The sequence below is a fragment of the Amycolatopsis sp. A1MSW2902 genome, assembly GCF_017312175.1.
Lineage (GTDB): Bacteria > Actinomycetota > Actinomycetes > Mycobacteriales > Pseudonocardiaceae > Amycolatopsis > Amycolatopsis nivea.
The window spans coordinates 3,485,828-3,941,341 of sequence record NZ_QJPO01000001.1 but is presented as its reverse complement, the minus strand read 5'-3'; the positions used below and the strand labels follow the sequence as shown (position 1 = coordinate 3,941,341).

The 455,514-nt window shown below is 70.2% G+C and carries 422 protein-coding genes, 7 tRNA genes and 5 pseudogenes (2 of these 434 only partly in view); 205 read left to right on the top strand and 229 right to left on the bottom strand.

The genetic code is table 11. The features are described from left to right. The 13 genes and pseudogenes from pafA to DMP23_RS18065 all read left to right on the top strand — a co-directional run. Nucleotides 1–995, top strand: the 3' portion of a protein-coding gene (gene pafA / locus DMP23_RS18125) for a Pup--protein ligase (RefSeq protein ID WP_037806466.1). The gene continues 364 nt to the left of window position 1, outside the view; only the last 995 of its 1,359 coding nucleotides appear in the window; its start codon lies off the left edge, out of view; it ends in the stop codon at nt 993–995. Between the two features lie 192 nt (nt 996–1,187). Continuing rightward, nucleotides 1,188–2,225, top strand: a complete 1,038-nt coding sequence (locus DMP23_RS18120) for a WD40/YVTN/BNR-like repeat-containing protein (protein WP_134668488.1) — start codon at nt 1,188–1,190, stop codon at nt 2,223–2,225. 156 nt (nt 2,226–2,381) lie between these two features. Continuing rightward, a pseudogene (locus DMP23_RS18115) lies at nt 2,382–3,375 on the top strand (helix-turn-helix transcriptional regulator). Further along, a complete protein-coding gene (locus tag DMP23_RS18110; RefSeq protein ID WP_134731985.1) occupies nt 3,372–4,352 on the top strand; it encodes a helix-turn-helix transcriptional regulator in 981 nt (326 codons plus the stop codon). Before DMP23_RS18115 ends, DMP23_RS18110 begins: the two are co-directional and overlap by 4 nt. A gap of 10 nt (nt 4,353–4,362) precedes the next feature. Continuing rightward, entirely contained in the window at nt 4,363–4,575 is a 213-nt protein-coding gene (locus DMP23_RS18105; protein WP_037806458.1) for a bacteriophage holin, read from the top strand. 37 nt (nt 4,576–4,612) lie between these two features. Next, nucleotides 4,613–4,927, top strand: coding sequence for a Sec-independent protein translocase subunit TatA (gene tatA / locus DMP23_RS18100; protein WP_037806457.1), 315 nt, complete (start codon nt 4,613–4,615; stop codon nt 4,925–4,927). Nucleotides 4,928–5,015: 88 nt separating this feature from the next. Then, nucleotides 5,016–5,990, top strand: a complete 975-nt coding sequence (gene tatC, locus DMP23_RS18095) for a twin-arginine translocase subunit TatC (RefSeq protein ID WP_336158800.1) — start codon at nt 5,016–5,018, stop codon at nt 5,988–5,990. A gap of 2 nt (nt 5,991–5,992) precedes the next feature. After that, nucleotides 5,993–6,883: a diacylglycerol/lipid kinase family protein gene (locus DMP23_RS18090; RefSeq protein WP_337821802.1), complete on the top strand. Its 891-nt coding sequence runs from the start codon at nt 5,993–5,995 to the stop codon at nt 6,881–6,883. A 51-nt stretch (nt 6,884–6,934) separates the two neighbouring features. After that, nucleotides 6,935–9,700: a DEAD/DEAH box helicase gene (locus DMP23_RS18085; RefSeq protein ID WP_037806816.1), complete on the top strand. Its 2,766-nt coding sequence runs from the start codon at nt 6,935–6,937 to the stop codon at nt 9,698–9,700. A 127-nt stretch (nt 9,701–9,827) separates the two neighbouring features. Further along, on the top strand, nt 9,828–10,541 hold the full coding sequence (locus DMP23_RS18080) for a DUF4333 domain-containing protein (RefSeq protein WP_337821801.1): 714 nt from the start codon (nt 9,828–9,830) through the stop codon (nt 10,539–10,541). Nucleotides 10,542–10,592: 51 nt separating this feature from the next. Beyond that, nucleotides 10,593–11,795, top strand: a complete 1,203-nt coding sequence (locus tag DMP23_RS18075) for a GNAT family N-acetyltransferase (protein WP_337821800.1) — start codon at nt 10,593–10,595, stop codon at nt 11,793–11,795. A 38-nt stretch (nt 11,796–11,833) separates the two neighbouring features. Further along, nucleotides 11,834–12,226, top strand: coding sequence for a DUF4333 domain-containing protein (locus DMP23_RS18070; RefSeq protein WP_134731991.1), 393 nt, complete (start codon nt 11,834–11,836; stop codon nt 12,224–12,226). Between the two features lie 56 nt (nt 12,227–12,282). Next, nucleotides 12,283–13,506 (top strand): GNAT family N-acetyltransferase, encoded by a 1,224-nt coding sequence (locus DMP23_RS18065; RefSeq protein ID WP_337821799.1) that lies wholly within the window; start codon nt 12,283–12,285, stop codon nt 13,504–13,506. Nucleotides 13,507–13,551: 45 nt separating this feature from the next. Here the strand turns inward: DMP23_RS18065 and DMP23_RS18060 are convergent, their stop codons facing one another. Further along, complete coding sequence (locus DMP23_RS18060) at nt 13,552–14,496, bottom strand: 5'-3' exonuclease (RefSeq protein WP_337821798.1); 945 nt, start codon at nt 14,494–14,496, stop codon at nt 13,552–13,554. A 228-nt stretch (nt 14,497–14,724) separates the two neighbouring features. On the opposite strand from DMP23_RS18060, the gene DMP23_RS18055 reads away from it, so the two are divergent. From DMP23_RS18055 to DMP23_RS18040, 4 genes are all read left to right on the top strand, one after another. Then, a complete protein-coding gene (locus tag DMP23_RS18055; protein ID WP_337821797.1) occupies nt 14,725–15,867 on the top strand; it encodes a M24 family metallopeptidase in 1,143 nt (380 codons plus the stop codon). Between the two features lie 73 nt (nt 15,868–15,940). Further along, on the top strand, nt 15,941–16,393 hold the full coding sequence (locus DMP23_RS18050) for an Lrp/AsnC family transcriptional regulator (RefSeq protein ID WP_009078207.1): 453 nt from the start codon (nt 15,941–15,943) through the stop codon (nt 16,391–16,393). Nucleotides 16,394–16,430: 37 nt separating this feature from the next. Continuing rightward, on the top strand, nt 16,431–16,658 hold the full coding sequence (locus DMP23_RS18045; protein WP_101439894.1) for a hypothetical protein: 228 nt from the start codon (nt 16,431–16,433) through the stop codon (nt 16,656–16,658). After that, nucleotides 16,645–16,944, top strand: a complete 300-nt coding sequence (locus DMP23_RS18040) for a hypothetical protein (RefSeq protein WP_037806447.1) — start codon at nt 16,645–16,647, stop codon at nt 16,942–16,944. The genes DMP23_RS18045 and DMP23_RS18040 overlap by 14 nt, the downstream gene beginning before the upstream one ends. Nucleotides 16,945–17,465: 521 nt before the next feature. Here DMP23_RS18040 and DMP23_RS18035 read toward each other — a convergent pair. Beyond that, nucleotides 17,466–18,542, bottom strand: a complete 1,077-nt coding sequence (locus DMP23_RS18035) for a GDSL-type esterase/lipase family protein (protein ID WP_051728554.1) — start codon at nt 18,540–18,542, stop codon at nt 17,466–17,468. A 101-nt stretch (nt 18,543–18,643) separates the two neighbouring features. Then, a complete protein-coding gene (locus DMP23_RS18030) occupies nt 18,644–20,095 on the bottom strand; it encodes an amidase (RefSeq protein WP_337821796.1) in 1,452 nt (483 codons plus the stop codon). A gap of 91 nt (nt 20,096–20,186) precedes the next feature. Here DMP23_RS18030 and DMP23_RS18025 point away from each other — a divergent pair, with 91 nt between their 5' ends. Then, complete coding sequence (locus tag DMP23_RS18025; RefSeq protein ID WP_275291069.1) at nt 20,187–20,789, top strand: TetR/AcrR family transcriptional regulator; 603 nt, start codon at nt 20,187–20,189, stop codon at nt 20,787–20,789. Here DMP23_RS18025 and DMP23_RS18020 read toward each other — a convergent pair. From DMP23_RS18020 to DMP23_RS18010, 3 genes are read right to left on the bottom strand one after another with little or no spacing between them, the layout of a single operon-like run. Further along, nucleotides 20,767–21,975, bottom strand: coding sequence for an RNA polymerase sigma factor (locus tag DMP23_RS18020; protein WP_337821795.1), 1,209 nt, complete (start codon nt 21,973–21,975; stop codon nt 20,767–20,769). The genes DMP23_RS18025 and DMP23_RS18020 overlap by 23 nt on opposite strands. After that, nucleotides 21,972–22,310, bottom strand: a complete 339-nt coding sequence (locus DMP23_RS18015) for a YciI family protein (protein WP_043830390.1) — start codon at nt 22,308–22,310, stop codon at nt 21,972–21,974. The genes DMP23_RS18020 and DMP23_RS18015 overlap by 4 nt, the downstream gene beginning before the upstream one ends. A gap of 14 nt (nt 22,311–22,324) precedes the next feature. Beyond that, nucleotides 22,325–23,035 carry an SDR family oxidoreductase gene (locus DMP23_RS18010; protein ID WP_037806440.1) on the bottom strand — a complete coding sequence of 237 codons (711 nt, stop codon included), beginning with the start codon at nt 23,033–23,035 and terminating at the stop codon, nt 22,325–22,327. Nucleotides 23,036–23,241: 206 nt separating this feature from the next. Between DMP23_RS18010 and DMP23_RS18005 the strand changes: the two genes are divergently transcribed. Further along, nucleotides 23,242–24,444, top strand: a complete 1,203-nt coding sequence (locus DMP23_RS18005) for an IS110 family transposase (protein WP_337821794.1) — start codon at nt 23,242–23,244, stop codon at nt 24,442–24,444. A 5-nt stretch (nt 24,445–24,449) separates the two neighbouring features. On the opposite strand, the gene DMP23_RS18000 is transcribed toward DMP23_RS18005, so the two are convergent. After that, nucleotides 24,450–25,304, bottom strand: coding sequence for an oxidoreductase (locus DMP23_RS18000; RefSeq protein WP_337821793.1), 855 nt, complete (start codon nt 25,302–25,304; stop codon nt 24,450–24,452). A 41-nt stretch (nt 25,305–25,345) separates the two neighbouring features. Beyond that, the gene (locus DMP23_RS17995) at nt 25,346–26,176 is read right to left on the bottom strand and encodes a helix-turn-helix transcriptional regulator (protein ID WP_337821792.1); all 831 of its coding nucleotides are present in this window, start codon (nt 26,174–26,176) and stop codon (nt 25,346–25,348) included. 219 nt (nt 26,177–26,395) lie between these two features. Between DMP23_RS17995 and DMP23_RS17990 the strand changes: the two genes are divergently transcribed. Then, nucleotides 26,396–27,286 (top strand): glycoside hydrolase family 16 protein, encoded by an 891-nt coding sequence (locus DMP23_RS17990; protein ID WP_051171934.1) that lies wholly within the window; start codon nt 26,396–26,398, stop codon nt 27,284–27,286. A 507-nt stretch (nt 27,287–27,793) separates the two neighbouring features. Beyond that, complete coding sequence (locus DMP23_RS17985; protein WP_337821791.1) at nt 27,794–33,247, top strand: RHS repeat-associated core domain-containing protein; 5,454 nt, start codon at nt 27,794–27,796, stop codon at nt 33,245–33,247. A gap of 19 nt (nt 33,248–33,266) precedes the next feature. On the opposite strand, the gene DMP23_RS17980 is transcribed toward DMP23_RS17985, so the two are convergent. Then, the gene (locus DMP23_RS17980) at nt 33,267–34,163 is read right to left on the bottom strand and encodes a LysR family transcriptional regulator (protein ID WP_337821790.1); all 897 of its coding nucleotides are present in this window, start codon (nt 34,161–34,163) and stop codon (nt 33,267–33,269) included. Nucleotides 34,164–34,260: 97 nt separating this feature from the next. On the opposite strand from DMP23_RS17980, the gene DMP23_RS17975 reads away from it, so the two are divergent. After that, nucleotides 34,261–35,103, top strand: a complete 843-nt coding sequence (locus tag DMP23_RS17975; RefSeq protein ID WP_337821789.1) for an oxidoreductase — start codon at nt 34,261–34,263, stop codon at nt 35,101–35,103. 86 nt (nt 35,104–35,189) lie between these two features. Here DMP23_RS17975 and DMP23_RS17970 read toward each other — a convergent pair whose 3' ends face one another. Further along, nucleotides 35,190–37,004, bottom strand: a complete 1,815-nt coding sequence (locus tag DMP23_RS17970) for a hypothetical protein (protein ID WP_337821788.1) — start codon at nt 37,002–37,004, stop codon at nt 35,190–35,192. A 230-nt stretch (nt 37,005–37,234) separates the two neighbouring features. Here DMP23_RS17970 and DMP23_RS17965 point away from each other — a divergent pair, with 230 nt between their 5' ends. After that, complete coding sequence (locus DMP23_RS17965) at nt 37,235–38,077, top strand: lysozyme (RefSeq protein WP_134732015.1); 843 nt, start codon at nt 37,235–37,237, stop codon at nt 38,075–38,077. Nucleotides 38,078–38,128: 51 nt separating this feature from the next. Continuing rightward, on the top strand, nt 38,129–38,752 hold the full coding sequence (locus tag DMP23_RS17960; protein ID WP_337821787.1) for a hypothetical protein: 624 nt from the start codon (nt 38,129–38,131) through the stop codon (nt 38,750–38,752). Here the strand turns inward: DMP23_RS17960 and DMP23_RS17955 are convergent. The 4 genes from DMP23_RS17955 to DMP23_RS17940 all read right to left on the bottom strand — a co-directional run bounded on the left by DMP23_RS17955 (nt 38,733) and on the right by DMP23_RS17940 (nt 42,790). Then, the gene (locus tag DMP23_RS17955) at nt 38,733–39,551 is read right to left on the bottom strand and encodes an arginase family protein (RefSeq protein ID WP_337821786.1); all 819 of its coding nucleotides are present in this window, start codon (nt 39,549–39,551) and stop codon (nt 38,733–38,735) included. The genes DMP23_RS17960 and DMP23_RS17955 overlap by 20 nt on opposite strands. After that, nucleotides 39,544–40,245 (bottom strand): GntR family transcriptional regulator, encoded by a 702-nt coding sequence (locus DMP23_RS17950; protein ID WP_337821785.1) that lies wholly within the window; start codon nt 40,243–40,245, stop codon nt 39,544–39,546. The genes DMP23_RS17955 and DMP23_RS17950 overlap by 8 nt, the downstream gene beginning before the upstream one ends. Nucleotides 40,246–40,368: 123 nt before the next feature. Continuing rightward, complete coding sequence (locus tag DMP23_RS17945) at nt 40,369–41,871, bottom strand: FAD-dependent oxidoreductase (RefSeq protein ID WP_337821784.1); 1,503 nt, start codon at nt 41,869–41,871, stop codon at nt 40,369–40,371. Between the two features lies 1 nt (nt 41,872). After that, the gene (locus tag DMP23_RS17940) at nt 41,873–42,790 is read right to left on the bottom strand and encodes an AurF N-oxygenase family protein (RefSeq protein ID WP_037806429.1); all 918 of its coding nucleotides are present in this window, start codon (nt 42,788–42,790) and stop codon (nt 41,873–41,875) included. A gap of 193 nt (nt 42,791–42,983) precedes the next feature. Between DMP23_RS17940 and DMP23_RS17935 the strand changes: the two genes are divergently transcribed. Beyond that, entirely contained in the window at nt 42,984–43,538 is a 555-nt protein-coding gene (locus DMP23_RS17935; RefSeq protein ID WP_134662942.1) for a hypothetical protein, read from the top strand. Then, nucleotides 43,535–44,032: a GNAT family N-acetyltransferase gene (locus DMP23_RS17930; RefSeq protein WP_205669902.1), complete on the top strand. Its 498-nt coding sequence runs from the start codon at nt 43,535–43,537 to the stop codon at nt 44,030–44,032. The genes DMP23_RS17935 and DMP23_RS17930 overlap by 4 nt, the downstream gene beginning before the upstream one ends. On the opposite strand, the gene DMP23_RS17925 is transcribed toward DMP23_RS17930, so the two are convergent. The 5 genes from DMP23_RS17925 to DMP23_RS17905 are packed head-to-tail and all read right to left on the bottom strand — an operon-like array spanning nt 44,024 to nt 49,355. Further along, entirely contained in the window at nt 44,024–45,253 is a 1,230-nt protein-coding gene (locus DMP23_RS17925) for a multidrug effflux MFS transporter (RefSeq protein ID WP_337821783.1), read from the bottom strand. The two genes, DMP23_RS17930 and DMP23_RS17925, sit on opposite strands and share 9 nt — an antisense overlap. Then, on the bottom strand, nt 45,250–46,224 hold the full coding sequence (locus DMP23_RS17920; RefSeq protein ID WP_238606581.1) for an alpha/beta hydrolase: 975 nt from the start codon (nt 46,222–46,224) through the stop codon (nt 45,250–45,252). The genes DMP23_RS17925 and DMP23_RS17920 overlap by 4 nt, the downstream gene beginning before the upstream one ends. Then, nucleotides 46,221–47,198 (bottom strand): alpha/beta hydrolase, encoded by a 978-nt coding sequence (locus tag DMP23_RS17915; protein WP_238606580.1) that lies wholly within the window; start codon nt 47,196–47,198, stop codon nt 46,221–46,223. The genes DMP23_RS17920 and DMP23_RS17915 overlap by 4 nt, the downstream gene beginning before the upstream one ends. A 50-nt stretch (nt 47,199–47,248) precedes the next feature. Continuing rightward, nucleotides 47,249–48,214, bottom strand: a complete 966-nt coding sequence (locus DMP23_RS17910; RefSeq protein ID WP_337821782.1) for an aldo/keto reductase — start codon at nt 48,212–48,214, stop codon at nt 47,249–47,251. Between the two features lie 31 nt (nt 48,215–48,245). After that, on the bottom strand, nt 48,246–49,355 hold the full coding sequence (locus DMP23_RS17905) for a zinc-binding dehydrogenase (protein WP_337821781.1): 1,110 nt from the start codon (nt 49,353–49,355) through the stop codon (nt 48,246–48,248). Between the two features lie 104 nt (nt 49,356–49,459). On the opposite strand from DMP23_RS17905, the gene DMP23_RS17900 reads away from it, so the two are divergent. Next, nucleotides 49,460–50,815: an amidohydrolase gene (locus DMP23_RS17900; RefSeq protein ID WP_337821780.1), complete on the top strand. Its 1,356-nt coding sequence runs from the start codon at nt 49,460–49,462 to the stop codon at nt 50,813–50,815. 63 nt (nt 50,816–50,878) lie between these two features. Here DMP23_RS17900 and DMP23_RS17895 read toward each other — a convergent pair whose 3' ends face one another. Further along, a complete protein-coding gene (locus DMP23_RS17895) occupies nt 50,879–51,601 on the bottom strand; it encodes an SDR family NAD(P)-dependent oxidoreductase (RefSeq protein ID WP_337821779.1) in 723 nt (240 codons plus the stop codon). A gap of 86 nt (nt 51,602–51,687) precedes the next feature. On the opposite strand from DMP23_RS17895, the gene DMP23_RS17890 reads away from it, so the two are divergent. The 9 genes from DMP23_RS17890 to DMP23_RS17850 all read left to right on the top strand — a co-directional run bounded on the left by DMP23_RS17890 (nt 51,688) and on the right by DMP23_RS17850 (nt 61,629). Continuing rightward, nucleotides 51,688–52,644 (top strand): aldo/keto reductase, encoded by a 957-nt coding sequence (locus DMP23_RS17890; RefSeq protein WP_337821778.1) that lies wholly within the window; start codon nt 51,688–51,690, stop codon nt 52,642–52,644. 88 nt (nt 52,645–52,732) lie between these two features. Beyond that, a complete protein-coding gene (locus tag DMP23_RS17885) occupies nt 52,733–53,710 on the top strand; it encodes a methyltransferase family protein (protein WP_337821777.1) in 978 nt (325 codons plus the stop codon). Between the two features lie 172 nt (nt 53,711–53,882). Beyond that, entirely contained in the window at nt 53,883–55,406 is a 1,524-nt protein-coding gene (locus tag DMP23_RS17880) for an ABC transporter substrate-binding protein (protein ID WP_337821776.1), read from the top strand. 69 nt (nt 55,407–55,475) lie between these two features. Continuing rightward, nucleotides 55,476–56,417, top strand: coding sequence for an ABC transporter permease (locus DMP23_RS17875; protein ID WP_037806414.1), 942 nt, complete (start codon nt 55,476–55,478; stop codon nt 56,415–56,417). After that, nucleotides 56,414–58,234, top strand: a complete 1,821-nt coding sequence (locus tag DMP23_RS17870) for a dipeptide/oligopeptide/nickel ABC transporter permease/ATP-binding protein (RefSeq protein ID WP_337821775.1) — start codon at nt 56,414–56,416, stop codon at nt 58,232–58,234. Before DMP23_RS17875 ends, DMP23_RS17870 begins: the two co-directional genes overlap by 4 nt. After that, on the top strand, nt 58,231–59,046 hold the full coding sequence (locus DMP23_RS17865) for an ABC transporter ATP-binding protein (RefSeq protein ID WP_134662929.1): 816 nt from the start codon (nt 58,231–58,233) through the stop codon (nt 59,044–59,046). Before DMP23_RS17870 ends, DMP23_RS17865 begins: the two co-directional genes overlap by 4 nt. Before the next feature lie 111 nt (nt 59,047–59,157). Continuing rightward, on the top strand, nt 59,158–59,748 hold the full coding sequence (locus tag DMP23_RS17860) for a TetR/AcrR family transcriptional regulator (RefSeq protein WP_238606570.1): 591 nt from the start codon (nt 59,158–59,160) through the stop codon (nt 59,746–59,748). 601 nt (nt 59,749–60,349) lie between these two features. Further along, nucleotides 60,350–61,078: an alpha/beta fold hydrolase gene (locus tag DMP23_RS17855; protein WP_337821774.1), complete on the top strand. Its 729-nt coding sequence runs from the start codon at nt 60,350–60,352 to the stop codon at nt 61,076–61,078. Nucleotides 61,079–61,122: 44 nt separating this feature from the next. After that, nucleotides 61,123–61,629: a hypothetical protein gene (locus DMP23_RS17850; protein WP_337821773.1), complete on the top strand. Its 507-nt coding sequence runs from the start codon at nt 61,123–61,125 to the stop codon at nt 61,627–61,629. Nucleotides 61,630–61,651: 22 nt separating this feature from the next. Here the strand turns inward: DMP23_RS17850 and DMP23_RS17845 are convergent, their stop codons facing one another. Next, nucleotides 61,652–62,860 (bottom strand): FAD-dependent oxidoreductase, encoded by a 1,209-nt coding sequence (locus tag DMP23_RS17845; RefSeq protein WP_337821772.1) that lies wholly within the window; start codon nt 62,858–62,860, stop codon nt 61,652–61,654. Nucleotides 62,861–62,941: 81 nt separating this feature from the next. Here DMP23_RS17845 and DMP23_RS17840 point away from each other — a divergent pair, with 81 nt between their 5' ends. Beyond that, the gene (locus DMP23_RS17840) at nt 62,942–63,934 is read left to right on the top strand and encodes a helix-turn-helix transcriptional regulator (protein ID WP_337821771.1); all 993 of its coding nucleotides are present in this window, start codon (nt 62,942–62,944) and stop codon (nt 63,932–63,934) included. A 3-nt stretch (nt 63,935–63,937) separates the two neighbouring features. Here the strand turns inward: DMP23_RS17840 and DMP23_RS17835 are convergent, their stop codons facing one another. Continuing rightward, entirely contained in the window at nt 63,938–64,576 is a 639-nt protein-coding gene (locus DMP23_RS17835) for a TetR/AcrR family transcriptional regulator (protein WP_037806403.1), read from the bottom strand. 111 nt (nt 64,577–64,687) lie between these two features. Here DMP23_RS17835 and DMP23_RS17830 point away from each other — a divergent pair, with 111 nt between their 5' ends. The 6 genes from DMP23_RS17830 to DMP23_RS17805 all read left to right on the top strand — a co-directional run bounded on the left by DMP23_RS17830 (nt 64,688) and on the right by DMP23_RS17805 (nt 71,170). Then, nucleotides 64,688–66,232, top strand: a complete 1,545-nt coding sequence (locus DMP23_RS17830; RefSeq protein ID WP_337821770.1) for an acyl-CoA synthetase — start codon at nt 64,688–64,690, stop codon at nt 66,230–66,232. 11 nt (nt 66,233–66,243) lie between these two features. After that, complete coding sequence (locus DMP23_RS17825) at nt 66,244–67,434, top strand: acyl-CoA dehydrogenase family protein (RefSeq protein WP_337821769.1); 1,191 nt, start codon at nt 66,244–66,246, stop codon at nt 67,432–67,434. Next, nucleotides 67,431–68,747, top strand: coding sequence for an MFS transporter (locus tag DMP23_RS17820; protein WP_337821768.1), 1,317 nt, complete (start codon nt 67,431–67,433; stop codon nt 68,745–68,747). Before DMP23_RS17825 ends, DMP23_RS17820 begins: the two co-directional genes overlap by 4 nt. Further along, complete coding sequence (locus tag DMP23_RS17815) at nt 68,744–69,916, top strand: serine hydrolase domain-containing protein (RefSeq protein WP_337821767.1); 1,173 nt, start codon at nt 68,744–68,746, stop codon at nt 69,914–69,916. Before DMP23_RS17820 ends, DMP23_RS17815 begins: the two co-directional genes overlap by 4 nt. A 50-nt stretch (nt 69,917–69,966) precedes the next feature. Beyond that, on the top strand, nt 69,967–70,539 hold the full coding sequence (locus tag DMP23_RS17810) for a TetR/AcrR family transcriptional regulator (protein WP_337824408.1): 573 nt from the start codon (nt 69,967–69,969) through the stop codon (nt 70,537–70,539). A 100-nt stretch (nt 70,540–70,639) separates the two neighbouring features. Continuing rightward, the gene (locus DMP23_RS17805; protein WP_134732066.1) at nt 70,640–71,170 is read left to right on the top strand and encodes a hypothetical protein; all 531 of its coding nucleotides are present in this window, start codon (nt 70,640–70,642) and stop codon (nt 71,168–71,170) included. Here the strand turns inward: DMP23_RS17805 and DMP23_RS17800 are convergent. Genes DMP23_RS17800 through DMP23_RS17785 form a run of 4 tightly spaced genes read right to left on the bottom strand, consistent with a single transcriptional unit; the run spans nt 71,157 to nt 72,623 of the window. Further along, on the bottom strand, nt 71,157–71,426 hold the full coding sequence (locus tag DMP23_RS17800; RefSeq protein WP_037806392.1) for a metal-sensitive transcriptional regulator: 270 nt from the start codon (nt 71,424–71,426) through the stop codon (nt 71,157–71,159). The two genes, DMP23_RS17805 and DMP23_RS17800, sit on opposite strands and share 14 nt — an antisense overlap. Before the next feature lie 41 nt (nt 71,427–71,467). After that, complete coding sequence (locus DMP23_RS17795) at nt 71,468–71,635, bottom strand: hypothetical protein (protein ID WP_162836033.1); 168 nt, start codon at nt 71,633–71,635, stop codon at nt 71,468–71,470. Nucleotides 71,636–71,637: 2 nt separating this feature from the next. Further along, entirely contained in the window at nt 71,638–72,222 is a 585-nt protein-coding gene (locus tag DMP23_RS17790) for a mycothiol-dependent nitroreductase Rv2466c family protein (RefSeq protein ID WP_337821766.1), read from the bottom strand. Next, entirely contained in the window at nt 72,219–72,623 is a 405-nt protein-coding gene (locus tag DMP23_RS17785; RefSeq protein WP_037806389.1) for a DUF302 domain-containing protein, read from the bottom strand. The genes DMP23_RS17790 and DMP23_RS17785 overlap by 4 nt, the downstream gene beginning before the upstream one ends. Nucleotides 72,624–72,855: 232 nt before the next feature. On the opposite strand from DMP23_RS17785, the gene DMP23_RS17780 reads away from it, so the two are divergent. Next, nucleotides 72,856–73,392 (top strand): DUF2231 domain-containing protein, encoded by a 537-nt coding sequence (locus DMP23_RS17780; protein WP_443111346.1) that lies wholly within the window; start codon nt 72,856–72,858, stop codon nt 73,390–73,392. On the opposite strand, the gene DMP23_RS17775 is transcribed toward DMP23_RS17780, so the two are convergent. Continuing rightward, on the bottom strand, nt 73,389–73,823 hold the full coding sequence (locus DMP23_RS17775) for a DUF6292 family protein (protein WP_337821764.1): 435 nt from the start codon (nt 73,821–73,823) through the stop codon (nt 73,389–73,391). The genes DMP23_RS17780 and DMP23_RS17775 overlap by 4 nt on opposite strands. A gap of 208 nt (nt 73,824–74,031) precedes the next feature. Between DMP23_RS17775 and DMP23_RS17770 the strand changes: the two genes are divergently transcribed. Beyond that, the gene (locus DMP23_RS17770; protein WP_337821763.1) at nt 74,032–74,928 is read left to right on the top strand and encodes a nitroreductase; all 897 of its coding nucleotides are present in this window, start codon (nt 74,032–74,034) and stop codon (nt 74,926–74,928) included. A 140-nt stretch (nt 74,929–75,068) separates the two neighbouring features. On the opposite strand, the gene DMP23_RS17765 is transcribed toward DMP23_RS17770, so the two are convergent. From DMP23_RS17765 to ccrA, 6 genes are all read right to left on the bottom strand, one after another. Then, nucleotides 75,069–75,881 carry an enoyl-CoA hydratase/isomerase family protein gene (locus DMP23_RS17765; RefSeq protein ID WP_337821762.1) on the bottom strand — a complete coding sequence of 271 codons (813 nt, stop codon included), beginning with the start codon at nt 75,879–75,881 and terminating at the stop codon, nt 75,069–75,071. Then, nucleotides 75,878–77,380 carry an AMP-binding protein gene (locus DMP23_RS17760; RefSeq protein WP_337821761.1) on the bottom strand — a complete coding sequence of 501 codons (1,503 nt, stop codon included), beginning with the start codon at nt 77,378–77,380 and terminating at the stop codon, nt 75,878–75,880. The genes DMP23_RS17765 and DMP23_RS17760 overlap by 4 nt, the downstream gene beginning before the upstream one ends. Then, on the bottom strand, nt 77,377–77,946 hold the full coding sequence (locus tag DMP23_RS17755) for an OsmC family protein (protein ID WP_337821760.1): 570 nt from the start codon (nt 77,944–77,946) through the stop codon (nt 77,377–77,379). The genes DMP23_RS17760 and DMP23_RS17755 overlap by 4 nt, the downstream gene beginning before the upstream one ends. Beyond that, complete coding sequence (locus DMP23_RS17750) at nt 77,943–79,289, bottom strand: MFS transporter (protein ID WP_200864364.1); 1,347 nt, start codon at nt 79,287–79,289, stop codon at nt 77,943–77,945. The genes DMP23_RS17755 and DMP23_RS17750 overlap by 4 nt, the downstream gene beginning before the upstream one ends. Nucleotides 79,290–79,483: 194 nt before the next feature. Beyond that, on the bottom strand, nt 79,484–80,374 hold the full coding sequence (locus DMP23_RS17745) for a LysR family transcriptional regulator (protein ID WP_134662869.1): 891 nt from the start codon (nt 80,372–80,374) through the stop codon (nt 79,484–79,486). Between the two features lie 57 nt (nt 80,375–80,431). Next, nucleotides 80,432–81,706 carry a crotonyl-CoA carboxylase/reductase gene (gene ccrA / locus DMP23_RS17740; RefSeq protein ID WP_337821759.1) on the bottom strand — a complete coding sequence of 425 codons (1,275 nt, stop codon included), beginning with the start codon at nt 81,704–81,706 and terminating at the stop codon, nt 80,432–80,434. 216 nt (nt 81,707–81,922) lie between these two features. Here ccrA and DMP23_RS17735 point away from each other — a divergent pair, with 216 nt between their 5' ends. From DMP23_RS17735 to DMP23_RS17710, 6 genes are all read left to right on the top strand, one after another. Continuing rightward, the gene (locus DMP23_RS17735; RefSeq protein WP_337821758.1) at nt 81,923–83,170 is read left to right on the top strand and encodes a PucR family transcriptional regulator; all 1,248 of its coding nucleotides are present in this window, start codon (nt 81,923–81,925) and stop codon (nt 83,168–83,170) included. A gap of 152 nt (nt 83,171–83,322) precedes the next feature. After that, nucleotides 83,323–83,568, top strand: a complete 246-nt coding sequence (locus DMP23_RS17730; protein ID WP_037806376.1) for a DUF3311 domain-containing protein — start codon at nt 83,323–83,325, stop codon at nt 83,566–83,568. After that, nucleotides 83,565–85,121 (top strand): monocarboxylate uptake permease MctP, encoded by a 1,557-nt coding sequence (gene mctP, locus DMP23_RS17725; RefSeq protein WP_337821757.1) that lies wholly within the window; start codon nt 83,565–83,567, stop codon nt 85,119–85,121. The genes DMP23_RS17730 and mctP overlap by 4 nt, the downstream gene beginning before the upstream one ends. Nucleotides 85,122–85,158: 37 nt before the next feature. Beyond that, a complete protein-coding gene (locus DMP23_RS17720) occupies nt 85,159–85,965 on the top strand; it encodes an enoyl-CoA hydratase/isomerase family protein (protein WP_337821756.1) in 807 nt (268 codons plus the stop codon). After that, entirely contained in the window at nt 85,962–88,046 is a 2,085-nt protein-coding gene (locus DMP23_RS17715; protein ID WP_337821755.1) for an acetate--CoA ligase family protein, read from the top strand. The genes DMP23_RS17720 and DMP23_RS17715 overlap by 4 nt, the downstream gene beginning before the upstream one ends. A gap of 4 nt (nt 88,047–88,050) precedes the next feature. Further along, a complete protein-coding gene (locus tag DMP23_RS17710; protein ID WP_337821754.1) occupies nt 88,051–89,238 on the top strand; it encodes an MFS transporter in 1,188 nt (395 codons plus the stop codon). Nucleotides 89,239–89,308: 70 nt separating this feature from the next. Here DMP23_RS17710 and DMP23_RS17705 read toward each other — a convergent pair whose 3' ends face one another. Then, entirely contained in the window at nt 89,309–90,082 is a 774-nt protein-coding gene (locus tag DMP23_RS17705; RefSeq protein WP_337821753.1) for an alpha/beta fold hydrolase, read from the bottom strand. 108 nt (nt 90,083–90,190) lie between these two features. Here DMP23_RS17705 and DMP23_RS17700 point away from each other — a divergent pair, with 108 nt between their 5' ends. The 5 genes from DMP23_RS17700 to DMP23_RS17680 all read left to right on the top strand — a co-directional run bounded on the left by DMP23_RS17700 (nt 90,191) and on the right by DMP23_RS17680 (nt 95,391). Continuing rightward, a complete protein-coding gene (locus DMP23_RS17700; RefSeq protein ID WP_337821752.1) occupies nt 90,191–91,024 on the top strand; it encodes a helix-turn-helix domain-containing protein in 834 nt (277 codons plus the stop codon). A 106-nt stretch (nt 91,025–91,130) separates the two neighbouring features. Beyond that, nucleotides 91,131–91,529: a DUF6010 family protein gene (locus DMP23_RS17695; protein ID WP_443111345.1), complete on the top strand. Its 399-nt coding sequence runs from the start codon at nt 91,131–91,133 to the stop codon at nt 91,527–91,529. A 211-nt stretch (nt 91,530–91,740) separates the two neighbouring features. Next, a complete protein-coding gene (locus DMP23_RS17690; RefSeq protein ID WP_337821750.1) occupies nt 91,741–92,187 on the top strand; it encodes a CBS domain-containing protein in 447 nt (148 codons plus the stop codon). A gap of 31 nt (nt 92,188–92,218) precedes the next feature. Beyond that, on the top strand, nt 92,219–93,508 hold the full coding sequence (locus tag DMP23_RS17685) for an ArsB/NhaD family transporter (protein WP_337821749.1): 1,290 nt from the start codon (nt 92,219–92,221) through the stop codon (nt 93,506–93,508). Nucleotides 93,509–93,621: 113 nt separating this feature from the next. After that, nucleotides 93,622–95,391: a chloride channel protein gene (locus DMP23_RS17680; protein WP_337821748.1), complete on the top strand. Its 1,770-nt coding sequence runs from the start codon at nt 93,622–93,624 to the stop codon at nt 95,389–95,391. Nucleotides 95,392–95,600: 209 nt separating this feature from the next. Here the strand turns inward: DMP23_RS17680 and DMP23_RS17675 are convergent, their stop codons facing one another. Then, nucleotides 95,601–96,167, bottom strand: coding sequence for a TetR/AcrR family transcriptional regulator (locus DMP23_RS17675; RefSeq protein ID WP_337821747.1), 567 nt, complete (start codon nt 96,165–96,167; stop codon nt 95,601–95,603). 78 nt (nt 96,168–96,245) lie between these two features. On the opposite strand from DMP23_RS17675, the gene DMP23_RS17670 reads away from it, so the two are divergent. After that, nucleotides 96,246–97,187, top strand: a complete 942-nt coding sequence (locus DMP23_RS17670) for an NADP-dependent oxidoreductase (RefSeq protein WP_337821746.1) — start codon at nt 96,246–96,248, stop codon at nt 97,185–97,187. Between the two features lie 12 nt (nt 97,188–97,199). Here DMP23_RS17670 and DMP23_RS17665 read toward each other — a convergent pair whose 3' ends face one another. From DMP23_RS17665 to DMP23_RS17650, 4 genes are read right to left on the bottom strand one after another with little or no spacing between them, the layout of a single operon-like run. Beyond that, nucleotides 97,200–97,637, bottom strand: coding sequence for a nuclear transport factor 2 family protein (locus DMP23_RS17665; protein WP_134732094.1), 438 nt, complete (start codon nt 97,635–97,637; stop codon nt 97,200–97,202). Between the two features lie 17 nt (nt 97,638–97,654). Then, nucleotides 97,655–99,397, bottom strand: a complete 1,743-nt coding sequence (locus tag DMP23_RS17660) for an FAD-dependent monooxygenase (protein WP_337821745.1) — start codon at nt 99,395–99,397, stop codon at nt 97,655–97,657. 57 nt (nt 99,398–99,454) lie between these two features. Next, nucleotides 99,455–100,378: a VOC family protein gene (locus tag DMP23_RS17655; RefSeq protein ID WP_337821744.1), complete on the bottom strand. Its 924-nt coding sequence runs from the start codon at nt 100,376–100,378 to the stop codon at nt 99,455–99,457. A gap of 15 nt (nt 100,379–100,393) precedes the next feature. Continuing rightward, nucleotides 100,394–101,245: a fumarylacetoacetate hydrolase family protein gene (locus tag DMP23_RS17650; protein ID WP_337821743.1), complete on the bottom strand. Its 852-nt coding sequence runs from the start codon at nt 101,243–101,245 to the stop codon at nt 100,394–100,396. Between the two features lie 114 nt (nt 101,246–101,359). On the opposite strand from DMP23_RS17650, the gene DMP23_RS17645 reads away from it, so the two are divergent. Continuing rightward, nucleotides 101,360–102,040, top strand: a complete 681-nt coding sequence (locus DMP23_RS17645; protein ID WP_337821742.1) for a GntR family transcriptional regulator — start codon at nt 101,360–101,362, stop codon at nt 102,038–102,040. 63 nt (nt 102,041–102,103) lie between these two features. Here DMP23_RS17645 and DMP23_RS17640 read toward each other — a convergent pair whose 3' ends face one another. Continuing rightward, entirely contained in the window at nt 102,104–103,129 is a 1,026-nt protein-coding gene (locus DMP23_RS17640) for an FAD-binding oxidoreductase (protein WP_337821741.1), read from the bottom strand. 1 nt (nt 103,130) lies between these two features. Further along, entirely contained in the window at nt 103,131–104,360 is a 1,230-nt protein-coding gene (locus DMP23_RS17635) for a cytochrome P450 (protein ID WP_337821740.1), read from the bottom strand. Nucleotides 104,361–104,495: 135 nt separating this feature from the next. Between DMP23_RS17635 and DMP23_RS17630 the strand changes: the two genes are divergently transcribed. The 4 genes and pseudogenes from DMP23_RS17630 (at nt 104,496) to DMP23_RS17615 (ending at nt 110,213) form a co-directional block, all read left to right on the top strand. Then, nucleotides 104,496–105,431 carry an AraC family transcriptional regulator gene (locus DMP23_RS17630; protein WP_337821739.1) on the top strand — a complete coding sequence of 312 codons (936 nt, stop codon included), beginning with the start codon at nt 104,496–104,498 and terminating at the stop codon, nt 105,429–105,431. Nucleotides 105,432–105,494: 63 nt separating this feature from the next. Further along, complete coding sequence (locus DMP23_RS17625) at nt 105,495–106,358, top strand: alpha/beta fold hydrolase (protein WP_337821738.1); 864 nt, start codon at nt 105,495–105,497, stop codon at nt 106,356–106,358. A 131-nt stretch (nt 106,359–106,489) separates the two neighbouring features. Beyond that, nucleotides 106,490–109,081: pseudogene (locus DMP23_RS17620) on the top strand (P-type ATPase); the annotation flags it as partial. A 106-nt stretch (nt 109,082–109,187) separates the two neighbouring features. After that, nucleotides 109,188–110,213 (top strand): cation-translocating P-type ATPase, encoded by a 1,026-nt coding sequence (locus DMP23_RS17615; protein WP_337821737.1) that lies wholly within the window; start codon nt 109,188–109,190, stop codon nt 110,211–110,213. A gap of 160 nt (nt 110,214–110,373) precedes the next feature. On the opposite strand, the gene DMP23_RS17610 is transcribed toward DMP23_RS17615, so the two are convergent. From DMP23_RS17610 to aztA, 5 genes are all read right to left on the bottom strand, one after another. Beyond that, nucleotides 110,374–112,287, bottom strand: coding sequence for a hypothetical protein (locus DMP23_RS17610; protein ID WP_337821736.1), 1,914 nt, complete (start codon nt 112,285–112,287; stop codon nt 110,374–110,376). Beyond that, the gene (locus DMP23_RS17605) at nt 112,182–112,658 is read right to left on the bottom strand and encodes a hypothetical protein (protein ID WP_337821735.1); all 477 of its coding nucleotides are present in this window, start codon (nt 112,656–112,658) and stop codon (nt 112,182–112,184) included. The genes DMP23_RS17610 and DMP23_RS17605 overlap by 106 nt, the downstream gene beginning before the upstream one ends. Nucleotides 112,659–112,680: 22 nt before the next feature. Then, nucleotides 112,681–112,753 (bottom strand) — tRNA-Asn (locus tag DMP23_RS17600). A gap of 10 nt (nt 112,754–112,763) precedes the next feature. After that, nucleotides 112,764–112,838: transfer RNA gene (locus DMP23_RS17595), tRNA-Thr, on the bottom strand. 61 nt (nt 112,839–112,899) lie between these two features. Further along, entirely contained in the window at nt 112,900–113,625 is a 726-nt protein-coding gene (gene aztA / locus DMP23_RS17590) for a zinc ABC transporter ATP-binding protein AztA (RefSeq protein ID WP_443111344.1), read from the bottom strand. A gap of 45 nt (nt 113,626–113,670) precedes the next feature. On the opposite strand from aztA, the gene aztB reads away from it, so the two are divergent. From aztB to DMP23_RS17560, 6 genes are read left to right on the top strand one after another with little or no spacing between them, the layout of a single operon-like run. Then, nucleotides 113,671–114,492 (top strand): zinc ABC transporter permease AztB, encoded by an 822-nt coding sequence (gene aztB / locus DMP23_RS17585; protein WP_337821733.1) that lies wholly within the window; start codon nt 113,671–113,673, stop codon nt 114,490–114,492. A gap of 36 nt (nt 114,493–114,528) precedes the next feature. Continuing rightward, a complete protein-coding gene (locus DMP23_RS17580; protein ID WP_337821732.1) occupies nt 114,529–115,713 on the top strand; it encodes a hypothetical protein in 1,185 nt (394 codons plus the stop codon). After that, nucleotides 115,710–116,609 (top strand): zinc ABC transporter substrate-binding protein AztC, encoded by a 900-nt coding sequence (aztC, locus tag DMP23_RS17575; protein ID WP_337821731.1) that lies wholly within the window; start codon nt 115,710–115,712, stop codon nt 116,607–116,609. The genes DMP23_RS17580 and aztC overlap by 4 nt, the downstream gene beginning before the upstream one ends. A 42-nt stretch (nt 116,610–116,651) precedes the next feature. Beyond that, nucleotides 116,652–117,815 carry a zinc metallochaperone AztD gene (gene aztD / locus DMP23_RS17570; RefSeq protein ID WP_337821730.1) on the top strand — a complete coding sequence of 388 codons (1,164 nt, stop codon included), beginning with the start codon at nt 116,652–116,654 and terminating at the stop codon, nt 117,813–117,815. 14 nt (nt 117,816–117,829) lie between these two features. Beyond that, complete coding sequence (locus DMP23_RS17565) at nt 117,830–118,060, top strand: hypothetical protein (RefSeq protein WP_337824514.1); 231 nt, start codon at nt 117,830–117,832, stop codon at nt 118,058–118,060. Nucleotides 118,061–118,074: 14 nt separating this feature from the next. Further along, nucleotides 118,075–118,305: a hypothetical protein gene (locus DMP23_RS17560; protein WP_337824514.1), complete on the top strand. Its 231-nt coding sequence runs from the start codon at nt 118,075–118,077 to the stop codon at nt 118,303–118,305. 44 nt (nt 118,306–118,349) lie between these two features. On the opposite strand, the gene mmsB is transcribed toward DMP23_RS17560, so the two are convergent. The 10 genes from mmsB to DMP23_RS17510 form a co-directional block, all read right to left on the bottom strand. Then, nucleotides 118,350–119,585: a multiple monosaccharide ABC transporter permease gene (gene mmsB, locus DMP23_RS17555; protein ID WP_037806337.1), complete on the bottom strand. Its 1,236-nt coding sequence runs from the start codon at nt 119,583–119,585 to the stop codon at nt 118,350–118,352. Beyond that, complete coding sequence (mmsA, locus tag DMP23_RS17550) at nt 119,582–121,102, bottom strand: multiple monosaccharide ABC transporter ATP-binding protein (RefSeq protein WP_037806335.1); 1,521 nt, start codon at nt 121,100–121,102, stop codon at nt 119,582–119,584. Before mmsA ends, mmsB begins: the two co-directional genes overlap by 4 nt. Continuing rightward, nucleotides 121,099–122,205 carry a multiple monosaccharide ABC transporter substrate-binding protein gene (chvE, locus tag DMP23_RS17545; protein ID WP_337821729.1) on the bottom strand — a complete coding sequence of 369 codons (1,107 nt, stop codon included), beginning with the start codon at nt 122,203–122,205 and terminating at the stop codon, nt 121,099–121,101. Before chvE ends, mmsA begins: the two co-directional genes overlap by 4 nt. A 17-nt stretch (nt 122,206–122,222) precedes the next feature. Further along, the gene (gene araA / locus DMP23_RS17540) at nt 122,223–123,728 is read right to left on the bottom strand and encodes an L-arabinose isomerase (protein WP_037806331.1); all 1,506 of its coding nucleotides are present in this window, start codon (nt 123,726–123,728) and stop codon (nt 122,223–122,225) included. Nucleotides 123,729–123,754: 26 nt separating this feature from the next. Further along, complete coding sequence (locus tag DMP23_RS17535) at nt 123,755–124,432, bottom strand: L-ribulose-5-phosphate 4-epimerase (protein ID WP_037806329.1); 678 nt, start codon at nt 124,430–124,432, stop codon at nt 123,755–123,757. Further along, nucleotides 124,432–126,102 (bottom strand): ribulokinase, encoded by a 1,671-nt coding sequence (araB, locus tag DMP23_RS17530; protein ID WP_037806327.1) that lies wholly within the window; start codon nt 126,100–126,102, stop codon nt 124,432–124,434. The genes DMP23_RS17535 and araB overlap by 1 nt, the downstream gene beginning before the upstream one ends. A 108-nt stretch (nt 126,103–126,210) precedes the next feature. Continuing rightward, nucleotides 126,211–127,227 carry a substrate-binding domain-containing protein gene (locus DMP23_RS17525; RefSeq protein WP_043838587.1) on the bottom strand — a complete coding sequence of 339 codons (1,017 nt, stop codon included), beginning with the start codon at nt 127,225–127,227 and terminating at the stop codon, nt 126,211–126,213. A gap of 265 nt (nt 127,228–127,492) precedes the next feature. Then, a complete protein-coding gene (locus tag DMP23_RS17520; RefSeq protein ID WP_337821728.1) occupies nt 127,493–128,827 on the bottom strand; it encodes a ribosomal protein L7/L12 in 1,335 nt (444 codons plus the stop codon). A gap of 28 nt (nt 128,828–128,855) precedes the next feature. Next, nucleotides 128,856–130,466, bottom strand: a complete 1,611-nt coding sequence (locus DMP23_RS17515) for a DUF4041 domain-containing protein (RefSeq protein ID WP_337821727.1) — start codon at nt 130,464–130,466, stop codon at nt 128,856–128,858. Nucleotides 130,467–130,786: 320 nt separating this feature from the next. Beyond that, nucleotides 130,787–131,581, bottom strand: coding sequence for an IclR family transcriptional regulator (locus DMP23_RS17510; RefSeq protein WP_337821726.1), 795 nt, complete (start codon nt 131,579–131,581; stop codon nt 130,787–130,789). Between the two features lie 104 nt (nt 131,582–131,685). On the opposite strand from DMP23_RS17510, the gene DMP23_RS17505 reads away from it, so the two are divergent. From DMP23_RS17505 to DMP23_RS17480, 6 genes are all read left to right on the top strand, one after another. After that, nucleotides 131,686–132,636, top strand: coding sequence for a DUF1177 domain-containing protein (locus tag DMP23_RS17505; protein ID WP_134662842.1), 951 nt, complete (start codon nt 131,686–131,688; stop codon nt 132,634–132,636). Beyond that, nucleotides 132,633–133,973, top strand: a complete 1,341-nt coding sequence (locus DMP23_RS17500; protein ID WP_337821725.1) for a cytosine permease — start codon at nt 132,633–132,635, stop codon at nt 133,971–133,973. Before DMP23_RS17505 ends, DMP23_RS17500 begins: the two co-directional genes overlap by 4 nt. Then, nucleotides 133,970–135,259: a M20/M25/M40 family metallo-hydrolase gene (locus DMP23_RS17495; protein WP_337821724.1), complete on the top strand. Its 1,290-nt coding sequence runs from the start codon at nt 133,970–133,972 to the stop codon at nt 135,257–135,259. The genes DMP23_RS17500 and DMP23_RS17495 overlap by 4 nt, the downstream gene beginning before the upstream one ends. Nucleotides 135,260–135,288: 29 nt before the next feature. Further along, nucleotides 135,289–136,023, top strand: a complete 735-nt coding sequence (gene pepE / locus DMP23_RS17490; protein WP_337821723.1) for a dipeptidase PepE — start codon at nt 135,289–135,291, stop codon at nt 136,021–136,023. Between the two features lie 632 nt (nt 136,024–136,655). Next, entirely contained in the window at nt 136,656–137,936 is a 1,281-nt protein-coding gene (locus DMP23_RS17485) for an MFS transporter (RefSeq protein WP_205669897.1), read from the top strand. A 22-nt stretch (nt 137,937–137,958) separates the two neighbouring features. Then, nucleotides 137,959–138,477 (top strand): MarR family winged helix-turn-helix transcriptional regulator, encoded by a 519-nt coding sequence (locus DMP23_RS17480; RefSeq protein ID WP_337821722.1) that lies wholly within the window; start codon nt 137,959–137,961, stop codon nt 138,475–138,477. A gap of 129 nt (nt 138,478–138,606) precedes the next feature. Here the strand turns inward: DMP23_RS17480 and DMP23_RS17475 are convergent, their stop codons facing one another. From DMP23_RS17475 to DMP23_RS17440, 8 genes are all read right to left on the bottom strand, one after another. Further along, the gene (locus tag DMP23_RS17475; protein ID WP_337821721.1) at nt 138,607–140,001 is read right to left on the bottom strand and encodes a sensor histidine kinase; all 1,395 of its coding nucleotides are present in this window, start codon (nt 139,999–140,001) and stop codon (nt 138,607–138,609) included. Continuing rightward, nucleotides 139,998–140,678: a response regulator transcription factor gene (locus DMP23_RS17470; protein ID WP_337821720.1), complete on the bottom strand. Its 681-nt coding sequence runs from the start codon at nt 140,676–140,678 to the stop codon at nt 139,998–140,000. Before DMP23_RS17470 ends, DMP23_RS17475 begins: the two co-directional genes overlap by 4 nt. Nucleotides 140,679–140,842: 164 nt before the next feature. Next, on the bottom strand, nt 140,843–141,526 hold the full coding sequence (locus DMP23_RS17465; protein ID WP_337821719.1) for a class II aldolase/adducin family protein: 684 nt from the start codon (nt 141,524–141,526) through the stop codon (nt 140,843–140,845). After that, nucleotides 141,523–142,284 carry an SDR family NAD(P)-dependent oxidoreductase gene (locus DMP23_RS17460; protein WP_336159672.1) on the bottom strand — a complete coding sequence of 254 codons (762 nt, stop codon included), beginning with the start codon at nt 142,282–142,284 and terminating at the stop codon, nt 141,523–141,525. Before DMP23_RS17460 ends, DMP23_RS17465 begins: the two co-directional genes overlap by 4 nt. Next, nucleotides 142,281–142,565: an acetone carboxylase subunit gamma gene (locus tag DMP23_RS17455; protein ID WP_134662835.1), complete on the bottom strand. Its 285-nt coding sequence runs from the start codon at nt 142,563–142,565 to the stop codon at nt 142,281–142,283. Before DMP23_RS17455 ends, DMP23_RS17460 begins: the two co-directional genes overlap by 4 nt. Then, nucleotides 142,562–144,535, bottom strand: coding sequence for a hydantoinase B/oxoprolinase family protein (locus DMP23_RS17450; protein ID WP_337821718.1), 1,974 nt, complete (start codon nt 144,533–144,535; stop codon nt 142,562–142,564). Before DMP23_RS17450 ends, DMP23_RS17455 begins: the two co-directional genes overlap by 4 nt. Beyond that, nucleotides 144,535–146,646 carry a hydantoinase/oxoprolinase family protein gene (locus tag DMP23_RS17445; protein WP_337821717.1) on the bottom strand — a complete coding sequence of 704 codons (2,112 nt, stop codon included), beginning with the start codon at nt 146,644–146,646 and terminating at the stop codon, nt 144,535–144,537. The genes DMP23_RS17450 and DMP23_RS17445 overlap by 1 nt, the downstream gene beginning before the upstream one ends. Before the next feature lie 23 nt (nt 146,647–146,669). After that, complete coding sequence (locus tag DMP23_RS17440; protein WP_134732141.1) at nt 146,670–148,151, bottom strand: aldehyde dehydrogenase family protein; 1,482 nt, start codon at nt 148,149–148,151, stop codon at nt 146,670–146,672. Between the two features lie 183 nt (nt 148,152–148,334). Here DMP23_RS17440 and DMP23_RS17435 point away from each other — a divergent pair, with 183 nt between their 5' ends. Beyond that, on the top strand, nt 148,335–149,126 hold the full coding sequence (locus DMP23_RS17435) for an IclR family transcriptional regulator (RefSeq protein ID WP_063697846.1): 792 nt from the start codon (nt 148,335–148,337) through the stop codon (nt 149,124–149,126). A 43-nt stretch (nt 149,127–149,169) separates the two neighbouring features. Here DMP23_RS17435 and DMP23_RS17430 read toward each other — a convergent pair whose 3' ends face one another. The 4 genes from DMP23_RS17430 to DMP23_RS17415 are packed head-to-tail and all read right to left on the bottom strand — an operon-like array spanning nt 149,170 to nt 152,977. Continuing rightward, on the bottom strand, nt 149,170–150,396 hold the full coding sequence (locus DMP23_RS17430; protein ID WP_337821716.1) for an FAD-dependent oxidoreductase: 1,227 nt from the start codon (nt 150,394–150,396) through the stop codon (nt 149,170–149,172). 9 nt (nt 150,397–150,405) lie between these two features. Beyond that, nucleotides 150,406–151,008: a maleylpyruvate isomerase family mycothiol-dependent enzyme gene (locus DMP23_RS17425; protein WP_337821715.1), complete on the bottom strand. Its 603-nt coding sequence runs from the start codon at nt 151,006–151,008 to the stop codon at nt 150,406–150,408. Then, nucleotides 151,008–151,838: a fumarylacetoacetate hydrolase family protein gene (locus DMP23_RS17420; RefSeq protein ID WP_134662830.1), complete on the bottom strand. Its 831-nt coding sequence runs from the start codon at nt 151,836–151,838 to the stop codon at nt 151,008–151,010. The genes DMP23_RS17425 and DMP23_RS17420 overlap by 1 nt, the downstream gene beginning before the upstream one ends. Then, nucleotides 151,835–152,977, bottom strand: coding sequence for a cupin domain-containing protein (locus DMP23_RS17415; protein ID WP_037806298.1), 1,143 nt, complete (start codon nt 152,975–152,977; stop codon nt 151,835–151,837). Before DMP23_RS17415 ends, DMP23_RS17420 begins: the two co-directional genes overlap by 4 nt. A 66-nt stretch (nt 152,978–153,043) precedes the next feature. On the opposite strand from DMP23_RS17415, the gene DMP23_RS17410 reads away from it, so the two are divergent. Beyond that, complete coding sequence (locus tag DMP23_RS17410; protein ID WP_037806297.1) at nt 153,044–153,802, top strand: IclR family transcriptional regulator; 759 nt, start codon at nt 153,044–153,046, stop codon at nt 153,800–153,802. Here DMP23_RS17410 and DMP23_RS17405 read toward each other — a convergent pair. The 16 genes from DMP23_RS17405 to DMP23_RS17330 form a co-directional block, all read right to left on the bottom strand. After that, nucleotides 153,799–154,182: a hypothetical protein gene (locus tag DMP23_RS17405; protein WP_037806296.1), complete on the bottom strand. Its 384-nt coding sequence runs from the start codon at nt 154,180–154,182 to the stop codon at nt 153,799–153,801. The genes DMP23_RS17410 and DMP23_RS17405 overlap by 4 nt on opposite strands. Further along, nucleotides 154,163–155,380: an AI-2E family transporter gene (locus DMP23_RS17400; protein ID WP_337821714.1), complete on the bottom strand. Its 1,218-nt coding sequence runs from the start codon at nt 155,378–155,380 to the stop codon at nt 154,163–154,165. The genes DMP23_RS17405 and DMP23_RS17400 overlap by 20 nt, the downstream gene beginning before the upstream one ends. Then, nucleotides 155,377–156,807, bottom strand: coding sequence for an MFS transporter (locus tag DMP23_RS17395; protein ID WP_337821713.1), 1,431 nt, complete (start codon nt 156,805–156,807; stop codon nt 155,377–155,379). Before DMP23_RS17395 ends, DMP23_RS17400 begins: the two co-directional genes overlap by 4 nt. A gap of 68 nt (nt 156,808–156,875) precedes the next feature. Next, nucleotides 156,876–157,409, bottom strand: a complete 534-nt coding sequence (gene cpt, locus DMP23_RS17390; protein WP_337821712.1) for a chloramphenicol phosphotransferase CPT — start codon at nt 157,407–157,409, stop codon at nt 156,876–156,878. Nucleotides 157,410–157,466: 57 nt separating this feature from the next. Beyond that, nucleotides 157,467–157,688 (bottom strand): DUF6480 family protein, encoded by a 222-nt coding sequence (locus DMP23_RS17385; RefSeq protein ID WP_337821711.1) that lies wholly within the window; start codon nt 157,686–157,688, stop codon nt 157,467–157,469. Nucleotides 157,689–157,798: 110 nt separating this feature from the next. Beyond that, entirely contained in the window at nt 157,799–158,947 is a 1,149-nt protein-coding gene (locus tag DMP23_RS17380; protein WP_337821710.1) for a CoA transferase, read from the bottom strand. Further along, nucleotides 158,944–159,756 carry an enoyl-CoA hydratase/isomerase family protein gene (locus DMP23_RS17375; protein WP_037806292.1) on the bottom strand — a complete coding sequence of 271 codons (813 nt, stop codon included), beginning with the start codon at nt 159,754–159,756 and terminating at the stop codon, nt 158,944–158,946. The genes DMP23_RS17380 and DMP23_RS17375 overlap by 4 nt, the downstream gene beginning before the upstream one ends. Then, a complete protein-coding gene (locus DMP23_RS17370) occupies nt 159,753–161,441 on the bottom strand; it encodes a CoA-transferase (RefSeq protein ID WP_037806291.1) in 1,689 nt (562 codons plus the stop codon). The genes DMP23_RS17375 and DMP23_RS17370 overlap by 4 nt, the downstream gene beginning before the upstream one ends. Beyond that, complete coding sequence (locus tag DMP23_RS17365; RefSeq protein WP_337821709.1) at nt 161,441–161,893, bottom strand: MaoC family dehydratase; 453 nt, start codon at nt 161,891–161,893, stop codon at nt 161,441–161,443. The genes DMP23_RS17370 and DMP23_RS17365 overlap by 1 nt, the downstream gene beginning before the upstream one ends. After that, nucleotides 161,890–163,104 (bottom strand): acetyl-CoA C-acetyltransferase, encoded by a 1,215-nt coding sequence (locus tag DMP23_RS17360; RefSeq protein ID WP_134728237.1) that lies wholly within the window; start codon nt 163,102–163,104, stop codon nt 161,890–161,892. The genes DMP23_RS17365 and DMP23_RS17360 overlap by 4 nt, the downstream gene beginning before the upstream one ends. Then, complete coding sequence (locus tag DMP23_RS17355) at nt 163,097–163,963, bottom strand: FAS1-like dehydratase domain-containing protein (RefSeq protein ID WP_337821708.1); 867 nt, start codon at nt 163,961–163,963, stop codon at nt 163,097–163,099. Before DMP23_RS17355 ends, DMP23_RS17360 begins: the two co-directional genes overlap by 8 nt. Continuing rightward, nucleotides 163,960–164,694 (bottom strand): 3-oxoacyl-ACP reductase FabG, encoded by a 735-nt coding sequence (fabG, locus tag DMP23_RS17350; protein ID WP_037806287.1) that lies wholly within the window; start codon nt 164,692–164,694, stop codon nt 163,960–163,962. Before fabG (DMP23_RS17350) ends, DMP23_RS17355 begins: the two co-directional genes overlap by 4 nt. Nucleotides 164,695–164,703: 9 nt before the next feature. Continuing rightward, nucleotides 164,704–165,852, bottom strand: coding sequence for an acyl-CoA dehydrogenase family protein (locus tag DMP23_RS17345; RefSeq protein ID WP_037806286.1), 1,149 nt, complete (start codon nt 165,850–165,852; stop codon nt 164,704–164,706). Continuing rightward, nucleotides 165,849–166,397, bottom strand: a complete 549-nt coding sequence (locus DMP23_RS17340; protein ID WP_337821707.1) for an HpcH/HpaI aldolase/citrate lyase family protein — start codon at nt 166,395–166,397, stop codon at nt 165,849–165,851. Before DMP23_RS17340 ends, DMP23_RS17345 begins: the two co-directional genes overlap by 4 nt. Continuing rightward, nucleotides 166,397–166,675: an aldolase/citrate lyase family protein gene (locus DMP23_RS17335; RefSeq protein ID WP_337821706.1), complete on the bottom strand. Its 279-nt coding sequence runs from the start codon at nt 166,673–166,675 to the stop codon at nt 166,397–166,399. The genes DMP23_RS17340 and DMP23_RS17335 overlap by 1 nt, the downstream gene beginning before the upstream one ends. Further along, nucleotides 166,672–167,250 carry an acyl-CoA dehydrogenase family protein gene (locus DMP23_RS17330; RefSeq protein WP_443111272.1) on the bottom strand — a complete coding sequence of 193 codons (579 nt, stop codon included), beginning with the start codon at nt 167,248–167,250 and terminating at the stop codon, nt 166,672–166,674. Before DMP23_RS17330 ends, DMP23_RS17335 begins: the two co-directional genes overlap by 4 nt. Here DMP23_RS17330 and DMP23_RS17325 point away from each other — a divergent pair. From DMP23_RS17325 to DMP23_RS17310, 4 genes are all read left to right on the top strand, one after another. Beyond that, the gene (locus tag DMP23_RS17325; protein WP_337821705.1) at nt 167,227–168,051 is read left to right on the top strand and encodes an amidohydrolase family protein; all 825 of its coding nucleotides are present in this window, start codon (nt 167,227–167,229) and stop codon (nt 168,049–168,051) included. The genes DMP23_RS17330 and DMP23_RS17325 overlap by 24 nt on opposite strands. A 96-nt stretch (nt 168,052–168,147) precedes the next feature. Then, the gene (locus tag DMP23_RS17320) at nt 168,148–169,608 is read left to right on the top strand and encodes a hypothetical protein (RefSeq protein WP_037806275.1); all 1,461 of its coding nucleotides are present in this window, start codon (nt 168,148–168,150) and stop codon (nt 169,606–169,608) included. After that, the gene (locus tag DMP23_RS17315) at nt 169,605–170,702 is read left to right on the top strand and encodes a hypothetical protein (protein WP_037806273.1); all 1,098 of its coding nucleotides are present in this window, start codon (nt 169,605–169,607) and stop codon (nt 170,700–170,702) included. Before DMP23_RS17320 ends, DMP23_RS17315 begins: the two co-directional genes overlap by 4 nt. A 29-nt stretch (nt 170,703–170,731) precedes the next feature. Then, a complete protein-coding gene (locus tag DMP23_RS17310; RefSeq protein ID WP_037806271.1) occupies nt 170,732–171,331 on the top strand; it encodes a TetR/AcrR family transcriptional regulator in 600 nt (199 codons plus the stop codon). 31 nt (nt 171,332–171,362) lie between these two features. On the opposite strand, the gene DMP23_RS17305 is transcribed toward DMP23_RS17310, so the two are convergent. From DMP23_RS17305 to DMP23_RS17295, 3 genes are all read right to left on the bottom strand, one after another. Then, entirely contained in the window at nt 171,363–172,577 is a 1,215-nt protein-coding gene (locus DMP23_RS17305) for a cytochrome P450 (protein ID WP_037806269.1), read from the bottom strand. An 82-nt stretch (nt 172,578–172,659) separates the two neighbouring features. Then, nucleotides 172,660–175,725: a BTAD domain-containing putative transcriptional regulator gene (locus DMP23_RS17300; protein WP_337821704.1), complete on the bottom strand. Its 3,066-nt coding sequence runs from the start codon at nt 175,723–175,725 to the stop codon at nt 172,660–172,662. 29 nt (nt 175,726–175,754) lie between these two features. After that, nucleotides 175,755–176,579 (bottom strand): hypothetical protein, encoded by an 825-nt coding sequence (locus DMP23_RS17295; RefSeq protein ID WP_037806265.1) that lies wholly within the window; start codon nt 176,577–176,579, stop codon nt 175,755–175,757. Nucleotides 176,580–176,841: 262 nt separating this feature from the next. Between DMP23_RS17295 and DMP23_RS17290 the strand changes: the two genes are divergently transcribed. The 5 genes from DMP23_RS17290 to DMP23_RS17270 all read left to right on the top strand — a co-directional run bounded on the left by DMP23_RS17290 (nt 176,842) and on the right by DMP23_RS17270 (nt 185,479). Continuing rightward, entirely contained in the window at nt 176,842–181,221 is a 4,380-nt protein-coding gene (locus DMP23_RS17290; RefSeq protein ID WP_337821703.1) for an RHS repeat-associated core domain-containing protein, read from the top strand. 609 nt (nt 181,222–181,830) lie between these two features. Then, nucleotides 181,831–182,625: a hypothetical protein gene (locus tag DMP23_RS17285; RefSeq protein WP_037806263.1), complete on the top strand. Its 795-nt coding sequence runs from the start codon at nt 181,831–181,833 to the stop codon at nt 182,623–182,625. A gap of 70 nt (nt 182,626–182,695) precedes the next feature. Then, nucleotides 182,696–184,399, top strand: a complete 1,704-nt coding sequence (locus DMP23_RS17280; protein WP_337821702.1) for a fatty acyl-AMP ligase — start codon at nt 182,696–182,698, stop codon at nt 184,397–184,399. A 23-nt stretch (nt 184,400–184,422) separates the two neighbouring features. Then, on the top strand, nt 184,423–184,695 hold the full coding sequence (locus DMP23_RS17275) for an acyl carrier protein (RefSeq protein WP_337821701.1): 273 nt from the start codon (nt 184,423–184,425) through the stop codon (nt 184,693–184,695). 7 nt (nt 184,696–184,702) lie between these two features. Next, nucleotides 184,703–185,479 (top strand): hypothetical protein, encoded by a 777-nt coding sequence (locus DMP23_RS17270; protein ID WP_337821700.1) that lies wholly within the window; start codon nt 184,703–184,705, stop codon nt 185,477–185,479. Nucleotides 185,480–185,692: 213 nt separating this feature from the next. Here DMP23_RS17270 and DMP23_RS17265 read toward each other — a convergent pair whose 3' ends face one another. Together DMP23_RS17265 and uppS are read right to left on the bottom strand one after the other, a co-directional pair. Then, on the bottom strand, nt 185,693–185,989 hold the full coding sequence (locus tag DMP23_RS17265; protein ID WP_336159699.1) for a DUF1905 domain-containing protein: 297 nt from the start codon (nt 185,987–185,989) through the stop codon (nt 185,693–185,695). Nucleotides 185,990–186,032: 43 nt separating this feature from the next. Beyond that, the gene (gene uppS / locus DMP23_RS17260; RefSeq protein WP_337821699.1) at nt 186,033–186,860 is read right to left on the bottom strand and encodes a polyprenyl diphosphate synthase; all 828 of its coding nucleotides are present in this window, start codon (nt 186,858–186,860) and stop codon (nt 186,033–186,035) included. 281 nt (nt 186,861–187,141) lie between these two features. On the opposite strand from uppS, the gene DMP23_RS17255 reads away from it, so the two are divergent. Next, the gene (locus DMP23_RS17255; protein ID WP_337821698.1) at nt 187,142–187,429 is read left to right on the top strand and encodes a hypothetical protein; all 288 of its coding nucleotides are present in this window, start codon (nt 187,142–187,144) and stop codon (nt 187,427–187,429) included. A 73-nt stretch (nt 187,430–187,502) separates the two neighbouring features. Here DMP23_RS17255 and DMP23_RS17250 read toward each other — a convergent pair whose 3' ends face one another. Then, complete coding sequence (locus DMP23_RS17250) at nt 187,503–188,894, bottom strand: KamA family radical SAM protein (protein ID WP_037806195.1); 1,392 nt, start codon at nt 188,892–188,894, stop codon at nt 187,503–187,505. Between the two features lie 121 nt (nt 188,895–189,015). Here DMP23_RS17250 and DMP23_RS17245 point away from each other — a divergent pair, with 121 nt between their 5' ends. From DMP23_RS17245 to DMP23_RS17235, 3 genes are read left to right on the top strand one after another with little or no spacing between them, the layout of a single operon-like run. Then, nucleotides 189,016–190,617 (top strand): amidohydrolase, encoded by a 1,602-nt coding sequence (locus DMP23_RS17245; protein ID WP_337821697.1) that lies wholly within the window; start codon nt 189,016–189,018, stop codon nt 190,615–190,617. Between the two features lie 10 nt (nt 190,618–190,627). Beyond that, on the top strand, nt 190,628–192,256 hold the full coding sequence (lnt, locus tag DMP23_RS17240; RefSeq protein ID WP_337821696.1) for an apolipoprotein N-acyltransferase: 1,629 nt from the start codon (nt 190,628–190,630) through the stop codon (nt 192,254–192,256). Between the two features lie 23 nt (nt 192,257–192,279). After that, entirely contained in the window at nt 192,280–193,047 is a 768-nt protein-coding gene (locus DMP23_RS17235) for a polyprenol monophosphomannose synthase (protein WP_037806192.1), read from the top strand. A gap of 7 nt (nt 193,048–193,054) precedes the next feature. On the opposite strand, the gene DMP23_RS17230 is transcribed toward DMP23_RS17235, so the two are convergent. The 3 genes from DMP23_RS17230 to DMP23_RS17220 all read right to left on the bottom strand — a co-directional run bounded on the left by DMP23_RS17230 (nt 193,055) and on the right by DMP23_RS17220 (nt 195,034). Continuing rightward, nucleotides 193,055–194,137, bottom strand: a complete 1,083-nt coding sequence (locus DMP23_RS17230) for an SRPBCC domain-containing protein (protein WP_337821695.1) — start codon at nt 194,135–194,137, stop codon at nt 193,055–193,057. Further along, nucleotides 194,134–194,478, bottom strand: a complete 345-nt coding sequence (locus DMP23_RS17225; protein ID WP_037806190.1) for an ArsR/SmtB family transcription factor — start codon at nt 194,476–194,478, stop codon at nt 194,134–194,136. The genes DMP23_RS17230 and DMP23_RS17225 overlap by 4 nt, the downstream gene beginning before the upstream one ends. Nucleotides 194,479–194,557: 79 nt before the next feature. Beyond that, nucleotides 194,558–195,034: a winged helix-turn-helix transcriptional regulator gene (locus DMP23_RS17220; protein WP_337821694.1), complete on the bottom strand. Its 477-nt coding sequence runs from the start codon at nt 195,032–195,034 to the stop codon at nt 194,558–194,560. Nucleotides 195,035–195,083: 49 nt separating this feature from the next. Here DMP23_RS17220 and DMP23_RS17215 point away from each other — a divergent pair, with 49 nt between their 5' ends. Then, entirely contained in the window at nt 195,084–196,256 is a 1,173-nt protein-coding gene (locus DMP23_RS17215) for an MFS transporter (RefSeq protein ID WP_337821693.1), read from the top strand. On the opposite strand, the gene DMP23_RS17210 is transcribed toward DMP23_RS17215, so the two are convergent. Further along, nucleotides 196,216–197,100 carry a LysR family transcriptional regulator gene (locus DMP23_RS17210; RefSeq protein ID WP_337821692.1) on the bottom strand — a complete coding sequence of 295 codons (885 nt, stop codon included), beginning with the start codon at nt 197,098–197,100 and terminating at the stop codon, nt 196,216–196,218. The two genes, DMP23_RS17215 and DMP23_RS17210, sit on opposite strands and share 41 nt — an antisense overlap. Before the next feature lie 117 nt (nt 197,101–197,217). On the opposite strand from DMP23_RS17210, the gene DMP23_RS17205 reads away from it, so the two are divergent. Further along, a complete protein-coding gene (locus DMP23_RS17205; protein WP_337821691.1) occupies nt 197,218–197,706 on the top strand; it encodes a cupin domain-containing protein in 489 nt (162 codons plus the stop codon). Nucleotides 197,707–197,838: 132 nt separating this feature from the next. On the opposite strand, the gene DMP23_RS17200 is transcribed toward DMP23_RS17205, so the two are convergent. The 3 genes from DMP23_RS17200 to DMP23_RS17190 form a co-directional block, all read right to left on the bottom strand. Next, entirely contained in the window at nt 197,839–198,186 is a 348-nt protein-coding gene (locus DMP23_RS17200; RefSeq protein WP_009078445.1) for an RNA polymerase-binding protein RbpA, read from the bottom strand. Between the two features lie 226 nt (nt 198,187–198,412). Next, nucleotides 198,413–199,174, bottom strand: coding sequence for a thymidine kinase (locus DMP23_RS17195; RefSeq protein WP_043838668.1), 762 nt, complete (start codon nt 199,172–199,174; stop codon nt 198,413–198,415). A 22-nt stretch (nt 199,175–199,196) separates the two neighbouring features. After that, nucleotides 199,197–200,597: an MFS transporter gene (locus DMP23_RS17190; protein ID WP_134728296.1), complete on the bottom strand. Its 1,401-nt coding sequence runs from the start codon at nt 200,595–200,597 to the stop codon at nt 199,197–199,199. Between the two features lie 250 nt (nt 200,598–200,847). On the opposite strand from DMP23_RS17190, the gene DMP23_RS17185 reads away from it, so the two are divergent. Beyond that, complete coding sequence (locus DMP23_RS17185; RefSeq protein WP_051728517.1) at nt 200,848–201,552, top strand: transglycosylase family protein; 705 nt, start codon at nt 200,848–200,850, stop codon at nt 201,550–201,552. Here the strand turns inward: DMP23_RS17185 and DMP23_RS17180 are convergent. Beyond that, a pseudogene (locus DMP23_RS17180) lies at nt 201,485–202,481 on the bottom strand (helix-turn-helix transcriptional regulator). The gene DMP23_RS17185 and the pseudogene DMP23_RS17180 sit on opposite strands and share 68 nt — an antisense overlap. A gap of 40 nt (nt 202,482–202,521) precedes the next feature. Further along, nucleotides 202,522–203,298, bottom strand: coding sequence for a glycerophosphodiester phosphodiesterase family protein (locus DMP23_RS17175; protein WP_037806670.1), 777 nt, complete (start codon nt 203,296–203,298; stop codon nt 202,522–202,524). A gap of 66 nt (nt 203,299–203,364) precedes the next feature. Between DMP23_RS17175 and DMP23_RS17170 the strand changes: the two genes are divergently transcribed. The 4 genes from DMP23_RS17170 to DMP23_RS17155 all read left to right on the top strand — a co-directional run bounded on the left by DMP23_RS17170 (nt 203,365) and on the right by DMP23_RS17155 (nt 205,617). After that, nucleotides 203,365–203,745, top strand: coding sequence for a hypothetical protein (locus tag DMP23_RS17170; RefSeq protein WP_051173084.1), 381 nt, complete (start codon nt 203,365–203,367; stop codon nt 203,743–203,745). Between the two features lie 95 nt (nt 203,746–203,840). Continuing rightward, nucleotides 203,841–204,662 carry a hypothetical protein gene (locus tag DMP23_RS17165; RefSeq protein ID WP_337821690.1) on the top strand — a complete coding sequence of 274 codons (822 nt, stop codon included), beginning with the start codon at nt 203,841–203,843 and terminating at the stop codon, nt 204,660–204,662. A 44-nt stretch (nt 204,663–204,706) separates the two neighbouring features. After that, nucleotides 204,707–205,069, top strand: coding sequence for a helix-turn-helix domain-containing protein (locus DMP23_RS17160; protein WP_337821689.1), 363 nt, complete (start codon nt 204,707–204,709; stop codon nt 205,067–205,069). Beyond that, nucleotides 205,069–205,617, top strand: coding sequence for a hypothetical protein (locus DMP23_RS17155; RefSeq protein ID WP_337821688.1), 549 nt, complete (start codon nt 205,069–205,071; stop codon nt 205,615–205,617). The genes DMP23_RS17160 and DMP23_RS17155 overlap by 1 nt, the downstream gene beginning before the upstream one ends. A 266-nt stretch (nt 205,618–205,883) precedes the next feature. Here DMP23_RS17155 and DMP23_RS17150 read toward each other — a convergent pair whose 3' ends face one another. The 3 genes from DMP23_RS17150 to DMP23_RS17140 form a co-directional block, all read right to left on the bottom strand. Beyond that, nucleotides 205,884–206,348, bottom strand: coding sequence for an SRPBCC family protein (locus DMP23_RS17150; protein WP_337821687.1), 465 nt, complete (start codon nt 206,346–206,348; stop codon nt 205,884–205,886). A 4-nt stretch (nt 206,349–206,352) separates the two neighbouring features. Further along, nucleotides 206,353–207,378 (bottom strand): tyrosine-type recombinase/integrase, encoded by a 1,026-nt coding sequence (locus tag DMP23_RS17145; RefSeq protein ID WP_337821686.1) that lies wholly within the window; start codon nt 207,376–207,378, stop codon nt 206,353–206,355. A gap of 655 nt (nt 207,379–208,033) precedes the next feature. After that, complete coding sequence (locus DMP23_RS17140) at nt 208,034–208,744, bottom strand: SDR family NAD(P)-dependent oxidoreductase (protein WP_337821685.1); 711 nt, start codon at nt 208,742–208,744, stop codon at nt 208,034–208,036. A 142-nt stretch (nt 208,745–208,886) separates the two neighbouring features. Between DMP23_RS17140 and DMP23_RS17135 the strand changes: the two genes are divergently transcribed. After that, nucleotides 208,887–209,399, top strand: coding sequence for a hypothetical protein (locus DMP23_RS17135; RefSeq protein ID WP_337821684.1), 513 nt, complete (start codon nt 208,887–208,889; stop codon nt 209,397–209,399). Here the strand turns inward: DMP23_RS17135 and DMP23_RS17130 are convergent. Beyond that, a complete protein-coding gene (locus DMP23_RS17130; RefSeq protein ID WP_337821683.1) occupies nt 209,396–210,262 on the bottom strand; it encodes an LLM class flavin-dependent oxidoreductase in 867 nt (288 codons plus the stop codon). The two genes, DMP23_RS17135 and DMP23_RS17130, sit on opposite strands and share 4 nt — an antisense overlap. Nucleotides 210,263–210,504: 242 nt before the next feature. On the opposite strand from DMP23_RS17130, the gene DMP23_RS17125 reads away from it, so the two are divergent. From DMP23_RS17125 to rox, 4 genes are all read left to right on the top strand, one after another. Continuing rightward, on the top strand, nt 210,505–211,110 hold the full coding sequence (locus tag DMP23_RS17125) for a TetR/AcrR family transcriptional regulator (protein ID WP_134662721.1): 606 nt from the start codon (nt 210,505–210,507) through the stop codon (nt 211,108–211,110). After that, nucleotides 211,094–212,710 carry an acyl-CoA dehydrogenase family protein gene (locus tag DMP23_RS17120; protein WP_337821682.1) on the top strand — a complete coding sequence of 539 codons (1,617 nt, stop codon included), beginning with the start codon at nt 211,094–211,096 and terminating at the stop codon, nt 212,708–212,710. Before DMP23_RS17125 ends, DMP23_RS17120 begins: the two co-directional genes overlap by 17 nt. 52 nt (nt 212,711–212,762) lie before the next feature. Continuing rightward, entirely contained in the window at nt 212,763–213,377 is a 615-nt protein-coding gene (locus DMP23_RS17115; RefSeq protein ID WP_337821681.1) for a class I SAM-dependent DNA methyltransferase, read from the top strand. Nucleotides 213,378–213,553: 176 nt separating this feature from the next. Then, nucleotides 213,554–214,981, top strand: a complete 1,428-nt coding sequence (rox, locus tag DMP23_RS17110; RefSeq protein WP_337821680.1) for a rifampin monooxygenase — start codon at nt 213,554–213,556, stop codon at nt 214,979–214,981. 57 nt (nt 214,982–215,038) lie between these two features. Here the strand turns inward: rox and DMP23_RS17105 are convergent, their stop codons facing one another. The 4 genes from DMP23_RS17105 to DMP23_RS17090 all read right to left on the bottom strand — a co-directional run bounded on the left by DMP23_RS17105 (nt 215,039) and on the right by DMP23_RS17090 (nt 219,222). Continuing rightward, nucleotides 215,039–215,815, bottom strand: coding sequence for a PE-PPE domain-containing protein (locus DMP23_RS17105; protein ID WP_337821679.1), 777 nt, complete (start codon nt 215,813–215,815; stop codon nt 215,039–215,041). A gap of 174 nt (nt 215,816–215,989) precedes the next feature. After that, nucleotides 215,990–216,910, bottom strand: coding sequence for a fumarylacetoacetate hydrolase family protein (locus tag DMP23_RS17100; RefSeq protein WP_337821678.1), 921 nt, complete (start codon nt 216,908–216,910; stop codon nt 215,990–215,992). After that, nucleotides 216,907–217,689, bottom strand: coding sequence for a cyclase family protein (locus DMP23_RS17095; protein ID WP_337821677.1), 783 nt, complete (start codon nt 217,687–217,689; stop codon nt 216,907–216,909). Before DMP23_RS17095 ends, DMP23_RS17100 begins: the two co-directional genes overlap by 4 nt. Nucleotides 217,690–217,698: 9 nt before the next feature. Beyond that, complete coding sequence (locus tag DMP23_RS17090; RefSeq protein ID WP_337821676.1) at nt 217,699–219,222, bottom strand: CocE/NonD family hydrolase; 1,524 nt, start codon at nt 219,220–219,222, stop codon at nt 217,699–217,701. Nucleotides 219,223–219,325: 103 nt separating this feature from the next. Between DMP23_RS17090 and DMP23_RS17085 the strand changes: the two genes are divergently transcribed. From DMP23_RS17085 to DMP23_RS17075, 3 genes are all read left to right on the top strand, one after another. Continuing rightward, on the top strand, nt 219,326–219,916 hold the full coding sequence (locus tag DMP23_RS17085) for a TetR/AcrR family transcriptional regulator (RefSeq protein WP_337821675.1): 591 nt from the start codon (nt 219,326–219,328) through the stop codon (nt 219,914–219,916). A gap of 45 nt (nt 219,917–219,961) precedes the next feature. Then, nucleotides 219,962–220,558 (top strand): TetR/AcrR family transcriptional regulator, encoded by a 597-nt coding sequence (locus DMP23_RS17080; RefSeq protein ID WP_337821674.1) that lies wholly within the window; start codon nt 219,962–219,964, stop codon nt 220,556–220,558. Between the two features lie 141 nt (nt 220,559–220,699). Further along, on the top strand, nt 220,700–221,434 hold the full coding sequence (locus DMP23_RS17075; protein ID WP_337821673.1) for an SDR family NAD(P)-dependent oxidoreductase: 735 nt from the start codon (nt 220,700–220,702) through the stop codon (nt 221,432–221,434). Between the two features lie 672 nt (nt 221,435–222,106). Here DMP23_RS17075 and DMP23_RS17070 read toward each other — a convergent pair. Together DMP23_RS17070 and DMP23_RS17065 are read right to left on the bottom strand one after the other, a co-directional pair. Further along, nucleotides 222,107–222,754 (bottom strand): SWIM zinc finger family protein, encoded by a 648-nt coding sequence (locus DMP23_RS17070; protein WP_134662710.1) that lies wholly within the window; start codon nt 222,752–222,754, stop codon nt 222,107–222,109. After that, complete coding sequence (locus DMP23_RS17065) at nt 222,751–225,219, bottom strand: DEAD/DEAH box helicase (RefSeq protein ID WP_337821672.1); 2,469 nt, start codon at nt 225,217–225,219, stop codon at nt 222,751–222,753. Before DMP23_RS17065 ends, DMP23_RS17070 begins: the two co-directional genes overlap by 4 nt. 106 nt (nt 225,220–225,325) lie before the next feature. Here DMP23_RS17065 and DMP23_RS17060 point away from each other — a divergent pair, with 106 nt between their 5' ends. The 5 genes and pseudogenes from DMP23_RS17060 (at nt 225,326) to DMP23_RS17040 (ending at nt 229,120) form a co-directional block, all read left to right on the top strand. After that, nucleotides 225,326–226,075 (top strand): TetR/AcrR family transcriptional regulator, encoded by a 750-nt coding sequence (locus tag DMP23_RS17060; protein ID WP_037806149.1) that lies wholly within the window; start codon nt 225,326–225,328, stop codon nt 226,073–226,075. An 87-nt stretch (nt 226,076–226,162) separates the two neighbouring features. Further along, nucleotides 226,163–227,404: pseudogene (locus DMP23_RS17055) on the top strand (RNA polymerase sigma factor); the annotation flags it as partial. A gap of 69 nt (nt 227,405–227,473) precedes the next feature. Continuing rightward, nucleotides 227,474–228,277, top strand: a complete 804-nt coding sequence (locus tag DMP23_RS17050) for an alpha/beta fold hydrolase (protein WP_337824407.1) — start codon at nt 227,474–227,476, stop codon at nt 228,275–228,277. Continuing rightward, nucleotides 228,277–228,600, top strand: coding sequence for a YciI family protein (locus tag DMP23_RS17045; RefSeq protein ID WP_037806147.1), 324 nt, complete (start codon nt 228,277–228,279; stop codon nt 228,598–228,600). The genes DMP23_RS17050 and DMP23_RS17045 overlap by 1 nt, the downstream gene beginning before the upstream one ends. 31 nt (nt 228,601–228,631) lie before the next feature. Beyond that, nucleotides 228,632–229,120 carry a GyrI-like domain-containing protein gene (locus DMP23_RS17040; RefSeq protein ID WP_238606391.1) on the top strand — a complete coding sequence of 163 codons (489 nt, stop codon included), beginning with the start codon at nt 228,632–228,634 and terminating at the stop codon, nt 229,118–229,120. A 19-nt stretch (nt 229,121–229,139) separates the two neighbouring features. On the opposite strand, the gene DMP23_RS17035 is transcribed toward DMP23_RS17040, so the two are convergent. Beyond that, nucleotides 229,140–229,616 carry an anthrone oxygenase family protein gene (locus DMP23_RS17035; protein WP_337821671.1) on the bottom strand — a complete coding sequence of 159 codons (477 nt, stop codon included), beginning with the start codon at nt 229,614–229,616 and terminating at the stop codon, nt 229,140–229,142. 112 nt (nt 229,617–229,728) lie between these two features. Here DMP23_RS17035 and DMP23_RS17030 point away from each other — a divergent pair. The 3 genes and pseudogenes from DMP23_RS17030 to DMP23_RS17020 all read left to right on the top strand — a co-directional run. Further along, nucleotides 229,729–230,208: pseudogene (locus DMP23_RS17030) on the top strand (alpha/beta fold hydrolase); the annotation flags it as partial. A 104-nt stretch (nt 230,209–230,312) separates the two neighbouring features. Continuing rightward, on the top strand, nt 230,313–230,567 hold the full coding sequence (locus tag DMP23_RS17025) for an alpha/beta fold hydrolase (RefSeq protein WP_337824513.1): 255 nt from the start codon (nt 230,313–230,315) through the stop codon (nt 230,565–230,567). Between the two features lie 565 nt (nt 230,568–231,132). Next, entirely contained in the window at nt 231,133–232,068 is a 936-nt protein-coding gene (locus tag DMP23_RS17020) for an AraC family transcriptional regulator (RefSeq protein WP_337821670.1), read from the top strand. Nucleotides 232,069–232,072: 4 nt separating this feature from the next. Here the strand turns inward: DMP23_RS17020 and DMP23_RS17015 are convergent, their stop codons facing one another. Next, a complete protein-coding gene (locus DMP23_RS17015) occupies nt 232,073–233,209 on the bottom strand; it encodes an FAD-dependent oxidoreductase (RefSeq protein WP_238606388.1) in 1,137 nt (378 codons plus the stop codon). Nucleotides 233,210–233,292: 83 nt separating this feature from the next. On the opposite strand from DMP23_RS17015, the gene DMP23_RS17010 reads away from it, so the two are divergent. The 3 genes from DMP23_RS17010 to DMP23_RS17000 all read left to right on the top strand — a co-directional run bounded on the left by DMP23_RS17010 (nt 233,293) and on the right by DMP23_RS17000 (nt 235,627). Next, nucleotides 233,293–233,979, top strand: a complete 687-nt coding sequence (locus DMP23_RS17010; protein WP_043838712.1) for a TetR/AcrR family transcriptional regulator C-terminal domain-containing protein — start codon at nt 233,293–233,295, stop codon at nt 233,977–233,979. A gap of 27 nt (nt 233,980–234,006) precedes the next feature. After that, the gene (locus tag DMP23_RS17005) at nt 234,007–234,750 is read left to right on the top strand and encodes a hypothetical protein (protein WP_337821669.1); all 744 of its coding nucleotides are present in this window, start codon (nt 234,007–234,009) and stop codon (nt 234,748–234,750) included. An 82-nt stretch (nt 234,751–234,832) separates the two neighbouring features. Then, on the top strand, nt 234,833–235,627 hold the full coding sequence (locus DMP23_RS17000; RefSeq protein WP_337821668.1) for an MBL fold metallo-hydrolase: 795 nt from the start codon (nt 234,833–234,835) through the stop codon (nt 235,625–235,627). Here the strand turns inward: DMP23_RS17000 and DMP23_RS16995 are convergent, their stop codons facing one another. Further along, complete coding sequence (locus DMP23_RS16995) at nt 235,628–236,791, bottom strand: tyrosine-type recombinase/integrase (protein WP_337821667.1); 1,164 nt, start codon at nt 236,789–236,791, stop codon at nt 235,628–235,630. It abuts the gene before it with no gap. Then, nucleotides 236,788–237,483, bottom strand: a complete 696-nt coding sequence (locus DMP23_RS16990; protein WP_037806128.1) for a TetR/AcrR family transcriptional regulator — start codon at nt 237,481–237,483, stop codon at nt 236,788–236,790. Before DMP23_RS16990 ends, DMP23_RS16995 begins: the two co-directional genes overlap by 4 nt. Nucleotides 237,484–237,561: 78 nt before the next feature. On the opposite strand from DMP23_RS16990, the gene DMP23_RS16985 reads away from it, so the two are divergent. After that, nucleotides 237,562–238,683: an FAD-dependent oxidoreductase gene (locus tag DMP23_RS16985; RefSeq protein ID WP_337821666.1), complete on the top strand. Its 1,122-nt coding sequence runs from the start codon at nt 237,562–237,564 to the stop codon at nt 238,681–238,683. 45 nt (nt 238,684–238,728) lie between these two features. Here the strand turns inward: DMP23_RS16985 and DMP23_RS16980 are convergent, their stop codons facing one another. Then, the gene (locus DMP23_RS16980) at nt 238,729–239,430 is read right to left on the bottom strand and encodes a flavodoxin family protein (protein ID WP_078870168.1); all 702 of its coding nucleotides are present in this window, start codon (nt 239,428–239,430) and stop codon (nt 238,729–238,731) included. A gap of 132 nt (nt 239,431–239,562) precedes the next feature. On the opposite strand from DMP23_RS16980, the gene DMP23_RS16975 reads away from it, so the two are divergent. After that, nucleotides 239,563–240,465 (top strand): LysR family transcriptional regulator, encoded by a 903-nt coding sequence (locus tag DMP23_RS16975; protein ID WP_337821665.1) that lies wholly within the window; start codon nt 239,563–239,565, stop codon nt 240,463–240,465. Nucleotides 240,466–240,503: 38 nt separating this feature from the next. Then, entirely contained in the window at nt 240,504–241,484 is a 981-nt protein-coding gene (locus tag DMP23_RS16970) for a GNAT family N-acetyltransferase (protein WP_337821664.1), read from the top strand. 4 nt (nt 241,485–241,488) lie between these two features. Here DMP23_RS16970 and DMP23_RS16965 read toward each other — a convergent pair whose 3' ends face one another. Then, on the bottom strand, nt 241,489–241,989 hold the full coding sequence (locus DMP23_RS16965) for a hypothetical protein (protein WP_337821663.1): 501 nt from the start codon (nt 241,987–241,989) through the stop codon (nt 241,489–241,491). Nucleotides 241,990–242,158: 169 nt separating this feature from the next. Here DMP23_RS16965 and DMP23_RS16960 point away from each other — a divergent pair, with 169 nt between their 5' ends. The 4 genes from DMP23_RS16960 to DMP23_RS16945 all read left to right on the top strand — a co-directional run bounded on the left by DMP23_RS16960 (nt 242,159) and on the right by DMP23_RS16945 (nt 245,211). After that, a complete protein-coding gene (locus DMP23_RS16960) occupies nt 242,159–242,788 on the top strand; it encodes a peptidase inhibitor family I36 protein (RefSeq protein ID WP_337821662.1) in 630 nt (209 codons plus the stop codon). 145 nt (nt 242,789–242,933) lie between these two features. Continuing rightward, on the top strand, nt 242,934–243,269 hold the full coding sequence (locus tag DMP23_RS16955; protein WP_337821661.1) for a hypothetical protein: 336 nt from the start codon (nt 242,934–242,936) through the stop codon (nt 243,267–243,269). Between the two features lie 199 nt (nt 243,270–243,468). Then, nucleotides 243,469–244,560, top strand: a complete 1,092-nt coding sequence (locus DMP23_RS16950; protein WP_337821660.1) for a hypothetical protein — start codon at nt 243,469–243,471, stop codon at nt 244,558–244,560. A gap of 162 nt (nt 244,561–244,722) precedes the next feature. Next, entirely contained in the window at nt 244,723–245,211 is a 489-nt protein-coding gene (locus DMP23_RS16945) for a DinB family protein (RefSeq protein ID WP_337821659.1), read from the top strand. 9 nt (nt 245,212–245,220) lie between these two features. Here DMP23_RS16945 and DMP23_RS16940 read toward each other — a convergent pair whose 3' ends face one another. The 4 genes from DMP23_RS16940 to DMP23_RS16925 form a co-directional block, all read right to left on the bottom strand. Further along, nucleotides 245,221–246,099, bottom strand: a complete 879-nt coding sequence (locus tag DMP23_RS16940) for an alpha/beta fold hydrolase (RefSeq protein ID WP_337821658.1) — start codon at nt 246,097–246,099, stop codon at nt 245,221–245,223. Nucleotides 246,100–246,144: 45 nt separating this feature from the next. Beyond that, on the bottom strand, nt 246,145–246,723 hold the full coding sequence (locus DMP23_RS16935) for a TetR/AcrR family transcriptional regulator (RefSeq protein WP_337821657.1): 579 nt from the start codon (nt 246,721–246,723) through the stop codon (nt 246,145–246,147). A gap of 72 nt (nt 246,724–246,795) precedes the next feature. Beyond that, on the bottom strand, nt 246,796–247,401 hold the full coding sequence (locus DMP23_RS16930) for a response regulator transcription factor (protein WP_037806115.1): 606 nt from the start codon (nt 247,399–247,401) through the stop codon (nt 246,796–246,798). After that, complete coding sequence (locus tag DMP23_RS16925; RefSeq protein ID WP_337821656.1) at nt 247,398–248,570, bottom strand: sensor histidine kinase; 1,173 nt, start codon at nt 248,568–248,570, stop codon at nt 247,398–247,400. The genes DMP23_RS16930 and DMP23_RS16925 overlap by 4 nt, the downstream gene beginning before the upstream one ends. Nucleotides 248,571–248,656: 86 nt before the next feature. On the opposite strand from DMP23_RS16925, the gene DMP23_RS16920 reads away from it, so the two are divergent. The 5 genes from DMP23_RS16920 to DMP23_RS16900 all read left to right on the top strand — a co-directional run bounded on the left by DMP23_RS16920 (nt 248,657) and on the right by DMP23_RS16900 (nt 251,844). Then, on the top strand, nt 248,657–249,073 hold the full coding sequence (locus tag DMP23_RS16920; protein ID WP_238606374.1) for a hypothetical protein: 417 nt from the start codon (nt 248,657–248,659) through the stop codon (nt 249,071–249,073). Between the two features lie 46 nt (nt 249,074–249,119). Beyond that, nucleotides 249,120–249,920, top strand: coding sequence for a pentapeptide repeat-containing protein (locus DMP23_RS16915; RefSeq protein ID WP_337821655.1), 801 nt, complete (start codon nt 249,120–249,122; stop codon nt 249,918–249,920). Nucleotides 249,921–250,194: 274 nt separating this feature from the next. Continuing rightward, entirely contained in the window at nt 250,195–250,491 is a 297-nt protein-coding gene (locus DMP23_RS16910) for a YrhK family protein (protein ID WP_337821654.1), read from the top strand. 143 nt (nt 250,492–250,634) lie between these two features. Then, on the top strand, nt 250,635–251,204 hold the full coding sequence (locus DMP23_RS16905; RefSeq protein ID WP_337821653.1) for a D-alanyl-D-alanine carboxypeptidase family protein: 570 nt from the start codon (nt 250,635–250,637) through the stop codon (nt 251,202–251,204). Between the two features lie 4 nt (nt 251,205–251,208). Beyond that, a complete protein-coding gene (locus tag DMP23_RS16900) occupies nt 251,209–251,844 on the top strand; it encodes a TetR/AcrR family transcriptional regulator (protein ID WP_337821652.1) in 636 nt (211 codons plus the stop codon). Nucleotides 251,845–251,852: 8 nt separating this feature from the next. On the opposite strand, the gene DMP23_RS16895 is transcribed toward DMP23_RS16900, so the two are convergent. The 3 genes from DMP23_RS16895 to DMP23_RS16885 all read right to left on the bottom strand — a co-directional run bounded on the left by DMP23_RS16895 (nt 251,853) and on the right by DMP23_RS16885 (nt 254,627). Further along, on the bottom strand, nt 251,853–253,172 hold the full coding sequence (locus DMP23_RS16895) for an amidase family protein (protein WP_337821651.1): 1,320 nt from the start codon (nt 253,170–253,172) through the stop codon (nt 251,853–251,855). Nucleotides 253,173–253,240: 68 nt separating this feature from the next. Beyond that, nucleotides 253,241–253,933 carry a helix-turn-helix transcriptional regulator gene (locus DMP23_RS16890; RefSeq protein WP_337821650.1) on the bottom strand — a complete coding sequence of 231 codons (693 nt, stop codon included), beginning with the start codon at nt 253,931–253,933 and terminating at the stop codon, nt 253,241–253,243. 124 nt (nt 253,934–254,057) lie between these two features. After that, nucleotides 254,058–254,627, bottom strand: a complete 570-nt coding sequence (locus DMP23_RS16885) for a CGNR zinc finger domain-containing protein (RefSeq protein ID WP_337821649.1) — start codon at nt 254,625–254,627, stop codon at nt 254,058–254,060. 49 nt (nt 254,628–254,676) lie between these two features. Here DMP23_RS16885 and DMP23_RS16880 point away from each other — a divergent pair, with 49 nt between their 5' ends. Continuing rightward, nucleotides 254,677–255,201: a GNAT family N-acetyltransferase gene (locus DMP23_RS16880; protein WP_337821648.1), complete on the top strand. Its 525-nt coding sequence runs from the start codon at nt 254,677–254,679 to the stop codon at nt 255,199–255,201. Between the two features lie 25 nt (nt 255,202–255,226). Here the strand turns inward: DMP23_RS16880 and DMP23_RS16875 are convergent, their stop codons facing one another. The 5 genes from DMP23_RS16875 to DMP23_RS16855 form a co-directional block, all read right to left on the bottom strand. Then, complete coding sequence (locus DMP23_RS16875; RefSeq protein WP_337821647.1) at nt 255,227–256,051, bottom strand: SDR family NAD(P)-dependent oxidoreductase; 825 nt, start codon at nt 256,049–256,051, stop codon at nt 255,227–255,229. A gap of 34 nt (nt 256,052–256,085) precedes the next feature. Further along, the gene (locus tag DMP23_RS16870; RefSeq protein ID WP_337821646.1) at nt 256,086–257,447 is read right to left on the bottom strand and encodes a solute carrier family 23 protein; all 1,362 of its coding nucleotides are present in this window, start codon (nt 257,445–257,447) and stop codon (nt 256,086–256,088) included. A gap of 102 nt (nt 257,448–257,549) precedes the next feature. Continuing rightward, a complete protein-coding gene (locus DMP23_RS16865) occupies nt 257,550–257,972 on the bottom strand; it encodes a cupin domain-containing protein (RefSeq protein ID WP_337821645.1) in 423 nt (140 codons plus the stop codon). 19 nt (nt 257,973–257,991) lie between these two features. Further along, the gene (locus tag DMP23_RS16860) at nt 257,992–258,813 is read right to left on the bottom strand and encodes a phosphoenolpyruvate hydrolase family protein (RefSeq protein WP_337821644.1); all 822 of its coding nucleotides are present in this window, start codon (nt 258,811–258,813) and stop codon (nt 257,992–257,994) included. Next, entirely contained in the window at nt 258,800–260,044 is a 1,245-nt protein-coding gene (locus DMP23_RS16855; RefSeq protein ID WP_337821643.1) for a Tm-1-like ATP-binding domain-containing protein, read from the bottom strand. The genes DMP23_RS16860 and DMP23_RS16855 overlap by 14 nt, the downstream gene beginning before the upstream one ends. Nucleotides 260,045–260,157: 113 nt before the next feature. Here DMP23_RS16855 and DMP23_RS16850 point away from each other — a divergent pair, with 113 nt between their 5' ends. Then, a complete protein-coding gene (locus DMP23_RS16850; RefSeq protein ID WP_337821642.1) occupies nt 260,158–261,591 on the top strand; it encodes an aminotransferase-like domain-containing protein in 1,434 nt (477 codons plus the stop codon). A gap of 18 nt (nt 261,592–261,609) precedes the next feature. Here the strand turns inward: DMP23_RS16850 and DMP23_RS16845 are convergent, their stop codons facing one another. Genes DMP23_RS16845 through DMP23_RS16835 form a run of 3 tightly spaced genes read right to left on the bottom strand, consistent with a single transcriptional unit; the run spans nt 261,610 to nt 265,258 of the window. Continuing rightward, nucleotides 261,610–262,911 (bottom strand): MFS transporter, encoded by a 1,302-nt coding sequence (locus DMP23_RS16845; RefSeq protein WP_337821641.1) that lies wholly within the window; start codon nt 262,909–262,911, stop codon nt 261,610–261,612. Nucleotides 262,912–262,925: 14 nt separating this feature from the next. Beyond that, nucleotides 262,926–264,479 carry an acyl-CoA synthetase gene (locus DMP23_RS16840; RefSeq protein WP_337821640.1) on the bottom strand — a complete coding sequence of 518 codons (1,554 nt, stop codon included), beginning with the start codon at nt 264,477–264,479 and terminating at the stop codon, nt 262,926–262,928. Between the two features lie 11 nt (nt 264,480–264,490). Continuing rightward, nucleotides 264,491–265,258: an enoyl-CoA hydratase/isomerase family protein gene (locus DMP23_RS16835; RefSeq protein ID WP_337821639.1), complete on the bottom strand. Its 768-nt coding sequence runs from the start codon at nt 265,256–265,258 to the stop codon at nt 264,491–264,493. Between the two features lie 116 nt (nt 265,259–265,374). Between DMP23_RS16835 and DMP23_RS16830 the strand changes: the two genes are divergently transcribed. Next, nucleotides 265,375–266,277, top strand: coding sequence for a LysR family transcriptional regulator (locus DMP23_RS16830; protein ID WP_337821638.1), 903 nt, complete (start codon nt 265,375–265,377; stop codon nt 266,275–266,277). A gap of 13 nt (nt 266,278–266,290) precedes the next feature. On the opposite strand, the gene DMP23_RS16825 is transcribed toward DMP23_RS16830, so the two are convergent. Next, nucleotides 266,291–266,614 (bottom strand): 2Fe-2S iron-sulfur cluster-binding protein, encoded by a 324-nt coding sequence (locus DMP23_RS16825; protein WP_037806095.1) that lies wholly within the window; start codon nt 266,612–266,614, stop codon nt 266,291–266,293. An 18-nt stretch (nt 266,615–266,632) separates the two neighbouring features. Then, nucleotides 266,633–267,823: a cytochrome P450 gene (locus tag DMP23_RS16820; RefSeq protein ID WP_337821637.1), complete on the bottom strand. Its 1,191-nt coding sequence runs from the start codon at nt 267,821–267,823 to the stop codon at nt 266,633–266,635. Between the two features lie 89 nt (nt 267,824–267,912). Here DMP23_RS16820 and DMP23_RS16815 point away from each other — a divergent pair, with 89 nt between their 5' ends. Continuing rightward, entirely contained in the window at nt 267,913–268,833 is a 921-nt protein-coding gene (locus tag DMP23_RS16815; protein ID WP_337821636.1) for a LysR family transcriptional regulator, read from the top strand. A 105-nt stretch (nt 268,834–268,938) separates the two neighbouring features. On the opposite strand, the gene DMP23_RS16810 is transcribed toward DMP23_RS16815, so the two are convergent. From DMP23_RS16810 to DMP23_RS16790, 5 genes are all read right to left on the bottom strand, one after another. After that, nucleotides 268,939–269,130 (bottom strand): hypothetical protein, encoded by a 192-nt coding sequence (locus DMP23_RS16810; RefSeq protein WP_337821635.1) that lies wholly within the window; start codon nt 269,128–269,130, stop codon nt 268,939–268,941. Between the two features lie 357 nt (nt 269,131–269,487). Next, a complete protein-coding gene (locus tag DMP23_RS16805) occupies nt 269,488–270,627 on the bottom strand; it encodes a permease (protein ID WP_337821634.1) in 1,140 nt (379 codons plus the stop codon). A 223-nt stretch (nt 270,628–270,850) separates the two neighbouring features. Further along, a complete protein-coding gene (locus DMP23_RS16800) occupies nt 270,851–272,056 on the bottom strand; it encodes an FAD-dependent oxidoreductase (protein ID WP_337821633.1) in 1,206 nt (401 codons plus the stop codon). Next, entirely contained in the window at nt 272,053–272,553 is a 501-nt protein-coding gene (locus DMP23_RS16795; RefSeq protein ID WP_337821632.1) for a nitroreductase family deazaflavin-dependent oxidoreductase, read from the bottom strand. The genes DMP23_RS16800 and DMP23_RS16795 overlap by 4 nt, the downstream gene beginning before the upstream one ends. A gap of 37 nt (nt 272,554–272,590) precedes the next feature. Further along, nucleotides 272,591–273,208: a TetR/AcrR family transcriptional regulator gene (locus DMP23_RS16790; protein WP_337821631.1), complete on the bottom strand. Its 618-nt coding sequence runs from the start codon at nt 273,206–273,208 to the stop codon at nt 272,591–272,593. A gap of 247 nt (nt 273,209–273,455) precedes the next feature. Between DMP23_RS16790 and DMP23_RS16785 the strand changes: the two genes are divergently transcribed. After that, nucleotides 273,456–274,118, top strand: coding sequence for a TetR family transcriptional regulator (locus DMP23_RS16785; RefSeq protein WP_037806084.1), 663 nt, complete (start codon nt 273,456–273,458; stop codon nt 274,116–274,118). Here the strand turns inward: DMP23_RS16785 and DMP23_RS16780 are convergent. From DMP23_RS16780 to DMP23_RS16765, 4 genes are all read right to left on the bottom strand, one after another. Then, complete coding sequence (locus DMP23_RS16780; protein WP_337821630.1) at nt 274,115–276,967, bottom strand: FAD-binding and (Fe-S)-binding domain-containing protein; 2,853 nt, start codon at nt 276,965–276,967, stop codon at nt 274,115–274,117. The two genes, DMP23_RS16785 and DMP23_RS16780, sit on opposite strands and share 4 nt — an antisense overlap. Before the next feature lie 52 nt (nt 276,968–277,019). After that, complete coding sequence (locus DMP23_RS16775) at nt 277,020–278,477, bottom strand: APC family permease (protein ID WP_037806082.1); 1,458 nt, start codon at nt 278,475–278,477, stop codon at nt 277,020–277,022. 119 nt (nt 278,478–278,596) lie between these two features. Continuing rightward, entirely contained in the window at nt 278,597–279,568 is a 972-nt protein-coding gene (locus DMP23_RS16770) for a D-2-hydroxyacid dehydrogenase (RefSeq protein ID WP_337821629.1), read from the bottom strand. Nucleotides 279,569–279,626: 58 nt separating this feature from the next. Then, complete coding sequence (locus DMP23_RS16765; RefSeq protein WP_337821628.1) at nt 279,627–281,387, bottom strand: IlvD/Edd family dehydratase; 1,761 nt, start codon at nt 281,385–281,387, stop codon at nt 279,627–279,629. A gap of 295 nt (nt 281,388–281,682) precedes the next feature. Between DMP23_RS16765 and DMP23_RS16760 the strand changes: the two genes are divergently transcribed. Then, the gene (locus tag DMP23_RS16760) at nt 281,683–282,828 is read left to right on the top strand and encodes a Gfo/Idh/MocA family protein (RefSeq protein ID WP_337821627.1); all 1,146 of its coding nucleotides are present in this window, start codon (nt 281,683–281,685) and stop codon (nt 282,826–282,828) included. Between the two features lie 92 nt (nt 282,829–282,920). Here the strand turns inward: DMP23_RS16760 and DMP23_RS16755 are convergent, their stop codons facing one another. From DMP23_RS16755 to DMP23_RS16705, 11 genes are all read right to left on the bottom strand, one after another. Beyond that, a complete protein-coding gene (locus DMP23_RS16755) occupies nt 282,921–284,276 on the bottom strand; it encodes an NAD-dependent succinate-semialdehyde dehydrogenase (RefSeq protein WP_337821626.1) in 1,356 nt (451 codons plus the stop codon). Between the two features lie 95 nt (nt 284,277–284,371). After that, nucleotides 284,372–286,291: a 3D-(3,5/4)-trihydroxycyclohexane-1,2-dione acylhydrolase (decyclizing) gene (gene iolD, locus DMP23_RS16750; RefSeq protein WP_134728356.1), complete on the bottom strand. Its 1,920-nt coding sequence runs from the start codon at nt 286,289–286,291 to the stop codon at nt 284,372–284,374. 77 nt (nt 286,292–286,368) lie between these two features. Beyond that, complete coding sequence (locus DMP23_RS16745) at nt 286,369–287,511, bottom strand: Gfo/Idh/MocA family protein (RefSeq protein ID WP_337821625.1); 1,143 nt, start codon at nt 287,509–287,511, stop codon at nt 286,369–286,371. Between the two features lie 5 nt (nt 287,512–287,516). Continuing rightward, the gene (locus tag DMP23_RS16740) at nt 287,517–289,283 is read right to left on the bottom strand and encodes a hydantoinase B/oxoprolinase family protein (RefSeq protein WP_337821624.1); all 1,767 of its coding nucleotides are present in this window, start codon (nt 289,281–289,283) and stop codon (nt 287,517–287,519) included. Nucleotide 289,284: 1 nt separating this feature from the next. After that, the gene (locus DMP23_RS16735; RefSeq protein ID WP_337821623.1) at nt 289,285–291,381 is read right to left on the bottom strand and encodes a hydantoinase/oxoprolinase family protein; all 2,097 of its coding nucleotides are present in this window, start codon (nt 291,379–291,381) and stop codon (nt 289,285–289,287) included. A 54-nt stretch (nt 291,382–291,435) separates the two neighbouring features. Beyond that, nucleotides 291,436–292,314, bottom strand: coding sequence for a fumarylacetoacetate hydrolase family protein (locus DMP23_RS16730; protein WP_337821622.1), 879 nt, complete (start codon nt 292,312–292,314; stop codon nt 291,436–291,438). A gap of 13 nt (nt 292,315–292,327) precedes the next feature. Then, entirely contained in the window at nt 292,328–293,605 is a 1,278-nt protein-coding gene (locus tag DMP23_RS16725; RefSeq protein ID WP_337821621.1) for an aspartate aminotransferase family protein, read from the bottom strand. A gap of 18 nt (nt 293,606–293,623) precedes the next feature. Next, nucleotides 293,624–294,571, bottom strand: a complete 948-nt coding sequence (locus DMP23_RS16720; protein WP_134728361.1) for a C-terminal binding protein — start codon at nt 294,569–294,571, stop codon at nt 293,624–293,626. Between the two features lie 169 nt (nt 294,572–294,740). Further along, nucleotides 294,741–296,516 (bottom strand): sigma-54-dependent Fis family transcriptional regulator, encoded by a 1,776-nt coding sequence (locus DMP23_RS16715; RefSeq protein WP_337821620.1) that lies wholly within the window; start codon nt 296,514–296,516, stop codon nt 294,741–294,743. A gap of 283 nt (nt 296,517–296,799) precedes the next feature. After that, on the bottom strand, nt 296,800–299,103 hold the full coding sequence (locus tag DMP23_RS16710; RefSeq protein WP_337821619.1) for an ATP-binding protein: 2,304 nt from the start codon (nt 299,101–299,103) through the stop codon (nt 296,800–296,802). A gap of 215 nt (nt 299,104–299,318) precedes the next feature. Continuing rightward, nucleotides 299,319–300,335 carry a helix-turn-helix domain-containing protein gene (locus DMP23_RS16705; RefSeq protein ID WP_337821618.1) on the bottom strand — a complete coding sequence of 339 codons (1,017 nt, stop codon included), beginning with the start codon at nt 300,333–300,335 and terminating at the stop codon, nt 299,319–299,321. A 151-nt stretch (nt 300,336–300,486) separates the two neighbouring features. Here DMP23_RS16705 and DMP23_RS16700 point away from each other — a divergent pair, with 151 nt between their 5' ends. Both DMP23_RS16700 and DMP23_RS16695 read left to right on the top strand, forming a co-directional pair. Continuing rightward, complete coding sequence (locus tag DMP23_RS16700; RefSeq protein ID WP_337821617.1) at nt 300,487–301,143, top strand: cutinase family protein; 657 nt, start codon at nt 300,487–300,489, stop codon at nt 301,141–301,143. Nucleotides 301,144–301,172: 29 nt separating this feature from the next. Next, the gene (locus DMP23_RS16695; protein WP_337821616.1) at nt 301,173–301,592 is read left to right on the top strand and encodes a barstar family protein; all 420 of its coding nucleotides are present in this window, start codon (nt 301,173–301,175) and stop codon (nt 301,590–301,592) included. Between the two features lie 72 nt (nt 301,593–301,664). Here the strand turns inward: DMP23_RS16695 and DMP23_RS16690 are convergent, their stop codons facing one another. Then, a complete protein-coding gene (locus tag DMP23_RS16690; protein ID WP_337820148.1) occupies nt 301,665–302,498 on the bottom strand; it encodes a transposase family protein in 834 nt (277 codons plus the stop codon). Between the two features lie 551 nt (nt 302,499–303,049). Here DMP23_RS16690 and DMP23_RS16685 point away from each other — a divergent pair. Continuing rightward, complete coding sequence (locus DMP23_RS16685; RefSeq protein ID WP_337821615.1) at nt 303,050–303,481, top strand: hypothetical protein; 432 nt, start codon at nt 303,050–303,052, stop codon at nt 303,479–303,481. 424 nt (nt 303,482–303,905) lie between these two features. Here DMP23_RS16685 and DMP23_RS16680 read toward each other — a convergent pair whose 3' ends face one another. Both DMP23_RS16680 and DMP23_RS16675 read right to left on the bottom strand, forming a co-directional pair. Continuing rightward, on the bottom strand, nt 303,906–304,661 hold the full coding sequence (locus tag DMP23_RS16680; RefSeq protein ID WP_337821614.1) for a class I SAM-dependent methyltransferase: 756 nt from the start codon (nt 304,659–304,661) through the stop codon (nt 303,906–303,908). 176 nt (nt 304,662–304,837) lie between these two features. Continuing rightward, complete coding sequence (locus tag DMP23_RS16675; protein WP_337821613.1) at nt 304,838–306,391, bottom strand: flavin-containing monooxygenase; 1,554 nt, start codon at nt 306,389–306,391, stop codon at nt 304,838–304,840. Nucleotides 306,392–306,700: 309 nt separating this feature from the next. Here DMP23_RS16675 and DMP23_RS16670 point away from each other — a divergent pair, with 309 nt between their 5' ends. From DMP23_RS16670 to DMP23_RS16655, 4 genes are all read left to right on the top strand, one after another. Next, nucleotides 306,701–307,591 (top strand): LysR family transcriptional regulator, encoded by an 891-nt coding sequence (locus DMP23_RS16670; RefSeq protein ID WP_337821612.1) that lies wholly within the window; start codon nt 306,701–306,703, stop codon nt 307,589–307,591. Nucleotides 307,592–308,055: 464 nt separating this feature from the next. Then, nucleotides 308,056–308,589, top strand: coding sequence for an aminotransferase class IV (locus DMP23_RS16665; RefSeq protein WP_337821611.1), 534 nt, complete (start codon nt 308,056–308,058; stop codon nt 308,587–308,589). Between the two features lie 208 nt (nt 308,590–308,797). Then, entirely contained in the window at nt 308,798–309,703 is a 906-nt protein-coding gene (locus DMP23_RS16660; protein WP_337821610.1) for a DMT family transporter, read from the top strand. Then, nucleotides 309,696–310,544: an aldo/keto reductase gene (locus DMP23_RS16655; RefSeq protein WP_337821609.1), complete on the top strand. Its 849-nt coding sequence runs from the start codon at nt 309,696–309,698 to the stop codon at nt 310,542–310,544. The genes DMP23_RS16660 and DMP23_RS16655 overlap by 8 nt, the downstream gene beginning before the upstream one ends. A 100-nt stretch (nt 310,545–310,644) precedes the next feature. Here DMP23_RS16655 and DMP23_RS16650 read toward each other — a convergent pair whose 3' ends face one another. Next, the gene (locus DMP23_RS16650; protein WP_337821608.1) at nt 310,645–311,541 is read right to left on the bottom strand and encodes a LysR family transcriptional regulator; all 897 of its coding nucleotides are present in this window, start codon (nt 311,539–311,541) and stop codon (nt 310,645–310,647) included. A gap of 718 nt (nt 311,542–312,259) precedes the next feature. Between DMP23_RS16650 and DMP23_RS16645 the strand changes: the two genes are divergently transcribed. Next, nucleotides 312,260–312,907, top strand: coding sequence for a DUF2637 domain-containing protein (locus tag DMP23_RS16645; protein ID WP_337824406.1), 648 nt, complete (start codon nt 312,260–312,262; stop codon nt 312,905–312,907). A gap of 417 nt (nt 312,908–313,324) precedes the next feature. Here DMP23_RS16645 and DMP23_RS16640 read toward each other — a convergent pair whose 3' ends face one another. Further along, nucleotides 313,325–314,263 (bottom strand): alpha/beta hydrolase, encoded by a 939-nt coding sequence (locus tag DMP23_RS16640; RefSeq protein WP_337821607.1) that lies wholly within the window; start codon nt 314,261–314,263, stop codon nt 313,325–313,327. A gap of 321 nt (nt 314,264–314,584) precedes the next feature. Here DMP23_RS16640 and DMP23_RS16635 point away from each other — a divergent pair, with 321 nt between their 5' ends. Next, on the top strand, nt 314,585–315,925 hold the full coding sequence (locus DMP23_RS16635) for an MFS transporter (protein ID WP_337821606.1): 1,341 nt from the start codon (nt 314,585–314,587) through the stop codon (nt 315,923–315,925). A gap of 142 nt (nt 315,926–316,067) precedes the next feature. On the opposite strand, the gene DMP23_RS16630 is transcribed toward DMP23_RS16635, so the two are convergent. The 3 genes from DMP23_RS16630 to DMP23_RS16620 are packed head-to-tail and all read right to left on the bottom strand — an operon-like array spanning nt 316,068 to nt 319,668. Beyond that, entirely contained in the window at nt 316,068–317,228 is a 1,161-nt protein-coding gene (locus DMP23_RS16630; protein WP_337821605.1) for an acyl-CoA dehydrogenase family protein, read from the bottom strand. Beyond that, nucleotides 317,225–319,174 carry an AMP-binding protein gene (locus DMP23_RS16625; protein ID WP_337821604.1) on the bottom strand — a complete coding sequence of 650 codons (1,950 nt, stop codon included), beginning with the start codon at nt 319,172–319,174 and terminating at the stop codon, nt 317,225–317,227. Before DMP23_RS16625 ends, DMP23_RS16630 begins: the two co-directional genes overlap by 4 nt. Before the next feature lie 17 nt (nt 319,175–319,191). Then, nucleotides 319,192–319,668: a MaoC family dehydratase gene (locus DMP23_RS16620; protein ID WP_134662885.1), complete on the bottom strand. Its 477-nt coding sequence runs from the start codon at nt 319,666–319,668 to the stop codon at nt 319,192–319,194. 174 nt (nt 319,669–319,842) lie between these two features. Between DMP23_RS16620 and DMP23_RS16615 the strand changes: the two genes are divergently transcribed. Then, nucleotides 319,843–321,012 carry a CaiB/BaiF CoA transferase family protein gene (locus DMP23_RS16615; protein ID WP_337821603.1) on the top strand — a complete coding sequence of 390 codons (1,170 nt, stop codon included), beginning with the start codon at nt 319,843–319,845 and terminating at the stop codon, nt 321,010–321,012. A gap of 50 nt (nt 321,013–321,062) precedes the next feature. Here DMP23_RS16615 and DMP23_RS16610 read toward each other — a convergent pair whose 3' ends face one another. Further along, the gene (locus DMP23_RS16610; RefSeq protein WP_337821602.1) at nt 321,063–323,099 is read right to left on the bottom strand and encodes an acetate--CoA ligase family protein; all 2,037 of its coding nucleotides are present in this window, start codon (nt 323,097–323,099) and stop codon (nt 321,063–321,065) included. A 94-nt stretch (nt 323,100–323,193) separates the two neighbouring features. Here DMP23_RS16610 and DMP23_RS16605 point away from each other — a divergent pair, with 94 nt between their 5' ends. Then, complete coding sequence (locus DMP23_RS16605) at nt 323,194–324,345, top strand: CaiB/BaiF CoA transferase family protein (RefSeq protein WP_337821601.1); 1,152 nt, start codon at nt 323,194–323,196, stop codon at nt 324,343–324,345. A gap of 148 nt (nt 324,346–324,493) precedes the next feature. Here the strand turns inward: DMP23_RS16605 and DMP23_RS16600 are convergent, their stop codons facing one another. The 4 genes from DMP23_RS16600 to DMP23_RS16585 all read right to left on the bottom strand — a co-directional run bounded on the left by DMP23_RS16600 (nt 324,494) and on the right by DMP23_RS16585 (nt 329,977). Then, complete coding sequence (locus DMP23_RS16600) at nt 324,494–325,633, bottom strand: CaiB/BaiF CoA transferase family protein (RefSeq protein WP_337821600.1); 1,140 nt, start codon at nt 325,631–325,633, stop codon at nt 324,494–324,496. A gap of 132 nt (nt 325,634–325,765) precedes the next feature. Beyond that, a complete protein-coding gene (locus tag DMP23_RS16595) occupies nt 325,766–327,682 on the bottom strand; it encodes a hydantoinase B/oxoprolinase family protein (RefSeq protein WP_337821599.1) in 1,917 nt (638 codons plus the stop codon). Nucleotides 327,683–327,684: 2 nt separating this feature from the next. Then, a complete protein-coding gene (locus DMP23_RS16590) occupies nt 327,685–329,742 on the bottom strand; it encodes a hydantoinase/oxoprolinase family protein (RefSeq protein ID WP_337821598.1) in 2,058 nt (685 codons plus the stop codon). Nucleotides 329,743–329,752: 10 nt separating this feature from the next. Next, nucleotides 329,753–329,977: a hypothetical protein gene (locus DMP23_RS16585; protein WP_238606088.1), complete on the bottom strand. Its 225-nt coding sequence runs from the start codon at nt 329,975–329,977 to the stop codon at nt 329,753–329,755. 259 nt (nt 329,978–330,236) lie between these two features. On the opposite strand from DMP23_RS16585, the gene DMP23_RS16580 reads away from it, so the two are divergent. Next, a complete protein-coding gene (locus tag DMP23_RS16580) occupies nt 330,237–330,872 on the top strand; it encodes a TetR/AcrR family transcriptional regulator (RefSeq protein ID WP_238606087.1) in 636 nt (211 codons plus the stop codon). Between the two features lie 63 nt (nt 330,873–330,935). On the opposite strand, the gene DMP23_RS16575 is transcribed toward DMP23_RS16580, so the two are convergent. From DMP23_RS16575 to DMP23_RS16540, 8 genes are all read right to left on the bottom strand, one after another. After that, nucleotides 330,936–332,684 carry a class I adenylate-forming enzyme family protein gene (locus DMP23_RS16575; protein ID WP_337821597.1) on the bottom strand — a complete coding sequence of 583 codons (1,749 nt, stop codon included), beginning with the start codon at nt 332,682–332,684 and terminating at the stop codon, nt 330,936–330,938. Next, nucleotides 332,684–333,556, bottom strand: coding sequence for an SDR family NAD(P)-dependent oxidoreductase (locus DMP23_RS16570; protein ID WP_337821596.1), 873 nt, complete (start codon nt 333,554–333,556; stop codon nt 332,684–332,686). The genes DMP23_RS16575 and DMP23_RS16570 overlap by 1 nt, the downstream gene beginning before the upstream one ends. A gap of 30 nt (nt 333,557–333,586) precedes the next feature. After that, nucleotides 333,587–335,071 (bottom strand): aldehyde dehydrogenase family protein, encoded by a 1,485-nt coding sequence (locus tag DMP23_RS16565; RefSeq protein WP_337821595.1) that lies wholly within the window; start codon nt 335,069–335,071, stop codon nt 333,587–333,589. 176 nt (nt 335,072–335,247) lie between these two features. Then, a complete protein-coding gene (locus tag DMP23_RS16560; protein WP_337821594.1) occupies nt 335,248–336,330 on the bottom strand; it encodes an NAD(P)H-dependent flavin oxidoreductase in 1,083 nt (360 codons plus the stop codon). Between the two features lie 25 nt (nt 336,331–336,355). Beyond that, complete coding sequence (locus tag DMP23_RS16555) at nt 336,356–337,243, bottom strand: HpcH/HpaI aldolase/citrate lyase family protein (RefSeq protein WP_337821593.1); 888 nt, start codon at nt 337,241–337,243, stop codon at nt 336,356–336,358. A gap of 94 nt (nt 337,244–337,337) precedes the next feature. After that, nucleotides 337,338–338,132, bottom strand: a complete 795-nt coding sequence (locus DMP23_RS16550; protein ID WP_337821592.1) for an enoyl-CoA hydratase/isomerase family protein — start codon at nt 338,130–338,132, stop codon at nt 337,338–337,340. A gap of 100 nt (nt 338,133–338,232) precedes the next feature. Beyond that, complete coding sequence (locus DMP23_RS16545) at nt 338,233–339,474, bottom strand: CoA transferase (protein ID WP_337821591.1); 1,242 nt, start codon at nt 339,472–339,474, stop codon at nt 338,233–338,235. A gap of 53 nt (nt 339,475–339,527) precedes the next feature. Continuing rightward, complete coding sequence (locus tag DMP23_RS16540; protein ID WP_337821590.1) at nt 339,528–340,424, bottom strand: LysR substrate-binding domain-containing protein; 897 nt, start codon at nt 340,422–340,424, stop codon at nt 339,528–339,530. Nucleotides 340,425–340,507: 83 nt separating this feature from the next. Here DMP23_RS16540 and DMP23_RS16535 point away from each other — a divergent pair, with 83 nt between their 5' ends. From DMP23_RS16535 to DMP23_RS16510, 6 genes are read left to right on the top strand one after another with little or no spacing between them, the layout of a single operon-like run. After that, nucleotides 340,508–341,674, top strand: coding sequence for an acyl-CoA dehydrogenase family protein (locus tag DMP23_RS16535; RefSeq protein ID WP_337821589.1), 1,167 nt, complete (start codon nt 340,508–340,510; stop codon nt 341,672–341,674). Between the two features lie 10 nt (nt 341,675–341,684). After that, complete coding sequence (gene fabG, locus DMP23_RS16530; RefSeq protein ID WP_337821588.1) at nt 341,685–342,425, top strand: 3-oxoacyl-ACP reductase FabG; 741 nt, start codon at nt 341,685–341,687, stop codon at nt 342,423–342,425. 23 nt (nt 342,426–342,448) lie between these two features. Then, nucleotides 342,449–343,663, top strand: a complete 1,215-nt coding sequence (locus DMP23_RS16525; RefSeq protein ID WP_337821587.1) for an acetyl-CoA C-acetyltransferase — start codon at nt 342,449–342,451, stop codon at nt 343,661–343,663. Then, entirely contained in the window at nt 343,660–344,115 is a 456-nt protein-coding gene (locus tag DMP23_RS16520; protein ID WP_238606075.1) for a MaoC family dehydratase, read from the top strand. Before DMP23_RS16525 ends, DMP23_RS16520 begins: the two co-directional genes overlap by 4 nt. 19 nt (nt 344,116–344,134) lie before the next feature. Further along, the gene (locus DMP23_RS16515) at nt 344,135–345,325 is read left to right on the top strand and encodes an acyl-CoA dehydrogenase family protein (RefSeq protein ID WP_337821586.1); all 1,191 of its coding nucleotides are present in this window, start codon (nt 344,135–344,137) and stop codon (nt 345,323–345,325) included. A gap of 22 nt (nt 345,326–345,347) precedes the next feature. Further along, nucleotides 345,348–346,217, top strand: a complete 870-nt coding sequence (locus tag DMP23_RS16510; RefSeq protein ID WP_337821585.1) for a thioesterase family protein — start codon at nt 345,348–345,350, stop codon at nt 346,215–346,217. Here DMP23_RS16510 and DMP23_RS16505 read toward each other — a convergent pair. The 4 genes from DMP23_RS16505 to DMP23_RS16490 are packed head-to-tail and all read right to left on the bottom strand — an operon-like array spanning nt 346,198 to nt 353,201. Next, entirely contained in the window at nt 346,198–347,313 is a 1,116-nt protein-coding gene (locus tag DMP23_RS16505; RefSeq protein ID WP_337821584.1) for an NDMA-dependent alcohol dehydrogenase, read from the bottom strand. The genes DMP23_RS16510 and DMP23_RS16505 overlap by 20 nt on opposite strands. Next, nucleotides 347,310–348,791 carry an aldehyde dehydrogenase gene (locus tag DMP23_RS16500; protein WP_337821583.1) on the bottom strand — a complete coding sequence of 494 codons (1,482 nt, stop codon included), beginning with the start codon at nt 348,789–348,791 and terminating at the stop codon, nt 347,310–347,312. Before DMP23_RS16500 ends, DMP23_RS16505 begins: the two co-directional genes overlap by 4 nt. A 10-nt stretch (nt 348,792–348,801) precedes the next feature. After that, nucleotides 348,802–351,072, bottom strand: a complete 2,271-nt coding sequence (locus DMP23_RS16495; protein ID WP_337821582.1) for a hydantoinase B/oxoprolinase family protein — start codon at nt 351,070–351,072, stop codon at nt 348,802–348,804. A 23-nt stretch (nt 351,073–351,095) separates the two neighbouring features. After that, nucleotides 351,096–353,201 carry a hydantoinase/oxoprolinase family protein gene (locus tag DMP23_RS16490; RefSeq protein ID WP_337821581.1) on the bottom strand — a complete coding sequence of 702 codons (2,106 nt, stop codon included), beginning with the start codon at nt 353,199–353,201 and terminating at the stop codon, nt 351,096–351,098. Nucleotides 353,202–353,394: 193 nt separating this feature from the next. Between DMP23_RS16490 and DMP23_RS16485 the strand changes: the two genes are divergently transcribed. After that, nucleotides 353,395–354,390 (top strand): AraC family transcriptional regulator, encoded by a 996-nt coding sequence (locus tag DMP23_RS16485; RefSeq protein WP_337821580.1) that lies wholly within the window; start codon nt 353,395–353,397, stop codon nt 354,388–354,390. Here DMP23_RS16485 and DMP23_RS16480 read toward each other — a convergent pair. Further along, entirely contained in the window at nt 354,374–355,045 is a 672-nt protein-coding gene (locus tag DMP23_RS16480) for a GntR family transcriptional regulator (protein WP_337821579.1), read from the bottom strand. The genes DMP23_RS16485 and DMP23_RS16480 overlap by 17 nt on opposite strands. 340 nt (nt 355,046–355,385) lie before the next feature. On the opposite strand from DMP23_RS16480, the gene DMP23_RS16475 reads away from it, so the two are divergent. From DMP23_RS16475 to DMP23_RS16460, 4 genes are read left to right on the top strand one after another with little or no spacing between them, the layout of a single operon-like run. Next, nucleotides 355,386–356,174, top strand: a complete 789-nt coding sequence (locus DMP23_RS16475; RefSeq protein ID WP_337821578.1) for an MFS transporter — start codon at nt 355,386–355,388, stop codon at nt 356,172–356,174. 12 nt (nt 356,175–356,186) lie between these two features. After that, nucleotides 356,187–356,711, top strand: coding sequence for an MFS transporter (locus tag DMP23_RS16470; RefSeq protein WP_337824405.1), 525 nt, complete (start codon nt 356,187–356,189; stop codon nt 356,709–356,711). Nucleotides 356,712–356,753: 42 nt separating this feature from the next. Beyond that, nucleotides 356,754–357,608: an alpha/beta fold hydrolase gene (locus tag DMP23_RS16465; RefSeq protein WP_337821577.1), complete on the top strand. Its 855-nt coding sequence runs from the start codon at nt 356,754–356,756 to the stop codon at nt 357,606–357,608. Nucleotides 357,609–357,666: 58 nt separating this feature from the next. Further along, nucleotides 357,667–358,374 (top strand): GntR family transcriptional regulator, encoded by a 708-nt coding sequence (locus DMP23_RS16460; RefSeq protein ID WP_337821576.1) that lies wholly within the window; start codon nt 357,667–357,669, stop codon nt 358,372–358,374. Between the two features lie 167 nt (nt 358,375–358,541). On the opposite strand, the gene DMP23_RS16455 is transcribed toward DMP23_RS16460, so the two are convergent. From DMP23_RS16455 to DMP23_RS16425, 7 genes are all read right to left on the bottom strand, one after another. Beyond that, entirely contained in the window at nt 358,542–358,922 is a 381-nt protein-coding gene (locus tag DMP23_RS16455; protein WP_337821575.1) for a hypothetical protein, read from the bottom strand. Between the two features lie 314 nt (nt 358,923–359,236). Beyond that, nucleotides 359,237–359,308, bottom strand: a tRNA-Gln gene (locus DMP23_RS16450). Nucleotides 359,309–359,312: 4 nt separating this feature from the next. Beyond that, nucleotides 359,313–359,384: transfer RNA gene (locus DMP23_RS16445), tRNA-Gln, on the bottom strand. Between the two features lie 126 nt (nt 359,385–359,510). Next, nucleotides 359,511–359,584, bottom strand: a tRNA-Arg gene (locus DMP23_RS16440). Nucleotides 359,585–359,614: 30 nt separating this feature from the next. Next, a tRNA-Gly gene (locus tag DMP23_RS16435) sits at nt 359,615–359,687 on the bottom strand. 26 nt (nt 359,688–359,713) lie between these two features. Continuing rightward, a tRNA-Tyr gene (locus DMP23_RS16430) sits at nt 359,714–359,798 on the bottom strand. 243 nt (nt 359,799–360,041) lie between these two features. Continuing rightward, complete coding sequence (locus tag DMP23_RS16425) at nt 360,042–360,176, bottom strand: hypothetical protein (RefSeq protein ID WP_337821574.1); 135 nt, start codon at nt 360,174–360,176, stop codon at nt 360,042–360,044. Between the two features lie 128 nt (nt 360,177–360,304). Between DMP23_RS16425 and DMP23_RS16420 the strand changes: the two genes are divergently transcribed. Then, complete coding sequence (locus tag DMP23_RS16420) at nt 360,305–360,832, top strand: CGNR zinc finger domain-containing protein (RefSeq protein ID WP_134661466.1); 528 nt, start codon at nt 360,305–360,307, stop codon at nt 360,830–360,832. 183 nt (nt 360,833–361,015) lie between these two features. Here DMP23_RS16420 and DMP23_RS16415 read toward each other — a convergent pair whose 3' ends face one another. Together DMP23_RS16415 and DMP23_RS16410 are read right to left on the bottom strand one after the other, a co-directional pair. Continuing rightward, nucleotides 361,016–361,786: an SGNH/GDSL hydrolase family protein gene (locus DMP23_RS16415; RefSeq protein ID WP_037806006.1), complete on the bottom strand. Its 771-nt coding sequence runs from the start codon at nt 361,784–361,786 to the stop codon at nt 361,016–361,018. A 4-nt stretch (nt 361,787–361,790) separates the two neighbouring features. Beyond that, nucleotides 361,791–362,981 carry an MFS transporter gene (locus DMP23_RS16410; RefSeq protein ID WP_337821573.1) on the bottom strand — a complete coding sequence of 397 codons (1,191 nt, stop codon included), beginning with the start codon at nt 362,979–362,981 and terminating at the stop codon, nt 361,791–361,793. 101 nt (nt 362,982–363,082) lie between these two features. Here DMP23_RS16410 and DMP23_RS16405 point away from each other — a divergent pair, with 101 nt between their 5' ends. After that, nucleotides 363,083–364,150, top strand: a complete 1,068-nt coding sequence (locus DMP23_RS16405) for a DUF5937 family protein (protein WP_337821572.1) — start codon at nt 363,083–363,085, stop codon at nt 364,148–364,150. 1 nt (nt 364,151) lies between these two features. Here DMP23_RS16405 and DMP23_RS16400 read toward each other — a convergent pair whose 3' ends face one another. Beyond that, nucleotides 364,152–364,721, bottom strand: coding sequence for a TetR/AcrR family transcriptional regulator (locus DMP23_RS16400; RefSeq protein WP_238606060.1), 570 nt, complete (start codon nt 364,719–364,721; stop codon nt 364,152–364,154). 166 nt (nt 364,722–364,887) lie between these two features. On the opposite strand from DMP23_RS16400, the gene DMP23_RS16395 reads away from it, so the two are divergent. Continuing rightward, entirely contained in the window at nt 364,888–366,231 is a 1,344-nt protein-coding gene (locus tag DMP23_RS16395; RefSeq protein ID WP_134661470.1) for an MFS transporter, read from the top strand. 22 nt (nt 366,232–366,253) lie between these two features. On the opposite strand, the gene DMP23_RS16390 is transcribed toward DMP23_RS16395, so the two are convergent. From DMP23_RS16390 to DMP23_RS16370, 5 genes are all read right to left on the bottom strand, one after another. After that, a complete protein-coding gene (locus DMP23_RS16390; protein WP_337821571.1) occupies nt 366,254–366,826 on the bottom strand; it encodes a dihydrofolate reductase family protein in 573 nt (190 codons plus the stop codon). Further along, nucleotides 366,823–367,059 carry a VOC family protein gene (locus DMP23_RS16385; RefSeq protein ID WP_134732235.1) on the bottom strand — a complete coding sequence of 79 codons (237 nt, stop codon included), beginning with the start codon at nt 367,057–367,059 and terminating at the stop codon, nt 366,823–366,825. Before DMP23_RS16385 ends, DMP23_RS16390 begins: the two co-directional genes overlap by 4 nt. 169 nt (nt 367,060–367,228) lie before the next feature. After that, complete coding sequence (locus tag DMP23_RS16380; protein ID WP_443111343.1) at nt 367,229–368,575, bottom strand: SPFH domain-containing protein; 1,347 nt, start codon at nt 368,573–368,575, stop codon at nt 367,229–367,231. A 116-nt stretch (nt 368,576–368,691) separates the two neighbouring features. Beyond that, on the bottom strand, nt 368,692–369,126 hold the full coding sequence (locus tag DMP23_RS16375; RefSeq protein ID WP_037805993.1) for an NfeD family protein: 435 nt from the start codon (nt 369,124–369,126) through the stop codon (nt 368,692–368,694). A gap of 92 nt (nt 369,127–369,218) precedes the next feature. Continuing rightward, nucleotides 369,219–370,025 carry a DUF3097 domain-containing protein gene (locus tag DMP23_RS16370; protein ID WP_037805991.1) on the bottom strand — a complete coding sequence of 269 codons (807 nt, stop codon included), beginning with the start codon at nt 370,023–370,025 and terminating at the stop codon, nt 369,219–369,221. 161 nt (nt 370,026–370,186) lie between these two features. Between DMP23_RS16370 and DMP23_RS16365 the strand changes: the two genes are divergently transcribed. Further along, a complete protein-coding gene (locus DMP23_RS16365; RefSeq protein ID WP_337821570.1) occupies nt 370,187–371,179 on the top strand; it encodes an aldo/keto reductase in 993 nt (330 codons plus the stop codon). Between the two features lie 54 nt (nt 371,180–371,233). Here the strand turns inward: DMP23_RS16365 and DMP23_RS16360 are convergent, their stop codons facing one another. From DMP23_RS16360 to DMP23_RS16350, 3 genes are read right to left on the bottom strand one after another with little or no spacing between them, the layout of a single operon-like run. Further along, nucleotides 371,234–372,112, bottom strand: a complete 879-nt coding sequence (locus tag DMP23_RS16360; protein WP_337821569.1) for a phosphotransferase — start codon at nt 372,110–372,112, stop codon at nt 371,234–371,236. A gap of 11 nt (nt 372,113–372,123) precedes the next feature. After that, the gene (locus DMP23_RS16355) at nt 372,124–372,933 is read right to left on the bottom strand and encodes an SCO1664 family protein (RefSeq protein WP_043838798.1); all 810 of its coding nucleotides are present in this window, start codon (nt 372,931–372,933) and stop codon (nt 372,124–372,126) included. 8 nt (nt 372,934–372,941) lie between these two features. Continuing rightward, nucleotides 372,942–373,517: a DUF3090 domain-containing protein gene (locus DMP23_RS16350; protein WP_037805986.1), complete on the bottom strand. Its 576-nt coding sequence runs from the start codon at nt 373,515–373,517 to the stop codon at nt 372,942–372,944. A gap of 130 nt (nt 373,518–373,647) precedes the next feature. Here DMP23_RS16350 and DMP23_RS16345 point away from each other — a divergent pair, with 130 nt between their 5' ends. From DMP23_RS16345 to DMP23_RS16320, 6 genes are read left to right on the top strand one after another with little or no spacing between them, the layout of a single operon-like run. After that, nucleotides 373,648–375,579: an alpha/beta hydrolase family protein gene (locus DMP23_RS16345; protein WP_337821568.1), complete on the top strand. Its 1,932-nt coding sequence runs from the start codon at nt 373,648–373,650 to the stop codon at nt 375,577–375,579. Further along, nucleotides 375,576–376,475 (top strand): S66 peptidase family protein, encoded by a 900-nt coding sequence (locus DMP23_RS16340; protein WP_134661478.1) that lies wholly within the window; start codon nt 375,576–375,578, stop codon nt 376,473–376,475. The genes DMP23_RS16345 and DMP23_RS16340 overlap by 4 nt, the downstream gene beginning before the upstream one ends. Nucleotides 376,476–376,477: 2 nt before the next feature. Then, entirely contained in the window at nt 376,478–376,891 is a 414-nt protein-coding gene (locus DMP23_RS16335) for a TIGR03668 family PPOX class F420-dependent oxidoreductase (RefSeq protein WP_337821567.1), read from the top strand. A 45-nt stretch (nt 376,892–376,936) separates the two neighbouring features. Then, nucleotides 376,937–377,611 carry a hypothetical protein gene (locus DMP23_RS16330; protein ID WP_337821566.1) on the top strand — a complete coding sequence of 225 codons (675 nt, stop codon included), beginning with the start codon at nt 376,937–376,939 and terminating at the stop codon, nt 377,609–377,611. A gap of 1 nt (nt 377,612) precedes the next feature. Continuing rightward, complete coding sequence (locus DMP23_RS16325) at nt 377,613–378,203, top strand: hypothetical protein (RefSeq protein WP_337821565.1); 591 nt, start codon at nt 377,613–377,615, stop codon at nt 378,201–378,203. Between the two features lie 2 nt (nt 378,204–378,205). Further along, on the top strand, nt 378,206–378,394 hold the full coding sequence (locus DMP23_RS16320) for a hypothetical protein (protein WP_037805973.1): 189 nt from the start codon (nt 378,206–378,208) through the stop codon (nt 378,392–378,394). A gap of 347 nt (nt 378,395–378,741) precedes the next feature. On the opposite strand, the gene DMP23_RS16315 is transcribed toward DMP23_RS16320, so the two are convergent. Further along, a complete protein-coding gene (locus tag DMP23_RS16315; RefSeq protein WP_337821564.1) occupies nt 378,742–379,212 on the bottom strand; it encodes a nuclear transport factor 2 family protein in 471 nt (156 codons plus the stop codon). A 106-nt stretch (nt 379,213–379,318) separates the two neighbouring features. Here DMP23_RS16315 and DMP23_RS16310 point away from each other — a divergent pair, with 106 nt between their 5' ends. The 4 genes from DMP23_RS16310 to DMP23_RS16295 all read left to right on the top strand — a co-directional run bounded on the left by DMP23_RS16310 (nt 379,319) and on the right by DMP23_RS16295 (nt 383,318). Beyond that, nucleotides 379,319–380,872, top strand: coding sequence for a hypothetical protein (locus DMP23_RS16310; protein ID WP_337821563.1), 1,554 nt, complete (start codon nt 379,319–379,321; stop codon nt 380,870–380,872). A gap of 61 nt (nt 380,873–380,933) precedes the next feature. After that, the gene (locus DMP23_RS16305; RefSeq protein WP_337821562.1) at nt 380,934–381,803 is read left to right on the top strand and encodes a helix-turn-helix transcriptional regulator; all 870 of its coding nucleotides are present in this window, start codon (nt 380,934–380,936) and stop codon (nt 381,801–381,803) included. Beyond that, nucleotides 381,800–382,405, top strand: coding sequence for a short chain dehydrogenase (locus DMP23_RS16300; protein ID WP_337821561.1), 606 nt, complete (start codon nt 381,800–381,802; stop codon nt 382,403–382,405). Before DMP23_RS16305 ends, DMP23_RS16300 begins: the two co-directional genes overlap by 4 nt. Before the next feature lie 103 nt (nt 382,406–382,508). Then, entirely contained in the window at nt 382,509–383,318 is an 810-nt protein-coding gene (locus tag DMP23_RS16295; protein ID WP_337821560.1) for a hypothetical protein, read from the top strand. 42 nt (nt 383,319–383,360) lie between these two features. On the opposite strand, the gene mptB is transcribed toward DMP23_RS16295, so the two are convergent. From mptB to DMP23_RS16270, 5 genes are all read right to left on the bottom strand, one after another. Then, a complete protein-coding gene (gene mptB / locus DMP23_RS16290; protein WP_337821559.1) occupies nt 383,361–384,923 on the bottom strand; it encodes a polyprenol phosphomannose-dependent alpha 1,6 mannosyltransferase MptB in 1,563 nt (520 codons plus the stop codon). Nucleotides 384,924–385,014: 91 nt separating this feature from the next. Beyond that, nucleotides 385,015–386,667 (bottom strand): ABC transporter ATP-binding protein, encoded by a 1,653-nt coding sequence (gene nikE / locus DMP23_RS16285; protein WP_337821558.1) that lies wholly within the window; start codon nt 386,665–386,667, stop codon nt 385,015–385,017. Beyond that, entirely contained in the window at nt 386,664–387,581 is a 918-nt protein-coding gene (locus tag DMP23_RS16280) for an ABC transporter permease (RefSeq protein WP_134732260.1), read from the bottom strand. The genes nikE and DMP23_RS16280 overlap by 4 nt, the downstream gene beginning before the upstream one ends. After that, entirely contained in the window at nt 387,578–388,606 is a 1,029-nt protein-coding gene (locus tag DMP23_RS16275; RefSeq protein ID WP_134661490.1) for an ABC transporter permease, read from the bottom strand. Before DMP23_RS16275 ends, DMP23_RS16280 begins: the two co-directional genes overlap by 4 nt. Before the next feature lie 415 nt (nt 388,607–389,021). After that, entirely contained in the window at nt 389,022–390,806 is a 1,785-nt protein-coding gene (locus tag DMP23_RS16270; protein WP_337821557.1) for an ABC transporter substrate-binding protein, read from the bottom strand. 188 nt (nt 390,807–390,994) lie between these two features. On the opposite strand from DMP23_RS16270, the gene DMP23_RS16265 reads away from it, so the two are divergent. Together DMP23_RS16265 and DMP23_RS16260 are read left to right on the top strand one after the other, a co-directional pair. Next, entirely contained in the window at nt 390,995–391,822 is an 828-nt protein-coding gene (locus DMP23_RS16265) for a M55 family metallopeptidase (protein ID WP_134732262.1), read from the top strand. Further along, on the top strand, nt 391,815–393,119 hold the full coding sequence (locus DMP23_RS16260; protein ID WP_337821556.1) for a M20/M25/M40 family metallo-hydrolase: 1,305 nt from the start codon (nt 391,815–391,817) through the stop codon (nt 393,117–393,119). The genes DMP23_RS16265 and DMP23_RS16260 overlap by 8 nt, the downstream gene beginning before the upstream one ends. Before the next feature lie 4 nt (nt 393,120–393,123). On the opposite strand, the gene DMP23_RS16255 is transcribed toward DMP23_RS16260, so the two are convergent. Beyond that, the gene (locus DMP23_RS16255) at nt 393,124–393,756 is read right to left on the bottom strand and encodes a class I SAM-dependent methyltransferase (RefSeq protein ID WP_337821555.1); all 633 of its coding nucleotides are present in this window, start codon (nt 393,754–393,756) and stop codon (nt 393,124–393,126) included. After that, nucleotides 393,756–394,409, bottom strand: a complete 654-nt coding sequence (locus DMP23_RS16250) for a class I SAM-dependent methyltransferase (RefSeq protein WP_337821554.1) — start codon at nt 394,407–394,409, stop codon at nt 393,756–393,758. The genes DMP23_RS16255 and DMP23_RS16250 overlap by 1 nt, the downstream gene beginning before the upstream one ends. A 1,202-nt stretch (nt 394,410–395,611) precedes the next feature. Here DMP23_RS16250 and DMP23_RS16245 point away from each other — a divergent pair. Next, nucleotides 395,612–399,919 carry a GH92 family glycosyl hydrolase gene (locus tag DMP23_RS16245; protein WP_337821553.1) on the top strand — a complete coding sequence of 1,436 codons (4,308 nt, stop codon included), beginning with the start codon at nt 395,612–395,614 and terminating at the stop codon, nt 399,917–399,919. A 72-nt stretch (nt 399,920–399,991) separates the two neighbouring features. Here DMP23_RS16245 and DMP23_RS16240 read toward each other — a convergent pair whose 3' ends face one another. Continuing rightward, a complete protein-coding gene (locus tag DMP23_RS16240; protein WP_337821552.1) occupies nt 399,992–400,450 on the bottom strand; it encodes a hypothetical protein in 459 nt (152 codons plus the stop codon). A 55-nt stretch (nt 400,451–400,505) separates the two neighbouring features. Here DMP23_RS16240 and DMP23_RS16235 point away from each other — a divergent pair, with 55 nt between their 5' ends. Genes DMP23_RS16235 through DMP23_RS16225 form a run of 3 tightly spaced genes read left to right on the top strand, consistent with a single transcriptional unit; the run spans nt 400,506 to nt 406,125 of the window. Next, nucleotides 400,506–400,904, top strand: coding sequence for a GNAT family N-acetyltransferase (locus DMP23_RS16235; protein ID WP_337821551.1), 399 nt, complete (start codon nt 400,506–400,508; stop codon nt 400,902–400,904). 38 nt (nt 400,905–400,942) lie between these two features. Continuing rightward, the gene (locus DMP23_RS16230) at nt 400,943–404,041 is read left to right on the top strand and encodes a GH92 family glycosyl hydrolase (protein ID WP_337821550.1); all 3,099 of its coding nucleotides are present in this window, start codon (nt 400,943–400,945) and stop codon (nt 404,039–404,041) included. Then, a complete protein-coding gene (locus tag DMP23_RS16225; protein WP_037805941.1) occupies nt 404,038–406,125 on the top strand; it encodes an FUSC family protein in 2,088 nt (695 codons plus the stop codon). The genes DMP23_RS16230 and DMP23_RS16225 overlap by 4 nt, the downstream gene beginning before the upstream one ends. A 1-nt stretch (nt 406,126) precedes the next feature. On the opposite strand, the gene DMP23_RS16220 is transcribed toward DMP23_RS16225, so the two are convergent. Beyond that, nucleotides 406,127–407,077 (bottom strand): aldo/keto reductase, encoded by a 951-nt coding sequence (locus tag DMP23_RS16220; protein WP_337821549.1) that lies wholly within the window; start codon nt 407,075–407,077, stop codon nt 406,127–406,129. Nucleotides 407,078–407,205: 128 nt separating this feature from the next. Between DMP23_RS16220 and DMP23_RS16215 the strand changes: the two genes are divergently transcribed. Together DMP23_RS16215 and DMP23_RS16210 are read left to right on the top strand one after the other, a co-directional pair. After that, complete coding sequence (locus DMP23_RS16215; protein WP_337821548.1) at nt 407,206–407,922, top strand: hypothetical protein; 717 nt, start codon at nt 407,206–407,208, stop codon at nt 407,920–407,922. 17 nt (nt 407,923–407,939) lie between these two features. Continuing rightward, nucleotides 407,940–408,974: a WD40 repeat domain-containing protein gene (locus tag DMP23_RS16210; protein WP_337821547.1), complete on the top strand. Its 1,035-nt coding sequence runs from the start codon at nt 407,940–407,942 to the stop codon at nt 408,972–408,974. A gap of 93 nt (nt 408,975–409,067) precedes the next feature. On the opposite strand, the gene DMP23_RS16205 is transcribed toward DMP23_RS16210, so the two are convergent. Beyond that, nucleotides 409,068–409,454: a nuclear transport factor 2 family protein gene (locus tag DMP23_RS16205; RefSeq protein ID WP_337821546.1), complete on the bottom strand. Its 387-nt coding sequence runs from the start codon at nt 409,452–409,454 to the stop codon at nt 409,068–409,070. A gap of 103 nt (nt 409,455–409,557) precedes the next feature. On the opposite strand from DMP23_RS16205, the gene DMP23_RS16200 reads away from it, so the two are divergent. After that, the gene (locus tag DMP23_RS16200; RefSeq protein WP_134661503.1) at nt 409,558–409,995 is read left to right on the top strand and encodes a MarR family winged helix-turn-helix transcriptional regulator; all 438 of its coding nucleotides are present in this window, start codon (nt 409,558–409,560) and stop codon (nt 409,993–409,995) included. 37 nt (nt 409,996–410,032) lie between these two features. Here DMP23_RS16200 and DMP23_RS16195 read toward each other — a convergent pair whose 3' ends face one another. Next, nucleotides 410,033–410,671, bottom strand: a complete 639-nt coding sequence (locus DMP23_RS16195) for a DUF4360 domain-containing protein (protein WP_337821545.1) — start codon at nt 410,669–410,671, stop codon at nt 410,033–410,035. Nucleotides 410,672–411,225: 554 nt separating this feature from the next. On the opposite strand from DMP23_RS16195, the gene DMP23_RS16190 reads away from it, so the two are divergent. Further along, nucleotides 411,226–412,215: a malate dehydrogenase gene (locus DMP23_RS16190; protein ID WP_037805932.1), complete on the top strand. Its 990-nt coding sequence runs from the start codon at nt 411,226–411,228 to the stop codon at nt 412,213–412,215. A 140-nt stretch (nt 412,216–412,355) separates the two neighbouring features. Here the strand turns inward: DMP23_RS16190 and DMP23_RS16185 are convergent, their stop codons facing one another. Then, nucleotides 412,356–413,417, bottom strand: a complete 1,062-nt coding sequence (locus DMP23_RS16185; RefSeq protein ID WP_337821544.1) for a Gfo/Idh/MocA family protein — start codon at nt 413,415–413,417, stop codon at nt 412,356–412,358. Nucleotides 413,418–413,509: 92 nt separating this feature from the next. Here DMP23_RS16185 and DMP23_RS16180 point away from each other — a divergent pair, with 92 nt between their 5' ends. Then, nucleotides 413,510–414,148 carry a TetR/AcrR family transcriptional regulator gene (locus DMP23_RS16180; protein WP_337821543.1) on the top strand — a complete coding sequence of 213 codons (639 nt, stop codon included), beginning with the start codon at nt 413,510–413,512 and terminating at the stop codon, nt 414,146–414,148. On the opposite strand, the gene DMP23_RS16175 is transcribed toward DMP23_RS16180, so the two are convergent. Beyond that, complete coding sequence (locus DMP23_RS16175) at nt 414,072–414,506, bottom strand: MarR family winged helix-turn-helix transcriptional regulator (protein ID WP_037805929.1); 435 nt, start codon at nt 414,504–414,506, stop codon at nt 414,072–414,074. The two genes, DMP23_RS16180 and DMP23_RS16175, sit on opposite strands and share 77 nt — an antisense overlap. A 101-nt stretch (nt 414,507–414,607) precedes the next feature. On the opposite strand from DMP23_RS16175, the gene DMP23_RS16170 reads away from it, so the two are divergent. The 4 genes from DMP23_RS16170 (at nt 414,608) to DMP23_RS16155 (ending at nt 418,917) form a co-directional block, all read left to right on the top strand. After that, complete coding sequence (locus DMP23_RS16170; RefSeq protein WP_337821542.1) at nt 414,608–415,414, top strand: MBL fold metallo-hydrolase; 807 nt, start codon at nt 414,608–414,610, stop codon at nt 415,412–415,414. A 10-nt stretch (nt 415,415–415,424) separates the two neighbouring features. Further along, a complete protein-coding gene (locus DMP23_RS16165; protein ID WP_337821541.1) occupies nt 415,425–416,024 on the top strand; it encodes an AAA family ATPase in 600 nt (199 codons plus the stop codon). Nucleotides 416,025–416,255: 231 nt separating this feature from the next. Continuing rightward, nucleotides 416,256–417,878, top strand: a complete 1,623-nt coding sequence (locus tag DMP23_RS16160; RefSeq protein ID WP_337821540.1) for a beta-ketoacyl reductase — start codon at nt 416,256–416,258, stop codon at nt 417,876–417,878. 46 nt (nt 417,879–417,924) lie between these two features. After that, a complete protein-coding gene (locus DMP23_RS16155) occupies nt 417,925–418,917 on the top strand; it encodes a hypothetical protein (RefSeq protein WP_337821539.1) in 993 nt (330 codons plus the stop codon). A gap of 82 nt (nt 418,918–418,999) precedes the next feature. On the opposite strand, the gene DMP23_RS16150 is transcribed toward DMP23_RS16155, so the two are convergent. From DMP23_RS16150 to DMP23_RS16125, 6 genes are all read right to left on the bottom strand, one after another. After that, a complete protein-coding gene (locus DMP23_RS16150; protein ID WP_337821538.1) occupies nt 419,000–420,736 on the bottom strand; it encodes a glycosyl hydrolase family 18 protein in 1,737 nt (578 codons plus the stop codon). A gap of 233 nt (nt 420,737–420,969) precedes the next feature. Beyond that, nucleotides 420,970–422,208, bottom strand: a complete 1,239-nt coding sequence (locus DMP23_RS16145; RefSeq protein WP_337821537.1) for an MFS transporter — start codon at nt 422,206–422,208, stop codon at nt 420,970–420,972. A gap of 155 nt (nt 422,209–422,363) precedes the next feature. Then, nucleotides 422,364–423,812 (bottom strand): amidase, encoded by a 1,449-nt coding sequence (locus DMP23_RS16140; protein WP_337821536.1) that lies wholly within the window; start codon nt 423,810–423,812, stop codon nt 422,364–422,366. 51 nt (nt 423,813–423,863) lie between these two features. Continuing rightward, nucleotides 423,864–424,520: a UbiX family flavin prenyltransferase gene (locus tag DMP23_RS16135; protein WP_337821535.1), complete on the bottom strand. Its 657-nt coding sequence runs from the start codon at nt 424,518–424,520 to the stop codon at nt 423,864–423,866. After that, entirely contained in the window at nt 424,517–424,975 is a 459-nt protein-coding gene (locus DMP23_RS16130; protein WP_238606021.1) for a pyridoxamine 5'-phosphate oxidase family protein, read from the bottom strand. Before DMP23_RS16130 ends, DMP23_RS16135 begins: the two co-directional genes overlap by 4 nt. A gap of 18 nt (nt 424,976–424,993) precedes the next feature. Continuing rightward, nucleotides 424,994–426,433 carry a UbiD family decarboxylase gene (locus tag DMP23_RS16125; protein WP_337821534.1) on the bottom strand — a complete coding sequence of 480 codons (1,440 nt, stop codon included), beginning with the start codon at nt 426,431–426,433 and terminating at the stop codon, nt 424,994–424,996. Between the two features lie 85 nt (nt 426,434–426,518). On the opposite strand from DMP23_RS16125, the gene DMP23_RS16120 reads away from it, so the two are divergent. Beyond that, nucleotides 426,519–427,469, top strand: coding sequence for an Lrp/AsnC family transcriptional regulator (locus tag DMP23_RS16120; protein WP_337821533.1), 951 nt, complete (start codon nt 426,519–426,521; stop codon nt 427,467–427,469). Nucleotides 427,470–427,524: 55 nt separating this feature from the next. Here the strand turns inward: DMP23_RS16120 and DMP23_RS16115 are convergent, their stop codons facing one another. The 3 genes from DMP23_RS16115 to DMP23_RS16105 all read right to left on the bottom strand — a co-directional run bounded on the left by DMP23_RS16115 (nt 427,525) and on the right by DMP23_RS16105 (nt 431,247). Then, entirely contained in the window at nt 427,525–429,576 is a 2,052-nt protein-coding gene (locus DMP23_RS16115; protein WP_043833210.1) for a M3 family metallopeptidase, read from the bottom strand. 91 nt (nt 429,577–429,667) lie between these two features. Next, entirely contained in the window at nt 429,668–430,375 is a 708-nt protein-coding gene (locus tag DMP23_RS16110) for a histidine phosphatase family protein (RefSeq protein ID WP_037805922.1), read from the bottom strand. Nucleotides 430,376–430,404: 29 nt separating this feature from the next. Next, nucleotides 430,405–431,247 carry an undecaprenyl-diphosphate phosphatase gene (locus DMP23_RS16105; protein ID WP_337821532.1) on the bottom strand — a complete coding sequence of 281 codons (843 nt, stop codon included), beginning with the start codon at nt 431,245–431,247 and terminating at the stop codon, nt 430,405–430,407. Nucleotides 431,248–431,408: 161 nt separating this feature from the next. On the opposite strand from DMP23_RS16105, the gene DMP23_RS16100 reads away from it, so the two are divergent. From DMP23_RS16100 to DMP23_RS16075, 6 genes are all read left to right on the top strand, one after another. Next, complete coding sequence (locus tag DMP23_RS16100) at nt 431,409–432,371, top strand: aldo/keto reductase (RefSeq protein ID WP_037805921.1); 963 nt, start codon at nt 431,409–431,411, stop codon at nt 432,369–432,371. A 98-nt stretch (nt 432,372–432,469) separates the two neighbouring features. After that, the gene (locus tag DMP23_RS16095; protein ID WP_037805920.1) at nt 432,470–433,483 is read left to right on the top strand and encodes a hypothetical protein; all 1,014 of its coding nucleotides are present in this window, start codon (nt 432,470–432,472) and stop codon (nt 433,481–433,483) included. Next, entirely contained in the window at nt 433,480–433,704 is a 225-nt protein-coding gene (locus tag DMP23_RS16090; protein WP_009078687.1) for a DUF5703 family protein, read from the top strand. Before DMP23_RS16095 ends, DMP23_RS16090 begins: the two co-directional genes overlap by 4 nt. Nucleotides 433,705–433,722: 18 nt before the next feature. Beyond that, on the top strand, nt 433,723–434,304 hold the full coding sequence (locus tag DMP23_RS16085; RefSeq protein WP_238606017.1) for a dihydrofolate reductase family protein: 582 nt from the start codon (nt 433,723–433,725) through the stop codon (nt 434,302–434,304). Between the two features lie 6 nt (nt 434,305–434,310). Beyond that, nucleotides 434,311–435,513, top strand: a complete 1,203-nt coding sequence (locus tag DMP23_RS16080; RefSeq protein ID WP_337821531.1) for an RNA polymerase sigma factor — start codon at nt 434,311–434,313, stop codon at nt 435,511–435,513. A 10-nt stretch (nt 435,514–435,523) separates the two neighbouring features. After that, a complete protein-coding gene (locus DMP23_RS16075; RefSeq protein WP_337821530.1) occupies nt 435,524–435,934 on the top strand; it encodes a VOC family protein in 411 nt (136 codons plus the stop codon). Between the two features lie 3 nt (nt 435,935–435,937). Here DMP23_RS16075 and DMP23_RS16070 read toward each other — a convergent pair whose 3' ends face one another. From DMP23_RS16070 to DMP23_RS16045, 6 genes are all read right to left on the bottom strand, one after another. Then, on the bottom strand, nt 435,938–436,300 hold the full coding sequence (locus DMP23_RS16070; RefSeq protein ID WP_337821529.1) for a YciI family protein: 363 nt from the start codon (nt 436,298–436,300) through the stop codon (nt 435,938–435,940). Between the two features lie 70 nt (nt 436,301–436,370). Continuing rightward, entirely contained in the window at nt 436,371–437,099 is a 729-nt protein-coding gene (locus DMP23_RS16065; RefSeq protein WP_337821528.1) for an SRPBCC family protein, read from the bottom strand. Next, nucleotides 437,092–437,694, bottom strand: a complete 603-nt coding sequence (locus tag DMP23_RS16060; RefSeq protein WP_037805909.1) for an ArsR/SmtB family transcription factor — start codon at nt 437,692–437,694, stop codon at nt 437,092–437,094. Before DMP23_RS16060 ends, DMP23_RS16065 begins: the two co-directional genes overlap by 8 nt. A 32-nt stretch (nt 437,695–437,726) precedes the next feature. Further along, entirely contained in the window at nt 437,727–438,620 is an 894-nt protein-coding gene (locus DMP23_RS16055) for an alpha/beta fold hydrolase (protein WP_037805908.1), read from the bottom strand. Beyond that, entirely contained in the window at nt 438,620–439,942 is a 1,323-nt protein-coding gene (locus tag DMP23_RS16050; RefSeq protein WP_238606011.1) for a M20/M25/M40 family metallo-hydrolase, read from the bottom strand. Before DMP23_RS16050 ends, DMP23_RS16055 begins: the two co-directional genes overlap by 1 nt. Nucleotides 439,943–440,118: 176 nt before the next feature. After that, nucleotides 440,119–440,952 carry a transposase family protein gene (locus DMP23_RS16045; RefSeq protein ID WP_337820148.1) on the bottom strand — a complete coding sequence of 278 codons (834 nt, stop codon included), beginning with the start codon at nt 440,950–440,952 and terminating at the stop codon, nt 440,119–440,121. 600 nt (nt 440,953–441,552) lie between these two features. On the opposite strand from DMP23_RS16045, the gene DMP23_RS16040 reads away from it, so the two are divergent. The 13 genes from DMP23_RS16040 to DMP23_RS15980 all read left to right on the top strand — a co-directional run bounded on the left by DMP23_RS16040 (nt 441,553) and on the right by DMP23_RS15980 (nt 453,177). Then, complete coding sequence (locus DMP23_RS16040) at nt 441,553–442,413, top strand: TetR/AcrR family transcriptional regulator (RefSeq protein ID WP_037805905.1); 861 nt, start codon at nt 441,553–441,555, stop codon at nt 442,411–442,413. Further along, a complete protein-coding gene (locus tag DMP23_RS16035) occupies nt 442,413–443,306 on the top strand; it encodes a 3-keto-5-aminohexanoate cleavage protein (RefSeq protein WP_043833189.1) in 894 nt (297 codons plus the stop codon). Before DMP23_RS16040 ends, DMP23_RS16035 begins: the two co-directional genes overlap by 1 nt. After that, a complete protein-coding gene (locus DMP23_RS16030) occupies nt 443,299–444,249 on the top strand; it encodes a 3-hydroxyacyl-CoA dehydrogenase NAD-binding domain-containing protein (protein ID WP_337821527.1) in 951 nt (316 codons plus the stop codon). The genes DMP23_RS16035 and DMP23_RS16030 overlap by 8 nt, the downstream gene beginning before the upstream one ends. Then, nucleotides 444,242–444,667 carry a thioesterase family protein gene (locus DMP23_RS16025; protein ID WP_337821526.1) on the top strand — a complete coding sequence of 142 codons (426 nt, stop codon included), beginning with the start codon at nt 444,242–444,244 and terminating at the stop codon, nt 444,665–444,667. The genes DMP23_RS16030 and DMP23_RS16025 overlap by 8 nt, the downstream gene beginning before the upstream one ends. 81 nt (nt 444,668–444,748) lie before the next feature. After that, the gene (locus DMP23_RS16020) at nt 444,749–446,341 is read left to right on the top strand and encodes an ABC transporter substrate-binding protein (RefSeq protein WP_337821525.1); all 1,593 of its coding nucleotides are present in this window, start codon (nt 444,749–444,751) and stop codon (nt 446,339–446,341) included. After that, nucleotides 446,338–447,294 carry an ABC transporter permease gene (locus DMP23_RS16015; protein WP_037805897.1) on the top strand — a complete coding sequence of 319 codons (957 nt, stop codon included), beginning with the start codon at nt 446,338–446,340 and terminating at the stop codon, nt 447,292–447,294. The genes DMP23_RS16020 and DMP23_RS16015 overlap by 4 nt, the downstream gene beginning before the upstream one ends. Then, on the top strand, nt 447,291–448,187 hold the full coding sequence (locus DMP23_RS16010) for an ABC transporter permease (protein ID WP_134661523.1): 897 nt from the start codon (nt 447,291–447,293) through the stop codon (nt 448,185–448,187). The genes DMP23_RS16015 and DMP23_RS16010 overlap by 4 nt, the downstream gene beginning before the upstream one ends. After that, complete coding sequence (locus DMP23_RS16005; RefSeq protein ID WP_337821524.1) at nt 448,184–449,749, top strand: ABC transporter ATP-binding protein; 1,566 nt, start codon at nt 448,184–448,186, stop codon at nt 449,747–449,749. The genes DMP23_RS16010 and DMP23_RS16005 overlap by 4 nt, the downstream gene beginning before the upstream one ends. Before the next feature lie 8 nt (nt 449,750–449,757). Continuing rightward, nucleotides 449,758–450,858, top strand: coding sequence for a serine hydrolase domain-containing protein (locus DMP23_RS16000; RefSeq protein ID WP_337821523.1), 1,101 nt, complete (start codon nt 449,758–449,760; stop codon nt 450,856–450,858). Between the two features lie 14 nt (nt 450,859–450,872). Further along, nucleotides 450,873–451,778, top strand: coding sequence for a cobalamin-binding protein (locus DMP23_RS15995; RefSeq protein WP_337821522.1), 906 nt, complete (start codon nt 450,873–450,875; stop codon nt 451,776–451,778). A 94-nt stretch (nt 451,779–451,872) separates the two neighbouring features. Continuing rightward, nucleotides 451,873–452,463 (top strand): hypothetical protein, encoded by a 591-nt coding sequence (locus tag DMP23_RS15990; protein WP_337821521.1) that lies wholly within the window; start codon nt 451,873–451,875, stop codon nt 452,461–452,463. Then, on the top strand, nt 452,460–452,663 hold the full coding sequence (locus DMP23_RS15985; protein ID WP_337821520.1) for a DUF6186 family protein: 204 nt from the start codon (nt 452,460–452,462) through the stop codon (nt 452,661–452,663). The genes DMP23_RS15990 and DMP23_RS15985 overlap by 4 nt, the downstream gene beginning before the upstream one ends. A 43-nt stretch (nt 452,664–452,706) precedes the next feature. Continuing rightward, nucleotides 452,707–453,177: an SRPBCC family protein gene (locus tag DMP23_RS15980; RefSeq protein WP_337821519.1), complete on the top strand. Its 471-nt coding sequence runs from the start codon at nt 452,707–452,709 to the stop codon at nt 453,175–453,177. Here DMP23_RS15980 and DMP23_RS15975 read toward each other — a convergent pair. From DMP23_RS15975 to DMP23_RS15960, 4 genes are all read right to left on the bottom strand, one after another. Then, a complete protein-coding gene (locus tag DMP23_RS15975; protein ID WP_337821518.1) occupies nt 453,174–453,950 on the bottom strand; it encodes an SDR family oxidoreductase in 777 nt (258 codons plus the stop codon). The genes DMP23_RS15980 and DMP23_RS15975 overlap by 4 nt on opposite strands. Nucleotides 453,951–454,028: 78 nt before the next feature. Further along, a complete protein-coding gene (locus tag DMP23_RS15970) occupies nt 454,029–454,379 on the bottom strand; it encodes a hypothetical protein (protein ID WP_238606003.1) in 351 nt (116 codons plus the stop codon). Between the two features lie 77 nt (nt 454,380–454,456). After that, complete coding sequence (gene ligD / locus DMP23_RS15965) at nt 454,457–455,398, bottom strand: non-homologous end-joining DNA ligase (protein ID WP_134661532.1); 942 nt, start codon at nt 455,396–455,398, stop codon at nt 454,457–454,459. Between the two features lie 102 nt (nt 455,399–455,500). Further along, on the bottom strand, nt 455,501–455,514 hold the 3' portion of the coding sequence (locus DMP23_RS15960; protein ID WP_337821517.1) for a DUF6541 family protein. It continues 2,089 nt past the right edge of the window; the window shows 14 of its 2,103 coding nt (coding positions 2,090–2,103); the start codon falls outside the window, past its right edge; it ends in the stop codon at nt 455,501–455,503.

Here is a 455,514-nt window from a genome sequence, read left to right as displayed (position 1 = left end):
GCCACGAGAACTACCTGGTGACCCGTGCCGGGGAGTTCTCCCGGATCGCCGACGTGCTGCTGCCCTTCCTCGTCACCCGCCAGCTCATCTGCGGCGCGGGCAAGGTGCTGCAGACCCCGCGCGGCGCGGTGTACTGCCTCTCCCAGCGCGCCGAGCACATCTGGGAAGGCGTCTCCAGCGCCACCACCCGGTCCCGGCCGATCATCAACACCCGCGACGAACCGCACGCCGACGCCGAGCGCTACCGGCGCCTGCACGTCATCGTCGGCGACTCCAACATGGCCGAGCCGACGACGATGCTCAAGGTCGGATCGGCGCACCTCGTGCTCGAGATGATCGAGGCCGGGGTCCAGTTCCGCGACTTCACCCTCGACAACCCGATCCGCGCGATCCGGGAGATCAGCCACGACCTCACCGGACGCCGCCAGGTCCGCCTCGCCGGCGGGCGCGAGGCGTCCGCGCTGGACATCCAGCGGGAGTACCACGCCCGCGCCGTCCAGCACCTGAAGGAGAACGGGTCCACCCCCGCCAACGAACGCGTGGTGGAGCTGTGGGGCCGCGCGCTCGAGGCGGTCGAGGAGCAGGACTTCAGCAAGATCGACACCGAGATCGACTGGGCGATCAAGCACCGCCTCGTCGAGCGCTACCGGGCCAAGCACGACCTGGACCTGTCCAGCCCGCGCGTGGCCCAGCTCGACCTCGCCTACCACGACATCCGCCGCGGCCGGGGCATCTTCGACCTGCTGCAGCGCAAGGGACTCGTCCGGCGCGTCACCGACGACGGCGAGATCGAAGCGGCCAAGGACACCCCGCCGCAGACCACCCGGGCGAAACTCCGCGGCGACTTCATCGCGGCGGCCCAGGCGGCCGGACGGGACTTCACCGTCGACTGGGTGCACCTGAAGCTGAACGACCAGGCGCAGCGGACCGTGCTGTGCAAGGACCCGTTCCGGTCGGTCGACGAGCGCGTGGAACGGCTCATCGGCTCTCTGTAATTTCCGCGCCGGAACACCGGCTCGATGGTCGCGAGGGGCCCCTGAGGGAATCAGATTCCGTCAGGGGCCCTCTCCCGAACCTCCCTCGGCGTTCTCGCGGCGGGGTTGCGCGAGCGGTTCGGGCGCGGGAAAACGTTGCTGCGGGCGCATAAACCGACGAAAGTCGTCACCCGAGTGCGGCAGGATCTCCGCATGAGTGCGTTCCGGAGGGTCCTCGTCCTCATAGCGGTGTTGTCGATGTCCTTGGGCGGAGTCGCCGCGGCCTCTTCGCTGCCGTCGTGGCGGCTGCTGCCCACTGGCACCGCGGCGCAATTCCGCGGGCTCTCCGCGGTGAGCGAGCGGGTCGCGTGGGTCAGCGGCACCCAGGGCACCGTGCTGCGGACGGTCGACGGCGGGCACAGCTGGCGGCCGGTCGGTCCGCCGGACACCGGGAAGCTCGAGTTCCGCGACATCGAGGCCTTCGACGCCGACCACGCCGTCGTGCTGTCGATCGGGCCCGGTGCGGATTCCCGGATCTACCGCACCGACGACGCCGGGAAGCACTGGCACCAGACGTTCAGCAATCCCGATTCCGCCGCCTTCTACGACTGCCTCGCCTTCTTCGACCCGTGGCGCGGTCTCGCGATGAGCGACCCGGTCGACGGGAAGTTTCGCGTCCAGGCCACCTTCGACGGCGGCCGCAGCTGGAAGCAGCTCCCCGACGACGCTTTCCCGCCCGCCGAGCCCGGAGAAGCCGGATTCGCGGCCAGCGGCCAGTGCATCACCACGTCCGGACCGTTCGACGCGTGGCTGGCCACCGGCGGGGGTGCGCACGCCCGCGTCCTGCACTCCGGCGACGGCGGGCGGCACTGGACCGCGGCTGAAACCCCGTTGCCCAGCAGCGCGTCGGCCGGAGTGTTCGCGGTGGCGTTCCGTACGCCGTGGCAAGGCGTCGCGATCGGCGGCGACTACGCGAACCCGACCGCACCCGGCCCGGCGGTCGCGCTCAGCCATGACCGCGGGAGCAGCTGGCGCACGCCGCCGGAGCATCCCGCCGGTTACCGTTCCGGGCTCGCCTGGCGCGGCGGCACGGTGCTGGCCGTCGGACCGGGCGGGAGCGATCTGAGCCGCGACGGCGGACGGCACTGGACCTCCTTCGACAGCGGCAGTTTCGACACGGTCGACTGCACGTGGTCCGGCGCGTGCTGGGCCAGCGGAGCCAAGGGCCGCGTCGCGAAGCTGGTTCCGTAAGAGGGAACCCGTTCCGGGCAGGGAAGCCGCCCGGAACGGCGGTGCGTGACCGGACGCGCACGGCGGGTCCGTTCGGTCGCACGCGGGCTGACCAGGCGCGACGCGCGAGGGCTGGACCTGACGATCGCGCGCGGCCGGGAGAGCTAGAGTCGTCTGGTGTCCACCGCACGCGCCGAACGGCTGGTCAACCTCGTGCTGGCCCTGCTCTCCACCCGGCAGTACCTCACCGCGGAGCGGATCCGCGGGATCGTGCCCGGGTACGCCGACGCGGCCAGCGACGACGCCTTCTTCCGCACCTTCGAGCGGGACAAGACCGAACTGCGCGAACTCGGCATCCCGCTCGAAACCGGCCGCAACTCCGTCTTCGACCCGGTCGAGGGCTACCGCATCGCGCGCCGCGACTACGAACTCGGCGAGATCGACCTCGCCCCGGACGAGGCCGCGGCGGTCGGGCTCGCCGTCCGGCTCTGGGATTCGCCCGAGCTCACCGGACAGGCCCAGGGCGCGCTGGTGAAACTGCGCGCGGCCGGCGTCGAGGTCGACGACCAGGCCCCGACCGTGATCGAACCGCGGGTGCGCGCGGAACCGGCGTTCGCGCCGATGCTCGCCGCCGTCCAGGCCGGGCAGGCGGTCCGGTTCGAGTACCGGCGCAGCGGCTCGCCCGAACGCCGCATCCGCACGCTCGAACCGTGGGGCGTCGTGTCCTGGCGCGCCCGCTGGTACGTCGTCGGGCACGACCGCGACCGCGACGCGCCCCGCTGCTTCCGGCTCTCCCGCGTCACCGGAAAGGTCGCCGCGATCGGGAAACCGGGCGCGGTCGCGCGGCCCGAGGGCGTCAACCTCATGCAGCTCGTGTCGGTGACCGGCGGCAGCGAGGACCCGTCCCCGGTCACGACCGCCCGGCTTGTGGGTCGCCGACGGCCGCGCAGCCGGAGTCCGCCGCCGCGGCGACATCGTGGGCCGCGAAACCGTCGCGGGCGAGGAAGGCGACGTCATCGAGATCGGCCTGTACTTCCCGGAATCGGCCGCCGACTGGATCGCCGCGCAAGGCCCGGACGTGCTCGTCCTCGAACCGGACGTGCTCGCCAAATCCGTGCAGCACCGGCTCGAGGCCGTGCTCGCCCGCGCCGGGCAGGGGAGCGCCCGATGAGCGCCTCCGGCGAACGCATGCCGAGACTGCTCGCGCTCGTGCCCTACCTGCTGGCCCGCCCCGGCATCCGGATCGACGAGGCCGCGCAGGACTTCGACGTCACCCCGCGCCAGCTGCGCAAAGACCTCGAACTGCTGTGGATGTGCGGCCTGCCCGGCTACGGCCCCGGCGACCTCATCGACCTGTCCTTCGAAGGCGACACCATCGTCGTCACCCACGACGCCGGGATGAGCCGCCCGCTGCGCCTCACCGGCGGCGAGGCCACCGCGCTGCTGGTCGCGCTCCGCGCGCTCGCCGAAACCCCGGGCGTGGCCGACGGCGACGCGGTCCGCCGCGCCATCGCCAAGATCGAGGACGCCGCCGGGCAGGCCCGCCCGGCCGGAGTCGTCGTCGGGGGAGGAGTGCGCGAGGGAGCCCGCGCCGCCCGCACCCGCGAGACCGTCTCCGGCGCGCTGCAGGACGGCCGCGCGCTGCGGATGCGCTACTACACCGCCTCGCGCGACCAGATCACCGAACGCACCGTCGACCCGATGCGGCTCGTCATCGTCCAAGGCGTCGGCTATCTCGAAGCGTGGTGCCGCCGGGTCGAAGGCGTCCGGCTCTTCCGCCTCGATCGGGTGGACGCGCTCACCGTATTGGACGAACCCGCAGCTCCGCCCGCCCACGCGCGGCCCACCGACCTGTCCGACGGGGTCTTCTCCGCCCGTCCCGATCAGCGGGTCGCCCATCTCGTGCTCGACCCCGACGCGCGCTGGGTCGCCGAGTACTACCCGTGCGAGGAACTCGACGAGCTCGACGGCGGGCGGCTGCGCATCGCGATGCGCTACAGCGACGAGCCCTGGATGGTCCGCCTCGTGCTCAGCCTCGGCGGGGAAGCCCAGGTGGAGAGCCCCGCCACACTCGCCGAGGCTGTCGGTCGCCGGGCCGCCGACGCGGTGGCGCGTGCCCGTCACCTCATGTCCATCTCCGACCGATAAGGTGGTTTCAGTGCCGTACCTGCCCGTCTATGTGCTGCTCGCGGCCGGCCTGCTCGTCCTGGCCCTGCTGCTGGTACGGACCGCCGGAGTCTTGCGCCGCTTCCGCCGCACCATGAGCATGGTCAGTGCGGACACCCACGACCGGACCGGACTCCTCCGGGCCCGGTCCGCGGCACTCCGTGTGGCCGTGGCCGAACGCCGCCCGGCGACCGGCAACAAGTAACATCAGCACAGACCCCAGACAAGGAGGGCAGACGACCATGAACGCGCTGCAGCCGTGGCACATCATCGTTCTGGTGCTCGTGGTGGTTCTGCTGTTCGGAGCGAAGCGGCTCCCGGACGCGGCCCGGTCCATCGGCAAGTCCATGAAGATCTTCAAGGCCGAGACCAAGGACCTGACCGGCGAACAGAAGGCCGAAGCCGAGGCCGAGCCCGCCGACACCCGGCACATCGCCCCTCCCGCGCCCGCGCAGACCGCGCAGGACAAGCAGGTCGCCGACCTCCAGCGCCAGCTCGACGAACTGAAGAAGCAGCAGGCGGCATCGGCCGACCAGCCGCAGAAGAACGCGAGCTGACCCTCCGCGCGCACCACCCGGTCCCCGGTCCACGGCGGCGCGCCGGTGCGGCGCGCCCCGGCGGGCTCTGACGAGAACGGAACGACCAGTGGCGGAAGCCGCCAACGGCAACGGCAGCCGGTCCAGCAAGCGGAGCCGGCGCAGCCGTCGGAAAAACCCCGACGGCACGATGACGCTCATCGAGCACATCTACGAGTTCCGCCGCCGCCTCGGCTGGGCGGTCGTTTTCGTCGTCATCGGCGCGATCTTCGGGTTCATCTGGTTCGGCCAGCGGTTCGGGCCGATCCCGTCGCTCGGCGACATCATGACGCACCCGTACTGCGCCATCCCGAAGGAACAGCGGTTCGGCGGCGAAACCGGCTGCCGCCTGCTGCAGACGGTCCCGTTCGAAGTCTTCATGCTCCGCCTGAAAGTCGGCGTCGCCGCGGGCGCGGTCCTGCTGTCCCCGGCCTGGCTGTACCAGCTGTGGGCGTTCATCGCCCCCGGCCTCTACGCCAAGGAACGCAAGTACGCGCTCACCTTCGTCGGCTTCGCCTCGGTGCTCTTCGCCGCCGGCGCGGTACTGGCCTACCTGCTCGTCCCGCACGCCCTCGCCCTGCTCGCCGGGTTCGGCCAGGACCAGTTCGTCACCGCCCTCACCGGCGACAAGTACATCTCGTTCATCCTGTCGCTGCTGGTGATCTTCGGCGTCAGCTTCGAACTGCCGCTGCTCGTCGTGATGCTCAACCGCGTCGGCGTGCTCAAGTACCAGCAGCTCAAGAAGTGGCGCCGCGGCATCGTATTCGCGCTGTTCGTGTTCGCCGCGTTCGCCACCCCCGGCTCGGACCCGTTCTCGATGCTCGGCCTCGCCGCCGCGCTCACCCTGCTGTTCGAGATCTCGATCCAGATCGCCCGCTTCCACGACCGCAAGCTCGACCGCGTCCGCCAGGACGAGGGCTGGGACCAGCTCGCCGACGACGAGGCCGCGCCGTTCCACTACACGCCGAGCACCGCCGACGGCGAGGAACCGGCCGCGCAGAAACCGGCGTCCGGCCGCGGCGGCTCGACCGACGACATCACCTGACCGTGGGCCTGAACGCAGCACTGGCCGTGCACCCGGCCTCCGGCCGCGGCGCCGCGGCCCGCCTCGCCGAAGCGGTCGCGGCACGGCTCCGGCCCGCCGTCGACCGGCTCGACCTCCTCACCGCCACCAGCGTCGAGGAATCCCGCGCGCTCATGCGGTCCTCGCACGCCGAGGGCCTCGACGTGCTGATCGTCCTCGGCGGCGACGGAGCGGCCCACCAGGGCGTCCAGTTCTGCGCCGACCACGGCGTCGCGCTCGGCCTCGTCCCCTCCGGCACCGGCAACGACTTCGCCCGCGCCCTCGGCGTCCCGGCCGACCCGCGCGCCGCCACCGACGCCCTCGCCAAAGCCCTGCAGGCCGGGCACCGCCGCAGCGTCGACCTCGGCCGCGTCGGCGACACCTGGTTCGCCACCGTGCTGTGCGCCGGATTCGACGCCGCCGTCAACGCCCGCGCGAACGCGATGCGCTGGCCCGCCGGACCCCGCCGCTACGACCTCGCGATCCTCGCCGAACTCGCCGCGTTCAAGCCCAGCCCGATCGTCGTGCACACCGACGAAGGCACCTTCTCCGGGGACACGAGCCTGATCGCCGTCGGCAACACCCCGTACTACGGCGGCGGCATCCCGATCTGCCCGGACGCCGACCCCGGCGACGGCCTCTTCGACGTCACCGTCATCGGCGCCCCCGGCCGCGCCCGCCTGCTCCGGATGCTGCCGCAGCTGCGCACCGGCGAACACGTGCACAAGCCCAGCGTCGAAACCTTCCGCACCCGCACGCTGCGCATCGAAGCACCCGGCTGGCCGGTCTACGCCGACGGCGAGGACCAAGGTCAGGCACCGGTCGAAGCGACCTGCGTGCCCTCCGCGCTCATGGTCGTCGCGCCCCCGCGGTGACCGGCGGCACGCCGCGTGCGGAATGTCGGGGGCATGTGGAACCCTGACGGGGTGGCCACTAGCCCTTCACCATCGCCGGCCGAGGCCTACGCTGCCTCCCGTCGCCGCGCCAAGCACCCCCAGCTGACCCGGTTTTCCGCCGAATCGGCCTTCGAATTCGACGATTTCCAGATCCGCGGCTGCGAAGCGCTCGAAGAGGGCCACGGCGTCCTGGTCTGCGCCCCCACCGGGGCGGGCAAGACCGTGGTCGGCGAGTTCGCCGTCCACCTCGCCCTCGCCGAGGGCCGCAAATGCTTCTACACCACCCCGATCAAGGCCCTGTCCAACCAGAAGTACGCCGACCTCGTCGAACGCTACGGCAACGACGCCGTCGGCCTGCTCACCGGCGACACCTCGATCAACGGCAACGCCCAGGTGGTCGTCATGACCACCGAGGTGCTGCGCAACATGCTCTACGCGGGCAGCTCCGCCATCCCCGAACTCGGCTACGTCGTCATGGACGAGGTCCACTACCTCGCCGACCGCTTCCGCGGCGCGGTCTGGGAGGAAGTGATCCTCCACCTGCCCGAGCACGTCCGCGTCGTCGGCCTGTCCGCCACCGTCAGCAACGCCGAGGAATTCGGCGAATGGCTCGTCGAGGTCCGCGGCGACACCACCGTCGTCGTCGACGAGCACCGCCCGGTCCCGCTGTGGCAGCACATGCTCGTCGGCAACCAGCTGCTCGACCTGTTCGCCGGCCAGAACGAGGCCGACCCGGGAGAGCAGCTGCGGATCAACCCCACGCTGCTGCGCAAAACCGACGACATGGGCCGCTTCGCCCCCAACTTCCGCGGCCCGCGCGGAGGCCGCCGCGGAGGACCGCCGCGCGGACCGAGGTTCCGGCCGCCGTCACGCGTGGACGTGGTCGAACGGCTCGACCACGCCGGCCTGCTGCCCGCGATCGTGTTCATCTTCTCCCGCGCCGGCTGCGACGCGGCGGTCGCCCAGTGCGTCCGCTCCGGCCTGCGGCTCAACGGCCCCGAACAGGTCGAGGAGATCCGCCGGATCGTCGACGAGCGCACCGCTGAGCTGCCCGAGGGCGACCTCGGCGTCCTCGGCTACTGGGAATGGCGCGAGGCGCTGGAGCGCGGCTTCGCGGGCCACCACGCCGGGCTGCTGCCCGCGTTCAAGGAAACCGTCGAGGAGCTGTTCGTCCGCGGCCTGGTCAAAGTCGTGTTCGCGACCGAAACCCTCGCGCTCGGCATCAACATGCCCGCCCGCACCGTCGTGCTCGAACGGCTCGTGAAATACAACGGCGAGGCGCACGTCGACCTCACCCCGGGCGAATACACCCAGCTCACCGGCCGCGCCGGCCGTCGCGGCATCGACATCGAAGGCCACGCCGTCGTCGCCTGGCAGCCCGGCGTCGACCCGAAGGCCGTCGCCGGTCTCGCGTCCACCCGCACGTACCCGCTGCGCTCGTCGTTCCGCCCCGGCTACAACATGGCGGTCAACCTCGTCGCCCAGGTCGGCGCGGACGCCGCCCGCGACCTGCTGGAACAGTCGTTCGCGCAGTTCCAGGCCGACCGGTCGGTCGTCGGCACCGCACGGCGGATCGAACGAAACAAGGAAGCCCTCAAGGGCTACACCGCCGCGATCTCCGGCGACTTCGACCAGATGCTCGAGTACGTCGAACTCCGCGCGCAGATCTCCGCCCGCGAGAAGACCCTGTCGCGGCAGAACACCTCCTCCCGCCGCGCCGAGACCGCCCAATCGCTGGAGAAACTGCGCAAGGGCGACGTCATCCCGGTCCCGGCGGGCCGCCGCGCCGGGCTCGCCGTGGTCGTCGACCCCGGCCTCGACCCGATCCGCGAACCCCGGCCGGTCGTCGTCACCGAGGACCGCTGGTCCGGGCCGCTGTCGGTCGCCGACTTCCCGGCCCCGGTCGAAGCCCTCGGCCGGATCAAGCTGCCCAAGCACATCGAACTGCGCTCGCCCAAGACCCGCCGCGACATCGCCTCGTCGCTGCGCAACGCCGGCATCGCACTGCCCGGCCGCCAGCGCCGCCGCACCGCGGCCGCAGACGACGCCGAACTCGCCTCGCTGCGCCGCGCCCTGCGCGCCCACCCCTGCCACGGCCTCGCCGAACGCGAGGCCAACCTCCGCTGGGTCGAGCGCTACCAGCGGCTGTCGGCCGAAACCGAACAGCTCGAACGGAAGGTCGCGGCCACCACGCACTCGCTGGCCCGCGCGTTCGACCGGATCCTGCGGCTGCTCGGCGAACGCGGCTACGTCCGCCCCGGCGACGGCGAGGACCGCGTCACCGAACACGGCCGCCGCCTCACCCGCCTCTACAGCGAATCCGACCTGCTCGCCGCCGAATGCATCCGGCACGGCGTCTGGAACGGCCTCGGCCCGGCCGAACTCGCCGCCGTCGTGTCCACCCTCGTGTTCGAAGCCCGCCGCGACACCGCCGGCGAACCCCGCCTGCCCGGCGGCGCGGTCCCCGGCGCCTGGCAGGAAACCAGCAGGCTGTGGGTCGAACTCACCGAGGACGAACGCCGCCACCGCCTCGACCGCACCCGCGAACCCGACGCCGGGTTCGCGTGGCCGGTCTACCGCTGGGCGCGCGGCGAATCCCTGGAGAAGGTCCTCACCGCGGCCGAGACCAACGGACAGGAACTGTCCGCGGGCGACTTCGTCCGCTGGTGCCGCCAGGTCATCGACCTGCTCGACCAGGTCCGCGACGTCCTCGGCAAGGAGGACCCGGTCGGCGCGGCGGCGGCGCAGGCGGTCCGGGCGCTGCGCCGCGGCGTGGTGGCGGCGGGCGCGGCGTGAGCGCGAGGGCACACCTTGGTAGCGACTGCGCGCGGACACGTGTGCCAGGTCCGGACCTGTGGTTGGATCGCGCACGACACCCGCGGCCCGGCCGGCGGATGCGGACAGACGAAGGCGGAGGCTAACGATGAGCACGCCGTATGGCGGCAACGACCCGCGGCAGCAGCCCCAGTACGGGCAACAGCCCTACGGCCAGGACCCCGGCTACGGGCAGCAGCCGGGCGGCGCGTACCCGCAGAGCGGGCCGCAGCAGCAGCCGTACCCGCCCCAGCAGTACGGCCAGCAGCCCTACGGTCAGGACCCGAACTACGGCCAGCAGCCCGGCGGCTACCCGCAGCAACAGCAGCCGCAGCAGCCCCAGTGGGGACAGCAGCCGCCGCAGTACGGGCAGCAGCCGCCCTCCTACGGCCAGCAGCAGCCCTACGGCGATCCGCAGCAGCAACAGCAGTACGGCGGCCAGCAGCCCGGCCAGTACGACTACGGCCAGTCCGGCGGGGCCGCCCCGGAATCCTCGGGCGGGTCGAAGAAGGGCCTGTTCATCGGGATCGGCGCGCTCGTCGTCGTGGTGGCCGTCGTGGCGATCCTCGGCTTCGTCGCGCCCGGCTTCTTCAAGACCCAGGTCTTCAACAACAACCAGATGCAGACCGACGTCGCGAAGCTGCTCACCGACACCTACAAGATCCAGGGCGTCAGCGGGGTCACCTGCCCGGCCGAGCAGAAGGTGGAGGACGGCGCGAAATTCGAGTGCACCGCCACCATCAACGGTAAACCCCAGCAGGTCCCGATCACCGTCAAGGGCAACGACGGCAACTACGAGGTCTCGCCGCCCGCGGCCAAGTGACGCCCCGCAATTCAGTGGCGGGCACGCGGCCGCTCCCGCAATGATCGGGGCATGAGCGACCGCACCGTCCGCATCCTCCGTCCCGACGAGCAGCGCGCGGCCTGGGACCTGTTCCGGGCCGCGCTGCACGTCCAGCCCGGCACCGACGAGGAATGGGACCGCGTCTCCGCGGCCTACGAGGCCGAACGCAGCTGGGGCGTCTTCGAACCTGACCTGGTCGGCACCGCCCGGTCCTTCGCGGCCGAAATGGTCGTCCCCGGCGGAAAACGGCTCCCGCTGGCCGCGGTCACCGGCGTCGGCGTCCGCGCCGGACGCACCCGCCGCGGCGTGCTCAGCGCGCTGCAGGCCGCGCAACTGGGCGACCTCGCCGAACGAGGTGTTGCGCTCGCGCTGCTGCACGCGTCCGAGGGCGCGATCTACGGCCGCTACGGCTACGGCGTCACGACCCTCGCGAGCCAGGTCGTGGTGAAGAAGCACCGGGCGCAATTGCGCCCCGATGTGCCCGCCGGGGGAGAAGTCACCGTGCTCGGCATCGACGAGGCCGCCCCGCGATGGCCGGAACTCTATGCCGCGACCGCAACCGGCCACGTCGGCGCTATGACCCGGCCGGAGATCTACTGGCCGGGGTTCGAAGGGCACCTGCGCCGCCGCGCGAAGCTCGTCCAGACCGCCGTGCACCGCGGCCAGGACGGCACCGACGGCTACGTGATCTACCACGTCGAAGAAGGTGCCGCGCACGACAACGGCAAGCTGCAGGTGGTGGAGTTCAGCTACGCCAACCCGGCCGCGTTCGCCGGGCTGTGGCGGTTCCTGCTTTCGGTCGACCTGGTCGACGAGATCGTGCTCCCGATGCGCCCGCTCGGCGAACCGCACGCGCTGCTGTTCACCGACCCCCGAATGGCGAAAACCGAAAGCATCGACGACGAGAGCTGGCTCCGGCTGGTCGACGTGCCCGTCGCGCTCGCCGCCCGCACCTACGGAGCGGCCGAACCCGTCGTCATCGAGGTGGCCGACCGGTCGCTGCCCGCCAACGACGGCCGCTACCTCGTCGGACCCGACGGCGCCTCCCGCACCGACGCGGAACCCGCGCTGCGGCTCTCCGCGGACACCCTCGCCATGCTCTACTTCGGAACGTGGCGAGCCTCAGCGCTTGCGGACACCGGCCGGATCGAGGTGTTCGACCCGGCCGCGCCCGAAGCCGCCGACGTTCTCTTCGGCACGCGCGAATCGGTGTGGTGCGGTACGTTCTTCTGACCGTTGACCAGACGTTTCGCGCAGAGGAGCGGGGTTTGATGCGCGCCGTGCGGGTGCTGTTGTTGTGCGGCCTGGGAATGCTCGCCGCCGCGGGCTGCGACAGCGGCACACCCCCGCCCCCGGCCCGCACCGTCACCGTCACGCCGGACAGCCCCGCCGAGCCGGGCGTCGCGTCGTCCTCGGCGGCGGCGCCCAGCTCTTCCTCGGCGATGCGCGTGTTCGACTCCCGGGTGATGGCCACGGCCGTCACCCGGCTCCTCACCACCGACTACAAACTCGCGAACGTCGGCGCGGTGTCCTGCCCGGACCGGCAGCCCGTCGCCGACGGCTCGCGCTTCCAGTGCACTGTGGACATCGCGGGCACGACGAAACACGTCCCCATCACGGTGACCGGCGCGGACGGCAAGTACCGCGTCGATCCGCCCCAGTGACTCGGCCGCGTTAAATCCGATAGCCGCGCGGCCGCGGGAATTGGTTGAATCGGGACATGAGCGACTACGTGGTACGCCAGATCACCGACGACGAAAGCCGCGCGACTTTCGACCTCCTGGTGCGGTCCCTGCACGGAAACCCGCCCTCGGACGAGCGCTGGGCCCGGGTCGGCGATTCCTGGAAGGCCGACGGCCGCACCGGGGCGTTCCACGACGGCGAACCCATCGGCATCGCCAGTTCCTTCGCCACCGAGCTCGCCGTCCCCGGCGGCGCCACCGTGCCGATGGCCGCGGTCGACGGCGTCGGCGTCGGCGTCCGCGCCGATTGGACCCGCCGCGGCGTGCTCACCGCGATGATGGACCGGCAACTGCACGACTTCGTGGAGCGCGGCCACGTCGTCGCCGCGCTGCACGCGAGCGAAGCGCTGATCTACGGCCGCTTCGGCTACGGCGTCGCGACCCGCATGGCCACCCTGCAGCTCAAGCAACCGGCCCCGCTGCGCGAAACCGTCGCCGCCCCCGGCCGCGTCCGGCTGCTCTCCGCCGACGACGCGATCGCGACGATTCCCTCGCTGTACCAACGGATCGACACCGGCCGCCCCGGCCGGATCGCCCGCCCGGAACTCTGGTGGCCGATCGCGTTCAACTGGCACCTCCACCCCGACGGCGGCAACCACCGCGTCGCTGTCCACAGTGGACCGGACGGCGACGACGGCTTCGCCGTCTTCCACGTCGTGCCGCAGAACAGCTACCTCGACCCGGAACGCGGCGCCGCGCTCGAAGTCCACGAACTGCACGCGGCGTCGCCGGAAGCACTGGCCGGACTGTGGCGGTTCCTGCTGTCGGTCGACCTGATCGAGGTCGTGCACGCGCGCTGCCGTCCGGTGGACGACCCGGTGGGCCTGCTGCTCGTCGACCCGCGCCGGGCGCACACCGTCGCCGTCGACGACGAACTCTGGCTGCGGTTGATCGACGTCCAGGCGGCGCTCGCGGCCCGCGCGTACGGCTCCGCGGAACCCGTTGTGCTGGAAGTGAACGACCGGATGCTGCCGGACAACCGCGGCCGGTACCGCGTCAGCAGCAACGGGGTCGAGCGCACCGACGCCGACGCCGATCTGCAGCTGGACGTGGACACGTTGGCGATGCTGTATCTCGGCGCCTGGGAAGCCGCGCCGCTCGCGTTGTCCGGCCGGATCACCGGCGCGACCGCGGAAACTCTCGCCCGGGTGGACGCGCTGTTCCGGACCGGCACGCAACCCTGGACCGGCACGCACTTCTGATCCTCAGGGAGGGTTCCGCCGCGGGCTGGAACCCTCCCTGGCAAGTCAAGCTCCGGGCAGTGCTGCCAGCAGGCGCTCCACCGAACGGCCCAGGTTCCACCGCTCGGCCAGCTCCGCCACCCGATCCGGATCGGCGGGCGCGGACGGCACCGCATCCGGCCCGGACTGCACCACCGGCGCGTCCACCGCGACCCGCACCACGGTCGGTGCGACAGCCAGGTAATCCGCGGCGTCGGACAGCCGCAGCCGGGTCTTCAACGGCACCCGCGAATCCCCGGCCGAGGCCGCGGCGACGAGTTCCTCCAGCGAACCGAACTGCGTGATCAGCTTCGCCGCGGTCTTCTCGCCGATCCCCGCCACGCCCGGCAGCCCGTCCGACGGGTCGCCGCGCAACGCGGCCATGTCCGCGTACGCGGGTCCGGCGTGCTCGGCCGGAACGCCGTACTTCTCGGCGATTTCCCGCTGCCCCAGCACTTCCGCCTTCGCCCAGCCCTTCCCGACGTACACCACCGACGTCGGCGTCGGCTCCTCGCGCACCAGCTGGAACAGGTCCCGGTCGCCGGTGATCACCTCGACCGGCGCGTCCTTCTCCCGCGTCGCGAGCGCGCCGATCACGTCGTCCGCCTCGTAGCCGTCCGCCTCCGCGACGGCGAACCCGAACGCCTCCAGCACTTCCAGGATGATCGGCACCTGCGGAGTCAGCGTGTCGGGCACCTCCTCGACGTCCGCCCCGCCGTCCCCGGGCTCCGCGACCCGGTGCGCCTTGTAGCTCGGCAGCAGATCGGTGCGGAACTTCGGCCGCCAGTCCGCGTCGAGACAGGCGACCAGCCGCGACGGACGACGGTCGGTCAGGATGCGCGCGATCGTGTCGGTGAACCCGCGCACGGCGTTGACCGGCGTCCCGTCGGGCGCGGTCATCGAATCGGGCAGCGCGTAGAACGAGCGGAAGTAGAGGCTCGCGGAATCGAGGAGGGCGAGTGGTCCGGTCACCCGCACAGCCTGCCACGTCCGGCCCGGATCGACCCGAAAGCGGCACCGGGCGCGTCCGCTCCTGCGACGGCCGAAGCCCGTGAAGGACTCCTTGAGGGAATCTGATTCCCCCAAGGAGTCCTTCACGGACGGCAGCCCGCACGCGGCTTCGGCGAGGTGGCCGGGGCGGCACGCCGGTTCGGGAGGACGGGCGGGCCGCGCCGCGACGCCGGTACTAGGCTCGGCGTCATGTCGAGCCGATCCCTCCACACGCCCGCTCCCGACGCCGCCGCGCTCCGCGCCCGTCTCGACCGCGCCGCGAAAGCGGCCGCCGCCGCGAACACCGGCGCGCTGCTCGTCGCGCCCGGTTCGGACCTGCGGTACCTGCTCGGCCAGGCGGGCGGTTCGTTCGAGCGGCTGACCACTCTCGTCGTGCCCGCCGACGGCACTCCCGCGCTCGTCGTGCCCAAGCTCGAGGCCCCCGGTTACGCCGGCGTGCCCACCGACGACCTCGGCGTCGACGTGCTCACCTGGGTCGACGGCGACGACCCCTACCGGCTCGTCGCCGACCGGCTCGGCAAGCCCGGCCGGATCGCGGTCAGCGACTTCACCCCGGCGCTGCACGTGCTCGCGCTGCGCGCCGCGTTCGGCGACGCCGAGCAGACCCTCGCCGGACCTATCGTGCGCGAACTGCGGATGCGCAAGGACGCCGCCGAGATCGACGCCCTCCGCAAGGCGGGCGCGGCGATCGACCGCGTGCACGCGCGGATGGGCGAATGGCTGCGCGCCGGCCGCACCGAAGCCGAGGTCGGCGCGGACATCACCGCCGCCATCGTCGAAGAGGGCCACACGCACGCCGACTTCGTCATCGTCGGCTCCGGCCCCAACGGCGCCAGCCCGCACCACGACGTGTCCGAGCGCGTCATCGAACGCGGCGACGTCGTCGTGATCGACATCGGCGGACCGGTGCCCGAGGGCTACAACTCCGACTCCACCCGCACCTACTCGATCGGCGAACCCCGCGACGCCGACGTCGCCGAGACCTACGCCGTGCTGCAGCGCGCGCAGCAGGCCGCTGTCGACGCGGTCCGCCCCGGCGCCACCGCCGAGAGCATCGACCAGGCCGCGCGCGACGTCATCGACGCCGCCGGATTCGGCGAGTACTTCATCCACCGCACCGGCCACGGCATCGGCCTCGACGTGCACGAGGAGCCCTACATCATCAAGGGCAACGTGCTGCCGCTCGAGGCAGGCATGGCCTTCAGCGTCGAGCCCGGCATCTACCAGCCCGCCCGCTGGGGCGCCCGGATCGAGGACATCGTGCTCGTCACCGACTCGGGCGTCGAGCCGGTGAACACCCGGCCGCACGAACTGGTCGTGCTGGACGCATGAGCGCAGCCTTCCGGCGAACCATCGCCGCCGCCTCCCGACCGGCCCGTGCGCGACTCCTCGCGGAGGTGGCGGCATGAGCGGACCGCTGGAACCGCTCGACCAGGCGATCGTGCAGGAACTCGCCGCCGACGGGCGGCGCAGCTTCACCGACCTCGCCGAACGGGTCGGGCTGTCGGTCTCGGCGGTGCACCAGCGGGTGCGCCGCCTCGAACAGCGCGGCGTCATCCTCGGCTACACCGCCCGGCTCGACGGCGAGCAGATCGGCCTCCCGCTCACCGCGCTGATCTCGCTCACCCCGAACGACCCGGCCGCGCCCGACGACTACCCGCAGCGGATCCAGCACATCACCGAGATCGAGTCCTGCTACTCGGTGGCCGGCGACGAGTCCTACATCCTGCTGGTGCGCGTCGCCTCGCCGCTCGGCCTCGAAGACCTGCTCCGGCGGATCCGGGAGGCGGCGAAGGTGTCCACCCGGACGACGGTCGTGCTGTCCACGCCGTTCGAGGGCCGGTCGCCGACGTTGTGAGAGCTTCCGGAGCGGTGGGAGTGGTACGGTAAATGGTATGGCAACACGTAAGGTGACACTCTCGCTCGACACCGGTGCGCTCGAGTACGCCGAGCGGGCCGCGAAAGCACATGGGATCTCGGTCTCGTCCTGGCTGTCCAAGGCGGCCCGGCGCGAGGCGGTTCGGACTGGGTATACCCCGCAGCGGGCTCCGGTCACCCCATCGGCGGAAGCGGATGAGGCGGAGCGGGCGGCTGCGGAGAAGGAGATGCGTGCGCAGGGGTGAGGTTTGGACTTACCACCCGCCTACTGATCCTGCTCGGCAGCGGACTGTCGTTCTGCTGTCTTCGGACGGGGTGAACGAGTCGGAGCGGCCTTGGTTGCTCGGGACTGAGTTGCTGGACCGGGATCCGCAGGACATTCTCGGGGTTGCGGTGGATGCCCGGTATTGGGTGTCTACGTTGAATCTCACGCGGTTGTACCGGCCTTGGCTGGCGGAGCGGATCGCGGAGGTTGACGGGGAGGTTCAGGAGCAGATCGATGTGGCTTTGAGGGCTGCGTTGGATTTGTGAGTCTCTTTTGTTTCGGCTCGTCGCCTGGCGGCGACATTGCGCCCACATGGTTGCGTGGGGCACCCCGAAGCTTGATTGTGATGACGGACGGCGGGTGCTTGTCAAGGCGGGAAAGATGCCTTGACAAGCACCCGCCGTCCGCATTTTGGCTTCGTATCGGGGTGCGGGGGAGGGGCTGGGTGCCTCGCTCGTTGGATGCATTGGCTGCGGTTTCGGGCGCGTGGGTTGGGTGCGTGGCTGTGTTGGGTTCGGCGGGCGGCGGTTGGGGTGGGGTTAGCGCCCCAATGTGGCATTGGGTGCGTGGGACGCACCGAACGCCGCATTGGGTGCATCTGACGCACCCAATGCCGCATTGGGGCGCATTCCTGGCGGGCGGAGCGGGCGGGCCGTGAAGGGCTCCTTGAGGGAATCTAGGTCCGTGAAGGGGTCCCTCACGTACGCCGCCGGAGGGTCGTGAGGGGAACCCTGAGGGAATCAGAGTCAATGAGGGTGGCCCTCACGCAAACGCAGGTGGGGGAGGGTCAGCTCACGGGTTCTGGGATGGCGTGGAGTTTTCCGTCTGGGCCTGCCAGGCAGGAGGCGTTTCCTCGTTGCGTCGTGAGGAAGTCCGTGAGGCAGTCGGCGATGGCGGCGTGTCCGGCGGCGTTGGGGTGAAAGGATTCCTGCAGTGCGTGCGTCGCCCGGTCGACTTGGGTCAGGTCGTTCAGGTGCAAAGTCAGGCGGGTGAACCATTCCGTGGCCGGGTTCGGGCCGCCGGAGCAGGCTTCGTGGTTTTCGCCTGCTCGGGCCAGATCCAGGAAACGGGCGCCGGATTGGGTGGCTGCTTGTTTGATTCCTGCGGACAGGGTGCTGATTCCCGTGGTCGAAATCCACTGCAGGTCGTCGGTGCGGAAGGGGCAGCCGTTGAGGCTTTGCAGGTCTGCTGGGATGTCCGGGCCGACCGGGGTGGCGTAGGACTGGAGCACCAGCTGGTAGTCCGCGGGGACGTAACCGGCGTTGGCCAATACCTTTTTCACGTCGCCTACTGCGTTCGCCACCTTCGGGACCATCGCGTCCACTTTGGACTTCCAGCTCTGCTTCAGTGCGACGTTGCAGGACGGGCCGTCGGCGGAGAACCAGGCCTTGAAGCATTCGCTGACTTGGGCGGAGAACTTCGGGTCGTCGTTCGCGCCCACTGCGATGACCACCGCGGCTACCCGGTGGTCTTTCACCACGTCGGCCAGTTGGGCGGCTTGCGAGCGTTCGCCCCACTGTTTGGCGTCGCCCAGGGCGACTTGGGCGGCGGGGGCGCCGGAGCAGGCCAGGTTGACCCGGGCGGTGATGCCGGGGATGCGGACCTTCTGCACGAAGGCCGCCGACGAGCGGTGGCACCAGTCGCCGTTTCTGCCGTCGGTGTCGGGGCTGTAGGCGCCGGCGCCTTCGCCCGACACGGTGCTGTCGCCCATCGACACGATGGTCAGCGGGCCGCGGCCGGGCGGGCCCTGGCGCGGAAAAGGCTGTCCTGGCCTGCTCTCGGTGCCGAAAAAGACGAAGAAGCCCACGAGCACAGCTACGCAGGCGAGGACCAGCGCCCCCCACCACCACCGGAATCGTCGCATCGCTCGCCAAGTCTAGCGAGAACCCGGACGGCCTCGTCAGGGTCGGCAGGGGGTGCGACGCGGGTCACCGGGCTGCGAGCGTCCACTGTGGACCCACGACCTCATTCTCCTGCCCAGATCGGGGGCTTGCGGTGGGTCCACGGGGCGGCCTGTTCCAGCTGTCCGGCCAGGCGGAACAGCAGGTCCTCACGGCCGAAGGCGGCGGTGAACTGCATGCCGATCGGGAGTCCTTCGTCCTCGGCCAGCGGGACGGACATCGACGGAACCCCTGAAACGTTCGCGGCCGCGGTGTAGGGGGAGCGGTCCAGGAGGCGGTCCAGCCAGCCGAGGCCGTCCAGTTTGTCTGCGCCTTCGCCGTACACGCCCAGCGGGACCGGCGGCTCGGGCAGCGTGGGGGACAGGAGCAGGTCGTAGCGGGCGAAGTGGCGGGCGAAGGTTCGTGACACCTGGTTCCGGATCGCCAGGGCGCGGACGAACTCGTCGGCGGTGACCTGGCGGCCGTAGCGGTAGCTGGCGAGGGTGACCGGTTCCAGGGTGGTGTCGTCGACCGGGCGGCCGGTCGCGGCGGCGATGCCGTCGATCCACGGGGCCAGGTTCGCGGTCCACATCCGGGCGTTGCCGAGGACGAATTCCTCCCAGGAGACGCCTAGGGCCAGCTGGGTCTCTTCGATTTCGTGGCCCAGGGATTCGAGCAGGCGCATCGTCGCGGACAGGGCGGCGGAGACCGGCTCGGTCGGCTGGCGGCCGCCCCAGGGCTGGCGCAGGACTGCGATCCGGAGGCGGCCTGGATCCGTCGCGACCTCCGCGGCGTAGGGGCGCTCGGGGCGCGGGGCGAAGTACGGGTCGCCGGGTTCGGGGCCTTCGATCAGGTCCAGCAGGACGGCGCTGTCGCGGACGCTCCGGCTCAGGCTGCCTTGCACGGCCAGGCCGCTGAACACCTCGTCGGCGCCAGGGCCGTGCGAAATCCGGCCGCGGGTCGGTTTCAGGCCGAACAATCCGTTGCTGGAAGCGGGAACTCGGATGGAACCCGCGGCGTCGGTGGCGTGGGCGAGGGGGACGATTCCGGCGGCGACCGCCGCGCCGGAACCGCCGCTGGAGCCGCCCGCGCTTCGGTCAGGGGACCACGGGTTGCGGGTCGCGCCGTAGAACTCCGGTTCGGTGGTGGTGCTGTAGGCCATTTCCGGCGTGGTGGTGCGACCGATGGTCACCAGACCGGCTTCGCGGAAGCGGCGCATCAGGAACGAGTCTTCGGGCGACACGGCACCGGCGGCCAGGCGGCTGCCGAGTTCGCTGCGTTTGCCCGCCATGGTGACGCCGAGGTCCTTGATCAGGAACGGCACGCCCGCCAAGGGTGCGGAGCCGGGGGCGTCCTCGGGCGGCCAGGTTTCCACTACGGCGTTGATCTGCGGGTTCACCGCTTCGACCGCCCGGGCGGCCGTGTCGGCGACCTCGGCCGCGGTCACCTCGCCGCGAGCGATCAGCTCTGCCAGGCCGACCGCGTCGCAGCTCGTGTATTCGGAGATTTTCACCAGCACGTCCTTCGTGAGACTCATCCGTATTGAATGATACCGATCGGTATCACCGGAGACGGTTGTGTACCGTAGCCGGGACGAACCGGATTGCCAACCCCCCTGGGAAGAACCGATGACGAGCACCTCCGCCCGGCGGCCGACGCGGGTCGCGACCTTGCCGCCTCGCGAGCGGATCCTCGACGCGGCCGAGGAGCTGTTCCTCAACGAGGGCGTCGTGCGGGTCGGGGTCCAGGCGATCGCGGACCGCGCCGGGACCACGAAGATGGCGATCTACCGGCACTTCGGCACCAAGGACGCGCTGATCGCGGAATGGCTGCGGATCGTCGTGCACGACTACTCGGCCGCCTTCGACGCGGCCGAACAGGCGCATCCGGACGATTACGCGGAGCAGATCCGCGCGGTCGGGCGGTTCATCGTCGACGGGCTGCCCGACTTTTCCCATCGCGGCTGCCCGTTCACGAACTCGGTCGCCGAACTGCCCGATCCGGACCATCCCGCGCGGCGGCTGATCAGCGAGCACAAGACCCGCCAGTTCGGCCGGCTCCGGGCGATGTGCGCGGGGCTCGGGCTGCCCGACCCGGAGCTCGGCGCGGCGGAGCTGACGTTCGCGATGGAGGGGGCGCAGATCGCGGTGCAGAACGGCGGCGTCGAGAACGTCGGCGCGCACCTGACGAAGATCGTCGAGGGCGTGATCAGTCGCGGGAAGCCGGGCTGAGAGCGGCGCGTTTTCGGTGCAGCAGAAGGCGTTCCGCCTCGTTCGAGACCAGCCGGAGAGCGGCGTCGTAGGACTCGACGGCTTCGCCGGTCCGGCCTAGGCGGGCCAGCAGGTTGGCTCGGACGGCGTGGAAAAGGTGCCGGTTGCCGAGGTCCAGACCGTCCACAATGGTCAGTGCGGCGGCCGGGCCTTCGACCTCGGCGACCGCGACGGCGCGGTTCAGCGCGACGACGGGGGTCGGCGTCAGGGCGAGCAGCTGGTCGTAGAGGGCGAGGATCTGCACCCAGTCGGTGCCGTCGCTGTGCACGGCGTTGATCGCGGCCTGGATCTGGTACGGGCCCGGGCGGTCGAGCCGCAGGCAGCGGCGGACGAGGTCCTGGCCTTCGGCGATCAGCGTCCAGTCCCAGCGAGCGCGGTCCTGCTCAGGCAGCAGCACGGGGATTCCGTCGGCGTCGACCCGGGCCGCGCGGCGTGATTCGGTGAGCAGTTGCAACGCGAGCAGGCCCAGCACCTCGGGTTCGCCGGGCAGCAGGGCGGCCAGGACCCGGGTCAGGCGGATCGCTTCGGACGCCAGGTCCGGGCGGGTGAGGTCGGTGCCGCTGCTGGCGGTGTGGCCTTCGGTGAAGATCAGGTAGAGCACGGCGAGGACGGCGTCGAGCCGGGCCGGGAGGTCGGCCGCGTCGGGTACGCGGTAGGGGATTCGGGCGGCGCGGATTTTCGCTTTCGCGCGCACAAGCCGTTGTGCCAGCGTCGGTTCCGGGACCAGGAACGCGTGCGCGATCTCCGCGGTGGTGAGGCCGCCCAGCAGACGCAGGGTGAGGGCGACCCGGGCGGCGGAGCCGAGGGCGGGGTGGCAGCAGGTGAAGATCAGCCGCAGCCGTTCGTCGGGCACCGCGCCCTCGTCGAACGGTTCGCTCGCGTGCAGGAGCGCGGCCTGCGCGTGGCGGTCGGCGCGGGTGGATTCGCGGCGGAGGCGGTCGATGCCGCGGTTGCGGGCGGTGGTGACGAGCCAGCCGGCGGGACTCGGCGGGAGGCCTTCCGCGCGCCATTTCACCGTGGCGATCGCGCAGGCCTCCTGGACGGCGTCCTCGGCGAGGTCCAGGTCGCCGAAGACCCGGGCCAGCACGGCGACCGCGCGGCCGTGCTCGGCGCGGAAGACCCGCTCGAGCACGGCCGCCGGGATCACTGGAACTCCCGGACTTCCACCGGCAGCGTGGTGATCTCCGAGATCCGCCGCGCCCACTCGGTCGCGGCCTCCGGGCCGGGCGCGGTCACGACGGTGAAGCCGCCGAGGTGTTCCTTGCCTTCGGCGAACGGGCCGTCGGTGCACAGGACGTCGCCGCCGGACGCCCGGACCACCTTCGCGGCTGCCGCCGGACGCAGCCCGCCCGAGAACACCCAGACTCCTTTCGTCTTCATCTCGTCGGTGACCGCTTCGAGGCGCGCCGCGATGTCCGCCAGCACCTCGGGATCCGGGGTTCCGCCGTCGGGTTGGCAGATCCCGAGCAGGTACTGCGGCACGGCTCCTCCTCGGCTCAGCGTTGCCGGGCCGGCCGCACGATCATCTCGCTGACGTCCACGTCGGCCGGCTGGTCGAGAGCGTAGGCGATGGCGTCGCCGATCGCTTTCGGGTCGATGGCGTCCTTGCGGTAGATCCGCATGAACTCCTGCGTTTCCGGGTCGCTGATCGTGTCCGCCAGCTCCGAGGTCACGACGCCGGGGGAGACCGTGGTGACGCGGATCGACGGGTCGCATTCCAGCCGCAGGCCCTCGGTGATCGCCCGCGCCGCGTATTTCGTGCCGCAGTACACCGCGGCGGTCGGCGTGACCTGGTACGCGCCGATCGACGCGATGGTGACGAAGTGGCCGCGGCGCTGGCGGGTGAAGTGCGGCAATGCCGCGGCGATGCTGTGCAGCAGGCCCCGGACGTTGACGTCGATCATCCGGTCCCATTCCTCGACAAGTCCGGCGTCCAGCCGGGACAACGGCATCACCCCGGCGTTCGCGACGAACGCGTCGATCTCGCCGTGGTCGCGCACCGCGCGGTCGACGAACTCGGCGACGTCGGCCCGGTCGGTCACGTCGAGACGGTGGACCTCGATGCCGTCCGCGCTGGCGGCGAGTCGTGCGAGCCGGTCTTCGCGGCGCGCACCGGCGATCACGCGCCAGCCGTCCGCGGCGAGCCTGCGGGCGGTGGCCTCGCCGATTCCGCTGCTGGCACCGGTGATCAGGACAGTCTTGCTCATGCGGATTCCGTAAGTTGTTGGGCGGTCCGGGAGGGCCGGATGTGGCTGATGCGGTCTTGCCCTTGGTGGCTGCGAAGGAGTGGCCGTCCGGCTCTCCGGGGCACCCTGGCTGCTGATTGAGATGCGCGTGCTGATCGCTGTTTACGGAGACGACGGCGGGGTGTTCCTCGGGCCGATGGTCGATCGAGCAGTTCGAGGAGACGTGTTTGAACGAGCAACGCACCCGTGCCTGGGCAGGGATCGACGCGGGCAAGGCCCACCACTGGGCGGCAGTGGTCGACGACACCGGGACCACGCTGTGGTCGCGCAAGATCGTCAACGACGAGGCGGCGATCCTCGACGCCCTGGCCGACATCCTCGGCCTGGCCGGGCAGGTGTCCTGGGCGATCGACATCGCCGGCACCGCCTCCGCGCTGTTGCTGGCCTTGCTTGCCGCCCACGGCCAACAGGCCGTCTACGTGCCCGGCCGCACCGTCAACCGGATGACCGGCGCCTACCGGGGCGAAGCGAAAACCGACGCGCGCGACGCCTACGTGATCGCTGAAACGTCCCGTGTCCGCAAGGATTTCGCGATGATCGACGTGCCCGCGCAACTCGCCGCCGACCTGGCCCTGCTCACCGCGCACCGCAGCGATCTGGTCGCCGACCGGGTCCGGTTGATCAACCGGTTGCGTGATGTGCTCACCGGCGTCAGCCCCGCCTTGGAACGCGCGTTCGACTACTCCGCGCACAAAGGCGCCCTGGTGTTGCTGACCGGCTATCAGACCCCGGCCGCGATCCGCCGGATCGGCCAGACCCGGCTGACGGCCTGGCTGGTCAACCGCAAGGTCCGCGGCGGCGAGGCTGTCGCCGTGACCGCGCTGTCCGCTGCTCGATCCCAGCACACGACCCTGCCCGGGGAGCACGTCGCCGCGACGATCGTGGCCGAGCTGGCCCGCCAGATCCTCGCCCTGGACGACCGGCTCACCGCGATCGAGACCCAGATCCGCGATACGTTCCGCGCGCACCCGCAGGCGGAGATCATCGAGTCGATGCCCGGCATCGGCCCGATCCTCGGGGCGGAGCTGGTCGTGGCCGCGGGCGACCTGGCCGCCTACGCCGACGCGGGGCGCCTGGCCTCGGCCGCTGGTTTGGTGCCGGTGCCGCGGGATTCGGGCCGCCGCACCGGAAACCTGCACCGTCCCAAGCGCTACAGCCGCCGACTGCGCCGGGTGTTCTACCTGTCCGCACAATCCAGCATCATCCGCGACGGTCCCAACCGCGACTTCTACCTCAAAAAACGAGGACAAGGACTCAAACACGTCCAAGCCGTCATCGCACTCGCCCGCCGCCGGGTCGACGTATTGTGGGCACTGCTGCGCGACAACAGGGTGTTCACCCCCGCCCAGCCCGTCACGCAGTCGGCTTGACAAACTCATTGAGACTCCTTCGGGAAGTCGGCGGACAAGGTGACGTCGCGCCAGTCGTCGAACGTCTTGCGGAGGGTGTCGAGGCGCGCGGTGGCGATGTCGTAGGCGGCTTGGCCGAGCAGCAGGCGCAGCGGCGGTTCGGCGGAGGCGACCGCGTCGATGACCGCCGTCGCGGCGCGGTCCGGGTCGCCCGGCTGCTTGCCGTAGGTGGCGAGCGTCGAGGTGCGGCGGGCGCCCGCGGTGCCGGCGTAGTCGTCGATGCGGATCGCGGATTCCCGCATGGACGGGCCCGACCAGTTGGTGCGGAACGCGGCCGGTTCGACGATCGTGACGCCGATGCCGAGCGGACCGACCTCCGCGGCGAGCGATTCGCTGAAGCCTTCGACGGCGAACTTGGTCGCGTGGTAGTAACCGGTCGCGCCGAAGGCGGCCAGTCCGCCGAGCGACGAGACCGAGACGATGCGCCCGCTGCGGCGGGCCCGCATTCCGGGCAGGACGGCGCGGGTGAGCGCCATCAGGCCGAATACGTTCGCCTCGAACAACGCGCGGATCTCGGCGTCTTCGCCCTCTTCGACGGCGGCGAGGTAGCCGTAGCCGGCGTTGTTGACGAGGACGTCGATCTGGCCGAAGACACGGTGTGCCTCGGCGACCGCTTCGGTGATCTGCTGCGGGTCGGTCACGTCGAGCGCGACCGCCAGCGCACGTCCGGGATGCGCGGCGACGAGGTCCGCGACGCGTTCGGGATCGCGGGCCGTGACGACCGCGCGCAGGCCGCGTTCGAGAACGGCGGTCGCGAGTGCGCGGCCGAGGCCGGTGGAACACCCGGTGATCAACCAGACGGGTGCATTGTTTTCAGACATGGCTCTGCCCCTGAAGGAATTCGGTAATTGCGGAAAATGCGTCAGCGGTGCGGGCGGTCCCCGGCGGCGAGGCTGCCGAGCAGTCCCAGTGCGGCCTCCGACGGACTGCCCGGATCCGCTTGGTACACCACGAGTTGCTGGCCGGGAGCGCTGTTCACGGTCATCGATTCGTAGTGCAGGGTGAGCATTCCGACCAGCGGATGCCGGAACCGTTTCGATTCGTGCGTTTTCTGCCGGAGCTCGTGGCGCGCCCACAACCGGCGGAAATCGGCGCTCTTGAGCGACAGCTCGCCGACCGCCGCGATCAAGAGCGGATCGTCCAGATCGGTGCCCGCCGCCGACCGCAGTCCGCCGACCGTGTTCACCGCGACCCGCTCCCAATCCGGGTAGAAATCGCGGGCGTCGGGGTCGAGGAACGCGAGCCGCAGCAGGTCGCCGCTGTGCTCGTGGCCGGCGAACAGCGCTTCGCCGAGCAGATTCGACGCGAGCACGGTCATGCACCGCCCGAGCACGACTGCGGGAGTCTGCGGCCACGCGTCCATCAGCTGCACCAGCCGCGGACTGACGCGTTCCTTGGCGGGCCGTCGCTTAGGCCGCTTCGGCCGGGCCAGCGAATGCAGGTGGGCGAGCGCCTCGTCGTCGAGTTGCAGCGCCCGGCCGAGCGCGTCGACGACCTGCGCGGACGGGGTGCGCTCGCGGCCCTGCTCGAGCCGCACGTAGTAATCGGTGCTCACCCCGGCCAGCTGCGCGACCTCCTCCCGGCGCAGGCCGCTGACCCGGCGCCGGGTGTCGGCGAGCAGATCCGCGTCCGCCGGGACGGTGGTGCCGCGCCGGGCCCGCAGGAACTCGCCGAGGAGGTTGCTGTCGCTCATGCACCCAGGCTAGATCGCGCGCGGCGACCGCGGGGCACGGAAAGGGGGTGTGGTTCTCCCACCCTGTGCGGTACCCCTCGGCGCAGTGGTTCAAACCTTTCCGGCTGCGCTCTGCCCGCGCGCACCGCCGCCGCGGAACCGGCAGGCAGACTGTTTTGACTGGTCAACGGCGCGAGCGGAGCCTGCTGAGACCACCCCCTCCACCGGAAAGGCGAACCCATGCGCCGAACCCCGCTGATCCTGGCCGCCGTCGCCGCCGTGTCGATGGCCGCCGCGCCCGCGCAGGCAGCCGAAACCTGGACCACGGTGTTCGAGGACACCTTCGACGGCCCGGCAGGCACCGGTCTCGACCCGCAGAACTGGCTCTACGACAAGGGAACCGGCTACCCCGGCGGCGCCGCGAACTGGGGCACCGGCGAGATCGAAACGTCCACCGACTCGACCGACAACGTCTACCACGACGGAGCCGGGCACCTGGTGATCAAGCCGCTGCGCGACGCGAACGGCGCGTGGACGTCCGGCCGGATCGAAACCCAGCGCACCGACTTCGGCGCGCCGGCGGGCGGGCAGATGGAAATGAGCGCGACGATCCAGCAGCCGAATCCGGAGCACGGTCTCGGCTACTGGCCCGCGTTCTGGGCGATGGGCGCGGACGCACGGCCGGTCGGCGCGACGAACTGGCCCAGCATCGGCGAACTGGACATCATGGAGAACGTGAACGCGCTGGACAAGCATTCCAGCACGTTCCACTGTGGACAGTGGGCGGGGGAGTGCCACGACCCGGACGGGATCAGCAGCGACCTGCAGGACTGCGCCGGCTGCAAGACCGGGTACCACACGTATTCGGTGGTGGTGGACCGCCGGGACGCGGCCGCGGAGGAACTGCGGTTTTCCTTGGACGGCAAGGAAACTTTCGCGGTGAAGCAGAACCAGGTGTCCGACGCCACCTGGAAGGCCGCGGTGGACCACGGGTTCTTCGCGATCTTCGACGTGGCGATCGGCGGGTCCTATCCGAACAAGGTGTGCGGATGCACCAGCCCGGGAGCGGACATCACGCCGGGGGCGGGGATGAGCATCGACGCGTTCTCGGTGAAGGTCAGCGAAAGCTGATTTTCGGCCACGGATCGGTGAACACCTGGACCGACTCGTCGAGCGGGCGAACCACCGACCCCTGTCGTGCTCCATCAGCTCGTCCGCGACCATCCGCAGCGGTCGGCCGCCGTCGCGCCGACCGACTTCGGCGAAGAAGACGACGTCCTCGCTGAAGTCGGTCGGCAGGTCGGTCAGCGCTGTCCAGCGGTAGATCCGCGACTCGCGGTCCTTCAGCCAGGAGTCAGGGCGGCGGTGCGGCCGCGACCCGAAGAGGTTGTCGGTCAGGTATGCCTGCGTTCCCCGCTGCTGCAGGCAGGGTGCCGCGGGTTCGGTGAATCGAAATCCTGCGCCCGCTCGACCAGCCACTCGGTGTGCGTCACGGCACAAGTATCCCGGAGAAGCCCGTGCTCAGTGCCTCTCCGGACTACCGCTCTTGCCCTCCCGGCCAGGCCGCCGCGTGCCGCGCGCCGTTGTGGGGCCGGATAGGTACCGTGATCACCGCAGCAGCGGGAAGAGGGGAACGAAGTGAGCAATCCATTGGTCGCGCCGGTGAAGGAGACCTCGGCGGTGGCCGGGGTCCCGTTGCTGGAGGACGCCACCGGGCTCAAGGAGGCGATCGAGAGCAAGAACTGGGCCGCGGTCGCGATCGGGGCCGTCGGCACCGCGATCGACGTGCTCACCGCGGTCATGGACCCGTTCGGCGCGATCTTCGCCGCGGGCGTCGGCTGGCTGATGGAGCACGTCGGCCCGCTCAAGGAAGCTCTCGACGCGCTCACCGGCAACGCCGACCAGATCAGTTCCCAAGCCCAGACCTGGACCAACGTCGCCAAGGAACTCGAAGGCGTCTCCGCCGAACTCGGCGAGCTGGTCAAGAAAGACCTCGAGAGCTGGCAGGGCGACGCCGCCGACAGCTACCGCAAGCGGGCCGAGGACACCTCCGCCCTGATCGCCAGCGCCCAGAAAGGGTCCGAGGGCGCGGCGAGCGGGGTCAAGACCGCGGGCGAGGTCGTCGCGGCGGTGCGGTCGCTGGTCCGCGACACCATCGCCGACCTCGTCGGGCACCTCATCTCGTGGGCGCTGCAGGTCCTGCTCACCGCGGGGATCGGGATGGCCTGGGTCGGCCCGCAGGTCGCCGCGGCCGCCGCGAAGACCGCGTCCCGGATCACCCAGATCACCACCAAGCTGGTCAAGGCTCTCAAGGCGCTCATCCCGCTGCTGAAGAAGGCCGGGACGCTGTTCGAGGACGCGGGCAAGGCGCTGAAGGGGCTCAAGGGCGGCAAGAACGCCCCGGCGCCGAAGCCCAAGGACATCAACGTCAAATCCGAGGGCGGCGGCACCCGGTCGCATCCCGGCGGCGACGACAGCACGCACACGTCCGGAGCCGGAGGCGGCGGAGGACACCAAGGCAGCACCGGCAACACCCACACCAGCGGCTCGGAAGGCGGCGGCCAGGGCGGCGGGCATGAAGGCGGCCAAGGCGGTGGCGGGTCGCACGAGTCCGGCGGCAACGAGGTGCACCCCTCCTCGACGCAGCAGCCCAGGGGCAACCAGAGCCAGAACCCGGCCGAACACCACACGGACCCCAACGAGATCAAGGGCTGCGGCGACCCGATCGACGTCGCCACCGGCGCGGTGTACCTGGTCCAGGAAGACCTGAACCTGCCCGGCGTGCTGCCGCTGACCGTGGAGCGCACCCACCGCTCGACCTACCGCTCCGGCGGATTCTTCGGCCCCACCTGGTCCTCGACGCTGGACGAACGCCTGGAGGTCGGCGACGACGGCCTGCACTACGCCGCCCCGAACGGCGTGCTCGTGCGCTTCCCCTTCCCGCAAGGCATCGAGGCCGTCGCCACCGACGACGGGCCTTACCTCGCGCTGCGCCGGGTGACCACCGGGTTCATCGTCGGCGACCCGCAGAGCAGCGTCATCCGCCACTTCACCGGCGAACCCGGCGACCGCGTCCTGCGGCTGCACGCCCTGGCCGACAGTTCGGGCAACCGGATCGACTTCCGCTACGAGGACGGCGTGCCGGTCGCCATGGAGCACTCCGGCGGCTACCGCGTGACGGTCGAATCGGCGGACGGCCTGGTCACCGCGCTGCGCGTGCCGGACGCGCCGGTGGCGGTGCGGGAGTACCGCTACGACTCCGCGCGGCGGCTGACCGAGGTGGTCGACGCGGTCGGCACCTCGCACAAGTTCCGCTACGACGCCGACGGCCGGATGGTGCGCTGGGACGACGTCAACGGCCGCTGGTACAGCTACCACTACGACAGCGACGGCCGATGCGTGCGCGCCCAGGGCGACGGCGGCTACCTCGACACCGAACTGTCCTACGAAAACCTCGTCACCACGGTCACCGACTCGCTCGGCGCGGTCACCCGCTACCAGCTCAACGAGCAGCTGAAGGTCGTCGCCGAAACCGACCCGCTCGGCAACACCTCGACCACCGAGTACGACGAGTTCGGCCGGGTCGTCGCCAGGACCGACGCGCTCGGCCACGTCACCCGCTGGGAGTTCGACGAGGTCGGCAATGTCGCCGCGGTGACCCGTCCGGACGGCTCCCGGCTGGTCAACGAATACGACGAGCGGGGCCTGCGGGTCTCTACCACCGGTCCCGCGGGTGACGTCTGGCGCTACGAGTACGACGAACAAGGCAGCCTGGTCAAGGAAACCGACCCGGCGGGCGGGGTCACCGCCTACACCTACCACCCGGACACCGGCGCGATCGCGACGCGGACCGACGCCCTCGGCGGCATCACCCGGTTCGAGTCCGACGCGGCCGGCCTGCCCACGAAGATCACCGCCCCCGACGGCGCGGTGACCCGCTACTCCTACGACGCGCTTGGCGCGATCACCTCGATCACCGGTCCGACCGGCGCGTCCGTGGAACGGGTGCGCGACGCGGCGGGCAACCTGGTGCAGCAGCGCAACGCCGACGGCACGGTCAGCAAGTTCGGCTTCAAAGCCGCGGGCAACGTCGAGGAGTCGGTCGACCCGCGCGGCGGCGTGCACCGCGTCGAGTACGGCGCGTTCGGCCTGCCGCTGTCCGCGCAGGACCCCGACGGCGGCGTCCGGAGGTTCGGCTACGACACCGAACTGCGGCTGACCACGGTGACGAACGAACGCGGCCTGGTCTGGCGCTACGAGTACGACCAGGCGGGCCGGGTCGTGGCGGAAACCGACTACAACGGCCGGGTCCTGCGCTACGGCTACGACGCGGCGGGCCGGCTCGTGCGCCGGGTCAACGCGGCCGGGCAGGCGATCGACATCGAGTACGATGCGCTCGGCCGGCTCGTGCGGCGCACCGCCGCCGACGACGTGGCCGAATTCGCCTACGACCACGACGGCCGGATGGTCCTGGCGCGCAACGGCGAGACCGAGGTCCGCTTCGAGTACGACGCGCTCGGACAGCTCGTGTCCGAGTCGATCAACGGCCGCGTCGTGCGGTCGGAATTCGACGCGCTCGGCAGGCGGGTCGGCCGCCGCACGCCCACCGGCGCGGAATCGTCGTTCGGCTACGACTCCGCGGACCGCCCGACCGCGGTCACCACCGCGGGCCGCACCCTGCGGTTCGAATACGACGCCGCCGGACAGGAAACGGTGCGCCGCCTCTTCGCCGGGACCGCGCCGGTGGCGGAGCTGCGGCAGGACTGGACCTCGACCGGGCGGCTGCGCGGGCAGACCGTGCTGCGCGGCGCGGCCACCGTGCAGCAGCGCGACTACCGCTACCTGCCCGACGGAAACCTGTACACGACCGGAGACCTGCTGTCCGGGCCGCGCGCGTTCGAGGTCGGCGCGGGCGGACGGGTCACCGCGGTCCGCGGCCCGAAATGGCAGGAGAGCTACCGCTACGACGCGGCTGGCGCGGTCGCCGAGGCCGGCTGGCCGGGCGACCCGGCCGCGGCGGGCCCCCGCACCTACCGCGGCACGCTCATCGAGTCCGCCGGCGAAACCCGCTACACCCACGACGCCGAGGGCCGCGTCGTGACGCGGGAATGCCGCGGGCAGCGGTGGGAATACCAGTGGAACTCGGCGAGCAGGCTGACCGGCGTGCGCACCCCGGACGGCACGGTCTGGCGCTACCGCTACGACGCGCTCGGCAGGCGCGTCGCCAAGCAGCGCCTCGACCCGGCGGGCGCGGTGGCCGAGCAGATCGAATTCGCCTGGGACCACTACCGGCCCGCCGAGCAGGTGCACAGCGCGCCCGGCCGCCCGCAGGTCGCGACCGTGTGGGACTGGCTGCCCGACTCCGACCGAGTGCTCGCGCAGACCGAGCGGAAGCTCGGCGAACGCGTCGACGAACGCTTCCACGCCATCGTCACCGACCTGGTCGGCGCGCCCGCCGAACTGGTCGACAGCGCCGGCGCGCTCGCCGGGCACCAGCGCACCTCGCTGTGGGGCGCGGTCGTGTCCGAAGGCGGGAACGCGCGCACCCCGCTGCGTTTCCCCGGCCAGTACTACGACCCGGAAACCGGGCTGCACTACAACATGCACCGCTACTACGACCCGGAAACCGGCCGCTACCTCTCGCACGACCCGCTCGGCCTCACCCCGTCCCCGGACTCGCAGGCCTACGTGGACAACCCGACCGCGATGATCGACCCGCTCGGCCTCAACCCGCTGCCGACCGGGCCGTGCCCGAAGAAGCTGAAGGAAATGGAGGAACAGCAGGCCGGCAACAAGCGCAAACGCGACGACGACGCCACGCCCGACGCGCCCCCGGCCAAGAAGGCGTCCACCGAACCGTCGAATCCGCCCGGCACCTACGGCGACCGCAATCCCGAGGCGGCCCGCGTGGGGAAGAACCACGGCTACCAGTTCGACGGGCACCGGACCAACCAGCACGAGCACGTCGGCGTCCACCAGGCCGCCGCGGACAACGGCAGCGGCCTGCCGCGGAAGCGTTCCGACGAAACGGACCTCGAGCACGCGGCCTACAGCTACACCGAAACCCACGACCTGCACCGGAAGCACCCAGGCACCGGGAGCGGCAACCGGATGCACACCTCCGGTTTCACCAGCGGGAAAGCGCACGACGAACACCAATTGAGCTACGCCTACGCGCAGCGGCGGGCCTACGAGCGCAAGGACACGTCAGATCTGCTGCAGCTCAACCAGATGGGCTACGCGCACATGGACGGCAAGTACACCCGGCCGACCTATCAGGTGCCGGGCCGCCAGCCGCACAACACCTATCTGAGCCCGCAGGAAAAGGTCTACCACGGCGACGACCCGAACCACGTCCACCATCCGGATTTCCACGACCCGAAACACGGCATCCACACCTACGGGAACAAAACCAAACCGGTCCCCGGCGAGCATTACCCGGACGGTTCGGAAGTGCGGCACCGGATCGAGAACACCGACAAGCAACGGGAGGATTCGGCCGCCGCCTACAAACAGCGGGCCGAGGACGCGAAGGCCGAACAGGAACGCCGCGACTACCTCACTGAGCACCGCAGCGAAATCGAAAACGGCAACGACGCCAAGCTCAAAAAGGACCTCAGCGACTTCGACGAGGAGCAGAAGTACCTGCGCGGGTCGAAGGACTCCTACCAGCACATGGTCGACGAGATGTACGGCACCGGCAAGGGCATGCCGTACAACCCCGCTCCGGGTACCAAGGAGTACGACGACATGGTCAAGAACGGGGAGTCCTTCGCCCGCACCGACCCGCTCACCGCGGGCGGCCGGGCCGAGGCGCATCTGGCCTACGAACAGCGCCAGACCGGCCAGTACCCCCAGGGAACCGCCGACGAACTGCTCGACAAATGGGGATTCCAGGCCCCGAAGGACAAGAACGACCCGACGTGGCAGCGGTGGCAGAACGGCGATTACGACCCGCCGGAGCTGCGCAAATACGACGGCGAGACACCCATTTCCGCCGAGAAGCGCGCGGAGATGAAGGAAATGGAGGAAAGGGCGATCGCGCAGCGGATGCGGACCCTGGACCTGGACCGGAGCGAGGGCAGGAGCTGACGCGTTTTCCGGCGCGGGATCAGCCCGCGCCGGAAAGATCCGTCGTCTCGGCCAGCCGGGTCGCCACGTCCAGCAGCGCGGCCGGGCGCGGGCCGTCCGCGCGCCACACCACGACCGTGTGCGCGGTTTCGCCCTCCAGCGGCACGAACACCACCCCGGTGCGGCGCAGGCTGTGAGCTGAGCCCGCCAGCCGCGTCACGCCGACCCCGGCCGCGACCAGCCCCAGCAGGCCCTGCACGGTCGCGGTGCGCTGCACGACGTCCGGAGTGAACCCGGCCGCGGCGAAATCGGCGTCGTACTTGCGGTGCCAGGGATCCCACGACGCGCGCGGCGTCAGCACCCACGGCTCTTCCGCGAGGTCGGCCAGGCGCAGCGTCGGACGGTCGGCCAGTCGATGGCCCGAGGGCAGGACGGCGCAGACCTGCTCGGTCAGCAGGACGTGCGTCGCTAGGTCGTCGACCAGCGGCGGACGGGTGAAACCTGCGTCGAAGCGGCCGTCGCGGACCCCGTCGACGAGCTCCGCGATCGAGACTTCCGCGGTCGTGACGGTCAGCTCTGGGAGCTGCTCCCGCACCGCGCGCACGACCGACGGGAGCAGGTAATTCGCCGTACTGGCAAGGAAAGCCAGCCGCAGCGCGCCGATCTCGCCGCGGACCGCGCGAGCGACCGTCGCCACCGCGGCGTCGGCACGGGCGAGCACCGCGCGCGCTTCGGGCAGGAAAAGTTCGCCGACCGGGGTGAGCCGGGTGCCGCGGGCGTCGCGGTCGAAGAGCTGCGCGCCGAGCTGGCGTTCCAGCACGGAAATCTGCTGCGACAGCGACTGCTGCGCGATGTGCAGAGCCGCGGCCGCACGCGTGAAGCTCGTCGTCTCGGCGACGGCGACGAAGTAGCGCAGCTGCCGCAGCTCAGGGGTCACAGGCTGAGACTGTAGCCCGCCAGCGAACCGGTGTTGGCGGACCCCGGCAGGCACACGCCACGATCGGAGGCGGAAGAACCACTGGAGGGACTGCTCAATGACCGAGGAAACCGACGGCCGCGTCTGGCTGATCACCGGGTGCTCGAGCGGCTTCGGCCGCGAACTCGCCCAGGCCGCGCTGGCCGCGGGGGAGCGGGTTCTCGCGACCGCACGCGACCCGGAGACGCTCGCCGACCTCGCCGAGGCGGGCGGGGACCGGGTGCGCACCGCCGCGCTGGACGTCACCGACCCGGCCCGGATCGACGCCGCCGTGCGGACCGCGCTGGACGAGTTCGGCCGGATCGACGTGCTGGTCAACAACGCCGGCCACGGTTCGGTCGGTGCCGTCGAGGAACTGACGATGCCCGAACTGCGCGCGGTGCTGGAGGTGATGTTCTTCGGCGCGGTCGCGATGACCAAGGCTGTCGTCCCGCTGCTGCGGGAACAGGGGAGCGGCATGATCGTGCAGATGAGTTCGATGGGCGGACTGCTCGCGCCGCCCGCGTTCGGGGCCTACTGCGCGGCGAAATTCGCCCTGGAGGGCCTGTCCGAGGCGCTCGCGGCGGAGGTCGAACCGCTCGGGGTCAAAGTGCTGATCGTGGAGCCGGGCGCGTTCCGGACGTCGTTCGGCGGCGCCGCGATGCACCGCTCCCGCAAGATCGACGCCTACGCCGAATCGACCGCGGCCACCCGCGCCGCGATCGAGGGGATGGACGGGACGCAGCCCGGTGATCCGGCGAAGGCGGCAGCAGCGATCTTGCAGGCGGTGGACGCGCCCGACGCGCCGCTGCGGCTCGCGCTCGGCGGCGACGCGGTGGACGCGATCCGCGGCAAAATCGGTGCGCTGACTCAGGATCTCGACTCCTGGGAGAAGGTCAGCCGAGCCACCGCGCTGGACTGAGACGCGGGGTTTCGGTCCGTGAAGGGCTCCTTAGGGGAATCAGATTCCCGCAAGGAGTCCTTCACGGACGCAGGGACCCGGTCGAGTCACGGATAATTCGGGACGTTGACCGGCTTGGTGCCGTCCGGGGTCACGTCCCCCGTGTCGTTCACGACGTGGGTGATCGTGCCGCGGTGGTTCAGCGACACCGTGAGCAGGCTGTGCAGCTTCACCCCGCCGTTCTGCGGCACCTCGAACGCGTGATAGCTCGAAACCGCCGGGTTGGTGTCGAAGAAGCAGTAACTGCCCAAGCCCCACGCCTCGTGCGAGGTCACGTCCGGGCCGACCTTGTACGCGGCGTACCCGGCGGTGCCGGGCGCGGAGTTCCACGAGGCCTGATCCGGGACGTCGTAAGGCATTTCGTTCTGGAAGAAGATCGTCTTCCCGTTCTGGCCGTTCCACACCACCTGGAACTTCTGGTAATGCTCCACGAACAGCCCGGTCGCGGTCACGTTGTCGCCGTTGACGAGCACGCCGGTGTCGGCGGTGTTCGTGGTCCAGCCGACCGTGCCGCTGTTGCCGTGGTCGGCGCGCCACGCCCAGACATGGTCGACGATGGTGTTGTCGCTGTTCACCACGAGACTGTTGGTCGCCTTGCCGGCCAGATCGCCGCCGACGCGGAAGAACACGTCCTGCAGCGACGTCGGATTCGCCGCGTGGCTCGTGTGCTTCCCGCTTTCGCCGACGGTCAGCAGCGCCTGTGAATTCTGCGTGCCCGCGTCGAACAGCAGGCCCTTCACCCGCACACCGTCCACATCGGACACGTGCATCGCGTCGACGCCGTTGTCCGGGATCAGCGTCGGGTAACCGATGCCGAGCACCGTCGTGCCCGGCCGGGTCACGTTCAGCGTCTGGTCGAGGTGGTACGCGCCGGGCGTGAAGAACAGGTTGCAGCCGGCGGCGAGGGAGCTGTTGATGCTCTCCGCCGTGTCGCCGGGCTTGACGACGCGGAACTGGTTCATCGGGACGGAATCGCCGGGCGTGCCGCCGTTCGCCCAGCTCGGCCCGGACGCGTTCGTGCGCAGGGACGGCAGGAAGACGCGGTAGTTGCCGCCGTTGTCCACGTACAGGTACGGCACGTCGCGCGAGACCGGCGTGGTGTCGAGCGTGGTTTCCGGCGGGTTCGGGAACGAGTTGGCGGGCGCGCCGGTGGTCCCGGAGAAGACCATGTTCCACACGCCGCCGTCCCAGCTGCCCAGCGCCGAATCCCGCGTGTACCACTGCTGTTGCGAGACCGAAGCGGCCTGGCCGGACACGCGGGTGTCGGCGACGTAGCCGCCGCTCGCGTACCCGTAGCTGGCCGGGAACAGCTGCAGCCCGCCCTTGATGTCCATCCGGCGGAACGGCGCGGCCTGCGACACCGCCCACCGGTCGCTGCCGCTGGAAGGCGTGACGGCCATGTTCTCCGCCGAACGCCAGAAGTTCTGCAGCGCGGAGCCCTGGTCGGATTCGTTGAAGGCGTCCACGGTGATGTCGCCGTTGATCTGGACGTCGTCCGGGTTCTGGCCGAGCCCGGCGACGGAGGTGTAGAAGCCGACGTTGTCGTGCACCGCGTAGGAGCCCGGCTTGAACAGGTGCGCGACGCGGCCCGAGCCGAACTGCGCGGTCTGCGTGTCCTTCTGCGCCTCGAAGTCCTTGTCCAGCTGGGCCTGGATCGTCGCGGAGGGCATTCCCGGGTCGAAAATGTGCACGTTCGGCCCGAAGTCCGGCTGATCGGACTGGCCGGTGCAGCCCGCCTGCCCGGACGCTGGGGCCGCGGCGGCGGGGACGGCGATCCCGGCCGCGGCGAGCAGCGCCAGCGCGATGAGTGCTGGTCCGCGGGATCGAGACGGCCGCCCGGGTGGTCGATGAGTCCGGTTCACGTGGGGACACCTCCGCCGGTAGGGAAATTGCCAACCAGTTTGTGGTCGGCCACAACAAATTAAACGCCCAGCTCGGCGCCGCCGGTCACAACTCGGTCACAGTTGTCTGGACCACTGGCGGGATTCCGGCTATCGGAAACTCGTTCACGTCCGGGTGACGCAGCCAGCCTCGCGCCGCGTTGTGCCCCACGATGGGCCGTGGACCTGCCGCCGTGAAGATCGGAGTCTCGGTGACCCGGACAGCAACGGACAACCCCTGGCGGCTCGGCTTGGCCGCCGTCGTGTCGGTCTTGGCGCTGGCGTGCGGCGTCGCGACTGCCGGACCGGCCGCCGCCGCGGACTACTCGAAGGCCGGCGAGAACGTTGCCGGTTCACAAATTCTGCGGCACGAGGGCGTGCAGAGCGGGAGCCCGCGGTTCGACCCGGCGACCGGACAGACCCTCGGCCACGACGTGAGCGGACACCAGGGCGCGGTCGACTGGGGCCAGGCCGCCGGCGCGGGCGCGCGGTTCGCCTACGTCAAGGCGACCGAAGGCACCGGATTCGTGAGCCCGCAGTTCGACCAGCAATACCACGGCGCGCACAACGCCGGTCTGATCCGCGGCGCGTACCACTTCGCCCGCCCGGACGTCTCCAGCGGCGCACAGCAAGCCGACTACTTCATCGCCCACGGGGGCGCGTGGCGCGGCGACGGCACGACGCTGCCGGGCGCGCTGGACATCGAGTACAACCCCTACGGCGACGCCTGCTACGGCAAAAGCCAGGCCGACATGACCGCGTGGATCGCCGACTTCACCCACCGGTACCTGGCGAAACAGCGCCGCAGCGCGATCATCTACACCTCGACGTCGTGGTGGAAGCTCTGCACCGGCAACGCGGGCGGGTTCGGCGACACCAATCCGCTGTGGCTCGCCCGGTACGCCCCGCAGATCGGCGAACTCCCGGCGGGCTGGGACAAGCAGAGCATCTGGCAGTTCTCGCGCACCGGCAGCCTGCCCGGCGACCAGAACTACTACAACGGCCCGATGAACCGCGTGCAGGCGCTCGCCAGGGGAGGCGGTTCGTCGGCGTGATCCCCTGAAAAGCCGTACCGGCCGGGGGAGCGGCCGGTGTTGGATCACCGGGTGACATTCGCGATCGGACTCTTCGACCTCTTCACCTACGCGATCCCGGGCGCCCTGCACCTGGCGGTCCTGGCCTACCTCGCCGGACGGCTGCACTGGATCGACCTCGCCGCCGTCTCGCGCGGACCGGGCGTGGTGCTGGTGATCGGGATCGCGGTGGCCAGCTACCTGGTCGGATACCTGGCGTACCCGCTCGGCGCGCGGGCCGGGCGGTGGCTGCCGCGGCGGCGGAAGCGGAACCCGCGCGAGGAGTTCCTGCGCCGCAACCCGTCCGCGCGCGGCCAAGCGTTCGTCGAGGCGGACCCGTTCCTGCTGCTTTCGGCCCTGCAACTGCACGACGCGGACGCGGCCCTGGAGGCGACCCGGCTGCGCACCGCCGGGCTGATGCTGCGCAATTCCAGCCCGGCGATGGCGTTCGGGTTCGTGGCCGCGGTGGTCGAGCTGATCGTCGGGCCGCATCCGGTGTTCGCGGCGTGCGCGGCGGTCTTGTTCGCGGCGGCGTTTCCGGCGTTGGTCGCGCAGGGGAGGTTGCTGTCGTATTGGGCGAGTGTGAAGACGCTGGAGCTGAGTTTCTGGGTGCCGGAGGTAGAGGAGACGCTGGCGGCTAGGCAGAAGACGGAGTGATGGCGGCTTCGTGCCACGCGACGTTGGCGCCGAGCGCAGCAGTGAGCCGGGAGATGGTTTCGCGGGTGCGTTGGTCGTTGACGTGCTCGGGAAGCCAGGCGCAGGCGAGGTAAGCGCCAGCGACGTCGGCGGACGCGCACACAGCGGCGAGGCATTCTTCGATCCGGGCGACGGAAGGGCCGGGACCGGACGGGAAGCGCGCGCCGGGGAGTTCGGCGCTGTCGATCACGTCGATGTCGAGGTGGAGGTAGACGGGAACCCGGCCCAGTTGGGCGAGTGCGGTGGTGATGGCGGCGGGGTCGGCAAGCACGCGGCGGACGCGGCTGGCGGCGAGCGCGTCGCGTTCGGCGGGGTCGAGGTCGCGGGCGTCGGCGAGCACGACGCTGGTGTCGGGGACGGGGCGCAGGCCGAGCGGGTCGTCGAACAGGCCCTCGGTGCGGCCGGTGAGCATCGCCAGTGCCATGCCGCCGACGTAGCCGCTGGTGGAGATCTCGGGGGTGTTGAAGTCGCCGTGCGCGTCGAGCCACAGGACGGCGAGGTCGTGGTGGCGACGCTGCAGCGCGGCCACCACGGCGCGGCTCGTGGGGCAGTCGCCGGAGAGCACCAGGGGTTTGGCGGCCCGGGCCACTGCGTCGGCTGTCGCCTGGTGCAGCAGGTTCATTCGGGCGGGGACGGGCTCCGCGGGCAGGACCGGCGGGACGACCTGGGTCGCTGCGGCGGGTACGGGGAAGTCCGGGAGGTGCTGGTCGAGGTGCCAGGGCGTGACGATCAGGTCCCATAGGCCGTCGGGGTCAGCCACGAGGTTTCTCGCTTTCGTCGTGGTGGGCCAGCAAGTCGAGCAACCGCCCCAATTCGGCGGCGCCTGCTTGCAGATGCGCGGTGATTTCGGCTCTGGCTTCGCTCCTGGTGCCGTGCAGGGCGTCCAGCAGTTGGCGGTGGTCGTCGGTGGCGCGGCCGAGTTCGCGGCGGGAGCGTTCGGCCAGTGCGAGGGCGAGGCGTTGTTCTTGCTGGAGCTGCGCGTGGAAGCGGCACAGCCGGGGACTGCCGGTGGCGGTGACGAGGGTGGCGTGGAAGAGCCGGTCGCTGTCGAGCGCGGTGGCAGTGTCGTCCTGGTCGAAGGCTTGCTCGATCCGGGTGACCAGGTCGGCCAGCTGCCGGTAGATCTCCGGGTCGCGGTGCTCAGTGAGGGCGTCGGCCGCGGTGAGTTCGACCGACGTGCGGGCGGCGTAGATGTCGGCGACGTCCGGACCGGTGACGTCCGCGACGACGATGCCGCGGTTCATCCGGTACCGGACCAGTCCCTCGCTTTCGAGAGTCCGCGCGGCCTCGCGGAGGGTGCTGCGGGAGACCCCGAGTTCGGCGGCGAGCGCAGCCTCGCGCAGCGGAGTACCGGGCGGCAACCGGAGGGACAGGATCGCCTGCCGGACGGCTTCGGCCGCCTGCTCGGCGGTGCTGCGCCGCTGGATGTTCGCACCCAGGCCCTCGATCGTCATCAGTCCCCCTGCCCGCCGCGGTGTGCGCACCAGATTGCCAGATTGTCCGACAATCTGGCAAGACCCGACGCATACGAAAAGTCCCGGCCGCGAACCGCGACCGGGACTTCCGGATGAACTTTCTCAGCGACCCCTGAACCGCGCCGCCAGCGCGGCGATCGGCGATCGGCGGCCCCGCAGGGGAACCTCGCCGGAGGTGATGTCCGCCAGCAGCGTCGCCACGGTTTCCTTCGCGCACGTGCGGTTCGCGCCGATTCCGCCCGACGGGCCGCGCTTGATCCAGCCGACCACGTACGTACCGGTTCGGCCCTCGACGCGGCCCGCGGTGTTCGGGATCGTGCCGGCGGCCTCGTCGAACGGGAGACCCGGCACCGCGCGGCCGCGGTAGCCCACGGCGCGCACCACCTGACCAGCAGCGACCTCGACCGGTCCGGCAGGTCCCTCGACGCGCAGTCCGCGCACCTGCCGGTCGCCGGTGATCTCGACCGGGGCCGAGTGGAAGCGCAGCACGATGCGGCGCGGACCGTCCACGGGAGGGGCGGTCCAGTCGACGGTTTCGCGCGCCAACTCCTTCAGCAGCGCGGCTTTTCCGGTGCCCGCGTCGATCGCCGCGGCGGTGCGCGGGTCTTCGGTGTCGACGACGAGCGGCACGTTCTCCCGCTGCGCCAACGCAATCAGCTCGGGCGAGGTGTAGGCGGCGTCTTCCGGGCCGCGCCGGGCGAGCAGCACAACCTCGCGGACCTTGCTGGAGCGCAACCGTTCCAGCGCGTGCGGGGCGATAGTCGTGCCGTCGAGATCGTCCGGGTCGGCGGTGAGGATCCGGGCCACGTCGAGTGCGACGTTGCCGGTGCCGATCAGCACGACCCGTTCCGCGGAGAGGTCGACCGCGTGCGCGGGGACGTCCGGGTGGCCGTTGTACCAGGCGACGACGGTCGTCGCGGCGAGGCTGCCGGGCAGGTCCTCGCCGGAGAGGCCGAGGGTGCGCGCGGAAGAGGCGCCGACCGCGTAGATCACCGCGTCGTGCCGCTCGGCCAGTTCGTCCGCCGTCACGTGGCGGCCGACCTCGACGCCGAGCTTCAGCTTCAGCCGCGGGTGGTCGTGGAACCGGGAGAACGTCTCGCCGATCCGCTTGGTGTCCGGGTGGTCCGGGGCGACGCCGAAGCGCACGAGACCGCCCGCGACCGGCAGCCGGTCGATCAGCGTGACGCGCGCGTTGGTGTGCAGCAACAGGTCTTCCACCGCGTACATCCCGGCCGGGCCGGTGCCGACGACGGCCACATCCGCGGGCTCGAGGTCGCTCGGGATCTCCCGGTCGAACGTCGGCGGGCCCCAGCGGTGGAAGTTCGGCGCCGGGTTCGCGGCGACCGGCGGGCGGTCGGCGAAGAAGTCCGCGTTGATCCCCGCGTAGACCTTCATCGAATCGGTCAGCAGGTCCACCGGGAAGATCGCGTCGACCGGGCACGCGTCGGCGCACGCACCGCAGTCGATGCACGTGGCCGGGTCGACGTAGAGCATTTCGGTGGTGCCGAAGTCCGGCTCGTCCGGCGTCGGGTGGATGCAGTTGACCGGGCAGACCGACACGCACGTCGCGTCGTTGCAGCAGGTCTGGGTGATCGCGAAGGCCATGTCAGATCAGATTCGCCCGCTTGTAGAACACCAGCGCCGGCTTCGTGAGCAGCCCGCACGAGCCGAGGAACTCCATCAGCCCGGCACAGCTCGAGCGCATCATCGACTTGTGGTGCTCGTTGTTCTTCGCCTCGCGCAGCGCGCGCTCGGCGTCCAGCCCGGCGTTCTTGTACACGTCGCGGTTGACCATGCTGCTGACGATGAAGTACGACGCGATCGCGATGACCAGCGCGTTGATCTGGCGGCGCACGGCTCCCGCGCCCTCCAGTTGCTCGCGCGTCTCCTCGCGGGCGAACTTCATGTGCCGCGACTCTTCCACGACGTGGATGTTGTTGATGGTGCGCACGAACGGGACCACGCGCTCGTCGCGCATCCAGTCGCGCTGCATCACGTCGAGGACCTCTTCGGCGACCAGGATCGCCGCGTACGCCGCTTCGCCGCTGGCGACCGCCTTGAAGACACGGCCCAGTTCGACGGCGAGCTTGCGCGGCCGGTACGGGGGAGCGCCGAGCTTCTGCGCGCCGCGGGCGAACATGATCGAGTGGCGGCATTCGTCGGCGATCTCGGTGAGCGCCCACTGGAACGCCGGGTCGGTCGGGTCCTTGGCGTAGAAGTCGCGCAGCACCATCTGCTGCAGGATCATCTCGAACCAGATCCCGGTGCTCGCGACCGACGCCGCCTCCTGGCGGGTCAGCTCCTTCTGCTGCTCCGGGGTCATCTCGGCCCAGTAGCTCGTGCCGTAGAGCGTGCTCCACTCCGGGCTGGCCCCGTGGAAGTCCTTGTCCAGCGGGGTTTCCCAGTCGACCTCGGTGGCCGGGTCGTACGACAGGGTCGCGGAGGAGTCGAGCAGCCGCTGCGCGGTCTCGTGCCGGCCGGACGGGGCTGCTTCCGGTGCTCGTTGCACGTCTGCGCTGGTCATTCGGTCCTCCCTGAGCGACATTGATTAGGCGTTACCGCGATTCACTGTTACCTAAGGTAACACCTATCTGGCCGTATCGCGAGAGGCGCCGGCGAACCGCGTGTCGCCCGTTCGGGCAATCGGGCCGGGGAAAGGCCGCTGACCTGGCAGGATGAGCCGAGAATGTCTTCCTGACCTCGGAGGAACCGCCGTCGTGACCCCAGGGCCTTATCCCGGCATGGAGCCGCAGCCGTACTCGCCGCTGCCGCCCGCTTACGGCGCGCAGCTCCCGCCGCAGCAGCCGCCGCCGACCGCGTACTTCGGGGCTACCGCGGTCGCCGCGGCGACCTTGGCCTCGGTCATCGGACTGGTGGGCACGATCGGCTTCGTCGTGGCGGTGCTCCGGATGGTCGGCCATCCCTCCTCGAGCAGGCTGCTTTCCAGCGGCATCGTCGGCGCCGCGGACCTGGCGATCGCGGCACTGAGCGTCGCCGGCGCGATCGGGCTGTTCAAGCGTTCCCCGGCGGGCCGGGTCTGCGTGCTCGTCGGCAGCAGCCTGGCGGTGCTGGACATCGTCGTCTTCATGATCGTCGGCCTCGGTTCCAGCTTCGTCCGGAAGAGCGCGCCGCCGACCCTGCAGATGACCTTCCCGAGCGGGTTCCTGTGGCTGATCGTCCCGGTCGCCGCGCTCGTGCTGGCGGCGCACCGGGCGACCGGCGCGTGGCTGCTGCCGAAAACCCCGCCGATGCCGTACCACCCCGGCTGGTGACCGGCCGGGAGGAAATCCTCCGCACGGCTCGGCTGCGCCTGACCACCTGGTTTCCTGAGGATGTGGCCGATCTCGCCGCCCTGCACGCCGACCGCGAGGTCATGCAGCACATGACGAGCGGCCCGCAGACCCGCGAGGCGACCCGGGCACGGCTGGAGCGGTTCATCGCCGAACACCGGGCGCGCGGCTGGTCGAAGTGGCGGGTTGAAGGCGCGTCGGGATTTCTCGGCCGGGCCGGGTTCGGCGTCGCCCATCGCAGCGGGCATCGGGAAGTCGGCTACCTGCTGGCCCGCGCGGCGTGGGGCGCGGGACTGGCCACTGAGCTGACGCGGGCGCTGCGGCAGTGGCACGAGGACCACCCGGAGCCCGCTCTCGCACCCGAGCTGCGGGCGTATGTGCTGCCCGGCAACGCGGCCAGCTGCCGGGTGCTCGAGAAAGCGGGCTTCCGGGCGGTCGGCGAGGAGGACGGCCAGCTCGTCTTCGAGTCAGGCTGACCGGCGCAGCCTAGGCAGCACCGCCAGCCACAGCAGAACGGTCGCGACGCCGTACGCCACCGTCATGGTCAGGCTCATCGAAAACGGCGTCGTCCCGCCCAGCGACACCAACGGCGCGACGATCGGCCCGACCGCGAACGACGACGTCCCGAGCAGCGCCGCCGCGGTCCCGGCCCGCCGGCCGTGGTCGGCGAGGGCGAGCGCGTTGCCGTTCGCCTGCGTGGTCCCGCCCGCGAACATCAGCAGCGCCAACGGGATCAGCAACGCCGCCAGCCCGGCCCCGAACATCACCGCGCCCAGCATCGCCACGGCCGCCGCCGCGGTGAAGGTCGTGCCCAGCACGTACATCCGGACCGGCCCCGCACGCCGCACCGCCGCGCGGTTCACCTGCGCGCCGAGCACCGACATCACCGCGTTCGCCGCGAAACACGCGCTGAACAGCTGCGGCGACAACGAGAATCCGTCCTGCAGCACGAAACTGATCGACGCCAGATAGGTGAAGAACGCCGCTCCGCCGCAGGTGCTCACCAGCAGGAAACCCAAGAACAGCGGGTCTTTCAGCAGGATCCGGAACTCGCCGCGGCCCTTGCGCGGATGTCGCGCCTCCGGCGGCAGGCTCTCCGGCAGCGCGGTCGCGGCGACGAGCAGCAACGCCGCCCCGATCCCGGCCAGGACGCCGAAGATGCCGCGCCATCCGATGACAGCCGCCAGCTGGCCGCCGATCACCGGAGCGACGATCGGCGCCAGCGCCCCGACGGTGGTCAGCAACGCCAGCAGCCGCACCAGTTCGACGCCCTCGGCGAGATCCCGCGCGACGGCCAGCGAAAGCACGATTCCGGCCGAACCGCACAGCCCTTGGAAGAACCTCGCCGCGAGCAGCACCTCGATCGACGGCGCGAACGCGCACACCACCGACAGCACGGTGAACAACCCGATCCCGGCCAGCAGCGGACGCCGCCTGCCGAACCGGTCGCTCAGCGGGCCCACGACCAGCTGGCCGAAGGCGAGACCGAGCATGCACACCGACATGGTCGCCTGCGCGAGGCTCTGCCCGGCCTGGAGATCGTCGGCGAGCTGAGGGAGTGCCGGCAGGTAAAGGTCCATGGAGATCGGGCCGAAGACCTCCAGCAACCCCAGCACGACGGCCATCCGGAGCGCGCCTGGCCGTTTTTTCGGCAACACCGCGTCGACCAGGCTCGCTTCGGTGTGGAGCGGCTTCATCCGGCACGCAGGATCCGGCGCAGCCACGAAAGCCGGGTCGCGACCGCGGAGCGGGAGACTTCCGCGTCCGGGGAGAAACCGGCGAAGCCGTGGTAGCCGCCCGCCCAGACGTGCAGTTCCGCCTGCCCTCCGGTAGCCCAGATCCGCAGCGCGTACTCGGTCGTCTCGTCGCGGAAGATCTCCGCGGCGCCGACGTCCAGGTACGCGGGCGGGAGACCGGACAGATCGGTCATCCGGGCCGGGACCGCGTACGGGGAAGCTGCGTCGGTGCCGCGCGCCGGGCCGAGCAGTGCGTCCCAGCCGGTGTCGTTGTTGTTGCGGTCCCAGGCGCCGATTCCGTTGTACTGCCGGGTGGACACGGACTCATTGCGGTCGTCGAGCATCGGGCACGCCAGCAGCTGTCCGGCAATGGCCGGGCCGTTGCGGTCCCGCGCCAGCAGGGCGACGCCCGCCGCCAGGCCGCCGCCCGCGCTGGCACCGGTGACGACGATGCGCGACGGGTCGATGCCGAGTTCGTCGGCGTGCTCGACTGTCCACAAGAGACCGGCGTAGCAGTCCTCGACGGCGGCGGGTGCCGGGTTTTCCGGAGCCAGCCGGTATTCCACCGAGATGCCGACCGCGCCGAACCGCAGGACGTCGTCGATCAGGCCGTCGAGACCGAAGAATCGGTTGCCCAGCACCATTCCGCCGCCGTGGATGCTGTACAGGGCGGGTGCGTTGACGACGCCCGGGGCGGGACGGACGACGGTGAGCACGATGTCCGGCGCGCCCTCGGGGCCGGGAACGGTGTGCTCGGTCAGCTCGACCGGGCGGTCGCCGACGATCTGCTCGGCGGGCGGGATGATCGTCGCGAAATGCGCGCGGTTGGCCAGGATCGTGTCCGCGCGCAGCGGGATCCTCTCGACCAGATCGAGGAACGCGGCGAGACCGGGCTCCAGTTCCGGGTCGTAGGGCACCGGAGGGACGCTCATTTCCCGGCCTTCCCGAAGATCCGGCGCAGCCACGAGTTCCGGGTTTCGAGAGCGGCCTTGCTGATCGGCCAATCCGGGACGTACATGTCGAACCCGTGGAAGGCGCCCGCCCACACGTGCAGTTCGGCCTGTCCGCCGGTCGCCCAGATGCGCAGCGCGTACTCGGTGTCCTCGTCGCGGAACGGTTCCGCGCTGCCGACCTCGATGAACGCCGGGGGCAGCCCGGACAGGTCGGTCGCGCGGGCCGGGGCGGCGTAGGGGGAGACGTCGTCGGTGCCGACCGCGTCGCCCAGCAGCGACTGCCAGCCGGCGAGGTTGGATTCCCTCGTCCACGTGCCCAAGCCGGGGTACTGCTGGCTCGCGACAGTGGTGTTGCGGTCGTCGATCATCGGGCACAGCAGCAGCTGGCCCGCGATGGCGGGGCCCTTCCGGTCGCGCGCGAGCAGCGAGACCGCCGCGGCTAGACCGCCGCCCGCGCTGCCGCCCATCACCACGACGCGCGACGGGTCGATGCCGAGCTCGTCGGCGTGCTCGACTGTCCACACCAGACCGGCGTAGCAGTCCTCGACCGGCGCGGGGTGCGGGTGCTCGGGGGCGAGCCGGTACTCGACGTTCACCGCGACGACGTTCAATTCCAGCACCAGTGCCAGCAACCGGCCGACGTCCATGTTGCGGTGGCCGACCATCATGCCGCCGCCGTGGATGTTGTAGAGGACGGGAAGCGCGCCGTCGCTCTGATGCGGGGACAGAATGGTGATTTCCAGGTCCGGCGCGCCGTCCGGGCCGGGGATGGTCTGCTCGACGACGGTCACCGGGGCGTCGCCGACGACTTCGGCGGCGGGCGGGAACATCTCGGCCATCGCGCGGCGCAGGCCGGGGATCGTCTCCGGGGTGAACGGCGGCGCGTCGGCCGGGACGATCTCGGCGAGCGCGGGCTCGATCTCCGGGTCGAACGGGACAGGGGGATAGGTCAAGGCAGTCTCCTCGGCGAGGGCGGGGTTAGGGAGCGGGGAGGTCGGCGGGCTCAGGGACCTTCGGGATCGACGGCGTCGCGGTCGGCCCAGAACGGCTCCACCAGCGCGCGGATCTGCTCGGCCCCGACCTGCTCGACCAGGTCGACCGCGGCGAGGTTGTCCTCCAGTTGCTCCATCCGGGTCGCGCCGAAAAGCGTCGTGACGTTCGCCGGATGCGTCAGCGTGAAAGCGACCGCGAGCCGCGCCGCGCTCGTGCCGAGTTCTTCCGCGGCTTGCACGACCTTGGGGGCGTCGCGCGTGATCCGCTTGCGGACATCGCCGGGGTCGCGGCCGATCTCGCGGGTCAGCTTGGTGCGCCCGGCGAGGATGCCGCCCTCGAGGACGTCCGAAGCCTGCATGACGAACCCGTCGGCGAACAGCCGGGCGAACGGCTCGCCGTCCGGGATGGACCGGCGGCCGATGCTGTACTTCAGCTGCGCGATCTGGGGACCCGGAACCTGCAGCGCTTCGGCGATTTCGCGCAGCCGCGCGATGTTCCCGGCCGACCAGTTGTTGACGCCCCACGCCCGGATCAGCCCGGAGCGGGAGAGCCCGGCGAGGTCCTCGACCAGGTCCTCCAGCGCGACGTCGTCGCGGCGCAGGTCGCCGAGGATCACCAGGTCCGCGACGTCGAACCCGCCGCGCAGGAACGCGTTTTCCAGCTGCGGCCGGAATCCCTGGTCGCCGAAGCCTTCGATCCACAGCTTCGCCGAGACCAGGTAGTCGTCGCGCGGGATGCGGGCGGCGCGGATGATCGCGCTCCAGAGCACGTCGGTGAACACCGGCGGGTGGCCGGGCATGCCGTAGACGCCGACGTCGAACAGGTTCACGCCGGCCTCGACCGCGGCGCGGATCATCGCGACCGCGTCGGCGAAATCCATCCGGTCGTAGGTGTGCCACGAACCGAGCGAGAGCAGTGAAACGTCCAGACCGGACGTGCCGATCTTGCGGCGGGGCAGGGGCGAGGATGCGGACACGAGACCTCCTTGGCTCGTAACGGGAAAGGGATCAGGGAAGACGGGGGTCGACGACGGCTTTCGTCTCGTCGAGGCGGTGCATGGCCTCGATCCGCTCGCTCGCGCCGCTGAGCCCGACCGGGGTGCCGAACAGCCGGTCCCACGGCATCCGGGAGGCAAACGAACCGAAGAACTCGATCGCGTGGTGGTAATCGGCGATGTCGCCGTTGAGGGAGCCGACGACGGTCAGTTCCTTGCCCATCACCGTGCCGAGCGGGACCGGCGTCGGCTCCGGTCCGGTGCTCCCGACGATCACGACCCGCCCGCGCTGCGCCGCCATCGCGACCGCCTCGCGGCCGATCGACGGCGCGCCGGCGAAGTCCAGCACGAGGTCGCCGCCGTGGCCGCCGGTCAGCTCGGTGACGCGCTCGACGATCGCGTCCGAACCGCCCGCGACCTCGACCACGTCGTCGGCCCCGAATTCCCTCGCCAGCTCCAGACGCGACGCGGGCGCGCCGACGGTGATGACGCTGCCCGCCCCGCTCAGGTGCGCGACCGCGGTCGCGAAGAGGCCCAGCGCGCCGGATCCCTGCACCACCACGCGCGATCCGGGCCGGACGCCGCCGACGCGGTCGAACGCGCGCAGCACGGTTTTCGCCGCGCATCCGGCCATCGCCGCCCAGGTGTCGGGCACCTCGGCGGGCAGCAGCAGCTTCGCCGCGCCCGGGACGACGTAGGCGTATTCGCACAGTCCGGCGGTCGCGAACGGCGCGACGTCCGACCGCTGCAGGAAGCCGTAGCCGCGCCGCGAGCACGCGACCGGTTCGCGCAGCACGGTGCAGCCGTAACACTCGCCGCAGGTGGATTCCGACCAGCCGATCCGGGACCCGGCCTCGATCGCGCGGCCGAGCGCGTCGCGCGTGTCCGGTCCGGCGGCCACCACTTCGCCGACCATTTCGTGGCCCAGCACCATCGGCAGCATGCCCGGGAAACTCATCTTCCCGGACCAGATCTCCACGTCCGTGCCGCACAGCGTCGCGCACGAAACGCGGACCAGCGCCGCGCCCGCTTCGAGCTCGGCGGGCAGCGGGAGTTCGGTCAGCTCCAGCGGCGCGCCGTGCTCGGTCAGCACCGCGGCGCGGGTGGAAGTCGGGACGGTCATGGGAAACCTTTCCGGGGACTGGCGGGCCCTGCGGGGCCGGACGATGGGTTAGTCTACGGACGTCGACAAAAATGTCGAGTCCCCGAATCCCTCCAGGAGCGCCTGTGCCGACCTCAGTTGCGGACCTCGTCTTGCGGGCAGCGGCGGTGCACACCATGGCCGGTGCCGCGCCCGCGACCGCGCTGGCGGTGCGGGACGGACGCGTGCTGCGCGCCGGAACCGACGCCGACCTGCGGGAGCTGATCGGCCCCGGCACGAGAGTGCTCGACCTCGGCGATCGCGCGGTGCTGCCGGGCATCAACGACGCGCACCTGCACGGCGCCTGGCTCGGCGCGCTGTGGCCGGACACCCTGTTCGCCGACGACGGCGCGCCCGGACCCGGCCCGGAAAAGCCCCTGCGCACCGCCGCCGAACGCCGCGCGGCCATCCTCCGCGCGGGCGAAATCCTTGCCGCGCTGGGCATTACGAGCTACACCGAACCCGGCCTCGGCCCGGGGGAGGACGACGGGCACATCGGCGCGTTCGGCATGTCCGTCGTCGAGCAGTACCGGGGTCTGGCCGCCGAAGGACTGCTGCGGGCACGGGTGACCGCGCTCTGGCTGTACGGCGAACTCGACGGCCCGAGCACCTTCGACCGCTTCCGCGCCGGACTGGCCACAGTGGACGGACCGGGCGCCGACCCGCGCCGGCTGAACTTCCGCGGGGTCAAGATCTTCGCCGACGGCATCCCGCCGATGCGCTCGGCCTACACCCACCACTGCTACGCCGACGGCAGCCACGCCCACCTCCTCGTCGGCGGCGCGGACGACCCGGAGCGCGAGGAAAACTTCACCCGGATGGTCCGCACCGCGCACGAAGCCGGACTGCAGGTCGGCGTGCACGCGACCGGCGACCGGGCGATCGAGCTGATGCTGGACGCCGTCGAACAGGCCCGGGAGGAACGCGAGGTCGACCTCGGCCACTACGTCATCCACGGCGACCTGGTGAACGCGGCGCAGCTGAAGCGGATGGCCCGGCTGGGGGTCGGGCTGTCCGCCCAGGCCGGGATCGCCGTGCGCACCGCAGGAGTGGTCGACGCGGCGCTCGGCGCGGGCAGTTCGGCCGCCGCGTGGCCGCTGCAGGAGGCGCTGGACGCCGGGGTCCCGCTGTGCCTGACGTCCGACGCGCCGGTGCTGCCGCCGGACTGGCGCAAGGAAATCGCCGCCGCGGACCAGTGGATGGGGCCCGCCGAGGACGTGCGGCAGCGGATGGAAGCGCTGCTCCGTTGCTACACCGTGCACCCGGCCCAACAGGACGGTGCGGCTTCGTGGAAGGGCACCCTCGAGCCGGGGATGGCGGCCGATCTGTGCGTGCTGTCCGCGGACCCGTTCACGGTGACCCCCGCCGAGCTGCCCGACGTCGAGGTGGACCTGACCGTCCTAGGCGGACAGATCGTCTTCGACCGCTCGTCCGTCGCCTAACGGCCGTGAAGGGCTCCTTGAGGGAATCAGATTCCCTCAAGGAGCCCTTCACGGACAGCTGGCTCAGGTGAGCAGCTGGCCGCCGTCCACCGGGAGGCTTGTCCCGGTGATGTGGGCGGCGGCCGGGCTCGCCAGGAACACCACCGCGGCGGCGACGTCCTCGACCGAAGCCATCCGGCCGTCCGGGATCCGCGCCACCCACGCGTCGTGCGCGGGCGATCCGGGCGGCATTGCCGCGGCGAGCATCGGCGTCGCGACCGGGCCGGGGGCGACGGCGTTGATCCGGATCTTGTGCTCCGCCAGCTCGATCGCCGCCCACCGGGTCAGCGCGTCCACCGCGGCCTTGCTGCTTTCGTAGCCGCCCATTCCCGGCGTCGGCTGCCGCCCGCCGATCGACGACAGGTTCACCACGACGCCCGGCTCACCGCGCGCCACCATCCGGCGGGCGACCAGCTGCGTCATCAGGAACGTGCCGTGCACGTTGGTCGTGAGAATGCGCAGCAGGTCCGCGCCGGGCAGGTCCAGCAACCGGCCGTGGACGCTGAGCAGACCGGCGTTGTTGACCAGGACGTCGACCGGGCCGATCTCGTCGAGCGCCGCGGAGATCGCGGTCTCGTCGGTGATGTCGAGCCGGATTCCGCGCCCGCCAACCGGTTTGGCGGCTTCTTCGGCGCCGTCGAGGTCGGCGAGCACCACGGAATCGCCGGACTGGGCGAAGGCGGCGCCGATCGCGCGGCCGATGCCGCCGGCACCTCCGGTGATCAGCACGGTACGGGCAGCGGGCATCGTCGTTTCCTTTCGCCGGGAGCGAGGTTCGCGGGCTTATAGTATACAAGCGTAGAAAATAAATCCCTTGAACCGCAGGAGGAATCGTGGCGAAGGATCGACCTGGACTGGGCCCGGCGTTCCCGCGCGTGCCGGCGTTGTCGCTCGGCTCGTGGAACACCTGGGACCGGATGGAGTTCGGCGACGCGGTGGCGCTGATCGCCCGCGCGGCCGAACTCGGGCTCGCCTTCTTCGACGTCGCGCACTACGACATGGGCCCGCATGCCGAGGGTTCCACGACCGACCGGATCTTCGGCCGCGCGGTGCGCGAGGCCGGTCTCGCCCGCGAAGACTGGCTCTACTGCGGGAAACTCTGGCTCTGGGACTACCCGAACGTCGGCTTCGCGCAGCAGATGAACACCTCCCTGGAACGCGTCGGGGTGGAGTCGGCCGATCTGGTCGTGGTCGGCGACTACTTCGGCGAAGTCGACCTCGAACGGGTCGTCGCGGACGTCGCGGAGCAGATGGAAGCTGGCCGGTTCCGCGCCTGGGGCGTGAACAATTGGCGCATTGACGATCTGCGCAAAGCTGTTGCCATTGCGCGCAAACGTGGTGTGGAGCCCCCGGTTTTCGCGCAGCTGAAGTACGGACTCGCGCGCCGTTCGATGGCCGAGGGCGAGTTTTACGCGCCGCTCTTCGCTTCCGGCGAGCTGACGCTGCAGGCGTCGGACATTTTCGAAGGCGGGCTGCTCGTGGGGAATCTGCGGCCGAATCGCAAGATCGGCGCGGATGTCGGAGGAATCCGGGAGAAGATCGCCGCCGCTTGGCCTGCGGTGCAACGGATCGCCGAGGAGCTGGAAGCTTCGCCCGCACAGCTGGGAATTGCCTTCTGCCTGGCCAATCCCGTGACCGCGAACGTCCTCGTGGGCGTATCGCGGCTGGCGCAGCTGGAGGACAATGCGGGCGCGCTGGCACTGTTGGAGCGCGTCGGCGCGGACCGGATTCGCGAGCTGACCAAGGAGTTGTGGCTCGATCGCGCAGTCGCCGCCGACGGAACCTGGTGAAGGGGCTGGTGTTTTTTGTCGACGTGCGTAGACTAAAGTTCCCCGGGGTGCCCGGAGAGGCACCCCCGACGCCGTGAGGAGCCGCCACATGACGAAACCAGCGCCGGACCGCATCGTCGACATCGCCATCGGGTACATGGGCGCGAAGCAGTTGTTCGCCGCCTCGCGGATCGGATTGTTCCGCGCGCTCGCCGACGGTCCGCGCACGGCGCCGGAACTCGCCGCCGCCACCGGCAAGGGCGAGCAGTTGACCCGGATCCTCGCCGACGCGATGAACGCGCGCGGCCTGCTGGAGCGCACCGACGGCCGCTACGAGCTGGCCGCCGACGCGCGGGAGTACCTGGGCGGGGACGGCGCTACGGATCTGGCACCGTTCCTGACCTTCCTCAACGAAATCAGCTACGGGCACTGGCTCCAGTTCGACACCACTGTGGACAGTGGCAAACCGGGCGACCTCCAGATGGACGAGGGCCGCTGGGCGACGTTCATGGCGGGTGTGATGCGCTACAACGCGCTGCACGCGTCGATGCTCGCGCGCGCATTCGATTTCTCGCCCTACCGTTCGATGCTCGATCTGGGCGGATTGTCGCCGGAATTCGCGATCGGCGCGCTGCGGGCGAATCCCGCACTGACCGCTCGTTTCGTTTTCGGACCCGAGTCCACGCAAGGGATCACCGACGCGGTGAATGCGGCCGGCTGCGCGGATCGCACGAGCATCGACCCCGCGCCCACGGAATCCGCGGAACCGGGCGGGGAGCACGATCTGGTGATGGTGAACCACGTGGTGCACCGGTTCACCGCGGAGCAGAACCGGAAGATCCTCGCCAACGCGCGCGCGGCCGCCGGGGACGGAGCGACGTTGCTGCTGCTGGACTTCTTCCTCGACGACGGCGAACGGCAGCGTCCGATCGACGCGCTGCACGCGGGGGAGTACTTCGTGATCGACGGGACCGTCGTCTATCCGGAGGCGGAAGTCCGCGAATGGCTGGACGGTGCAGGATGGCGCGTATGCGATGTTCTCGCACTGCCCGGAAGCCCTCGCGTTCTGGTCGCCGACGCCGTCTGAAAACGGCCGCCGGGCCGGGAGATAACAAACGCATCCGGCCCGTTGATTTTTTAGCCGACAATCGTAGACTATCCCGCACCACGGCGAGCCGGGCCGCACTCGCAGGCCCGCCGTTCCCGGCGGGGCGCCGAGCGACCCCGCCGGCGGTCCAGCACCCTGAGAGAGGGACTCAATGACGAGGACAAGGACAGCGGCGTTGTTCGCGGCGGCCGCCGCGGCGCTGCTCGGCATCGCCGGATGCACCGGCTCGGGCGCCGCCGGGGCGGGCGCGGGCACCGACGAGCTGAAGGCGGGCGTGTTCCTCGACGTGACGTCGTGGGACCCGGCCAACGCCGACATCGGCTTCGACGGCCCGTACCTGTCCGCGGTCTACGACCCGCTGGTCGCCTTGGACAAGGACGCCAAGCCGGTCCCCGCGCTCGCGAAGTCGTGGGACTGGTCGGCCGACCGGCTGACCCTGACCATGCACCTGCGCGACGACGTCGCGTTCGACGACGGGCAGAAGTTCGACTCCGCCGCGGCGGTCGAGAACCTCAACCACCTCAAGGCGGGCACCCGGTCCGGACAGGCCTACATCGACGTGAAGAGCGTCGAGGCGAAGGACCCCTCGACGGTCGTGCTCCATCTGTCCGAACGCGACGACGCGCTGCTGTACTTCATGGGCCTCGGGCGCAGCTGGATGGCCTCGCCCAAGGCGATCAAAGCCAAATCGCTCGCCAACGGCCCGGACGGCTCCGGCCCGTACACCTTCGACAAGGCGTCCTCGCAGCCGCAGTCGCAGTACGTCTTCAAGAAGCGCGCGAAGCACTGGGACAGCGCCACCTACCCGTTCCCGACGGTGCGGCTGTTCCCGATCACCGACCAGGCGGCGAGCTTCAACGCGATGCTGTCCGGTCAGCTGAACGTCCAGTTCGCCAACGCGGCCAACCTGCCGAAGGCGCAGCAGAACGGCTGGAATGTCGCGAAGAAACCGGCTTCGTGGGTCGGTGTGCAGTTCGCCGACCGCACCGGCAGCCAGGTGAAGGCGCTCGGCGACCAGCGCGTGCGGCAGGCGATCTCCTACGCTTTCGACGCGGCGGGGATCCTCAAGGCAGTCGGCAACGACGCCGGAACGGTCACCGACCAGCTGTGGCCGAGCGGCAGCCAGGTGTACGACCCAGCGGGCAACGGCAAGTACAAGACCGACCTCGGCAAGGCCAAGCAATTGCTCGCCGAAGCCGGGTATGCGGGCGGGTTCAGCCTGAAGATGCCGATGTCCACGATCTTCCAGGCGTGGCAGCCCGCCGCCGAGCAGACCTTCGGGCAGCTCGGCATCAAGGTCGACTGGCAGAACATGTCGATGCCGGACTACCAGAAGAACGCGCCGACGTACCCGATGTTCCTCGCGGTGATCGCGATGGACGGCAACGACATGGCCACGCTGACCGACCAGGTCACGTCGTCGCAGTGGTACAACCCGAAGCCGTCGGTGGACGCCTTCCCGGAGGTGAAGGCGCTCGTGCAGAAGGCGGAACAGGCCCAGCCGGGCGCGGACCAGACCGCGGCGCTCAAGGAGCTCAACACGAAGCTCGTGGACCTCGCCTGGTGGAACGTCTGGTACCAGGCCGACAACCTCTACTTCAGCGTCAAGGGCATCACCGTCACGCCGATCACCGGCATGATGTTCCCGACGCTGCGGTTCATCCAGCGCGGCTGACGCGCCCGTCGTCCCCGGAGCCGTCCGAAGATTCCACTGTGGACGGCTCCGGGGGAGGAGCCGAACGACATGCTCACATTCATCGTCAAACGCCTGGTGTCCGGGATCCTGCTGCTCGTGCTGGTCACGAGCGGCACGTTCTTCCTGGCGCACACGGCGGTGGGGGACCCGACCGCCGGGCTGCTCGGCAACAGCGCGACCCCCGCGCAGCAGGCGGCGCTGCGCGCCCAGATCGGGTACGACCGGCCGCTGCTCGTCCAGTTCTGGGACTGGCTGTCGCACGCGGCGACCGGCGATTTCGGGACCTCCTGGCGGAATTTCCAGCCGGTCGGCGAACAGATCGCGCTGCGCGTGCCGGTGACGCTGTCAGTCGTCGTCGCCGCGACGCTGCTCGCGGCGGTCCTCGGCGTGCTCGTCGGGGTCATCTGCGGCCTGCGTCCCGGCGGAGTGGTCGACCGCGTGCTGAAGCTCGCGTCGGTGGTGCTGTTCGCGCTGCCCGGGTTCTGGGTCAGCCTCGTGCTCGTCACCTGGTTCGCGATCCAGCTGCAGTGGTTCCCCGCGGTCGGCTACGTGTCGCCGGACCAGTCGTTCGTCGGCTGGCTGCGGTCGATCGCGCTGCCGTCGATCTCGCTGTCGCTCGGCGCGATCGTGATGATCGCCGAACAGCTGCGCAACGGCTTCCTCCAGGTCGCCAACCAGGATTTCGTCCGCACGCTGCGGGCGCGCGGCCTGTCGTCGCGGCGGGTCACAACGCACGTGCTGCGCAACGCCTCGCCGTCCGCGCTGACCGTGCTGGCGCTGATGTTCGTCGGGCTGCTCGGCGGCGCGGTGGTCGTGGAGATCGTGTTCAACCTGCCGGGGATCGGCAGCCTGACGCAGTCGGCGTCGCAGATCGGGGACATCCCGGTGCTGCTCGGCCTGACCGCGGTGACCGTCGTGTTCGTCGTGATCGTCAACTTCCTGCTCGACCTCGTGCTCGGGTGGGTCAACCCGAAGGTGCGCGACCGATGACCGCTGCCCCGTTCCCCGCCACGCTCGCCCCGGTGAAGCGGATTTCCCTGCTGCGCCGGTACTTCCGCCGTCCGGTCGGCGTCGTCGCGCTGGTCGTGTTCGCGCTCGTCGTGCTGGCCGCGGTGTGCGCGGCGTGGCTGGCCCCCTACGACCCGAACCACGTCGACTTCGCGCTCACCCACGCCGAACCCGGCAACGGGCACCTGCTCGGCGGCGACTCCGCCGGACGCGACATCTTCAGCCGGCTGCTCTACGGCGCGCGGACCACGCTGTACGGCGGCGTGATCACCTGCGTCACCGGCGTCGTGCTCGGCGTCCCGACCGGAGTGGTCGCCGGGTACTTCGGCGGCGCGACCGACCGGATCTGCTCGTGGATCAGCGACGCGCTGCAGTCGGTGCCCGGGATGATCGTGCTGCTGGTCGTCGCGGCGGGCACCGGCCAGGACTTCACCGTGCTGATGATCGCGCTCGGCGTGTTCCTCTCGCCCGGCTACTACCGGATCACCCGCGCCCGCGCCCTCACCGTGCGCCGCGAGCCGTACATCGACGCCGCCCGTGTGGCCGGCGTCGGCACGCTGCGCATCCTGCGCACGCACCTGCTGCGCGCGGTGTACGCGCCGATCATCGTGCAGACCGCGCTCACCGCCGGGCTCGCCATCGGCATGCAGGCCGGTCTGCAGTTCCTCGGCATCGGCTCGGCGTCGACGCCCAGCTGGGGCCAGACGATGAACGACGGCTTCCTGAACATGCTGACGTACCCGCTGATCCTGCTGTGGCCGTCGATCGCGCTGGGCGTGACGATCGCCGCGCTGGCGTTCATGGGCTCGACGCTCGCCGACCTGGTCAGCGTCCGCGGGGAACAGCCGACGCGACGGGGCCGGGCGCGGGTGCGGGAAGCGTTGGCCGCTCCCGCCGATTTGCCGTGCGGACCGGTTTCCGGCGAGCACGAGCACGCGGCGGCCGATTGCGCGCTGCGGATCGAGAACCTGCGGGTCGGCTACGCGACGGACAAGGGCGTCAAGGAGGTCGTGCGCGGGGTGTCGCTGGACGCGGCGCCCGGCGAGGTGCTGGGGATCGTCGGCGAATCCGGGTCGGGCAAGACGCAGACGGTGTTCTCCGTGCTCGACCTCCTGCCGCCCGGCGGGACCGCGGTCGCCGACGGGATCTGGGTCGGCGGGCGCGAGGTCGGGAGCGCGGCGGAGCGGGCGAAACTGCTCGGCCGCGAGATCGGGTACGTGCCTCAGGAACCCATGACGAACCTCGACCCGTGCTATCGGATCGGGCACCAGCTCGTCGAGCCGCTGCGTCGGGTGCACGGGCTCGACAAGGCCGCGGCGAAGAAGCGGGCGCGCGAGGTGCTGGAGCGGGTCGGCCTCACCGACCCGGACCGGGTCATGGCGAGCTATCCGCACCAGATCTCCGGCGGCATGGCGCAGCGCGTGCTGATCGCCGGCGCGGTGGCTGGGCGGCCGTCGCTGCTGGTGGCGGACGAGCCGACGACCGCGCTGGACGTGACGGTGCAGGCCGAGGTGCTGGAGCTGCTGCGCGAACTGCAGGCCGAGTACGGGATGGCGCTGGTGATCGTCACGCACAACTTCGGCGTCGTCGCGGACATCTGCGACCGCGTCGTGGTGATGAAGGACGGCCGGATCGTGGAAACCGGCCCGGTGGAACGGATCTTCCGCGCGCCGGAGGACCCTTACACCGCCGAACTGATCAGCGCGTCGCTGGACGACACCGAAGGACGGGACGAGTTGGACGAAGCCTGGGAACGGCGCGGCCTTGCCCACGCGGCCGGAGAGGAGGCCGGGCGATGACCGCTCCGCTGCTCGCGATCGAGGACCTCGTCGTCGACTACCGGCTCAGCCGCCGGGTCCGGTTCCGGGCCCTGAAAGGGATTTCGCTGGACGTGCGGCCGGGCGAATGCGTCGGACTGGTCGGCGAAAGCGGATCGGGAAAGTCCACTTTGGGCAAAGCCGTGCTGGGCCTCGCCGCGCCGGAGTCCGGCCGGATCACCTTCGACGGCGAGGACATCACCCACGCCCGGGGCGCGACGCGACGCCGGCTGGCCAGCGACATCCAGGTGGTGTTCCAGGACCCGTACGGTTCGCTGGACCCGACCATGACCGTCGGCGAAGTGCTTGCCGAACCGCTGGTGGTGGCCGGGACTTCGCGTGCCGACGCCCGCACGGTGGTCGCGGATATGCTCGACCGCGTGCGCCTGCCCGCCGACGCGGTGCACCGGTATCCGGGGGAGTTCTCCGGCGGCCAGCGGCAGCGCATCGCGATCGCGCGGGCACTGGTCCGCCGGCCGCGGCTGATCGTGTGCGACGAGCCGGTGAGCGCGCTCGACCTGACCACCCAGGCGACGATCCTCGACCTGTTCCTGGAACTCCAGCGCGAAACCGGGGTGTCGTACCTGTTCGTGTCGCACGACCTGGGCGTGGTGCACCGGATCTGTCACCGGGTTTCGGTGCTGTACCAGGGAGAGATCGTGGAATCGGGCCCGACGGCGACGGTCACGCGGGCTCCCGAGCACCCCTACACCCAGCGGCTGCTGCTGGCCGCCCCGGTGGCGGACCCGGCACGGCAGGCGCAGAGACGGGCGGCCCGGCTGGGACTCGGGTGAACGATTCTCGGGCCATGGCTTGTGCGTCCGCATTCCCGGGCTCGCCGCTCCCGCGGACGGTCGAGCAGGGTCACATCCGTCGCGGGAGAATACGGGTTAGAGTCTGTAACCATGCCGAAGGTCATCGATCACGATCAGCGACGACGGGAGATCGTCGAGGTCGCCAAAAAGCTGATCATCGAGGGCGGGTTCGAGGCTGCCACGATGCGCAGCATCGTGACCGCGGCCGGGTTCGCGAACGGTGCCCTCAAGCATTACTTCCCCAGCAAGGACAGCATCATCGCGGCTACGTTCGAGAGCGTGCTGCAGGAGACTTCGCAGCGGATGTCCGAACTGGATCCTTCTCTCGGGCCTGTGGAGTCGCTGCGGGGGTTTGTCGAGGCGGCGATTCCGTTCGACGAGCATCAGATCGCATCGGCTCGGGTTTTGCTGGTGTTGTGGGAGCATTCCGTGGCTAATCCGGAGCTTGCTCGGCAGTATCGGGATTTGCTCAATAGCTGGCGGGGGGAGTTGACGGTGCGGATCGCTGCTGCTCGGGGGAAGGGGGAGGCTGCCGATGCTCCGGTTATCGGGGTGCTGGCGGATGAGATTATCGCGGTTTCCATCGGGGCTAATGTGACTAGTTTGATGCATCCGGTGGGGGAGGTTGCGGAGCGGTATCGGGGGTATGTGGACGGGTTGATGGCTCGGATTGGGGATTGAGTTCTCCTTTTCTTCGGCTCGTCGCCTGGCGGCGACATTGCGTGCTTTGGTTGCGTGGGGCACCCCGAAGCTTGATTGTGATGACGGTCCGGGGGTGCTTGTCAAGGCGGGAAAGATGCCTTGACAAGCACCCCCGGACCGCATTGTGGCTTCGTATCGGGGTGCGGGGGTGGTGTGGGTGCCTCGCTCGTTGGGTGTATTGGCTGCGGTTTTCGAGGGCCGGGTGCCTCGATTGCTGGGTGTATTGGCTGCGGTTTCGGGCGCGCGTGGTGGGTGCGTGGCTGGGTTGGATTCGGCGGGTGGCGGTTGGGGTGGGGTTAGCGTCCCAATGTGGCATTGGGTGCGTCAGATGCACCCAATGTGGCGTTCGGTGCGTCGCATGCACCCAATGCCGCATTGGGGGCGCATCCCCGGCGGGCGGGCGGGCGGACGGGGCGGGGCGGTCCGTGAAGGGCTCCTTGAGGGAATCTGGTTCCGTGAAGGGGTCCCTGACGTACGGTGGCGGGCGGGTCGTGAGGGGAACCCTGGGGGAATCAGAGTCAATGAGGGTGGCCCTCACGCAAAGCTGGACCAGGTGACGGGTTTTGTCTACGATTGTAGAATGACTTCCGCGTTTCCGGTCACCCGTACGCTTTCCCGTCGTCCTGTCACCGGGCCTCCGGTCGTGTTGATTCATGGGTTCGCGTCTTCGGCGGCGTGTGATTGGCCTGCGGAGTACTGGGCCGATCCGCTGGCGGCTGCCGGGCGGGAGACGGTTGTGGTGCATTTGCCGGGGCATCCTGGCGGGCCCAAGGTCGCGGAGGCCGAGGAGGTGACCTCGACCTTGGTGGTCGACGCGTTGGCGGATTGTGCTGGTGCGGAAGAGGTCGACGTCGTCGGGTATTCGCTCGGGGCGCGGCTTGCGTGGGATCTCGCGGCGCATCCCAAGGTGTCCGTGCGGCGGTTGGTGCTGGGCGGGTTGAGTCCGCAGGAACCGTTCGCGGCGGTTGATCTCGGGGCGGCGCGGCTGGCGGTCCAGGGCGGGCCGGCGCCGGACGATTCGCTTACTGGCGCGATCGCGGCGATGGCGGCGGCGGGGGACGCGGAGTCGCTGCTGAATCTTGTCGAGGGGTTGGCGAGCGAGCCGTTCGATCCGGGGGCGGGGGTTCCGCGGGTGCCGACGTTGTTCCTCGCGGGGCGGCAGGACTTGATGGCGCACGGGATCGAGCAGCTCGTGGCTCGGGTGCCGGGTGCGCGGCTGCGGCAGGTCGCGGGGGATCACCGCGGTGCGCTGGTGGGGGTCGAGCTGCGGGAGGCGGTGTTCGACTTCCTCGGGGCCGAGGCCGGCTGAGGGCCGAAATGGCCTGAGCGGGCCAGTCGTGCCAGCCTGGGGCCATGACGACACCGGCGCAGCTCCGCAGAACCGCCCTGTCCTACCCGGAAACGGCCGAGCTCGCCGTTGACGGCACGGTCGCGTTCACGGTGCAGGGCAAGGAATTCGCCGCCCTGCGACCGGATCGGCAGGTCGTGCTCCGGATGACCCCGTCCGATGTGGACGAACTGCGCGCCGCCCACCCGACCGCCCGCCGCGTGGCCAGGGCGGGGGCCCGGTTGCCGATCGCGGACCTCAACGGGCAGCAGCTCAACCACTGGGTCCGCCGCGCGTGGCTGGCCCGGGCACCGAAGCGCCTGGCGGCCCCGGTGGCTGCGGCCGGGACCGCCGTGGCAGGGGAGGTGGGAGACTTGCCGAAGGCGATCGGCAGCCCGGCCACCCGGGCACTGCACGGTGCGGGGATCACGACGCTGGCGCAGACCGCCGAGTGGACCGACGCGGAGTTGCTCGCCCTGCACGGCGTGGGTCCGAAGGCGGTGCGGCTCCTTCGCGAGGAGGCGCAACACTAGAACTGGGCGCTCGCGGATGCGGTCAGCGGCGCAGCCGGACAGCCGTGGCCATGAGCGGTGCCAGAACGGCGGTCGCTGCGGCCCCGAGCGGGGTGTTCGTGGCGAGGATCCATTTGACCGTCTTCATCGCCAAGGTCAGCACCTCGCTGCCGCGCTGGCGCATCTCGGCTTCGAACCGTTCGACGGCGGTGCTGCGGTCGGTTTCGGACAGGTGCTTCACCAGGCTCGCGGCGTCGCGAATCGCCGCGCCCGCGCCCATCCCCGCGGTGGGCGGGGTGGCGTGGACGGCGTCGCCAAGGGCGGTGATCCGGCCTGCGGGCCAGGGCGCGAGATCGGCGGCCCGGGTGGAGGCGGCGTTGAACCGGAAGGCGGCGACGCTGTCCGGGTCGGCCTTGGCGATGACCTCCAGGCTCCGCTCGGCCCAGCGTCGCTCGCGGAAGTTGTTCAGGAGTGCGGACTGCAGTTCGCGGCCGCGCAGGGTGCGCAGGGAACCGGCGGGGTCGGGGAGCATCGCGCCCCAGATGTAGGTCGGTCCGGTGGTGACGGACATCCGGAGTTCGGGAGCGTCGAGCGCGGCATTGCCTACTGGGTCGAGGAAACCGACGTACAGCGCGGCTCCGTGCGGTGCGATGGCGGTGCCGGAACGCGAGCGCAAGCGTTGCTGTTCGGCAGGGCTCAGGTCGGCGCGGCGGGTGCGGCCGGAGAATCCGATGATGCCTGCCGGACTGTTCGTCGGGCCGCCCGCCAAGTGCCGGGCGACCACCGAATGGGCGCCGTCCGCGCCTACCACCAGGTCTGCTGAGACGGGTGCGGCATCGGCGAACAACACTCGAGGACCGTCCTGGCTGACACCGGACACCGTGCGGCCCAAGTGCAAGTCGTCGCCGACGGCTTCGGCCAGCAGCGCGCGCAAGGTGATCCGGTCGATGTCCACGCTGCCGCTGTCGCTCAGATCCGGACCCTGCCCGAGAAGCCGGCCGCGGCGGTCCCAGAACGCGTCCCGCTCGCGCAGCCGCAGCGCCGAGCCGGACGCGAGCAACCGCTGCATGATCTTCGGTTCCACCAATTCCGTCAGCGCGGATTGCGCCCGGTCGTCCAGCGTGAGGTGGTAGCCGCCGGTCGCGGTCACGTCGGTGTCGCGGTCGAACACCGTCACCTCGAATCCCCGGCGGCACAAGCCCGCGCCCAGTGCCAGCCCGCCGATTCCGCCGCCGACTACCGCTACTCGCATGTCTGTCCTTCCGCTCTTTCTGGAACGGAACCGACTTTGCCCGGGGTACTGGACACCGAGTGACCAGTACATGATGAGGCGATGGCGAACACCTCGCACCGCGCGCTCCGGTTGCTGTCTCTGCTCGGCTCCGGACGGGTGTGGCCGCTGCGCGAACTCGCCGCGCGGCTCGAGGCGAGCGAACGCACCGTCCGCCGTGACATCGAAACCCTGCGCGGGCTCGACTACTCGATCGCGACCGTGCACGGTCCCGACGGCGGCTACCGTCTCGGCAGCGGAAACACGTTGCCGCCGTTGCTGTTCGACCACGACCAGGCCCTCGCGGTGGCAGTTGCGCTGCAGACCGCGCCCAGCACGATGTTCGGGTTGGGCGACGACGCTTCCCGCGCGCTGGCGACGCTGCACCAGGTCATGCCGCCTGCCCTCCGGGCCTCGATGGAATCCCTGCGCCTGACCCGGCTGCGCAACTACTGGGAGTTTCCCGGACCGCCGATCGATCCGGAGGCGCGCACCGCCGTCGGAACCGCGGTGCGCCGCCGTCGCGTGCTCATCGCCGAAATTCTGCGCCCGGACGGCAGCCGACCCCATCCCGGCGACGCAGACTTCCAGCCTGCCCACCGGATCGAGCCGCACCACTTGGTCGTCTGGGCCGCGCGGTGGTACCTGGTCGCGTACGACCGCACCGACAGCCAATGGCGAGTGCACCGGGTCGACCGGCTGCGTCCCCGGCCGACCACGGCGCGGTTCGCCGCCCGCGAGCTCCCGGCCGACGACCTGGCCCAGTTCGTGATGAGCACGCACGACCGCGGCGACAGCCCGGAGGAGTGGCCGTGCACCGGCTCCGCCCGGCTCAACCTCCCGGCGGATGTAGTCGCCCGCTGGGCGCCGGGCGGGTCGGTCGTCGAACACCTCGACGGCCAGCATTCGCGGCTCACGCTCGGCGCTTGGTCGTGGGCCGGGATCGCCGGGATTCTGGCCACTTTCGATGCCGAAATGACTGAGGTCCGGCCGGTGGAACTCGGGGAAGCTTGCCGTCGGCTTACCCGGCGGTGGGCCAAAATCGCGGCCGAGTAAGCGTTAGTGCTCCGCTGAATCCGCCCCGGTAGGCGCGGGATCCGGCGGGTCTCCCTCGAAACCGTTCGCCCAGTAACGGCCGCGCAGCGAAAGGTTCTGCAGCATCCCGGTGGCCTCTTCCGCCGACATCGGCGCCGGGTCCGTTTCCAGCCACCAGCGCAGGACGGCCAGCTGTTCCCCGACCCACGCCCTGGCCAGCACGCCGAGGTCGATGCGGGGCTTGACGTCGTGGTGGTCGGCCCGGGACTTGAACACCGAGCACACCGCGTCGATGCGCGCGTCGGTGAATTGCCGCAGTGCCCGGCCGTCGCCCTCGCCGCGCAGGATGAGCAGGTACAGGTCCCGGTTCTCGCGGGCGTGGCGGAACAGTTCGAGCGCCGGTTTGCCGGTGAAGCCCACTGAGGACGCCGGGACCAGCGGGCGCAGCCGTTCGTCCAGTTCCTCCTGGAGTTCGGTGACGACGTGGCGCAGCAGGGCGTCCTTGTCCGGGTAGTGGCTGTAGAACGTCGCGCGGCCCAGATCGGCCCGTTCGGTGATGTCCTCCACCGTCACGTTGGCATATCCGCGTTCGAGCACCAGCGACACCAGCGCGTCGCGGAGCAGCCCGCGGGTGCGGCGGGTCCGTCGGTCAGTCGTCGGCAAGGGGCCCCCTTCGGTCGTTGCCGGCCCGAGTGTAGCGAACTGTTGACACCGCGACTGTTAATAGACACAGTGTTCAGCATTGGTCAATCTGACGGAAAACAGGGAGTCGGCGTGAACCTGGGCAGCTATGTCACCCGTGCCAGCACGTTCTGGCCCGATCAGCAGGCGCTGGTGTGCGGGGAGCGGCGGTGGTCCTACCGCGAGCTGGAGGAGCGGACCAACCGGCTGGCGTCCGCCCTGCTCGCGTCCGGCGTCGAGCCCGGGCAGGCGGTTGCCACCTTCTCCGGCAACAGCGCGGAGCTGGTGGAGACCGAGATCGCTTGCTACAAGGGCGGTTTCCTGCGCGTGCCGATCAGCGCGCGGCTGTCCGCGGGCGAGGTCGAGCACATCCTGGCGGACGCGGACGTGCGGGTGCTGCTGGTCGACGCCGAGCACGCCGAAGCGGCGCAGAAGGCGGCTGCCGGGACGGCGTGCGCGCTGATCGATTACGACGGCCGTACGCCGGATGCCCGCTCCTATGCAGACGTGCTGGCGGCGGGGTCGCCGGAGCCGGTCGCGGTCGAGGTGAGCGCGGACGACCCGTCGGTTCTGCACTTCACTTCCGGGTCCACAGGGAAGCTCAAGGCCGCCGTGCAGACTAACGGGAACCGGCTGGCGAACATGCGCAAGCGGCTGATGAGCCCGGAAGGCGCGCCGTCCGCGACGGAGCGGTATCTCGCGGCTGGTCCGATCACGCACGCCACGGGAATGGGTTTGCTGGCGGCCTTTTCCCGCGGGGCGACCGCGGTGGTGCTGCCGCGGTTCGGTGCCGTGGAGTTTCTGGAGGCGGTCGAGAAGGAGCGGATCACCTCGACGTTCCTGGTGCCGGTGATGCTGAACATGGTGCTGTCGCATCCCGGCCTGGGCGACTTCGACCTGTCCTCGCTCCGCTGCCTGCGGGTGGGCGGCGCGCCGGTGTCGCCGCAGCGGTTGCGCGACGCGGTCGCGGCGTTCGGCCCGGTGGTGATGCAGGGGTACGGCCAGGGCGAGACCACCAGCGGCGTCACGGTGCTGACCTGCGCCGACGTGGTGCGCGGGATTGAGGGGGACCCGGAGCTGCTGTCCTCGGCCGGGCGGCCGTTGTTCGACTCCGAGGTCCGGGTGGTCGACGACGAGGGACGTCCGGTGCCCGCCGGGGAGCTCGGCGAGGTGGTGGTGCGCGGGCCGGACTGCGTGACCGAGTACTGGCATGAACCGGACCTGTCGGCGGAGACGTTCCGCGACGGCTGGGTCTACACCGGCGACATCGGCTACCTGCGCGCCGACGGCTATCTGTTCATTGTGGACCGCAAGAAGGACATGATCATTTCCGGCGGCTACAACATCTTCTGCACCGAAGTGGAATCCGTGCTCTACGAGCATCCCGCCGTATCCGAGGCGTGCGTGGTGGGTGTGCCCGACGAGAAGTGGGGCGAAGCAGTGAAGGCGGTCGTCGTCCGCCGTTCCGACGCGACCGCCGAGGAACTGATCGAGTTCTGCGCGGAACGGTTGGCACGCATCAAGAAACCCCGCTCGGTGGATTTCGCCGACGAACTCCCGGTGAACCGCAACGGCAAGATCGACCGGCGCGCGGTGCGGGACCGGTATTGGGCGGGCGAAGCCCGGAAAGTCCACTGAGGAGGCCCCGCATGTCCTTCACCCTCACCCCGGCCTACGACGACAACCCGCGGCTCGCGGAACTCGTCGGCCGGCTGCGCGAATACCTGGCGGGCGAACTCGCCGACTACGAGGCCACGCTCGGGCTGACCCCGGAGACCCCGCTGACCCGGGCCATGATCGAACCGGTGTGGAAACGCTGCCGCGAACTGGGTTTCTACGGCGTCCACCTGCCCAGCGAGTACGGCGGACTCGACCTGAGCTACACCGAACTCGCCGCGCTCAAGGAGGAGGTCGGCGCGTCCGGCCGGATCCTCTACCACTGCGTCCTCGGCGACTTCGGCGGCCCGCTGCGCGCCGGCGCGATCTTCACGACGGCCACCGAGGAACAGCGCGAGCGGTATCTGCTGCCGGTCGTCCGCGGGGAACGCGCGTGCTGTTTCTCGCTCACCGAAACCAATGCCGGGTCGGACGTGCGGGCCATGCGCACCACGGCGACCCCGGACGGCGACGGCTGGCGGATCAGCGGCCACAAGGTCTTCTCCTCGGCGGGACCGATCGCGGACTTCTCCGTGCTGGTCGCCCGGATGGCGGGGAAGGACGAGAGCTACTCGGCCTTCCTGGTCGACCTGGATTCGCCGGGCTGCACGGTCGCCGACGGCGAGGTTCCGATGTCCGGCCAGCACGTCGAGTCCGACATCATCCTCGACAACTGCTACGTCGGCCCGCAGCAGCTGCTCGGCCGCGTCGGCGACGGGCTGCGCATCGGGCTCGGCCGGGTCACCACGAACCGGCTGCTGCACTGCCCGACGGTCCTCGGCCACGCGCGTCGCGCGCTGGAACTCACCATCGAATTCGCCCGCACCCGCCAGGTGTTCGGCGGCCCGCTGGCGGCGCTGCAGTCGATCCAGCACAAGATCGCCGACATGGCCACCGCGTACTACGCGGCCCGCGCGATGACGTACGACGCACTGTCCGAATTGGACTCCGGGAGCAAGCCGAGCACGGAGGCGTTCATGTGCAAACTGTTCGTGGCGGAGAACGCCTTCCGCATCGCGGACGAGGCGGTGCAGATCCACGGCAAGGCCGGGCTCGTGCGCGGGGCCGAGGTCGAGTGGCTGTTCCGGCGGCTGCGGATGTTCCGCGTGCTGACCGGATCGTCGGAGATCCAGAAGAACGGCATCGCCAAAGCCCTGCTCCAGCCGTCCGGGACACAGCGGTGAAGCCCGCCGGGACCCGGCCGCGTCCGGCCGCGCCGGCGGACGGGGCCGCGGGGAGCACTTGGCTGCGCCGCTGGTCGGTGGTGGGCATGCTGCTGCTGTTCATGCTGATCAACTACGGCGACAAGACCGTCCTCGGGCTGGCCGCGCGCCCGATCATGCACGAGTTCGGGCTGAGCCCGTCGCAGTACGGGTTGCTGTCGAGTTCGTTCTTCTTCCTGTTCAGCGTGTGCGCGCTGGCGGTCGGCCTCGCGTCGAGCCGGATTTCGACCCGGTGGATCCTGCTGGTGCTCGCGCTGGTCTGGGCGGTCACGCAGGTTTCGGTTGTCGCGGCGAGCGGGATCGGGCTGTTGCTGGTGAGCCGGATCGCGCTCGGTGCCGCCGAAGGGCCAGCGCAGCCGATGGCGCTGCACGCCGCGCACAGCTGGTTCCCCAACGCCAAACGCAACATCCCGAGCGCGCTGATCGTGGGCGGCGGCGCGCTGGGCGGGGCGATCGCGACCCCGCTGCTCACCGTGGTGATCGTGCACTTCGGCTGGCGGGCCGCGTTCCTGGCGATGTTCCTGGTCGGCTGCGTGTGGTGCGTGCTGTGGCTGGTGATCGGCCGCGACGGCCCGGTCGACCGCGCCCCGGCCGGCGCGGCCCCGGCCGCCCGCGTCCCGTACCGGCGGATCCTGCTCTCCGGAACGTGGCTCGGCGGGTTCACCGGAGCGTTCGGCGCGTACTGGACTTCCACGCTGATGGTCGCCTGGCTGCCCACCTACCTGGAAACCGCGCTCGGCTACAGCACCGGCGAGGCGGCCGCGATCGCGACGATTCCATGGCTGGCCGGGCTGCTCCTGACCTTCGCGCACGGCGCGATCACCCAGTGGCTGCTGCACCTCGGCGTGCCCAGCCGGATCGCCCGCGGCATTCTCGGCGGGTGCGTGCTGATCCTGGCGGGCTTGGCGATGGTGCTGCTGCCGACGGTCACGCAGCCCGCGCTGCGGATCGTCCTCATCGCGGTCGCGTTCAGCTTCCACGGCGTCACCTTCGCCAACGGCCAGACGGTCAACAGCGAGATCAGCCCGCCCGCCCAGCGCGGCGCGGTGCTGTCGGTCAGCGTCGCGCTGGTCACCATCGCCGGACTGCTCGCGCCCTACGTCACCGGCCGGCTGGTCGAGGCCGCGGACGGGCCCGCCGCCGGATTCGCGACCGCCTTCGCCATTCCCGGAGTCCTGATGATGGCGGGCGGGCTGGCCGCCCTGTTCTTCGTCCGTCCGGAACGCGATGCCCGGCGCATCGCGGCACTCGCCGTAGCCAAGGAGAAACCGTGACCAATCCGTACACAGTGGACAACGCGTACTGGAGCCGCGGCTACGTCGACCCGGCGTTCGTCCGCCTCGGCATGACCCGCGCCAGGGAAACCGGCCCGACCCGGCGGGTGTGGCGCGGCGCGGGCCCGCGCCGGGACCTGCGCGAGGACCACGAAGACCTGGACAACCTGCTCGTCACCCCGCGGACCGGGGACCCGGCCGTCAAGCTCACCGAATTCCTCTCCGGCGCGGAGACCGACGCGATCCTGGTGGCGCACCGGGGAAAGATCGTCTACGAGCGGTACTTCCACGGCATGCGGCCCCACGACGTGCACCTGTCCGCGTCGGTGGCGAAGTCGTGGACCGGACTGCTCGCCGCGCTGCTCATCGACGAAGGCGCACTTGACGCCGATCAGCCGTTGTCCCACTACGCGCCCGAGCTCGGCGGCACGGCATTCGGCGACGCCACGATCCACCACCTGCTGCACATGGGCACCGCCATGGACTACGGCGGTCGGCCGTTCTGCAAACCCCTTGAAGCGCAACGGTATTTCGCCGCGGTCGGCATCGTTCCCCGTCCCGCTGGGTTCACCGGACCGACGAGCGTCAAGGAACATCTGGCCACCGCACGGGCCGTCGCACCACCGGGAACCGAATTCCGCTACGACAACGGCAACACCGAGGCCGTCGCCGAAGCCCTTCGCCGCGTCACCGGGGTCAGCCTCGCCGAACTCTGGAGCGAACGGGTCTGGGCCCGGCTGGGCGCGGACGAGGACGGCGCGTACTGCCTGGACTCCACCGGGACGGAGATCGCGTGCGGCCGCTACAGCGCCACCTTGCGCGATCTGGCCCGGGTAGGGGAGATGCTGCGCCGCGGCGGGACGGTCGGTGACCAGCAGCTCGTGCCGGAACACATCGTCGCCGACCTGACCAACGTGCCGCCGGGCCCCGCTCAGCGCGCTCTGCCGACCGGTGGCGCGCGGCCGATCGGGTACCACAATTTCTGGTGGGTCCCCGGCGACGGCCACGGCACGTTCGGCGCGCGCGGCATCCACGGGCAGCGGCTGCAGGTCAGTCCGGGGCGGGAACTGGTGATCGCCCACTACGGCTCGCACGTGATGTCGCCGTCCGTTCCGGTGCCGGCGCTGGAAGCGGTGTTCGCCCAGATCGGCGACCATCTGACCGGATAAGACAGACCGTTCTCTCTGCTAGCGTGGGTTTTGTGGTGCAGAAGATCCGGGTGTCCGAAGCGAGGTCGAGGCTGCTCGCGACGGCCACCCGGATCTTTTACGCCGAGGGCCTCCACGCGGTCGGCGTCGACCGGATCGTGGCGGAGGCGAAGGTCACCCGCGCCACGCTCTACCGGCATTTCCCGGGCAAAGAAGACCTCGTCGTCGCGTATCTCCAGGGCGTGTCCGAGATGGAGCGCGAGGGGATCGGCAAGATCCTCGCGGGAAATCCGCCCGCGGCCGACGCCCTGCGTGCCGTCGCCAAGTGGATTGCCGAGAGCATCCAGTCGGCGCACTTCCGGGGCTGCGCGTTCCTCAACGCCGCGGCGGAGTATCCGGACCCCGCGCATGCCGTGCACCAGGCAGTCCTGGCGCATCGCGAGTGGTTCCTCCGCACGGTCACGGACCTGCTCGCGCAGATCGGCACGTCCGCACCGGAGCCCGCGGCACGGCATTTCGTGATGCTGCGCGACGGTGCGATGGCCTCGGGCTGCCTGACGGACTCGGCCGAGGTCGGCGACACGTTCCTCCAGGGCGTCGACGGCATCCTGCGGCATCGCCTCGGCGCCGCGGAGCGCCCGTAACACTTCTGAAAGACCGGCAGGCGTTGACGCCGCCGCTTGGTTGCCGACAAGCTCAGAGAGAACGAACGTTCTATCTCTCTGGGCTCTCGGAAGGATCGTCGTGACCATCGTCGACTCGCCCGCCGGAACCGCTCCGGCGTTGCGTCGCCTGTACTTCGTGCGGTTCGCCTTCGCCGTCGTCTGGGCCGCGCTGCTGTTCCTCACGTCCAAGACGGCTGTCGGCCCGATCGGCGTGGTCCTGGTCGTCGCGTATCCGCTGTTCGACGTCGCCGCCGCGGTCGTGGACGCGCGCTCGTCCCGTGCCGCCGGGCTGTACGTGAACATCGCGATCAGCCTGCTGGCGGGGATCGGACTCGCGATCGCCAGTGCGTCCGGCGTCCCGGCAGTGCTGCGGGTCTGGGGCGCGTGGGCGGTGGTGGCCGGTCTCGTCCAGCTGATCGTGGCCGTCGGCAGGCGCGGGATGGGCGGCCAGTGGCCGATGATCCTCAGCGGCGGCATCTCGGTCCTGGCCGGCGCGAACTTCATCCTCAGCGCGGGCGCGCCGAACCCGTCGCTGGCCACCGTGGCCGGGTACGCGGTGCTGGGCGGGATCTTCTTCCTGGTCTCGGCGATCCGGATCAGGCGAGCGTGAGGAAGAGCTTCTCCAGCTGTTCCTCGGTCATGGCGGCCTGGTTGCCTTCGCTGTCGGCGGAGACGCAGTCGCGCAGGCCGCTCGCGATGATCTTGAACCCGGCCCGGTCGAGCGCGCGGGAAACCGCGGCGAGCTGGGTGACCACGTCCTTGCAGTCGCGGCCCTCGTCGATCATCGCGATGACCCCGGCGAGCTGGCCCTGCGCGCGGCGGAGCCGGTTGCGGACCTGGGTGACGGTGTCCTGGTCGCCGATCATGGCTGCTCTCTCCCTGGTTGGCCGGTGGAAGTCGCGAGTGGTCAGGAACGGTTCTTGCGCCACGGCCACGACCGGCGCGGACGCGGTTCGGCGGGATGCCCCGGGCACCACTGTCCGGCCGGGACGGTCGCCTTGACCTGGTCGACGTGCTGGCCGCATCCGGCCCAGGTGGTTTTGCCGCAGGTGCGGCACGCGACGGGACGGCACATGGTCATCCTTCCGGGATCGTCGGAGCGCCGGTGCGCGGGCGGCGGAATTCGGCGAACGCCGGGACCGCGGCGGTCGCGCGCAGGGCGTCGAGCAAGCTGCGCCCCTCGGCCGGGGCGGGCAGTTCGGTGAGCACCGGGCCGAAGAACGCCCGGCCGTCGATCGCGGTGATCGGGCTTCCGCCGGTTTCGCCGAGCGCGGCCTGGCTCTCCTGGTGCGCACGGCGGACGGACGGGTCCGCGTCGGTGGAATCCGCTTGCTGGGCAAGGTCTTCCGGCAGTTCCGCGTCGCGCAAGGCCGCGCGAAGCAGTGCGCTGTTCACTGGCTGCCGCTGCTCGTGAATCCGGCGGCCGAGCGCGACGTGGAACCGAGCGGCGGCGGCCGGGTCCGCGATCGCGGCGCGGACCCGGCCCGCGCGCAGCGAGTCCTCGACCCGCTGACGGTGGCCTTCCGCGACGGTGTTGCCCTCGTTGAGCACGGCGAGGCTCATCGGCCGCACGGAGAATTCCGCGCCCGTGTCGGCGAGCCAGCGGTAGGCGAGCCAGGCGAATGGGCAGACCGGGTCGCCGTAGAGCACCACGTCGGTCATGTCAGCTCCCGATCGAGCGCGTCGAGTGCGGATTCGAGCCGCTCGGCAGCCTCCGCGGCAACGTCGGCGACGCCTGCCTCCGGCGCGACCTCGGCCATGACAGCGGGGTTGATCGCCTCGACGACCGTGCCCTCGGCCCCGTTCTCGCGGACCACCACGTTGCAGGGCAACAGCAATCCGATCTCGCGGGTCGCCGTCAGCGCGCGGTGGGCGAGCGGGGGATTGCACGCGCCGAGGATGGTGTAGCGCTCCATCCGCTCGTCCAGCTTCTCGCGCATCGTCGCCTGCACGTCGATCTCGGTCAGCACGCCGAAACCGGCGTCCGCGAGCGCGGTTCGCGTCTTGGCCATCACGTCGTCGAAACCCGCGTCTCGGTAGGTACGGGACAAACCCAGTTCCATGTCGGCTCCTTTCCTCGCTGCCCACTATACCCCCGGGGGCATCGGTTATGCCCCCGGGGGTATCCGTCGCTGGGGCACTGTCCGATGTGCGGCAGCTTGTAGCCGCTTGCCCGACCCGCGCTGTGACCGCCTCGCCCGCGCGGGGGCAAGCCGGGATTCTTGGCTTAGCCTCACCGTCGTGCCGCTGGGTGTTCAGCGCGCACTCACGAACCCGCACCACGTTAAGGACGCCATGACGACCGTCAACGGCCTGCCGGCCCACATCCTGCTCGTGCACGCGATTGTCGTGCTGCTGCCGTTGAGCGCACTGCTGCTGGTATTGAGCAGCGTCTGGCCGAAAGCACGCGGCAAGCTCGCCGGTGCGAACGCCGTGCTGGCCGTGGTCGTGGTGATTCTGGTCCCGATCACCACGAACGCCGGGGAGTGGCTCGAACGCCGGGTCGCGCAGACACCGTTGCTGCGCGACCATACCGAACTGGGCGACACGGCGCTGTGGGTTGCGATCCCGGTCGCTGTGCTCGCGCTTGTGGTCTGGTGGCGGGAACGGGAAAACACCCGTTTGTCGGCGGGTACCGACGATTCGCCCGTCGCGGGTCGCCGGACTTATCTCGCACCCGCGTCGACGAAAGTCACGGCAGCCGTTGCGGTGGTCGCGGTCTTGGCGGCCGGTGCGGCTGTCTACGACATTTACCGCATCGGCGATTCCGGTGCGCGGGCCAGCTGGCAGGGGAACTTCAGCGAGAACGCCGCTCCGCGTCACGCGCGTTAGCGGACAGGGCTTTCCTTCCGGTAGCCGAGAAGAAGGGCGATCAAGTCGGCCCGCCCCTGGCTGAGGTCCGGCGGCGCGGGCGGCGGCGTGCGCTTAGTCCGGGCGCGGACCACGCGGACGAATTCCCGGACCCTGGTCGGGGAGGGGACCAGTTCGCCGCCGAGGCACGCCACCAGGATCAGGTCCTCGCCGGAATGGGTTTCGATGGCGAACGACCAGCCGTGCCGTTCGTCCCACAGCAGCGCGGTGTCGCGTCCGGGATGGACGGAGAGGTGACCGTCGAGCGCGAGGTAGGCCGACATCGGCGAATCGAGATCGATGGTGCAGGATTCCGGGCCGACGCCCGCCGCGGCGCTCACCGCGTCGAGATAGGCGGTCAGTCCGCAGAGCAGGCGGTATTCGTGGTCGGTGGTCAAGGGCTGGACGGTCATCGGTGCTCGTTTCCGCCGCCGCGTCGAACGGCGGTCCGCTTCAGGCTGCGCGCCGGACGAATGGCGGACTAGGGCCGAAGGTCACCTGGCCAGGCGCCGCCGGAAGCAACCGGTGAGGTTGGTCCCTGTGCTCGGTGGCTTGCGGCCGGTGCGCGAAGAGCGGCAGCCGGGTTTGCTCGGGTCGTTCGCCATGACAGGAGTGACCGCCATGGAAAAGACAGCGACCGGGGAGTGGACGCTCGCCGAGGCGGAGGTGCTGGGCCGTTCTGTGCTGCGTCTCCCTTCGGCGCGCGACACGCAGCCCTGGCGAGTCGAGCTGATCGACGGTGCGGTGCTGCTGCGTGAGCGCGTCGACGTGGCGTTGCCGCGACGCGATCAGGCGATGTCCTGCGGGACGGCGCTCGCGAACCTGGAGTTGGCGGTCCGGGTGCTCGGCAGGCGCGCGGAAATCACCGTGCTGCCGGACCCGGAGCAGACCGACGTCGTCGCGCGGGTCGAGGCGGCGGAGCCGTTGCCGCCGACGGACCAGGAACTTCAGCGGTACGGCGCGATCATGGTGCGGCGGAGTCACCGCGGGGCGTTCACCGGACTGCCGGTCAGGGCGGAGCAGACCGCCCGCGTCGCGGCGGCCGCGGTGACGACCGGGGCGGAGGCGATCCGGCTCGACGGGGTGGAGCGGCTCGCGAGGTTCTTCGGCCACGCCGCCCGGGGGCTCCAGGGCGAGGCGGCGGGAACGTGGTTTGCCGCGCTGCCACCCGTCGTTCCGGACCTGTTCCTGCTCCGGGAACGGCTCGAGGCCGAAACGGTGCTGCTCTTCACGACGCCCGGCGACGCGCGCATCGACCACCTCCGGGCCGGTTACGCACTGGAGCGCTGCTGGCTCGAAGGGGTGACCCTCGGCCTCGCTGGCGCGGTTCTGACCCAGCCGCTGCGGGTGCCGGGGGTCCGGTCAGCGCTGTGCGGGGACTACCGGCTCGCTGGGTTCCCGCAGGCTCTGCTGCGGTTGGGCCGTTCTGCGCGGGTGGCTCCGGCGAGTCTGCGTCGCGGGGTCGCTGAGGTGTTGGGCGAGCGGTGGGTGCGTCGAAGCCGAAGGCCGGTTCCGTGAAGGCCGTTGGTCTCTCGAATTCGAGACGACCCGACGGGCCGCCGACGCGGAAGACCGCGCGACGGTTCGCCGTGTTGTGAGGTGCCAGGCGAGGGCGATGATGTTGCCGGGTGCCCGTGCTGGACGGGCACCCGGCAGGATCAGTCGAAGTCGGCGTACCGGCGGTCCCGCGACGCGAGGGCCGCGCCGAGGCCGCGGGTCGCGACGAGTTCGGTGAACTCCGCCCGCTCCGGTGTCGAGGCCGAGTTCAGCACTGCCGCGATGTCGTGGTTCGCGGCGACGGCGTCGCGCAGTCCCATCGCCTCGTACGCTCGCGTCAGCGCGCGTTTGGTATAGCGCAGAATGGACAGCGGGGTCAGGGCGATCTTCCGCGCGAGTTTGTCCACAGTGGACTCCAGCTCGGCGGCGGGCACGACGCGGTTCACCATGCCGAGCTCGAGCGCGCGTCGGGCGTCCACGACATCGCCGGTGTACAGCAGTTCGTTGGTCGCCTTCTGGCCGAGCAGGAACGGCATCAGCAAGGTCACCGGACCGGACCCGAAGCGGATCTCGGGTTCGCCGAAGTGCGCGTCCTCGGCGGCGACGAGCAGGTCGCAGGCCATCGCGAGTTCGCAGCCGCCGGCGAGGCACCAGCCCGACACCGCGCCGACGACCGGCTTTCCGAGCCCCCACACCTTCATGGTCAGCCCGATGTTGTTCTCCAGGCCGGCGTGCCATTGCTCCGCCGTCGAGATCCCCGCTTCGACCTCCTGCGAGATGTCGTAGCCGACGCTGAACGCCCGCTCGCCGCCGCGCAGGACGACGACCTTGACCGTGTCGTCCTGTTCGGCCTCGTCCAGCGCCGCGGTCAGTTCCTGCATGAGCTCGACGGACAGGGCGTTGAGCTTTTTCGGCCGGTCGATGGAGATCCAGGCGGTTTCGCCGCGGAGTTCGGTGTGAATGAAGCTGGTCATCGGGCGCCTCCAGGGGTGTCGGGGGAGAGGACAGGTCCGTCGGCATGGCGGGCGCGCAGCGCGCGTTTGTCCACTTTGCCCACGGGAGTCAGCGGCAGGCGCTCGACGCAGGTGAACGCGTCGGGCACCCAGAACGCCGGGAATCGTTCGGCGACATGGGCTCGCAGCTCGGTTTCGTCGACCAGGCGGCCTTGCCGGGGCACCAGCACGGCCACCGGGCGCTCCGTCCACTTGGGATCGGCGCGCGCCACGACGGCCGCGGCGGACACCGAAGGGTGCGTGCAGAGGTGTTGTTCGAGCTGCGCGGACACGATCCATTCGCCGCCGGACTTGATGAGGTCCTTGGCGCGGTCGTGCACCGCCAGCCGCCCTTCTTCGTCGAGCGACGCGACATCGCCGGTGTCGAACCAGCCGTCCCGGTCGCCGACGACGAACGGTCCGCGCACCTGGAGCGCCCCTTGTTCGCCGGGCGACCCGGAATTCCCGTCGATCCGTGCCTCCAGCAGCGGGACGAACCTTCCGGCGCGGACGCTCGGGTCGGTGCGTTCGTAGGTGCTGACCGCGAGCGTCTCGGTCATGCCCCAGGCGGTCGCGACTCCGGCGCCGAGGACGTCCCGGACCAGGTCGACGACCGAACGCGGGACCGCGCTGCCGCCGGTGAGGATTTCGCGCAGCGCGGGCGACGGCGCGGTGCCCAGTTCGGCGAGGTGGCGGCAGACGTCGAACCACACGGCCGGCACCGCCGCGGCCACCGTGACTCGTTCGGCACTCAGCATCGCGGCGATTCGCGCCGGTGCGAGGTCGTGGCCGGGGAGCACCAGCGACGCCCCGGTGAGCGCGGCGACGAACGGCAGGCCCCACCCGTTGACGTGGCAGAACGGCACCAGCGGCAGCACCCGGTCCCCGGCCCGCAGCCCGGAGGCGTCGGCCGCGCTCTGGCTGAGCGCGTGCAGTACGACGTCCCGGTGCGTCACCTCGTAGCTCTTGGCCGGACCGGTCGTCCCGCTGGTGTGAAAGCCGAACGCGGTGACGTCCTCGCGCAGGTCCGGCAGTTCGGTTTCGACATCCGCGGCGAGTTCTGCTGCAGCGGCGACCGTGATCCCGTGGCCGGCGAGTTCGGCGGCCGCCGCCCGGACCGCCGGTCCGACCGAGCGATGGTCGAGCGCTTCCTGGCCGACCACCAGCAGATCGGTCCGCGAGCCATCGGCCCGTGCGACCATCGCCGCGCTGTCGAGCCGGAGGTTCAGGCTGGTGAGTGTCGCGCCGAGGAGCGGGACCGCGTACATCAGCTGGAGGTGTTCGAGGGTGTTGAACGACAGCACCGCGACACGGTCGCCCTGGCGGATTCCGTACCGCCGGTGCAGGCCCGCCGCCGTCCGGGCAATCGCGTCGGCGAGCTCGGCGAACCGCAGCCGGGTGCCGTCGGCGACGACCTCGGATCCGGGGTGGACGTGCTTCATCCGCCAGACGAGATGGGCGAGGGTGAGCGGGACGCTCATGCTTCCGCCAGCGTCGTGGTGACCTCCACCGGGCCGACGAGGGTGTCGCGGATCGGCGACCGGCGCTGCACCGCGGCGGTCAATTCGGCAAGTTCCTCCCGGGTCGCGGTGGGCGAGGCGGCGTGCACGGTCACGCGGATCTGGCGTGCACCCGGCCGGGCGTCGTCGTCGAGGCCGAGGAACGCCTGGAGGTCGAAGTCCGCCTCCAGTTCGAGACGCAGCGAGGACAGTTCGATGCCGCGGGCGGTCGCGTTGGCGGCGAAGGTGACCGAGTAACACCCGGCCAGCGCCTGGAGGATGTACTCGGCGGGGCTGGCCGCGCGGTCGGTGCCGAGCAGCGCGGCGGGCTCGTCGGATTCCAGGACGTAGCGGGCGGTCCGGCCCGGCACCGCGGCACCGGCCTGGCGGAGGTCGCCGGTGGTGGCGCGCTGGTGGCAGCCGTGCTGCCAGTCCGCGTCGAGGGTGAAGGTGACCTGGGCAAGTTCGGGCTGCTGCCGGACGGCCTCGACGGTGGCGGCGAGCGCGTCGCGGTCGATTCCGTTGGGGGCGGGGGCGGTCTGAGTCATCGGAGTTCTCCCATTTCGCTCGTGCGGTCGCGGGGTCCAGCAGCGACAGCGGGGTGTTCCGTGCTGGTGCGGAAGGTTTCGGGCGCGAGGTACGCGCAGACGCCGGTGATGACGCTGAGCACCAGGCAGTAGCCGACGACGAGCCACGGCCTGCCGTTGTTCGCGACGAGCAGGCTGCTGGCGATCAGCGGGGCGAGGCCGCCGGACAGCACGGAGCCGAACTGGTAGCCCATCGACGCGCCGCTGTAGCGCACGCCCGCCGGGAACATCTCGGCGAAGAACGCGGCCTGCGGCCCGTACATGGCGTCGTGGAACAGGTTGATCCCGACGACCATGCCGACGGTGACCAACAGCGGATTCCCGGTGTCCGCCAAGAGAAAGAACGGTGCGATGAACACCGCGCTCGTGACGGTGCCGAAGAGGTACAGCGGGCGGCGGCCGTAGCGGTCGGACAGCCACGCCCAGGCCGGGACGGTGACGAGGCTGAGCGCCGACGCCACCAGCACCGCTCGGAGGCCGACCTCGTCGTCGGCGGAGCGGGCGATGTAGGCGATGCCGAAGGTCGTGTACAGGTAATAGAGCGCGTTCTGGGACAGCCGCATGCCCGCGGTGAGCCAAACCGGACGACGCTGCGTCCGCATCAGCTCGGCGAGCGGGCGCTCGGGAAGCCGGTTTTCCTGTTTCATCCGGACGAACGACTCGGGTTCGGCGAGTTTCGCGCGGATCAGCAGGCCGACCGCGACGAGCGCGCCGCTGGCGAGGAACGGGACGCGCCAGCCCCACGAGAGGAACTGCTCGGCGGTGAGCAGCGTCCGGCCGAGGGTGAACGCGCCGGCCGCCATGAGCATGCCCGCGGAGACGCCGATCTGGGTGAAGCTGCCGTAGAACCCGCGCCGTCCGGAGGGCGCGCTTTCGACCGAGACCAGCGCCGCGCCACCCCATTCGCCGCCGACGCCGAAGCCCTGGGCGAGCCGCAGGAACACGAGCAGCACCGGCGCGGCGACGCCGATCGAGGCGTACGTCGGAAGCAGCCCGACCAGCGCGGTGGCGCAGCCCATGATCAGCAGCGAGGCGACGAGCATCGCCTTCCGCCCGATCCGGTCGCCGACGTGCCCGCCCACGAGCGCGCCGAGCGGCCGGGCCAGGAACCCGACCGCGTAGGTGCCGAACGCGGCGATCAGCCCGAGCGAAGGGTCGGCGCCGGGGTAGAAGAGCGGGCCGAATACGAGCGCCGCGGCGCTGCCGTAGAGGAAGAAGTCGTACCACTCGATGGTGGTTCCGATGAAACTGCCGAGCGCGACCATGCGTGCCGAGGGGGTGCGCCGCGTCGTTGCCTGCGCCATGGTTCTCACCGTTCTGTGGTCGGTGGAAGTGCGGTGACACCAGGAAAACAGCGGGTCCGGCGGCGATCAACGACCAGTTTTCCGCAGTGCTGTGCAGATTCGCACAGGGTTGGTCGGTGGTCCATTGTGGACGGTGGAGGAGGGCGCGTTGGCGGGGGAGGAGGAGCGAGCAGCTGTTACCCGCCGCCGGTTCATCATGGACAGTCGAGAAGGGCGCGTTCGCGGACCAGCCCGTCGATGGCCGCCGCCATGGCGCGCACGCGGGCCAGCCGGGCGAGCGCGTGCGGAACAAGCAGCCAATAGCTGTGCGGCACCGCATGCGGAAACGTCTCGACCGGCCGCAGCCCGGCGGTGCGGTCGCCGATCCACGACGGCAGAAAGGCGAATCCCAGCCCCTGGCGGGCGGCGCAGATCTGGCCGGAGATGGTGTCGGCCCGGTATTTCGGGCGGGCCGCGGGCACGGCCCGGAACAGCGTTTCCAGCGTGGGGGCGCACAGCGCGTCCTCGGTGTACCAAAGGAAAGGCGCGTCGGCGAGGTCGTCGGCGGACGCGATCGGCGCGTAGTTTTCCAGCAACGCCGGAGCGGCGTACAGGCGCAGTTCGTAGTTCGCCAGCAGCCGCGCGTCGACGGCGCGGGTGCTGGGGCGTTCGATGGCGATCGCGAGGTCGAACTCCCGCGTGCTGAGCGACGCGTGGACGTTCGCGATCACGAATTCCAGCGACAGCGACGGAAACTCGCGCGCCAGCCGGTGCAGGCCGGGGATCAGCAGGAAGGTGCCGAAGCCGTCGGGGGCGGTGACGCGAACGGTTCCGGTCAGGTGATGGCCGGTTTGCAGGCAGTCCTCGCGCGCGGCGAGCACCGCGGCTTCGACCGCTTCGGCGTGCTCGAGCAGTCGCGTGCCTGCCGTCGTGAGCACCCAGCCGCCGGGTTCGCGGTGGAAAAGGCGTTGTTCCGCGGTGCGTTCGAGGTGCGCGATGTGCCTGCCCACCGTCGTGTGGTTGAGGCCGAGGTGTTTCGCCGCTTCGGTGAGCCGGCCGCGGCGGGCTACCTCGAGGAAGATGCCCAGGTCGTCGGCGGAGATCATCGGAGTCCTCCCGGCGCGCGGGCCCGGGGGCGGGCGGGCCGCCCCCGGGCGCTGGGTTCAGGCGCGGCCCTGTCCCGGCGCGGCGGCGCCGATCAGCACCGAGACGTTGCCGAACACGTCCTCGCCGCGGCCCATCGCGGCGTGCGCGGCCGGCACTTCGGAGAACGGGACCGTCCGGCCGAGCACCGGGTCGATCGTGCCTGCGCGGACCAGGTCGTTGTACGCGACGGCCTGCTCGTCGTTCGTGCCGTGCGAACCTTGCAGCCGCTTCTGCCGCGTCCAGTGGTAGCGCAGGTCCACCATCGCGTCGAAGCCGGTCGTGCCCGCGCAGATCACCACCATCCCGCCGGGGCGGCACAGGAAGATGCTGGTCGGGATCGTCGCCCCGCCGGGGTGCTCGAACACGATCGCCGGGTCCTCGCGGGAACCGGCGATCTCCCACAGCTTCTTCCCGAACGCCCGCGCGCCCTTCGTCCATTCCTTCTGGCCGGCGGCGTCGTCGACCAGCGGCGGCACGCCCCAGTGGCCGAACTCGCGGCGGTTGAGGTAGCCGATCGCGCCGTGCTTCATCGCGAACGCGCCGCGCTCGTCGTCGGAGACGACCGCCACGGCGCGGCCGCCGGCGGCGCGCACCATCTGGCAGGCCTGCGTGCCGAGCCCGCCGGAACCGCCCCAGACGAGCACGAGATCCCCGTCCTGCAGGGTGTTTCCGGCCCAGCCGTAGAGCATCCGGTACGCCGTCGTCCCGACCAGCGTCGGCGCCGCCGCCTCCTCCCACGACAGGTGCTCGGCCTTCGGCAGCACCTGGTGCGCCTGCACCCGGGCGAACTGGCCGAACGCGCCGTAGTTCGTGTCGTAGCCCCAGATCTTCGCGCTGGGCGCGATCATCGGGTCCCGGCCCGCCGCGATCCACGGGTCCTGCTCGTCCCACACCCCGGGGTGCACGATGACGTGCTGCCCGATCTCGACGCCGGTCACCCCGGCGCCGACCGCGTAGACGATGCCCGAGGCGTCCGACCCGCCGATGTGGAAGTCCTCCGGCTCGCCGCGCTTCTGCCGCGTCGCGATCTGGTCGACCGGATAGCCGCGCGCGGCCCACACGTTGTTGTAGTTGATCCCGGCGGCCATCACGCCGATCAGCACCTCGCCCGGTCCGAGCCGCGGGGTGTCGACCAGTTCGGGACGGAACGCGTCGGCCGGGTCGCCGAAGCGGTCCTGGCGCACGACCTGCGCGTGCATCCGGGCCGGCACCACGCCCAGCGGCGGCAGCTGGCCGATCGGGACCGGCTCCGCTCCCGGGGTCGCGACGCTCGTGCGTTCTTCGTCGTTCATCAGTGCACTCCTTCGTGAACGGACCGGCGCGCCGCGCGGTCCCGGCCGCGGGTGGTGCGCCGAGGCAAAGGGGATCCGGGGAATTCGCGCCGGTGCGGCTGTCTGCGCGCCGGGGATGACGCAGGCGACGCTAGAGGGGCCGGGCGGCGCGAGTCATGAGAAGAAACGATAAGTTTGGTGGCGAACCCTCGGAAAAACTGCGAACGGCGGTGCGGAATGGCGACGGACGCTTCGCGGCGGCAGGCGGTGCTGGACAAGGTTTTCGCGCGCCGGCACGAGCTGGCCGAGCAGCTGGTGGCCGAGTACCGGCGCGAGATCCCCGAGTACGGCGAGCTGCCCGAACCGGTGCTCGTGCGCGACGTCACCGAGGCGGCCGTCCTCAACATCGAATTCCTCGTGCGCAGCCTCGCCGACGACGATGCCGACCGGAGCCTCAGCGACTCGCACGAATGGCTCCGGCGCAGTGCCGCGCGCCGGGTGCACCAGCGGGTCAGCCTGCCGTCCCTGCTGCGCAGCTTCCGGCTGTGGGGCATCCGGCTCTGGCAGGCCATGGACGAGCTCGCCGGGGCGGGCAAGGCGGGCAGGCTGCTGTCGATCGAGCTGGCCGAGGCGACGATGGTGCACGTCGACCGGGTCTCGACCGCGGTCACCTCGGCGTACGTGCGGGAATCCGCCACGATCTCCGCCGACCGCACCGCACTGCGCACCGACGTCCTGGAAACCCTCCTGACCGGCGAGGCGGTGAGCGAGCAGGCCCGCAGGCAGAGCGCGGTGCTGCGGATGACGCTGCGCGGGCCGGTGCTGGTCGCGGTCGTGCAGTTGCCCGGCGGGGTCGACTCGACCATCGGCGTGCAGTCGGCGATCCGCGCGGTGCGCAACCAGCTCGCACCGCTGGCGAAGGAATTCCTGGTGGGCGCGCGGGAGTCCGAGGTCGTCGGCATCTGCTGCCTGGACACCGCCGAGGATGCCCGCGAGATCGAGCCCGCGTGCGACCGGCTCGCCGACCCGGAACGCGGCTGGGCAGTCGGCGTCGGCCGCGTCGCTGAGGGCCTGCCGGGGGTGCGCCGGTCCTACGGCGAGGCGCGCGAAGCCGCCGACCTCGGCGGCCCGGCCGGCGGGCGGACCCGGGCCGTCCGGTTCGGCGACGTGCTGCTCGACCGGCTCCTGCGCGCGCCGGGGCACACCGACGCCCTGCTGGAGGAGACCGTGCAGCCGCTGCTGGACTACGACGCCCGCAAGGGCGCGCCGCTCCTGCCGACGCTGCGCGCGTACGTGGGCGCGAACTTCAGCCTCACCAAGGCCGCGGCGGAACTGTCGGTCAACCCGAACACCGTGGTCTACCGGCTGCGGCGCATCCACACGCTCACCCGGCGCGACCCGCTGCAGGTGGACGACCTGCTGCTGTTGTCGCTGGGGCTGCGGCTGTACGACTCGGGCGCCGCCGGGCTGCCGGACCTCTCGTAAAAACCGAGACGAATACCCGCGGAACTTCTCTGTTCCTCTCATGACGTGGGTTACTCGCGCCGCTTAGCGTCTGTCCCCGACGGCACCGGTCAGGTCCCCACCCCAGCTGCGCGCCGTCAGCCCACCCGCCTCGGCTCAAAGGAGAGTCCAAGATGGGCGATACCGTCGCGCCGTCCTCACGGCGTCCGCTGCGCGTTGTCCTCTCCGCCTTCCTGATCCTCGCCCCGGTCACCGCGGGCCTCGCCGTGCCGCTCTATCAGCGGACCGGCCCCGCACTGGGCGGGATCCCGTTCTTCTACTGGTTCCAGATGGCCGCGGCCGTGCTCACCGCCTTGTGCACGAGCGCCGTCTACCGGCTGCTGTTCGCCGGCGAGAAAGACGCGGAGGGCGAGGAATGACCTTCAACCCCGTCACCTTCACCGTTTTCCTCGTCCTGATCGCCGTCGTCACCGTCATGGGCTTCGCCGCCAGCCGCTGGCGACGCGCCAAACAGGCCGAGCAGCTCGACGAATGGGCGCTCGGCGGCCGCACGTTCGGGCCGTTCGTCACGTGGTTCCTGCTCGGCGGCGACCTGTACAGCGCCTACACCCTGATCGCCGTCCCGGCCGCGATCTTCAGCATGGGCGCCTTCGGCTTCTACGCCGTGCCGAACGCGATCGTGTTGTACGCGCTGGGTTTCCTGTTCCTGCCCAAGCTCGTTTCGCTTGCGCACAAGAAGGGCTACGTCACCCTCACCGACTTCGTCAACGACCGGTTCGGGTCCAAGGCGCTGGGGCTCGCCGTCACGATCACCGGGCTGCTCGCGACCCTGCCGTACCTGGCGTTGCAGCTGGTCGGGCTCGAGGTCGTGTTCGGCGCGCTCGGGCTCGGCGGCTCGGGCTCGTGGTTCGTCCGCGACCTGCCGCTGCTGATCGCCTTCGGCGTGCTCGCCACCTACACCTACTCCGCCGGGCTGCGCGCGCCCGCGCTGATCGCCTTCGTCAAGGACGGCCTCACCTACCTCGTGGTCATCGCGGCGGTGATCTGGGCCCCGATCAAACTCGGCGGATTCGGCGAGATCTTCCGCAAGGGCGGCGAGGCGCTCGCGGGCAAGGCCCCGGCCGGCCCCGACCCCACGATCGCGGTGAACCCGAGCGTCTACCTGACTCTCGCGCTCGGGTCCGGGATGGCCTTCTTCCTGTACCCGCACGCGATCACCGGCGTGTTCGCGTCGCGAGGCGCGAAGACAGTGCGGCGCAACATGTCCGTGCTGCCGGTCTACACCGTGCTGCTCGGGTTCGTCGCGCTGCTGGGCATGATGGCGCTCGCGATGGGCGTCAAGCCGCACGACGGCAACCCGCAGTACGCGGTCCCGCAGCTGCTGTCGGCGCTCTTCCCGCCGTGGTTCACCGGGATCGCCTACGCCGCGATCGCGATGAGCGCGCTGGTCCCGGCGGCGATCATGGCGATCGCCGCGGGCAACCTGGTGAGCCGCAACCTTTACCGCCAGTTCCGCACGCGGCCGGTCAGCGCGAAATCGGAGACGCTGGTGTCGAAGGTCGTCTCGGTGCTGGTGAAGGTCGGCGCGCTGGTGTTCGTGCTGACTCTCGACGCGAAGTTCGCGCTGAACTTCCAGCTGCTCGGCGGGATCTGGATCCTGCAGACCCTTCCCACCGTCCTTTTCGGACTTTTCACGAAGCGGTTCGCCGACCGGCGGGCGCTGCTCACCGGACTGCTGGTGTCGGTCGTATACGGCACCTGGGCCGCTTACGAGGTCAAATCCGCGACCGGCGGCCCGTTCGGCGGGTCGACCGCGAAGCCGTTCTTCTTCGACAGCCCGATCTACATCGCGATCTCCGCGCTGGCGCTGAACTTCGCGGTGGTCGTGCTGGGCAGCGTCCTCGTCCGTGCGCTCGGCGCGAGCCCGCGCGGCGCGGTCGCGGCCGAAGAGCCGGTCCCGGCCCCGAACTGATCCCCGTTCCCGTTCTCCCGGAGGAGGAGTTTTCCCGATGACACCCGGCATTCGTGTGTCCGACCGGGGCGCCGTGCGCGTCCTGACCATCCACAACCCCGCCAAGCGCGGCGCGTTCTCCGGCGACATGGCGCCGGCCCTGCTGAGCGAACTGGACCGGGCGGACGCCGACCCGGCGGTGCGAGCCGTCGTCGTCACCGGCGCGGGCGGATGCTTCTCCTCCGGGCACGACCTGCAGGAGGTGCTGGAGAAGCCGGAAACCGCAGGCGATCCGGCCGCCAACGCCGCGTTCGGCAGGCCCGCGGAAATCCTTACCCCGGTCATCGCCGCGGTCGACGGCCCGGCGTACGCGGCCGGGTTCATCCTGGCGCTCAACTGCGACCTGCGGGTCGCGAGCCGGGACGCCCGGTTCTGCGCGGTGGGCGCGGCGATCGGCCTGGTGCCGGTCGGCGGTCAGCTGAGCAGGCTGCTCGACCTGGTCGGCTACCCGGTCGCCTACCGCTGGCTCGCCACCGCCGCGTCGTTCGGCGCCGACGAAGCGCTTCGGCACGGCTTCGTCACGCACGTTCACGACGGCCCGGAAGCTCTCGAAGGAGCACTGGAACTGGCCGAAGCCATCGCCGCCGTCTCGCCCGCCGTGGTCGCCGCGGTGAAGGCCGGGCTCCGGCACAGCCTGCGCCACGGCACGGACGCCGGGCTGGCGGCGGAACCCGCTCTCGCGGCGCTGGTCCGGGAGTTGCCCGACGGCGGCGAGGGCGTCTCCGCGTTCCTGGAACGCCGCCCGCCCGCTTACCCGGACCACCCCGGCGACCACCACGACCGCATCGCCGAGGTGCTGTCGTGACGACGGTTTCGCTGTCCGGCGAGCGGCTGCGCGAGGACGAGATCCGCGACCTGGCCATCCGGTACGGCGTGCCGGCCAACCCGGTGACGTTCGCCGCGACGGCCATCGAAGCCGGAGCCGCCGCCGCGAGGATCGCTCGCCCGGTCGCGGTCAAACTCGTCGCCGACGGCGTGGTGCACAAGAGCAAGGCGGGCGGCGTGTTGCTCGGCGTCGACCCGCTCGACGTCGTCGACGCGGTCGAGAAATTGTTCGCCACTCAGGCGGGCCAGGGCGTTGCGGTGCGCGGCGTGACGGTCGAGCCGATGGTCGAACCGGGCCTGGAGGCGGTGGTCGGCGCGTTGCACGACCCGGGGTTCGGCCCGGTCGTGATGGTCGGGTCCGGGGGAGTGGACGTCGAGACGCTCGGGGACGTCGCGTTCGCGCTCGTCCCGCTCGATCTCGCCGGGGCGGTCGCGCTGATCGACCGGACCCGGCTCGGCGCGGTGCTGCGCCGCCGGTTCCCGGACGCGCACGCGGCGCTGGCGGACCTGCTCGTGCGGGTCGGCGGCGCGGACGGGCTGCTGCTGTCCGAGCCGGTAGACCAGGTCGACTTCAACCCGGTCGTCGTCGGGCCGGACGGGATCGTCGCCGTCGACGCCCGCGCGGTGACCAGGTCCCCGGCACCGCCCTCGGCCCCACCGGTTCCCGCCGAGGCTTACGCGCAGCTCCGGCCCGCCATCTATCCGAATAGCATCGCGGTGCTGGGCGCTTCGGCCGACCCGGCGAAGATGGGGCACCGAGCTGTGCGCACTCTCGTCGACCAGGGCTTCGCCGGAGCGGTGCACCCGGTAAGCCGGTCGGTGACCGAGATCCTCGGCCACCCCGCCGTGCGGGAAGTCGGTCAGCTGCCCGACGGCCTGGACCGGGCCGTGGTCGCGCTACCCGCCGCCGCGGTGCCGGACGCGTTGCGCGCACTCGCCGCGAAGGGCACGAAAACCGCGCACGTCTACACCGCCGACACCGTCGATCTCGCCGCGGCAGTCGCCGGAACCCAGCTCCGCGTGCTGGGACCCAACTGCATCGGCCACTACACGCCCTACTCGCGGATCACGATGATCGGCCGGTCTGCTTCGTCGGACGAAACGGGCGGCATCGCGTTCGTGTCGCAGTCGGGCACCTACGCGGGCGATGTCGTGCGCCGCGGCAAGGAATTGGGGCTGCGGTTCAGTTTCGTCAGCTCGGTCGGCAACTGCGACGACGTTTCCCCGTCGGAGTTCCTCGCGTTCTGCGAGGCGGATCCGCGTACGTCGCTGGCTGCGTTCTATCTGGAAGACGACAGCGACGCAGAGCGGTTCTTCGCGCTCGCCGCGCAGGTGTCGATCCCGGTGGTGCTGTTCAAGGGCGGCCGGAGTGCGGCGGGCGGCGCGGCGGCCGCGTCGCACACGGGCGCGCTGGCAAGCGATCCGCGGCTGTTGCGCGACGCGGCGTCGGCCGCCGGGGTCGTCCTCGCCGGGAATCTGGACGAACTCCTCGACACCCTGCTGGTCGCGCAGTACGCGCCCGGCCTGACCGGCACCGGCCTCGGCCTGGTCGGCAGCGGCGGCGGGGTCGCAGTCGTCGGTTCGGACATCGCCCACGACCACGGCCTCGTCCTGCCCCCGGTTTCGGCGGAGACAGCGGAATCCCTCGCCCCGTACGACGCGCCCGGCAGCAGTCTGCACAACCCGGTCGACATCCCGATCTGGTCGCTGTTCGACGGTGACCGCTGCTTCACCGGGGCGCTCGCCGCCGCGCTCGCGCGAGATCCGGGCGTCGACAGCCTGTGCGCGTACCTCGATCTCGGGACCGTCTACGACCTGAAGGAGAGCAAGGAAGCCGCGGACCTCGTCACCGCGCTCACCCGCGATCTGCTGACCGCCGATCGCGGCGACGTCCCGCTCGTTTTGGTGCTGCGGACCAGTTTCAGCGCGGAGCAGGACGCGCTGGCCCGCCGCTTGCGCACGATGGCGAGCGAGCACGGCGTAGCCATGCTGGACTCGGTCGAACGCGCGGTGGCCGCGCTCGGGCGGGTCCGCGCGGCCACCGCGTTCCGGAGGAGGTGACCGCATGGCAAGGCTGACCGCGGACCGGCGGGCGCTGGCGTTGATCGCCGTCGCGACGTTCGCTTCGATGAGCGTCTGGTTCTCGGCGTCGTTCGTGGTGCCCCAGCTGCAGCAGCTGTGGCACCTGACCAGCGGAGAATCCTCGCTGCTGACCATCGCGGTGCAGCTCGGGTTCGTGGCGGGAGCGCTCGCGTCCGCCACGAGCGGCCTCGCCGACGCGGTCGCGCCCCGGAAGCTGATGTGCGCCGGGGCGCTCTGCGCGGCGGTGACGAACCTGCTTCTGTTGTGGGCGCCCGGTTTCGGCACCGCCTTGGTGCTGCGGGCGCTCACCGGAGCGTGCCTCGCCGCGGTCTATCCGCCCGCGCTGAAGGAAGTGTCGTCCTGGTTCCGCAAGGGCCGGGGCACCGCGCTCGGCGTCATCATCGGCGCGCTGACGCTCGGTTCGGCCGCGCCGCAGCTGGTGAAGGCGTCGGGCGGGCTCGGCTGGCAGTCGGTGATCGCGGCGACGTCGGCGCTCACCGCGTGCGGCGGGCTGCTGGTGCTGACCGTGCGCGGCACCGGGCCGTACCCGTTCCCGCGCTCGACGTTCCGGCTCCGGTCCGCGCTCCGGGCAGTCCGCAGCCGCCCGGTGATGCTGGCCAACCTCGGCTACGCCGGGCACATGTGGGAGCTGTACGCGATGTGGGCCTGGATCGGCACATTCCTGGCCGGGCTGCAGGGCTTCTCCGGCGGGCCGGACGGCGCCCGGCACGCCGCGCTCGCGGCCTTCGTCTGCATCGGAGCCGGCGCGATCGGATGCCTCGTCGGCGGCTGGATCGGCGACCGGGCGGGGCGCGCGCCGTCGGCGTTGATCAGCCTCGTGCTGTCCGGATCCACCGCGGTGGCGCTCGCCGTGCTGCGCGACATGCCGACGCCGGTCGTGGTGGTGCTGAGCGCGTTCTGGGGATTCTGGGTGATCGCCGACTCCGCCCAGTTTTCCGCGCTGGTGACCGAAACCGCCGACCCGCGTTACGTCGGCAGCGCGGTGTCGCTGCAGCTGGCGCTGGGTTACGTCACCACCGCGGTGACCATCTACCTGGTGCCGGTGCTGGCCGAATCCGCGTCGTGGAGCGTCGCGCTGCTGGTGCTCGCGGCCGGACCGCTGGTGGGTGTGGTGGCGTTGCTGGCTTTCCGGCGCACCGCTGTTTCGTGAGGACTTGGCGGGGGAGACCACTCGGCAGTGCGGGATCCACGGTGCGGGCGTGAGCCGCACGGAGCCGAGCTCACCGGCCCCACTCGCTCCGGAGCACCTGCGCGAGTGCGTCCGGTGCTTCCAGCGGCAGCAGGTGGCCGCTGCGGGGAAGGACGGTCATGCTCGCGCGTGCCAGGTAGGGCAGCAGGTTGTCGCGCAGCACTCCGGCCGGTTCCACCCGGTCGTGCTCGCCCGCGACGACCAGGACGGGAACGTCGATGGCGCGGGCCGCGCTCGTGATGTCCTCGGCGATCCCGCGCAAGGGCCATTCGAGGCGGGCTTCCTCGGCGCAGGAACGGGAATCCGCCACGATCCGGGCTTTGGTCTCGTCGTCCAGCGCCGTCGCGGTGAGAACGGTGTCGCGTGCGGCTGCTGCCGACTCGTCGGAGTCGTAGGCGTGCGACAGTCCTTCCTGGTACCCGGGCGTGACTGTCGCGGCGGGCTTGGCCGGTCCGGGCGCGACGAGGACGAGGCCGGCGAGCCCGGCCGGACGCGCGGAAGCCGCCAGCTGCGCGACTTTGCCGCCCATCGAATGCCCGACCAGGACGTAGTCGGTCACCCCCGCGTCGGCGATCACGGCCTCGGTGTCGTGCGCGAACTGCTCCAGCGTGTAGGGGCCGGGCAGTTCGCGCGAGCGTCCCCAGCCGCGGAAATCGAGGTTCAGTGCGGCGCGTCCCGGCAACCGGTCGAGCACTGGCTGCCAGGTGCGTGCCGAGCCGCCCCAGTAGTGCAGAAATACCAGCACAGGTCCGTCGCCCGGCCGGTAGTCGTAGACCGGAAGCTGGGTCGATGCGGTCGTCACCATGCGAGTTTGTCCTTTGTTGCCAGTCGAGTTGCTTGCCCTTGAGTCAACCGCCCGGCCCGCCTGGGCGCATCGTCGACGCCGGACCTGGCATGGTGAAAAATGGACTGCATGACCGGGATTCGTCAGCTCTCGTACCAGCCGCCGCAGGAGTCCGGCGCGCCGGTGGAGACGATGTCGTTCGCGAAGCTGCGGCGGCTGGACCGCGGCATGACCGAACGCGGCGACTTTCATGTGCTCGCGGTGGTCCGGCGCGGCCACGGCCGGGTTTCGGTCGACTTCGCGAGCTGTCCGCTCGCGGCCCGGAGCGTGGTGTGGATCCGGCCGGGCGTCGTGCACCGCTGGGACGACCTCGGCGACCTGGCCGGAGACCTGGTGCTGTTCGTGCCGACCGCACCGGCCACTCCCCGCAGCCGTGAACTGGCTGCGGACCCGTGGGCGGCGGCGTGCTGGACTGCCTCCGCCGCGCAGTGGCCGCTGATCAACGCCGCGCTCGGGCATCTGCGCAGCGAGGCCGGCGCCGCCCCGCAGGAGCGGACCGGCGAACTGCTCGGCCTGGTGTTGTCCGCGCTGCTGCTGCGACTCGCGCCGCCCGCCGCGGACGCCGACTCCGGAGCCGGTCTCTTCCAGCGATTCCGCGCTGCGGTGGAAGAGGATTTCCGGGCCTGCCACGACGTCGCCAGCTATGCCCGTAAGCTCGGGTACGCCCCGAGAACGCTCACGCGCGCCGTCCGAGCGGCGACCGGCCGCAGTGCCAAGGACTACCTGTGCGAACGCTTGGTCCTGGAGGCCAAGCGGCTGCTCGCGCACGACCGGCTCAGCGCGGCGCGATGCGGGCAACGGCTGGGATTCCCTGACGCCGCGAACTTCTCGGCGTTCTTCCTGCGCCAGACCGGCGTCCGCCCCGGGCAGTGGCAGGCAGCGAACCTGGCCGGACGCGAATAGCGTCGCGACGGGGGAGCAAGCGGGCGCTCCGCTGGCCAGAACCCGGCGAAAAGTGTCGTCGTAGCCAGTTATGCGCAGCCGCCCGCGACCTTAGCGTGAAAAAGTGATCATCGTTTCCGCCGTGCTCATCGGCATTGCATACACCCTCCTCAATTCCTTTCTCGCCGAGCCGTACCGCCGTCGTTTCAACACGATCATGGTCGCGGGCGCGGGTGCCGCCTACCTGAGCAGCGGCGCGTTCGGCCCGTGGGAGCTGGCGTTCGCCGCCGCGGTGACCTACTGCGCCTATCGGGGTCTGGAATCCTGGGCTTTCATCGGGGTCGCGTGGCTGCTGCACACGACGCTGGACGTGCTGCACCATCTCAAAGGCGCGCCGATCCTGCCGTTCGCGCACACGTCGTCGCTGGGCTGCGCCATCTGCGACCCGGTGATCGCGATCTGGTGCTTCACCGGCGGCCCGTCCGTGAAGGAAGCCCGGGCGAAACTCGTGTCCGTGCGGGCCTGATCCCGCGGCGCTCCCCAGACCGGCCCGGTTTGCTCAGGGCCGGTCTTTGCGGCATCTTTACGCGTGGTGTGCCGGGAAGTCTGGTCGGCCTGCCCGTGCCCAGCCGGGCGACGGGCGGTCCGGTCGACCCCGAGGAGCCCCATGGCGTCAGGCGTGCGGAAAGAAATCTCGAGTTCCGGCGGAGCGGCCCGGTCCGCCGTAGCCTGGGGGCATGCGCGCAGCGGAGCTGGCCGAGGAGTTCCCGGTCGTCGATCTCGATGCGGACGCGTTGGCGGCCGCGCGGCTGCTGGCGGAGCACCGGTTGCCGGGGCTGGTGGTGACGGAAGCTTCCGGGTGTCCGCACACGGTGCTGCCCGCGTCCGACGTCGTGCAGTTCCTCGTGCCGCCTTACGTGCGCGACGATCCGTCGCTGGCGGGGGTGCTCAGCGAGTCGATGGCGGATCGGGCGGCGGACAAGCTGGGCGGGCGGACGGTGCGCGAGTTGCTGCCGGACGAACCGCGCGAACTGCCGCGGGTGGACGCCGACGACACGATCGTGGAGGTCGCCGCGACGATGGCCCGGCTGCGCTGCCCGCTCGTGGCGGTGATGCAGGACCGGACACTGCTCGGCGTGGTGTCCGCGTCGCGGCTGCTGGAGCACGCGCTGACGCCTCGCTGACCCTGGCGCGGCTGAGCCGGGCGGTCCGCCGGTGAGCACGGTCATCGCGGTTGTCGTGTTCGTGGTGGCGTATGTGTTCATCGCGACCGAGAAGATTCCGAAGATGACGGCCGCGCTGGCCGGGGCGGGGGTGGTGCTCGCGACCGGGGTGTCCGGGTCGGCGGACGCGTTCTTCTCCGAGGACACCGGCGTGGACTGGAACGTGTTGTTCCTGCTGCTCGGGATGATGATCATCGTCGGGATCCTGCGCCGGACCGGGGTGTTCGAGTTCGTGGCGATCTGGGCGGCCAAGCGCGCGAAGGGGTCGCCGCTGCGGATCATGCTGCTTTTGGTGCTGATCACCGCGGTCGCCTCGGCGTTCCTGGACAACGTGACGACGGTGCTGCTGATCGCTCCGGTGACGCTGCTGGTGTGCGACCGGCTCGACATCAGCCCGGTCCCGTTTCTCATCGCGGAGGTGCTGGCGTCCAACATCGGCGGCACCGCGACGCTGATCGGGGATCCGCCGAACATCATCATCGGCAGCCGCGCGGGGTTGTCGTTCAACGACTTCCTGCTCAATCTCACGCCGATCGTCGCGATCGAACTCGTCGTGCTGGGACTGGTGCTGCCGTGGCTGTTCCGCGGTTCGTTCTCAGTGGACCCGCAACGGGTCGCCGATGTCATGGCGCTCAAGGAACGCGAGGCCATCCGGGACCCGAAGCTGCTGCTCAAGTCCGGTGTGGTCCTGCTGCTGGTGTTCGCGGGGTTCGTGCTGCATTCGGTGGTGCACCTGGACCCGTCGGTGGTCGCGCTGCTCGGCGCCGGCCTGCTCGTGCTGGTTTCGGGCACGCAGCCGAAGCAGTATCTCGACGGGGTCGAGTGGGAAACGTTGCTGTTCTTCGCGGGGCTGTTCATCATGATCGGGGCGCTGGTCAAGACCGGCGTGATCGACTGGCTCGCTCGCCTGGCCGCCGAGGCGACTGGCGGGAACGCGCTGCTGGCGGTCTTCCTGATCCTCGGGGTGTCCGCGCTGCTGTCCGGCGTGATAGACAACATCCCTTACGTGGCCACGATGAGCCCGCTCGTGCTCGTGCTGACCCACGACATCCCGGATCCGGCGCATTCCGAGGCGCTGTGGTGGTCGCTGGCACTGGGCGCGGACTTCGGCGGCAACATGACGGCGGTCGGCGCGAGCGCGAACGTCGTGGTGCTGGGCCTCGCCGCCCGGGCGGGGGCACCGATTTCGTTCTGGGAGTTCACCAAGAAAGGCGCGATCGTCACGGTGCTCACCGTGCTGGCCGCCGCGCCTTATCTGTGGTTGCGCTACTTCGTGTTCTGACCTGCTCGTCGGAGAAACCTCCGATGGCAGGCAAAGCGGACGAAAACCCTTGGCGCGCTTGGTGTGAGCGATCCCGCAACCATGTCCGTGCGCAATTGTTGCATACTGCATCAATGTCGTCGGGTGAGAGTGCGGGGAAACGCGGGCTGGTTGTGCCGGTGCGCCAGCCGGTGGGCCGGTGGGTGCGGGAGAGCCGGGCGGGGCTGGTCGGGCTGGCGGTGCTGATCGGTGCGGGCGCGGGTGTGGGTGCGGTGGTGTTCCGGTGGTTGATCACCGCGTTCACGCACGTGTTTTCCGGGCGCGCGGATTATTCGGCGGCCGGGCGTGCGGCGCATTCGTGGTTTCCTGCGTTGGGTCCGTGGTTTTTGTTGCTGGCTCCGGTGGTGGCGGGGTTGGTGTACGGGCCGTTGGTGTACCGGTTTGCTCCGGAGGCGCGGGGGCACGGGGTGCCGGAGGTGATGTACGCGGTCGCGGAGCGGGGCGGACGGATTCCGGTGCAGGTGAGCGTGGTGAAGGCGCTGGCGTCGGCGTTGACGATCGGGTCGGGTGGTTCGGTGGGCCGGGAGGGCCCGATCGTGCAGATCGGGTCGGCGCTGGGTTCGGCGTTGGGGCGGGCGGCGCGGCTGCCGGAGTCGCGGTTGCGGGTGCTGGTGGCGTGTGGTGCGGCGGGCGGGATCGCGGCGACGTTCAACGCGCCGTTGGCGGGTCCGTTTTTCGCGATGGAGTTGATCCTGCGGGATTTCGCGGCGGAGTCGTTCGGGGCGGTGGTGCTGGCGAGCGTGACGGCGAGCGTGGTGGGGCGGGCGGTGCTGGGGAACGCGCCGTTCCTGGATCTGCCGCCGTTCTCGTTGCGGAGTCCGGTGGAGTATCTGCTGTTCGTGGTGCTGGGGTTGGTGGTCGGCGCGTGCGGGGTGCTGTTCACGCGGGTGCTGTACTGGATCGAGGACCTGTGCGACCGGTTGTGGCGGGGTCCGGAGTGGCTGCGTCCGGCGGTGGGCGGGGTGTTCCTCGGTGGGCTGCTGCTGGCGTTGCCGCAGATGTACGGGGTGGGTTATCCCGTGCTGCAGAACGCGGTCGAAGGCAAGTACCTGTTCGGTTTCCTGCTGGTGCTCATGCTCGGAAAGATCCTGGCGACCAGCCTGACGATCGGCATCGGCGGTTCGGGCGGGGTGTTCGCGCCGTCGCTGTTCATCGGGGCGATGGCGGGCACGGCGTTCGGGATCGCGGTGCACGCGTTGTTCCCGTCGGTGACCGCGTCGCCGGGGGTGTACGGGCTGATCGGGATGGGGGCGGCGTTCGCGGGTTCGGCGCGGGCCCCGATCACGGCGGTGATCGTGCTGTTCGAGCTGACCGGGCAGTACACGGTGATTCTGCCGATGCTGACGGCGATCGTGATCGCGACCGCCGTGAGCAAGACTCTGAGCCGGGACACGATCTATACGCTCAAACTGCGCCGTCGCGGCATCGACCTGGACAAACACCCGTCCGCGCAACGACTGGCGGGCACGAAAGTCTCTGCGGTCACCGAACCGCTTCCGGAGCCGTTGCGGGAGAACCTGCCGCTGGAACTGGCCGCGCACGCGCTCGCCTTGTCCGGCCACGGGATCCTGCCGGTGATCGACGAGGACGGCCGCTACCAGGGTTGCGCCACCGCCCGTGCGGTCGCCGAGGCGGTGGCCGAGGACCAGGCGGGCCAGGTGGGCGACCTCGCCGAGTTGCCGCCGCTGGTGACGAGCGATTCGACGCTTGCCGATGCGCTCGACGCGCTTGCCCAGGCGCCGGGGACCGGGCTTCCGGTGCTGACCGGGGCTGATGAGCTGACCGGGTGGATCACGCACCAGTCGGTGTTGAGCGCGCTGGAGCCCGCGACGGCTAGGCAGTAGCCCGGAGCCCGTCCAGCAGCCGACCTGCCATCGCCTTGTGCTCGACGGAACCGGTCACGGTGAAGATGCCGGTGATCGACGAGGACGGCCGCTACCCGAAGCGGTGGCCGAGGACCAGGCCGGTCAAGTGGGCGACCTCGCCGAGCTGCCGCCGCTGACCGGCTGGATCACGCACCAGTCGGTGTTGAGTGCACTGGAGCCCCCGACGGCTAGGCGGTAGCCCGGAGCCCGTCCAGCAACAGGTCCAGCAGCCGACCTGCCATCGCCTTGTGCTCGGCGGAACCGGCCACGGTGAAGATGCCGATGAGCGCGGCAGCGATGTCTTCGGCGGGGACGTCGGCGCGGAGTTCGCCGCTGGCGCGCCCGGCTTCGAGGAGGCCGTCGATGGCCGCGAGAAGTTCGGTTCTCGTGTGGGCGTGCGCGATCTCGCCGGATTCGACCATCGCGAGGAGCGTGTCCAGCATGCCGTTCTTGGTGGCGATCCAGTCCCCGAACAGGTCCATCCAGCGGCGCAGCGCGGCTGCCGGGCCGAGGCGGGCGAGCAGGTCCTCGGCGCCGGCGGTGAGCCGCGAGACCTGGTCTTGGTAGACCGCGTCGACCAGCGACTCGCGGGTGGGGAAGTGCCGGTAGAGGGTGGCGATGCCGACTCCGGCCTCGGCGGCGATCGCGCGCATCGACGGCTCGGTCCCGGTCGCGGCGAACAGCCGGGTCGCGACGTCCAGCAGTTGCCGGCGGTTGCGGGTCGCGTCTGCCCGGGGGGACTTCGCGGCAGCCAAAACGGATCACGCTCCACTTGTGCTAGATTCGAGGACGTAAACGGAGCATAGTCCGTTTCCTGGAATCGGAGGAGCCACGTGAGCGGAAAAGAAGCGAGCCGGGCGGTGCAGTTCGAGACCTTCGGCGGGCCGGAGGCCCTGAGGGTGCGCGAAGTGCCGGTGCCGCAAGCCGGTCCAGGGCAGCTTCGCGTGCGCATCGCCGCGGCGGGGCTGAACCCGATGGACTGGTTCATGACCTCGGACGCGGAGACCGCCGCGCGGTTCGGGCTGAGCCTGCCGTGCGGGTTCGGCACCGATTACGCCGGGACAGTGGACCAGATCGGCGACGGCGTGACCGAGTTCGCGGTCGGCGACCGGGTGTTCGGCGGCGCGCTGTCCCGCGCGGTCGCCGATTACGTCGTCGTGGACGTCGCGGGGACCATCGCGGTGGGCGGCGATGCGCACCGCACCCCGGACGGTGTCGACGACCGCACCGCCGCCGCGCTTGCGATCGCGGGCTGCACGGCGGCCGCGGCTCTGGCGGTGGTCAACCCAGGCCCGGGCGACACGGTGCTGATCGGCGGCGCGGGAGGCGGGGTCGGCGTGTTCGCTGTCCAGCTAGCCCGCCTCGCCGGTGCGCGAGTGATCGGGACGGGGTCGGCCTCCTCGGCCGACGCCCTGCGCGCACTGGGGGCCGAGCCGGTCGCTTATGGCGACGGCTTGGCCGACCGGGTCCGTGCGCTCGCGCCCGCCGGCGTCACCGCGGCCATGGATCTGCACGGGGCGGAAACGGCGTGGGCGGCCCGCGAACTCGGTGTGCCGGACGAACGCATCACCACCATCGCCGGCCAGATCGACGGGATCACACCGGCGAACGAGGCCAATGCCGCGCCCGGCGCCATCGAGGAGATCGCCGAGCTGGTGGCGGCGGGACGGCTCCGGGTGCCGATCGCGGCGAGCTTCCCGGTCGAGGAGATCCGGTCCGCGGTCGAGCTGCAGTCGGGGCGGCACGTGCATGGCAAGGTCGTCATCGACCTCTGAACGCGGAACGGCTCACGCGCCGGCGTCCCGCAGCCAGGGGTAACGACCCGAGTCCGCGTCGCCGTAGTCCGGGTCGAGATAAATGTGCAGGCGCTGGATGCGGCCGTCGCGGATTTCGAACACATTGCAGAAGCGGCCGCCCAGTCCCTCGGTCGCCCGCCACGAGGTGCCGTCGGCGAGCACGCCGTGGGTGATGCCTTCGACGACGACGTAATCGCCCTGCTGAATGTAGTTGAAGTAGGGCACCTCGTGGACGATCGAGGAGAACAGCACGAACACATCCGCGAACAGCTGCTTGATCTCGGCGATGCCGCGCGCGGGCGCGTGCTTCGGGAAGTAGACGTAGGCGTTGTCGGCGAAAAGGCCGAGGAAGTCCTCGCCGGCGTCCATCTGCTTGAAATACGTTTCGGCGATCGCCTTGCGGTCGACGGTGACTTCGTTGTGCACCATGGCATTTCCTTTCACGGTTATCGAGCCAGCACCTGGCGGAGCACGCCGCGCAGCGTCCCGACGGGATCGTCGGCGAGGTCGGCGGCGCGCCAGGCGACGTGGTGGTCCGGGCGGGCGAGGAGACAGCCGCGTTCGCCGATCTCGCGCACACGCTCCCAGTCGCCCAGCGGGTCGGTGTATTCGCAGCCGAGGCCGATCTGCCGGACGGCCAGTTCGATCCCGAACTCGGTGGCAAGCTTGTCCGCCGCGTCCAGCCAGTCCTGTCCGCCGATGCCGGTCAGCACGGTGAACCGGCCGTGGCCGGTGACGTCCACAGTGGACACGGGAGTTCCGGCGTGTTCGAGCCACGCGTGCGGCAAGCGGGCACCGGGATGGGTGGTGGCCTGGTAGTACAGCTCCGGGTCGCGGCCGGGGGACGGCCAGGGCGTGCCATCGGAGGCGACCGCGGCCGAGGCGTAGCGCTGGCCGAGTTCGACGCCGTGGGCATTGAACTGGTAGTTCTGCAGTTCGACCGCCTCGCGCAGTTCGGCGCGGCGGGCCCGGCCTTCCGGGGTGTCCGCGGCGAGGCCGTCGAGACTGCGCCAGCCCTCCTCGGTGCTCTGGCCGGGACGGAAGCCGAACGCCTGCGAGATCGGCCGCATGTCCTCGACGCTGCGCATCGCGCGGTCGACCACCTGCTTGCCGACCGGCTGCCGTTCCGCGTCATAGGTGTCCAGCAACGCTTCCCCGGCCTCGCCGCGGACGACCGAAGCGAGCTTCCACGCCAGGTTGAACGCGTCCTGCACCGAGGTGTTGGTGCCGAGCCCGTTCGCGGGCGGATGCCGGTGCGCGGCGTCTCCGGCGAGGAACACCCGGCCGTTCCGGTACGAACGCGCGACCAGGTGGTTGATCTGCCATTCGCTGACGGCCTTGATCCGGATCTCGATGTCCGGGTCGCCGATGATGGCCGACGCTCGCGCGCGGACGCCGTCGGGGGAGAGGTCAGGTTCGCCCTCGGCCGGGTCGTACATGAAGAGCATGACCCATTCGGTCCACGGCTTCACGCAGATGAACGTGCCTGAGCCGACCCAATAGTCGTTGCCCGGCTGGCACATCCAGTACAACGTCCCGGGCCGGTGCGCGGTGTAACGGGTGAGATCGGCTTCCAGCCACACGTTCGCGGCGCGGCCGAGCCCGGACTCGCCGTCGAACGCGAAGCCGAGTTGTTCGGCCACGGTGCTGCGGCCGCCGTCCGCGCCGATCACATATCGCGCGACGATTTCTTGCTCGGCTCCCGTTTCCCGGTCGGCGACCACCGCGCGGACGGCGTCCGGCGTCTGCGAGATCCGCACCAGTTCGGTCGAGAACCGGAGGTCGGCGCCGTGTCGCTCGGCTCCGGCGCGGAGCACGGGCTCGAGAATGTGCTGCGGGATGTTGCACATCGCGCTGGGACTGGCGGCGGCGTAGTCGGCGTGCCGCGCGGTGCCGCTGCCCCACGTCTTCAGCCGGGCCAGTTCCTGCCCGGCGAAACTGGTCGCCCAGACGTTGTCGCCCATCAATTCGTTGGGCACCGCGACTTCCCGCACGGCGTCTTCGATGCCGAGGTCGCGGAACACTTCCATGGTGCGCTGGTTGGTGATGTGGGCCCGCGGGGAATGCGCGGTGCCCGGGTATTTGGTGATCGTGACGGCACGCACGCCTTGCGCGGCGAGCAGGGCGGACGCGGTCAGGCCGGCGGGGCCGGCGCCGACCACCAGTACGTCGGTTTCGAAAGAAGGCATGACGGATCGACCTCCTGGGCCGCGCCCAGTCAGCGGGAAGGAAGGGGGACGGCCGGGTCAGCCGGCCTGGTGCGCGCCGGTCATGAGCGCGGCGAGATCGTCGGGGCGCAGGAACGACGGCGGGGGCGGCGGGCCCCAGTTGAACAGGCCCTTGGCGCCTTCCAGCGTCTCCGGTGTCCAGAGCTGGTCGTCGAGGATGCTGTCCATGTCGGAGTAGTACTCGGAGAAGTTGCCGGCGGGATCCTTGAGGTACCAGAAGAAATTCGACCCGGCGTGGTGCCGGCCGAGGCCCCACACGTGCCGTTCCGGATGGTCCTCCAGCATCGCGGTCGCGCCGCGGCCGACCTCGTCGACGTCCTCGACCTGCCACGAAGTGTGGTGCAGGAAGGCGACCGGCGCGGCGAGCGCGAGCACGTTGTGGTGATCGGTGGAGCAGCGCATGAACGCGCCGTGCCCCTTGATCGCGTCGCTGGTCTTGAACCCCAGCCCGGCGGTGAAGAACTGGATCGTGCGCTCGTGGTCGGGGGAGCCGACGACGACGTGGCCGAGCTTGCGCGGACGCACCGGTCCGGCACGCAGCACGCCGGGCGCGCGCGTGCTCGAGCGCTCTGTCCGTCCGGGCCCGTTGTACGGCGTGGGCGGTTCGGGATCCTGGTGCAGTCGTTCGGCGACCCGCACGACCACCTGGAAGCCGGTGACCGGCTCGTGGGTGAGCAGTGCGTCGCCCGCGATGTCCGCCGGAATGTCCAAAGAGGACAGCCGGCGGCGGATGCGGGCGAGGTCGTCCGGGTCGTCCGCGCCGATGCTCAGCTCCATCAGCTGCCGCCTCGGCGAGTGGACGATCTTCAGCTGGCGGCCGCCGTCGCGGGTGCTGAACCAGCCGTCGGCGTCCTCGGCGAGCCCGAAGTCCCGGTAGTAGCGGGCGGTCGCCGCGACCTCGGGCACGCCGACGACGAGCGAGTTCAACCGGTGCAATCCCATTGTCCAGCCCTTTCGCTAAGCGGCGACCATCCGCTGCCGCAGTTCGCCGATGCCGTGGACGTAGCTGACGAGCCGGTCGCCGGCCTGGAGGTAGCGCTGCGGCGTGCGGCCCATGCCGACGCCGGAAGGGGTGCCGGTGAAGACGACGTCGCCGGGCAGCAGCGGGGTCACCGCGGACAGCCGGGCGATCAGCGCCGGCACCGAGAAGACCATCTGCGAGGTGCGGCCCTTCTGCACCTGCTCGCCGTTGACGAGCGCGCCGAGTTCGAGGTCGTCGCGATCCGGCAGTTCGTCCGGCGACACGACCACCGGGCCGAGCGGCCCGAAGCCGGGATGGGACTTGGCGAGGCTGAACTGCGGGGCTGGTCCGGCCAGCTGCAGCAGCCGTTCGGAGATGTCCTGCCCGACGGTCAGCCCGGCGACGTAGTCCCAAGCCTGCTGTTCGGCGACCCGTTCCGCGCGCTTGCCGACGACCGCGACGAGTTCGACCTCCCAGTCGACGTGCCCGCCGTCCGGGATGACGACGTCGCCGTACGGGCCGGTGAGGCAGGTCGGGAACTTGGTGAACACCGGCGGCGTCTCGGGCACCGCGAAGGAGGATTCGGCCGCGTGGTCGGCGTAGTTGAGGCCGATCGCGAACACCTGGCGCGGCGCCGGGACCGGATTGCCCAGCTGCTCGTCGCTGACCGGCCGTTCGAGCGCGTGGCCTTCGCCGATCGTCGCGGCGAATTCCGACAGCTCCGCCCAGCGCTCGTAGGCCTGCTGGACGTCCGGGCCGAACCGCCCGCCGCTGGCCTCGGCCGCGTCCACCGCCTTTCCCGGTGCGGTGACCAGTGCCAGTCGTCCGTCCACAGTGGCGACTTTCATGCGGGGCTCCTTCGCGTCCGGCTTCGGTGCCCTCCAGTTGTACTCGCCGGGATTCGATGAAGCAACAAACTTTCGAAAGTTGCCTGGTGATTCGTATCCGCTACAGTGGATGGCATGGGAGCGGACACGACGCGCGCCGAGGGCGTCTACCAGCAGCTTCGGGCGGACATCCTGGGCGGCCGGATGGTTCCCGGGCAGCGGCTGAAGTTCCCCGAACTCTCCGAGCGGTACTCGACGAGCGTCGGCGCGGCCCGCGAGGCGCTCACCCGGTTGACCGCCGAGGGGCTGGTGAAAACCAGGCCGCACCTCGGCTACACGGTCACGCCGCTGTCGCACGAGGATCTCGCGGACCTGACGAAGGCGCGCCTGGAGATCGAATCGCTGGTGCTGCGGCTGTCGATCCTCGAAGGCGACGTACAGTGGGAGGCCCGCGCGGTGGCCGCGCACCACCTGCTGGAGCGGACCCCGTTCACCGACCCCGTCGACCCGGACCGCCCGGCCGACGCCTGGGTCGCGGCGCACTCCGACTTCCACCTGGCCCTCTTCGACGGCTGCCGCAACCGCAGGCTGGTCGCCACCGCGCGCGGCCTGCGCGAGGAAGCCGAGCTGTACCGGCAGTGGTCAGTCTCGTTCGGACAGGAACCCGACCGGGACCTGGCGGGCGAGCACAAGGCGATCCTCGAGGCTGCTTTGGCGCGGGACGCGGACCTAGCGGCCGAACGGCTCCGGGACCACATCGCGCACACGGCGCAGTTGCTGATCAGCTGCGCCGAGGACGAGCCGAACCGGCCTTGACCCTCAGCTCAGCGCGGTCCGTGAAGGGCTCCTTGGGGGAATCAGGTTCCCTCGAGGAGCCCTTCACGGCCTTGAGGAAGCGGCCACGGCCGGAGTGAAGTTCTCCCGGTGGATCATCCGCGGCGCCATGCGGCGGCGTTTGAACGCCTTCACCCCGGCGTCGACCATCGGCGGCGGCCCGCAGAGCCAGCCGGACCAGCCGCGGGCGCTGGGGACGTCCTCGAGGAACTGGTCGGTCGGGAAACCGGTGCGATACGTGCTGTTCCCGGGTTCGTGGGACAGCACTGGAAGGAACGAGAAACCCGGGTAGCTGTCGGCGAGTTCGGCCATCAGGTCGAGGTCGTAGAGGTCGGCCGCACCGCGAACTCCGTGGTACAGCACCACTTTCCGGCTCGGGTCCCGGGACAGCGCGGTGCGGGCCAGTCCGATCAGCGGGGCGAGGCCGGTGCCGCCGCCGATGAGCACCATCGGGCCGCCGTCGTCCTCGTCCTCGGGCGGCAGGAAGAAATCGCCGAGCGGGCCGGTGACCTGGACCTGTTCTCCGACGGAGAGCCCCGCGAAGATCCACTGTTCGGTGGCCGCCCCGCCGGGCACCAGACGGACGTGCAGTTCCAGGACTTTGTCTTCGTCGGCGGTGTTGACCAGCGAGTACTGGCGACGCACGCCGGTGCCGGGCACGGTCAGCTCGACATACTGGCCCGCGTTGAACGCCAGCGGTTCGGGCAGGCCGAGCCGCAGCCGCCGGGTGTCGCGGGCGATGTCCTGGATTTCGCGGACGGTGGCGGTGAGGTCGCGCAGCGGGTGCGTGGCCCGGGCGGCGCCTCCCGCGGTTTCGACGACGACGTCCGAGCGGAGCCGGGCCTGGCAGGCCAGCGCCAGGCCCGCCGCCCGCTCGTCCTCGGTCAGGGTGTCGGCAGGGGAGTCGCGGTGGTCGACGGCGCCGTCGACCACCCGCAGCTTGCAGGTTCCGCAGGTGCCCTGGTTGCAGGAGTTCGGCATCCAGACGCCGGCGCGGAGGAAGGCGTCGAGCATCGGCTGGTCCGGCCCGCACGGCACTTCCCGGCCGCCGACGGTCGCGGTGAAGGACATGTCAGGCCTCCCAGGCGACGTGCAGCGACGTCGGCCCGCGGAAACCCCAGCCCCAGAACTCGACGTCCGAGGAGGTGTCGCGCTCGAGGTTCGGGATCGACTCGAACAGTTCCTCCAGCGCGATCCGCATGACGTGGTTGGCGAAGTAGATCCCGGCGCAGGCGTGGTTCCCGGCGCCGAACGCCAGGTGCGGCAGCGGGGGACGGTGCAGGTCGTAACGGGTCGGGGCCTCGTAGACGCCGGTGTCGTGGTTGGCCGAGCCGTAGGACAGGATCACCGGCGTGCCCGCGGGCAGGTCGACCCCGGCGACGGTGACCGCCTTGGTCGAGATCCGCGCGGTGGCCGACCAGATCGGCGAGGTCCAGCGCATCCCCTCGGAGATCGCGCGGGGGATCAGCGCCGGGTCGTCCACCACCTGCTCGAGCTGGTCGGGTTCGCTGAAGAGGCCGGTCAGCGTCGAGGCCATGCCGTGGCCCGGTTCCTGCATCGCGCCGAGCAGGTACACGTAGATCGTCGGGTAGATGTATTCGCGGTCGCGGGTCTTGCCTGGGGGCATCCCGTCGTGCAGCCAGTGCGAGATCGCGGTGTCGGCGGGTTCGGCGATCCACCGGTCGATCAGCGGGTCGACCGTCGCCTGGATCTCGGCCTTCGCCTCGTCGCCCTGGACGAACCCCTCCGGGTTGGCGAATTCGCCGTCCTCGGTCATCGCCGCGTTGGTGAAGGACCGGCTCAGTTTCGCGAACCATTCGCGCAGTTTGTCCGAGCTGACGCTCTGCAGCCCGAGCAGGTCGCCGAGGGAACGGACGCTGACCGGCTCGCAGTACTGGGAGACGAGTTCCGCGCGGCCGTCGTTCTCGAACTTCTCCAGGTAGCCGCGGGCGATGGGGCGGACGAGGTCGTCGATCCACCGGTCGACCTCGACCGGCTGCAGCGCGGGCTCGACCATCGAGCGCAGGTCGGCGTGGATGTCGCCGTTGACGCCGATGATCGCCGGATGGCCGAAGGTGCGGCCGCCGGCCGGGGTGATGACGGCTTCGAAATCGGGGCTGGTGGCGATCTCGCGGCAGATCTCCGCGGTCGTCGCGACGTATGAGCCGAGCACCGGCACGTACGCCAGCGGGGCCTCGCGGCGCAGCCGTTCGTACGGCTCGTACGGGTTGCGCTCCAGCTGGGCCATGGTGATGTCGTCGATCCAGGACAGGTCCGGGGCGGTGGTGCTGTTCGTCGTCATTGACGCGGCCTCCTTCGTGCGTGGTGGGGCGAAGGTAGGTCCGCGCGGGCAGCGCCCACGACACGCGAAGCGCGGATCCGGTACGGATCGCGCGACGAATCCGGCGCTCCGCCGCTGATCAGCTAGCATGCGTCCATGTCCGCACGCCGTGGTGCGGCGCCGCGGGACTGGGAGCGAGTCTCGAAGTCGGTGGCCGACGCCTACTTTCCGCACCAGCTGACGCCGCTCGGCGGCGGCCGCGAACCGCGGCTGACCCTGCGGACGCTGGACCTCGGCCCGGTGCTGATCGGGTACGTCGGATGGGGAGCCGACGTCGAGATCGCCTGCGACTACCCGTCCGCGTACGAGGTCAACCTGCCGCTGACCGGTCACCTCGCCAGCCGCGGCAGGCACGGTTCGGTGACGTCGGTGCCGGGACAGGCGACGGTCTTCCGGGCGGACACGCCGTCGCTGATCACCCACTGGGACGCGACGTGCACCGTGCTGGGCGTCAAATTCGACCGGGACTGGCTGGATCGCGAGGCCGAACGAGTCGTCGGCGCCGGGACCGTCCGCGTCGCCGGTGCGCTCCCGGACCAGTTGCCGCTGGAGCACGGTCCCGCGCGCGACTGGCGGCATCTCGTCGCCGGTCTGTCGTCGCAGATGCGCGACGGCTCGTTGTTCAGCGACCAGCCGATCGTCCGGGAACAACTGGCCGGAGCGGTCGCGGCCGGATTCCTCCTCGCGGGCTGCCCTGATAACGGTCGCGTCCCGCCGCCGCGGCCGCGCGCGATCACGCGAGTGGTCGACGCGGTGCGCGCCGACCCGGCCCGGGCGTGGACGGCGGCGGACATGGCTGCTGTCGCCGGTACTACGGTTCGCCGGTTGCAGGAGAGCTTCCGGGAATGGGTCGGCTGCACGCCGACGGAGCATCTCGTCGGGGTGCGGTTGCAGCATGCTCGGGCGGATCTCGAAGAGCACCCGGAATTCTCGGTGAGCGAGATCGCGGCGCGGTGGGGATTTTCCAGCGCCAGCCGGTTCGCTGCGGCGTTCCGGCGGCGTTATGGGGAGTCGCCTTCGCGGGCTCGTTGAGTCTTCCGGTTGAGCGAGGCGCACCAGCGCGCGAGCGGGTCTCGGCGGTGCGAGAGTGGAAGCGTGTTCGACACCTTCGCCGAATGGGACATCTCCGTCAGCGACTCAGTGACCATCCACGGGCGAAGCGGCGGGGAAGGACCGCCCGTGGTGTTGCTGCACGGGCATCCCCGGACGCATACGACTTGGTACCGGGTAGCTCCCCGGCTCGCCGACGCGGGATTGACCGTGGTGTGCCCGGATTTGCGCGGGTACGGCCGGTCGGCCAAACCCGATCCCGACGAAAACCACGAGGTCTACTGCGATCGCGCGATGGCAGCCGACATCGTGGCTTTGATGCGCAGCCTCGGCCACCGCCGATTCGCCGTCGTAGGACACGATCGCGGCAGTTACGTCGCTTACCGCACCGCGCTGGACCATCCCGATTCGGTGTCCCGTCTCGGCGTCCTGGACAGCGTGCCGATTCTCGAGGCGCTCGAACGCGCGGGCACTAAGTTCGCCACGGCGTGGTGGCACTGGTTTTTCCTCGGTGCCTCCCCGCACGCGGAGCGGGTGATCACGGCGGATCCCCTTGCCTGGTACCGCCCGGACGAGAAAGCCATGGGGCGCGAGAACTATCTCGACATGACGCGCGCGATTAACAATCCGGCCACCGTGCGGGCCATGCTGGAGGACTACCGCGCCGGGCTGACCGTCGATCGTGCCCACGACGAGGCGGACCGGGCGGCACAGCGCGTCATCTCCTGTCCGACCCTCGTCGCCTGGTCCGTCAGGGACGACATGGAGGACCTTTACGGCGATCCGGTCGGCATCTGGCGGTCGTGGGTCAGCGGCGAGCTGACGTCCGCCCGCATCGAGTCCGGGCACCACATGGCCGAGGAAAATCCGGACCAGCTCTCGGAAACGCTGGTCCGGTTCCTGCGGTAGCCGCTGGTCCGTTCCGCGCGCCAGCTTCCCTCGTCCGGGTGTTTGCCTCGCTCTCCACCGGGTATCAGGACCGTGCTGGCGATGGAAGGAATTCGAGGGCAGCGGGTCGGCGCGCGGAGGATGACGAGAGCATGACGGGAAATCTGTCCTCCTTGGTGTCGCGTGCGTTCCGCGGGGCGGGACAGGTCGCGGGCGTGGCCGTCGAGGCGGTCAGCCTCGGAACCGATGCCGTGGCGACCGGAGCGGGTGCCAGCGTCCGCGCCACGACCTGTGCCGCGCGGGTGTTGCGCGACGCTGTTGTCCATGGGGCCAAGGGAACCGAGGCGGTGTGGCGGCACGGGCAGAAGCTCCACGTCGGACTACGGCCGGAATCCACTGGCGACGCGAGCCGGTTCGGACGCGTGGTGCGCAAGCTGGTCCGCGAGGCGGTGGCTCGGCCCGACGTCCTGGCTGCCTATTGGGACGCTGGTCTGTCCCGGATGGTGCTGACGGTGGCGGAAGGCGCGGCCAGCGACCGTTTGGTGGCCGCCGTGACGGCCCGTGCCCGGAAGCACGGGCTTTCCGTTGGCCCACCGGACGAAGCGTCCTCGCATCCCGGCGATCTCAGCGCGGTCCAGACGCAGGCTGCCGCGCTGGCGATCAGCGGCGCCGGACTCGCGATGGCGACTGCTGCCACGCCCCTGCGGCTGCGCCGTCCGCCGCAAGTGCTGTCTGCCGCGCTCACCGCGGTGCGGGAACATCCGCTCGCACAAGACTTCTTGCGCGCCAGGCTCGGCAGGCCTGGTGCCGAACTGGCGGTCGCCACCGCCAACGCCGCGCTGCACGGCATCGGGAAGTCACCCGCCGACCTTGCCCTCGACGTGCTGCTGCGCGCCGGGCAGCTCGCGGACGCGGTGGCGCAGGTGGTCGCGTTCGAACGGTCCTGCGACCGGTTGTGCGTGCCCGACCGCGACTGTCCCACCGCCCGGCCCGAACGCAGGCCAGCGCCGCCGGATCCGGTCACCGACTACGCCAAGACCGCGCTGACCGGCGGCCTCGTCGGCGCGGGGGCGACCGTGCTGTTCAAACGCGACCTCAGCCAGGCCAGTTCGGCGATCCTCGCCAGTTCTCCCAAACCCGCTCGCTACGGCTGGACTGCCTACGCTTCGGGCACCGGACTCGCCCTCGCGCGCGAGGGGGTGCTCGTCCGGAATCCAGACCGGCTCCGGCTGCTGCAAGCGGCCGACACCCTTGTGGTGCACAGCAACGCACTGTGCGGCGACCAGCGCACGGTGCTCGAGGCCCATCCCACTGACACCGAGTGGGCGGAAGGCCGACTGTGGCAAGCGGCCTTGCACGCCGTGGACGGCGAAGACAGCCCCGTGCGGCTGCGGCCGGCACCCGACGATCCCGATGCCGAGACCGGGTTGATGATCGCCTCGGCCGACGGCGTGGACGTCGGAACGGTGCTCGTCGGATGGGTGCCCGATCCGCTGGCGGAGAGCGTGCTGGACGCGGCCGGGCAAGCCGGTCTGCGGATCGTGGTTGTCCAGGGCAGCTCTCCGGGTGCTGACGCCGCGCTGGCGGACGAGGTCGTCACCGATCGCGCGATGGCCGAGGTCGTCACCGGGTGTCAGGAGGACGGCCATGTCGTGCTGACCCTGGCCCGCGTCCCGCCGAGCGCGGACGCGTCTGCCCGGGACGAAGCGCTGGACGGCCTGCTGCGCGGCGATCTCGCGGTCGCGGTCGCGCACGGATGCGATGCCGCGGTGTGGGCCGCTGACCTGCTGTCGATCAGTGGCTTGGCGGGAGTCTGGCGTTTGATGCGCGCGGTGCGCAGCGCGCGTGCCGCTGGCGACCGGGCGACGACCTGCGCCGAGGCCGCAGCGGCTTTGTCCGGTCTGGTGGTCGCCACGGACGGGCACCGGCAGTGGCGGCGCCTGTTGTCGCCGTTGGCGCGGCTGACTCCGGTCAACCTTGCCACCGGTGTCGCGCTGGCCGCGGGATGGCAGAGCGCCGTCGCCATGGCAGCGGAAACGGCTCCGGCGCCGCGGCCGCGAGTCGCCTGGCACGCGTTGCCGCTGGAGGAAGTGCTGCGCAAGCTGGCCTCGGATCCGCGTCGCCGCCGATCTCGCCGCGCCGGTCTGCCCGAGCGCGCCCAGCACTTGGCCGCGGAGGCTGCCGAACTGCCCGGGACCGCGCCGGTGGCGACTGGGCTTCGTCTGGTCGGCGCGATGCGCGGCGAGTTGAGCGATCCGCTCACTCCGGTGCTCGCGGTCGGAGCCGCCGCGTCCGCGATTCTCGGATCCACTGTGGACGCGCTGCTGGTGCTGGCCGCGATGGGGGCCAACGCGCTCGTCGGCGGGGTGCAGGGCTTGCGCGCGGAGCAGGCTCTGGCGGGCCTCGCGGCGACTCAGACTCAGCAGGCCCGTCGCCTGGCCTCCGCGGACGCCGAACCGGAAGCGGTGGACGCAACCGACCTCCGGCCGGGCGACCTGGTGGAACTGCGAGCGGGCGACGTCGTGCCCGCCGACGCGCGGTTGGTGCGGCTGCACGACCTCGAGGTCGACGAATCGGTGCTGACCGGCGAATCCCTGCCGGTGCCGAAACAAACCGCGCCGACCCCGGCCTCGGACATCGCGGACCGCCGGTGCATGGTTTTCGAAGGAACCACCGTGGTCGCGGGATCGGCTCGGGCGATTGTCGCGGACACGGGCGACCGCACCGAGGCCGGGCGCGCCGTGGCGTTGGCGTCCCGCACCGCGCCGGCCGCCGGGGTTCAAGCGAGGCTGCGGGAACTGACCAGGGTTGCTCGCGTTGGCGGACAGCCCGCGGCCCAGCGCAGCACCGATGGTGTCTGGGCTTCGCGCGGCGGGAGTGAACCCGGTGGTACTGACCGGGGATCACCCGCGCACTGCCCTGGCTGTCGCCGTCGAATTGGGCTGGCTCGAGGACACCTCGGTCGTGACCGGGCAGGAACTGGCGGCGCTGGACCGGGCCGGCCGGGCGGACCTGTTGCGCGAGGCCGGAGTGGTGGCCCGGGTGGCACCGGAGCAGAAGCTGCAAGTGGTCGAGGCACTGCGTGCGGCGGGCCGGGTCGTGGCGATGGTCGGCGACGGCGCGAACGACGCCGCCGCCATCCGGGCCGCCGACGCGGGCATCGCGCTGGCCGCACGCGGATCCGCGGCCGCGCGCAACGCCGCCGACATCGTGCTGACCGACGGCGACCTCCGGGTACTGGCCGACACGGTCGACGAAGGCCGGGCGCTGTGGCGCAGCGTCGCGGACGCGATCAGCATCCTGATCGGCGGCAACGCGGGCGAGGTGGGGTTCACCGTGCTGGGCACGCTGCTGTCCGGGGCTTCGCCGTTGTCCACGCGGCAGTTGCTGCTGGTGAACCTGCTGACCGACATGTTCCCGGCGATGGCCATCTCGGTCACCCCCAGCGCCGCGCCGGACGCCGGAGAGGACGTGGGCACCGGGTCGCTCGGCGCGCCGCTGACCCGGCAGATCCGGGACCGGGGCGTCGTCACGGCCTTGGGAGCGACCACCGCGTGGCTGGCCGGCACCTGGACGCCGGGCACCGCGCGCCGAACCAGCACGATGTCGTTGTGCGGTCTCGTCGGAGCGCAGCTGGTGCAGACCCTTTCCGGGCGCGAGCACAGCCCGCTGGTCCTGGCCACCAGCCTCGGCTCGGCGGCGGTGCTGTTCGCGGTGGTGCAGACGCCGGTCGTGAGCCACTTCTTCGGCTGCACCCCGCTGGGCCCGGTGGCGTGGGCGGGGGTCGGCGGCGGCATCGTGGTGGCGAAGTTCGCGCCGCCGATGCTGCCGGTGGTGGAGTCGGTCGTATCCCGGGTCGCGGCGGCGGCTCGGTGAGCTGGGTTGTCCGGAGTGGACGGTCACGGCTTTCGGTGTGGTAATCGGTTCCGGTTCAGCTGTCCCGGCTAGTGGCGAGGCTGCCGACCGCGACCCGGTAAGCCGTGACTGTCCGGAGTGGACGGTCATGGCTGTCGGCTTGGTGCCGCGTCCCTTCTCCCTAGCCGCGCGCCGCTCGGACCTCGGGCAGGCACCAGTGCTTTCCCGTAGTCCACCCGAGAAAACGCCGTCCGGTCCCGCCGCCGATGCGGCCCTCCGGGGTGAACCGGCCGCCCTCCACCACGTGTGCCAAGCCGGTCACGGCCGGGGTGAAGCGTTCGGCCAGGCCCGCTCGGGTCACCTGCTCGGCGAGCTCGTGGACGGTCGCGCGCTGAGTTTCGACGTCGCAGAAACTCAGGAAGAACAGCGCCTGCCGCCAGGCGTAGGCCGCGTTCTTGACCGCTTGCAGGGCCGCGTGGTGGTGGTCGGTGCGCGTCGCCAGCCGGATCACCGTCCACGTCAGCGACTCGGCGGCCAGTTCAGGGGCCGACGCCTGGAGCCGCTTCCGCAGATCGAGCGTGTGCACCAGGACTGCCAGGTTCTGCGTCGTGAGAATCTGGCTCTGCTCCAGCACCGTGCCGTTCATCGCGACCGAACGGAGCCGCCACGACGTGCGGGTTCCGCCGGCTCGGGCGAAGCACAGGTCGGCGAAGTCGTTGGCGGTGCCCTTCGCGAGCGCGCGGAACCGGCGCGGGCGGGGCTCCGACGTCCAGGACTCCGGCAGGTCGTAGTAGCGCGCGTAGAGCGTGCCCGCCATCGTGCGGCTCGTGAGTTCCGCTGCCGTCCGCCACTTCTCGGTGAACATGCCCGTGAAGATGTCGGCGGCGACCTCCTCGACCAGCGGCATCGGCAGCCCGGCCTGTTTCGCCAGCGCGCCCAATTCGCGCACCAGGGTGTTCGGCAGGATCGCCTGCGGGAACGCGCTCAGCGCCAGCAGCACCGTCTGGGAGAGCGTCTGGCGGGCCGCCCGGGTGACGTCCGGACGCCGCGTTCGCAGCCGGTCGAGCGCGTGGACCCAGGGGAGTTCCTCGATCCGGACCTGGTGTTCCAGGTCGAGCAGCAGCAGACTGCGGCGACGGCGGAAGGCCGCGTAGGTCTGCGCGTACAGCGTCGAAAGCTGCTCGTTGTCGAAGTTCGCGGCCAGCAGTTGCGCGGTGATCTGCGGCAGGACCGTCGCGAGGACGTCCGCCGACGTGATCACCTTCCGCGCGACCAGTTCCTCGATCGGCGCCTCCAGCGCGCGGGCGACCTTGGCGACCAGGTGCGCCGGCGCGTCCCCGGCGACCGGCTCGATCGACGGCAGCCCGCCGTCGGCCGGGAAGCGGTCCAGTCGTTCGGCCAGCGCGGCGGCGGTTTCGGCGTGCGTGGGCCGCGCGGCGACCGAGGCCTGCAGCGCTCGCAGCGCCGCCCGCGGTTCCGAGCCCGGCTCGCCGTGCTTGGTGATCGTGTTCGCCAGGGCACGGCGGATCCAGCCGACGTCCCGGCCGGTCAGTTCCGAGCTGTCGCGCTCGCACGCCCGCAACGCGCGGTACAGCCGGGTGAAGTTGCTCTTCGGGTGGACGTGGACTCCCGACGCGGTGTGCCGGAAGCGCGCGCTCGCGTAATCCTCGAGCCATTCGGCGCGACGCTGCTGCCAGTCCTCCGGCCAGGTACGGCACGGCCAGCCGCCGGTGACGCCGGTTTCGTCCAGCCGCGGCAGTTCGCCTTCGACGGTGTCGCACCACAGCGCGACCAGCCGGTCGAACAGCGGGTGCCATACCGCCAGCGTTTCCAGCATCGCCTTGATCGCGGGCGGGGTGCTCGCCGACCGCAGCGATTCCCGGACCTCGCCGACTGTGCTCAACCGGACCAGTGCGCCCGCAGGTCGCGGCGCCGAGCCGGGCAGCGGGGCCAGGCGCAGGCGATGCAGGTGCGGCCGCAGTTCGGCGATCAGGTCGAGCGCCGCTTCGGCGTGCCCGTGCTCCAGCAGCCACGCGACGGTCGGCAGCGCGGCGTCCTCCGGGACGTCGATCCGGTAGGACTCGGCGGCGAGCATGCCGCGCAGCGCAGCGCGGCGAGCCCGGCGTCGGTGAGGTACCAGAGGTTGAGCCGTTCGCGATCGGTCCGGCCCGGTCCGTCGGGGCACAGAGCGGCCTCGGCGGGGGACAGCGGGACCTCGGCCAGGCACCGGCCGGTGGCGAACCCGCCGTGCACGACTTCGAGGGTCACCCACGCCGGAGCGCCCGCGACCGGGACCCGCGAGCCGATCCGCAGCGAACCGGTGGCCATGCCCGTGAGGACGTCCTGCCACCGGTCGGCCTTCGCCCGCGCACGACGGCGCGTCCCGCCGTCCTTCGCGGACAAGGCGGTGCGCACAGCCCGTTCGAGCTGCCCGTAGGCGTACCCCGGCGACGCGGTGTGTCCCATGTGGATTCCCCCTGTGGTCAAGACTTGGAGGCAGGAGTCGAACCTGCGCCTTCCCGGGTAACAGCCGGGTGTTCTGCCTGCTGAACTACTCCAAGGAGCGGGGGATGGACATGGAGGCGGGACTCGAACCCGCGCCCTCCCGGTCACGAGCCAGGCGATCTGCCGCTGATCTACTCCATGCCGTTCCCCGCGTCCGAAATCCTATGTCGCGGCGGGACAGCGCCGCCACTGATATTCCGGCTTACTCTGCGGGGTCCGGAAAATTCGGCAGACCCCACCCGGCGGCCACTCGGTCCCGGGTGAGCACCGCGGACGGCAGCCCTTCGGCAAGCAACCGCCCGTCGCGCAGCAGCAGACAGTGGGCCGCGCGGCGGGCAACCATGAGGTCGTGGGTGATGCGGACAACGGTCGTCCCGCCGCGCACCGTCGCGTCGAGCGCGTCGTCGATGAGGGTCTGCGCGTGCAGGTCCAGACCGGCCGCGGGTTCGTCTAGCAGCAGCAGATCCGACTGCTGGGCAAGGGCTTGGGCCACGAGCGTCCGTTGCCGCTGGCCGCCGGAGAGCGTGCCCAGCGGCTGGTCGGCGATCGACGCGATGTCCAGCTGCTCCAGGCAATCCTCGACGACGGTCCGGTCCCGGGCGGTGAGCCTGCGCCACGGGCCGCGGTGCGCCCAGCGGGCCATGGTCACCGTGGCGCGGACGGTGATCGGGAGTTCGCCGGACACCTCGCTGTACTGGGTCGCGTAGGCGGCGCGGAACCGGCTGGTGCGGTGCAGCGTGCCGGAGCTGATCGGCTGGATGCCGGCGATCACGTTGAGCAGGGTCGACTTCCCGGCCCCGTTCGCCCCGACGACGGCGGTGCTCCGCGCCGCGGGCAGCTCGGCGGTGATCCCGCCGAGCACCTCGTGCGACCCGTAGCCCGCGCGGACGTTCCGCAAGGTGACGGCCGGTTCGGCAAGGTTCACCAAAACCCCCTTAAAGAGAATGAAAACCATTTCCACTATAGTGGGGCCGTGGCCTGGTTGCTGACCCCCTTCGACGTGTCGTTCGTGCAGCGCGCGCTCGTCGCCGGGGTCCTCGTGTCGGTGATGTGTGCGCTGGCGGGCACCTGGGTGGTGTTGCGCGGGATGGCTTTCCTGGGGGAGGCGCTGTCGCACGGCATGCTGCCCGGGGTGGCGATCGCGTCGCTGGCGGGAGTGAACCCGCTGCTCGGCGCGGTGCTGAGCGCCGCGGTGATGGCCGGGGGAGTGACCGTGCTGGGCCGGTCGCGGCGGTTGTCGCAGGACACGCTGATCGGGCTGCTGTTCGTGGGGATGCTCGCCGCAGGCGTGATCATCGTGTCGCATTCGCAGTCGTTCGCGGTCGACCTCACCGGGTTCCTCTTCGGCGACGTGCTCGCCGTCGGCACGGGAGATCTGCTGGTTCTGGCGATCGCGCTGGGGCTGGTCGCCGCGGTGTCGCTTCTCGGGTACCGCCCGTTCGCCGCCGTCGCCTTCGATGTCCGCAAGGCCCAGACGCTGGGGTTGCGGCCAGGTCTCGCGAACGCGCTGGTGCTGGCGCTGGTGACCGTGACCGTGGTCGCGTCGTTCCGGGTCGTCGGCACCTTGCTGGCGTTCGGGTTGCTGATCGGACCGGCGGCCGCGGCGACGTTCTGGGCGCGCCGCATCACGACGGTCATGGTGCTCGCCGCGCTGCTGGGAATCCTGTCAACGGTCGCGGGATTGCTCGTGTCCTGGCACTGGGGCACCGCCGCGGGAGCCAGCATCGCGGCCGCCGCGATCGCGCTGTTCTTCCTCTCCGCTCTGCTGTCCGCCGTCCGCGGCCGCCGTCGCTGAACGAATCCGTTGTCCGACAACAGAAATCGAGGACGTATGACGACATCTCCTGTCCGCCGCGCGGCGGGCGTGCTGGCCGTGGCGGCGCTGCTGGCCGCCTGCGGGCACGATCCGGCGGAGCAACCCGCTGCCACGCCGCACGGCTACGTCGAGGGAGCGGAGGAAACCGCCGAGGCACAGTCGAGACTGGTCGTCGCCGACGCCTCGACCGGTGCGGCGCACGTGCTCGACCTGATCACCGAGCAAGTCACGCCGGTGGGAACGGTTGAGGGCGCGCATGCGATCACCGGGGACGGACGGTTCGGCTACCTCACCGGCCGCGCCGACGGGGTCCGCGTCATCGACAGTGGCGCGTGGATGGTCGACCACGGCGACCACGTGCACTACTACCGCGCTGCGGTGCGCGAGACCGGAACCGCGCCGGGCCAGCAGCTGCTGGCCGCTTACAGCGATCCCGCGGTCACCGCACTGTCCTTTCCGGACGGAACTGCCAAGTTGCTGGACCGCGCGAAACTGGACCGCGGTTCGATCGCCGAACTCGGCACGATCGCGCGGAGTCCGCATGCCGGGGTAGCGGTGCCCTATCGCGAACGCGTCCTGGCCTCGGTTGCCGATGGCGTGCGGGTGCACGACCGCCAAGGCAAGCAGGTCGCGGAGATCGCCCAGCCATGCCCGGAACTGGGCGGTGCGGCCGTCACGCGGCGGGGCGTCGTCTTCGGGTGCGCGGACGGCGCGTTGCTGGTCACCGAGAAGGACGGGACGTTCGCCGGGGAGAAGATCCCCTACCCGCGTCCGGTCGGCAAGGAGGAACGCGCCTCCAGGTTCGCGCACCGGCCCGGCAGCACGACCCTCGCCGCCGCGGCCGGGACTGACGCGGTGTGGGTACTGGACGTCCGGGCCCGGAAGTGGTCCCGGATCGAGACCGGTCCGGTCGCTGCACTGAACGCTGTCGGCGAGGACGCGCCGGTCTTGGTGCTGACCCGGGACGGCGTGCTGCGGGCCTTCGACCCAGGCAGCGGGGCGCAACAGGCGCAAGTCCCGCTGCTGCCCGCGGTCAACGGCCCGGTCGCCCCGGCGATCCAGGTCGACGCGACCCGCGCCTACGTCAACAACCCGTCCTCCGGCGAGATCTACGAGATCGACTACAACGACCACCTCCGCCGAGCCCGGACGCTTACCGTTCCCGGCAAGGCCAGCTACGTCGTGGAGACCGGCCGATGAGCAGAATCCGGGCCCTGCTGGTCGCCGCGCTCCTGGTGGTGTCCGGCTGTTCCGGCGCGGGCGCGAGCGGCGGTTCGGTGGTGGTGACCACGAACATCCTCGGCGACATCACCCGCCGCATCGTCGGCGACCAGGCGGGCGTGACGGTGCTGATGAAACCGAACGCCGACCCGCATTCCTTCGGCATTTCCGCACAGCAGGCGGCGGAGGTCGAACACGCGGGGCTGATCGTCTACAACGGACTCGGGCTCGAGGAGGGCATGCTGCGCACGGTCCAGGCGGCCGAGCGCAACGGCGTTCCGGCGCTGGCGGTGGGCGAGCGGGTCGACCCGATCAGCTACGCCGCCCACGGCGGTCCGGATCCGCATTTCTGGACTGATCCCGGCCGTGTCCGCGCCGCCGTGCCGGTGATCGCCGACCAGATCGTCGCGCGGGTGTCCGGAGTGGACGGGAACGTGATCCGGGCCAACGCCGAACGGTACCGGCAGGAACTCGGCACGCTCGAGGACACGATGCGCCGCCGGTTCGCGGAAATCCCGCCGCAGCACCGGAAACTGGTCACCAACCACCACGTGTTCGGCTACCTGGCCCAGCGGTTCGGCTTCCAGGTCGTCGGCGCGGTGATCCCGAGCGGCACCACGCTCGCCTCGCCCAGCGCGTCCGACCTGAAGTCGCTGGCCGACGCGGTGCGCGCGGCCGGGGTCCCGGCGGTCTTCGCCGATTCCTCCCAGCCGGACCGCCTCGCGCGGGTGCTCGCCGACCAGGCGGGCGTGCGGGTGCGGGTGAAGTCGCTGTTCTCGGAATCCCTCAGCGAACCCGGCCAAGGCGCGGCGACCTACCTGGAGATGATGCGAGCCAATACCGACGCGATCGTCGGCGGCCTGGCCGCGCCCTGATCTTCGACACCGAGAAAACCCATCCCCACCAAGGAGAACGAAATGCCAGTGCCGCCCTACCGAACCGCCTGCGCCGCTCTTGCCGCGGCCGGGCTGCTCACGGTGACCGCCTGCGGATCCCCGGAGCCGCCCCCGGCAGCCGCACCCCAGACGGTCGCCGATCCGGTCGCGATCACCTACGACGGGGGGATCTCGCTGCTGGACGGGAAGACCCTGAAGGTCGTCAAGGACCTCCCGCTGCCCGGCTTCAACCGCCTCAACCCGGCCGGCAACGACCGGCACCTGATCGTGTCCACGGCCACCGGATTCCGGCTCCTCGACGCGGCAGGCGCGACGCTCACCGACTCCGAGATCCGCGCCCCGAAGCCGGGACACGTGGTGCGGCACGCAGGCAAAACGGTCCTCTTCTCCGACGGCACCGGCGAGATCACGGTGCTCGACCCGGCGACGCTCGGGACCGGGAAACCGCCTGCGCCGCAGCACAAAACCCCGGAACCGCATCACGGCGTCGCGGTCGAACTGGCCAACGGTGAGCTGGTCGCCACGATCGGCAACGAGGACGCCCGGAACGGCATCGCGGTGCGGGACAAGGACGGCAAGGAGATCGCGCGCAACGACCAATGCCCGGGCGTGCACGGCGAAGCGACCGCGCGGGGCGAGACTGTTGTGGTCGGCTGCGAGACCGGCGCGCTGATCTACCGCGCGGGGAAGATCACCAAGGTGACCAGCCCGGACGCCTACGGACGCATCGGCAATCAGGCCGGCTCCCCGCAGTCGTCGATCACGCTGGGAGACTACAAAACCGACAAGGAAGCGGAACTGGAACGGCCGACGCGGGTCTCGCTGATCGACACCGAGAAGGCCAGCCTGCGGCACGTGGACCTCGGCACCAGCTACACCTTCCGCTCCCTGGCCCGCGGCCCGCAGGGCGAGGGCCTGGTGCTGGGCACCGACGGCAAGATCCACGTGATCGACCCTGCCGCGGCCCGCGTGACCCGGACGATCCCGGTCATCGGCTCGTGGCAGGAGCCGCTCGAATGGCAGCAGCCGCGTCCCGCGCTGTTCGTCCGGGGCGGGACTGCGTATGTGACGGACCCGGGCAAGAAGGAGGTTCACGCGGTCGATCTCGGGACGGGGGAGAAGACCGCGACCGGCACCCTCCCTGGGGTGCCGAACGAACTCAGCGGAGTCGTCGCGGAAAGCTGAGCAAGGGGTGGCTGGTGGGCGGCGGAATGTCGCCCACCAGCCACGAGTCAGCGAGCGGCGGCGCTTCACCCAGTTCGTGGCGGGAGCCGCGTCCGGCGTTGTTCGTCCGGGGTGGGACGGCGTATGTGACGGATCCGGGCAAGAAGGAGGTTCACGCGGTCGATCTCGGGACGGGGGAGAAGACCGCGACCGGCACCCTCCCTGGGGTGCCGAACGAACTCAGCGGAGTCGTCGCGGAAAGCTGAGCAAGGGGTGGCTGGTGGGCGGCGGAATGTCGCCCACCAGCCACGAGTCAGCGAGCGGCGGCGCTTCACCCAGTTCGTGGCGGGAGCCGCGTCCGGCGTTGTTCGTCCGGGGTGGGACGGCGTATGTGACGGATCCGGGCAAGAAGGAGGTTCACGCGGTCGATCTCGGGACGGGGGAGAAGACCGCGACCGGCACCCTCCCTGGGGTGCCGAACGAACTCAGCGGAGTCGTCGCGGAAAGCTGAGCAAGTGGCTGGTGGGCGGCGAAACATCGCCCACCAGCCACGAGTCAGCGAGCAGCAGCGCGGCGCTTCGTCCAGATGTCGTAAGCGACCGCCGCGAGCAGGACCGCGCCTTTGACGAGCATGACGCGTTCGCTGGGCGCCCCGATCAGGGACATCCCGTTGTTGATCACCGCCATGATCAGGCCGCCGGTGATGGCTCCGACGACCTTGCCGACCCCGCCCTGGACCGCGGCGCCGCCGATGAACGCGGCGGCGATGGCGTCGAGTTCGAAGTTGACGCCCGCGGTGGGCCCGGCCTGGTTGAGCCGTCCCGCGAAGATGATGCCGGCGAGCGCGGCGAGCACGCCCATGTTGACGAACACCCAGAACGTCACCGATTTGACCTTGACCCCGGACAGCGTCGCGGCCTGGAGGTTCCCGCCGATGGCGTAGATGTGCCTGCCGAACACGGATTTCCCGGCGACGAGCGAGTAGCCGAGCACGAGCACCGCGAGCAGGACGAGCACCCACGGCAGATTGCGGAACCGGGCCAGCTGCACGACCACGGCCAGCACCAGCGCGGCGGCGACGGCGATCTTCAGCACGAACAGCGGGAACGGGTCGACTTCCTGGCCGTAGCCGAGCCGGGCGGCGCGTTTGCGCCACTGCGTGAGCACGATTCCGGCCACCACGACGACCCCGGCGAGAAGGCTGACCAGGTCCGCGCCGCCGAGCGGGCCGAGGCCGATGTTGCCGAGGTATCCGCCGGTGAAGCCGTTGGACAGGGTGCGGATCGCGTCCGGGAAGGGGCCGATGCCCTGGTTGCCGAGCACGGTGAGGGTGAGCGCGCGGAAGGCGAGCATCCCGGCCAGGGTCACGATGAACGCGGGGATGCCGAAGTAGGCGACCCAGTATCCCTGCCAGGCGCCGATCACCGCGCCGACGACGAGGGTGAGCACGACCGCGAGCGGCCAGGGCAGCCCGAGATTCACGGTGAGGACCGCGGCGACCGCGCCGGTCATCGCCACCACCGAGCCCGCGGACAGGTCGATGTGCCCGGAGATGATCACCAGGATCATCCCGATGGCGAGGATCAGCACGTAGGAGTTCTGGACGATGATGTTCGAGATGTTCTGCGGTTCGAGCAGCGCGCCGCCGGTGATCACCTCGAACAGCACGACGATCAGCGCGAACGCGACGTAGATGCCGCTTTGCCGGAGGTTGATCGAGATCCGCCGGGGGCTGCGCCCGGCGGGCGGGGCGGCCGGATCGGCTGGCCGCACGGGGTTGGCGGTGGTCATGGCCGTTCCTTCGTCATGTGTCGCATGAGCAGTTCCTGGGTGGCGTCGGCGCGGGCGACCTCGCCGGTGATCCGGCCCGCGGACAGGGTGTAGATGCGGTCGCAGAGGCCGAGCAGTTCGGGGAGTTCCGAGGAGATGACGAGGACCGCTTTCCCCTGCGCGGCCATCTCGTTGACGATCGTGTAGATCTCGTACTTCGCGCCGACGTCGATGCCGCGGGTGGGCTCGTCGAGGATCAGCACGTCCGGATCGGTGAAGATCCACTTGGCCAGCACGACCTTCTGCTGGTTGCCGCCGGACAGCTTCCCGGTGACGCTGCGCACCGACGGCGCCTTGATCCGGAGATCGCGGTGGAACCGGAGCGCGACGTCGTGTTCGGTGTGCTCGTTGACCCAGCCGCGGCGGGAGAGCGAGGGCAGTCCCGCCGCGGAGGTGTTGCGCTGGATGTCGTCGATCAGGTTGAGCCCGTAGAGCTTCCGGTCTTCGGTGGCGTAGGCGATGCCGTTGCGGATGGCGTCGCGGACCGACCGCAGCGCGATCTCCTTGCCGTCCTTGACCAGCCGACCGGAGATGTTCGTGCCGTACGAGCGGCCGAAGACGCTCATCGCGAGTTCGGTGCGGCCCGCGCCCATCAGCCCGGCGAGCCCGACGATCTCGCCGCGGCGCAGGGTCAGGTTCGCCCCGTCCACGACGACCCGCCCGGGCTGGTTCGGGCTGTGCACCGTCCAGTCCTCGATCCGGAGCACCTCCTCGCCGATGTCCGGTTCCCGCGGCGGGAAGCGGTGTTCGAGGTCCCGCCCGACCATGCCGGTGATGATGCGTTCCTCGCTCAGCCCGGCGGCGCCGAGCGTTTCGATCGTCTTGCCGTCGCGCAGGATCGTGACGGTGTCGGCGATCGCGGTGACCTCGCCGAGCTTGTGCGAGATGATCACGCACGTGACGCCGTCGTCCCGCAGTTCGCGCAGCAACCCGAGCAGATGCGCCGAATCGTCGTCGTTGAGCGCGGCCGTCGGCTCGTCGAGGATGAGCAGTTTGACGCGCTTGGACAGGGCTTTGGCGATCTCGACCAGCTGCTGTTTGCCCACGCCGAGTTCGCTGACCGGCGTGACGGCGTTCTCGCGCAGCCCGACCCGGCGCAGCAGGTCGGCGGCCTCGTGGTTGGTCCGGTTCCAGTCGACCCAGCCGCGCCGGGCCCGTTCGTTGCCGAGGAAGATGTTCTCGGCGATCGAAAGCTGCCCGCACAGCGCGAGTTCCTGGTGGATGATCACGATGCCGCGGCGTTCGCTGTCGCGGATGGACCCGAACGCGCAGGCCTGGCCGTCGAAGGTGATCTCGCCGTCGTAGCTGCCGTGCGGGTGGACGCCGGACAGGATCTTCATCAGGGTGGACTTCCCGGCGCCGTTCTCGCCGCAGACGGCGTGGATCTCCCCGCGCCGGACCGACAGCGTGACGTCGGACAGCGCGGTGACGCCGGGGAAGGTCTTGGTGATCCCGCGCATGCCGAGCAGTTCGGTCATTTCAGCTGGCCCGCCGTGTAGTAGCCGGAGTCGAGCAGCTCCTTCTGGTAGTTGGACTTGTCCACCACGACCGGCTGCAGCAGCTGGGACGGGACGACCTTCTTGCCGTTGTCGTAGTCGGTGGTGTTGTTGACCGCGGGCTTCTGTCCCTTGAGGACGGAGTCGGCCATCTTCACCGTGACGTCGGCGAGCTTGCGGGTGTCCTTGAAGACGGTGGAGTACTGCTCGCCCGCGATGATGGACTTGACCGAGGCGACTTCGGCGTCCTGTCCGGTGACGACCGGGTAGGGCTGGCCGGCGGTGCCGTAGCCGTTGCTCTTGAGCGCCGACAGGATCCCGATCGAGAGGCCGTCGTAGGGGGAGAGCACGCCCTGGACCTTCGCGCCGCCGGTGTAGGTCTTGGTGAGCAGGTCTTCCATCCGGCGCTGCGCGGTGGCCGGGTCCCAGCGCAGGATCGCGGTCGGCGCGAAGTCGACCTGACCGCTCTTGACCACCAGCTTCTTGCTCGCGATCAGCGGTTTGAGGACCGACATCGCGCCGTTGTAGAAGAAGGTCGCGTTGTTGTCGTCCGGCGAGCCGCCGAACAGTTCGATGTTGAACGGGCCCGGCCCGTCGCCGAGGCCCTTGAGCAGCGAGTTCGCCTGCTCGACGCCGACCTTGAAGTTGTCGAAGGTGGCGTAGTAATCCACGGCGGTCGAGTTGCGGATGAGCCGGTCGTAGGCGATCACCGAGACCTTGCGGTCGGCGGCCTCCTGCAGCTGGGTGGTGAGCGCGGTGCCGTCGATCGAGGCGACGACGAGCAGTTTCGCGCCCTTCGTCAGCTGGTTCTCGATCTGGTTGACCTGGGTGGGGATGTCGTTCTCGGCGTACTGCAGGTCGACCTGGTAGCCGAGCTTCTCCAGCGCGGCCTTGATGTTGTCCCCGTCGTGGATCCAGCGCTCCGACGATTTGGTCGGCATCGTCACGCCGACCAGCGCGCCGGCGGATCCGCCCGCCTGCTGGTCGACGGTCTTCGCGCTGGACCCGCAGGCGGCGGCGCCGAACGCGAGCACCGCGACCCCGGCCGTCGCCGCGACGGTGCGGATTCCTCGAATGAACCTCATTGTTCGTTCTCCTTCTTTCAGAAACCCTGGGCGAGCCGGTGGTAGGCCTGGTTCCAGCGGATGCGGTCGGCGAAGTCCGCGGTGGTGGTGCTTCCGTCGATGACGAGCAGTTCGACGTCGAGCATCCGGGCGAAGTCCCGGACGGTCTCGGTGCCGACTGCCTGGGTGAGGACGGTGTGGTGCGGTCCGCCGGCGGTGATCCACGCTTCCGCGGACGTGGCGAGCGACGGCGCGGGCTTCCACACCGCGCGGGCCACCGGCAGGTTCGGCAGCGGTTCGTCGGGCGGGACGACGTCGATTTCGTTGGCCACCAGGCGGAACCGGTCGCCGAGGTCGATCAGGCCCAGCACCGTGCCCTGACCGGCCGCGGCGTCGAAGACCAGCCGCACCGGGTCCTCGCGGCCGCCGATGCCGAGCGGGTGGATCTCGCACGACGGCTTGCCCGCGGCGATGCTGGGGCACACCTCGAGCATGTGCGCGCCGAGGATCTTCGGTTCGCCAGGCCCGAAGTGGTAGGTGTAGTCCTCCATAAAGGACGTTCCGCGGTTCGAGCCCCGGCCCATCGCTTTCACCGACGCCAGCAGCGCGGACGTCTTCCAGTCGCCTTCGCCGCCGAAGCCGTAGCCGTCGGCCATCAGCCGCTGCACCGCCAGTCCCGGCAGCTGGCGAAGCCCGCCGAGATCCTCGAAGTTCGTGGTGAACGCGCCGAACCCGCCTTCGGAGAGGAAGGACCGCAAGCCGAGTTCGATCCGCGCGGCGTAGCGCAGCGACTCGTGCCGCTCACCGGCGCGCGCCAGCTCCGGTGCGAGCGCGTACTCGTCGGCGTACTGCGCGACCAGGCTGTCGACGTCCGAGGCGGAGGCCGCGTCGACCCGTTCGGCGAGTTCGGTGACGCCGTAGGTGTTCACCGAGACACCGAACCGCAGCTCTGCCTCGACCTTGTCGCCTTCGGTGACCGCGACGTCGCGCATGTTGTCGCCGAACCGGGCCAGTTTCAGCGTCCGCAGGTGAGCCGCGCCGATCGCCGCGCGCGCCCACGCGTCGATCCGGGCGACCACCGCCGGATCGGCCGCGTGCCCGGCGACCGTCTTGCGCGGGATCCCGAGCCGGGTCTGGACGAACCCGAACTCCCGGTCGCCGTGCGCGGCCTGGTTGAGGTTCATGTAGTCCATGTCGAGCGTGGCCCACGGCAGCGCCGCGTCGAGCTGGGTGTGCAAGTGCAGCAACGGTTTGCGCAGCGCGTCGAGTCCGCTGATCCACATCTTCGCCGGGCTGAAGGTGTGCATCCACGCGATCACGCCGACGCACGCGGGGTCGGCGTTGGCCTCCTGCAGCACCTGCCGGATTCCGGCGGACTCGGTCAGCACCGGTTTCCCGACCAGTTCGCACGGGAGCCCGCCGGAATCGGCCAGCAGCTGCCGGATCCGCAGCGACTGCCCGGCGACCTGGTCGAGGGTCTCCTCGCCGTAGAGCGCCTGGCTGCCGGTGAGGAACCACACCTGCGGCTTGGTCGCGAAAATCATCTGTTCTCCTTGCTGGATCAGGGTTTTCAGCGCTGCCCGTAGACGTTCTGGTAGCGCGCGTGCAGCCGGTCGACGTCGGTTCCCGAGAGCGGGACGGGCGTGCCGAGCTGGTGTGCGATGTGGACGGTGCGGGCCACGTCCTCGACCATCACCGCGGCCTTTACCGCGTCCCGCGCGGTCGCGCCGACGGTGAACGGGCCGTGGTTGCGCATCAGGACGGCGGGGGAGCGGGTCGCGCGCAGCGTTTCCACGATGCCGCGGCCGATCGAGTCGTCGCCGATCAACGCGAACGGGCCGACCGGGATCTCGCCGCCGAACTCGTCGGCGATCATCGTGAGCACGCACGGGATCGGCTCGCCGCGCGCGGCCCAGGCCGTCGCGTAGGTCGAATGCGTGTGCACGACCCCACCGACCTCGGGCAGATGCCGGTACACGTAGGCGTGCGCGGCAGTGTCCGACGACGGGGCGAGTTCGCCGTGCACGAGCTCGCCGTGCAGGTCGGTGACGACCATGGTGTCGGCGCTCAGGTCGTCGTAGGACACTCCGGACGGCTTGATCACCATCAGGTCCTCGCCGGGCACCCGCGCCGACACGTTGCCCGAGGTCCAGACGACCAGCTCGTTGCGCGTCAGCTCGCTGTGCAGCCGCGCGACGGATTCCCGCAGCTCCGCGATCGTCCCGCGCGCCTGGGCGGTCAGCGTCATCAGTTCTGTCCTTTCGCGACAGTGGCCAGTTCGCGGCGGCGCGCGGCGAGACGGTGCAGCACGTCGTTGCCGCCGCGGCCGAAATAGTCGTGCAGCGCGGTGTATTCCGCGTACAGCTCGTCGTAGGCCGACACGTTCGTCAGCACGGGTTGGTGCGCCATCCGCTGGACCGAACCCATCGCCGCCGCGGCCGCGCGCACGTCGGGGTAGGCGCCGGCGGCGACCGCGGCGTGGATCGCGGAGCCGAGCGCGGGTCCCTGCGCCGAGCCGATCACCGAGAGCGGCAGACCGGTGACGTCGGCGTAGATCTGCATCAGCAACGGGTTCTTGGTCAGCCCGCCCGCGACGATCAGCTCGGTGACCGGGACTCCGGCGGCCTCGAAGGTCTCGATGATCTTGCGGGTGCCGAACGCGGTGGCCTCCAGCAGCGCCCGGTACACGTGCTCGGCCCGGGTGCTCAGCGTCTGCCCGACGAGCACGCCGGACAGTTCGTGGTCGACCAGGACCGACCGGTTGCCGCTGTGCCAGTCGAGCGCGACCAGTCCGTGCTCGCCGATCTCCTGCTGCGCCGCGAGCCCGGTCAGGAACTCGTGGAGCCCTTCGGTGCGCGCAGCGTCCGAATAGGACTGGGGGACGCAGTGGTCGACGAACCAGCCGAAGATGTCGCCGACCCCGCTCTGCCCTGCCTCGTAACCCCAGAGCCCGGGGACGATGCCGCCGTCGACGACCCCGCACATGCCCGGGACCTCGCGCAGGTCGGCGCCGTTCATGACGTGGCAGGTCGACGTGCCCATGATCGCGACCATCTGGCCCGGCTCGACGGCCTGCGCGGCCGGCGCGGTGACGTGCGCGTCGACGTTCCCGACCGCGACCGCGATCCCGGCGGGCAGCCCGGTCCAGGCCGCGGCTTCCGGGCTGAGCTTCCCGGCGAGCGAGCCCAGCTGGCCGATCGGATGGTCGAGCTTGTCCTCCACAAAGGACGCGAAGCCGGGGTTGAGGCTGCCGAGGAATTCCCGGCCCGGGTAGCGGCCGTCCTGGTAGATCCCCTTGTACCCGGCCGTGCAGGCGTTGCGGACGTAGGTCCCGGTGAGCTGCCAGACGATCCAGTCCGCCGCCTCGACCCAATGCCGCATGGCCCGGTAGACCTCGGGGGCTTCCTCGAACAGCTGCAGCGCCTTGGCGAACTCCCATTCGGACGAGATCAATCCGCCGTACCGCGGCAGCCACGGCTCAGCGCGTTCGCGGGCCACGGCGTTGATGCGATCGGCCTGCGGTTGCGCGGCGTGATGCCGCCACAGCTTCACGTACGCGTGCGGATTGCCGGTGAACTCCGGGAGCTCGGACAGGGGAGTGCCGTCCGCGGTGGTCGGGATCATCGTGCAGGCGGTGAAATCCGTGCCGATCCCGATCACGTCCTGCGGATTGGCGCCCGCTTCAGCCAACGCGGCGGGCACGGCGGTGCGCAGGACGTCCACGTAGTCCGACGGGACCTGCAACGCCCAGCCCGGCGGCAACTCCTCGGCGGTGGCGGGAAGCCGGTCGTCGACGACCCCGTGCCGGTATTCGGTCACGGCGGTCCCCAGTTCGGCGCCGTCGCGCACCCGGACCACCACGGCGCGTCCGGAGAGCGTGCCGAAGTCGATGCCGACGACGAGGGAATCTGCTGGCACTGGAGGGATTTCCTTCCGGACTCCACGCCGCGCGACGGGCTGCCGCTCGACTGTTAGCGCTAACATTTGAAGGGTGATCGCTTGCTTGGATGCGGTCGTGCGGTGCTCTTACCGGGGCCCGGTGCTGTCCCGGACGATCAGATCGGGTGCGACGAGATGGCGGATGCCGGGGTCGCCGCCTTCCATGCGTTCGACGAGCAGCCGGAACGTCCGCCGCCCGACCTCGATGAAGTCCTGCCGGACGGTGGTCAGCGGCGGGCTGAAGTACGCCGCCTCCGGCACGTCGTCGAACCCGGCCACGCGAACCTGGCCCGGCACCGAGATGCCGGCCTCGGCGAACGCGCGCAGCACGCCCAGCGCCATCTGGTCGTTCGCGACGAACACCGCGTCGGGTCGGGTTTCGGCGACCAGACGGCGTCCGGCGTCGTAGCCGGAACGCGGACTCCAATCCCCGCGCAACGGCGGCGGCACCCGCGCTCCGCGCCGCTCGAGCGCTTCCCTCCAGCCGCGCTCGCGTTCCAGCGATTCCAGCCAGTCCTCCGGACCGGCGACGTGCCACACGGTTTCGTGCCCGAGCGACAGCAGATGCTCGGTCACCCGGCGGGCCCCGTCGTACTGGTCGACCGAGATCACCGGCACCGGAACGGATTCGCCGCCGCCGACCGCGACCATCGGGATGTCGCCGGTCACCTGCCGCAACGCCTCGCCTGCCGCGACGTGCGGCGCGATCACCACGATCCCGCCGACCGCCTGCCGCCGCAGATTGTCCACCGCCTCAGCGAAAGTCGACCGCCGAGGCCGGCTGACGCTGGAGATGGTGACCCCGTATCCCTCTTCGCGAGCGGCGTGCTCGATGCCGTACAACGTGCTCGCCGGACCGTACAAATTGGACTCCAGCGCCACGACGCCGAGAATGCTCGACCGCCCGGTCGCCAACGTCCTGGCCGCCGAGTTCGGCCGGTACCCGAGCTCCTCCACCGCGGCGAGCACCCGGGCCCGCGTCTCCGCGCGAACCGTCCCGGTGTCGTTGACGACCCGGGAGACAGTCATGTGCGAAACACCCGCCATGGCAGCCACTTCGGCCAGCCCGGGCTGGCGTTTGGCAGTGGGACCGTCGGTGGGCATCCCCGCACCTCCTCGCTGAAGTTCGCGGCGTGAGCATGGCAATGTTAGCGATAACAGGCGGCTGGTCAAGGCTTTCTTCGCAACTTGGTGCGGGACTGGTGCCGACGGGGGTGTGAGGCAGCCGGTCAAAGGCCCTGTCATGAGTGCTGGGCGATCTTCCAGCACGGCGGGCAGGCGTGGCGGGCGGCTGGCGCTGAGCCCTCTTTCAGCCAAGACGCAAGGACTGCGCCGGGACGCGAGTTGGTGCGCGAAGCGAAGCCGACCTCTAGGCGCTATTGACTACGATCACGGCGGCGCCGACGCGCTCAAGCTCGACCTTGACGCCGTCCGCCCGTGTCCGGCTGATGCGCGTGAGCAGTGGAGACGGTGCCGATTCGACGAGGTCTTTCGCTTCTTTGAGCCCTAGTCCGGCCACGTGCGCTCGGACGATTTTGATCACCTGGATCTTTCTCTCGCCTGGGTCGGCGAGAATGACGTCGAACATGCCGGTGTAGTTGACTGGGCTTTGTTGCGGCGGGAGTTCGTCAAGATCGACTGCCGCGACGACGGCCGCGAGTTCGGGCTCGGCGGACGTCGAGAGGGCCGCGAGGTACTCGCTTGGACCAGTTCTCGTCAGCCGGAGGTCGTCGCTCGCGTCGTTGACGACTGTCGCCGCGTCGGCGACGTCCCATCGGATGCCAGTGAACGACTCCCGGGTGAATCGAGCCGCGAGGATCGCTTCCGCATGTGCACGTCCATAGGCGTCAGGCGCAGTGGTGCGCAACGCGATGATGCGTTGGCTGAGCAGTCCCGGGGCGACCGCGAACGCTTCCCTGGCCGTCGTGAGGACGTAGCCGCACACCATCAAGGTGTAGAGATCTGCGGATTCGCGCTTGGTCAGTTTCTTCAACGAGATATTCCCCGCCGCGGTCGTCGTCGGACAGCGCTCGGGAATCGCTGACGCATTCGGAACCAGGACCGCGACGGACGCTTCACCGGCTTCGACGCCGATCGGTACGGCGGCGGCATCGTTGTCTTCAAAGGCTTCCGTGAGCGTGGCCATGACGACGTCCGGATCGTTGTCGTGCAGCTGTTGCCACAGCCCGTCGAGTTCGGCCTGCTGCTGCTCGCGAAGCAGGCGATTCTTCTCGCGAAGATCTGCCAGTTCGGCCTGCGCGGCTTGCTCGGCCGCCACCTTGGCCTGTTTGCGTGCTCGTCGTGCGAACACGCTGATGCCCGACAAGCTGGACTTCCTATGCTGCGAGAGGAGTGCGTGCTCGTTCGGCGGGGCTGGCTCTGGAGCTATTGGGTGTTGAGCGTCGGGGAAGTCTGGTCGATGGAGCGTCAGGATGGCTTGCAGTGCGGAGGCCAATGCTTCGGCTTGCTGAGCCTTGACGGCGGCGGCAAGCGACCTGGAGGTCGATGCCGTGGAGGAGCCGCGGACCGTCCGGTGACCGCCACCAAGCGCTGCGTAGAAGCTCGCGGGATCGAGGCTCGTCGAGATACTGGCGCGGCCGCTGCCGAACTGAACTTGAGCGGCTCCAGGCCCGACGCCAGCACGCAATCCCCGGTTCGACGTTCTGATTCGAACGCCCGGGGTCAGGTTCACGGAGAAGGTCATTCTGCACCTCGGTTTGTGTAGCCGCTGTCTATGACGCCGCGGCCTGCGGGGAGAGCTCCTCGTCGCGGCGGGTCAATTGACGGCTGGTACGCCACTCCTGGGCTTCCGGCTCCTCGATGTAGTCGACGAGATTGTCCTTCAGGCCCAGCTCTTCGAGAACTGCCAAGATTTCGGACGGGGTGGCGTAGAAGAACTCGCGCCGGAGGTTGACCCGGTTTACGCGACGCGCGGCGAGGTGCTGATGCAGCCGCGTTTCCAGGCTCACCGCGTCGGCGTCGAAGATCGTGGCATGGACGTCGAATCGAAACGGGACCGAGGCGTCGCCGAGTTCGCGCACACGTTCGAGCGGATCGAGCCGACGCGTCAAGCCGATCTTGACGACACCGTCGCCGAATGACCCGACGTTGGAGATCACGTAGACCCACCCGGTGCGAATATTCGCTTCGCGCTCCTCGACGCCTCTGATCGCGTCGCCGATTTCGTCGAGTTTCGTCTGAGCTGCTTCTGCCTGCTGCTCGTCGCCGGACTCGGCCCACTTCCGCAGGGCGTTGCGCCAGTGTGCCTCTTCCTTGGCCAGCCTGGCTTTCTCGCGCTCGAACTCTCGCCGGGCCTGCTGTTCGTCCCGCTGGCGTTCCCGTTCAGCCCGGATGCGTTCCTTCTCCTCTTCGACCTTCGCGAGGTGATCAGCGGTGAGTTCGAGTTCTTCGAGACGCAGCCGGTGATAGCCGGGGGAGATGTTGATGTGCATGGTCTTGCCGAGGCGGGAGATGATGTCCCGGGTCTTGGTCAACCGGTCCTTCGCGGAGTCGAGACGGTAGGGGCGCATGGATCTCACACAGTTGTCCGCTTCGGCGTTGTAAGCGCGCAGCATCAGCTTCGAGAAGTCCCTGACCATGCGCTGCCCCTGTACTGTTGATCCGTTCACCGTCCAATCGGTGCCGGCAGTGATCGCATGATTATTCTTCGCGGATACTTTGATCGAGTCCCTCAGCCGTTGCAGGGCTGCTTTGTAGGCGACGGCGTCGGCGAGCCGGTGCCGGAATTCGTAGATCCCTGCCTCTTGAAGCAGTGTGATCTCCTCGGTCTTGACGATCTCACCGCGGAGAGCTGAGAGCTTCGTCGTTGCCTCATCGATCTGTTGCCGGATCGAGGCCAGGTGCGCCGCGGCGCTGTCCTGCTTCCGTGCCTGATCGTCTCGTTGCACCTGCGCTTTCTGCTCGAGTTCGGCGAGCGTTTGGCGCATCTGGTGAATTTCTTTCTCCGCCTCCAGTGCGTCGCGCCCCCGGAGTTGGACGCATTCGGCTTTGAGATCAGCAAGCTCCACGGTCAACGCAGTGTTGTGCGCGCTGAGTTCACGGACCTGGGAAGCAGCTTGGCGGAAGTTGGCGGTCTCCGTGGCGAGGTCGGCTTCGAGCCCGCGAACCCGCTTCCGGGCACCGAACAACCTGGGCTTGCCCGACGTGGGAGCGGGACCCGCTTGAGCAGGTGCCGGGCGGGCTTCCTGCTCAGTATCGGGTGTCCACAGCTGCCAGAACTTCGGCGGTGCCGGCCAGTCAGTTGGCGGCTGCCAGCCTGGCGGAGGCGTCCATCCGGCGGGAACCGCCGGCCAGTTCGGTGGCGGATTGAATCTATATCCCATGCCGCTGCCCTCCGCTGTGCGCGATCAGAGCAGGAGTCGGTGTGACGGGAAAGCGTGTTACACGGCATGGCCCGGTTGCCAAGCACGGGACCGGGGAGCTAATGGCGGCCACCGGTCATAAGGTTGTCTTCAAATGCGAAACAAGCGAATGGCAACGCGGTTCTGGGCAATGGGGAGGAGACACGCCTCGACACTGTTCATTCATGGTCCAGCGGCTCAGCCGCAGGTCGTCTCGCCGAAGGGCCCACCGGTTTCTGCGCATGGCTGGACGTCCGACAGTCCGGCTGAGAGTGTCCGAGCGCGCCCGACAGGGCGGCGTCTCACCGCCGCGGAACCGGCCGCGAGAGCCGCAGTTCGATCAACTCCGCCCCTCGCCGCAACAGATCCACCCACTGCTCCGGATCATGCTGGAACCGGGAAGCAGACCAGCCAACAGACAAGCTCCCGTACGGTTCTCCGCGCAAGAACACCGGCACCGCGAGCGTCGCCACCCCGGTGTCGTACTCGCCGGTGGTGAACGCCCAACCCCGCTCGGCGACCTCGGCCAGATGTTCGCGGAGCACGGCGAGATCGGTGACCGTATCCGGCGTGAACCGGGCCATCGGCCGGTCGGCGAACAACCGGTCGCGTTCCTCTTCGGACAGGAACGCGAAGTAAGCCTTGCTCGTCGCCCCCGCATGCGCCGGGTACAGCTCGCCGACCAGTGAGTAGCCGCGCAGCCGTCCGTCCGCGCCTTCCGCGGCCAGCACGCATCGGGTGTGCGCGCCGTCGGGCAGGGACAGCAGGGCGGCGTGTCCGGTCTGGGCGGCGAGGTCGGACAGGACCGGGACCACCAGCAGGTCCAGCGCCCCGGCCCGGTCCCACATCCGGCCCAGGTGCAGTGCGGCCGGGCCGATCCGGTACTTGCGGGTGCTGTCGTCGCGGACGAGGAAACCGCGGTGGGCCAGCACGGCCAGGAGCCGCTGGGCGATCGACGTGTGCAGCCCGAACTCGCGGGCCACCGCGGTGACGCCCCATTCCGGGCGGGCGCGGTCGAACGCGAGCAGGACCTGCAGCGCGCGGTCCGCGGTCTGCGGCAGGCCGGGCGGGGTGGTGCGGTCGTCGGGGTCCGGCATCCAGCCATTGTGCGAATAACGGGAAATGCTGGCAATGCCGGGGCGCCCGGACGGAATCTGGTCGGACCAATCCCCGGCGGCCTTGAATACTCCAGAGGAACCACATGCTCAAACACGTCCTGGAACTGCTCGAAATCCTCGACGACCCGGCGGTGACCGGGAAAGAGGTCGTCGCCTACCTCGACGCCGTCGCCGGCGCGGACGGCAGCGGCGCGGAGATCACGACGGTGCCCGGTCCGGCCGGGAAGACCGACTTCGTCCGGGTGCGCGTGTCCGGCAGCCGGGGCCGCACCGCGGGTGGCGACGCGCCCACGCTCGGTGTCGTCGGGCGGCTCGGCGGGGTCGGCGCCCGGCCGGAAGTGACCGGGTTCGTGTCCGATGGGGACGGTGCGGCCGCCGCGCTCGCCGCCGCGGCCAAGCTGCTGTCCATGCGGGCTCGCGGGGACGTGCTGGCCGGCGACGTGCTGATCGGGACGCACGTCTGCCCGGACGCGCCGACCCTGCCGCACGATCCGGTGCCGTTCATGAACTCGCCGGTCGACATCGCCACGATGAACAGCTACGAGCTCTCCGACGAGATGGCCGCCGTGCTGTCGATCGACACCACCAAGGGCAACCGGGTGATCAACCACCGCGGGCTCGCCCTTTCCCCGACCGTGCGCAGCGGCTACATCCTGCGGGTCTCGGAGGGCTTGGGCGAACTGCTGGAGGCGGTGACCGGAGCGCCGCTGGTGACCTACCCGATCACCACGCAGGACATCACCCCGTACGGCAACGGCGTCTATCACCTGAACTCGATCCTGCAGCCGGCGACAGCCACGGACGCGCCGGTCGTCGGGCTGGCGATCACGTCGGCGGCGACGGTGGCGGGCTGCGCGACCGGCGCCAGCCACGAGACGGACATCGCGGCCGCCGCGCGCTACGCGGTCGAGGTCGCCAAGCAGTTCGGGGCGGGCGCGCTGCATTTCCACGACGAGGCAGAGTTCGCCAATCTGCAAGCCCGCTACGGCTCGATGGCGCACCTGCAGACGCTGGGCACGGAGGTGGCCGGATGAGCACCGCGACGAAAACCGCGAAACACGCCAAGAAACGGATCGGCAACGACGACTACTCGCTGCGCCGCGTCCCCGAAAACGCCCGCTACGGCTTCGGTTCGATGCTGCTGCAGTGGCTCGCGCAGTCCGGCTCGCTGTCGCAGTTCGTGCTCGGCGCGACGCTCGGCGTGGGGATGCGCTTCTCCGACGCGTTCTGGGCGTTCACCCTCGGCGCGGTGATCCTGGAGGTGGTGATCTTCCTGATCGGCCTCGCCGGGCAGCGCGAGGGGCTCACCATGACCATGCTGACCCGGTTCACCGGCTTCGGCCGCAACGGGTCCGCGCTGGTGAGCCTGGTGATCGCGATCAGCCTGGTGGGCTGGTTCGGCGTGCAGAACGGCATCTTCGGCAAGAGCATGCACGCCCTCGTCGGCGGTCCGCCGTGGCTGTGGTGCGCGGTGTCCGGCGTCGTCTTGACGCTCCTGGTGATCTACGGCTTCAAGTACATGATGTGGCTGGCGAAGATCGCGGTGCCGCTGTTCTTCGGCCTCGTCGCGTGGAGCGTCATCTCGACCCTGTCCGACCACTCGGTGGGCGCGCTGATGTCGGCCGCGCCGACCGCGACGGCGATCTCCATCCCGGCCGCGGCGACGATCATCGCGGGCGGCTACATGACCGGTGCCGTGGTGGCTCCGGACATGACCCGGTTCAACCGCAAGGGCTGGCACGTCCTGCTGCAGAGCTCCGCGTCGATGGTCTTGTCGGAGTACATCGTCGGCATGACCGGCGTGCTGCTCGGGCACCTGGTCGGCAGTTCCGACGTCACGCACATCGTGCTGTCCACGTCGGGCTTCGTCGGGCTGATCGTGGTGGTCCTGGCGACCGCGAAGATCAACGACTGGAATCTCTACGGCTCTTCGCTGGGCGTGGTGAACTTCGTGCGGACCGTGTTCGGCCGCCCGCTGCACCGCGGTGTCGTCACCCTGGTGATCGGCATCGCCGGGACGGTGCTGTCCGCGATCGGCTTCCTCCAGCACTTCACCGCGTTCCTGTCCGTGCTGGGCGTCGCGATCCCGCCGGTGGGCGGCATCATCGTGGCCGAGTACTTCCTGGTGCGCGGCCTCTCCACCCCGCTGCGGGAGACCAGGGCCGCCGGCCGGGTGCCGACGTCGATGCCGGTGTGGGTGCCCGCCACGCTCGCGGTGTGGGCGGCGGCGTTCTGCGTCGGCGAGTTCGTGCACTGGGGCATCCCTGCGCTCAACTCGCTGCTCACCGCCGCGATCCTGTACACGGTGCTGGGCCGCGCCGGGCTGATCCGGCCGGTGGGCTCGGCGGAACTGGAGGAGGTGGCGCGGTGACCAGCGCACAGGACGAGGTGGTCGACCTCTGCCGGGACCTGATCCGGATCGACACGTCCAACCCGGGCGCGACCGAGCGGCCCGCCGCCGAGTACGTCGCGGAGAAGCTCACCGACGCCGGGCTGGAACCGACGCTGGTGGAAAGCGCGCCCGGGCGGGCCAGTGTGTTCGCGCGAGTGTCCGGTGTGGACTCGTCGCGTCCCGCGCTGCTTCTGCACGGGCACCTGGACGTGGTGCCCGCCGACGCCGACGAGTGGAGCGTCCCGCCGTTTTCCGGCGAGATTGCCGACGGCATGCTGTGGGGCCGCGGTGCCATCGACATGAAGGACTTCGACGCGGCGATCCTCGCGCTGGCGCGGCAGTTCGGCCGCACCGGCGAGAAACCGGCGCGGGACATCGTGTTCGGCTTCCTCGCCGACGAGGAGGGCGGCGGCAAGTTCGGCTCGCACTGGCTGGCCGAGCACCGCCCGGACCTGTTCGACGGCGTGGGCGAGGCGATCACCGAGGGCGGCGGGGTGTCGTTCGACCTCGGCAACGGCAGCAGGCTGTATCCGATCGAGTGCGCGCAGCGCGGGCAGGCGTGGCTGCGGCTGACCGCCACCGGCCGGGCCGGGCACGGCTCCTCGCCGAACGACGAGAACGCGGTCACCGATCTCGCCGAATCGCTCGCCCGGATCGGGCGGCATCGGTTCCCGGTCCGGCTGATCGAACCGGTGCGGGCGCTGCTGGAACGCGCCGCCGAACTGCTCGGCGTCCCGTTCGATCCGTCCGATGTGGACGGAAGCCTGGCGCGGATGGGCCCGGTGGCCGACCTGGTGAACGTGATCCTGCGCAATTCGGCGAACCCGACCATGATCTCCGGCGGGTACCAGGTGAACGTCATCCCCGGCCGGGCCACCGCCGCGGTCGACGGCCGGTTCCTGCCCGGGTACGAGAAGGAACTGCTGGACACCATCGACGAGCTGCTGCTGCCGTCGGTGCGCCGCGAGTTCATCCACCGCGACATCGCCATGGAAAGCGGCTTCGACGGCCCTCTGGTGGACGCCATGTGCGCCGCGATCACCGCGGAGGATCCGGACGGCCACCCCACGCCGTACTGCAACGCGGGCGGCACCGACAACAAGGCGCTGTCCGGCCTCGGCATCCGCGGCTTCGGGTTCAAGGCGCTGCGCGTCCCGCCGGAACTGCCCTACAACCGGCTGTTCCACGGCGTGGACGAACGCGTCCCGCTGGAGTCGCTGCGGTTCTCCGTCCGGGTCCTCGACCGGTTGCTGCGGACTTGCTGAACAATGGCGGGCGAACCAAGGAGAATCGCGTGACTGACTTGCTGTTGCTGTCCAATTCGACCAACCACGGCCACCAGCCGCTGGAACACGCGCTGGACGCGGTGGCCGAGGTGCTGGACGGACGCACCGAGCTGCTGTTCGTGCCCTTCGCGCTGGCCGACCACGACGGCTACACCGAGCGCATCGCCGCCGCCGCGGCACCGCTCGGGGTGCGGGTGCGCGGGCTGCACACCGCCGAAGACCTGGTCGCCGCGGTGCGTTCCGCCGAGGCCGTGTTCACCGGCGGCGGCAACACGTTCCGCCTGCTGGCCGAGCTGTACCGGCGCGAGTTGCTGCAACCGTTGCGGGACCGGGTGTCCGAGGGAATGCCCTACCTCGGTGCCAGCGCGGGAACCAATATCGCCGGGCCGACGGTGCGCACCACGAACGACATGCCGATCGTGGAACCGCCGAGCCTGACTTCGCTGGGCCTGGTGCCGTTCCAGCTCAACCCGCACTACGTCGACCCCGATCCGGGCAGCACGCACATGGGCGAGACCCGGGAGAAGCGGCTCGCGGAATTCCACGAGTGCAACGACATCCCGGTGCTCGGCCTGCGCGAGGGCACCTGGCTGCGCGTGCGCGGGGATTGGGCGGAACTCGCGGGCGTGTCCACGAGCGGCGGCGCGGCCGGGCGGCTGTTCCGGCGCGGCTTGCCGGGCGAGGATCTTTCCGGCGACGTGAGCGATCTGCTCGCTCCGGCGCGCGAACCGGTGTGGGGCTGATCGCCCGGCACCCCGGCAACTGTCCGTGAAGGGCCCCTTGGAAGGAATCTGATTTCCCATGCCAAGGGACTTAAGGCGACACCGCGGGGGTTGCCGGGCTCGTGTGCCCGCGTCGAAGGGCTGGCCAGGGTCGGCGGTCGCCGGGGAGGCGACAGGACGCTCGCGAAAGCGCTTGGCGGGACGCCGAGTCCCGTGCCGGGCGACGTCAGCCGCGATTCGGCCCGGCTGACCGTCCACAAGAGACGCAACAGCCGCCGAAATGCCCGTTTTGCGATTCCGTGACGGGTTATTCAGGTCCGTGAGGGTCGCCTTGAGGGAATCTGATTCCCTCAAGGCGACCCTCACGGACCGCAGCCACTCAGCACCTTCGGCCTGGGCAGGCTTGCCTCAGCCGCATCCACGGCGCCGCCTTGGGTTCCTGGCGCAAAATCTCATTCCCCTCAAGGGGCCCTTCACGTACGGTCACGGCGCTGGGCCGGGGGAGAGGACTCTGGCGAGATAGCTTGACACAAGCATCTTAGGACAAAGATACTTCCGGGCGACCCCGCCGGCCGAGGCGGCCGGTCTGGCGGCGCGGCGGGTCCGCGCGTTCCGGGCCGCCTCGCGATGGTCCGGCCCGGAAAGGAACCGCGGTGACTCTGCCGACCGAAGACCGGCGTCCCGGCGCGCCGATGACCGCGTGGCTGGGCGTGCTGGCGTTGCTGGCGGTCGTGGCGATCTCCTACATCGACCGGGTCAACGTGTCCGTGCTGATCACCGATCCGGCCTTCACGCGGCATTTCGGGATCGCGGGCAACCGGGCGGCGCAAGGCGCCCTGATGACGCTGTTCCTGGCCGGCTACGGAATCGCGGCCATGCTGATCACGCCCTGGTACGAAGCAGTTTTCGGGGTGCGGCGCGGATTGCTCGTCAGCCTGGGGTGCTGGGCGTTGTTCACTCTCGTGTCCCCGTACGCCGGGAGCGCGATGCTGCTGCTGACCCTGCGGTTCCTGCTCGGGGCCAGCGAGGGGCCGCTGTTCTCGCTGAAAACCATGTACGTCAAGGACAATTTCGCCGAAGGCGCGTGGGGCAAGCCCAACGCGGTCAGCTCGATGGGCGTTTCGCTGGGCACGGCGCTGGGCATCCCGGTGATCACCTTCGCTCTCGTGCACTTCGGCTGGCACGGCTCGTTCCTCCTGCTCGCGGCGCTCAATCTCGTGGTCGGGCTGCCGCTGGTCGCGGTGTTCGTCCGGGCCTCGCGCCGCCGGACGGCGGTCCGCGAACCGGCGTTGCGGCGGTTCGCGGGGGCGCTGCGCACGCCCAAGCTCGGCTGGATCCTGCTGATCGAGGTGGCGACGCTCGGCTATCTGTGGGGCAGCACGTCGTGGCTCCCGTCGTATTTGCTGCAGGCACGGCATTTCTCGCTGGCGCAGATGAGCGCGCTGTCGGCGCTGCCGTTCGTGGTCAGCCTCGGGTCCGGGTTCCTCGGCGGATGGCTCATCGACCGGATGCCGGCCCGCCGGGCGCCGCTCGTGCTGGTCATCGGCAGCGTCGGCACCGCGCTGTGCGCGACGGCCGTGACCTTCGCCGATTCGCGCTGGCTCGCGGCGGCGACGCTGATCCTCGCCAACGCGTTCTGGGGCCTGCAAGGACCGGCGATCCCGACCCTGGTGCAGCAATACGCGCCGGCGGGTGCGGTGGGCAGCGCCTACGGCTTGATCAACGGGGTCGGCAATCTGGTGTCCGCGCTGCTTCCCACCTTGATGGGCGTGGCGATCGCGGCGGGCGGCGACCACGGGTTCGCCGCCGGGTACGCCCTGCTCGCCGCGACCCAGCTGCTCACGCTGGTCGGTGCGGTCGTGCTGCTCCGCGGCCGCGCTCCGGCCGGGAAAGCACCCGCCGCGGCCGGTCAGCCCGCGGCGCAGTCCCGTTAGGACGCGGATAGGCTCCGTCCGCATGCCGCGGAACGAGGAGCCGATGACGATGGACCCGGTCGACCAGGTGGTGGCGGACTGGGCGCGGGAGCGCCCGGACCTGGACGCCTCGCCGATCGCGATTTTCGGCCGGGTCCGCCGGATCGCCGACCTCGCCGCCGGCGGACTGCGCGAGTACCTGGCCCCGCACGGCCTGACCCCGGGCGCGTTCGACATCCTGTGCAACCTCCGCCGGGCCGGCCGTCCCTACCGGAAGACGCCGTCCGAGCTGGCCGCCTCCGCGCTCGTCACGTCCGGCGCTCTCACCGGACGGCTGGACGCGCTCGAACGCGACGGGCTGATCCGCCGCCGCGACCACCGGGGCGACCGCAGGGTGAGCTACGCCGAACTGACCGCCGCAGGCCGCAAGCTCATCGACCGGGTCCTCGAAGGACATCTCGAGCGCGAGGAATCGCTCCTCGCCAACCTGGACGAGGCGGATCGCAAGGACATCGAACGGGCGCTGGCCCTGCTGGAAAGCGCGGTCCGGCGCGATAACTAACCGCGGGCAGGCAGGCAAGCAACCCGGTGCGGCGCGAAGAATCCAAGGCCTTCGCTCGGCGGTGCACCCGACACTGCCGTCTGACGCGCCCGAAGCTTGCCGCGCGGCTGGTCGAGTTGGCTTGACGCGTCATCCGGGTGCTTGCGGGAGTTCGACGACGAACCGCGCCCCGCCGCCCGGCCGTTCCTCCGCCCACACCCGTCCGTCGTGGCGGTAGACGTGGTCCGCGACGATCGCCAATCCCAGACCGGTCCCTGAATCGGGATCCCGCCGTCCGGCGTGCACCCCTCGGGAGAATCGCTCGAAAATGCGTTCCCGGAGTTCGGCGGGCACCCCGGTGCCCGCGTCGTCCACTTCCAGCCGGACCACGCCGTTGCTCGCGTGTGCGGCCACGCGAACCGCACCGCCGCCGTAGCGGGCCGCGTTGTCGAGGAGGTTCGCCAATACCCGGTCGAGGCGTCGCCGGTCCGCGGCTACCAGCAGCGGGTCCGGGGCGAGGTCGAGAGTCGGGCGCGGGGCCGGGCTGCTCGCGACGCCGCTGCGGACGAGCGAACCGAGGTCGACCAGTTCGCGTTCCTCGCCGTGGTCGGCTTGGTCGACGGCCGAGATCTCCAGCAGGTCGAGCACCATGCCGCGGAACCGCCGCAGTTCGGCGAGCAGGAGCTGCAACGCCTTCTGCGCGGGCGCGGGCATCGCGTCGCGGCGGCGTTCGAGGACTTCCGCGACGGACGTCATCGTGGTGAGCGGGGAGCGCAGTTCGTGGCTGACGTCGGCGGCGAACCGGGCGTCGCGGCGGACCCGTTGTTCCAGTGCGTCGGCGGTGGAGTTGAACGTCGCGGCGAGCGGGGCGAGGTCGGGTCCGGCCTGTTCGGGCAGCCGGGCGCGGAGGTCGCCGCGGGCGATGCGGGCGGCGGTTTCGGTGAACGCGGCGAGCGGACGGAGCGCGCGCCGGGCCGCCCACGCGCCGAGTGCGACGCCGAACAGCCCGCACGCCACGGTGCCCGCCACGAGGATCATGCGCAGGTTGCGGAAGGTCCGTTCGAGCCCGAGCAGCGGATGCAGTTCGACGTAGTAGCCGTTCGACCGGGCGAGTTGTTGCGCGACCGCGAGGACCGGGATCCCGTCGGCGGTGAACCGCTCGTGCGCGGGCGCGCCGGGGCGGGCGCGGGAGAGCAGGCCGGGCGGGAGGTCCGCGGGGCCGACCGGGCGTCCGGCGGTGTGCCAACCGCCCGGCAGGGCCACGAGGATCGTCGAATTCGGTCCGGAAGTGAGGCCGGACAGCAATTCGCCGAGACCGCCGGTCCGGTTGCGGAGCTCGTTCTCGACCAGTCGCGCGTTGATCCGGGAATGCCGGTCCGCGCTCTGCTGGCGCTGGTTGAGCAGGTAGTCGGTGGCGAGGTGCCAGGTCGCCGCCGACAGCGCGCTGACCACCACCAGCAGCCCGAGCCCGAACGCCGCGGAAACCCGGCAGCGCAAGGAAACCCGGCAGCGCAAGGAAAGCCGGGACACGGAAGCGGGGATCACGGCCGGGGCTCGGCACGGTAGCCGATTCCCCGGACAGTGAGCACGAGACGCGGACAATCGGGATTCGGCTCGACCTTGCGCCGCAATCGCCGGATGTGGACGTCGAGCAACCGCGTGCCGCCGAAGTAGTCGCGCCCCCAGATCCGGTGCAGCAACTGCTCCCGCGTGACGACCTCTCCGTCGGCGGCGGCCAATTCGGCCAGCAGGCGGAATTCGGTACGGGTAAGGCGAATGGGGACGCCTTCGCGGGAGACCGTGTCGTCGTGCGTGCTCAGCAGCAGATCGCCGACCTGGAGACAACACCTGCGAACCGGCGCCGCGCGGCGCAACAACGCGCGGATGCGGGCCGCCAGCTCGCCGGCGACCAGCGGCTTGGTCACGTAGTCGTCCGCACCGGCTTCCAGCCCGGCGATGACGTCCTGGCTGTCGGCCCGGGCGGTGATGACGATAACCGGCAGATCCCCGCGCACGCGCAGTTCCTTGCAGACGGCGAGCCCGCCCATGCCCGGCAGCATCAGGTCGAGCAGGACGACGTCCACGCGCACCGATTCCAGCATCGCCAACGCGTCCTCGCCGCACGCGGCTTGGGTCACCGAGCAGCCCTGGTCCGCGAGAGCGAGCGAAAGCGCTTCGCTGATCAGTGCGTCGTCCTCGACCAGCAAGACTCGGACCGTCATCGAGCCGCCCCTCCGCCGCGGAACCTGCCCTAGAAATTGTTCCCTACCGCGGCAAGGGCAGGCGGGGTGCGGATTCCTGTGCGAATCTGGGCGGACAGTGGGGTTTTCGGTGGGGGTGTCGTGAGTGGCGATGCCGGTGAGAACCGGCATCGCCACTCACGACCTCACGGCAGCTGCCGCACCAGGTAATCCCACACCGCCTGCACCGCACGCGGGTGATAGATGTGCTCCCGCTTCGCATGTGACTCCTCCGGCGGCGACCAGCTAGGCCATCCGCCGAAGGACTGGGTCAGCAACTGCTGTTCACAAGCCCGCTCCAACACCACCGCGGCGACGGTCGCGCTTTCCACCGAATCGCCGACCGCCACGATTCCGTGGTTCACCAGGAATACCGCCCGGGCATCGCCGAGTTCCGCGGCCAGGGACTTGCCCAATTCCGGCGTCAGGATCAGATCCGCGGTCTCGGTGTAGCGCGGCACTTCGGGCGGCACGAACAGGTTCGCGGCATGGCTCACCGGCCGCAGCTCCTGTCCCGTCGCGGCGAGGGCGACGGCGTGCGGGGCGTGCGTGTGCACCACCGCGTTGACGTCCGGCCGCGCGGCGATGACCTCGGTGTGGATCGGGTATTCGCTGTGCCGCGGCCCGGTGCCGGAGACGACCTCGCCGTCGGCGTTGACGAGCTGCACCCGCTCCGGCGTCACCTCCTCCATGCCCCATTCCGCGGACTTGATCCACACGCCCCGTCCGTCAGCGTCGCGGCAGGAGACGTGGCCCCAGATGAGGTCGCCCTGTCCTGCGGTGGCCAGGATCCGGGACGACAGCGCGACGAGTTCCTGTTGCGTGCTCATCGGTGCACCAGCCCGCCGTTGACGCTGAGGGTCTGGCCGGTCAGGTAGCCCGCGTCGTCGCTGAGCAGGAACGCGGCCAGCCCGGTCATGTCGTCGGCCCCGGCGGGGCGGTGCAGCGATTGGGCGCGCAGCATAGCCTCGCGTTGTTCGGGCGTCACGGTTTCCCGCGCGACTTCGGTGTAGACCGGGCCCGGCGACAGGGTGTTGACCCGGATGCCGAACTCGCCGAGTTCCCGTGCCATCGAGAAGGTCATGCCGTGCACACCGCCCTTGCTGGCGACGTAATGCAGGTATCCGGGGCGGCCGAGTTGCACCGCGTCGGAGCCGATGTTGACGACGCTTGCCGACGGTGAAGCCTGGAGCAGCGGGAGCAGCGCCGACACGAGCAGCCACGGGCCGCGCAGGTTGACCGCCATCAGACGGTCCCATTCCTCGTCGGTGATCTCCCAGAACGGCTTCATCTTGATGGTGGAGAAGATCGCGGCGTTGTTGATCAGGCCGTCGACCCGCCCGTGCGCCTCGGTGAGCTGCGCCGCGAACTCGGTGCAGCTGGCGCGGCTGGAGACGTCGAGGGCGTACGCGCTGGCTTTGCCGGGACCGTCGAAGGAAACGGCGGTGGCTTGGACACCCTCGAGGTTGAGGTCGGCGAGCACCACGGTCGCGCCTTCGGAGACCAGCCGGCGGGCGTAAGCCGCGCCGATGCCTTGGGCCGCGCCGGTCACGACGACGACCTTTCCGGCGAGTCCGTTGAGGGTCATGTCAGGCTCCAGCTTCGGTAGGAGGGTTCGCCGTCCGGGACGATCTCGGTGGACAGCAGCGTCAGGCAGCCGGGGCAGAACGCTTGGCGCAGCAGGACTTCCCGGTCGACGAACGCGGCGGGATCGGCGTGGACACCCGGTCCGGCGTCGGTCGAGGGCCGTTCGTGGCGCAGCGCGTGCGCCATCGGTTCGGCGGTGGTGTCGCCGATCCGGGCCGAGCAGTGGCGGCAGACGACCGCGCCGGTCGCGTCGTCCACGCGGAGGTTGAGGTCGAGGTTCACTGGTGCGCTCCTTCCGGCAGCGTGAGCCCGGCGCGCTCGTACCGCAGCCGGTCGCGGTGCGCCGCGGTAGCCGCGAGGTCAGGCGCGCCGTTGTCCAGCACGACGCCGTAGACGTCGAGCGCGGCGATCGCGGACACCTTGCCGTCGCGGACGTCGGCGGCGACGCGTTCGGGTTCACGGTGCAGCGGGTCGCCGATTCCGCCGCCGCCTTGCCAATGGGTGAAGTAGACGTCCGCTTCGGCGAGGTCGGTTTCCAGGTGCGGCGGGAGGGTGTCCGCGCGGCCGCGCAGGTCGTCGATCGTCTGCGGGATCCGGCCGTTCGCGAGCTGGTCGCGGACGGTGGTGTCGCGGACGAGGACGTCCCATTGCGTGGCCGCGGGATAGCCGCCGGAAATGCCGGGAGCCTGCGGGACCGCCTTGCCGTTCGCGGAGACGACGAGATGAACGCTGCGGGTGGGGGAGTCGTAGGGGATGAAGCAGCTCGACGCTCCGACGCCGCCGCGCCACCGGCCCGGTCCGCCGGAATCGACCTCCTCGCGCCGCCACAGGTAGAGCATCGGGAAGCTGAACTCGTTGATCTCGATGTCGGCGATGCGGCCCATCGGAATGCAGTTCTCGCCGCCGGTGTCGACGCCGTCGCCGTCCACCTTCGCGCCGAGGCCGCCGGACATCGCGTCGCACAGCATCGTGGCGAAGCCGCCGCCGCGCTGGTCGACGCCGGCCAGCAGGGTGAGATCCCAGGTGCCGCAGCAGACGCTCATCGCCGACCGGCTGAGTTCGGCGTGCGTGCTCAGCATCTGCGCGACGGTTTCGGAGACCGCGTTCTGCGTGGACCAGGCCGAGTTGACCGACGCCTTCCCGATGCCGGCCGGGAAGGTGCAGTTGTTGATCGTCCCGGGTTCGCTGACGATCTCGACGCACCGGTAGATCCCGCCCGGCGACCAGGAGATGTCCGGGCACAGCATGGTCAGGAGGATCGGCAGGATGCCGCCGCGCAGCCCGGCGAGGGTGCAGTTGATGATCCCGTCGACCTGCGGGTCGGTGCCGGTGAAATCGAAGGTCAGGGTGTCGTCCTGTTTGGACATCGCGACGACGATCTTGTGGATGTCCCGGTCGCCCGCCCGCGCGCCGTCCTGGTGCGCGACGGCCGACCACGTTCCGTCCGGCAGCGCTCGCAATTTCGTGCGCAGCTGGGCTTCCGCGTCGCCCATCATCTTCTTCATCACGGCCTTGACGGTGTCCGGGCCGTACTTGTCGATGAGCGCGGTGAGCCGGTCCTGCGCGACGTTGTTCCCGCCGATCTTCGCCCGCAGGTCCAGCCCGACCAGCCGCGGCACGCGGGACCGCCGCAGGTACATGTCCTCCATGTCCGAGCGCAGCGTGCCGCCTTCGACGATCTTCACCGGCGGGATCGGCAGCGCCTCCCAGAACACGTCGTGGCCCTCGACCGACCAGCTGCCCGGCGACACGCCGCCGAGGTCGACCTGGTGCGCGACCGCGCCGGTCCAGCAGAACAGCTGGCCGTCGTAGAACAGCGGGGCGAGGACGGTGACGTCGTTCTGGTGCAGCCCGCCGCCGATCCACGGGTCGTTCAGGAGGAACTGGTCGCCCGGCGCGATTCCCGGGTTCTCGGCGCGATGCTCGAGCGTCCAGCGCACCGCCATGTCCAAAGCGGACCCGAGCTGCATGTTGTACAGCCCGACCTGAACGGTTTCGCCGGTCTCGTCCATGATGCCCGCGCCGAAGTCGTTGCAGTCGGTCACGACGACCGAGCCGGACATGCGCTTGATCGCGTCGCCCATGTCGTCGGTGATGGCGACCAGCCGGTGGCGCACCACTTCGTAAGTGAGGGCGTCGACGTCAGTGGAGTCGACGCGGTGCAGTTGCAGGTCGCCGAACCGGGCTTCCGGGTCGAGGGGAGCGCCGGACTGGACGAATCGCTCGGATCCGGCGACGGGGATGACAGCCATCAGGAGTGTTCCTTCCGTTCGGGGAAACGGATCACGAGGTTGCCGAGACGGTCCACAGCGGCCTGAGTGCCCGGCGGGAGGGCGACGGTGGTGGTCGGCGCTTCGACGACGGCGGGGCCTTCGATCTCGTGGCCGGCGCCGAGTGCGCGGTAGTCGTAGATCGCGGCGGGCTGGCGTCCGGTGCGGACGTCGAGCAGGACCTCCCGTTCGCCGCTCGTGGCGGGCTTGCCGGGCAGGGTGCCGTGTTCGGGCAGTTCCGGCTGGATCTGCAGGATCCCGGTCGCGCGGACGCGGTAGGTGATCAGCTGCAGGCCTGCGTCCGGGAAGCCGGATCCCTTGCCGTACAACGCTTCGTAGCTCGCTTCGAAGTCGCGGCCGAGCTGCTCCACCGACTCGTCGGTCAGCTCGCCGCCGGGTACCGGGGTCGCGACCTCCGCGAGCTGCATGGTGTAGCGGATGTCGGCTTCGCGTTCGTAGCTGATCGCGGAGAAGGTGAGGCCCTGTTCGGCCAACCGGCGTTCCAGTTCCCGTTCCAGGCCGGTGAACACCTCGTTCGCGGTCTCGGCGGGCACCGGCATCGCGACCGGCTGCGACTGTTCCGCGGTCAGCACGATGTCCGAGGCGGCGAGGCCGTAGGCGGAGAAGACCGCCGCGGTGGAGCCGAGCGGGACCACGACCTCCTTGACGCCGAGGTCGGACGAGTAGCTCGCGCAGTGCATCGGGCCCGCGCCGCCGAACGCGTAGAGGGTGAAGTCGCGCGGGTCCTGGCCGGAGTTGACCACGACCTTGCGGACGAGGTCGGCGGTCTGGGCGTTCTGGATCGCGTAGATCGCCGCGGCCGCGTCCTCGACGGACATGCCGAGCGGGGTCGCGACCACCTTGTCGATGGCGTCCCGGGACAGCTGGACGTCCAGTTTCTTGCGCCCGCCCAGGAAGTTGTCCGGGTTGATGATGCCGAGGACGAGGTCGGCGTCGGTGACCGTCGGCTCCCAGCCGCCCTCGCCGTAACAGGCCGGTCCGGGGCGGGCGCCCGCGCTGCGCGGCCCGACGCGGAGGTTGCCGCCCGGGTCGACCCAGGCGATCGCACCGCCGCCGGCTCCGATGGTGTGCACGTCGACCATCGGCGTGCTGATCGTGTACTGGTTGAGGATCGTGCTCGTGGTGGTCACCGGTTTGCCGTCCACGACCAGCCCGACCAGGAAGGTCGTGCCGCCCATGTCGGTCGAGATCACCTTGTCGTGGCCCAGCGACGCGGCCATCCGGGTGCAGCCGACGACCCCGCCGGTGAGCACCGAACCGATGGTTGTGATCGCGTGCGCCGGCGCGTCCGCGGCCGTGACGCAGCCGCCGGAGCCCTGCATCACCAGCAGCGCGCCGGTGAGCCCGCGCTCCCGCAGTTCGGCTTCGAGCGGCCGCAGATAGCTGCCCAGCCGCGGGCCGACCTGCGTGTTCATGATCGTCGTGACGTTGCGCGGGTACTCCCGGATGCGCGGGCTGACCTCGCTGGACAGCGCCACGTACACCTCCGGCGCTTCCTCCTGGACGATCTCGCGCACCCGCTGCTCGTGCGCGGAATTGCGGAACGACCACAGGAACGAGACCGCGATCGCCTCCGCACCGTCGGCGAGCAGCTCGCGGACCGCGGTCCGGACGCCGTCCTCGTCGAGCGGGACGACGACGCGGCCCTGGTAGTCCACGCGCTCGTCGATCTCGCGGATCCGGTGCCGGGGCACCAGGGACGCGGGCTTCGCCGTGCGGGCCATGTGCTGGATGTCGTCGCTGCCGAGACCGGCGTAGCGGCCTTCGAGGTTCATGATGCTGATCGAGTCCGCGTGCCCGCGAGTGGTGAGGAAGCCGACCTGCGCGACGTCCCCGGTCACGAGTGCGTTCAGCGTCGAGGTGGTGCCGTGCACGACGTAATCGGTGTTGGCGAGCAGTTCGCGGACCGGGATGCCGAGTTCCGCGGCGAGCTCGTCGATCGCGGTGAGGAAGCCGGTCGCGAAATCCGGGGGAGTGGACGGGGTTTTGGCGGCGGCGAGCCGGTTGTGCTGGTCGGCGACGAAGGCGTCGGTGAACGTTCCGCCGGTGTCGATGCCGATGACGTACGCCATGAGGGCCCCTTTGCCTTCGATGGTCAGAACATGACGTTGATGGACTTGGTTTCCGTGTAGCTGAGGAGTTCTTCGAGGCTTTCCTCGCGGCCGACGCCGGATCCCTTCACGCCGCCGAACGGCACGTTGGGGAAGTGCCGGGACGAGCCGTTGATCCAGACGAACCCGGCCTCGAACGCGCGGGCGACGCGGTGCGCCCGGGTGACGTCGGAGGTCCAGACGCTCGCGGTCAGCCCGTAGTCGACGCTGTTGGCGATGCGGACCGCTTCGGCCTCGTCGGCGAACGGGATGACCGACAGCAGCGGCCCGAACACCTCCTCGCGGGCGATCCGCATGTCCGGGCGCACGCCGGTGAACACCGTCGGAGCGACGAACAAGCCCTGGTCGACGCCTGCCGGGCGACCGCCGCCGGTGGCGACCTTTGCGCCTTCGGACACCGCGATGTCGATGTAGGACAACGACTTCTCGTACTGCGCCCGGTTGATCATCGTGCCCTGTTCGGTGCGCTCGTCGAACGGATCGCCGATGCGGCGCGCTTCGATCAGCTCGACCACGCGGGCGACGAGCGCGTCGTGGACGTCCTGGTGGACGAGCAGCCGCGAGTTCGACCCGCAGGACTGTCCGGACCAGGTGAAGTTCATGCCGAACACGGCTCCGGCGGCCGCCGCTTCGAGGTCCGCGTCGGGGAACACCACCATGGCGTTCTTGCCGCCGAGTTCGAGGCTGACGTCCTTGACGCCGCTCTCCGCCGCCGCGCGCTGGATGGCGCGTCCGGTGGGTTCGGACCCGATGAACCCGATCCGCCGCACGTGCCGGTGCCGCACCAGCGCGTCCGGCACTGCCGGCCCATCGCCGACGAGTACCGAGAGCACGCCGGGCGGGAAGATGTCCTTCGCCAGCTCGGCCAGCCGCAGCGCGGACAGCGGCGCGGCCTCCGGCGGCTTGAGGATCGTCGGATTGCCCGCGACCAGCGGCGCGGCGATTTTGCCCGCGAACATCAGCGGATGGTTGTAGGGCACGATCCGCGCGACCACGCCGACCGGTTCGCGCGTGGTCACGTGCAGTGCCGTGCTGGCGGGCACCGTCGTGCCCTTCAGCTCCAGCGCCTGCCCGGCGAACATGCGCAGCTGCGCCACCGTCACGCCGACGTCGACGCGCGAGTTCGAGATCGGCGAACCGGCGTCCACGGTGTCGAGCAGGGCCAGTTCCTCGCCGTGGCGTTCGATCGCGTCGGCCAGTTCCGCGACCAGCTTCGCCCGCTCGACCGGCAGAGTGTCCCGCCAGACCGCCCTCGCGTCGGCCGCTGCGCGCACCGCTTCGTCGACGTCGTCGGGTCCCGCGTCGGGGACCTCGGCGATCACCGTGCCCGTGTAAGGGGACACCCGGGAGAAGGTGGCGCCGGACCGCGCCGGGACGAGTTTGCCGTCGATGAGCAGGCGCCACTCGCGGTCGAGAAGTTCGGCGACCCGGGTCGGGATTTCCGGGCCGGAATGTGCTTCGAGCATCGTCGCTCCTGCGCTTCCTGAGTCCCGCGGGGACCTGGAGCCCCGCGTGCCGTCGGCTCATGCTAACCCCGCGACCCGACCCGGAGTCTAGTCTGCGGACTCTGATTCTGTTATCCAGAAATCGTGCCGAGTTTTCTCCCCGGAAGCACCCGCAAACTCCCTGGTCCAGATACCATGTCTGCTATGCAGACATCCGCTGCCGAAGCCGGTCCCGCGCGGCCCGCGCCCCAGTACCCGATCGAATCCGTCGACCGCGCGCTGCGGCTGCTGCGGATGTTCAGCGCCACGCGGGAGCTGCGGCTGTCCGACGCGAGGGACGCGCTGGGGGTCGGGCAGTCGACCGCGCACCGGCTGATGGCGATGCTCGTCCACCACGGGTTCGTCGACCAGGACCCGGCCAGCCGCGTCTACCGCGCCGGGCCCGCGCTGGTCGAAATCGGACTGTCCGTGGTGAACCAGATGGACCTGCGGGCGGTCGCGCGGCCGGTGCTGCAGTGGCTGTCCGAAACCACCGGCGAGACCGTGCACCTCGGTTCCCTGGAGGGCAACCAGGTCCGCTTCCTCGACGTGATCGAGAGCGACCGGGCGCTGCGGGTGTCCGGCCGCGTCGGCCGCACGCTTCCGGCGCACGCGACGAGCTTGGGCAAAGCGATGCTCGCGCACCTGCCCGACGACCAGATCGCCCAGCGCTACCCGGACGACGTCCTGGGCCAGGTCACCACGAAGACCATGACGAGCCGCAGCGCGCTGCTGGCCGAGATCGAACGGATCCGGCGGCGCGGCTACGCGCTCAACGCCGGCGAGAGCGAGGACGGCGTCAGCTCGATCGGCTGCGCGGTGGCCCGGCCGGACGGTCCGCTGCTGGGCGGATTGAGCGTCGCGGCGCCGACCGGGCGGATGACGAAGGCACAGCGGGACGAGCACGCGGTCGCGTTGGTGGAGGGCTGCCGTCGGCTGGCGGAGAAGCTGGTCTGAACGAAAAACCGGCGGTGAACGGGTTGTTCACCGCCGGTTGTGGTTATCGAGTAGCCGTCAGATCGTCCGCTGTGGACAGCGGGACCGGTTCGAACATCGCCGGTTCGTCGTCGGGGAACAGGGCTGTCGGGCCGTAGAGCCAGTCAGTGAACGCGTAATCGTTCGTCGCACGGGCGCGCAGCAGAGTGTTGCGCTGCTCCCGCGCGACACCGTCCAGATGCCACAGGTTTCCCCAGGCACGGGCGGTCAGCACGACCCGGCGGCAATGTTCCGTCCGGACCGCCTCGTACGCGGCCAGTGCACTGTCCCAATCTCCCAGCCGCTTCATGTGCTCGGCCAGCACCCAGCCGTCTTCGATGGCCATGATCGCGCCTTGGGCCAGATACTGCAGGGGAGGGTGCGCGGCGTCGCCGAGCAGGGCGAGGCGGCCGTCAACCCAGGTGGAGATCGGGTTGCGGTCGTACATCCGCCACCATTTGTCCCGCCACATCCGCGGGATCCCGGCCTGCACCTCGTCGCACGTCGCGGCGAAGGCGGCGTCCAGCTCGTCCGGCGTGCCCCAGTCGGCGAGGCCTGCCACGGCCTTCGGGGACTCGAAAACGGCTACCTGATTGAGCAAATCGCCGCCGCGGAGTCCATAGTGGACGAAGTGGCATCGCGGCCCGACGTACACCACGACCTCGGACAGATCGACCGGACGGCCGACCTCGGCGATCGGCACGGTGCCGCGATAAGCGACGTACGCGGACGAGACCGGCTGGTCGTCCGCGAAATGCTTCCGGGCGACGGAGTGCAGGCCGTCAGCGGCGATCACGACCGGCGCGGTGTGCACGGTGCCGTCGTCGGTCACTGCGGTCGCGGGGTCCGGCGTGTACGAGACGATCCGTTGCTCGGTGAGGAGTTCGACGCCCGCGTCGCGGCAGGCGTCGAGGAACAGCCGGTGCAGGTCGCTGCGGTGGATGACCAGGTACGGGAAGCCGTAGCGGCGTTCGAGGTCGCGCAGGGCGAGCGCGGTCAGGTCGCGGCCGTCGACGGCGTCGCGCATGACCATCCGGTCCGGGACGACGCCGCGCGCCTTCGCGGTGTCGAGCAGGCCGTAGGCGTCGAGGATCCGGGTGCAGTTGGGCGCGAGCTGGATGCCGGCTCCGACCTCGCCGAATTCCTTCGCCTGCTCCAGCACCCGGACCCGCAGGCCCAGCCGGGACAGCGCGAACGCGGTGCTCAGCCCGCCGATCCCGCCGCCGACGACGAGCACGTCAGGGGTGTCCATGGGATCTCCTCACAACCAGGGGCCGAGGTCGGGGACCCCGGTCAGTGAATGCGGCCGCCCGGCCAGGTACGCCGCGACGTCGGGCAGCGGACCGTCCGGCAGCGCGTCGAGACCGCGTTTGGCCTGGATTTCGGCGACGAGGGCGGACAGGAACGCCTCCGGCAGGTCGGCGAACGCCAGTCCGGTGCCGAGGTCGACGGCGTGCACGCACACCTCGCGTGCCCGCAGCCACGGGATTTCGGTGGCGGTAACCGTCCGGCCCTGCGCGGTGACGACCTCGGCCTGCCACTGCTCCGGAGTCAGCTCGGCCATCGCGGATTCCAGCGAGCGCGCCGAATCCCGCAGCCACGACGTGAGCTGGGCTTCGGACCGCCGCGAGCCCGCTTCGATATCGGCGTTCCGCTGGTCCGGCGAGGCGTACATCGGGGTGCGCTCGCCGGTCCGCGCCCAGTGCACGAGGTTGCCGAGGGCGTCCGCGTTGGCCGCGACGTGCGCGGCGAGGTGCTTGCGGGACCAGCGGGGGAGCGCGCTCGGTCCGGACAGGTCTTTCGCGTGGGTGAGGAAAAGCTCGGTCCCGAACGAGACCCAGTTCCGTGCGTCGCGGAGTGCCATCAGGATTCCTTCACGATCTGGTTCACGCACGCGCCGATCCCGGCGACCTCGGTGACCACGGTTTCGCCGCCGGTCAGGTAGATCTTCGGATCGCGGGCGTGGCCGACCCCGGCGGGCGTGCCGGTCGCGATCAGGTCGCCGGGGTTGAGCTGGACGATCGTGGAGATGTACTGCACCAGGTGCACCGGGTCGAACAGCAGCGTGCCGGTGTCGTCCTGCTGCATGACGCGACCGTCCACTGTGGTCTTCACCTCGAGCGCGGGCCGGACGCCGCCGACCTCGTCCGGCGTGACGACGTACGGGCCGACCGGCGTCGAGGACTGCCAGATCTTGCCCTGCGTCCACTCGATGGTGCGGAACTGCCAGTCGCGGACCGAGACGTCGTTCATGACGGTGAACCCGGCGATCGCCGCCGCGGCCTCGTCCTCGCTCGCGCGCCGCACGGTCCTGCCGACCACGACGACGAGTTCGACCTCCCAGTCGAGCGCGTCGGTCTCGGGCGGCTTGACGATCGGGTCGGCCGGGCCGGTCAGGGTGTCGGCGAACTTGGGGAACAGCGTCGGGTACGCGGGCAGCTCACGGCCCATTTCCTTGATGTGGTTGGTGTAGTTGTGCCCGACGCAGACCACTTTGGACGGACGCGGCACGACCGGGGCGAGATCCGCGCCCTCGGCGGGCCAGGTCCGGCCGGTCGCCTGGGCGGCGTGCGTTTCCCAGCCGTCCTGGGCGAAAAGCGCGCCGAGATCGGGGGAGCCGAGGTCGACCAGGACGTCTCCGTCGAGGCGGACGGCGCGCGTGCCGCCGTCGACGCGGAGGGTGGCGAGCTTCATCGGAGGGTCTCCTGACGGTCGAGGTGGAGCGCCTCGAAGACGGGCGCGTCCGAGAAACGGAACAGATCAAGGGCGCCGGAGTCGGAATCGGTGGCACCGGCCTCCGACTTCACGGAGAACGGCTGCCACGACGGGACGACGAACAGGTCCCCGCGCGAAACTGCCCAGGTGATGTCGCCGACGGTCACCGTGCCGGAGCCGTCGAACACCTGGCAGACCGACGAGCCGGTCTCCCGCACGGGCGCGGTCTCGGTGCCGCGCGCCACGCGGTGGAACTCGGCGCGGACGGTCGGCAGGACGTCGGAACCGTTGTGCGGGTTGGAAAACCGCACCGCCGCGTGACCCGGCTCGACTGTTCCGCCGTAGCCCTCTTTCTCCAGTTGCAGCTGGTCCCGCAGGGCGGCGTCGGTGTGCTCCCACTTGTACGCCAGCAACGGCGAACCCGGCGCGACCGAGCCGACGGACAGCGGCCGCAGGCCCGGGTGCGCCCACAGCCGTTCGGAACGGGACCGTTCGGGGGAGATCCGCTCGTCGTCGCTGATCGCTTCGCGGCCGAACTCGAAGAACTGCGCGTCGATGCCGTACTGGAACGGGATGTCGAGGCCGTCGAGCCAGGCCATCGGCTCGCGGGTGGCGTTGTGGTGCGCGTGCCAGTTCCAGCCCGCCTGCGGGAGGAAATCGCCTCGGCGCATCGGAACCGCGTCACCGCCGACGACCGTCCACACGCCCGAGCCCTCGACGACGAACCGGAACGCGTTCTGCGTGTGCCGGTGCTCGGGCGCGTCCTCGCCGGGCATCAGGTACTGGATCGCCGCCCACAGCGTCGGAGTCGCGAACGGACGGCCGCCGAGCCCGGGGTTGGCGAGCGCGATCGCGCGCCGTTCGCCGCCGCGCCCGACCGGCACGATCTCGCCCGCCTGCTCGGCGAGCCGGAGCAGGTTCGCCCACTGCCACCGGTGCGGCACCGCCCGCGAGCGCGGGTGCGCGGGCATCAGGTCGCCGATCTCCGTCCACAACGGAACGAGCAGTTCCTGTTCGAAGCCGCGGTAGAGGTCCCGCAGCGCGGGCGTGACCGCGGGCTGGTCCGGTGCGTCGACCGCGGCGAGCTGAACGGGAGTTCGCGCTGGAGTGCTGGTCATGGGGTTATGGTGGGCCTGTCCCGTTCTGCGGAAAACGGGATTCTGGTGTGCGGAAAGGCAGCCCCGATGGACAAACGGTTCAAGGCACCGCCGCCGTACGCGGTGGCGAGCGTCGACAACGCCCTGCGGATCGCAGCGATGCTGCAGCTCGAAGGCCCGTTGACGGTCTCCGAGGTGGCCGAGCGGATCGGCGTCGCGCCCTCGACCGCGCACCGGTTGCTGGCGATGCTCGTCTACCGCGATTTCGCCGTTCAGGACGCCAACCGCGCCTACCGGGTCGGCCCGGTCCTGGAACTGGCCGCGCACTCGCAGTCGGCCGCGTCGAAGCTGCGCGCGGCGGCGCTTCCGCACCTGCGGCGCCTGGTGGACCTGCTGGACGAGTCGGTGAACCTGACCGTCCGGACCGGGGACACGGCCCGGTTCATCGCGAGCGTCGAATGCTCGCAGGCGCTGCGGGTAGGTTCACGCGAAGGGATGGTTTTCCCGGTACATCAGACGACGGCCGGTCTGCTGCTGCTCGCCGAGCTGCCGCCGGACCAGGTGGAGGAGCTCTACGCGGTCGACAAGCCTGGCGAGCGGCCGGACCCGGTGGAATTGCGGGCTGACCTGGCGCGTGTGCGGCGCAGCGGCTTCGCGCTGAACCAGGGCCGGTCGGAACGGGGAGTGGTCGCGGTCGGCGTGCCGGTGCACGGAGCGGACGGGGTGGTCGTCGCCGGGCTGTCGGTGTCGATGCCGAGCGTGCGGTACCGGAAGGATCAGCTGCCGACGCTGGTGGCGTCGCTGCGTGCGACGGCGGCGGCGCTGGAGGCGGACCTGCGCGGTTAACGCGCGTCTTCTCCGGCGAGTGCCGCCGCGAAAGCCGCGTGCACGTTGAGGAATTGCTGCACCGGCAGCTCTGCCGCGACCCCGGGACGCTGCGGGGCCAGCTGTTTCGCCGCCCAATCGCCCCACCGCACGTGTGCTTCCTCGACGCTCAAGTGCGCTGCTTCTGCGGCGTGGCGAGCGTTCACGCCGTCCAGGATCGCCTGGTGCATCAACGCGGGCGTCGAGCGCTGTTCCCATGCCCGCAAGGACGCCATCGAGGAAAGCCGGTGCAACGTCGAGGAAACCGTCGGCGGTGCGGACCGGGGTAGCGGAAACCCGCGTTCGAGAGGTCCTCGCCGCGGTGCCGTGCCGTCTGCGCTGTCAGTGATCAAGCTCGTCATCAGAGTCCCTCCGACGTGCGGTTACCCGCCTCCGCACGGCCGAAACCCTTGATCGTCCGGTCGTGCGCGCGTTGGCCGGCTGCAGCGGGTCGATGCCGACCGGGTCCAGATGCGGGTCGCGCAGCAGGGACCCGAACGCGGCCTTGGCGACGGCGAGGATCGGCACCGCGAGCAGGGCCCCGACGATCCCGGCGACCTCGAGGCCGAGCGCGATGCCCAGCACCACGGCCAGCGGGTGCAGCCGGACCGCGCGGCCGAGCAGGAAGGGCTGCAGGACATGGCTTTCGAGCTGCATCACCGCGACGACGATCGCGAGCACGATGCCCGCCGCGACGAATCCGTTGGCGACCAGGGCGATCAGCACGGCGACCGCGCCGGTCACCACCGCGCCGATGATCGGCACGAACGCGCCGATGAAGATCAGCGCCGCCAGCGGCACCGCGAGCGGGACGCCGACCAGCCAGATGCCGACGCCGATGCAGACCGCGTCCACGCAGGCCACCGCGACGGTCGCGCGCACGTAGCTGACCAGCGAGGCGAACCCGCGGCGGCCGGCGACGTCGATTTCGTCGCGAAGGGAGACCGGCACGATCCGCAGCAGGAAGTGCCACACCTGATTGCCGCTGTACAGGAAGAAAACGAGCACGAACAGCGTCAGCAGCATCTCGGTCAGCACGCCGCCGACGGTCGCCGCGGTGGAGAGCACCCGGCCGGTGAGTTCGGCGGTGTTGCCCTGGATCGCGCTGACCGCCTTGTCGAGCAGTTGCTGCACCTGCGGCAGGTGCAGCGGACCGTGCTGGAGCCAGTTGTTGATGCGCGCCAGACTGGCTCCGACCTGGTTGCCCAGCTGGGGAAGGCTCGCGGTGACCGTGGTGATCACCAGCGCGAGAACCCCGCCGAGGACGGCGAGCCCGACGACGATCGCGACGAGCGTCGCCAGCGCGCGCGGCACGTGCCAGCGCACCAGCCGCTCCACCAGCGGCGCGAACAACGCCGACAGGAGCAGGGCGATCCCGATCGGGACGGTGACCTGCGCGAGGTAGCCGAGCGTCCACGCGATGACCCCGAGCATGGTCAGGACTACCAGGAACCGCCAGCTGGCTGCCGCCGCGACCCGGAGCGACCACGGCACCGCGTCGGCGGCGTCCCGGCGTCGACGGCGGTTCGCGCCCGCGATCTTGCGCGCCGGGGCGTTCATCCCGCCGCCGCCTTGGCCGACAACGGCTGGGCGACCGATTCGAGCGAGCGCCGTTCAGCCCGGATCCCCAGCGCCGCCTCGGCAAGGCCGCCCGCGATCATCATGCCCGCGCCCAGGTAGTAGCCGAAAGCGACGTTCCCCACGACGCCGGTTTCGACCAGGCTGCCGAACAGCACCGGCCCGATGATCCCGCCGAGGCCGGTGCCGACGGAGTAGAAGATCGCGATCGCCAGCGCGCGCACTTCGAGCGGGAAGATCTCCGACACCGTGAGGTACGCGGAGCTGGCTCCGGCCGAAGCCAGGAAGAACACCGCGCACCACGCGATCGTCAGGGTGACCGCGGAGAGCACGCCGGCTTGGAACAGCAGCCCGGTCCCGACCAGCAGCACGCCGGAGCCGAGGTAGCTCGTGATGATCATCGGACGGCGGCCGATCGAGTCGAAGAACCGCGCGAGCACCAGCGGGCCGACGAAACTGCCCGCCGCGAGCGGCACCAGGTAGAGCCCGACGGATCCGCTGGAAACGCCGAAGAACCGGCTCAGTACCAGGCCTTGGGTGAAGTAGATGGCGTTGTACAGGAACGCCTGCCCGACGAAGAGCGCGAGCCCGAGCAACGTCCGTCTCGGGTAGCTGCGCACGAGTGTCACCGCGACCTCGGTCAGGCTGGTTCGGGTGCGTTTCTCGACCTCGATGGTGTCGTCGACCGGTTCGAGCCGTTCGCCGGTCGTTTTCTGGACGCGGTCTTCAATGCCGGTGACAACGTGGTCGGCCTCCTCGGCACGGCCGTGCGTGAACAACCAGCGCGGACTTTCCGGGACGGTGCGACGGACAATCAGGATGAACAGGCCGAGCACCGCACCCAGCCCGAACGCCAGCCGCCAGCCGAGCCACGCCGGGATCAGGCCGACGTCGAGCAGCACCAGGCTGAGCGCCGCACCGCCGGCCGCGCCGAACCAGTAGGAGCCGTTGACCGCGAGGCTCACCGTGGCGCGCCAGCGGGCGGGCACGAGTTCGTCGATCGCGGAGTTGATCGCCGCGTACTCGCCGCCGATGCCCGCGCCGGTCAGGAACCGCATGAGGAAGAACCACCATGGGGCGAAGGAAAACGCGGTCAGGACGGTGGCGAGGAGGTAGAGGCCGAGGGTCAGCAGGAAGAGGCGTTTCCGGCCCCAGCGGTCGGTGAGATACCCGAAAACCAGCGAACCGTAGACCGCGCCGGTGACGTAGCACGAGGTCGCGAGCCCGACCTGGGTCTCGGACAGCACGAGCCCGCTGCCGGGTTCGGTCAGCCGGTCGGACAGCGCGCTGACGATGGTCACCTCGAGCCCGTCGAGGATCCACACCGTGCCCAGCCCGACGAGCATCAGCCAATGCCACGACGACCAAGGCAGCCGGTCCATCCTCGCCGGCACATCGGTTCGCACCACGTCGATCACCTCGCGGCGCGAATTCCCGGCGGAGATCACTCGCAAACCGCTCGGCGGAGACGGGCCGATCAGCCGACCTGCGCGGCGATCGTCCGAGCGCACTCCAGAGACTCGGTACGCGTGGTGTCCACCTCCAGGTCATAGACCATGCCCCGGTGGACTACCTCAGCCTGGGCGGCCGCCATGCCGATGACCCGATCGCCTCGGGCGACTTCACGACCCGCGGCGACCGCGCTGTCGCAGCGGACGCCGACCCACAGCACCCGCAAGCCGCCCAACGCCTTCTGCCATCGGTTTCGCGACTCCGTTCCGCCGAGGAACACCTCGTCGACGATGACCCTGGCACCCGCGCGAGCCATCGCGGCGATCCCCTCGATCCGTGCTGCTTCGAGCGCGCGGAACTCCGGCCCGACGAGCACCTGGCCGTCCGGAGCGAACTCGATCCCGGCGTTCGAAGCCCGCATGGCCGCGGGCATCGCCTGAACTAGTGTGTCCGTCCCCAAGGCCAGCCACGGATCCGGCAGAACCGCCTGCAGGCACCGAGCGATCCCGGACTTCCCCGAGCTGGAACCGCCGTTGAGCATGATCACGTTAGTCGTCACCACGGCACAGTAGAGACACCGCAGCAACGCTAGAAACGAATTTCCCCGAACGCTGCCCTACAACCAATCGACAGCGCGCAGCACGAAGAACGCGGCGAGCACCAGCACCAGAATCGCCACGATGGCAAGCCACCGGGCGGGCAGCTTGCGCGACGGCATCGGCTGCGGATGCGAAAGTCCCGAAGTCTGCCCGGCGTCGGGCGGGGTGTCGCCGGGCGGCACGGAACCGCCCTGTTCGAGACCCGGCACGTCGTCCGGTTCGGGCCCGGGTGCGGTCATGTCCGGTCTCCTCGTCGTCGGTGCGGTCACCGGAGGGTTTGCCGCATCGGACGGGGATAAACGTGCGTTTGTCCGCGGCCGAACGGGAGGGCGCCCACGGCAGGCGACAGCTATGCCTGAGTCGGAGGCAGCACCGCAGCATTGTGCTGGCCGACCTCCGGCGCAGGCTGAGGATCGAGCCGTGCCCCGTCCACCTGCACAGGAGACTTCGGAGCCCAATGCGTCCCCGCCCCAGGCTGGTCCACCCTCCCGAACAGAGCCAGCTCCCGCAGCGCCGCCCCGCCGTCGCGGCCGAGTTCGGCGAAGCTGCGGTAGCGCTCCCACAGAATTCGGTGCCGCGTAAGCACTTCCGCCACCTCCTCGTACGGCGTCTGTCCGAACCACCGCGCCAGCAGCGGTGTGATCACGTCCCGGTGCCGGTACCGGTCGGACTCGGTGGCGAACGAGATCCCCAGCGCTTCGCTCAACCCGGCGAAGGCGTCGGACAGTCCGGTCGCGGCGAGCATTTTCTGCCAGTGCCGTTCGGTGAGCAGCACGATCATCACGCGGACACCGTCGGCGGTCTCGAAATCGTCGCCGTAGGTCCCGTAGATCTCGTTGCCGGACTTGGTCCGCGAATGGTCCGTCAGCTGCGCTTCGGCGAGATAGCCGAGATTCCCGGCGGTGGCGAGGGCGACGTCCTCCAGCGCGACCCGGATCGATCGGCCGCGGCCGGTGACTTGCCGGTGCCGTTCGGCAGCCAACAGGCCCACCGCGAGGTACAACCCGGCGCAGACGTCCCAGGCGGGCAGCACGTGGTTGACCGGCTCGGACCCGGTGCCGGTGAGCAGCGGGAAGCCGGTCGCGGCCTGCACGGTGTAGTCGACCGCGGCGCCGCCGTCGGCTCGGCCGTCCAGCAGGACGTGGATGAGGTCCGGCCGTTGCGCGCTCAGCGCTTCATACCCGAGATCGGCGTGCCGCGAAGTGTTCGTCACGACCACGCACGGGCCGCCGTCGAGAATCAGCGAGGCGACCCGGCGGCGGTCCACTTCGGACTCCAGGTCGACGGCGACCGCGCGCTTTCCCTTGTTCAGCCCGGACCAGTACAGGCTGGTCCCGGAGTCGGACAACGGCCAGCGCGTGCGGTCGGCGGCTCCGCCGAGCGGTTCGACCCGTACGACGTCCGCGCCGAGCTGGGCGAGCGTGAGCCCGCACAGCGGCGTAGCGACGTAGGCGGACAGCTCGACGACCCGCAATCCCGCCAGCAGTGCGGGGTTCATGCGTCGTGCACCCGGGAGAAGTCCGGCTTGCGGCGTTCGCGGTGCGAGGCCAGGCCCTCGTGCACTTCGGGGCCGCCGAAGCCGTAGAACTCCAAGGCGAGCGAGGAGTCGAAGATCGCGCCCGCGAGCTGGCGGTACCAGAGGTTGAGGCTCTGCTTGGTCCACCGGATCGCAGTGGGCGCGCCGCATGCCAGTTCGTGGGCGATCTCCCGCGCGGTCGGCAGCAGCTCGGCTTCGTCCTCGACGCACAGCGACACCAAGCCGATCCGCTCGGCTTCGGCGCCGTTGAGCGGACGGCAGGTCATCAGGTAGTACTTGGCTTTCGCCATCCCGCACAGCAGCGGCCAGCACACCGCCGCGTGGTCGCCCGCCGCGACGCCGAGCCGTGTGTGGCCGTCGATGATCTTGGCGTTGGCGGTGACGACGGAGACGTCCGCGAGCACTCCGGCGACGAGCCCGGCGCCGACGGCGGGGCCGTGGATCGCCGAGACGATCGGCTTCGAGCAGTCGATCACGTTGTAGACCAGATCGCGGGCCTCGCGCATGGTGCGGGAGCGCGCTTCGAAGTCGGTGGCGAGTTTTTCGACCAGGTCGAAGGACCCGCCGGCGGAGAAACCCTTGCCTTCGCCACGCAGCAGGACGGCTTTCACCGCCGGGTCGCGGTCGAACTCGCGCCAGACGTCGGCGAGATCGGCGTGCGCGGCTTCGCTCACCGCGTTGAGATTCGGGGCGTCGAGGACGAGTTCGACGACGCCGTCCTCGTCCGGGCCGTCGACCCGCAGGTTCTCGAACTGTGCGTAGCGACTCATGCCGCTCCTTTCCTGCCGTCGCCGAGGAACAAGCCCTCGCGGTCGTATTTCCGCAACTGCTCGACGTCGTCCGCGGTCACCTCGGGCAGTTCGCTCAGGTCGTCCGCCACCGCGAGGTCCCAGCCGCAGCGCGACCGGACGTGCGCGACGCGGTCGGCCAGCGGCTCCGGCCCGGGCGCGATCGCGGTGAGCACCAGTTCGCCGTCGCGCGGGGTCAGGATGCCGAGGTCGGTGACCACCGCCCGGACCCGCGCGCCGGGGCTGGTGACGTAGCTGCAGTTTTCGATGAACCGCCGCGGGCTCATCGTCCCGACGACGTACGTCTCGTCGGCGCCGGTCACGACGTCGTTGCCGCCGCCCGAACCGACGAGGTACGGGCCGCCGTCGATCCGGGTGGTGTTGATGTTGCCGCGGCGGTCGATTTCCGCCGCTCCGACGCAGGCGATCGACTTCGTGGCCGGGCCGTTCATGAGCGTCCCGAGCGCTTGTTCGGTGTCGAGCAGCATCGAGGACGACGGGAAGTTGGCGAAGCTGAAGATGAACGGGTCGCCGGGCGTCGGGGAGTAGTCCCACAGACCGAGTTCGGCCGCGAGCGCGACCTCGTGCCCGTCCGCCTTCGCCTGTTCGACGGCCACCCAGGCGGCGAGGTTCGCCAGCCCGGCGCCGGCCAGTACGCCGTCGGCTCGGGTTTCGGCGATCCGCGACCGGACGAGTGCGGCGAGCCAGGTCGCCGCGCGTTCCGGCCGGGTCACCGGTCCGGTGTGGTCGCCGCGCCCGGTGGGCGGGGTCGGCTGCCCGAGCGTGCGGGTCAGCCGATCCAGCCGCGCTTGACCGAGTTTCGCCAGGTAAGCGTCGTGATCGAGGAGGATCCATTCGCGGATCCAGTCGTCGAAGTCCGCCGAACGGCTGGCTTCCCGGGCGGCGATCCAGAACTCGACGTCCTCGGCGTAGCCGTCGACGGGCAACCGAGCGCTCTCGCTGCCGGGGAAGACCCCGCCGGGATGGGCGCCGAACGGAGCCTCGACCACGGCCAGCACGCGGTGCGCCGGAACACGGACGAACGAAGCCCATGGCCGCAGGTCGTCGACGACCTTCTCCACCGTCGCGAGGACTCCGCGCCGCGCGGCGAACGCGCCGATCGAGCCCTCGAACATCGGCGGCGCGATGGCCAGATTGCCTTGCCGGTCGGCGACCGCGGCGTGCACGATCGCGACGTCCGGGGTGATCGGCGCGACCAGCCCGACGCGGCCGAACGGCGTGTCGACCTCCGCGTAACCGGGGTTCTCGGCCATCGAAGAATCGCGCACCGAGCCGGTGACCACGGCGGGCACACCGGTCGCCGCGGCGCGCAACCCCTGGATGTAGCTCAGGAACGACCAGTTCTCGACCTCGACCGAACCGTCCGCGTACGCCTGCTGGAACACCGGATTCGGCGTGAACACGGGAAACGAGTCTCCCGAGTAGACAGTCACGACCTTCTCCACGCACCCGGAGCGGAACAGCACCGCGCCGAGCGACGACAGGCTCGCCATGATCAGCGTGAACCGCGACGGCCGATCCCAGTGCTGCCGCGCGATCTCCCGGACAAGCGCGCTCCAGCGGCTGTGCCCCAGGATGACGTGCAGCGCGTCGCCCTCGCGCACATGCCGCGAGACGGCTTCGTCCAGCTGGCAGAACTCGGTCATCAGGCCACGACCACCAAGGTTTCGGCGACACACGCCGGTTTCGCCGCGCCTTCGAGTTCCACCGTGTACCGCGTGGTCACGGTGATCCCGGCGGCGCCGTCTTTCACCTCGGCGAACGACGCGCTCGCGCGCAGCCGGGACCCGACCGGAACCGGTGCCGGGAAGCGGACCTTGCCCAGCCCGTAGTTGATCCGCGCGGATCCGAAATCGAGCCGGACCAGCTGCGCGCTGAAGTACGGGATCAGCGAAAGCGTGAGGAACCCGTGCGCGATCGTCGCCCCGAACGGACCGTTCGCGGCCCGCTCGGGATCGGTGTGGATCCACTGGCGGTCGCCGGTGGCCTCGGCGAACGCGTCGATCCGCGCCTGGTCGACGGCGAACCAGTCGGTCGGCCAAATCTCCTCGCCGATCGCGGCCCGCACCTCGTCCGCCGAGCCGAAGACGCGGGTCATGCCGTGACCCGCTCGAACACCGCGGCCAGGCCCTGACCGCCGCCGATGCACATCGTCTCCAGCCCGTACCGGGCCTCGCGGCGCTGCATTTCCCGCGCCATCGTGGCGAGAATCCGGGTGCCGGTCGCGCCGACCGGGTGGCCCAGCGAGATCCCGGAACCGTGCACGTTGAGCCGGTCGAAGTCGGACTCGCCGAAGCCCCATTCGCGGGTGCACGCCAGCGCCTGCGCGGCGAACGCCTCGTTGAGTTCGATCAGGTCGATGTCGGAGATCTTCAGCCCGGCGCGTTCCAGCGCGAGCGCCGAAGCGGGCACCGGGCCGATGCCCATCACCTTCGGCTCAACCCCGGCGACGCCGTGCGAGACCAGCCGCACGAGCGGGCGCAGGCCCAGCTCGGCGGCGCGTTCGCGGGTGGTCACGACGCACACCGCGGCGGCGTCGTTCTGGCCGCTGGCGTTGCCCGCGGTGACCGTCGCCTCCGGATCCTGCTTGCCCAGCACCGGCCGCAGCTTGGCGAGCGTTTCGACGGTCGTGTCCGGGCGCGGGTGCTCGTCGGTGTCCACGACGACGGTGCCCTTCCGCGTCTCGACCGGCACCGGGACGATCTCCTCGGCGAACACCCCGGACTGCTGCGCGGCGACGGCCCGCTGATGCGAGGCGGCGGCGAGCCGGTCCTGTTCCTCGCGGGTGATGCCGTACTGCCGCCGCAGGTTCTCCGCCGTTTCCAGCATCCCGCCGGGCACCGGGTAGTGCTTGCCGCCCGGCGTCTGGCGGCCGCGGGTGAGCGAATCGTGCAGGTGGACGCCCGCGCCGCCCGCGCCCCAGCGCAGGTCGTTGGCGTAGAAGACGGTGTTGGACATGCTTTCCGCGCCGCCCGCGACGATCAGGTCGCTCGCGCCCGCCTGCACCTGGAGCGCGGCGAGCAGCACCGACTGCAGTCCGGAACCGCAGCGGCGGTCGACCTGCATGCCCGGCACGGTGACCGGCAGCCCGGCGTCGAGCGCGACGACGCGGCCGATCGCGGGGGCTTCGGCGCTGGGGTAGCAGTGGCCGAGGATGACGTCGTCGATCGCGTCGGCGGGCAGGCCGGTGCGCTCCAGCAGGCCTTTCAGCGCGATCGTGCCGAGGTCGGCGGCGGGCACGCTCTTGAGCGAACCGCCGAAGCGGCCGATCGGGGTGCGGACAGGTTCGCAGATGACGGCGTCACGCATCGGGAGTGTCCTTCTCGTGGTAGTCGGCTTCGAGGCTGGTGCGCGGTCCGGCGTCCCCGACGAGGGTCAGGGTCGCGCCGCCGGGACGCGGTTCGGTGCGCAGGTGCGCGGGCTGCCCGCAGAACAGCGGGGCCAGGTTGCGGTGCGCCAGCCGGGTCACGCGGGCGCCGGGGGAGTCCAGGCGCAGCACCTCGGCCAGCGCGAGCGACATCAGCGGCCCGTGCACGACCAGGCCGGGATAGCCCTCGACCCGGGTCGCGTACGGCCAGTCGTAGTGGATGCGGTGCGCGTTCGCGGTGGCGGCGGAGAAGCGCATCAGCAGGGTGGGGTCAGTGGCGAAGTCCCAGCCGTCTTCGGTGCGGCGGAACGGGGCTCCCGCGAGCTCCGCAGGTTCCACGGGCGCTGCCTCGGAGGTGGTCGCGCCCGCTTCGCGGTAGATCAGGTCTTGCCGTTCCTCGACGAGCGGCGAACCGTCCACCCCGGACAGCACGGTCCGCACCACGACGATCACCAGCTTCCCGGAACGGCCGGACTTCTCGGTCACCGAGTCCACAATGGACCGCCGGGTCACCGTCTCGCCGATCTTCGGGGCCCGGTGCACGCTCACCTCGCCGCCGGCGAACATCCGCCGCGGCAGGTCGACCGGCGGCAGGAACGTGCCGCGCGCCGGGTGCCCGTCGGGGCCGAGCCCGGAGGAGACCGGCCAGCGGGGGAGCGCGACCCAGTGCCACAGCGGCGGCAGGTCGGCGCCCGGCCGCGGCGCGGGCAGCCCGTCGTCGAAGAGCGCGGCCAGCGCCGCGACCGGCGCCGGGTCGACCAGCTCCGCGGTCGTGACCGCGTGCGGTTCCCAGCCGGTCACATGAACCGCCCGCCGGTCACCTCGAGCACCGTGCCGGTCATATACGAGGACAGGTCGGACGCGAGGAACAACGCCACCGAAGCGATTTCGCCGACCTCGCCCGCGCGGCGCATCGGGATCTCGGCCATCTTCTGGTCCCACGCCTTCTGCGGCATGGCCTCGGTCATCGCGGTGCGGATCAGGCCGGGCTGGATCGCGTTGACCCGGACGCCGTGGTGCGCCATCTCCTTCGCCGCGGCCTTGGTCAGCCCGACGATCCCCGCTTTCGCGGCGGAGTAGTTCGTCTGCCCGACCATGCCGACCTTGCCCGACAGCGACGACAGGTTCACGATCGTGCCGCTCTTGCGCTCGCGCATGATCGCGGCGGCCTTGCGGGTGCCGTTCCAGGTTCCCTTGAGGTGCACGGAAATGACCTGGTCGAACTCGTCCTCGGTCATGGTCCGCATCGTCGCGTCGCGGGTGATGCCCGCGTTGTTGACGAACACGTCGACCGGCGAGAACGACTCGGCGGCAGCCGCCAGCAGGGCGTCCACCTCGGAGGACTTGGTCACGTCGCAGGCGACGCCGACCGCTTCCCCGTCCAGGCTGTCCGCGGCTTTCGCGGCCGCGTCGCCGTCGATGTCGCCGAGCACCACGCGGGCGCCCTGGGCGACGAACAGCTGGGCGATGGCGAGTCCGATGCCTTGCGCGCCGCCGGTGACGACAGCGGTCCGGCCGTTGAGCAGAGTCATGGGATTCCCTCAGATCTTGTTGCGCGCCACGAGCTGCGCGGCGATGACGTTGCGCTGGATTTCGTTGGTGCCTTCGCCGACGATCATCAGCGGCGCGTCACGGAAGTAGCGTTCGACGTCGTACTCCCGGGAGTAGCCGTAGCCGCCGTGGACGCGGATGGCGTCGAGCGCGACCTGCATCGCGGTTTCCGACGCGAACAGTTTCGCCATCCCGGCTTCCATGTCCGCGCGTTCGCCCGCGTCGAGCTTCTCCGCGGCGTCCAAGGTGAGCAGCCGGGCGGCGCGCATCTTCGTGGCCATGTCGGCGAGCAGGTTCCCGACCGACTGGTGTTTCCAGATCGGCTTGCCGAAGGACTCGCGTTCCTGGGCGTAGCGGACGGCGTCGTTCAACGCGGCCTGCCCGACGCCCAGCGCGCGCGAGGCGACCTGGATCCGGCCGACTTCCAGTCCGCGCATCATGTGCGACCAGCCCTGGTTCGGCGTGCCGCCGAGAACCGCGTCCGCGGGCACCTGCTGGCCGTCGAAGACGAGTTCGCAGGCTTCGACGCCGCGGTAGCCGAGTTTGGGCAGTTTCTTGGAGATGGTGAGGCCGTCGCCGGGTTCGACGAGCAGGACGCTCATGCCGCGGTGCGCGGGTTTCGCGTCGCGGTCGGTGACGCACAGCAGGCCGATCAGGCCGGAGTGCGCGGCGTTGGAGATCCAGGTTTTCGAGCCGGTGATCGTGTAGCCCTCGTCGCCGGGCACGGCCTGGGTGCGCATCGCCTGGAGGTCGCTGCCGCCGCCGGGTTCGGTCAGCGCCATCGTCGCCCGGATCTGCCCCTCGGCCATGGCGGGCAGGTACTTCTCGCGCTGCTCCGGCGTGCCGAAGGTCTTGATCAGATAAGTGATGACCGAGTGCCCGCCGATCGCGCCCGCCAGGCTCATCCAGCCGCGCGCGAGTTCTTCGGTGACGCGGGCGAAACAGGCGGTGCTGACGTCGACGCCGCCGTATTCGGCCGGGACGAGCAGCCCGAAGAAGCCGAGTTTCTTCATCTCGTCGATGAACTCGGCGGGGTAGATGTCGTCGGCTTCGAATTCGCGGACCCGGGGCCGGACCCGTTCGTCCACGAACTCCGCGACCAGAGCGGCCATCTGCTGTTCGTCGTCGGTGAGCGTCATCGCCCGTTCCCTTCTCGTGCCTGCCGGAGGACGCGCTGGGCGCGCTCCAGCACCGGCTTGTCGACCATCTGCCCGTTCACCGCGACCGCGCCGTCCGCGCCGGCGTCGAGGATCGACTGCGCCCAGCGGACTTCCTCGCGCGTCGGACGCAGCGCCGCGGCGGCGACGGGCACCTGTTTCGGGTGCACGCACAGCTTTCCGGCGAAGCCGAGCCGCCGTGCGTAATGGACTTCGTCGGTGAGGTGCAGCTCGTTGTCCAGGTCCGCGGTGACACCGTCGATCGGCCCGGGCAGTCCCGCCGCGGCGGAGGCGAGCACGAGCGCGCCCCGCGCGGCGACGAACGCGTCCCGGTCCGCCGGATCGGCCCCCAGCTCCGCAGCGAGGTCGAAGCTGCCGAACGCGAGGCGCTGCACGTTCGGCACGGTGGCGGTCTCCCGTGCGTCCAGCACGCCGCGCGCGGTCTCGACCAGCGCGATCACCACTGGCAGGACGCCGAGCTGCTCGGCCGCGGCACGCGTCGTGGCCGGTTCGGCCTTCGGCAGCATCACCGTGCACCGGCGCCGCCTGGCACGGCGAGGTCTTCGTCGTGCCAGGCGGTGCCGGCGGCGTTGACCCGCACCGCGCACTCGGGGTTCTCCTCGAGCCACGCGACGGCTTGTTCCCGCGCGTACACCTTGCGCTCCGGTGCGACGGCGTCCTCCAGATCGAGCACGACCAGGCTCGGCCCGGCCGCCATCGCCTTGCCGAACCGCTCCGGCCGGTCGCCCGGGACGAACAGGAGGGTCGTCGCTTCCCGCGCCCGCGTAGCCGCGCGGCTGGTCATTTCTGTGCCTTCTTCGCCTGCCGGACGAGGCCGCCGCCGATGATGAGGCGCTGGATTTCGCTGGTGCCCTCGTAAAGCCGCAGCAGCCGGATGTCGCGGTAGATCCGCTCGACCGGCACGTCGCGCATGTAGCCGGTGCCGCCGTGGATCTGCACCGCGAGGTCGGCGACCTTGCCCGCCATCTCCGTGCAGTACAGCTTCGCGGCCGACGGCCCGATCCGCCGGTCCTCACCGGACACGTAGCGCGCGGCGGTCTCCCGCACCAGCGCGCGGCCGGCCATCACGCCGGTCTGCTGATCCGCCAGCATTGCTTGCACCAGCTGGAAATCGCCGATCGGCTGACCGCCCTGCGTCGCCGACGCGGCGTACGCGACGGACTCGTCCAACGCCCGCTGCGCGGAACCCACGGCGAGTGCGGCGATGTGCACGCGACCCCGCGCGAGGGAGGTCATCGCGGCGCGGTACCCGTCGTCTTCGTTGCCGCCGACGAGCGCGGAGGCAGGCACTCGGACGTTGGAGAAGGTGACGTCCGCGGTCCAGGCGCGCTGAACATGCTGAGCCAGACGGGCGGGCACGGCGACCCGTGGTGGCCCTCGACCTGCGTGGTCGACCTGCTGCCGCCGCACCCGGGCCGCCCGCCCGTGGTGGTGGACGGCCCGGAGGAGATCCGGCGCAAGGTCCGGGAGCTGGTCCGCGCGGGTGCCGACGTCATCAAAGCCGCTACCAGCGGAGGCGTCGTGTCCGGCGGCGCCGGGCCGAAGATCGCGCACTTCCGGGACGACGAGATCGCCATGATGGTCACCGAGGCCGCGGCGGCGGGACTGCACGTCATGGCCCACGCTCACGGCGACGGGGCGAAGGCGGCCGTCCGCAACGGGGTCCGCTCCATCGAACACGGCCATTTCCTGCACGACGAGACGCTCGAGATGATGGCTGAGCGCGGCACTTGGCTGGTCCCGACCCTGAGCGCCGGAGTCGGTCTGCGGCAGGCGGTCGAAGCCGGGGCAGCGGGCTATCCCGACCACATCGTCGAGAAGATCAAGGAACGCACCGAGGGCAGCGTCCGGCGCGCGGTCGAGGCGGGCGTCCCGATCGCGATGGGCACCGACGCGCCGCTGTACCCGCACGGGGAGAACCTGCTGGAACTGGAACTCCTTGTCGAACAGGGCATGCGCCCGGCCGACGCCCTGCACGCCGCGACACTGTCCGCGGCGAACCTGATGGGCCTCGGTTCCTCGCTGGGTTCGCTGACTCCCGGCAAGCGCGCGGATCTAGTCGTCGTTGACGGCGATCCGCTCGACGTGCGGGATCTGGGCAAACGGATCCTCGCGGTGTACCAGGACGGACGACTGGTGCACGCGGCCGACCGCGGGTAGCCCGGGGCTGGTCGCTGACCGGGCGGATTGACACGCCGGTCCATCATTCATACATTATCTCGAAAGTTGTATGAATGACGAGCGGAGCTGGTTCGGATGAAGCTCGGCAAGACCGCTGTCGTCCTCGGCGGAAGCGTCGCGGGCTTGTGTGCCGCCGGGGCGCTGTCCCCGTATTTCGATCAGGTGCTCGTGCTGGAGCGGGACGAGCTGCCGGAGGGGGCCGAGCACCGGCGCGGGGTGCCGCAGAGCAAGCACCCGCATTTCCTGCTGAACTCGGGCCGCCGGGCGATCACCGCGCTCTTCCCCGGTTTCGAGGACGACCTCGTCGCGGCGGGCGGGCTGCACCTGATGCCGTCGATGGACGCCGCCTACCTGGACCGGGAGGGCTGGTCGGCGCGCAAACGCAGTGCGATGACGATGGTCTACAGCTCGCGCGTCCTCATCGAGCGCGTGCTGCGGGACAAGGTGCGCGAACTGTCCAATGTGGACATCTGGGAGCACGTGGCGGTGCGCGGCCTCGGCACCGCGCCCGGGGCGGTCACCGGCGTCGAAATCGCCCGGCCCGGGGGAGAGGAGCATCTCGACGCCGACTTCGTCGTGGACGCGATGGGCCGCGGCTCGCCCGTCGCGAACTGGCTGGCGGCGGCGGGCTGGCCGGAGCCCGAGGTGCGGACCCTCGACGCCAAGGTCACCTACACCTCGCGCTGGTACGAGCTGCCGCCGCCGGAGAGCCGTCCGGCGTCCTGGTGGTGGCGGCACCTGGTGCTGATGCCGACCCAGGACCGCGGCGGGCATCCCGCGGAGCACGAGTTCCTGGTGAACTTCTTCCCGATCGAGGGCGACCGGGTCATCGCCTGCATGGGTTCGTGGGGACTGGAGATGCCGCGGACGGCCGACGCCTTCGTCGAATCGGCGCGCAGGACGCGGACGCCGTTGTTCGCCGCGGCGATGGACCGGTGCACGCCGTCCTCGGAGGTGCATCTGACGCGGTCCACCGGCAACCGGTGGCGGCGCTACGACCGCTGGACGAGCCCGCCGCGAGGCCTGGCGTTCGTCGGCGACTCGATCTGCGCGTTCAATCCGTTCTACGCACAGGGCATCAGTTCCGCGTCGGGTTCGGCGCTGCTGCTGCGCGAGCATCTGGCCAGCGCGACCAACCTCGACGCGAGCTTCTGCGCGCGATTCCTTGCGGCGCAACGCGACCTGCTCAAGGTGCCCTGGACTCTGGCGATGGCCCGCGACCGCGGCTACGAGTGCGCGGAGGGCACCGAACGCCTGCCTGGGTGGCAACGTCGCCTCCTCGCGGCCGTCTCCGCCCCAGCGTTCAGCCTTGTCGTCGGCGCCGCCCGGGAGGACGACGTCGTCGACGAGCATTTCGCGAAGGTCTTCAATCTCGACGAGTCGCTGGGCGAGATGATGCGCACCCCGCGCGTGCTCGCCGGGCTGGCCCGCTACTGCGTCCGCTCCATGCTGGGCAGGCACCGGGTGCCCTTAGGCTTCGATCCCCAGGCCGAGCCGCCCGCCACCGACTACTCGCCGGCCGCGGTCGCGGGATGAGCGCGGGCTGCGGGCCGGAGGCGGAGGAAGTCGCCCGGCGGCTCGGTTTCGACTGCCACGACGTCAGCCCGGTGGTCTCGGTCCGGGCGCCGTGGGACCTGGCGCACTGGACGATGCCGCTGCTGGAGGTGCTGATCGTCGGCGGAGCCGTGTTCGCGCTCTGGCACGCCGTGCGCCGTTATCGCGCGGGCGATCCGGTCAACCTGGCGCTGTGGTGGGCTTCGCTGGTGTATCTCGTCGTCACCGAACCGCCGCTGTACTTCCCCGAATGGTTCGGCCTCGACCGGCTGTACGGATTCATCTTCGCGCACAACCGGTTCACCGTGCAGTTCATGGGGGACCGGCTGCCGCTTTACATCGTGGCGTTCTATCCGGTGATCAGCCAGCTCGCCTACGAACTGGTGCGGTCGCTGGGGGTCTTCCGCCGCCGCGGCCCGCTGATCGGCTCCGTCGCCGTCGCGTTCGCCTGCCAGGTCTTCTACGAGGTCTTCGACCAGGTGGGCCCGCAACTGAAGTGGTGGGCCTGGAACCCGGCCAACCGCATCGTCAACCAGCCCGCGCTCGCCGCGGTTCCGATGACCAGCATGCTGTTGTTCGCTTCGGTTTCGATGGCAGCGATGACCTACCTCGTGGTGCGCTTCACCGGCAGCCCGGCCGGAGACGGCCGACCGCGCCGCGGCTGGCGGCTGGTTCCGCGCATCCTCGCGGCGGGCGTCCTCACCCCGTTCACCATGGCCGTCGCCGGACTCCCGGCGAGTCTGTTCGGCGGCGATCATCCGAACCAGGTCGCGCAAGCGTGGGTGCTCGGCGCGGAACTGGGCCTCGTCTGGGTGGCCGGCGCGTGGATCGTCGTGGCACAGCTGCGCTCCGGCGAGCGCGGCGCGGGCGAGCCGCAGTCGGCGTTCGCCCGGTACTACCCCGCGATCTACCTGGGCGGGATGGCAGTGTTCTGGATCGGCGCGCTGCCCGCCTATTTCGGAGCCCGCGACGGCATCACCAGTGACGGTTCCCCGATCGGGAGCGGACCGTACGCGCTCGCGTGCTTCCTCGCCGCCGGTTCGCTGCTGGCCGCCGCTCGCCCCGCCCGTCAGTGACCTGCGGTCTCGTCTGGAACGATGGGGCCATGGGGTACCACGGATGGCAGGGCGACCCGCCCGGCGCCGAAGACGAGGCACGCCGCCGGATCGTGCAGGCGGCGATAGCGTGCATCGACCGCGCCGGGCTGGCCAAGACCAACCTCTCCCACATCGCCGCCGAAGCCGGAGTGACCCGGCAGACCGTCTACCGCTACTTTCCCGGCCTGGCCGAAATCCTGCGCGCCGTCGCCCACGCGGGCGCCGAGGAGTTCGCCGAACGGATGCGGCGGCACCTGTCCGCGTTCGACAGCCCGGTCGAGATCGCCGTCGAGTCCGTCGTGTTCGCCGTCCGCAGCCTGCCCGACGAGCCCTACCTCGGTTTGCTGCTCCAGGCCGGGGAAGCCGACTATTTCACCGCCGGGACCGCCACGCCGCCTTCCTTCTCCCTAGGCGCGCGAATCCTGCGTGACACCGAGGCCGACTGGTCCGCCGCCGGCGTGCACACCGACGCCGAACTCCAGCAACTCGCCGAGATCCTGATGCGGTTGTTCATGTCGTTCCTGCAGTACCCATCGACACCACCGGCGACCGACGACGAACTGCGAGGCCTGGTGCGCCGCTGGATCGGCCCGGCACTGCGCGGCTGACGCCCGACGCGGTGGTGAATGTGGCGCTCGCTCAGGACCAGGTGACCGGAAGCTCGTGCACCCCATAGATATTCATGTTGGTCCGCAACGGCACCTCCCCAGCCGGAACCGCGAGTCGCAGGTCCGGGAAACGGCGGAACAGCCCCTCGAACCCCACGCGCATCTCGATGCGAGCCAGTTGCTGTCCCAGGCACTGGTGGACGCCATGGCCGAACGCCACCTGCCCGCGGACCTTGCGGTGCAGGTCGATCGTGTCGGGGTCCTCGAAATGCTTCGGGTCGCGGTTGGCGGCGAGCAGCGAGACGACCACAGTCGAGCCGGCCGGAATAGTCTCGCCGCCGACCTCGATGTCCTCCGTGGCGTAGCGGTAGAAGATGTCAGCCACCGACAGGTAGCGCATCAGCTCTTCCACTGCGTTGCCGAACAGCGTCGGGTCGGCGCGCAGTTCCGCCAGCTGCGTCGGGTGCTCGAGCAGCGCGAAGGCTCCGAGCGACAGCATGTTCGCGGTGGTCTCGTGCCCCGCCAGCAACAGCAGGAACGCCATGCCGGTCAGTTCCTCGATGCTGAGGTCCTCGTCGCGGGCGAGGTCGGACAGGATGTCCTCGCCCGGCTCCGCGCGCTTGTCCGTGCACAGCTGGCCGAGGTAGCCCATCATCGCGCCGAAGGCGGCCATCTTGTCTTCGAGGTTTACGTCGCGCTCCATGAACTTCGACGAGTTCGCCTGGAAGGTTTCGCGGTCGGCGTAGGGAACGCCGAGCAGTTCGCAGATCACCAGCGACGGCACGGGAAGCGCGAACTCCCGCACGAGATCGATCGGCGGCGCGAGCTGCGCGACCGCGTCCAGTTGCTGTTCGGTGATCGCGATGATCCCGTCTTCGAGCTGCTTCATCCGCTTGACCGTGAACGCGCCGGTGAGCTTGCGCCGCAACCGGGTGTGGTCGGGGGCGTCCATGCTGATGAACAGCCCGGGGATCTGCGGCGACGGTTCGGTGGCGACCGGCATGCCCGGCGTCTCGTACGGCACGTGGACCACGCCGAGGTCGAGGCGGTTGCTGAACCGGGCGTCGGACATGACCTGCCGGACCGCCTCGTACCCGGTGATCAGCCAGCCCTCGTGGCCGTCGGGGAAGAGCATCGGGCTGACCGGGCGGGTTTCGCGCAGCGCGGTGATCGCCGACGGCGGGTCGAACGGGCCTGCGTCGCGGCCCATCGGCAGGCCGTTGACCGGGGAAACCTGCTGGTTCATCGGGAAGTCCTCTCGTGGTGGCTTGATGTCACCACGATCTCCGAGCGCCCAGACACCGAGCCGTCACGGCGCTGACACGGGATCAGGCCCGCGTCAGCGGCTCCGTGACCAGGTCGGTCCACACGCCCGCGGCGCCTTCCCAGGCGGCCCGGTCGAACGCCGCGTCGCCGAGGTGGTTGCGCGCCTCCTGCTCGATCCGCGGCACGTCCGGGTTCGACAGGTCTTTCCGGCCGAGCACCTGCGCGCTCGCGGCCAGCAGCCGTGCGGCGTGCTCGTACTGCGCGCGCCGCAGCGCCAGGTCGGCGACCCCGACGACCGCCTGCGCGATCTCCGGCGCGCGTCCGGTTTCCGCCGCCGCGTCGCAAGCAGCGGCACGGTGTTCGCGCGCCTCCTCGAGATCGGTCGCGAACCACGCGTGCAGGTCGTGGGCCGCGGCGCGCAGATGTGGTTGCTGCGCTTCGTCGCCGAGCAGGCTCATCGCGTGGCCGAACTGGTCGAAAGCGTCCTGCGCGTTGCCGTTCCACCGCGCCAGTTCCGCCCGGACGAGGGCGAGCGACGCCAGCGTCCCGGGCCACGTGACGCCTTCCGCGAGTCTTTCCGCCTCGGCGACCGCGGCGGCGCAAGCGTCCTTGTCGCCCGCGAGCCAGTGCAGCCGCGCCTGCCGCATGCGCAGCTGGACGATGTCGTCGAGGGCGTCCAGCTCGGCGACGACCGCGATCGCCTGGTCGAAATGCTCGCTCGCCTCGCCGAATTCGCCGCGCATGGCGAGGCAGCCGGCCAGTTCGGTCTGCGCGAACGAGATGCCGAACCGTTCGCCGAGCACCCGGAACTCGACCAGCGATTCGTCGAACCAGGATTCGCAGTCCTGGCCGAGCATCATCCGCAGTTTCCCGATGTGCAGCCGGGACAACGCGCGCACCCACGGGTCCTCGTCGTCCAGCAGCGACTCCCACGCGGGCAGCAGCGCGTCCGTGTCGCGCAGCATCATTTCCAGCGGCACCACCAGCCGCAGCGCCGCGTGCAGGTGCCGGCCGTGTTTGCCGAACTCGTACGCCTTGTGGATCCATTGCGCGGCTTCCGGCATGTCGCCGGGGCCGGACGTGGCGAACATTGAGGTCAGCGCGTACACGATGGCTCTGGTCCCGTCGGGGACCTCGCCGGGGATCCCGATCGCGGCGGCGATCAGTTCCATGCCTTCGGCCTTGCGGCCCACAAGCCACCAGTACCAGCCGCAGGCGGCGGCGAGCCGCATCGCGGCGTGCGCGTCACCGGCGGCGAGCGCGCCGCGCATGGCCGAGACGAGATTGTCGTGCTCTGCCTTGAGAACGGTGAGCCATTCCAGCTGCTCGCCGCGCCGCAGGCGGGGTTCCGCGGTTTCGGCCAGCTCGGTGAAGTACGCGAGATGCGCTTGCCGGGCGAGCTCGGTCTCCCCGGCCTCGGCGAGGCGCGCGGCGCTGTACTCCTTGATGGTGCCGAGCATCCGGTACCGCGGCGCGCCTTCGCCGAACGCGACGAGCAGGGACTTGTCGCTGAGCGCGGCGAGCAGGTCCAGCACCTCGTACTCGTCGACCAGTTCTCCCGCGCAGACCCGTTCCGCCGCCTCGAGGCTCGCGCCGCCGGCGAACACCGACAGCCTGCTCAGCACGAGCCGTTCGCCGTCGCTGAGCAGTTCCCAGCTCCAGTCGACCATCGCGCGCAGCGTCCGGTGCCGGGGGAGAGCGGTGCGGCTGCCGCCGGTCAGCAGCCGGAACCGGTCGTCGAGACGGTCCGCGAGCTGCTCGGCGGACATCGTGCGGAGCCGGACCGCGGCCAGCTCGATCGCGAGCGGCATCCCGTCCAGCGCGGTGCAGATGCGGGCCAGCGTCCGGTCGTCGGCGAGCTCCTGGTTGCGCGTCGTCGCCCGGTCGCGGAGCAGCTGGACGGCCTCGGCGCGGGCGAGCGGTTCGACCGGCCACAACGCCTCGCCGGTGATCCCCAGCGGTTCCCGGCTCGTGGCGAGGATCCGCAGTCCGCGGCATTCGCCGAGCAGCCGGTGTGCGAGCGCGGCGGCGGACTCGATGACGTGTTCGCAGTTGTCCAGCACCAGCAACGTTTCGCGGTCCCGGATCGCGGAGACCAGCCGGTCCACCGGGTCCGCGGCGGACGCTTCCCCGAGCAGCGCGTCGCGGAGGCCGAGCCCGGACAGCGTGGCCTGCGCGACGTCGTCCCCGCTCCCGATCGCGGCCAGTTCGACCAGCCACGCGCCGTGGTGCAGGCCGGAGACCAGCGTGCGGGCGGTTTCCGTGGCCAGCCGGGTCTTCCCCGAGCCGCCGGGCCCGGTCAAGGTGGTGAGCCGATGCCGCGAAACCAGGTCGCGGACCGCGGCTACATCGGCTTCTTTCCCGATGTAGCTGGTGAATTCGGCGCGCAGGTTGGTCTTGCGGCTCTCCTCGCGCCGTCCGACCTCGCCGCGCAGCAACGCGACGTGCAGCGCGGACAGTTCGGGCGACGGGTCGGCGCCCAGTTCGTCGGCCAGCGTTTCCCTGATCCGCTGGAACGCTTGCAACGCCTCGGTGTTGCGGCCCGCGGCGGCGAGCGCGCGCATCAGCGCGGCGACGAGCCTTTCCCGCACCGGGTGCGCGGCGACCAGGTCGGTCAGCTCCGGGACGAGATCCGCGCCGCCGCCGAGATCGAGCTCGGCTTCGAACCGGTCCTCCATGGCCGTCAGCCGCAGTGATTCCAGCCGCGTGGCCGCCGCGTCGAACGCGTCGCTGTCCTGCAATCCGACGTCCTGCATCGCCGGACCGCGCCACAACTCCAGTGCCTCGCGCAGCCGCCCAGGCCCGTGGTCGCGGGCCTGGGCGACGAGCCGCTCGAAGCGCACCGCGTCGACCGCGTCGGCGTCGATCGCCAGCCGGTACCCGTCGGTCAGTCCTTCGACCACGACGCCCGGGAGCGCCTTGCGCAGCCGGGAAACCAGGCGTTGCAAGGCGTTCGCGGCGTCGGCGGGCGGCTGCTCGCCCCAGATCCAGTCGATCAGCGACGCCTTCGGGACGACCTGGCCCGGCCGGAGCGCGAGGGCGACGAGCAGCCCGCGCAACCGGGTGCCCGGCACCTCGGCTGCAGCGCCGTCGCGGACCTCGAACGGACCCAGGATCTTGATCTGCACCCGTCCGATCCTGCCATCCGATCGGGTGGTCAGGCAGCGGAATAGACGACGATGTCGTCGAGTCGCGTGCGGGCGTGGACCTTGAGCGTGCCGCGCGGGCTTTCCGGCGTGCCGAGGGTGTTGCGCACGGCGCCTTTCGTGCTCTTCGCGTCCACGTCGGCGGCGGTGCCCGCGCTGACGCCGACCTCGATCCCGCCGGCCGCGTTCGACAGCTCCACCTGACCGCGCGTGACCCGCCCGATCCGGATCGGGCAGTCGGCCGCCTTGGCGACGACGCTCCCGTCCGCGGTGCCGATGTCGAAACTGCCATTCGACCCGCCGAGGTCGACGTCGGACCGCGCGTGGCCGATCCAGACCTTGCCGCTCGTGCCCTGGTACCGGATCTCGCCGTCGACCTCGCCCAGCCGCAGGCCCGCCGCGCTGCCCTCGATGACCGCGTCGCCGCCGACGTGCCCGACCGCGAGCCCGCCCGCGCCGAGGTTCCCGCGCAACGCGGCGACCCGGTCGAGCTGCACCTGGCCCGAGCCGATGTTGACCTCGCAGTCGCCGAGCGTGCCGTCCGCCTGCACCTCGGTCCAAGCCGTGTTGAGCACGATCTTGGACCCGGCGGGCAGTTCGATCGCGATATCGACGGAACCGGTCTGACGTCCGGACTTGGTGGTCTTGACGGCGAGCACGCCGTCGGCGAACTCGACCTTGGTCTTCTCGGCGACCTTCACGTCGGTCGAGTTCGCCGCGTCGACCGGCTGCACCCGCACGACGGTCTCGGCGCGCTCGCCCGCGGTGATCCGGATGCGAGCACCCGCGGTGGTCAGCGCGGCGGTGATGGGGTTGGGGGTGGTGAACGTGGACATTTCCGGTCTCCCTGGCTGGTTCAGCGGTTCGTTGTGACCACATTCGCCTGCTGGGCGGACACGCTGCTGTCACGGCTCAGACGCCGGGGAGGCGGCCGTGTCAGGCGCGGTGTCAGCGCGGGCCGGATCGGTGCTCGGGCAACATCGGGACTTCGTTCGGGCAGGGACTCGCGGTGCCGCGGGCGGACGGTTGCCGGGTGCCGCTAGGTTTCCGGGGGAGTTCGCCGGGATCGGGCCCGGCCGCAAGGGGGTTGTACGTCGCATGAGTAATCCGTTGGTCGCACCGGTGAAGGAGACTTCGGCGATGGCCGGGGTCCCGTTGCTGGAGGACGCGACGGGGCTGAAAGAGGCGATCGAGAGCAAGAACTGGGCCGCGGTCGCGATCGGCGCGGTGGGGACCGCGCTGGACGTGCTCACCGCGGTGATGGACCCGTTCGGCGCGATCTTCGCCGCGGGCGTCGGCTGGCTGATGGAGCACGTCGGCCCGCTGAAGGAAGCTCTCGACGCGCTCACCGGCAACGCGGACGAGATCAAGTCCCAGGCCGCGACCTGGACCAACGTCGCCAAGGAGCTCGAGAGCGTCTCGGCGGAGTTGACCGAGCTGGTCAAGAAGGATCTGCAGGACTGGCACGGCGAAGCGGCCGACAGCTACCGCAAGAAGGCCGAGGACACCTCCGCCCTGATCGCGAGCGCGCAGAAGGGCAGCGAGGGCGCCGCGAGCGGGGTGAAGACCGCGGGCGAGATCGTCGCGGCGGTCCGGTCTCTTGTCCGCGACACCATCGCCGACCTCGTCGGGCACCTGATCTCGTGGGCGCTGCAGGTCGTGTTCACGCTCGGGATCGGGATGACCTGGGTCGTGCCGCAGGTGATCTCCGCGGTCGCCAAGACGGCGTCGAAGATCGGCCAGGTCACCACGAAGCTGGTGAAGGCGCTCAAGGCGCTGATGCCGCTGCTGAAGAAGGCCGGGACGCTGTTCGCCGACGCCGGGAAGGCGCTGAAGGGGATCAAGGGCGGCAAGCCGAAGCCGAGTCCCAAGCCGAAGGACATCGAAACCTCGAAGGGTTCGCCGGGCAAGGGCGGCGGCAAGAACGAGAGCACGACGACCTCCAGCGCGGAGTCGCCGCCGGCGAACTCCGGCGGGCACCGCGGCGGTTCCGGCGGCCGGGGACCGGAGACCGACGGCACGCGCGGCGGCGGCAACGACGGTCCGGTGCACTCTCCCGGCGGCGGCCAGTCCGGGGGCGGCTCGCACGGCGGCGGTTCCGGGTCGCGCGGCGGTTCCGGTTCGAACATCCGGGACAACAGCCGCGGGCCGCAGCAGGACCGCGTGCCGGACAAGAACCTGAACACCTGCGGCGATCCGATCGACGTGGCCAGCGGCGACGTGGTGCTGCCGCAAACGGACGTCGAACTGGCGGGCGTGCTTCCGCTGGTGCTGCGCCGGGTGCACCTCTCGTCGTACCGGGCGGGGCAGTCCTTCGGCCCGAACTGGGCGTCCACTGTGGACCAGCGGATCGAGGTGGACGACGAGGGCGTGTCCTTCGCGTCCGACGACGGCACGCTGCTGTTCTACCCGCACCCGGTGCCGGAGGCCATGCCGCTGGCCGGACCGCGGCGGCGGCTCGCGCTGACCGGCGACGGGTACACGATCACTCTCCCTGACGAGGGCCGGACGCTGCACTTCGGCCGCGGCGGCCCGGTGCTGCCGCTGCGCGCGATCACCGATCGCAACGGCCACCGCGTCGAGTTCGTCCGCGACGACGCCGGAACGCTCGCCGAGGTCCGGCACAGCGGCGGGTACCGCGTGCGGGTCGAGTCCGCGGACGGGCTGATCAGCGCGTTTCACCTGTGCGGTGCCGACGGCGGCGCCGATCTGCCGCTGCTGCGGTACGGCTACCGGCACGGCCTGCTGACCGAGGTGGTCAACGCTTCCGGGGCGCCGCTGCGGTTCGCCTACGACGGCGAAGGCCGGATGACGAGCTGGACCGACCGCAACGGAGCCTGGTACCGCTACAGCTACGACGGCGAGGGCCGCGTCGTGCGGGCCGAAGGCTCCGGCGGATTCTTCAGCGGCTCGCTGTCCTACGCGGACGGCGTGACGCGGTGGACGAACTCCCTGGGCGAGCAGACCGCGTACCACCTCAACGAACGCGGGCAAACCCTGCGCGAGGTCGATCCGGCGGGCAACGAGACCCGCTCGGAGTGGGACGAGTTCGACCGGCTGCTCGCGCGCACCGATCCGCTGGGCCGGGTGACCCGGTACGAGTACGACGAGGCCGGGAACACGGTGGCGGTGACGCGGCCGGACGGTACGCAGACCCGGTCCGAGTACAACGACCTCGGCCTTCCGGTGACGGTGATCGAGCCGGACGGCGCGGTCACCCGGCGGGAGTACGACGCGCGCGGCAACCTCACGCGGCTGATCGACCCGGCGGGACAGGCCACCAGCTACGGCTACGACGAACACGGGCACCTGTCGTCGATCACGGACGCGCTCGGCGGGGTTCGCGCCGTGACAACTGACGCGGCCGGGTTGCCGATCTCGGTCACCGATGCGACCGGCGCCGCCACCCGGTTCGAGCGCGACGGTTTCGGGCGTATTTCAGCCGTGGTGGATCCCCTCGGCAACGCCACGCGACTCGGGTGGACCGTCAGCGGCGAACCGGCGTGGCAGACCCTGCCGGACGGAACTACCGAACGGTGGATTTACGACGGCGAGGGCAACCTGCGCACCCACGTCGACGCCCTCGGCCAGTCGACGGTCACCGAGGTGACCCACTTCGACCTGCCCGCGGCGGAAGTACGCCCCGACGGCACCCGGCTGGAATTCGGCTACGACACCGAATTGCGCCTCGTCTCCGTGCGCGACGAGCGCGGGAACTACTGGCGCTGCCGGTACGACGCGGCCGGGAACCTGGTCGAGGAAACCGATTTCGACGGCCGGGTGCTGCGCTACGCCTACGACGCGGCGGGCCAGCTCGTCAGCCGCGTGAACGGAGCGGGCGAGACCACCCGGTTCGGCTGGGACGCGCTGGGCAGGCTGGTCGAAGAGCAGGCCGGCGACAGCACGAGCCGCTACGACTACGACCGGGCGGGCCGGGTCGTCCGCGCGGTCAACGCCGACACGGAGCTGACCTGGACCTACGACGCTTGCGGGCGCGTCCTCGCCGAAAGCTGCAACGGCCGGGTGCTGCGCTCGGAGTACGACGCGCTCGGCAGGCGGGTCAAGCGGATCCTGCCCTCGGGCACCGCCAGCGAGTGGAGTTTCGACGCCGCGGGAAGCCTCGTCGGCGTGCGGGTCGACGGGCACGCCATGACGCTAGGGCGCGACCTGCTCGGCCGCGAATCCGATCGCTCGTGGGGGACGACGGTCATCCGGCACCACTGGAACGCGGTCGGCACGCTCGCCGCGCAAACCCTGTCGGGCGGTTACGCCGCGCAGCAACGACGTTCGTACGACTACCGGGCGGACGGCACGCTCAGGGCGGTCGACGACGCGTTGGCGGGCACCCGCCGGTTCGACGTCGACGCGCTCGGCCGGATCACCGGCGTCACCGGAACGGCCGGGACCGAGCACTACCGCTACGACGCCACCGGCAACGTCGTCGCGGCGAACTCGTCCGCGGTCAGCGGTCCGCACTCCGGTGCGCGCGAGTTCGCCGGAAACCGGATCGTCCGCGCCGGGGCGAACCAGTACGAGCACGACGCCCAAGGACGGCTGATCCGCCTGATCAGCCCGGGCGCGCGCACCGCACAGTACGAATGGAACGCCGACGACCGGCTCGTCGCGGTGACCACAGTGGACGGACACCGCTGGCGCTACCGCTACGACGCGATGCGGCGCCGGACCGCCAAACAGCGGCTCTCGGCCACCGGCGAGGTCGTCGAACAGGTCGACTTCACCTGGGACGGGTCCCGGCTGGCGGAGGAGCACCACCGCGGTCCGGGCGGGCTGCGCCGGCTGCGGAACTGGGAGTTCGAACCGGAGACGGACCTGCCGCTGATCCAGGGCGAGAAGCTGCTGGACGCGAACACCCCGCAGCAGGTGGTGGACCGCCGCTACCACGCGATCGTGACCGACCTCGTGGGAACGCCGACCGAACTGGTGGGCCTGGACGGCTCCGTCGCCCGAAGCGGCCCGCGCACCATCTGGGGCGCGGAATCCGGCCGCGGCGACGACGTCACGCCGCTGCGGTTCCCCGGCCAGTACTTCGACACCGAGACCGGCCTGCACTACAACTACCACCGCTACTTCGACCCGGCCCTCGCCCGCTACCTCAGCGCCGACCCGGTCGGGCTGACCGGCGGCACGAACGCCCAGATGTACGTCAGCAACCCGACGCTGCTGGTCGACCCGCTCGGCCTCAACGACTGCAAGTGGACGTTCAGCAAACAGGACATGCGGTTCGGGAACCAGCCGCTGACCGCGGCCGAGCAGGCGAAATTCGACACGTTCCAGAACTACATCCACAACAACAAGTGGCATCCGAAGAAGGCCGCCGAGGAAGCGGGCGACATGAACTACAAGCAGCTGAGCGGAAACCAGTTCCAGATCCGCCTCGGCGGGAAGCAGCGCGCGACCTTCCGGGTGCTGGACGACGAGAAGCGGGTCGAGATGATCCAGCTCGGCGGGCACACCTGAGCCGCTGCTGAAGGGCTCGGCGGGGCCGCGCGAGGCCCGCCGAGCCCGTGAGCCCCGTGGCGGGCCACTCGGTTGGAGCAGGCCCTGCTCCGATTCGGGGAGCCCGCCGGAATATGCATTTCGAACCCGAGCGAATTACGCGTGTGCGCCCGGGGTGCCCGTCGTGCGCGATCGAGGAGTTTTTCGCGGAGCGATATCTCGCGATGTCGCCGGGGAACGGCCCGCGAGGGGCTCGATCTGATGAATTCCGGCCAGGGAAAGGGAAGCCGGGCGACGCGATGCCCGGTAGTCGGCGAGCACTCGGACGGATGTTTTTCCTGGCATTCGTGGCAATGGCCTTTCGCCGGCCTCTCCCGGAGGCGGAGCATGTTTCCTCGCGGCGCTGAGGCGCGGGCGGATCGAAAATCGCGGAGAGGTGCTGTCATGGAATAGACCACTGCGCCCGCGTTCGCGGTGGCGCATCCGCCCGCTCCGACTGTTGGCAGCACGTTTATTGCACTGGATTCTCGCCGGTTCGCACCTGCCGTTCCAGTGGAATATTCCTCCCTGCGTTTTCCGCGATTCCGCGCCGCGAACATTTCATCCGTCACCCGTGGACAAGGAGCAGTCATGACCGAGATCAGCCAGTCGCACCTGGGCCGGGAGGCCCTGGAGATCGCGCTGTGGCAGACGTCGTACCCCGAACTGGAGGCCGCCGCGAGGTCCGCGCTGCAGGATTTCGACGCGGACAGCAACGCCCAGGGCGTGGGCAACAAGGCGGCGGGGGACAACAGCCTGCTGCCCGACCTGGGTCCGCTGTCGAAGTTCGGTTCGTGGGAGTCGGTCGGCAGCACCATCGTGCACCGGGCGGTGACGCTCAGCGGCTTCAACCCGGGGAGCGAGAAATTCGACCCGGTCGCGTGGAGCGTTTTCCTGCAGAAATTCTCCACGATTCCGTTCTTCCTCACCTACACCTTCGACAACCGTGACGCGTCCATCAGCAAGACGTCGCTGAAAAAGGCCGTCGAAGCGGTGTCGGACCTGGTCGAGAACATCATGACGCCGGAGAACTTCCAAGGCATCGTGACCACCATCCAGAAGATCGGCCAGCTCGCGCTCGAGAACGAGGGGAGAAAACAGAAGAACTCCAACCAGCAGGTCGGGGTCCTGTCACGGCATCAAAGCTCGCTGTACCTCGGAGCCGTCCGGACCGCGGTGGAGATGGAGTACAAATCGGGCAAGGGGTACGAGCAGCTGAATCAGACTATTTACGTCTACCGCGGCTACGGCGTCCTCGATTTCGAGAAGTGCAAGCGCCACGCCGACACGCTGCTCAAGTGGGACGGCCAGGACGTGGACGACTGGGAGAAGGACACGGCCAGCTCCTCGAAACCGCCCAACGAGAGCCCCGCCTGGAAACACTGAGCCGATTCGTCCCGTGTTCCGCGGGCTCCCGGGGTTGCGGCCCCGGGAGCCCCTGACCCCAGGCAGGTCCATGATGTTCCCGCAACCGCAGCCTCCCGAGGGAACGACGGCATCGACCTTCGCCCAAGTCCTCGCCGACAACCTCGGCCATCCGGACGGGGGCTTCACCTTCGCCCACGAGCGCTTCGCGAGCTGGGCAGAGCTGTCGCGGGAAGCTCTGCGCCGCGGGCGGCAGCTGCTCCGGAGCGGCCTGCGCAAGGGAGACCGCGTCGCGCTCATCGTTCCCGAGCAGCAGGAATTCGTCCTCGCTTTCCTGGGCGCGGTCTCGGTCGGCGTCGTCCCGGTCCCGATGAGCCCGCCGATGGGCCTCGGCAAGTTCGAGGCGTACTGCGAGGACTCCGCGCACATCCTCCGCGCCGCGGGAGCACGCGCCCTCCTGATTCCCCGCAGCCTGGCAGACCTGCTGAACCCGCTCGTGCACGCTGTGGCCGGCATGCAGGTCCTCGATCCGGAGGACCTCTTCGCCGAACCCTTGCCGCGCAACGCGCCCCAGTCCGAGGACATCCTTCCCGAGGACGTGATGTTCCTGCAGTTCACCTCGGGAAGCACGGCGGCCCCCAAGGGCGTACGGGTCACGCACGCCAGCGCGCTCGCCAACTGCGCGGCCATCATCGGCGCCCTTCGCCTCGACCGCGGCCGCGACCGGGGCGTGAGCTGGCTGCCGATGTACCACGACATGGGGCTGGTCGGTTTCGTGCTGGCACCGCTGCTGGCGCGCTGCCCGGTGACCTTCCTGCCGACGCTGCGCTTCGCGCTCTCGCCGAGGCTCTGGCTGGAAACGGTGAGCCGTCACCGCGCGACCGTGACCTTCGCGCCGAACTTCGGCCTGGCGTTGGCGATCAAGCACACCCCGGCCGACGAGTTGCGGCAACTGGATCTGTCCTGTCTGAGAGTCGTGGGCTGCGGCGCAGAACCCAACCACCCCGAGACACTACGGTCCTTCGCGACGCACTTCGCGACGGCCGGACTGCGTCCGGGGGCGGTCGTCCCGTGTTACGGCATGGCAGAGGCGACGCTCGCGATCTCGTTCGGCGAGCTCGGAGTTCCGCTCGCCCCAGACGTCATCCAAACGGAGCCGTACCACGCACACAGCCTGGCGCGACCGGCCTCAGCCTCCGAGGAGCACGTGGCATTCGTGCCGTGCGGACGTCCCGTCGCGGGCCACTGCGTCCTCGTCGTGGACGACGACGGCAATCCGCTCCCGGAACGGCACATCGGCGAGGCGGTCTTCCAAGGACCGAGCGTGGCAGCGGGCTATCACGAGGACCCGGAAGCAACTCGGCGAAGCTTCACGACTCGCGGCCTCCGCACGGGGGATTGCGGTTACCTGGCGGACGGCATCCTCTACGTGACGAGTCGGAAGAAGGACCTGCTCATCGTCAACGGGCGCAACCACGACCCCCAGACCGTGGAGTGGACCGCCGCCGAGGTGCCCGGCTTGCGCAAGGGCAACGTCGTCGCCTTCACCCGGCCCGGCCGGTCGACCGAGGAGGTCGTGATCGTCGCCGAACTCCGCGACGGCGACGCCGCCGCAGTGGCGAGGAGGGTCCGCAGCCGCGTCCAGACCATGCTGTCCCTGCCCGTGGCCGACGTCCTCCTGGTGCCGCCAGGGGAACTGCCCAAGACGTCCAGCGGCAAGGTCCGGCGAAACACGACACGACAGCAGTATCTGCAGGGATTTCTCCACCGCGGCGCGCTTTCCGAAGCGCATTGAGCACCCCTTTGGGAGGAGCAACCATGGACACCCGTCTACCCCCGCGAGAGCGAGAACAGCTGTACACCCTGATCCGCGAGAAGCTGGAACTCGGCGGCGCGGAGCTCGACGACATCACGACGGTGGCAGAGCTGCCCGGGGTCGACTCCGTCAAGGTCCTCAGCCTCGTGGGCGCGGTCGAGCTCGGCTTCCGGGTCAACCTGGGCTTCGAGGCGATCCCGCAGGTACGGACGGTGCACGACATCGAGCGCCTGATCTGCGATTCGCGCGAGCAATACGCCGCGCGAGCGTCGTGAGCCGGCCGTGGGCACTTCAAGCGACGAGCAGTCGCGGCGGGAAGCGTTCGAAATCGCCGTGTGGGCGGAGGGCAGGCCGGACGTGCTGGGCTGCGACAGCCGCGACCTCAACCAGGAAGCAGGAGTCGGCAACGCCTGCGGCGGAGACAACACCGGCTTGCCCAGCCTGGGACCGCTGGCCCCCTTCGGTTCGTGGCAGTCGGTGGCCGCCACCATCATGCGCAAGACCGCGGACTCTGCTCGCTTCGACCAGTCGTCGACGATATTCGATCTCTTCCGGTGGATCGTCTTCGGAAACCAGTTCACCACCATGCCGTTCCTCACCGGCATGACCGGAGACAGCCGCAGCGTGTCCATCTCGTCGCTTTCCCTGTCACCGGTCATTTCGGCGGTGACCCAGCTGGTAGGCGGGCTGGTCACCCCGGACACGCTCACCGGCATCGTCAATTCCATCAAGAAGATCGGCCAGCTGGCGGTGGAGAACAAGGGGCTGCAGGAGAAGAACAGCAACGTGCACCAGGGAGTCCTGACGGTGGTGAACGGAAACCTCCGCCTCGGGCGCCTGCAGACGACGGTGCAGATGGAATACAAGACAGGCAAGGGATACCAGCAGCTCAACCAGCACCTGACGGTCAGCCGCCTGTTCGGGAACCTCGACTACGGCCTCTGCATCCGCAACGCCGAGATCCTGCTCGCTTGGGACCGACAGGACGTGGACGAATGGGTGAAGGGCGCTTCGAGTTCTCCCTACCCGCCCAACGACAGCCCCGCGTGGAGCAATTGAGCCTGGCCCACCCGCGCCCGGCTCGCGGGGCTGTCGCGAACGCGGTCGGCCTTGACGGCGCGCCCGAGACCGAGCCGGGCACCTGGCCGAGAGCGTCGCACCGCGTGGCTCGACACGAGTCCATGCGGGACATCCTCTGCAGTTCGTGGCTCCGTTTCCGGCCCGGCCAACGCTCCACGGCTCGCCGCAGCGATCAAGCCAGCTCCGCCGAAATCAGAGATCGAGGACCGTCACGGTCACCTGAGCGACGTCCCCGGGATCGAGCTTCTCCGCCTTGCGTACCGCACGTTTGACCGGCAGCACGTAGCCGCGCGTGCTGTCCGGGAAGATCGACGTCCGCCAGGTCGTGGCGCCGACCCGGACCTGCACGCGCCTCGATCCGAACCCGCGGCGCGGTCCGCCCAGCTCGCGGATCTCGTCCGAGATGTCGCCGGGCAAGCTCACGAAGGTCCAGGTTTCGGTCCGCCGGGCGTCCCAGATCCACAGTTCAGCGTCGAAGTGCACTTCCACGAACTCAGCTTCGCACGCGGCACCGACAAAAACCCGCGGACGGTCAGCGGCCGTAACGACGGTTCCGTCGCGCGTAACTGCGGAGGGCCCGGAGGAAGTCGACCTCGCGGAAGGCGGGCCAGAAGGTGTCGCAGAAGTACAGTTCGGAGTAGGCGCTCTGCCAGACCAGGAAGTTGGACAGACGTTGTTCCCCGCTGGTGCGGATGACCAGGTCGGGGTCGGGTTGCCCGGCGGTGTAGAGATGCCGGGACACGTCTTCCATGGTGATGGTGTCGGCGAGTTCGTTCAGGGTCCCGGCGGCGGCGTGTTCGGTCAGCAGGGCACGCAGCGCGTCGACGACCTCCTGGCGGCCGCCGTAGCCGATGGCCAGCGTGATGTGGTGGCCGGTGTCGCAGTCGCGGGTGACCTCGACAGCGTTCTTCAGCGCGTGCGCGGTGGTGTCGGGCAGGGCGTCGAGAAGACCCGCGACGTGCACCTGCCACCCCGCGTCGGGCTGGGCGAGCTTGTCGGTGATGACCTGCTCGATCAGGTGCATCAGATACGAGACCTCGGCGTCGTCGCGGCGCGCGAGGTTCTCGGTCGAGCAGAGGTAGATCGTCACGTGCTTGACGCCCGCGCGCTCGCACCAGGACAGCAAGGTCTCGACGTGCTCGGCGCCGCGCTTGTGCCCCATGCTGAGGTCGGTCATGCCCATCTGCCGAGCCCAACGGCGGTTGCCGTCCATGATGATCCCGATGTGCCCCGGCAATTCGGCGCCCACGAGCTGTTTCCGCAGCCGGTGCGTGTAAATCCCGTAGATGATTCGCTGGACCGGACCAGGCAGCACGATGCGCACTCCGTTCGCCGTTGTTTCGCGCGGGTTCGCGCCCATAGTAGCCAACTCCGTTTCCCTTCCGCGGACACGGTTCCCCGCAGCGGAAACGCTGCCAGAATTGTCGGCGTAGGTCGGTTTTCGACTGCCTGGCAGGCCCGTTCTCCACAAAATTCTCAGGAAATGTTCGAACGACATCCAGAGGCTTCGGGAAATGTCGCTGTCGCCGCCATCGCGATCGGCAGCGTCCGGGAGCCGCGTTACTGCCTGGCGCGCAACGATCGCGAGCGCGTAGGTTCTCGGCTGGAGGACATGCGTCGCCGGGCTAGGGGAGGAAGCCGTTGGACCTCACGGAGCGGCTGGCAGTAGTCACGACGCTTTTCGAGGCCTACAGAAAGGCACCATTCCCGGCAGGCTTCGATCTGGCGATGCTTGACGCGGACCTAGCCGGTTGTGTCTCCACATGGTTAGTGCAACAAGGTCACCTGGACGACCGGAGATGGAACATTCTCGCCGAATGCGAACAGGACCTCATTCGGGCCATCCCCGAATCGGCCGGTGACAGTCGCGTGTACTGCCAAAGGCTTCTGGACATGGCGGTATTGGTACTCGAGGCGGATTCCCCGTAGCGGCAGCGCCAGCCGACGCACTCCCACTGCGCATGATCCCGCGACAACCGGCCGCGGGATCATGCGCCCAGGATCAGCGACCCTTCTCGTCAGCCCACCACTTCTGCCCAGCCTCCGGCAGCGTCTGGATCGGGTCGTAATACGGGTACTTCCGCTGCAACGCCTCCGGGTCCTCGTGCTCGATCCCGGTCCGGTAGTTCTTCGTCCAGTACGAAATCCCGAGATCCCGGTCGTACTCCGCCAGCTGGTGCACCCATCGCTTCCCGACGTAAGGCACATCGCACACAATCCGCGGCGTCGCATACCCCGGCAAATACCCCATGATCGAATGCTGCAATTCCTGCGCTTCCCAAACGGCAACCCGCCAGTGCTCAGCATTCGGAATCATGTCGCACATATAAAAATAGTAAGGAAGGATATTAGCCTCACCCTGCAAAGCGAAGCAAAGATCCAAAAGCGCAGCCGGAGTAGCGTTGACCCCGCGCATCAGCACGCCCTGGTTCCGCACATCCCGCACCCCGACCTGCAGCGCCGTTCGCGCCGCTTCCGCCACCAGCGGCGTCACCGACTGCGCGTGGTTCACGTGCGTGTGGATAGCCAGGTTCACCCCGCGTGCCTGCGCCGTCAGGGCGACCCGCTGCAGGCCCTCGGTTACCTTGGGCTGCAGCCAGTGCTGCGGGAGCGCCGCGAGGGCCTTCGTCGCCAGGCGGATGTCACGCACCGTCTCGATGTCCATCAGGCGCATCAGGAACGACTCCAACTGCGGCCACGGCACGTTCGCCACGTCGCCGCCCGACACCACCACGTCCCGGACGCCGGGGGTGCGCTTCAGGTAGTCGATCATGGCGTCCTGGCGGTCCACCGGCTTGAGCGCGAGCTTGTGCTTCTCCACCTGCTCGGTCGAGTTGCCGACGAGGTCCATCCGGGTGCAGTGGCCGCAGTACTGCGGGCAGGTCGAGATCATCTCGGCCAGCACCTTCGTCGGGTAGCGGTGGGTGAGCCCCTCGACCACCCACATCTCGGCCTCGTGCAGGGAGTCGCGTTCGGCGTGCGGGTGGCTGGGCCACGCCGGGTGCCGGTCGCTGCGCACGGGAAGCATGTAGCGGCGGATCGGGTCGGCGTAGAACGCCTCGGTGACCTTTGCCGGGTCGGTGCCCGCGTGCGGGGCCATCGTGTTGATCATCTGCGGCGGCAGCAGCATCGACATCGTGGCCATCTCGCGCTGGTCGGCGATCAGGTCCTCGTAGAACCGGTCCTCCAGCAGATCGCCCATGAGGGCCCGCAGCTGCTTGACGTTGCGCACGCAGTGCACGCGCTGCCACTGGGCGTCCCGCCACTCTGCTTCGGTCACGTCGTGCCAGCCGGGGAAGCGGCGCCAGTCGGGTTCGGCCAACTCGGCGCGGACGTACTCGTACGGCTGGTCGAAGGCGGCGGCAGTCGGCACAGGTTCCTGGATCGCAGTCATCTGTACTCCTAGTCGTCGGGAACGCGTGAAAATATCCTGCCATAACGTTAGTCGACCGTAAATCTTTCTGCACGCTGACCCGGTCTGCCCTGCTCGGGGGACCAGGCGGGAGACTCGGGGAGTGAACGACAGCACCACGCTCCTGCTCGGCGGCCGCGTCTACACCCCGTCCTCGCCCGACGCGACCGCGATGGCGGTTTCCGGCGGCACCGTGGTGTGGGTCGGCCAGGACGCGCCTGCCCGCGCGCTGCACCCGGACGCCGAGGTCGTCGACCTGGGCGGGGCGTTCGTCGCGCCGGCGTTCGTGGACGCGCACGTGCACGCGACCTCCACCGGCCTGCACCTGACCGGTCTCGACCTGACCGCCGTCCGCAGCTCCGCCGAACTCCTCGCCGCGGTGCGCGACGCCGTCGTTCCCGGGCAGGTCCTGCTCGCGCACGGCTGGGACGAGTCGTCCTGGACCGAGCAGCGGCTGCCGAGCCGCGCCGAGCTGGACGACGCCGCCGGGGACACGCCCGTCTACCTGAGCCGGGTCGACGTTCACTCCGCGCTGGTCTCGACCGCGCTCGCGAAACTCGCGCCGGGCGTCGAGTCCAAGGCGGGATGGTCCGCCGACGGCCCGCTCACCCGCGACGCCCACCACCTCGTCCGCGGAGCCGCCCGAGACGCGATCACCCGAGCGCAGCGTCAGGCAGCCCAGCGCGCGTTCCTGACGACGGCTGCCGCGCGCGGGATCGTCTCGGTGCACGAATGCGCGGGCCCGGACATCTCCGGCGAGGAAGACTTCGCCGACCTCCTCGCGCTGGCCGGCCCGACGCTGCCCGAGGTCGTCGGCTACTGGGGCCAGCTGAACGGCCTCGACACCGCCCGCCGCCTGGGCGCGCACGGCGTCGCCGGAGACCTTTTCGTGGACGGCGCGCTCGGCTCCCGCACCGCGGCCCTCACTTCGCCGTACTCCGACGAGCCCGGCACCTCCGGCTCGCTCTACGCCGACGCCGGGGTCATCGCCGACCATCTCGTGGCCTGCACCGAAGCCGGGCTGCAGGCGGGCTTCCACGTCATCGGCGACGCCGCCGTCGGCGAGGTGGTCGAGGGATTCCGGCTCGCCGAGAAGCAGGTCGGCCAGCGTCCCCTCGCCGCGCGGCATCACCGGGTCGAGCACCTGGAGATGGTCACTGCGGAGCAGGCGCGCGCGCTCGCCGGCTGGGGCGTCGTCGCGTCCGTGCAGCCGCTCTTCGACGAAGCCTGGGGCGGCACCTCCGGCATGTACTCCGAACGGCTCGGCGACCGGGCGGCAGCGCTGAACCCCTTCGCGCAGCTGGCCGCCGAGGGAGTCGTGCTCGCCTTCGGCAGCGACGCCCCGGTGTGCGCGGTCGACTCGTGGGCTTCCGTACGCGCCGCCGTGCATCACCACACGCCCGAAGCGCGCCTGTCCGCCCGCGCCGCGTTCACCGCCCACACCCGCGCCGGACACCGCGCGGCGGGCGTCAACGACGGCGTGACCGGCAGCCTCGTCCCGGGCGCGCCTGCGCACTACGCGATCTGGGACGCGGCCGACCTCGTCGTCGCCACCGCCGACAGCCGCGTGCAGCGCTGGTCCACCGATCCGCGTTCGGGCGTGCCGCCGCTGCCGCGGCTGGAGCCGGGCACTCCGCTGCCGCGCTGCCTGCGCACGGTCCGCGGCGGCACGGTCATCTACGACGAGTTCACACCGGCCGCTTAGAGTTCCGGGTGTGGCAGTGAGCGTGGCGGACGCCGATTCGGGCGTTCCGCACAAGACCAAGCGAAAGCGGGCGTGGAAGCCCTGGCTGGCGCGCGTCGCGGCGACGGCGGCGACCGGCTACGGCTACTACCTCAGCTTCGCGCCGCGCCCGCTGTGGTGGCTGGCCCCGATCGCGTTCGCCGCGTTCGCGCTGCTCCTTCGCGGACGGTCGTTCCGCGGCGCGTTCGGGTACGGCTTCGTGTTCGGCATGGCGTTCTTCGTGCCGCTGCTGGTGTGGCTGCAGGACTTCCTCGGCCGCGACTTCGGGCCGCTGCCGTGGCTGGCGCTGTCGTTCGCGCTGTCGCTCTACTTCGGACTCGCCGGATGGCTGATCCGGGTCGTGGCGCGGCTGCCGCTGGCGCCGCTGTGGGGCGCGCTGGTGTTCGTCGCGCTGGAGACGCCGCGCACGTGGTTCCCGTTCGGCGGGTTCCCGTGGGGCCGGGTCGCGTTCAGCCAGCCCGAGGGCGCGTTCCTGTCGCTCGCGTCGGTCGGCGGCGCGCCGCTGGTCGGTTTCGCCGTCGTGCTCACCGGTTTCGGCCTCGCCGCGCTGCTCGGCAGGCTGTGGCGCACGCGCAAAGCCTGGGACCGCGCGCTGGTCTGGCCCGCCGTGTTCACCGTGCTTCCCGCCGCGGCCGGGCTCGCGGTGTGGCCGACGATCGGCACCGAGGCGCAGGACGGTTCGCTCACCGTCGGTTCCGTGCAGGGCAACGCGCCGGACATCGGGCTGGCTCTGCAGGGCCAGCGCGGGGTGCTGCGCGCCAACGCCCTCGCCGAGAGCGCGCGGCTGCTGCAGAAAGTCCAATCAGGACAGGCGCCGAAGCCGGATCTGCTGCTGTGGCCGGAAACCTCGACCCCGCTCGACGGCGACGACCCGGGCGTCGACCAGGTGGTGTCGGCCTTCGGGGCCCCGGCGATCATCGGCGCGCTCGTGCGCACCCCGGACGGGGCGGCGGAGAACTCCGCGGTCGTCTGGGACCCGAACACCGGGCCGGGGCAGCGGTACGTCAAACAGGATCTGGTGCCCTTCGGCGAGTACGTGCCCGCGCGCGCCGTCGCACGGCTGGTGACGCCGTTCATCGACGACACCCGCGACATGCGTCCCGGCGACGGCTCCAACGCCGCCCTGTCGGTCGCGGGCACCAAGATCGGCGTGTTCATCTGCTACGAATCGGCCTTCGACGGCCCCGCCCGCGACGCGACCGACGCGGGCGGCGAACTGCTCGTCGTGCCGACCAACAACGCGTGGTACGGGCCGGGGGAGATGAGCTACCAGCAGCTGGCGATGGCGCGGCTGCGCGCGGTCGAGCACGGGCGCGCGGTGGTGGTGTCGGCGGTGTCCGGGGTGAGCGCGCTGGTCGCCCCGGACGGGACGATCACCAGCTCGACCGGGCTTTTCACGGCGGATGCCCTGGTCGGGCGCGTGCCGCTGCGCACGCAGACTACGCTGTCGGATCGAATCGGTGCGTGGACGGAGTACGGACTGCTGGCGTTGGCGATCGCGGGTGTCGCCGGCGGGTTCGTGCTCCGTTTTCGCACCCGGCGCGGCGAAGCAGCGACGGCCGCGAAGACGGGGACCACAGCAGGGGAAGCGGCGGGCTGACCCGCCGGATGCGGAGGAGACGGATGGCGCAGGCGCCGCGGGGGGCCGAAACGATCGAACCGGTGCTGGTGGTGATCCCGACCTACAACGAGCGGGACAACCTCGGCCCGGTGCTGGACCGGCTCCACAAGGCACTCCCGGACGTCGACGTGCTCGTCGTCGACGACGGCAGCCCGGACGGCACCGGCGAGCTGGCCGACGAGCGCGCGGCCGCGGACAAGCGGGTGCACGTGCTGCACCGCACCGCGAAGGAAGGCCTCGGCAAGGCCTACATCGCCGGGTTCCATTGGGGGATGGAGCGCGGCTACGCGACGTTCGTGGAGATGGACGCCGACGGCTCGCACGCGCCGGAGGACCTGCCGCGGCTGCTGGACGCGGTCGGCGACGCGGACCTGTCGATCGGGTCGCGGTACGTGCCCGGCGGCAGCACGGTGAACTGGCCGCTGCGCCGGACGCTGCTCTCGCGCGGGGCGAACCTGTACTCGCGGATCGCGCTGGGGATCAAGGTCGCGGACATGACCGCCGGGTTCCGCGCGTACCGGCGCCCGGTGCTGGAGAAGCTGGCGCTGAACGAGGTCGCCTCGCACGGCTACTGCTTCCAGATCGACCTCACGCGCCGCACCGCGGACGCCGGGTTCGACATCGTCGAGGTGCCGATCACCTTCACCGACCGGGAGATCGGCGTGTCGAAGATGAGCGGCGGCATCATGTCCGAGGCGTTCTTCCGGGTCGCGGAGTGGGGCGTGCAGCGCCGCCTGGCCCAGCTGAAGAAGCTGCTGGGCCGGGGCTGAGCGGCGGCTACTTCAGGACGCGGTAGGTGAGGTGTTCGGCGCCCGGCGTCGACACCGCACCGAGCGGCTCCAGCCGCACCGGCCCGGGATTTCCCTGGGGGAACAACGGGGTTCCGCCGCCGAGGACGATCGGCGCGAGGTGGATCCGCAGCACGTCCGCCAGCCCGGCGTACAGGACCTGCGACGCGATCGACCCGCCGCCCATCACGACGACGTCCTTGTCGCCCGAGGCCGCGCGCGCCTGCTCGACCGCCTGCTCGACGCCGTCGGTGACGAACCGGAACCGCTCGCCGAGGCGCACCTCGCGGGGCCGTGCGTGGGTGACGACGAAGACCGGCGGGGCGACGGTCTGGTCTTCGTCGTAGCCGTAGCCGATCTCGTCGTTCCAGCCCTGCGGCCCGTCGACGACGTCGAAGGTGCTGCGGCCCATCACCACGGCGCCGGTTTCGGTGAACGACCGGTGCAGGATCTCCGAATCGCGCGGCGTCGGCTCGGACACCCAGGCGTGCAGCGGTTCGCCGCCGACGCCGAGACCGTGTTCGGGATCGGCTCCCGGCCCGGTGACGTAGCCGTCCAGCGACATCGAGATGTCCACGACCACCCGGCTCGTGCCCGGCCGCTCCGCGTCGCGCGCGAGTTCGCCGAGCCGGTCCATCGAATCGCGGATCCCGCGTTCCATCCCGCTCGCGACCATGGCGTCGCGGGCCTCGACGCTCGGGAACACCGACCGGGCCCGCAGCCGCGTCCGCCCGTCGAGTTCCTCGAAGATCAGGGTCTCCAGGCTGACCTGGCCGGGCGCGCCCTCGTACTCGAAGGTCTGGACTATCCGCTCGGCTCTCTCCACGGAATGGAAGACGCCGCGGAAGAGGTGCTCGCTGCCGTCGGTATCGACATGCGCGTAGCGGTACGCCCCGCCGGAATGCGGGTCGAACTCGAGGAGCCGCATCTCGACGTCGCGCGGGCCGAGCCAGCGGGTGATCAGGTCGGGGTCGGTGTAGGCGCGGAAGAGCCGCGCGGGCGTCGCGTCGAACTCGCGGACGACCTCGACGAACGGGCTGCCGGGCTGGGCGGTGATGGTGGTGGGGTTCATCGGTCCTGCTCCTTGGTCTCTTCGAGAAGGCTGTCGAGGCGGCGGAACTCGCGTTCGCGGGTGAGCCGGTAGGTGTCGATCCAGCTGGTCAGCTCTTCGAGAGCGGCGGCGTTGAGGTGGCACGGGCGGCGCTGGCCGTCGCGGCTGCGCGTGATGAGCCCGGCCGCCTCCAGCACCTGGACGTGCCGCGACACGGCTTGCTTCGTCACCGGGAACGGCTCGGCCAGCTCGTTCACCGTCGCCTCGCCGCGCGACAGCCGGGCGATCAGCGCGCGCCGGATGGGGTCGCCCAGCGCGGTGAAGGCCCGGTCCAGCCGGTCCTCGACGTTGTCAACGGACATCTTTATCAACTGATCTCTTTATCAAGCAGTACGTTGACAATAAGCCCGTCGCGTCGCCAGGGCAAGGGTCCGACGGGATTCAGCTCTTGCGCACCGAGGTCGTCTCGACATCAACCGCTTCGCCGTTCGCGGCGACCGGCGCGAGCAGCGGGATCGGCTGCCCGGCGTCGTCGACCAGCACGGAGTGGTCTTCGCCGGGGGAGAAGGCGTGCCGCTCGCCCCACTGCCGGAGCGCGACGACGACGGTGAACAGGTCGCGGCCAGCCGGTGTGAGCGAGTAGATCTGCCGTTTGCCGGATTCCGCGGTCTGCCGGTCGAGGACGCCGCGTTCGACCAGGCGGCGCAGCCGGTCGGTGAGGATGTTGCGGGCGATGCCGGTGCTCTGCTGGAAGTCGGTGAACGCCCGCGCGCCGTCCATCGCGTCGCGGACGATCAGCAGGCTCCACCGGTCGCCGACGAGGTCGAGGGTGCGGGCCACCGGACACGACGGGTCGGTCCAGGCCGGGGTGCCGTCCACGCTCGCGGGCCTCCTTGATGAGTTGCTCTTTGAAACCATTCTGCCGTACGGTGCGATTAGTTGCAATTCGCTACTGATTGGGGGACTCATGGGCCTGACCACGGGCCGCCGGACGGTGTTCGCCGCGGTGTGCGCGGTCGCCGTCGCGAGCATTTACGCCGCTCAGCCGGTGCTGGCCGAGATCGGCGCGGACCTGGGCGTGCCGGACGCCGGCCTGGGCTGGATCGTCGCCGCCGGACAGCTCGGCTACCTCGGCGGTCTCGCCGCGCTCGTCCCGCTGGGCGACCTCGTCGACCGGCGCACACTCATCGCCGCCCATCTGCTGCTGACCGCCGCCGGAGCCGGATTGGCCGCCGCAGCAAGCCAAACCTGGCTGCTGCTGGCCGGCCTGGTGCTCGCGGGACTGTTCGCGGTGGTCGTGCAGACGACGGTCGCCTACGCCGCCGCACTGTCCACTCCGGACGAACGCGGCCGCACCCTCGGCGTCGTGACGTCCGGGGTCGTCATCGGCATCCTGGGCGCCCGCGTCGCCGCCGGAGCGCTGGCCGAACTGTGGGGGTGGCGCAGCGTCTACGTCGCGCTCGCGGTGCTGCTGGTGACGCTCGCCGGTCTCGTGCTGAAGACGATGCCGCCGGATCCGCGCCGCGACGGCACGACGTACCGGCAGGTGCTGGGCTCGCTAGGCGGGCTGTTCCGGGAACCGCTGTTCCTCTCGCGGGGCTTGATCGCGTTCTTCCTGTTCGCGTCGTTCGGCGCGCTGTGGAGCGGTCTGTCGCTGCCGCTCGCCGCGGACCCGTGGAACTTGAGCACCGCGCAGATCGGCTTGTTCGGACTCGTGGGCTTGGCAGGTGCGCTCGGGGCCGCCCGTGCCGGACGCTGGGCCGACCGGGGACGCGCGAGCCTGGTCACCGGCGGAGCGCTGGTCCTGCTGGCGGTGTCCTGGCTCGCGGTCGGGCAGCCGTCGCTGTGGTTGCTGGGGCTGGGGGTGCTGGTGCTCGATTTCGCCGTGCAGGCAGTGCATGTCAGCAATCAGCACCTGCTCACCGCGGCGCATCCGGACCGCACCAGCAGCGTCATCGGCGGGTACATGATCTTCTACTCGCTCGGCTCCGCACTGGGCGCGACCGCGACGACCACCGCGTTCGCCGCGGCGGGCTGGACCGGCTCCGCCGTGCTGGGCGCGGCGTTCGCCGGGTGCGCGTTCGCGGTGTGGGCCTGGGCTAGGGCCGGTGCTCGGCGGCTGTCGTCGCGAACGCCTTGACAAGCGCGGTTTCCCCGGCGCTGCGCCACATCAGCCCCCACCGGGCAGGCGGGGTGTCGCGGAAGGGCACGAACGCGATGCCCGGCCGGGCGAAGTACTCCGCGGCGTGCGCGGCGAGCGGGCAGATCCCTTCGCCCGCGCCGATGACCAGCAGAAGTTCCTGAAACGTGCGGTAGGCGCGCCCGCGGGCGATCGGAACGCCCGCGGGCGTCGTCCACGGCTCGGGCGGCTCCCGCCAGTAGGCGGGCGGCGGGTGCGCGGCGCGCAGGACCGTGTCGCGGCCGAGGTCCTCGAGCGTGACGAACTCCCGGCGGGCGAACGGATGCCCGGACGCGACGGCGAGCACCATCGGCTCGGTGTGCACGACCGGTCCCGTCGTGATCGACGGCTCGGCGACCGGCAGCAGCACCACGGCCAAGTCGGCTTCGCCGGAACGAAGCGTGGCGAGCGGGTCCTCGAACGGAGCCTCGCTGATGTCGACCTCGCAGCCCGGATACCGGGCCCGGAAGGCGGCCGTGACGTCGGACATCAGATTCGCCACCGCCGGAGCCTCGAAGGCGAGCCGCAGGACGCCTTCGACACCGCGCCCCGCCGCGACCGCGCGCTCGATCCCGGCCAACAGCTGCCGGTAGGCGGGCCGGATGTCGGCCTCCAGCGTGCGGCCGATCGGGGTCAGCGAGACCCGCCTGCTGGTGCGGTCGAACAACCGGGCTCCGATCCGGCGCTCCATCGTCTTGACCGACTGGCTGACCCGCGCCTGCGACACCCGCAGCCGCTCCGCGGTCCGGCCGAAGTGCAGTTCCTCGGCGAGCGCGAGGAAAACCTCGATGTCCCGGTGTTCCACCCGCGCCTCCGATCGATAACCCAGAGCTTATCAACCGATCCGGACTTCTCCGTTGTTCGCCCAGCTCAGCGGCGGAAAAGTGGACCTTGTCCAGCCCGCTCCACCCCGGAGGAACCGATGTCGCACCCCACCCTGATCCGCGCCGCCGAGGCCGAAGTCCTGTCGGATGCTCCCGGCAGCCTGATCGCCCTGCTGGCCGACTCCGGCGCCACCGGCAACCGGTTCACCGCCAACCGCGCCGCCCTGGACGAGGGCGTCTTCGGCACGCCCGCGCACTTCCACACCCGCGCGACCGAGTTCTTCTACGTCCTCGGCGGCGCCCTGCAGGTCCTGGTCGGCGACGAACTGCACACCCTGGAGACCGGCGATTTCCTCGCGGTTCCGCCGACTGTCCCGCACGCCTTCGGCCCGGCCGCGGGCTCCGCCGCCGACGTCCTGGTGGTCTTCACCCCCGGGATGGACCGCTTCGGCTACTACCGGCTGCTCGACCGTGTCGCCCGCGGCGAGGCGGACCCGAAGGAGATCGCCGCTTCCGCCGAGCAGTACGACAACCACTACGTCGACAGCCCCCGGTGGCGGCAAGCCCGCGCCGATGCGGCGGCCTGATCCGCGCGGTGCGGACCGTCGGCGAGACGCGAGCACCGCCGGAGAGGTGCCGCGGACGCGGAACGGCCCCCGCGGGGGGAGGTCGCGGGGGCCGTTCCTGTTCGGTGGTGGGAGCCAGCTACTGGCCGAGGCTCAAGCGGACCGGCTGGTCCGGCGTCCCTTGAGCTCGGCGAGACGTTCGTTCAGCAGGTCCTCGAGCTCGGGGATGGAGCGGCGCTCCAGCAGCATGTCCCAGTGGGTCCTGGGGGGCTTGACCTTTTTTTGCTCGGGCTGCCCGCCGTCGACGATCTCGGATTCGCTGCCGTGCAGGCGGCACTCCCACACCGTCGGGATCTCGGCGTCGTCGGAGAACGGCACCTCGAACTCGTGGTTCTTGGGGCAGGAGTAGCGCACGGTACGGCGCGGAGCGAGGTCGTGATTGCGGTCGGTCTCGTAGCTGACCGCTCCCAGCCGGCTTCCACGGAGAACACGGTCGGCCATAGTGGGATTCCTTTCAGTCAGCTCCGGGTGGAGCCAGGGTGATGCTCACCCTATGCAACGAACGAGGCGTCCGGGGGATTCCCGGCACGCCATGTCGCTGCTCACGATGAGCTGCGTCACCCGTGGTCTTCAGCTTCCTCCAGAGGGAGTCTTTTCGCCCTCTGACGTGACGCGGATACCGCCTTCTTAGTGCGGATATCCCCCAGTCGGGCTAGTTAGGTTAGCTCTAGGACAACCGTAACTGACCGTGCTGGGCAGCGGCGGGTCCCAGATCCCCCGAGCGGAAGTGGCGACGGCACAGTACCTGATAACGGACCGTGACCGTTTCGGCATCAGACCGTGCTGAAGCTGAAGGTTCAACTACGGAGTGTTCGGTATCTGCCACCACAACGGTGTCTCCGTCACGGAGAATCACGTCGTCGCGGACCCGCGCGTTGAACCGGCCGGGCAGCCCGCACCAGCAGAGCACCTCGACCTGGACCGGCTGGAGCTCGTCGGCGATCTCGAACAGCCGGGCGGCCCCGGGGAACAGCCTGCTGCGGAAATCGGTCGCGATGCCGAAGCAGTAGACGTCGATGCCCGCCTCGTCGGCGAGTTCGGCGAGCTGGTCGACCTGCGCGGGGGAGAGGAACTGCGCCTCGTCCACGATCACGTAGTCCACGTGCTGCCCGCTCGCCCACTGCTCGCGCACCAGATCCCGCAGGTCGGTGCCGGTCGCGACCTCGGTCGCGCGCCGCGCGATGCCGATCCGGCTGGTGATCTGCGGCGCGCCGGACCGGTCGTGGCGGACCAGCACGAGACCGCGCCTGCCCTGGCGCGCGTGGTTGTGGTCGATCTGCAGCGCGAGCGTCGACTTCCCGCAGTCCATCGGGCCGTAGCAGAACTTCAGCCGTCCCCGGGCCGGACCGTTGCGCCGGGCCCCGGCGGGCGGGGCCGCGGAAAGCGCGTCGGTGGGGTCGTCGAGCACAACGTCGTCTGCAGCGGTCACGACGACCGACCCTATCTGGGCCTCACAGCACCTCCGGCGGACGGTTGCCGGCGGCCGCGATCGCGCGCCGGACCGGCACCAGCGCGACGAACACGAAGCCGAGCACGAAGAACACCACGAGCGCGATGATCGCCAGCCGGAACGACCCGGTCGCCTGCCCGACGCCGGCGAACACCAGCGGCCCGAGCCACGACGTGCCCTTCTCGCCGACGACGTAGAGGGAGTAGTACTGCGCGTCCTTCCCGGCCGGGATCATTTGGCTGAACAGCGACCTGGCCAGCGCGTTCGTCCCGCCGAGCACGAGCCCGATGCCGATCGCGACGGCGAAGAACTGCAACGGCTGCCTCGGCTGCACGAAGTACGCCCCGCCCAGCACCACGACCCACAGCACGAGACTGACCAGGATCGTTCGCTTCGCGCCGAGGCGGCGCGCGAGCAGGCCGTGCAGGACGCCGCCCGCGTAGGCGAGAAACTGGATCACCAGGACCGTGACGATCAACACCTCGTCGGAGAACCGCAGCTCGTCCTTCCCGTACTGCGCCGAAACCGTGACGACGGTGTTGATCCCGTCCGCGAAGAGCAGGTAGCTGCCGAGGAAGGCGAGCGTGAGCGGATACGCCTTCGCCTCGCCGAGCGTCTGGCGCAGTTCGCGGAAACCGGCGCGCAGCACCGAGACGCCGCGCGCGGTCGCGGTCGGGACGTGGACGCGGGGGAGCCGGCGCAGGGTCGGGATGGTGAAGAGGGCCCACCAGATCCCCGAGGTCAGGAAGCAGATCCGCACCGCGAGGCCGGTGTCGATGCCGAGGGACTCGCGGCTGAGGTAGAAGGCGAGCTGCAGCGCGAGCGCGAGCCCGCCGCCGAGATAGCCGAACGCCCAGCCCTTCGCCGAAACGTCGTCTCGCTCGTCCGGCGTCGCGATGTCCACCAGGAACGAGTAGTAGACGACCAGCGAACCGCCGTACCCGATGTTGGCGAGGATGAACAGCGCCGCGCCCAGCTGCCAGTCCGAACCGGCCATGAAGAACATCAGCGCCGACGCCGCCGCGCCCAGCACCGCGAACCCGCCGAGGATCTTGCGCTTGTTGCGGCTGCGGTCGGCCACCGCGCCCGCGATCGGCAGCACCAGAACCTGCACGATCGTCGCCACCGACAGCAGGTAACCCCACAGCGAACCGGCGGGGAAGTGGAGGCCGAACAGCGACACGTCGCAGTGGTTGAGCTTGTCGTCCGCCCCGGACGCGTTGAGACAAGCCCTGTCCCCGTTAAGGGTGATGTTCTGCTTCGCGTCCGCGGCCGCGACGGTGCTCATGTACAGCGCCCCGAACACCGTCGTGACTGACGAATAGAACGGCGAGTTGGCCCAGTCGTAGAAGTACCAGCCCCACCGTTCCCGCTTGCTGTCCCGGGTCTCGGCCAGCGTCATCCACGACTCCTCGAATCGGTGCGAATCTCCAGGTCGCGCCGGACATTACTGCCGCGGGGGCGACCGGTACCGCCGAAGGGGGCAAACCGTGTCCGGTTCGTCGCTTCCGGTTTGCGCCACGCCGCGCGGCGGAACGCGCGACACGCCGGGCCGGGCGTGTCGCTGCCGGGATTTCCGGGCGTGTCATGTGAGACTGCTGAGCGTGGTGTGACTCTTGTGGTCGATGGGTCGCGTGCTTAGTGTGCGTGGCATGACCAACCGCGTTCGCACTGCCAGACGGGCCGCCGCCAGAGCCTTGCTGCTCGTCGTCGCCGTCCTCGGCATGGAACTCGTCGTCACCGGCGCCGCCTCCGCGGACCCCGCCTCGGGCACCTGGGCCAAGCTCCGCATGTGCGAGTCGAGCGGCCGCTACTCGATCAACACCGGCAACGGCTACTACGGCGCCTACCAGTTCGACCTCCCCACCTGGCGCAGCGTCGGCGGCCAGGGCCGCCCCGACCAGGCCAGCCCCCGCGAGCAGGACTACCGCGCGCTCTACCTGTACCGGATGCGCGGCTGGCAGCCCTGGGAATGCGGCGGCATGCTCGGCCTGTCCAACGACGGCGACGCCCGCAGCAAGCGCGTCCCCTCCTGGGAGGAAGCCGCGTACATCGGCGGCGGCGGACTGCCGGCCCCGCCCGCGCCCAAGCCGCAGCCCGCCCCGCCGCCGGGACCGCCCGGCGCAACGCCCGCGTGGCCCGGCCTCGTCTACGCCTACGGCGACTGCGCGCCCGCACTGCGCACGTTCCAGCTGCGGATGAACGCCTTCGGCTACGGCTTCACCGGCACCGGCTGCTACTACGACAAGACCCGCACCGCGGTGCTGGACCTGCAGCGCGCCAACGGCATCAACGACTCGGGCCGGCTGGGTCCGAAGACGTGGAAGGCAGCGTGGGAAGGCAAGGCTCCGCGCTGACCCGCCCCGCCTCCGCGTAGCGCGCGGCGAGCTGCCGGAACGCTTCCTTCAGTTCGGCCGGGCCGACGACCTCGACGTCGGCGTCGACCCGGCCGAACGAGGCGGCCAGCCCGCGCCACGACCAGGCGCCGAGGCTCACCCGGCACCGGTCCGGCCCGAGCGCCTCGATGACGCCGTCGGCCAGGTAGCTCGCCGCTTCCGTCGCCGGGAGCCGCAGGATCACCTCGCCGCGGCAGGGCCATTCGCCGGACAGATCCGTCCCGCGGAACCGCGCGGCCACGAACGCGGCGACATCGGACAGCCCGCGCTCGGCGAACTTCGGCCCCGTGGGCGTGCGCGGCGTGATCCGGTCCGCCCGGAAGATCCGCCAGTCCTCGCGATCGAGATCCCACGCGACCAGATACCAGCGCTGACCCCACGTGACGAGATGATGCGGCTCGACGCGCCGGGGCGGCGTATCCGTTGGCGCGTAATCGAACCGCAGCACCTCCCGGGCGCGCACAGCGGCGCTCAACGCGACGAGGGTGTGCGGATCCGCGCTGGGCGCCGGACGTTCGACGGCGGTGAAGCTCAAGGCGTCCACCCGGTGCCGAAGCCGCGCGGGCATCACTTGCCGCACGGTCTGCAACGCCCGCTTGGCCGCTTCCTCGATCCCCGCTCCGGTCGCCGCCTGCAACGCGATCGCCAGCGCGACCGCCTGGTCGTCGTCGAACAGCAACGGCGGAAGCCGCGCGCCGGCGTCCAGCCGGTAACCGCCGTCCGGCCCCTTCGTCGTGACGATCGGATAACCGAGCTCCCGCAACCGATCCACGTCCCGGCGCACCGTGCGGGCTGACCTCCAGTCGCTCGGCCAGCAGCGCACCCGGCCAGTCCCGCCGAGCCTGAAGCAACGAGAGGAGCGACAACAGCCGCGCGGAGGTCTTCGGCACGTCGTCGATCCTGCCTCACGTAGCGGTCAGCTCCTGTCCGCTACTTCCACGCACCCCGCTCCCGCAGCACCTCGCGCAGCAGATCCGGCCGATCCGTCACGATCCCGTGCACGCCGAGGTCCAGCAGCGTCCGCATCTCGTCCGCGTCGTCGATCGTCCACGTGTGCACCTCGAACCCGCGCCGCACCGCCGACTTCACGAACGCCTCGTCGACCACCTTCAACGGCCCCTGCCGCACCGGAACCTGCGCGAGCCAGCCCGCCGAGAACCGGCTGATCTGCAGCAGCGGCACCCAGCCGTTCGCCCACAGCAGGAACGCCGACCGCGGCCCCATCGCGGTCAGCAGCTCCGGCCCGGCCAGCCGCCGCAGCCGAGCCAGCCGGGAGTCCGAAAAGGACGCCGCCGCGACCCGCCCGACCGCACCGGTCCGCTGCAGCGTCCGCACGAACGGGACCACCGCGCTGTCGGCCTTCACGTCGATGTTGAAAAACGCCTCCGGCAGCTCTTCAAGGAGATCCTCCAGCCGCGACAACGGCGCCCGCCCGTCGATCTTGACGTCCTTGAGCTGCGCCCACGTCTGGGTCGCGATCGCCCCGCGCCCGTCGGTCGTGCGGTCGAGCGTCGCGTCGTGATGGACGACCACCACCCCGTCCGACGTGGCGTGCACGTCCGTCTCGAGATAGCGGTACCCCTCGGCGGCCGCGCGCTGGAACGCCGGCAGCGAGTTCTCCAGCCCCTCGAGGTCGCCGATGTGCCAGCCGCGGTGGGCGAAGGCGCGGGGGAGCGAGTCGGCGAGGTACGGAAACGGTGGGCGCATGGTTCCAGTCTGCGCCATCGGTGTGGCCCCGTCGTGAGAACGTGATGGACAGCTAGAGTCCGGCGGGTGAGGGAACTGGCCGAACACGCCCTGACCGGCGACGAACGCGTCGTGCCGCGCCGCACGAACGCCCCGAAACACTGCGGCTGGTGCGGACGCCGCCTGCCCGAAGCAGGCAACGTCGGACGCCGCAGGCGCTACTGCGGGCAGTCCTGCCGACAGCGCGCCTACGAACGCCGGACCGCCCTGCAGCGCAGCGGCCTGCCCGAGGACGCCGTCGTCCTGTCGGACACCGAGATCGCCGCCCTGCAGGACCGCCTCTTCCAGCTGCGCTGCGCCGCGGAGGACATCGTGACGGCTGCTCAGGATGGCGCGTCAGCGGGCGAGCTGCGGCAGCTCGCGGAGGACATCGCCGCGGCGGCGAAGGATCTCGAACAGCTCCGCTGATCTTGTTCTTGCACTGAAAAGTACCCTCTGACCTGCTGTCTATTTTCTGTTATGCCAATTGACACAAGCTGCGCGGGTGCTCTAGCGTTCCCGCCATGAACGAACCCCGAGGGCGCGGCAGGCCCCGCAAAAACCCCGCGGCCCCGGCCCGCTGGACGCCCCCGGAAGGCTGGTCGCGCCTCGTCGCCTGGATCTCCCCGGAGGAGAAGAAGGCACTGAAACACGTCGCCGTCGAAGCGGACGTGTCAGTGGCAGACCTCGTCCGGTCGCTGGCAAGCGGACTGGCCGAGGGCGTCATCAGCCACGACGAATTACTGGGGCACATCAGGAGAGGCAACCAAGTCATGGAGAAAATCCCCACGCTCTTCGAACGCGACGAGCGTTTCCAGGTGGTCGACCGGCCCCGCGCCGAATGCGCATGGGTCTTCGACGGAGCCGGAGTGGGGACCGAGAAACTCGACGGCACCAACGTCCGCCTGACCGTCCGCTCCGGCCTCCTGGTCCGCGTCGAAAAGCGCCGAAACCCAAACAAAACCCAGAAACAGCAAGGCATCGTCGACGGCTGGTACGTCGACACCGACGAAACCTCCGCCGACGACAAGTGGATCCTCGCCGCGGCCGGGAACACCGACGTCTCGCAATGGCCGGACGGCGAGCACCCGTGCGAGGCACTCGGACCGCGCATCCAGGGGAACCCGCTGGCGCTGCCGGACCACCTGTGCGTGCCGTTCGACTTCCAAGCGCCCACGGTGCTCGACGTCCCGCGCAGCTACCAGGGACTGCGCGAGTTCCTGACCACTTTGGACAGCAAATTCTCGCCAGGGCACCTCGCGGAGGAGATCGTGTTCCACCACCCGGACGGGCGGCGGCCGAAAATCAAGCGCAAGGACTTTCCCCGGAGTGCGGCGGCTGCCTGAATTCGAGTTGACCTTCCAGCGGGTGGAAGGTGCAGATTGAGGCCATGGATGAGGCGAACGACCGCTACACCATCGGAGAGCTCGCTCGCCGCACCGGCCTGTCCACGCGCACGATCCGGTTCTGGTCCGACAACGGAGTACTGCCGCCCGCGGAACGGTCCGCGGGCGGCTACCGGCTCTACCGCGCCGACGCGGTCGGTCGCCTGCACCTGGCCCGGACACTCCGCGAACTCGGGCTGGGCCTCGACTCGGTACGCGAGGTGCTCGACCCGCCAATCGACGCTGGCCGAAGTCGCCGAGAGCCACGTCGAGGCTCTCGAAGCCCAGATCCAGCTCTTGCGGCTGAACCGCGCGGTCCCTGCGCAACGCCCTCAGCCGGGACGACAAGACCGAAGAACTCGCTCTGATGCACGAACTCGCCCGATTGCCCGCTCACGAACGGCAACAGCTCATCGACGGCTTCGTCGACCGCGTCTTCGCCGACATCGACGACCCGGACGCTCTGGTCATCGCCGAGTTCATGCGAGAGATGCCACCGCGGCTGCCCGCCGATCCGACTTCCGCTCAGGTGGACGCCTGGATAGAACTGGCCGAACTCGTCTCCGACGACGACTTCCAGCACACCATGCGGCAGATGGTGCTGCGCGGAGGATCCGACAACCGCATCGAGTTCGGCCTCACCGTCCGGCCGGTGATCCTCGAGCACGCGCGCCCGGCGGTCGAGAAGGGGATCACAGCGGGATCAGCGGCCGGGCGGGCGATTCTCGACCGCATCGTGCCCGCCGATCTCAGCGACAGCGAGTCGCAGGCGCTGCTCGAATGGCTCGACCTGGTCGCCGAGCCGCGTGTTGAACGCTACTGGGAGCTGCTGAGCCTGATCGACAACCGCTCGCCGGAGCCGAGCAGCGTGCCTGCTTTCGCCTGGGTCGCCGCCGCTTTGCGCGCACACCGATAACCCGGACACCGAGCCGCGCCTGTCGTCAAGCCTGGGCAACACGTCCTGTCGCTGTACCGCACCTGCGCAGGACATTACGAGAGCGCTGCCCGACCGCCTGCTCAGCAGTGCCGGACATAGGGGAGAGGCTGATATCGGTCCTCGCCCCGCGACGTGTCGGCAGTGAGCCGCACCAACATCTGCGCGGCTCACTGCCGACACGTCATGCCTCCAGGCTCAGCTCGCCTGCTACGCAAGCTGGTGATCAGGCACCGGACGAACCTCGCTCACGACTGCGGAAGTTCCGCCGTTTTCGCCAGGTTCTCCAGCGACGCCGCCAGCTTCTCCGCCGTTATGGTGCGGGCGCGAGCGTTCCGCATCGTGTCGTCCGGGTCGAGGTTCGACCAGTCATAGGTGTGCGTCACCTCCGTACGCGTCGCGCCAAGCGGGTTCAGTTCCCAGCGCCACAGATGCCCCGGAGGCTGCTTGCCCGCTTCCGACGGACGCCACGCCACCCGGCGCGCCTCCTCGAACTCCACGATGTGGTTCTCCCGGACCCAGCCGTTCGTGAGCGTCGTCGTGAACACGTCGCCGACCGCGTGGACGCGCTGGCCCGGCTTCGACTCGGCCAGGTTGTCGTTGCCGTCCCAGCTCGGCTGCTGCGACGGGTCGGCGATCAGCTCGAAAATCCGCTCGGCGGGGGCCTCGATCTCACGGCTGGCGCGCACGACGCGCGAGGGTTCGTCAGTCACGCGCTCATGCAATCACATCAGCCTCCCGCGCAGTGCCCTCTTGCGGAGCATCGTCCCGAGCCAACCCGTTGAGCGCCCGATAGGTCCGGTTGCTCGCGGCGGCCGCTCGCTGTTCGCGTCCGGTCGCTTCGATGTAGTTCTGGCTAGTCGCCAGGCTCGCGTGCCCCAGCAGCGACATGATCTCCGACGCGGTGGCACCGTCTTCGGCCAGCCGCGTGGCGAAGGTATGCCGCAGAGCGTGCAGATTCGCGCCCGTCGGCACCCGGTCGTGCAGGCCCGCCCATCGGTAGCACGACTTCACCAGGTACTCGAGCGCACCGCGGCCGATCGGCTCGCCCGCCCGGTCCCGCAGCAGCGGCTCGCTCGCCGGGAATCGTTGCCGGGGGAACCGTCGCCGGCACGAAGCCTGGTAGTCCTCGATCAGCTTCGCCATCGCTGGTTGCACTGGGATCGACCGGTCCCGGCTGCCCTTGCCGTGGACGTGCAGCCGCAATTCGCCGTCTCGACCGACCACCGATCGCGGGGTGAGCGCGCGCATTTCCGCTGCCCGCAGGCCCGCTACCAACCCCAGCGCCAGCACCAGCACGTCCCGCTCCGGCCACGGATCCCGCGCGCGCCGGGCGCCATCGGCCGCCGCGGTGAGCAGCTGCTCGGGAGTTTCCTCGCCCCGCAACGGTTTCGGCGTGAGCGGGGGAGTCTTGGGCCGCGCGACCGCTCCCATGGGATTGCCGGGCAGCAGTCCGTCCGACACACAGAAGGTGAGGAACTGATTCCACGTCGACCACGCCCGCAGCACCGAGCTTTTCGCGTGGTTGTCGGCAAACGCGCCGAAGGCAGCCCGCAGCACCGGCGCTGTCAGCTCTTCGACGTCGACCTCGTCGCGCCCCAGCTCCGCCAGCAGGAGAGCGGTGATCCCGGCGAGGTCCCGCCGATAGGCGGCAGTGGTGTGCGGCGAGTCCTTGCGCGGCCGCCGTGCCGCGAAGAACGCTTGCTGTGCCTCGGAAACGAGCATAGTGATCTTGTACTGCACAGCACCGACAATTTCGACGCTACCCGTTGTCTGATATATGATGCATAATAGCGATTATGCATGAAACGTGGCTGCGGGAGGGGTTCTGCAGGGCTTGAGAAGGGGCTGAATCCCCTTGGGGGACAGCACTTTCCTCTCGTCCCGTACGAGTCCCGGAGCGCCCTGCGTGCTCCAGAATCTCGCTGTTGACGCTGACTTCAGCGGCTTGGCTGAGTCTGACGTCGGACTGGATCCACGATGCGTTCATCTGGTCGAGTGGATCTTCCGGCTGCCTGAGCCAGCGTCAGCGGGTTCGGAAAAGTTGTTGTGCTCCAACCTCAATGTCCTGCCAGTCGTGCTTAATTCGTCACGGTGACGAATTAAGCACGACTGGCACGGCAGTTCCTGTCGGGGATCTCGGGTTGCTCTCTGGCGGACTCGCCTCGGGTCTGGCCAGAGAGCTCCGTCAGCGACGTGCGCTGAGGAGGCCGCTGAGCCAACGAGCTCCCGAACGCCGCGCCGATACGTGCAGAGACAAGTCGTACGAGCGCATCAGAGCCCTCAGGAGACCTCTCCTCAACCTGCTGATCTGCAGGTCAGCGAAACGCCGATAATGTACATTATGTCAAGTAAGCGGTGAGACGGCGTCCGACGCCACTCGCCCGCCCGTACGCGCTCACCACACCAGCGGGCCGTTGATGTCCGTGTAGGTGCCGGTCGGTCCGCTGGTCCCGATCTGCGCCATCCGGACGATGATCTCCGCACCCTGCTCGACCGGCTGTCCTCCGCGGCGTCCGTTGATGTCCGTCTGCGTGTAGCCAGGCTCGACGGCGTTGATGCGGATCCCCGGGAATGCCTTGGCGTACTGGACGGTCACCATGTTCACCGCGGCCTTCGACGCCGGGTATGCGACGCCGCGGTACGCGTACTGGTGTGTTGCCTCGTCCGTCATCCTGCCCAGCGATCCGAGCGCGCTGCTGACGTTCACCACCACCGGCGCGGACGATCGTTGCAGGAGCGGCAGAAACGCGTGCAACACCCGCACGACGCCGAATACGTTGGTCTCGAACGTTTCCCGCATCAGGTCGGCAGTGGTTTCCGCTGCTCCGACCGATTCCCCATCGTTCTTCAGTTCGACGGCGATGCCTGCGTTGTTGACGAGGACGTCCAGTCCCCCGTCCGCCTCGATGGTTTTCGCTGCGGCGAGGACCGATGCTTCGTCGGTGACGTCGAGCTGGACGGTTCGTGCGCCGAGTTCTTCCGCGGCTCGTTCGCCGCGGGCAGCGTCGCGGGCGCCGAGGTAGACGGTGTGTCCGGCAGCGACCAAGCGGCGGGCGGTTTCGTAGCCGAGTCCTTTGGTGGCACCGGTGATGAGTGTTGTCGTCATGGCGGCGAACGTATGTGCTGGAGCGCGGACCAGGTCAAGCGTCCGGTGGCAGGATGGGAAGATGCCGCTGCCTGAGCCGACGACGCACGATTGGTCCCGTGATCACGATCCTGACCACTTGCGGTTGATCCGGGAGAACCCAATGCGGTACGCGCCGACCGGAATGTGTCATCTGATCCTGGAGGTGCTCGCTTACGCCGCGGACGAGGCCGAGGATCGCGGTGCGGGCCGGGCGGTCGTCGAATTTCACCCGGACGGTTCGGTCTCCGTCTCGGACGACGGGCGCGGGACGCAGATGGCGGTGGGCGACGACGGGCGGCCGGTACGGAAGCCGGTGATGGCGACGAAAGACTTCCGGTACTTCGATTCTCCGCCCGCCACTCCCCTCCCGGACGGGCATCCGCGGTACGGGATGTCGGTGGTCGCGGCGTTGAGCGAGTGGCTGGTGCACACGAATCGGCGGGCTGAGGGCGCGTGGACGCAGCGGTATCGCCACGGCGTTCCGGCGGACGAGCTGGTTGCGGTGCCGTCGGACGGGACTACCGGGACAACCGTGCGTTTCCTTCCGGCGGATGGGCTGGGTGGCGAGGTGTCGGCGGAGTCGGTGCGGCCGTTGGCGGAGCGGTTGAGCCGGGTGCTGGTGGTCGAGGTCTAGTCCACTCCCCTTGGCGGGCCTTGGCTGATGCGGCGCAGGGTGGGTTCGAGGCGGTCGAGGTCGCTGGTGGTGATTAGCTGCCGTTCGTCCCACCAGGTCGCGCCGGCTTCGGCCAGCGGGGCGATCAGGTCGCGGGCTCGGGCCGGGTCGCCCGGGGAGGCGCCGCCGACGACGAACTCGAACTTCTCCCCCGCGCCGTGTTTTCGGGCGTAGGCCACGACGTCGCGGACGTCTTCCGCGGCCGGGGCGACGCCGTGGGTGGCGTTCTTGAACAGCGGGGCGACGCCGTCCCAGCGCGCGGCGCGGCGGACGGGCTTGCGGTTGGGCCACACGGCGGCCAGCCAGACCGGCGGGCGCGGTTGCTGGACGGTGGCGGGCCGGAGGGTGACGTCGCGGACTTGGTAGTGCTTGCCGTCGTGGTCGACGGGGTTTCCGGACCAGTAGCGGTCGAGGAGGCCGAGGCTTTCGTCGAGATGTTCGGCGAGGACGACCGGGTCGGTGGGTTCGCCGAAGCTGCCGAACTCGTCCTGGATCGGTCCGCCGAGGCCGGCACCGAAGATGACGCGCCCGCCGCTGAGGGCGTCGAGGGTGGCGACCTGGCGGGCGAGGTGCTCGGGACGGCGGCGAGGCACCGCGGTGACGAGCGTGCCGATCTTGAGGGTGGAGGTCGCGAGCGCGGCTGCGGTCAGCAGCATCCAGGGATCGCCGAACGGCTGGCCGCGGCGGATTTCCTTGTCGTGGACCACGTGGTCCCAGAGGAACAGCGCGTCCCAGCCTTCTTGTTCGGCCGCGGCCGCCACTCTCGCCACGGTCCGGGCATCGGCGAAGTCGCCGAAGTTCGGGATGTTGATCGAGAACCGCATACCGGGCATGGTCCCGGCGGAAGTGCTGGCGGGGCAAGCGAATTAAGCCCGGTCCGGCGGGTGTTCGGGGTGGCAGGATCGTAGCTGTGCCGGGTGGCCTCGTGGCTCGAGCCTGACGGTCGGCTCGGGGTCCCCGGCGAGGTCGTGCTCCCGCAGACCTCTCCCCTCTCCCGCACAGCCGACCGCGACGCTCGACCCGAGACCGTTGACGCAAGTTGTGAATCGATGGTTCACTTCTTCCCGTGGCCTACCGCAGAACGCCCAAAGTCCAGGAGCGCCTCGACGCGCTCCGGGAGACCATCCTGGACGCGACAGTGCAGCAGCTCGCCGAGCACGGGTACTCCGGTTGTTCGGTAGCCGCCGTCGCTGAGCGGGCCGGGGTCGCGGTCGGGACGGTGTACCGGCACTTCCCCACCAAGGCCGATCTGGTCGTGCGGGTCTTCCGGCAGGTCGTCTCGCGCGAGGTCGAGGCCGTGCGGTCCGCGGCGACGGGCCCGGTCGATCCGGTCGCGCGCGTCGTGGCGGTGTTCGAGACGTTCGCGTTGCGGGCGTTGAAGGCGCCGCGGCTGGCGTATGCCCTGCTGGCCGAGCCGGTGGACGCGGTGATCGACGCGGAGCGGCTCGAGTTCCGGCGGGTGTTCCGGGACGTCGTCGCCGAGCATGTCGCCGAAGGGGTCCGCGCCGGGGTGTTGCCCGCGCAGGACGCGGCGGTCAGTGCGGCGGCGTTGGTCGGCGCCGCGGCGGAGGTGTTGATCGGCCCGCTGACCAGCGGCGGGTCGGCGGAGGTCAGCGAGTTGAGCACGTTCGTCGTGCGGTCACTGGGAGGTTCGGATGCCCGCAACGCATGAGGTCGTCAATCAGGTTCCGCCGCTGGAGCACGACACCGCCGCCGATCCGGCGCTGGCGGAGGCGGTCGGGCGCACCGAGGCGGCGTGGGTCGTCGACGAATTGCACGAGCTCGGGCGTCTCGCCGGCAGTGAGCAGGTGCAGGAGTGGAGCAGGCTGGTCAACGAGAACGAGCCGGTGCTGCGCACGCACGACCGGTTCGGGCACCGGATCGACGAGGTCGAGTTCCATCCGCATTGGCACGACCTGATGAACGTCGCGGTGTCGCACGGGCTGCAGGCCGCGCCGTGGCGGGACGAGCGGCCGGGGGCGCACGCGGCGCGGGCGGCGAAGTTCTATGTCTGGAGCCAGTCCGAGGCCGGGCACACCTGCCCGATTTCGATGACGTACGCGGCGGTTCCGGCGTTGCGCGCCAACCCTGAGCTGACCGAGAAGTACGAGCCGTTGCTGGCGTCGACCGAGTACGACTTCGGGTTGCGCGAGCCGGGCACGAAGCGCGGGCTGATCGCGGGCATGTCGATGACCGAGAAGCAGGGCGGTTCGGACGTCCGCGCCAACACCACCGCGGCGCGGCCGGCGGGCGACGGCACCTATCGGCTGGTCGGGCACAAATGGTTCACCAGCGCGCCGATGTCGGACATGTTCCTCACGCTCGCGCAGGCGCCCGGCGGGCTGTCCTGTTTCCTCCTCCCCCGGGTGCTCCCGGACGGCAGCCGGAACCCGATCCGGTTGCAGCGCTTGAAGGACAAGCTCGGCAACCGGTCGAACGCGTCGTCGGAGATCGAGTACGACGACGCGGTGGGCTGGCTCGTCGGCGAGGAGGGCCGCGGGGTCCGCACGATCATCGAGATGGTCAACAACACGCGGCTCGACTGCGCGCTCGGCAGTTCGTCGGGGATGCGGCTGGGCGCGGTCCGCGCGGTGCATCACGCGACGCACCGGTACGCGTTCGGCAAGGCGCTCGTGGACCAGCCGTTGATGGCGAACGTGCTGGCGGACCTGGTGATCGAAGCGGAAGCGGCGGTGGCGGCGTCGATGCGGCTCGCGGCCGCGGGCGACCGGCGCGACGACGAGCAGGAGCAGGCGTTCCGGCGGCTCGGGCTCGCGGTGACCAAGTACTGGGTGTGCAAGCGGGCGCCGATGCACGCGGCCGAGGCGCTGGAATGCTTTGGCGGCAACGGGTATGTCGAGGAGTCGGGCATGCCGCGGCTGTACCGGGAGGCCCCGCTGATGTCGATCTGGGAGGGGTCGGGCAACGTCGCGGCGCTGGACGCGTTGCGCGCGATGGGACGGCAGCCGGAGTCGGTGGCCGCGTTCTTCGCCGAGGTCGAGCAGGCCGCGGGCGGGGACGCGCGGCTCGACGACGCGGTCGACCGGCTCAAGAAGGATCTGTCCGATGTGGACGATCTGGAGTTCAGGGCGCGGCGGGTCGTCGAGTCGATGGCGTTGGTGCTGCAGGGTTCGCTGCTCGTGCGGCACGCGCCGCGCGCGGTGGCGGACGCGTTCTGCGGCACGCGGTTCGGCGGCGACTGGGGGCTGGCTTTCGGTACTTTGCCCGCTGGAACCGACACTTCCGCGATCATCGCCCGCGCCCGCGTCTAGTCCGCGTGTTTCGCCGGACGGGGCGCGGCGGCGGGGGCTACTGTCCCTGCCCGTGACCGAACCTGTTTACGTAACCGAGACGCGGACCGCGTACGACACCGTCGCCGAGTCGTACGCCGAACTGCTGAAGGATTTCCTCGAGTCGAGCACGTGGGACCGGACGATGCTCGGCGCGTTCGCGGAGCTGACCGGCGAGGGGCCGGTGGGCGATCTGGGCTGCGGGCCCGGCCGTCTCACCGGGTACCTCGCGTCGCTGGGCTTGGACGTCTTCGGCGTCGACCTGTCCCCCACGATGGTCGAGGTCGCCCGCCGGACGCATCCGCGCCTGCGCTTCGAGGTCGGCTCGCTCGCCGGGGCGCTCGCGTGGTATTCGCTGATCCACACGCCGCCCGAGGAGCTTCCGGTGCTGGCCAAGGAACTCGCGCGGGTGCTGCGTCCCGGCGGCTGGCTGCTGACCGCGTTCCAGGTGGGCGACAACCAGCGTCGCCGCATCGAAAACGCCTACGGCCACGACATCGCGGCGGACGCGTACCGGCTGGATCCGGATTTCGTCGCGCAGCTGCTCACTGACGCCGGTTTCGTGGTGGACGCGCGGCTGGTGCGCAAGCCGGGCCCGAGCTACGAGGCGACCGATCAGGCGTACGTGATGGCCCGCAAGGAGGGCTGAGGAACGTCCGCTGGGGACAGAAGGGGGCAGGGACTTCTCCCTGTCCCCTTCAACATATAGCGCACCCCGGGGCTTGCGGCAAGGCCCGGGTGGTGCTCCACAATCGTCCGCCGGAGCCACTGCCTGCGGAAATACCGCGGGCGGGAAGCGGCTCCGGTACAGGGGACGCAAAGTTCATGGTGGACGTGATCGTGGTGGGGGCCGGGCCGGCGGGCGTCATGCTGGCCGCGGAGCTGCGGCTGCACGGGGTGCGCGTGGTCGTGCTGGAAAAGGACGCGGAACCGCCGAAGTACGTGCGCGCGCTGGGGATGCACTCGCGCAGCATGGAGGTCCTGGACCAGCGGGGAATGCTGGAGCCGTTCCTCGCCGAGGGGTCGACGCATCCGGCCGGGGGTTTCTTCGCGGGGATCGCGCGGCCCGCGCCGGAACGGCTGGACACGTCGCATCCGTACGTGCTGGGGCTTCCGCAGCCCATCACCGACCGGTTGCTGGCCGAGCACGCGGTCGAGGCGGGCGCGGAGATCCGGCGCGGGTGCGAGGTCGTCGGGCTGAGCCAGGACGACGACGGGGTGAGCGTTTCGCTCGCCGACGGCAGCGAACTTCGGGCGCGGTATCTGGTCGGCTGCGACGGCGGGCGGAGCACGGTGCGCAAGGCGCTCGGCGTCGCGTTCCCGGGCGAGCCCGCGCGGCGCCAAGTGCTGCTGGGCGAGATGGAGGCGACCGCGGATCCCGCCGAAATCACCGCGCGGGTGATGGAAATCCGCAAGACGCAGCTGTGGTTCGGGGTCGGGCCGCTGCGCGACGGGATGTTCCGCGTGGTCGTGCCCGCGGCCGGGGTGGTCGAGGACCGGGAGGAGCGGACGCCGACGCTGGACGAGCTCAAACAGCAGCTGCGCGAGTACGCCGGAACGGATTTCGGCGTCCACTCCCCTCGCTGGCTCTCGCGGTTCGGGGACGCGACCCGGCAGGCCGAGCACTACCGCGTCGGCCGGGTGCTGCTCGCCGGGGACGCGGCGCACGTGCACCCGCCGCTGGGCGGGCAGGGGCTCAACCTCGGCCTCCAGGACGCGTTCAACCTCGGCTGGAAACTCGCCGCCGAGGTCAACGGCTGGGCTCCGGAGGGACTGCTCGACACGTACGAGGCCGAACGGCATCCGGTCGCGGACGCGGTGCTGGACAACGTCCGCGCGCAGGCCGTGGTGATGTCGCCGGATCCGGACGGACGCGCGATGCGGCGGCTGCTGACCGAGCTGATGGCCTTCGAGGAGGTCAACCGGCTGCTGTTGGAGAAGGTCCTCGCGCTCGACATCCGCTACGACTTCGGCGAAGGGCATCCGCTGCTCGGGCGGCGGATGCCGGACCTTGCGCTCAAGCGGGGACGGCTGTACGAGCTGATGCACCAGGGCCGCGGGCTGTTGCTGGACCAGAACGGGCAGCTGTCGGCGGAAGGCTGGGCGGACCGGGTCGACCGCGTCGTGGACGTGAGCGAGGACCTCGACGTGCCCGCCGCGCTGCTGCGTCCGGACGGTCATGTGGTCTGGACCGGCGAGGATCAGCGCGAGTTGGAGAAGCACCTGTTGCAATGGTTCGGCGCGAAGCGATGAGGACGTAGCGGGGCGGGTTTCCCGGCTTCCCTGGGGGTGCCGGGAAACCCGCCGCGGTCACGGATGGACCGGACCGCCCCAGCAGTCCTGTTTGCCCAGCCGCACCGACGTGTTGGTGTAGACGCCGTCGGCGATGCTGTCCTGCATGATCGACCGCTGGTCGGCCGGGCGCGGCCACTGATAGCACCAGTGCTGGGCGAAGTAGCCGCCCGCCGCCTGGATCGGGTCGAAATCGCAGATGCCGTCGGTCTGGATGCAGTAGCGGATGGACCGGACGCCGTTGAAGTCCGGGCGGCCCGCGCCGAACGACACGTATCCGCCGAACGGCGAGGGCAGGCCGGTGCCCGGCGGGAGCGTCGCGCTGATCCCGGTTCCGGCCGGGCCGGGCGGCTGCATCGGGTCGGCGAAGAGCTTGGCGCTGAACTTCGCCTTGTCGACGCCGAGCTGGTCGTCGGCGATGTCGTTGAGGACCAGGTTCGCCACGATCGCGCCCTGGGAGTAGCCGACGACGGTGAACTCGGCGTTCGGGTTCTCGTGGTAGGCGTCCTGGACGACCTGGCGGCCGCGGTCGTGCCCGATCGCGACGCTCTGGTCCATCGGGGTCTGGTCGCAGTTGGGCGCACCGGCGGCCCCGGCGGGATAGTCCACGACCCGCGCGATGCCGCCCTGCAGCCACTCCGGACGGTAGACCGACGCCTTCCCGTCGCAGGTGCCGCCGATCAGGATGTAGTAGTGCGCGTCGTCGGCGTACGCCGGTGTGGCGCTGGCGAATCCCGCGCCGAGCGTGGCGACGACCGCGCCGATCAGCGCGATCCTCCTGGTTTTCTTCCCCATCGGGTCCCCTCCGCGTCGAATGGTCAGCACGTTACTGAATGCGTTCGGAAAGCTACGGAGGAGCGATGAAATCCTGCTGACATCATGATCGCCCGCGAGCCGGGGCGTTCGCCGATGCCGCTGGTCAGGCCGCACCGGCGCCGGATCCGAGTCCACCGGATCGAGTGACCCGCCTCAGGCCGGGTTTCCGCGCCGGGCAGCGGGCACGTCGTGCAGGGGCGGACCGGCGACCACGGTGTTGTGGACGGTGCCGATCCCCTCCACGGTCATGCGGACGGTGTCGCCGATCCGCAGCGGCGGCGGTTGCCGGTCGCCGCGCCATCCCCACAGTTCGGCGAGGCAGCCGCTGCCGCAGGTTCCGGAGCCGAGCACGTCGCCAGGCCGGACCCAAGTGCCCCGGCTGGCGTAGGAGATCAGCTCGGCGAACGTCCAGGCCATGCTGGCGAGCGTGTCGCCGCCGATGCGGGTGTCGTTGACGAAAACCTCCATCGCGAGGTCGTACCTGCCGTCGCGGTCGGCCAGTTCGTCCGGGGTGACCAGCACCGGGCCGAGGGTGGTGGCGGTGTCCTTGCCCTTGGCCGGTCCGAGCCCGACGCGCATTTCGCGGCTCTGCAGGTCGCGCGCCGACCAGTCGTTGAGGATGGTGAACCCGGCGATGTGGTCCGCGGCCTCGGCGACGGACAGGTTGAAACCCGCCGTGCCGATCACGGCCGCGACTTCGAGTTCGAAGTCCAGCACTTCGCAGCCGGGCGGCATCGGGACCGGGGCTCCGGAGCCGATCGCGGCGTGCGGGTTGGTGAAGTAGAAGGCGGGCGCTTCGTACCAGGCGTCCGGGACCTCGCTGGTTCCGGTGATCGCGCGGAGCGAGCCGGCCGTGTGCTGTTCGAAGGTGATGAAGTCGCGGATGCTGGCGACCGGCACCGGGACGGCGATCGACGCGGTTTCGTCCCAGGCCGACCGCTCGCCCGCCGCTGCGGCCTCCCCTGCGGCGAGCATCTCGAAGACGTCCGCGGTCTCGGGCAGCAGATCGATGCGGTCGCCGTCGACGACGCCGTAGCGCTGGACGCCGTCGACGAACAAGGAACCGATTCTCATTCCGTCTCCTCGTCGAAGATCGCCACCGCGCGGGTCCAGCCTGCCGACGCCGCGTGGATCTTGACCGGGAAGCAGGCGATCTGGAATCCGGTGGCCGGGAGGCTTTCCAGGTTGTGCAGCTTCTCGAGGTGGCAGTAGCCGATCTCGCGGCCGGCCCGGTGGCCCTCCCAGATGACCGAGGCGTCGTGGTCGCGGGCGTAGCGCTCGGCGGTGAACCGGAACGGGGCGTCCCAGCTCCAGGCGTCGGTTCCGGTCACCCGCACCCCCTGTTCGAGCAGGTGCAGGGTGGCGGCGCGGCCGACTCCGCAGCCGGAATCGAGGTAGTCGTCCTGGCCGTAGCGCTCGCCGGCCCGGGTGTTGACCACCACGATGTCGAGCGGGCGCAGCCGGTGGCCGATCCGGTCGAGTTCGGCGTCGATGTCGGCGGGCGTGACGACGTGGCCGTCGGGCAGGTTCCGGAAGTCCAGCTTGACTCCCTGCTGGAAGCACCAGTGCAGCGGCACCTCGTCGATCGTCATCGCCCGGCGGCCTCCGTCCATAGTGGACGCGTAGTGGTACGGGGCGTCGAGATGGGTGCCGGTGTGCGTGGTGGCCTCGATCCGCTCGATCGCCCAGCCTTCGCCGTCGGGCAGATCGGCGGCCGTCGCGCCCGGGAAGAAGCGGAGCAGGTCCGGGACCGACTGCTGGTGGTCGACGTAGGTGATCGAGGGCCGGTGCCCGGGCGGGTCGGACGCGATCCCGCTCCGCAGCGGGACCGAAATGTCCACGAGCTGTCGCATGGCGGCTCCTTATCGCGGGATGACGGGGACGAGCAGGTGGGAGGCGTGGTCGCCGCCGAGGTGGACAACGGCGCCGGTCGCCGGGCGGTGCAGACCGGGATGGTCGTGGGTCATGAAGCCGAGGTCGCTGTCCCCGGTGACCAGTTCGAGGCGCAGTCGCTCCCCCGGGGCGAGGGTGATGCTGGTGGGCCAGATCTCGACCTCCAGCAGGGTCGGTTCGCCGGGCGCCAAGGGAATTTCGCGGGCGTGGGTGTGCCACGGCCGGTGCGGCAGCGACCGCTCGGGGTCGGTCTCGCGGTGGGAAGCCTTGAGCCAGCCCATGGTCATCGGGACCGGATCGCCCTGGGGACCGACGCCCGGGATCGGCTCTCCGTCGGCGCCGATGTGCTGCACCCGCGCGAAAACGTCGAGATCGTCCTGCTCGGCGCTGAGCCACAGCCGCAGCGCGACCGGACCGGTCAGCTCGAGCGGCTCGGACACCGGGGCGGTGTCGAAGCTGGCGGGATAGGGCGCCGTCGCGGCGTCCGCGGGCGGGTCCCAGTCGAGGACTCCGTCGCCGAGGTGAAGCTCGCGCCACTGCGTCTGCGGGAGCGGGAAATCTGCGGCGTCCCGCCATTCGACCTCGCGCCCGTGCCGGATCGCCAGCCGCACCGGGGCCACTCCGTCCATCCGGTCTGGCTGGTCTTTGAGGAAACGGTCGAGGAAACGCAGCTGCAGATCCAGCGCCCAGTCGGCGTAGTAGGGATCGATGTGGGTGCCGGTGTGCACCACGAGCCACTTGTCCCGCGACGCCGCGCGGGACCAGCCTTCGATGTTGCCGCGCAGGTGCACATGGAGGGCTCCCCAGTTGCCGGCCGACAGCACCGGCACCGTGACCCGGTCGAGGTCGACGATGCGCGCCTGGTGGTAGTCGTCGAGCACGGGGCGCTGCGGGAGCACCTCGCGCCAGTCGTCTCCGTCGTCGCCGTTGCGCTGCGGGGTGATCTGGCGGTTCCACCAGAACTCGACGAATCCGTGGGCGTACAGGCCGCCCTGGTAGATGAAGTCGCGGTAGAAGTCGGTCGCGCCTTCCCAGGCCACGATCGCGGCGAGGTGCGGCGGCTGGAGCTCCGCCACCCGCCAGCCCATCATCGCCAGCCACGAGATGCCGCTGGACGCCACCTTGCCGTTCGACCACGGCTGTCCGGCCGCCCATTCGACGACGTCGTAGAAGTCCTCGGAATCGCCCGGGCTCATCAGGTCCATCCGGCCGGGCGACTTGCCGGTCCCCCGCGTGTCGGCGCGCAGCACGGCGTAGCCGCGGGCCGTCCACCACTCCGGATCCGGGGTCTCCCAGACCATGTGCTCGCTCTGCGGCACGAGGTCGTAGAGCGGATAGCGGTCCGGCCAGTGCACGTCCTTGCCGTACGGGCTGATCGACGCCAGCACCGGAAACGCGCCGTCGCCGTCGTCGGGGTCGTCGGGAAGGAACAGGTCGGCCAGGATCGGCGAGCCGGTGCGGGCGGGGACCTCGATGTCCCGTTCGATGCGCATCTCAGTACTCCAGGGGTGACCGTTAAAAGCAAGTCAGCTTGCGTCAAGGAGTATGGCGACTGGCGCACGCTAAAGCAAGCGGACTTGTATTAGAGTGCTGCCCGTGAACGATTCGGACGTCCGGCGACGACCCGGCGGACGGGCGGCCCGGGTGCGCGCCGCCGTCATCGACGCGACCAACGAGCTCCTGCAGGACCATGGCCTGACCGGACTGAAGGTGTCCGAGGTGGCGCGGCGCGCGCAGGTCAACGAGACGTCGATCTTCCGGCGGTGGGGCACCCGCGAGAACCTCGTCATCGATGCCCTGCTCGCCGACGCCGCCGAACAGCTTCCGGTGCCCGACAGCGGGAATGTGCGCGACGACCTGATCGCTTACGTCACCTCGCTCGCGAAATACCTGACCTCGCCCGCCGGCAACGCCCTCGACCGGACCCTGGCCTCGGCCGGCGACGACCCGGCCACCCAGGAGCTGCGCGACCAGTACTGGGACGCCCGCTACGCCCAGTCCGGCCAGATCGCCGCACGGGCGGTCGAACGCGGAGAACTGCCCGTCGGCACCAGCCCGCGGTTCGTGCTGGAGATGCTCGTCGCGCCGCTGCACTTCAGGATCGTGCTCACCCGCGAGCCGCTCGAACCGGACTTGCCAGCACGCATCGTCGACGCGCTCCTCCACGGGCTCCTCACGTCTGCCTGAGTCAGCGTTGTGGCCCGTACGGTCCAGAACCAGTAGGGTCGGCGCATGGCCCGGCCCCGCGAGTTCGACGAGCAACGCGTGCTGCTCGCTGTCCGCGACGAATTCTGGGACAAGGGCTACGCGGCGACGTCGCTGGAGGACCTGCTGCGTGCGAGCGGGCTCGGCAAAGGCAGCCTATACGGGGCGTTCGGAGACAAGCGAAGCCTGTTCCTGCGAGTGCTGCGCGACTACGACGACGCGAACCTGCTGAAGCTGCGCGAAAATCTGGCCTCCGCGGCGCGCGGGATCGACATGGTGCGCGCGTTTCTGCTCAGCCCGACCGTCGACCCGACCGGAGCGGTCGCGCGTCGAGGTTGCTTGCTGGCCAACAGCAACGCCGAACTGGCCGCGAGCACTCCGGACGTGGCAGCTGAGGCGCGTCGCAGCTACGACGCGATCACGGACATTCTCGCCGAGGCACTGGAACGCGCCCAACGCGAAGGCGACCTGTCCCCTGACGCTGATCCTGCCGAGACCGCCCGCGCGGTGCTCGTCGCCCAGCTCGGCCTGACCGCACTCGGGCGTACCGGCATGGACGTCGACGCGCTCACCAAGGCAGCCCAGTCCACTATCGAGCGGCTGCTGCCCGCCCCAGCGCAGTAAGACGCACCGCCGCTCTCGCCGCGGATGCCTGCCTGGCACATCCAGGTCCATGCATGCTCTTCCCGCCTTCGTTATTGACCGCTCGGTCCATATCTGCGACAGTTATGGACCTTACGGTCAATAACCTTGAAGGAGGGCGGCATGGCCGTCTTGGCAGACAAAATCGCCGTGGTCACCGGAGGCAGCACCGGCATCGGATTCGCGACCGCGCGCGCGTTCCGCGACGAGGGCGCCAAGGTCTTCATCACCGGCCGCCGCAAGGACGCGCTCGACGCCGCGGTCGCCGAACTCGGGCCTGCCGTGACGGGCGTGGTCTGTGACGTTTCGGTGCTCGAGGACCTCGACGCGTTGTACCGAACCGTGCGCGAGCAGGCCGGTCGCATCGACGTGCTGGTCGCCAACGCAGGCATCGGCATCTCGGCTCCCCTCGGCGAGGTGACGGAGGAGCTGATCGACTCGGTGTTCGCCACCAACGTCAAGGGAACGATCTTCACCCTGCAGCAAGCGCTGCCGCTGCTGAGCCCGAACGCCTCGGTGATCCTCACCGGTTCGACCGCCACCATCCGGCCCAGCCAGGGACTCGAGGTCTACGCGGCATCGAAGGCCGCGATCCGCAACCTCGCGCGAGGCTGGGCTCTCAGTTCGCGCACGCACGGGTTCCGGGTCAACGTCGTGTCCCCCGGCGGCACGCGCACGCCCGGTCTTCTCGAACTGGTTCCGTCCGAGGCGCTCAAGCAGTCCGAAGGCGCGATACCGCTGGGCCGCCTCGCCGAACCCGCGGAGATCGCCGCCGTGACGACGTTCCTTGCCTCGGACGCGTCCAGCTATGTCAATGGTGCCGAGTTCTTTGCCGACGGGGGTTTCGCGCAGGTGTGAGCACCCGCGAGAACATCACCGGGGCAGAGCGAGAACTCGGTGCCTGGCAAGGGAAGCAGCGGGCGTCGACCGCTGCCGGAGCCGAACTGTCCGGTCTTGCCGAGCGCAGCAGGGAAGCGGGCTCCGTGCGAGCGCAGGTCTGGCGGGAACTCTGCAAGGCTCGGCGATGAAAGCCAAACCACCGAGCTTTCGAGTGCTGCACGCACCGGGCCGTGTGCGAGCGTTCGTCAGCGGACGCGCGGCGAGAATTCCGCGAAATCGGGCAGCGCAAGGCCAAGCCGCCGGTCTTAATGGGTGCTGCGGGTGCCCTCGCTGTGCGCGAGCGCAGGTCGACGGAAAGACGGCGAGAACTCCGGCAGCGAAAGCCACCGGTCTTGCCGAGCGCTGCACACACCCGGCCGTGTGCGAGCGTTCGTCAGCGGACGCGCGGCGAGAATTCCGCGAAATCGGGCAGCGCAAGGCCAAGCCGCCGGTCTTAATGGGTGCTGCGGGTGCCCTCGCTGTGCGCGAGCGCAGGTCGACGGAAAGACGGCGAGAACTCCGGCAGCGAAAGCCACCGGTCTTGCCGAGCGCTGCACACACCCGGCCGCGCACGAGCGCCGATCACCGCACGCGCGGCGTGAACTCCACAAGGCCCAGCAGCGGAGGTGCCCTGCCGCGCACGAGTGCCGATCACCGCACGCGCGGCGTGAACTCCGCGAGATCTGGCAGCGGCGGCACCTCCCGGGCATACACGTCCGCGGCCAGCACCCCGGTGGTGACCCGGGTGGCAGTACGGCGGCCGAGTTCGTCGAGGATTTCCTGTTCGGTCCGGCCGCGGGCGAGCAGGAGGAGGAACGGGTCCGCGTCGAGCAGCCACGCGACCTGGAACGACAAGGCCGCGGCATGCCGGCACGGGAGTTCCCAGCCGGGGCAGTCGCAGTCCGGGTCGAGGTCGCCGATGCCGGGCAGCAGGGGGACGACCTCGGCCAGTTCCGGCGGCAGGTGCCGGTCGAGCAGTGCGGCTAGGTGGCCGGAGTGGTCGGCGGCGCGGTCGAGCAGCAGTTCCCAGTCCGTTGTGGACAGTTCGGCCAGGTGCACGCCGGTGCGGTACGGGCCGTCGTCGGCGTCCTCGGTGGTCGCGGTGATCAGGCCGGGGCTGACCGTGATCGGGCCGACCAGGCCCGCGGCGGCGTAGCTTCGGCCTTTCTTCAGCTGCCGCAGGTCGAGCGCGGTGTCCTCCATCGCCTGCAGCCATGCGCGGCCCCACCAGGTGCGGGCGAACGGGCCGCGGCCGGGGCGCGCGGGGAACGCAGGGAATCCGCGGACCCGGTCGGTCATCGCTGCCTCCGGAGGGTGACGAGCTCGGCCAGTTCGGCGTCGGTGAGTTCGGTGAGCGCGGCCTCGCCCGAGGCGAGCACCGCGTCGGCGAGCGCGCGTTTCTCCCGCAGCATCACCGCGATCCGGTCCTCGACGGTGCCTTCCGCGACCAAGCGGTGGACCTGCACCGGCCGCGTCTGCCCGATCCGGTACGCGCGGTCGGTCGCCTGGTCCTCGACCGCCGGGTTCCACCATCGGTCGTAGTGCACGACGTGGTCGGCTCGCGTGAGGGTGAGCCCGGTGCCCGCGGCCTTGAGCGACAACAGGAACACCGGCACGTCGCCGTTCTGGAAACCGCGGACCAGTTCCTCGCGCCGGGCGACCGGGGTGCCGCCGTGCAGCAGCTGCGAGGGGACGCCGCGTGCGGCGAGGTGCCGTTCGAGCAGCCGCGCCATCACGACGTACTGGGTGAACACCAGCACCGCGCCGTCCTCGGCGAGGATCGTGTCGAGCAGTTCGTCGAGCAGCTCGAGCTTGCCGGATCGGCCGGCGAGCGGGCTGTCCTCGGGTTCGCCGAGGAACTGCACGGGGTGGTTGCAGATCTGCTTGAGCGCGGTGAGCAGCTTGACCACGCGGCCGCGGCGGGCCATGCCGTCGCTCGCGGAGATGTCCGCCATCAGCTCGCGCACGGTCGCCTCGTACAGCGCGGCCTGCTCGGCGGTGAGCGACACCGGCCGATCGGTCTCGGTCTTGGCGGGCAACTCGGGCGCGATGCCCGGGTCGGATTTGCGGCGGCGCAACAGGAACGGCCGCAGCAGCCGGGACAGCTGCTCGGCGACCGCCGGATCGGCCCCGGATTCGACCGGCTTCCCCCAGCGCCTGCGGAAATCGGCGAGCGGGCCGAGCAGGCCGGGCGTGGTCCAGTCGAGGATCGCCCACAGTTCGGTGAGAGTGTTCTCCACCGGCGTGCCGGTGAGCGCGACCTTCGCCGAGGAAGGCAGCAGCCGCAACGCTTTCGCCGTGTCGGAACGGTGGTTCTTCACGTGCTGGGCCTCGTCGGCGACCAGCAGATCCCAGCTCACCCCGGCCAGCGGCGCGGGATCGGTGCGCAGCGTGCCGTAGGTGGTGAGGACGAACCCGCCGACGAGATCCTCCAGCGACCGCGCCGTGCCGTGGAACCGGCGCACCGGCGTCCCGGGCGCGAACCGGCGGATCTCGGTTTCCCACGTGCCCAGCAGCGAAGCCGGGCACACGACCAGCGTCGGACCGGCGCCGCGGTGCAGGTGCAGGGCGATGAGCGTGACGGTTTTGCCGAGCCCCATGTCGTCGGCGAGACAGCAGCCGAGGCCGAGGCCGGTGACGGTGTCGAGCCACTGCAGGCCGCGCAGCTGGTAGTCGCGCAGGGTCGCGGCCAGCCCGGCCGGCTGCGGCACCGGCACCGGATCGGCCGACAGCCGCTCGCGCAGCTCCTCCAGCCAGCCGTCGGTGCGGACCTCCACCTGCTCGCCGTCGACCTCGGTGCGCCCGGTGAGCGCGACGCCCAGCGCCTCGATCGCGGTGAGCGGCTTGAGCGTGCGGTCCCGGGCGCGGTCGGCGGTCGTGCGGTCCAGCAGCACCCACCGGTCCCGCAGCCGGACGACCGGACGCTGGGCCTCGGCGAGCGCGTCGAGTTCCGCGACGCTCAGCTCGCTGTCGCCGAGCGCGAGCTGCCAGTCGAACTGCAGCACCCGGTCGCCGCCGAAGAACGACCGCGCGTCCGACGGCGCGTCGCCCGGCCGGACCACCGCTCGCGCGGCCAGCCCGGTGAGCTCCGCAGGCCAGTGCACCGCCAGCTCCGCGGCGTCGAGCGCGCCCGCGAGCAGTTCGGCGATCTCGCGGTCTCCCAGCGCGACCGACGACGGAACCGCCGCCGACAGCAGCGGAGCCAGCGCGGGCCACACCTCGGCACCGTGCCGCAAGGCCAGCAGGACCTCGTGCCGCGCCTCCTGGCTGCCGGTGCGCCACAGTTCTTCCGCGTCCACCAGCGGTTCGGTCCCGCCGTGCACCTGGACGACCGCGCGGAACCGGCCGCCCGCCAGGTCGTCGGATTCGATCCGCAGCGACACGCGCAGTGCGGGCTCCACTCCGGCGACGTCGCCGAGGAATCGCATCAGCAGCGGATACGGCTCCGGCAACCGCGCCGGGTCGCCCGGGATCGGCGTCGCGTGCGCGTGCGGCGGCATCGCATCGGCGAGCCGGCGCAGCCAGGCTTCTTCGTCAGGGTCGAGCGCCCCGGTCCACCCGGCCGACGCGAGCCGTTCCGCGGCCTCGGCGGCCAGCGCCCAGAACCTCGCCGACGGACCGGCCAGCGTCCGCAGCACCGGCACTGCGTCCGCGGTCGGCAACCGCAGCGCGGGCACCGTGCGCACCCCGTCCGGCAGCACGACCTCGACGGTCCCGGGCGCCCCGGGACCGTCCGGCTCCGCGCCGTCCGGTCTCCAGAACACGACCCGTCCCGGCTCCACCACTACTGAATTCAGCGCTCCGCCCTCCCCTGGCTGGCCTCTCCGGGATAGTCTACCGGAAAACTCTGTACTGCGTACAAGGAGCGAAATGGACACCGAGGAACCGGGCGATCCGCGGCGGGCCATCGAACTGCTGTGGGGCGTGCCCGGTCCCCCGCGCCGCGGCCCGAAGCCGAAGCTGTCGGTCGAGCACGTGGTGTCCGCCGGGATCCGGGTCGCGGACGCGGAAGGACTGGACGCGGTCACCATGCGCCGGATCGCCGACGACCTCGGCGTCGCCACGATGTCGCTCTACACCTACGTGCCCGGCCGCGACGAGCTGCTGGAGCTGATGCTCGACCACGCGCACGGCGAGCTCCCCGGGGAGCTGCCGGAGGGCTGGCGGGCCGGGCTCGCCGCGGTCGCCGAGGACCTGTGGCGGCTCTACCACCGGCATCCGTGGCTGCTGGAGATCCGCGTCGGCCGCCCGACGCTGGGCCCGCACACCTTCGCCAAATACGAGCGCGAACTCGCCGCGATGGACGAACTCGACCTCGACGACGTCCAGCTCGACGCGATCGTCAGCCTGCTCAACGGACTGGTCGCCGGCGCGGCGCGCGGTTCGGTGGACGCGACCCGCGCCGCCCGGCGCAGCGGATTGAGCGACGTCGACTGGTGGAACCGCTCCGCGCCGGTGCTGGCGGAAATCCCGGCGGCCGATCCGGTGCACTTCCCGCGCGCGAGCCGGGTCGGCACCACCGCCGGGCAGACCTACGGCGGATCTTCGGATCCCGAGCACCATTTCCGGTTCGGGCTCGAGCGCATCCTCGACGGGATCGGCCAGCTCGCCGGAGCCTGACCGCGCGAAATTGTCGGCGCCCCGGTTTACCGTTCGGAGAGTGCCGGCGGAACCCGTTCGCCGGCCCGCACCGGGAGGAGACACGCAGTGACCGGGCAGCACGACGCGGCCGAAGCCGCGGTCGCGCAGGCGTTCCGCGACGAGTGGAGCTCCGTCGTGGCCACGCTCATCCGCGTCACTGGCGACTGGGACCTGGCCGAGGAATGCGCCCAGGACGCGTTCGCGCTCGCCGTGCGCACCTGGCCGCGCGACGGCGTTCCCGACCGCCCCGGGGCGTGGCTCACCACCGCCGCCCGCAACCGTGCCGTCGACCGGCTCCGCCGCGCGTCGGCGGGAGCGGACAAACTCCGGCAGGCCGCGCTGCTGGCCGTCCCGGACGAACCGGCAGCCGTCCACAGTGGACAGGATGTGGTCGAAGACGACCGGCTCCGGCTCACCTTCACCTGCTGCCATCCCGCGCTCGCGTTCGAAGCGCAGGTGGCGCTCGCGCTGCGCACGCTCGTCGGGCTCAGCACCGCCGAGATCGCCCGCGCGTTCCTCGTGTCCGAGTCGACGATGTCGCAGCGCCTCGTCCGGGTGAAACGCAAGATCCGCGCCGCCGCGATCCCGTACCGGGTGCCGCCCGCGCACCTGCTGCCCGAGCGCACCGCCGCGGTGCTCGGCGTGCTGTACCTGCTGTTCAACGAGGGGTACTCGGCCAGCGAAGGCGACGACCTCCAGCGTTCCGACCTGGCAGTCGAAGCGATCCGGCTGGCCCGGCTGCTGCATTCCCTGATGCCGGACGAATCCGAGGCCACCGGCCTGCTCGCGCTGCTTCTGCTGCAACACGCCCGCCGCGGCACGCGGAACAGTCCCGACGGCGAGCTGATCCCGCTCGAGGAACAAGACCGCAGCCAGTGGGACACCGCGGCGATCGCCGAAGGCACCACGCTGCTGGAGAGTGCGTTGCGACGGCGCAGCCCCGGGCCGTACCAAGTGCAGGCCGCGATCGCCGCGTGCCACGCCAGTGCCGCGCGCGCCGAAGACACCGACTGGGCGCAGATCGCCGGGCTCTATCTCCAGCTGCGGCGTTACCGGCCGGGTCCGGTGGTCGAACTGAACCGCGCCGTCGCGGTCGGCATGGCCGTCGGGCCCGAAGCCGGGCTCGCGCTCGCCGACCGGCTGACCGAAGACCTGACGGGCTACCACCTGCTGCCCGCCACCCGCGCGGACTTCCTCCGCAGGCTCGGCCGCACCGAAGAAGCCCAGGTCGCGTACACCGAAGCGCTCGCCTTGGCCCCCACCGGAGCCGAACGCGGCTACCTCCGGAGAAGACTTTCGGAAATTTCTTCGCCGGAGGTGTCTGTCTCCGCCCCGGCCGTTCGTCGGGAGGGCAGAACCGACTCCGGAAGGACAGCCATGATCACCAAGACCCTCAGCGCGCCCGGCGCGCAGATCCACTACGACGTCGCCGGATCCGGGCCGCTGCTGCTCCTGGTGCCCGGCGGGCCCGCGGACGCCACCGGGTTCGCCGCGCTGCGCCCGTGCCTCGCCGACCGCTACACCGTCGTCACCTTCGACCCGCGCGGGATCTCCCGCAGCCGTACCACCGATCTCGACGACGACCTGGTCGGCCAGCACGCCGAGGACGTCCAGCGGCTGATCGCCGAACTCGACGCCGGACCGGTTTCGGTGCTGGCCAACAGCGGCGGCGCGATCACCATGCTCGAACACGCCACGCGCTACCCGGGCGCGGTGCGGACGCTCGTCGCGCACGAACCGCCGGTCAGCCGCTACCTCGGCGACCTGCTGGCCGATTTCCCGGACATCCCGGCGATCTACCGGGAGCAGGGCGTCGACGCGGCGATCGGAGCGTTCATGGCCGCCAGCGGCTTCGAGATCCCGCCGCCGCCCGAGCACCCCACCGCCGAGGAAATCGAGCAGGGCAAGCAGATGCGCGGCAACTTCGAGGTGTTCTTCGGCAAGCTGATGGGCGCCATCGGCGCGTGGGAACCCGATCTCGAAGCGCTCGCCGCCGCGGACACCAGGGTCGTCGTCGCGGTCGGCGAGGCGGTCGGGACCCCGGCGTACGAGGCGGGTGTCGGCCTGGCCCGGGCGCTGGGCAGCGAGCCGGTCCGGTTCCCGGGCGACCACGGCGGTTTCGCCGCCGAACCCGAGGCGTTCGCCGCCCGCCTCGCCGAAACCCTCAACGAGGAGAACTGATGCGCTACCTGCTGATGATCGCCGGCTCCGAGGAGCCGACCCCCGAACAGCTCGCGATCGGCTGCGGCGGCTGGTCCGAGGACCTGCTGCAGCGCGGCATCCTCGTCGGCGGCGGCGGACTGCACCCGCCCGCGACAGCCACCACGGTCCGCGTGCGCGACGGCGAGGTCCTGCTCACCGACGGGCCGTTCGCCGAGACCAAAGACCAGATCGGCGGCTACGCCGTGCTCGAATGCGCCGATCTCGACGAGGCCGTCGACCACGCGTCCCGGCACCCGGCCGCCACCTACGGCACCATCGAAGTACGCCCGCTGCTCGGCTGACTCCCGCACCCGCTCCCGGAAAGGAACCCTCTTGCCCTCCATTGTGGACAGAAATGAACAGCGCTACGTCGGCTACCGCGCGACGGTCGGCCCCGACGGCATGGCCGAGGTCGCGCACCGGATCGCCGCGATCATCGGCGCCCTCGCCGAACGCGGCCTCGAACCCGCCTGCGCGCCGTTCTTCCGGTACCTGGTGCTCGGCGCGGACATGGAGACCGTCACTGTCGAGGTCGGCGTGCCGGTCACCGAACCGCTCGACCTCGGCGACGAGTACTTCAACGACGTCCTGCCCGCCGGGAAATACGCACAGGCCACCCACCACGGAGCGCCCAGCGGCCTGTTCGCCGCCACCGCCGACCTGCTCGCCTGGGGCGAAAAGGAGGACGTGCGCTGGGACCGCACCGTCGAGGCCGACGGCGAGCACTGGGTCGCGCGTCTCGAGATCTACCGCACCAACCCGCAGATCGAGCCGGACGCCAACAACTGGGACACCGACCTCTGCTTCCGGCTCGCCGACTGACCTCCCCGGTGTCCCGGGGTCACGCGCCCCGGGACACCACCGCACCGACCAGGCACCCGAATCCGGCCGCGGACAGCACCGTCCGAACCAGGTTCCACCGCACCCACGGCTCCTCGAACTGGGCCCGCAGCGCGGCGAAATCGACCGTGCCCGCGGCGAGGGCGTTGTTCATCGGCACGTTGATCGCGCCGGTCACCACCACCATCGCCACCAGCAGCGCGGCGCCAGCGATGAGCCAGGGCAACCCGCCTCGCGCGCCGCTGGTGAAGTGCAGCACCGCGGCCGCGACGGCGAGCAGCGGCGCGCCCAGGAACGACAGCATGAACCAGCCGTTGAGGATCGCCTCGTTGATCCGGCGCATCGCGGTCACGAACGTGTGGTCGTCGGCATGGGCGAGGCCCGGCATCACCGACACCGTGTACGCGTAGAACAACCCCGCGATCAAGCCTGCCGCGACCACCGCCGCCACGAGCGCCGCCTTGGAAACGATCACCATCGCCTTGCCTTTCGTTTTGTCCCCCAACGCACCCCAGTCAACCCGCAGACCGCGAGACGATCCATCGGTTATCCGCTCGGAGCCATGCGTCATCGTCTCGCTAGGAGACCCCATGCAGCACTCGCTCCCCAACGGCGTCGCGCTCGGCGCCGAGCACTTCGGCGACCCGGCCGCGCCGCTGGTCCTGCTCGCTGGCGGCACCACGATGCTGTCCTGGCCCGACGCCGTGTGCGAAGCCCTTGCCCGCGGCGGACGGCACGTCGTGCGCTACGACCTCCGCGACGCAGGCGCCTCGACCACGATCGACCCGAACGCCCCCGCCTACACCCTGCGCGACCTCGCCGCCGACGCCGCAGCGCTCGCCCGAGAACTCGACGACCGGCCCGCTCACCTGGCCGGCATCGGCGTCGGCGGGATGGTCGCCCAAGTCGCCGCCCTCGACCACCCCCGGGCCTTCTCCGCCCTCACGCTCTGCGGAACGCGCCCCGTCGCCCCCGGTCCCGTCGACGCGGACCTGCCCGATCACGACAAGAAAGCCATGCGCGAACTGTTCTCGCTGCCGATGCCGGACTGGTCGGACCGCGCCGCCGTCGCCGACCGGGCCGCCGCCAGCGCCAAAGTCCTAGCAACGACCCCGACGCGGCCCGAACCGCGGCGGCCCGCATCTTCGACCGTGCGGCCAGCGCGGAGCCCGCCGTGCAGATGGCCAACCATCTCGGCATGGTGTTTTCCAAACTGGACTGCACGCCGCGCTGGCGCGAACGCCTGCCGGAAATCGCGCTCCCGACGGTGGTGCTGCACGGCCGCCGGGACGTGTTCTTCCCGGTGGGCAACGGCGAAGCGCTCGCCCGCGAGATCCCCGGCGCGCGGCTGGTCGTCCTGGAAGACGCCGCGAGCGCGATTCCGGACGCTGCCGCCGAAGAGGTCGCCGCAGCGATGCTCTCCGCCTGACACCGAGCACCGGACTGATTCCCAGCCGCGTCCGCCAGCTCGACGGTTGCCCGGCGCTGCGATCGCGGAGCCTCCCGGGATTTCCTTGGCAGCGCGGAAATAGCGGACTTCCTCGACACTGGGCCAGCGCTCGGAGCGGCAGGTCGGCGCGGCCAGGGATGAGGAAACAATGGACCTTCTCGACACTCGGGCAGCGCTTGCTACGGCGGTCTGCGCTGTCGGGAGGCGGAAGCAACCGACTTCGACGCCCGTCAGCCCGGTCGGAGGGGTGGGAACAATAGACTCCCCGGCACTGGGGCTGCGCTCACTACGGCGGTCTGTGCAGCCGGGGAGGCAACCGACCCGACGCCCGCGCCGGCTGTCGGCGCGGGCGAGGAACCGGAAACTAGCGGGCTTCCTCGCCCCTGTTCCACCGCCCGCAACGCCGCGGCCGGTGAGCCGGAACAGCGGACTTCCTCGACACCGGGCCAGCGATCAGCCCGGCCGGACAGAAGAAAGCTCGCCGCGGCAAGGGAACCCCCGAAAACACGAAGCTTTCCCTTGCCGCGGCGCTAGTCTCGGCCAGGTGGACCCGCTCACCGCGTTGCTCGAAGGACCCCGTGCGCACGGCGCGTTCCTGCTCCGGTCCGTGCTGCGCCCGCCGTGGTCGTTGCGGATCGAGGACGAAGCGCCGCTGACCGTGCTCGCCGTCGTCCGCGGCGATGCGTGGCTCGTGCCCGACAACGCCGAGGCCGTCCGGCTCGACACCGGCGACGTGGCCGTCGTCCGGGGGCCCGATCCCTACCTCGTCGCCGACGATCCGGGGACGCCGCCGCAGGCCGTGATCCGGCCGGGGCAGGAGTGCGTCACGCCCGACGGCGGGCATCTCACCGATCTGACCGAGTTCGGCGTCCGCACCTGGGGTGGCGACCCCGACGGTCCGACCGTGCTGCTCACCGGCACCTACCCGACGGTCGGCGAGGTTTCGCGCCGTCTGCTCGCCGCCGTGCCGAGCGTCGTCACCGCCCGGGCCGGAACCAGCCCGGATCCGCTCGTCGCGATGCTCGCCGACGAAATCGAACGCGACGTCCCCGGGCAGGAAGCCGTCCTGGACCGGGTCCTGGACCTCCTGCTCGTCCGCGTCCTGCGGGAATGGCTCGACCGCCCGGCCGCGCCCGCCTGGTACCGCGCGCACGGCGATCCGGTGGCCGGGCAGGCCCTGCGGCTGCTGCAGGACCAGCCCGAGCATCCGTGGACCGTCGCCGGTCTCGCGAGCGCGACCGGCGTTTCCCGCGCCGCGCTCGCCAGGCGGTTCACCGACGCGGTCGGCGAGCCGCCGATGACCTACCTCGCCACCTGGCGGCTCGCCCTCGCCGCCGACCTCCTGCGCCAGCACCCGGACGCGACGCTCACCGCCATCGCCCGGCAGGTCGGCTACCGCAGCCCCTTCACGCTGAGCGCCGCGTTCAAACGGGAGTACGGGCGCAGTCCGCAGCACTACCGTCTGCGCGAACCTGCCTGAAGCGTCAGTCCTCCTCCCCGAACATCTTCGCGAACAGGTGCCGCACCTTCTCCGCCGCGCCGTCGGACAGGAACAGCTCCAGGTTGTCCGCCGACATCCGCGCCGCCGGCTCGGCGCGTTCGAGCATGACCTGCTCGAACTTCCGCACATCGCCGCCTTCAGCGAGAACCAGCGCAAGCTCGGCGCCGTCGCGCATCGCGAGGTTCGCGCCCTGCCCGGCGAACGGCGACATCAGGTGCGCCGCGTCCCCGATCAGCGTCACGCCGGGCGTGTTCTCCCACCGCACCCCGACCGGTAGCGCGGTCAACGGATACGCCAGCAGCGGCCCGGACGTGGCATCCACCAGGGCCAGGAATTCCGCCGGCCACCCGGCGTAGAGCTCCTTCAGCGCGGCGCGAGCGCGATCCGGGTCGTCGAACGGGATCCCCGACGACTCCATCCAGTCCTCGCTGCACCGCAGCGTCAGATGGACCCGGATGGTGCCGTCTCCGTTGCGCTGCGCGGAAAGCGTCTGCTGATCCCCGATCGCGGAGAAGCTGCCGCGCCCGACGAGCGCCGAAGCAGCCGGGTGCGCCCGGTCCGCGTCGTGGATGACCAGCTCCATCCCGTGCGCGCCGCAGTACGCCGGTTCCGCGTCGGTCAGCAGCGGCCGGATCCTCGACCGGGCGCCGTCCGCGCCGATCAGGAAATCGCAGTCCAGGGTTTCGCCGCCGGACAGGTGGACGCGGTGGCGTCCGTCGCCGAGCGGCTCCGCGTGCGTCACCGCGTGTCCCCAGTGGACAGTCTCTTCCGGAAGCGCGTCGAGCAGCAGTTTCCGCAGCGCGGGCCGGTCCGCCTCGGGACGGCCCCAGCGTTCTTCCCCCTCGTCCGGGGTGACCTCCCGCCGCAGCAAGGTTCCCGCGGAGTCGTACAGGACCATGTCCTGGCCCTCCGGACGGGCGATCGCGCGGTAACCGGCCTCCAGCCCGGCCTCGCGCAGCGCCCACTGGCCCTCGCTGACGGTCAGGTCGAGCGTGCCGCCTTGGACTCGCGCTTCCCTGCTGGCATCGCGTTCGCAGACCACGGCGTCGATCCCGTGCGCGTGCAGCACCCGCGCACACGTCAGCCCGCCGAGTCCTCCTCCGGCGATCACGATTCGCATGATGACATCCCCTCGATACACTGTATTGACGAAATACACCGTATCGGAACCGTCCCGGTACTGTCACCCGAAAAGGAGCGAGCATGGACGAACTGGTGTGGGAACGGCCCGAACCGCCGGCGCGCGCGGCACCGGCGCCGTTGAGCCGCGCCCGCATCGTCGAGACCGCCTGCGCGCTCGCCGACGAAGGCGGACTGGAAGCGGTGTCGCTGCGCAAAGTCGCCGCCGCGCTCGGCGCCGGTCCGATGCGGCTCTACGGCTACCTCGACACCAAAGAAGAACTGCTCGACCTGATGACCGACGCCGTCTACGGCGAGATTCCGCTGCCCGACCCGGACACCGAAGGCGTGGCCGCGCTGCGCGCGCTCGCCCACGGCTGCCGCGCCGCCGTCCAGCGGCACGAATGGTTCGCGGACCTGATCGGCGGACGCCCCGGCCTCGGCCCGAACGCGCTCGCGTACCTGGAGGCGTCGCTCGCCGCCGCGGCCGGTCCTGGCCCGATCGAGGACGCCGTGATCACGGTGTTCACCGTGCACTCCTACGTCACCGGCGCGGTCCGCAGCGAGATCCGCGAACGGCGGCTCATCAGCGACACCGGCCTCGACGAGGAAGGCTGGCACCGCGCCGCCGCGCCGTATCTGAAGCGGATGTTCGACACTGGCCGCTACCCCACCCTGTTCCGCACCGCCCGCGACGCCGTGCACCCGGACGGCGACGCCGTCTTCGCCGCCGGCCTCGAGCGGGTGCTTTCCGGACTCGCTCTCGGCTAGTTACCGCTTAAGCGGCAAGATGGGCGCATGGACACCGCCGCGCTGGGGCCCACGACCCGTGTCATGCACGCGATGGAACAGCTCTGGGCCGAGATCCGGCGGCGGCACGCGGACGTTCCCGAAGCGATCCTGGTGCTGGCGTCGGGAACGATGGGCACCACCACCGAAATCCACGGCCACTTCGCCCGGTCCCGCTGGCACGTCGGCGACGGCGTCGAACCGCGCGCCGAGTTCTTCCTCGGCGCCGAAGGCCTGCGCCGCAGCGCGGGCGAAATCCTCTCCACCACGCTCCACGAAGCCGCGCACGGACTCGCCGCCACCCGCGACATCGTCGACGTCAGCGACGGCCGCTACCACAACAAACGCTTCGCCGCGCTCGCCGCCGAACTCGGCCTGCGCGCCGAACAGGCGGACCGGATCGGCTGGTCCGCCACCACCGCACTGCCCGTGACTCTCGAGGCGTACCAAGGAGAACTCGCCCGGCTCGAAGCCGCGCTGACCGTGTGGCGGCACACCGAACAGGAGGTCGCCCGACGCGCCGTCGCGGCCCCGCCGGACGACCCGGAAACGCCGGACGAGATCGCCGAACCGCTCGCGCCGCCGGTGGTGATCGCCCCGGTCGACGGCCGCGGCGCGCACCGCGGCGGGCCGAACTACGTCGCGGCGATCTGCCGTTGCGAACCCCCGCGCCGGATCCGCGCGGCCCGGTCGATCCTGGAACTGGGGCCGATCACCTGCACCTTGTGCACCGAGCCGTTCATCGAGGCCTGACCGCTGCCGCGGTACCGCTGTAGTGCTTGCACTTTGCTACCACTTCGGGCTACTGTCGCGCTCCACGAGCGAAGGGGGCGCCATGCTGAGCCAGGCAGCGGCAGGCGTGCTGGTACATCAGAGCGAGGTGCTCGAGAACAACGCGGTCGTCGTGCAGGGCCGCGATGGCGTGCTGCTCGTCGACCCCGGGCTCACCCACGAGGAACTGGCCTGCCTCGCCCAGGATCTCCGCGAACTCGGCCAGCCGGTCGCAGCGGGCTTCGCGACGCATCCGGACTGGGACCACGTGCTCTGGCACGCCGAATTCGGCGACGTCCCCCGCTACGGAACCGCCCGGTGCGCCGCCTCCCTGCGGGACCTGCTGGCAAGGCCGGACTGGAAAACCCTTGTCGCCGAAGGATTGCCGCCGGAGATCGCCGACGACGTGCCGATGGACCTGTTCGGCCGCGTCACCGGCCTGCCCGCCGGAACCGCGTACCTCCCCTGGGACGGCCCGCGCGCCCGGATCATCGAACATCCCGCACACGCCCCGGGGCACGCGGCGCTGCTGATCGAGGAACGCGGGGTTCTCGTCGCGGGAGACATGCTTTCCGACGTGCTCGTCCCGATGTTCGGCCGCACCGCCGACCCGATCGAGGACTACCTGACCGGACTGCAGCTGCTGGAAGCCGTGGCGGACGAAGTCGAAATCGTCGTCCCCGGCCACGGATCCGTCGCAGCCGGTCAGGTCCGCGCGCGCATCGAGCTGGATCGCGCGTACGTGCAGGCCCTGCGCGACGGCCGCGAGCCCGACGACCCGAGGATCGGCCCGTCGGCCAAACCCGGCTGGGAGTGGGTCAGCGACCTGCACCGGGGACAGGCCGCGAAGTTCGGCTGATCAGCCGAGCCAGCCGCGATGCAGCGCCGGGGCCAGTTCGTGCGCGGCCGAATCCCGGATGGCGTTCTCGTCGTGGAGATAGCCCTCGGTGGTCGACAACGCGGCGTGCCCGAGGTCGCGCTGCACCTGGCGCGGCGGGACCCCTCGCTCGATCGCGTGCGTCGCGTAGGAATGGCGCGCCGAATGCGGATGGATGGTGTCGCACAACGGCTGCAGGTGCGTCGCGACGAACCGGGCCTCGGCGGTGTCGAGCACCTCCCGCAGCCGCGCGGTCTTGGGCGGCTGGCAGAACGTCGCGCACAACCGGCGCAGCAACGCCGTCACGTGCGACACGTGCACGCGCGCGCCGGTGCTGGTGACGAACAACGGCTCCGCCCGCTTCGCGCCGACCTGCCCGCGCAGCGCCGGGACCTGCGGCGCGGCCCGGTCGGCCAGATAAGCGTCGAGCGCGTCCGCCACCGGCGCGGCCAGCGCGACCTCGCGGTCCTTGGATCCCTTGCCGTGCACGCGAAGCACGCCGAAGCCGCCCGCGGTCGGCCTGCGGTAGTCGCCCAGATCGACGCCGACGAGTTCCTCCGCGCGCACGCCGGTGCCGACCAGGATCTCCACCATCGCCCGGTCGCGCAGGCCGTTCCGGCTGTGCCCGGCCAGCAGCCACGCCGCGAGCAGCAACGCCCGGCACGCATCGAACGACCAGCGCGCGGTCTGCGACGGGACGCCGGAGGGCCGGTTGAGATGCTGCGCCCGCCGGTCCACGAGCGCGGCCGGATTGTGCCCGGCCAAGCCTTCGCGCAGCAGGTACTTGCGGTAGAACGCGGACACCGCCGACAGCATCCGGCCGCGCGTCGTGTCGCGGTACCCGGCCCGCGCAAGCTCGTCCAGCCACTGCTCGACGTGCTCCACCCGGACGTCGGCAAACGACGTGAACCCGTTGCGCAGGCACCACGGCAGCCACGCGAGCGCGTCCGGATCGGTTCGCCGGGCCCGGCCGCGGCGGCGTCCCGGATCGGGCGGCTGGTAGCCGGGCACCCAGTCGAGCGGAATGCCGAGATCGGTCGCGTACGCGACGCGGGTGTTGAGCGACGCGTACACGCGCAGGAACTCCCCGAACCGCTCCCGCGCGTCCTTGCCCGCTCCCCCGGCATCGGTGAGCGCGAGGGTCATGCGCGCCCGCCCGGATACCGCGCGGCGACCCCGGCGAGCACGAGATCGATCCCGGCGAGGAACTGCTCGCGGTCGTCGTGCTCGCGCATCTGGCTCGCCATCAGCCGGGTCGTCTCGTACTCCCGCGGGTCGAGCTTCTCCCACGCTTCCGCCGTGGCGGCAAGGAATTCGGCCCGGTCCGCGTCCGGCTCGGCGACCTGGCTGTTCGCCGCGTTCTGCCCGGCCGCGCCCAGGACGTAGTGCATCAGCACCGACGTCGCGGTGAACCAGTGCTCCTCGGGCACGCCCAGCGCGCGGACCCGGCGGCCGAGGCTTTCGAGGATCCGCGGCGTCACCGGCCCGCCCGGGCTGCGGGACAGCTGGAGCAGCAGCTGCGCGGCCAGCCACGGATGCGCGTCGATCGCGGAGAACAGGCCGAGCGCGACGGCGTGCACTTCCTCCCGCGGCGATCCGGCCGGCTCCGCCGCCAGCGCGTCGGCCACCACCGCGTCGGTCGCGGCGACGAGCAGCTCGCCCTTGTTTGCGACGTGCCAGTAGATCGCCCCGGGCCCGGTCGCGAGCCGCTCGGTGAGCACCCGGAACGTCAGGCCGCTCTCGCCCGCCGCGTCCAGCAGTTCCACCGCCGCCTCGACGATGCGCTCCCGAGAGAGTGCCTCCGTGCGCCGCTGTGCCCGGCGCGTCCCCGTAGCCATGCGCCCATCTTGACACATCTGGTACGCCGTTCCAATATGGAATGGCGTACCAGAACTCTCGGCAGAAGGAGCCCTGTCATGAACACCTCCGTCACGATCGTCGGCGCCGGGCTCGGCGGCCTCACGCTCGCCCGCGTCCTGCACGTCCACGGAATCCCGGCCGCCGTCTACGAGGCCGAGCCCTCCCCGGCGTCGCGGGCCCAGGGCGGTTTGCTCGACATCCACGACTACAACGGTCAGCTCGCCGTCGAAGCCGCCGGGCTGACTTCGGAATTCCGCCACCTGATTTTGGAAGGGAGACAAGAGCTGCGGCTGTTGTCCCGGGACGGGACAGTGCTGTTCAAACAACCAGACGACGGCACCGGCGGCCGCCCCGAGGTCCACCGCGGCGAGTTGCGGCAGCTGCTGATCGACTCGCTGCCGGAGGGCACTGTCCACTGGGGACACAAGGTCAGCGGCGTGCGCGCCTTGGCTCAGGGCTACGAGGTCGCCTTCGCCGACGGAAGCACGGTCACCACCGACCTGCTGGTCGGCGCGGACGGCGCCTGGTCGAAAGTCCGGCCGCTGCTGTCTTCGGCGAAGCCGGAGTACACCGGCGCGTCGGCCGTCGAGACCTTCGTCTACGACTCCGATCGGCGGTTTCCGGCCACGGCCGAGGCGGTCGGCGGCGGGATGCTGCTGGCGCTCTCGCCGGACCAGGGCATCACGGCACACCGCGAGCGCGACGGAATCCTGCACGCCTACATCGGGCTGACCCGGCCGCTGGAATGGTTCGACAGTATCGATTTCGCCGACCCAGCCGCCGCGGCCGCCCGGATCGCGGCCGAGTACGAGGGCTGGTCGACGGCGCTGACCACCCTCATCACCGAAAGCGACACCCCGCCGGTCCTCCGGCCGCACTACGGGCTGCCGATCGGGCACGAATGGAAGCGGGTGCCGGGCGTGACCCTGGTCGGCGACGCCGCGCACCTCGCCCCGCCGAACGGGGAAGGCGCGAACCTGGCCATGCTCGACGGTGCCGAACTCGGTCTCGCCCTCGCCGCGCATCCGGACGACGTGGAGACCGCGCTCGCCGAATACGAACAGGCGATGTTCCCGCGCGGCGCGGAGACCGCCGCCGAGGGCGCGCACCTGCAACGGCAGATGTTCGGCCCCGACGCACCGCACGGCCTGCTCGCGGAATTCGTCGCCGGGACGTAGGACTCCGGGGGTGCGGTCAGGTCACGGACCGCACCCCCGCCGCGCTCAGGCGACCGCCTCCCGCAGCGAAGCGGACAGCGCGCGGGCCTCGTGCTCGGTCATCCGGCCGGTTTCGTACGGCACGCCGTTGACCCACCGTTGCGTCAGCCGGGCGATCCGCTCGCCGTAGCGCTGCGCGGTGACGCGGTCGCCGTGCGACCCGGCGTCCTCCGGGCCGAGGTCGGCGTGGCTCTGGCTCATCAGCCCCAGCCACGAGCCGAGCCGGTTGACGTCGTCGCGGGACCCGCCGCTCCAGTTGTTGCCCGGCATGTCGCCCACGCCGATCCACTGCATGCCCAGTTGCGCGGCGAACACCGACAACTGCTGCAGCACGGTCAGCTTGTCCCCGCTCTGCGACGCGGACATGGTGAACCCGCCGGCGAGTTTGTCCTTCCACGCCTGCGTCGTGAACGGCGTGAAGGCGGCCTCCATGAACGCCTTGAACACCGCGGACACGCTGCCCATCAGCGTCGGGCAGCCCATCACGATCGCGTCGGAACGGTCCAGCAGCGCCATGACCTCGCTGTCGTGCCAGCGGCCCGCGGAGACGTCCTCGGCGCGGAGGTCGACGACGTGCACCCGCACGCCCGGCACCTGCCGCGCCCCTTCGGCGAGATGCTCGGCCAGCAGGCGGGTGTGCCCGTGCACCGAATGGCAGACCACGGTCACCGTGGCCTCGGGGATGCCGTCAACGGCAGTGGCTGTCATGCGAAAACTTCTTCCGGTCGTGGGGAAATCCCCTGCTTGCTCCCCATCTCATCCCGATCCGCGGACGTCATCAACGCCGTTCTCCAGCACCCAGCGATCGGTGACACCGATCGATCGGGCTAGCCTGGTCCGGTGGACAGGATCGAGCTGGAAGCGTTCGTCACGGTCGCGGAGGAACTGCATTTCGGCCGCGCCGCCGAGCGCCTGCACCGCGGGCAGCCGACGGTCAGCGACGCCGTCCGCCGCCTCGAGAAAACCTTGGGCGGCAAGCTGTTCCACCGCACCAGCCGCCGCGTCTCGCTGACCGACCTCGGCGAAGCCCTCCTGCCCGACGCGCACGCCACCCTCGCCCAGCTGCGCCGCTTCCAGCAACGCGGCCGCTCCCTCGCCGGCGGCGACCGGAAACGCACCACGCTCGTCGTCGCCCACGCCGAATACACCGCCCACCAGGTGCTGCTGCGCTGCCTGCCGCGGCTGCGCGAGCAGTTCCCGGACGTCACGATCGTGCCCGAGCCGATGCCGACCACCGCGCAACTCGCCGCGTTGCGCGCGGAAACCGTCGGACTCGGCATCGGCTGGGCGACCGGCGGGATCAACGGCGTGCGGGCGCGGGTGCTGTCCGCCGAACGGTTCGTCGCACTGGTGCCCGCCGCGCATTCCCTTGCCGGACACAAGGAACTGAGCGCGGCCGAACTGTCCTCGACCGCGTTGCTGACCTGGCCGCACCAGATCAACAGCGGGCTCTGCGACCGGCTGCTGTCCGCGTTCCGCATCAGCGGGGCGGATCTGCGGATCATCCGGACCGCCGACAGCGTGCAGGCGATCGCCGCCAACGTCGCGGCCGGGACGGGCATCGGGATCACCGTCGAATCGGCGCTGGACCACCAGCCGCCGGGCCTGCGGATCATCCCGCTGACCGGCCCGTCGACCACCGCCGACCAGGTCGTCCTCCTGCCCGAGAAGCCGTCGGAGGTCGCGCTCGCGCTGCGGGACCTGCTGCTGCGCGCTTCCGTGCCGGGGCAGGGACATAGGTAGGTTGCCAGGAGGGGCTGATTTCGATCAGGGGGGCGACAGTGCTGGACGTACGGCTTTTCGACGCGGACCGGGCGAGCGACGCGGACTGGGACGCACTGCACGAGCTGCAGTTTTCCGCCTGCCGGCTGGATTCCCCGGAACGTCCGCCGATGACGCGGCAGGAGACGATCTCCGGAGTGCGCGCGCCGCAGATCCAGGCGGGCGAGCAGCTGGTGTGGACCGCCCACCGGGACGACCGGCTCGTCGCCAGGACGATCGTGACGCTGCCCGCCGACGGGAACGAACAGCTCGCCCTCGTGCGGCTCCACGTCCATCCGGACGTGCGACGCCAGGGCATCGGGACAGAGTTCTTCCACGCCTTGGAGCCGATGCTGCGGACGCGCGGCCGAACGCGGGCGGAGGGCTGGAACCTGACCCCCAGCGGTCCTGGCGAAAGCTGGGCTCAGGAGCTCGGATTCCGGATCGTGCACACGGCTGTCCTGCAGATCATGGAGCTGAGCGAAGTCGACCGCAGGCGGTGGGACATCGCGGTGCCTGCCGGATACCGGCTGATGCGGTGGGTCGGCGCTGCGCCGGAGTCACTGGTCTCCGCGTATGCGAAGGCTCGCGCGGCGATCGGCGATGCGCCGTTGGGCGAGTCCGAGTTCGGCGCGCCGGATTGGTCGGTGGACCGGGTGCGGCGGATTGAAGCCTCGTATCGCGAACGGGGCATCGAGCATCGGACGGTGGTGGCGGTTTCTTCCGGGGGCGACGTGGTCGGCTTGACGGAGCTGGAAGCGCGGCCGCTGCTGCCGGAGCGGTTGCACCAGGGCGACACCGCGGTGCTCGCCGCGCATCGCGGGCACGGGCTGGGATTGGCCATGAAGTCGGAGATGCTGCGGTGGTTCACGACGGACCGACCCGGCGTGGCGCAAATCTGGACCGGTACGGGTGCGGCGAATACGCACATGATCGCGGTGAACCACCGGCTGGGGTTCGCGACTGTGCGGACGGGCAGCGTGGTGAGCCGGGAGTTGTGAGGGTTCACCGCCAGGAGGGGAACGGCGGCGCGTCGGCCAGCGGCGAGTGCGCGGTCTCCAGCGAAGTGCTGAACGCGGACATCAGCCGGAGGATCATCTCTTCTAGGCGGGTGCCGTCGATGACTTCGACCGCGGGATCCGGAGTCCAGGACGTCCTGGACATGCAGGTGACCTGCACTTGCCCGGCGAGCGGCCGGAAGTGCAGGGTCCGCTCGACGCCCTGGCCGCAGAAGTCGATCTCGCCGTCGTGGCGGGCGCGCAGGTCTCGCAGCAGGCCGGGAAGCTGTTCGACCAGCGTCGACAGGTCGTAGACGACGTCCACCGGCCAGCTTCCGCCGAAGCCGCAGGCGGTGAATGCGCAATCCGTCGTCGCGAGCACCTGGCACGCCTCGATGACCAGTGCGTCGTAGTCGAGATCGCCGTTCAGCATTGGCGCGACGCTGCCGGGCGCGCGCGTAGCGGGTCGCAGAGAGAAGGAAAACCCCGGCAGCTCGCTCTCGGTCATCAGCGTCCCCCATACCTCCGACGTGGTTGCGGCCGATCCTGACACGGCGGCTCCGCGTCCACCGGTCCGGAGTCCCCGGAACGGTTGATCACCGCGTTCGCCGCCGGGACCTGGGCGTTTCGCTCGCTACGCTGATCCGCGGTCCGGACGGCTTGGCGAGGGGCGAAGCATGGCGGAGCGCAGTCCGGACGCGAAAACCTTCGGCGAACGCCTGCGCGAACTGCGCGGCCCGATGACCCAGCACGCGCTCTCCCGGCGTTCCGCGATCGGCTCGGAGGCGCTGACCAGGCAGCGCGTGTCCTACCTCGAGAACGGCCAGGTGCCGACTGCCGGTCAGCTGCGCTGTTACCTGCATGGATGCGGCCGCGAGGACCTGGTCGACGAACTCGACGCGGTTCGCAAGCGGCTGTGCGTGTCCGGTCCGGCGGCGAAGGAACCGGCTGGGCCGGGGCACCGATGGCAGTTCGTCGCGCTGGCGGCCGCGGTGCTGCTGGCTGCCGTGACAGTGACGTTCTGGGTGTTCAACCGTCCGTCCGTGAGCATTGGCGAGTGTGCGCCCGGGTTCGTCTGTTTCTGGAGCGAACCGGAGTTCGGCGGGCAGAAGATCACGCTCGATCCGGTCTGGGCCAGCGAAAACCACTGCGCCGCCCTGCCGTTCGAGGCCCGCTCGGAGATGAACAGCAGCAAAGAACGCCAGCTCGGCTTTCCCGCCCCGGACTGCACCGGCTCGCACACCGTTCTCAACCACCTGGGCGGCACCGAACGCTCGACCTCCGTCCGCTCCTACCGGCACAGCTGACCGGAAAACCGCAGGTCCGCGTGTCCGGCGCAGAACAGGACACGGCAGGACACCCGGTCTTCTGGCCGCGCTCCCGGCACCGGTGCTGTTCTCGATCGGCCACCACCGTGGCGACCGGGGAACGCCATCACCAGGGAGGAACACGATGAGGATCTCGAAGACGCTGACCGTGGCCGCACTGACCCTCGCGGCCGCCGGCGCGACGATCAGCCCAGCGCTCGCCGCACCCGCGCTGGCCCCTTACCGCGTCACGCCGTGGCACGACGCGCGAGTCCGCCAGCTGCCGACGACCCACAGCCAGCAGGTCGACTACGTCACCGCCAACAACGGCTACGACGCCTACTGCTGGACCCACGGCGAGAACATCGAAGGCAACGACATCTGGGTCCGCCAGCTCGGCAACACCTACAAGCAGGGCTACGTGGCCGCCTACTACCTCAAGGGCGGAGTGACCGGCGGCGTCGCCACCCAGTGCCACTGACCTCTTTTTCGGGTGCCCCACCAAGCTCGAACAGGCGGGGCACCCGCTCTGCGCATCAACTATATGAATAATCTAAGTTATCCATATAGTTCAACGTACCCGCCTTCGTCGATAGGTTCTGATTTACTAACTAATACCTGGTGTTTGAGTATTGATACCCTAACTGTAGAGTGGTTCCCACCTGCGGAAAGGGGCACTGATGGAGACGGTGGGGCCGCCGATCCGGCGCGGAAGCCGGGAGGAACGCCGGGAGGCGACCGTGCGGGCGCTGGCCGCCGGGGACGAGGCTGGCTGTGCGTACTGCGGGCAGCCGCTGCCGCCCATCCCCCGGCAAGGCGGGCGGCCGACGCCCTACTGCCCGGCCGATCCGGAGCGGTACGGCCGGTGGGGCGCGAAGGTCGTCACGTGCGCGATGCTCGACGAGCAGCGCGAGATCTGGGTGACCGTCTACGGCCCCGACCAGCCGATGACCCAGCTCGACACCCGGGCGCTCGACGAGCAGCTCGGGTCGGCGCTGTCGGCGTTGGACCCGCTGCACGCGGAACTGTCGGCGCTGCGCACGCACGTCACCGACCAGGCCGCGGCTGCCCTCAAGGCGCGGGAAGAGGCCGAAGCAGCCCGTGACGAGGCGTTGGAGCAGGCCCGGGTCGCGAACGGCGAGCGCGCACACGCGGTAGCGGCGGCGGAGGAAGCGCGAGCAGCCGAGGAAGCGGCCAGGAAACAGTCCGAAGTGGACCGGGAGGAGCGCGACGCTGCGCTCGCCAACGCTGCCACGGCAAGGAAAGCGCAGGAAGGGGCGCTGGCGGTCCGTGACGAAGCCGAGAACAACCGGCAGCGTGCGCTCGAGCAGGCGGCGGCCGCGCATGACCGGGTCACGGCGTTGCAGCGCGAGATTTCCGCGTTGCGGGCGACGGCGGTCGAGGATCTCGAACAGGCGCGCCGCGCGGCCGCGGAGGCGCAGCAGGAATTGCGGGCATCGCTGACCGCCGAGCACGAGAGCCGGATGCGGGAGCAAGAGCAGCGGTTGCGCGAGCAGGCGGCGGAGGCGGACGAGCGGGTGCGCGGTGTGCAGTTGGCGGCTGATCAGCGGGTCGCGGAGTCGGCTGCGCAGTTGAGCCAGGCGACCAAGATCTACGCCGAAACGCTGGCGCCGCTGCACGCTGAGCTGGGGGAACTGCGTGCTCGCGTGCGTGCGCAGCAGGCGGAAATCGACGAATTGCAGCGGCTCCGCGAGGCCGAGAAGGCGGAACAGGCGGAAGAGACCGAGCAGTCGGAGGACGGCGGCGCCTGACCGGGTTGTGGTTGAATACCTCCCGTCGCCGGGGTTGACCGGCTGACAGTCATCGCCCGCGGTGCCTTTCCTGGCCCGTGCAGGCGCGCTCCCGTGAGCACTTCAGCAATCCCCGGCCTCGTCAGGTCGTCCCCAGTCATGCCCGAGAAACGGAGCAGAACCATGCCCACCGAACGCATCACCAACGGCACCGAACGAGCACTGCTCGAGAACACGCTCGACCGCAACCGCGAAGCGCTGGTCGAGACGCTTCGCGGCCTGTCCGAAACCGACGCGCGGCGACGGCTCGTCGCGTCGCTGTCGACGCCGATTTCCGTGGTCAAGCATGCCGCCGCGGCGGAACGGATCTGGTTTCAGCGGTTCTGGGCCGGGCTCGACGAGTCCGAATGCGACGGATACTCGAAGCGCGACGTCGGCACCTTCACCGTAACCGACGACGAGACCGTGGCCGACGTGATCGCCGAATACGAACGCGCCAGCCAGCGGTCGCGGGAGATCGCCGCGCGCTTCGCACTCGACGACACCAAGGAGTTTCCCGGCGAGGGCACCGTCAGCATGCGCTGGACACTGCTCGCGATGATCCAGGAGTTCGCCCGGCACGCGGGACACGGCGACATCCTGCGCGAGCAGATCGACCAGCCGCTCCCCTGACCTCGCCGGCTACCGGTGTTCGGCGAGGAACGGAAGGAGCGCGTCGGCCATCTCGTCGGGCACTTCCTCGGCGAGGTCGTGCCCGGCGTCGAAAACGAGGCCGGTGACGTCGTCCGCCATGATCCGCATCTGGGACTCGGCGCGTTCGCCGATGAACGCCGACCCGCCGAGCGCGAGGACGGGGATGTCCAGTTTCCGTTGCGCCGCTTGCCGATTCTGCTCGGCGTCGACGAGCATCGCCCGGTAGATCGCGAGCATCGCGCGGATGCCGCCGGGCATGGAGTAGCAGCGCACGTACTCCTCGATCGCGTCCGGGGTGGCGCTGTCGGGGCGGCTGCGCTCGAACTTGATCATGTAGGTGATCAGTTCGCGTTCGTGGCCGGCGATGAGCATTTCGGGGACGTCCGGCTGGAAGTAGAAGCCCAGATGCCACAGGTGCATGCCGCCGGCGACGTTCTCGGCGGTGAGCGCGGTGTGGTCCTCGAAGCCGAACCCGGGGAACAACGCCTCGGCGAACACCAGCGACGGCACGCGGTCGCGGTGCCGGGCGGCGAGCTGGTAGCCGATCACCGCTCCCCAATCCTCGCCGACCACGGCGTAGGTCTCGTGGCCGAGGACGGCCATCAGCTCGGCGACGTCGTCGCTCATCGTCGCGGAGTCGTATCCGCTTGCGGGACGGGCGGAATCGCCGAGGCCGCGCAGATCCGGGACGACGACGGTGTACTGCGGCGTGAGTTTCGGGACGAGGTGCCGCCAGTGGTAACCGGTCTTCGGCACGCCGTGCAGCAGCACGACCGCGGGGCCGGACCCGGCGGTTCGGTAGTGGAGGCTCGTTCCGTTGACCGCGGCGCGGCCGGTGCGGACGGGAGTGCTGTCGTGGTCGAGCATCGTTCTCTTTCTTGATCGAGCGTTCCAGATTGAGGACGTAAAACATCAGCCGAGGGCGACGAGGGCTACCTCCACGAGGGGTTCGAGGGCGCGGGCGTCCGGGGTGATCTTCGCGGTGACCAGCAGTCCGTTGAGGAACGTGACCAGAAAGGCGGCCAGCGTGGCCGGATCGTGCGGGGTCGTGATCTCGCCGCGCTCCGCCGCGACGCGCAGCACTTCGGCGATCGCGTCCTGACTCGCGTCCTGCATGTCCCGCACCGTGCGCCGGGTCGCGGCGTCCCCCGGCAGGCGCTCGCAGACGGCGTTGACGGCCAGGCAACCGCGGCCGTCGTCGGACACGGCGATCCGGATCCGCTCGACCAGGAGCGTCCGGATCGCCGAGCGGGCGTCGGCCCCGTTTTTCAGGTTGTCCAAGGCGGTTGCCGCGAGCGTGGCCCGGTAGTGCTCCAGTGCAGCCCGGTACAGGCCGTCCTTGTCGCCGAACGCGGCGTACAGCGAGCCCTGCCCGATGCCGAGGTGCTGGGTCAGATCGCGGACCGAGGTCGCCTCGTAGCCGCGCGACCAGAACAGCTCCATCGCGCGGCTCGCGGCGGCCTCGGTGTCGAACTCTCGGGTGCGGACCATGATCCGCACTCTACGCCTTTCTGGAACATCCGATCAAGAAAGGGGGTCCCTGGATTGGCTACGTCCGGAGCGCTACAGCCACCCGCTCGTCTCAGCGACCCGGACCGCCTCCGCGCGCGTGCGGGCCTGCGTCTTGCCGATGGCCGAAGACAGGTGATTGCGCACCGTCCCCGCCGACAGGCCCAGCGCCTGCGCCATGTCCGCGACTGTTCCGCCTTCCGCCGCGGCGCGCAGGACGTCCGCCTCGCGGTCGGTGAGCGGGCTCGCGCCGCTGGCCAGCGATTCGGCGGCGAGCGCCGGGTCCACGAACCGCAGTCCGGCGTGGACCCGGCGGATCGCGTTGATCAGTTGTTCCGGGCGCGAATCCTTCACCACGAACCCGGCCGCGCCCGCGGACATCGCGCGCGACAGGTAACCGGGGCGGCTGAAGGTGGTGCAGATCAGCACGCGGCACTCCGGCAGCGCGTGCCGCAGTTCGGCCGTCACGGCGAGGCCGTCGCGGCCGGGCATCTGGACGTCGACGAGCGCGATGTCCGGCGCGGTCCGCTGCGCGGCGGGCAGGACCTCGGGGCCTGAGCCGACCTCGGCGACCACCTCGATGTCGGATTCCATCCGCAGCAGGGAGGCCAGTGCGCCGCGCACGAGCGCCTGGTCGTCGGCCAGCAGGACCCGGATCACGCCGCACCTCCGGCCGCCGGGCCGCGGGCCAGCACCCGGAAGCCGCCGTGCGGGCCGCGGCCGTGTTCGAGGGAGCCGGACACCGCGGCCATCCGCTCGGCGAGACCGGTCAGTCCGTGTCCGGGGACGACCTCCGCCGGGACAGTGCCGTCGTCGGCGACCTCCAGCCAGTCCCGTCCGACGCGGACGACGCAGCGCTGTGCGTCGGAGTGGCGGAGTACGTTGGTCACGGCTTCCCTTACTACGTAACCGAAAACGCCCTGCAGTTCGGGAGCTACGGCGTCGGCCGCGGCGGGCAGTTCAGCCTGGACGCCGGCGGCGCGCAACGCCATCCGGGCGCCGGCGACTTCGGTCGCGAACGACACCGTGCGGTAGTCGGACACGGTCGCGCGGACGTCGGAGAGGGCTTCCCGGCAGAGGTCGTCCAGGTCCCGGATCTCGGCGAGTGCCGCGTCGGTGTTGTCCGAAGTCTCCAGGATCCGCCGTGTCAGGCCGAGTTTCAGGGTCATCGTGGAGAGGCTGTGGCCGAGGACGTCGTGCAGGTCGCGGGCGACGCGCTGTCGTTCCTGGTCCACCGCCATCCGCCGGATCTGCTCGCGGGCGAGCCGGAGGTGGCCGATGGTGAACGTCAGCGCGTAGACGATGCCGAGGATGGCGGTGACGGCCACGAGCGTGAGGACCTGGCCCCAGGCGACCCGTCCGTCCCTGACCAGCATCCACGCGATCTGGGCGACGGCAGCTCCGGTGCCGAGAAGCAGGGAGAACCGCAGCGGCAGCAGCATGAGCCCGGTCGCGATGGCGTAGGTGAGGCCGGTGAGATACGCCGGGGAACCGAGGATCAGCGCGGGCGCGGTGCCGAGCGCGAACATCGCCGTGACCATCGCGATCCGCTGCCGCCGCAGCGCGAGCGGGCCGAACCACAGCACCAGCAGGTACGCGATGGCGTAGCAGCCGAGGAAGCCGAAAGCGAGCCCGGTGCGCACCGGGCCGTACCGGCCGTCCGCGATCGCGATCACCCAGGTGGCCAGGAAGCCCATCATCAGGCCGTTGACCACCACGGACCGGACGCGGCCGCGGTGCAGCCCGGGCCCTCCGCTGTGCGCGTCCGTCCAGAAGCTCCAGTCCGGCCACTGGCGGGCCGAGAACCGGTCCGGATCGGGTTCGCGCATGTCGATCATGGTAAGGCCGCCTCGCCGATGATCACCCATGACAAACGGCACGGGCGGTCCGGACGAGGCGATGCTGGAGTTTGGCTATGTTGCAGATCGCGAAGTCCGGCTTGACCAAGTACGAAATCACCAGCGACGGCCGCCTGCTCACCGTGATCGAGGGCCGGTCCGGAGGGCAGTTCCGGCTGGACGGCGTCAGCTATCGGATCCGCCGCCGGCTGCGCAGCTACCAGTTGCTGGCGGCCGACGGGTCGGTGCTCGCGAGCACCCACCGGCCGGGCACGCGCACCTGGAGCGTCGAGAGCGGCGGTGCGGAACTGCGCTTCCGGCGGACCGGGCGTCGTGACCACGTGCAACTCGACGAGGCCGGGAACACCGTCGGCACCCTCACCGCGGGCACCGCTGACCTGTCCGGCGTCAAGCCTGAGCTGCAGGTGTTCGTGCTCGCGGCGCTGGCGATGCGTTCGCGCCGCCGACGCGTCGTGGTCGTCGCGGGCAGTTGAGCGGCGACTACGCTGGACAGGTTCGCCCGCCTTCGCTGGAGAGACCTTGCCCGACCGCCGCACCCTGACCGCCGACTGCACGAGCTGTTTCGCCCTCTGCTGCGTCGCGCTCACCTTCACCAAATCCGCCGATTTCGCGATCGACAAGCGGGCCGGCGACCCGTGCCCGAACCTGCGGTCCGACTTCCGCTGCGGCATCCACGACCGGTTGCGCCCCAAGGGTTTCGCGGGCTGCACCGGGTACGACTGCTTCGGGGCCGGACAGCAGGTGTCGCAGGTGACCTTCGGCGGCCGGAGCTGGCGGGAGGCCCCGGAAACCCGCGAGCGGATGTTCGCCGCGCTCCCGGTGATGCGGCATCTGCACGAACTGCTCTGGTACCTCACCGAAGCGCGCTCGCTGGCCACGACCCGCGAAATCCACGCGGACCTGGACGCGGAGATCACCGAACTGGAGCAGATCACCTCCGAGGACGCGGACGCGGTGCTGGCCATCGACGTCGACGCCCGGCGGGCGCAGGTGAACCCGCTTCTGGTGCGCACCAGCGAACTGGTCCGCGCCGGTGCCGGGCGCAAGAAGGACCGGCGAGGCGCCGACCTGATCGGCGCGAAACTGGCCGGCGCGGACCTGCGCAGCACGAACCTGCGCGGTGCCTACCTGATCGCGGCCGACCTCCGAGGCGCTGATCTGCGCCGCGCTGACCTGATCGGTGCGGACCTGCGCGACGCCGACGTCCGCGGCGCGGACTTCACCGACAGCATTTTCCTTACGCAGTCCCAGGTCAACGCGGCTCGCGGCGACGCCAAGACCAAGCTGCCGCCGCGGCTGGCCCGCCCCGGCCACTGGTGAGTCAGCGCGGGCGGGTAGACCCGACGACGACCCCGCCGAGCCGCGCGATCCAGCTGCCGCACACACAACGCACGTAGTCGGCCCTGCTGCCCGCCGACGCGGGAACGACAGCGGACGAGGGCAGCTCGGCCAAGGGCCAGCCACAGCGGGGGCAACGGTTTTCTTCCATGCCGCCATCGTGCGGTAATGGTTCAGTGCAGTTCAACCCTTACGGATTTCGCGGCGGTCGCGTTCGTCACGGATTAGCAGTACTGGCACCCGGGTACGCAGCAGCATGGCGCACCCGAACGGAACGGACACCGCAGACCTCGTGCTCACTTTCGGGCACGACGAACTGATCATCCGCCGCCGGTACGAAACCTTGAGCATCGGCAACGACATCCTCATCGCCCTCTGGTTCGTCGCCGGAAGCATCCTGTTCTTCTACGAGTCCCTCGCCACCCTGGCCGCCTGGTTCTTCCTCGTCGGCAGCATCGAACTGCTGATCCGCCCGGTGATCCGGCTGACCCGCGCGGTGCACCTCCGCCGCATCCGCCGCGACGGGGCCGTGGATTCCACGCCCGATTTCTGACCGGCTCGCCCCCCTGCTCCGCGGCCAGCGATCTCGGGCGGAGACCTGCTTGAGCAGTTGCTCAAATCTCGTCTATCCTCTCTTTTGAGCAACTGCTCAAAAGCGGGTTGGCGGTCGTGCACACGACCGGAGTGGGGGTAGCAATGACGAGCGTCCGTCCCGATCCCGGCCAGCCACTTCGCCGCGATCGCTGGTACCAGGCGGTCACCCGGATGCTGGCGATAGCGCTGCTGCCGGTGGCGTTCGTGATCACGCCGGGTCGGGCTCGGCGTACCGCCTGCCAGTGGGCCCTGGCGGTGCGTTTCCCCGCCGAGGACCTCACCGGTCTGACGCCCGCGACCCGTGCCGCGTTCATCGCAGCGCGCACGCAGGCGTTATGGCAAGACGGTGAGCTCATCGGGCTCACCTCGGGACATCGGGACGCCGGGGAACAGGAGCGCTTGTTCGCCGAGGAGGTCCGTCGGAGCGGGTCGCCAGCGGCGGCCCGGTTGCGGGCGCTGCCGCCGGACGAGTCCCGACACGTCGCGGGGACTGCCCTGGACGTGCGGCCAGTCGAGGGTTCGCGTTGGCTGGAGCGGTATGGCGCGCGCCATCACCTGTATCGGAGGTACGACAACGAATGGTGGCACTTCGAGTACTGGCCCGCCGGGCGTCCGGAGCGGCTGCCGCACCCGGGTGCCGTCGGTCACCGACTGTCGGGGCCTCTACGGTGAAGCCGTGGCCGACACCCGACAACGCCTGATCGACGGCACGATCGAGACGATCCGCACGCACGGCCTCAACGGCACCACCGCGCGGAGCATCGCGGCGACCGCCGGGGTCAACCAGGCGCTGGTCTTCTACCACTTCGGCACCGTCCACGACCTGCTGCAGGCCGCGTGCCTCGCCGCGACGCAGGCCAGGGTCGCACCGTTCGTCGAACGCCTCGACGAGGTCACCGATCTGCGGCAGCTGCTTGCGCTGGGCCGCTCCCTGCACGCCGACGAACGCGCGCAGGGCAACGTCACGGTGCTCGCCCAGATGCTCGCCGGCGCACAGGCCGACCCCAAACTCGCCGAAGCGACCGCTACGGCCCTGCAGTTGTGGATCGCGCCGATCGAGAGCGCCTTGACCAGGTTGCTGGCCGACTCCCCTATGGCCGAGGTGATCGACACGCCGGGCCTCGCACGCGCGGTGAGCGCCGGGTTCGTCGGACTGGAGCTCTACGAGGGCGTCGACCCGGACGGGACCGAGGCGGCTCTGGACGCGCTCGACCGGCTGGCCGTCCTCATCGAGGTGATCGACGACCTCGGACCGATCGCCCTCCGTGCGCTGCGCGGCAAACTCCGCAGAACAACCAAAAAAGCGCGGTAGCCGATTGGTCAACCGGCCTGGTTGACGGTGTCCGACAGTGTTTCCGCCATTCGTTCGGCGAGGCGCAGTGTCCGGCGGTCGTCGAACCGTCCTCCTTGGACGGTCAGCCCGACCGGAAGACCGGTCGCGGGGGTGGCGAGCGGGAAGGTGACCATGGGCGCCCCGAGCATCGCGCCTGGCGTGGTGTTCCGGGTGTAGAGCTCGAAAGCGTCGACGCGGCTGCCCAGATGTTCCACGGTCCCGTCGCAGTCGACGGGCGGCGCCGGTGCGGGCGTGGTGGGAAATGCGAGCGCGTTGAGTGTGTGCTTGTGCAGCAGTTCTGCGTAGCGCGCTCGCGCTTGCTCGGTTTGCCGCTGGGCGATCGCGTATTCGTCGGGCGACACCGGGGACGATGCCTCCGCTTCCAGGATCTGCCGGACGTCCGGACTGCGCACGCCCGCGACCAGCCGGGCGAACGCCTCCTCCGGGTTCATGCCCAGGGCGCGGGCGACGGCGTCTCCGAGCAGCCGACGCGCTTCCCAACAGACGATCGGCATCGCCGCCGCGTGGCTCAGCTCCCAGATCTCCTCGAGGTGCACCGGCACCAGCTCGACGACGTCCCCGAGCGCGGCCAAAGCCGCTTCGGTCGCCGCTCGCGTGCTGGGGTGCAGCTCGCGGAACAGCTCGGCGGGCACCCCGATGCGGGGCCGCGGAAGGTCCTGGTCCGTTGTTTCGCCGAGCATCGCCCGGTCGATCTCGGCGAGGCGGCGCACCGAGCGCGCGAAGATCCCGGGGGCGTCCCGTGTCCACGACAGGCCGACGATGCCCGCCGTCGGCCAGCGTCCGGTGCTGGGGCGGAATCCCGCGACCCCGCACAGGCTGGCGGGAATCGAGATCGAGCCCCCGGTGTCCGTGCCCAATGCGACCTCGGCGTGGCCGCGCGCGACGACCGCGGCGCTGCCGCCCGAGGATCCGCCTGCCAGATAGCCCGGACGATCCGGCAAGCGCACCGCGCCGTAGGAGGCGTTCTGCGACGTGATCCCGAAGGCGAGTTCGTGCATGTTCGCCATGCCCACGACCACCGCGCCGGAGCGGCGCAACAGCGCGACGACCGGGGCGTCGGCCTCCTCCGGTCCGAGGTCCAGCAGCTCGCATCCGGCGGACCGGCGCAGTCCGCGCACCGCGATGTTCGCTTTCACCGCGAGCGGATACGGCGTCCCGTCCGCCAGCGGCAACTGGGCCGCGATGTCCTCGGCAGTACAGGTTTGCGTCCACTCCCCCGGTTCCGGTCGTCCGACCGGCTCGAGGACAGCGGGGTGGGCGGTGACGCCCGCCGGAGAAAGCGGCATCCGGGGCTCCTTTGCAGCGAATGAGGCTTAACCGGGAGTCTCGGCATGCCACGCGGTCTCCGCCATCGTCATTTCTGACGATGGCGGAGGTGATGCGCCGCCAGGGCCGCGCGGTTGGCGGCTCCGGTCTTGGCGAACGCGTTGCTCAGGTGGGTCCGCAAAGTCGGCGGCGCGATCCCGAGGGCCGCGGCGATCTGCTTGTCGCTGTACCCGTCCGCGACCAGCTCCGCGACCTGGGCTTCGCGCCGGGATAACGGCTTCTGCCCGGACGGGGCCTCCCTCGGCCAGGTCCGCGCGACCAGATCGCCGAAAGAGCGGAAAACCCGCGCCTCGTCCTCGGTGAACGCGCGGCCGCCGCGTCCCCGCCACAGCCGCAGGTCCACCGAACCGGGACCGGCTCCGGCCGCGAAGTAGTTCATGCCGTGGTACATCCCGCCGCGATGCAGGAAGTCCTGGACGAACTCGGTGGAGACCCCGGCGGCCGGAGTGATCCGCGAAGCGCTCCCCCGCGCGAAAAGCTTCGGGGTCAGGTCGTCGACGTGCCGAAAATGCCTGTCGTAGGCACGAAGCGCGTCGTCGCCGAGGTCGAGCTGGACCGGGTCGGCGTAGGGGCCGGACGAATCGCAGACATAGGAGGCGAAGATGTCCGCCCGCAGCATGCGACGCAGAACGTCGCCGAGGTGGAGGCGTTTTGCCTTCAGCGGCGAGTCAGAGAGGACGATGTCGATCGCTTCGCACGTCAGTGCGTACTCCTGGGCCATACTGCCTCGCTTCGGTGCGAAGTAGCGAGCGCGACTTCAGCTCCGTCGGCTCCCTGCTCGGACGAGAGTGTACGAGGCAACCCCTGAAGACAGCAGACTGCAGCGGGCAGGGCGCAAGAAATTATCAGCGCTCAGCAGTCCGGCGGCGACGCGCCGCGGCGGTTTTGACGCGGTCCTGGCAGGCAGTCGAACAGAAGCGGCGGATGCGGTTGCGGGTGGTGTCGATGAACAGCCGTCCGCAGCCAGGTGCCTCGCACGCGCCGATCCGGTGGGCGTGACCGTCGGCGAGGAACCGGGCGAGGGCTTCCGCGCAGATTGCCGACCACATGGGCACCAGGGACGTTTCGGCCGGGTGGTGGTGCAAGCGCCAGCGTCCTTCCTCCAGTGCCAGGTGCGGGTGGGCGGGGTGCGCGGAGAGCAGCTTGTTGAGCCTGGTCGCTGCGGCGTCCTCGTCACCGGCGCGCAGGTTGTCGAGTACCGGCCGCAGTGCGTTGGCTAGTGCGGTGAATTCGGGGGCGTCGTCGGCCGTCACCTGGGCCGCTGACGGCGGGTCGACGGCGAGGATCTCGGCCAAGGCGCTGTCGTCCGGGTGCAGGACTAGGCGGTTGACGAGGTCGATCGCGACCAGCAGCCCGGTGTCGGCGTAAGCGTCCAGGCGCACTTGCTTGCCTGCCTCCCTGTTCAGTAGCGTCACTGGCATAAACAGCCTACGGCAGTGACGTCCATCGGCGGAAGGACGTCCCATGACGCGTACCTCGCCCGCACCGGTCCTGCGTGCGGCGGAACCGTCCGACCTGCCGCGGATCGCCGCGATGTGGGAGGCCGCGTGGCTCGACGGGCACCGCGGCCGTGTGCCGGACGAGCTGATGGCGGTGCGCGATTCCCAGCACTTCACCAGCTTCGCGGCCGACCACCTGAGCACGACGCTGGTCGCCACCGACGGCGGGCCGGGTCTGCTGGGGCTGGTCATCGTCGGGGTCGGCGACGGCGAGGTGATCCAACTCGGAGTGGACCGGGCCGCGCGGGGCACGGGTGTCGGGTCCGCTCTCCTCGAGGCCGCCGAGCGCCTGATCGCGGAAACCCACCGGGAGGCGTGGCTGGCCGTCGTTCCGGCCAATGCCACCGCCCGGCGGCTTTACGAGCGAGCGGGCTGGCGCGACGCCGGGCCGATGGTTCACCAAGCCCCGACCCGGCATGGCACCGTCGGCGTCCCGGTCCACCGGTACGTCAAAACCGTGCGTCCCAGCGCGGCGGGCGCTGCAGGTTGACGGGAACCCGACGGGCCAGTCGTGATCAGTACGGAGTTCCGCCGCCGTCCGCGTTCACCGCCTGGCCGCGGATCGCGAACGCGTTGTCCGACAGGAGGAACGAGATGACCCGCGCGACCTCGGTCAGATCGAGGTGCCGTCCGGCTTGTTCGGTGATCATGGCGTCGAAGATGTCGCCCGCCGGTTCGTGGATGCGGTCGGAATAGGCGTCGGCCACCTGGCGGAGCATCGCGGTCGGCAGGCCTCCGGGGCACACGCAGTTGACGTTGATGTCCGCGTGGGCCAGCGCTGCCGACATCATCCTGGTTTCGTTGATCAGCGCGGCTTTGCTCGCGCTGTAGGCGAGCGATTGGGCGTGGCCGACCTTGCCCGCCTCGGAGGCGACGTTCACGATCGCGCCGGGACGGTTTTCCTCGATCAGGTGCTGTGCCACGAGCCTGGAGAGTTCGTAGGGGCCAACGACGTTGACTGCGAGCTGGCTTTCCCAGTCTGCCGGCGGAATTTGCAGCGGGTCGGAATGGCGGACGATTCCGGCGACGTTGGCGAGGCCGTCGATGCCCGAGAAGTGCGAGATGGCTTCGGCTGCCGCGTCCGCGATGCTTTCGGGCGAGCTCAGGTCGACGACGAACGGGGCCGCTTGCCCGCCGAGTTCGCGGGCCACGGCGGAGACGGCGTCGCCGCGGACGTCCATCAGGGCGAGCCGGGCGCCTTCCGCGAGCAGCAGTTCCGCGGTCGCTCGGCCCAGGCCGCCGGCCGCGCCGGTGACGATGAAGCGCTTGCCCGCGTGGACGGGGAACACCTCCGGGTGCCGGACCGGCAGGGTCCGGGTCGCCGTGGTCTTGATGTGCATGATGCATTTCTCCTTGCTGGGCAGGCGGATTCGCCTATTCGGCGGGAGCGTGCCGCTGCAGCCCGTTGAAGATCAGGTTGAGGGCCACCGCCACGACTGCGGTCACGACGATTCCGCTTTGCAGCACCATTTGCAGGCCCTGCGGGAAGGCGTTGAAGATCTCCGGGTAGGACGTGGGGACGAAACCGGCTCCGAGGCTTATCGCGACGACGATGAGGTTGCGGTCGTTGTGCAGGTCGGCCTTTCCCAGGGTCTGGATGCCGACCGTGGCGATGATGCCGAACAGCGTCATGAGGGCGGCGCCAACCGCGGGAGCCGGCAACGCCGCGGCCACGGCGGCCACCTTCGGCAGGCAGCTGAGCACGACCATCAGAACACCGGCGGCGGCCACGACCCAGCGGCTTTTCACGTTGCTCGCCCGCACCAGGCCGATGTTGCCGTTGAACGTGGTCGGCGGGACCGAACCCACGATCCCGCCCAGTACGGCGGCGACGCCTTCGGCGAGGATCCCGCGGCGGACTTCCTTGTCGGTGGGGCCCCGTCCGAGGATCTCGCCGACCGCGAAGTAGCTGGACGTGCATTCCACGCCCACGATCAGGACGGCGACGGTCATCGCCAGGACGGCGCTGAGATTGAACGTCGGCAGTCCGAAGTGGAACGGCACCACGAACGAGAACCAGCTCGCGTCGGCGACTCCGCTGAAGTCAGCGACCCCGACGGCGGCACCCACGGCTCCCCCGGCGACCAGGCCGACGAGAATGGCGATGCTCTTCAGCAGGCCTTTGCCGAACCGGTAGATGAGGAGAACCGTCACGACGGTCGTCGCCGCGACTGTCAGATTGGCCGCGCTCCCGAAGGACTTCGTGCCCGGCTCGCCGCCGCCGATCAGCTTCACCGTGATCGGCAGCAACGAGAGCCCGACCATCGCGATCACCGATCCGGTGACCACCGGCGGAAACACCCGGAGCAGCGCCCCGTACAGCGGCGAGGCGGCGGCGAGCACGAGCCCCGCGACGATGGACGCGCCGAAGACGGCCAGCAGTCCGCCGATGCCGCCGCCGTTGGCGTTGCCGATGGCGATCGCCGGGCCGATCACCACGGCCGAACCGCCGAGCACCAGAGGTTTCCTGATCCCGATCCGCCAGACGCCGACCGTCTGCACGATCGTGGCGATGCCGCCGGCGAGGACCGTGGCGGCGAGGAACACCACTGTCTCCGCTTGGGGAAGGTGAATGCCGGCCGCGATGATGACCGGCAGCACGAGCACCGTCGCGTAGAAGGTCAGCAGGTGCTGGACGCTGTAGAGCGCGAACCGTCCGAACCTCGGCACCTCGTTGACAGCTGCGTCGGCGTCGGCGGGGACTGGGTTCGGGGCGGTTCTGGGCCGATCGACCATGATCGTCTCCCTCGGAACGGGGTGGGCTGGGCGTGGATCACGCCGTGCGTCCCCCACGCACGAGCGGGTGGCCGGGAAGTCAGGCGTGCCCGGCTGAACGGATCATTCGGCGGGGCGCGCTTCCCGGACCCAGGTCGGGGTGATCCCGGCCGGGACCTCCTCGTAGTCGGGCAGGGAACGGAAATTGCGCTCTTCCCCGCCCGGGCTGTAGGTCACGATCAGCCGCAGGGCCCGCCATCCGGTGTTGAAGGTCGAATGGTCCACGCCGCGCGGCACGAACACCGCGTCGCCGGTCTTGATCGGGAACGGATCGCTGTCGCCGACCGTCTGCACCCCCTCGCCCTCGATGACGTAGAGGACTTCCTGGGCGTTGGGGTGGTTGTGGATCGCGTGCCCGCGTCCGGGGTAGACGATCACTTCGCCGACGGTGGTTTCGGTGCCCTCGATCGTGGACGGGTTCACCAGCCACTTGAGGGTGCCCCAGTCCAGGACCATCGTCGGCGTCTTTTCCGGTTCGACATGCATGCGGTTCTCCTCGGTTCGGTCACGCGCGCAGCGCGGTGAATGCCTTGACCTGGTCGACGATCGCCCGCTCGGTCGGCAGGCGTTCCATGGACGAGGCGCCGAAGAATCCGGCGACTCCGGTGGTGTGCTCGAGGACGTAGCCGACGTCCTCGGGTTCGGCGATGGGACCGCCGTGGCAGAGGACGATCACGTCGGGGTTCTCCGCGACGGCGGCGTCGCGCATCTGCTGGATGCGCTCGACGGCGACCTCGAGCGTGACTGCCGTGCGCGCCCCGACGGAACCGGAGGTCGTCAAGCCGAGGTGGGGCACGATGATGTCCGCTCCCGCCGCGGTCATGGCTTTGGCCTGCTCGGGGTCGAAGACGTAGGGCGACGTGATCAGGTCCCGTTCCCGGGCCGCGGCGACCAGGTCCACTTCGAGCTGGTACCCCATCCCGGTTTCTTCGAGGTTCTGCCGGAAGACGCCGTCGTAGAGCCCGACGGTCGGGAAGTTCTGCACCCCGGCGAACCCCATGTCCTTGAGGTCGTCGAGGAATTTCGGGATGACGCGGAACGGATCGGTTCCGCACACGCCCGCGAAGACCGGGATCTCCGACACCACCGGCAGCACTTCGCTCGCCATTTCGACCACGATCGCGTTGGCGTCCCCGTAGGGCAGCAGTCCGGCGAGCGACCCGCGGCCGGCCATCCGGTAGCGCCCGGAGTTGTAGATGACCAGCAGATCCGCCCCGCCGGCTTCGGCCAGCTTCGCGGAGAGCCCGGTTCCGGCGCCGGCTCCGATGATCGGCGCGCCGGAGCCGATTTTCGCGCGCCAGGCGGAAAGGCGGTCAGTTCTCTGCATTCTTGTTCTCCTCGGACACCGTCAGGTAGCGGAGCAGGGTCCCTGCTGCCGCACGGGCGAATTCGGGGTCGTTGATGTGGGCATCGACCTGGACGACCTCGACCGCGCTGCCAGCGACGGCGGCGACCGCGGCGCTGGTCAACGCCTCGTCGGCGGCGGGGTCTTCGAACAGGCCGCCGGAAGTGTCCAAAGCAGACACTCCGCGGCCAGGGACGACCAGCGCGGTGGGGCCGGAAGCCGCAGCGAGCTTGCGCCCGACGATCTCGCCCAACTGCGCCGACTCCTCGGCGGTCGTGCGCATCAGCGTGACGGTTGCGTTGTGCTCGTACAGCAGGCGCGAGGCGAAGCGCGGGGGAACCGTGTCCCGGGCTCCGAAGTTGACCATGTCCAGCGCGCCGAGGCTGACGACTTGCGGGATGCCGTGCGACCCGGCCGCGGTGAGCCGGTCCGGACCGGCGGTCAGCACCCCGCCGACCAGTTCGTCCGCCAGCTCCGTGGTGGTCAGGTCGAGGACGCCAGCCAGGAAACCGCCTGCTGCCAGCCCTTCCAGCGCGCGTCCGCCGGCACCGGTCGCGTGGAAGACGAGAACCTCGTAGCCCGCGTCCTCGAGAATGGTGCGGCACGCTTCGACCACCGGTGTGGTCACCCCGAACATCGACGCGGCCACGAGCGGCCGCTCGTCCGGCTCGGGTTCGCGGTCGGCGTAGCGCTCGGCCATCCCGGCGATCGCTGCCACGGCGTTCCCGAGCACTGCCTTCGAGAGCCGGTTGATTCCGGCGATGTCGACGACGCTGTACATGATCGTGACGTCGGACGCGCCCACGTACGGCGAGACGTCCCCGGAAGCCATCGTGCTCACCAGCAGCTTCGGGAAGCCGACCGGCAGCACCTCCATGGCCGCGGCGGCGATGGACGAGCCTCCCGAACCGCCTGCTGAAAGGAACCCGTCGATCGAGCCGTTTCGGGCCAGCTCGGCGACGGCCCGGGCGGCTCCGGCGCTCATCGCGGCCAGCGCCTTTCCCCGGTCGTCGTCCTCGATCAGCTCGCGAATGCTGGTTCCCGCGAGCCGGGCGACCTCGTCGCGCGTGGTCTCGCACGCGCCGACGGGCTCACCGGCGACACCGGCGTCGATCAAGTGCACCCGGTGGCCCAAGCCTTCGAGCTGGCTGCGCATCCACTGGAACTCCGCGCCCTTGGTATCGAGGGTCCCGAGCATCGCCACGGTAGCCATTGACTCCCCTACGGATCATCGTGCGCCGACTTCGTTGTCCGGCCGGGCTAGAGTGTGCCCAGACGATAATTGGATCATCTAGGCCAATCGGCGGAAATTGGCTGGAGGACTCGGTGCGCCAGGTATCCGCGACGGAATTCGCGCAGGCCATCGCCGGGTGGCAGCAGCACGCCGGCCGCAAAGCGGAGCAGGTGGCCGCGGCGCTTCTCGACGCGCTGCAAGCGCAAGAGATCCCCTTCGGCTCGGTCCTCCCGGCCGAACGCGCCGCGGCCGCTGCCCTGGGCGTCAGCCGCACCACGATCACCGAGGCGTATTCGCTGCTGCGCGAGGGAGGCTTGCTGGAAAGCCGGCAAGGAAGCGGCTCCCGCCTGCACCGGCCCGACGGCAGCCGGAAGAGCCCGGCGTTGCCCAGCTTCGAGCCGGACAGCCGCCTGAGCAGCTTCTCCGACCGGGCCGGCGACGAATCCCGTCCCGGCCAGTTCGTCGATCTCTCCAGCGGCAGCCTCCCCGGCCTGCCCCTGGTCGGCGAAGCCTGGCGGCGGGCCGCCGACCGGGGCATCGACGCGCTGCTGGCCGCTGACGGCTACGAACCGCGCGGCCACCTCCCCCTCCGCGAGTCGATCGCCGCGCTCTGCACCAGCACCGGGGTTCCCACCGACCCCGACCAGATTCTCGTGACTTCGGGGTCCCAGCAGGCTCTGGAGATCATTTCCCGCACCTGGATCGACGACAACGAGCCCATCGTCGTGGAGGACCCTTCCTACCGCGGCGCGCTCGAAGCGTTCCGGGCCCGCGGCGCGCAGATGTACACCATCGCGGTCGAACGCGACGGCGCCGACGTGCAGGCGCTGGAACGCATCACCCGGCGCACCCATCCGCGTTTCGTCTACCTCCTGCTCACCTCGCACAACCCCACCGGCGTGCACATGTCCGCGGAAAAACGGCAGACGGTAGCCGATCTCGCGAACGAGCGCGGCTTCGTGGTGATCGAAGACGCGTCCAGCGCGCACCTCGCCTTCCGCCCGCCGCCGGCCGCGAACCTGTTCGGATTGGTCAACCCCGCGCAGTCGGTCCTCATCGGATCGTTGTCGAAGCTGTTCTGGGGAGGCCTGCGGGTGGGCTGGATCCGCGGGCCGCGTCCGATGATCGAGCGGTTCCAGCGAGCGAAGGTCGCGATGGACCTCGGAACGTCGCTGCCGAGCCAGATCCTCGCGCACGAACTGCTGCCGCACACCGCCGAAGCCATGAAAACACGGGCAACCACGCTGCTCGACGGCCTGGCGGAACTCGAACAGGCTCTGACGCTGCACCTGCCGCATTGGTCGTGGACCCGGCCGGACGGAGGAAGCGGGCTGTGGGTCAGAGCCCCCGGAGTCGACACCGAGAGCCTGGCCGACGCGGCAAGGCTCTCGGGTGTGCGGTTCACGCCGGGACCGGCGTTTTCGTCAGTCGGCGGGCAGACCGAGATGCTCCGGCTTCCCTTTGGCCGGACTGGCCGCCTGGAGGAAGCCGTCGCACGGTTGGCTGGCATCGCGAGTGTCGGCTGACGTTGCTCAGTCGCAGCTTCACCGCCTCGCCAGGTCCAGGTTCTTGGTCTCCCGGAACGCGAACCCGACCACCAGGGACGACACCACCGCGATCGCCATCAGGTAAACCCCCGGAGCCAGCGAGTTGCCGGTGAGCGTGACGAGCCCGGTCGCCACGAACGGCGCGGTCCCTCCGAAAAGGACATACGCCGCCGTGTAGCCGATCGCCGAGCCGCTGGCGCGGACCGGGCCCGGGAACATCTCCACCATCGCCGGCACGTTCGACGTGCCGATGACCGCGACCAGCACGGCGAGCACCGCGGTGCCGACCAGCGCCCCGGCGAATCCGGCGTGCATCAGCGCGAACGCGGGCAGCGTGCACACGGCGAACCCGAGGCACGACACCAGCAGCATCCGTTTGCGTCCGTACCGGTCGCTCGCCGACGCCATGAACGGGCAGGCCGCGCTGTAGCACAGCATCGACACCACGCTCGCGATCAACGACTGGGTGCGCGAGTAGTGCAGCTCGTCGGCCATGTACGTGATCATGTAGCTGCTCATCAGGTAGTACGCGATCGCGTTCGTGATGCTGTAGCCGAAGAGCGTGAAGATCTGCCGCTTGTGCGAGCGGAGCGCGTCGCGCAATGGCTTGCGCTGCACGGAGTTCTCGCTTTGCAGCTGCCGGAACACCGGGCTGTCCTCGACCCGGCGGCGCAGGTACAGCCCGATCAGCCCGAGCGGGCCGGCCAGCAGGAACGGCACCCGCCAGCCCCAGGTGTGCAGCGCGCCCGAGGACAAAGCGGAGGTCAGCAGCACCCCGACCGCCGATCCGGCGACGCTGGCCAGGCCGACGGTGGCGGGCACGGTGCTGGCGAAACGGGCGCGCCGTCCGTCCGGCGCGTGCTCCATGATGAAGGCCGAAGCGCCGGTGTACTCGCCGCCGGTGGAAAACCCCTGCAACGTGCGCAGGACGAAGAGCAGGATCGGCGCGGCGACCCCGAGCGCGGAGTACGTGGGCAGCACGCCCATCAGGAACGTGGCCCCGCTCATCAGCAGCACACTCAGCGCGAGCGTCCGGTTGCGGCCGATCCGGTCCCCGTAGTGCCCGAAGAACGCCGCGCCCAGCGGTCGCGCGACGAACCCGCCCGCGAAGATCGCCCACGTGGCCAGCAGCGCCGCCGACGGGTCGTTCTTGGGGAAGAACTCGGCGGCGATGGTGGACGACATCGTCGCGTAGGCGGCGGAGTCGAACCATTCGGTGAAATTGCCGATGCCCGAGGCGAGTGCGATCTTCCGCCTGCCGCGGGAAAGGGTCGCGGGCTGTTCGGTCCGGACGGTCATTGGCCGGCTCCTCGTCAGTCGGTGCCGGGGCCGCGATCGCGGCCCCGGAGGTCGGCCCGGCGGATCTTGCCGGTGGCGGACCGGGGCAGCACGTTCACGAACTCGATGTGCCGCGGGTAGGCGAAACGCGAATAGGTCTCCTTGGCGAAAGCGCGCAGTTCTTCGGCGAGCGCGTCGCCGCCGTCGTAGCCGGGCGCGGGTTGCACCCAGGCCTTGACCGCCTGGCCGCGCACCGGGTCCGGAACGCCGACCACCCCGGCGTCGGCCACCGCCGGGTGGGCCCGCAGGGCGTGTTCCACCTCGAACGGGCTGACCCGGTACCCGGACGTCTTGATCACGTCGTCGGTGCGGCCGAGGAACCAGAAATAGCCGTCCTCGTCGGCGAAAGCCTGGTCGTTGGTGTGGTACCAGCCGCCGCCGAAGACCGCCGCGGAGTCCTCCGGCCGGTTCCAGTACCCCAGCGGGTACTGCGGGTTCGACCGGGCGCGCAGGCAGATCTCGCCGGGTTCGCCCTGCGGCACCGGCTGCTCGCGCGCGTCCAGCAGCGCGACGTCCCAGCCCGGCAGCGGACGGCCCATCGAACCGGGTTTCACCGGCACCCCGGGGAAATTGCCGACCAGCGGGTACGACTCGGTGGAGCCGTAGTAGTCCAGCAGCGGCACGCCGAACTGCCCGGTGAACCAGTCGATCAGGTCGGCGGTCAGCGGTTCGTTCGAGGAGCACACCACCCGCAGCTTGTGCGGGTAGCGCAGGCCGGCGTCCGGGACGTCGGCGGCCATCTTGCGCAGGAACGTCGGGTTCACCAAGGCGGTGGTGACCCCGTTGCGGGACAGGGAATCGAGCAGGCCCTCGGGGTCGAACCCGCCGGCCGGGCGGTAGACGAGCTGCGTCGCGCCGGCGCGCAGCGGCCCCAGCAGCTTCGCCATCGACCACGCCCAGTCCCCGGCTCCGTAGAACACGTCCCCGGGGCGCAGGTCGTGGCAATAGCGGAACTCGTTGTGCCCCAGCAGCGTCCGGTGCGCGTGCACGATGCCCTTGGCCTTGCCGGTGGTGCCCGAGGTGTAGAAGATCAGCGCCGGATCGTCGGCGGCGGTGTCCGCCGTCTCGAATCGCGGCGGCAGTTTTTCGATCGCCGGGTCGTCGATCTCGACGATGTGCCCGGCGAAGCCGCGGACGCGGTCGCGCGCCTCGGGTTCGGTCACCAGCACGGTGGCTCCGGAGTCGGCCAGCCGGTAGCGGATCGGCTCGTCGGCCCACAGCAGGGACATGGTCACCAGGATCGCGCCGGTGCGCAGCACGCCGAGATAGGCGGCCGGGGTGTCGGGCCGCTGCGGAAGGAGCACCGCCACCCGGTCGCCGGGTCGCACTCCCCGATTCCACAGGTGCGCGGCCACCTGGCGGGAGCGGTCCTGCACCTCGCCCCACGAGATCTCGCGGTGCGTGCCGAGGTGGTCCTCGAAGATCAGCGCGGTGGCGGCGCGGTCGTGGCGGTCGGCCACGTCGGCGGCCATGTTGTAGCGCGGCGGGACTTCCCAGTCGTGCCCGGCGCGCAGCTCGTCGTAGTTCACCCGATGCCCTTTCAGCGCTTCTTGGCGGCCAGGAACCGCGCCATCTCCCGCTGCGGCTCCCCCGTCGCGTAAGCCTCGGCGTGGATCTTCTTGGCCGCGGTCACCGCCTGCGCCAGCGCGTCGTCGTCCAGTTCGCGGAGCCGGGCCTTGGTGAGCGCGACCGCGCCCGGCGGCAGCGCGGCGATCGCGCGGGCCTGTGCGACGGCGGCATCGAGCACCTCGGCCTCGGCGACGAGCCGGGTGAGCAGGCCGAGGCGGTGCGCTTCGACGCCGTCGACGAGCTGGGCGGTCAGGGCGAACTCGGCGGTCTTGGCGCGGCCGAGGATGTCCCACATCGCCCAGATCCCGGTGATGCTGGGGATCCCGGAGGCCACCTCGGGCTGCCCCATGGTCACCCCGGCGTGCCCGATCCGCAGGTCGGCCACCAGCGCGTACTGGAAGCCGGAGCCGGCGACGACGCCGTTGACCGCGGCGACGGTCGGTTTCCGCAGCTCGCGGACCGCGCGGTACAGGCGGTCGAAATCGTCGATCCAGGCCTCCGCGGCGGCGTGGTCGTCCGGGCGGATCGCGGCCGTCTCCGCGAGGTCCTGCCCGGCGCAGAACGCCCTTCCGGCTCCGGTCAGCACCACGCCGCGGCAGGTCGGGTCCTCGTCCAGTTCGCGCAGGTGCCCGATCAGCCGCTCCCGCATCGCGTGGGTCCACGCGTTGAGCTTCTCCGGCCGGTTCAACGTCAGGACCGCGATCTCGTCCCGGCGGTCGAGCAGCACTGTTTCACTCATGGAGGTCGTTTCCTTCGCTCGTCGTCTGCGTCGCGGACAAGAAAAACAGCGCGAGGCCGCCGCTGGCCAACACCAACTGCGACCTGCGGCGATATCAGGTTGGTATGGTTCGGCGGATGGAGCTGCGGCATCTGCGGTACTTCGTCGTCCTGAGCGAGGAACTGCACTTCGGGCGGGCCGCGAAACGGCTGCACATGGCGCAGCCGCCGCTGTCGCAGCGGATCCGGGACCTCGAGCGCGAGCTGGGCGTCGAACTGTTCCATCGGGGCCGGGGCGGCGTGCGGCTCACCGAGGCGGGCGCGCTGCTGCTCGAACACACGCGTCCGGTGCTCGAAGGCGTGGACAGCGCGCGGGAGGCGATGCGCCGGATCCTGCCCGGCACGTCGGGCACGCTGCGCGCGGGGATTCCCCCGGACACGATGCCCACGGTGCTGCGCACGATCGCCGACGCGTTCGCCGCGAAGGCGCCGGAGGTGCTGCTGGAACTGCACGAGGTGAGCACGGACGAACAGATCGCCCGGCTGCGGGAGGGCAAGCTCGACGTCGGACTCGTGCGCCACCCCTCCGACACCGTCGGACTGGAGTCAGGGCCGGTCCTGTCCCGGCCGCTCGGCGTCGTGCTGCCGGCGGCGCACCGGCTCGCGGACGCGGACGTCGTGCGGCTGCGCGACCTCAACGGCGCTCCGCTGGTCATCTTCCAGCGCGAGATGGCGCCGCGGCTCTACGACCACATCCTCGCGATCTGCCGCGACAACGGCTTCCTGCCCGGCGCGATCCGGCACGCGCGCAACCCGAACTTCACGCACGGGCTCGTGCTGGCCGGAATGGGCGTGCACTTCAACGAGGAACACCCGCTGCCCGACGGCCTGACCTGGCGCCCGCTCGACGAGAACCGGCTGCGGTGGTCGAGTTCGGTCGTCTGGGTGCCGACGCGCGCCAACGACGTCATCGCCGGATTCGCCGCGGTGGCCGAGGAAGCACTGCGGGCCGCCGGGCACGGGATGTCCACTGTGGACTGACCAGCACCTGGATTCAGAGCTGGGTGTCAGGCACGTCCACTTCGATTTCTTCCAGCGCACCGCCCAGTTTCAGCTGGCAGCCGAGGCGGCTCCGTCGCTCGTCGCGGGGCGCCGCGGTGCACTCGAGCATTTCGTCCTCGTCCTCGGACAGCGGCGGTACTGCCGACAGGTAGGGCTCGCGGACGTAAACATGGCAGGTCGCGCACATCGCCTGTCCGCCGCATTCGCCGACGATCCCGTCGACGCCGTTCTCCACAGCGGCACGCATGACGGTGCTGTCCGCCGCGACCGCGACAGTGCTGACCGCTCCGTCGCGGTGGAAGGTGACCTTGGGCATTCGGTTCTCCTCGAGGATTCAGTCCCAGTGCACGGGCAGGGAAAGCACGCCGCGGAAAACCCAGCCGCCCACCGTCGCGGGCCGGGCCGGATCGGGGCGCAGCCCGGGGAATTCGGCGAACAGCCGCGGCAGCGCGACGCTCACCACGGACGCGCGGGCGACCCACGCACCGGCGCAGAAATGGTTGCCCCCGCCGAAAGCGAGGTGCGGTTTGCGCGGCCGGTCGATGTCGAAGACCGCCGGATCGACGAACACCGCGGGATCCCGGTTGGCCGCGCCGAGCACGATGCCGAGCCGCGCCCCCCGGGGCACCGCGAGCCCGGCCAGTTCGGTGTCTCGCGTCGCCTGCCGGGGATACATGCCGATCGGCGCGACCCAGCGGAGGGACTCCTCGAAGGCATCCCGCCACCGTTGCCCGGCGAGCACCGCCGTCCGCTGCGCCGGATAGGTCAGCAACGCCCACGCAGTGGTCGCGAGCGCGTCGCGCGGTTCGTTGACCCCGCCGCCGATGGTCATTTTCACGTTGGCGCGCAACGCGTCCACCGGCATTCCGGAGGAGGCGAGCACGGACAGCAGGCTGCCGTCGGGTTCGGCGCGCAGGAGCGGCAACAGTTCGTCGATCGCCTCGTCCACCTCGCGGGACGAGCGCTCCGCTGCGGCCCACACCTGCGGGTCGTCGGCATAGTTGCCGGTGCCGTCGATGAGCGTCTGCGACCACCGTTGCAGATCCCCCTGACCGGCATTGCGAAACCCGAGGACGGCACGCAAATTGTCGGCGGCATACGGCGCGGCGAACTCGGCGATGAGATCGGCTCCCGGGCCCGCGGCACGCAACTTTTCCGCGTACGTGCGGTAATTGTGCTCGAAGACCGCTTCCCACTGCTGTTTGACCGCCTTCGGCCGCAACACCCCGCCGTACGCTTTGCGCTCGGCATCGTGCTCGGGGTCGTCCTTGCGCAGCATGCTGTGGCCCATCGAGCGCTTCATCAACGACTGCGCTTCGTCGGCGGAAAACCGTTCCTGGTCGAGTTCGACGGTGTGGCAGGCTTCGTGGCCCACCACCAGGTAGCGATCCAGCGCCGGAACCCAATGGATCGGCGCTCGCGCCAGGAGCCGTTCGTAGATCGGGTACGGGTCGGCGTACAGGGCGGGGATCTCCACCCAGTCCGCGGTCGGGATTTCGCGCGCCGCTGTCGTGTCGAGTGTCATCGTCGACCTCCTCGCTCCCAGCGTGAGCCACGCCACCACGACAGGTAAAGTTCAAATAACCTGCGAACAACCACAGCTGAGGTTTGGTTATGCCTGGCTACACCCTCCGCCAGCTCGAGTACTTCGCGGCGGTGGCGGAGGCGAAGTCGATCTCGGCGGCCGCCGCGGAACTGCACGTGACTCCGACCGCGGTCGCTTCCGCGCTCACCGAACTGGAACGCGTGCTGCGCACCCAGCTGGTGGTCCGCCGCAAGGCGCACGGCATCACGCTGACGCCGACCGGCCAGTACCTGCGAGAGCGCATCGCCGGCCTGCTGCGCGAGGCCGACGAACTCGAACGGGCGGCCGCGGGCGGAGGCCGCGAACTCGCCGGGCCGCTGGCGCTGGGGTGCTACTCCACGGTGGCGCCGACGGTGGTCCCCATCCTGATGGAGTGGGTGCGCGACCAGCACCCGCGCGTGGATCTGTCCGTGGTCACCGGCAGCCAAGCCGAACTGCCGCAGCGACTGCTGGCCGGCGGGCTCGATGTCGCAGTCGGCTACGACATGGCGCTGCCAGACGGACTGGACTCCGTCCCGCTGTACAGCGCCCCGCCGTACGCGCTGCTGCCCGCCGCGCACCGATTGGCCGGCCGCGACACGGTACGGCTGGCCGAACTGGCCGACGACCCCATGATCATGCTGGACTTCCCGCCCGCGGCCCAGCACACCCGCGAACTGTACGAGCGGGCCGGCATCGAACCCCGCGTCGCGCACCGGACCGCCGATTTCGAACTGACCCGCTCGCTGGTCGCCCGCGGGTTCGGCTATTCGGTGCTGATCCAGCGCCCCACGGTGAACCGGTCGTACGAGGACCTGCCGCTCGCGCTGTGCGACCTGGAACCCGCGGAACCGGCCGCGAACGTGGTGATGATGTGGCCCCGCGAGGTCCGCTTGAACGACCGGGCCGCCGCGCTGGTCGAGTTCGCCGCCGGCAACGCTGACCGGCTGGACCCGCGGCGGCGCGCCTGAAGGTCAGGCCCCGGTCCAGGTACCGACGGATCGGTTGGCACCGCGGAGCCGCGTGCACACGCTGGACCGGCCACAACGCCCGCGTTCTCTCCGCACCGAACCTGTTCAGGTGTGCGTGAACCGTACGACGGCCTTCGATCCCTCGATCGCGACCACCTCGAACGACAGCTTGTTGATGCTGGACGCCCCACCCTGGTTCGGGGTCTGCCCCATCGCCGACATCACCATCCCGGACGGCGAAACGGACTGAAAGTCGACCCCTGCGGACGAAACCGCGGTGATGTCCAGCGAACTCATCCCGAGGCTCCTGTTGAAGCGGATGGTCACCGGCCCGGTCACCAGGATCTCGCACTCGCCGTCGGCGCAGGCGCGCAGGTTGGTCCCGTCCGCGGCCGTGGGGAACGGCGCTTTACTGGTCGTGGGCGCGGCGCTGCTCGATGCCGCGGTCGCGCTGGTACTCGCCGGGGCCGGAGACGACGGCGGCGTAGTCGTCGATGCGGTCGGCGAGCCGCCGCACGCGGAGACGGCCCCGGCAACCGTCAGTGTCGTGAGGACCGTCCTGGCCAACAGGTATCGCATGCGGGAACGCTAATCCGGGTGTTCCGGGACCGGTCCCGGAACACCCGGGCCGCCGAAAACCGCCGTGGCGGCGCGTCATCGCCCGTCGGCGGGCCCGTTCATCATGCGCAGCATGCCCAGTCCGCCGGTCCGGACGAACCGCACGACGAGCAGCCCAGCCACGGCGAGGAAGGCGATGTTCAGCCAGGTGGTGTAGTTCCACGAGACGCCCGCGGCCGTCACGATCGCCTGCCGCTGCCCGGGAATCAGCCCGGCGGCCCCGAAAAGCAGTTCGACGAGATAGCCCGCGCCGACCATCGCGGCGTAGAACGTCGCCAGCAGGACGAGCGTCATCCGGGCACCGTAGTACTTCCGGTAGATGTTCAGGATCGGCAGGATCAGCAGATCGGCGAAGAGGAACGAGACGACCCCGCCGAAGCTGATGCCGCCGTTCCACAGCACCGCCGCCAGCGGGACGTTCCCGATCGAGCACACGAACGACAGGATCGCGACGACCGGCCCGATCAGCGGCCCCCACACCGCCGAGACGACCGGGTCGCCGGAGAAGAAGAACGCCCGCCAGAACGCGTCCGGCACCCACGCGCCGATCGCGCCCGCGATTAGCAGGCCGATCAGCAGGTCGCGCAGGATCGCCGCCCACTCCATCACGAAAACCTGCGCCACCGCGGTGAATCCTTGCGGGGACAGCAACCTCGCCGCCGCCGAGCCCTCCGCCTGGACCGACATGTCCATCGCGGCGTGGCCTTCCATCGAACCGGCCAGCCCGCGCTCCGCCTGGTCCCGGGCCCGGTCGATCAGCTTCTTCCGGACGAACAGCCGGAACAGCACCGCGAGCAGCACGATCATGATCGGCCCGCCGACGAACTCCGCAGCGGTGAACTGCCAGCCCATCAGCAACGCCAGGATCACCCCGAGCTCGACCACCAGATTCGTGGAGCCGATCTCGAACGCCATCGCCGCGGTGAAGTCAGCGCCCTTGCGAAACAGCGAACGGGCCAGCGCGACCGCGGCGTAGGAACACGACGAGGACGCCGCGCCGAGCAACGACGACACCGCCAGCGTCCGCGGCCGCCGGTCGCCCATCAACCGCACGATCGTGGATCTGCGCACCACCGCCTGCACCACCGCGGACAGCAGGAAACCCAGGATCAGGGCCCAGAGGATCTCCCAGGCCATCGACCCCGCGAAAGCCAGCGCACGCCAGATCGCGTCCATCGCCCGAGCCTAAGCTCCGCCGGACTGTCCGGCATCGCGTCGGCAAGCACAGGCGAATCCGGCCGAACCCAGCTCCCACGACGATCATGGTGCCGGTGGGCAGTTCCCCGTGCAGCGAAATCGGCACGGCCGGTCCGGACTTAGCGCCTGTTTCCGACTCGGCCACCGCGGCACCGGTCGCAAGCACGCCGCCGAAAGGTCCACAATGGAGCGACCTGCGCGGCTACCGGACTGGAGAGCCAGCAGCGTCCGGTGCCGAGGCGAGGGCGCGAACAACCGCGGTTTGCTTGCCCGACAAAAACTTGACGAGGAACCGGTTCAGTACCGGGAGCCGGAAGAGCCGCAACGCGGCGCGGCGGGCCAGCAGTTCCGCCCGCGATCTCGGCAGGAACCACCGTGCGCTCTTGAGGGCGGCCGCCTGCTTGTCGGCGACGACCGGACGCCACAGCCGCTCGTAGTTTCCCAGCGCCTCCGGCACGGTAGCGGCGCGAGCCACTTGCTCGGCGAGCACGTACGCGCCGCCGATTCCCAGCGAGGCGCCCATTCCCGCGAGCAGCGAGACCGCGTAACCCGCGTCGCCGACCAGGACGACACGGCCGCTGCTCCACCGCGGCATCACGATCTGCGCCACCTGGTCGTAGTAGACCTCGTCGTTCGGCGGACACGCGGCCAGAACACGCGGCGCGACCCAGCCGAGCCGCCGGTGCTCACGGCGAAGCGCGGCAACCCGGTCCTCGGGCAGCGTCGGGTCCGTCGCACGGTGGACGGCGAAAACGGCGACCCGGCCGTCCCGGAGCCCGTAGCAGCCGAGCTCGGCGCCGATGCTGTCGGAAAGGCAAAACCGGTCGCGTACCAGCGCCTGCACCTCGGGGTCCTCGAACGTGTAAGCCGCGGTGTGGAAGCCGAGGTACTTGAGAAAACCAGTCTCCGGGCCGAACGCCAGCTCGCGGACGGTCGAGTGCACCCCGTCGGCGCCGACCAGCAGATCCGCCTCGGATGAGGCCCCGTCGGCCGTGTCGACGCGGACGCTCCCCGCCCCGTCCGAGACACCGACGACCTCGGCGCCGAATCTGAGCTCGACGTCCTCGGGCAGGCTCTCCCGCAGGGCCGACTCGAGATCCGGCCGCATCATGCTCAGCAGCCGTCCGCCGACGGGCTTGGCGAACGCGTCGTACCGGATCACGGCGCGCTGCCGGCCGGATTCGTCGTAGTAGCCCGCCTCCTCGACGTCGTAGCCGAGTTCGCGCAGCCGAGGGAGAACGCCCATCGCTTCCACCGCGTCGTACCCGGGCCCCATGAAGTCGATCATGTAGCCCTGCGCTCGCGGGCCCGGTGCGCGTTCCAGCACCACAACCTCCCAGCCGCGCCGCGCCAGGCACTGCGCCGCGGCCAGGCCCGCGATTCCCGCCCCGCACACGACGGCCTTCACGATCCCGCCCCGTCCAGGCGCAGCTCGACCATCGGCAACTCGGTGTCGCGTTCGCTGATCGCCGCGCCGAAAGTGTTCTCCAGAATCGTCTTGAACTTGCGCCACGCTCGCGGATGCTTGCGCACATAGACCGCCAGCGCGGCGTCCGCCTCCTTGGCGGACAGTTTTCGCGCGGTCGCCGGAGACAGGCCCAGCGCACCGCTGGCCACCCGCACCCGCGGCTCGGCGAGAAGGTTGCGGTACCACTGCGCCCGGTCGCCGAAACCGGACGCCACCACGTAGGTGTCGTGATCCGGGTGACCGATGACCTCCAGCACGACGTAACGCCGGGCTCCGGACTTGCGGCCGACGTGCTCGAGCAGCAGCATCCGGGAGCCGAAAAGGAAACCGAGCCGGGCGCGGTAGAGCCAGATCGGAGCGCGCATCAGCCGCCGGTTGCGCAGCAGCCGGGCGCCCCCGCGGCCAATGGCGTCTGAAGACGGGGTGGCATTGGTCATCTGTCGACCTCGATTCACTGGTGATGGAAAGGGTTCGTCAGGCCGAACCCCGCAGGCCGTCGCGGTACACGGCGAACACCTCGGTCCCCCAGCGGCGCATCCCGTCGGCCGACAGCGGGTCGACGCCGAGGACCTCGCGCAGCCGGTCGCGCAGGATCAGCACCGCGAGGTCGTTGACAAGCAGGAACGCCGCGCGCACGTCGGGATCCGAGCCGGTGTCCGCCATTCCGGCGCTCGCCATGGCCGCCAGCGTGTCCCGGCTCAGCGCGTAGAGCTTCCCGAACAACCCCGACGCCGCCGGCCCGCCTCCGAGCAGCAGCCACCCGAGGTACCCGGGGACGGCCGAGCCCGCCGGAAGGCCGCCGGACACCGCCTCGGCCAGACTCGGCACCGCCTCCGGATCGAACGGACCGTCCCCGCTCGGGGCGACAGCCTCGGCGAGCATCGCCCCGAAAACCTGGACCACGTGCTCGTCGACCGCTTCCCGCAGCCCGTCCTTGGACCCGTAGTGCCGGATCACCAACGCCGGCGAAACGCTGGCCGCCGCCGCGACGTCGCGAACCGTCACCGCGTCCGGACCGCGCTCGCCGAACAGCCGCAGCGCCTCGTCGCGGATCCTCGCCTTCGCGGTGCGGTCGTCCGGTAGTGAACTCATGTTCATCATTATAAACAGATGTTCACTCAGCTCGCCAGGACGATGCGCCGACCCGGTTGCGGACAAATCCGATCCACACCTGTCTCAGAGTGGTACAGAAGCCGGCCGGCGCGCCTCGATAAGTTGGCCGGATCAGGCCAGCACCGCACCGTCCGAAGGCAGCCCGTCACTGTGTTTGCCGAGGTTGGGCGCTAACCTCGGCAAACGAGCACCGCAAGTGCCGAGCCGCGCGGCAGAGGGGAAAACGATGAGTTCAGCGCGTCGGTATGACGCCTCGGAAAGACTGCGCGTCCACTTGAGCCAGTTCGACTGGTCCGGGCAGACCCCAGCCAGGCGCGCCGCGCTCGAAGCGTTTCTCCGGCTCTCGAACGCGCACGGCTTCACCACCGTGACCATGCGGATGCTCGCCACCGAATTGACCATCAAGGCTCCCAGCCTTTACGCCTATTTCCCCGGCGGACGGGACGAGATCGTCGCGGAGTCGCTTCGCTGGCATTTCTCCAAGTTCGGCTACGCGATCCTGGCGGCCGTCGACCGGACCGAGACGGCGGCCGAATTCTGGGACGCGATGGTGCGGGAGCATCTCACCCGCCAGGTCACGCTGCCCGAAAGCGACCTGTGGGACCTGCTGGTCGCCACGGACGCGGTCGTGCCCTCGCTCCCCGCCGGCCTCCACGACCAGGTCGACAGCTGGGTCGCCTATTACGAGGACATGTACCGCGCCGCGGCGATCGACATGGGCATCGATGCCGACGTGGACGAGCAGATCCGGCTCGTGCTCACCGTCGTCGAGGGCGCGCGCAGGTGGTGCTCTCCCGACACGCTGCCGGACGCCGTCGCACGCGCGATTCAGGTTTCGCACTCGCTCTTGCGCCTGCCGTCCGCGGACTCCAGTCGCGTGGGGGCCTAGTCAGCACGCGGCGAGCCGGGCAGTCGAGCAGGATCCATCAACGACGCCAGGTGGCTGCTTCCGCGCAACGGGTCGATCTGGTTCACCTGCATCGCACAGCTGAAGCCGTCGGTGAGCACCGGGGCGTCGGCCGCGCTGTCCAAGGCCGGTCGGATCGACTGCTCGGCCACCTTCATCGAGACATCGAAATGCTCGGCCTCGAAGCCGAAGTTGCCGGCGACACCGCAGCACGACGACGAGACCGCGACCTCCGAGACGCCCCAGTTGCGCAGCACGCGACGCTGGACGTCCGAGCCGAAGACCGCGTGCTCGTGGCAATGTGTCTGCAGCACGACGCGCTCCGGGGACGGTGCGCTCGGCTTCCAGCCACGAGTGAGCGCCTCGTCCACTGCCGCGGCGAAGGACCGCACCCGGGCGGCGACCCGCTGAGCCGCCCGTCCGCCGACGAGCTTCGGGGCTTCGTCCCGGATCGTCGCGGCGCAGCTCGGTTCGAGCACGACGATCGGCCGGTCGGTCCCGTCGTCGAAACGGTCGACCAGACGCCGGAGCCGGCGTCGCGCGCCGTCGCGCTGGCCGGTCGAGATCCAGGTCAGCCCGCAGCAGGCGTCGGGAGTGCAGCCGACCGTCTCGCCGGTGTCGCGGAGCACCCGGGTCGCGGCGGGAATCACTTCGGGGCGGAACGCGCGGGTGAAACTGTCGGCGAACACGAGAACGTCCGCAGCGTCCGAGAAACGCGCCTCCTCGATGCGAAGCCGTCGCGACCGCGCTGAGACGAACGCAGGCAGGCGTCGTCGTGCGCTCACCCCCAGCCGCTCGCCGAGCCTGCGCACGAACGGATTGCTTGACACGGCGTTGGCGAGACCCGCGGTTCGGGTGACGAGCGGGAGCCACCTGGGCAGCCACCCGATGGAGTAGTGCGTGAACGGGCGCAGCTTGCCGCGGTAGTGCTCGTTCACGAGCTCCGACTTCGCTTCGGCGATGTCGACACCGGTCGGACAGTCGCTCGAGCACGCCTTGCACGACAGGCAAAGATCGAGGGCTTCGCGCACTTCTGGGCTCGACCAGCCGTTCACAGTGCTGCCCTGAGCGCGCGTCAGCTCCTGCAACACGCGCGCACGGCCGCGGGTCGAGTCCTTCTCGTCCTTCGTCGCCCGGTAGCTCGGGCACATGAAGCCGCCGGAGGTCGCGCGGCACCGGCCGACGCCGATGCAGGCGTGCGAGTTCCCGGCGGCCGCGCCCGAAGCGGGAGCTCCTTCGAGGGCCAAGGAAACTGTGAACGGCTCCGGGTCGACGATGATGCCGGGATTGAGCAGCCCTCGCGGGTCCCAGCTGCGCTTGAACGTCCGGAAGAGCGCGATCATCTCGGGCGAGTACATGACCTCGAGCAGTTCGCTGCGCGCGCGGCCGTCGCCGTGCTCCCCGGAAAGCGACCCGCCGTGGGCGACGACGAGAGCGGCAGCCTCGCGGGTGAAGTCCGCGAAGTCGCGGCGACCCCGTTCAGTGTGCAGGTCGTAGTCGAGTCGCATGTGGACGCACCCGGCGCCGAAGTGCCCGTACATGAACGCGGTGTAGCCGTACTTGCGCACCAACGGAAAGAGCTCGGAAAGGTAGTCGGCAAGACGCTCGGGCGCGACAGCCGAGTCCTCCCAGCCCGGCCAGGTCTGCACGCCGTCGATGCGCAGAGACGACAAGCCCGCGCCGTCTTCGCGCACTTTCCACAGTTTCGCGCGTTCGCCGGGATCGGTCACGACGGCGTGGTCGAGCACTCTCCCCGCGCCGCGGAGGACGCCGAGCAGCCGGGTGCAGTCCGTCGCCGCTTCCTCGATCGTGTCGGCGGAGAACTCCACCATCAGGTAGGCACTGCCGCGCGGCAGGGAATCTACGCTCGTCGCGCCGCGTCGATGCCGCATTATGTCCACAATAGACAGATCGAGTCCCTCGAGCGCGGCCGGTTCCGCCGCGAGGATGGACGGCACGTCCCGGGCCGACTCGACGGTGTCCGCGTAGCCCAAGCACAGCAAGGCGGTCGTCCGCGGCTTCGGAACCAGACCGACTCGTGCGCGCACGATGATCGCGCAGGTGCCTTCGCTGCCAGCGAGCACGCGTGCGACGTCGAAGCCGTTCTCGGGCAGCAGTTCGCCCAGGTGGTATCCCGATACCTGGCGCGGGATCCTCTGCAACTCCGTCCGAATCAGGGCGAGGTGCTGCTGCGCGAGGCCGCTGAGTGCCGCGTCGAGTTCGGCGGCGCGTGCGACGGAAACCTGGTCCCCGGCGTCGACGGCACGGATTCCGTCGCGCCCGGCGCGCAGGTGTGCTCCGTCGGCGGTGACGAGTTCGACCTCCAGCAGGTGATGCGTCATCCGCCCGTAGGCCACGGAGTGATTGCCGCACGCGTCGTTCCCGATGGCGCCGCCGATCGTCGCGCGCGATACGGACGACGGGTCCGGGGCGAAGGTCAGGCTTCCCCCGGACTGCTTCTCCACCCTGCTGCGCAGCTCGCCGAGCACGACTCCCGCGTCGGCCCAGACGGTCCGCGAGCCGAGGTCCGCCTCGTCCGTCCTGGTCATCCTCCGGGAGAGGTCGACCACCAGGCCGGAGCCGACCGCGTTGCCTGCCATGGACGTGCCGCCGCCGCGAGTGGTGGCCGGCACGCCGAGCCGAGCGCAGAGCCGAACGATCTCCCGGACCTGCTCGACGGTGCCCGGGAACGCCACCGCCGCGGGTCGCACTCGGTAGTTCGACGCGTCGTAGGAGTACTCCCAGCGGCGGCGGGACGAGTCCTCGACGTCGATCCCCTGTTCCCGGAGCTCGCGAATCAACTGGCTCGTCCCGGTGGCGACTGTCGACACTCGATGCACTCCATTCGGTCGGACCGGTCCCTGGGCTGAGCAGGCGAACGGGTCAGAGCCGCTCCCGGCCGAGTTTCGCATAGACCTCGGGGCGTTTCCTGCGCAGATACCCGGCGTACAGCACGCCGCCGAGGAACAGCGCGAAGGTGAACGCCATGAAGATCACCGTCACCAGAGTCGACCCGCCGATGAGCTCGGGGTAGTTCGCGACGGCCAGATAGGTCACCGCGCCCAGGAACACCATGCTGATCGCCGGCGCGATCACGGTGTTCCACAGCGGTTCGGACGCCTGCCGGCGACGGCGGAGGAAATACACCAGCACCGCCAGGCTCACGACGAACATGAGCAGCAGGACGTTGAAAGTGCCGCTGCCGCTGGCGATCGGGTAGATGGCGTCCGGGCTGACGCCGAGCGCGGCCAGCACAACGATTGCCAGTGCCCAGAGGAAGCCTACGGTCAGCGCGGAGACATAGGGCGAGCGGTGCCGTTTGTGCACGCGGCCGAGCACGCGCGGCAACGCCCCGTCCGAGGCGAGCGAGAAGCTGTAGCGGGCGGCGATGTTCTGAATGGACAGCATCGACGCGAGAACGGAGGTGATCAGGAAAAGCGAGACCACGTCGGAGAAAACCACCCCGACCAGTTGCGCCGCCGAGTCGTGGAACAGCCCGACGGTGTTCGTGCGCGCCGCCTCTTGCGCTCGGTCCGCGCCGAGGTACGCGATGTATCCCCACGCCGCGATCACGTAGAACAGGCCGATGCCGGCGACAGCGAGGTACGTCGCGCGCGGAATGGTCCGGTCCGGGTTCTTGACCTCGTCGCGGAAGATCACCGTCGCTTCGAAGCCGAAGAAGTTGCCGATCGCGAACAGGAGAGCCAATCCCAGGCCGGCGTCGGTCAACCACGGCATCGAGAAGCCGATTCCGTGCGCGACGCGCCCGCCGCTGGTCGCGAACGAAACCACGTCGAACGCAATGACGATCACGACCTCGAGGATCATCGCCACCGTGAGCACCTTTGCCGAGAGATCGATGCGGCAATAGGCGAGAAAGGTGGTGGCGGCAGTAATCGCGAGTGCGTACCAGTACCACGGGATGTCGGGGCCGTGCAAGGTTTTCGCGACGAACGCCTGCAGCGTCACCGCGAAGAACGCGGGTGCGAAGAAGCCGATCAGGAGATAGCCGACGTACGCCAGGAACGCGCCGCCGAGGCCGGTCGTTTTGCCGAGGCCGGCGGTGATGAAGGAGTAGAAGCCGCCGGGATTCTCGATCGAGCGGCTCATCTTCACGAAACCCACCGAGAAAATGAGCAGCATCGCCGTCATGATGAGGTAGATGCCCGGCGCGGCCTTGCCGCTGAACATCATCAACACGGGCATGGTGCCCGCGACGGTCGCCAGGGGCGAGGCGAACGCGAGCACGCTCATCACGAGCGCTCCGATACCCATGTTGCCGCGGAGCCGCAGCCCCTCGGTCGCCGCCGCCGGCGTCGCTGCTTCGGTGTTGCCCACCATAGTGACCTCGTCAACCTCGTCGTTGAGTCGCTTGGAATGGCATGACGCTAATCGTGCGTCCGCACACCTTTTTGTGCCAGTGTGAGACACTCGCCGAACGCGCCTGCCGCGTGAAGAGTTCAGCGCGTCGGCGACGCCGTGACTCCGATGGCGCGCAGGTCGACGACGTCGCGCAGCGGTTCGCCTGCCTTCCAGCGCCGCAGATTCTCGACGAAGCAGTCGACTACGCGGCCGCGCCAGCCCACCAGATCTCCCGACGCGTGCGGAGAAACCAGGATCCGGTTCCTGCTCCACAACGGACTGTCGGCGGGCAGCGGCTCCTGCTCGAACACGTCGAGCGCCGCGGCGCCGAGGTGCCCGCTGTCGATCGCGGCGAGCAGATCGTCGGCGACGACCACGGCACCGCGGCCCACGTTGACCAGCCTGGCCCCTCGCCGCATTCCGGACAGGCGGGCCGCGTCGAACATGCCTCGTGTGTCCTCGGTCAGCGGCAGCGTCAGCACGACATCGTCCGCATCCGGGAGCAATTCGTCGATCTCGCCGATCGCCGCGACGGCGCCGAGTTCGGGGTCCTGCCGGGCGGTCCGTCCCACGACGGTGACGTCCATGCCCGCGGCACGCAGGAGCAGCACGGTTTCCCGCCCTACCGGCCCGGGACCCGCGACGAGCACCTTCCGGCCGAGGATCGGTTCGGTTTCCCGGTGCTGCCACCGGTGCTCGTCCTGCAGTTCGATCGTGCGCCGGAGGTCCTTGGCGAACATCAGCAGCACGCCGAGGACCCACTCCGCGATCGGCCGTTCGCAGACGCCGCGCGAATTGCTGGCCACGATGTCGCTGTGCACGATCGCTTCGGTCAACAGCGGATCCATGCCGATGCTGGAGGTGTGGATCCAGCGCAGCCGTCCCGGCCCGACCTCGCGCAGCAGGGTGCTGCGAAAGTCGTTCAGGAACAGGATTTCGGCGTCCTCCTGGGCGGCGCGCAACTCGTCGGCGGTGCGCACGAGGACAGCCTCTGCCTCGGGTTCCAGCGCCTCGAGCGGCGGGGCTTGCCGTTCCGGGGAAACGACGACGATGACTTTCGGGCGGTTCATCTGTTTTCTCCACTTCGGACGGTGTCTCGGCGGATCGCCGCGGGGTTGGCGCGGCCGATCACCAGCCGCCCTGCCATCCGCTGGTGAGGCCGTAAGGGAGCCGTTGCGGCTCTTCGTCCGGCAGCTTGTGCAGGAAGTCGAAGTCGCATCCCTCGTCGGCTTGCGTGACGTGGTCGAGGAAGAGCCGTCCGTAGCCGCGGCGGTATTTCGGGGCGGGCAGCTCGACGTTCGCGAGCCGCCGTGCGATCTCCTCGTCCGGGATGTCCAGGTCGAGCCGCTGGTTCTCGACGTCGAGCACGATGGGATCGCCGTCGCGCACGGCGGCCAGCGGTCCCCCGACCGCGGCCTCGGGCGACACGTGGAGGACGGTCGTGCCGAACGCGGTGCCGCTCATCCGGGCATCCGAGATCCGCACGAGGTCGCGGACGCCTCGGCGCAGGAGCCGCTCGGGGATGGGCAGCATCCCCCACTCCGGCATGCCGGGCGCGCCCGTCGGCCCGCTGTTGCGCAGCACCAGCACCGAATCCTCGGCGATGGCGAGACTCGGGTCGTCGATCCGGCGCCCGAGGTCGTAGATGTCCTCGAACACGACCGCCGGGCCCCGGTGCTTCAGCAGCTCGGGCGAAGCGGCGCTCCGTTTGATGACCGCGCCGTTGGGGGCGAGCGAACCGCGCACCACTGCGATGCCGCCCGAAGCGTCGAAAGGTTGGTCGAGCTTGCTGATCACCTGTCCGTCCGGCTCCGCGGCGTCGCGGTAGCCGTCGGCCAGCGTCTCGCCGGTGACGGTGATCGCCTCGCCGTGCAGCAATGGGTCCAGTTGCTTCAGCACCGCGGAGACGCCGCCGGCGTTGAACAGCTGCTTGACGAGGTGTTCTCCCGAGGGGCGCACGTTGGCGATTCGGGGGGTGCGACTCGAGATCTCGTGGAAGCGGTCGAGCCGCAGGTCGTAGCCGACCCGCCGCGCGAGCGCCAGCAGGTGCACGACGGCGTTGGTCGATCCGCCGACGGCCATGAGCAGGGTGATCGCGTTGTCGAATGCCTGCTCGGTGAGCACCTCGCTCGGTTTGGGCCCTGAGGAGAGCGCCATCTCGACGGCTCGGCGGCCGGTGGCCTCGGCCGCCGCGGCCCGGCGGGAGTCCACGGCGGGAATCGAGGCGGTCTTGGGCAGGCACATGCCGAGGGCCTCGACCAGGGAAGTCATGGTCGACGCCGTGCCCATCTCGCTGCAGTGCCCCGCGGTCGGCTTCGCACTCGCCTCGAGGTCGTTGAAGTCCTCCTGGGTGATCTTTCCCGCGCGCAGTTCGTCGGCGTACTTCCACGTGTCGGTGCCGACACCGAGCTGACGGCCGCGGAAGTAGGCGGGTTCCTGGGGTCCGCCGGTGAGCATGATCGCCGGAACGTCCGCGCTCGCTGCGCCCATGAGTTGAGCCGGAACCGTCTTGTCGCACCCGCCGAGCAGCACGATCGCGTCGAGCGGGTAGGCCCGGATGGACTCCTCGACGTCCATGGCCATCAGGTTGCGGAACTGCATCGCCGACGGTTTCATCAGGCTCTCGCCGAGCGAGATGGTCGGGAACTCCAGCGGCAGGCCGCCGGCCATCAGCACGCCGCGCTTGACGGCTTCGGCCAGCAGTTTGAAGTGGATGTTGCAGTTCACCAGCTCCGACCACGAGTTCGCGATGCCGACGACCGGGCGGTCCTTGACCGCGAACTTCGAGAAGCCTTCGGCCTGGATCGCGGTGCGGTGGATGAATCCCGTCAGGTCGTGCGGGCCGAACCACCGCGCGCTGCGGAGGTGACTGGTGTTCGGGTCGGGCATGTTCGCTGCTCCTTGCACGGGGCGTGGTGGTGATCGGTCCGCGCTGACGCGGGACGGTTCGAGCGATGCGGGTCGAACGGCTCCGCACCCGGCGAGCAGTTTCGCCGCGGCCGCAACGGTTCCGGCGGCGGTACCCGGGATCGGCACGCACCGTTTCCCGGCGCGGCGCGCCTGTTCGCCTGTGGCCGCAAGTACAGCAGCGGGGCGAGCGGCGGCGATGTTCCAGATTGACACACCGTTCGCCGCCGCTGCCTTCCTAGGCTGGCCCGCACCACGCGTCAACGAAGGAGTCGCCTTGCCAGAGAAGAACAGCATCGGAGTCGGCCTGATCTCCGTCGGGGTGATGGGGCGCCTCCACGCGCGCTCCTATCTCCAGAGCCGGCAATTCTTCCCGGAACTGCCCCAGCGGGCGGAACTCGTGATCGCCGCCGAACCGGATCCGGCCGGGCGTGCACACGCGACCGAAGCGCTCGGATTCCGCGAGACGACGACCGACTACCGCGAACTCCTCGCGCATCCGGACGTCGACGTCGTGTCCATCTGCTCTCCGCCCTTCCTGCATCACGAGATCGCGCTGGCCACTGTCGAGGCCGGCAAGCACTTCTGGATCGAAAAGCCCATGGGCCGCAACGCCCGCGAGTCGCGAGAGATCGCCGAAGCCGCCGCCGCGGCGGGGCTGTGCACGGCGGTCGGCTTCAATTACCGGCACGCTCCCGCGGTCGCCGAGGCCCGCCGCCTGATCCGCTCCGGCTCGCTCGGACGCATCACCAACCTGCAGATCCGCATGATCACCAGCTACGCCTCCGATCCCAACCAGGGCTTCACCTGGCGGTACGAGCAGGCACAGGCGGGTTCCGGGGCGCTCGGCGACGTGCTGAGCCACGCCTTCGACCTGGCGCAGTTCCTCGTAGCTCCGATCACCTCGGTGAACGCGGTGACCGAACGTTTCATCCGGCAGCGCCCGCTTCCCGGCGGCGGAGCCAAGGAGGTCGAGAACGAGGACTACGCCGCGCTTCTCGCCCGCTTCGACGGCGGCGCGATCGGCGTCCTCGAAACGACTCGGGTCGCCGTCGGCCCGCACGCCGAGTACATCATCGAGGTCTACGGCACCGAGGGTTCGCTGCGCTGGAACTTCGACCGCATGAACCAGCTCGAGGTCGCCGACGACGGCACCGGCTACCGCACAGTGATGACACCGACGTCGTTCGGGGAGTTCGCGCGTTTCCAGCCCAACGCGGGACCCGGCATCGGGTTCAACGACCTCAAAACGATCGAGGCGGCGCTGTTCCTCCGCTCGGTCGCTGAGGGCGAGCAGCTCGCGCCGTCCGCGGCGGACGGCTGGTCCGCCTCCGAGCTGGTGGATGTGTCGCTTCGCAGCGCCGAGTCCGGCCAATGGATCGACGTTCCCGCCGTGACCGGAGCGACCACCACTCAGCTGTAAAACACAAAGCACGCGGAAGGGGCGGGGCTCCGGGAGCCCCGCCCCTTCCGCGTCTCGCGACCGGAAAGCAGCCGCCAAAACAGAGCTGGCGCCTACTTCGCGAAACGGTAAAGCTTCTTGTTCGCGAACTCGAGCATGCCGACCCTGCCCATCTCACGGCCGTAGCCCGATTTCTTGACTCCGCCGAAGGGCACGTCCGGACCGCCAAGACCGTTGGCGTTGATGAAGACCATGCCGACGTCGAGCTGGTCGCCGACCCGTTCGGCCCGCTCCAGGTCGTCGCACATCACGACCGAGCCGAGTCCGTAGGGCGAGGAGTTGGCGAGCTCGATCGCCTCCTCGTCGCTGGAAACCCGGTAGAGCTGCGCGACCGGGCCGAACAGTTCCTCGCTGTAGACGGCCATGTCCGAGGTGATGTCGCCGATGATGCTCGGCGTGTAGACGTTGCCCCGCGGCTCGTTGTCCCCGACGAGGACCGTCGCGCCCTGCTCGATCGCCTCCCCCACCTGCGCCTTCAGGGTCCTGGTCGCGGAGTCGGACGAGAGCGGCCCGAAATCGCCGTTTTCGTACGACTGGGCTCCGATCGCGGCGGTGAACTTCGCCGTGAACTCGTCGAAGTGCCGGTCGAGGACGACGATGCGCTTGGAGCCCATGCAGCTCTGTCCGGTGTTGTCCATGCGGCCGGCCACCGCGTGCTCGACCGCGTGGTCGAGGTCGGCGACGTCGAGCACCAGGAACACGTCGGAGCCGCCGAGTTCCAGCACGCACTTCTTCAAGGCACGGCCCGCCTGCTCGGCGACGATCGCGCCGGCGCGTTCGGAACCGGTCAGCGAGACGCCCTGCACCCGGTCGTCGGCGATCATGGCGGCGCTCTGCTCGTGGGTCGAGAACACGTTCACATACGCGCCTTCGGGGAACCCGGCGTCGAGAAACAGCTGCTGCAGCGCGAGCGCCGACTCCGGGCACTGGCTGGCGTGCCGCAGGAGGACGGTGTTGCCGAGGATCAGGTTCGGCACCGCGAAGCGCACGACCTGGTAGTACGGGTAGTTCCACGGCATGATCCCGAGGATCGCGCCGAGACCCTGGTACCGGAAGAAGGTCCGCAGTCCGTCAGCCACCTCGAGCTGTTCGTCGGCCAGCCACTCCTCCGCGTTGTCGGCGAAGGCGGCGCAGATCTTCGACGAGAACCGGATCTCGCCGAGCGCCTGCGGAATCGGCTTGCCCATCTCGCGGTTGATGATCTTCGCGAGTTTGTCCTGGCGCTCAAGGAAAAGCTCGGCGAGCCGGCGAGCAGGCACGGCGCGCTCGCGCACCATGGTCCGGCGGGACCACTCGTGGTACGTCCGGTGCGTGGCGGCGAGGGCGGCCTCGATCTCCTCCGCGGTCGCCGAGGGATATTCGGCGACGGTTTCGCCGGTGGACGGATCGGTAACGGCGAAGGTGCCCATGTCTTCTCCTTCGTCTCGGGCTGTCGATGGTGCGCGGGAAAGGAACGGCTGCCCCGCAAAGGAATTCGGCGGGGCAGCCGCAGCGGTCCGGGCGATCAGGCTTCGCTGCCGGGAGCGACCGTCGGCGCGTAATAGCGCTGGCGCTCCCGTCCTTCGCGGTGCTTTTCGCCGCCTTCCAGGGTTTCGGGCCGCTGCGAAGTCATCGCGGCGCCGACGTCCCAGAAGGTGCCGTTGCCCGTGAGGTAGCGCCACGGCTCCACGTGAGCCACGACGACAGCCGGGCGTCCCTCGACCGCGCGCGCCTCCTTGAGCGCCGAGGTGAACTCCTCGATCGTCGTGGCCGACCACGAAGCGGCGCCCATGCTGGCCGCGTTCGCGGCGATGTCGACGGGAACGACGGGGCCGTCCAAGCGCCCGGTCTTCGCGTTCCGCTCGCGCAGCTGGGTGCCGAACTCGTGGCCCGGACCGCCCTTCGCGACCTGCAGCGGCCAGATGCACTGGTGCCCGCTGTTGTCGATGACCACGACCACGATCTTCCGGTGCTCCTGGACCGCGGTGATGAGCTCGGTCGGCTGCATGTAATACGTGCCGTCGCCGATCAGGACGAAAACCTCGCCCGGCGCGTCCGGGCGGGCGAGCCGGTAGCCGAGACCGGCGGGAAGCTCGTGGCCCATACAGGAGTTCGCGTACTCGGACAGGACCGTGGCGCCGTTCGAGGTGTCCCAGGCCTTGTGGACGCCGCCGACCACGCCGCCGGAACCGAGCACGAGGGTGTCGTCGGCTTCCGCCTGCTTGTTCAGCGCGTCGATCACCTGCGCCTGGCTCATGTTCTCGCCGGGGATTTCCCGCAGGTCGTTCTCGAGTGCGTCGGCAGTCTTCATGCGCGCGCTCGCGATCTCGTCCCGGTATCCCCCGATGCTCTGGTACCCGGCCGCGGCCAGCCCCTCGTGCAGCGCGGCGAGCGAGAGCTTCGCGTCTCCGACGACGGGATACGAACCCATTTTGTGCGCGTCGAAGGAGCTGACGTTCAAGTGCACCAGCTTCACGTCGGGGTGCTCGAACAGCGAGTGCGATGCGGTGATGAAGTCCTGCAGCCGGGAGCCGACGCTGATCACGCAGTCCGCGCGCCCGGCGATCTCGGTCGCGCCGACGGTTCCGTCGACGCCAAGTCCACCGAGGTTCAGGTCCGAGATCGGCCCCGTCCCCTTGCCCGCATAGGTCTCCGCGACGGGAATGCCGAAGTCGGCGCTGAGCCGCGCGAGCTCCTCGGCCGCGTCCGAATAGCGCACGCCGCCGCCGGCGACGAACATCGGCCGCTGCGCCCGGCGGATGATCTCGATCGCGTCGCGGATCTCCGCCTCCGCGGCCGGACGGCGTCGGATGTGCCAGACGCGCGGGGCGAAGAACTCCTCGGGGAAGTCGTAGGCCTCGCCCTGGACGTCCTGCGGCAGGCAGACGACGACGGCGCCGGTCTCGACCGGATCGGTCAGCACCCGCATCGCCTCCGGCAGGGTGACGAGCAGCTGGGACGGAGTGGTGATCCGGTCGAAGTACCGGCTCACCGGGCGGAAGGCGTCGTTGGCCGACACATCCCGCTCCACCGGGTGCTCGATCTGCTGCAGCACCGGGTCGCCCTTGCGGTTGTTGATGATGTCCGCGGGGAAAAGCAGGACCGGGAGCCGGTTCGTGGTCGCGGTGGCGGCACCGGTGACCATGTTGGTCGAGCCCGGGCCGGCCGAGGCGGTGCAAGCGAGGGTCGCGGCGCGATTGTTCGCCCGGGCGTACCCGATGGCCGCGTGCACCATCGACTGCTCGTTCTTGCCGGCGAAGTGCGGGAAGTCCGCCCCGTACTCGTCGATGCCCTGGGCCAGGCCGACCGAGTTGCCATGGCCGAAGATCCCGTACATCCCGGGGACCAGGCGGCGGCGCTCCCCGTCGAGTTCGCTGTACTGGACCTGCAGGTACTCGACGATCGCCTGCGCGACAGTGCGCCGGCGCACGTTCTTGGTGTTCATGCGTTCTCCTGGGTCGGTGGTTCGAAACGGTGCGGCGTCGCCGGAATCGGGCCGCGGCAACGGATCCGCGAACTCGGTCAATCGAATCGGTAAGGCTCGTGCGGTCCGGTCGACGGAAGCGGGCGAGGCCGTTCGCAGGTGCTCTCGATCTCGATGTGGCGGCCCAGCTCCGACGATTTCTCAAAGGCCACCAGCACTTCGAGCACGTGGTAGGAGAAGGCGGCGCCGGTCCGGGGCTCGACTCCGTTCCGGATCGCGTGCCCGAACTCGGCCAGGCCGATTCCGCGGTAGGCGTCGTCGCGGTGCGTGATGGGCGTTTCGCGCCAGTCGCCGCCGCCGGGTGGCGTCATGTCCAGTGCGAGGTCCCGGGGCTCGCCGCGGCGGAGGACCGGCGCTCCGGAGAAGTGATCCGGGTTGGGCGCGGCGATCGATCCGCTCGTGCCGTAGATCTCCAGGTGCGGGAGGTTGTGGTTCCACACGTCCCAGCTCACGATCAGCGTCGCGGTCGCGCCGGACTCGAAGTCGATCACGCCGGTGACGTGAGTCGGGGTCTTGATGTCGATGACCCCGTCGTAGCCGCCCTTGCCGTCGGGCCGGGGGCGGGTCTCGGAGGACCGCGGGGCGCTGGCGGACACTCGTTTCGCCGGGCCGAGGAAGTTCACCAGGTTCGTGACGAGGTACGGGCCGATGTCGAGCATCGGGCCGACGCCCGGGCGGTAGAAAGGATCGATGTTCGGATGCCAGTGCTCGTAGCCGCGGTTGGCGAACGAACCGAAGACGGCGACGGGCCTGCCGATCCATCCGTCGTCGATGAGCTTGCGGCTGGTCTGCATCCCCGACCCGAGAAAAGTCGTCGGCGCGGAACCGACGTGCACGCCCGCGGCCTTGGCGGCGTCCAGGATCTGCCGCGCCTCCTCCAGCGACATCGCGAACGGCTTCTCCGACAGCACGTGCTTTCCGGCGGCGATCGCGTTCAGCGTGACCGGCGCGTGCAGCTCGGGCGGAGTCAGGTTGAGCACCAGCTCCACGTCGGGATCGGCGAGCAGCTCGTCGGGCGCGAGGGCTTTCGGCACCGAGTACTCCGCCGCGCGCTTGCGGGCGGCTTCCGCGTTGACGTCGGCGAGCGCGACGATCTCGACGTCGGGGTGGACCCCGATCTTGTCGAGGTACTGGTTGAGCACGTTTCCGACGCCGATGACGCCGACTCGGATGGGATCCATCTCTCTCACTTCGCTTCCGGGTTGCGACGCTCGTTGCGAAGCTTCCGCGTCGCAGCGTCGTCGATGAGGCCGCCGGTGATCACGACGCCGTACACGGCAAGCGCCGTTTCCGGGGTGACGCGGCCTTCGCTGAGGTCGTCGAGCACGGCCGTCGACGCCCGGTCGAGCGGATCGCCGTAACCGCCGCCGCCCGGCGTGATCGACACGACCTTCTCGCCGCGCGCCATGTCGTAGCGGCCGACAACTGGGATCTCCTTGCGATTGCCGTCGAGGGCTTCGACCCAGGCCTCCGGAACGGCTCCGTCCGCCCCGCCGCGGACGCCCTTCGGCGGGTTGAACTTGCTTTCGATCCCGTAGGTGAGGGTCACGTCGTCGTCGCGAGCCTCGATCGTGACGCGCGACGCGAGCCCCCCGCGCTGCCGGCCGGCGCCGCCTGAATCCGCGACGAGCACGCGTTCGTGCACCAGGATCGGGTAGCGCTGCTCGTCGACCTCGACGCTGTCGTGGTACAGCAGGGCGCCGCAGACGGGACGCTGGTAAGTCGGCCAGCCGTCGACGTACGGGGTCGCCGGACCGCCGACGCCGCCGACCAGGATCTGGTTCACGTAGGCGTTTCCGGTCCGCTCGTCGATGCCCGAGATCACGGACTTCGCCGGCGCCTGGCCGGTCGCGCCCTCGGCGGTGCCGTACCCGTCCTCGATCTGCGAGAACGCCGACTGGACGATGTTGACGACCCGGTCCGCCAGGTTCGTCGTGCCCGACGAGCACGAGTAGGGGTGCTTCGGCACGCCGACCGCGCAGCCCTCGCGCAGGAGCACCTCGAAGCGCCGGAACGTGCCCGCGTTGCTGGGCAAGGACTCCGGGAGTCCAGAAAGGATCCCGGCCAGCGCTGCCCCGGTCGCCGTCGCCCGCGTCAGGTTGAGCCCGTTCGGCAGGTTGTCGGGGTTGTCCCGAAGGTCGATCGTGACGCGGCCTTCGGCGGGCTTGACCGAGATCGTGGCGTTCACCGGAACCCCGTCGGGACCGGTGCCGGGGAACGGGTCGTGGGTTGTCGAGCCGGTGAGCACGCGCTCCGGCAGAGTCTCGACCGCACTCGTCGCGAGGCGCTCCGAATAGTCGAACCAGGCGTCGACGAACTCGACGAGAGTGTCCGCGCCGAACTTCGCCGCGAGTTCCTGTGTGCGTCGCTCCGCGATGCGCGAGGCGCCGACGGACGCGAGATAGTCGCCGTACCACTGGTCGGGCACACGGATCCGGGAACGGCACATCCGGATGATGTCGTCGACGTCGGCGTAGTCGCGCTGGATCCGCACGCAGGGGAAGATCAGCGCGCCTTCCTCGTAGACGTCGCGAGCGGTCGCGTAGAACGTCGTCGGAAGGGCGTTGCCGCAGTCGGCCTGGTGCGCCTTGGTGACCGCGGTGAACAAGTGCCGTCCCTCGACGAAAATCGGCACGAGAATGCAGTGGTCGGCCGCGTGCGAGTTGCCCAGATACGGGTCGTTGTGCAGGAACGCGTCGCCCTCGCGGATGTCGTCGTGCAGCGCGACCATGTCCTCGCCGAGCGGTCCGGCTCCGAACACGTGCACCGGCACGCCTTCGGCGGCGGCGAGCAGCTGGTTGTCCGCGGTCAGCACGGCGCAGGAGAAATCCCGTGCCGTGTTGATCACCGAGGACCGTGCGGACCGGAGCAGCCCGCTGGTCATCTCGCGGACGATGCCGTCGAAGGCGTTCGCCAGCACCGCGAGCTTCACTGGATCGAATTCGCGTGGCACGTCACGCCTCCTTGCGCGTCAGGTAGATGTTGGAGCGGTCGTCGAGGGTCGCGTCCCACTCCGGCGGCACGACGATGGTCGTCGTGGGCTGGTCGATGACGGCCGGTCCGGCGATCTTGTCGCCGGGTCCGAGCGTCACGCCGCGGTAGCGAGTGGTCTCGAAGTTCTCGCCGCCGAAGGTGATCGGATCGACGCGATGCGACTCGGGCGATCCGGTCGCGGCGACGGTGTCTTTGAGCTGTTCCGGCCGCGGCACTTCGACGCGCACGCCCCAGGTGATGATCTCGACGCGGCTTTGTGCGTCGTGGGTGCCGTTGCGGCGGTCATGCTCGGCGTGGAAGGCGCGCTCGATGGTCTCGGCTCCCTCGCCTGCGGCGTCGGGCACTCCGTCGAGGTGCACGCGCAAATCCCACGCCTGCCCGGGATAGCGGGCGTCGACGAAGTAAGTGACCTCGGGCTCGCTGCCGACACGGTCGAAACGCGCTGCGAACTCGGCGGCTTTCGCGCTGATCTCCTTGATGGCCCGCGTCGCCGACTCCGCGTCGAACGCGCGGATGTCGTTGTGCAGCGGGGAGAGGAACTCGGTGGCGATCGGCGCGCGGTGGGCGCCGTATGCGGCGAGCACCCCGGCGGTCGCCGGGATGAGGACCGTGTCGGCTTCCAGCAGCACTCCGATCGCCGCGGCGACCATGGCGCCGGCACCGCCTCCGGCGACGATGAGCGCGCCTCGCGGGTCGACGCCCTGTTCGAGGGAGGCCTGCCGGATCGCCGTCGCCATGTGGTTGGCCGAGACGTCGAGGATCGCTTGCGCCGCCTGCTGAACGGTCATGGCGAGCGGGCCGGCGATCCGCGACTCGATCGCGCTGACGGCGGCGTCCCGGTTGAGGGTGAATCCGCCCTCGAAGCCGCTGGCGTCGAGGTAGCCGAGGACGACGCACGCGTCGGTGACGGTCGGCTCCTTCCCGCCGCGTCCGTATGCCGCGGGTCCGGGATCGCTGCGCGCGCTTTGCGGGCCGACGCGCAGCAGGCCGCCGCCGTCGATCCAGGCGATGCTGCCGCCGCCTGCTCCGATGCTCGAAACCGCGACCGAGGACAGGCCGGTGAGGTGGCCGACGAAGGGCTCGCCGAGCCACGCTTCCCGGGTGTGGCGCACCACTCCCCGCTCGACGAGCGAGACGTCGAAGGTCGTGCCGCCCATGTCGCAGACGACGACGGTCTCTTGATCGGGCGCGGCCGCCGCGCCGACGAGCGGGGCCATCGACGGACCCGAGTTGAGCAGCAGCACGGGCCGGTCGAGCACGTCGGCGACGTCGAGCACGGCACCCTCGGAGGTGACGACCAGCAGGTCCCCCCCGAACCCGGATTCCACGAGATCGGCGCGCAGCTTGCCCAGATGATCAGCCATCAGGGGCTTGAGCGACGCGTCGATGGAGGCGGCGGACGACCGACGGTACTCGCGGATCGTCGGGTTGGCCCGGTGCGAAAGCGTGTAGGGAACGCCCGGAAGGATCTCTTCGATCAACTCGGCGAGCCGGGTCTCGTGCGCGTCGTTCACGATCGACCAGAGGAACGACACGGCGACCGCCTCGACGCCCTCGTCGGCCAGGGTCGCCAGAACGCTGCGTACCTGCTCCTCGTCAAGGGGCACCAGCACGTCGCCCTCGGCGGTGACCCGCTCCCGGATCTCATACGTCAGCCGACGAGGGATGTACGGGCCGGGGTAGGCGGCTTTCGAGTCGAAGGCGTCTCGGCGGCCGCCTTCGCGCAGCAGAAGGGTGTCGGCGAAACCGTCGGTGACGAGCAGCGCGGTCTTGGCGACTTTGCCGGTGAGCACGGCGTTGGTGGCATGCGTGGTGCCGTAGACGATCACGTCGGCGTCGCGCAGCACTTCGTCGCCGTCCCAGCCGACGGACCCGGCAGCACGGCGTACCGCGGCCTCGAAGCCGGTGAACACCCGGTCGTAGGTGGTGAGCGCCTTCCCGGCGGCCATTTCGCCGCGGTCGGAGCCGACGACCACGTCGGTGAACGTGCCGCCGGTGTCGACGGCGATGCGGTACCTCGTTCCGTGACCGCTGGAATGCTTCTGAGCGTCGGTCATCTTTCTTCCATGTCTGTCTGGGCTGCGGGTGGATGCGATGTAGCCGCGGCGGAGTCAGGCGACCTGGTTGCTGAGGACGCCGACGCGTTCCACGTCGATCTCGACTGTGTCGCCGGGCTTCAGCCAGATCGGCGGAGTGCGCTTCGCGCCGATTCCTTGCGGGGTGCCGGTCGCGATCACGTCGCCCGGCTCGAGCGTGAGGAAACCGGACAGGTACGAGACGATCCGGGCGATCGGGAAGATCTGGTGCCGGGTGTTGGAGTGCTGCATCTCCACGCCGTTGACGCGGGTCACGAGTTCGAGTGCCTGCGGGTCGCCGATCTCGTCGAGCGTGACGAACGCCGGGCCCCACGGGGTGGAGCGGTCGACGGTCTTGCCCGCTGTCCACTGTGTACCGCGGTGCTGCAGGTCGCGGGCCGAGATGTCGTTCAGCGGGGCGAGCCCGGCCACATAGCCGAGCGCCTCTTCTTCCGGCACGTGCCGCGCCGCACGCCCGATGACCGCGGCCACCTCGCCTTCGAAGTCAAGGTTCGCGCTGACGTCGGCGCCCTGGATCCCGTCCTCGGGTCCGACGAGAGTCGCCGCGAACTTCACGAACACGTCGGGGTATTCCGGCAGCGCGCGACCGGTCTCGGCGACGTGGTCCCGGTAGTTCAAGCCGACGCAGAGCACCTTCGCCGGATCCGGCACAGGGGCGGTCAACCGCACCTCGGTGCGGGGACCGACCCGAGTGCTCGGGTTCCGCTCGACCAAGCCCGCCACGCCGATCGAGAACGCCTCGATTTCGTTGCCGTGCAAGGACAAAAAATCCCGGACGGACGACACCGGCAGCGCACCGGCCGCCTTCAGCAAACCCTCCAGGTCGAACACCGCGTCGTCGAGGAGCACCCCGCCTCGCGTGTCGCTCCCGTCGCGATAGGACACCATTCGCATCGCTTCCGCCCTCTCAGTTCCGCTCGCCGGCAGCGACGGCGAGCACGGCGTCCGCGAGGCGGTCCGCGATCTCGTCGGCAACCGTCTTGTCCATCGGGGTCGACAGCGACAGCAGGTTCGCCGGCGAGCCCAGCAGCCCGCGGTCGTAGGACTCCCACCAGAGCCGGTGTTGCGTCTCCGCGTCGACCTTCTCGGTGCCCGCGGGAACGGCACGGAGCAGCGAGCCTTGGCCGCGCACCTCCCAGCCAACGTCCGCGACGCGGGCCTGGACCGATTCGCGCGCGGCGTCTCCGAGGCTGTTCAGCCGCTTCACTTCCGACTCGCTGTAGATGCGCAGCGCCGCGGCGCCGGCCGCCATGCTGACCGGGTTTCCGGAGAAAGTTCCTCCGTGCGGCAGGCTTCCCGGCCGCGTCGGGTCCACTTCGGACATCAGCTCGCCGAGACCGGCGACCGCGCCGACCGCGAATCCCCCGCCGATCGTCTTCCCGGTCGTCAGGAGATCCGGCGAAACGCCGTACTCGCCGCTCAGGCCGTGCGGGCCGAGCCGCAGGCTGATGACCTCGTCGATGATCAGGACGATCCCGTAGCGAGTCGCGAGCTCCCGTGCTGTGGTCACGAAATCTTCGGAGATGCGCAGCAGCCCCGCGCGATTCGGCAACAGGTCGAGGATGATCGCCGCGTAGGCGTCCGGCGCCGATTCGATCGCCTGACGGAGGAATTCGGTGTCGTTCAGCGGAACTCGCGTGACGTCGTCGGTGACCCCCCGCGGCACACCGCGGGTGTTGGCCGCGCCGCCGGCGGCGAGAGCGACCTCCGACGTGCCGTGATAGCCGCCCTTGGTCACGATCACGCGCTCGCGGCCGGTGCTGCCCCGGGCGATCCGGATGGCCGACATGACGGCCTCGGTGCCGGAGTTCGCGAACCGCACCTGGTCGAGATCGGGCAGCCGGGACAGCAGGAGATCGGCCAGCTCCCACTCGTAGAGGTTCGGAATGCCCCAGCTCGCTCCCGACGACAGCGCTTTGGTCGCCGCTTCCGTGATCTCCGGGTGGGCGTTGCCGTGGATGAGCGAGGTGAAGTTGTTGTTCGCGTCGATCAGCTCGCGGCCGCGGTCGTCCCACACCCGGCAGCCCTGGCCGCGAACGGCGTACGGGCTCGGAGCGCCGGTGTAGTACGTGGAGCGGCCGTAGCCTCCCGGCAGGAGCGGAAAGCCGCGCGGGCCCCGGCGCAGGTGCGGATCCACCGTCGCAGCGCTGCTGGTGACCCGGTTGGTCTGAGTGTTCGTCGACACGTCAGTCTTCCCCCTTCTTCAGTTCACGAGGTCGATGAGAGGGCGCCCGGTGAGCGCGAACCGCGCTCGTTCGACCGCGCCGTCCTGCAGCGCCCCGGTCGAACGGTTGGAACGCCAGGCGATGTGCGGCGTGAGAATCGCGTTGGGCGCGGACCGCAGAGGATTGTCGGCAGCGACCGGTTCCTGCGAAAAGGTGTCGATGCCGGCGCCGGCGAGGTGGCCCGACTCCAGTGCCGCAGCGAGCGCTGCCTCGTCGATCAGCCCGCCACGCGAGACGTTCACGACCACGGCGCCCTTGCGCATCCGCGCGAGCACGTCCGTAGACACCAAGTTCCGCGTGTCGTCGTTCAGCGGGAGATGCAACGAGACGACGTCGGAGTTCTCGAGCAGGTGCTTCAGGTCGCTGAGTTCGACCGGACCGTCGGTGATGAACGGGTCGTAGCCGCGTACGCGCGCGCCGACCGCGGAGTACATCCGCGCCACGTGCTGACCGATCCGGCCGAGGCCCACGACTCCGACGTCGAGCTGCGAGAGCACCGGGGTGTCGTAACCGATGACCCCGGCCCAGCCGGAATCACGGATAGCGGCGTCTCCCGCGGGAAGCCGGCGCGCGAGCGCCAAGCCCATCGCGAAGGCATGCGACGCGACCTCTTCCGACGCCGTGCCCGGGACGATCGAAACCGGGATGCCCGCCGCCGCGGCGGCTTGGACGTCGATGTTGTCGTAGCCCATGCCGTAGCGGATCACCGCGCGGCACTTCTTCATGACCGGGAATTCCTCGGCGGTGAGCCGTGCGTAGGGCGTGACCATGACGACCTCGGCGTCGGGCAGCCCCGCGCGGAACGCGTCTCCGTCAGCCGCCGCCACGAGTTCGTAGCCGAGTTCGCCGGCGAGCGCGTGCTCGCGATCCAGATCCGGGAAATGGTGCGGGGCCACCAGAATGGTTCCCGGCTCGTCGCTGTTCATGTCGTGCCGTCCTGTTCGCTTCGGGACCTCGTCGTCACCCGATTAAAGTCCGGCGCGAGCGCGCTTTTCCGTCCCAGATCGACACACTTCGCCAGGTCGTGTCCGGGCACGGCGAAACGGCCCGGATCCCCGTGGGGCCAGGCCGTTTCGCCGTCCGGTCAGAGTCCGGTCAGAGGTCGAAACCCCGGTTCCGGAAATAGTCCATGCGGCGGTAGAAAGTGGAACGCCCGATTTCGAGTATCTCGGCGGCGAGCCGCCGGTTGCCTTTCGCCTCGCGCAGCGCACTGCGGATCTCGACCAGTTCCGCGTCCTCCAGGCGCGACAACCGCCCCTTGGTCAGCAGGCGGTGGAAGTCCTCGGGCAGATCGTTCTCGCCGACCTCGATCCCCCGGGATCGCCTGACCGCGTCCGAGACCACTTGGCGCAACTGGGCGATGTTGCCCGGCCAATCGGAGTTGGTGAGGGTCGCGACCAACTTTCGCGAAAGCCGGCGATCGCCGTTCTCCCTCGCGATCGCCCGGGCCAGCAAGGGAATGTCTTCCCGACGCCTCCGCAACGGAGCAAGCACGACCTCGAGCGCCCCGCCGGCGTCGGCGATCACGCGAACAGCGTCCGTGCCGTTCGCGGCAGTGATGATCGCGGTGTCGCGCACACTGCCTCGCAGCCGCGCGGCGACGTCGCGTGCGTCGGAAAGCTTGAGTTCGTCAGCGTGCGCGATGCAGAAGACAGAGCCGGGCCCGGCGATCGCCTCCCTGATCCGGGCGCTGGCGTTCGCGTCCCGTGCGTCGATGCGGATCACGTCGTCGAGAGCCCCCGCGATCGCCTCGACCAGCCGCGCTTTGCCGCTGCCCGGTTCTCCGAGAACAGCCACGGACCGGCGCTGCTCGACCGCGGTCCGCGCCGAGCTGACTGTCTGCCGCAACGACATGCTCTGTCCGTCGATGCCCTGCGGCAACTGGTCAGCGGACGAGGAAATCTCCGGTACCGACACCACCGGATCCCCGTGCATCCGTGCCCGGCGCACGAGTTGGGGACGGACGACCGCGACAGCGCCAAAACCCGCGCCGGGCAACTCCACTGGCGAAACCTCGATGCTCGCCGGCCCGAAACCGGTCAGCATCACCTCCACGCTCGAACGCTGTCCCGACGACATCACGCCCGTGGCATAGCCGGTGAGGACGGAAAGATCAGCACCGTCCAAGGACGACGTCGCCGCGGCGTTCATGAACGAATGCTTGCCGTCGGTCACGAAAACAGCAGCTTTCCCCCGGCGACGCGACACGGTGAGATACTCGCGAAGGAGCGTGCGCTCGCGCGACGACATCCGTGTCTCGAGATCGCGCTCGATCCGCGACGCGATCCCTTCCAGCGTCAACAACGTCGACGACGGCTCGAGACCCTGCACCTTGGCGGCGGGCAAGGTCAGCCCGACCACCGCGCGGACCCGGTTGTGAAACGGATCCCGGACCAGCGAGGCGAAGCACCAGTTGCCGCGCATGTCCTCGCGGAAGTGCTCCTCGGGCGCGAGCCAGACCCCGCGCCCCTCTTCCAGCGCGACCCCTTCGCCGTTGCTTCCGCAGCTCGCTTCCAGCAGCGAGTAGCCGGGCGGGAAATCCGCGTCGCCCCGCAGGAAACCGGGATTGACCAGCACGCCGTTCGGCGAACTCAGGCTCACGTGCCCGCCGATGTCCGCCGCGACGTCGTCAAGCTTCCGCAAGTGCGGCTCGGCAGCGAGGATGGTGCGCTCGTCGACCCGCCCTTCGTCGTGGTACCCCCGGTCGACCTGCGCGTCGACCCCCGCGGCACGGCTGCGCTGCCATGAACGGGCGACCACCGGACGGAGCCGCGAGAGATCATCGGTGGCATGGCTCAGGAACAACTCGCGAATCTCGGTCACGCGATGCGGTGCCGACGAAACGCTGTGCGTGCGCGAGGTGACTGGCACGGTGCTGACTTCCTTGTCGACGATGCGTCCAGGGCACGATCCTAACACCCGTTAGGTACAGACTGTCCATACTCGTTTGACCAGCAGTTCAGGCAGCGTTCGCGACCGATCCACTCGACGGTGTCGAGATCTCGATGCTTGAGGGCAAGATTTGGAGGCCCCGGAGTCTTCGACCGCTCGCCGGACCGGGCACTGGGGGCGGAAGGCCGAAAGCAGGGCCTCGGAAATCACGGACCGCGCGGGACCACGTGCGCGGCCCCGGGGCTCAGCCGGTCATTCGCGATCAGAACCGTTTCGCGTTCACCCAGATCGCGACCTGGGTCCGATTGCCGAGATCGAGCTTGTTCATGATGTGCTGGAGATGAGTCTCGGCAGTGCGCTGCGCGATGACCAGCCGCGCGGCGATTTCGCGGTTGCTCAGCCCGGCCGCGACCAGCCGGGCGATCTCCGATTCGCGCCGGGTCAAGGGTACGAGCGCCGGAGGACGGCCGGATGACGCCGGGCCAGGCCCAGGGCGCGTCGGGTCGGCGGCGGCCAGAATGTGCCGCGGGTTCCGCTGTTTCCCGGCGGCGAACGCGGTGTCGAAGTCGGCGTCGCTGAGCGCGTCGCGCGTTGCTTTGACCATTTCCCGGTGCGGCATGGCCACCGCGACGTCCGGTTCGCTGCCGCACCGCTCCCACAGCGCGGCGGCGGTGCCGAACAGGCCCGCGGCCCGCCGCGCGTCCCCTCGTTTCGCCGCGACCCAGGCGAGTCCGTCGACCCGGTAGGCGGCCGACAGCACATCGGGGCCTTGCAGATCGATGTGCAGCGCCTCCCGCAGCGCGCGCTCTCCGGCGTCGAGGTCCCCGCCCAGCCAGACCTCGACGACACCCAGCCCGAACAACGCCATCGAGCGATACCGCGTGTCTTCCGCCTCCGCGCACATCCCCCGCATCCGCCCCAGCAGGTCCCTGGCCCCGGCGAGATCTCCCCGGTACGCCATGGCGATTCCCTGGAGGAACATCGGATGCATCTGCCGGCGCGGGTCGCCTCGTTCGCCGAACATCCGCACCGCCTCGGCAGCTTGTTCCAGGACGCCCGGTTCGACCACGAGCATCGCCACAAAAGCTTCGGCGTGGGCGACAAAAGGCACCGCGTCCTCGTCCCCGGCGGCCGCCGCCAGATCGAGCCGCTGGCGCGCCCGCGGCACGTCAGCGTGCAGTGCCGCGCACAAAGCCGCGATGGCCTGTCCCCGCGCCCGGCCCGGCGCGTCGGCCGCGACCGCCGACAGCGAGCGGTCGATCCACTCCCGCAGTTCCCGGGCGGCCCCGCGTGCCGCCCAGTATTCGACCAGGCAGGTCGACATCCGCAACGCGACCAGTGCGTCCTCAGGTGTTCGCAGCGACCACGACAGGGCGGCGCGGATGTCGGCATGCGACTCCGACAGCCGCGCGAGCCAGTCGTCCTGCCCCGGCCCGAACCACTCGTCGCCGGCCTGCTCGAGCAACCGGTCGTGATGGTCGCGGTGCCGGCGCGCGAACAACTCGGACGTTCCGGAAGCGGCCAGTCGCTCCTGCCCGAACTCGCGCAGTACGTGCAGCATCCGGTAGCGCATCCGGGTCTCCCCGTCGACGCGCATCAGGACCGACTTGCCGACCAGGCCGTCGACGGCGTCAAGCACCGCCGCCCGGTCCAGCGCGGGACCCTCGCCGGCGCCGCGGGTCTCGGCGAGTTCCTCGGCAGCGGACAGGTCGAACGGGCCCGCGAACACCGAACAGCGTTCCCACACCGCACGTTCGGCGCCGTCGCACAAGGAATAGCTCCACTCGACGGCGGCGCGCAGAGTGCGATGCCGGTCAGGAAGCGTCCTGGCGCCGCCGGTCAGCAGCGTCAGGCTCTCCCCGAGCCGCTCCGCGATCTGCCGCGGCGACAACGTGCGCAGGCGGGCCGCGGCGAGTTCGATGGCCAAGGGAAGGCCGTCCAGCTGCCGGCACACGCTCGCCACGTCCCGGGTGTTGCTCTCGGTGAGCCGGAAGGACGGCACCACCGCCGAGGCCCGGTCCACGAACAACCGGACGGCGTCGGAGGCCAGCGCCTCGTCCGGGCCGGCGACATCATCGCCGGGAACGGCCAGCGGGGCGATCGGCAGCACGCACTCCCCCGCGATGTCGAGCGAGCACCGGCTGGTCGCCAGAATCACCAGATTCGAACAGCGGCGCAACAACATGGCGGCGAACGCGGCGCACCCGTCGACGAGGTGTTCGCAGTTGTCCAGCAAGAGGAGGAGCTGCCGCTCGCGCAAGTAGGCCAGCACCGCGTCCTGTGCGCTGCGGTCGGCTGTGTCGTGCAAGCCGAGGCCGTCGGCGACGGCCTGCGCCAGCAGGCTCGCGTCCTGCAGTTCGCCGAGCGGAACGATCGCGACGCCGTCCGGGAACGCCCGGGTGAACGCACTGGCGGCTCTCCCGGCCAGCCGGGTCTTCCCCACCCCGCCCGGCCCGGTCAGGGTGACCAGCCGGTACTCGCCGAGCAGCCGCCGCACCTCCTCGCCGGCGTCGGCGCGCCCGACGTAACTCGTCAGCTCCGCCGTCCCGGCCGCGCTGTCCGCCATCGCTCCCACTCCCGCAGCTGTCCAGGTCCAGCCCATTTGATCGAAACCCGCGGCCGTTGTCCACGCGGAGGACCGGGTCCGGCAGCCCATTCGCCCGGGGTGCGATTAGCACGTCAGCCGTGGTCGCACCGCCGCGGACCTTCGGATGTGCACTGACTCGGCGACGGAGTGGCGCCCGCGATCTCCCGGGCCTGGTCTTCTTTCCGCGCGGCTGGTCACCCGGTCGGCCGGAGCTTCCGCGCCCGCAGCGAAATCTCGAGTCCGAACCGCTCCTCCGGATCGTGGAGCCGGTCGCCGAAGAGCGTGGTTAGGGTCCGGAGGCGGTTCCTGACCGTCTGCGGGTGCACGCCCAGGATCCCGGCGATCTCCGGGGCGCTGCCGCTCGTGGTGAGAAAGGCGAGCAAGGTCTCCGCCGCCCGTTCCCGTGCCGTGCGCGTGAGGACTTCGAGCGGCGCGAGGCTGCTCGTTTCCAGCGCGGAGCGCAGGACATCGTCGGCGAGCAACCAGTGTGTGGTGAGGTGGTCGTCCCAGCGCACGGCGCGCGTGTCCGGGAGCACGCCGCGGCGAAGCAGGCTCAGGGTGCGGCGAGCCCAGCGCAACGACCTGGCGGTGTCCTCCGGGGCGACCTCGGGGCCGATCGCGGCGCGGACCCCGAAGTCCGGCACCGGAGCCGCGGCGGGCAGGACCGCCCACGGTTCCGGCCCGCACAAGTCGCACAGCACGCCGTCCGCGGTTCGCGGCTCACCGACGTCGAGGGCGACCGCGACGACGGTGTCCGGGAGCCGCCAGCCCGCCTGCCGGGCAAGCACGTCGAGCGCCGCCGGCCGAGGCTTGCTGAGTTCGGCGAGCAGCCGTGCCCGGGCACGCCCGCGATCGCCCGCGGCGGCGGCACGCGCGCCTTCGGAGGCTAGCCGCGCGACGGCGTCGACCCCGGCCAGCAAGCGTTCGACGGCTCCGGCGAAGTCCGCAGAACGGACAAGCACCGGCAGCGCACGGCGGGCACCCGCGGTGAGCGCGCGATGCAGCCGGTCGAGATCGCCCGTTGCCTGCATCTCCGCGGCGCCGAGCGCACGGAATGCCCCGGCACCCAACGGGGCAACGCCGGTCGGCGTGCAGCCCAGGACGAACGCGAGGAACCGCGTCGCACCGCGGTCGAGCAGCCGCGCGGACTCCGGCAGCCGCCAGCGGACCTCGTCCAGCACTGCCTGCGCGGCCGGCTCCTCGGTGAGCATGTCCGGATCGTCGCCGCCGGGATCGTCCGGGTGCGTCGTCGAAACTACGTATTTTTGCGCGCCTGCGCAGAATCGCCGATGCGGGCCGGGCGGCGCCGTCGCCAGACTCCGTGCGTTCGCACCGTCGCGATCTTGAGAAAAGGTGATCCGGATGCGCTTTGCCCGTCCCGCCGGCCTGTTCGCAGCCCTCCTCGCGAGCACCGGCATCCCGGTCCTCGCCAGTCCCCCGGCCGGAGCCGCCGCCTGCACCGACGTCGACGTCGTCGTCGCGCGAGGCACCGGCGAACCCGGCACTCTCGGGGTGATCGTCGGCGGCCCGGTCTTCGCCGCCCTGCGAGCCAGCCTTCCCGGGAAGTCCGTGAGCTCCTACGCCGTCGCGTATCCGGCCAGTCTGCAGCCCGATTCCGCTTCGCGGGGGAACCAGGACCTCGTCGACCACGTCACCAGCCAGGCCGCCGCGTGCGGGAACCAGCGGTTCGTGCTCGTCGGCTACTCGCAGGGCGCGAACGTCGTGGCGAACTCCGTGGGCATCAGCAGCGACGGGGCCCTCGTCGGCGGCCCCATCGTCGCGACCCTCCCGCCGGAGATCGCGCCCCGGGTGGCCGCGCTGCTGACCTTCGGACCGCCGATCGCCAAGCTCGGCAAGCACATCACCGGCGAATACCAGGACCGGACCAAGGAATTCTGCGCCGCCGGGGACCCGATCTGCCGCCCGGACGGGACGAACATCCTCGCCCACCTCAGCTACTCCCTCAAGGCGGGCGAGGCTGCAGCGTTCGCCGCCGCCAGGATCAACGGCGGCCAGTAAGTCCGGTCGGATCGTGACATGCTGGCACCATGACCAGCCGTGGCGACGACCTTCCCGTGCTAGTCATCGACGGAGCCAACTTCTCCGACTTCGCCGGATTCACCCGCGAGTTCTCTCGCCTCCTCGACAACTACACCTGGCACGGGAATCTCGACGCCTTCAACGACGTACTCCGAGGCGGCTTCGGCACGCCCGAGCGCGGCTGGATCCTGCGATGGCTCAACTCGAATGCGTCTCGTGTCGCACTCGGTTACGACGCGACGATCGAGCGGCTGAACCAGCTCCTCCTCACCTGCCATCCATCGAACCGTTCGACCATCGCGGCCCGGATCGCCGCGGCAGAGCGTCGCGATGGCCCGACGCTGTTCGACGAGATCGTCGGCATCATCCGCGCGCATGGCCCCGGCGGTGGCGAATCCGAGGACGGCATCTTCCTGGAGCTGGCCTGACAGCTAGCCCCATTGGGGATTTTTCATCCTGGTTTGTGCTGTTCATGGCGGGTTGACGGGGTGTGGTAGTTGTCAGGCCGGGGTGGGCTGGGCGGTGTCGCGGACGGCTTGTTCGTGCTGGGTGAGGACGAGCAGGGCGCGGACGAGGGTGGTGGCGTGGCGTGGTGCGATGCGGAGTTTGTCGAGGACGCGCCAGGTTTTGAGGGCGGCGAAGCCGCCCTCGACCGCGCAGCGCATCGCGTTGAACACGCTGTTGGCCTGTTTCTGCGGCTCGGTGAGCGGCCGGTTGGTTTCGGCTTTGAACGGGGTGAGCACGATCTGCGCGCAGGGGCCGCCGCAGTCCGGGCAGTGGCGGGTGTCGCGGACGTCTTTGTGCCAGCCCTGGTAGCCCTTGTCCGCGGCGGGGGTCAGGCCGTGGGCGTGGAGGCGGTCGCGCAGCCGGTGGCGGCGGGCGGCGGTGATGTCGGCGGTCCTGCCCGGCAGCACGGCCGAGACCCACAGCAGCCGTCCGTGTTCGTCGGTGAGGCCTTGGACGTTGAGGCCGTGGTGTTTGTGCTTGCCGCTGTAGTTGCGGCGATTGTCTGTGCCGGTGCGGCGGCGGGTGCGGATCAGGGTCCCGTCGGCCAGCACCACCGCCGCGCCGCGGGCGGCCAGCCGCCGCAGCACCCGCCCCAGCCGCGGCGCCCGGGCCGCGAGCAGGTCGATGGCCTCCAGCAGCCAGCGGCGCAGCGTGGCGGCCGACACCGCGTTGGCGCGGGACAGGTCCAGCAGGCGCTGGTCGTGGCGCAGCATCGCCAGCACCAGCACCGCCTGCTCGGCCGGGGACGCCTTGCGCCACCGCGACCCGATCGCCCGGCGGCGGCGGCCGATCAACCCGGCCAGCATCGCGATCGTGGGCGGCGACACCGGCAACACGCTGCGATACGAGGCCAGAACCTGCTGTGAGACAGTGAGAGCGGAGCCCCCGGACGTTTTTTCTTGAGTCACGACTTGATCAACATCCGGGGGCTCCGCCGCGTTCCCGCCCGGCCCACGCCCGCCCCGCAACTCCGTTACAGCACAACCACAACCAGCCCCGTCAACCCCACCTAACCAGCACCAACAAGATGAAAAATCCCCATTGCCGCTCGGCGCCGTGTCTCTCATTAGCCGGATCGCATTTCCCATCGACGGGGCGCGACATGATCTGCAGGTTTCATGACGAATCCAGTCCGGCGACCCGGCAAGCCCCTTGGCGCTACGGTCGTCGTCGACGAGAAACCACGCCGGCCCCTCAGCCTTCAGCAGACTGCGAACCTCCTTACCGAGGACTCGCACCTGGTGCGCGACCGCCCGTCCCGGTCGCCATCAAGCTCAAGCACCAACTCGCCCGAGCTTGAATGGCGCGGATCTTCAGCGTTGTGTGACGTCGATGACGGGGGTGGTCGTTTGGTTGTCTCGGCAGGAAGACTGTGGGGATGGATCACAGACAGGACGCGACAGGGTCAACGGCGCACCGGGTGCGCTCGGTGCTGGGGGCGGTCGTGCTGGCAGGCCTGACATTCGCCACGTGGTGGTCGTGGTTGGGATCGGACACCACTTATCAGGTCGATCCGGTCACGGGGAACCGCACCGGACCGTATGAACCGTGGCAAGTCGCTGGCTGCGTGCTGTGTCTGGTTGTGCTCGCCGTGGCCGGGACGATGATCAGATTGCATCGGTGGGTTGTGGTGGTGGTCATGTCCGTGGTGTTCACGGTGGCGTGGTCTGCGGCAGCGATCTCTGCGGACCGCTCTGGCCTGTGGGGCGTGGGAGCGCTGATGGTTGCCATCGGGATGGTGGCCGGTTCGTATGCGGTCGTGTGGGGTGCCGATACCGCCCGCACCGCCCTGGCACGGCGGCAGCGCTGAGGTCCGCTTGCCGTGCCCGAGGACCGATCGCCGAGGCACGGCTCATCGGCTGGCTCGGCGAAGTCGAAGGCCCGGCCCGCCGCGACCGCGAAACTGATCGACCTCGAACGATCGGCCTGCCGCCGCATCCGGCTGTCGCGCTGCCGGTTTGCGTGGCCTGGCCAAGCCGAAATCCTGCTAATCGCCGGTGCAGCAGGATATGCGCGCGCTCTCTACGTAGCGCGGTCGTGCCACCAGAAGGCCGCGTTGCCCGGATGACCCGAAGCCGACGCCAGCAGCACCCCTCCGGTATCCGCCGACGATCCGCGCGTCCAAGAGTCGGTCATTGCTCTGGTCCGATCATGGTTAGGTAGTGCAGTACCAGGGACGCGATGATGTCGTCGAACGTGCCACCGTGTCCGGCCAGGAACTGAGAGCCTGGCATCTATACCTTGCTCGCCACCACCATGTAGTTCTCGGCCTCAAGATCGAACGTGCTCATTTCCGTCCGAAGTCCGACCCGGTGGAGCTCGACTTCGAGTTCCTCGTACCGATAGGGCCAGCAGGACAGCATTTCCGAGCGGACAACAACCAACCCAGTCGCATCAACCTGGGCGATCGCGATCTCGATGCGGTGCTCCTCCTCCCACTGCGGCGCGATCTCCCAGCGGTAGATCACGACGGCATCGCGACCGTTCCGGCGGACGAGTTGGTCACTGATGTCCAGGCGGGAACCTCTGGCCCGCACGAGTTCCCACGTGCGGGACGTGAGCACCAAGCGCCCGCCGGGGCGCAGAAGCCGTGACATCGACTCCAGAGCAGCGCCCCTGCCTCGCGCGCCCTCGGCATGGTGCAGCGAGTTGCCAACGCAGAACAGCATGTCGAACGTGCCGTCCTCGAAATGATCGGGCAACTCTTCCCAGCTCGCCTGCACGGCCCGGACGGATGCCCCGAACTCCTCAGCCAACTCCGCAGTCCGTCGAACCATCGCTTCGCTGGCATCAGTTGCGACAACCTGCATGCCGCGACCGGCGAGGCCAACCGCCAACTGTCCGGTTCCGCACGAACAGTCGAGGACGTGAGCGTTCGACGGCAGGAAACCGAGGACGTCATCGAACGACGCAGCGAACTCGGCCGGCGGCAACTTCGCATCCGAGATGAGCCATTCGTACACCTCGGCGAGCACGTCGTAATCCGTCACAACCGCTACCTCCGTCACGCAGCAGGACGTCAGTCCATCAGCGGAGCAAGCCGAGCGCCAATGGTTTTCGCCTGTATTGGGCGTCGGTAAACCTTGGATCCGTTGTGCTGCCTCGGATGTTGCCCAACGCAGGCGAGGCCATCCGGCGGCTCTTTCTCGAAAGGACGGGGTTCAGGTCACGGCAGGTCGACGAGCGTCCCGCTGCCCCCAGCGACCGGCGCGTCCGCGACCGGCGTGGCCACCGGGGTCGGGGCCCCGGGCCTGCCGAACTTCAGCACGAGATCTCCCAAATCGATCGTGCTGGTCATTTTCTGGAAGCTCGCGAGGCTTCCGGGCCATTTGGTCACGACCTTGCCCGCCATGCCAAGGCGATACCAGCTGTGGCACGAACCGGCCTCCCAGACGGAGTCCGCCATCGCGCTGTCGACCCACTTGTTGAAGCTCTCCTGAGCCCTCTGCGACGGCTGGACGGAGACGGCGCCGCTCTCGTCGACGAGCCGGATGTACTCCATGATCATCTTCGTCTGCGCCTCGATGACCGCGATGATGGACCCGCTCGCCTGGGTGTGCGGACCGGTCACGAGGAAGAGGTTGGGGAACGCCGCGACGACGGTGCCCTTGTACGCATGCGGCGCTTCGCGCCACGCATCCGCCTTCAGCGACCGCGCGGATTCGCCGTGGAACTCTATCCCCGCGTACATGTCGGTCGCGGTGAAGCCGGTCGCGAGAACGACTACGTCGGCGTCCCATTCGCGCCCGTCCTCGGTCACGACGCCGGTCGCGGTCATCGACGAGATCCCGGCTGACCAGACGGTGGTTCTGGGGTCGGCAAGGGCGGGGTAGAACGTGCTGGAGAGGACCGGCCGGCGACAGCCGAACCGGTAGGACGGTGTCAGGAGGTCACGCAGGCCGGCATCGGCGATCTCCGACTCCATATAGTCGCGCCACTGTCCTTCGATCTTGGCGAGCTTGGCCTCGTCCATGACTGCCTGTGTTTCCGCCTCGACGTTGAAGCTGTGTTCGGCGTCGAGGCGGATAGCTTCCATCCGCTCCGGTTCGTCCCGGAACCGTGCCTGCGCCTCGTCGTCGTAGAACTGTTCGTCCTTCGGCATCACATAGGGCGGGGTGCGGATCACCGCCAGCACGCTCTCGGCCACGTCCACGGCATAAGGGAGAACCTGCGCGGCACTGGCGCTCGCACCGACTACCACCACGCGCCGGCCTTCCAAGGAAACTCGTTCGTCCCATTCCGCCGTGTGGATCACCGCGCCGCGGAACGTCTCGCGCCCCGGAAGATCAGGAACGCGAGCGGTGCTGAGCGAACCGCTTGCCATCACCAGGAACCGGCACGACAGCGACGCTCCCTCGGCGGTACGCAGGTTCCACACACCGGCGAGCTCGTCCCAATTCGCCGACACCAGAGTGGTGTTGAACCGGATACGGTCCCGGACTCCCAGATCGTCGGCCACTTTGTTGATGTAGGCGAGGATCTCGTCCCACGGCGCGTAGCTGCGCGTCCACGTCGGATTCGGCGCGAACGAGAGGCTGTAGAAATGTGCCGGGACGTCGCAGGCCGCGTTAGGGTAGCGATTGTCCCGCCATACCCCGCCCAGTTCTCCGGCACGCTCGAGGATGACGAAGTCGCCCCTGTCCTCCTCCAGGAGGCCGTGCGCAGCGCAGATTCCGCCAAAACCGCCACCGACGACGACGGTCTCGTGGTACTCAATCATGTTTTTGCTCCACATTATTTCTGACAAAGCAGTTGGCGCGCATGCGTGAATCAGTTCACCCCGGCCCCGTCGCCCGATTCAGAACATTTCGGCAATCATCGCGGTCGCCCGCGGACACGGTCCATTCGCGGATTTGGCGGCCCGCCCGCTCTCCGGGGACAGCGTGTTCTTCGACGCAGATAAGTCGCATGGTGCCCTCCTCGTCTGCACCCACACTCCACTCAGCCCAGGGGGCGCGTCCAAGGCTTGTTTCGCATCCCGTGATGCATTCCAGGCATCACGGCCGCGAGTGGGCTATCTTGCGGTGTTGTGGAAACAGCCAACGCGGTGCCGTCGGCCGAGTTCGAACTCCGGCTGGTTCGTTACTTCACAGTGGTCGCCGAGCAGCAGCATTTCGCCCGTGCCGCGGCACTGCTGCACATCACCCAGCCGACCCTGAGCCGTCAGATCCGGACCCTTGAGCAGCGTGTCGGAGTTCGGCTGTTCGACCGCGACCGGCAGGGCACCCGCCTGACTCCCGCCGGGGCCGCGTTCCTGCCCCATGCCAGACAATTGCTGGCGATCGCCGCGATGGCCGCGGCGGACGCCCGTGCGGCCGCAGTGCCGAGTCAGCTCACCGTCGGCCATACGCGCGGGCTGATCATTACTCCGGCGGTACGACATCTGCGCCACCACCACCCCGAGGCCGAGGTGCGCACGCTGCACATCGAGTTGGCGGAGGTGCGGACGGCCCTGTTCGGCCGCCGTGTGGACGCTGTCGTGACACGGCTTCCGTTCGACACTGACGGACTGCAGGTCACCGTCCTGCATCACGAGCCCCGCGTGCTGCTCGTAGCCCGGTCCCACCGGCTGGGCGACCGGGAATCAGTCACCCTCGACGACATCGCAACTGAGCCAGTGCCGAGACTGCCCGCTGCTGAGTGGGATTCGTTCTGGCGTGTCGACCCCCGTCCCGATGGCGCGCCGACACCCGACGGGCCGCTGGCCAGCCACATCGAGGACGTACTCGAACTGGTCGCGTCCGGGCAGGCGGTCGCCATGCTGCCCGCCGGATTGCGCGGCGAGGGCACCCGGCCGGACCTGACCTCGATCCCGCTGCACGGGGTCGAGCCAGGTCAGGTGGTGCTCGCCACCCGCGCTGGGGACAGCGCACCCCTGGTGGCCGCGTTTCGCCGGTCCGCCCAAGCCCTGCTGACGTAGGCGAACTACTAGCCCGGATGTTTCACGCGGAGTACGCGAAAGTGCCTGCGCTGCAGGGGAAACTACGGAGTGTCTAGGCCTGTAGTGGTCCTCGGGGGAAGCGCAGCAAGTGGTTGGCACGGGTCATGGTCGGCGCGGGAGTCGTGTCGCATGGCCAGCGCGGGCCCGGGAGAAACTCGCCCGGACAGCACAAAACTCCACGTCACCGAGCCCAGTGACGTGGGGTTCGAGAGTGGGCCGCCGGGGATTCGAATCCTGAACCCCGCCGGGTAAAAGTCATTTTGACCAACGCCTGGGCGTCCGGGAGCGGTTCGCGTTCCTGATCACCGGCGAACTCGCGCACCGGCACAAGCCGGCCCCGATCTGTATCGCGTCGCGCTCGACCGGGCCGGCGTCGAACCGGAGTCCGCGCTGACCTTCGAAGACTCGGTGGCCGGGGTCCGGGCCGCACGCGCCGAGCCGCGGTGAGCACCCGGCTGCGAGTCAGCGAGACCGCGATGCCGCCCAGAGCGAAGGCGTTCTCCAACTATCGCAACGGCCGGCTCGCCATGCTGGAAGCCAGGGAGAACGGGCACGACTGGCCGATCCTGCTCAACGACCGGCACCAGGTGAGCGAAGGCCCCGGCGCCTGCGTCGCGATGGTGCGAGACGGCGTGGTGTCGACGCCGTCGCTCACCAGCGGCCTGCTCGGCGGCCTCACCCGGGCGAGCGCGCTGACGCTGCTGGCCGGATCCGGGATCGCGGTCGAGGAGCGCGAAATCGACCGCAGCGAACTGCACCTCGCCGACGAGCTGTTCTTCCTCGGCACCGCGTGGGAAGTACTGCCGATCACCGCCATCGATGGGCTGCGGGTCGGCGACGGGAAGATGGGGCCGGTCGCCAGCCTGCTGGAGCAGCGGTACTCGGCCGTCGTGCGCGGCACCGGCGGGCACGACGAATGGCTGACCGAGGCGAAGCTTGTCTCACCTAATGCTGTCGTAATGCCTGGCCCGGCCTGAGCAGCCGGACTTCAGGCGTGGACCGGCGGGCGTTTCGCACCACTGAGACGAGCTTTAAGCGGCACTGAAAGGTTCACCACACAACGTTTCACACATCGCGCAGCGTCGGCGCGGCAGACTGACGGGGGAAGGAAAGGCGGGCATCTCGGGGAGGACAGTCATCGCCACCATCAAGCGCGCCAGCCTCGCGCGGCTCGCCGTCGTCGCGTTGCTCTGGGGCTCCAGCTTCCTGTGGATCAAACTGGCGCTGCGCGGATTTTCGCCCGGGCAGGTCGTGCTGGTCCGGCTGGGCCTGGGCGCGTTGTTCCTGCTCGCGCTGTGCTGGGTGCGCGGGCTCGGCCCGCCCCGGTCTTCGCGGCTCTGGGCGAAGATCGCGGTCGCCGCGGTCTTTGCCAACTTCGTCCCCTACTTGCTGTACGGCATCGCCGAGCAGCAGGTGGATTCGAGCCTGGCCGGCGTGCTCAACGCCAGCACTCCTTTGTGGACGATGGCGATCGCGCTCGGCGTCCGGCAGGAGACCTCGGTCGGCGCCGGGCGCGGAACCGGGCTGGTACTCGGCTTCGCCGGCACGCTGCTCTGCTTTTCGCCGTGGGAAGCGGGTGGCGCGCTCGGCGGCGCGCTGCTGTGCCTGGCCCCCGCCGCCTGCTACGGGATCGGTTACGTCTACACCAGGCGGTTCCTGACCGGCTCCGGCGTCGAGCCGGTCGCGATGGTCGCCGCGCAACTGCTGGTAGCGACTGGATTGGCCGCGCTGACCATCCCGGTCACCGGCAGCTCGCCGGTCTCGGTGCGCGCGGACGCGTTCCTCGCCATGGCCGTCCTCGGCATGCTCTGCACCGGCGTCGCCTACCTGTTCAACTTCCGGCTGACGGTCGAGGACGGCTCGACCGTCGCGTCCACCGTCACCTATTTGCTGCCGATCGTGTCCGTGCTGCTCGGCATGGCGTTTCTCGCCGAGCCGTTCCGCTGGAACGCGATCGCAGGCATGGCCGTCGCGCTGGCGGGCGTGGCACTCGTGCAGCGCTCGCCCGGCCCGACGACGCAACCCCAACGCCGCCCGGAACCGGCTTCCAGCCGGTCTGGACCAGGAAATGAGAAGGATATCCATGAATGACACCTTCGCCATCGGCGGCGACCTCCCCGTGCACCGGAGCGGCTTCGGCGCCATGCGCCTGACCGGTCCGAACGTGTGGGGCGACCCGGCCGACCGCGACGGGGCGATCGAGGTGGCCCGCCGCGCGGTCGAACTGGGCATCACGTTCATCGACACCGCCGACGCGTACGGTCCGGGCAGCAACGAAGAGCTGCTCGCCGACGCGCTGCACCCCTACGCCGACGGTGTCGTCATCGCGACGAAGGCGGGGCAGAGCCGTCCCGGGCCCGGCAAGTGGAAGCCGCTGGGCCGCCCGGAATACCTGCGCCAGCAGGCAGAACTCAGCCTGCGCCGGCTCAAGCTGGACCGGTTCGACCTGTATCAGCTGCACCGCATCGACCCGCAGGTGCCCGCTTCCGAGCAGTTCGGCGTCCTCAAGGAGCTGCAGGACGAGGGCAAGATCCGGCACATCGGCCTTTCCGAGGTGACGGTCGCGCAGATCGAGGAGGCGCGCACGCAGATCAAGGTGGCGAGCGTGCAGAATCTCTACAACGCGGCGGAGCGTCAGCACGAAGCGGTGCTCGACTACTGCGAACGTGAGAGCATCGCGTTCATTCCGTGGCACCCGGTCGCGAAGGGCGACTTGGCCTCGGCCAAGGGTCCGCTCGCGTCGATCGCGAAGGAACTCGGCGCGACCCCGTCGCAGGTGGCGCTCGCCTGGCTGTACCGGCGTTCCTCGGTCGTCATCCCGATTCCGGGGACTTCGTCGATCAAGCACCTTGAGGAGAACCACGCCGCGTCGGCCCTGGAGCTCGCCGACGAGCAGTTCGCCGCGCTGTCTGCGATCGCGCCGCCGGCCTAGCCCCGTTCCCTGGGCCGGCCGGCGTCGCTCGGCCGGCCCGGTTCCACGGTCTGTTTCCTCGCGCCGCCGCCGCGCTCGCCGGCGGGGGTTCGGCCGGCGGTCACTGGCCGGCCGCGGTCGCCAGTGCCTCGACGGCCGCGCGGATCGCCGGCCGACGGACCGCCTCGTTGCGCCACAAGGCGAAAACCTGCCGGCTCAGCACCGGTTCGACCCGCACGATCCGGACCCCGGACGGGGTGCTGTCCCGGCCCAGGCGCGGAATCATCGCGACGCCGTTGCCCCCGGCCACCAGCGCCAGCTGTGTCGCGTACTCGGCGGCGGTGTGCGCGATCCGCGGCTGAACGCCGTGCTCGCGGATCGTGTCGAGCAGCCAGTTGTGGCACATCTGCCCGACCGACCAGGTGACCCAAGGGTCGTTCGCCAGCTCGCTGAGGTCGACCGTCTCGCGGTCGGCCAGCGGATGCCCGGCGGGCAGCGCGACATCGGTGACGTCGTCCAGCAGATGCTCTTTCATCAGCACGTCGGGAATCTGCAGCGGCGAAGTGAACCAGTCCTGCACCACCGCGATGTCGACGTCGCCGCGGACGACCCTCGGCAAGGACTCCTCCGGCTCGAGTTCGGTGAACTCGACGCGCAGATTCGGATAATCCTCCCGCAGGCCGCGCAGCGTGCCCGAAACCAGGCCTCGCGCGGCGGTCGGGAATGCGGCGATGGACAGCGTTCCGGCGACCGCGCCTTTCTGTCCTTCCAGCGATGCCTCGGCCTCGCCCAGCAACAGCAGAATCTGTTCGATGTACCCCACCAGCAGCCGCGCGGAATCGGTCAAGCGCACGCTCCGGCCGTGCCGTTCGAGCAGCGGCTGGCCCACCTCGCGCTCGAGTTTCGCCAGCCGCTGCGAAACCGCGGAGATGGTGACGTGCAGGGCATCCGCGGCCCCGCTGATGGATCCGTTGCGGGCGACTGCGTGCAGGGCGCGCAGCTGCGCAAGATCGTGCATGCGCACCAGTATAGGGAAATCGCCTTTCCGGCGAGGGTTTCTCGGGCCATCGAGGCGATTTTCGCTGACCGCAGGAAACTATTCCCCCGAATGCACGCGTCCGCCGCCGCGGAACCGCCGGAAGAACACCGTGTTCAGTTGTCCGATTCGACGCCGGAAAGGGACCGCCGACGGTCCGCGCCGCGGGGTTCGCTGCCTCGATAGCTGCGCATGCCCCGAATACTGCCACCCCGCCGCAGCCTGCCCTGGATACGGACATGAAGGTGATCCAGCACATCCTCCGCCACTTGTCGATCAAGGTCGCCTCGGCGATCCCCCGGCGGGCCGCCGTGCACTCTCGGGCTCCCCTCGGGCTCACATCAGACCACAATGGACAGTCCAAGCCAGGGAGAAACTCGCGCGGACAGCGCAAAACCCCACGTCACCAGGCCCGGTGACGTGGGGTTCGAGAGTGGGCCGCCAGGGATTTGAACCCTGAACCCGCCGGGTAAAAGTCGTTTTGGGCGAGTTTCGGACGGTGCCGAATGATGTCGGTCGGTGCCGTTTACCTCGCTGTGTGCGCGTGCCGAGTGTCGGGTGATGCCGCGGTTTGTCGCCGTCTTTTCGCACGCTCGGGCTCCCCTCGGGCTCGCACCTGCCGGTTCGTGGTGCCGGGTTCGTGCCGCTCCGGACGGCCGTTGCCGCTGCGATTCGATCATGCGGCGGGGGTGGCGTCGTGATGAGAGAATCGCGCGGGAAGGCTGCTCCGAACCTTGCTCTGTGGGTGCAGTGCGGTTGCACGGGCCTGGTCGCGGTGGGGGCGGCGTATGCGTCGTACCGCCACGGCCGTGAGTTCGCTGTCCGGTTCGGTGCGGATGCTTCGACTGCGTCGATCTGGCCGTTGCTGGTGGACGGGTTGCTGACGATCGCGACGGTCGAGTTGTGGAAGCGACGCCGGGCCGGACAGGACCATGGCCGGTGGGTGGCGTGGTCGGCATTCGTGTTCGGGATCGCGCTGTCGCTGCTGGCGAACATCGGGTCTGCTCCGGTACAGAGCCCATTGCAGGTGGTGGTCGCCGCGTGCCCGCCGATAGCGCTGTTATTCGCGGTGGAGCTGCTGAACCGGGCGTTGAAGCAAGCCACCGTGACCGCGGCCGAGCAGGACGAGACCGCGGTTCCGGTCGGAGGCTGCGAGACCGAGCCAGTCTCGGCTGAGGGCGAAACGATCTCGACCTGTCTCGGCGAACCTGCTGTGACGGCGGAGCAACGGATGTGGGCCTACTACGCGGAGCAAGTCGCCGCGGGACGCTCGCCGAGCGGGGCCGAACTGGACAGAGTGGCGGGGACCCACAACTATGGGCGTCGTGTCCTTCGCAGGTGGCGGTGATCGGGCCGCTTGATGGAAGCAGAAGTCGCGGCCGGCGACGGAGAAGACGTGCTCCTGGTTGCCAGCTGAACGGCCGTCGCGGGCCCGGCTCGCCACCTCTCGAACGTACGGCGGTACCGGGCCGAGCCTGCAAACGTGTCGCCCTCGACCCCTCGTGACGGGTTTAGCTGGCTCGACCAGTTCGCGTTCTGTCGCCGCGTGACCCTCGTGCCGCGGTCTGGGCAGACGGTCTCCGGAAGCCGTTGAGTCTCCGACGGCACGCCGCGATCTCGAACTCAGTGGTTTCCGTCAGATGCAGGGACGGCTCCGCCAGCCGGGCAGGCCGCTGGCACCACCCGATCGACGAGGCCAGGCCCGTTGGGCAGCACCAACGACGAGTCGAACCCGCCAGCGATTGGACCGCCTCTCATCGGATGATCAGAGCTTGTCGGCGAAGAACGGCACGATCGTCTTCAACGCCTCGCCAGCTCCGTTCGGACGGTCGTACAGGTCGTAGTGCGAAGCGCCGTCAAGCTCAAGGAGAGTTTTGTCGGCGGACGCGGCCCGTTTGTAGATCTCGTGGCCGTCGCGGTAGGCACCGAATGCGCCCTGCTTGTTCTTGTCGCCGATCACGATCAGCAGCGGCTGGTCGAGCAACTCCTCGGCCAGATGGAATGCGTCCCAACCCAGCGCGGCCGTGCCGTGCGCGGCTTCGAACAGGACACAGCCGTGGTCTGCCTGGCCGCGGTCGGTGCGGTAGTACTCGAAGGCTTCGATGATGTCGATGTCGCCGGTCTCCTGCGCGGCCTCGGCCGTCTCGGGCAGGAATCCGGTGACCGCGCTCTGCTCGCCGCGCGCCTCCGCGGTGCGCTGCTGGCCGATTGTCGCCAGCGACTGGAGAACGCCGCCGTTCTGGCCCGCCATTTCCCGCTGCAGCCGGCCAAAGTTGGCGCCGGTGACGGACACCACCGTCTTGAAGCGTTTCTCGGTCTTGGCTGCCGCGAGGGTGTAGCCGCCGCCTCCGCAGATGCCGAGCACGCCGATCCGGTCGGCGTCGACGTAGGACAGGGTCACCAGGTAGTCGACGACGCGGCTGAAGTCCTGGACGCGCTGGGCGGGGTCTTCGAGGAAGCGCGGTTCGCCGCCGCTCGCGCCCTGGAAGCTGGCGTCGAACGCGATGACCACGTGCCCAGCCTCCGCGAGCGCAGGGGCGTAGACGTTGCCGGAAGTCTGCTCCTTGCAGCTGCCGATCGGGTGGGCCACGACGATCGCGGGATAGGTCTTGGACTCGTCGAAGTCCGGCGGGAAGTGCAGATCCGCGGCGATGTCCCAGTACATGTCGCGGTTGCGGAACTTGACGTGCTCGACGGTAGCCACGAAGCCTCCTCGGTCAGGCCCGGGGCGTTTCCCCGGTCTGACTTCCACACTCGCCCATGGCACGGAGCCGTACCAGTTCGGGTTCTTTCCTAGGAAGGATCTCTCCCAGGAACCGCGCGAGAGCCCACGGCCCTGCGTCCCCGGCAACAACCAGGTCACGCTTTTCCGCACTGGTGCGCACCTCGCGAAAAACTACCTCGAACAGCGCCTTTCGCTGAATCCCGCCGGGCCGGTTGACACGCGCGCCCGCGACACAGAGAGTAGGACTCTGCATTTTATATTTTACTTCTGACTGACACTCGGCCCCCTCAAGGAAGAGCTATGGACCAGCCTCAGCAGACCGCCAGCGTCGAGCCGCCTCCCGCCGTCACGGCGTCCAAGAAGGACATGCGCCGCATCGCGATCGCCAGCAGTACCGGGACTGTGATCGAGTACTACGACTTCCTGATCTACGGAACCGCCTCCGCGCTGGTGTTCCCGCACGTGTTCTTCCCCGCCCTCGGACCGGCTGCGGGCACCGTGGCCGCGTTCGCGACCCAAGGCGTCGCGTTCCTCGGGCGGCCGCTCGGCGCGATCCTGTTCGGACACTTCGGCGACCGGGTCGGCCGCAAGAAGACTTTGATCACCACGCTTTTCCTGATGGGGCTCTCCACCGTTCTCATCGGACTGATGCCGACCGCGGGCCAGATCGGCATTGCCGCTCCCTTGCTGGTCTTACTGCTGCGCATCCTGCAAGGCCTCGCGGTCGGCGGCGAATGGGCGGGCGCGACCCTGCTCGCGGCGGAAAGCGCGCCCAAGGCCAAACGCGGCTTCTACTCGATGTTCGGCTCCCTCGGCGGCGCGGTCGCGGTCGTGCTGGCCAACCTCACGTTCCTGATCGCCGGCCTCACCATGAGCAACGACGACTTCATCAGCTACGGCTGGCGCATCCCGTTCGTAGCCAGCGTCGTGCTGATCGCCGTCGGACTCGTCGTGCGGTTGAAGATCGAAGAGTCGCCCGTGTTCCGCCGCGAAACCAGCCGGTCCGGCACCTCGTCCGCCCCGCTCGCCGAGGCGTTCCGCAACCAGCCGCGCCAGATGCTGTTCGGCTCCGGAGTGCTGGTCATGGTCTTCGCCTTCTTCTACCTCAGCGGCAGCTTCCTCGCCTCCTACGGGACCGCACACCTGCACCTGGCCAAGACCACCGTGCTCTCAATCGGTGTGCTCGCCGGCGTCGTGTGGTGCATCTCGATGATTCTCGGCGCAGTGCTCTCTGACCGGTTCGGCCGGCGACGGGTCATCCTCGTCTCCACCTTCGTTTCCGTGGCCTGGGCGCTCGCCCTGTTCCCGGTGTTGGACATCGGGACCGCGTTCTCCTACGGGGTCGGGGTCTGCCTGACGCTGGTCTTCGCCGGACTCGTTTTCGGTCCGGTCAGCGCGTTCATGCCGGAACTGTTCATCACCCGCTACCGCTACACCGCGGCTGGATTCTGCTACAACGTCGCCGGCATCCTCGGCGGCGCCGTCCCGCCGCTAGTGGCCGCCCCGATCATCGGGGCCGCCGGATCCCTTGCGCTGGGCGGATTCCTCGCGGTGCTGGCCATGATCAGCGCTGTGTGCACCCTCGGACTCAAGGAGACTCGTCACTACGAAATGGACCGGGGCGAACTCGTCGCCGGATGAGCCGCTAGGCCGCTGGCCGGCAGTCCGCCTTCGGGGCAGGCTGCCGGCCAGTTCGCTATGGGCAGGTTCTCCGGTGCTCGCTCAACGCACAAAAGGGCGGGGCTCCCGGCAATCCACCGGGAGCCCCGCCCCTCGACCTGCCTCAGTACGAGCGCGGCAGCCCCAGCACCTGCTGTGAGATGTAGTTGCGCACCATCTCCTGCGAGAACGGCGCGTTGCGCAGCAAGCGAACCTCCCGCCACAGCCGCTCCACGTGGTACTCCTTCGCGTAGGCGTAACCGCCCAGCGTGGAGAACGCCCGGTCGCAGGCCTCGAAACCGCCTTCGGCGCCCAGGTATTTCGCCGCGGCAGCTTCCGGGCCGCACGGCTGGCCCTCGTCGAACAGCCTCGCCGCCCGCATGACCATGCCCTCCGCGGCTTCCAGCCGGATCCACGAATCCGCCAGCGGGTGCGCCACGGCCTGGTTCTGCCCGATCGGCCGGTCGAACACCACCCGGTTCTTCGCGTACTCGGTGGCGATGTCCAGCGCGGCCCGACCCAGGCCGATGCCCTCCATGCCGACCACGATCCGCTCCGGGTTCAGCCCGTCCAGCAGGTAGTAGAACCCCTTGTCGACCTCGCCGACCAGCCGGTCGTCGGACACGAACAGGTCGTCGATAAACAACTCGTTCGTGTCGATCGCCGCGCGGCCCAGCTTCTCGATCTCCCGCACGGTGATCTTGTCGCGGTCCATGTCCGCGAAGAACAGCGACATCCCGTAAAGCGGCTTGTCCTCCTGCCGCGGCGAGGTGCGCGCGAGCAGGAGGATCTTCTGGGCGTTCTGGGCGTTGGTGATGAAGACCTTCTTGCCGTTGATCTTCCAGCCACCGTCGACCTTCGTCGCCTTCGTCTTGATCCGCGACGTGTCCACCCCGGCATCGGGCTCGGTCACCCCGAACGCCATCAGCAGCTCGCCCGCCGCCAGCTGCGGCAGGTACTCGCGCTTCAGCTCCTCCGAGCCGTACTTCACCAAAGGAGCGGGCGGGAACACGTAGAAATGGATCGCCGAACCACCGGCCATCCCGGCTCCGGATGCGGAGATCTCGCCCATCATCACGGCGGCCTCTTCCAGGCCGAGACCGATGCCGCCGTACTCCTCCGGGATCATCGCGCCCAGCCAGCCGCCCGCCGCGAACGCCTTCACGAACTCCCACGGGTATTCGTGATTGCGGTCCTTGTCCAGCCAGTAGTCGTGGTCGAACTTGCGGGCCAGCTCCCGCGTCGCCTTCCGGACGATCTCGACATTGCTTTCCGGGTCGGTCATTGCGCGTTCTCCTCCGCGAGTACCGGGATGTCTTCCAGCGGCGTGGCCGGGTCCAGCGACGACAGGTCGCCGACCGGCGCCCCGACGAACCGCGCCCGGATGGCGCGCCGCATGATCTTGCCGTTCTTGGTCTTGGGCAGCGTCGGCACGACGTAGACCTCCGGGGCGAACGACTTCCCCGCGTTCTCCAGCGCGACCTCGCGCAGATCTTCGGGTTCCGGACCGGCAGTGCGCAGCACCGCGAACGCCACCGCGCGCTGGCCGCGCAGTTCGTCCGGCGCGCCGATCACGGCGACCTCGGCGATCCGCTTGTCCCGCAGCAGCGCTGCCTCGATCTCCGCGGGTCCGACGCGGCGGCCGGCCAGCTTGAGCGTGTCGTCGGACCGGCCGTGGATCCGCCACTGCCCGCGTTCGTCCACACTGGACAGATCGCCGTGCACCCACACGTCCGGGAACCGGGCCCAATAGGTCTCGAGATAGCGCTCGCGGTCGTGCCAGAACGCGTGCGTCATGCCGGGGAAAGTGTTGCGCACGGCCAGCTCGCCGATCGCGCCGGCCACCGGCCGGCCTTCGTCGTCGAGCACCGTCGCGTCCACCCCGGGCAGCGGTCCGGTGAACGCGGCCGCCTCGGCGGGCAGGAACGGGTAGCCGATCAGCAATCCGCCGCCGACCTCGGTGCCGCCGCTGTAGTTGACGATCGGCACCCGGCGCTTGCCGACCTCGTCGAACAGCCACCACCAGGTCGGCTCGTCCCAGGCTTCGCCGGTGGAGACGAACGAGCGCAGAGTGGACAGCTCGTGCCGGGGCTTTTCGTGCGCGGCACGCAACGCGCGCGCCGCGGTGGGCGCGATGCCTTGCACGGTCACGCCGTTGCGCTCGACCACGTCCCACATCCGGTCCGGCGTGGGATGCGTCGGAAGGCCCTCGATCATCACGATGGTCGCGCCGAGCTGCAGCGGGCCGGTCATCAGCATCGGCCCGACCAGCCAGCCGAGGTCGGTGATCCAGCAGACCACGTCGTCGGCGTGCACGTCGAAGCCGTAGGCGAAATCGACCGCGGTCTTCACCGCGAACCCGCCGTGGGAGTGCACGATCCCCTTCGGCCTGCCGGTCGTACCCGACGTGTAGACGACGGTGAGCGGATCGTTCGCCTCCGTCTGCGCGGTTTCGACCGGCGCGGGCGAAGCAGCCAGCTCATCGAGGTAGGTGTCCCTCCCGGCCGTCATCGGCACGTCGATGCCGAGGTGGCGGACCACCACGACCGTGCGCACCGACGGCGCGTCCGCCAGTGCCGCGTCCGCGGTCGCCTTCAGCGGGACTTCCTTGCCGCGCCGGGTCGTCCCGTCCGCGGTGACCAGCGCGACTGCCTCGGAATCCTGCAGCCGGGTGGCGAGCGCGTCCGCCGCGTATCCGCTGAACGTCGGCACCGCGATCGCGCCGAGCATGGCGATCGCCAGGAACGCCACGACCGCCTCGGGCACCACAGGCATGTACAGCACGACGCGATCGCCCCGGGCGACGCCGAGCGCGGCCAGGTTCGCCGCGAACCGGCGGACCTGCTCGTCCAGCTCGCCGAAGGTCAGCGTGCGCCGCTGCCCGGAATCGCCTTCGTAGACCACGGCGGTCTTGCCGGCGAGTTCGCCGCGGGCATGCCGGTGCGCGCACAGTTCGGCGACGTTGACCCGGCCCCCGGCGAACCAGCGAGGGAACGGTTTCCCCTCGGACTCGTCGAGCACCCGCTCGAACGGCTCCGCGAAGGCGACGTCCAGGTCCTCGACGACGGCGCGCCAGAACCACTCCGGGTCGGCGATCGCCCGCCGGTTCGCCTCGGACACGCCATCCGCGTCTCCGGGCAGGCCCCACTTCCGCACCGCGGCGAGGTAGCGGCTGCGGTCCCGCACCTCTTCCGGCGGCACCCAGGCGAAGCCCGTCTCGTCCTCGGCCATGTCCGGTCCCTTCCCGCTCAGCTCTGCGCGGCGGACGCCTCGGCGGCGGACCGCTTCAGCATCAGGCCCGCGCGCAGGGCGTCGCACACGATCTCGTCGCGCTGGTTGATGCCGAGGTGGCGGAACATCACGATGCCGGAATCGCCGCGGCTCTTCGACTCACGCTTGCTGACGATCTCGGTCCGCACGTGGATCGTGTCGCCGTGGAACACCGGCTTCGGGAAGGTGATCTTCTCGAAGCCCAGGTTGCCCAACGTCGTCCCCTGGGTCGTCTCCGGCACCGTCACCCCGGACACCAGGCCGAGAATGAACAGGCTGTTCACCAGCCGCTGGCCGTAAATGCTGTCCTTGCTGTACTCCGCGTCCAGATGCAGCGGAGCCAGATTGAGCGTCATGACGCTGAACAGCGTGTTGTCCGCCTCGGTGACAGTGCGGCGGGTCGGGTGGTCGATGACCATCCCCGGTTCGAACTCCTCGAAATACAGGCCTGCCATGGGAATTCCTCACTCTGCTTTCCGTGCGGGACGGCTGCCGGATCCGGCGTCGCCACCTCCTCACCTGGAGGTTACACAATATATAATGTTGCTACAACGGTTCCGACTGGCTAGGCTCGACGCGGCGCGCGGGCGTCCCGGCGCGCCTTTCTCGACGAAGAGAGGTCATCCAGCGTGCAGCACAAACCGCTCTCCGGCATCCGCGTCCTGGAAATCGGCGGCTACATCTCGATGCCCTACGGGGGCGCCGTGCTCAGCGCGCTCGGCGCGGACGTGGTCAAGGTCGAGAAAACCGGCGACGGCGACGACTTCCGCCGGCATCTCGACGACAAGAGCCCGTTCTTCGTCCAGTACAACGCGGGCAAGCGCAGCCTCAGCGTCGATCTCAAGAAACCCGAAGGCGTCGAGATCGTCAAAGCGCTCATCCCCCATTACGACGTGGCGCTGGAGAACATGCGGCCGGGCAAGATGGCCGCGCTCGGCCTCGGCCCCGATGTGTGCGCGAAGCTCAACCCGAACCTCGTCTACGGCTCGATCACCGGGTTCGGCGACGGCGGCCCGCTGCGCGACCGGCCCGCGTACGACACCATCGGCCAGTCCTTCGGCGGGATCTACTCGATCCTCGGCGACGCCGGGCGCGCCCAGTTGTCCGGCACCATCCTCGTGGACCTCATCACCGGCCTGACCACCGCGATGGGTGTGCTGGCGGCGCTGGTCGGGCGCGCCAATCTCGGCGGCGGCCAGCGACTCGAAACATCGCTCATGGAAGCCGTCAGCACGCTGACCGTCGACGCGATGACCCAGTCCTTCGAGACCGGCCAGGACCCCAGTCGCGAAAGCCGCCATCCGCAGGCGCAGAACTTCTGCCTGCACACCGCGTCCGGCGAGGACATCGCGGTGCACTTGTCGTCGTCGCAGAAGTTTTGGCAGCACCTGTGCGACGCGATGGGCAAGCCGGAACTCAAACAGGACCCGCGGTTCTCGCTCTTCGCCGAACGCCAGCGGAACTACTTCGAGCTCGTGCCCATCGTCGAGGCGGTCTTCAAGGAGAAGACCGCCGACGAATGGGCTCAGATCCTCACCGAGCACGACGTGCCGTTCGCGCCGGTGCTCACCATGTCCGGCTACGCGAAACACCCCCAGGTGGACTGGCTCGAACTGTTCGAACCCGGCCCGGACGGGATTTCCCTGCTGCGCCCGCCGTGGCGATTCGGCGGCGTCCGGCCGGATCGAGGCGGGAGCGCCCCGCGCATCGGCGAAAACTCGCGGGAAGTGCTAGCCGAGGTCTACGACAACGCCCGCATCGAGGAGCTGATCGCTTCCGGCGTGGTGGTCGCTTCCTGAAGCCGAACGAAAAAGGGCCGTCCAGCTTGGACGGCCCTTTTTCGCTAGGGTCAGCGCGCCAGCTCCGCCGCACGCAGGGCGCGGGCCGGATCGTCGAAGACCGGGATGCCCGCTTCGCGCAGCAAGCCAAGGCCCCGCGGGGCCAGTTCCTTGGCGATCGTCCACGAAACAAGCACCGGTTTCGCCGTGGCCTCGACCTGCCGCACGATTTCCCGGGCCAGTTCCTCGGCCATGGGGTCGGCGACCGTCGTCACCATGACGGCGACGACATCGACCTCGTCCGAGGCCAGGATGAGTTCGAGGGTGCGTCCGTAGATGCCGAAATCGCGGGTGACCTGGCCGGTCACGTCGACCGGATTGGCGATGGCGGCGAAGCCGGGCAGCACCTCGTCGAGTGCGGACTGCAGGCTGTCGCTGAACACCGGCACCGCGAAACCCTGCTGGGTGCACAGATCCGCGATCATCGAGCACGCGCCGCCGGAGGTCGACACGACCCCGACGCGCGCCCCCGGCGGCACCGGCGAGGCCTTCTCCCGCAGTTCCAGCGTATCGAGCAATTCGGTCACCGAATCGACCGGCACCGCCCCGCTGCGCTCCAGCAGCGCGCGGTAAACCGCGTAGTCGCCGGCAAGGCTGCCGGTGTGCGACTGGACCGCGCGCGCCCCGACGTCGCTGCGCCCGATCTTCAGCACCACCACCGCTTTGCCCGCCTGCTTCGCCCGCTGCACCGCGGCAAGCAGCGCGCGTCCGTCGGTGACGCCTTCCAGCACCACGGCGATCGTGGAGGTCTTCTCGTCGGTGGAGAGATATTCGAGATAGTCGGTGACGCTGAGCGCCCCTTGATTGCCGACGCTGACGAAGCGGCTGATGCCGATCCCGCGCTCCCACGCCTGCGACGAGAGGCTGCCGCCGAGCGCGCCGCTTTGCGCGACCAGCGCCACTCCCCCGTCCGGAATCCGCGCCATGTCCTGCGCCTGGCTGAAGCAGACGTGGACGTGCTCGCCCGGGCTCATCACACCGACGGTGTTCGGCCCGCACAGCACCATGCCGGTCTTCGCCGCTGCGGCCACGAGCCGCTGTTCCAGGTCGCGTTCGCCGATCTCGGAGAACCCGGAACTCAGCACGACGGCCGCGGGAACCCCCGCCGCACCGCATTCCTCGATCACGTCCAGGCACGAAGCCGCGGGCACCGCGACGCAGGCGAGCTCGACCGGGAACGGAACGTCCGCGATCGACGCCACCGCGGGAAAACCGTCCACTTCGGCCGCTTTCGGGTGCACGACCGCCACGCGCCCCCCGTAGCCGTGGTCCTTGAGATAGCCGAGCACCCGGTTGCCGGGAAGCACCGTGCCGCTGGCGCTCGCTCCCAGCACCACCACCGACTCAGGCTCCAGCAACCGAGCCAGATCCGGCACCGGAGCACGCTCCGGCAGCGGCGCGGCCTCGTCGCCCACGACGATCCGCGCGTCCACCGCGACCGGACCGTTCTCGGCCACCACCACCGGGTTCAAGTCCGCTTCCACCAGCCCCGGCACCAAGTCCGGAAGCCGGGACGCCGCTGCGACCACCTGCGCGACCTCGTCGACGACGTCCCGGCCGCCGCGGTAACCGCTCAGCATCCGGCCGACGGTCGTCTCGCGCAGCAGCTCGGCGGCGTCCGGCGCGTCGATCGGGCAAGCCGCGATCGCCCGGTCCGGGAGCAATTCCACCATCCGTCCGCCCGCACCGACCACGACGATCGGCCCGAACACCGCGTCCCGCTTCAGCCCGACGAACACCTCCGGACCGGACAAATCGACCATCTCCTGCACCAGGATCTGCCACCGCTTCAGCGACAGTTCCGCCGCCAGCGCCTCCAGCCGCGCCGCCGCGACGGCCGCGGCTTCCGCGCCCCGGATGTCGAGCAGCACCGCGCCGGCGTCCGATTTGTGCACCAGTTCGGGACTCACCAGCTTGAGCACGGCCGGACCCGCCAGTTCGCCGGCCGCGGCCGCCGCCGCGGACGCGTCGTCCGCCAAGCGCTCCCTGGCGACTGGGACTCCCGCCTCGGCGAGAGAAGCGGCGAGATCGTCGTAGTTCAGCAGCAAGTCTTCTCCCGGCGCTCAGAGCGGAGTCCCTTGCTCCGCCTCGCCAACATTTTATATTGTGTTTCTAGCCAAGGAAAGAGCAGACGGAGGACACATGGGACCGCTCGACGGGGTGCGCGTAGTGGAGGTCGGGTCGATCGGGCCCGGCCCGTGGTGCGCGATGATGCTCAGCGACATGGGCGCGGAGGTGCTCCGGCTCGACCGGGCCGACCAGGTCGGCGGGCCCGCCGGACGCCCGATCGACTTCGTCAACCGCCGCGGCCGCCGGTCGGTCGGCGTCGACCTGAAGCATCCGGAAGGCGCGGAAGTCGTCCTGCGCCTTGCCGAAAAAGCCGACGCTCTCATCGAAGGCTTCCGGCCGGGCGTTGCCGAACGGCTGGGCATCGGCCCGAAGGAATGCCTGGAGCGCAACCCTCGCCTGGTCTACGGCCGGATGACCGGCTGGGGCCAGGACGGACCTCTCGCGCAGGTGCCTGGGCACGACATCAACTATCTCGCGCTCACCGGCTTGCTGCACGCGATCGGACCGGCGGAACGCCCGATGCCGCCGCTCAACCTGGTCGGCGATTTCGGTGGTGGCGGGCTGCTGCTGGCCTTCGGCGTGGTGTGCGGCGTCCTGGAAGCGGCGCGCTCGGGACAAGGTCAGGTGTTCGACTCCGCCATGCTCGACGGAGCCGCACTGCTCGGTTCGATGGTCCACGGCCTGCGCCAGACCGGATCCTGGCATGACCGCCGTGAGTCCAACCGGCACGACGGCGGCGCACCGTTCTACGGTGCCTACGAGACATCGGACGGACGCTGGGTCGCGATCGCGGCGAACGAACCGCGGTTCTACCGGGTCCTCGTCGAGGCCCTCGGCCTCGACCTGGCCGAACTGCCGCCGCAACTGGACCAGGAGAGCTGGCCCGCCGTCCGCGCCCAGTTCGCGGAGATCTTCCGCACCCGCACCCGCGAGGAGTGGGTGAAGCTGATGGCTCCGCTCGACACCTGCTTCTCCCCCGTGCTGACGCTGGACGAGGCCCGGGAGCACGAGCACAACGTCGCGCGCGAGGTCTTCGTGCCGCACGACGGCGTTCTGCAGGCCGCGCCCGCGCCGCGCTTCGAGCGGACGCCCGGCCGGATCCAGGGCCCGGCACCGCTGCCCGGCGAGCACACCTCGGCCGCGCTGGCCGATTGGGGCTTTGCCGAGGACGAAATCGGTGCGTTGCTGAAGAACGGTGCGGTCAGCGAGTCGGCCGCGAAGTGACGAAACGGGGCGGTGACCGTCTGGTCACCGCCCCGCACGAGCTTCGAGTCTTCCCTTTGCGACCGGCATGCTGCGCAAGAATCACGACACCAGCGAGCGTCGTCCCGCTTCGGCCAGGAACGGCGCAGGTCGCACCGTCTCGGCCCGCTCAGGAGCCGGCGACTTCGGCCCGGATCGCGTCAGTGTCCTGCCCCAGCGCGGGCACCCGTCCGCCGGGCACCTCCCAGCCCCGTGCCAGCCCCGGCGGCAGCAGCGCGGGCACCGGGCCCGCCGGAGTCCCCACCTCCTGCCACCGCTTTCGCTGCGCCAGCTGCGGATGCTCCGCCAGGTCCCGCACCGAGTTCAGCCGGGCGTTTCCGATCCCGGCAGCATCGGCACGATCCTGGATCTCCGCAAGATCCCGCTCCGCGCACCACGCCCCGACGATCGCGTCCACCTCGGCCCGCCGAGCCACCCGATTCGCGTTGCGCGCGTAGCGTTCGTCCTCGGCCAGTTCGGGACGGCCCAGCAGTTCCGCCAGCCGACGCCATTCGCGGTCGCTCGTCGTGCCCAGCACCGCCGTCTGCCCGTCCGCGGTCGGGTACGCGCCGTACGGAGCCACCATCGGCGACCCCATCCCCACCGGCACCGGCTCCTCGCCGCCGTGCAGCACCGTGTTCACCGCGAAACCCATCATCTCCGCGACCACGTCCAGCATCGCCACCGGAATCACCGCGCCCCGGCCCGTCCGCGCCCGGTCGTACAGCGCGGCCAGCACCGCCGAGTACGAGTACAGCGCCGTCCCGATGTCGGCCACCGGAATCCCCGGTTTCGCGGGCGCGCCCGGCGTGCCGGTGATCGAACACGACCCGCCTTCGGACTGGATCAGCAAGTCGTACGCGCGCTTGTGATCCAGCGGGCCGCCGGTGCCGTAGCCGGAGATGTCCACGACGATCAGCCGGGGATGCCGCTCCAGCAACTCGTCCGGCGCGAAGCCCAGCCGGACCAGCGCACCTGGGGCCAGGTTGCTCACGAACACGTCCGCCTTGGCCAGCAATCGCGCGAACACCTCGCGATCGCCGGTATCGGACAGATCCAGCGCCGCGGATTCCTTGCCGTGGTTGAGCCACACGAAATGCGCGGCCATCCCCCGCACGACGGTGTCGTAGTGCCGCGTCGAATCGCCGCCCGCGGGATTCTCCACTTTGATCACCCGCGCGCCCAGATCAGCCAGATGGCGCGTGCACAGCGGGGCCGAGATCGCCTGTTCGAGCGAAACCACGGTGATGCCCTGCAACGGAGCGTTCACGTTCTGCTTCCTCTCTGCCGCAAGCAGACTACGCTCTCGCCGCGTCAAACTATATATTATGTTTAACACACTCCCAACAGGGGGCCCGGGAGGGGAACTCTTACGGACGCTGAGTTCCCCTCCCGGACCGCCTTACTTCCGCAGCCGCGCGGTCGCCGCCGCGTCCACCGTCAGGCCTTCCGGATCCCAGTGCGGATCGCCCTTGACCACGACGCCGAAATCGCGTTCCGCGGCCGCTACCGTGACATAACCGTCCCGCACGTCGCGTTTGACCTGTTCCGGGTCGCGCGCGAACGGGTCGCCCCAGCCGCCTCCGCCGTTGGTGAGATACCGCCACGTCGCGCCGGTTCCGGTGCTCCAGACCGGCGTCTTCCCGAAATAGAAGTACGTTCCGTCCGGATCAGGCGCTTGAGTCTTCGGGTCGAGCGTGCCCGCCACGGCAGTCGCGTCCGCGTACACCGACGAGCCGAGACCGACCAACGTATCCGGCTGGGCACCGTCCTTGCCGAAGATCCACACACCGCCCAGCGCCCCGTCCCGGCCGCCGTGCACCCCGACGCCGCTGGGCTTCCGGAACCGCAGCGGAACCGTCTGGTGGTCGGCCGCCTGCGTGTACAAGATGTCCTTCGCGATCGCCGCGCCGCCGCGGTGGGTTCCCGGCCCGGCGGTGTCCGTCACGAACTCGCGGCGCATGATCCGGAGCGGGAAGTCTGCCTCCAGCGATTCGGTGGAGGGCGACATCAGGTTGAAGATGTAGCTGCACGAACAGCCGTCGCCGTCGCCCTCCTTGGAACCGCCTCGCGGACCGTGCTCGCCGCCCGCCATCGCGGAGCAGAACCAGGGTGTGCCGTCCGGCCCGACGCCGTTGGCGTTGTGCACGTACGCCGCGCCGAAGTCGCCGCCGAGCGCGTCCTCGCCCAGCACCGGGCCGAACATCCGCAGCAGGATGGTCACGATCAGCGCCTGGACTTCGTAGTAGCAGAACACCGCGCCGTCCGGCGGGAGCGCGCTGGCGATCGAGCCGGGCGGGATGACGACGTCGAAGTCCCGGAAGGTCCCGGAGGTGAACTCGCTGGCCGGGGCGAGCAGCATCTTCAGCCCGACGCCGATCGCGGTCTTGGCGTCCAGCGGGCCGGCGTTGATGCACGTGCGCGCCTGCCGCGACGAACCGCTGAAGTCGACCTCCAGCCGCGTCCCGCGCTTGCGCAGGCTTAACTGGACGGTGTACTCCTCGCTGTCGTCGACTCCGTCGGCGTCGAGCGAGCCGCTCCCCTCGTAATCCCCGTCAGGCAGTTCGGCGAGCGCGCGGCGCATGCTTTCCGCCGACGCGTCGCAGCTGTAGCGAAGGCTGCCGAGGTAGGCGTCCAGGCCGTAGCGGTCGATGGTCTCCTGGATCAGCTCTTCGCCGAGCGAGCAGCAGCCGTGGATCGTCTTGAAGTCCGGCAGCATCAGTTCGGCGCCGCGGACGTTGTCGAAGATCAGCGAGAACGTCTCGCGCACCGGTTCGCCGGCGTGGTACAGCAGCCGAGGGCTGATCACCAGGCCGTCCTCGTAGATGTTGTGCTTCGACGCGGAGAACCCGCCCGGCACCATGCCGCCGATGTCCAGCTGGTGCGCGCGCAACGCCATGAACCCGGCGATCCGGCCGTCGTGGAACACCGGGCGGATGAAGCAGACGTCGTTGTAGTGATTGCCGATCCGGTAGACGTCGTTGCACACCAGCAGATCGCCGGGCACCAAGCGGTCCGCTCCGTACTCTTCGACCGCGACGCGCACCGCGTCGGACATCGTGCCGAGGAACACCGAAAGCCCGTTGGTGACCGCGCTCATCGCGTAGTTCTGCTCCGGCGGCGCGCAGATGCAGGCGGCGAAGTCGTAGCACAGCGCGATAATCGGTGAAAACGCCCGGTGCAGCAGGCCGGTCACGACGTGCTGCACCGAGTAGCGCAGCCGGTTCGACAACACGGTCGCGGTGAACCGGTCGCAGTCGTAGCGGGCAAGGAACTGCTCGTCGGTCAAGTCCCGCAGCAGGATTTCCGGGGAAGTCATGGTCAGTTCTCCTTCGCCGCGCGGGTGATGACGATCTCGCCGACCGAGCCGACCCGCGCGGTCTGCCCCGGGGCGACGAAGGTGGTCGACAGCGGTTCGCGGATGACCGCCGGGCCGGTGATCACGTCGTCCAGCGCCAGGTCCGCGCGCTCGTACTCGGCGGCCTCGACGTCCTGTTCTTCCAGATAGCGCAAGGTGATCGAGCCGACCGGGCGGAGCACGTCGCCCCCGGCCCGGCGCGGCGGCGGCAGGTACTCGACCTTCGCGGTCGGCACGACCGCGGTCAGCCGGTAGGTGACGCCCTGCACCGGCATCCCCTCGAACCGGTTGCCGGAGCGCAGTTCGTAGCGGTCGTGGAAGGTCGCGATCATCTGCTCGATCGCTTCCGCGGTGATGCGCCCGGAAGGAACCTCGACGAACGGGGTTTCCCACACCTGGCCCATCAGCTGGCCGTCGAACGACCGCACGAACTTCACCCGGTCCGCGTCGTCGCCGAGCGACTTCCGCATCGCGGTCTCCATTTCGGAGTACACGGAGTCGATCTCGTCGGCCGCGTCCGGCGTGAGAACGGTGTAGGCGGTCCGGCTGTCGGCGTGCACCTGGTCGGCGCTGACCAGCCCGAGCGCGGAGAACAGCCCCGGGTGCGGCGGCACGATCACGCTCTTGAGGTGCATGACGTCCAGCAGCGCGGGCAGCATCATCGGCCCGGCGGCGCCGAACGCGACCATCGAGTAGTCGCGCGGGTCGACGCCGTTCTTCACGACGACGTCGTAGATGCCCTCGGCCACGTTGTTGAGCGCCATCTTGTAGGCGAAGCGCACGCGCTCGGCGAGGCTCGCCTGCGTGTCCAGCCGTTCGAAGGCGGCCTTGGCCAGCGCCGGGTCCAGTTTCGCCCGGCCCGCCGCGAACCGCTCCGCGTCGAGGATCCCGATCATCAGGAAGGTGTCGGTGGTGGTCGGCTCCGTGCCGCCACGGCCGTAGCAGGCCGGGCCCGGGTCCGCGCCGGCGCTCTCCGGCCCGACTTTCAGCTCGCCCGCCGGGTTGATGCTGATGATGCTGCCGCCGCCCGCGCCGACGCTGATGATCTCGTTGGAGAGCGTGTTCACCAGCAAATCGTGTTCCAGCTCGAAGGTCGTGTTGACGAACGGATTGCCCGCGGTCACCACGCTGATGTCGCTGGACGTGCCGCCGATGTCGGTGCACAGCAGGTTCGGCTCGTCGATCATCGCGCCGAGGTGCGCGCACGCGACCGTGCCCGCCGCCGGACCGGAGAACACGATGCGCGACGGGCGTTCCATCGCGACCTCGACCGGAGCGAGCATCGCCGCGCAGTCTGCGAAGTTCAGGTCGCCGCCGAAACCCAGGTCGGCGAGCCCGGACTCCAGCTTGCGCGCATACGGGCCGTAGATGTTCTTCATCAGCACGTCGACGACCGTCGTGGAAGCCCGCGGGTATTCGCGCGCCAGCGGCGAAACTTCGCTGGAGATCGAACAGGCCACCTCTCCGATCTCCTCGCGCACCAGTTCGCGCAGCCGCTGCTCGTGCCGTCCGTCCACATAGGAATTGAGCAGGCAGATCGCGACGCCCTCGACCCCGCAGCGCGCGAGCACCCGCAGTTCGGCGCGGGCCTGGTCCTCGTCGAGGGGGATGACCACCGAACCGTCCGCGCCGAGCCGTTCGAGGATGCCGCGGCGCAGATACCGCGGCACGACCGGCGCGGTCACGTCGCCGAAACTGCGCCGCCACCGCGGGTCGGTGTTGGCTTCCGGCGGCCGCTGCGCCCGAGCCATGTCGAGGATGTCCCGGTGGCCCTCGGTGGTCAGGAACGCGATCTTCGGGATCCGCCGGGTGATGATGGCGTTGAGCCCGTGCGTGCTCGCGTGGTTGAACACCGCCGCCGACCCGATCGCCACCTCGGCCGCGCCTTCGAGCACGCCCTGGTAGCTCTCGGCGACGTTGGTGGCCACCTTGACGGTCTCGATCCGACCGTCCTCGATCGAGACGATGTCGGTGAACGTCCCGCCGACGTCGACGCCGATCATGCCCTTGCGTCCGCTCATCGCCGCCTCCTCAGATCCGGTCCGACAGCAGTTCGATCGGCCCGAGCTTCGGGCCGCGGTCGCGTCGCGCGCTGGCGAGGCATTCGGCGCACTTCACGACGTCGAACCAGCCGCCCTCGGACAGCACCGGATAGGCGTGCAGGGCGGACGCCCCGCACTGCGGGCACTCGCCCGCGACCGGCTCGCGGTGCACCGCGAGCGTCGGTTCGCTCGGACGGGGATGCGCGATCGTCATCAGTTCTCTCCTCTTGACCCTGTGTCGCGACGCTGCGGCGGGGACGGAGCACGCTCGCCAGCTCTCACTGTGTGTCGAATATCTTCGCCAGGATCGACTTGGAAAACACCACTGCACCTGCGGTGGTGCGCGAGTCGTGAGATCCTGGGAACTACCGGTTTCTAACCGGACTCAGAAAATATAATACTGGTCACACGCGTTCGCAACCGCTGGCGACCGCGACCGCTACGGTGGACGACATGGGCAGGAGCAAGCCGACATGACCGAGCTGGGCGCTACCGGGCGGACGCGGGCGCCGCGTTCGCTGGCGAAGTCCGCGGCGACCCGCAGGCGGGTGGTGGAGGCCGCGGCGCGGGTGCTGATGAACCGCGGCTACGCCGGCACTCGGCTCTCGGACATCGCCGAGGAAGCCGAACTGCAGGCAGGCAGCCTGTACTACTACTTCGACTCCAAGGAACAGCTCGTCGAAGAGGTGCTGCGCTACGGCGTGCAGTTCACCCAGGCGCACGTCCGCGCCACGCTCGACCAGCTGCCCGAGGACGCGGGGGCCGGGGACCGGCTCGACGCCGCCGTCACCGGCTTTCTCGAAGCGATCCTCGACCTCGGCGAGCTGTCCCCCGCTCACGTGCACAGCTTCCGCCAGATCCCGCCCGACATGCAGGAACGGCTGCACCCGGTCCGCCGGTCGTTCGGGCGGCTGTGGAAGGAACTCGTCGAAGCAGCGGTCGAGTCCGGCGACGTCCGCGACGACATCGACCCGCACCTGCTGCAGCAGCACATCATCAACACGCTCGAACTCGCGCCGCGGCTGACCGTGCGCAAACAGCGCTCCGCCCGCGAACTCGCGGACATCATGCGCGCGCTGATCTTCTCCGGAGTGCGGCCGCCCGCCTGATCCGCCTCGTGAGCGGGGCTGTGCCGGTTCTCATCGGCACAGCCCCGCTCACGAGCGCCCTACCTAGCCGCCCTTCGCCGTGCGCAGCGTCCGGACGTCCGCCGCCGCGTCCGGGCCGAGCAGCTCCTGCGCGATCGGCACCAGCTTGAACTTCTGCACCTTCCCGGTCGTCGTCTGCGGCACTTTCGCCGCGTCCACCACGAAGATGTGCCGCGGCACTTTGAACCGGGCCAGCCCGGCCCGGCAGGCGGTGTTCAGCTCGGCGGGGTCGAGCGCCTGCCCGGGTTCGGCGACCACGAAGGCGCAGCCGATCTCGCCCCACTGGTCGTTGGGCACGCCGACGACGTAGGCCTGGCTGACGCCCGGCAGCCCGGTCAGGAAGTCCTCGACTTCCCTCGGCATCACCAGTTCCCCGCCGCTCTTGTACAGCTCCTTCGAGCGGCCGGTCACGATCAGCGAACCGTCCGGCAGGACCCGGCCGATGTCGCCGGAATGCATCCAGCCGTCCTTCAGCACCTCGGCGGTGTCCTCGGGCCGGTTCCAGTAGCCGAGCATCGTCGACGGCCCGCGCGAAACGAACTCGCCTTCTTCGCCCTCGGGCAGGGTTTCGCCGGTCACCGGGTCGAGCACGCGGTACTCCGCGAGCGCCCCGCCCAGTTCCGGAATCCCCGCCGCGCCACTGGGTTTCGGCCGTCCGACGGTGGACGTGGTCACCTCGATCGGATCCTCCGGCAAGGTCATCGCCGTCGCGCCGATCTCGGTCATTCCGTACGCGGTCACCAGTTCGGTGATGCCCAGGTCGTGCCGGATGCGGTCCCACAGCCACGGCGGCGCGACCGCGGACCCGGACAGCATGCTGCGGAGCGAAGACAGGTCGTACCGCTCCCGCTCGGGATGTTCGACGAGCGCGATGCTCATCGTCGGCACGCCCAGCACGTCGACCACCTGATGCTGTTCGATCGCGCGGAAGTAGTGCACCGGCTCGAATTTCGGCTGCGGGAGCATCGCTCCGCCGACGAACAATGACGCTTGCACCGCGTGTTCGTAGGCGAACAAGTGGTAGCAAGGCAGCGCGAAGACCACCCGGTTGCCGTCGTCCAGCGCACGGCAGTAGGCGGAGCCGTAGGACGTCCGCTGGAGTGCGTCGTGGGTCAGCAGCACGCCTTTCGGCTGCCCGGTCGTGCCCGACGTGTAGAGAATGTCCGAGGGATCGTCGGGGTTGCGCAGGCCGCCCGGCGCCGCACCCGCGCTCTCCCGGCCGATCTGCTCCAGTTCCGGCAGGTCGACGACGCCCTCACGGCCTTCGGCCTTGCCGTCCGGGGCGAACGTGATGACCCGCTCGAGTTCGCCGAGCGAGGTGTGCCCGCGTTCCCAGCCGGGAGCGAGTTCGTCGAGCATCGCCAGGTAGTCCATGTCCCGGAACGAGGTCATGGTGATCAGCACCCGGCAGCTGGACTGGGCGAGCACGTACCCGAGTTCCTGTGTGCGGTACAGGTAATTCAGCGGCACGGCCACCGCAGCTGCCCGCGCGATCGCGATCTTCACCGGCGCGTACTCGGGATAGTTCGCCATGATGACGCCGACGTGGTCGCCGGGCCGCACGCCCAGCGAAACCAGGCCGTCGGCGTACCGGTGCGCGCGCTCGCGGACGTCTGCGTAGCTGAAGATCCGGTCGCCGGCGATCACATACGGACGTGCGGCGAAGCGATCCGCGGCGTGTTCGAACTGCTCGTCGAGCGTCCGGGGCCGCCACGGCGCGAATTCACGTTCGAGCGCCGCTCTGCGCTCGGCGATCGAAGGCCGGTCTGCCATCACGCACCACCCGTCGCCCCGACCTTACGCCGCACCTGCGACTTCTCCCCCGTGCTGCCGCGGTTCACGCCGACGAGTCCGCGTGCGGCGGGGTTGTTGTTCACCAGGTCGCCCAGTTGCGGTCCGGCCGCGATCATCCCGCCGTCGACCTTCACCACCTCGCCGGTGATGAACGCCGCCTCGTCGCTGGCCAGGAACGACACCACCGCCGCGACGTACTCGGGCCGTCCCGGGTACGGCAGCGGCTGGATCCCGCCGATCACCGGGGCCAATTCCTCGTCGCCGATGCCGATCAGCGGGGTCGTGATGATCCCCGGCGACACCGCGTTGACGCGGATGCGGTCCTTGGCGAACTCCAGCGAAGCCATGCGGGTGAGGTGCTCCACGCCTGCCTTGGCCACCGAGTAGGGCTGCACGCCGATGCCCGCGGCCGCCGCGCCGATCGAACCGAAGTTCACGATCGCGCCGCCGTCGCCCTGCTTCTGCATCACCCGTGCCGCGTGCTTGATGCCGAGGAACACGCTGCGCAGCACGACATCGAAGGTGTAGTCCCAGTCGTCGACCTCGATCTCGGTCAGCGGTCCGAACGCGCCGCCGACGCCGGCCGCGTTCACGAGCACGTCCAGCCGCCCGAAAGTATCCACTGTGGACTTCACGGCGGCTTCGAAAGCCGCCTCGTCGCTGACGTCGGTGCGCACGAAGGCGACCCGGTCGCCCATACCCTGTTCCCGGAACTCCGCCAGTGTCTTCTCCGCCGCTTCCTGGTTCAGATCCGCGATCACGACGCCGAACCCGCGCTCCAGGAATCGGGCGACCGACGCGCGGCCCATTCCGCTCGCTCCGCCGGTCACCAACGCTGCTTTGTCGACCATGTCGTCCCTTTCCTCCTCGTCGAAGAGCTGTCAGCCGACCAGCAGTTGCTTGGTCTCGCTGAATTCGCGGATGCCTTCCGGCCCGCATTCCCTGCCCCAGCCGGAGCGCTTCACCCCGCCGAACGGCGCGGCCATGGTGGGTCCGAACGTGTTGAGCGCGACCGAACCGGCGCGGATCCGCCGCGCCACCGCCAGTCCGCGCTCCCGGTCGGCGGTGAAGACGCTCGCCGCCAGGCCGTACTCGGTGCCGTTCGCGATCCGCACCGCATCGTCCACATCGGAGTACGGCAGCACCACCGTGACCGGGCCGAAGACTTCCTGCTGCGCCACCGGATCGTCCTCGGCGGCCCCGGTCAACAGGGTCGGCTCATAGAACCAGCCCGCCGCGAATCCTTCCGGACGCTGCCCGCCGGTCTCGACCGTCGCCCCGCGCTCCACCGCCTCGTCGACGAACCGCCGGGTGCGCTCGTAGGCCGCCCGGTTCGCCAGCGGCCCGTGCTCGGTCTCTTTCGAGCGGGGATCGCCGATGCGCAGCTTCCGGTAGGCCGCCGCGAGCGCGGCGGTGATTTCGTCGTGACGTTCCCGCGGCACCAGGATCCGCGACAACGTCGCGCACACCTGGCCCGACCCGCTCATCGCGCCTGCCACGAGCGCACGCAGGGAGGTGTCCAGGTCGACGTCGTCCAGCAGCACCGCGGGCGATTTCCCGCCCAGCTCGAACACTGTGCGCGGCAACCGGTCCGCCGACTCCCGCAGGATGTCCGCCGCCGCTCGCGGACCGCCGGTGAACGAGATCATCTCGATTCCGGGCGCGGCGACCAGGTGCCGCGACACCTCGAGCCCGGCAGGCAGCACGCTGAGCACTCCCGGCGGGAACCCGGCGGCGACCGCGCATTCGGACACCGCTCGCATGGTCAGCGCGGATTCCGGTGCGGCCTTCACGATCACCGGAGCGCCCGCGAGCAACGCGGGCACCACCTTCGACCCGATCGTCGGCAACGGGCCGTTGTACGGCATGATCGCGAGCACCGGCCCCACCGGCTCGCGTTCGATCCGCACCTCTCCGACCGGCGTCGCTCGCACCTCCGGCGCCAATGCCTCCTCCACCGAAGCGAGCGCGGTCTGCCACGCCGTCTTCGCGGCGAACCGGTGCAGCGTGCGGCCCCATCGCACGGGAATGCCCGCTTCGACCGCCCACAGCTCGCCGATCTCCTCGAGCCGGGCTTCCAGCAGCGTGCAGAACTTGCCGACGACCTCCGACCGCTGCGCGACCGTCCACCGCGGCCACGGGCCGGCGAAGGCGTCTGTCGCCGCCGCGACGGCCGCGTCCGCGTCCTCCGTCGTTGGTGCCGCCAGTTCGGCCACCGCTTCCTCGGTGGCCGGGGACACCAGCGCGATCGACGCGGCGGTCCGCTGCCATTCGCCGCCGACCAGCAGCTCGTCCGGCCGGGGAACCCACAGGTCGCCGGCGACGGCGAGCTTCCGGGATTTTGATTCTGTCTCAGATTTTGTCACGGCGCTCTCCAGAGTCTATTGCGGTGGGCGCTCGGGTTGGCTTCGACTATAACCTAATCTCTGTCAGATTTTAATGGCAGTGGGCGGACCACTTGGCCCGGAGCACGACGAAGGGGACGTCTTCCGGGCACCTCGATGCCGGGAGACGTCCCCTTCGGGACAGTATTTCGCGCCGGTCAGCCCACGACGAGCTTGCCCGCGCCCTGCAGCGCTTCGACGGTTTCTTCCGCGAGCCGGTTCAGAATGTCGGCCGCGCCGGGCACGTCGTTGATCATTCCCGCGCCCGCGCCGGATGGCAGGCTCATGTGCGTCTTCAGGTTGGCCTTCATCGCCGCGTACTTGAACGGCATGGTCAGTACGCGCTGCACCGGGTACGGCGACAGCTCGTCCTCGTGGCCTTCCCAGACCTCGGTGAACCGGTTGCGCAGCATCCGCACGTGCAAGCCGTCGAACAGCAGCGAGCGCAGCGTCGAGTCGTACTCAGACTCCACTACCGCCTGCTTGAACACGTCCTCCGAACCGGATTCCTTGCTCGCCAGGAACCGCGTGCCGACCCAGGCACCCTGTGCGCCCATCGTCAGGCACGCCGCGATCTGCGCGCCCTTCACGAGTCCGCCCGCGGCCACGACCGGCACCGTCGCGAACTCCAGCACCTCGGCCAGCAGCGTGATCAGCCCGACCTCGCCGGTGTGCCCGCCGCCCTCGGTGCCCTGCACGATCACGATGTCGGTGCCGTTGCGGATGGCGCTGCGGGCGTGCTTGGCGAGCCCGACGATGCTCATCACCTTCGCACCCTTGGCATGGCAGGCCTCCACGACCCAGGCCGGTGTGCCGAGCGCGCAGGCGATCACCTCGACGCCGTGGTCGAGCGCGATCTCCAGCTTCTTCTTGTTGTCCGCCAGGCTGATCGCCTGGTCAGTGGTCGGCTTGACCTCGATGCCGTGCTCGTCAAGCTCGGACTTGAGCTGTTTGAGCGGACCCGGCAGCTCGGGAACCTCCACATCGGACAATCCCTTCGGCGCGTTCGCCGGGAAGCCGAGGTCCACGCACAGCGGCTTGTCGCTGAGCTTGCGGAACAGCTTGATCTCCTCGTCGACCTCCTCCGGCGTGATGTCGATGCCGCCGATCGAGCCGAGCCCGCCCGCGTTCGACACCGCGGCGGCGATCCGGCCGTACGCGACATTGCCCATGCCCGCCTGCATGATCGGCACCTCGATGCCCAGCAGATCGCAGAGCGGGGTCCGGAGTTGAGACGTCACAGCAGTACTCCCTTTCGGTGAACGGTCAGACGCCGATGGCGTCGGCGAGCGCGAGAACGCCCTCGGCGGTTTTCACGTGTGCGATGTCGATGTGCTGGCCCTCGAAGTCGACCGCCGCGCTGCCCTTGGCCTCCGCGGCCCGGAACGCCTCGATCATGCGCCGGCAGTGGTCGACGGTCTTCGGATCCGGCGTGAAGATCTCGTTCGACGCGGCCACGTGCGACGGGTGGATGCAGACCATCCCGCGGTAGCCCAGCTTGCGAGAGTCCTCGGCGAACCGCCGGAACCCGTCGAGATTCTTGATGTCCTGCCACACGCCGGTCATGGGATGGTGCAGCCCGGCCGCCCTCGCGGCGAGCACGATCCGGCTGCGCGTGTAGAGCGTTTCCAGCCCCTCCGCGGTGAACTCGAAACCCAGTTCGCGCCCGACGTCGGCATTCGGCCCGGTCGCGCCGAGCAGGCTCGCCACCCGCGGAGTCGCCTGGGCGATCTCCTCGCAGTGCGCGATCGAAACCGCGGTCTCGAAGGTGATGAACAGGCCCACCGAGCCGGCGTCGATCCCCTCCCTCTGCTCCAGGTGCGAGACCACCGCGTCGATCCGGACGACGTCCTCCGCGGTGAACACCTTGGGCAGGAACAATCCCGCCAGCCCCGGCACCAGGACCGCTTCCGCGTCCGCCCCGAACAGACCGGTGTCCAGCGGGTTCGGCCGGACCCACACGTCGGCGCGCACGCCCTGCTCGCGCAGCCTGCCGATCGTCTCGCGGACCGTTTCGCGCGCGGCGGCCTTGTCCGCCACCGGCACCGAATCCTCGAGGTCCAGGATCACCGCGTCCGCACCGGACGCGACCGCCTTGTCCGCCCAGGAGGCTTTGTGGCCGGGGACGAAGAGCATCGATCGATACGGCTTCACGGCGCCTCTCCTTCGTTTTCTGCTTCGCAGTAGAATATATAATGTTTCATGTGCTGTCCAGGGAAACCCGGGACCGGCGTCCGGCCCCGGGCGATCAGAACCGCGGCTTGCGCCGTTCGCGGTGCGAGGCGAGGCCTTCGCGGACCTCCGGCCCGCCGAACCCGTAGAACTCCAGCGCCAGCGAGGCGTCGAAGATCGAGCCGGCGACCTGGCTGTACCAGTTGTTGAGCGACTGTTTCGTCCACCGGATCGCGGTCGGCGCACCCTCGGCGAGATCGCGAGCCACCTCGCGCGCGGTCGGCAGCAGATCGGTCTCCTCGTCCACGCACAGCGAGACGAGCCCGATCCGCTCGGCCTCGGCGCCGTCGAGCGGGCGGCAGGTCATCAGGTAGTACTTCGCCTTCGCCATCCCACACAGCAGCGGCCAGCAGATCGCCGCGTGGTCTCCCGCCGCGACGCCGAGGCGGGTGTGCCCGTCGATGATCTTCGCCGACTTCGCCACCACCGACACGTCCGCGAGCATCCCGGCCACCAGCCCGGCACCGACCGCCGGGCCGTGGATCGCGGACACGATCGGTTTCGTGCAGTCGAGCACGTTGTAGACCAGGTCCCGCGCCTCGCGCATGACCTTGGAGCGGACGCCGAAGTCCTCGGCCATCTTCTCGATCATCTCGAACGCACCGCCCGCGGAGAACGCCTTGCCCTCGCCGCGGATCAGCACCGCCTTCACCGCCGGGTCCGCGTCGAACTCCCGCCAGACGTCCGCAAGGTCGGCGTGCGCTCCCTCGCTCACCGCGTTGAGGTTCGGCGCGTCGAGCACCAGTTCCGCGACACCGGACTCGTCCGGCCCGTCGACCCGGAGATGAGCGAACCGCGCGTAACGACTCATGGACAACCCTTCCTCGGTTTCTTCTCCCGCATCCGGATACAGAAAACACTTTATATGATGTTCTGGCAACGTGAGCGTGGTCGCCCGGCGAAGCGATTCGTCAGTGCCGGGGCCCAGCCACCACACCTCGGTCGTGCAGGCCGCCGATCTCCGCCGCGGCGAACCCGAGCCGCTCCGCCAGAATCTCGTCCGTCTCCCGGCCCAGCTCCGGTGCCTCGCCGGCTTCCCCGTGCGCACCGTTCCACCGCAACGGCGACCGCGCGGTGATCGCCGCCTCCCCGCCGGGCAGCTCGAGATCGGCCAGCACCGCATGAGCACCGGCGCGGTGTGCGGCCACCACGTCGCCCATCCCCTGGTAGCGGCCCCACAGGACGCGAGCCGCGTCGAGTTCGCGGTGCACCTGCGCCAGGTCGCGCGCGGCGAACCACGGACGCAGGATCGCGGCGATCGTTTCCCGGAGTCGGTAGCGGTCGGCCTCGTCGGCCAGGTCCGCCCCCATCGCCTTCTCCAGCGCCGCGAACACTTCCCCGGTGCCGGTGACCTTGCACAGCGCGGCCCATTGGCCTTCGGTCAGCGCCACTACCATCACGCGGTGCCCGTCTGAGCATTCGAAGTCGACTCCGAAGCTGCCGTAGACGTGGTTGCCGTGCCTCGGGCGCTCGCGGCCCCGCTCGGCGACCTCGGACAGCCAGCCGAGATTCGCCACGCCGGCCAGCGCGACGTCGGCGAGCGCCAGTTGGACGTATGCGCCCCGGCCGGTCCGGGCCCGGTCGTGCAGCGCCGCGAGCACCGCGGTCGACACGGTGAGCCCGGTGACGAGGTCCCATGCGGGAAGGACGTGGTTCACCGGCGCGCCGCCGGTTTCCGGCCCGGTGATGCCGGGGATGCCGACCTCCGCGTTCACGGTGTAGTCCACCGCCGGGCGGCCGTCGGGATAGCCCTGCACCCGCACGTGCACCAGGTCCGGCCTGCGCGCAGCGAGCGCCTCGTTGGCCATCCACCGGCGGCCGACCACGTTGTCCACGAGCACGCCGCGGTCGTCCCCCGGCGCGGCGATCAACGCGGCGACGAGCTCTCGGCCCTCGTCCGAGCGCAGGTCGACCGCGATCGAGCGCTTGCCCTTGTTGAGCGACGCCCAGTAGTACGAGTCGGCGTCCGCCGGTCCCGCGCCGCCTCCGGCCACCGGCCAGCGGTGGTGGTCGCTGCCGCCGCCGACCGGATCGACGCGGATGACGTCCGCGCCGAGCTGGGCCAGCGTCATCCCGCCGGTCGGACCTGCCACGAAGCTCGCGCATTCGACGATCTGCAGCCCGGCGAGCGGTTTCCCGGTGCGGTCCGCCATGTCCTCCACCCTTCCACGATGCATTATCCAGAATATATGCACCGTCCGCCGGGTCAGGCCACCGTGGGCAGCACCCGTTCGGAGACCTCCAGCACCCGGCCCAGCGCGGGCTCGACGTTCTCGTCGCGCCACAGCAGGTAGACGTACATCGCCGGGAGCGGATCGGCCAGGGAAAGCACGCGCATCCCGTCCAGCGCCAGCTGTTCGGCGGCCGAATCGGTGGTGAGGTGCAACCCGACGCCCGCCGCGACGAGCGCGACGCACGTCCAGGTGTCCGGTGCGGTCTGGACGATATCGGGCGAGAAACCCGCCGAGTGGCACGATGAGACGAACATCGCCCGCACCGCCGAGCCGAACGCCTCCGGCAGCGTGATGAACGGTTCGTCGCGCAAGTCGGCCAGCGACACGGATTTCCTCCGGGCCGCCGGGTGGTCCGAGGGCGCGATCAGCACCCCGCGCTCCCGCCCGACCGCGCGACTGCCGATGCCCGGAGGCGCGTGCTCGAACCGGGCGATCGCGAGATCGGTGTTGTGCTCCAGCAGTTCCCGCACCGCGATCGGCCCGTACCGGCCGGGCCGCACGGAGAGGTCGATCCGCTCGTACTGCTCCCGCACCGCGCGGGCCAGCCGGGCGACCATCGCCTGCGAGGACGGTCCGGCGAAACTCAGCCGCACCCGCCCGCTGTCGCCGCGCTGCGCGGCCGCCACGTCCGCCCGCGCCCGTTCCCCCATCCGCAGGATCGCGGCGGCGGGTTCCAGCAGCGCCCGCCCGGCCGGCGTCAACTCCACCCGCCGGGTGGTCCGCTCGAACAGCGGCGCGCCGAGTTCGGCCTCCAGCGCGCGCACGGTACGGCTCAAATACGGCTGGGCCAAGTGCAATCGCTCCGCTGCCCGTCCGAAGTGGAGTTCCTCGGCGACCACGCGGAACACCTCGAGCTGGGAAAGATCCATCCGTACATTATATCTAATTCTGCAACAATCACCGCCCAATTGGTATTGGACACGCATCAGCGGCAGGGGCAGCATGGGCTCCCATGAACAGTCAGGTCAGCGCCGACGACTTCGCCGACATCCTCGCCCAGGTCCGGCATTTCGTGCGCGATGCCGTGGTGCCACGGGAAAACGAGATCATGGCGAGCGACCGGATCCCCGAGGACATCCGGTCCGCCGCGGCGGAGATGGGCCTGTTCGGCTACGCCATCCCGCAGGAGTGGGGCGGCCTGGGTCTCGATCTGACCCAGGACGTCGAACTGGCGATGGAGTTCGGCTACACGTCGCTGGCGCTGCGGTCGATGTTCGGCACCAACAACGGCATCGCCGGACAGGTCCTCGTCGGCTTCGGCACCGACGAGCAGAAAAAGCAGTGGCTCGAACGCATCGCCTCCGGCGACGTGGTCGCCTCCTTCGCGCTGACCGAACCCGGTGCCGGATCGAATCCGGCCGGGCTGCGCACCAAAGCCGTCCGGGACGGCGCGCACTGGGTGATCGACGGCCAAAAGCGGTTCATCACCAACGCGCCGTCCGCGGACCTCTTCATCACTTTCGCCCGCACCGGCGAAGCCGCTCCCGGCAATCCCGGAATCGCGGTGTTCCTGGTTCCCGCCGACACGCCTGGCGTCTCCGTCGGCCCGAAAGACGCGAAGATGGGCCAGGAGGGCGCACTCACCGCGGACGTGCACTTCGACGGCGTGCGCGTCCCTGATTCCGCGCTTGTCGGCGGCTCCGAGGAAGTCGGCTACCGCGCGGCGATGACGTCGCTGGCGCGCGGCCGCGTGCACATCGCCGCGCTCGCGGTCGGGTCCGCGCAGCGCGCGCTGGACGAATCGGTCGCCTATGCCGCGGCCAACACCCAGGGCGGCGTCCCGATCGGCGACCACCAGCTCGTGCAAGCGATGCTGGCCGACCAGTACACGGGGGTCGCCGCCGGGCGGGCGCTCGTGCGCGACGCCGCGGCCGCCTACGTGAGCGGTGCGGACCGCCGGGTCGCGCCGTCCGCGGCGAAGCTGTTCTGCACCGAAATGGCCGGCCGGGTGGCGGATCTGGCGGTGCAGGTCCACGGCGGCACCGGCTACATGCGCGAGGTCCCGGTGGAGCGGATCTACCGGGAAGTGCGGCTGTTGCGCCTCTACGAAGGCACCAGCGAGATCCAGCGGCTGATCATCGGCGGCTCGCTGTACCGCGCCGAGCGCAAGAAATCCTGAGAGGAACTCCATGGCATTGCTGAACGGGCGGACCGCAGTCGTCACCGGCGGCGCGCAAGGCATCGGTTTCGCCATCGCGGAACGCTTCGTCGCCGAGGGCGCACGCGTGGTACTGGGCGACTTGGACCTCGACGCGACCGAAGCCGCGGTGCGGCGGCTGGGCGGCACAGAGGTCGCCGCCGCGGTGCGCTGCAACGTCACCGACTCGTCCGATGTGGACGCTCTGCTCGCTCGGGCGGTCGACGGTTTCGGCTCGCTGGACGTGGTCGTGAACAACGCGGGCATCACGCGCGACGCGACGATGCGGACCATGACCGAGGACCAGTTCGACCAGGTCGTCAACGTGCACCTCAAGGGCAGCTGGAACGGCACCCGCAAGGCCGCGGCGATCATGCGCGAACAGCGCTCCGGCGCGATCGTGAACATCTCCTCGCTGTCGGGCAAAGTCGGCATGGTCGGCCAGACCAACTACTCCGCAGCGAAGGCCGGGATCGTCGGCCTCACCAAGGCCGCGGCCAAGGAAATGGCCCACCACGGCGTGCGGGTCAACGCGGTGCAGCCGGGGCTCATCCGCTCCGCGATGACCGAGGCCATGCCGGAAAAGGCGTGGGAGCAGAAGATGAACGAGATCCCGATGCGCCGCGCCGGCGAGGTCGCCGAGGTCGCGAACGTCGTGCTGTTCCTCGCCTCCGATCTGTCCTCTTACATGACCGGCACGGTGCTCGAAGTCACCGGCGGACGGTTCATGTGACCCACTCCCCCGAAAGGCCCGCCATGCGCGAAGTCGTGATCTGCGAACCCGTCCGCACCCCGATCGGCCGGTACGGCGGCAGCCTCCGGCCGCTCAGCGCCGCCGATCTCGGCGAGGCCGCGCTGCGCGGGCTGCTGGAACGCACCGGGCTGGACCCGGCCGCCGTCGAGGACGTCATCCTCGGCCACTGCTACCCCAACAGCGACGCGCCCGCCATCGGCCGCGTCGTCGCGCTCAACGCCGGGCTGCCGGTGACGGTGCCGGGCATGCAGGTCGACCGGCGCTGCGGGTCGGGCCTGCAATCGGTGCTGCAAGCCGCGATGCAGGTCGGCTCCGGCGTGAGCGAGCTGATCGTCGCGGGCGGCGCGGAAAGCATGAGCAATGTCGCGTTCTACTCGACCGATATGCGCTGGGGCGTCAAGGGCAACGGCGTCATGCTGCACGACGGTCTCGCCCGGGGCCGGGTCACCGCGGGCGGCCGCGACTACCCCGTCCCCGGCGGAATGCTGGAAACGGCGGAGAACCTGCGCCGCGAGTACTCGATCTCGCGCGAGGAACAGGATCAGCTGGCGGTGACGTCGCACCAGCGTGCGGTCGCCGCACAGCAGTCCGGCGTGTTCGCCGACGAGATCGTGCCGGTCGTGGTGCCCGACCGCAAGGGCGACATCACGGTCGACACCGACGAGCACCCCCGCGCCGACACTTCCGTGGAATCGCTGGCGAAACTCCGGCCCGTCCTGTCCAAACAGGATCCCGAGGCGACAGTCACCGCCGGGAACGCCAGCGGCCAGAACGACGCCGCCGCGATGTGCGTCGTCACCCATCCCGAGCGCGCCGCGCAGCTCGGCCTGCGGCCGTTGGTGCGGCTCGTTTCCTGGGCAGTGGCCGGGGTGGAGCCGAAGGTCATGGGCATCGGCCCGGCGCCCGCCACCCGCGCCGCACTCGACCGTGCCGGGCTCGAACTCTCGGATCTCGACCTGATCGAGCTGAACGAGGCGTTCGCCGCGCAGGCACTCGCCTGCACCCGCGAATGGGGCTTCGGCGAGAAGGACTTCGAGCGGGTCAACGTGCACGGCTCGGGCATCTCGCTGGGCCACCCGGTCGGCGCGACCGGCACCCGGATCCTGACCACGCTGTCCCGCGAACTGGTCCGCCGCGAGGCCCGCTACGGCCTCGAAACGATGTGCATCGGCGGCGGACAGGGACTCGCCGCGATCTTCGAACGGTTCCCGGCATGACGCGCGAATTCTCGTCGCTGGACGACGTCCGCGCCGCGCTCGGAACCCCTCTCGGCCCCACTCCCTGGCTAACGGTGCAGCAGCCGCGCATCGACGCGTTCGCCGAGGCGACCGGCGACCACCAGTGGATCCACGTCGATCCCGAACGCGCCGCGGCGGGACCGTACGGCGCCACCATCGCGCACGGCTACCTCACGCTGTCGCTGATCCCGCAGTTCGGACCGCAGCTGTTCCGGTTCGGCTTTGGTTCCGCGCGGCTGAACTACGGACTGAACAAGGTCCGGTTCCCCGCCGCGGTCGCCTCCGGCGGCCGGGTGCGCGCCACCGCGGAGTTCCTCGACCTGCGCGAGACCGGCACCGGTGCGCAACTGACCACTCGCTACACCCTCGAACTCAACGGCACCGACAAGCCGGCCTGCGTCGCCGAGGCGCTGACCCTGTTGCTGCCCTGAACCAGGAGAACGAAGAACCATGGCTCGTTTGGCCCGGACCGCGGGTTTGTCGGATGTGCAGCAGGAGATTCTGTCCACGGTGCGCTCGTTCGTGGACAAGGAGATCATCCCGCACGCGCAGGCGCTGGAGCATGCGGACGAGTATCCGGCGGAGATCGTCGAGGGGATGAAGGAGATGGGCCTGTTCGGGCTCACCATCCCGGAGGAGTACGGCGGCCTGGGCGAGTCGCTGCTCACTTATGCGCTGGTGGTGGAGGAGATCGCGCGGGGCTGGATGAGCGTGTCCGGCGTGATCAACACGCACTTCATCGTGGCGCACATGATCACCCGTCACGGGACGCCGGAGCAGAAGCAGCATTTCCTGCCCCGGATGGCGACCGGCGAGGTCCGCGGCAGCTTCTCGATGTCGGAGCCGGACCTGGGGTCGGACGTGGCGGCGATCAAGACCCGCGCTAAGCGCGAGGGCGACGACTACGTGATCGACGGCGCGAAGATGTGGCTGACCAACGGCGGCTCCTCCAACCTGATCGCGCTGCTGGTGAAGACCGACGAGGGCGCGGAGAAGGCGCATCAGAACCTGACGACGTTCCTGGTCGAGAAGCCGTCGGGGTTCGGCGAGGTGCTTCCGGGGCTGACGATCCCGGGCAAGATCGACAAAATGGGCTACAAGGGCGTCGACACCACCGAAGCGGTGTTCGACGGCTTCACGATCGGCGCGGACAAGGTGCTGGGAGAGGCGCCGGGCAAGGGCTTCTCGTACATGATGGACGGCGTCGAGGTCGGCCGGGTGAACGTGGCCGCGCGGGCGTGCGGGATCGCGATCCGGTCGTTCGAGCTGGCGATCGCCTACGCGCAGCAGCGGTCGACGTTCGGCAAGCCGATCGCGCAGCACCAGGCGATCGCGTTCAAGCTCGCCGAGATGGCGACGAAGGTCGAGGCCGCGCACCTGATGATGGTGAACGCGGCCCGGTTGAAGGATTCCGGCGCCCGCAACGACGTCGAGGCGGGGATGGCGAAGCTGATCGCCAGCGAGTACTGCGCCGAGGTGACCCAGGAGGCGTTCCGGATCCACGGCGGGTACGGCTACTCGAAGGAATACGAGATCGAGCGCCTGATGCGCGAGGCCCCGTTCCTGCTGATCGGCGAGGGCACCAGCGAAATCCAGAAAACCATCATCAGCCGCGGCCTCCTCCGCGACTACCAGGCCTGATCTTGGTATATATAATGTTTACATGAGCTTCTTCGTCGCGGAGCCCGATGGCGTCCTGCGCCCGCTGCCCGCCGCCCGTGCACATTGGGGCGGCGGGCAGCTGCGCGGAATGGCCACCAGCGGCGCGCTCGCCCGCGCAGCAGAGCAGGCGCTGCAGCACTCCGGAGGCTCTTCTCTGCTGCGTCCGGCCCGCTGGACCGTCGATCTCTTGCGCCCAGCGGCTTACGAACCGTGCGAGGCCACCGCGGAGATAGTCCGGCTGGGCCGGCGGTTGTGCCTGATCGAAGCGTCACTCCGGCAGCGAGACGTGCTCGTCGGCCGGGCGACCGCGCTGTTCCTCGCCGCCGGCGGGCCGGTGAGCGGCAAAGTGTGGGCCCCGTCCGCCGTGCCGGAACCGCCGCCGCAGGACCTGCGGCCGGAGACCGCCGAGCCGCGGATCTACCACAGCACGAGCGTCGGCTGGACCAGCTCGCCCGAACCGCACCAGAACGCGGACCGGAAGATGCTCTGGGCGTTCCCCCAGCAGCTCGTGCGCGGAGAACAGCCGACCCCGTTCCAGAACGCCGCGGCGGTCGCCGACCTGGTGAACGTGGTAGCCAACTGGGGCGACGCCGGACTCGAGTTCATCAACGCCGACCTCGTTCTCGCCTTGTCCCGCACCCCGGGCGCCGACCTGCAGCTGGGCTTGTCGGCCGAGCTGCGCGCCGAGGACGACGGCGTCTCGACCAGCACGGCCACGGTGTTCGACCGCAGCGGAGTCCTCGGCACGGTGACCGGGGCAGCACTCGCCGCGCCCGCCCCGGTCGACCTCCGCATCGTCGGCGCCGTTCCCGGAGACTCCGTTTCGGACGAGGCCCCCAGGAAGTCCGGGCTCAGTGATCGTGCAGGATGACGCCCCGGATGATTTCCCCGGCGCGCAGGTCCGCGTAACCCTGGTTGATCTCGTCGAGCCGGTAGTGCCGGGTCGCGAGTTCGTCCAGTTTGAGCCGTCCGGCGTCGTAGAGCCGCAGCAGTTTCACGATGTCGTACTGCGGGTTCAGGGTGCCGAACATCGAGCCCTTGATGGTTTTCTCGTATTTCGTCAGCACCGCGCCGGACACGTGTACGGTCAGGTCCTCCGGCGCGCCGAGCCCGGTGACGACCACCGTCCCGCCCTTGCCGACGACGTCAAACGCCTGCTGGACAACCTTCTCGTCCACGACCCCGACCGTCACCAGAGCCTGGTCCGCGCCTTGGCCCCAGGTCAGCTCGTTCACCTTCTCAGCCGCCTCCTCCGCCGTGGCGAAAGCGTGCGTCGCACCCAGCTTCAACGCGGTTTCCCGTTTGAACTCCACCGGATCCACCGCCACGACGAACTTCGCCCCGGCATACGCGGCGCCCTGGATCGAGTTGATCCCGATCCCGCCGATCCCGTACACCACCGCCGTGTCGCCGACGTGCACTCCCCCGGCGACCGTGGCGGTGCCCCAACCGGTCGGCACGCCGCAGCCGACCAGGACCGCGACCTCCAGCGGGAGCCAATCGTCCACTTTGACCACCGAACGCTCCGAAACCGTGGCCCGCTCGGAGAACGTGCCGAGCATCGCGATGCTCCCGTACTCCCGGCCGTCGTCGCCGCGATAGCGGAACTTGCCGTCAGGGAAGGTCCCGTCGATCGAGTTCGCACCCCAGTCGCACAGGCTGGAGCGACCGGTCGCGCAGTACCGGCAGACACCGCAGCTCGGCATGAAGCTGCAGACGACATGGTCGCCTTCGGCCACCCTGGTCACGCCGGGACCGACCGATTCGACGATGCCCGCGCCCTCGTGGCCCGCGACGACCGGCTTGCGCCCGGGCAGCACGCCGTCCACGAGATGCAGATCGGAGTGGCACAGCCCGGAGGCGACGAACTTGACGTGCACCTCGCCCGGTCCGGGCTCGGCGACTTCCAGGGTGCGCACCTCGAACTCGGTGGCGTCCTGGTCCACGACTGCGGCTCGCGTCTTCATCCGCGGACGCTCCCTTCCAGTTCGTCGGCCAGTTCGGCCGAAATTCCGTACGCCTTCAGCTCCACATAGGACTCGAAGCCCTCCCGTCCGCCTTCGCGGCCGACCCCGCTGGCCTTGAAACCTCCGATCGGGGCGTGGAATCCGGCCACGGCTCCGTTCACCTCGACCGTCCCGGTCCGCATCCGGCGGGCCACCGCGAGCGCGTGCAACGGGTCGGCGCTGAACACCGAGCCGCTGAGGCCGTAGTCGGAATCGTTGGCGATGGCGACCGCTTCGTCCTCGTCGCCGAAGGTGAGCACGGACAACACCGGCCCGAAAATCTCCTCCTGGGCGATCTTCATCCCCGGCGCGACCCCGGTGAACACCGTCGTTTCGACGAACCAGCCGCGGTCCAGCCCCGCCGGACGGCCGCCGCCCACGAGCACCTTCGCACCTTCCGCGCGTCCGGCCTCGATGTAGCCTTCGACGCGTTCGCGTTGCCGGGAGCTCACCAGCGGCCCGATCTGGGTGGCCGGGTCGAGCGGATCCCCGACGGGCATCTCCGAGGCCATCGCAGCCAGACGGTCCAGCAGTTCCGCTTCCCGCGCCCGGGAAACCACGATCCGGGTCTTGTTGTTGCACGCCTGCCCGTTGTAGCGCAGCGAAAGCGTCCGGACGGACTCGATCACCCGGTCCAGGTCGGCGTCGTCGAGCACGATCGCAGCCGACTTCCCGCCGAGTTCCAGGTTCACCCGGCGGAAATCCTGCCCGCACAAGGCGCCGATCCGGGCTCCCGCCGCACTGGACCCGGTGAACGACACCTTGTCCACGCCGCGGTGCTTGACCAGGTATTCGCTCGCCTCGCGATCGGCGGGCACCACGTTGAGCACCCCGGCGGGCAATCCCGCTTCCTCGGCCGCTTCCGCGAGGAGATACGCGTCGAGCGGAGCCTCCGGCGAGGGCTTGAGGATCACCGTGCACCCGGCCAGCAACGCGGGGGCCAGCTTGATCATCGCGACCGTCATCGGCGAGTTCCACGGCACGATCGCGGCCACCACGCCGACCGGCTCGGCCGTCACCAGGGAGGTGCCGGTCGCGGTCCGGCGCACCTCGCTCCACGGATAGTCCGGGGCCAGTTCGAGAAAGGTGTCGAGCAGGACCCGCGGCCCGCCCGCCTGCATCGGCCGCGACTGCGCGATCGGGCAGCCCATCTCCTCCGACACCAGGGTCGCGATGGTTTCCTCCTGCGCGGCCAGCAGGTCGCGCAGCCGCCGGACCACAGCCATCCGCTCGGCGAGCTCCATCCGTGGCCACGGCCCGCGGTCGAACGCCTCGCGCGCCGCGGCGACGGCGGAGTCGACGTCGTCGGGGGTCCCGGCCGGGACGGACGCCAGCACCTGTTCGGTGAACGGCGAAATCACCTCGAGCCGTTCCGTCGAAGCCGGCCGCACCCATCTGCCGCCGATGAACAATGAATCGTAATTTCCTTGCCACACCACGGTGTTCTCCTCAGTCCAGCTGCTTGTCGTGCAGCGGCGGCAGCGCGGACAACGACACCTCGGTCTCGAGCAAAGTGCCGCAGCCCGGGCACACGAACTCGCGGAACACGAGGGTGTCCTCGTCGACGTAGGTGGTCGGGTCGACCCACACCCGTTCGGTCGTGCCCAGCGGGGTTTCGATCGCACGGCACCCCAGCTTGTAGTTGCCGCCCGCGGCGGCCAGTCCGGTCCGGCACCGGCCGCAGGAGGTCTCCCCCGCCGCGGACACGACGAGGTTCTCGTCGAGCCATCGGGAGCCGCCGGGCAGCACCGGTTCCGGGGCCTGCGGCAGCGGTCCGCGCCCGAGCCGACGTCCGCGCAGTTCCGCCCGGCGCTGCTCCGTGGCTTCGCGGTCGATCTGCTCGCCGTCGAGCACCACCCCGTACACCGCGCCGGCGTGCGCCGCGGTCACCGAACCTTCGTCCAGGTCGCGTTGCACCGCGGCGAGATCGCGTTCAAGCGGGTCTCCGAACCCGCCGCCGCCCAACCAGCCGTTGGCGAACACGTCGTTCAGCCCGATCGGCGTGATGCCGCCCTGCGACGGCGGCCATTCGATCTCGACGTCGACGTCGTCCTCGCCTGCCGGAACCGTGCCCTCGCCGTACTGCTTCCAGACGGTGCTCTCGCGGGCGATCTTGTAGTAGCCCGACCGCGACGGCCAGCCGCCGCACAGGCCCGCCCCGCCAGGGATCGCGGTGCCCGAGGCGTAGTTGACGTTGAACAGGTCGCCCGGCGTGTCGTGCGGCACGAGCGCGGAGCGGCCGCCGTTGCCGCCGCGGAACTTCCCCGGCCCGCCGGTGTCCGGCGCCTCCGAGCGGTACAGCCACAGCAGCGGTTCGTACCACTCCTGAGATTCGATGTTCGGGATCTCCGTCGACGGGCCGAGCATCATGCCCGCGGTGTCGTCGCCGTCGGCCCACGACCGGGCCCCGATCCCGCCCGCGCACGGGTCGAGGGACAGCGCGAGCGTGGGCAGCCCGGTCTTGTTGGTGCCGCCGATCATCTGGAACACCCAGCCGGGCGTCGAGACGGCCAGCAGGTTCCGCCGGTATTCCGGGCTCGCGGCGAGCATTTTGGACACCACGACCGTCGCCGAGTTGACGCTGCTCCACGCCGCCTGACAGGTGCCGCCGCCCGCCGCGGCCGGGAACTCCGCGGCCAGGATCGTGCCCGGCTTGAACCGGAACTCGACCGCCCGCAGCATCGCGCCCGGCGCCCAGGGCAGGTCCGGGCACAACAGCGGCAGCACCGCGGACATGATCCCGGCCTCGGCCAGCGACCGGCCGCAGTTGATCGCGCCGACCTGCGGGTCCACGTCCTCCAGGTCGAATACCAGTCGGTCGCCGCGTTTGTGCATCGTCACCGGGAGGTGGTAGACGCCGCGGTCGCCGACGCCTGCCGAGTCCCACAGGTAGTGGTGGCGCCAGGTGCCGTCGGGCAGTTCGGCCAGCCTGCCGCGGAACCGGGTTTCGGTGGTGTCCAGGGTTTCCCGGATCACCGCGGCGACCACGTCCGCGCCGTAGTGGCGGGTCAGGTCCTGCACACGTTCGGTCGCGACCGAGGTGGCCGCGAGCAGCGCGCGCAGGTCCAGCGCCGCCGACTGCGGCATCCGGCTGCGGCGCAGGAACATGTCCTCGATGTCGGCCCGGATCTCGCCGTTCTCCAGGATCTTCACCGGCGGGATCGGCACGCTTTCGGAGAACACGTCCTCCGCGTCCGGGATCATGCTGCCCGGGAACCGGCCGCCGAGGTCGAGGAAGTGCAGGGTCGCCCCGGTCCAGCCGAACAGCTTGCCGTCGACGAAGATCGGCCGGACGATCGCCGCGTCGCTCTGGTGCGCCGAGCCGACCCACGGGTCGTTGACCAGGAAGGCGTCTCCGTCGCGGATGCCCGGGTTGGTGCTGCGGTTTTCCAGCGTCCACTGGATCAGCCGCTGCACGACCGTGCCGTGGACGCTGATGTAGGAACCCAGCTCGAACAGGTCGCCGCGCGCGTCGCCGAGCGCGGTGTTGAAGTCGGCGGCCTCGGCAGCGGCCAGCGAACCGGAGACCTTGCTGATGGTGACCGCGGATTCGTCGTTGATCTGGGTCAGCTTGTGCGACACGACCGCGTAGGTGACCGGGCCGACCTCGACGTCGTCCGGCGCCTCGTACAACGGCAGGCGCGGGTCGATGACGAGTTCGCCGGCCTGCTTCGCGACCGACTGGAACTTCTCGGAACCGGGGATGGCTGGTGCGCTCATGATGTTCCCTCGTGCTCGTCGGGTCAGGGGACGGTGATGACGTAGTTGCCGAAGCCGTCGACGTCGAGCCGCTGCCCGGGCCGCACCGCGACCGTGGTCGTCGGCAGCTCGATCACGGCGGGGCCGGAGAGCGATACGCCGGGGACCATGCCGTCCGGGCTGTAGATCGCGGTGCGCAGCGAGCCGCGCTCCTCGTACCAGTACACGTCGCGGAACCGGTTCGGTTCGGCCTGCGCGCCGGGCTCCGGCGCGACCTGCTTGATGCCGGGCTTCGGCCGGATGCCGTAGGCCTGGACCCGGAAGTTCATCCACTCGATTCCGGCCGCGGCGAACGCGCTGACCTTGCCGAACAGCTGCTCGTACCGATCCTCGAACGCCTGGGCCACCTGGGCCATCGACTCCTCGGTGAGCGCGCCCGCGGGCACCGGAACGGTCACCTCGTGCACCTGGGTTCCGTACCGTAGTTCGGCGAACCGCTCCAAGCGGCGGTCCTTCTCCGGCACGCCGTCGCCCGCGAGCCGCTCCATCGCCTCCTGTTCCAGGTCCGCGAACACCCGGGCGACCTCGTCGACCGGGAACGGAGCCGCGACTGGATGCGACAGCTCGTGCGTGTGGTGGATGTCCGCACTCGCGATGCCCCACGCGGAGAACACCGAAGCCAGCTCTCCCCCGGGCACGACCATCGACTTCGCGCCGAGCTGCGCGGCGTATGCGGTGCCGTGCAGCGGGCCGCCCCCGCCGAACAGGAAGACCGCGAACTCGCGCGGGTCGTAGCCGCGTTCGACGGTCATCTGCCGCACGAGATCGGCCATGTGATGGTCGGCGATCTCCGCGATCGCGGCCGCCGCTTCCTCGATCGACAACCCCAGCGGCTGCGCGACGTGCTTGTCCACCGCGTCTCGCGCGGAAGCGACGTCGAGCCGCATCTTGCCGCCGAGGAACGTCTCCGGATCGATGAACCCGAGGATGACGTCGGCGTCGGTGACCGTCGGGTACTCGCCGCCCTGGGCGTAGCAAACCGGGCCGGGCCGCGCCCCCGCGCTCTCCGGGCCGACCGTCAGCCGCCCCGACAGCGCGTCGACCCGCGCGATGCTGCCGCCGCCCGCGCCGATCGAAACGACGTCCACGACCGGCAGGAACAGCTCGTGCTGGTGCACGATCGTGGTCGGCGTCAGCACCGGGCTGCCGTCGACCACGAGGCCGACGTCGAAGGTGGTGCCGCCGACGTCGGTGCAGATGACGTTCGGCATTCCCATGGCCTCGCCGAGTTTCTGGGCACCGAGCACCCCGCCGGTCGGTCCGGAACCGATCAGGTTCACTGGCAGCTGCTGCACGGTCGCTGCCCGGTCGAGGCCGCCGTTGCCCTGCATCACCAGCATCCGGCCGCGCCCGAGCTTCACCTCGGCCATTGTCTCTTCGAGCCGGCGGATGTGCTCGGTCGCGACCGGAGTCATCGCCGCGTTGTAGGCGGTCGCCGCCATCCGCTGGTACTCGCCCAGTTTCGGGGCCAGCTCGCAGGAAAGCGTCACCGGCACGTCGGGAGCGAGTTCCCCGACGAGCTCGCGGACCCGCTTCTCGTGCGCGTCGTTGCGGAAGGACCACAGCAGGCACACCGCGATCGCGGTCACCCCGGCCTCGACTAGTTCGGCGATCGCCGTGCGCACGCTCTGCTCGTCCAACGGGGAGATGACCGAGCCTTTGTAGTCGACGCGCTCGCTGACCTCTTTGATCATGCGTCGGGTATGAGGCACCAGCTGGTCCGGCTTGCGGCGCTCGGCGTACTTGCGGAGGCTTTCGGTGCTGAACCCGTTCGTCCGGCTCGTCGCTCGGGCGATCGACAGCGTGTCGGCGAACCCTCGGGTCGTGATGATGCCGGCGTTCGCCGCCTGACCGGTGGTGATGGCGTTCGTGACGATCGTGGTGCCGTAGGCGAACGCCTCGGTCTCGCTCAGCACGTCCGGCAGGGAGCGGCCCAGGTTGGCCGCCGCGTCCGAGACGCTGTCCACGACACCCTGGACGAACTCCGGCGGGGTGGAAGGCCGTTTGCCGATGGTCACGGCCCCGTCGGAGTCGAGGACGACCGTGTCGGTGAACGTCCCTCCGGTGTCCGTCTGGATGAAAAAGCCCATGACGCTCCCTCGATGCTTCGTTGCATTGATCCCGGCCGGGGGAAGATGGCGAGAACCGTACGGTCGGGGAGACGGCCGTCACTATCCGCGAACCGCTGCCGGGACAGCCGGAATGCGCACGGCTTGCCCTGCTCCGGTCCTGCTCGTAACATCACACATTAAATATTTAGTGAGCGAGCCAAAGGAGGCAGCAGTGCCCGCGAAGGAGCTCGCTGCTGCCCCTGGGCAGCCGCTGCGCTTCCGCACGGACGACCTCGACGCCGCCCGCGAAGAAGCCAGCCGCGCGTTCGTGGAACACGACGTCCGGCTCTCGGGCCGCCTGGACTTCCGGCTCGACCTCGCACCGGGACCGCGGCTCACGCTCAGCCAGATCGCCTACGGCGCGGACGCGGTCGTCACCGCGCCTCCGATGCGCGACTGCTACGACCTGAACCTGCCCGTCTCCGGCACCAGCACCGCCGAACAGTCCGGTGCGCGCCAGACGATCCGGGCCGGACAGTCAGGCGCGACGTTCTTGCCGGACGCCCCGCTGCGAGTGCGGTGGAGCGCCGACGCGCGGCAGTACGTGCTGAAGATCCCCAAGCCGGTTCTCGACAATCACGCAGCGAAGCTCGCCGGACTGCGCGGCAGCGAGGGAATCCGGTTCGACCTCACCTTCGACCTGCACTCCGGACGCGGGCAGTCGCTGCTCGCGACGGTCGGGTTCCTCTACTCCGAACTGACCCGCCCGAACGGCCTCCCGACCATGCCGACCGCGTGCCATGAACTGGAGGCGGTCCTCATGACACAGCTGCTGATGACCGCGCCGAACCAGCTTTCCCCGGTGTTGCACGGAAACCCCGCCCCGCCCCGGCAGTCCCGGATCCGGGACGTGATGGAGTACGTCGACGCGAATCCTGCCGCGATCACCAGCATCGCCGATCTGGCCGCACAGGCGGGCCTGAGCGCGCGAGCGTTGCAGGCGGGCTTCCAGGACGTCGCCGGGGTCTCCCCCGCCGCGTACGTCCGCCAGGTCCGACTCGACCGCGCCCATCGCGAACTGACCGCGGGAACCGGCGGCTCGGTCACCGAAGTCGCCGCACGCTGGGGATTTTTCCACCTCAGCCGGTTCGCCGCTCAGTACCGCCGCCGCTTCGGCGTACTGCCGTCGGAGACAGCGCGGAAGGCAGGCCTCAGCGACCCGCCTTGATCCGCCTGCCCGGCTCGGGGACCCTCCAGAAGCCGCGTTCCTCCAGCAACGCGACAGCCTGATCGCCGCCGCGCCGGAAGTGCCCTTCGACCAGCCTGCGCGCCTTCACCCGAGACCTGGTCCGCACTGCCGCCACGATCTCGCGGTGGTCCTGATGCGCCGTCTCCGCCCAGCCGTGATGAGCTTCGTAGAACCCGGCCGGGACGCCCGCTGCCAGCAGTTTCAGTTCGCTCAGCAGTCGAGGGGATTCAGCCCCGCGATTGAGCACGCGGTGGAACTCGAAATTCAGCCGCTCCTGCGCCGCCGGCGATTCCTCTGTCTCCAACTGCTCCGCGAGGTCAGCCAACGCGTCCAGCTCCGGTTTCGGCAAACGCGTCGCCGCTCGCTCCGCGGCAAGCCCGGCGAGCATCAGGTACTGGTCCCGGATGTCTTCACGAGTCAAGGAGGCCGGGAACACTCCGCGATGCGGCACAATCAGCGCCTCCCGCACCGGCAGGCGGCTCACCCCCAGGTAATCGGCGAGGCCTCCCTGGTCGATCCGCGCGCCCGGCCGCCAGGACCCGGAGAAGATGCGCTCCCGGATCTCCTCCATGACCTCGCCTTTCAGCGAATGCCGCCACCGCGCCGTGTCTTGCCCGTCCCGGACGTCCGCCACGCGACCGGACCATTGGATACACGATACATTTTACGTTATCTCCCTCCGGAGCCTTTCCTGCGCGTCCCGATGCCGTGCCCGCGGAAAACGCCAGAGCCACCGCACTGTTTCCGCTCAACCGCAACGGGCCGCCCGCCGCCCTCCCCCGCACTCCGGCCGGCGACAGACGTTCCGTAGCCGTCCGACCACAAGCCGAAACCACCGCCGAGCACCGCGATCTCGATCATTGACACTCGCCCACCGGCCTGTAAGCATCAACATAATATTTAATGTTCCAAGCGGTCATCGGAGACCGGCGAGGTCCGCCGACCGCACGGTTCCCCCACGAAGGGCGGTCTGCATGACCACCACACCGAGCGGCCGGCAGGCCCGCCGGGCCGCGTTCGCGAGCATGATCGGCTCGACGATCGAGTACTACGATTTCTTCGTCTACGGCTCCGCCGCCTCACTGGCGTTCAACAAGCTGTTCTTCCCCACCGCCGACCCCGCGATCGGGGTGCTGCTCTCGCTCTCGACGTTCGCCGTCGCGTTCGTCATGCGCCCGGTCGGCGCGGCGATCTTCGGGCACTTCGGCGACCGGCTCGGCCGCAAGCGCACCCTGTTCGTCACGATCACCCTGATGGGCGTCGGCACCACCGCGATCGGCGTTCTCCCGACCTACCAGCAAATCGGCCTGGCCGCGCCAATCCTGCTGGTGCTCGCCAGGCTGGTCCAAGGCCTCGCTCTCGGCGGCGAGCAGGGCGGCGCGTGGGTGCTGAGCATCGAAAGCACCCGTGCCGGACGACGCGGGTTGTCCGGCGCTTTCGTCAACTCAGGTTCCGCATGGGGCCTGCTGCTTTCGAATCTCGTGTTGCTCGCCTTGTCGCAAATGCCCGACGACGCGTTCCTCAGCTGGGGCTGGCGCATCCCGTTCCTGCTGAGTGCCACGCTGATCGCGGTCGGCGTCTACGTCCGGCTGAAGCTGGAAGAAAGCCCTGAATTCGTCCAGGTGGAGCGCACTTCCGCCGTTCGCCGCGCTCCGCTCGTCGACGCGGTCCGCACTTCGTGGCGGCAGATGATCCTCGTCGCCCTCGGCGCGCTCGGACTCGGCGCGAACTTCTATGTTGCCTCGGTTTTCTCGCTCTCCTAAGGCACTTCGTCGCTGCATCTTCCGCACAGCACCGTCCCCACGATCATCTTGATCATGACCGTGATCGTCATCTTCGCGATGCCGCTGTTCGGCGCACTCAGCGACCGGATCGGCCGCAAACCGGTCTTCCTGGCCTCCGCCGCGGCCTTCGTGGTCTCGCCGTTCGTGTGGTTCCTCTTGTTCCAGACCCGCAACTACGGCCTGATGCTGCTCGGCTTCCTCTTCGTCTTCCTCACCTACGCCGCCAGCTTCGCGACCTTCCCGGCGTTCTTCTCCCTCGCCTTCCCCACCAACGTCCGCTACACCGGCGCCGCGGTGAGCGTCAACATCGGTGCCGCACTGGGCGGCTCCCTCGCTCCCCTGCTGTCGGCCGCGTTGTTCGAAGCGACCGGAAGCTGGGTTTCGATCGCCATCTACATCTCAGCGGTCTCGGCGCTTTCCGTCATCGCTGGCGTATTCCTGCGAGAACTGCCCGATCCCGCCCCGGCTCCCGCGCCGTCCGTGCAGCCGTCCGCAGCGCACCCCGGCGAACGATAAATATATTATCCGCAACAACGATCCTTTACGAGAGGAGTGCGAGTGACCTCGCGCGGCGTCCGCACCGATCCGGTGTCCTTCCCCCACAACGGCGTCCGGCTTTCGGGAGACCACCGGGCACCGGACGGCGCCGCGCGAGGCACCGCCGTATTCCTGCACGGCGGCGGGCAGACCCGGCACTCCTGGCGAAAGACCGCCGAACGCGTCGCCGCCGACGGCTGGACAACCATCTCGCTCGACGCCCGCGGACACGGGGACAGCACGTGGGCTCCCGACGGCAACTACTCGCTGGACTCTTTCGTCGGCGACCTCTACGCAGTCCTCGACACCTTGCCCGAACCCCCAGTGCTGGTCGGCGCATCCCTCGGCGGCATCACCTCCCTCGCCGCCGCCGGGGAACGCCCAGGCTGCGCCGCCGGCCTGGTGCTGGTCGACGTCGCGCCGCGAACCTCCGAAGAAGGCCGGGCCCGCATAGCGGAGTTCATGGCCGGAGCGCCGGACGGGTTCGCTTCCCTTGAGGAAGTCGCCGACGCGATCCACGCCTACAACCCGCACCGGCCGCGCCCGCGCAGCCTGGACGGGCTCCGCAAGAACGTCCGGCAGCACGCGAACGGCCGCTGGTACTGGCACTGGGACCCGAAGTTCCTCGACGTCCGCGACGAACCCAACCGGGATGCCGAAGCCGACCGGCTCGCCCGCGCCGCCCGCTCCCTGCGCGTCCCGACGATGCTCGTGCGCGGCAGCCAGTCCGACGTTGTCACCGCCGAAAGTGTCGAGGACCTGCGGCGGCTCCTGCCGTCGGCCCGGTTCGAGGAAGTCCAGGCCGGGCACATGGTGGCGGGCGACGACAACGACATCTTCACCAAGCACCTGCTCGATTTCCTCGCCGCGACCTGACCCGCCTCGTCCGCGAAATCCAAAACGTTGTATATGATGTTGCCACTAGACCTGGGAGGTGACCGTGGCCTACGACTCGCCGCGCCTGCGCACGGCCGACGGCCGGAAGCAGCTGCCCGAAGAAGTGGCGACCTACGTCCGCGAGCTGATCATGTCGGGCCAGGTCAAACCGGGCGAATTCCTGCGCACCGAGCCGATCGCCGAGGCCGTGGGCGTCAGCAACACCCCGGTCCGCGAAGGCCTGCTATCGCTGAGCAGTGAAGGCTTCGTGGAGCTGGTGCCGCGCCGCGGATTCGTCGTCGCCCCGGTTTCCCGCCAGGACATCCGCGACCTGTTCTGGGCCCAGGCCCAGTTCTCCGCCGAACTCGCCGCCCGCGCGGCGAAGCGGATCACTCCCGACGAGATCGCCCGGCTGGAAGCCATCAACGACGACTTCGAAAAGGCCGCCAAAGCCGGCGACCCCGAAACCGTCACCCGGCTAGGCCACGACTTCCACCGTCAAATCAACCTCGCAGCCGACTCGCACCGGCTCACGATGCTGCTCAACTCGGTGGTCAAGCACCTGCCGAACCGTTTCTACGCCTCGATCGAGGAACACGTCACCGCCACCCGCAACGACCACGTGGAACTGGTCCAAGCCCTGCGCGGCCGACACGCCCGGAAGGCGCGAACGATCGCCGAACGGCACATCCTCGAAGGTGCCGACAGCGTCATCAAGTCGCTGGAGGAACGCGGCCTCTGGGCGGACGAGGAAGCCACCGCCTGACCGCCGGGTTCTCGCCCTCGTCGTCGGCAACCGGAGAGTCGGCGCGTACACGAGTCTCATCCGAGCAGATGAAGCGAGATATGCTTGATCACTTATTCAAGCATCCGCTGCTGAATGCGGGGGCGAGCCCGCAGGGATCTATTCGCGTTCTCCCGTAACGCGAACCCTCACGCTGCCGTCAGGCCCGATGGAATCCGGATAACCTTACGTCCCCACCGGTGCGCCGCGATCTCGAACTCCGTGGTGTCCGTCAGATCCAGAACGATTCCGCCGTCCGGACAGGCCGCTAACACCACCCGATCGGCAAGACCGGGCTCGTCGGGCAACACGACATCACCGCGAGCCGAACCTGGCAGCACCCGGACCGTCTCCACGCCGAAGAAGTACCGGGCCTGCTTCACGCAAAACAGCACCGTCTCACCGGTCCTCGAGGCGGGCTCGACAACAACGGCATTGCGCAGCAGCCATCGTTCATGCTGAGGCGCGAACGCCACCCGCCACGGACGGCCCGCAAGGCTCTCGCCACTACGGCCGTCCTCGACGAGCAACCACGCCGACCCCTCGGGCCTCAGAAGACGGCGAACCTCCCTCCCGAGGGCTCGTACCTCATGTGCGAGCTCCCCGGGCGCGGTCCGGCGGAGCCGGATGACGCAGCAGTCCGCCGAAGCCTCGGCGACCCCCGAGATTCCTCCATTGAGCGAGCCTGATCCGAGCGTTCGACCCATCATGCGGACGTCCCCCTGCTTTCCAGAACAGACACGGACGACGCGGCGCGACCTGATGCACCTCGCACGACGCCAGAGACTCAACAGTGACGTCATCACCGCCTGCCCAGTCAGTACGTCCGGTTCACCAACTGGGGCTGCCCGTCGAGGGTTCGAACCTCGGTTTCCGCGTCCAGAGCGCGGCGTCCTGCCAGTTGGACGAACGGGCATCGGCTCCCGGTCCAGGAGTCGAACCTGGGCCAGCGGATCCAAAATCCGCGGTGCTGCCTGCTACACCAACCGGGAACTAGCGACGGCGAAGTCGGATGCCCGCGGGTCGAACGCGGTGTCTCCTGGTCCCGAACCAGGCGGGGTCGCCACTGCCCCTCGCATCCGGCGGAAAGCCCCGGCGCCCCCTCGGCGCCAGGCCCGTACCCCCGCCAGGACTTGAACCTGGGGCCTCCGCATTCGTAGTGCGGCGCTCTGTCCGACTGAGCTACAGGGGTGTGCGTCCGACGCCAAGGCACCGGACCGCGAGCGGCCGGAGGGCATCGAACCCTCTGCTTCGGTTTGGAAGACCGACGTGTCCGCCGAGTTCACCACGACCGCAGGAAGCGCCCTGGGCTCGGGCGCCGTGGTGAAGGAGGGAGTCGAACCCTCAATGCCGCAAAGGGCACCCGGGTTACAGCCGGGTGGGGCTGCCACCGCCCCGTCTTCACCGTGCGGGTCCGGCGGCGGTTGGCCGCCGGACCCGGCGCTCGTCCTGGCCGCGGGTGAGGCGACGGGGACGAGTCTCGGAAATGTCTTGCTTCGCTGTGCAGTTGTCAAAGAACCGCCGCCCGGAAATGGGCAGCAGCAGTTGGGAAAAAATGGAGATTTACTGCCCGAAACAGCCCTGAAGAGAGAAGCCGCCCGGATCGGTTTCCCGATGGGCGGCTCCCTGTGCGCGCAACGACTGCTGCGTCAGCTCAGGGAGCGGATACCGCCCAGAATTCCGCCTTTTCGGCTGATGTGGCGCTGGTGGAACGGCGCACGCTGGACAGCGCGGAGGGCGGCCGGATACCGGCCTCGCATCTCCCGCGTCCGCACGTTCGTCATGTCCGCTCCTTCATCCGCTGTGGTGGAATCATCTTCACCTACCGCGAAGGCATGCGTCAATCTTATTTTCCGCAGAACGGTTTCCAGCCGGTCTTTCCGAAGAAGAAGGGTTGTGCTGTAATGGGCGAGTGCACTTCAACCCTTACGGCGGCGCGGGCGCGCAAGTAGCCGCCGACCTGGCGACCCTTGCCCAGCGCGACGACGTCACGGCCGCCGAGGTGCGGGCCGCGGGGCAGGCTCGCGACATGGTGCTGCCGCGCATCACCGCGGACGAGGCGGGGCGGATTCTCGCGTGGGGGCGGCGGCTGCATCAGGTGTTCGTCGCGGAGACGACCGGCGAGCGGATCGATCTGCTCAACGAGTTGCTCGCCGTTGCCGCGTGTCGGCCGAATATCGCCAGTCACGACGGGAAAGCGCCGCATCTGCACTACTCCAGCGAGGGCGCGGGGGTGGTCGAACGGTTCTACGCCTACACGGCGGGCGGGCTCGCGCATCTGGTGTGCGAGGAGCCGCACCGCCTCGGCGTGTGTGCGCGCGAGGGGTGCGGCGTCGCGTTCGTGGACACGTCGCGCAACGGACGCCGACGGTTCTGCTCCACTCGCTGCGGCACGCGGGTCAACGTTGCCGACCATCGCGCACGGCAGCTCGCGGGCTAGGCCACAGATGCGGCGGCAGCCGCGCCGACTGCTCGCTGCGGCACGCGGGCAGACGTGGCCGACCATCGAGCGCGCCAACTTGCGGGCTAGGCGACCGGTCAGCCCCGTCGAACAACTGCGCGCGGAGGCACGCGGGCAGACGTGGCTGACGATCGCGCGGCAACTCGCGGACTAAACCACCGGTCAGTCAGCAACCGCCTCGAACGACTGCAGTTCCGGGTACTTCGGCGCGATCGTGTCGCCGGAGGACTCGCCGCGCAGGCGTCGGCCGATCCACGGCAATGCGTGTTCCCGTCCCCAGCGAAGGTTTGCAGCCCGCTGTTCCCGGGTGGACAGGCGGGGGCGCGGTCCCAGCGCGGCGTGCGTGAGGCTGTGCTGCACGCCCAGCGCGTCGAGGACGGCGATGGCGATTTCGGTGTGCCCGGCGGCATTCAGGTGAAGCCGGTCCGGGGACCACATGCGACGGTCGCGCAGTTGGCGCATCGACCACATGTCCACGAGCAGCGTCTCGTGCCGCGCCGCGATGCCGCGGACGTGTTCGTTGTAGATCGCGACCCGGCCGCGGATCTGGCGAAACAGCGCGTCCTCGACGCCGTCGACGCCGGTGAACAGCAGCACCTGCGCACCGGCCGCGCGGAAGCGGGCCACGGCGCGTTCGTAGGAGTCGGCGAGGCTGTCGATGTCGACGCGCGGCCGCATCAGGTCGTTGCCGCCCGCGTAGACGGTGACGAGGTCCGGCTTCATCGCCAGTGCCGGTTCGATCTGCTCGTTCAGCACCTGCGGCAGGAGCTTCCCCCGCACCGCCAGATTGGCGTACTGGAATCCCGGCTCCCCGGCAGCCAGCACCTCGGCGACCCGGTCGGCCCAGCCGCGCACGCCGTTGCGCGCGGACGGATCGTCGTCCCCGACGCCTTCGGTGAACGAGTCGCCAATACAGACTAAGCGGTTGGTCATTGCCTCAGTTTAGGCCCGGCTCCCCCGCCCTGGTCACGGCACCCGCGGACAGCAGCGTAGCTCCGGCGAGACCGCCCCAGAGCACGCCCGGCCCGAGCGGAGCGAGTGCGGTGAGCACTGCCGGGGAGACCGCGAGTCCGATGCCGGTCGACAGTTCGAAGCGGGCGGCCGCCTGCCCGAGCAGGCGTGCGGGTGCCAGGGCCAGGACGAAGGCGGTGGCGCTGCCCGCGTAGATGATCTCGCCGATGGTGCAGACCACCGAGACCGCGGCGATCGCCGGTGCCGCCCAGCCGGATCCGAGCAGGGTCGCGGCGAGGAAACCGAGGTAGGACACCGCCAGCACGACTCCGCCGGTCGCTAGTGCGGTTCGCCGGGACATCCGCGCCAGCAGGACGGTGACCGGCACTTGCAGGGCGACCACGAGCACCGTGTTGGCCACGAAGATCGCTGCCGACCACACCGGGGACGCGTGCAGGTACGCGGTCAGGACCAGCGGCAACGCGATCTCCGGGACGTTGAGGCAGAACGCGTAGACGACGTTCGCGCCCAGCAGCGCACCCATCCGCGGCGCGCGTTCGACGGTCGGCTCCGCCGGCATAGCCGGGGCGCGCAACCGCACTGACCAAGCCAAGCCCGCGGCGACCAGGTACGCGATTCCGGTGCCGATCGCCATGGCGCGCAACGCATCCGAGCCGCCTGCCAGGCACGCGGTCGCGAGCAACGCGCCGATGCCGAGCGCTGCGTTGCGGAGGGAACGGCCTGCGGCGAGGGCGGCGTCGCGTTCCCGGCCGGTGGCGAGCGTCGCGACGAGCGCGGCATGTGCTGCTGGCCAAGCCTGGTTGCCTGCGGAGAGCAGGATCGCCGCGCCGACGAACGGCCACATCTCCCCCGTCGGCGCGGCCAGCAGCATCGCGACGCCGAGCGCGCGCACCAGCATCGAAGCGGCCACCACGGTGGTGCGCGCACCTCGATCGAGCCATCGCCCCACGCACGGCATGCAGCCGAGGCCGACGAGCACGCCTGCGGTCATGGCCGCACCGGTCGCAGGCGCGGACAAGCCCAGCACGGTCACGCCGTAGATCAGGAGAAACGGGCGCAACAGGCCGGTGCCGAGCGCGTCGACGGCCATGGCGGCCGCGTAGCGCGGGCCGCCGGAGACGCGGAGCAGCGCGCTCGGCCGGATCTTGGTGGTCATGGCGCTCGACAGTGCCGCGCGGGCCTCGGGCGGAGCACTCCGATTCGCAGTTTCCGTCAACCGGCGAAGTCCCGCACCGCTCGATCGGCGATGCTGGTGCGGTGCCGTTGAGGATCGACATCGCCGGACTGCCGGCCGAGCAGGTGCGGTTCGCCGCGTCGCCGCTCGCGGAGCTGACCGCGATGCTGCACGTGCTGGCCGAACCGGGCCATCACCCGCGGTTTGCCGCGTGGGCGGGCGAAGTCTGGGCCGGGCTGCGGCCGGAGCTGGCCGAACGCGTGCGAGAGGCGGATTCCCTGTGGCGGTCCTCGCAAGCCGACTTCCTGTTGCCCGGACGTCCACGCCCGGCTCTCGCCGAGGAACTGGCTGACGTCGACGCGATCGACGACGAAACCTATGCGACCGCGGCGCTCGTCTCGACCTGCGGCAGCACCCGGATCGCGACCGGGTCTCCGCTCACCGACCCGGTATCGCGGGAACGCGCCCTCGACCTCGCCCAAGCGCGCGGCCCTCGTCAGGAAGCGTTCGCCGAAAGCCTGCTGACCGATCCCGCGGCCACGCGCGCCCGGATCCGCGACACCCTCGAGCAATGCGCCGAAGCGTTCTTCGACAGTGCTTGGGCCGGCCTGGAACCACAGCTCTCCGCAGATCTGCGGCGCAAGCAGGATCTGTTGCGGCACAAGGGAATCCGCGCGGCGCTCGACGCGGTGTCCAGCGCGGTCGCGTTGTCGGAAGACGGCTGCCGCATCGTCGTGGACAAGCTGCAGGACAAGGCGACCGCCGCGCGAGAAAGCGTCACCTTCATCCCCAGCGTGTTCGGCAGTCCGCACCTGGTCGTGGTGCACGCGGCGGGCTGGCGGCCGGTGGTGCAGTATCCGGTCGCCGACATCGCGCCGGTGCCGCTGGAAATCGTTGAACTGCGGCTCGACGCGCTCGCGCATCCGGTGCGGCTGCGCCTGGTCCGCACACTCGCGCGCAGCCCGCACACCACCAGCGAACTGGCGCACAGCTGGGATCTGTCCGCGCCGGAGGTGTCCCGGCATCTCGCGGTCCTGCGCGGGGCGGGCCTGCTCACCACGAAGAGACAGGGCCGGTACGTGCGCTATTCGCTCGACTTGCCGCAGCTGTCCTCGCTCGGCACCGATCTGCTGGCCGCCGTGCTGCGCTGACTCAGGTGCGGAGGCCGTCGAAGAGGATCGCGATCGTGCGGTCCCGCAGCGCGCGGTCGGACCCGACGTGCTCGGCCGCCTTCGCGGTGCCGATGATCACCGGGATCAGTTCGGTGGTGGTGACGTCGCGCCGCACCGCGCCGCTGTCCTGGGCGCGGCGCAGGAGCACGCCGAGGGATTCGCGCAGCCGCTCCCCGATCACCGAACCCGTGCTCGGGACGCACACCCCGGCCGCGGTGAGTGCTTCGAAGTAGGCGTTTTTGGCGCTGGACATCTCGATCCAGCTGGTGAGGAAGGTGAAGAACGCGGCCCCGGCGTCCTCGGCGTTCTGCGCGACGACCGCGTCGGCCTCGTCGACGAACCGGTGCAGCCGCGCGTAGAGCACGGCTTCCAGGAGGGCTTCTTTTGTGGGGAAGTGCCGGAACACCGTGCCGATGCCGACGCCGGCCTCGCGCGCGACCTCTTCGGTCGGCGCACCGGTGCCCTTGGCCGCGAAAACCGTCTCGGCGGCTTCGAGCACCTTCGCGCGGTTTCGCCGCGCGTCGGCGCGCAGCGGTTTGTCCTCCGTCACGGCTGTGATGGTAGTCGCGCGTGCTGGCCGCGCGGCGCCCGATACTGGTCCGTCCGGCGTGCCGCAGGGGCGGAAACAACCCGTCCGGAGCAGGCGTCAGGAATCGTCAAACCTCTGCCGGTCGTTCACACTGTAGTGTGACGACCGTCACGAGAGGTGCACGACCATGACTCTAGGCGACAACGAGGTCACCCAGTCAGTCCAAGCGTCGACCGGCGACCGGCGGGTGCAGGTACGCCGGGCGGCCCTGGCCGGGTCGATCGGAACCACCATCGAGTGGTACGACTTCTTCCTCTACAACACCGCCGCCGCGTTGGTCTTTCCCCATCTGTTCTTCCCCGCGTCGTCGGCCTACGCCGGGGTGATGCAGTCGTTCGCGACCTACGCGGTCGGTTTCGCGGCCCGCCCGGTCGGCGCGGCGATCTTCGGCCATTGGGGCGACCGGCTCGGCCGCAAGGCGACGCTCATCGTGACGCTCCTGCTGATGGGCCTTTCCTCGGCCGTGGTCGGCCTGCTTCCCGGCGCGGCGACCATCGGCATCGCCGCCCCGTTGATCCTCGTCCTGCTGCGCCTGGTGCAGGGCATCGCGATCGGCGGCGAGTGGAGCGGTTCGGTGCTGCTGGCCATGGAATGGGGCGACCAGCGACGACGCGGCCTGCTGGCGAGTTTCGCGCAAGTCGGCGTCCCCGTTGGTCTCGTGCTCGGCACCGGCGGGATGACCCTGCTGTCGGCGACCCTTTCGCCGGAAGCCTTTTCGTCGTGGGGCTGGCGGATCCCGTTCCTGCTGAGCCTGGTGCTGGTGGCGATCGGCCTGGTCATCCGGCTGCGGATTCTGGAAACGCCGATGTTCGCCGCGGCGGTCGCGGCCAAGCGCACGTCGAAAGCCCCGGTGAAGGACGTGGTCCGGCACCACTGGCGGGAAATCCTGCTGTCGGCCGGGTTGCGCTTCAGCGAGCAGATGCCGTTCTACCTGTTCACCAGCTACGTCCTGGTCTATGTCGTGCAGCGACCGGAGTTCAGCAAAACGTTCGTGCTCAACGCGGTCCTGGTCGGGGCCGCGGCGGAATTGGTGCTGATCCCGCTGTTTTCCCAGTTCTCCGACCGGATCGGGCGCAAACAGGTGTACCTGACCGGCGCGGTGCTGACCGGGGTGATCGCGTTCCCGTACTTCACGGTCCTGACCCACAGCGGGCACGGGATGATCTTCCTCGCCATCATCGTGTCCCTGGTGGCGCATTCGATGCAGTACGGCCCGCAGGCGGCGCTGATCGGCGAGAGTTTCCCGACTCATCTGCGCTATGGCGGGGCGGGGCTGGGATACCAGCTGGCGTCGGTGTTCGCGGGCGGTCCCGCGCCGTTGCTGGCGGCCTGGTTGCTGCACACCACCGGCACGCCGTACTCGATCTCGATCTACATCGTCGCGTCCGTCGTGGTGACCGTGGCGTGCGTGATCGCGCTGCCTGATCGCTCGAAGGCCAACATCGACGACGTCGGCGTGTACGCGCGCTGACGAGAGCCGCGTAGTCCGGATGTCACCGGACTACGCGGTAACGGAGGTGGGTGACGCCGCGGCCTTCGAGCCGCCGCACGGGCTCGAGTTCGACGCGGCCGAGCCCGGTCGGTTCGAACAGCCGCCGTCCCGCGCCCAGCAGCACCGGAATCAGGTGCAGTTCGATTTCGTCGAGCTGGTCCGCGGCCAGGAGTGCCTGCGCCGCGCCCGCGCCGTGGACCAGCACGGCCCGCTCCCCCGCTTTGTCGCGGGCTTCGTCGGCGCACGCGTTGACGTCGGTGTAGAACATCGCGCTGCCCGGCGGCGCGTCGCCCGGGTCGACATGGTGGGTGAGCACGTGGATCGGGACGCCGTCGTGGTGGTCGCCGTGCCACCGGTTGGCCAGCTCGAACGTGCGGCGTCCGGAGATCACCGCGCCGGTCGCGGATGCCTCGGCGTACACCTGCCCGTTGATCCCCTCCTCCGCCCGGTCGTCGAGCCAGTCGAACAGCCGGAATCCGTCGCGGCCGAGCTCCTGGCCGGGCCGGTCGTCCGGGCCGGCGATGTATCCGTCGACGGACACGGACATGTACAGCCGCACTGGGGTTCTGCTCATTTCCCGATCTCCTTTTCGAGGAAGTCGACGATGGTCATGCCGTCGGCGTGGTGAGCGGGCCACTGGACGAGTTCGATCCGGCGGGCGGCCAGCGCGGCGAGCGTGTCGGCCCTCGACTTGACCTGCACGACCAGGTGGCTCACGCCGGTGCCCGTCTCGTAGCCGATCGCCGGGTAGAACGCCAGCGACCGATCGAGGTCGGTCACCCGCAGTCCGAGGTGCAATGTCCGCATTCCGGTGCCTCCGTCGCGCCTGGCCTTGCGGTGCGCCGCTTTCACCAGTGCGTCGAACGCGCGGTGCCGGATTCGACAACCCAGGGGCGAGATTCTTTTTCGGCGGCAGGCACAGAAAAAGGGGCTGCCACCCCGAAAATCGGAGTGGCAGCCCCTGTGCGTGACGCGATCAGCGCTGCGGCGGCGGTCCGCCCTGCGGTCCGCCGAACGGGCCTTGCTGCGGGAACGGTCCGCTGCCCGGTCCGGGGCCCTGCGGTCCGCCGAACTGCTGCGGCGGCGGGCCCTGGTACGGCCCGCCCTGCGGCGGCCCGGCCGGGGGCTGCGGCTGCGGCAGCGACTGCTGCTGCTGAGCAGGCGGCGGCGCACTCGGCGGCGGGCGCTCCGGCGGTGCGGGCGGCTCTTCCTCCTGCACCGGCTCGGGAGCCTCCCGCTTCGCCGGAGCCCCGCCGATCGCCCGGCGCGACTCGCCCGAGGCCGCGCCCAGCGGTCCCTCTACTTCCTTGCGCGCCACCGCTTCCGCGGCGGCGACCGCCTCGGCGACCTTCGGGTCGCTGGTGGTGTCGAACCAGCCGGCGACCTCGTCGTCGTCGAGGTCCGGCTTGGCGGGCGTGTCGTCCTTGGGCGGTTCGTACCGGAACACGCCGTCGTCGCCCGGGGCGCCGAGTGCGCGGGCGAAGCCTTCGAGGGCCTTGCCGTAGTCGCTCGGGATCATCCAGACCTTGTTCGCGTCGCCCTGCGCCATCTGCGGCAGGGTCTGCAGGTACTGGTAGGCAAGGACTTCCGGCGTCGGGCGGCCGGCCTTGATCGCGGCGAACACCTTCTCGATCGCCTTCGCCTGGCCCTGTGCCTGGAGGTAGCGGGCGGCTCGTTCACCCTGCGCGCGCAGGATCCGCGACTGCCGTTCCGCCTCGGCGGCGAGGATCGCGGCCTGCTTCTGGCCTTCCGCGGCGAGGATCTGGCTCTGCTTCTGGCCTTCGGCCGTCTTGATCGACGATTCCCGCTGGCCTTCTGCGGTGAGGATCATCGCGCGCTTCTCCCGGTCGGCGCGCATCTGCTTCTCCATCGAGTCCTGGATGGATGCGGGCGGCTCGATCGCCTTCAGCTCGACGCGGGCGACGCGGATGCCCCAGCGGCCGGTGGCCTCGTCGAGCACGCCGCGCAGCTGGGTGTTGATCGAGTCGCGGGAGGTCAGCGTCTCTTCCAGGCTCATGCCGCCGACCACGTTGCGGAGCGTGGTGGTGGTGAGCTGCTCGACGCCGATGATGTAGTTCGAGATCTCGTAGACGGCCGCGCGCGAGTCGGTGACCTGGAAGTACACGACGGTGTCGATGTTCACCGTCAGGTTGTCCTCGGTGATCACCGGCTGCGGCGGGAACGACACGACCTGCTCGCGCAGGTCGATCCGCGCGCGCACCTTGTCCAGGAACGGGACGAGGAAGGTCAGGCCGGGCGAAGCGACCGTGCGGAACCGGCCGAGCCGCTCGATCACCGCCGACTGGGCCTGTGGCACCACCATGATCGCCTTGACCACCGTGATGATGACGAACAGAGCCAGCAGTGCGACCACGACGATCGCTATTGTCGACAAGAGCGTTTCCCCTTACCTAGTACCGTTTTTCCTCGGACGGAACCTCACGAGACGATGTCCACCACGGCCGTGGCGCCGGAGATCTCGACGACCGTGACGCTGGTGCCCGGAGCGATCGGCGGCTGCGATTCGTGCACGGCGCGCGCCGACCACACCTCGCCGCCGATTTTCACCTGGCCGGCATCGTAGTCCACAGTGGACACCACGACGGCCCGGGCTCCGACCAGCGCGTCGATGCCGGTGGGAATGGCCGACCCGGCCAGGAAGCGGCGTTTGAGCGCCGGGCGGGCGAGCGCGAGCAGCCCGACCGAGCTGACCGCGAAGACGGCGACGTCGATGTAGATGTTGCCGGTCAGCGCCTCCGAGCCGGCTCCGAGCAGCGCGCCGACGCCGAGCATGATCAGCACGAAGTCCCCGGAGATCACCTCCGCGATCATCAGGACGATGCCGATGATCAGCCAGATCAGAGCCGCTGCCATGCCCTCATGCTCTCAGATCGCGTCGTTTCGCACCGGGCAAACTACTCGACGTGACCGACGCGTGACCTTGGATTTTTCCGGCATACCGGACACTACGGAGCGTCGTCACCCGGTTCGGTCACGAAGTCGATGAGCCGTTCGACCGCGCCGATCAGCGGCGTTTCGAGATCGCGGAAGCTGCGCACCCCGGCGAGCACGCGCTGCCATCCCTCGTACGGTTCGCCCCAGCCGAGCGCGTCGCAGATGCCGGTCTTCCACTCGACGCCGCGCGGGATCTCCGGCCAGGCGCGGATGCCGACCGACGCGGGTTTCACCGCCTGCCAGACGTCGATGTAGGGGTGGCCGGTGACCAGCACCTGCTCGTCGCGGATCTGCCCGACCAGCCGGGATTCCTTGCTGCCCGCGACGAGGTGGTCGACCAGCACGCCGAGCCTGCGGCCGGGTCCGGTGCCGAATTCGGCGATCCGGTCGGCGAGCACGTCGACGCCGTCGAGCGGTTCCACGACGACGCCCTCGACGCGCAGGTCGTGTCCCCAGACGCGTTCGACCAGTTCGGCGTCGTGCTTGCCCTCGACCCAGATCCGGGAATCGCGCGCGACCCGGGCCTGCAGCCCCTGCACGCGGACCGAACCGGACGCGGACACCTGCCGCGCGGGGGCGGCGGTCTTCTTGACCGGCACGAGCGTGACCGGTTTGCCTTCGAGCAGGAACGCGGCGGGCGCGAGCGGGAACACCCGGTGGCGGCCCTTGGCGTCCTCGAGGACGACGTTGCCGTATTCGATCTTCACCACCGCGCCGCAGTACCCGCTGGCCGGGTCTTCGACCACGAGCCCTGGTTCGGCCGGGACCTCCGGCACTTTCCGCTTGCGGGGGCCGGACAGCACGTCGTGATAGCGCACGGTCGGGCACGTTATCGGCGCAGCGCCGGGGCGTCCCGCCGCCACGCCGGGGACGGGCGGCCGATGCGCCGGCTTGACGTGGAGCGCGCTCCAGCTCCTAGCGTCGGGGACGTCAGCCGTCGAGGTGCCGCCCGGGTCCGCCGGGCAGGAGGAGCAACCGCATGATCACCCGAACCACGCTCGGCTCGTCCGGTCTTCGCGTCAGCGCGATGGGACTGGGGTGCATGGGGATGAGCGAGAGCTACGGCGCCTCCGACTGGGACGGCGGCCTCGCGACCATCGACCGGGCCCTGGAGCTGGGCGTCACCTTCCTGGACACCGCCGACGCCTACGGTGCCGGGCACAACGAGGTGCTGGTGGGCCGCGCCGTCCATGGCCGCCGGGACCAGGTGCAGCTGGCGACGAAGTTCGGCATCGACCGGAGCGCCGGCGACCGCGCGCGGCGCATCCGCGGCGCCCGGGACTTCGTGCTGCGTTCGTGCGACGCGTCGTTGCTGCGGCTGGGCGTCGACGTGATCGACCTGTACTACGCGCACCGCCCGCCCCAGGACGTGGAGATCGAGGAGACCGTCGGGGCGATGGCCGAGCTGGTCCAGGCGGGCAAGGTCCGGCATCTGGGCTTGTCCGAGGTCGACGGCGAGCTGCTGCGCCGGGCGCACGCGGTGCATCCGATCGCCGCGGTGCAGAGCGAGTACTCGCTGTGGACGCGCGACGTCGAGGCGGTCACCCCGGTGATGGCTGAGCTGGGGGTCGGGCTGGTGCCGTACTCGCCGCTGGGACGGGGGTTCCTGACCGGTGCCCTGGACCGCTCCGCGTTGGGCGAGAAGGACTTCCGGCGCACCAATCCCCGCTTCGCCGGCGAGGCAGGCGACGCCAACGAGAAGATCGCGCAGACGGTGCGCGAGGTGGCCGAGCGGTTGGGTGCGAAGCCGGCTCAGGTGGCGCTGGCCTGGGTGTATGCCCAGGCCGAGCGGCTCGGGGTGGGGGTGGCGGCGATTCCGGGCACCCGCAGTCCGGCCCGGCTGGAGCAGAACGCGGCCGCGCTGGAGATCGTTCTGGACGCCGAGGCGCTGGCCGCGCTGGAGCCGCTGAGCGACCAGGTGAAGGGCGAGCGCTACACCCCCGCGCACACCGCTGAGGTCGCCCGGGGCTAGTCGCTGGTTGCGAGGGTCCAGCGCGGCAGGAGTTTTCGGGCCGGGCTGTGCGGCTCAGCGAGCCATCCGCAGCACCGCGTCCGTGAAGGGCGTCGGTCCGCCGCGGCGGAGCGGGCCCATCGCGACCAGCGGGGCGAGCGCGACGCACCAGGCGCGGACCCGGTCGCCGTCGAGGTGCGGGAGCTCGGCGATCCCGTCCTCGACGGCGCCGCCGTGGGCCATCGGCAGGACTGCCCAGTCGACGGCGTCGAAGGCCGGGTCGCCGACGCACGGCCGCGGGTCGATCGCGACCGCTCCGCGTTCCGGTCCGGCGTCCAGGACGTTGCCGGGGTGCAGGTCGCCGTGCACGAGGGCGATCGGGCCGCTGGCCGCCAGTTTCTCGGACCGGGCGAGGCCGGTGCGCAGCGCTTCCAGCGGCAGGTGCGCTTCGGCCGGGGATCCGGCGAGGCGTTGTTCGGCGAGGCCGAACATGAAGCGGACGCGTTCGAGCTGGGTCGGGAACGGTCCGGCGGCGGGGACGCCGTGCACGTCGGCGAGCAGTTCGCCGATCTGGTCCCAGGGGACGTCGGCGCCGCGTCCGGTGAACGTGTCGCCGGGTTCGAGTCCTTCGAGCAGGACGGCGCCGTGGTCGAGGTCGGCGTCGAGGATCTGCACGACCCGCGACAGTCCGGCCCACGAACCCAGAGCGGTCGCCTCGGCGGTCGCGATCGCGCGGTCCGGGCAGAGTTTGAGCACCTTCAGCGCGCCCTCGCCGTCGCGGCAGAGCAGGGTGCGGCCGGTGTTGCCGGGCCGGGCCTCGGAGACCCTGAGGCCCCACTGGCGGCAGAGCCGCTCGACGAGCGCGGGCAGCGCGTCGCACCAGGCTTCAGCGACGGGGCCGAACCGGGTGACGAGGCGAGCGCGGGCGTCGGCGTCCATCAGGGCGGTGTCCATGGATTCCGCCATCAGAACAGCGGCCAGGGGATCGCGCGCCAGTCGTCGCCGGGCTCGGGGAACACCGCCTCGGCGAGCAGGTAGTCGGTGCGCTGCGAGAGCGCCCGGATCTCGAAGGCGGTCAGGTGTTCGCCGAGTTCCGCGCCGAGGCGGCCGTCGAGGTCGGCGCGGAGTTTCCGCAGTTTCTCGACGGCGTCCTCGGGCAGGTCCTCGCCGATCCAGCCCCACAGCACGGTGCGCAGCTTCGGGTCGGTGTGCAGGCAGATGCCGTGGTCGACGCCGTAGACGCGGCCGTCGGTTCCGGCCAGCAGGTGCCCGCCCTTGCGGTCGGTGTTGTTGACGACGATGTCGAGGACCGCGAGTTCGCGCAGGTCCGGGTGGTCGGCGTGGACGAGCACCGCCGGTTCGCCGAGCCGGTCGTGCGCGTGCAGCACGGTGCGCCAGCCTTCGGGGACCTCGTCGGGCGCGCAGACGTCGACCACTTCGGCGTCCTCGTCGGTCTCGACCCACAGCTGCACCATGCCGGGCCCGAACGGGCCGTCGCGCAGCACGGTCGGCGGGATCGCGCCGAGGCCGCAGGCGTCGGAGATCATCGCGGTCGCGACCTCGCGGCCGGCCAGCGTGCCGTCCGGGAAGTCCCACAGCGGCCGCTCCCCCGACACCGGCTTGTACACGACGCGGCCGGTGACGCCGTCGAGTTCGATCGCGCAGAACAGCGTCACGTTGGAGGCGTCGACGAGCCTGCCCTCGACGTCGATGCGCCCGCGGGAGACGAAATCGCGGGCGGCGGGGTCGGCAGGTCCTGGCGCGGTGCTCGCCACGGCCGCCCTCAGTCCTCGGTCACGTCGACGTCGCGCCGGTACCCGTTCTGCCGCGGGCAGATGTGCCCGGCCGGGTCGAGCGGCTCGCCGCACAGCGGGCACGGCTTGCGGCCGGCGTTCACGACGCGGTCGGCGCGTTCGGCGAAGGCGCGGGCGGCGACCGGGGTGAGGAACACGCGGACCGCGTCCGGGCCTTCCTCGGTGTCGTCGAGCACGACGGTCTCGTCGATCTCGCCCTCGGTGATCGCGAGCAGTTCCACGACGACCGCGCCGGAGTCGGCGTCCCAGCCGAGCCCCATCGTGCCGACCCGGAACTCCTCCTCGACGGGCACCGTGAGCGGGTCGGTGTCGACCTCGTCGTCGGGGGCGTGGCTGGGCACGTCGGCGCCGAACCGGCTGGCGACTTCCTCCAGGAGCGACCCGAGCCGCTCCGCGAGGACGACGACCTGCTGTTTTTCGATCGTGACGCTGATCGTCCGCACGTCCTCCGTCGCCTGGAGGTAGAAGGTGCGGTCGCCGGGCTCGCCGACCGTGCCGGCCACGAACCGGTCGGGCTTGCGGAAGACGTGGATTACGCGTGACATAGCGTCTTCGACCCTAGGCCACGGACGCATGATCGGCATCCGCCGCCCCGGGTTGAGGGACCTTCGCGCGCGTTTCCTGCGCGGTGCGTGCGGATCCGGACACGCAGCGGATCCTCGTTAGGCTTTCCGGGTGCCTCGCATCTCTCCTCATGGAACCTGGACCTCTCCCGTCACAGCGGCCGGCGCCGCGGCCGCCGGCGGCGGCGCGCAATGGCTCGCCGCGGTCGACGGCGCGCTCTGGTGGGCGGAGGCGCGGCCTGCCGAAGGCGGCCGGGTCGCGCTCGTGCGCGCGCTTCCCGGCGGCGGCGTCGAGGACGTGCTGCCCGCCCCGTGGAACGTCCGGAACCGGGTGCACGAGTACGGCGGGCGGCCGTGGCTCGCGGTCGGCGGCGTCGTGGTGTTCACGCACTGGGCCGATCAGCGGGTGTACGCGCTCAAGGACGGCGAGGTCGCCCCGCTGACGCCGGAACCGGCCACGCCGCAGGGCGTCCGGTACTGCGATCTCCGGCCCGGGCGCGAGGGCGAGGTGTGGGCGGTCCGCGAGCGCAGCACCGGGCCGCGGCGCACGGACATCTCCCGCGAGCTGGTCGCGATCCCGCTGAACGGCTCCGCCGAACGGGTGCTCGTGGAGGGGCACCGGTTCTTCACCGCGCCGCAGCTGTCGCCGGACGGCGCGCACGCCGCGTGGCTCGCGTGGGACCACCCGGCGATGCCGTGGGACGGGACCGAGCTGTTCGTCGCGCCGGTGGCCGCGGACGGGTCGTTCGGGGACGCGCGCGTGCTGGCGGGCGGGCCGGAGGTCGCGGTGTGCCAGGTGGCGTGGGAGTCCGCGGACCAGCTGCTCGTGCTCGCCGACCCGGACGGCTGGTGGAACCTGCACCGGGTCGGACTCGACGGTTCGGTGGCGAACCTGGCGCCCGCGGAACGCGAGCTGGGCGGGCCGATGTGGAAGCTCGGCACCAGCTGGTTCGCCTCGCTGGGCGGCGGGAAGCACGCGGTCCTCGATTCCGGCAAGCTCGCGATTCTGGACGAGAGCGACGGTTCGGTGACGCGCGTCGACACCGAGCTGACCGTGTGGTCGTCGAGCGGGCTGGCCGCGACGCCGGACGGGATCGCCGGGATCGCGGGCGGACCCCGGCACGAGAGCGCGGTCGTGGTGCTGGACCCGGACACCGGGAAGTGGCGGGCCCTCACGCCGCAGCCCGCGTCGCTGCCGCCCGCGGAGTACCTGCCGGTGCCGCAGGAGCGCGTGTTCACCGGACCGGACGGCGCGGAGATCCCGGCGTACGTGTTCCCGCCGACGAACCCGGACTTCGCCGCGCCGGAAGGCGAACTGCCGCCGTACGTGGTGCATGTGCACGGCGGGCCGACCGGGCACAGCGACGAATCGCTGGACCTGGACTTCGCGTACTTCACCAGCCGCGGCATCGGCGTGGTCGCGGTGAACTACGGCGGCTCCACCGGATACGGGCGGGCGTTCCGCGAGCGGCTGCGGGAGCAGTGGGGCGTGGTGGACGTGCGCGACTGCGCGGCGGTCGCCGAAGCGCTGGTTGCGGAAGGGATCGCCGACCGGGCCCGGCTGGGCATCCGGGGCGGCAGCGCGGGCGGGTTCACCTCGGCCGCGTCGATCACGATGACCCGCACCTACGCGGCGGCGACGGTGAAGTTCCCGATTCTCGACTTCACCGGATGGACCGGCGAGGGTGGGGAAACGCACGACTTCGAATCGCAGTACCTGGTGAGCATGGTCGGCCCGTATCCGGAGGCCGCCGAGAGGTACCGGGAGCGCTCGCCGATGACGCACGTGGGCGCGCTGGCCGGGCCGGTGCTGTTCCTGCAGGGCCTGGAGGACCAGATCTGCCCGCCGGAGCAGGCGGACCGGTTCGTCTCCGAGATCGACGGCAGCGGGATCCCGCACGCGTACCTGCGGTTCGAGGGCGAGCAGCACGGGTTCCGGAAGGCGGAGACGATCGTCGCCGCGCTGGAGGCCGAACTTTCCTTCTACGGCCAGGTGTTCGGCTTCGAGACGCCGGACGTGCCGCGGCTGGAGCTGTCCCGATGAGGCCCGCGAGACTTTCCGCCGGGGACACCGTCGCGCTCGTCGCGCCGTCCGGGCCGGTGCCGCAGGATCTGCTGGACGCCGCGTTGCCGGTGCTGGGCAGCTGGGGCGTGAAGGTGCGGGTCGGGGCCGGGGTGCGGGCTTCGGGCGGGTCGTACCTGTCCGCGCCGGACCAGGCGCGGGCGGCGGAGTTCGCCGAGGCGTGGCTGGACCCGGAGGTCCGGTGCGTGCTGGCGGCGCGCGGCGGGTACGGGACGCAGCGGATGATCGATCTGGTGGACTGGGCGGCGTTGCGGGCCGCCGGTCCGAAAGTGCTCGCCGGGTCGAGCGACGTGACCGCGCTGCACCGGGCCGTGCACACGCATCTGGGCCTCGCGTCGCTGCTTTCGCCGATGCCCGCGAGCGTGCTGTTCGACGAGCCCGCGGCGGAACACTTGCGGCGGACGTTGTTCGAGCCGGACCACGCGCGGGTGCTGCGGGCGCGGGAGCCGGACGTCGTGGTGCCCGGCCGCGCGCTGGGCGTGCTGGTAGGCGGGAACCTGTCGCTGCTCGCGTCCGGGATCGGCACGGCCGAGCAGGGCTCCGCGCGCGGCGGGATCGTGCTGCTGGAGGACGTGACCGAGAGCCCGTACCGGATCGACCGGATGGTGACGCAGCTGCTGCGCTCGGGCTGGTTCGACGGCGTGCGGGGGATCGTGCTGGGTTCGTGGGCCGCGTGCGGCGACCCGGCGGAGGTCCGCGAACTGCTGGCGGAACGGTTGTCGCCGCTCGGGGTCCCGGTGCTGAGCGGGTTCGGTTTCGGGCACGTGGCGGGGTCGCCGACGGTGCCGCTCGGCGTTTCGGCCTCGCTCGACACCGAACTGGGCACGCTGACCCTCGACTCCCCCGCGCTGGACTGAGCATGCGACTGTCCACTGTGGAAACCCGGGCCCGGTTCGCCGCGGCGCGGGTGGCCCGGCTGGCCACAGTGGACGGTCGCGGGGTCCCGCATCTGGTGCCGGTGACGTTCGCGGTGCGCGAGGACACGGTGGTGTTCGCGGTCGACCACAAGCCGAAGACCACGACGTCGTTGCGGCGGCTGGCGAACATCGCGGAGAACCCGGCGGTGTCGTTCCTGGTCGACGAGTACGACGAGGACTGGTCGCGCTTGTGGTGGGCGCGCGCGGACGGGGTGGCGCGGGTGGTCGCGGATGCTTCGCGGGACTCGTACGTCGAATGGCTGACCGCGAAGTATCCGCAGTACGCGGAGCGGCCGCCGGAGCATGCGGTGGTGGTGACCGAGGTGCGGACCTGGCGGGGCTGGGCGGGGTCGTAACGCTGGACCGGAGTCCGGCGATCTTTCTCCCGAATGGGGAGGATCATGCGTATTTCCGTCGCGGTGACCGGTCTTGTCCTGCTGGTCGCGGGCTGTGCCGCGGAAACCCCGGCAGCGCCGCCGGCGCCGAGTGCGGGCCCGCCGTCCAGTTCGGCGACCAGTTCCGCGCCGGTGTCCGCTTCGGCTTCGGCTGCTCCGGTCGCGAAAGACCTCACGAAGTATCTGCCGAGCGATGAGCAATTGTCCGCGGCCCGGGTCCGCATCCAGCAGCACCGGACGCGCGTCTCCCCCGGCACTTCGCTGCGCATCGTGCGGGCGTGCGGCGCGGACCAGCCGTGGGATTCCGCCGCGCAGAACGGGGTGCGGGCGGTGTCCGTGACCGACCAGATGCAGATCGACGAACTGCTTGCCGAGTACCGGGGTTTCTCCGGCGAGCAGGTCGTTTCCGGTCTCCGTACCGCGCTGGACTGCGGGAGCGCGGTGGTCGAAGGACGGCGGCTGGCGGTGAAGTCGCGGTTTTCGGTCGCCGGGGTCGCGGACCCGCACTTCGGTTTCTGCGGTCAGTTGAACGCGCGGGTGGCCGGGTGCGTCCTGGTGTTCGCGCACGGCAACCGCGTGCTCGCGCTCACCGCCGCTGGCTGGCTCGCGAGCGCCGAGGAACAGCAAGCCGAGCTGAAGCGGCTGGCTCCGACCTTCACCGCCGCGTTCGACCAGGATTGACGTGCGAAGGCTCATCACGCTGCTGGGGCTCGTCCTGCTCGCCGGAGGCTGCGCGAGCGCCCCTCCCCCCGCGTCGTCTTCCGCGGACGAGCTCACCCGATACCTGCCGGACGAGAAGCAGTTGAGCGAGGCGGGGGCCAAGCAGAAGCAGGCTCCGTCGTCCTTTGCCGTCAAGTGGATCACGCCGCTGCACGTCGTGGCGGCGTGCGAGGGCAAGCAGCCGTGGGAGTCCGCCTTGCGCAGCAACGTGCAGGCGACTGCCAGCGCCGGGGAGCTGGATGTCTGGCAGCTGGCGGCGCAGTACGAGGGGTACTCCGGCGAGCAGATGGTCACCGTTCTCGAGGAGTCGCTGAGTTGCAGCAAGTACCCCGATCTGGCCACGCGGTTCTCCGTTTCCGGTCTCGCCGACCGGCACCTGGCGTTCTGCCGCCGGTTCCGGGAGCCGAGGCTGACCAGTTGCGTGCTGGTGCTCGGCCGCGGAGACCGGCTGCTCGCCGTCCGGACCGGCAGCAGCAGCGTCGAAGCGCCAGTGCTGCAGGCCAAGCTGAAGCAACTGGCCCCGATGTTCGCCGCGGCGTTCGACCGGGACTGACGATGGCGAAACGGCGCTACGTGGCGCGGGGCGTGCCCGGCGGGTACCAGGTCTGGGACAACCGGGCCCGCCGCTGGTGGGGCGAGGCGTTCCAGCGGTGCCCGGACGATCTGGTGGCCGCGCTCAACCGCCATGCGGACCACGCGACCGTCACCGCGCTGGTCAACCGGTACCGGGCGCTCAAGCGCTGACCGGTGCTCGCGGGGTCGTCACGCGGAGCCGGGAGCTGGCGATCTTTCTTGGGACGCGGCCGCGCGGGACGGCGCGCAGGCGTACTCCACAAAGGACACTCGGTGGATCCGGCAGCGGCTCGCCGAGTACGCGGGCTATACCGGCGAGCAGGTCGTCTCCGCGCTGGACAAGGCGCTCGGCTGCGGGAAAACGGTGTCCGGCGACCACGATCTCGCGGTCGTGACCCGGTTCTCCTCGCACGGCAAAGGCCTGCCCGACGACGCCGAGCTCACGGTGAAGGCCCGGTTCTCGGTCCCCGGTGCCGCTGATCCGCAGCTCGGGTTCTGCGGCCAGTTCGCGGACGCCGTCAGCGGGTCTGCGCCAGGTCGCCGAAATAGCCGGTCCGCCACAGGATCCTGGTGCGGACTTCGGTGATGCGCCAGCCTTTCGCGGTTTCTCGCAGGTCCGCGGTGACGACGCCGCCCGCGGTGAACGCGCGGTCTTCCATCCGCACGGTGACCGGGCGGTCTTTCCACAGGTGGATCGCGACGAGATTCGCCCGCACCTCGGCGGTGGCGCCGTCGAGGTCGACGTCGTGGCCGGTGAGCAGGTGCTGGCTCGCCTCGAAGCGGGCGAAGCTGCGGGCGTGGCTGTCCGCGATGTCGGCCGGTCCGGCGATTTCGGCGCCGCCCGGGCGCACGATCTTGCCGTCGGGCGCGAAGATGCGCTGGAAGCGCGGGGCGTCGAACTGCCGCTCGTCGACAGCGCGGTAGTAGCTGGTGAAGGTGCGGATGATGCGGGACGTGGCGAGCAAGGCGTCGAGTTCGTGTTCCTGCACCGGCTTCTCCCCTCGGGGTTCCGCTGTCATCGTCCCGCGCCGGCCGGTCGTGGCATCATGCTGTGACGGCGGTCGCACTCCCGGTGCGGGCCGGGCGGGGGGCGTTTTGGGGTGTGCGATCGCGGTCGTCATCGTCGTGGTGCTGATCGCCGCGGCGGTCAACAGCGATGTTGACCACGCGGTGACCGGCGGGTTCAACGTCGTCGTCTGGATCGCATTGATCGGCGGCGGGCTCTGGCTGGCATCGAAGGCGTACGAGAAGAACAAGACGACGGTCGCGGCGAACGCCAAGTCCGCGAAGGACAAGACTCGCAGCGAGCGGTATTCGCGGGCGACCGAATGGCAGCGGGCGACCCGGGCGGCCAAGCTGCCCGACGCCCGGCCTCCGGGTCCGCTGAAGCTGTCGCTGGACGGCACGGTGCGCGAAGCCGTGTCCGACGCCGACAGTGCCCGGCGGGCGATCCGCGACGTGCTCGCGGCGATCCCGGTCCGCATCGCCGAGGAAGCCCGCGCCCGCGCGAAGGCGCTGCGCCCGCCGGTCGAGCGGCTGTGCGAACCGGGGCGGTACTTCCAGGAAGAGGAAGACTGGGGCCGCTACAACGTCTGGTGGGGGCCGGAGCGCAGCGGCACCCGTCCGACCCGCGAGGTGGTCGCGCAGGTCAAGGACCTGCTCGGGTGGGCGGCCGCCCGCCGGAATCTGGTATCGGACATCCATCCGGGAGCCGAGCGTCTGCTGGCGACGCTCACCGGCGCGCTGGCCCAGAGGTTCCGGGACAGCCTGCAGACCCGCTACGGGCGGGCCGACGACGGTGCCGGGATCGCGGTCCTGCCGCCCGGCGAATGGGAATCCCTTCTCGGCGACCTGCACGCCGCGCTCGTCGCGGTCGCGGACGGGCTGGCCGCGCTCCCCCGGCCCAAGCTGCTTCCGCTCATGCACCGGCCCAAGGAAGCCCGGTTCAAGGACCACGTGTCAGGCGAGGCGATGGAGCAGGACCTCCGGGAGTTCCTCGCGGACACCGCCAAGCTGCGGGAGAGCGCGCTCACCGGGTCGTGGCCCGCGAAGTTCCGCTCCGGCTGGCAGCTGGACGGCGGGGTGCTGGACGGGTTCGTGACCGAGGAGATCCGCCGCCGGCTGGCCAGGGGCACCGAGGGGTTCCAGTGGGTCGCGCAGTGGAACACCGGCCAGCTCAGCCACGGCGGCTTCGCCCGCGTCTACCTGGCGTACGTCACCATCGCTCTCGCCTATCTGACGGAGGTGCTCGGCAACATGGCCGACTACAAACGGGATTCCGCGCCGCAGTCCGGCCACCGCATCGAAATCGGCGGCGACGTGACGCACAGCAACTTCATTCTCAACAGCACGGTGCGGGACATCACGACCGTGCTGGCTCCGGTCGCCGGACGGGACGACCGGCTGGCCGAGGCGATCGAGGCGCTTTCGGCCGCGGTGCGCGAGGATCCGGATCTGCCGGAGGACGAGCGCGAGGAACTCCTCTACCACGTCAAGGACATCGCCGAGGCGGCTGCTGAACCCGGGGAGAAGCAGAAGCGCGGCCGGGCGAAGCTGGCGTTGAGCGCGGTGGCCGAGGCCGCCAAGACCGGGGCGCAGCTCGCGCAGACCGTCACCGCCTGGCACGACGTGCTGAGCAAGATGTTCTGACGCCGCGGGGTATCCCGGTCAGGGGCAGGCGGCGGGCTCGGCGGCGCGCCAGGATGGCCTGGTGAGCAACGGAAGCAACGAACTCGGCGGTTTCCTGCGCAGCCGTCGCGAGCGGTTGACGCCGGAGGCCGCGGGCATCGCGCCGGGCGGCACGCGGCGCGCCGTTCCCGGGTTGCGCCGGGAGGAACTGGCCGAGCTGGCCGGGGTCAGCGTCAGCTACTACACGCGGCTCGAACAAGGGGCCAGCAGCAGCGCCTCGGACGCGGTGATCGACGCGCTGGCCGCGGCCTTGCGGATGGATCCGGCCGAGCACGAGCATCTGCGGGCGCTCGCGGCTCCTCGGCGGGCGGTTCGGCCGCGGTCCCGACGGACGAAACTCAGGCCCGCGGTGCGGGATTTGCTCGCGGCGATGCCCGCGATGCCGGCGGTGGTGGTCGATCACCGGGCCGATGTGCTGGCGTGGAACCGGCTCGGGCACGCCCTGCTGGCCGGGCACGTCGCGTTCGACGCGCCGGACGAACGGATCCGGCCGAACATCGCGCGGATGCTGTTCCTCGACCCGCATCATCGCGCGCTGTACCGGGATTGGGCGGACAAGGCGTCGGTGACCGTCGCAGCGCTGCACCAGGCGGTCGCGCGGCATCGGGACGATCCGGTGCTGGAACAGCTGGTCGGGCGGCTGGCGGTGGAGAGCCCGGAGTTCGCGCGGATGTGGGCGAAGCGGCCGGTCCGGACCTGCTCGTACTACGTGCGCGAACTCGACCATCCAGTGGTCGGACGTCTGACGCTCGCGAACGAGACGGTCACGCTGCCGGACGACGATCAGCAGCTCGGCCTGTTCTACGCGCTGCCGGGCGCCGCGGACGCCGACGCGCTCGCGTTGCTGGCCCGCAGCTGTGCGGAACCCGTGGCGAAGGAGAAGGTGCGATGAGAATTCTTGTGGTCGGCGGGGCCGGGACGATCGGAAAACGGCTGGTGCCGGAGCTGCGGTCGCGCGGGCACGACGTCGTGGTTGCCGGGCGGACGTCGGGCGAGGTGCGGGTCGATCTGGCCGAGCCGGAGACGATCGCGGCGATGTACCGCGAGGTCGGTGCGGTGGACGCGGTCGTGAGCATCGCCGCACACGGCGCGTTGGACGAGTTCGCGAAGCTGACGTCGGCGGAGTTGCACGAGAACATGCGGGCCAAGTTCTACGGGCAGGTGGAGCTGGTCCTGCAGGGGCAGCGGCACGCGGCGGACGGCGCTTCGTTCACGCTGACGTCCGGGATTTTCGCCGACGAGGCGTGGCCGCACGTCACCGGCGGCGGGGTGATCAGCGGGGCGCTGCACAGTTTCGTGCTGTCGGCGGCGATCGAGCTGCCGCGCGGGATGCGGGTCAACGCGGTGAGCCCGACGATGGTCGGCGATTCGGCGGACGAGTTCGGCGGGCATTTCCCGGGGATGCGCCCGGTGCCGATGGACGAACTGGTGCGGCACTACGTGGACTGCGTCGAAGGCGACCGCACGGGGACGGTCGTGCGGGCCTACGCTTGACCGCCTTCGGCAGGACTCTTACCTTTGACTCACCAGACATCGGATGTACTGCGCCGCCGGCCGATGTGCCCCTTTCGTTCCTGTTCGGAAAGGACACTCCGCGATGCCGGATTCCCGTGGTTTCCCGCGCCGTGCGGCGCTGCGCACGATCGCCGGGGCAGCCTTCGCTGTTCCGTTCTCGGCCGGGCCGCTGGCCCGTTTCGCCGCTGCCGCGAGTCCGTTGTGGCATCCCGATCCGGTGAAGGACGGGCTGAAGGCGTTCGAGGGCGTCGAGGCGGATCGGGGCGGTCTGCATCCGGACCGGAAGTACGTGGTGGTGGAGGGGAATCACTACCGGTTCACCATCTGGCGCGACGACCGCGACACCACGGGCGGCGGGGATCGGCAGCGGACCGAGACGAAGGGCATGGTGCAGAACGGTTCCGCGTTGAAGATGCGCGACGGCGAGACGTGGACGCTGTCCTACGAGATGTTCATTCCGGCGAGCCTGCACGGCACGAGCCGGTTCACGCACATCTTCCAGACCAAGACCCCGGCGACGAACGACGGGCCGTGGGTGACGCTCGATCTGGTCCGGGACGGCGGGGTGGAGATGATTTCCGCTCGCGCGTACGCGAATCCGGGTTCGCCGTCGATCGCGGCGGCGAAGCTGGCTCCGTTGCGAGAGAAGTGGATCACGGTCGAGTGGACGCTCACTCCGGGCGAGGCGGGAGCGGCGGCGTGCGTGATCCGCAGCGGCGCCGGTGCGGGTGCGCCGATCGCCGCGCAGGGGCGCAAGACCGGGGTGAAGCTGCCGGACCAGGGCGACTACGTGCGGCCGAAGTGGGGCATTTACCGTTCGGTCGAGAGCGATCCGGCGGACATTCTCGACACGTACCTGCTGTTCCGGAACTACCGCGCGAACCGCGCGTAACCCCGGGTGCGGTGGTCCCGGTACGGGACCGGGACCACCGGCTCAGGAGGATTTGGCGGAGGTTTCCGGGAGGAATTCCTCGTCCTTGGGCTTCTTCCGCCAGGCGGCGACGAGGCCGAGCGGGTCGGGGCGCAGCAGGGACGCGGCGGCGTAGAGGCTGACCACGACGACGATGGCGATGAACCACCAGTCGTAGAGCGCCTGCTCGCCGGTCGGGTAGTACACGAGCGTCACGAACACCGAGATCGCCACGATCGCCGACAAGTTCCGCCGTTCCCACGGGAACACGGAGATCAGCACGAAGCCCCAGGTGAGGTACCACGGCAGGGTCGGCGGCATGAGGATCGCGACGGCCAGCAGCGTGATCGCGGCGCGGTAGACGGCCTCCTTGCCGCCGCCGCGGGCGAGCCACCACTGGCGGACGCCGAACACGACGAGGCCGACCATCGCGATGGCGCGGGCGACGGTGACGAACGGCGAGGGCTGGACGTTGGCGATGATGTGGACGAGGTTGTAGACCGCCTCGCCGATCCCGCTGGGGAAGTTCAGCCAGTTGGTGATGAGCTGCGGGGCCTTGAGGCCGGACCACCAGCCGAGGTTGAGCGAGCCGAGCGAGAGCCAGGTGCCGACGACGAACACCGGCAGGAACAGCCCGACGGACGCGGCCCCGGCCTTGAAGAAGTTCTTCGTCTTCGACGGGCCCTTCATGTCCGCGGCCCACATCCAGACCATGAACGGGAGCGCGACGGCGGCGGTCGGCTTGATCAGCATGCCGATGGTGACGAGCACGACCGCGACGACGTGCTTGCGCTCGAGCGCGGCGAGCATGCCGATGGTGAGGAAGCCGAGCATCATCAGGTCGTTGTGCGGGCCGCCGAAGAGGTGGATGACCATCATCGGGCTGGCGACCGCGACCCAGAGCGCGACCGGGAGCTTCCCGCCGAGGTGCTTGACCAGGCGGGGCAGCGCCCACAGCGTCATGCCGAGCCCGACGAGCAGCACGACCCGGGTGAGGATGACGCCGGCGATCATGTGGTCCTGGGTGATCGCGACGATGCCCTTGGAGATCAGCAGGAACAGCGGCCCGTACGGGGCGGGCGTGGTCTGCCACAGCGGGTGCACGTTCTGCACGACGTTCGGCAGCACCGGCAGTTCGGCGGGGCCGTTGGCGTACGGGTCGAGCCCGTAGAGCAGCTGCGCGCCCTGGCCGAGGTAGGAGAAGACGTCGCGGGTGAACAGCGGCGGCGACACGATCAGCGGCGCCATCCAGCACAGCGCGGCGATCAGGATCGGCTTGCTGCCGATGCGCCCGGCGAGCGCGTAGCGGCCGAGCCGCACCCACGCCCACACGACGAGGCCGAAGCCGCTGTAGAGCAGCGCGTTGGCGAGCGCCCGGCCGTGGCCGTAGCGGACCCACGAGAGCGGGCCGTGGCCGAGGACGGGGTCGCGGATGAGGATGCCGCCTGCGCCGAGCGCGGCGAGCATGAGGAGGGCGCTTCCGACCGTGCCCATCGCGATGGTCCGGTAGGGGAAGCGCGCGGGCGTCAGGAACTGCCGGTCGAGAGTGCCGGTGTTCGGCTGCGCGTCGTCGGTAGTAGTGGCCATTTCGATCCAGAAGATTACCGGGTGCAGTCGGCTGGGCCCGCACGGGCTCCGGGCGCGGCCGGTTCGGCGCGCGCCCGGGGCGGGGCCGCGGTCAGCGTTCGGCCGCGGTCCGCTGCGCGGTGCCCCCGGGGAGCGCCGCGAGCAGCGACTTCGTGTACTCGTGCCGCGGTTCGAGCAGGACTTGTTCGACGGTACCCGTCTCGACGAGTTCGCCGCGGTACATCACCGCGACCCGGTCGGCGATGTTCCAGGCCAGGCCGAGGTCGTGGGTGATGACCAGCGCGGAGAGGCCGAGCCGGCGGCGCAGCCGGAGCAGCAGCGCGAGGATCTCGCCGCGCACGGACGCGTCGAGGGAGGCCACCGGTTCGTCGGCGAGCAGCAGGGACGGTTCGAGCGCGAGGGCTCCGGCGATGACGACGCGCTGGCGCTGGCCGCCGGACAGTTCGTGCGGGAGCCGGTCGAGGTATTTCCCCGGCGGGCGCAGTTCGGCGGATTCGAGCGCTTGGAGCACGACGTCGCGTTCGTTCGGCAGGCCGTGGATGCGGGGGCCTTCGGCGACCGCCTCGTAGACCGTGTGGGCCGGGTTCAGCGCGCTGGTCGGGTCCTGGAGGACGAGCTGGACTTCCCGCCGGTACGCGCGCAGCCCGGCTCCGGACGAGGGCACTGGCTTGCCCGCGTAGCGGACCGTTCCGGAGTCGGGTTTCTGCAGGCCGAGCAGGGTGCGGGCGAGGGTGGTCTTGCCGGAGCCGGACTGGCCGACCAGCGCGACGATCTCGTCCCGGCGGACCTCCAGGTCCACCCCGTTGACCGCGTGGATCCGCTTGCCCTTGCGGTCGCGGAACGACACGTGCAGGTTCTCGGCGGCGAGCAGCGGCGCGTCGTCGGAGCCGGCGCGTTCCTCCGGTTCCGGCGGCAGCGGGGTCGCAGTGGCCGGGGCGTAGCGCGAGACCGGGTCGCCGACCGTCGGGAAGGCCGCGGCGAGCGCTTTGCTGTGGTCGTGCTGCGGCGAGGCCATCAGCTCGGCGCTGGGCCGTTCCTCGACGAGTTCGCCGTCGTACATCACCGCGATGCGTTCGCAGGTGGCGGCGAGCACGGACAGGTCGTGGCTGATCATGATCAGCCCGATGCCGCGTTCGGCGACCAGTTTCGACAGCACGGACAGCACCTGGGCCTGCACGATGACGTCGAGCGCGGTGGTCGGCTCGTCGGCGATCACCAGCCGCGGTTCGCAGGCCAGCGCCATCGCGATCATCACGCGCTGTTTCTGGCCGCCGGACAGTTCGTGCGGGTACGCGCCCGCCCGGGAGCGCGGCAGGTCGACCTGTTCGAGCAGTTCGGTGACGCGGGCCTGCACCTGCGCTTCGGAGAGGGTTTTGCCCTCGGGCGCGTGCAGCCGGATCGGTTCGGCGATCTGCTCGCCGACGCGGCGGACCGGGTTGAGCGCGTGCATCGCGCCCTGGAACACGACCGACGCCTCGGCCCAGCGGACCGTGCGCAGCCGTCCCCAGCGCATGTCGTTGACGTTCTCGCCGTCGAGCAGGATCTCGCCGGTGATCTTCGCGCTGCGCGGCAGGAGCCGGAGCACGCTCATCGCGACGGTGGATTTGCCGGAGCCGGACTCCCCCGCGACGCCGAGCGTGCCGCCCGCGTCGAGGGTCAGGTCGACGCCGCGGACCGCGGGGACGTCGCCGCCGCCGGTGCGGTAGGTGACGCCGAGGTTTTTCAGTTCGAGCAGCGCGGTCACGAGTGCCGTCCTTTGAGCCGCGGGTTCAGCACGGTTTCCAGCCCGCGGCCGACGAGGGTGAACATCAGCACGACGAGCACGATCGCGATGCCCGGCGGGAGCAGGTTCCACCAGGCGCCGCGGGTGACCGCGCCGTTGTTGAGGGCGGTTTCGAGCATCGCGCCCCAGGAGATCGAGGTGGGGTCGCCGACGCCGAGGAACGAGAGGGTGGCGTCGGCGATAACCGCGTTGCCGACCACGAGGGTGGTGTTGGCGAGCACGAGCGGGGCGACGCCGGGCAGCACGTGCTTCGCGATCACGTGCAGGTGGCCGCCGCCGAGCGCGCGGGCGCGTTCGATGTAGGGGCGGCTTTCGATGGTGAGCGTCTGGGCCCGGACCAGCCGCGCAGTGCTCGGCCAGGCGGTGACGCCGATGGCGAGCACGATCGTCCAGATCCCGCGCGGGAGCACGGCCGACAGCGCGATCGCGAGCACCAGCGACGGCAGCACCAGGAAGAAGTCGGTGAACCGCAGCAGGACCGCCGACACCCAGCCGCCGAAGTGCGCGGCGGTGATGCCGATCAGGGTGCCGATGAACACGCTGAGCACGGTCGCGCAGAACCCGACGAGCAGCGAGATCCTGGTGCCCCACAACGTCATCAGCAGCACGGAGCGGCCGTCGATGTCGGTGCCGAGCCAGAATTCGCCGTCCGGCGGGCTGAGCGGTTTTCCGGTGACGCGGGTGACGTCGAGCCCGCTGGGGTCGCTGATCAGCGGCAGCGCGACGGCGAGCAGCACGGTGAGCGCGAGCAGGAAAAGCCCGGTGAGCGCGGCTTTCTGGGTGGCGAACTCGTGCCAGGTGCGGGCGATTCCGGCGCGGCGGCGGCGCCACGCGATCGCGCGGGCGCTTTCGGCGGCGGGCGAGGCGGTGGTCATGCGGCACGCACCCTCGGGTCGAGCACGCGGTAGAGCAGCTCCGCGAACAGGTTCATCAGGACGACGGCGCTGGCGAGGACGATGAAAACCCCTTGCAGCACCGGCAGGTCCGGGCCGTGCAGCGCGTCGTAGGTGAGCTGGCCGAGTCCGGGCCAGCTGAACACCGCTTCCACGGTGACCGCTCCGGCGACCACCATGCCGAACTGCATGAAGATCAGCGTCACGGTGGGCAGCAGCGCGTTCGGGACCGCGTGCCGCCGCCGGACGAGGTCGTCGCGGAGGCCTTTCGCGCGGGCGGTGGTGAGGTAGTCGGCGTTCATTTCGCCGAGCAGCGACGAGCGCATCACCAGCATGTACTGCGCGTAGAACACCGCGAGCAGCGTCAGGCACGGCAGGATCAGGTGGTGCAGCACGTCGAGGCTCTGGGCGAAGAAGCCGGGTCCGGCGTCGGGCGAATGCATGCCGCGGCTGGGGAACAGGCCGTTGGTGGCGACGAGCAGCAGCAGGCCGAGCCAGAACTGCGGGACCGACCAGAGCGTCAGCGCGATCCCGGTCTGCGCGCGGTCGAAGAAGCTGTCGCGCTTCCACGCCGCGCGGATGCCGAGCCACAGCCCGAGCGCGACGGCCAGGATCGTCGCGCTGCCGACGAGCAGCACGGTCGGCCACAGCCGTTCGCCGATCATGTCCAGCACCGGGCGGCGTTCGATGTAGGACTCGCCGAAGTCGCCCTGGAACAGGCCGGCGAAGTAGTTCCCGAACTGCGCGAGGATCGGCTTGTCGATGCCGAGGCGTTCGCGCAGTTCGGCGATCTGGCCGGGGTCGGTGGGCCGTTCGCGGGCCATGAACGCGACCGGGTCGCCGGGCAGCAGGCGGAAGAGGAAGAACCCGAGGACGATCACCAGGAAGACGCTGGCGACCGCCTCGGCGATCTTGGTCAGGACGAACCGGAGGGTCCCGGTCCCGCCGCGGTGCTCGTCGGGGTCGGCGAGCACCGCGGCCTGGTCGGGCGCTATCGCTTGACTCACCCGCGGCTCCCCCTCCGCTGGACAGTCCGGCTGTCCGTGAGGGGGTCCCGCACGGACTCGCGCGCCGATGACAGGGACTCAAGGCGGCGCTGCGGTTGTGGTTTGGGGTCTCTGTCCCGGTCGCGGGGGTTAGCGAGGCAAGCGCGGGATGCGTTGTCTGTGAGGGGAACCCTGAGGGAATCTGATTCCCTCAGGGTTCCCCTCACGGACGCGAGCAAGCGGTCACGAGCGCTCAAACCGGGCATTTCGACGGACTTAGCGTCCTTTGTGGACGGTCGGCACGGAGAAGCAGCGCAGCTTGAGTTCCTGACATCGGACTCGCGCGCCGTGAAGGACTCCTTGAGGGACTTGGATTCCCTCGATGGGCCCTTCACGGACTCGCGCGCGGGAGCGGGCGGCTGGCACAGCATCGGACTTACTCCCGGTCGTCGGCGGACTTGCCGCGGCGGGACAGCGCGATGCCGCCGCCCACGAGCACGACGAGCACCACCGCGCCGACGACGATCCACACCGTCGTGCCGGAGCCGCTGTCTGACGAGGCGGCCGACGCGTCGGCCGGGACCGCGCCGTACACGCCCCAGTAGGCGGTCTGCTCGAGGATCGAGCCCTCGGGCTGCGGCTGCTTGCCGAAGGAGGAGAACTTGTCGGAGCGGTAGGCCTCGAGGGCGTCGTCGTAGTCGTAGACGACGTTCACGGCCTGGCTGTAGAGCCGCGCCTGGGCCTGCTTGACGTAGCCGGCGCGGACGGCCGGGTCGGTTTCGGCGAGCTGCTTGGCGTAGAGCGCGTCGTACTGCGGGTCGCAGAAGAACGTGTCGGTGGTGCCGCCCTTGCCTTCCGCGTTCGGCCGCGCGGCGCAGGTGTGCAGGGCCAGCGAGTAGTCCGGGTCCGGGTTGTTCGCGTAGCCGGAGATCGCGAGGTCGTAGTTGCCCGCGTTGGTGCGGTCGTTGAGCTCGTCGTCGGAGACGAGTTCCTGCTTCACCGAGATGCCGATGTCGTGCAGCCAGCCGGTGATGTACTGGGCGAGGCGCTGGTCCTGGGCGCGGTTCGCGTGTCCGGTGAGGCGCAGTTCGAGGCGCGCGCCGCCGGGCGCGGTGCGGATGCCGTCCTGGCCCTTGGGGTAGCCGGCCGCGTCGAGCGCCGCGTTGGCGGCGGCGAGGTCGAACTTGCGCGCCTCCCCCGGCGCCGGGTCCCAGTGGTAGGCCGAGTAGATCGGCGGGACCACGCCGCCGCCGGGCTGGGCGTAGCCGCCGGCGACCTTGTCCACGATGGTCTTGATGTCGATCGACTGCGCGATCGCCTGGCGCAGCCGGATGTCCTTGAGCACCGGGTTGCCGTTGCCGATCGGCTTGTTCTCGGAGTTCTCGGCGCCGGGGTTCAGGTTGATCTCGTTGTAGCGGCGGCCGGGCGCCTTGTTCAGCTCGATGTTCGGCTGGCCCTTGAGCGCGTCGAACTGGGTCGGGGTGAGCCGGTTGATCACGTCGACCTCGCCCTGCTTGAGGGCGTTCACCGCGGCCTCGACGTCCTTGAACACCAGCAGCTGCAGTTCGTCGACCTTCGGCGCGCCGCGCCAGTAGTTCTTGTTGGCCTTGAACTTGACGTATTCGTTCTGCTTGTACTCGGTGATCTGGTAGGGCCCGTCGTCGACGCCGACGACCGGGATCGTGTCGGTCTTCGGGTCGCTCAGGTCCTTGATCTGCGACCACACGTGCTCGGGCACGATCGGGACGTCGAGCAGCGTCATCGACGACTGGACGGTCTTGGTCTTGATCACCAGCGTGGTGTCGTCCGGCGCCTTCACCGACTCGAAGCTCGCGACGTAGTTGCCGTTCGCGGTGCGCGCGGTGGAGTCGGTGAGCATCCGGTTGAAGGTGAACGCGGCGTCCTTCGCGGTGACCGGCTGCCCGTCGGACCACTTGGCGCCCTTGCGGATCTTGAACGTCCAGGTCAGCTTGTCCGGCGACGTCGTCCACGATTCGGCGAGCGCCGGGGAGGCCTCGGCCTTGTCCTGCGACGGGATCGTCAGGAACTCGTAGATGAACCGGCCGACCTGGGTCGACGCGGCGAGCCCGGCGGTGAACGGGTTCAAGTGGTCGATACCAGTGGTCAGCGCGACCCGCAGCACCTTCGGCTGGGCCTGCTGTGGCGCCGCCTGTGCTGCCGCCGTCCCTGCCAGCGGCAGAATCGCCAGCGTTCCCGCCATCACCACACCGAAAACGCGGCGCAACCCGTGCCGCCCGTGCTTATTTCGCACTTGAGAACCACCCCATCGTCAATCCCCGACCCCAGAGACGAAAAGTAACCACATACGGCGGGAAGTGCGCAATATGTGACGGCGCCGCTGCGTGTCCGATCGTTATGGTCGCGGGGCGGATCACTAGAGTGCCCGGCATGCGGATCCTGATCTCGGCCGACATGGAAGGCGCCACGGGGGTCACCTGGACCGACGACGTCGTGCCCGGGAGCCCGCAGTGGCAGCGGTTCCGGGGCATGTTCACCGGCGACGTCAACGCGGTGCTGGCCGGCCTGTACGCGGCGGGCGCGACCGACGTGCTCGTCAACGAGGCGCACTCGTCGCAGCGCAACCTGCTGCTGGAAGACCTCGACGAACGCGCGCGGATGCTGACCGGGCGGCACAAGCCGCTGTCGATGATGCAGGGCATCGATTCCGGTGTGGACGGTGTGGTGTTCCTCGGCTACCACGCCGGCGCCGGGTTCGACGGCGTCCTGTCGCACACGTACCTGGAGAACCAGATCACCGGCGTGTGGCTGGACGACGTCCCGGCGAGCGAGGGCAGGCTGAACGCCGCGATGGCCGGTGAGTACGGCGTGCCGGTGCTGCTGGTCAGCGGCGACGACCAGACCTGCGAGGACGCGCGCGACTACGCGCCGGACGCGGAACTGGTGCAGGTCAAGGAATGCGTGAGCCGGTACGCGGCGATCTGCCTGCCGCCGGCGCGCACCGCGCGGCTGCTGGAAACCGCCGCGCGCGAGGCGATGGGGCTGGCCGGGCGGACCGAGCGGACGCCGGGGCGGCACCGGATCGAGGTCGAGTTCGACGCGAGCCATCTGGCGCAGGCGACCGCGGTCATCCCGACCGTGGAGCAGACCGGGACGCGCCGGGTCGCGTTCGAGGCGCCGAGCATGACCGAGGCGATGAAGGCGTTCAAGGTGGTCACGGCCATCGCGGCAGGGGCGGTGCAGGGCATTTATGGCTGAGGTCGACGTGGTTTCGCTGTGCGCGGACCTGATCCGGTTCGACACCACCAACTACGGCGGCGGGGAGGCGGCGGGCGAACGGCTCGCCGCCGAGTACGTCGCGGAATTCCTTGACCGGCACGGGGTTCCGTCCCGGATTCTGGAGCCCGAGCCGCAGCGGTCGAACGTGATCGCGCGGATCCCGGGCGCCGATCCGACGCTGCCCGCGCTGCTCGTGCAGGGGCATCTGGACGTGGTGCCCGCGCGCGCCGCCGATTGGTCTGTACCGCCGTTTTCCGGCGAGGTGCGCGACGGGTTCCTGTGGGGCCGGGGCGCGGTCGACATGAAGGATTTCTGCGCGATGGTGCTGTCCGCCGTCGCGTCCGGGCTGGCGCCGCGGCGGGATCTCGTGCTGGCGTTCGTCGCCGACGAGGAGGACCGCGGCGACTACGGCGCGCACTGGCTGGTCAAGGAGCACGCGGACCTGTTCGAGGGCTGCGCGGCGGCGATCAGCGAGTCCGGCGGGTACAGCTATCACGTGCCCGCCGCGGACGGGCGGAAGGTGCGGCTGTACCCGGTCGGGACGGCCGAGCGCGGCACCGCGCACCTGCGGCTGACCGCGAACGGGCGGGCCGGGCACGGGTCGCGGCCGAATGCGGAGAACGCGGTCGTGCGGCTGGTCGGGGCATTGCAGCGGATCGCGGACCACCGCTGGCCGGTGCAGCTGACGCCGACGGTGCGGGCGTTCCTGGAGCGGACCGGCGCGGCGCTGGGCGTGCCGGTGGACCTGTCGTCGGGCGACGCGGTCGACGAAACCGTGGCGCGGCTGGGGGCGGCCGGGTCGCTGGTGGTGCCGACGGTGCGCAACAGCACCACGCCGACGATGCTCGAGGCCGGGTACAAGGTGAACGTGATCCCGTCGACGGCGACCGCGCAGGTCGACGTCCGGGTGCTGCCGGGGACCGAGGACGACCTGTTCGCGGTGGTGGATTCGCTGCTGGGCGAGGGTGTGACGCGGGAATTCGTGGCGCATCAGCCGCCGGTGCAGGCTCCGGTCGATTCGCCGTGGTTCGACGCGATGGCCGAGGCGCTGCGGGCGGAGGACCCGGAGGCGGTCGTGGTGCCGTACTGCATGGGCGGCGGGACGGACGCGAAAGCGTTCAGCCAGCTGGGGATGGCGTGCTACGGCTTCGCTCCCCTGGCGCTGCCGGAAGGCTTCCCGTACCGGGCGATGGCGCACGGCGTGGACGAGCGGGTGCCGGTGGACGGGCTGCGGTTCGGGACGCGGGTGCTGACGCGGTTCCTGGAGTCGTGCTGAGCGGTCAGGCGCCGACGCGCCGGATCGTCGCCAGCCAGGCGGGAAGCCCGTCCGGCGCGAACCGGGCGACGATCCGGCTGTCGCGCAGGGTTTCCAGCTGCCAGCCGGTTTCGCGCTGGAACGGCGCTTCGAGTTCGGCGCGGGCGACCGGGTGCGGTCCGGCGTCCCCGTCGGTTTCGCGGAAGCACAGGATGTGCAGCCTCGCGCCCGGTTCGGTGACGGACGCGAGGCTGGCGACGTAGGTCTGGCGTTCTCGGGCGTCGAAGGTGTGGAACAGGCCGCAGTCGAGGACGGTGTCGAAGGTCTGGTCCACAGTGGACAGACGGAAGGCGTCGCCGACCGCGAACTTGGCGGCGATCCCCCGGTCGCGGGCCTTCTCTTTCGCTTGCGCGACAGCGGTTTCCGCGACGTCGATGCCCACAATGGACAGTCCGGTCGCGGCGAGGTGCAGCGCGTTCTCGCCGGTGCCGCAGCCGGCGTCGAGGACCGTGCCGCGGAACGCGCCCTCCGCGGCGAGCTCGACGATCGCCGGTTGCGGGCGGCCGAGATCCCAGGGCGCCGGACCGTCCTGATAGGACTCGTCCCACGGACGCCCTGCCGCGCGTTCGTGGCTGGTCGCGGGACGGTCCTCGGGCATCAGCGGGTGAACTCCGCCCACCAGCGGCTGTCGCGGACCCGTTCCAGCGAGGAGAGGGTGACGCCGTCGCGGGCGAAGGATTCGACCTCGGCCTTGCTGAGCGGCCACGGCGGTCCGGACCAGGTGGCGAGGTCGATGCTTTCCTCGGCGACGGCTCCGACGACGAGCGTTCCGCCCGGGGCGACGAACCCGGACACCGAGGCGATGGCCGGGTCGTGGACGTCCTTGGGCATCGACTGGACGGTCATGATCTCCACGACCAGGTCGAAGGCGTAGTGGAATTCCGCGGGCGGGGTGAGCAGGTCCGCGGTGCGGTAGGAGACGACGGTGTCGGGGAAGCGGTTGAGCACGGCTTTGATCGCGCTGGGCGAGACGTCGAAGGCGGACGTCTCGTATCCGGCGGCGGCGAGGAGTTCGGCGTCGTCGGCCATGCCGCAGCCGACGACGAGCGCGCGCCGCCCGTCGCCGGGCCGCCCGGCGATCCAGGCGGCGAGTTCCGGCGAGGGCTCGCCGCGATACCACGGCAGGACGGCCTCGCCCGCTTCCGCCGCGGCGTAGAGCGGCTCGAACCACCCGGTGGGGTCACCGTTGGCGAGGGCGAGTCCGGCCCGGCGGCGGGCTTCCTCGTCGGGATCGATGGCGTCGTCTGGCATGGACTCTGTTATACCCGCCGGGCCTGGGCACCGGTGCGCTCGACTGGCCGAGTGCTGATGGCTTCTCCGCCTGGCCCGGATGTCCCGTGTGGTTTCCCGGTCCGGCCGCTCGGCTGGCTGTGAAGGGCTCCTTGAGGGAATCTGATTCCCTCAAGGAGCCCTTCACGGACCTCAGTTTCGCCGACGGCAGTCTCGCCGACGGGGCCGAGTCTCCTCCTCGCCGACCGCGCCAAGGCTCCGCCTCGCTGGCCGCCCCGCCCCGTTGGCCGCCCAGCCCCGCGCCTCCGCCTCGTTGGCCGCCTCGCGCCTGCGCCTCGCTTGCCGCCCCAATGCGGCATTGGGTGCATGTGACGAGCCCGATGGGGTTTTGTTACTAGCGAGGGCTGCGTCAGCGAGCCTGCCCACCGACTGCACGCGAGCGGTCCGTGAGGGTTCCCCTCACGGAATCTGATTCCGTGAGGGGAACCCTCACGCACCTCCCCTGCGCCTGCCGGGGCAGCCGGATGGGGAGAGTTCCGCGCATCCGCACTCGCTACGCGCGAGATGCACCCAATGCCGCATTGGGTGCATCTGACGCACCCAATGCGGCGTTCGGTGCATCTGACACACCCGATGCGGCGTTCGGTGCGTGGCATGGACCCCATTCCGCATCGGGCCGGTTCAGGCAGGACGGACACTCCGATTGCCGCACCGGGGCCGGGACGGGCGGGGCGGTCGCCCGAACGCCGCGTCGGGGCGGTTCTGCCCGGGCGGAGACCCCGTTTGCCGTAGCGGCGCAGCCCGGGCGGCCCGGGCGGGGAGGGTGGGGCGGGTACCCGGTTGTCGCATCGGGGCGGGTTCGGGCCGGGCGAACATCCGGTTGCCATAGCGGCGCGGTTCGGGCCACGCGAACATCCGGTTGCCGGATCGGGGTGACCCAGGCAGGTAGAGCGTCCGGTTGCCGGATGGGCGCGGTTCGCGCCAGGCAGGCACCGGGTTGCCGCGTCGGGGTGTCCGCCCGGGCGGGTGCCCGGTTGTCGTAGCCGGGCAGCCCGGGCGGCGCCGACACCCGGTTGCCGTAGCGGAGCCGGGAAGGGTTGTCCGTTTCCGGTCAGGTTTGCGGGGCGGCCTTGACATCGATGTCACCCGCGCGTTGAGCTTCCCGCACCCCGGGATTTCGCGAAGTCCCGGGCCCCCGATCCCCTGACGAACTGGGAGCAATGATGCCCCGAAGCGCCAGACCGTTGCATGCCGTGCTCGTCGCGGCGGTGGCGGCTGCGGGCTTGGTCGTCCTGCCCGCCGCGGCCGGTGCCGCGCCGGGCGAGGCCGCCCCGCCGGACTTCGTTTCTTCGTTCGAGCCGAACGACCCGCAACCGATCCAGGACGCTGTCGACACCGATGCCGCCGGGAAGCCGCGGGCTTCGGGTGTGGACGGCGCGAACGGGACCGCGATCCCCGGCGACATCCGGGGCAAGGTCACCGACATCAGCGCGACCAGCGAGAACACCGGCGGCGGCGAGGTCGCCGCGAATCTGATCGACGGCAGCACCGGCACGAAGTGGCTGTCGTGGGATCCGACCGCGTCGGTGACGTTCACGCTGTCGGAGCCGACGAAGATCACGCATTACGCGGTGTCCTCGGCGAACGACGCGCCCGGCCGCGATCCGCGGGACTGGACGCTGCGCGGTTCGAACGACGGCCAGCAGTGGACCGATCTGGACAAGCAGTCGGGCCAGTCGTTCGACAAGCGGTTTCAGCAGAACGACTACCAGCTGTCCGCGCCGAGCGACGCGTACCGCTATTACCGGCTTGACGTCACGCGCAACAACGGCGACGACATCATGCAGTTCTCGGAGCTGCTGCTGGCCAACGACGATCCGGCCCCGCCGCCGTTGCCGAACATGCGCAGCGTCGTGGATTCGGGCCCGAGCCAGGGCTACACGAACAAGAACCGGGTCGGGTTCACCGGCAAGAAGGCGTTCCGGTACTCCGGCAGCCAGCCCAAGGCCGGGCACGGGTATTCCTACAACAAGGTCTACGACGTCGATCTCCCGGTGACGGAGACGAGCGAGCTGTCGTACAAGGTGCAGCCGCAGTTCGTCGAGGGCGATCTGAAGTACCCGAGCACGAACGTCGCGGTCGACCTGGACTTCACCGACGGCACGCATCTGCGCGATCTCGGCGCGACCGACCAGTACGGGTTCCCGCTGACGCCGGAGGGCCAGGGCGCGAGCAAGGTCCTCTACGCGAACCAGTGGAACCTGGTGCGGTCGGCGATCGGGCGGGTCGCGGCGGGCAAGACGATCGACCGGATCGCGATCGGCTACGACAACCCGAACGGGCCGGCGCAGTTCGCGGGCTGGCTGGACGACCTGAAGATCTCGGCGACGCCGACTCCCCCGGCCAGCACCCGGCCCAGCGACAACGTCCTCACCACGCGCGGCACCATGGCGAACGGCACGTTCTCGCGCGGCAACAACTTCCCGGCGACCGCGGTGCCGCACGGCTTCAACTTCTGGACGCCGGTGACCGACGCGGGTTCGGCGAGCTGGCTGTACAACTACCATTCGCAGAACAACGCGGACAACCTCCCGCAGCTGCAGGCGTTCAGCGTGAGCCACGAGCCGAGCCCGTGGATGGGCGACCGGCAGAGTTTCCAGGTGATGCCGTCGGCGGCGAGCGGGGTGCCGGACGCGAACCGCGACAAGCGGGCGCTGCCGTTCACGCACGACAACGAGGTGGCGCGGGCGCATTACTACGGCGTCACGTTCCAGAACGGGATCAAGACCGAGATCGCGCCGGCCGATCACGCGGCGATGATGCGGTTCTCGTTCCCGGGCGCTGATTCCAGCCTGATCTTCGACAACGTCAACAACTCCGGCGGGCTCACGCTCGACCCGGCGCACGGCACGCTCAGCGGGTATTCCGACGCGAAGAGCGGGCTGTCGGCGGGCGCCCGGCGGATGTTCGTCTACGCGACGTTCGACAAGCCCGTCACGACCGGCGGCAAGCTCACCGGGCAGAACCGCGACAACGTGACCGGCTATCTGCGGTTCGACGCGGGCGCGGACAAGACGGTGACGATGCGGATCGCGACGTCGCTGATCAGCGTGGACCAGGCGAAGAAGAACCTGGAGCAGGAGATCGCCCCGAACGCCGGGTTCGACTCGGTGCGGGACGCGGCTCAGCAGGCGTGGGACAAGCAGCTCGGCGTGATCGAGGTCGAGGGCGCGTCGAAGGACCAGCTGGAGACGTTGTACTCCAACCTGTACCGGCTGTTCCTGTACCCGAACGAGGGTTTCGAGAACGTCGGCTCGAAGGAGGCGCCGAAGTACCGGTACGCGAGCCCGGTGTCGCCGAAGGCGGGTCCGGACACCGCGACGCAGACCGGGTCGAAGGTCGTCGACGGGCAGACGTATGTGAACAACGGCTTCTGGGACACCTACCGCACGACGTGGCCGGCGTATTCGCTGCTCACGCCGGACATGGCGGGCAAGATGGTGGACGGTTTCGTGCAGCAGTACCGCGACGGCGGCTGGATCGCGCGCTGGTCCTCCCCCGGTTACGCGGACCTGATGACCGGGACGAGCTCGGATGTCGCGTTCGCCGACGCCTACCAGAAGGGCGTGACGAACTTCGACGTCAAGGCGGCCTATGACGCGGCGCTGAAGAACGCGACGGTGACGCCGCCGAACTCGGCGGTCGGCCGCAAGGGTCTGGACCAGTCGATTTTCCTCGGGTACACGCCGAATTCGACCGGCGAGGGCTTCTCGTGGGCGATCGAGGGCTACGTCAACGACTTCGGCATCGCGAACCTGTCGAAGAAGCTGTACGACCAGGCCGCGGCGAACGATCCGCGCAAGGCGGAGTACCTGGAGAACTACCAGTACTTCACGAGCCGGGCGCAGCAGTACGTGAACCTGTTCGACCCGAGCACCGGGTTCTTCCAGGGCAAGGACGCGAGCGGGAAGTTCACGAAGGCCAAGGCCGATTACGACCCGCGTCAGTGGGGCGGGGACTACACCGAGACCGACGGCTGGAACATGGCCTTCACCGTGCCGCAGGACGGGCAGGGGCTGGCGAATCTCTACGGCGGCAAGGACAAGCTGGGCGCCAAGCTCGACCAGTTCTTCGCCGACCAGGAGACGGCGAATTTCCCGGGCAGCTACGGCGGCGTGATCCACGAGATGCGGGAGGCGCGGGACGTGCGGATGGGCCAGTACGGCCACTCCAACCAGCCTTCGCACCACATCCTCTACATGTACGACTACGCGGGCCAGCCGGCGAAGACGCAGGCGAAGGTGCGCGAAGCGGTGTCGCGGCTCTACACCGGCAGCGAATTGGGCCAGGGCTACGCGGGCGACGAGGACAACGGCGAGATGTCCGCGTGGTACGTGTTCAGCTCGCTGGGCTTCTACCCGCTGCAGATGGGCAGCCCGGATTACGCGATCGGGTCGCCGCTGTTCACCAAGGCGACCGTGCACCTGCCCGGCGGGGACCTGGTGATCAACGCGCCGAAGAACTCGGCGAAGAACGTCTACGTTCAGGGCCTGAAGGTCAACGGGAAGAACTGGACGTCGACGTCGCTGCCGCACGACGTGCTCGCGCACGGCGCCACGCTCGACTTCGACATGGGCCCGAACCCGTCGACGTGGGGCACCGGCGCGGGCGACGCGCCGAAGTCGATCACCACGGGCGACGCGGTGCCGACGCCGCTGCACGACGAGACCGGGCCGGGGCTGGGCACGCTGTCCACTTCGGACGGTTCGGACGCGTCGGCGTTGCTGGACAACACCTCGCGCACGCAGGCGAAGGTGACCGGTGCGGTGCAGTACCAGCTGAAGTCGACCGACGAGGCGGTCACGCACTACACGCTCACCTCCGGCACCGGGGCGGGCGACGCGAAGAGCTGGACGCTGAAGGGTTCGTACGACGGGAAGAACTGGACGGTCGCCGATCAGCAGACCGACCAGTCGTTCCAGTGGCGGCAGCAGACCCGGGCGTTCGCGGTGAAGAACCCGGCGCATTACGCCTACTACCGGCTGGAGGTCACCGCGACCACCGGCGGTCCGGCGACGCTGGCGGAGTTCGAGCTGCTGGGCCGTCCGGACGCGTCGTGCACCAAGACGCTGACCGGCGTGCAGAACGGCCCGCTGACCGTGTCGAGCGGCGTGGTGTGCCTGAACGGCGCGACGGTGTCGGGTCCGGTGAACGTGGCGCGCGGCGCTTCGCTGATCGTGCGCGGCGGCCAGATCACCGGCCCGCTCGCGGCCGCCGGCGCGGCGCAGGTGGTGCTGAACCGGACGAAGGTGGCCGGTCCGGTGTCGATCACCGGCAGCACGGGTCCGGTGTCGATCGAGCTGACCGACATCTCGGGCCCGGTGAACCTGACCGGGAACCAGGGGCCGCTGATCACGAGCAGCACCGTGGGCGGGCCGCTGGCCTGCACGGGCAACTCCCCCGCCCCGACCGACCACGACCTCGCCAACACCGTCCGCGGCCCGTCCGCCGGGCAGTGCGCGCAGTTGTGATCGGCTGATTTTCCCAGCCGCAGGCCAGGTCGCCCGGATCCGTTCCGGGCGCCTGGCCTGCGGCGCGTCCGGCTACTTGTCCGGGCAGTCGGCTTCGGTCCAGGCCGCGGTCAGGTCGCGGCTGACGACGGTGAGCGATCCGGCGAGGAAGCCGATCTCGTGACTGCAGCCGTGGTCGTGGGGCAGGATCTCGTCCAGGGTGACCGCGCCGAAGCCGGTCCAGGCGGCCGGGTCGTGGGTGAGAGTGCGGAGGCCCGCGTAGCGGATGCTCAGGTCTTCGTCGTGTTTCCAGCAGTTGTGGCGGAAGCCGAGCTGCAGCCAGTCCTCGCCGTCCGTGGTTCCGCGCAGGAGCGTGTCGAGCACGAGGTCTTTGACGCACCGCTTGCCGGGGAAGTCGTAGTGGTCCGGGTCGGCGGCGAACGCCCGGGCGCCGGGCGGGAGCTCGGGCGAGAGCGCGGGCAGCAGCCGGAGATACGCCCGGGGATCGAGGTAGTTGCCCGTCCCGGTCGCTTCCACTCTGACGTGTTTCATCGCCGCACCAGCTTATTCGGTGGCTCGCCCGCCGAAGCCGTGGGAGCGTCGCGCCATGGAGATCACCTACGCCTGGCGAGCCGACCTCGCCGACGCGCAGCTCGTCGCTCTCACCGAAGCGCACGGCGGAAACGCGGAACCCGGCTGGTGGGACCGAGCGAGGCAGCACAGTCTCGGCTGGGTCAGCGCCCACGACGGCGATCAGCTGGTCGGCTTCGCGAACCTGGCCTGGGACGACGCCGGCCACGCGTTCCTCCTCGATCCGAAGGTGCACGCGGACTGGCAGCGCCGCGGCATCGGCACAGAACTCGTCCGCCGGGCGCGGGATGCCGCGAGGGACGCGGGCTGCGAGTGGCTGCACGTCGACTTCGAACCGCACTTGCGCCCGTTCTACTTCGATGCCTGCGGGTTCACCTCCACTGACGCGGGGTTGATCCGGCTCACCGCGAGCTGATCCGGCACGGCCGGTGCGGGAGCGATTACCGTGGGGGCGTGACCACGGCTGCGTTCTTCTCCTCGTTCGAAGCGGGCGATCCGCAGCCGGTCGCGGGGGCGCGGGTGGACAGCGGGCCGCGGCGGTCGCCGACGGCGAAGGCCGGCGTCGGGTTCACCGGGGCGAAAGCCTTGCGCTACCGGGCCGGGCCGCCGGTCGTGTTGTTCGAGGTGGACATTCCGGTCACTGACCACAGTGCACTGTCGTATGTGGTCTTCCCGGCCTCCGACGGTCCGGTGCCGAGTTACCGCAGCACGCGGGTCGCGCTCGACGTCGAGTTCGACGACGGCAGCCGCGCCGGGTTCTCCCCCGAAGAGAAAGCGCTCTACGTCGACCAGTGGAACCTGGTGCGTCGTCCGCTGAACGCGTTCGCGGGACGGCAGGTGCGGCGGATCCTGCTGACCACCGCGTACGACGGCGACGGAACCGGCTGGCTGGACGACGTCCGGATCGCCGAGCATCCGCCGGAGCGCAAGGACCCGGTCGACTGGGTCCGCACGACGCGCGGCACGCATTCGAGCAACGAGTTCTCGCGCGGCAACACCTTCCCGGCCACCGCGGTCCCGCACGGGTTCAACTTCTGGACCCCGGTCACCGACGCGCGGGCGCTGAACTGGTTCTACTCCTACCACCGGCACAACGACGAGCGGAACGAGCCGCGGCTGCAGGCGTTCGGGCTCAGCCACCAGCCGAGTCCGTGGATGGGCGACCGGCACACCTTCCACCTCATGCCCGGCGCCGGACCGGTCGAGCCGGACCGCGGGCGGCGTTCGCTGGCGTTCAGCCACGACGACGAGACCGACCGGCCGCACCATTACCGCGTGCGGTTCCGCGGCGGCATCACCGCCGAGGTCGCGCCGGCCGAGCACGCGGCGATGTTCCGGTTCGCGTTCCCGGCCGAACGCGGTTGGGTGCTGTTCGACAACGCCCGCAACCGCGGCGGCATCCGGATCGACGCCGAGCGCGGGATCGTCACCGGGCACACGTGGGTGCGGAGCGGGCTGTCGACCGGCGCACGGCGGATGTTCGTCTACGCCGAAGCTGACCAGCGGCCCTCCGGTGGCGGGCGCATCCGGCGGCCGTTCTGGCGGACGGTGACCGGCAGCCTGGAGTTCGCCGAGCCCGAGGTGACGCTGCGGATCGCGACGTCGCTGATCAGTCTCGCGCAGGCGAAACGCAATCTGGCGCTGGAAATCCCGGCGGGCACGACGTTCGACCAGGTCCGGGACCGGGCGCGGGAACGCTGGCAGGAGGTGCTCGGCCGGGTCGAACTGGAAGGCGCGTCCGAGGACGAGCTGACCACTTTCTACTCGTGCCTGTACCGCCTGTTCCTGTATCCGAACGTCGCGCACGAGAACACGCCGCGCGGCATCCGGCACGCGAGCCCGGTGGTGCGGAGTTTCCGGCCGAGCACGCGGCGGCGCACCGGCGCGAAGGTCGTGGACGGCGAGTTGTACGTCAACAACGGCTTCTGGGATACCTACCGCACCGCCTGGCCCGCGTACGCGCTGCTCGCGCCGCGCCAGTGCGGCCGGATGATCGACGGTTTCGTGCATCAGTACCGCGAAGGCGGCTGGATCGCGCGCTGGTCCTCCCCCGGCTACGCCGACCTGATGACCGGCACCAGCTCCGACGTCGCGTTCGCCGACGCGTACCTGAAGGGCGTCACGAACTTCGACGTCGAGGCCGCCTACGACGCCGCGCTCAAGAACGCGACCGTCGCCCCGCCGCGCAAAGGCGTGGGCCGCAAGGGTCTCGACCGTTCCGCATTCCTCGGCTACACGCCGACCTCGACGCGCGGCGGCCTGTCCTGGGCGCTCGAAGGCTGTCTCAACGACTTCGGCCTCGCCAACCTGTCCGACGCGCTCGCCCGGGAAAGCAGCGGCGCGCGGGCCCGCCGGTTCGCCGACAACGCCGTCTACTTCCGCCAGCGCGCCCAGCACTACGCCAACCACTTCGACGCGCGGACCGGCTTTTTCCAGGGCCGCACCCTCGACGGCGGCTGGCGGCACGCGGCCGAAGGATTCGACCCGACGGCGTGGGGCCCGGACTACGTGGAGACCAACGCCTGGAACACCGCGTTCTCCGTGCCGCACGACGGTCCCGGTCTCGCCGCGCTCCACGGCGGCCCGGCGGGTCTCGAGGCGAAACTCGACGAGTTCTTCCGGCTCCCGGAAACCGGCCAGGGCGGCCGGATCCACGAGATGACCGAGGCCCGCGACGTGCGGATGGGCCAATACGGGCATTCCAACCAGCCCTCGCACCACATCCCGTTCGTCTACGCCTTCGCCGGGGCGCAGGCGAAACTGCAGCGGACCGTCCGCGAGGTATTGCGCCGGCTGTACGTCGGCGGCGAACTCGGCCAGGGCTATCCCGGGGACGAGGACAACGGGGAAATGTCGGCCTGGTATGTCTTCACCGCCCTCGGTCTCTACCCGCTGGCCGTCGGCAGCCCGCGGTACGCGGTGTGCGCGCCGCTGTTCCGCTCCGCCACTGTGCACCTCGACAACGGAAAGGACCTGGTGATCCGAGCACCCCGCGCCGCGACCGCCGACAGCGCGGCCGACACGCCGTACGTGCACGGCCTGACTGTCGACGGCGAACCGCACCCTTCGGCCACCCTCGCGCACGCGGTCCTCGCGCGCGGCGCGGTGCTGGAGTTCGACGTCCGCGCCGAACCCGGCGACTGGGGCACGGAACCGGTCGCCCCGGCCGCCCCCGCGCCGCTGCGCGACCTCGCCGTCCACACTGTCCACGGCGTTCTGGTGGACAACACCAGCCGCACCCAAGCCGTCTTCCGCACTCCAAGGCCGACCATCACGTTCGCCGTCGAAGGCGAGCCGCGCGAGGTCGTCCTGTACACGCTCACCTCCGGCAGCCGAGCGAGCGATCCGAAGGACTGGGTGCTCGAAGGCTCCGACGACGGGCGACAGTGGCGGACCCTGGACGAACGCTCCGGCGAGGTGTTCCGGTGGCGGCGCCAGACCCGGCCGTTCGTGCTCGCCGAACCCGCCGCGTGCCGGCACTACCGGCTGCGGGTCCGCGCCTCGACCCGGCGGCGCGTCGCCCTCGCCCAGTGGGAGCTGCTCGCCCGATGATCACCGACGTGCGCAACGCCTTCCTCGACCGGCTGGCGGCGGCCGACCCCGGGCTCGTCCGGCTGCGGCTCGCCGCGTCCGCGGTGCTCGGCATCGTCATCGCGGTCCTCGCGATGCTGCCGCTGCATTTCCCGCTCACCACGACGCTCGTCGCGGCCATCGCGGCGATGATGAGCGCGTTCACCGTCAACGACGCCACCAGCGGCGGCCAGGCCGTCACGCTGCTGCTCGCGCTCGTGGTCGGCGCCGCGTCGATCACCGCCGCGTGCTTCGGCTCCGCGTACGCGCCCGCGGACAGCATCGTGTTCGTGCTGCTGATCTTCGTCGCGGTGTACGTGCAGCGGTTCGGCGCGCGGGGCATCGCGCTCGGGTCGATGGCGTTCTTCCTGTTCTTCTTCCCGATGTTCCTGCAGGCGCACCTCGCGCAGGTGCCGCACCTGCTGCTCGCGCTGGCGATCGGGGTCGCGGCGAACGCCGTCGTGCGGTTCCTTCTCTTGCGCCGCAACGCCGAAAGCGAGCTGATCCGCTACCGGCAGGCGTTCCGGGCCCGGCTCGGCGCGGCGGTGCGGGCGACCGAGGCGTACATCTCGTCCGGCGGTTCGGACCGCAGCGACCGGCAGATCCGCACGTCGGTGGAACGGCTGCACGAGGTGGTCCTGCTGATCGAGGACCACGCGCCCGACGTCGTCGACGACCGCCGCGCCGACCAGCTGCGCCGCCGGGTGATCGAGGTCGAGCTGGCCGTGCAGTGGCTGGTGATCACCGTGCGCCGGACCTGCTCGCAGCCGCTGCCCGAGGGTGTCGCCGACGATCTCGTGGCCCGGCTGTCCCGCTTCCGGTCGCTGATGGAACGCGACCCGCGCGACCTGCCGCTGATCAGCGAGACCGGCGAGTACAGCCGGATGCTCGTGGAAGGCAGCCGGATCGACGAACGCGCGCATCCCGGCGACGGCGTCCGCCGCGCGATCGCCGAACTGGCCGTCGCGGACGACCGGGCGCAGCGGATCGCCAGCCTGCAGTCCGAAGTGGACTTCTCCGTCGGGGAGGACGAGGACGACGAACCGACCAAGGCGTTCGCCTACGACAACCAGACCCGCGGCGCGATCCAGGCCGTGCTCGGCGGCGGGCTCGCCGTGCTGGCCGGGCAGCTGATCTCGCCGCAGCGCTGGTACTGGGCGGTGCTGACGGTGTTCGTCGTGTTCATCGGCACCTCCAGCGCGGGCGCGCGGTTCGTGAAAGGCATGCGCCGCACCGGAGGGACCTTGCTGGGCATCGTCGGCGGCGTCGCGCTGGCGCTGCTGGTCAGCGGGAACACCCCGGCGATCCTCGCGCTGCTGCTGGTCTGCGTGTTCGGCATGGTCTACACCGCGCGGGTTTCGCAGTTCCTGATGGCGTTCTTCGTGACCAGCATGCTCGGCTTGCTCTACAGCCTGCTCGGCACGTTCAGCATCGAGGTGCTGTGGATCCGGGTCGCCGAAACCGCGGTCGGCGCGGCGTGCGGGCTGCTCGCCGCCGTGGTGGTGCTGCCGGTCCGCACGCGCGCGGTGATGCTGGACGACATCGCGATCGCGCTCGACGAACTGCACGAGTTCATCGAGTCAGCCGCGACCCTGCTGTCCGGCCGGGAGAACGTGAACATCATCGAGATGTCCCGCGACCTCGACCGCGCGGTCGAGCAGGTGCGGCTGACCATCGAACCGCTCACCCACCCGATCAACCTGCGCAGCGCCCGCCGCGACTACGGCTGGCACGTGCTGACCACGTTGGAGGGCATCGCCTTCCGCGCCCGGCACGTGGCCGCCCGCGCGCAGCCCGGCCAGCTCGCCGGCCCGGTCTCGGAGCGGCTGGACCAGTTCGCCGGCCGGATCATCGCGAACGTCGACCTCGTGCACGAGGCGGTCAGCAACCCCGGCGGCACGCGGCCGCGCAAACTCGTCCGCGACGACGGCACCCCGGTCGCCGACCGGATCGACGAGGCCGAGACCCGCGCCGTGCTGTCCAGCCTGAGCCACCTCGACGAGGGCTTGATCGCGCTGGGCCGCGTGCTCGGCGTCGGCGCGCAGGACCCGCCGCGGCACAGCTGACCTACGCGGAGGCGGCGTCGAGGATCCGCAGCTCGTCGTCGCTCAGCTCCACGTCGTGCATCGCGACCAGCGCGGGCACCTGCTCGACCGTGCGCGCGGACGCGATCGGCGCGGCCACCGTCGGCTGCTGCGCGAGCCAGGCCAGCGCGACTGTCGCCATCTCCCCGCCGCGCGCCTTCGCGACCTCCTCCAGCGCCGCGAGCACCTTCACGCCGTGCTCGGTGTCCGCGTAACCGCCGGCGAGCCCCGGCAGGTTGCGGATGTTGTCCACCTGCTGGCCGGGCCGGTACTTGCCGGTCAGGAACCCCGACGCCAGCCCGAAATACGGCACGCAGGCCACCCCGTGCCGCTGCACGATCCCCCGCCGCTCGCTCTCGTACTCGTCCCGCGCGACGAGGTTGTACTTCGGCTGCAGCGCCACGTACTTCGCCAGCCCCTCGCGGTCGGAGAACTCCAGCGACGCGGCCAGCCGCTCCGGGCTGATGTTCGACGCCGCGATCGCGCGGACCTTGCCTTCCTTCACCAGTTCGTCCAGCGCGGTGACGATGTCCTCGACCGGAACCGATTCGTCGTCGAAATGCGTGTAGTACAGGTCGATCCGCTCGATCCCCAGCCGCCGCAACGACTCCTCGGCCGCGGCCTTGACGTTCGCCGGCGCGAGCCCCTTGAACTGCGGATGGTCGCCGACCTTCGTCGCCACGACCACGTCGTCCCGGTTCCCGCGCGAGGCGAGCCACTTGCCGAGGATGGTCTCGGACTGTCCCGGCTCGTTGCCCGGGAACTGGTACATGTACGAATCGGCCGTGTCGACGAAGTTCCCGCCCGCCTCGGCGTAGGCGTCCAGCACCGCGAACGACGCCGGTTCGTCGGCGGTCCAGCCGAACACGTTCCCGCCGAGGCACAACGGGGAGACGGCGAGGTCGGATGAGCCCAGTGTGCGAAGTGCGACCATGATCGCATTCAAGCACTCCCCGCCCGGCGATGCCCGTGCCGGCGAGCGATTCTGCCCGCTCGTACCTCGCCCGCCCGCGAACCTGGCAGGATCGATCTTCTCGCACAGCTTTCTGGGGGAGGCAGCTGATGAGAAGACCGGCGGTCGACGACCCGCTCTGGCTGGGTCAGTACCGAGTGCTCGCGGAACTGGCCCGGGACGAGGCGACCCGGGTCCTGCTCGGCAGCGGACCGGACGACCGTCTGGTCGCGCTCACGCTGGCGCCCCGGCAGTCCGCCGAAACCGCGGCGCTGAGCGCGGTGCTCGAGGCCGACCCGGATGCGTCCACACCTTGGTGGGCACAAGAATTCGTGCCCGGCCCCTCACTGCGGGACGTACCCGACGCACTGCCCGAACCCGCGGTGCTCCGGCTGGCCGCCGGAATCGCAGCCGACCTGACCCAGTTCCACAGCGCCGGGCTCGCGCACGGGAAGCTGACGCCGTCCCACATCCGGCTCACCAGCAGCGGAGCGAGGCTCATCGCCCGTGCGACCGGCGACGACCTAGCCGACGACGTCTTCGCGCTCGGCACCCTTCTCGCCGCGAAGTCCGCGCTTCCCGAGGCGCTCCGCCCGTGCCTAGCGGAAAACCCCGCAGACCGGCCCACCGCCGCCGAATTGCTCGAAGCGCTCAGGCCGTCCGCAGACCCGTGGCCGCCCGCCGTCGAGAAACTCGTCGCCGAACGAACCGCCGAACTCGCCCAGTTCCTCGACGGCCGGCAGGCGCCGCTGGACGACCCGGTGTCTACCAAGTCGCGGACACCCCGCCGCCCCCGCGACGTGCCGCCCCGCGTCGGCGGATCCTGATCAGCGCGCTCGCCCTGGTGATCGCCGGACTCGCCGCTTGGATCGCGTGGCCGGACCCGCCCGCACCCCCGCCCGCGCCCCCGTCGCCGCTCACCGAATCCGGCTTCCTCGTCGCGCGCGGACATCCGCAGTACGTCACGTTCAACCACGACGGCCGGCTCCTCGCGACGGCGAACGCCGACTTCACCATCGACGTCCTGGACGTCGTGACCCGCAAACCGGTCGGCCCGCGCATCGGCCCCTTCCCCGAAACCGGCTTGCCCGGCATGACCTTCCGCTCCGACGGCATCACCCTGGCCACCGCGCAGGTCAAAGACAACCAGTTCACGGCGCGCACCTGGGACTCGCGAACCGGCCGGGAAATCGGCGAACCCCTCGTGCTCGAGAACATCGACCGCGGCGGCGCCTGGCCCGAGCTCAGCCCCGACGGCAGCGTCGCGGCGGTGCCGATGGCCTCCCCGCGCAGGACCGACCTGTGGCGCGTCGCCGACCGCACCCGCATCGGCAGCATCGACACGCCAGCCGCCTTCCGGGTCTCGGCATTCAGCCCCGACGGACGCACCCTCGCCGTCTACCAGTGGGACGGCCACTCCGCCCACACCAGTCAGCTCGACCTGTGGGACACAGCTTCGCTCAAGACAGCGGGAAAACCGATCGTCTTCTCCGAGACCGAGCCGATCTGCTGCCTCGCCTTCCGGCCGGACGGCCGGACGTTGATCACCACCAGCGCCGGAGCCGGTGCACCGCCGCAGGTGCGGCAGTGGGACACCGTCACGCACGAGCCGCTGCGTCCGGCGTTTTCCCTGGCCCCGGCTCCCGCCTACGGGGAAATGAGGGAAGCCTACGTCTTCATGGCTTCAGCCGGGCTGGACGACCAGCACCTCCTCGCGCTCGCGGCGGGAACCGTCACGGTCCGGGACCTCGACGGCCACCAGGACGGAGCCAGTCTCCCCGGAATCCTCAGCTTCGCGGTCAGCCCGGACCGGAAAACCATCGCCACCACTACCGGCTCGACCGCGGACACGACCGTGCACCTGTGGCGCAAACCCTGACCCCGCACCACATGCCGCGACGGAGCCCTCGGGACATGGACCCGACGCCGTTCAACTAGGCGGCACTCCGAGCCACACGATCCGTCGCCCGGGTCAGCGGGCAAAAGCGGGCGGCGCGCCCATCGGACTGAGGTGCATCCCCGCGATCCGCCAGCCGTCCTCGCCGCGCACCAGCACGTGCGTCGCCCGGAAGGTGCCGTCCACGCGGTTCCCCTGATGGGTCGCTTCCTGGTCGTGCACGCCGATCGCGATCGCCGTGTCGCCGTGGACGCGCACCTCGACGTCGCGCCAGTCGAGGCGCTGCGTCGCCAGCGCGCCCGACTGGTAGCGGTCCAGCCACTGCTGCCGGTCGAGCACGAATCCGAGCGGTCCGACGAGCCGGAATCCGTCGGCGACCAGGCCGCTCAAGGTGTCCGTGTCGCCCGCGACCTCGGCGGCTGCCCAGCGTTTGCCCAGGTCGGAGATCTCCGCAGCATCCATAGTGTCCTCCAGTGCCGATCGATGAGACACCACAAACGTTAGATATCGAATCGTTTGTCGTCAAACGGTTAGAGTTCGACGAACCTGCGGTACCGTCCTCTCCGTGCCCCGACCCGCCACCCCGCCGCTCGGCGTTCTCCTCGCCCGCACCGCCAAGACCGCGGGCCAGGCGTTCGACCGCGCGCTCGCCGAGGTCGGCGGATCGCAGCCGGTCTGGCAGATCCTCATCGCGCTCAAAACCCGCCAGCACGCGAGCCAGCGCGAACTCGCCGACGCCGTCGGCATCCAGGGCGCGACGCTCACCCACCACCTCAACGGCATGGAAACCGCCGGCCTGCTCACCCGCACCCGCGACCCGGAAAACCGGCGCGTGCACCAGGTCGAACTGACCGGCTACGGCGAACGCACCTTCCACCGCCTCGCCGACGCCGCGATCGCGCACGACAAACGGATGCGCCGCGGGTTCACCGACGACGAAATCGCGACCCTGGCCGCATTGCTGGGCAGGCTCGCGGAAAACGTCGCGCAGCCGGACCCGTGAGCGCCCGAGGAAGCGCCCACGGATCCGCGTCCCGCAGTTACCGGGTTTCCGGACAGGTCTTCCAGGCGAAGTGGTAAACCGTCTGGACGCTGCCGTCCGTCGAGTCCATCGTCAGGAAGCTCGTCGTCTTCGCCGGATCCGAAGTGCCGGCATACGCCCGCAATTCCGTATTGATGTTCAGGTTCCGCTCCTGCCCGCACGGTTCGTAGATAATCGCGTCGATGTCGGTCGAATCCGAGAATTGCCAGTCATTGTCGTAGAACCCGTCGAGCCGATGCGTCGCGTACGCGGTCGGCGAGTTCCCCTGGAAATAGTAGTTCGCGCGCTCCACGCCGTATGCGCCGTTTTCCAGGTGCCCGAACCCGCGGTAGTCCGCCGAGGCGATCCCGTAGGTGAACCCCTGCGGCACGTGCACGCGAAGGCCGATCTGGCAGTTCTTCCGGAAGTCCGTCGGCTGCGCGCCGACGCCGACCTGCGCGGTGTATTGGCTGTAGGTGACGGTGAACGCGGTGTTGTCCGCGGAAACCGAAACCGCGGCCGTGTCCGGCGGGCAGCCGGTCCCGTTCACGGTCGCGACGTCGATGATAATTTTGTCCGGCGGCGGATTCTGCGGCCAGGAATGTGGGGTAATTGTCGAAGAAAGCGCCAGAAGAGCAGCGGCCATCGTGGCAAGCATGGGTTCCTTCCCATTACTTCCGGGTGGGTGGGGGTTTCGACAGGGTAGCGCAACAACTGTGCGGCTAGTCCCACTGAATGGAGCAACGCCGTTGCTTAGCTGTGCACAGCAACGTGTTCACAAGCCGTTGACAAAAGCTATTATGGACAATTGACGAATCAACAAAAATGATTCAAAAATAAACGACACAGCACCTGCTGGCCCAGCAGGTCCGGACAATCCGGCGAAAAAGACCGCGGAAACCGGGGCAATCAGGACAGTTCGCGCGCCGCGCCCGCTACCTCGCCGACCCGCTCTTCCCGGGGCGATTCGGCGGACCGCCCCGCCCGTCGCCGTCCGACCCGAACCTCCGCGCCCGCACGCCCGTCGCGACCGCGCGCGCCCGCAACTCGATCGTGATCTCGAGTTACGCCCTTCGCCCCACGACTTAAGGCGGACCGCCCGGGACGCGAACGTGATCCTGGCTACCGTGACTGGACGCACCCGGACGACGCCCGCCGGTAGGGCTAGCATCCTCGGTACTAGCCAAAGTCGTCTCAAGCTGGAGAAGCGCAATGACCCAAGCCCCTGTCAACGTCACCGTCACCGGTGCGGCCGGCCAGATCGGCTACGCGCTGCTGTTCCGCATCGCGTCCGGTCAGCTGCTCGGCGCCGACACCCCGGTGAAGCTGCGGCTCCTGGAGATCCCCCAGGCGGTCAAGGCGGCTGAGGGCACCGCGATGGAGCTGGACGACGGCGCGTTCCCGCTGCTCGCCGGCATCGACATCTTCGACGACCCGAAGCAGGCCTTCTCCGGCGCGAACATCGGCCTCCTGGTCGGCGCCCGCCCGCGCAGCAAGGGCATGGAGCGCGGCGACCTGCTCGAGGCCAACGGCGGCATCTTCAAGCCCCAGGGCGAGGCGATCAACGCGGGCGCGGCCGACGACATCAAGGTGCTCGTGGTCGGCAACCCGGCCAACACCAACGCGCTCATCGCCCAGTCGCACGCCCCCGACGTGCCCGCCGAGCGCTTCACCGCGATGACCCGTCTCGACCACAACCGCGCGCTGGCCCAGCTGGCCAAGAAGCTGAACGTGGCCGTGACCGACCTGAAGAAGGTCGCGATCTGGGGCAACCACTCGGCCACCCAGTACCCGTCGGTGCAGCACGCCGAGGTCAACGGCAAGAACGTCGCCGAGACCATCAACGACGAGGCGTGGCTCGCCGACACCTTCATCCCGACCGTCGCCAAGCGCGGCGCCGCGATCATCGAGGCCCGCGGCCTCTCCTCGGCCGCCTCCGCCGCGTCGGCCGCGATCGACCACGTCTACACCTGGGTCAACGGCACCCCCGAGGGCGACTGGACCTCGGCCGGCGTCGTCTCCGACGGCTCCTACGGCGTCCCGGAGGGCCTCATCTCCTCCTTCCCGGTCACCGCGAAGGACGGCAAGTACGAGATCGTGCAGGGCCTGGAGATCGACGAGTTCTCCCGCCCGCGCATCGACGCCTCCGTGGCCGAACTGGCCGAGGAACGCGACGCGGTCCGCAAGCTGGGCCTGATCTGAGGTTCGTTTTCCGCGATGGCCGCCCCGGTTTTCGGGGCGGCCATCGTTCGTTTTCGCGTCCTGTGTGGTGGTTTTGGACGTGCGAGATGCACTTGCGTCTCGCGCTGTGGCTGTTTTTCGATCGCCCGCCGTATAGGTCGTTATACAGTTGAAAGGAGCTCGTGGAGTCGGCGGGCGGTGGCGAAGTCGGGCACCGTGCGCGTTCCGTCGCGGAGGTCCGCGGCCAGGTGGTCGTAGACCCGGCCTACATTCGCCGCCTGGACGGGCAACTCGCTGGGATCGAGCACCGAGACCACCGTCCATTCCGGACTGCCGGGGCGGGACAATCGCAGCTCCAGCCGACTGATCTGCAGCTGCGCGGCCCACGGATCGGTCTCCGGCGCGGATGTCAGCGCGAGGTTTCCTTCGGTGCCCGCGATCTCGATCCGCGTCCGGGGTATCGCCGCTTCCCCGTCGTGCAGGTGGACGGACACCACTGCCCCGCCGTCGAGTTCGGCGTGCGCGAGGAAGTGATCCGGTGCCGTGACGTCGATCGGCTCCCTCGTTTCGGCGACACGATGGGAGCCGTTCCGGATCGCGGTCCGGGCGGTCAACTCGCGGATCGGCCCGAGCAGGTACTGCACCAGATCGAGCGTGTGCCCGCCGAGGACTTCGACCAGCCCGGCACCGCTGCGGCGGTCGTAGGTGTAAGCCGTCCAACCGGGAACGTCGCGGGTGTTTCCCTTGCCGCGCGAGCTGTAGACGGTCGCGGACCGCACCTCGCCGATCTCCCCGAGCATCTCGCGAGCCCGGCGGACGGCCGGCGAGAACCGCGCTTGCAGGCCCACCGCCGTGTGCACTCCGGCCCGCTCCCCCGCCGCAGCCAGCGCGGCGGCTTCGTCTGCGGTCGTAGTCAACGGCCACTCGCAGTAGACGTGCTTGCCTGCCTCAAACGCAGCCGTCACCAACTCGACGTGCGCGGGCACCTTCACTGTGACGACAACCAGGTCGACGTCAGGGTGCTCGGCGAGACTCCGGGCGTTAGTAAAGGCATGCCGTGCGCCGAACCGAGTGCGCGCCTCTTCCGCGCTGCTGGCTCGCGTGGTGGCGACGGCGGCAAGCGAGAAGCTGGACGACGCGGCGATGGCGGGAATGTGCGCCCGCGCGGCCCAGCCCCGATCCGGGTTCGCGCCGAGGATTCCGACGCCGATCGGCTTGGTCAAGTCCCCACCTCCACTAAGCGGGTCACGTTGTTCCGGTTCCGCCAAGCTACCAGAAGCGGAACAGAGTGACCCGCTTGGTTTAGACTGCGGGAATGCCGGACTCCGCCGTCGCAGCGCTGCTCGCCCAAGGCCGACCGCGTGCGGACGCGCAGCGCAACGTCGAGCGGCTGGTGGCAGCGACCCGCGAAGCGCTCGACGAGCTAGGGCTCGCGGTCACGACCCGCGACATCGCACAGCGCGCGGGCGTCGGCCTCGGCACGCTGTACCGGCGCGTGCCGTCGTTGGACGCGCTCCTGGCCGCCATCCTCACCGACACCATCGACGAGATGACCGACCGCGCCGCGCGCGTGCTCGACTCCCCCGATCCGTGGCAGGGATTCGCCGAGTTCGCCGAGTCCTACGTCCAGCTCCGCGCGGCCAGCTGCGGACTGCACGACGCCCTGTCCGGCCGCGGCGAACGGCTCGACCTGGAGGAACGGATCACCCGGCTGCAGCGGGCGGTGCGGCAACTGGTCGAGCGGGCGCAACAGGCCGGCACCCTCCGCGCCGACGTCGACTGGCGGGACGTCCCGTTCGCGCTCGCCACCGCGATCCCGCCGGACCACACGATCGGCCTCGTCCCGGGCGACGACCAGTGGCGGCGGAACCTCCGCGTCATCCTCGACGGCCTGCGCCCGGCACGATCGCCTGCTCCAGCAGGCCCTGCAGCACCCGCTGCTCCTGCGGACTGAGCCCGGCCAGCGGCGAGTCCCGGGTCAGCAGTTCGAGCAGCCGCTCGCGCAGCGCCGTGCCGTCCTCGGTGAGGACGAGATGCCTGGCGCGCCGGTCGGTCGGATGCGCGCGCCGCTCGATCAGCCCCTGTTTTTCCAGCTTGTCGACGACGAACGTGGCGTTCGACGGTTCGCAGCTCATCCGCTCGGCCAGCTCGCGCATCGTCATCGGGCCGGTCAGCTCGCGCAGCGCGGTGGCCTGCGGGGCGGTCAGCCCCAGCGTCACCGCGCGCTCGCGGACGTGGTCGGCGATCTGCTGCGCCAGCCCGTTCACCAGACCGCACAGCTCGCGTTCGGCGACCGCCCGGGATTCCGTCATGAGCCCATCCTAGCAACTCCATCAAGCCAGAATAATTAGAGCTTGAATGTTTCTAGCTTGATGCTTATGGTCGAGGAAGACCGAGGGAAGGGAACAAGACCGTGCTCGACGACCGACTGCGCAGAGCCGCGCAGAGCCGCACGATCCACCTGGGCGAGACGAAGGTGTCCTACGTGCCGGACGGGGCGGTGCAAGGGAGTCCGCGGCTATGGCTGCCCGACAGCACCACCGAGACCTGGTCCGCGCATCCGGAGTACCTGGACGACGACGGCTACCTCGTCGCGAGCATCGGCGGACTGCTGGTGGAACGCGATGGCCGGGCGCTGCTGATCGACGCCGGTTTCGGGCCGCAAACGGTGCCTGCTGAGCCAGGCGCGCCGAACGGCGTGCTGTACGGCGGTGCGCTGCTCGACAACCTGGCCGCGCTCGGGCGCAAACCGGAAGACGTCGAGGCCGTGGCGCTCACGCACTTGCACTCCGACCACATCGGCTGGGCGCTGCGACCCGCGTTCGCGCACGCCGAATTTCTGGTTGCCGAACCAGAGTGGGCACAGCGCGAGAGCGACGCGATGGCACCGCAGGTCCGGACGATCTCGGACGGACAGGAAGTGTTCCCCGGCGTCCAGGTGCGCTTCGCCGCCGGGCACACGCCGGGACACGCCGAGTACGTCATCACCGCCGGCGGGCAACGGCTGATCGCTTTCGGCGACGCCGTCCATTCGCCGATCCAGATCGAAAACCCGGACTGGTCCTGCGTCTACGACCACGATCCGGTCGAGGCCGCGAGCCACCGCCGGAAGCTCGTCGCGGAACTGGCCGAACCGGGCACGATCGGCTTCGGGCACCACTTCGCCGACGTCGTCTTCGGGCGCGTCCGCGACGGCCGCTGGCAGCCGCTCGACCGCTAAGGTCGGGTGGATGGCCCGGTTGATCCACCTCAACGGCCCGTCCGGCATCGGGAAATCCACCGTCGCGCGGCGCTACGCCGACCTCCACCCCGGAGTGCTCGATCTCGACGCCGACCAAGTGGTCATGATGATCGGCGGCTGGCGGACCGCGTTCCGGGACACGCTTCCCGCCGCGCGCCGGCTCGCGCTCGCCATGGCGGAAACGCATCTGCGGTCCGGGCACGACGTCGTCATGCCGCAGCTGGTGGCCCGCGTCGAGCAGGCCGAGCGGTTCGAGGAGGCGGCCCGCGCGGCCGGCGGCGAGTACGTCGAGATCATGCTCGCCGCGCCCCGGCCGCAGGCGAAGGCCCGGTTCGCCGCGCGCGGCGAGCACGCGGCCGCCGACGCGATGGCCGAGCTGGGCGGTCCGGGCGCACTCGACCGCATCCACGACCACGTCGCGGAGTATCTTCCGCTCCGTCCACAGTGCACAGTGCTGGACACCGAACACCTCGACCCGGACGAAACGTGCGCGAGGGTCGCGGAAATCGTTGCCCGCCGAGCAGCGGCGGAGGTACCGAGTGCACGGAACGGGGACCAAACGGGAAGCCTGCCGCCCGGCCCGGCCTGAGCGCGGTATATGTCGAGGAGTGCCAGGACACAGAGCCGACGCGGTCCGGCCGCCGTTTTCCGGGCGGACCGCGCGCACCGGACCCGGTGTCGCCGCCGCGGAAATCGCAGCTGATTCCGGCGCATTCCTGATTCTCGACGACGAGCGACAGACCAGTCCGCAGCGAGCGCCCGTCAACGGCCGGTTTTCCGCACTCCCCGATCCGCGCAGGTCCTTCCGGAAGAGACTCCCATGCCCGAACCCGTTGCCCGCACGGACTTCCCCACGCCGCCCTGGCTGCTCAGCGCGAGCGACGGCGTTGCCTTGCGCGCCCTCGCCGCGGGCCTCGTCGACAGCACGGCGTCCGACCTCGACCTCGCCTACTCCCTCGCGACCCGGCCCCCGCGCGCGCTCCGCATCCACATCCCAGCCGGCGACCGCACCGCTCTCGAAGCGGTCGCGAGCGGCCAGACGCCCGGCGAGCCCGTGCTGGAGCGGCCCCGGCTGACGTTCGTCTCCCGCGGCAGCAAACTCGCGCCATGCCGAGAAACCGAGTTCTCGCAACGGTTTCCGCTCTTCGCCGACACCTTCGACACGATGTTGGGCGATTATCAGGACTGGCTCTTCGCTTTCCAGTCCGCACTGTGCTGTCTGCTGGACTCCTGGGGTCTCCGCCCGGAAGCCGTCGCCCGCATAACCCGAAGGCCCTGGGACGACACCAGCCTTGTCCTGGACCTCACTCCACCCTCCGTCCGCGAGTTGTTCGCCGAACTCGCCCGGCTGCACACCGCGGGCATCCCCGTCGCCTGGACCGAGGTCTTCGCCGGGAGCGGCGCGCGACGAGTAGACCTGCCCGCCGAAACCCTGCTGTATCGCCCCCGCTGGGTTCCCGTCCCAGCGCGGCCCGGCGAAGCGGAAATCCTCGAAATCCCCACGAGCAACGACATCCACTCCCTCACGCTGGACGCCCTGCGACCCCGCGAGGACCGGCTCGTCGTCACGACCAACGCCACCGGACCGGATCCCGATCTCGTGAGCGCCGCCGCCTGGGGTCTCCTCAACGCCGCCAAGGTCACCGCCGTCGACCTCGACCGGCCGACCCCCGCCGCCGACATCCTCGACCTCGTCGGCGGCAGCACCGAACCCCGGCTCGCCATCCGCGAAGGCGTCCCGCACGCCTTCCGGGTCGCGCCCGCCACGGCTTCCGCCGCCCGGCCGATCGACCCGTCCGGCACCGTCCTCGTCACCGGCGGCACCGGCCGGATCGGCACCTTGCTGGCCGAGCATCTCGTCGCCGAGCACGGCGTCCGGCACCTGGTGCTGGCCAGCCGCAGCGGCCCCGCCGCCGAACGCCGCCCGACCGATCTCGACGCGGACGTCCGCATCGCCGCCATCGACGCCGCCGACCCGGATCAGGTCGAAAGCCTCATCGCGTCCTGCAATCCGCCGCTGACCGCCGTCATCCACTGCGCCGCCGTCTTCGACGACCCCTTCGCGGCCGCGCGAACCCCCGAATTCCCCGACCCGGTCCTGCGCGCCAAAGCCGACTCCGCCTGGATCCTCCACGAAGCGACCAAACACCTGCCGCTGTCGGCGTTCGTGCTCTTCTCGTCCCTAGCCGGAACCTTCGGCGAATCCGGCGCGAGCTACGCCGCCGCCAACCGGTTCCTCGACGCCCTCGCCACCCACCGACGCGCGCACGGGCTGCCCGCGGTGTCGATCGCGTGGGGCAGATGGGACCCGGCCGTCTTCGACGCCGCACTCGGCAGCGACGAACCGGTCCTGCTCGGCCCCGGCGCTTCACCCGGCGAAGAAATCCGCCCGCCCCTGGACCGCTTCCCCGCACTGCTGACGAGTGTCCCGGCCGGAAGATGACATCCGTCATCGGGTCCGCGCGCGGAGAACCCCAATACTCAGTGCCATGAAGAAACTCCGGCTCGCAGCCGCCGCCCTCACCGCCGGACTCGCCATGCTCGTCCCGGCCGTCGCCGACGCCGCGCCGATGCCGCTGACCTTCGGCATCTACCCGGGCGGTTACGCGGGCGGCGGGTCCACCACGGGCAAACCCGACAATCCGGCCGAGGTGCGGAAAGCGTTGGCACAGCTGCAATCCGAGCACCGGCCGTTCCTCCTCCGCGACTACCTCGGCTGCGGCAGCGCCTTTCCCGACGACGAAATGCAGTACCTCGCCCCGGGCCGCCGCCTCGACGTCGTGCTCAGCTACTCCGGCGAGAGCATGCCGGAATGGCAGGCCTGCGTGGACAAGACAGTGCACCGCTACGGTCCGATCGCCGACACCATCTCGGTCACCCTCGAGCAGAACGTGGTGCCCCAGCCGAACGGCGACACCGCGCTCGTCCAAGGCGTCATCACCGGCAAGAAGGCAGCCGACCGGGATGGGTTCGACCGGCTGCAGATCGGGTTCGACGAGGTCGCCTACACCCAGCCGTTCACCCAGTTCTGGCAGCACCTCGCCCAGCTGGGCGGAGCGGAGTTCAGCCGCTCGGTCGGCTTCGTCGGCGTCGATCTCTACCCGGACGCCGGGCTGCCCGGCATCCCGCCGGTGCCCGACCTGGCCGGGTTCGTCCACCAGACCCTGCACAATGTCCGCACCCAGGAGATGCCCATCGCCGGCCTCGGCCGCGACGTGCCGATCCGCGTGTCGGAGAACGGCTGGGCGACCCACACCGCCCAGCGCACGCCAGCCGGCCAGGCCCGCGCGCTGACCACGGAAATCCTGGCGGTCAACCAGGATCGCGTCACGGAAAACGTCGCCAGCTACGAGATGTTCGCCCTGCGCGACGACGTCACCGGCTCCCCCAGCCCGTTCGACAACTTCGGCGTCCTCACCGACGACTACACCCCGAAGCCGATGTACTGGCTGTACCGCGGATTGATCTCGGCCCTCTCCTGAGCGGTCTTTCCCTGAAACGCAAGCCGGGCGCTGGGCAGATTTTCTTGCTCAGCGCCCGGCTGTATAGGTCGTTATACACTAATCAGCCGACGGAGATGTCGTCCGCGTAGATCGCGCTCTGGCCGTACCAGCCGTGGACGTACAACGTCACCGCGCCGGACGCGCCGGTCGTGAACGGGATGGTCAGCTTGGTCCAGCTGGAGTTGGCGGTCCACGAGCTGGCCGTCGCTCCCCCGCGGACGCCGGCGTAGGCGTAGCCGCCCTGGACCCACGCGGTCAGGGTGTACGCGTGGTTCGGCGCGAGCGTCAGGTTCTGCGTCGCTTCCCCGGTGGTCGACGCCGTCGGCGACACCTGCAGCGCGTGACTGCCGGAGTGCACCGGCGAGGACACGATCGTCCCGCCGCTCCACGGGCTGAGCGCTCCCGTTTCGAAGTTGCCGTTGACGACGCTGCCGGTCGGGCTGGTTCCGTTGACCGTCAACGTATACGTCGCGGTGTGGCTGCCGCCGCCCGCGACCGAGCCGGTGATCGTCAGCGGGTAGACACCCGGCTGAGTCGCCGCGGTCGTGGTGATCGACAGGTTCGCGCTCTCCCCCGCCTTGACCGTCGTCGGGCTGACCGACGCGGTCACGCCGCCGGGCGCGCCGCTCACCGAAAGCGAAACCTGTTGTGCCGCACCGGAAGTCACCGCGGTGGTCACCTTGCCGGCGGCCGAACCGCCCGGGTCGACCGAAGCCGAGGCCGGGCTCGCGGTCACCGAGAAGTCGTTGCCCGGCACCGGAGTTCCGCCGGTGAACGGGGCGAACGTGTGGCTGAAGTACCACTTGTCCTGCGGGATGCCGGAGCAGGTGTCCTGTGCGCCGGTGCCGGGGCAGGTGCCGTTGTCGCGCTGCAGCGCCCAGAACGACAGCATGTTGATGCCCTTGGACACCGCCCAGTTGTAGACGGTGACCGCGTCGGCCGTGGTGAACGTTTCCGCGGCGCCGAAGTCGTCGATGCCCGGCATCTCGGTGATGCCGACCATCCCCCACAGCTGTTCCTGCGTCTTGCCCGGATACAGCGACGCCAGCTGCGAGACCAGCCCGGCCGCCGCCGTCTGGGTGTCCTGGGCCATGTTGTGCGTGGCGTTGTCGTAGTAGTCGAAGGTCATCAGGTTGACCACGTCGACCTTGGCCCCGTTGGACACCGCGTTTCGCAGCACGTCCAGCGCACTGGTGAGACCGCTCGTGGTGGTCGGCAGCGTGTAGGAGATCTGGAGCTGGCGTCCGTTGGCCGCGGCCCAGTCCTGGACCTTCTTGATCGCCTTGTTCCGGCGGTCGATGCCCGCGGAGTTGGTGAGCGAGTTGTCCTCGATGTCCATGTCCAGGCGCGGCACGTCGTAGGTGGTGATCAGCGATTCGTACGCGGCCGCGATCTGGTCGACGTTCGTGCAGCTGTCGGCGATCTCGGTGGCGTTGTGGTCCGCGGTGTAGCCGCCGAACGACGGGATCACGTCCCCGCCGCGCGAGCGGATGGTGCGGAAGTCCGCGCCGAACGTCGAGTCCGACACCGGCATGCCGGCGTCGCCGTTCCAGAGGACGGTGCACGAACCCGAGGACGCGGTCTGCAGGAACGCCATCGTCAGGTGCTTGACGCCCGCTTCCTGGGCCATCGCGGCCGGGCTCTGGCCGTTCCAGGACTCGAAGTAGGGCGCGAACACGTGGTTCGGCAACGGGGTCGCGGCGTGCGCGGGCGCCGCGGTGGCGACCAGCACTCCGAGCGGAGCCGCCGCGGCGGCCAGGACAGCGGACAATCGTGACAAGTGACTTCTTCGTCGCATGCGGGCTCCAGTGCCGAAAAAGGGGCTGTGCGGCGGCGGCGCACGGCCGGAACCTTCTCAGAATTGGACTGGACCAGTCACCCGTCAAGGTCTAGACCACTAATGCGGCCGAACGGCCGGGTCGGATCGTCGGGCGCCACCCGAGGTCAGTGGTCCGGTGCGCCCGCAGCCCGGCCAGCGCTCGTGAGTGCTCATGCCGGCTCTCACCGGCATGAGCACTCGCGAGACCCGCCTCAGCCCACCTGCTCCTTCGCCGGGACCGGCGCGCCGAGCGAGAGCTTGGTCGAGCGGGTGGTCAGCGAAATCGCCGCCGCGGCCAGCGTCGACACCGCCAGGAAGCCGAACGCGGCCGCGAACCCGAACCGGTCCGCGAGCCAGCCCATCACCAGCGGCGCGAGCACGCCGGCGAGCTGGCCGCCGGTGTTGACCAGGCCCATGCCCGCGCCGACCAGGTCGCGCGGCAGCACCCGCAGCGGCAGCCCGACGATGCCGATCGAGGCGAGGCCGCTGATGAACATCGCGACGGTCTGCAGCACGGTGAACCCGGTCGCCGAATCCGACAGCAGCATCGCGACGAGCACCCCGGCCGCGGCGACGAGCGCGGGCACCACGAGCCAGCGCGGCCGGCGGTCGAAGTACCGGCCGCCGATCAGCACCGCCGCCGCGCTCACCAGCTGCGGGATCGCCGCCGAGATCCCGGCCGCGACCAGCGAAAGCCCCTTGGTCTCGACCAGGTACGACGGGACCCAGGTGATCATCCCGTAGGCGAGCATGTTGAAGCAGGCGAACATCGCCGCGCAGCGGATCACCAGCCGGTTCCGCAGCACCTGCGACACCGGCACCTTCACCGGGGCGACGCGCGCCTCGGGTTCGGTCAGCTCGCGCGGCAGCGGCGGAGGCAGCAGCCGCCACAGCGCCAGGCCGACGATCAGCCCGGCCACCGCGACGATCCAGAACGTGTGCCGCCAGCCCGCGGCGACCACGAGCGGCGCGACCAGCAGCGGCCCGAGCCCGGCCCCGACCGAGTTGGACGCCAGCAGCAGTCCCGCGCCGCGGCTGCGGCCTTCCTGCGTCGTGCGTTCGGCCAGCGCCTTGAACGCCGCCCCGGGGAACAACGCCTGCGCGAACCCGAACGCCGCGCGCAGCACCAGCAGCACGACCAGCCCGGGCGCGAACCCGGTGGCGGCGGTGAACACCGACCAGGCCACCAGCGAGATCACCAGCAACGGCCGCGCACCCACACGGTCCGCGAGCAGCCCGCCCGGCATCTGCCCGACCAGATACGCGATCGCGAACGCGGACACGACCAGCCCCTGCGTGGTCTTGGACAGCCCGAACTCCGCGCCGATCAGCGGCAGCGCGACCGCGATCATGACGCGGTCGATGTAGTCGATGATGAAGACGCCGACCAGCAGCGCCAACGTGGTCCGTTCGGTCCGCCGCACGACCGGCGCGGAACTCGGAATGCTCACCGTCGGATCCTCCTTGATTCGGCGACGCCGCATTGTGTGGTCATGCACCCCCTCCGCGGCTTCGTCGGATCCGGCGAATCCCGGGCCCGCCGGTCAGCGGATCGGACGAACGGCCGGCGCGTCCCGGGCTCCGGCGCAGGTCAGCGCACCCGCGCTCAGAATCCCGGCGGACGGCGGAATCCGCCGATCGCCTTCGCGAGGCACTGCACGAACCGGACCGCAGTACGGTCGTGCAGATAGGGCGCGATCACCTGGATGCCGACCGGGAGCCCGTCCCGGGTCGTCCCGACCGGCGCGACCGCCGCGGGCAGGTAGTTGAGCGCGGACGGCGCGATCCACGGGAGCATGTCGCGATACGGCCGCTCGGCGCCGTCGACCCGCAACGTTCGGAGCGACCAGCTGGGATCGGGTCGCTGGTCGTGAGGGAAGGCGGCCGTGGGGCTCACCGGGAGGAGGAGCACGTCGACGTCGCGGAAGAACTCGGCCCAGCGGCGGCGGGAGTGCTGCCGGCGTTCGTCGAGCGTGTGCCAGCCGCGGAAGCTGATCGTCATGTCGGACGCGAACGCGCCCGCGGCCCCTTCCGCCGCGGCGAGTTCCACGAGCCCGGCGTACGACTCGGCGGAATCCATCAGCCCGGACTGCGCGATCAGCAACGGATAGTAGAGAGCCATCGTCTCCTCGAGACCGATCGGCCCAGGGCCCTCGGCCACGACGGCGCCCTCGGCCCGCACTGCCTCCAGCGCCGCACGCATGATCGCGACCAGTTCGCTGTCGACCGGGCAGAAAGGATCGTCGAGCCAGGCCGCGACCCGGAACTCCCGCAGCGTGTTCGGCCGGGCGGCGGGCAGCTCCAGCCGCCAGGCCGGAGCTTGGTCGTCGTCCGCGCCCGCGAGGACGTCCAAGCCCAGGTCGAGGTCGTCGGCATGCCTGCCGAGCGGGCCGAGTACCGCCATGTCGGACGCCGCCAGCGTCCCCGGAGCGTGTCCCGCCACGTTCCCGCGCCCTGGCACGATCCCGTACGACGTGCGCAGTCCGTAGACGCCGCAGAAGTGGGCGGGCACCCGGATCGAGCCCGCCGCGTCGCCGCCGAGTTCCAGGCCGGTCAGCCCGGCGGCGACTGCCGCGGCGGACCCGCCGGACGAACCCCCGGGGCCGCGGGTCGGGTCCCACGGATTGTTCGTGGTTCCGTAGATCTCGTTGTAGGTCTGCCAGTCCCGGCCGTCGGCAGGCATATTGGTCTTGCCGAACACGATCGCTCCCGCGTTCTTGATCCGCGTGACCGACTCGGCGTCGCCGGCCGGGACGTAATGACCCCAGCGGGCCGAGCCCCCGGTGGTCCGCATGCCCGCGACCTCCGTAGCGTCCTTGATGGTCACGGGGACGCCGTGCAGGGGGCCGAGCGGCTCGCCGCGGGAGACCGCGCGGTCGGCTGCCAGTGCGGCGGCCCTCGCCCCTTCCTCGTCCTTGGCGACGATGGCGTTCACCTTCGGATCGAGCCGCTCCGCCCGGGAGAGGTAGTGCTCGAGCAGTTCGACGCTCGACACCTCCCTCGCCGCGACGGCGGCAGCGAGTTCGCGTGCGGAACGAAATGCCAAGTCGGTCATGCGAAACCTACCGGATAGATAACGAAGTCGCGCTGAAGTGCTGGTGGCTGCTCAACCCCTGGCCGTGCCGACAGTGGTGGCCGGGTGGACGAGCGCCGCGTCCTCGGCCGCGGACGTGCGGGAGGCGGCCGAGTGCCGGGCGTGGCCGAGGCCCTGCCAGCGGCGCGCGGCGGGGGCGGGGAGGCCGAACTGGTCGAGGATCCTCGCCACGACGTGGTCGACCATGTCGTCGAGGGTCTGCGGGTGGTTGTAGAAGGCGGGCATCGGCGGGACGATCCGGGCGCCCATCCGGCTCAGCGCCAGCAGGTGGTCGAGGTGGATCTCGCTCAGCGGCGTCTCCCGGGGTACCAGGACCAGGCGGCGGCGCTCCTTGAGCGTGACGTCGGCGGCCCGGGTGATCAGGTTGTCGGCGTAGCCGGTGCGGATCGCGGCGAGCGTCTTCATGCTGCACGGCACGACGACCATGCCGTCCGTCGGGAACGAGCCCGACGACAGGACCGAGCCCTGCTCCCCCTGCCGGTGGTGGACGTCGGCCAGTTCGACGACCTCCCGCACCGTGCGGGCGCACTCCAGCTCGACGGTGGTCTTGGCCCAGGTGCTCAGGACGAGATGGGTCTCGACGCCGGGGAGGTCGCGCAGGACCTCCAGCAGCCGGACGCCGAAGGGAGCGCCGGTGGCCCCGGACATGGCGACGACGAGGCGGGTCATGCCGAGTGTCCTGTGCGGAGAGTGCGGAGGACGGCTGCGCTGCGGGGCCAGTCCTCGAGTTCGGCGAGGCGCCCGGTGGTGCGGAAGCCGAGCGGGCTGAGCGGGATCCCGAGACTGTCGCGTTTGTGGTGCGCGACGGTGAACACGCAGCCCAGAACGTCGTCCAGGGTCAGCGACCGGATCAGGCGGAGCTTGAGGCGGTGGCACACCGTCCCGTCCACGGCCAGCAGCGCGGCGTACGGATGCCGCCGCAGGTTGGCGCGAGTGCCGGTCCCGGCCACGACCGCGTAGAGCGCGGTGCGGTCGTCGGCGGGTTCGAGTTCGGCGCGGGACAGCAGCGCGGTGTGCGGGTGGCCGTTCCCGTCCACGGTGAGCAACGGGAACGCCTGTTCGTCGGCGTCGAGCGGCGGCTCCCCCGCTGCCAGGCGGGCCACCTCCTCGGGCAGGTGCGGCACATCGTCCTCCTTGGACGGTCAGAGCGGCAGGATGTCCTTCCAGCGCGCGCGGAGTTCGGCGCGGTAGCCCTCGCCGACCCGGTTGGCGCGCGGATACTGGTCCTTCCACGCGAACGGTTTGCAGGCGTCGACGAGCACGATCCCCATGGACAGATCGCCTGCCTCCCGTTTGGCCGGCGAGAGGCGGGGATCGATGGCGGTGGTGGGCGAGCGGAGGACGTGGATCGACTCCGCCGGGTCGACGCGGGTGAACAGCGCCCAGAGCACATGGTTGACGTCGGTGATGTCGATGTCCTCGTCGACCACCACGAGATAGCGCTCCATCCCGCCGGTGCGCTTGCGCGACGCGGCGGCCAGCAGCGCGTGCATGGCGTCGCCGGCCCCGGTCTGCTTGATGGAGACGACCATCATGAGCTGACGCGCGTAGGCCCACACGCCCTGGACGTTCTGGACCCCGGCCTGCTCAAGGTGGTCCCAGGTCACGGTGGCGGAGTAGAGCGGCACGGCCTGGTCGCCCGCCGGGACGGTCGGCAGCATCGGCGGAGCGCCGAGGATGATCGGGTCGTCCCGGTGCAGGATCTGCCGCACCCGCACCACGGGTTCCCGGCCGCTGTGGGTGTAGTAGCCGGTCCATTCGCCGAACGGGCCTTCCAGGACCGACTCCTCCTCGGGCGGCGGCATCTCGCCGGCGAGGACGATCTCCGCGTGCGCCGGGACGGGCAGGTCGGTGCCAGGCGCGTGCAGCACCTCGACGCCCTGCCCGCGCAGGCCGCCGGCCAGGTCGTACTCGGAAACGCCTTCGGGGGCGGACATCGCGGCGGCGGTGGACAGGATCGGGTCCTGCCCGACGACGATCGCGATCGGGCAGTTCCGGCCGCGGTCCCAGTACTTGTGCGCGATCGCGCGCGCGTGCCGGTTGCCGAGGAACCACACAGACAGCCGGTCCTTGCCGTGCACGGAGACCCGGTAGGTGCCGACGTTGACCCAGCCGGTGTCCGGGTCGCGGGTCACGACCATGCAGGAGGTGCCGATGTAGCGGCCGCCGTCGCCCTCGTGCCAGCGCGGCGCCGGGAACATGGTCACGTCGACGTCGTCGCCCTCGACGACGTTCTCCAGCACCGGCCCGTCGGCGACCTCGACCGGCGGGATCAGCCGCAGGTCGCGGCTGATGTCCTTCCAGGCCCGCACGATGTCCAGCTTCGGGGTGTCGGCGGGCAGGCCGAGCGCGACGGCGGAGCGGGCCGGAGTGCCCATGAAGTTGGTGCAAACCCGGAAGCCGCTCGGGTAGCCGGGGACGTCGTCGAAGAGCAGCACCGGCCCTTCGCGCTCGGCCAGCAGCTCGGTGAGGCCGCCGATCTCCAGGTCCCAGTGGGCCCCTTCGACGCGGCGCACCTCGTCCTCGCCGAGGGTTTCGGTCAGCTGCTCCAGGTAATGCCGGAGATCACGGAACGCGGTCATGCCCCCACTTTCCGCTCCGGACCGCCTCCCGCTCCAGCCACCGCCGGAAACGCGCCGGATACCGCCACCGACTAAGCTCGGCACCGTGGAAATCCTCGACGTCCAGCTCGTCCACGCGCTCTACCTCGACGGCCGCGCCTCGTTCCGCCGCATCGCCGCCGTGCTCGGCGTCTCCGAGCAGACGATCGCCCGCCGCTACCGCCAGCTCCGCGAAACCGGCGCGGTCCGGGTCGTCGGCCGCCTCGACCCCCGCTTTCTGGGGCACGCCGAGGAATGGGTGCTGCGGGTGCGGTGCGCCCCGCCCGCCACGCTCGCCGTCGCCAGGGCTCTCGCCGAGCGGTCCGACACCTACCGGATCCAGCTCGCCTCCGGCGGCACCGAAATCGGCTGCCACATCCAGGCGCCCGACCAGCGGGCCCGCGACGCGCTCCTGCTGGACAAACTTCCCGCCACCCGCCAGGTGCTCTCGATCGAGGCGCACCAGGTGCTGCGCCTGTTCCGCGGCGGCCCGGACGGCTGGCACACGCCGATCGCGTCCCTGAGCCCCGGCCAGGTCGCCGAACTCGCCCCGCCCTCGCCGGCCGCGGAACCGCTCGACCTCGGCGACGGCGACCGGCTGCTGCTGGACGACCTGGCCCGCGACGGGCGCACCTCCCACGCCGCGCTGGCCGCGAGCACCGGCTGGCACGAGTCGACGGTCCGCCGCCGCATCGACCGGCTGCGGACCAGCGGGACGCTCTACTTCGGCGTCGACTTCGACGAGCGTCTGCTGGGCTGGTCCAGCCACGCCCTGCTGTGGATCTCGGTCAGCCCGGCCGCCCTCGAGGAGGCGGGCGCCGCGCTCGCCCGGTGCCCGGAGATCGCCTACGCCGCCGCCACGACCGGCCCGGCCAACCTCCTGGCCACCGCGCTCTGTTCGGATGCCGGAGCGCTCTACGAATTCATCACCGCACAGGTCGGTCCGCTGCCCGGCGTCCAGACCGTGCAGACCGCCCCGGTCCTGCGCGTCGTCAAACGCGCGGCTGCCCTCCCCTGACCGCCGGAGCGGTCAAGAGAGGGCAGCCGTATAGGTCGTTATACAGTTACCGTGCTTACGCGCCCGCCAGCCCCCGGCGCTTCAGCAGCGGCTCGATCTCCGGTGCGCGGCCGCGGAAGGTCGCGAAGGCCTCCATCGGGTCGACGCTGCCGCCGAGGCCCAGCAGGGTCGACCGGAAGTGGTCGCCGTTCTCCCGCTTGAGGCCGCCGTTCTCGGTGAACCACTCGACGGTGTCCGCGTCGAGCACCTCGCTCCAGATGTAGGAGTAGTACCCGGCGCTGTAGCCGCCCGAGAAGACGTGGTTGAAGTACGTCGTCCGGTAGCGCGGCGGGACGCTTTCCAGTGCCACGCCCGCCTTTTCCAGCGCCGCGGCCTCGAACCGCTGCACGTCCTCCACCCGGTCGTCCGGGCCGAGCTTGTGCCACGCGAGGTCGAGCAGCGCCGCGGCGAGGTACTCGGTCGTGCGGAAGCCTTCGCCGTACTGCTGCGCGGCCTCCAGCAGCTCGACCTGCCCGGCGGGCAGCGGCTCCCCCGTCTCGTGGTGCTTGGCGTAGTTGGCCAGGATTTCCGGCCACAGCATCCACATCTCGTTGACCTGCGACGGGTACTCGACGAAGTCGCGCGGCACGTTGGTGCCGGTGAACGTCGGGAACTCGACGCCGGACAGCAGCGAGTGCAGCGCGTGCCCGAACTCGTGGAACGCGGTGCGCACCTCGTCGAGCGAGAGCAGGGTCGGCTCCCCCTCGCGCGGCTTGGTCACGTTCAGCACGTTGACCACGACCGTGCGCCGCCCGAGCAGCCGCGACTGGTCCACGAAGTTGTTCATCCACGCGCCGCCGCGCTTGGAGTCGCGGGTGTAGTAGTCCATCAGGAACAGGCCGAGCCCGCTGCCGTCGGCGTCGAAGACCTCGAAGATCCGCACCTGCGGGTGGTACTTCGGCAGGTCGTTCCGCTCGGTGAAAGTCAAGCCGTACAACCGGTTCGCGGCCACGAACACGCCGTCGTGCAGCACCCGGTCCAGCTCGAAGTACGGCCGCAGCGCCGCGGTGTCCAGCTGGAACCGCTCGCGCTCCACCTTCGACGCGTAGAACGCCCAGTCCCACGGCTGCAGCGTCGCGCCCGGCACGTCGGCTTCCAGCAGCTTCTGCAGTTCCGCGGCTTCGGTGCGCGCGTTCGCGACCGCCACCGGCGCGAGCCGCTCCAGCAGCCCGCCCGCCGCCTCGACAGTCTTGGCCGTCTCGTCCGCGATCACGTACGCCGCGTGGTTCGGGTAGCCCAGCAGCGCGGCCCGCTCGGCCCGCAGCCGGGTGATCTCCTCGACGATGGCGTTGTTGTCGTACTCGTTGCCGCGGTTGCCCCGCGACACCGAAGCGGTGAAGACGCGCTCCCGCACCGCGCGGTTTTCCAGCGACGCCACGGCCGCCTGCGCGGTGGGCAGCGTCAGGGTCAGCACGTACTTGCCCTCGAGACCGCGCTCGGCCGCAGTCTGCGCCGCCGCCGCGATCGCGCTTTCGCCGAGCCCGGCCAGCTCCGCGGCGTCGTCGAGCACGACCGCGAGATCATTGGTGTCCCGCAGCAGGTTCTGCGAAAAACGGGTCTGCAGCGTCGAAAGCTGCTCGTTCAGCGCGCGCAGCTTCGCCTGGTCCTCCTCGGGCAGCCCGGCGCCCGCGCGGCTGAAGTCGGTGTACCGGCGCTCCAGCAGCCGCAGCTCCTCCGCGTTCAAGCCCAGCTCCGCACGCTTCTGGTACAGCGCGTCGATGCGGGCGAACAGCCGCGGGTTCAGGTGGATCGCGTCCTCGTGCGCGGCCAGCTTCGGAGCCAGCTCGGCCTGGATCTCCTGGACCTCTTCGGTCGCGTTCGAGCTCGAGATGTTGAAGAACGTGCCGGACACCCGGGTCAGCAGCGCACCCGCTCGCTCCAGCGCCGCGATCGTGTTCTCGAAGGTCGGCTCGGCCGGGTCGTCGGCGATCCGCTCCACGTCGGCGGCGTGCTCGGCGAGCCCGGCTTCGAAGGCGGGCCGGTAGTGCTCGTCGGCGATCCGGTCGAACGGCGGCAGCTCGTAGGGCAGGTCGCTGGGGACGGCGAACGGGTTGTCCGGGGAAATCATTCGGGTTTGCGCTCCTGGTTCTCCACAGGGTTCTCCACGTGGTGCCGCCCACCCTACGGGGTCCGGCATCCGACGGAAGGACTGTCGATCGTCAGCGGCCCGTGCTTCCGCCCACGACGGCGTCGCTCGAAGCCTTCTTGCCGCGGCCGCGCTTCTTCTTCGGCGGCGGCGGCACGATCCCGGCCAGGTCTCCGCCGTGCTCGTTCACCCGGAGCACGAACGGCCGCGTTTCGGTGTAGCGCACGACCGACACCGCGGCCGGGTCCACGACGATCCGCTGGAACGCGTCGAGGTGCTGGCCGAGCGCGTCGGCCAGGATCGACTTGATCACGTCGCCGTGGCTGCACACGACCCACACCGCGTGATCGCCGTGCTCGGCGGTGATCCGGGCGTCGTGCGCGCGGATCGCGGCCACCGCGCGCGCCTGCATCTCGGCGAGCCCCTCCCCGCCCGGGAACACCGCCGCCGACGGGTGCGCCTGCACCACGCGCCACAACGGTTCCTTCACCAGGTTCTTGAGTTCCCGGCCGGTCCACTCGCCGTAGTCCACTTCGGACAGCCGCGGCTCCACGACCTTCGTCAGCCCCTGCGCGGCGGCCAGCGGCGCGACGGTCTGCTTGCAGCGCAGCATCGGCGACACGACCAGTTCGGCGACCGGCACCCCGGCGAAACGCTCGACGAGGGCGTCGGCCTGTGCCCGGCCGGTGTCGTCCAGCCCGACCTTCGGCGTGCGCCCGGCGAGGACGCCCGAGCCGTTGGCCGTGGACTTCCCGTGCCGCAGCAAGATGACCGTACTCACGACGCCACCCTAACCGGTGATCCGCCGGTTCAGCCGCCCGCGGGTCCCGCGTTCGGGTCGAGCACGCCGCCGAAGACCAGCCCGAACAGCACCACGCCGAGCACGACGCGGTAGATCACGAAGGGCACGAAGCTGCGCTTCTTGATGTAGGCCATCAGCCACGCGATCACCAGGTAGCCGATGCCGAAGGCGACCAGCGTGGCCAGGATCGTCGGCCCCCACTGCGCGTTCTCGCCGTTCTTGCCGATGTCGGTCAGCTTGTACAGCCCCGAACCGAACACCGCGGGCACCGCGAGCAGGAACGAGTACTCCGCGGCTTCCGAGCGGGTGTAGCCCATCAGCAGGCCGGCGCTCGTCGTGCCGCCCGAGCGCGAGACGCCCGGGATCAGCGCGAGCGCCTGCGCGAAGCCGTACGCCAGGCCGTGCGGCACGTTCAGGTGGTCCAGCGTCCGCTGCTGCTTCGCGGTCCGGTCGGCGAACAGCAGGATCAGGCCGAACACGATGAGCGTCGTCGCGGTGATCCGCAGGTCGCGGAACGCCCGGTCGATCTCGTCCTGCAGGAGCAGGCCGAGCACGACGATCGGCAGCGACCCGACGATGATCAGCCAGCCCAGCCGCGCGTCCGGGTCGCGCCGCCAGTCCGGGCGGTAGAGCGAGAAGAACCAGGCGCGCAGGATCCGGCCGATCTTGGGCCCGAAGTAGAGGATCACCGCGAGCTCGGTGCCGATCTGGGTGACCGCGGTGAACGCCGCGCCCGGATCGCCCCAGCCCGCCAGCGCGGCGACGATCCGCACGTGCGCGCTCGAGGAGATCGGCAGGAACTCGGTGAGCCCCTGCACCAGCCCCAGGACCAGGGCCTCGAACCATCCCATCAGGCCGCTCCCGCCGGTTCGCCCGCCCGCACGGGGCGCAGTCCGATTCGCACGGTCGGGAACCTATCGGGTGGTTCCTGAGGACCACCCCGAGGGCGCCGGTCCGACACGGGGTCACCTTGCCCGGGTCGCGGCGGGCGCGCCCACTAGGCTCGGCGGTCGTGGAAAAGCGACAGCTCGGCCGGTCGGGACTGCGGATATCGCGGATGGCCCTCGGCACCATGACGTGGGGCGGCGACACCGATCCGGACGAGGCGGCCAGCCAGCTGGTCGCGTTCGTGGACGCGGGCGGCACGCTCGTGGACACCGCCGACCTCTACGCCGGCGGCGAGGCCGAGCGGATGCTCGGCGAACTGCTGTCGGACCTGGTGCCGCGCGAGGACGTCGTGCTGGCCACGAAGACTGTCGCCCGCCGTACCGACGGCCCGTTCGGCGGCGGCGCTTCGCGCGGCGCGCTGCTGTCCGCGCTCGAAGGGTCGCTGCAACGGCTGCGCACCGACCACATCGACCTGTGGCAGCTGCACGCGTGGGATTCCTGCGTGCCGATCGAGGAAACGCTCTCCGCGCTCGACTACGCGGTGACGAGCGGCAAGGTCCGCTACGTCGGCGTCTCCAACTACGCGGGCTGGCAGCTCGCCACCGCCGCCTCGCTCGCCGCGGTGCCGCTCGTGTCCGGGCAGTTCGAGTACTCGCTGCTGGAACGCGGCATCGAACGCGAAGTCGTCCCGGCCGCGACGCACCACGGGATCGGCGTCCTGCCGTGGGCCCCGCTCGGCCGCGGCGTCCTCACCGGGAAGTACCGCACCGGAACGCCCGCCGACTCGCGCGGCGCGTCCGCCGAGTACGCCGGATACGTCGAACACCACCGCACCGAACGGGCCGCGCGGATCGTGCAGGCGGTCGTGACCGCCGCCGAAGGCCTCGGCACGTCGCCGCTCGCGGTGGCGCTGGCCTGGGTCCGGGACCGGCCCGGGGTGGCCGCGCCGGTCGTCGGCGCGCGCGACACCGGCCAGCTCACCGGGTCGCTCGCCGCCGAAGAGCTCACGCTCCCGCCTGCGATCCGCAGTGCGCTGGACGACGTCAGCGACATCGAATTCGGCTATCCGGAACGAGGCACCCGGTGAGCCGCAGGTGTCGGGTCGGTGACACGGGCGTGACGCGTCGGCGTTCCTGGAGGATGCTGGAGGGACCCGTTCGCCGGAGCTTTGGTGGAGGTTTCAAGGTGCGTCGGCTCACCGCCGCGTCGCGGATCGCGATCCCGCTGGCCGGTGCGCTCGCGCTGTCCGCCTGCTCGTCCTCGGAGCAGCCGAAGGACAATCTGCAGGTCGTGGCCAATCCGACGGCCGCGAAACCCGCCGCCTCCCCCGCCCGCGCGGTGCCGCCCGCCGGGCAGGTGCTGCCGATGCCGGTGGTGTCCGCGATCGCGGCCGACCAGCAGAGCCACACCCTCGTCGTCGCCCTCAAACAGCCCGCTGAGCTGCGGCTTTACGATCTCGCCTCGCTCGGTGCGCCGAAGAAGACCGTCGCGCTGCCCGGTCCGGCGGAATCGCTCAGCGTGTCCGGGGGCCAGGCGCTCGCCGGGATCCCGGGCAAGGGCGTGCTCGCCCGCGTCGCGCTGCCGAGCGGGCAAGTGACCGCCGAAAAGGTCGCCGGGCAGCCGGCCGCCGGGGTCGCCGACGGGCCGGACACGCTCGTCGCGGTCCGCGACCGCAAGGCCGTCGAGGTGCTGGCGAACGGCTCGGTCGCGAAGACCATCACCGGTCAGCTCTACAGCGCCGACGACGTGGTCAACACCGGCAACGGCGTCGTCGTCCTCGACCGGCTGCGCACTGCCGTGTTCAGCGTGGACGTGCAGGCCGGAACCATGGACGAGGGCCTGCGCGCGGGCGACGGCGCCGCCAACGCGGTCGCCGACTCCTACGGCCGCGTCCTGGTCACCGACGCCCGCGCGGGCGCGCTGCTCGCGTTCTCGACCAACCCGCTGATCCTCCGCCAGCGCTACCCGGTGCCCGGTGGCGCGTACGGCCTCGCCTACGACGCGAAGCGCAGCCTGGCGTGGGTCACCCTGACCGCCCGCAACGAGGTCGTCGGCTACGACGTCCGCGGCGGAGAGCCTGTCGAGAAGTACCGATTCCCGACCGTGCGCCAGCCGGACACGGTGGGCGTCGACGACCAGAGCGGCCGCGTGTTCGTCGGCTCGGCCGCCGGAGAAGGGACCCAGGTGATCCAGCCATGACGACAGTCGACGAGGCGGTGGTCGAAGGGGATTGGGAGTATCGCCGCCTGCGCCTCCCCCCGGCGGTGTCCCGGCGCGCGGCGATGATCCAGCTCTCCATCCACGCGGAGTTCGCGGGCTGGGAACTGCGCACGGTCCGGCTGTACGCCGACGGGACGCGCCGCATCTGGTTGCGGCGCAAGCGCACGGCGGCCGACCACTCGACGGGGCTCGCGACCTGACCTGCTTGACTGTCCGTTATGCGCAAGTTGGTCTATCTGGTCGCGTCCACCCTCGACGGCTTCATCGCGGCTCCGACCCGGGAGGACCCGACCGGCTCGGTATTCCAGTTCGAGGGCGACCACGCCGAGCCGCTGCTGCGCGAGTATCCGGAAATGGTGCCGACGCACCTCCGGTCCGTGCTCGGCATCGAGGACGTCCCGCACCGGCATTTCGACACGGTGGTCGAAGGCCGGGTTTCCTACCAGATGGGCGTCGACCTCGGCGTTCCGGACGCGTACACGCATCTGCGGCACTACGTCTTCTCCCGCACCATGACCGAGGCGCCCGGCCCAGCTGTGCAGGTGGTCAACACTGATCCGGCGGAGAAGATCCGCGAGCTGAAGAAGGAAGACGGCAAGGACATCTGGCTCGTCGGCGGAGGCGCGCTGGCCGGAGCGCTGCGCGACGAAGTGGACGAGTTGCACCTGAAGCTGTACCCGGTGGTCATCGGCTCCGGCGCACCGCTGTTCGACGCCGGGTTCTCCGTGGACAGCTACCGGATGGCGGACAGCCGGACCTTCGAGAGCGGCGTCGCCCTGCTGCGGTATGTCCGCGCCTGAACCCTCGTGAACGACGTCGCCGAGCTGACCGAGCGCCTCTGGCGCACCGACGCCGCCAGCATGCTGGGTGCGCTCAGCCGTCGGCTCGGCGACTTCGATCGCGCTGAGGAAGCGCTGTCGGATGCGATCGCCGAGGCACTCAAGCGCTGGCCCGGCGAAGGAGTGCCGTCCAGTCCCACCGGATGGCTCGTCACGACCGGGTGGCGCAAGGCGATCGACCGGCTTCGCCGGGACGCGGTCGGCCAGGAGAAGGCCGTCCGGGCAGCGGCGGAACCGCCTCCGGAGCCGGGCACCGACGACCGGCTGGCGATGATTTTCGCTTGCTGCCACCCGGATTTGCCGGAACCGGCCCAGGTCGCGCTGACGCTGTACGCCGCGGGCGGGCTGACCACCGCCGAGATCGCCGCCGCGTTCCTGGTGCCGGTGCCGACGATGGCGCAACGGCTTTCGCGAGCCAAACGACTGTTGCGGGAACGCGGCATCGGATTCGAACCGCCGCAGCCGCACGAGTACGCCGACCGGCTGCCCGCCGTCCTCGCGGTGGTCTATTTGGTGTTCAACGAGGGTTATCTCTCCAGCGGAGATTCGGCGCAGCGGCAGGAATTGGCGCGCGAGGGCGTCGAACTGGCCCGGCAGCTCGCCGAGTCGCTGCCTCGCGAACCGGAAGTCGCCGGGCTGGCCGCGTTGCTGGAGTTGCAGCACGCGCCCGTCGCGGCGCGGTTCGACGCACGGGGGCGGATTGTGGTGCTGGAACAGCAGGATCGACGACTGTGGGACGGTCCGGCGATTCAGCGCGCGGTGCTGCGGTTGCGCGAGGCGGTGCGGCTTGGCCAGCCCGGGCCTTATCAAACCCGGGCTGGCATCGCCGCGATGCACGCTGTCGCAAGGAGTTTCGCGGAGACCGACTGGGTGGGCGTCCGCGCGATGTACGACCGGCTTTACACACTGGACCCGTCGCCCGTCGTTTTGCTGAACCGGGCGGTGGCCACGCGATACCCCGCCGGCCCGGCTCCGGCGCTCGACGAGGTCGACGCGCTCGAAGACCAGCTGTCTGGCTACCACCTGTGGCACGCTGCCCGGGCCGATCTGCTCGCCGCGCTCGACCGGCCGGACGAGGCGCTGACCTCGGCGAAGCGGGCGCTGGAACTGGCCTCGAACCCGGCCGAGCGCGAGCTGATGGCGCGGCGCGCAGCCGATTTGGCAGGCTAGTCTGACGCACATGGTCGACACTCCGCTGCAGACCGTGTACCCCAACCTCACCTACGCCGATCCGAAAGCCGCGATCGAATTTCTCGTCGAGGCCTTCGGATTCGAGTCGCATTTCGTGGTCGAGGCAGGGAACGGCGTCGAGCACGCCCAGGTCCGCGCGGGCGCGAGCCTGATCTTCCTCAGCCGGGACCACGAGGGCGGCCAGTACGGCATGCACAGCCCGCTCGCGCTGGGCGGCACCAGCCACGCGTTGTGCGTCTGGGTGCCGGACAGCACGCTCGACGACCACCAGGCCCGGGCCGAGGCCGCCGGCGCGCGAATCCTCAACCCGGTGCACGATTCCCCGGCCGGGGTGCGCGAGTACTCGTGCGCCGATCCCGAAGGCCAGGTCTGGACCTTCAGCAGCTACGCGGGCGAGTGAGGCTCACTCTTCTTCTCGGCTCATCACCGGCCGGACCTCCACCGCGCTCACGCCCGGTCCCAGCGGCCAGCTCGCCGCGACCTCGACCGCCTCGTCGATGTCGGCACACTCCAGCAAAATCACCGAACCGACGATCTCCTTCAGCTCCACGTACGGCCCGTCGGTGACCACCGGTTTCCCGTTCGCCCCGGCCCGGACCGTCCTCGCCGTCTCCCGCGGCTGCAGTTCGACGCCGTTCCCGACCTTGCCGGACGGCTGCCAGCGCTCGAACCACGCGTAGATCTGCTTCATCTGGTCTTCCTCGTCCGCCGGGGACAAGGCGGCCCATTCGCGGTCGTCGCCGCAGATCAGCATCGCGTACTGCACGGTTTCTCCTCCTGGTCGGAAAACGCTCTCGACCGGATGACGAACGGGCCGCCCCGGTTTTCGACAAGGCTCAGCCGAGCGCGGCCATCCACTCCGTCCACTTGGCTTCCTCCGCCGCCACGTCGACGTCCGGCGCGACGATGTGGTGCGTCGCCACCAGTGGTCCGCGGAAGCCTTGCATGAAGCAGAAAAGCCCCTCTGCAGTACGAATCCCGACGGTCTGCTCGTTCACCGCGTACACCACGCCGTCCGAACCGGCCAGCCGGACTTTCGCGCCGACAGTCAGCTGCGCGACGCCCACTTCCCTCGCCAGCGCAGCCCACAATGCAGGCCAGTCCGCGACGGCCCTCGTCCCGAACGCGGTGACCGGTTTCGCCGTCCGGCCCGGGAAGTGCTGCACGAATTCCACCAGGTTGCGGAAGAACAGCGCGCCGCCCGCCTGCATGGCCTCGAACTCGTCGGCCCAGTCGTCGCCGGGCAGGAAGCCGCTGGTGACACAACGGATCACCGAACTGCCGCCCTCGCGGCCCTCGACGAGGAATTCGTAAGCGATCCGGCGTCCGTCCGGATCCGGCTCGCCGCCGTAGGCCAGCCGATTCGGCGGATCCCAGGCGGTGATCGCGTGCGTCGGTTCGTAGGCCGCGAATGCCCCGCGTACCGCGCCGCCTACCCCGCCTTCGACCTCGTTGCGGCCCATGAACCACGAGTCGATGCCCGGCCCGGTCGCGATCGCCGCCCAGACCTGTTCCGGCTCGGCCGGGACCTCGGCGACGTCGATCTCCCGGAATTCCTTACCCATGCCCGTTTTCCTCCCCCATCGGCACGCTCGGGTGCACCGCCAGGACCACCCGGTGCGCGCGGCCGTTCTCGGCTTTCTCGTCGTGGTACTTCCCGACCAGCGTGGTCACCGCCGTCGCCAGCTCCTCCGCGAACGCCGCCCGGTCGGCCGCCGAAGCGAACCGGACCTCGCCGTCGAGCGCGAAGGTGGCGACGCGTTTCTTCGCTTTCGCCGCACCGGTGATCAGGATCCCGACGTCGCGCACGAGCCGTCCGGCGACCGCCAGCAGCCAGCGCGCGGAGAGCCGGTCCGGAGACTGCGCCGGATCGGGCTGCACGGCCGCGAGCGCGGACGGCGAGATCACGTACGACGCCGCGGTCGCCCGCATCATCCGTTCCGTGACGTTGCCCTTGCGCCGCTCCTCGACCAGCTCCACGAGGCCGTGCTTTTCCAGCGCGCGCAGGTGGTAGTTGACCTTCTGCCTCGGCAGGTCGACGCGGGCGGCCAGCATCGTCGCCGAGGCGGGCTGCGCCAGTTCGGCGAGCAGCCGGGCCCGGACCGGGTCCAGCGACACTTCGGCCGCGGCCGCGTCCTCGATCACCGCAACGGGAAACATGCGCCCATCGTCGCGGCTGAATACTCAGATTGTCAAGACAGGTTTTGTTGTCGGTAGACCTCGTGCACCACCGAGGCGATCCGCGGCACCACCTGCGCCGCGGCCTCCAGCGGCACGACGTGCCCGACACCGGGCAGCACCACGGCGTACCCCTGAGCCAGCCCGCGCACGAACTGCTCGACGTCGGCGGGCGCGACGATCCGGTCCCGCTCCCCCACGATCGCCGTCACCGGCAGGTCGCCAGCCAGCGACAACGCGGCTTCGCGCGCGTAGGCGTCGAGCGCGGGCCGGAACTGCGCGACAGTGTGCGGCCAGTTGCCGCGAATCATCTTCACGGTCAGCTCGACCAGGTCCGGGTCGGGATCGTCGCCGAACAGCCACCAGCGCAGCCCCGCGCTCACCGCGCGGCTGGTGTGCTCGCGGAACACGCCGTACAGCTTCGCGCCCAGCACCATTTCGAGGTCCTGCGCGAGCTTGCCGAGCGCGTTGGGCCAGGCAGCCGACGCCTCGGTGGCCAGCCGCCCGGACGACGTCGACAGCAGCACCAGTCCGCCGGCACGCTCGGCGAACAGCTCCGGATGCCGCTGGGTCAGCGACATGACCGCGAGCCCGCCCATGTCGTGGCCGACGAGCACGACGCGCCCGTGCGGGACGGCTTGCTCGATCACCTCGGCGAGGTCGTCGGCGAGCTGGCCCATCGTCGCGGTGCCGCGCGCGGCCCGGCCGGATTCGCCGTGCCCGCGGTGGTCGTAGCTGACCACCGCGAGCGGATGCTCGACCGCGTCCGGCAGCACCGGGGCGATCCGGCCCCAGCTGCGCTGGTCGAGCGCGTAGCCGTGCAGCAGCACGACGGTCACGGCCGCCGCCGGATCGCCCCTGCGCACGAGGTGCAGGGGCGTGCCGTCGGCGAGCCGGAACCCGGACATCAGGAGGAGCGGAGGAACCGGTCCAGCACGCGGACGCCGAACTTCAGCGCGTCGACCGGGACGCGTTCGTCCACGCCGTGGAAGAGCCCGGAGAAGTCCAGGTCGGCGGGCAGTTTCAGCGGCGCGAAGCCGAAGTTGCGGATGCCGAGCTGCTGGAAGGACTTCGCGTCGGTGCCGCCGGAGAGCATGTACGGCAGAGTGCGCGCGCCCGGGTCCTCGGCGAGCACCGCGGCGGTCATGGCGTCGACGAGCGCGCCGTCGAACGTCGTCTCGACCGGCGGCAGCTCCATCCACTCCTTCTCGATATCCGGCCCGAGCAGCTCGTCCAGCTCCCGGTCGAACGCCTCGAGCCGCCCCGGCAGGATGCGGCAGTCGACCGCCGCCTCGGCCACCGAAGGGATCACGTTCGACTTGTAGCCCGCGGTGAGCATCGTCGGGTTCGCGGTGTCGCGCAGGGTCGCGCCGATCATCCGGGAGATGTTGCCGAGCTTGGCGACCGCGCCCTCGAGGTCGTCCTCGGGAAAGTCCCAGCCGGTGATCTCGGTGACCCCGGCGAGGAATTCGCGCACGGAATCGGTCAGCACCAACGGAAACTGGTGCTGCCCCAGCTTCGCGACGGCTTCGGACAACTTGGTGACCGCGTTGTCGCGATGAATCATCGACCCGTGGCCCGCCGTGCCGCGCACGCGCAGCTTCATCCAGCGGATGCCCTTCTCGGCCGTCTCGATCACGTACGCGCGGACGTTGTCCTTCAACGTGATCGAGAACCCGCCAACCTCGCTGATCGCCTCGGTGACGCCCTCGAACAGCTCGGGCCGGTTCTCCACCAGCCACTGCGCCCCGTACTTGCCGCCCGCTTCCTCGTCCGCGACGAACAGGAACACGAGGTCGCGAGGAGGAACGATATTGTTGATCTTGTAGTGCCGCGCGAGGGCCAGCGTCATGCCGACCATGTCCTTCATGTCGACCGCGCCGCGCCCCCACACGTACCCGTCCTGGACCGCACCGGAGAACGGATGCACCGACCACTCGGCCGGGTCCGCGGGGACGACGTCGAGGTGCCCGTGAATCAGCAACGCCCCGCGGCCGGGGTCGGCCCCCGGCAGCCGCACGATGACGTTGTGCCGGTCCTTGCCGCCAGACTCGACGTAGGTGATCTCGTACCCGGCGTCAGTCAGCTTCTCCGCGACGTACTCAGCCGCGACCCGCTCGCCCACGAGGGTTTCGGGGTCGCCGGTATTGGTGGTGTCGATGCGGATCAGCTCGCTGGTAAGCGTGACAGCCTCGTCCGCGGCGGCGTCGATCAAGTTCGGTTGGGTCACCGGCCATTCCTATCATCCGCCACGAGAAGACGCCGCCGTCCCGCCGACTGGACCCCCTCCCCGGGCGCGGCGCCCCCAATGCGGCATTGGGTGCGTCAGACGCACCGAACGCCACATTGGGGATTTTTCATCCTGGTTTGTGCTGTTCATGGCGGGTTGACGGGGTGTGGTAGTTGTCAGGCCGGGGTGGGCTGGGCGGTGTCGCGGACGGCTTGTTCGTGCTGGGTGAGGACGAGCAGGGCGCGGACGAGGGTGGTGGCGTGGCGTGGTGCGATGCGGAGTTTGTCGAGGACGCGCCAGGTTTTGAGGGCGGCGAAGCCGCCCTCGACCGCGCAGCGCATCGCGTTGAACACGCTGTTGGCCTGTTTCTGCGGCTCGGTGAGCGGCCGGTTGGTTTCGGCTTTGAACGGGGTGAGCACGATCTGCGCGCAGGGGCCGCCGCAGTCCGGGCAGTGGCGGGTGTCGCGGACGTCTTTGTGCCAGCCCTGGTAGCCCTTGTCCGCGGCGGGGGTCAGGCCGTGGGCGTGGAGGCGGTCGCGCAGCCGGTGGCGGCGGGCGGCGGTGATGTCGGCGGTCCTGCCCGGCAGCACGGCCGAGACCCACAGCAGCCGTCCGTGTTCGTCGGTGAGGCCTTGGACGTTGAGGCCGTGGTGTTTGTGCTTGCCGCTGTAGTTGCGGCGATTGTCTGTGCCGGTGCGGCGGCGGGTGCGGATCAGGGTCCCGTCGGCCAGCACCACCGCCGCGCCGCGGGCGGCCAGCCGCCGCAGCACCCGCCCCAGCCGCGGCGCCCGGGCCGCGAGCAGGTCGATGGCCTCCAGCAGCCAGCGGCGCAGCGTGGCGGCCGACACCGCGTTGGCGCGGGACAGGTCCAGCAGCCGCTGGTCGTGGCGCAGCATCGCCAGCACCAGCACCGCCTGCTCGGCCGGGGACGCCTTGCGCCACCGCGACCCGATCGCCCGGCGGCGGCGGCCGATCAACCCGGCCAGCATCGCGATCGTGGGCGGCGACACCGGCAACACGCTGCGATACGAGGCCAGAACCTGCTGTGAGACAGTGAGAGCGGAGCCCCCGGACGTTTTTTCTCGAGTCACGACTTGATCAACATCCGGGGGCTCCGCCGCGTTCCCGCCCGGCCCACGCCCGCCCCGCAACTCCGTTACAGCACAACCACAACCAGCCCCGTCAACCCCACCTAACCAGCACCAACAAGATGAAAAATCCCCATTGGGTGCGCAGGATGCACCCAATGCCACATTGGGGCGCAAGCCCCACCCCCACCACAACCGCACCGATGCACCCAACGATCGAGGCACCCAGCCCCTCCCCCGCACCCCGATACGAAGCCTCCCTGCGGGCGGTGGGTGCTTGTCAAGGCATCTTTCCCGCCTTGACAAGCACCCACCGCCCGTCAGCACAATCAAGCTTCGGGGTGCCCCACGCAACCAAGACAGGCAATGTCGCCGCCAGGCGACGAGCCGAACAGACACCAACTGATCCACCAGTCAACCCAAAATCGCAACTCCTTGCCCCACAACAAGATCCAACCCCCGTTACACCAACAACCCCCGAAGAGTTGCGATTTTCGCAACCCCCCATTACCGTCACGGCCCATGGACGAAACAGACCAGCTGAGAGAACGGGTCCGCCAGCTGATCCAGTCCATGCCCGTCCCCCAGCGCGAATTCGCCGCCGCCATCGGCCTGGACCAGACCAAGCTCTCCAAAGCCCTCAACGGCACCCGCCGCTTCTCCCCCCACGAGCTGGTCCGCGTCGCCGAATACTCCGGCGTCACGGTGAACTGGCTGCTCAACGGCAGCGACGACGCCAAAACCGTCACCGCCGTCCCGGCCCCGGCGGCGGGAACAGCGAGCGAGCCCGACGACCCAGCACACTCCGAACCAAGACGGCGAATCCTGGAGACCGCCTGGCAGCTCATCGCCGAACGCGGCTACCACCGCGTCCGCATCGCCGACATCGCGCAGGCATGCGGCACCAGCACCGCCGCCATCCACTACCACTTCCCCACCAAAACCGAAGTCCTCGACGAAGCTTTGCGGCGCAACGTAAAGCTCGCCTTCGACCGCCAGGTCGCCGAGCTGCACGCCGTGCCCGGCGCGCACGACCGGCTGCTCAAGCTCGTCGAACTGCAGCTGCCGACCGAAGGCCTGCTGCGCGCCGAATGGTCGGTGTGGCTGCAGGTCTGGAACGAGGTCGCGCTCGACCCGCGGCTGCGTTCGCTCTACACCGATTCCTACGACCGCTGGTACCAGACCATTCTCATGACCATCCGCACCGGCCAGGAGCAGGGCGTGTTCCGCCTGGCCGACCCCGAGGCCGCCACCGCCCAGCTCACCGCGCTGATCGACGGCCTCGGCATCCAGGTGCTGACCGGGCGTCCCGGCAGCACGGTGGGCGCGATGCGCGCGCACCTGAACGACTTCATCGACCGCTCGATCGTCCAAGGAGCCTGATGAACCACGAGGTCATCGTCACCTGCGCGCTCACCGGCGCGGGGGACACCACCCGCCGGAGCCCGCACGTCCCGGTCAGCCCGGCGCAGATCGCCGAGAGCGCCATCGAGGCCGCCAACGCCGGCGCGGCCGTGGTGCACATCCACGTGCGCGAACCCGAAACCGGCGCGCCGTCGCGGGATGTCGCGCTGTATCGCGAGGCGGTGCGGCTGGTCAAAGAGTCCGGAGTGGACGTCGTCGTCAACCTCACCGCGGGCATGGGCGGCGACCTGGTCATCGACGCCGAGGACCCGCTCAAGCCGGTCGACGGCACCGACCTGGTCAACGCGCACGACCGGCTCCCGCACGTCGAGGAACTGCTGCCGGACATCTGCACGCTCGACTGCGGTTCGCTGAACTTCGGCGAGGGCAACCAGCTTTACGTGTCCACTCCGGACATGCTGCGCACCGGCGCGAAGCGCATCCAGGAGCTGGGCGTGAAGCCCGAACTGGAGATCTTCGACACCGGAAACCTGTGGTTCGCCACGAAAATGGTCGAAGAAGGCCTGATCGACCCGCCGCCGCTGTTCCAGCTCTGCATGGGCATCCCGTACGGCGCGCCGCCGGATCCCGGGCTGCTGCAGGCGATGGTGCACCTGCTGCCGGAGGGTGCGCAGTGGGCGTCGTTCGCCATCGGCCGCGACCAGATGCCGTGGGTCGCGCAGTCGGTGCTGCTGGGCGGGCACGTCCGGGTCGGGCTGGAGGACAACCTCTACCTGGCGCGCGGCGTCAAGGCGACCAACGGGCAGCTCGTCGAACGCGCGGTGGACATCGTGCAGAAGCTCGGCGCGGACATCGCCACCCCGGACCGGGCGCGCGAAATCCTGGGGCTGAAGGAGCGCGTGCATGCCTGAGACCGCTGAGACCACTGTGGACACTGTCGCCTGCATCGGAGCCGGGGTCATCGGCGGCGGCTGGGTCGCGCATTTCCTCGCCCAGGGCTTCGACGTCCGGGCCTGGGACCCCGCGCCCGACGCCGCCGAGAAGCTCGAACGGCTCGTCAACGCCGCCTGGCCCGCGCTCACTGAACTGGGCCTCAAGCCGGGCGCGAGCCGTGACCGCCTCACCGTCACCGCCACGCTCGCAGAAGCCGTCGACGGCGTGGGCTTCGTGCAGGAAAGCGCACCGGAAGACTTGGCGCTGAAGCAGAAACTGCTCGCCGACATCGACGCGGTCACCGCGCCGGACGTCGTGATCGCTTCCTCCACCTCCGGCTACGGCATGACCGAAATGCAGGTCGCCGCGAAGACGCCGGAACGGCTGGTGGTCGGGCATCCGTTCAACCCGCCGTATTTGATCCCGCTGGTCGAGGTCGCGGGCGGGAAGCTCAGCGCGCCGTGGGCGGTCGAGCAGGCCGCCGCGTTCTACCGGCGCGTCGGCAAGTCCGTGATCACGATGGACCGCGAGGTGCCCGGCTTCATCGCGAACCGGCTCCAGGAAGCGCTGTGGCGCGAAGCCCTGCACATGGTCGCGAACGGCGAGGCGACGGTCGAGCAGATCGACCTCGCGATCACCGACGGACCGGGCCTGCGCTGGCCGATCCAGGGCCCGATGCTGACGTTCCACCTGGCCGGCGGCGAAGGCGGCATGGCGCACATGCTGGACCACTTCGGACCGTCGCTCAAGTCGCCGTGGACCCGGCTCGAAGCGCCCGAACTCACCAAGGACCTGCGCGACGCCGTGGTCGCCGGTTGCGACGACGAGGCGGACGGGCGGACCATCGCCGACCTGATCGCCGAACGCGACCGGGCGGTCATCGCGATCCAGCGCGCGGTGGGGCAGGCCCGTCGTGGCTGAGTACCGCGACCGGGTCCGTCCAGAGTGGATCGACTACAACGGCCACCTCTCCGAGCCCTACTACGTGCTCGTCTTCGGCGACGCGACCACCGCGCTGATGGACATCGTCGGCCTCGGCCCCGGCTACCGCGAGAGAACCCGGGCGTCGCTGTACACCGTGGAGGCGCACGTCCGGTACCTGCGCGAAGTCGGCGCGGACGCCGAACTCGAGGTGAGCACCTCCGTGCTGTCAGTCGGCGCGAAAAAGGTGCGGCTGTGCCACGAGATGCGGGTCGGCGGCGAACTCGTCGCGACCGAAGAGCTGTTGTGCCTGCACGTTTCCGGGGGCCGCGCGACGCCGTTCCCCGCCGAAATCGCCACCGCGCTCGACACGCATCTCGCCCCGGTCCCGGACTACGCGGGACGCGCCATCGCCTGATCCCCTCCCCCACCGTGTCGTGCGCGGCGACGCCGATGAGAACCGGCGTCGCCGCGCACGGCACCCGCTCGAAAGTCACCCATGGAAGCCCGATGTAAACCGACCAACGTTTCCCGCCGCCGATTCCTCACGACCGCGCTCGCCGGCGCCGCGCTCGCCGGCGCCGCACCCCTGCTGGCCGCCTGCGGCTCCACCGTCGCCGCGGCCGTGCCCTCCGGACCGCCGAAACGAGGCGGCACCCTCCGCGTCGGAGTCACCGGCGGAGGCGCGTCGGACACCCTCGACCCGCACATCCCCGCCACGAACCCGGACATCGCCCGGGTGCTCAACCTCTACGAACCGCTCCTGCTGCGCGATCACGACTACCGGCTCCAGATGCTGGTCGCCGAATCGCTGAAGCCCTCGCCGGACGCGCGCACCTGGACCGCCGTGCTGCGGTCGGGCATCCGCTTCCACGACGGCCGCCCGGTGACCCCGGCCGACGTCGTCGCGACCTTCCGCCGGATCACCGACCCGAAGGACCCGAAGAGCGGCGCGGCCGGGCTGACCATGCTCGGCGAGGTCGCCGCCACCGGCGACCGGACCGTCGAATTCCGCCTCACGTCCCCGAATTCCGGCTTCGACGACCTGCTCGGCCAGTACAGCCTCGGCATCGTCCCAGCCGATTTCGACGTCAAGCGCCCGATCGGCACCGGCCCGTTCAAGGCCGACACGTTCACCGCCGGGCTGCAGAGCACCTTCGTGCGCAACGAGCACTACTGGCGGCCGGGCCAGCCGTACCTGGACCGGCTGTCGCTCATCAACTTCGCCGACGACGACGCCCGGATCAATGCCCTCCTCTCGTCCCAGGTGGACGCGATCGACCAGGTCCCGGTCGCGCTCGTGGACGTGCTCCGCAGCGATCCGCGGATCCAGGTGCTGCGCTCGGAAACCGGGACCTGGCTGCCGTTCACCATGCGCGTCGACCGGCCGCCGTTCGACGACGTCCGGGTGCGCCAGGCGCTGCGCCTGGTGGTCGACCGCGAGCAGATGATCAACCAGGTGCTCAGCGGGCAGGGCCGGGTCGGCAACGACCTGTACGCGCCCTTCGACCCGGCGTACAACCGGCAGCTGCCGCAGCGCAAGCAGAACATCGCAGAGGCGAAACGGCTGCTCGCCGAGGCGGGGAAGCCGAATCTCGACATCGAACTGGTCACCGCGCCGATCCAGGCCGGTGCGGTCGAGGCCGCGCAGGTCTTCCAGCAGCAGGCCAAGGCGGCCGGCGTGAACGTGCGGATCCGGAAGATCGACACCACCACGTTCTACGGCGAGAACTACCTCTCCTGGGATTTCGCGCAGGACTTCTGGTACACGCGCAACTACCTGCCGCAGGTCGCGTCCGGCGCACTGCCGAAAGCGCCGTACAACGAAACCCACTGGAACGACCCGGAATTCACCGATCTCGTCACGCGGGCGAGCGCCACGGTGGACCCGAAGGCACGCACGGAGCTGCTGCACCGGGCGCAGCGGATCGAGTACGAACGCGGCGGGCTGATCGTCTGGGGGTTCGTCGACCAGGTCGACGCCTACCAGTCCTACGTGGCCGGATTCGTGCCGGACCGGACCGGGATCTCGCTGTCGGGCTACCAGTTCCGCCAGGTCTGGCTCGGCACGGCGGAAGGAGGCGCGGCATGACCCGGCTGATCCTCAAACGGCTGCTCGTGAGCCTCGTGGTGCTGTGGCTGGTCACCCTGCTCGTGTTCGTCGCGACGCTGCTGCTGCCGGGCGACCCGGCGCGGGCCATCCTCGGCCAGCAGGCGACTCCGGAGCGGATCGCCGCGCTGCAGCACCAGCTGCACCTCGACGAACCGGTCTGGCAGCGCTATCTCTCGTGGCTGGGCGGCCTGTTCACCGGCGACCTCGGCACGTCGACCTCGACCCAGGGCCCGGTCACGACGCTGCTGGCGGACCGGGTGTCGGCCTCGCTCGTGCTGCTCGTGCTCGCCGCGGTGATCGCCACCCCGCTCGGGCTCGCGTTCGGCACCTGGACCGCGATGCGCCGCGGCCGCGCCAGCGACCAGGTCGTGTCCGGCATCAGCCTGGTGATCGCCGCGCTGCCGGAGTTCGTGATCGGCGTGGCGCTCATCGTTCTCTTCGCGACGACAGTGTTCCGCGTCCTGCCTTCCGTCACCCTCACGCCACCAGGCGAAGCGGTATGGGCGCAACCGAGTCAGCTCGTGTTGCCGGTGCTCACGCTCGTGCTCGTCGTGACGCCGTACATCACGCGGATGATGCGCGCGACGATGAGCGAAGTCCTCGATTCCGGTTACGTGGAAATGGCGCGGCTCAAGGGAATGCGGGAGCGGACGGTGTTGCTGCGGCACGCGCTGCCGCACGCGGTCGGGCCGGTCGCGCAGGTCGTCGCGATCCAGCTGGCGTGGCTGGCCGGCGGCGTAGTGGTGGTCGAATTCCTCTTCCGCTATCCGGGCATCGGCCAGGCGCTGATCGACGCGGTCGGCAAACGCGACGTCGCCGTCGTCCAGGCGGTGACGCTGCTGATCGCGGCCGTCTACATCGTGGTGAACCTGCTGGCCGACGTGATCGGCATCCTCGCCGATCCCAAACTCCGGACGGAGGCAGTGCGATGACCGCGGTCGAAGAAGAACAGGTGGTGCCCGCCGTTCCGGAGACGCCGCCGCGCGCGGCCGGGCTGATCCGCACCGCTTGGGCGTTCCCGCAGGCCAAGGTCGGCACCGTGCTGGCCGGAGTCGTCATTCTGGTGGCGCTGCTCGGCCCATGGCTCGGGCCGGTCATCACCGGGCACACCACCACGGACTTCGCCGGAAAGCCGTTCAAACCAGACGGTCTCATGGGCACCGACGGTCTCGGCCGCGACGTCCTCACCCGCTTCCTGGCGGGCGGCACCACCCTGCTGCTGTACGCGGTCCTCGCCACGGCGCTCGGCATCGTGCTCGGCGCGCTGCTCGGCATGATCGCCGGGTACGGCGGCGGCTGGCTCGACAGCCTGCTGATGCGCGGCAACGACGTGCTGCTGTCGTTCCCGCAGCTGGTCATCGCGCTGCTGGCGATCGCGGTGATCGGCCCGAAGGGCTGGCTGCTGGTGCTGGTCATCGGGTTGACGCACGCGCCGCGGACCGCGCGGGTCGCCCGGCAGGCCACGGTTTCGGTGCGCAACCACGACTACATCCGCGCGGCCGAGATGTACGCCGTGCCGCGCAGCCGGATCCTGCTGCGCGAGATCCTGCCGAACATCACCGGCCCGCTCATGGTGGAGCTGGGGCTGCGGCTGACGTATTCGATCGGATACATCGCCTCGCTGTCGTTCCTCGGGCTCGGCATCCAGCCGCCCGCCGCGGACTGGGGCCTGATGATCAACGAGAACCGGATCGCGCTCGTCGTGCAGCCGTGGGGCGTGCTGCTCCCGGTCGCCGCGATCGCGGTGCTGGCCGTCGGCACGAACCTCGTCGCCGACTCGCTCGCCTCGGCCGCGGCCGGGCGGACCCGGGAGGCACGAGCATGACGACCGCTCTGGAGGTGACCGGACTGGCCGTGCGCACGACGGCGGGCCGCCCGGTGCTGCATTCGGTGTCCTACGAGATCGCGCCCGGCGAGGTCCTCGCGCTGGTCGGGGAATCCGGCTCCGGCAAGACGACCGCCGGATTGGCCGCGCTCGGCCATTTCCGCCGCGGGCTGATGGCCGGCGGCGGACAGGTGCTGCTGCACCCGCGCGACGGCGAACCGGTCGACGTCCTGACGCTCGACGACGCCGCGCGCCGCCAGTTGCGGGGCAGCGCGGTCGCGTACATCCCGCAGCACCCGGCGCTGTCGCTCAACCCGGCGCTGCGCGTCGGCCGGCAGATCGCCGAGGTGCTGGAAACGCACGGCTACGCCGGATCCGTCGAGGAGCGCGTGGCCGAGGTGCTCGCCGAGGTCGGGTTGCCGTCCGACGAGGCCTACCAGCGGCGATACCCGCATCAACTGTCCGGCGGGCAGCAGCAGCGGGTCGGCATCGCGATGGCGTTCGCGTGCCGCCCGAGCGTCGTGGTGCTGGACGAGCCCACCACCGGCCTGGATGTTAAGACGCAGGCGCTGGTGCTGGAAACGGTCCGGCAGCTGACGTCCGAGCACGGTGTCGCGGCGCTCTACATCACGCACGACCTCGCCGTCGTGGCGCAGCTCGCGGACCGCGTTGCCGTGATGTACCAAGGAGATCTGGTCGAATTCGGCGTCGCTGACGACGTGTTGCGACGGCCGAAGCACGCGTACACGAAGCGGCTCCTCGCTGCGGTGCCCGACCTCGATGCGGAACCCGCCACCGCTCCCCCGCCGGACGACGCGGTGCTGGCCGCGCGCGACATCCAGGTGTCCTACGGGCAGCAGAAGGTGTTGCGCGGCATCGACCTCGCCGTGACGCGCGGGGAAAGCGTGATGCTGCTCGGCGAGTCAGGTTCCGGGAAAACCACGTTGTCGCAGTGCATCGCCGGGCTCAATCGCGGTTTCACCGGCACCGTCGCGCTCGAAGGCACTCCGCTGGCTCCGGCGGCCCGGCAGCGCAGCACCGACGAACTGCGGCGGATCCAGTACGTCTTCCAAAGCCCGTTCTCGTCGCTGAACCCGCGCAAGACGATCGCGCAGTCGATCGAGGTTCCGTTGGTGCGCTTGACTTCCCTCTCCCGCACCGAGCGCCGGAAACGCGTCGCCGAGACGCTGGACCGGGTCCGCCTGCGGCAAGACCTCGCGAACCGATTGCCGGACCAGCTCAGCGGCGGCGAACGGCAGCGCGCCGCGATCGCCCGCGCGCTGGTGACCACGCCGGACGTCCTGGTGTGCGACGAGGTCACGTCCGCGCTGGACGTCTCCGTGCAGGCCACCATCGTCGAACTGCTCGGCGAACTGCGCCGGGAACTCGGCATGGCGATGCTGTTCGTGACGCACAACATCGCCCTCGCCCCGGAGGTGGCGGACCGGATCGCGGTCCTGCGCGGCGGCGAGATCGTCGAGGAAGGCACCGTCGAATCGGTGCTGAACTCGCCGTCGCACGAGTACACCAGCGAACTTCTCGCTACGACGCCGAGGCTGTGAGGAGCCGAATGACTGTCAACGGTGCGGTAAAACCCGGGTATGAGGGCGTGCGGGAAGCATTCGGCGACCTCATCGAGGCGGCCACTGGCGGAGCCGCCTTCAGCGTGTTCCGCAACGGCGCCCCGGTGGTGGAACTGTGGGGCGGCTCGGCCGCGGACGGCGTGCCGTGGACCGAGGACACCCGCGCCGTGTTGTTCAGCGGCACCAAAGGCGTGGTCGCGACCGTCCTGGCGATGCTGACCGCGCAGGGGAAACTCGACCCGGACGAACGCGTCGCCCGCTACTGGCCGGAGTTCGCCGCGGCAGGCAAGGAGGACGTGCCGGTCTCGCAGGTCCTCTCGCACACCGTCGGTCTGCCCTACGTCGAGCCGGACCTGCCGATGCTGGACAACGCGGCGAACGCCGAGGCCCTCGCCGCCCAGCGTCCATTGTGGACTCCCGGGACGAAGGTCGCGTACCACGCGCTCACCTACGGCTACCTCGCCACCGAACTGGCCCGGCGCGTCACCGGAGCGGACCTGGGTGTCCTCATCCGCGACCTCCTCGCCGAGCCGCACGGCCTCGACCTGCGGCTCGGCACCCCGCCGACCGTCCCGGTCGCCACGCTGCGGCGCGCGCCCGGGTACCGGATCAGCACCTTCCTCCAGGATGAGGAACGCCGCCGGATCGTCGAACGGATGTACCGCGGCCTGCTCGATTCGGGCGACTCGATGAACTCGCCGGAGTACCGCGGCGCGACGCTGGCAGCGGGCGGCGCGGTCGGCACCGCGACCGCGATGGCCCGCCTCTACGACCTGCTGCGCTCGGGCGGACTCGTCCCCGCCGACGTCCTCGCCCGAGCCGCCCGCACCTGGTCCGAGGGGATCGACGCGATCAACGACCGCCCGCTGCGCTTCGGCCTCGGCTTCGAGCTGGCCGACCCGATCGGCACCTACGGCCCCGCCGATGCCGACCCCGCCGCTTTCGGCCACTCCGGGGCCGGCGGCGGCCGCCACGGCGCGTGGCCGGCCCGGGGTCTGTCGTTCTCGTTCGTGACGAACGAACTCCAGGCCGAGGACGTCGACCACCGGGCGTCGTCGCTTCTGGCGGCGCTGCACGAGGCCGCCTGACCTACCGTGGGGAGATGCGGATCGTCTCCCTGCTGCCCGCCGCCACCGACCTCGTCGCCACGCTCGGCAAGGCGAGCGACCTCGTCGGCCGCACCCACGAATGCGACTGGCCCGCCGAGGTCGCGTCGGTGCCGGTGGTGACCGCCGCGGACCTCGACTCCGACACGCTGACCAGCCGCGAAATCTCCACCGCCGTCGGTGCCTCCCACCAGGGTTCGTCGCTCTACTCGGTCGACGTCAGCCAGTTGGCCGCCCTCGCGCCCGACCTCGTGCTCACGCAAGACCTGTGCGAGGTCTGCGCGGTGTCCTACACCCGCGTCGCCGCGGCGGTGCGGATGCTCGACGCCGGACCGCGCGTGCTCAGCCTGGAACCGCGCACCCTGGAGGAGGTCCTCGACTGCTTGACCACCCTCGGCGACGCACTGGACGTCCCGGATGTCGCCGCCGCCCGGGTCGCCGAACTCCGCTCACGACTAGCCACTGTCCGCCGCCGCGTCGCAGGACTTCCTCGGCCGCGGGTGGTCGCTCTGGAATGGCTCGACCCGCTCTGGCCAGCCGGACATTGGGTGCCCGAACAAATCTCGGCCGCAGGCGGCACCCCGCTGCTCGCGGAACCGGGCGAGCACACGAAACCGATGCCGTGGGACGCCGTGGTCGCAGCCCGTCCGGATGTCCTGCTCGTCCTCCCCTGCGGGTTCTCCCCGGACCGGACCGAGTCGGAGCTGGACGTCCTCGCCTCGCTGCCCGGCTGGACCGACCTGCCCGCAGTCCGGAACGACCGGGTCTGGCTCCTCGACGGCCCGTCCTATTTCAACCGCCCCGGCCCTCGAGTGGTGCGCGGAGCGGAGATCCTCGCGACTGTCCTGCACGACATTCCCGCTGATCCACCGGTCAGCCGCGCGGAGGCCCGGCGGATCTGACTCAGCCGCTCGAAAAAATCCCCCGACCGGGAAGCCGCGGACCCACTTTCGCGTTGTCTCTCAAGCAGAACCGGCACGGAATGGGGTGGGTCGCTTGAGCTCTCCCGAACGGCACGCGGCGGACTACCCGGCACCCCGCCTGGCCGTCGATCTCCCGATCGCAGCCCTCCTCATCGCCTCCCTCGCGCACTGGATCCGCGGCGCCCCCGCCGACGGCGTGATCTTCTTCGCCGCCGCGATCCTGCTGCTCTTCACCGAACGCCACAGCACCCCCGCCGACGCCCTGCTCCCCGCCACCCGCCTGCCCGGCGCCTCGTTGATCGTCGCCGCCGCCCTCGTCGCGCTGGCCTTCGGCCGCCACACCGTGCCGATGTTCCTGGCCGTCACCGCGATCGGCATCGGCGCGCTCGTCGTGGAGTGGCGGGACCCCTCGCTCCCCGCGCAACCGGTCCCGCGCCGCGGCTGGCTGTGGGTCGCGCTGGCGATCTCCTGGTGTCTCTGGGAGCTCGTTTCCTTCGTCTACGAACAAGCCGCGGGCGGGCTCTCCCTCACGCATCCCACGATGAGCGACCTCGTCGACCCGATGCTCGACAACCGCGTCGTCCAGGCGCTCGCGATCGGCGTCTGGGTCGCCGCCGGGCTGGCCATGCTGCGCGCCGCCGCCACCGCGAGGAGGACGGCATGAGCAGCAGGCTGATCACCGAAATCGGCTTCGGCGCGATCATGGCCGCCGCTCTGCTGCTGTGGCTGGGCAGCCACCTGTTCCCGAAGAAAATCCCGCCGCTGACCCGCGTCCTCTCCGCCCTGATGCGCAAGCGGTCCACCCGGATCGCGCTCGTGCTGGCGTGGTGGTGGGTCGGCTGGCACTTCTTCGTCCAGAGCTGAACCCCCGGCATAATCATCGATTATTTCTTCTATGGTCGATGATATGAACGAACGTCTCGAGGTCTCCCGGCTCATTCCCGCCCCCGCCAGCGCCGTCTTCGCGGTCCTCACCGATCCGCAGGGCCACGTCGACATCGACGCGTCCGGGATGCTGATGGACGCCGAAGGCGAACCGGTGACCCAGGCCGGCGACCGGTTCGTCGTCCACATGGACCGGGAAGCGCTCGGCGACCGGCCGCTGGGCAAGTACGACGTCGAGGTCGTCATCACGAAACTGGTCCCGGACCAGGAGATCGCCTGGACCGTCGAAGGCAGCCTCCGCCCGCACGTCCGGCACATCTACGGCTACCGGCTGGAGCCCGCCGAGGACGGCACCCGCGTCACGTCCTACTACGACTGGTCCGAACTCAGCGACGAGTGGAAGGAGCGCCTGACCTTCCCGGTCGTCCCCGAATCCGCCCTGAAGGCGACCCTCGGCATCCTGGAGCGCACCGTCCGCCGCCGAGCCGCCTAGCGGTACCGGAACGCGGTCGGCTTGCCCTGCTCCGCCAGATACTGCTCGAAGGTGACCACGCCGTCCGCGTGCTCCGGCGCCAGGTTCGCGCCGTCCGCGTAACCCCGGGCGACCCGGCCCGGCGCCGGCACCGGAACGAGCCGTTTGTCCTTCCCGGACGCGGCGAGCAGGGCACGCGCCAGATCGGCCGTCGTCCGCACCTCCGGCCCGCCGAAGTCCGCGACCCGCCCCCGCGGTTCGCCCTCCGCCAGTTCCAGCAGCCGGGCCGCGACGTCGCGCACGTCGACGGGCTGGAAACGGAACTTCGGCACCGGCACCACCGGCAGCCGCGCGGCGCCGGCGAGGATCGTCCGCACCAGCGAGTGGAACTGCGTCGCCCGCAGGATCGTGTGCGGCATCCCGGAACCCGCGATCAGCTTCTCGGCGGCGAGTTTCGCCTGGTAGTAGCCGAGCGGGATCTTGTCGACGCCGACGATCGAGACGTACACCAGATGCGGTGTCTGCCCGCTCCACCGCGCGGCTTCGACGAGCGTGCGGACCGTCTCGACTTCCCGGCGGTAGTCCGTCGCGCAATGAATCACCGTGCCGACCCCAGCGACCGCGACGTCGATCCCCCGCCCGGTGCGCAGGTCGCCGGCCGTCCACTGGACCCCTTCGCCGGACCGCCTCCGCCGGCTCAACGCCCGCACCGGAACCTCCGCGGCCCGGAGCCGTTCCACGACCACCCGGCCCAGTTGTCCGCTTCCGCCGGTGACGAGGATCTGCTCGGCCACGTGGTTCCTCCCGCTGCCGCACCGCCCGGGCTCAGCCGGCTTACGCCCGCCATCCTGGCATGCCTCGCGGCACCCAGGTCAAAACCTCGAACGCCACCGCACCGTCGGCTCATCCGCCGCGTCCCGCCGCGGCGCATCCTTCCGCAACAACACCGACAACCGCCCATACGCCGTGATCAGCTCCGACGTCGCCTCATTCCCCCGCCCGGCCCGGGCATGCTCGAACCCCTGCCGCAACGCGGCCAGCGCGCCCGGTTCCGCCGTCGCGAGCAGGCCAGCCGCCTCGGAAACCGTCTCGGCGAGCCCGTCGAGCATGGCGTTCGTTTCCGGCCGTCCGGGCGCGACAGTGAGCACCGGCGACAGCACCCGCAGCTGGTGGTGCAGCCGGTACAGCACGGCAAGCGGATCGTTCTGCTCAGCACCGTCCATCGTGCTCTCCTCCGCTCCGTCCCCGGGGAGACGAGCCGGAGGCTCCCCCATGACGCCAGGCGCCCGATTGACTTCGCTCAGGAGTCCTCTGCCTCCAACCCGTCCCGGTCGGCCCACTCCAGCAACGGCTCGAGCGAGTACGCCACGTCGTCGATCCCCGCGTGCAGGTCGCCGAGTTCGGCGAACCGCGCGGGCACGGTCGCGATCGTGCAGTCGTGCGGGTCGACGTCGTCGACCTCGTCCCAGCGGATCGGCGTCGACACCAGCGCCTCGGGCACCCCGCGCACCGAATAGGCGCTGGCGATCGTGTGGTCCCGGGCGTTCTGGTTGTAGTCCACGAACAGCTTCTTCGGGTCGCGGTCCTTGCGCCACCAGGTGGTGGTGACCTCGTCCGGAGCCCGCCGCTCGACCTCGCGCGCGAACGCCAGCGCGGCCCGGCGGACGTCGGCGAACCCCCAGCGCGGTTCGATCCGCACGTAGATGTGCATCCCGCTGCCGCCGGACGTCTTCGGCCAGCCGCGGATGTCCAGTTCGGCGAGGATCTCCTCGGCGACGTGCGCGACCCGGCGGACGGTGTCGAATCCGCAGTCCGGCATCGGGTCGAGGTCGATCCGCCATTCGTCGGGCCGCTCGGTGTCCGCGCGCCGGGAATTCCAGGGATGGAACTCCACAGTGGACATCTGCACCGCCCACGCGACGTGCGCCAGCTCGGTCACGCACAGCTCGTCGGCGTGCCGATGGTAGCGCGGGAACTGCACCCGCACCGTCTCCAGCCACGGCGGCGCACCGTTCGGCACCCGCTTCTGGTGCACCTTCTCGCCGGCCACCCCGGACGGGAACCGGTGCAGCATGCACGGCCGTTCCCGCAGCGCGCGCACGATCCCGTCGCCGACCGACAGGTAGTAGCGGACGAGATCGAGCTTCGTCTCGCCGCGCGCCGGGAAGTAGACCCGGTCCGGGTTGGACACCCGGACCGTCCGGTCCCCCACCTCGAGCTCGACGGCCTCGCCCTTAGCCATGCCACCGACCGTATCCGGAAACGGCCCGGCGCGTCAGCGGCCGAACGGCACGAGGGTGAAACGCCTGCCCGCCGCGGCACCGGCCGCTCGCCGCCGGATCGGTCAATTCGGCAACG

Bases quoted from the DNA above. Each gene is read 5' to 3' on its own strand.
- DMP23_RS16675 (WP_337821613.1), bottom strand. From the start codon at position 306,391: ATGATTGAGTACCACGAGACCGTCGTCGTCGGTGGCGGTTTTGGCGGA.
- DMP23_RS17880 (WP_337821776.1), top strand. From the start codon at position 53,883: ATGACGAGGACAAGGACAGCGGCGTTGTTCGCGGCGGCCGCCGCGGCG.
- DMP23_RS17445 (WP_337821717.1), bottom strand. From the start codon at position 146,646: ATGGCGTACGTCATCGGCATCGACACCGGCGGAACGTTCACCGACGCC.
- DMP23_RS17220 (WP_337821694.1), bottom strand. From the start codon at position 195,034: ATGGTTTCAAAGAGCAACTCATCAAGGAGGCCCGCGAGCGTGGACGGC.
- DMP23_RS16000 (WP_337821523.1), top strand. From the start codon at position 449,758: ATGACTGTCAACGGTGCGGTAAAACCCGGGTATGAGGGCGTGCGGGAA.
- DMP23_RS17365 (WP_337821709.1), bottom strand. From the start codon at position 161,893: ATGACCCGCGTCTTCGGCTCGGCGGACGAGGTGCGGGCCGCGATCGGC.
- DMP23_RS17610 (WP_337821736.1), bottom strand. From the start codon at position 112,287: ATGCTCGCCGCCGAGTCCTACCGGATCGACGTCCCGGAGGACGCCGCG.
- DMP23_RS16330 (WP_337821566.1), top strand. From the start codon at position 376,937: ATGCGTATTTCCGTCGCGGTGACCGGTCTTGTCCTGCTGGTCGCGGGC.
- DMP23_RS16980 (WP_078870168.1), bottom strand. From the start codon at position 239,430: ATGACAGCCACTGCCGTTGACGGCATCCCCGAGGCCACGGTGACCGTG.
- DMP23_RS17075 (WP_337821673.1), top strand. From the start codon at position 220,700: ATGGCCGTCTTGGCAGACAAAATCGCCGTGGTCACCGGAGGCAGCACC.
- DMP23_RS16150 (WP_337821538.1), bottom strand. From the start codon at position 420,736: ATGCGACGAAGAAGTCACTTGTCACGATTGTCCGCTGTCCTGGCCGCC.
- DMP23_RS16220 (WP_337821549.1), bottom strand. From the start codon at position 407,077: ATGGTCGCACTTCGCACACTGGGCTCATCCGACCTCGCCGTCTCCCCG.
- DMP23_RS17865 (WP_134662929.1), top strand. From the start codon at position 58,231: ATGACCGCTCCGCTGCTCGCGATCGAGGACCTCGTCGTCGACTACCGG.
- DMP23_RS17135 (WP_337821684.1), top strand. From the start codon at position 208,887: ATGCGGTACGCGCCGACCGGAATGTGTCATCTGATCCTGGAGGTGCTC.
- DMP23_RS16165 (WP_337821541.1), top strand. From the start codon at position 415,425: ATGGCCCGGTTGATCCACCTCAACGGCCCGTCCGGCATCGGGAAATCC.
- ligD (WP_134661532.1), bottom strand. From the start codon at position 455,398: ATGGCTAAGGGCGAGGCCGTCGAGCTCGAGGTGGGGGACCGGACGGTC.
- DMP23_RS16880 (WP_337821648.1), top strand. From the start codon at position 254,677: ATGACGCGTACCTCGCCCGCACCGGTCCTGCGTGCGGCGGAACCGTCC.
- DMP23_RS16950 (WP_337821660.1), top strand. From the start codon at position 243,469: ATGGAGACGGTGGGGCCGCCGATCCGGCGCGGAAGCCGGGAGGAACGC.
- DMP23_RS16475 (WP_337821578.1), top strand. From the start codon at position 355,386: ATGACCACCACACCGAGCGGCCGGCAGGCCCGCCGGGCCGCGTTCGCG.
- mmsB (WP_037806337.1), bottom strand. From the start codon at position 119,585: ATGACCACCGCCAACCCCGTGCGGCCAGCCGATCCGGCCGCCCCGCCC.
- DMP23_RS17535 (WP_037806329.1), bottom strand. From the start codon at position 124,432: ATGACGCTGACCGCCCAGGCGCGCGGGACGATCGCGGAGCTGCGGGAA.
- DMP23_RS16820 (WP_337821637.1), bottom strand. From the start codon at position 267,823: ATGACACTCGACACGACAGCGGCGCGCGAAATCCCGACCGCGGACTGG.
- DMP23_RS16510 (WP_337821585.1), top strand. From the start codon at position 345,348: ATGAGCTTCTTCGTCGCGGAGCCCGATGGCGTCCTGCGCCCGCTGCCC.
- DMP23_RS16865 (WP_337821645.1), bottom strand. From the start codon at position 257,972: ATGCATGTCGAACCGGAAAAGACGCCGACGATGGTCCTGGACTGGGGC.
- DMP23_RS16250 (WP_337821554.1), bottom strand. From the start codon at position 394,409: ATGCCAGACGACGCCATCGATCCCGACGAGGAAGCCCGCCGCCGGGCC.
- DMP23_RS17095 (WP_337821677.1), bottom strand. From the start codon at position 217,689: ATGCGACAGCTCGTGGACATTTCGGTCCCGCTGCGGAGCGGGATCGCG.
- DMP23_RS16710 (WP_337821619.1), bottom strand. From the start codon at position 299,103: ATGGCGGACAGCGCGGCCGGGACGGCGGAGCTGACGAGTTACGTCGGG.
- DMP23_RS16135 (WP_337821535.1), bottom strand. From the start codon at position 424,520: ATGACCCGCCTCGTCGTCGCCATGTCCGGGGCCACCGGCGCTCCCTTC.
- DMP23_RS17940 (WP_037806429.1), bottom strand. From the start codon at position 42,790: ATGACCAGCGCAGACGTGCAACGAGCACCGGAAGCAGCCCCGTCCGGC.
- DMP23_RS15995 (WP_337821522.1), top strand. From the start codon at position 450,873: ATGCGGATCGTCTCCCTGCTGCCCGCCGCCACCGACCTCGTCGCCACG.
- DMP23_RS17790 (WP_337821766.1), bottom strand. From the start codon at position 72,222: ATGACCGACGTGGTGCTCTACGGCGACCCGGTCTGCCCATTCGCCTGG.
- DMP23_RS16870 (WP_337821646.1), bottom strand. From the start codon at position 257,447: ATGGTCGATCGGCCCAGAACCGCCCCGAACCCAGTCCCCGCCGACGCC.
- DMP23_RS17010 (WP_043838712.1), top strand. From the start codon at position 233,293: ATGGACGAACTGGTGTGGGAACGGCCCGAACCGCCGGCGCGCGCGGCA.
- DMP23_RS17510 (WP_337821726.1), bottom strand. From the start codon at position 131,581: ATGCCGGACCCCGACGACCGCACCACCCCGCCCGGCCTGCCGCAGACC.
- DMP23_RS17205 (WP_337821691.1), top strand. From the start codon at position 197,218: ATGTCGCACCCCACCCTGATCCGCGCCGCCGAGGCCGAAGTCCTGTCG.
- DMP23_RS16755 (WP_337821626.1), bottom strand. From the start codon at position 284,276: ATGGGCACCTTCGCCGTTACCGATCCGTCCACCGGCGAAACCGTCGCC.
- DMP23_RS17285 (WP_037806263.1), top strand. From the start codon at position 181,831: ATGACCGAGATCAGCCAGTCGCACCTGGGCCGGGAGGCCCTGGAGATC.
- ccrA (WP_337821759.1), bottom strand. From the start codon at position 81,706: ATGAACGACGAAGAACGCACGAGCGTCGCGACCCCGGGAGCGGAGCCG.
- tatA (WP_037806457.1), top strand. From the start codon at position 4,613: ATGAACGCGCTGCAGCCGTGGCACATCATCGTTCTGGTGCTCGTGGTG.
- DMP23_RS16965 (WP_337821663.1), bottom strand. From the start codon at position 241,989: ATGACCGAGAGCGAGCTGCCGGGGTTTTCCTTCTCTCTGCGACCCGCT.
- DMP23_RS17710 (WP_337821754.1), top strand. From the start codon at position 88,051: ATGGCAAGGCTGACCGCGGACCGGCGGGCGCTGGCGTTGATCGCCGTC.
- DMP23_RS17465 (WP_337821719.1), bottom strand. From the start codon at position 141,526: ATGAGCACGCAACAGGAACTCGTCGCGCTGTCGTCCCGGATCCTGGCC.
- DMP23_RS17630 (WP_337821739.1), top strand. From the start codon at position 104,496: ATGTCCGCACGCCGTGGTGCGGCGCCGCGGGACTGGGAGCGAGTCTCG.
- DMP23_RS16545 (WP_337821591.1), bottom strand. From the start codon at position 339,474: ATGGCGGACCGCACCGGGAAACCGCTCGCCGGGCTGCAGATCGTCGAA.
- DMP23_RS17035 (WP_337821671.1), bottom strand. From the start codon at position 229,616: ATGGTGATCGTTTCCAAGGCGGCGCTCGTGGCGGCGGTGGTCGCGGCA.
- DMP23_RS16320 (WP_037805973.1), top strand. From the start codon at position 378,206: ATGGCGAAACGGCGCTACGTGGCGCGGGGCGTGCCCGGCGGGTACCAG.
- DMP23_RS16815 (WP_337821636.1), top strand. From the start codon at position 267,913: ATGCCTGGCTACACCCTCCGCCAGCTCGAGTACTTCGCGGCGGTGGCG.
- DMP23_RS16255 (WP_337821555.1), bottom strand. From the start codon at position 393,756: ATGCCCGAGGACCGTCCCGCGACCAGCCACGAACGCGCGGCAGGGCGT.
- DMP23_RS17440 (WP_134732141.1), bottom strand. From the start codon at position 148,151: ATGCTCGAAGCACATTCCGGCCCGGAAATCCCGACCCGGGTCGCCGAA.
- DMP23_RS16535 (WP_337821589.1), top strand. From the start codon at position 340,508: ATGAACAGTCAGGTCAGCGCCGACGACTTCGCCGACATCCTCGCCCAG.
- DMP23_RS17400 (WP_337821714.1), bottom strand. From the start codon at position 155,380: ATGAACGCCCCGGCGCGCAAGATCGCGGGCGCGAACCGCCGTCGACGC.
- DMP23_RS16195 (WP_337821545.1), bottom strand. From the start codon at position 410,671: ATGCTTGCCACGATGGCCGCTGCTCTTCTGGCGCTTTCTTCGACAATT.
- DMP23_RS17070 (WP_134662710.1), bottom strand. From the start codon at position 222,754: ATGACCGACCGGGTCCGCGGATTCCCTGCGTTCCCCGCGCGCCCCGGC.
- DMP23_RS16855 (WP_337821643.1), bottom strand. From the start codon at position 260,044: ATGGCTACCGTGGCGATGCTCGGGACCCTCGATACCAAGGGCGCGGAG.
- DMP23_RS16570 (WP_337821596.1), bottom strand. From the start codon at position 333,556: ATGGTCGACAAAGCAGCGTTGGTGACCGGCGGAGCGAGCGGAATGGGC.
- DMP23_RS16105 (WP_337821532.1), bottom strand. From the start codon at position 431,247: ATGGGATGGTTCGAGGCCCTGGTCCTGGGGCTGGTGCAGGGGCTCACC.
- DMP23_RS18035 (WP_051728554.1), bottom strand. From the start codon at position 18,542: ATGCGACGATTCCGGTGGTGGTGGGGGGCGCTGGTCCTCGCCTGCGTA.
- DMP23_RS16395 (WP_134661470.1), top strand. From the start codon at position 364,888: ATGACTCTAGGCGACAACGAGGTCACCCAGTCAGTCCAAGCGTCGACC.
- DMP23_RS16015 (WP_037805897.1), top strand. From the start codon at position 446,338: ATGACCCGGCTGATCCTCAAACGGCTGCTCGTGAGCCTCGTGGTGCTG.
- DMP23_RS16515 (WP_337821586.1), top strand. From the start codon at position 344,135: ATGGCTCGTTTGGCCCGGACCGCGGGTTTGTCGGATGTGCAGCAGGAG.
- DMP23_RS16055 (WP_037805908.1), bottom strand. From the start codon at position 438,620: ATGTCCGGGTTCCGGCTCGCCGACGGCACGCCCCTGCACCTCGTGCGC.
- DMP23_RS17750 (WP_200864364.1), bottom strand. From the start codon at position 79,289: ATGGCGCAGGCAACGACGCGGCGCACCCCCTCGGCACGCATGGTCGCG.
- DMP23_RS16065 (WP_337821528.1), bottom strand. From the start codon at position 437,099: ATGGGTAAGGAATTCCGGGAGATCGACGTCGCCGAGGTCCCGGCCGAG.
- DMP23_RS17435 (WP_063697846.1), top strand. From the start codon at position 148,335: ATGCAGACATCCGCTGCCGAAGCCGGTCCCGCGCGGCCCGCGCCCCAG.
- DMP23_RS15985 (WP_337821520.1), top strand. From the start codon at position 452,460: ATGAGCAGCAGGCTGATCACCGAAATCGGCTTCGGCGCGATCATGGCC.
- DMP23_RS18075 (WP_337821800.1), top strand. From the start codon at position 10,593: ATGAGCGACCGCACCGTCCGCATCCTCCGTCCCGACGAGCAGCGCGCG.
- DMP23_RS16365 (WP_337821570.1), top strand. From the start codon at position 370,187: ATGATCACCCGAACCACGCTCGGCTCGTCCGGTCTTCGCGTCAGCGCG.
- DMP23_RS17850 (WP_337821773.1), top strand. From the start codon at position 61,123: ATGACGACACCGGCGCAGCTCCGCAGAACCGCCCTGTCCTACCCGGAA.
- DMP23_RS16300 (WP_337821561.1), top strand. From the start codon at position 381,800: ATGAGAATTCTTGTGGTCGGCGGGGCCGGGACGATCGGAAAACGGCTG.
- DMP23_RS17280 (WP_337821702.1), top strand. From the start codon at position 182,696: ATGATGTTCCCGCAACCGCAGCCTCCCGAGGGAACGACGGCATCGACC.
- DMP23_RS16645 (WP_337824406.1), top strand. From the start codon at position 312,260: ATGAGAGAATCGCGCGGGAAGGCTGCTCCGAACCTTGCTCTGTGGGTG.
- DMP23_RS17200 (WP_009078445.1), bottom strand. From the start codon at position 198,186: ATGGCCGACCGTGTTCTCCGTGGAAGCCGGCTGGGAGCGGTCAGCTAC.
- DMP23_RS18055 (WP_337821797.1), top strand. From the start codon at position 14,725: ATGTCGAGCCGATCCCTCCACACGCCCGCTCCCGACGCCGCCGCGCTC.
- DMP23_RS16985 (WP_337821666.1), top strand. From the start codon at position 237,562: ATGAACACCTCCGTCACGATCGTCGGCGCCGGGCTCGGCGGCCTCACG.
- DMP23_RS17165 (WP_337821690.1), top strand. From the start codon at position 203,841: ATGAACGAACCCCGAGGGCGCGGCAGGCCCCGCAAAAACCCCGCGGCC.
- DMP23_RS17860 (WP_238606570.1), top strand. From the start codon at position 59,158: ATGCCGAAGGTCATCGATCACGATCAGCGACGACGGGAGATCGTCGAG.
- DMP23_RS16160 (WP_337821540.1), top strand. From the start codon at position 416,256: ATGCCCGAACCCGTTGCCCGCACGGACTTCCCCACGCCGCCCTGGCTG.
- DMP23_RS17120 (WP_337821682.1), top strand. From the start codon at position 211,094: ATGCCCGCAACGCATGAGGTCGTCAATCAGGTTCCGCCGCTGGAGCAC.
- DMP23_RS17735 (WP_337821758.1), top strand. From the start codon at position 81,923: ATGGCGACGGACGCTTCGCGGCGGCAGGCGGTGCTGGACAAGGTTTTC.
- DMP23_RS17580 (WP_337821732.1), top strand. From the start codon at position 114,529: ATGACGACATCTCCTGTCCGCCGCGCGGCGGGCGTGCTGGCCGTGGCG.
- mctP (WP_337821757.1), top strand. From the start codon at position 83,565: ATGACCTTCAACCCCGTCACCTTCACCGTTTTCCTCGTCCTGATCGCC.
- DMP23_RS17325 (WP_337821705.1), top strand. From the start codon at position 167,227: ATGCTGAGCCAGACGGGCGGGCACGGCGACCCGTGGTGGCCCTCGACC.
- fabG (WP_037806287.1), bottom strand. From the start codon at position 164,694: ATGACTCTGCTCAACGGCCGGACCGCTGTCGTCACCGGCGGCGCGCAA.
- DMP23_RS16415 (WP_037806006.1), bottom strand. From the start codon at position 361,786: ATGACCAACCGCTTAGTCTGTATTGGCGACTCGTTCACCGAAGGCGTC.
- DMP23_RS18050 (WP_009078207.1), top strand. From the start codon at position 15,941: ATGAGCGGACCGCTGGAACCGCTCGACCAGGCGATCGTGCAGGAACTC.
- DMP23_RS16895 (WP_337821651.1), bottom strand. From the start codon at position 253,172: ATGCCGCTTTCTCCGGCGGGCGTCACCGCCCACCCCGCTGTCCTCGAG.
- DMP23_RS17105 (WP_337821679.1), bottom strand. From the start codon at position 215,815: ATGGGGAAGAAAACCAGGAGGATCGCGCTGATCGGCGCGGTCGTCGCC.
- DMP23_RS17375 (WP_037806292.1), bottom strand. From the start codon at position 159,756: ATGAGTCGCTACGCACAGTTCGAGAACCTGCGGGTCGACGGCCCGGAC.
- DMP23_RS18030 (WP_337821796.1), bottom strand. From the start codon at position 20,095: ATGAGTCTCACGAAGGACGTGCTGGTGAAAATCTCCGAATACACGAGC.
- aztC (WP_337821731.1), top strand. From the start codon at position 115,710: ATGAGCAGAATCCGGGCCCTGCTGGTCGCCGCGCTCCTGGTGGTGTCC.
- DMP23_RS16735 (WP_337821623.1), bottom strand. From the start codon at position 291,381: ATGACCGACGCTCAGAAGCATTCCAGCGGTCACGGAACGAGGTACCGC.
- DMP23_RS16260 (WP_337821556.1), top strand. From the start codon at position 391,815: ATGGCTGAGGTCGACGTGGTTTCGCTGTGCGCGGACCTGATCCGGTTC.
- DMP23_RS17905 (WP_337821781.1), bottom strand. From the start codon at position 49,355: ATGACCGTCCCGACTTCCACCCGCGCCGCGGTGCTGACCGAGCACGGC.
- DMP23_RS17645 (WP_337821742.1), top strand. From the start codon at position 101,360: ATGGGAGCGGACACGACGCGCGCCGAGGGCGTCTACCAGCAGCTTCGG.
- DMP23_RS17430 (WP_337821716.1), bottom strand. From the start codon at position 150,396: ATGGACACCCCTGACGTGCTCGTCGTCGGCGGCGGGATCGGCGGGCTG.
- DMP23_RS16010 (WP_134661523.1), top strand. From the start codon at position 447,291: ATGACCGCGGTCGAAGAAGAACAGGTGGTGCCCGCCGTTCCGGAGACG.
- DMP23_RS17990 (WP_051171934.1), top strand. From the start codon at position 26,396: ATGCGCCGAACCCCGCTGATCCTGGCCGCCGTCGCCGCCGTGTCGATG.
- DMP23_RS16390 (WP_337821571.1), bottom strand. From the start codon at position 366,826: ATGAGCAGAACCCCAGTGCGGCTGTACATGTCCGTGTCCGTCGACGGA.
- DMP23_RS17045 (WP_037806147.1), top strand. From the start codon at position 228,277: ATGCGCTACCTGCTGATGATCGCCGGCTCCGAGGAGCCGACCCCCGAA.
- DMP23_RS18065 (WP_337821799.1), top strand. From the start codon at position 12,283: ATGAGCGACTACGTGGTACGCCAGATCACCGACGACGAAAGCCGCGCG.
- DMP23_RS17345 (WP_037806286.1), bottom strand. From the start codon at position 165,852: ATGACGCTCACCGACGACGAACAGCAGATGGCCGCTCTGGTCGCGGAG.
- DMP23_RS16790 (WP_337821631.1), bottom strand. From the start codon at position 273,208: ATGAGTTCACTACCGGACGACCGCACCGCGAAGGCGAGGATCCGCGAC.
- DMP23_RS16920 (WP_238606374.1), top strand. From the start codon at position 248,657: ATGTTGCAGATCGCGAAGTCCGGCTTGACCAAGTACGAAATCACCAGC.
- DMP23_RS16695 (WP_337821616.1), top strand. From the start codon at position 301,173: ATGACCAGCCGTGGCGACGACCTTCCCGTGCTAGTCATCGACGGAGCC.
- DMP23_RS16630 (WP_337821605.1), bottom strand. From the start codon at position 317,228: ATGACCGACCCGGAAAGCAATGTCGAGATCGTCCGGAAGGCGACGCGG.
- DMP23_RS16625 (WP_337821604.1), bottom strand. From the start codon at position 319,174: ATGGCCGAGGACGAGACGGGCTTCGCCTGGGTGCCGCCGGAAGAGGTG.
- DMP23_RS17680 (WP_337821748.1), top strand. From the start codon at position 93,622: ATGTCGTCGGGTGAGAGTGCGGGGAAACGCGGGCTGGTTGTGCCGGTG.
- DMP23_RS17470 (WP_337821720.1), bottom strand. From the start codon at position 140,678: ATGACGGTCCGAGTCTTGCTGGTCGAGGACGACGCACTGATCAGCGAA.
- DMP23_RS17360 (WP_134728237.1), bottom strand. From the start codon at position 163,104: ATGCGTGACGCCGTCATCTGCGAACCTGTCCGCACCCCGATCGGCCGC.
- DMP23_RS16825 (WP_037806095.1), bottom strand. From the start codon at position 266,614: ATGCCCAAGGTCACCTTCCACCGCGACGGAGCGGTCAGCACTGTCGCG.
- DMP23_RS17975 (WP_337821789.1), top strand. From the start codon at position 34,261: ATGACCGAGGAAACCGACGGCCGCGTCTGGCTGATCACCGGGTGCTCG.
- DMP23_RS17130 (WP_337821683.1), bottom strand. From the start codon at position 210,262: ATGCGGTTCTCGATCAACATCCCGAACTTCGGCGACTTCGCCGATGCC.
- DMP23_RS17335 (WP_337821706.1), bottom strand. From the start codon at position 166,675: ATGACCAGCCGCGCGGCTACGCGGGCGCGGGAAGCGACGACCCTCCTG.
- DMP23_RS17160 (WP_337821689.1), top strand. From the start codon at position 204,707: ATGGATGAGGCGAACGACCGCTACACCATCGGAGAGCTCGCTCGCCGC.
- DMP23_RS17720 (WP_337821756.1), top strand. From the start codon at position 85,159: ATGACACCCGGCATTCGTGTGTCCGACCGGGGCGCCGTGCGCGTCCTG.
- DMP23_RS16875 (WP_337821647.1), bottom strand. From the start codon at position 256,051: ATGCACATCAAGACCACGGCGACCCGGACCCTGCCGGTCCGGCACCCG.
- DMP23_RS16860 (WP_337821644.1), bottom strand. From the start codon at position 258,813: ATGCAGAGAACTGACCGCCTTTCCGCCTGGCGCGCGAAAATCGGCTCC.
- DMP23_RS17520 (WP_337821728.1), bottom strand. From the start codon at position 128,827: ATGACCTTCTCCGTGAACCTGACCCCGGGCGTTCGAATCAGAACGTCG.
- DMP23_RS16175 (WP_037805929.1), bottom strand. From the start codon at position 414,506: ATGACGGAATCCCGGGCGGTCGCCGAACGCGAGCTGTGCGGTCTGGTG.
- DMP23_RS16030 (WP_337821527.1), top strand. From the start codon at position 443,299: ATGCCTGAGACCGCTGAGACCACTGTGGACACTGTCGCCTGCATCGGA.
- DMP23_RS17405 (WP_037806296.1), bottom strand. From the start codon at position 154,182: ATGACGAGCTTGATCACTGACAGCGCAGACGGCACGGCACCGCGGCGA.
- DMP23_RS17450 (WP_337821718.1), bottom strand. From the start codon at position 144,535: ATGGCTGTCATCCCCGTCGCCGGATCCGAGCGATTCGTCCAGTCCGGC.
- DMP23_RS18120 (WP_134668488.1), top strand. From the start codon at position 1,188: ATGAGTGCGTTCCGGAGGGTCCTCGTCCTCATAGCGGTGTTGTCGATG.
- DMP23_RS15970 (WP_238606003.1), bottom strand. From the start codon at position 454,379: ATGGACGGTGCTGAGCAGAACGATCCGCTTGCCGTGCTGTACCGGCTG.
- DMP23_RS16525 (WP_337821587.1), top strand. From the start codon at position 342,449: ATGCGCGAAGTCGTGATCTGCGAACCCGTCCGCACCCCGATCGGCCGG.
- DMP23_RS16240 (WP_337821552.1), bottom strand. From the start codon at position 400,450: ATGAAACACGTCAGAGTGGAAGCGACCGGGACGGGCAACTACCTCGAT.
- DMP23_RS17780 (WP_443111346.1), top strand. From the start codon at position 72,856: ATGACGACCGTCAACGGCCTGCCGGCCCACATCCTGCTCGTGCACGCG.
- DMP23_RS18045 (WP_101439894.1), top strand. From the start codon at position 16,431: ATGGCAACACGTAAGGTGACACTCTCGCTCGACACCGGTGCGCTCGAG.
- DMP23_RS16215 (WP_337821548.1), top strand. From the start codon at position 407,206: ATGAGAAGACCGGCGGTCGACGACCCGCTCTGGCTGGGTCAGTACCGA.
- DMP23_RS17480 (WP_337821722.1), top strand. From the start codon at position 137,959: ATGCCGCGGAACGAGGAGCCGATGACGATGGACCCGGTCGACCAGGTG.
- DMP23_RS16955 (WP_337821661.1), top strand. From the start codon at position 242,934: ATGAGGATCTCGAAGACGCTGACCGTGGCCGCACTGACCCTCGCGGCC.
- DMP23_RS17225 (WP_037806190.1), bottom strand. From the start codon at position 194,478: ATGTCCGTTGACAACGTCGAGGACCGGCTGGACCGGGCCTTCACCGCG.
- DMP23_RS17320 (WP_037806275.1), top strand. From the start codon at position 168,148: ATGAAGCTCGGCAAGACCGCTGTCGTCCTCGGCGGAAGCGTCGCGGGC.
- DMP23_RS16075 (WP_337821530.1), top strand. From the start codon at position 435,524: ATGGTCGACACTCCGCTGCAGACCGTGTACCCCAACCTCACCTACGCC.
- DMP23_RS16265 (WP_134732262.1), top strand. From the start codon at position 390,995: ATGCGGATCCTGATCTCGGCCGACATGGAAGGCGCCACGGGGGTCACC.
- DMP23_RS16490 (WP_337821581.1), bottom strand. From the start codon at position 353,201: ATGGGCTTTTTCATCCAGACGGACACCGGAGGGACGTTCACCGACACG.
- DMP23_RS17605 (WP_337821735.1), bottom strand. From the start codon at position 112,658: ATGGGACACACCGCGTCGCCGGGGTACGCCTACGGGCAGCTCGAACGG.
- DMP23_RS16505 (WP_337821584.1), bottom strand. From the start codon at position 347,313: ATGAAGACGCGAGCCGCAGTCGTGGACCAGGACGCCACCGAGTTCGAG.
- DMP23_RS16540 (WP_337821590.1), bottom strand. From the start codon at position 340,424: ATGGATCTTTCCCAGCTCGAGGTGTTCCGCGTGGTCGCCGAGGAACTC.
- DMP23_RS17845 (WP_337821772.1), bottom strand. From the start codon at position 62,860: ATGCGAGTAGCGGTAGTCGGCGGCGGAATCGGCGGGCTGGCACTGGGC.
- DMP23_RS17690 (WP_337821750.1), top strand. From the start codon at position 91,741: ATGCGCGCAGCGGAGCTGGCCGAGGAGTTCCCGGTCGTCGATCTCGAT.
- DMP23_RS16655 (WP_337821609.1), top strand. From the start codon at position 309,696: ATGAATGACACCTTCGCCATCGGCGGCGACCTCCCCGTGCACCGGAGC.
- DMP23_RS17525 (WP_043838587.1), bottom strand. From the start codon at position 127,227: ATGCCCACCGACGGTCCCACTGCCAAACGCCAGCCCGGGCTGGCCGAA.
- DMP23_RS16235 (WP_337821551.1), top strand. From the start codon at position 400,506: ATGGAGATCACCTACGCCTGGCGAGCCGACCTCGCCGACGCGCAGCTC.
- DMP23_RS16585 (WP_238606088.1), bottom strand. From the start codon at position 329,977: ATGACGATCGCGCATCCCCGTCCGAGCGAACCGACGCTCGCGGTGCAC.
- DMP23_RS16090 (WP_009078687.1), top strand. From the start codon at position 433,480: ATGACGACAGTCGACGAGGCGGTGGTCGAAGGGGATTGGGAGTATCGC.
- DMP23_RS17840 (WP_337821771.1), top strand. From the start codon at position 62,942: ATGGCGAACACCTCGCACCGCGCGCTCCGGTTGCTGTCTCTGCTCGGC.
- DMP23_RS16425 (WP_337821574.1), bottom strand. From the start codon at position 360,176: ATGACGAACGTGCGGACGCGGGAGATGCGAGGCCGGTATCCGGCCGCC.
- DMP23_RS17155 (WP_337821688.1), top strand. From the start codon at position 205,069: ATGCACGAACTCGCCCGATTGCCCGCTCACGAACGGCAACAGCTCATC.
- mptB (WP_337821559.1), bottom strand. From the start codon at position 384,923: ATGGCCACTACTACCGACGACGCGCAGCCGAACACCGGCACTCTCGAC.
- chvE (WP_337821729.1), bottom strand. From the start codon at position 122,205: ATGAGGTTCATTCGAGGAATCCGCACCGTCGCGGCGACGGCCGGGGTC.
- DMP23_RS17640 (WP_337821741.1), bottom strand. From the start codon at position 103,129: ATGTCCTTCACCGCGACCGTCGGCGGCCGGGAAGTGCCGTGCGGGCCG.
- DMP23_RS16495 (WP_337821582.1), bottom strand. From the start codon at position 351,072: ATGAGCGCACCAGCCATCCCCGGTTCCGAGAAGTTCCAGTCGGTCGCG.
- DMP23_RS16775 (WP_037806082.1), bottom strand. From the start codon at position 278,477: ATGGTGGGCAACACCGAAGCAGCGACGCCGGCGGCGGCGACCGAGGGG.
- DMP23_RS16350 (WP_037805986.1), bottom strand. From the start codon at position 373,517: ATGTCACGCGTAATCCACGTCTTCCGCAAGCCCGACCGGTTCGTGGCC.
- DMP23_RS17340 (WP_337821707.1), bottom strand. From the start codon at position 166,397: ATGCTGCCGAAGGCCGAACCGGCCACGACGCGTGCCGCGGCCGAGCAG.
- DMP23_RS17925 (WP_337821783.1), bottom strand. From the start codon at position 45,253: ATGAAGCCGCTCCACACCGAAGCGAGCCTGGTCGACGCGGTGTTGCCG.
- DMP23_RS17190 (WP_134728296.1), bottom strand. From the start codon at position 200,597: ATGACGCTGGCCGAGACCCGGGACAGCAAGCGGGAACGGTGGGGCTGG.
- DMP23_RS17500 (WP_337821725.1), top strand. From the start codon at position 132,633: ATGAGCACCGCGACGAAAACCGCGAAACACGCCAAGAAACGGATCGGC.
- DMP23_RS17385 (WP_337821711.1), bottom strand. From the start codon at position 157,688: ATGACCGCACCCGGGCCCGAACCGGACGACGTGCCGGGTCTCGAACAG.
- DMP23_RS16960 (WP_337821662.1), top strand. From the start codon at position 242,159: ATGGCGGAGCGCAGTCCGGACGCGAAAACCTTCGGCGAACGCCTGCGC.
- DMP23_RS17870 (WP_337821775.1), top strand. From the start codon at position 56,414: ATGACCGCTGCCCCGTTCCCCGCCACGCTCGCCCCGGTGAAGCGGATT.
- DMP23_RS17730 (WP_037806376.1), top strand. From the start codon at position 83,323: ATGGGCGATACCGTCGCGCCGTCCTCACGGCGTCCGCTGCGCGTTGTC.
- DMP23_RS17460 (WP_336159672.1), bottom strand. From the start codon at position 142,284: ATGACCCTCAACGGACTCGCCGGAAAGGTCGTCGTCGTGACCGGCGCG.
- rox (WP_337821680.1), top strand. From the start codon at position 213,554: ATGGTGGACGTGATCGTGGTGGGGGCCGGGCCGGCGGGCGTCATGCTG.
- DMP23_RS16060 (WP_037805909.1), bottom strand. From the start codon at position 437,694: ATGTTTCCCGTTGCGGTGATCGAGGACGCGGCCGCGGCCGAAGTGTCG.
- DMP23_RS17215 (WP_337821693.1), top strand. From the start codon at position 195,084: ATGGGCCTGACCACGGGCCGCCGGACGGTGTTCGCCGCGGTGTGCGCG.
- DMP23_RS18000 (WP_337821793.1), bottom strand. From the start codon at position 25,304: ATGTCTGAAAACAATGCACCCGTCTGGTTGATCACCGGGTGTTCCACC.
- DMP23_RS16375 (WP_037805993.1), bottom strand. From the start codon at position 369,126: ATGGCAGCGGCTCTGATCTGGCTGATCATCGGCATCGTCCTGATGATC.
- DMP23_RS18080 (WP_337821801.1), top strand. From the start codon at position 9,828: ATGAGCACGCCGTATGGCGGCAACGACCCGCGGCAGCAGCCCCAGTAC.
- DMP23_RS16935 (WP_337821657.1), bottom strand. From the start codon at position 246,723: ATGGTCCGCACCCGAGAGTTCGACACCGAGGCCGCCGCGAGCCGCGCG.
- DMP23_RS17415 (WP_037806298.1), bottom strand. From the start codon at position 152,977: ATGACCAGCACTCCAGCGCGAACTCCCGTTCAGCTCGCCGCGGTCGAC.
- DMP23_RS16810 (WP_337821635.1), bottom strand. From the start codon at position 269,130: ATGAGTTCGCTGGACATCACCGCGGTTTCGTCCGCAGGGGTCGACTTT.
- DMP23_RS16835 (WP_337821639.1), bottom strand. From the start codon at position 265,258: ATGAGTGAAACAGTGCTGCTCGACCGCCGGGACGAGATCGCGGTCCTG.
- DMP23_RS17770 (WP_337821763.1), top strand. From the start codon at position 74,032: ATGGAAAAGACAGCGACCGGGGAGTGGACGCTCGCCGAGGCGGAGGTG.
- DMP23_RS16595 (WP_337821599.1), bottom strand. From the start codon at position 327,682: ATGACTTCCCCGGAAATCCTGCTGCGGGACTTGACCGACGAGCAGTTC.
- DMP23_RS16140 (WP_337821536.1), bottom strand. From the start codon at position 423,812: ATGACCGACTTGGCATTTCGTTCCGCACGCGAACTCGCTGCCGCCGTC.
- DMP23_RS16550 (WP_337821592.1), bottom strand. From the start codon at position 338,132: ATGAGTCGTTACGCGCGGTTCGCTCATCTCCGGGTCGACGGGCCGGAC.
- DMP23_RS17290 (WP_337821703.1), top strand. From the start codon at position 176,842: ATGAGTAATCCGTTGGTCGCACCGGTGAAGGAGACTTCGGCGATGGCC.
- DMP23_RS16385 (WP_134732235.1), bottom strand. From the start codon at position 367,059: ATGCGGACATTGCACCTCGGACTGCGGGTGACCGACCTCGATCGGTCG.
- mmsA (WP_037806335.1), bottom strand. From the start codon at position 121,102: ATGACCGAACTGCTCGGCATGCGCGGGATCACCAAGACCTTCCCCGGC.
- DMP23_RS16155 (WP_337821539.1), top strand. From the start codon at position 417,925: ATGAAGAAACTCCGGCTCGCAGCCGCCGCCCTCACCGCCGGACTCGCC.
- DMP23_RS17765 (WP_337821762.1), bottom strand. From the start codon at position 75,881: ATGACCAGCTTCATTCACACCGAACTCCGCGGCGAAACCGCCTGGATC.
- DMP23_RS17760 (WP_337821761.1), bottom strand. From the start codon at position 77,380: ATGAGCGTCCCGCTCACCCTCGCCCATCTCGTCTGGCGGATGAAGCAC.
- DMP23_RS17015 (WP_238606388.1), bottom strand. From the start codon at position 233,209: ATGCGAATCGTGATCGCCGGAGGAGGACTCGGCGGGCTGACGTGTGCG.
- DMP23_RS16730 (WP_337821622.1), bottom strand. From the start codon at position 292,314: ATGCGAATGGTGTCCTATCGCGACGGGAGCGACACGCGAGGCGGGGTG.
- DMP23_RS17855 (WP_337821774.1), top strand. From the start codon at position 60,350: ATGACTTCCGCGTTTCCGGTCACCCGTACGCTTTCCCGTCGTCCTGTC.
- DMP23_RS17800 (WP_037806392.1), bottom strand. From the start codon at position 71,426: ATGATCGGCGACCAGGACACCGTCACCCAGGTCCGCAACCGGCTCCGC.
- DMP23_RS17315 (WP_037806273.1), top strand. From the start codon at position 169,605: ATGAGCGCGGGCTGCGGGCCGGAGGCGGAGGAAGTCGCCCGGCGGCTC.
- DMP23_RS16335 (WP_337821567.1), top strand. From the start codon at position 376,478: ATGCGACTGTCCACTGTGGAAACCCGGGCCCGGTTCGCCGCGGCGCGG.
- iolD (WP_134728356.1), bottom strand. From the start codon at position 286,291: ATGAACACCAAGAACGTGCGCCGGCGCACTGTCGCGCAGGCGATCGTC.
- DMP23_RS16295 (WP_337821560.1), top strand. From the start codon at position 382,509: ATGCCGGATTCCCGTGGTTTCCCGCGCCGTGCGGCGCTGCGCACGATC.
- DMP23_RS17875 (WP_037806414.1), top strand. From the start codon at position 55,476: ATGCTCACATTCATCGTCAAACGCCTGGTGTCCGGGATCCTGCTGCTC.
- DMP23_RS16040 (WP_037805905.1), top strand. From the start codon at position 441,553: ATGGACGAAACAGACCAGCTGAGAGAACGGGTCCGCCAGCTGATCCAG.
- DMP23_RS17100 (WP_337821678.1), bottom strand. From the start codon at position 216,910: ATGAGAATCGGTTCCTTGTTCGTCGACGGCGTCCAGCGCTACGGCGTC.
- DMP23_RS17950 (WP_337821785.1), bottom strand. From the start codon at position 40,245: ATGACGATCGAGGGCCTGGGTGCGAACATCCAGCGGCGCAGCACCGCC.
- DMP23_RS17795 (WP_162836033.1), bottom strand. From the start codon at position 71,635: ATGTGCCGTCCCGTCGCGTGCCGCACCTGCGGCAAAACCACCTGGGCC.
- DMP23_RS16270 (WP_337821557.1), bottom strand. From the start codon at position 390,806: ATGGCGGGAACGCTGGCGATTCTGCCGCTGGCAGGGACGGCGGCAGCA.
- DMP23_RS17825 (WP_337821769.1), top strand. From the start codon at position 66,244: ATGTCCTTCACCCTCACCCCGGCCTACGACGACAACCCGCGGCTCGCG.
- DMP23_RS17250 (WP_037806195.1), bottom strand. From the start codon at position 188,894: ATGACTGCGATCCAGGAACCTGTGCCGACTGCCGCCGCCTTCGACCAG.
- DMP23_RS16410 (WP_337821573.1), bottom strand. From the start codon at position 362,981: ATGACCACCAAGATCCGGCCGAGCGCGCTGCTCCGCGTCTCCGGCGGC.
- DMP23_RS17060 (WP_037806149.1), top strand. From the start codon at position 225,326: ATGGACACCGAGGAACCGGGCGATCCGCGGCGGGCCATCGAACTGCTG.
- DMP23_RS17920 (WP_238606581.1), bottom strand. From the start codon at position 46,224: ATGAGCGTCCCTCCGGTGCCCTACGACCCGGAACTGGAGCCCGGTCTC.
- DMP23_RS16520 (WP_238606075.1), top strand. From the start codon at position 343,660: ATGACGCGCGAATTCTCGTCGCTGGACGACGTCCGCGCCGCGCTCGGA.
- DMP23_RS18025 (WP_275291069.1), top strand. From the start codon at position 20,187: ATGACGAGCACCTCCGCCCGGCGGCCGACGCGGGTCGCGACCTTGCCG.
- DMP23_RS17275 (WP_337821701.1), top strand. From the start codon at position 184,423: ATGGACACCCGTCTACCCCCGCGAGAGCGAGAACAGCTGTACACCCTG.
- DMP23_RS17175 (WP_037806670.1), bottom strand. From the start codon at position 203,298: ATGCGCCCACCGTTTCCGTACCTCGCCGACTCGCTCCCCCGCGCCTTC.
- DMP23_RS16590 (WP_337821598.1), bottom strand. From the start codon at position 329,742: ATGAGCGGACGCAAGGGCATGATCGGCGTCGACGTCGGCGGGACGTTC.
- DMP23_RS17665 (WP_134732094.1), bottom strand. From the start codon at position 97,637: ATGGTGCACAACGAAGTCACCGTCGACCGCAAGGCGATCGCCGAAACG.
- DMP23_RS17295 (WP_037806265.1), bottom strand. From the start codon at position 176,579: ATGTCCACGTTCACCACCCCCAACCCCATCACCGCCGCGCTGACCACC.
- DMP23_RS17655 (WP_337821744.1), bottom strand. From the start codon at position 100,378: ATGGGATTGCACCGGTTGAACTCGCTCGTCGTCGGCGTGCCCGAGGTC.
- DMP23_RS17705 (WP_337821753.1), bottom strand. From the start codon at position 90,082: ATGGTGACGACCGCATCGACCCAGCTTCCGGTCTACGACTACCGGCCG.
- DMP23_RS17995 (WP_337821792.1), bottom strand. From the start codon at position 26,176: ATGAGCGACAGCAACCTCCTCGGCGAGTTCCTGCGGGCCCGGCGCGGC.
- DMP23_RS18110 (WP_134731985.1), top strand. From the start codon at position 3,372: ATGAGCGCCTCCGGCGAACGCATGCCGAGACTGCTCGCGCTCGTGCCC.
- DMP23_RS17945 (WP_337821784.1), bottom strand. From the start codon at position 41,871: ATGGCCTTCGCGATCACCCAGACCTGCTGCAACGACGCGACGTGCGTG.
- DMP23_RS16795 (WP_337821632.1), bottom strand. From the start codon at position 272,553: ATGACCAATGCCACCCCGTCTTCAGACGCCATTGGCCGCGGGGGCGCC.
- DMP23_RS17660 (WP_337821745.1), bottom strand. From the start codon at position 99,397: ATGCCTTCTTTCGAAACCGACGTACTGGTGGTCGGCGCCGGCCCCGCC.
- DMP23_RS17700 (WP_337821752.1), top strand. From the start codon at position 90,191: ATGACCGGGATTCGTCAGCTCTCGTACCAGCCGCCGCAGGAGTCCGGC.
- DMP23_RS17370 (WP_037806291.1), bottom strand. From the start codon at position 161,441: ATGACCGAGTTCTGCCAGCTGGACGAAGCCGTCTCGCGGCATGTGCGC.
- DMP23_RS17005 (WP_337821669.1), top strand. From the start codon at position 234,007: ATGGACACCGCCGCGCTGGGGCCCACGACCCGTGTCATGCACGCGATG.
- DMP23_RS18070 (WP_134731991.1), top strand. From the start codon at position 11,834: ATGCGCGCCGTGCGGGTGCTGTTGTTGTGCGGCCTGGGAATGCTCGCC.
- DMP23_RS17080 (WP_337821674.1), top strand. From the start codon at position 219,962: ATGGCCCGGCCCCGCGAGTTCGACGAGCAACGCGTGCTGCTCGCTGTC.
- DMP23_RS17635 (WP_337821740.1), bottom strand. From the start codon at position 104,360: ATGACGACGAACAGCACCACCGCCCCGGACCTGTCCTGGATCGACGAC.
- DMP23_RS16940 (WP_337821658.1), bottom strand. From the start codon at position 246,099: ATGCTCGACCACGACAGCACTCCCGTCCGCACCGGCCGCGCCGCGGTC.
- DMP23_RS17050 (WP_337824407.1), top strand. From the start codon at position 227,474: ATGATCACCAAGACCCTCAGCGCGCCCGGCGCGCAGATCCACTACGAC.
- DMP23_RS16205 (WP_337821546.1), bottom strand. From the start codon at position 409,454: ATGGATGCTGCGGAGATCTCCGACCTGGGCAAACGCTGGGCAGCCGCC.
- DMP23_RS16020 (WP_337821525.1), top strand. From the start codon at position 444,749: ATGGAAGCCCGATGTAAACCGACCAACGTTTCCCGCCGCCGATTCCTC.
- DMP23_RS16580 (WP_238606087.1), top strand. From the start codon at position 330,237: ATGACCGAGCTGGGCGCTACCGGGCGGACGCGGGCGCCGCGTTCGCTG.
- DMP23_RS16765 (WP_337821628.1), bottom strand. From the start codon at position 281,387: ATGCCCGACCCGAACACCAGTCACCTCCGCAGCGCGCGGTGGTTCGGC.
- DMP23_RS16910 (WP_337821654.1), top strand. From the start codon at position 250,195: ATGGCGCACCCGAACGGAACGGACACCGCAGACCTCGTGCTCACTTTC.
- DMP23_RS17420 (WP_134662830.1), bottom strand. From the start codon at position 151,838: ATGAAGCTCGCCACCCTCCGCGTCGACGGCGGCACGCGCGCCGTCCGC.
- DMP23_RS17425 (WP_337821715.1), bottom strand. From the start codon at position 151,008: ATGGCACTCCGCGACGCACGGAACTGGGTCTCGTTCGGGACCGAGCTT.
- DMP23_RS16700 (WP_337821617.1), top strand. From the start codon at position 300,487: ATGCGCTTTGCCCGTCCCGCCGGCCTGTTCGCAGCCCTCCTCGCGAGC.
- DMP23_RS16225 (WP_037805941.1), top strand. From the start codon at position 404,038: ATGATCACCGACGTGCGCAACGCCTTCCTCGACCGGCTGGCGGCGGCC.
- DMP23_RS16125 (WP_337821534.1), bottom strand. From the start codon at position 426,433: ATGACCGCGTTCCGTGATCTCCGGCATTACCTGGAGCAGCTGACCGAA.
- DMP23_RS17745 (WP_134662869.1), bottom strand. From the start codon at position 80,374: ATGATCTCCGCCGACGACCTGGGCATCTTCCTCGAGGTAGCCCGCCGC.
- DMP23_RS16945 (WP_337821659.1), top strand. From the start codon at position 244,723: ATGCCCACCGAACGCATCACCAACGGCACCGAACGAGCACTGCTCGAG.
- DMP23_RS17185 (WP_051728517.1), top strand. From the start codon at position 200,848: ATGACCAACCGCGTTCGCACTGCCAGACGGGCCGCCGCCAGAGCCTTG.
- DMP23_RS17885 (WP_337821777.1), top strand. From the start codon at position 52,733: ATGACGAAACCAGCGCCGGACCGCATCGTCGACATCGCCATCGGGTAC.
- DMP23_RS17230 (WP_337821695.1), bottom strand. From the start codon at position 194,137: ATGAACCCCACCACCATCACCGCCCAGCCCGGCAGCCCGTTCGTCGAG.
- DMP23_RS17000 (WP_337821668.1), top strand. From the start codon at position 234,833: ATGCTGAGCCAGGCAGCGGCAGGCGTGCTGGTACATCAGAGCGAGGTG.
- fabG (WP_337821588.1), top strand. From the start codon at position 341,685: ATGGCATTGCTGAACGGGCGGACCGCAGTCGTCACCGGCGGCGCGCAA.
- DMP23_RS17895 (WP_337821779.1), bottom strand. From the start codon at position 51,601: ATGCCCGCTGCCCGTACCGTGCTGATCACCGGAGGTGCCGGCGGCATC.
- DMP23_RS15980 (WP_337821519.1), top strand. From the start codon at position 452,707: ATGAACGAACGTCTCGAGGTCTCCCGGCTCATTCCCGCCCCCGCCAGC.
- DMP23_RS16190 (WP_037805932.1), top strand. From the start codon at position 411,226: ATGACCCAAGCCCCTGTCAACGTCACCGTCACCGGTGCGGCCGGCCAG.
- DMP23_RS17235 (WP_037806192.1), top strand. From the start codon at position 192,280: ATGGCGCAGGCGCCGCGGGGGGCCGAAACGATCGAACCGGTGCTGGTG.
- DMP23_RS16340 (WP_134661478.1), top strand. From the start codon at position 375,576: ATGAGGCCCGCGAGACTTTCCGCCGGGGACACCGTCGCGCTCGTCGCG.
- DMP23_RS17410 (WP_037806297.1), top strand. From the start codon at position 153,044: ATGGACAAACGGTTCAAGGCACCGCCGCCGTACGCGGTGGCGAGCGTC.
- DMP23_RS16685 (WP_337821615.1), top strand. From the start codon at position 303,050: ATGGATCACAGACAGGACGCGACAGGGTCAACGGCGCACCGGGTGCGC.
- DMP23_RS17615 (WP_337821737.1), top strand. From the start codon at position 109,188: ATGGTGTCTGGGCTTCGCGCGGCGGGAGTGAACCCGGTGGTACTGACC.
- DMP23_RS16720 (WP_134728361.1), bottom strand. From the start codon at position 294,571: ATGAACAGCGACGAGCCGGGAACCATTCTGGTGGCCCCGCACCATTTC.
- DMP23_RS16785 (WP_037806084.1), top strand. From the start codon at position 273,456: ATGAGTTCAGCGCGTCGGTATGACGCCTCGGAAAGACTGCGCGTCCAC.
- DMP23_RS18010 (WP_037806440.1), bottom strand. From the start codon at position 23,035: ATGAGCAAGACTGTCCTGATCACCGGTGCCAGCAGCGGAATCGGCGAG.
- DMP23_RS16890 (WP_337821650.1), bottom strand. From the start codon at position 253,933: ATGGCCCAGGAGTACGCACTGACGTGCGAAGCGATCGACATCGTCCTC.
- DMP23_RS16245 (WP_337821553.1), top strand. From the start codon at position 395,612: ATGCCCCGAAGCGCCAGACCGTTGCATGCCGTGCTCGTCGCGGCGGTG.
- DMP23_RS16360 (WP_337821569.1), bottom strand. From the start codon at position 372,112: ATGGACACCGCCCTGATGGACGCCGACGCCCGCGCTCGCCTCGTCACC.
- DMP23_RS16745 (WP_337821625.1), bottom strand. From the start codon at position 287,511: ATGGATCCCATCCGAGTCGGCGTCATCGGCGTCGGAAACGTGCTCAAC.
- DMP23_RS16845 (WP_337821641.1), bottom strand. From the start codon at position 262,911: ATGACCGTCCGGACCGAACAGCCCGCGACCCTTTCCCGCGGCAGGCGG.
- aztD (WP_337821730.1), top strand. From the start codon at position 116,652: ATGCCAGTGCCGCCCTACCGAACCGCCTGCGCCGCTCTTGCCGCGGCC.
- DMP23_RS16770 (WP_337821629.1), bottom strand. From the start codon at position 279,568: ATGAACCGCCCGAAAGTCATCGTCGTCGTTTCCCCGGAACGGCAAGCC.
- DMP23_RS17650 (WP_337821743.1), bottom strand. From the start codon at position 101,245: ATGAAAGTCGCCACTGTGGACGGACGACTGGCACTGGTCACCGCACCG.
- DMP23_RS17305 (WP_037806269.1), bottom strand. From the start codon at position 172,577: ATGAACCAGCAGGTTTCCCCGGTCAACGGCCTGCCGATGGGCCGCGAC.
- DMP23_RS17090 (WP_337821676.1), bottom strand. From the start codon at position 219,222: ATGCGCATCGAACGGGACATCGAGGTCCCCGCCCGCACCGGCTCGCCG.
- DMP23_RS16990 (WP_037806128.1), bottom strand. From the start codon at position 237,483: ATGGCTACGGGGACGCGCCGGGCACAGCGGCGCACGGAGGCACTCTCT.
- DMP23_RS17140 (WP_337821685.1), bottom strand. From the start codon at position 208,744: ATGACGACAACACTCATCACCGGTGCCACCAAAGGACTCGGCTACGAA.
- DMP23_RS16905 (WP_337821653.1), top strand. From the start codon at position 250,635: ATGACGAGCGTCCGTCCCGATCCCGGCCAGCCACTTCGCCGCGATCGC.
- DMP23_RS16620 (WP_134662885.1), bottom strand. From the start codon at position 319,668: ATGGCAGGCCTGTATTTCGAGGAGTTCGAACCGGGGATGGTCATCGAC.
- DMP23_RS16085 (WP_238606017.1), top strand. From the start codon at position 433,723: ATGCGCAAGTTGGTCTATCTGGTCGCGTCCACCCTCGACGGCTTCATC.
- DMP23_RS16180 (WP_337821543.1), top strand. From the start codon at position 413,510: ATGCCGGACTCCGCCGTCGCAGCGCTGCTCGCCCAAGGCCGACCGCGT.
- DMP23_RS16280 (WP_134732260.1), bottom strand. From the start codon at position 387,581: ATGACCACCGCCTCGCCCGCCGCCGAAAGCGCCCGCGCGATCGCGTGG.
- DMP23_RS16830 (WP_337821638.1), top strand. From the start codon at position 265,375: ATGGAGCTGCGGCATCTGCGGTACTTCGTCGTCCTGAGCGAGGAACTG.
- DMP23_RS16380 (WP_443111343.1), bottom strand. From the start codon at position 368,575: ATGGTGGTGCCACAGGCCCAGTCGGCGGTGATCGAGCGGCTCGGCCGG.
- DMP23_RS16635 (WP_337821606.1), top strand. From the start codon at position 314,585: ATGGACCAGCCTCAGCAGACCGCCAGCGTCGAGCCGCCTCCCGCCGTC.
- DMP23_RS16995 (WP_337821667.1), bottom strand. From the start codon at position 236,791: ATGACCCTCGCGCTCACCGATGCCGGGGGAGCGGGCAAGGACGCGCGG.
- uppS (WP_337821699.1), bottom strand. From the start codon at position 186,860: ATGGGCGCGAACCCGCGCGAAACAACGGCGAACGGAGTGCGCATCGTG.
- DMP23_RS16805 (WP_337821634.1), bottom strand. From the start codon at position 270,627: ATGGACGCGATCTGGCGTGCGCTGGCTTTCGCGGGGTCGATGGCCTGG.
- DMP23_RS17775 (WP_337821764.1), bottom strand. From the start codon at position 73,823: ATGACCGTCCAGCCCTTGACCACCGACCACGAATACCGCCTGCTCTGC.
- DMP23_RS17505 (WP_134662842.1), top strand. From the start codon at position 131,686: ATGCTCAAACACGTCCTGGAACTGCTCGAAATCCTCGACGACCCGGCG.
- DMP23_RS17755 (WP_337821760.1), bottom strand. From the start codon at position 77,946: ATGACTCAGACCGCCCCCGCCCCCAACGGAATCGACCGCGACGCGCTC.
- DMP23_RS17515 (WP_337821727.1), bottom strand. From the start codon at position 130,466: ATGGGATATAGATTCAATCCGCCACCGAACTGGCCGGCGGTTCCCGCC.
- DMP23_RS16925 (WP_337821656.1), bottom strand. From the start codon at position 248,570: ATGCGCGAACCCGATCCGGACCGGTTCTCGGCCCGCCAGTGGCCGGAC.
- DMP23_RS17380 (WP_337821710.1), bottom strand. From the start codon at position 158,947: ATGAACCCCGCACTGCTGGCGGGATTGCGGGTCGTCGAGCTGTCCGCC.
- DMP23_RS16705 (WP_337821618.1), bottom strand. From the start codon at position 300,335: ATGCTCACCGAGGAGCCGGCCGCGCAGGCAGTGCTGGACGAGGTCCGC.
- DMP23_RS16605 (WP_337821601.1), top strand. From the start codon at position 323,194: ATGGGACCGCTCGACGGGGTGCGCGTAGTGGAGGTCGGGTCGATCGGG.
- DMP23_RS17785 (WP_037806389.1), bottom strand. From the start codon at position 72,623: ATGGAACTGGGTTTGTCCCGTACCTACCGAGACGCGGGTTTCGACGAC.
- DMP23_RS16005 (WP_337821524.1), top strand. From the start codon at position 448,184: ATGACGACCGCTCTGGAGGTGACCGGACTGGCCGTGCGCACGACGGCG.
- DMP23_RS16115 (WP_043833210.1), bottom strand. From the start codon at position 429,576: ATGATTTCCCCGGACAACCCGTTCGCCGTCCCCAGCGACCTGCCCTAC.
- araA (WP_037806331.1), bottom strand. From the start codon at position 123,728: ATGATTTTCGCGACCAAGCCGCAGGTGTGGTTCCTCACCGGCAGCCAG.
- DMP23_RS16035 (WP_043833189.1), top strand. From the start codon at position 442,413: ATGAACCACGAGGTCATCGTCACCTGCGCGCTCACCGGCGCGGGGGAC.
- DMP23_RS16650 (WP_337821608.1), bottom strand. From the start codon at position 311,541: ATGCACGATCTTGCGCAGCTGCGCGCCCTGCACGCAGTCGCCCGCAAC.
- DMP23_RS16575 (WP_337821597.1), bottom strand. From the start codon at position 332,684: ATGGCAGACCGGCCTTCGATCGCCGAGCGCAGAGCGGCGCTCGAACGT.
- DMP23_RS17310 (WP_037806271.1), top strand. From the start codon at position 170,732: ATGGGGTACCACGGATGGCAGGGCGACCCGCCCGGCGCCGAAGACGAG.